This is a genomic window from Pseudomonas batumici (assembly GCF_036585405.1).
In the GTDB taxonomy this organism is placed as follows: Bacteria; Pseudomonadota; Gammaproteobacteria; order Pseudomonadales; family Pseudomonadaceae; genus Aquipseudomonas; species Aquipseudomonas batumici.
Genome location: NZ_CP144470.1, coordinates 519,044 through 977,574, shown reverse-complemented (window position 1 = coordinate 977,574; position 458,531 = coordinate 519,044). Strand labels below are relative to the sequence as shown.

The 458,531-nt window shown below is 61.5% G+C and carries 392 protein-coding genes, 1 tRNA gene, 17 pseudogenes and 1 riboswitch (2 of these 411 running past the window's edge); of the genes and pseudogenes, 221 read left to right on the top strand and 189 right to left on the bottom strand.

Annotated elements, in window-relative coordinates; translation table 11 throughout:
- From NUH87_RS04010 to NUH87_RS03985, 7 genes and pseudogenes are all read left to right on the top strand, one after another.
- Positions 1-413, top strand: partial view of a cache domain-containing protein gene (locus tag NUH87_RS04010; protein WP_338524840.1) — the 3' end only. 949 nt of this gene lie to the left of the window's left edge; the window shows 413 of its 1,362 coding nt (coding positions 950-1,362); the start codon falls outside the window, past its left edge; the stop codon is at positions 411-413.
- Between the two features lie 30 nt (positions 414-443).
- A complete protein-coding gene (locus NUH87_RS04005; RefSeq protein ID WP_338524839.1) occupies positions 444-1,076 on the top strand; it encodes a response regulator transcription factor in 633 nt (210 codons plus the stop codon).
- Positions 1,077-1,261: 185 nt separating this feature from the next.
- A complete protein-coding gene (locus tag NUH87_RS04000) occupies positions 1,262-3,055 on the top strand; it encodes a putative bifunctional diguanylate cyclase/phosphodiesterase (protein WP_338524837.1) in 1,794 nt (597 codons plus the stop codon).
- Positions 3,056-3,113: 58 nt separating this feature from the next.
- A complete protein-coding gene (locus NUH87_RS03995) occupies positions 3,114-3,743 on the top strand; it encodes a response regulator transcription factor (protein WP_338524836.1) in 630 nt (209 codons plus the stop codon).
- 172 nt (positions 3,744-3,915) lie between these two features.
- Positions 3,916-4,980: pseudogene (locus NUH87_RS31205) on the top strand (methyl-accepting chemotaxis protein); the annotation flags it as partial.
- Entirely contained in the window at positions 4,975-5,838 is an 864-nt protein-coding gene (locus NUH87_RS31200) for a methyl-accepting chemotaxis protein (RefSeq protein ID WP_422393921.1), read from the top strand. The pseudogene NUH87_RS31205 and the gene NUH87_RS31200, both read left to right, overlap by 6 nt.
- A gap of 56 nt (positions 5,839-5,894) precedes the next feature.
- A complete protein-coding gene (locus NUH87_RS03985; RefSeq protein ID WP_338524832.1) occupies positions 5,895-6,764 on the top strand; it encodes a chemotaxis protein CheW in 870 nt (289 codons plus the stop codon).
- On the opposite strand, the gene NUH87_RS03980 is transcribed toward NUH87_RS03985, so the two are convergent.
- The 4 genes from NUH87_RS03980 to NUH87_RS03965 form a co-directional block, all read right to left on the bottom strand.
- Positions 6,754-9,867: a PAS domain S-box protein gene (locus NUH87_RS03980; protein WP_338524831.1), complete on the bottom strand. Its 3,114-nt coding sequence runs from the start codon at positions 9,865-9,867 to the stop codon at positions 6,754-6,756. The two genes, NUH87_RS03985 and NUH87_RS03980, sit on opposite strands and share 11 nt — an antisense overlap.
- The gene (locus NUH87_RS03975; RefSeq protein WP_338524830.1) at positions 9,861-10,337 is read right to left on the bottom strand and encodes a PAS domain S-box protein; all 477 of its coding nucleotides are present in this window, start codon (positions 10,335-10,337) and stop codon (positions 9,861-9,863) included. Before NUH87_RS03975 ends, NUH87_RS03980 begins: the two co-directional genes overlap by 7 nt.
- Before the next feature lie 137 nt (positions 10,338-10,474).
- Positions 10,475-11,473 carry a bile acid:sodium symporter family protein gene (locus NUH87_RS03970; protein ID WP_338524829.1) on the bottom strand — a complete coding sequence of 333 codons (999 nt, stop codon included), beginning with the start codon at positions 11,471-11,473 and terminating at the stop codon, positions 10,475-10,477.
- A 150-nt stretch (positions 11,474-11,623) separates the two neighbouring features.
- Entirely contained in the window at positions 11,624-12,706 is a 1,083-nt protein-coding gene (locus NUH87_RS03965; RefSeq protein WP_338524827.1) for an alginate lyase family protein, read from the bottom strand.
- Between the two features lie 122 nt (positions 12,707-12,828).
- On the opposite strand from NUH87_RS03965, the gene NUH87_RS03960 reads away from it, so the two are divergent.
- Positions 12,829-13,257, top strand: coding sequence for a DUF1801 domain-containing protein (locus NUH87_RS03960; protein ID WP_338524826.1), 429 nt, complete (start codon positions 12,829-12,831; stop codon positions 13,255-13,257).
- A gap of 20 nt (positions 13,258-13,277) precedes the next feature.
- Here the strand turns inward: NUH87_RS03960 and NUH87_RS03955 are convergent, their stop codons facing one another.
- Positions 13,278-13,904, bottom strand: coding sequence for an isochorismatase family cysteine hydrolase (locus tag NUH87_RS03955; RefSeq protein ID WP_338524825.1), 627 nt, complete (start codon positions 13,902-13,904; stop codon positions 13,278-13,280).
- Between the two features lie 99 nt (positions 13,905-14,003).
- Here NUH87_RS03955 and NUH87_RS03950 point away from each other — a divergent pair, with 99 nt between their 5' ends.
- Positions 14,004-14,489, top strand: coding sequence for a helix-turn-helix domain-containing protein (locus NUH87_RS03950; protein WP_338524823.1), 486 nt, complete (start codon positions 14,004-14,006; stop codon positions 14,487-14,489).
- Positions 14,490-14,545: 56 nt separating this feature from the next.
- On the opposite strand, the gene NUH87_RS03945 is transcribed toward NUH87_RS03950, so the two are convergent.
- Complete coding sequence (locus NUH87_RS03945; protein WP_338524822.1) at positions 14,546-15,805, bottom strand: MFS transporter; 1,260 nt, start codon at positions 15,803-15,805, stop codon at positions 14,546-14,548.
- A gap of 73 nt (positions 15,806-15,878) precedes the next feature.
- Here NUH87_RS03945 and NUH87_RS03940 point away from each other — a divergent pair, with 73 nt between their 5' ends.
- Positions 15,879-16,571: a helix-turn-helix transcriptional regulator gene (locus NUH87_RS03940; RefSeq protein WP_338524820.1), complete on the top strand. Its 693-nt coding sequence runs from the start codon at positions 15,879-15,881 to the stop codon at positions 16,569-16,571.
- A gap of 27 nt (positions 16,572-16,598) precedes the next feature.
- Here NUH87_RS03940 and NUH87_RS03935 read toward each other — a convergent pair whose 3' ends face one another.
- Complete coding sequence (locus NUH87_RS03935; protein ID WP_338524819.1) at positions 16,599-17,051, bottom strand: Lrp/AsnC family transcriptional regulator; 453 nt, start codon at positions 17,049-17,051, stop codon at positions 16,599-16,601.
- 193 nt (positions 17,052-17,244) lie between these two features.
- On the opposite strand from NUH87_RS03935, the gene NUH87_RS03930 reads away from it, so the two are divergent.
- Positions 17,245-17,862 (top strand): LysE family translocator, encoded by a 618-nt coding sequence (locus NUH87_RS03930; protein ID WP_338524818.1) that lies wholly within the window; start codon positions 17,245-17,247, stop codon positions 17,860-17,862.
- A gap of 89 nt (positions 17,863-17,951) precedes the next feature.
- Here NUH87_RS03930 and NUH87_RS03925 read toward each other — a convergent pair whose 3' ends face one another.
- The 3 genes from NUH87_RS03925 to NUH87_RS03915 all read right to left on the bottom strand — a co-directional run bounded on the left by NUH87_RS03925 (position 17,952) and on the right by NUH87_RS03915 (position 20,256).
- Positions 17,952-18,638, bottom strand: a complete 687-nt coding sequence (locus NUH87_RS03925) for an amino acid ABC transporter permease (RefSeq protein WP_338524816.1) — start codon at positions 18,636-18,638, stop codon at positions 17,952-17,954.
- A 3-nt stretch (positions 18,639-18,641) separates the two neighbouring features.
- Positions 18,642-19,370: an amino acid ABC transporter permease gene (locus NUH87_RS03920; protein WP_338524815.1), complete on the bottom strand. Its 729-nt coding sequence runs from the start codon at positions 19,368-19,370 to the stop codon at positions 18,642-18,644.
- A gap of 79 nt (positions 19,371-19,449) precedes the next feature.
- Positions 19,450-20,256, bottom strand: a complete 807-nt coding sequence (locus NUH87_RS03915) for an ABC transporter substrate-binding protein (protein WP_338524814.1) — start codon at positions 20,254-20,256, stop codon at positions 19,450-19,452.
- A 252-nt stretch (positions 20,257-20,508) separates the two neighbouring features.
- Here NUH87_RS03915 and NUH87_RS03910 point away from each other — a divergent pair, with 252 nt between their 5' ends.
- A complete protein-coding gene (locus tag NUH87_RS03910; RefSeq protein WP_338524812.1) occupies positions 20,509-21,168 on the top strand; it encodes an isoprenylcysteine carboxylmethyltransferase family protein in 660 nt (219 codons plus the stop codon).
- Positions 21,169-21,296: 128 nt separating this feature from the next.
- Positions 21,297-22,220, top strand: a complete 924-nt coding sequence (locus NUH87_RS03905) for an alpha/beta fold hydrolase (RefSeq protein WP_338524811.1) — start codon at positions 21,297-21,299, stop codon at positions 22,218-22,220.
- Between the two features lie 55 nt (positions 22,221-22,275).
- Here the strand turns inward: NUH87_RS03905 and NUH87_RS03900 are convergent, their stop codons facing one another.
- The 3 genes from NUH87_RS03900 to NUH87_RS03890 all read right to left on the bottom strand — a co-directional run bounded on the left by NUH87_RS03900 (position 22,276) and on the right by NUH87_RS03890 (position 26,451).
- A complete protein-coding gene (locus tag NUH87_RS03900) occupies positions 22,276-23,667 on the bottom strand; it encodes a class II fumarate hydratase (protein ID WP_338524810.1) in 1,392 nt (463 codons plus the stop codon).
- 55 nt (positions 23,668-23,722) lie between these two features.
- Entirely contained in the window at positions 23,723-25,024 is a 1,302-nt protein-coding gene (locus NUH87_RS03895) for a cation:dicarboxylate symporter family transporter (RefSeq protein WP_338524809.1), read from the bottom strand.
- A 71-nt stretch (positions 25,025-25,095) separates the two neighbouring features.
- The gene (locus NUH87_RS03890) at positions 25,096-26,451 is read right to left on the bottom strand and encodes an adenylosuccinate lyase family protein (RefSeq protein ID WP_338524808.1); all 1,356 of its coding nucleotides are present in this window, start codon (positions 26,449-26,451) and stop codon (positions 25,096-25,098) included.
- A 104-nt stretch (positions 26,452-26,555) separates the two neighbouring features.
- Between NUH87_RS03890 and NUH87_RS03885 the strand changes: the two genes are divergently transcribed.
- Positions 26,556-27,296 carry a GntR family transcriptional regulator gene (locus tag NUH87_RS03885; protein ID WP_338524807.1) on the top strand — a complete coding sequence of 247 codons (741 nt, stop codon included), beginning with the start codon at positions 26,556-26,558 and terminating at the stop codon, positions 27,294-27,296.
- Between the two features lie 41 nt (positions 27,297-27,337).
- On the opposite strand, the gene NUH87_RS03880 is transcribed toward NUH87_RS03885, so the two are convergent.
- Entirely contained in the window at positions 27,338-27,661 is a 324-nt protein-coding gene (locus tag NUH87_RS03880) for a hypothetical protein (RefSeq protein WP_338524806.1), read from the bottom strand.
- Between the two features lie 45 nt (positions 27,662-27,706).
- Positions 27,707-28,819, bottom strand: a complete 1,113-nt coding sequence (locus NUH87_RS03875) for an AbrB family transcriptional regulator (RefSeq protein ID WP_338524805.1) — start codon at positions 28,817-28,819, stop codon at positions 27,707-27,709.
- Between the two features lie 109 nt (positions 28,820-28,928).
- Here NUH87_RS03875 and NUH87_RS03870 point away from each other — a divergent pair, with 109 nt between their 5' ends.
- Positions 28,929-29,543, top strand: coding sequence for a TetR/AcrR family transcriptional regulator (locus tag NUH87_RS03870; protein ID WP_338524804.1), 615 nt, complete (start codon positions 28,929-28,931; stop codon positions 29,541-29,543).
- A gap of 54 nt (positions 29,544-29,597) precedes the next feature.
- On the opposite strand, the gene NUH87_RS03865 is transcribed toward NUH87_RS03870, so the two are convergent.
- Both NUH87_RS03865 and NUH87_RS03860 read right to left on the bottom strand, forming a co-directional pair.
- Positions 29,598-30,422 carry an SDR family oxidoreductase gene (locus tag NUH87_RS03865; RefSeq protein WP_338524803.1) on the bottom strand — a complete coding sequence of 275 codons (825 nt, stop codon included), beginning with the start codon at positions 30,420-30,422 and terminating at the stop codon, positions 29,598-29,600.
- Between the two features lie 149 nt (positions 30,423-30,571).
- Positions 30,572-31,351 carry a carboxymuconolactone decarboxylase family protein gene (locus NUH87_RS03860; RefSeq protein WP_338524802.1) on the bottom strand — a complete coding sequence of 260 codons (780 nt, stop codon included), beginning with the start codon at positions 31,349-31,351 and terminating at the stop codon, positions 30,572-30,574.
- A 193-nt stretch (positions 31,352-31,544) separates the two neighbouring features.
- Between NUH87_RS03860 and NUH87_RS03855 the strand changes: the two genes are divergently transcribed.
- From NUH87_RS03855 to NUH87_RS03845, 3 genes are all read left to right on the top strand, one after another.
- Entirely contained in the window at positions 31,545-32,444 is a 900-nt protein-coding gene (locus tag NUH87_RS03855; RefSeq protein WP_338524801.1) for a LysR family transcriptional regulator, read from the top strand.
- A 123-nt stretch (positions 32,445-32,567) separates the two neighbouring features.
- A complete protein-coding gene (locus NUH87_RS03850) occupies positions 32,568-33,578 on the top strand; it encodes an aldo/keto reductase (RefSeq protein ID WP_338524800.1) in 1,011 nt (336 codons plus the stop codon).
- Positions 33,579-33,668: 90 nt separating this feature from the next.
- On the top strand, positions 33,669-34,055 hold the full coding sequence (locus NUH87_RS03845; protein WP_338524799.1) for a hypothetical protein: 387 nt from the start codon (positions 33,669-33,671) through the stop codon (positions 34,053-34,055).
- Between the two features lie 106 nt (positions 34,056-34,161).
- On the opposite strand, the gene NUH87_RS03840 is transcribed toward NUH87_RS03845, so the two are convergent.
- The 3 genes from NUH87_RS03840 to NUH87_RS03830 all read right to left on the bottom strand — a co-directional run bounded on the left by NUH87_RS03840 (position 34,162) and on the right by NUH87_RS03830 (position 36,996).
- Positions 34,162-35,088, bottom strand: coding sequence for a sugar ABC transporter substrate-binding protein (locus NUH87_RS03840; protein WP_338524798.1), 927 nt, complete (start codon positions 35,086-35,088; stop codon positions 34,162-34,164).
- A 100-nt stretch (positions 35,089-35,188) separates the two neighbouring features.
- Complete coding sequence (locus NUH87_RS03835) at positions 35,189-35,977, bottom strand: TIM barrel protein (protein WP_338524797.1); 789 nt, start codon at positions 35,975-35,977, stop codon at positions 35,189-35,191.
- Positions 35,974-36,996 carry a Gfo/Idh/MocA family oxidoreductase gene (locus tag NUH87_RS03830; RefSeq protein ID WP_338524796.1) on the bottom strand — a complete coding sequence of 341 codons (1,023 nt, stop codon included), beginning with the start codon at positions 36,994-36,996 and terminating at the stop codon, positions 35,974-35,976. The genes NUH87_RS03835 and NUH87_RS03830 overlap by 4 nt, the downstream gene beginning before the upstream one ends.
- Before the next feature lie 197 nt (positions 36,997-37,193).
- Here NUH87_RS03830 and NUH87_RS03825 point away from each other — a divergent pair, with 197 nt between their 5' ends.
- Positions 37,194-39,209, top strand: coding sequence for a sigma-54 interaction domain-containing protein (locus NUH87_RS03825; RefSeq protein WP_338524795.1), 2,016 nt, complete (start codon positions 37,194-37,196; stop codon positions 39,207-39,209).
- Positions 39,210-39,458: 249 nt separating this feature from the next.
- On the opposite strand, the gene NUH87_RS03820 is transcribed toward NUH87_RS03825, so the two are convergent.
- On the bottom strand, positions 39,459-40,202 hold the full coding sequence (locus NUH87_RS03820) for an SDR family oxidoreductase (protein ID WP_338524794.1): 744 nt from the start codon (positions 40,200-40,202) through the stop codon (positions 39,459-39,461).
- Positions 40,203-40,331: 129 nt separating this feature from the next.
- Here NUH87_RS03820 and NUH87_RS03815 point away from each other — a divergent pair, with 129 nt between their 5' ends.
- A complete protein-coding gene (locus NUH87_RS03815) occupies positions 40,332-41,246 on the top strand; it encodes a LysR family transcriptional regulator (protein ID WP_338524793.1) in 915 nt (304 codons plus the stop codon).
- A gap of 44 nt (positions 41,247-41,290) precedes the next feature.
- Here the strand turns inward: NUH87_RS03815 and NUH87_RS03810 are convergent, their stop codons facing one another.
- The 9 genes from NUH87_RS03810 to NUH87_RS03775 form a co-directional block, all read right to left on the bottom strand.
- On the bottom strand, positions 41,291-41,965 hold the full coding sequence (locus tag NUH87_RS03810; RefSeq protein ID WP_338524792.1) for a DUF3313 domain-containing protein: 675 nt from the start codon (positions 41,963-41,965) through the stop codon (positions 41,291-41,293).
- Positions 41,966-42,188: 223 nt separating this feature from the next.
- Entirely contained in the window at positions 42,189-43,862 is a 1,674-nt protein-coding gene (locus tag NUH87_RS03805) for a methyl-accepting chemotaxis protein (RefSeq protein ID WP_338524791.1), read from the bottom strand.
- A 223-nt stretch (positions 43,863-44,085) separates the two neighbouring features.
- Positions 44,086-45,297 (bottom strand): alginate lyase family protein, encoded by a 1,212-nt coding sequence (locus tag NUH87_RS03800; protein WP_338524790.1) that lies wholly within the window; start codon positions 45,295-45,297, stop codon positions 44,086-44,088.
- Positions 45,298-45,521: 224 nt separating this feature from the next.
- Positions 45,522-46,127: a hypothetical protein gene (locus NUH87_RS03795; RefSeq protein ID WP_338524789.1), complete on the bottom strand. Its 606-nt coding sequence runs from the start codon at positions 46,125-46,127 to the stop codon at positions 45,522-45,524.
- Positions 46,061-46,411, bottom strand: a complete 351-nt coding sequence (locus NUH87_RS31195) for a helix-turn-helix domain-containing protein (protein ID WP_422393900.1) — start codon at positions 46,409-46,411, stop codon at positions 46,061-46,063. Before NUH87_RS31195 ends, NUH87_RS03795 begins: the two co-directional genes overlap by 67 nt.
- Positions 46,412-46,530: 119 nt before the next feature.
- Complete coding sequence (locus tag NUH87_RS03790; protein ID WP_338524788.1) at positions 46,531-47,079, bottom strand: carboxymuconolactone decarboxylase family protein; 549 nt, start codon at positions 47,077-47,079, stop codon at positions 46,531-46,533.
- A gap of 320 nt (positions 47,080-47,399) precedes the next feature.
- Entirely contained in the window at positions 47,400-47,561 is a 162-nt protein-coding gene (locus NUH87_RS03785; RefSeq protein WP_338524787.1) for a DUF2986 domain-containing protein, read from the bottom strand.
- A 55-nt stretch (positions 47,562-47,616) separates the two neighbouring features.
- The gene (locus NUH87_RS03780) at positions 47,617-47,943 is read right to left on the bottom strand and encodes a phosphotyrosine protein phosphatase (protein WP_338524786.1); all 327 of its coding nucleotides are present in this window, start codon (positions 47,941-47,943) and stop codon (positions 47,617-47,619) included.
- Complete coding sequence (locus tag NUH87_RS03775; RefSeq protein WP_338524785.1) at positions 47,940-48,134, bottom strand: hypothetical protein; 195 nt, start codon at positions 48,132-48,134, stop codon at positions 47,940-47,942. Before NUH87_RS03775 ends, NUH87_RS03780 begins: the two co-directional genes overlap by 4 nt.
- A gap of 441 nt (positions 48,135-48,575) precedes the next feature.
- Between NUH87_RS03775 and NUH87_RS03770 the strand changes: the two genes are divergently transcribed.
- Both NUH87_RS03770 and NUH87_RS03765 read left to right on the top strand, forming a co-directional pair.
- Positions 48,576-50,081, top strand: a complete 1,506-nt coding sequence (locus tag NUH87_RS03770; protein WP_338524784.1) for a dGTP triphosphohydrolase — start codon at positions 48,576-48,578, stop codon at positions 50,079-50,081.
- The gene (locus NUH87_RS03765; protein WP_338524783.1) at positions 50,065-50,838 is read left to right on the top strand and encodes a hypothetical protein; all 774 of its coding nucleotides are present in this window, start codon (positions 50,065-50,067) and stop codon (positions 50,836-50,838) included. The genes NUH87_RS03770 and NUH87_RS03765 overlap by 17 nt, the downstream gene beginning before the upstream one ends.
- Before the next feature lie 369 nt (positions 50,839-51,207).
- Here NUH87_RS03765 and NUH87_RS03760 read toward each other — a convergent pair whose 3' ends face one another.
- Entirely contained in the window at positions 51,208-52,236 is a 1,029-nt protein-coding gene (locus tag NUH87_RS03760; RefSeq protein ID WP_338524782.1) for a restriction endonuclease, read from the bottom strand.
- An 899-nt stretch (positions 52,237-53,135) separates the two neighbouring features.
- On the opposite strand from NUH87_RS03760, the gene NUH87_RS03755 reads away from it, so the two are divergent.
- Positions 53,136-54,434 carry an IS110 family transposase gene (locus NUH87_RS03755; protein WP_338524781.1) on the top strand — a complete coding sequence of 433 codons (1,299 nt, stop codon included), beginning with the start codon at positions 53,136-53,138 and terminating at the stop codon, positions 54,432-54,434.
- A 169-nt stretch (positions 54,435-54,603) separates the two neighbouring features.
- Here the strand turns inward: NUH87_RS03755 and NUH87_RS03750 are convergent, their stop codons facing one another.
- Positions 54,604-56,067 carry a hypothetical protein gene (locus NUH87_RS03750; RefSeq protein ID WP_338524780.1) on the bottom strand — a complete coding sequence of 488 codons (1,464 nt, stop codon included), beginning with the start codon at positions 56,065-56,067 and terminating at the stop codon, positions 54,604-54,606.
- A gap of 394 nt (positions 56,068-56,461) precedes the next feature.
- Between NUH87_RS03750 and NUH87_RS03745 the strand changes: the two genes are divergently transcribed.
- Positions 56,462-56,767, top strand: a complete 306-nt coding sequence (locus tag NUH87_RS03745) for a panthothenate synthetase (protein WP_338526720.1) — start codon at positions 56,462-56,464, stop codon at positions 56,765-56,767.
- 394 nt (positions 56,768-57,161) lie between these two features.
- Positions 57,162-57,872, top strand: coding sequence for a dienelactone hydrolase family protein (locus NUH87_RS03740; protein WP_338524779.1), 711 nt, complete (start codon positions 57,162-57,164; stop codon positions 57,870-57,872).
- A 470-nt stretch (positions 57,873-58,342) separates the two neighbouring features.
- On the opposite strand, the gene NUH87_RS03735 is transcribed toward NUH87_RS03740, so the two are convergent.
- The 4 genes from NUH87_RS03735 to NUH87_RS03720 all read right to left on the bottom strand — a co-directional run bounded on the left by NUH87_RS03735 (position 58,343) and on the right by NUH87_RS03720 (position 61,733).
- Positions 58,343-59,011, bottom strand: coding sequence for a serine protease (locus NUH87_RS03735; protein ID WP_338524778.1), 669 nt, complete (start codon positions 59,009-59,011; stop codon positions 58,343-58,345).
- Between the two features lie 538 nt (positions 59,012-59,549).
- Entirely contained in the window at positions 59,550-59,993 is a 444-nt protein-coding gene (locus NUH87_RS03730; protein WP_338524777.1) for a hypothetical protein, read from the bottom strand.
- A gap of 409 nt (positions 59,994-60,402) precedes the next feature.
- Positions 60,403-60,681 carry a DUF3077 domain-containing protein gene (locus NUH87_RS03725; RefSeq protein ID WP_338524776.1) on the bottom strand — a complete coding sequence of 93 codons (279 nt, stop codon included), beginning with the start codon at positions 60,679-60,681 and terminating at the stop codon, positions 60,403-60,405.
- 443 nt (positions 60,682-61,124) lie between these two features.
- On the bottom strand, positions 61,125-61,733 hold the full coding sequence (locus NUH87_RS03720; RefSeq protein ID WP_338524775.1) for a uracil-DNA glycosylase family protein: 609 nt from the start codon (positions 61,731-61,733) through the stop codon (positions 61,125-61,127).
- A gap of 216 nt (positions 61,734-61,949) precedes the next feature.
- Here NUH87_RS03720 and NUH87_RS03715 point away from each other — a divergent pair, with 216 nt between their 5' ends.
- Complete coding sequence (locus NUH87_RS03715) at positions 61,950-62,480, top strand: cytochrome b/b6 domain-containing protein (protein ID WP_338524774.1); 531 nt, start codon at positions 61,950-61,952, stop codon at positions 62,478-62,480.
- Between the two features lie 3 nt (positions 62,481-62,483).
- On the opposite strand, the gene NUH87_RS03710 is transcribed toward NUH87_RS03715, so the two are convergent.
- From NUH87_RS03710 to NUH87_RS03690, 5 genes and pseudogenes are all read right to left on the bottom strand, one after another.
- Positions 62,484-62,837 (bottom strand): VOC family protein, encoded by a 354-nt coding sequence (locus NUH87_RS03710; RefSeq protein ID WP_040067087.1) that lies wholly within the window; start codon positions 62,835-62,837, stop codon positions 62,484-62,486.
- Between the two features lie 82 nt (positions 62,838-62,919).
- Positions 62,920-63,399, bottom strand: a complete 480-nt coding sequence (locus NUH87_RS03705) for a VOC family protein (protein WP_338524773.1) — start codon at positions 63,397-63,399, stop codon at positions 62,920-62,922.
- Positions 63,400-63,472: 73 nt separating this feature from the next.
- Positions 63,473-64,528: an alpha/beta hydrolase gene (locus tag NUH87_RS03700; RefSeq protein WP_338524772.1), complete on the bottom strand. Its 1,056-nt coding sequence runs from the start codon at positions 64,526-64,528 to the stop codon at positions 63,473-63,475.
- Positions 64,529-64,784: 256 nt separating this feature from the next.
- A pseudogene (locus NUH87_RS03695) lies at positions 64,785-65,284 on the bottom strand ((R)-mandelonitrile lyase).
- 428 nt (positions 65,285-65,712) lie between these two features.
- On the bottom strand, positions 65,713-66,204 hold the full coding sequence (locus NUH87_RS03690) for a GNAT family N-acetyltransferase (RefSeq protein WP_338524771.1): 492 nt from the start codon (positions 66,202-66,204) through the stop codon (positions 65,713-65,715).
- A 174-nt stretch (positions 66,205-66,378) separates the two neighbouring features.
- Between NUH87_RS03690 and NUH87_RS03685 the strand changes: the two genes are divergently transcribed.
- From NUH87_RS03685 to NUH87_RS03670, 4 genes are all read left to right on the top strand, one after another.
- On the top strand, positions 66,379-66,810 hold the full coding sequence (locus NUH87_RS03685; protein WP_040067080.1) for a hypothetical protein: 432 nt from the start codon (positions 66,379-66,381) through the stop codon (positions 66,808-66,810).
- Positions 66,811-66,877: 67 nt separating this feature from the next.
- Positions 66,878-67,309, top strand: coding sequence for a hypothetical protein (locus NUH87_RS03680; protein WP_338524770.1), 432 nt, complete (start codon positions 66,878-66,880; stop codon positions 67,307-67,309).
- A 37-nt stretch (positions 67,310-67,346) separates the two neighbouring features.
- A complete protein-coding gene (locus tag NUH87_RS03675) occupies positions 67,347-68,324 on the top strand; it encodes an alpha/beta hydrolase family protein (RefSeq protein WP_338524769.1) in 978 nt (325 codons plus the stop codon).
- Positions 68,325-68,481: 157 nt separating this feature from the next.
- Positions 68,482-69,087: a hypothetical protein gene (locus tag NUH87_RS03670; RefSeq protein ID WP_338524768.1), complete on the top strand. Its 606-nt coding sequence runs from the start codon at positions 68,482-68,484 to the stop codon at positions 69,085-69,087.
- 391 nt (positions 69,088-69,478) lie between these two features.
- Here the strand turns inward: NUH87_RS03670 and NUH87_RS03665 are convergent, their stop codons facing one another.
- Both NUH87_RS03665 and NUH87_RS03660 read right to left on the bottom strand, forming a co-directional pair.
- Entirely contained in the window at positions 69,479-71,191 is a 1,713-nt protein-coding gene (locus NUH87_RS03665; RefSeq protein ID WP_338526719.1) for an amidase, read from the bottom strand.
- Positions 71,192-71,671: 480 nt separating this feature from the next.
- Positions 71,672-71,926: pseudogene (locus tag NUH87_RS03660) on the bottom strand (NAD(P)-binding domain-containing protein); the annotation flags it as partial.
- Positions 71,927-72,025: 99 nt separating this feature from the next.
- Between NUH87_RS03660 and NUH87_RS03655 the strand changes: the two are divergent.
- Positions 72,026-72,931, top strand: coding sequence for a LysR family transcriptional regulator (locus tag NUH87_RS03655; protein ID WP_338524767.1), 906 nt, complete (start codon positions 72,026-72,028; stop codon positions 72,929-72,931).
- Between the two features lie 39 nt (positions 72,932-72,970).
- Positions 72,971-73,678, top strand: a complete 708-nt coding sequence (locus NUH87_RS03650) for a polyphenol oxidase family protein (RefSeq protein WP_338524766.1) — start codon at positions 72,971-72,973, stop codon at positions 73,676-73,678.
- 46 nt (positions 73,679-73,724) lie between these two features.
- Here the strand turns inward: NUH87_RS03650 and NUH87_RS03645 are convergent, their stop codons facing one another.
- The 4 genes from NUH87_RS03645 to NUH87_RS03630 form a co-directional block, all read right to left on the bottom strand.
- The gene (locus NUH87_RS03645) at positions 73,725-74,903 is read right to left on the bottom strand and encodes a cystathionine gamma-synthase (RefSeq protein WP_338524765.1); all 1,179 of its coding nucleotides are present in this window, start codon (positions 74,901-74,903) and stop codon (positions 73,725-73,727) included.
- Complete coding sequence (locus tag NUH87_RS03640; RefSeq protein ID WP_338524764.1) at positions 74,900-76,276, bottom strand: cystathionine beta-synthase; 1,377 nt, start codon at positions 76,274-76,276, stop codon at positions 74,900-74,902. Before NUH87_RS03640 ends, NUH87_RS03645 begins: the two co-directional genes overlap by 4 nt.
- A 137-nt stretch (positions 76,277-76,413) precedes the next feature.
- Positions 76,414-78,009 (bottom strand): rhomboid family intramembrane serine protease, encoded by a 1,596-nt coding sequence (locus NUH87_RS03635; protein WP_338524763.1) that lies wholly within the window; start codon positions 78,007-78,009, stop codon positions 76,414-76,416.
- A gap of 82 nt (positions 78,010-78,091) precedes the next feature.
- Entirely contained in the window at positions 78,092-78,796 is a 705-nt protein-coding gene (locus NUH87_RS03630) for a murein L,D-transpeptidase catalytic domain family protein (protein ID WP_338524762.1), read from the bottom strand.
- 142 nt (positions 78,797-78,938) lie between these two features.
- On the opposite strand from NUH87_RS03630, the gene NUH87_RS03625 reads away from it, so the two are divergent.
- The gene (locus NUH87_RS03625; RefSeq protein WP_338524761.1) at positions 78,939-80,549 is read left to right on the top strand and encodes a L,D-transpeptidase family protein; all 1,611 of its coding nucleotides are present in this window, start codon (positions 78,939-78,941) and stop codon (positions 80,547-80,549) included.
- 42 nt (positions 80,550-80,591) lie between these two features.
- On the opposite strand, the gene NUH87_RS03620 is transcribed toward NUH87_RS03625, so the two are convergent.
- The 4 genes from NUH87_RS03620 to NUH87_RS03605 form a co-directional block, all read right to left on the bottom strand.
- Positions 80,592-81,716, bottom strand: a complete 1,125-nt coding sequence (locus tag NUH87_RS03620; RefSeq protein WP_338524760.1) for an agmatine deiminase family protein — start codon at positions 81,714-81,716, stop codon at positions 80,592-80,594.
- Between the two features lie 94 nt (positions 81,717-81,810).
- Positions 81,811-82,914: an extracellular solute-binding protein gene (locus tag NUH87_RS03615; protein ID WP_338524759.1), complete on the bottom strand. Its 1,104-nt coding sequence runs from the start codon at positions 82,912-82,914 to the stop codon at positions 81,811-81,813.
- Between the two features lies 1 nt (position 82,915).
- The gene (aguB, locus tag NUH87_RS03610; RefSeq protein WP_338524758.1) at positions 82,916-83,824 is read right to left on the bottom strand and encodes an N-carbamoylputrescine amidase; all 909 of its coding nucleotides are present in this window, start codon (positions 83,822-83,824) and stop codon (positions 82,916-82,918) included.
- Positions 83,825-83,828: 4 nt separating this feature from the next.
- On the bottom strand, positions 83,829-84,881 hold the full coding sequence (locus NUH87_RS03605) for an agmatine deiminase family protein (RefSeq protein WP_338524757.1): 1,053 nt from the start codon (positions 84,879-84,881) through the stop codon (positions 83,829-83,831).
- 135 nt (positions 84,882-85,016) lie between these two features.
- Here NUH87_RS03605 and NUH87_RS03600 point away from each other — a divergent pair, with 135 nt between their 5' ends.
- The 3 genes from NUH87_RS03600 (at position 85,017) to NUH87_RS03590 (ending at position 89,940) form a co-directional block, all read left to right on the top strand.
- Positions 85,017-85,901, top strand: coding sequence for a LysR family transcriptional regulator (locus NUH87_RS03600; protein WP_338524756.1), 885 nt, complete (start codon positions 85,017-85,019; stop codon positions 85,899-85,901).
- A gap of 143 nt (positions 85,902-86,044) precedes the next feature.
- Positions 86,045-89,209 (top strand): response regulator, encoded by a 3,165-nt coding sequence (locus NUH87_RS03595; protein WP_338524755.1) that lies wholly within the window; start codon positions 86,045-86,047, stop codon positions 89,207-89,209.
- On the top strand, positions 89,206-89,940 hold the full coding sequence (locus NUH87_RS03590) for an EcsC family protein (RefSeq protein WP_338524754.1): 735 nt from the start codon (positions 89,206-89,208) through the stop codon (positions 89,938-89,940). The genes NUH87_RS03595 and NUH87_RS03590 overlap by 4 nt, the downstream gene beginning before the upstream one ends.
- Positions 89,941-89,980: 40 nt before the next feature.
- Here NUH87_RS03590 and NUH87_RS03585 read toward each other — a convergent pair.
- Positions 89,981-90,786 (bottom strand): annotated as a pseudogene (locus NUH87_RS03585) (helix-turn-helix domain-containing protein).
- Positions 90,787-90,882: 96 nt separating this feature from the next.
- On the opposite strand from NUH87_RS03585, the gene NUH87_RS03580 reads away from it, so the two are divergent.
- Both NUH87_RS03580 and yghU read left to right on the top strand, forming a co-directional pair.
- The gene (locus tag NUH87_RS03580; RefSeq protein WP_338524753.1) at positions 90,883-91,839 is read left to right on the top strand and encodes a threonine dehydratase; all 957 of its coding nucleotides are present in this window, start codon (positions 90,883-90,885) and stop codon (positions 91,837-91,839) included.
- Between the two features lie 133 nt (positions 91,840-91,972).
- Positions 91,973-92,851 (top strand): glutathione-dependent disulfide-bond oxidoreductase, encoded by an 879-nt coding sequence (gene yghU, locus NUH87_RS03575; protein WP_338524752.1) that lies wholly within the window; start codon positions 91,973-91,975, stop codon positions 92,849-92,851.
- Positions 92,852-92,939: 88 nt separating this feature from the next.
- On the opposite strand, the gene NUH87_RS03570 is transcribed toward yghU, so the two are convergent.
- Positions 92,940-93,797, bottom strand: coding sequence for a LysR substrate-binding domain-containing protein (locus NUH87_RS03570; protein WP_040067042.1), 858 nt, complete (start codon positions 93,795-93,797; stop codon positions 92,940-92,942).
- 243 nt (positions 93,798-94,040) lie between these two features.
- Here NUH87_RS03570 and NUH87_RS03565 point away from each other — a divergent pair, with 243 nt between their 5' ends.
- Genes NUH87_RS03565 through metC form a run of 9 tightly spaced genes read left to right on the top strand, consistent with a single transcriptional unit; the run spans position 94,041 to position 103,929 of the window.
- Positions 94,041-94,874 (top strand): transporter substrate-binding domain-containing protein, encoded by an 834-nt coding sequence (locus tag NUH87_RS03565; protein WP_338524751.1) that lies wholly within the window; start codon positions 94,041-94,043, stop codon positions 94,872-94,874.
- 13 nt (positions 94,875-94,887) lie between these two features.
- Positions 94,888-95,709 (top strand): transporter substrate-binding domain-containing protein, encoded by an 822-nt coding sequence (locus NUH87_RS03560; protein WP_338524750.1) that lies wholly within the window; start codon positions 94,888-94,890, stop codon positions 95,707-95,709.
- Positions 95,706-97,115, top strand: coding sequence for an FAD-binding oxidoreductase (locus NUH87_RS03555; RefSeq protein ID WP_338524749.1), 1,410 nt, complete (start codon positions 95,706-95,708; stop codon positions 97,113-97,115). Before NUH87_RS03560 ends, NUH87_RS03555 begins: the two co-directional genes overlap by 4 nt.
- Positions 97,112-98,326, top strand: coding sequence for an aminotransferase class I/II-fold pyridoxal phosphate-dependent enzyme (locus tag NUH87_RS03550; protein ID WP_338524748.1), 1,215 nt, complete (start codon positions 97,112-97,114; stop codon positions 98,324-98,326). Before NUH87_RS03555 ends, NUH87_RS03550 begins: the two co-directional genes overlap by 4 nt.
- Positions 98,326-99,048 (top strand): amino acid ABC transporter permease, encoded by a 723-nt coding sequence (locus NUH87_RS03545; protein WP_338524747.1) that lies wholly within the window; start codon positions 98,326-98,328, stop codon positions 99,046-99,048. Before NUH87_RS03550 ends, NUH87_RS03545 begins: the two co-directional genes overlap by 1 nt.
- Positions 99,038-99,712, top strand: a complete 675-nt coding sequence (locus tag NUH87_RS03540) for an amino acid ABC transporter permease (protein WP_338524746.1) — start codon at positions 99,038-99,040, stop codon at positions 99,710-99,712. The genes NUH87_RS03545 and NUH87_RS03540 overlap by 11 nt, the downstream gene beginning before the upstream one ends.
- Positions 99,699-100,520: an amino acid ABC transporter ATP-binding protein gene (locus NUH87_RS03535; protein ID WP_338524745.1), complete on the top strand. Its 822-nt coding sequence runs from the start codon at positions 99,699-99,701 to the stop codon at positions 100,518-100,520. Before NUH87_RS03540 ends, NUH87_RS03535 begins: the two co-directional genes overlap by 14 nt.
- A 29-nt stretch (positions 100,521-100,549) precedes the next feature.
- Positions 100,550-101,149 (top strand): cysteine dioxygenase, encoded by a 600-nt coding sequence (locus NUH87_RS03530; RefSeq protein WP_338524744.1) that lies wholly within the window; start codon positions 100,550-100,552, stop codon positions 101,147-101,149.
- 35 nt (positions 101,150-101,184) lie between these two features.
- Positions 101,185-103,929, top strand: coding sequence for a cystathionine beta-lyase (gene metC / locus NUH87_RS03525; protein WP_338524743.1), 2,745 nt, complete (start codon positions 101,185-101,187; stop codon positions 103,927-103,929).
- An 18-nt stretch (positions 103,930-103,947) separates the two neighbouring features.
- Here the strand turns inward: metC and NUH87_RS03520 are convergent, their stop codons facing one another.
- Positions 103,948-104,853: an AraC family transcriptional regulator gene (locus tag NUH87_RS03520; protein WP_338524742.1), complete on the bottom strand. Its 906-nt coding sequence runs from the start codon at positions 104,851-104,853 to the stop codon at positions 103,948-103,950.
- Between the two features lie 128 nt (positions 104,854-104,981).
- Between NUH87_RS03520 and cobF the strand changes: the two genes are divergently transcribed.
- The 3 genes from cobF (at position 104,982) to NUH87_RS03505 (ending at position 108,193) form a co-directional block, all read left to right on the top strand.
- On the top strand, positions 104,982-105,737 hold the full coding sequence (gene cobF / locus NUH87_RS03515; RefSeq protein WP_040067624.1) for a precorrin-6A synthase (deacetylating): 756 nt from the start codon (positions 104,982-104,984) through the stop codon (positions 105,735-105,737).
- 123 nt (positions 105,738-105,860) lie between these two features.
- The gene (locus NUH87_RS03510; RefSeq protein ID WP_338524741.1) at positions 105,861-106,880 is read left to right on the top strand and encodes a hypothetical protein; all 1,020 of its coding nucleotides are present in this window, start codon (positions 105,861-105,863) and stop codon (positions 106,878-106,880) included.
- The gene (locus NUH87_RS03505; protein WP_338524740.1) at positions 106,877-108,193 is read left to right on the top strand and encodes a glycoside hydrolase; all 1,317 of its coding nucleotides are present in this window, start codon (positions 106,877-106,879) and stop codon (positions 108,191-108,193) included. The genes NUH87_RS03510 and NUH87_RS03505 overlap by 4 nt, the downstream gene beginning before the upstream one ends.
- Positions 108,194-108,202: 9 nt before the next feature.
- Here NUH87_RS03505 and NUH87_RS03500 read toward each other — a convergent pair whose 3' ends face one another.
- Positions 108,203-109,495 carry a glycosyltransferase family 4 protein gene (locus tag NUH87_RS03500; RefSeq protein WP_338524739.1) on the bottom strand — a complete coding sequence of 431 codons (1,293 nt, stop codon included), beginning with the start codon at positions 109,493-109,495 and terminating at the stop codon, positions 108,203-108,205.
- 88 nt (positions 109,496-109,583) lie between these two features.
- Positions 109,584-109,802: riboswitch (cobalamin riboswitch) on the top strand.
- A gap of 94 nt (positions 109,803-109,896) precedes the next feature.
- Here NUH87_RS03500 and cobW point away from each other — a divergent pair.
- The 4 genes and pseudogenes from cobW (at position 109,897) to NUH87_RS03480 (ending at position 116,449) form a co-directional block, all read left to right on the top strand.
- On the top strand, positions 109,897-110,964 hold the full coding sequence (gene cobW, locus NUH87_RS03495) for a cobalamin biosynthesis protein CobW (protein WP_040067630.1): 1,068 nt from the start codon (positions 109,897-109,899) through the stop codon (positions 110,962-110,964).
- 3 nt (positions 110,965-110,967) lie between these two features.
- Complete coding sequence (gene cobN, locus NUH87_RS03490; RefSeq protein ID WP_338524738.1) at positions 110,968-114,741, top strand: cobaltochelatase subunit CobN; 3,774 nt, start codon at positions 110,968-110,970, stop codon at positions 114,739-114,741.
- 12 nt (positions 114,742-114,753) lie between these two features.
- Positions 114,754-115,785, top strand: coding sequence for an ATP-binding protein (locus NUH87_RS03485; RefSeq protein ID WP_338524737.1), 1,032 nt, complete (start codon positions 114,754-114,756; stop codon positions 115,783-115,785).
- 53 nt (positions 115,786-115,838) lie between these two features.
- A pseudogene (locus NUH87_RS03480) lies at positions 115,839-116,449 on the top strand (vWA domain-containing protein).
- A gap of 160 nt (positions 116,450-116,609) precedes the next feature.
- On the opposite strand, the gene NUH87_RS03475 reads toward NUH87_RS03480, so the two are convergent.
- Entirely contained in the window at positions 116,610-116,873 is a 264-nt protein-coding gene (locus NUH87_RS03475; RefSeq protein ID WP_100943402.1) for a hypothetical protein, read from the bottom strand.
- 359 nt (positions 116,874-117,232) lie between these two features.
- Here NUH87_RS03475 and NUH87_RS03470 point away from each other — a divergent pair, with 359 nt between their 5' ends.
- Positions 117,233-118,558, top strand: a complete 1,326-nt coding sequence (locus NUH87_RS03470; protein ID WP_338524736.1) for a sigma-54 dependent transcriptional regulator — start codon at positions 117,233-117,235, stop codon at positions 118,556-118,558.
- A 65-nt stretch (positions 118,559-118,623) separates the two neighbouring features.
- Here NUH87_RS03470 and NUH87_RS03465 read toward each other — a convergent pair whose 3' ends face one another.
- The 9 genes and pseudogenes from NUH87_RS03465 to NUH87_RS03420 form a co-directional block, all read right to left on the bottom strand.
- Complete coding sequence (locus tag NUH87_RS03465) at positions 118,624-119,898, bottom strand: hypothetical protein (RefSeq protein WP_338524735.1); 1,275 nt, start codon at positions 119,896-119,898, stop codon at positions 118,624-118,626.
- 46 nt (positions 119,899-119,944) lie between these two features.
- Entirely contained in the window at positions 119,945-120,685 is a 741-nt protein-coding gene (locus tag NUH87_RS03460; RefSeq protein ID WP_338524734.1) for a hypothetical protein, read from the bottom strand.
- Between the two features lie 33 nt (positions 120,686-120,718).
- On the bottom strand, positions 120,719-121,399 hold the full coding sequence (locus NUH87_RS03455) for a C39 family peptidase (protein WP_338524733.1): 681 nt from the start codon (positions 121,397-121,399) through the stop codon (positions 120,719-120,721).
- Positions 121,400-121,469: 70 nt separating this feature from the next.
- A complete protein-coding gene (locus tag NUH87_RS03450) occupies positions 121,470-122,696 on the bottom strand; it encodes a heme utilization protein (protein WP_338524732.1) in 1,227 nt (408 codons plus the stop codon).
- A gap of 53 nt (positions 122,697-122,749) precedes the next feature.
- The gene (locus tag NUH87_RS03445; RefSeq protein ID WP_338524731.1) at positions 122,750-123,322 is read right to left on the bottom strand and encodes an adhesin; all 573 of its coding nucleotides are present in this window, start codon (positions 123,320-123,322) and stop codon (positions 122,750-122,752) included.
- Positions 123,319-123,759 (bottom strand): hypothetical protein, encoded by a 441-nt coding sequence (locus NUH87_RS03440; RefSeq protein WP_338524730.1) that lies wholly within the window; start codon positions 123,757-123,759, stop codon positions 123,319-123,321. The genes NUH87_RS03445 and NUH87_RS03440 overlap by 4 nt, the downstream gene beginning before the upstream one ends.
- A 330-nt stretch (positions 123,760-124,089) precedes the next feature.
- Complete coding sequence (locus tag NUH87_RS03435) at positions 124,090-124,614, bottom strand: AAA family ATPase (RefSeq protein WP_338524729.1); 525 nt, start codon at positions 124,612-124,614, stop codon at positions 124,090-124,092.
- Positions 124,611-124,745: pseudogene (locus tag NUH87_RS03430) on the bottom strand (nicotinamide riboside transporter PnuC); the annotation flags it as partial. The gene NUH87_RS03435 and the pseudogene NUH87_RS03430, both read right to left, overlap by 4 nt.
- A 238-nt stretch (positions 124,746-124,983) precedes the next feature.
- Positions 124,984-126,618 carry a methyl-accepting chemotaxis protein gene (locus NUH87_RS03420; protein ID WP_338524728.1) on the bottom strand — a complete coding sequence of 545 codons (1,635 nt, stop codon included), beginning with the start codon at positions 126,616-126,618 and terminating at the stop codon, positions 124,984-124,986.
- A gap of 295 nt (positions 126,619-126,913) precedes the next feature.
- On the opposite strand from NUH87_RS03420, the gene NUH87_RS03415 reads away from it, so the two are divergent.
- Together NUH87_RS03415 and NUH87_RS03410 are read left to right on the top strand one after the other, a co-directional pair.
- Positions 126,914-127,741 (top strand): undecaprenyl-diphosphate phosphatase, encoded by an 828-nt coding sequence (locus NUH87_RS03415; RefSeq protein WP_338524727.1) that lies wholly within the window; start codon positions 126,914-126,916, stop codon positions 127,739-127,741.
- Entirely contained in the window at positions 127,738-128,169 is a 432-nt protein-coding gene (locus NUH87_RS03410) for a DUF1294 domain-containing protein (protein ID WP_338524726.1), read from the top strand. Before NUH87_RS03415 ends, NUH87_RS03410 begins: the two co-directional genes overlap by 4 nt.
- Here NUH87_RS03410 and NUH87_RS03405 read toward each other — a convergent pair.
- Together NUH87_RS03405 and NUH87_RS03400 are read right to left on the bottom strand one after the other, a co-directional pair.
- Entirely contained in the window at positions 128,164-128,508 is a 345-nt protein-coding gene (locus NUH87_RS03405; protein WP_422393971.1) for an MmcQ/YjbR family DNA-binding protein, read from the bottom strand. The two genes, NUH87_RS03410 and NUH87_RS03405, sit on opposite strands and share 6 nt — an antisense overlap.
- Positions 128,509-128,519: 11 nt before the next feature.
- Complete coding sequence (locus tag NUH87_RS03400; protein ID WP_338524725.1) at positions 128,520-129,428, bottom strand: LysR substrate-binding domain-containing protein; 909 nt, start codon at positions 129,426-129,428, stop codon at positions 128,520-128,522.
- Between the two features lie 130 nt (positions 129,429-129,558).
- On the opposite strand from NUH87_RS03400, the gene NUH87_RS03395 reads away from it, so the two are divergent.
- A complete protein-coding gene (locus tag NUH87_RS03395) occupies positions 129,559-130,170 on the top strand; it encodes an FMN-dependent NADH-azoreductase (protein ID WP_338524724.1) in 612 nt (203 codons plus the stop codon).
- 250 nt (positions 130,171-130,420) lie between these two features.
- Positions 130,421-131,452 carry a dienelactone hydrolase gene (locus tag NUH87_RS03390; RefSeq protein WP_338524723.1) on the top strand — a complete coding sequence of 344 codons (1,032 nt, stop codon included), beginning with the start codon at positions 130,421-130,423 and terminating at the stop codon, positions 131,450-131,452.
- Here the strand turns inward: NUH87_RS03390 and NUH87_RS03385 are convergent, their stop codons facing one another.
- From NUH87_RS03385 to NUH87_RS03375, 3 genes and pseudogenes are all read right to left on the bottom strand, one after another.
- A complete protein-coding gene (locus tag NUH87_RS03385; RefSeq protein ID WP_338524722.1) occupies positions 131,453-132,646 on the bottom strand; it encodes an MFS transporter in 1,194 nt (397 codons plus the stop codon).
- Positions 132,647-132,780: 134 nt separating this feature from the next.
- Positions 132,781-134,369: pseudogene (locus NUH87_RS03380) on the bottom strand (ABC-F family ATPase).
- 12 nt (positions 134,370-134,381) lie between these two features.
- Positions 134,382-134,604 (bottom strand): annotated as a pseudogene (locus NUH87_RS03375) (site-specific integrase); the annotation flags it as partial.
- Positions 134,605-135,074: 470 nt separating this feature from the next.
- Here NUH87_RS03375 and NUH87_RS03370 point away from each other — a divergent pair.
- Positions 135,075-141,422, top strand: a complete 6,348-nt coding sequence (locus tag NUH87_RS03370; protein ID WP_338524721.1) for a TcdA/TcdB pore-forming domain-containing protein — start codon at positions 135,075-135,077, stop codon at positions 141,420-141,422.
- Positions 141,423-141,530: 108 nt separating this feature from the next.
- Positions 141,531-141,875: a hypothetical protein gene (locus NUH87_RS03365; RefSeq protein WP_338524720.1), complete on the top strand. Its 345-nt coding sequence runs from the start codon at positions 141,531-141,533 to the stop codon at positions 141,873-141,875.
- On the opposite strand, the gene NUH87_RS03360 is transcribed toward NUH87_RS03365, so the two are convergent.
- Complete coding sequence (locus NUH87_RS03360; RefSeq protein ID WP_338524719.1) at positions 141,797-142,975, bottom strand: GNAT family N-acetyltransferase/peptidase C39 family protein; 1,179 nt, start codon at positions 142,973-142,975, stop codon at positions 141,797-141,799. The genes NUH87_RS03365 and NUH87_RS03360 overlap by 79 nt on opposite strands.
- A gap of 92 nt (positions 142,976-143,067) precedes the next feature.
- On the opposite strand from NUH87_RS03360, the gene NUH87_RS03355 reads away from it, so the two are divergent.
- Both NUH87_RS03355 and ilvA read left to right on the top strand, forming a co-directional pair.
- Positions 143,068-144,654 (top strand): RimK family protein, encoded by a 1,587-nt coding sequence (locus tag NUH87_RS03355; protein ID WP_338524718.1) that lies wholly within the window; start codon positions 143,068-143,070, stop codon positions 144,652-144,654.
- 208 nt (positions 144,655-144,862) lie between these two features.
- Entirely contained in the window at positions 144,863-145,894 is a 1,032-nt protein-coding gene (gene ilvA / locus NUH87_RS03350) for a threonine ammonia-lyase, biosynthetic (protein ID WP_338524717.1), read from the top strand.
- Between the two features lie 11 nt (positions 145,895-145,905).
- Here ilvA and eco read toward each other — a convergent pair whose 3' ends face one another.
- A complete protein-coding gene (eco, locus tag NUH87_RS03345; RefSeq protein ID WP_338524716.1) occupies positions 145,906-146,385 on the bottom strand; it encodes a serine protease inhibitor ecotin in 480 nt (159 codons plus the stop codon).
- A 426-nt stretch (positions 146,386-146,811) separates the two neighbouring features.
- On the opposite strand from eco, the gene NUH87_RS03340 reads away from it, so the two are divergent.
- Both NUH87_RS03340 and pgm read left to right on the top strand, forming a co-directional pair.
- Positions 146,812-147,081, top strand: a complete 270-nt coding sequence (locus NUH87_RS03340) for a DUF1652 domain-containing protein (protein ID WP_338524715.1) — start codon at positions 146,812-146,814, stop codon at positions 147,079-147,081.
- Between the two features lie 161 nt (positions 147,082-147,242).
- Complete coding sequence (pgm, locus tag NUH87_RS03335; protein ID WP_338524714.1) at positions 147,243-148,889, top strand: phosphoglucomutase (alpha-D-glucose-1,6-bisphosphate-dependent); 1,647 nt, start codon at positions 147,243-147,245, stop codon at positions 148,887-148,889.
- Between the two features lie 71 nt (positions 148,890-148,960).
- Here the strand turns inward: pgm and NUH87_RS03330 are convergent, their stop codons facing one another.
- Positions 148,961-149,659 carry a pirin family protein gene (locus NUH87_RS03330; RefSeq protein ID WP_338524713.1) on the bottom strand — a complete coding sequence of 233 codons (699 nt, stop codon included), beginning with the start codon at positions 149,657-149,659 and terminating at the stop codon, positions 148,961-148,963.
- Positions 149,660-149,941: 282 nt separating this feature from the next.
- Between NUH87_RS03330 and NUH87_RS03325 the strand changes: the two genes are divergently transcribed.
- Positions 149,942-152,407, top strand: coding sequence for a UvrD-helicase domain-containing protein (locus NUH87_RS03325; protein WP_338524712.1), 2,466 nt, complete (start codon positions 149,942-149,944; stop codon positions 152,405-152,407).
- 13 nt (positions 152,408-152,420) lie between these two features.
- Here the strand turns inward: NUH87_RS03325 and NUH87_RS03320 are convergent, their stop codons facing one another.
- Positions 152,421-152,711 (bottom strand): DUF1652 domain-containing protein, encoded by a 291-nt coding sequence (locus NUH87_RS03320; RefSeq protein ID WP_338524711.1) that lies wholly within the window; start codon positions 152,709-152,711, stop codon positions 152,421-152,423.
- Between the two features lie 419 nt (positions 152,712-153,130).
- Here NUH87_RS03320 and NUH87_RS31190 point away from each other — a divergent pair.
- Positions 153,131-153,937: pseudogene (locus NUH87_RS31190) on the top strand (MCP four helix bundle domain-containing protein); the annotation flags it as partial.
- Positions 153,932-154,795: a methyl-accepting chemotaxis protein gene (locus tag NUH87_RS31185; RefSeq protein ID WP_422393970.1), complete on the top strand. Its 864-nt coding sequence runs from the start codon at positions 153,932-153,934 to the stop codon at positions 154,793-154,795. The pseudogene NUH87_RS31190 and the gene NUH87_RS31185, both read left to right, overlap by 6 nt.
- Before the next feature lie 44 nt (positions 154,796-154,839).
- On the opposite strand, the gene NUH87_RS03310 is transcribed toward NUH87_RS31185, so the two are convergent.
- From NUH87_RS03310 to NUH87_RS03300, 3 genes are all read right to left on the bottom strand, one after another.
- A complete protein-coding gene (locus NUH87_RS03310; RefSeq protein WP_338524709.1) occupies positions 154,840-155,772 on the bottom strand; it encodes an alpha/beta hydrolase in 933 nt (310 codons plus the stop codon).
- 88 nt (positions 155,773-155,860) lie between these two features.
- Positions 155,861-156,802 carry a choline ABC transporter substrate-binding protein gene (locus tag NUH87_RS03305; protein ID WP_338524708.1) on the bottom strand — a complete coding sequence of 314 codons (942 nt, stop codon included), beginning with the start codon at positions 156,800-156,802 and terminating at the stop codon, positions 155,861-155,863.
- Positions 156,803-156,952: 150 nt separating this feature from the next.
- Positions 156,953-157,804: an AraC family transcriptional regulator gene (locus tag NUH87_RS03300; protein WP_338524707.1), complete on the bottom strand. Its 852-nt coding sequence runs from the start codon at positions 157,802-157,804 to the stop codon at positions 156,953-156,955.
- Between the two features lie 495 nt (positions 157,805-158,299).
- Here NUH87_RS03300 and NUH87_RS03295 point away from each other — a divergent pair, with 495 nt between their 5' ends.
- From NUH87_RS03295 to NUH87_RS03270, 6 genes and pseudogenes are all read left to right on the top strand, one after another.
- On the top strand, positions 158,300-159,748 hold the full coding sequence (locus NUH87_RS03295; RefSeq protein ID WP_338524706.1) for a serralysin family metalloprotease: 1,449 nt from the start codon (positions 158,300-158,302) through the stop codon (positions 159,746-159,748).
- Between the two features lie 57 nt (positions 159,749-159,805).
- On the top strand, positions 159,806-160,195 hold the full coding sequence (locus tag NUH87_RS03290) for a protease inhibitor Inh/omp19 family protein (RefSeq protein ID WP_338524705.1): 390 nt from the start codon (positions 159,806-159,808) through the stop codon (positions 160,193-160,195).
- A 192-nt stretch (positions 160,196-160,387) separates the two neighbouring features.
- Positions 160,388-162,167 (top strand): annotated as a pseudogene (locus tag NUH87_RS03285) (type I secretion system permease/ATPase).
- The gene (locus NUH87_RS03280) at positions 162,164-163,492 is read left to right on the top strand and encodes an HlyD family type I secretion periplasmic adaptor subunit (RefSeq protein WP_338524704.1); all 1,329 of its coding nucleotides are present in this window, start codon (positions 162,164-162,166) and stop codon (positions 163,490-163,492) included. Before NUH87_RS03285 ends, NUH87_RS03280 begins: the two are co-directional and overlap by 4 nt.
- Before the next feature lies 1 nt (position 163,493).
- The gene (locus NUH87_RS03275; RefSeq protein WP_338524703.1) at positions 163,494-164,843 is read left to right on the top strand and encodes a TolC family outer membrane protein; all 1,350 of its coding nucleotides are present in this window, start codon (positions 163,494-163,496) and stop codon (positions 164,841-164,843) included.
- 25 nt (positions 164,844-164,868) lie between these two features.
- Positions 164,869-166,716, top strand: a complete 1,848-nt coding sequence (locus NUH87_RS03270; protein ID WP_338524702.1) for a polyurethanase — start codon at positions 164,869-164,871, stop codon at positions 166,714-166,716.
- An 83-nt stretch (positions 166,717-166,799) separates the two neighbouring features.
- On the opposite strand, the gene NUH87_RS03265 is transcribed toward NUH87_RS03270, so the two are convergent.
- The 8 genes from NUH87_RS03265 to arnC form a co-directional block, all read right to left on the bottom strand.
- The gene (locus tag NUH87_RS03265) at positions 166,800-168,395 is read right to left on the bottom strand and encodes an ArnT family glycosyltransferase (protein WP_338527067.1); all 1,596 of its coding nucleotides are present in this window, start codon (positions 168,393-168,395) and stop codon (positions 166,800-166,802) included.
- Positions 168,396-168,511: 116 nt separating this feature from the next.
- Positions 168,512-169,873, bottom strand: coding sequence for a UDP-glucose dehydrogenase family protein (locus tag NUH87_RS03260; RefSeq protein WP_040067720.1), 1,362 nt, complete (start codon positions 169,871-169,873; stop codon positions 168,512-168,514).
- Complete coding sequence (gene arnF, locus NUH87_RS03255; RefSeq protein ID WP_040067721.1) at positions 169,870-170,277, bottom strand: 4-amino-4-deoxy-L-arabinose-phosphoundecaprenol flippase subunit ArnF; 408 nt, start codon at positions 170,275-170,277, stop codon at positions 169,870-169,872. The genes NUH87_RS03260 and arnF overlap by 4 nt, the downstream gene beginning before the upstream one ends.
- Positions 170,274-170,618: a 4-amino-4-deoxy-L-arabinose-phosphoundecaprenol flippase subunit ArnE gene (arnE, locus tag NUH87_RS03250; RefSeq protein ID WP_338524701.1), complete on the bottom strand. Its 345-nt coding sequence runs from the start codon at positions 170,616-170,618 to the stop codon at positions 170,274-170,276. The genes arnF and arnE overlap by 4 nt, the downstream gene beginning before the upstream one ends.
- Positions 170,615-172,264: a lipid IV(A) 4-amino-4-deoxy-L-arabinosyltransferase gene (gene arnT, locus NUH87_RS03245; RefSeq protein WP_338524700.1), complete on the bottom strand. Its 1,650-nt coding sequence runs from the start codon at positions 172,262-172,264 to the stop codon at positions 170,615-170,617. The genes arnE and arnT overlap by 4 nt, the downstream gene beginning before the upstream one ends.
- A complete protein-coding gene (arnD, locus tag NUH87_RS03240) occupies positions 172,261-173,145 on the bottom strand; it encodes a 4-deoxy-4-formamido-L-arabinose-phosphoundecaprenol deformylase (RefSeq protein ID WP_040067725.1) in 885 nt (294 codons plus the stop codon). The genes arnT and arnD overlap by 4 nt, the downstream gene beginning before the upstream one ends.
- The gene (gene arnA / locus NUH87_RS03235; protein WP_040067727.1) at positions 173,145-175,139 is read right to left on the bottom strand and encodes a bifunctional UDP-4-amino-4-deoxy-L-arabinose formyltransferase/UDP-glucuronic acid oxidase ArnA; all 1,995 of its coding nucleotides are present in this window, start codon (positions 175,137-175,139) and stop codon (positions 173,145-173,147) included. Before arnA ends, arnD begins: the two co-directional genes overlap by 1 nt.
- Positions 175,136-176,149, bottom strand: coding sequence for an undecaprenyl-phosphate 4-deoxy-4-formamido-L-arabinose transferase (gene arnC / locus NUH87_RS03230; protein ID WP_040067730.1), 1,014 nt, complete (start codon positions 176,147-176,149; stop codon positions 175,136-175,138). The genes arnA and arnC overlap by 4 nt, the downstream gene beginning before the upstream one ends.
- 395 nt (positions 176,150-176,544) lie before the next feature.
- On the opposite strand from arnC, the gene NUH87_RS03225 reads away from it, so the two are divergent.
- The 10 genes from NUH87_RS03225 (at position 176,545) to NUH87_RS03180 (ending at position 187,865) form a co-directional block, all read left to right on the top strand.
- Complete coding sequence (locus tag NUH87_RS03225) at positions 176,545-178,206, top strand: MFS transporter (RefSeq protein WP_338524699.1); 1,662 nt, start codon at positions 176,545-176,547, stop codon at positions 178,204-178,206.
- Positions 178,203-179,348, top strand: a complete 1,146-nt coding sequence (locus tag NUH87_RS03220; RefSeq protein ID WP_338524698.1) for an HlyD family secretion protein — start codon at positions 178,203-178,205, stop codon at positions 179,346-179,348. Before NUH87_RS03225 ends, NUH87_RS03220 begins: the two co-directional genes overlap by 4 nt.
- Positions 179,349-179,476: 128 nt before the next feature.
- Positions 179,477-180,829: a 3-oxoacyl-ACP reductase gene (locus tag NUH87_RS03215; RefSeq protein WP_338524697.1), complete on the top strand. Its 1,353-nt coding sequence runs from the start codon at positions 179,477-179,479 to the stop codon at positions 180,827-180,829.
- A gap of 3 nt (positions 180,830-180,832) precedes the next feature.
- Positions 180,833-181,726: a MaoC/PaaZ C-terminal domain-containing protein gene (locus NUH87_RS03210; protein ID WP_338527065.1), complete on the top strand. Its 894-nt coding sequence runs from the start codon at positions 180,833-180,835 to the stop codon at positions 181,724-181,726.
- The gene (locus NUH87_RS03205) at positions 181,723-183,021 is read left to right on the top strand and encodes an acetyl-CoA C-acetyltransferase (protein WP_338524696.1); all 1,299 of its coding nucleotides are present in this window, start codon (positions 181,723-181,725) and stop codon (positions 183,019-183,021) included. Before NUH87_RS03210 ends, NUH87_RS03205 begins: the two co-directional genes overlap by 4 nt.
- 347 nt (positions 183,022-183,368) lie before the next feature.
- A complete protein-coding gene (locus NUH87_RS03200) occupies positions 183,369-183,773 on the top strand; it encodes a TraR/DksA family transcriptional regulator (RefSeq protein WP_040067743.1) in 405 nt (134 codons plus the stop codon).
- Positions 183,774-183,972: 199 nt separating this feature from the next.
- Positions 183,973-185,589, top strand: coding sequence for a methyl-accepting chemotaxis protein (locus NUH87_RS03195; protein ID WP_338524695.1), 1,617 nt, complete (start codon positions 183,973-183,975; stop codon positions 185,587-185,589).
- A 485-nt stretch (positions 185,590-186,074) separates the two neighbouring features.
- Positions 186,075-186,542 (top strand): hypothetical protein, encoded by a 468-nt coding sequence (locus NUH87_RS03190; RefSeq protein ID WP_338524694.1) that lies wholly within the window; start codon positions 186,075-186,077, stop codon positions 186,540-186,542.
- On the top strand, positions 186,542-186,745 hold the full coding sequence (locus tag NUH87_RS03185; RefSeq protein ID WP_338524693.1) for a hypothetical protein: 204 nt from the start codon (positions 186,542-186,544) through the stop codon (positions 186,743-186,745). Before NUH87_RS03190 ends, NUH87_RS03185 begins: the two co-directional genes overlap by 1 nt.
- A gap of 103 nt (positions 186,746-186,848) precedes the next feature.
- Positions 186,849-187,865: an ABC transporter substrate-binding protein gene (locus NUH87_RS03180; RefSeq protein WP_338524692.1), complete on the top strand. Its 1,017-nt coding sequence runs from the start codon at positions 186,849-186,851 to the stop codon at positions 187,863-187,865.
- A 41-nt stretch (positions 187,866-187,906) separates the two neighbouring features.
- On the opposite strand, the gene NUH87_RS03175 is transcribed toward NUH87_RS03180, so the two are convergent.
- The 5 genes from NUH87_RS03175 to NUH87_RS03155 form a co-directional block, all read right to left on the bottom strand.
- Positions 187,907-189,022 carry a Gfo/Idh/MocA family oxidoreductase gene (locus NUH87_RS03175; RefSeq protein WP_338524691.1) on the bottom strand — a complete coding sequence of 372 codons (1,116 nt, stop codon included), beginning with the start codon at positions 189,020-189,022 and terminating at the stop codon, positions 187,907-187,909.
- A gap of 89 nt (positions 189,023-189,111) precedes the next feature.
- The gene (locus tag NUH87_RS03170) at positions 189,112-189,879 is read right to left on the bottom strand and encodes an SDR family oxidoreductase (protein ID WP_040067756.1); all 768 of its coding nucleotides are present in this window, start codon (positions 189,877-189,879) and stop codon (positions 189,112-189,114) included.
- A gap of 26 nt (positions 189,880-189,905) precedes the next feature.
- Positions 189,906-190,973: a phosphotransferase family protein gene (locus NUH87_RS03165; RefSeq protein ID WP_338524690.1), complete on the bottom strand. Its 1,068-nt coding sequence runs from the start codon at positions 190,971-190,973 to the stop codon at positions 189,906-189,908.
- Positions 190,974-191,255: 282 nt separating this feature from the next.
- The gene (locus NUH87_RS03160; RefSeq protein WP_338524689.1) at positions 191,256-191,570 is read right to left on the bottom strand and encodes an SCP2 sterol-binding domain-containing protein; all 315 of its coding nucleotides are present in this window, start codon (positions 191,568-191,570) and stop codon (positions 191,256-191,258) included.
- Between the two features lie 62 nt (positions 191,571-191,632).
- Entirely contained in the window at positions 191,633-192,343 is a 711-nt protein-coding gene (locus NUH87_RS03155; protein WP_338524688.1) for a histidine phosphatase family protein, read from the bottom strand.
- A 208-nt stretch (positions 192,344-192,551) separates the two neighbouring features.
- On the opposite strand from NUH87_RS03155, the gene sohB reads away from it, so the two are divergent.
- From sohB to NUH87_RS03140, 3 genes are all read left to right on the top strand, one after another.
- Positions 192,552-193,574, top strand: coding sequence for a protease SohB (gene sohB / locus NUH87_RS03150; protein WP_338524687.1), 1,023 nt, complete (start codon positions 192,552-192,554; stop codon positions 193,572-193,574).
- A 126-nt stretch (positions 193,575-193,700) separates the two neighbouring features.
- A complete protein-coding gene (locus NUH87_RS03145) occupies positions 193,701-196,538 on the top strand; it encodes a dermonecrotic toxin domain-containing protein (RefSeq protein WP_338524686.1) in 2,838 nt (945 codons plus the stop codon).
- A gap of 92 nt (positions 196,539-196,630) precedes the next feature.
- Positions 196,631-198,553: an NEL-type E3 ubiquitin ligase domain-containing protein gene (locus NUH87_RS03140; protein WP_338524685.1), complete on the top strand. Its 1,923-nt coding sequence runs from the start codon at positions 196,631-196,633 to the stop codon at positions 198,551-198,553.
- A gap of 40 nt (positions 198,554-198,593) precedes the next feature.
- Here the strand turns inward: NUH87_RS03140 and NUH87_RS03135 are convergent, their stop codons facing one another.
- Both NUH87_RS03135 and NUH87_RS03130 read right to left on the bottom strand, forming a co-directional pair.
- Entirely contained in the window at positions 198,594-199,088 is a 495-nt protein-coding gene (locus tag NUH87_RS03135; protein ID WP_338524684.1) for a DUF934 domain-containing protein, read from the bottom strand.
- Complete coding sequence (locus NUH87_RS03130) at positions 199,072-200,730, bottom strand: nitrite/sulfite reductase (RefSeq protein ID WP_338524683.1); 1,659 nt, start codon at positions 200,728-200,730, stop codon at positions 199,072-199,074. Before NUH87_RS03130 ends, NUH87_RS03135 begins: the two co-directional genes overlap by 17 nt.
- A gap of 561 nt (positions 200,731-201,291) precedes the next feature.
- On the opposite strand from NUH87_RS03130, the gene NUH87_RS03125 reads away from it, so the two are divergent.
- Positions 201,292-202,368, top strand: a complete 1,077-nt coding sequence (locus NUH87_RS03125; RefSeq protein ID WP_338524682.1) for an ABC transporter substrate-binding protein — start codon at positions 201,292-201,294, stop codon at positions 202,366-202,368.
- A 203-nt stretch (positions 202,369-202,571) separates the two neighbouring features.
- On the opposite strand, the gene NUH87_RS03120 is transcribed toward NUH87_RS03125, so the two are convergent.
- Positions 202,572-202,790, bottom strand: a complete 219-nt coding sequence (locus tag NUH87_RS03120) for a DUF2970 domain-containing protein (protein WP_338524681.1) — start codon at positions 202,788-202,790, stop codon at positions 202,572-202,574.
- Positions 202,791-202,839: 49 nt separating this feature from the next.
- A complete protein-coding gene (gene metH / locus NUH87_RS03115) occupies positions 202,840-206,550 on the bottom strand; it encodes a methionine synthase (RefSeq protein WP_338524680.1) in 3,711 nt (1,236 codons plus the stop codon).
- 151 nt (positions 206,551-206,701) lie between these two features.
- Between metH and NUH87_RS03110 the strand changes: the two genes are divergently transcribed.
- Positions 206,702-208,993, top strand: a complete 2,292-nt coding sequence (locus tag NUH87_RS03110; protein WP_338524679.1) for a fatty acid cis/trans isomerase — start codon at positions 206,702-206,704, stop codon at positions 208,991-208,993.
- 10 nt (positions 208,994-209,003) lie between these two features.
- Here NUH87_RS03110 and NUH87_RS03105 read toward each other — a convergent pair whose 3' ends face one another.
- Positions 209,004-209,762: a helix-turn-helix transcriptional regulator gene (locus NUH87_RS03105; RefSeq protein WP_338524678.1), complete on the bottom strand. Its 759-nt coding sequence runs from the start codon at positions 209,760-209,762 to the stop codon at positions 209,004-209,006.
- A gap of 172 nt (positions 209,763-209,934) precedes the next feature.
- Between NUH87_RS03105 and NUH87_RS03100 the strand changes: the two genes are divergently transcribed.
- Both NUH87_RS03100 and nfuA read left to right on the top strand, forming a co-directional pair.
- Positions 209,935-210,813 (top strand): EamA family transporter, encoded by an 879-nt coding sequence (locus NUH87_RS03100; RefSeq protein WP_338524677.1) that lies wholly within the window; start codon positions 209,935-209,937, stop codon positions 210,811-210,813.
- A 56-nt stretch (positions 210,814-210,869) separates the two neighbouring features.
- A complete protein-coding gene (gene nfuA / locus NUH87_RS03095; RefSeq protein WP_040067782.1) occupies positions 210,870-211,454 on the top strand; it encodes a Fe-S biogenesis protein NfuA in 585 nt (194 codons plus the stop codon).
- 66 nt (positions 211,455-211,520) lie between these two features.
- On the opposite strand, the gene NUH87_RS03090 is transcribed toward nfuA, so the two are convergent.
- The 4 genes from NUH87_RS03090 to NUH87_RS03075 all read right to left on the bottom strand — a co-directional run bounded on the left by NUH87_RS03090 (position 211,521) and on the right by NUH87_RS03075 (position 213,351).
- The gene (locus NUH87_RS03090; protein WP_338524676.1) at positions 211,521-211,955 is read right to left on the bottom strand and encodes an NUDIX hydrolase; all 435 of its coding nucleotides are present in this window, start codon (positions 211,953-211,955) and stop codon (positions 211,521-211,523) included.
- Positions 211,956-211,975: 20 nt separating this feature from the next.
- The gene (gene cobM, locus NUH87_RS03085) at positions 211,976-212,722 is read right to left on the bottom strand and encodes a precorrin-4 C(11)-methyltransferase (protein ID WP_338524675.1); all 747 of its coding nucleotides are present in this window, start codon (positions 212,720-212,722) and stop codon (positions 211,976-211,978) included.
- A 63-nt stretch (positions 212,723-212,785) separates the two neighbouring features.
- Positions 212,786-213,211 carry a cobalamin biosynthesis protein gene (locus tag NUH87_RS03080; RefSeq protein WP_338524674.1) on the bottom strand — a complete coding sequence of 142 codons (426 nt, stop codon included), beginning with the start codon at positions 213,209-213,211 and terminating at the stop codon, positions 212,786-212,788.
- The gene (locus NUH87_RS03075; protein ID WP_422393899.1) at positions 213,208-213,351 is read right to left on the bottom strand and encodes a hypothetical protein; all 144 of its coding nucleotides are present in this window, start codon (positions 213,349-213,351) and stop codon (positions 213,208-213,210) included. The genes NUH87_RS03080 and NUH87_RS03075 overlap by 4 nt, the downstream gene beginning before the upstream one ends.
- 409 nt (positions 213,352-213,760) lie before the next feature.
- On the opposite strand from NUH87_RS03075, the gene NUH87_RS03070 reads away from it, so the two are divergent.
- From NUH87_RS03070 to NUH87_RS03050, 5 genes are all read left to right on the top strand, one after another.
- A complete protein-coding gene (locus tag NUH87_RS03070; RefSeq protein ID WP_338524673.1) occupies positions 213,761-217,255 on the top strand; it encodes a response regulator in 3,495 nt (1,164 codons plus the stop codon).
- A complete protein-coding gene (locus NUH87_RS03065; RefSeq protein ID WP_338524672.1) occupies positions 217,228-218,070 on the top strand; it encodes a protein-glutamate O-methyltransferase CheR in 843 nt (280 codons plus the stop codon). The genes NUH87_RS03070 and NUH87_RS03065 overlap by 28 nt, the downstream gene beginning before the upstream one ends.
- Complete coding sequence (locus NUH87_RS03060) at positions 218,067-218,672, top strand: chemotaxis protein CheB (RefSeq protein WP_338524671.1); 606 nt, start codon at positions 218,067-218,069, stop codon at positions 218,670-218,672. The genes NUH87_RS03065 and NUH87_RS03060 overlap by 4 nt, the downstream gene beginning before the upstream one ends.
- Complete coding sequence (locus tag NUH87_RS03055) at positions 218,666-219,847, top strand: hybrid sensor histidine kinase/response regulator (RefSeq protein ID WP_338524670.1); 1,182 nt, start codon at positions 218,666-218,668, stop codon at positions 219,845-219,847. The genes NUH87_RS03060 and NUH87_RS03055 overlap by 7 nt, the downstream gene beginning before the upstream one ends.
- Positions 219,848-219,924: 77 nt before the next feature.
- Positions 219,925-220,302 carry a response regulator gene (locus NUH87_RS03050; RefSeq protein ID WP_338524669.1) on the top strand — a complete coding sequence of 126 codons (378 nt, stop codon included), beginning with the start codon at positions 219,925-219,927 and terminating at the stop codon, positions 220,300-220,302.
- Positions 220,303-220,305: 3 nt separating this feature from the next.
- On the opposite strand, the gene NUH87_RS03045 is transcribed toward NUH87_RS03050, so the two are convergent.
- From NUH87_RS03045 to NUH87_RS03015, 7 genes are all read right to left on the bottom strand, one after another.
- Positions 220,306-221,358, bottom strand: a complete 1,053-nt coding sequence (locus tag NUH87_RS03045; RefSeq protein ID WP_338524668.1) for a tetratricopeptide repeat protein — start codon at positions 221,356-221,358, stop codon at positions 220,306-220,308.
- Positions 221,359-221,435: 77 nt separating this feature from the next.
- Positions 221,436-222,335: a bestrophin family protein gene (locus tag NUH87_RS03040; protein ID WP_338524667.1), complete on the bottom strand. Its 900-nt coding sequence runs from the start codon at positions 222,333-222,335 to the stop codon at positions 221,436-221,438.
- A gap of 111 nt (positions 222,336-222,446) precedes the next feature.
- Entirely contained in the window at positions 222,447-224,531 is a 2,085-nt protein-coding gene (locus NUH87_RS03035) for an EAL domain-containing protein (RefSeq protein ID WP_338524666.1), read from the bottom strand.
- A 232-nt stretch (positions 224,532-224,763) separates the two neighbouring features.
- Complete coding sequence (locus tag NUH87_RS03030; RefSeq protein WP_338524665.1) at positions 224,764-226,191, bottom strand: TolC family protein; 1,428 nt, start codon at positions 226,189-226,191, stop codon at positions 224,764-224,766.
- Positions 226,188-229,367, bottom strand: coding sequence for an efflux RND transporter permease subunit (locus NUH87_RS03025; protein WP_338524664.1), 3,180 nt, complete (start codon positions 229,365-229,367; stop codon positions 226,188-226,190). Before NUH87_RS03025 ends, NUH87_RS03030 begins: the two co-directional genes overlap by 4 nt.
- 12 nt (positions 229,368-229,379) lie before the next feature.
- On the bottom strand, positions 229,380-230,636 hold the full coding sequence (gene mexE / locus NUH87_RS03020; protein WP_338524663.1) for a multidrug efflux RND transporter periplasmic adaptor subunit MexE: 1,257 nt from the start codon (positions 230,634-230,636) through the stop codon (positions 229,380-229,382).
- A gap of 205 nt (positions 230,637-230,841) precedes the next feature.
- A complete protein-coding gene (locus NUH87_RS03015; protein WP_338524662.1) occupies positions 230,842-231,972 on the bottom strand; it encodes a succinylglutamate desuccinylase/aspartoacylase family protein in 1,131 nt (376 codons plus the stop codon).
- Between the two features lie 173 nt (positions 231,973-232,145).
- On the opposite strand from NUH87_RS03015, the gene NUH87_RS03010 reads away from it, so the two are divergent.
- Together NUH87_RS03010 and NUH87_RS03005 are read left to right on the top strand one after the other, a co-directional pair.
- Positions 232,146-233,540 (top strand): PLP-dependent aminotransferase family protein, encoded by a 1,395-nt coding sequence (locus NUH87_RS03010; protein ID WP_338524661.1) that lies wholly within the window; start codon positions 232,146-232,148, stop codon positions 233,538-233,540.
- A gap of 131 nt (positions 233,541-233,671) precedes the next feature.
- The gene (locus tag NUH87_RS03005) at positions 233,672-234,058 is read left to right on the top strand and encodes a hypothetical protein (protein ID WP_338524660.1); all 387 of its coding nucleotides are present in this window, start codon (positions 233,672-233,674) and stop codon (positions 234,056-234,058) included.
- A gap of 94 nt (positions 234,059-234,152) precedes the next feature.
- Here NUH87_RS03005 and NUH87_RS03000 read toward each other — a convergent pair whose 3' ends face one another.
- Positions 234,153-235,067, bottom strand: a complete 915-nt coding sequence (locus NUH87_RS03000; RefSeq protein ID WP_338524659.1) for a LysR family transcriptional regulator — start codon at positions 235,065-235,067, stop codon at positions 234,153-234,155.
- A gap of 201 nt (positions 235,068-235,268) precedes the next feature.
- Between NUH87_RS03000 and NUH87_RS02995 the strand changes: the two genes are divergently transcribed.
- The 6 genes from NUH87_RS02995 to NUH87_RS02970 all read left to right on the top strand — a co-directional run bounded on the left by NUH87_RS02995 (position 235,269) and on the right by NUH87_RS02970 (position 244,202).
- Positions 235,269-236,291 (top strand): zinc-dependent alcohol dehydrogenase family protein, encoded by a 1,023-nt coding sequence (locus tag NUH87_RS02995; protein ID WP_040067822.1) that lies wholly within the window; start codon positions 235,269-235,271, stop codon positions 236,289-236,291.
- Positions 236,292-236,917: 626 nt separating this feature from the next.
- Positions 236,918-238,408, top strand: coding sequence for a hypothetical protein (locus NUH87_RS02990; protein WP_338524658.1), 1,491 nt, complete (start codon positions 236,918-236,920; stop codon positions 238,406-238,408).
- A 27-nt stretch (positions 238,409-238,435) separates the two neighbouring features.
- Entirely contained in the window at positions 238,436-239,887 is a 1,452-nt protein-coding gene (locus tag NUH87_RS02985; protein ID WP_338527063.1) for a PLP-dependent aminotransferase family protein, read from the top strand.
- A 92-nt stretch (positions 239,888-239,979) separates the two neighbouring features.
- Positions 239,980-241,629 (top strand): VRR-NUC domain-containing protein, encoded by a 1,650-nt coding sequence (locus tag NUH87_RS02980; protein WP_338524657.1) that lies wholly within the window; start codon positions 239,980-239,982, stop codon positions 241,627-241,629.
- Positions 241,626-243,875: an ATP-dependent DNA helicase gene (locus tag NUH87_RS02975; RefSeq protein ID WP_338524656.1), complete on the top strand. Its 2,250-nt coding sequence runs from the start codon at positions 241,626-241,628 to the stop codon at positions 243,873-243,875. Before NUH87_RS02980 ends, NUH87_RS02975 begins: the two co-directional genes overlap by 4 nt.
- Before the next feature lie 54 nt (positions 243,876-243,929).
- Positions 243,930-244,202, top strand: coding sequence for a type II toxin-antitoxin system ParD family antitoxin (locus tag NUH87_RS02970; protein WP_338524655.1), 273 nt, complete (start codon positions 243,930-243,932; stop codon positions 244,200-244,202).
- A gap of 152 nt (positions 244,203-244,354) precedes the next feature.
- On the opposite strand, the gene idi is transcribed toward NUH87_RS02970, so the two are convergent.
- A complete protein-coding gene (gene idi, locus NUH87_RS02965) occupies positions 244,355-244,948 on the bottom strand; it encodes an isopentenyl-diphosphate Delta-isomerase (RefSeq protein ID WP_338524654.1) in 594 nt (197 codons plus the stop codon).
- 333 nt (positions 244,949-245,281) lie between these two features.
- Between idi and NUH87_RS02960 the strand changes: the two genes are divergently transcribed.
- The 15 genes from NUH87_RS02960 (at position 245,282) to NUH87_RS02890 (ending at position 265,773) form a co-directional block, all read left to right on the top strand.
- Positions 245,282-246,349: an efflux RND transporter periplasmic adaptor subunit gene (locus tag NUH87_RS02960; RefSeq protein ID WP_422393969.1), complete on the top strand. Its 1,068-nt coding sequence runs from the start codon at positions 245,282-245,284 to the stop codon at positions 246,347-246,349.
- A 10-nt stretch (positions 246,350-246,359) separates the two neighbouring features.
- Positions 246,360-249,425: an efflux RND transporter permease subunit gene (locus tag NUH87_RS02955; protein ID WP_338524652.1), complete on the top strand. Its 3,066-nt coding sequence runs from the start codon at positions 246,360-246,362 to the stop codon at positions 249,423-249,425.
- 4 nt (positions 249,426-249,429) lie between these two features.
- Positions 249,430-252,552: an efflux RND transporter permease subunit gene (locus tag NUH87_RS02950; RefSeq protein ID WP_338524651.1), complete on the top strand. Its 3,123-nt coding sequence runs from the start codon at positions 249,430-249,432 to the stop codon at positions 252,550-252,552.
- Positions 252,549-254,045, top strand: a complete 1,497-nt coding sequence (locus tag NUH87_RS02945; RefSeq protein WP_338524650.1) for an efflux transporter outer membrane subunit — start codon at positions 252,549-252,551, stop codon at positions 254,043-254,045. Before NUH87_RS02950 ends, NUH87_RS02945 begins: the two co-directional genes overlap by 4 nt.
- Before the next feature lie 51 nt (positions 254,046-254,096).
- Positions 254,097-255,302, top strand: coding sequence for a DUF3142 domain-containing protein (locus NUH87_RS02940; RefSeq protein WP_338524649.1), 1,206 nt, complete (start codon positions 254,097-254,099; stop codon positions 255,300-255,302).
- Positions 255,289-257,448, top strand: a complete 2,160-nt coding sequence (locus NUH87_RS02935; RefSeq protein WP_338524648.1) for a hypothetical protein — start codon at positions 255,289-255,291, stop codon at positions 257,446-257,448. Before NUH87_RS02940 ends, NUH87_RS02935 begins: the two co-directional genes overlap by 14 nt.
- 112 nt (positions 257,449-257,560) lie before the next feature.
- Positions 257,561-257,791, top strand: coding sequence for a hypothetical protein (locus tag NUH87_RS02930; protein WP_040067856.1), 231 nt, complete (start codon positions 257,561-257,563; stop codon positions 257,789-257,791).
- A gap of 130 nt (positions 257,792-257,921) precedes the next feature.
- Positions 257,922-258,962 carry a purine nucleoside permease gene (locus NUH87_RS02925; protein ID WP_338524647.1) on the top strand — a complete coding sequence of 347 codons (1,041 nt, stop codon included), beginning with the start codon at positions 257,922-257,924 and terminating at the stop codon, positions 258,960-258,962.
- 56 nt (positions 258,963-259,018) lie between these two features.
- On the top strand, positions 259,019-259,741 hold the full coding sequence (locus tag NUH87_RS02920; protein ID WP_338524646.1) for an alpha/beta hydrolase: 723 nt from the start codon (positions 259,019-259,021) through the stop codon (positions 259,739-259,741).
- A 226-nt stretch (positions 259,742-259,967) separates the two neighbouring features.
- The gene (locus tag NUH87_RS02915) at positions 259,968-260,645 is read left to right on the top strand and encodes a GntR family transcriptional regulator (protein WP_338524645.1); all 678 of its coding nucleotides are present in this window, start codon (positions 259,968-259,970) and stop codon (positions 260,643-260,645) included.
- Between the two features lie 73 nt (positions 260,646-260,718).
- On the top strand, positions 260,719-261,525 hold the full coding sequence (locus NUH87_RS02910; protein WP_338524644.1) for an ABC transporter substrate-binding protein: 807 nt from the start codon (positions 260,719-260,721) through the stop codon (positions 261,523-261,525).
- Positions 261,526-261,537: 12 nt separating this feature from the next.
- On the top strand, positions 261,538-262,311 hold the full coding sequence (locus NUH87_RS02905; protein ID WP_338524643.1) for an amino acid ABC transporter permease: 774 nt from the start codon (positions 261,538-261,540) through the stop codon (positions 262,309-262,311).
- Positions 262,312-262,313: 2 nt separating this feature from the next.
- The gene (locus NUH87_RS02900) at positions 262,314-263,093 is read left to right on the top strand and encodes an amino acid ABC transporter ATP-binding protein (protein ID WP_338524642.1); all 780 of its coding nucleotides are present in this window, start codon (positions 262,314-262,316) and stop codon (positions 263,091-263,093) included.
- 100 nt (positions 263,094-263,193) lie between these two features.
- A complete protein-coding gene (locus NUH87_RS02895) occupies positions 263,194-264,804 on the top strand; it encodes a gamma-glutamyltransferase family protein (protein ID WP_338524641.1) in 1,611 nt (536 codons plus the stop codon).
- Between the two features lie 81 nt (positions 264,805-264,885).
- Positions 264,886-265,773, top strand: a complete 888-nt coding sequence (locus tag NUH87_RS02890; RefSeq protein WP_338524640.1) for a LysR family transcriptional regulator — start codon at positions 264,886-264,888, stop codon at positions 265,771-265,773.
- Positions 265,774-265,800: 27 nt separating this feature from the next.
- Here NUH87_RS02890 and NUH87_RS02885 read toward each other — a convergent pair whose 3' ends face one another.
- A complete protein-coding gene (locus NUH87_RS02885) occupies positions 265,801-266,457 on the bottom strand; it encodes a peroxiredoxin-like family protein (RefSeq protein ID WP_338524639.1) in 657 nt (218 codons plus the stop codon).
- Positions 266,458-266,637: 180 nt separating this feature from the next.
- Here NUH87_RS02885 and NUH87_RS02880 point away from each other — a divergent pair, with 180 nt between their 5' ends.
- The gene (locus tag NUH87_RS02880) at positions 266,638-267,936 is read left to right on the top strand and encodes a chloride channel protein (RefSeq protein ID WP_338524638.1); all 1,299 of its coding nucleotides are present in this window, start codon (positions 266,638-266,640) and stop codon (positions 267,934-267,936) included.
- A gap of 31 nt (positions 267,937-267,967) precedes the next feature.
- Here NUH87_RS02880 and NUH87_RS02875 read toward each other — a convergent pair whose 3' ends face one another.
- Both NUH87_RS02875 and NUH87_RS02870 read right to left on the bottom strand, forming a co-directional pair.
- Positions 267,968-268,399, bottom strand: a complete 432-nt coding sequence (locus NUH87_RS02875) for a hypothetical protein (RefSeq protein ID WP_338524637.1) — start codon at positions 268,397-268,399, stop codon at positions 267,968-267,970.
- Between the two features lie 82 nt (positions 268,400-268,481).
- Positions 268,482-269,354, bottom strand: coding sequence for a LysR family transcriptional regulator (locus tag NUH87_RS02870; protein WP_338524636.1), 873 nt, complete (start codon positions 269,352-269,354; stop codon positions 268,482-268,484).
- Between the two features lie 102 nt (positions 269,355-269,456).
- On the opposite strand from NUH87_RS02870, the gene NUH87_RS02865 reads away from it, so the two are divergent.
- The 18 genes from NUH87_RS02865 to NUH87_RS02780 all read left to right on the top strand — a co-directional run bounded on the left by NUH87_RS02865 (position 269,457) and on the right by NUH87_RS02780 (position 287,897).
- Positions 269,457-270,578: a muconate cycloisomerase family protein gene (locus NUH87_RS02865; RefSeq protein ID WP_338524635.1), complete on the top strand. Its 1,122-nt coding sequence runs from the start codon at positions 269,457-269,459 to the stop codon at positions 270,576-270,578.
- 28 nt (positions 270,579-270,606) lie between these two features.
- Positions 270,607-270,897, top strand: a complete 291-nt coding sequence (gene catC, locus NUH87_RS02860) for a muconolactone Delta-isomerase (protein ID WP_338524634.1) — start codon at positions 270,607-270,609, stop codon at positions 270,895-270,897.
- A gap of 53 nt (positions 270,898-270,950) precedes the next feature.
- Positions 270,951-271,856: a catechol 1,2-dioxygenase gene (gene catA / locus NUH87_RS02855; RefSeq protein ID WP_338524633.1), complete on the top strand. Its 906-nt coding sequence runs from the start codon at positions 270,951-270,953 to the stop codon at positions 271,854-271,856.
- Positions 271,857-271,954: 98 nt separating this feature from the next.
- Positions 271,955-272,923, top strand: coding sequence for an AraC family transcriptional regulator (locus NUH87_RS02850; RefSeq protein ID WP_338524632.1), 969 nt, complete (start codon positions 271,955-271,957; stop codon positions 272,921-272,923).
- 85 nt (positions 272,924-273,008) lie between these two features.
- Positions 273,009-274,385 (top strand): Rieske 2Fe-2S domain-containing protein, encoded by a 1,377-nt coding sequence (locus NUH87_RS02845; protein WP_338524631.1) that lies wholly within the window; start codon positions 273,009-273,011, stop codon positions 274,383-274,385.
- Complete coding sequence (benB, locus tag NUH87_RS02840) at positions 274,382-274,870, top strand: benzoate 1,2-dioxygenase small subunit (protein WP_338524630.1); 489 nt, start codon at positions 274,382-274,384, stop codon at positions 274,868-274,870. The genes NUH87_RS02845 and benB overlap by 4 nt, the downstream gene beginning before the upstream one ends.
- A gap of 11 nt (positions 274,871-274,881) precedes the next feature.
- Positions 274,882-275,904, top strand: a complete 1,023-nt coding sequence (benC, locus tag NUH87_RS02835; RefSeq protein ID WP_338524629.1) for a benzoate 1,2-dioxygenase electron transfer component BenC — start codon at positions 274,882-274,884, stop codon at positions 275,902-275,904.
- 10 nt (positions 275,905-275,914) lie between these two features.
- Positions 275,915-276,676, top strand: coding sequence for a 1,6-dihydroxycyclohexa-2,4-diene-1-carboxylate dehydrogenase (locus tag NUH87_RS02830; RefSeq protein WP_338524628.1), 762 nt, complete (start codon positions 275,915-275,917; stop codon positions 276,674-276,676).
- Between the two features lie 108 nt (positions 276,677-276,784).
- On the top strand, positions 276,785-277,207 hold the full coding sequence (locus tag NUH87_RS02825) for a DUF2946 family protein (protein ID WP_338524627.1): 423 nt from the start codon (positions 276,785-276,787) through the stop codon (positions 277,205-277,207).
- A gap of 84 nt (positions 277,208-277,291) precedes the next feature.
- On the top strand, positions 277,292-278,317 hold the full coding sequence (locus NUH87_RS02820; protein ID WP_338524626.1) for a TonB-dependent receptor: 1,026 nt from the start codon (positions 277,292-277,294) through the stop codon (positions 278,315-278,317).
- A gap of 101 nt (positions 278,318-278,418) precedes the next feature.
- The gene (locus tag NUH87_RS02815; protein ID WP_338524625.1) at positions 278,419-278,847 is read left to right on the top strand and encodes a TlpA disulfide reductase family protein; all 429 of its coding nucleotides are present in this window, start codon (positions 278,419-278,421) and stop codon (positions 278,845-278,847) included.
- A gap of 452 nt (positions 278,848-279,299) precedes the next feature.
- Positions 279,300-280,784 (top strand): carbohydrate porin, encoded by a 1,485-nt coding sequence (locus NUH87_RS02810; protein WP_338524624.1) that lies wholly within the window; start codon positions 279,300-279,302, stop codon positions 280,782-280,784.
- Positions 280,785-280,894: 110 nt separating this feature from the next.
- A complete protein-coding gene (locus tag NUH87_RS02805; protein ID WP_338524623.1) occupies positions 280,895-282,034 on the top strand; it encodes a hypothetical protein in 1,140 nt (379 codons plus the stop codon).
- Positions 282,031-283,335 (top strand): iron uptake transporter deferrochelatase/peroxidase subunit, encoded by a 1,305-nt coding sequence (efeB, locus tag NUH87_RS02800; RefSeq protein WP_338524622.1) that lies wholly within the window; start codon positions 282,031-282,033, stop codon positions 283,333-283,335. Before NUH87_RS02805 ends, efeB (NUH87_RS02800) begins: the two co-directional genes overlap by 4 nt.
- Before the next feature lie 78 nt (positions 283,336-283,413).
- Complete coding sequence (locus NUH87_RS02795) at positions 283,414-284,439, top strand: iron ABC transporter substrate-binding protein (protein ID WP_338524621.1); 1,026 nt, start codon at positions 283,414-283,416, stop codon at positions 284,437-284,439.
- Positions 284,440-286,020, top strand: a complete 1,581-nt coding sequence (locus NUH87_RS02790) for an iron ABC transporter permease (RefSeq protein WP_338524619.1) — start codon at positions 284,440-284,442, stop codon at positions 286,018-286,020.
- A gap of 8 nt (positions 286,021-286,028) precedes the next feature.
- Entirely contained in the window at positions 286,029-287,120 is a 1,092-nt protein-coding gene (locus tag NUH87_RS02785) for an ABC transporter ATP-binding protein (protein ID WP_338524617.1), read from the top strand.
- 69 nt (positions 287,121-287,189) lie between these two features.
- Positions 287,190-287,897, top strand: a complete 708-nt coding sequence (locus NUH87_RS02780) for a phosphoribosyltransferase (protein WP_338524616.1) — start codon at positions 287,190-287,192, stop codon at positions 287,895-287,897.
- Positions 287,898-287,935: 38 nt separating this feature from the next.
- Here the strand turns inward: NUH87_RS02780 and NUH87_RS02775 are convergent, their stop codons facing one another.
- The 3 genes from NUH87_RS02775 to NUH87_RS02765 form a co-directional block, all read right to left on the bottom strand.
- Complete coding sequence (locus tag NUH87_RS02775) at positions 287,936-289,006, bottom strand: alpha/beta hydrolase (RefSeq protein WP_338524615.1); 1,071 nt, start codon at positions 289,004-289,006, stop codon at positions 287,936-287,938.
- Between the two features lie 152 nt (positions 289,007-289,158).
- Entirely contained in the window at positions 289,159-289,875 is a 717-nt protein-coding gene (locus NUH87_RS02770; RefSeq protein ID WP_338524614.1) for an ABC transporter substrate-binding protein, read from the bottom strand.
- Positions 289,876-290,101: 226 nt separating this feature from the next.
- Positions 290,102-290,332, bottom strand: a complete 231-nt coding sequence (locus NUH87_RS02765) for a hypothetical protein (RefSeq protein ID WP_040067926.1) — start codon at positions 290,330-290,332, stop codon at positions 290,102-290,104.
- A gap of 320 nt (positions 290,333-290,652) precedes the next feature.
- Between NUH87_RS02765 and NUH87_RS02760 the strand changes: the two genes are divergently transcribed.
- The 6 genes from NUH87_RS02760 (at position 290,653) to NUH87_RS02735 (ending at position 296,358) form a co-directional block, all read left to right on the top strand.
- Entirely contained in the window at positions 290,653-290,994 is a 342-nt protein-coding gene (locus NUH87_RS02760) for a hypothetical protein (RefSeq protein ID WP_338524613.1), read from the top strand.
- A gap of 613 nt (positions 290,995-291,607) precedes the next feature.
- Complete coding sequence (locus tag NUH87_RS02755) at positions 291,608-292,690, top strand: ABC transporter ATP-binding protein (RefSeq protein ID WP_338524612.1); 1,083 nt, start codon at positions 291,608-291,610, stop codon at positions 292,688-292,690.
- Positions 292,687-293,316: an ABC transporter permease gene (locus NUH87_RS02750; RefSeq protein WP_338524611.1), complete on the top strand. Its 630-nt coding sequence runs from the start codon at positions 292,687-292,689 to the stop codon at positions 293,314-293,316. Before NUH87_RS02755 ends, NUH87_RS02750 begins: the two co-directional genes overlap by 4 nt.
- Entirely contained in the window at positions 293,316-293,999 is a 684-nt protein-coding gene (locus NUH87_RS02745) for an ABC transporter permease (RefSeq protein ID WP_338524610.1), read from the top strand. Before NUH87_RS02750 ends, NUH87_RS02745 begins: the two co-directional genes overlap by 1 nt.
- Positions 294,000-294,054: 55 nt before the next feature.
- A complete protein-coding gene (locus tag NUH87_RS02740) occupies positions 294,055-294,960 on the top strand; it encodes an ABC transporter substrate-binding protein (RefSeq protein ID WP_338524609.1) in 906 nt (301 codons plus the stop codon).
- A gap of 54 nt (positions 294,961-295,014) precedes the next feature.
- Positions 295,015-296,358, top strand: coding sequence for an NtaA/DmoA family FMN-dependent monooxygenase (locus tag NUH87_RS02735; RefSeq protein WP_338524608.1), 1,344 nt, complete (start codon positions 295,015-295,017; stop codon positions 296,356-296,358).
- 62 nt (positions 296,359-296,420) lie between these two features.
- Here NUH87_RS02735 and NUH87_RS02730 read toward each other — a convergent pair whose 3' ends face one another.
- The 3 genes from NUH87_RS02730 to NUH87_RS02720 all read right to left on the bottom strand — a co-directional run bounded on the left by NUH87_RS02730 (position 296,421) and on the right by NUH87_RS02720 (position 299,965).
- Complete coding sequence (locus NUH87_RS02730; RefSeq protein WP_338524607.1) at positions 296,421-296,984, bottom strand: cytochrome b; 564 nt, start codon at positions 296,982-296,984, stop codon at positions 296,421-296,423.
- A gap of 106 nt (positions 296,985-297,090) precedes the next feature.
- Positions 297,091-298,545, bottom strand: coding sequence for an aldehyde dehydrogenase family protein (locus NUH87_RS02725; RefSeq protein ID WP_338524606.1), 1,455 nt, complete (start codon positions 298,543-298,545; stop codon positions 297,091-297,093).
- Positions 298,546-298,588: 43 nt separating this feature from the next.
- On the bottom strand, positions 298,589-299,965 hold the full coding sequence (locus tag NUH87_RS02720) for an aspartate aminotransferase family protein (RefSeq protein ID WP_338524605.1): 1,377 nt from the start codon (positions 299,963-299,965) through the stop codon (positions 298,589-298,591).
- Positions 299,966-300,183: 218 nt separating this feature from the next.
- On the opposite strand from NUH87_RS02720, the gene NUH87_RS02715 reads away from it, so the two are divergent.
- The 3 genes from NUH87_RS02715 to NUH87_RS02705 all read left to right on the top strand — a co-directional run bounded on the left by NUH87_RS02715 (position 300,184) and on the right by NUH87_RS02705 (position 304,245).
- Positions 300,184-301,158, top strand: coding sequence for a helix-turn-helix domain-containing protein (locus NUH87_RS02715; RefSeq protein WP_338524604.1), 975 nt, complete (start codon positions 300,184-300,186; stop codon positions 301,156-301,158).
- A gap of 270 nt (positions 301,159-301,428) precedes the next feature.
- Positions 301,429-302,877, top strand: coding sequence for an APC family permease (locus NUH87_RS02710; protein ID WP_338524603.1), 1,449 nt, complete (start codon positions 301,429-301,431; stop codon positions 302,875-302,877).
- A gap of 42 nt (positions 302,878-302,919) precedes the next feature.
- Positions 302,920-304,245 carry a hypothetical protein gene (locus tag NUH87_RS02705; protein WP_338524602.1) on the top strand — a complete coding sequence of 442 codons (1,326 nt, stop codon included), beginning with the start codon at positions 302,920-302,922 and terminating at the stop codon, positions 304,243-304,245.
- 49 nt (positions 304,246-304,294) lie between these two features.
- Here the strand turns inward: NUH87_RS02705 and NUH87_RS02700 are convergent, their stop codons facing one another.
- On the bottom strand, positions 304,295-305,053 hold the full coding sequence (locus tag NUH87_RS02700; protein WP_338524601.1) for an IclR family transcriptional regulator: 759 nt from the start codon (positions 305,051-305,053) through the stop codon (positions 304,295-304,297).
- Positions 305,054-305,298: 245 nt separating this feature from the next.
- On the opposite strand from NUH87_RS02700, the gene NUH87_RS02695 reads away from it, so the two are divergent.
- The 11 genes and pseudogenes from NUH87_RS02695 to NUH87_RS02645 all read left to right on the top strand — a co-directional run bounded on the left by NUH87_RS02695 (position 305,299) and on the right by NUH87_RS02645 (position 318,134).
- On the top strand, positions 305,299-306,840 hold the full coding sequence (locus tag NUH87_RS02695; protein WP_338524600.1) for an acetolactate synthase large subunit: 1,542 nt from the start codon (positions 305,299-305,301) through the stop codon (positions 306,838-306,840).
- Positions 306,841-306,851: 11 nt separating this feature from the next.
- Positions 306,852-308,342, top strand: coding sequence for an aldehyde dehydrogenase family protein (locus NUH87_RS02690; protein WP_338524599.1), 1,491 nt, complete (start codon positions 306,852-306,854; stop codon positions 308,340-308,342).
- 26 nt (positions 308,343-308,368) lie between these two features.
- The gene (locus tag NUH87_RS02685; RefSeq protein ID WP_338524598.1) at positions 308,369-309,163 is read left to right on the top strand and encodes an SDR family NAD(P)-dependent oxidoreductase; all 795 of its coding nucleotides are present in this window, start codon (positions 308,369-308,371) and stop codon (positions 309,161-309,163) included.
- 12 nt (positions 309,164-309,175) lie between these two features.
- Positions 309,176-310,216 (top strand): WD40/YVTN/BNR-like repeat-containing protein, encoded by a 1,041-nt coding sequence (locus NUH87_RS02680; RefSeq protein WP_338524597.1) that lies wholly within the window; start codon positions 309,176-309,178, stop codon positions 310,214-310,216.
- 11 nt (positions 310,217-310,227) lie between these two features.
- Positions 310,228-310,686 carry a VOC family protein gene (locus NUH87_RS02675; protein WP_338524596.1) on the top strand — a complete coding sequence of 153 codons (459 nt, stop codon included), beginning with the start codon at positions 310,228-310,230 and terminating at the stop codon, positions 310,684-310,686.
- Between the two features lie 10 nt (positions 310,687-310,696).
- Positions 310,697-311,299: an amino acid synthesis family protein gene (locus NUH87_RS02670; RefSeq protein WP_338524595.1), complete on the top strand. Its 603-nt coding sequence runs from the start codon at positions 310,697-310,699 to the stop codon at positions 311,297-311,299.
- Between the two features lie 62 nt (positions 311,300-311,361).
- Complete coding sequence (locus tag NUH87_RS02665) at positions 311,362-312,969, top strand: bifunctional 3-(3-hydroxy-phenyl)propionate/3-hydroxycinnamic acid hydroxylase (protein ID WP_338527060.1); 1,608 nt, start codon at positions 311,362-311,364, stop codon at positions 312,967-312,969.
- Positions 312,966-313,745: a 2-keto-4-pentenoate hydratase gene (locus NUH87_RS02660; RefSeq protein WP_338524594.1), complete on the top strand. Its 780-nt coding sequence runs from the start codon at positions 312,966-312,968 to the stop codon at positions 313,743-313,745. The genes NUH87_RS02665 and NUH87_RS02660 overlap by 4 nt, the downstream gene beginning before the upstream one ends.
- 27 nt (positions 313,746-313,772) lie before the next feature.
- Positions 313,773-314,708, top strand: a pseudogene (locus NUH87_RS02655) (helix-turn-helix domain-containing protein); the annotation flags it as partial.
- 157 nt (positions 314,709-314,865) lie between these two features.
- On the top strand, positions 314,866-315,711 hold the full coding sequence (locus NUH87_RS02650) for an alpha/beta hydrolase (RefSeq protein ID WP_338524593.1): 846 nt from the start codon (positions 314,866-314,868) through the stop codon (positions 315,709-315,711).
- 314 nt (positions 315,712-316,025) lie between these two features.
- Positions 316,026-318,134 carry a UvrD-helicase domain-containing protein gene (locus tag NUH87_RS02645; protein WP_338524592.1) on the top strand — a complete coding sequence of 703 codons (2,109 nt, stop codon included), beginning with the start codon at positions 316,026-316,028 and terminating at the stop codon, positions 318,132-318,134.
- Between the two features lie 1,280 nt (positions 318,135-319,414).
- On the opposite strand, the gene NUH87_RS02640 is transcribed toward NUH87_RS02645, so the two are convergent.
- A complete protein-coding gene (locus tag NUH87_RS02640) occupies positions 319,415-319,612 on the bottom strand; it encodes a hypothetical protein (protein WP_338524591.1) in 198 nt (65 codons plus the stop codon).
- A gap of 246 nt (positions 319,613-319,858) precedes the next feature.
- Between NUH87_RS02640 and NUH87_RS02635 the strand changes: the two genes are divergently transcribed.
- Together NUH87_RS02635 and NUH87_RS02630 are read left to right on the top strand one after the other, a co-directional pair.
- Positions 319,859-320,164: a hypothetical protein gene (locus tag NUH87_RS02635; RefSeq protein WP_338524590.1), complete on the top strand. Its 306-nt coding sequence runs from the start codon at positions 319,859-319,861 to the stop codon at positions 320,162-320,164.
- A gap of 133 nt (positions 320,165-320,297) precedes the next feature.
- The gene (locus tag NUH87_RS02630) at positions 320,298-320,657 is read left to right on the top strand and encodes a hypothetical protein (protein ID WP_338524589.1); all 360 of its coding nucleotides are present in this window, start codon (positions 320,298-320,300) and stop codon (positions 320,655-320,657) included.
- A 442-nt stretch (positions 320,658-321,099) separates the two neighbouring features.
- Here NUH87_RS02630 and NUH87_RS02625 read toward each other — a convergent pair whose 3' ends face one another.
- Positions 321,100-322,278, bottom strand: a complete 1,179-nt coding sequence (locus tag NUH87_RS02625; RefSeq protein ID WP_040067943.1) for a UvrD-helicase domain-containing protein — start codon at positions 322,276-322,278, stop codon at positions 321,100-321,102.
- Entirely contained in the window at positions 322,271-323,929 is a 1,659-nt protein-coding gene (locus NUH87_RS02620; RefSeq protein ID WP_040067945.1) for an ATP-dependent nuclease, read from the bottom strand. The genes NUH87_RS02625 and NUH87_RS02620 overlap by 8 nt, the downstream gene beginning before the upstream one ends.
- Positions 323,930-324,331: 402 nt before the next feature.
- Between NUH87_RS02620 and NUH87_RS31180 the strand changes: the two genes are divergently transcribed.
- Complete coding sequence (locus NUH87_RS31180; RefSeq protein ID WP_422393898.1) at positions 324,332-324,421, top strand: helix-turn-helix domain-containing protein; 90 nt, start codon at positions 324,332-324,334, stop codon at positions 324,419-324,421.
- A 115-nt stretch (positions 324,422-324,536) separates the two neighbouring features.
- On the opposite strand, the gene NUH87_RS02615 is transcribed toward NUH87_RS31180, so the two are convergent.
- A complete protein-coding gene (locus tag NUH87_RS02615) occupies positions 324,537-324,953 on the bottom strand; it encodes a hypothetical protein (RefSeq protein ID WP_040067948.1) in 417 nt (138 codons plus the stop codon).
- A gap of 250 nt (positions 324,954-325,203) precedes the next feature.
- On the opposite strand from NUH87_RS02615, the gene NUH87_RS02610 reads away from it, so the two are divergent.
- The gene (locus NUH87_RS02610; protein ID WP_040067950.1) at positions 325,204-326,211 is read left to right on the top strand and encodes a hypothetical protein; all 1,008 of its coding nucleotides are present in this window, start codon (positions 325,204-325,206) and stop codon (positions 326,209-326,211) included.
- A gap of 255 nt (positions 326,212-326,466) precedes the next feature.
- Here the strand turns inward: NUH87_RS02610 and NUH87_RS02605 are convergent, their stop codons facing one another.
- A complete protein-coding gene (locus tag NUH87_RS02605; protein WP_052451216.1) occupies positions 326,467-326,919 on the bottom strand; it encodes a hypothetical protein in 453 nt (150 codons plus the stop codon).
- Positions 326,920-327,279: 360 nt separating this feature from the next.
- On the opposite strand from NUH87_RS02605, the gene NUH87_RS02600 reads away from it, so the two are divergent.
- The 3 genes from NUH87_RS02600 to NUH87_RS02590 all read left to right on the top strand — a co-directional run bounded on the left by NUH87_RS02600 (position 327,280) and on the right by NUH87_RS02590 (position 330,380).
- Complete coding sequence (locus tag NUH87_RS02600; RefSeq protein ID WP_338524588.1) at positions 327,280-327,510, top strand: hypothetical protein; 231 nt, start codon at positions 327,280-327,282, stop codon at positions 327,508-327,510.
- Positions 327,511-327,985: 475 nt separating this feature from the next.
- Positions 327,986-328,327: a DUF6124 family protein gene (locus NUH87_RS02595; RefSeq protein WP_338524587.1), complete on the top strand. Its 342-nt coding sequence runs from the start codon at positions 327,986-327,988 to the stop codon at positions 328,325-328,327.
- 598 nt (positions 328,328-328,925) lie between these two features.
- Complete coding sequence (locus NUH87_RS02590; protein WP_338524586.1) at positions 328,926-330,380, top strand: alpha/beta hydrolase family protein; 1,455 nt, start codon at positions 328,926-328,928, stop codon at positions 330,378-330,380.
- A 264-nt stretch (positions 330,381-330,644) separates the two neighbouring features.
- On the opposite strand, the gene NUH87_RS02585 is transcribed toward NUH87_RS02590, so the two are convergent.
- The 3 genes from NUH87_RS02585 to NUH87_RS02575 all read right to left on the bottom strand — a co-directional run bounded on the left by NUH87_RS02585 (position 330,645) and on the right by NUH87_RS02575 (position 332,192).
- Complete coding sequence (locus tag NUH87_RS02585; protein ID WP_338524585.1) at positions 330,645-331,334, bottom strand: RNA polymerase sigma factor; 690 nt, start codon at positions 331,332-331,334, stop codon at positions 330,645-330,647.
- 100 nt (positions 331,335-331,434) lie between these two features.
- Positions 331,435-331,854 carry a DUF2231 domain-containing protein gene (locus NUH87_RS02580; RefSeq protein ID WP_338524584.1) on the bottom strand — a complete coding sequence of 140 codons (420 nt, stop codon included), beginning with the start codon at positions 331,852-331,854 and terminating at the stop codon, positions 331,435-331,437.
- Positions 331,854-332,192: a hypothetical protein gene (locus NUH87_RS02575; RefSeq protein WP_338524583.1), complete on the bottom strand. Its 339-nt coding sequence runs from the start codon at positions 332,190-332,192 to the stop codon at positions 331,854-331,856. The genes NUH87_RS02580 and NUH87_RS02575 overlap by 1 nt, the downstream gene beginning before the upstream one ends.
- Positions 332,193-332,474: 282 nt before the next feature.
- Between NUH87_RS02575 and NUH87_RS02570 the strand changes: the two genes are divergently transcribed.
- From NUH87_RS02570 to NUH87_RS02560, 3 genes are all read left to right on the top strand, one after another.
- Complete coding sequence (locus NUH87_RS02570) at positions 332,475-333,350, top strand: MBL fold metallo-hydrolase (RefSeq protein WP_338524582.1); 876 nt, start codon at positions 332,475-332,477, stop codon at positions 333,348-333,350.
- A gap of 18 nt (positions 333,351-333,368) precedes the next feature.
- On the top strand, positions 333,369-334,202 hold the full coding sequence (locus NUH87_RS02565) for a helix-turn-helix transcriptional regulator (RefSeq protein WP_338524581.1): 834 nt from the start codon (positions 333,369-333,371) through the stop codon (positions 334,200-334,202).
- A gap of 65 nt (positions 334,203-334,267) precedes the next feature.
- Positions 334,268-335,260, top strand: coding sequence for a zinc-dependent alcohol dehydrogenase family protein (locus tag NUH87_RS02560; RefSeq protein WP_338524580.1), 993 nt, complete (start codon positions 334,268-334,270; stop codon positions 335,258-335,260).
- Between the two features lie 15 nt (positions 335,261-335,275).
- On the opposite strand, the gene NUH87_RS02555 is transcribed toward NUH87_RS02560, so the two are convergent.
- Positions 335,276-335,725, bottom strand: coding sequence for a thioesterase family protein (locus NUH87_RS02555; RefSeq protein ID WP_338524579.1), 450 nt, complete (start codon positions 335,723-335,725; stop codon positions 335,276-335,278).
- A complete protein-coding gene (locus NUH87_RS02550; protein WP_338524578.1) occupies positions 335,719-336,456 on the bottom strand; it encodes an SDR family oxidoreductase in 738 nt (245 codons plus the stop codon). The genes NUH87_RS02555 and NUH87_RS02550 overlap by 7 nt, the downstream gene beginning before the upstream one ends.
- Positions 336,457-336,687: 231 nt before the next feature.
- Between NUH87_RS02550 and NUH87_RS02545 the strand changes: the two genes are divergently transcribed.
- From NUH87_RS02545 to NUH87_RS02535, 3 genes are all read left to right on the top strand, one after another.
- Complete coding sequence (locus tag NUH87_RS02545; protein WP_338524577.1) at positions 336,688-337,275, top strand: 2-hydroxychromene-2-carboxylate isomerase; 588 nt, start codon at positions 336,688-336,690, stop codon at positions 337,273-337,275.
- 63 nt (positions 337,276-337,338) lie between these two features.
- Positions 337,339-338,949 carry an AMP-binding protein gene (locus NUH87_RS02540; RefSeq protein WP_338524576.1) on the top strand — a complete coding sequence of 537 codons (1,611 nt, stop codon included), beginning with the start codon at positions 337,339-337,341 and terminating at the stop codon, positions 338,947-338,949.
- Between the two features lie 103 nt (positions 338,950-339,052).
- Positions 339,053-339,619 carry a TetR/AcrR family transcriptional regulator gene (locus NUH87_RS02535; RefSeq protein WP_338524575.1) on the top strand — a complete coding sequence of 189 codons (567 nt, stop codon included), beginning with the start codon at positions 339,053-339,055 and terminating at the stop codon, positions 339,617-339,619.
- 44 nt (positions 339,620-339,663) lie between these two features.
- Here the strand turns inward: NUH87_RS02535 and NUH87_RS02530 are convergent, their stop codons facing one another.
- The 4 genes from NUH87_RS02530 to NUH87_RS02515 form a co-directional block, all read right to left on the bottom strand.
- Complete coding sequence (locus NUH87_RS02530; RefSeq protein WP_338524574.1) at positions 339,664-340,596, bottom strand: LysR family transcriptional regulator; 933 nt, start codon at positions 340,594-340,596, stop codon at positions 339,664-339,666.
- Positions 340,597-340,738: 142 nt separating this feature from the next.
- A complete protein-coding gene (locus NUH87_RS02525) occupies positions 340,739-341,383 on the bottom strand; it encodes a DsbA family protein (RefSeq protein ID WP_338524573.1) in 645 nt (214 codons plus the stop codon).
- A gap of 81 nt (positions 341,384-341,464) precedes the next feature.
- Positions 341,465-342,577, bottom strand: a complete 1,113-nt coding sequence (locus NUH87_RS02520) for an alkene reductase (RefSeq protein ID WP_338524572.1) — start codon at positions 342,575-342,577, stop codon at positions 341,465-341,467.
- A gap of 43 nt (positions 342,578-342,620) precedes the next feature.
- A complete protein-coding gene (locus tag NUH87_RS02515) occupies positions 342,621-343,280 on the bottom strand; it encodes a DsbA family oxidoreductase (RefSeq protein WP_338524571.1) in 660 nt (219 codons plus the stop codon).
- A 284-nt stretch (positions 343,281-343,564) separates the two neighbouring features.
- On the opposite strand from NUH87_RS02515, the gene NUH87_RS02510 reads away from it, so the two are divergent.
- Positions 343,565-344,704, top strand: coding sequence for an FAD binding domain-containing protein (locus tag NUH87_RS02510; protein WP_338524570.1), 1,140 nt, complete (start codon positions 343,565-343,567; stop codon positions 344,702-344,704).
- 20 nt (positions 344,705-344,724) lie between these two features.
- Here NUH87_RS02510 and NUH87_RS02505 read toward each other — a convergent pair whose 3' ends face one another.
- From NUH87_RS02505 to NUH87_RS02495, 3 genes are all read right to left on the bottom strand, one after another.
- Positions 344,725-345,867, bottom strand: coding sequence for a zinc-binding dehydrogenase (locus NUH87_RS02505; protein WP_338524569.1), 1,143 nt, complete (start codon positions 345,865-345,867; stop codon positions 344,725-344,727).
- 75 nt (positions 345,868-345,942) lie between these two features.
- Positions 345,943-346,764, bottom strand: a complete 822-nt coding sequence (locus tag NUH87_RS02500) for an enoyl-CoA hydratase/isomerase family protein (protein ID WP_338524568.1) — start codon at positions 346,762-346,764, stop codon at positions 345,943-345,945.
- 62 nt (positions 346,765-346,826) lie between these two features.
- Positions 346,827-347,648 (bottom strand): enoyl-CoA hydratase/isomerase family protein, encoded by an 822-nt coding sequence (locus NUH87_RS02495; protein ID WP_338524567.1) that lies wholly within the window; start codon positions 347,646-347,648, stop codon positions 346,827-346,829.
- A 96-nt stretch (positions 347,649-347,744) separates the two neighbouring features.
- Here NUH87_RS02495 and NUH87_RS02490 point away from each other — a divergent pair, with 96 nt between their 5' ends.
- From NUH87_RS02490 to NUH87_RS02470, 5 genes are all read left to right on the top strand, one after another.
- Complete coding sequence (locus tag NUH87_RS02490) at positions 347,745-348,347, top strand: TetR/AcrR family transcriptional regulator (protein ID WP_338524566.1); 603 nt, start codon at positions 347,745-347,747, stop codon at positions 348,345-348,347.
- Positions 348,348-348,694: 347 nt separating this feature from the next.
- Positions 348,695-350,371, top strand: coding sequence for a bifunctional sulfate adenylyltransferase/adenylylsulfate kinase (locus NUH87_RS02485; RefSeq protein ID WP_338524565.1), 1,677 nt, complete (start codon positions 348,695-348,697; stop codon positions 350,369-350,371).
- A 72-nt stretch (positions 350,372-350,443) separates the two neighbouring features.
- Positions 350,444-351,499 (top strand): sulfotransferase, encoded by a 1,056-nt coding sequence (locus tag NUH87_RS02480; protein ID WP_338524564.1) that lies wholly within the window; start codon positions 350,444-350,446, stop codon positions 351,497-351,499.
- A gap of 143 nt (positions 351,500-351,642) precedes the next feature.
- Positions 351,643-352,023, top strand: coding sequence for a RidA family protein (locus NUH87_RS02475; RefSeq protein ID WP_338524563.1), 381 nt, complete (start codon positions 351,643-351,645; stop codon positions 352,021-352,023).
- Between the two features lie 121 nt (positions 352,024-352,144).
- On the top strand, positions 352,145-354,145 hold the full coding sequence (locus NUH87_RS02470) for a U32 family peptidase (RefSeq protein WP_338524562.1): 2,001 nt from the start codon (positions 352,145-352,147) through the stop codon (positions 354,143-354,145).
- Between the two features lie 170 nt (positions 354,146-354,315).
- Here the strand turns inward: NUH87_RS02470 and NUH87_RS02465 are convergent, their stop codons facing one another.
- The 4 genes from NUH87_RS02465 to NUH87_RS02450 form a co-directional block, all read right to left on the bottom strand.
- On the bottom strand, positions 354,316-354,774 hold the full coding sequence (locus tag NUH87_RS02465; protein ID WP_338524561.1) for a copper chaperone PCu(A)C: 459 nt from the start codon (positions 354,772-354,774) through the stop codon (positions 354,316-354,318).
- A 29-nt stretch (positions 354,775-354,803) separates the two neighbouring features.
- Positions 354,804-355,409, bottom strand: coding sequence for an SCO family protein (locus tag NUH87_RS02460; protein WP_040067201.1), 606 nt, complete (start codon positions 355,407-355,409; stop codon positions 354,804-354,806).
- A gap of 128 nt (positions 355,410-355,537) precedes the next feature.
- Positions 355,538-355,948 carry a DUF2946 domain-containing protein gene (locus NUH87_RS02455; RefSeq protein WP_338524560.1) on the bottom strand — a complete coding sequence of 137 codons (411 nt, stop codon included), beginning with the start codon at positions 355,946-355,948 and terminating at the stop codon, positions 355,538-355,540.
- A gap of 81 nt (positions 355,949-356,029) precedes the next feature.
- Positions 356,030-356,470, bottom strand: a complete 441-nt coding sequence (locus tag NUH87_RS02450; RefSeq protein WP_338524559.1) for a hotdog fold domain-containing protein — start codon at positions 356,468-356,470, stop codon at positions 356,030-356,032.
- A 146-nt stretch (positions 356,471-356,616) separates the two neighbouring features.
- Between NUH87_RS02450 and NUH87_RS02445 the strand changes: the two genes are divergently transcribed.
- The gene (locus NUH87_RS02445) at positions 356,617-357,231 is read left to right on the top strand and encodes a TetR/AcrR family transcriptional regulator (RefSeq protein ID WP_338524558.1); all 615 of its coding nucleotides are present in this window, start codon (positions 356,617-356,619) and stop codon (positions 357,229-357,231) included.
- 13 nt (positions 357,232-357,244) lie between these two features.
- On the opposite strand, the gene NUH87_RS02440 is transcribed toward NUH87_RS02445, so the two are convergent.
- The 9 genes from NUH87_RS02440 to NUH87_RS02400 form a co-directional block, all read right to left on the bottom strand.
- Positions 357,245-357,754 (bottom strand): cupin domain-containing protein, encoded by a 510-nt coding sequence (locus NUH87_RS02440; protein ID WP_338524557.1) that lies wholly within the window; start codon positions 357,752-357,754, stop codon positions 357,245-357,247.
- Positions 357,755-357,834: 80 nt separating this feature from the next.
- Positions 357,835-357,930: transfer RNA gene (locus NUH87_RS02435), tRNA-Sec, on the bottom strand.
- Between the two features lie 9 nt (positions 357,931-357,939).
- Positions 357,940-359,859, bottom strand: a complete 1,920-nt coding sequence (gene selB / locus NUH87_RS02430) for a selenocysteine-specific translation elongation factor (RefSeq protein ID WP_338524556.1) — start codon at positions 359,857-359,859, stop codon at positions 357,940-357,942.
- Entirely contained in the window at positions 359,856-361,352 is a 1,497-nt protein-coding gene (gene selA, locus NUH87_RS02425; RefSeq protein ID WP_338524555.1) for an L-seryl-tRNA(Sec) selenium transferase, read from the bottom strand. Before selA ends, selB begins: the two co-directional genes overlap by 4 nt.
- A gap of 93 nt (positions 361,353-361,445) precedes the next feature.
- A complete protein-coding gene (gene fdhE, locus NUH87_RS02420) occupies positions 361,446-362,369 on the bottom strand; it encodes a formate dehydrogenase accessory protein FdhE (RefSeq protein ID WP_338524553.1) in 924 nt (307 codons plus the stop codon).
- Between the two features lie 4 nt (positions 362,370-362,373).
- A complete protein-coding gene (locus tag NUH87_RS02415; RefSeq protein ID WP_338524552.1) occupies positions 362,374-363,027 on the bottom strand; it encodes a formate dehydrogenase subunit gamma in 654 nt (217 codons plus the stop codon).
- Positions 363,024-363,965: a formate dehydrogenase subunit beta gene (gene fdxH, locus NUH87_RS02410; protein WP_338524551.1), complete on the bottom strand. Its 942-nt coding sequence runs from the start codon at positions 363,963-363,965 to the stop codon at positions 363,024-363,026. Before fdxH ends, NUH87_RS02415 begins: the two co-directional genes overlap by 4 nt.
- Positions 363,965-367,030, bottom strand: a complete 3,066-nt coding sequence (fdnG, locus tag NUH87_RS02405; RefSeq protein WP_338524550.1) for a formate dehydrogenase-N subunit alpha — start codon at positions 367,028-367,030, stop codon at positions 363,965-363,967. The genes fdxH and fdnG overlap by 1 nt, the downstream gene beginning before the upstream one ends.
- A gap of 124 nt (positions 367,031-367,154) precedes the next feature.
- Positions 367,155-367,910 carry a TetR/AcrR family transcriptional regulator gene (locus NUH87_RS02400; RefSeq protein ID WP_338524549.1) on the bottom strand — a complete coding sequence of 252 codons (756 nt, stop codon included), beginning with the start codon at positions 367,908-367,910 and terminating at the stop codon, positions 367,155-367,157.
- Positions 367,911-368,405: 495 nt separating this feature from the next.
- Here NUH87_RS02400 and NUH87_RS02395 point away from each other — a divergent pair.
- Positions 368,406-368,543 (top strand): annotated as a pseudogene (locus tag NUH87_RS02395) (type VI secretion system contractile sheath small subunit); the annotation flags it as partial.
- Positions 368,544-368,582: 39 nt separating this feature from the next.
- Here the strand turns inward: NUH87_RS02395 and NUH87_RS02390 are convergent.
- Positions 368,583-369,554, bottom strand: a complete 972-nt coding sequence (locus NUH87_RS02390) for a LysR family transcriptional regulator (protein ID WP_338527057.1) — start codon at positions 369,552-369,554, stop codon at positions 368,583-368,585.
- 307 nt (positions 369,555-369,861) lie between these two features.
- Between NUH87_RS02390 and argH the strand changes: the two genes are divergently transcribed.
- From argH to NUH87_RS02355, 7 genes are read left to right on the top strand one after another with little or no spacing between them, the layout of a single operon-like run.
- On the top strand, positions 369,862-371,292 hold the full coding sequence (gene argH / locus NUH87_RS02385) for an argininosuccinate lyase (RefSeq protein ID WP_338524548.1): 1,431 nt from the start codon (positions 369,862-369,864) through the stop codon (positions 371,290-371,292).
- Between the two features lie 49 nt (positions 371,293-371,341).
- On the top strand, positions 371,342-372,220 hold the full coding sequence (locus tag NUH87_RS02380) for an amino acid ABC transporter permease (RefSeq protein WP_338524546.1): 879 nt from the start codon (positions 371,342-371,344) through the stop codon (positions 372,218-372,220).
- Positions 372,221-372,240: 20 nt separating this feature from the next.
- On the top strand, positions 372,241-373,005 hold the full coding sequence (locus NUH87_RS02375) for an amino acid ABC transporter ATP-binding protein (RefSeq protein ID WP_040067236.1): 765 nt from the start codon (positions 372,241-372,243) through the stop codon (positions 373,003-373,005).
- A gap of 39 nt (positions 373,006-373,044) precedes the next feature.
- A complete protein-coding gene (locus tag NUH87_RS02370; protein WP_338524545.1) occupies positions 373,045-373,863 on the top strand; it encodes an ABC transporter substrate-binding protein in 819 nt (272 codons plus the stop codon).
- A 16-nt stretch (positions 373,864-373,879) separates the two neighbouring features.
- Positions 373,880-374,722, top strand: a complete 843-nt coding sequence (locus tag NUH87_RS02365) for a polysaccharide deacetylase (RefSeq protein ID WP_338524544.1) — start codon at positions 373,880-373,882, stop codon at positions 374,720-374,722.
- On the top strand, positions 374,715-375,620 hold the full coding sequence (locus NUH87_RS02360; protein ID WP_338524543.1) for a polysaccharide deacetylase: 906 nt from the start codon (positions 374,715-374,717) through the stop codon (positions 375,618-375,620). The genes NUH87_RS02365 and NUH87_RS02360 overlap by 8 nt, the downstream gene beginning before the upstream one ends.
- A 48-nt stretch (positions 375,621-375,668) precedes the next feature.
- A complete protein-coding gene (locus NUH87_RS02355) occupies positions 375,669-376,841 on the top strand; it encodes an MFS transporter (RefSeq protein WP_338524542.1) in 1,173 nt (390 codons plus the stop codon).
- Positions 376,842-376,889: 48 nt separating this feature from the next.
- Here NUH87_RS02355 and NUH87_RS02350 read toward each other — a convergent pair whose 3' ends face one another.
- The 10 genes from NUH87_RS02350 to NUH87_RS02305 form a co-directional block, all read right to left on the bottom strand.
- Entirely contained in the window at positions 376,890-378,380 is a 1,491-nt protein-coding gene (locus NUH87_RS02350) for an efflux transporter outer membrane subunit (protein ID WP_338524541.1), read from the bottom strand.
- Positions 378,377-381,484, bottom strand: coding sequence for an efflux RND transporter permease subunit (locus NUH87_RS02345; protein WP_338524540.1), 3,108 nt, complete (start codon positions 381,482-381,484; stop codon positions 378,377-378,379). The genes NUH87_RS02350 and NUH87_RS02345 overlap by 4 nt, the downstream gene beginning before the upstream one ends.
- The gene (locus NUH87_RS02340; RefSeq protein WP_338524539.1) at positions 381,481-384,582 is read right to left on the bottom strand and encodes an MdtB/MuxB family multidrug efflux RND transporter permease subunit; all 3,102 of its coding nucleotides are present in this window, start codon (positions 384,580-384,582) and stop codon (positions 381,481-381,483) included. The genes NUH87_RS02345 and NUH87_RS02340 overlap by 4 nt, the downstream gene beginning before the upstream one ends.
- A complete protein-coding gene (locus tag NUH87_RS02335; protein ID WP_338524538.1) occupies positions 384,579-385,883 on the bottom strand; it encodes an MdtA/MuxA family multidrug efflux RND transporter periplasmic adaptor subunit in 1,305 nt (434 codons plus the stop codon). The genes NUH87_RS02340 and NUH87_RS02335 overlap by 4 nt, the downstream gene beginning before the upstream one ends.
- A gap of 192 nt (positions 385,884-386,075) precedes the next feature.
- The gene (gene tpx, locus NUH87_RS02330; protein WP_338524537.1) at positions 386,076-386,576 is read right to left on the bottom strand and encodes a thiol peroxidase; all 501 of its coding nucleotides are present in this window, start codon (positions 386,574-386,576) and stop codon (positions 386,076-386,078) included.
- A gap of 98 nt (positions 386,577-386,674) precedes the next feature.
- The gene (tpx, locus tag NUH87_RS02325; RefSeq protein ID WP_338524536.1) at positions 386,675-387,175 is read right to left on the bottom strand and encodes a thiol peroxidase; all 501 of its coding nucleotides are present in this window, start codon (positions 387,173-387,175) and stop codon (positions 386,675-386,677) included.
- Between the two features lie 161 nt (positions 387,176-387,336).
- Positions 387,337-387,831, bottom strand: coding sequence for a hypothetical protein (locus NUH87_RS02320; RefSeq protein ID WP_338524535.1), 495 nt, complete (start codon positions 387,829-387,831; stop codon positions 387,337-387,339).
- Positions 387,832-387,980: 149 nt separating this feature from the next.
- Complete coding sequence (locus NUH87_RS02315; RefSeq protein ID WP_338524534.1) at positions 387,981-388,499, bottom strand: GNAT family N-acetyltransferase; 519 nt, start codon at positions 388,497-388,499, stop codon at positions 387,981-387,983.
- Between the two features lie 88 nt (positions 388,500-388,587).
- Complete coding sequence (gene hppD, locus NUH87_RS02310) at positions 388,588-389,664, bottom strand: 4-hydroxyphenylpyruvate dioxygenase (protein WP_040067263.1); 1,077 nt, start codon at positions 389,662-389,664, stop codon at positions 388,588-388,590.
- 247 nt (positions 389,665-389,911) lie between these two features.
- Positions 389,912-390,853, bottom strand: coding sequence for a DMT family transporter (locus tag NUH87_RS02305; RefSeq protein ID WP_338524533.1), 942 nt, complete (start codon positions 390,851-390,853; stop codon positions 389,912-389,914).
- A gap of 88 nt (positions 390,854-390,941) precedes the next feature.
- Between NUH87_RS02305 and NUH87_RS02300 the strand changes: the two genes are divergently transcribed.
- From NUH87_RS02300 to gloA, 4 genes are all read left to right on the top strand, one after another.
- Positions 390,942-391,814, top strand: a complete 873-nt coding sequence (locus tag NUH87_RS02300; protein WP_338524532.1) for a LysR family transcriptional regulator — start codon at positions 390,942-390,944, stop codon at positions 391,812-391,814.
- Between the two features lie 76 nt (positions 391,815-391,890).
- Positions 391,891-393,462, top strand: coding sequence for an EAL domain-containing protein (locus tag NUH87_RS02295; protein ID WP_338524531.1), 1,572 nt, complete (start codon positions 391,891-391,893; stop codon positions 393,460-393,462).
- A gap of 242 nt (positions 393,463-393,704) precedes the next feature.
- Positions 393,705-394,061, top strand: coding sequence for a histone-like nucleoid-structuring protein, MvaT/MvaU family (locus NUH87_RS02290; RefSeq protein ID WP_040067269.1), 357 nt, complete (start codon positions 393,705-393,707; stop codon positions 394,059-394,061).
- 631 nt (positions 394,062-394,692) lie between these two features.
- Entirely contained in the window at positions 394,693-395,223 is a 531-nt protein-coding gene (gene gloA / locus NUH87_RS02285) for a lactoylglutathione lyase (RefSeq protein ID WP_338524529.1), read from the top strand.
- A gap of 65 nt (positions 395,224-395,288) precedes the next feature.
- Here gloA and ahpF read toward each other — a convergent pair whose 3' ends face one another.
- The 3 genes from ahpF to NUH87_RS02270 form a co-directional block, all read right to left on the bottom strand.
- Complete coding sequence (ahpF, locus tag NUH87_RS02280; protein ID WP_338524528.1) at positions 395,289-396,854, bottom strand: alkyl hydroperoxide reductase subunit F; 1,566 nt, start codon at positions 396,852-396,854, stop codon at positions 395,289-395,291.
- A gap of 125 nt (positions 396,855-396,979) precedes the next feature.
- Positions 396,980-397,543: an alkyl hydroperoxide reductase subunit C gene (gene ahpC / locus NUH87_RS02275; RefSeq protein ID WP_020294651.1), complete on the bottom strand. Its 564-nt coding sequence runs from the start codon at positions 397,541-397,543 to the stop codon at positions 396,980-396,982.
- A gap of 285 nt (positions 397,544-397,828) precedes the next feature.
- On the bottom strand, positions 397,829-398,782 hold the full coding sequence (locus tag NUH87_RS02270; RefSeq protein WP_338524526.1) for a site-specific integrase: 954 nt from the start codon (positions 398,780-398,782) through the stop codon (positions 397,829-397,831).
- 159 nt (positions 398,783-398,941) lie between these two features.
- Here NUH87_RS02270 and NUH87_RS02265 point away from each other — a divergent pair, with 159 nt between their 5' ends.
- The 8 genes and pseudogenes from NUH87_RS02265 to NUH87_RS02230 all read left to right on the top strand — a co-directional run bounded on the left by NUH87_RS02265 (position 398,942) and on the right by NUH87_RS02230 (position 408,612).
- Positions 398,942-399,913, top strand: a complete 972-nt coding sequence (locus tag NUH87_RS02265) for a DNA-binding protein (RefSeq protein ID WP_338524524.1) — start codon at positions 398,942-398,944, stop codon at positions 399,911-399,913.
- A 405-nt stretch (positions 399,914-400,318) separates the two neighbouring features.
- Positions 400,319-401,629, top strand: a complete 1,311-nt coding sequence (locus tag NUH87_RS02260) for an ABC transporter substrate-binding protein (protein ID WP_040067285.1) — start codon at positions 400,319-400,321, stop codon at positions 401,627-401,629.
- A gap of 156 nt (positions 401,630-401,785) precedes the next feature.
- Positions 401,786-402,712, top strand: a complete 927-nt coding sequence (locus NUH87_RS02255; protein ID WP_338524523.1) for a sugar ABC transporter permease — start codon at positions 401,786-401,788, stop codon at positions 402,710-402,712.
- 10 nt (positions 402,713-402,722) lie between these two features.
- Positions 402,723-403,559, top strand: coding sequence for a carbohydrate ABC transporter permease (locus tag NUH87_RS02250; RefSeq protein ID WP_338524522.1), 837 nt, complete (start codon positions 402,723-402,725; stop codon positions 403,557-403,559).
- Between the two features lie 33 nt (positions 403,560-403,592).
- Entirely contained in the window at positions 403,593-404,696 is a 1,104-nt protein-coding gene (locus NUH87_RS02245; protein WP_338524521.1) for a sn-glycerol-3-phosphate ABC transporter ATP-binding protein UgpC, read from the top strand.
- Positions 404,697-404,714: 18 nt separating this feature from the next.
- Positions 404,715-406,184 carry a mannitol dehydrogenase family protein gene (locus NUH87_RS02240; RefSeq protein ID WP_338524520.1) on the top strand — a complete coding sequence of 490 codons (1,470 nt, stop codon included), beginning with the start codon at positions 404,715-404,717 and terminating at the stop codon, positions 406,182-406,184.
- Positions 406,181-407,670: pseudogene (gene xylB / locus NUH87_RS02235) on the top strand (xylulokinase). Before NUH87_RS02240 ends, xylB begins: the two are co-directional and overlap by 4 nt.
- Positions 407,671-407,676: 6 nt before the next feature.
- On the top strand, positions 407,677-408,612 hold the full coding sequence (locus tag NUH87_RS02230; protein WP_338524518.1) for a carbohydrate kinase: 936 nt from the start codon (positions 407,677-407,679) through the stop codon (positions 408,610-408,612).
- Positions 408,613-408,639: 27 nt separating this feature from the next.
- Here NUH87_RS02230 and NUH87_RS02225 read toward each other — a convergent pair whose 3' ends face one another.
- Entirely contained in the window at positions 408,640-409,809 is a 1,170-nt protein-coding gene (locus NUH87_RS02225) for a PilT/PilU family type 4a pilus ATPase (protein ID WP_338524517.1), read from the bottom strand.
- Between the two features lie 171 nt (positions 409,810-409,980).
- Between NUH87_RS02225 and NUH87_RS02220 the strand changes: the two are divergent.
- Positions 409,981-411,591, top strand: a pseudogene (locus NUH87_RS02220) (ATP-binding protein); the annotation flags it as partial.
- Positions 411,592-411,648: 57 nt separating this feature from the next.
- On the top strand, positions 411,649-411,924 hold the full coding sequence (locus NUH87_RS02215) for a peptidylprolyl isomerase (RefSeq protein WP_007932676.1): 276 nt from the start codon (positions 411,649-411,651) through the stop codon (positions 411,922-411,924).
- A gap of 18 nt (positions 411,925-411,942) precedes the next feature.
- Here the strand turns inward: NUH87_RS02215 and NUH87_RS02210 are convergent, their stop codons facing one another.
- From NUH87_RS02210 to NUH87_RS02175, 8 genes are all read right to left on the bottom strand, one after another.
- The gene (locus NUH87_RS02210; protein ID WP_338524515.1) at positions 411,943-412,860 is read right to left on the bottom strand and encodes a sugar kinase; all 918 of its coding nucleotides are present in this window, start codon (positions 412,858-412,860) and stop codon (positions 411,943-411,945) included.
- A gap of 11 nt (positions 412,861-412,871) precedes the next feature.
- Entirely contained in the window at positions 412,872-414,089 is a 1,218-nt protein-coding gene (locus tag NUH87_RS02205; protein WP_338524514.1) for an amino acid deaminase, read from the bottom strand.
- Positions 414,090-414,125: 36 nt separating this feature from the next.
- Positions 414,126-414,890: an IclR family transcriptional regulator gene (locus NUH87_RS02200; protein WP_338524513.1), complete on the bottom strand. Its 765-nt coding sequence runs from the start codon at positions 414,888-414,890 to the stop codon at positions 414,126-414,128.
- A gap of 78 nt (positions 414,891-414,968) precedes the next feature.
- The gene (locus NUH87_RS02195) at positions 414,969-415,358 is read right to left on the bottom strand and encodes a RidA family protein (RefSeq protein ID WP_338524512.1); all 390 of its coding nucleotides are present in this window, start codon (positions 415,356-415,358) and stop codon (positions 414,969-414,971) included.
- Positions 415,359-415,380: 22 nt separating this feature from the next.
- Positions 415,381-416,157 (bottom strand): amino acid ABC transporter ATP-binding protein, encoded by a 777-nt coding sequence (locus NUH87_RS02190; protein ID WP_338524511.1) that lies wholly within the window; start codon positions 416,155-416,157, stop codon positions 415,381-415,383.
- Complete coding sequence (locus NUH87_RS02185; protein WP_338524510.1) at positions 416,154-416,816, bottom strand: amino acid ABC transporter permease; 663 nt, start codon at positions 416,814-416,816, stop codon at positions 416,154-416,156. Before NUH87_RS02185 ends, NUH87_RS02190 begins: the two co-directional genes overlap by 4 nt.
- A 9-nt stretch (positions 416,817-416,825) precedes the next feature.
- The gene (locus NUH87_RS02180; RefSeq protein WP_338524509.1) at positions 416,826-417,488 is read right to left on the bottom strand and encodes an amino acid ABC transporter permease; all 663 of its coding nucleotides are present in this window, start codon (positions 417,486-417,488) and stop codon (positions 416,826-416,828) included.
- A gap of 53 nt (positions 417,489-417,541) precedes the next feature.
- Complete coding sequence (locus NUH87_RS02175; RefSeq protein ID WP_040067316.1) at positions 417,542-418,384, bottom strand: transporter substrate-binding domain-containing protein; 843 nt, start codon at positions 418,382-418,384, stop codon at positions 417,542-417,544.
- Positions 418,385-418,802: 418 nt separating this feature from the next.
- Here NUH87_RS02175 and NUH87_RS02170 point away from each other — a divergent pair, with 418 nt between their 5' ends.
- The 5 genes from NUH87_RS02170 (at position 418,803) to efeO (NUH87_RS02150) (ending at position 423,655) form a co-directional block, all read left to right on the top strand.
- The gene (locus NUH87_RS02170; RefSeq protein ID WP_338524508.1) at positions 418,803-419,069 is read left to right on the top strand and encodes a DUF2790 domain-containing protein; all 267 of its coding nucleotides are present in this window, start codon (positions 418,803-418,805) and stop codon (positions 419,067-419,069) included.
- A 355-nt stretch (positions 419,070-419,424) separates the two neighbouring features.
- Positions 419,425-420,267, top strand: coding sequence for an iron uptake transporter permease EfeU (gene efeU, locus NUH87_RS02165; protein ID WP_338524507.1), 843 nt, complete (start codon positions 419,425-419,427; stop codon positions 420,265-420,267).
- Between the two features lie 8 nt (positions 420,268-420,275).
- Positions 420,276-421,469, top strand: coding sequence for an iron uptake system protein EfeO (gene efeO, locus NUH87_RS02160; RefSeq protein ID WP_338524506.1), 1,194 nt, complete (start codon positions 420,276-420,278; stop codon positions 421,467-421,469).
- Between the two features lie 19 nt (positions 421,470-421,488).
- Complete coding sequence (efeB, locus tag NUH87_RS02155) at positions 421,489-422,805, top strand: iron uptake transporter deferrochelatase/peroxidase subunit (protein WP_338524505.1); 1,317 nt, start codon at positions 421,489-421,491, stop codon at positions 422,803-422,805.
- Between the two features lie 25 nt (positions 422,806-422,830).
- A complete protein-coding gene (gene efeO, locus NUH87_RS02150; protein ID WP_338524504.1) occupies positions 422,831-423,655 on the top strand; it encodes an iron uptake system protein EfeO in 825 nt (274 codons plus the stop codon).
- 43 nt (positions 423,656-423,698) lie between these two features.
- On the opposite strand, the gene pssA is transcribed toward efeO (NUH87_RS02150), so the two are convergent.
- Positions 423,699-425,042 (bottom strand): CDP-diacylglycerol--serine O-phosphatidyltransferase, encoded by a 1,344-nt coding sequence (gene pssA, locus NUH87_RS02145; protein ID WP_338524503.1) that lies wholly within the window; start codon positions 425,040-425,042, stop codon positions 423,699-423,701.
- Between the two features lie 211 nt (positions 425,043-425,253).
- Between pssA and NUH87_RS02140 the strand changes: the two genes are divergently transcribed.
- The 6 genes from NUH87_RS02140 to pncA all read left to right on the top strand — a co-directional run bounded on the left by NUH87_RS02140 (position 425,254) and on the right by pncA (position 429,265).
- On the top strand, positions 425,254-425,817 hold the full coding sequence (locus NUH87_RS02140; protein WP_040067331.1) for a TetR/AcrR family transcriptional regulator: 564 nt from the start codon (positions 425,254-425,256) through the stop codon (positions 425,815-425,817).
- A gap of 113 nt (positions 425,818-425,930) precedes the next feature.
- Positions 425,931-426,410 carry a nuclear transport factor 2 family protein gene (locus tag NUH87_RS02135; protein ID WP_338524502.1) on the top strand — a complete coding sequence of 160 codons (480 nt, stop codon included), beginning with the start codon at positions 425,931-425,933 and terminating at the stop codon, positions 426,408-426,410.
- Positions 426,411-426,637: 227 nt separating this feature from the next.
- Positions 426,638-427,180, top strand: a complete 543-nt coding sequence (locus tag NUH87_RS02130; RefSeq protein WP_338524501.1) for a tetratricopeptide repeat protein — start codon at positions 426,638-426,640, stop codon at positions 427,178-427,180.
- Between the two features lie 54 nt (positions 427,181-427,234).
- Positions 427,235-427,732, top strand: a complete 498-nt coding sequence (locus tag NUH87_RS02125; RefSeq protein WP_338524500.1) for an RNA polymerase sigma factor — start codon at positions 427,235-427,237, stop codon at positions 427,730-427,732.
- A complete protein-coding gene (locus NUH87_RS02120) occupies positions 427,729-428,514 on the top strand; it encodes a transcriptional regulator (protein ID WP_338524499.1) in 786 nt (261 codons plus the stop codon). Before NUH87_RS02125 ends, NUH87_RS02120 begins: the two co-directional genes overlap by 4 nt.
- A gap of 97 nt (positions 428,515-428,611) precedes the next feature.
- Positions 428,612-429,265, top strand: a complete 654-nt coding sequence (gene pncA, locus NUH87_RS02115) for a bifunctional nicotinamidase/pyrazinamidase (protein WP_338524498.1) — start codon at positions 428,612-428,614, stop codon at positions 429,263-429,265.
- Between the two features lie 54 nt (positions 429,266-429,319).
- On the opposite strand, the gene NUH87_RS02110 is transcribed toward pncA, so the two are convergent.
- From NUH87_RS02110 to NUH87_RS02095, 4 genes are all read right to left on the bottom strand, one after another.
- The gene (locus NUH87_RS02110) at positions 429,320-430,993 is read right to left on the bottom strand and encodes a SulP family inorganic anion transporter (RefSeq protein ID WP_338524497.1); all 1,674 of its coding nucleotides are present in this window, start codon (positions 430,991-430,993) and stop codon (positions 429,320-429,322) included.
- Positions 430,986-431,603, bottom strand: coding sequence for a ParB-like protein (locus NUH87_RS02105; protein WP_338524496.1), 618 nt, complete (start codon positions 431,601-431,603; stop codon positions 430,986-430,988). The genes NUH87_RS02110 and NUH87_RS02105 overlap by 8 nt, the downstream gene beginning before the upstream one ends.
- Before the next feature lie 84 nt (positions 431,604-431,687).
- Entirely contained in the window at positions 431,688-432,839 is a 1,152-nt protein-coding gene (locus tag NUH87_RS02100; protein WP_338524495.1) for a glycerate kinase, read from the bottom strand.
- A gap of 99 nt (positions 432,840-432,938) precedes the next feature.
- Positions 432,939-434,048, bottom strand: coding sequence for a sugar diacid recognition domain-containing protein (locus NUH87_RS02095; protein WP_338524494.1), 1,110 nt, complete (start codon positions 434,046-434,048; stop codon positions 432,939-432,941).
- Between the two features lie 172 nt (positions 434,049-434,220).
- Between NUH87_RS02095 and NUH87_RS02090 the strand changes: the two genes are divergently transcribed.
- A complete protein-coding gene (locus tag NUH87_RS02090) occupies positions 434,221-435,534 on the top strand; it encodes an MFS transporter (RefSeq protein WP_338524493.1) in 1,314 nt (437 codons plus the stop codon).
- A gap of 73 nt (positions 435,535-435,607) precedes the next feature.
- Here NUH87_RS02090 and NUH87_RS02085 read toward each other — a convergent pair whose 3' ends face one another.
- Positions 435,608-435,841 carry a hypothetical protein gene (locus NUH87_RS02085; protein WP_338524492.1) on the bottom strand — a complete coding sequence of 78 codons (234 nt, stop codon included), beginning with the start codon at positions 435,839-435,841 and terminating at the stop codon, positions 435,608-435,610.
- 317 nt (positions 435,842-436,158) lie between these two features.
- On the opposite strand from NUH87_RS02085, the gene NUH87_RS02080 reads away from it, so the two are divergent.
- Positions 436,159-437,172: an aldo/keto reductase gene (locus tag NUH87_RS02080; RefSeq protein ID WP_338524491.1), complete on the top strand. Its 1,014-nt coding sequence runs from the start codon at positions 436,159-436,161 to the stop codon at positions 437,170-437,172.
- 110 nt (positions 437,173-437,282) lie between these two features.
- On the opposite strand, the gene NUH87_RS02075 is transcribed toward NUH87_RS02080, so the two are convergent.
- The gene (locus tag NUH87_RS02075) at positions 437,283-439,088 is read right to left on the bottom strand and encodes a sensor domain-containing phosphodiesterase (RefSeq protein WP_338524490.1); all 1,806 of its coding nucleotides are present in this window, start codon (positions 439,086-439,088) and stop codon (positions 437,283-437,285) included.
- Positions 439,089-439,233: 145 nt separating this feature from the next.
- Positions 439,234-440,088: a pirin family protein gene (locus NUH87_RS02070; RefSeq protein WP_422393897.1), complete on the bottom strand. Its 855-nt coding sequence runs from the start codon at positions 440,086-440,088 to the stop codon at positions 439,234-439,236.
- A 205-nt stretch (positions 440,089-440,293) separates the two neighbouring features.
- Between NUH87_RS02070 and NUH87_RS02065 the strand changes: the two genes are divergently transcribed.
- A complete protein-coding gene (locus NUH87_RS02065; protein WP_338524489.1) occupies positions 440,294-441,220 on the top strand; it encodes a LysR family transcriptional regulator in 927 nt (308 codons plus the stop codon).
- A 59-nt stretch (positions 441,221-441,279) separates the two neighbouring features.
- On the opposite strand, the gene NUH87_RS02060 is transcribed toward NUH87_RS02065, so the two are convergent.
- Together NUH87_RS02060 and mqo are read right to left on the bottom strand one after the other, a co-directional pair.
- A complete protein-coding gene (locus tag NUH87_RS02060; RefSeq protein ID WP_338524488.1) occupies positions 441,280-441,705 on the bottom strand; it encodes a DUF3592 domain-containing protein in 426 nt (141 codons plus the stop codon).
- A 478-nt stretch (positions 441,706-442,183) separates the two neighbouring features.
- The gene (gene mqo, locus NUH87_RS02055) at positions 442,184-443,830 is read right to left on the bottom strand and encodes a malate dehydrogenase (quinone) (RefSeq protein WP_338524487.1); all 1,647 of its coding nucleotides are present in this window, start codon (positions 443,828-443,830) and stop codon (positions 442,184-442,186) included.
- Positions 443,831-444,238: 408 nt separating this feature from the next.
- Here mqo and NUH87_RS02050 point away from each other — a divergent pair, with 408 nt between their 5' ends.
- On the top strand, positions 444,239-445,090 hold the full coding sequence (locus NUH87_RS02050) for a CAP domain-containing protein (protein WP_338524486.1): 852 nt from the start codon (positions 444,239-444,241) through the stop codon (positions 445,088-445,090).
- Positions 445,091-445,204: 114 nt separating this feature from the next.
- On the opposite strand, the gene NUH87_RS02045 is transcribed toward NUH87_RS02050, so the two are convergent.
- From NUH87_RS02045 to NUH87_RS02020, 6 genes are all read right to left on the bottom strand, one after another.
- Positions 445,205-445,894 carry a GNAT family N-acetyltransferase gene (locus NUH87_RS02045; protein ID WP_338524485.1) on the bottom strand — a complete coding sequence of 230 codons (690 nt, stop codon included), beginning with the start codon at positions 445,892-445,894 and terminating at the stop codon, positions 445,205-445,207.
- Positions 445,895-445,972: 78 nt separating this feature from the next.
- Positions 445,973-446,602 (bottom strand): LysE family translocator, encoded by a 630-nt coding sequence (locus NUH87_RS02040; RefSeq protein ID WP_338527052.1) that lies wholly within the window; start codon positions 446,600-446,602, stop codon positions 445,973-445,975.
- 250 nt (positions 446,603-446,852) lie between these two features.
- On the bottom strand, positions 446,853-447,641 hold the full coding sequence (locus NUH87_RS02035) for an SH3 domain-containing protein (RefSeq protein ID WP_338524484.1): 789 nt from the start codon (positions 447,639-447,641) through the stop codon (positions 446,853-446,855).
- Positions 447,642-447,738: 97 nt separating this feature from the next.
- Positions 447,739-448,245 (bottom strand): MFS transporter, encoded by a 507-nt coding sequence (locus tag NUH87_RS02030; RefSeq protein WP_338524483.1) that lies wholly within the window; start codon positions 448,243-448,245, stop codon positions 447,739-447,741.
- Complete coding sequence (locus NUH87_RS02025) at positions 448,242-448,949, bottom strand: MFS transporter (RefSeq protein WP_338524482.1); 708 nt, start codon at positions 448,947-448,949, stop codon at positions 448,242-448,244. Before NUH87_RS02025 ends, NUH87_RS02030 begins: the two co-directional genes overlap by 4 nt.
- A gap of 131 nt (positions 448,950-449,080) precedes the next feature.
- Positions 449,081-449,455 (bottom strand): tautomerase family protein, encoded by a 375-nt coding sequence (locus tag NUH87_RS02020; protein WP_338524481.1) that lies wholly within the window; start codon positions 449,453-449,455, stop codon positions 449,081-449,083.
- 107 nt (positions 449,456-449,562) lie between these two features.
- On the opposite strand from NUH87_RS02020, the gene NUH87_RS02015 reads away from it, so the two are divergent.
- The 4 genes and pseudogenes from NUH87_RS02015 to rarD all read left to right on the top strand — a co-directional run bounded on the left by NUH87_RS02015 (position 449,563) and on the right by rarD (position 453,876).
- Entirely contained in the window at positions 449,563-450,429 is an 867-nt protein-coding gene (locus NUH87_RS02015) for a LysR substrate-binding domain-containing protein (RefSeq protein ID WP_338524480.1), read from the top strand.
- 81 nt (positions 450,430-450,510) lie between these two features.
- The gene (locus tag NUH87_RS02010; RefSeq protein WP_338524479.1) at positions 450,511-451,953 is read left to right on the top strand and encodes a SulP family inorganic anion transporter; all 1,443 of its coding nucleotides are present in this window, start codon (positions 450,511-450,513) and stop codon (positions 451,951-451,953) included.
- A gap of 64 nt (positions 451,954-452,017) precedes the next feature.
- A pseudogene (locus NUH87_RS02005) lies at positions 452,018-452,991 on the top strand (class I SAM-dependent methyltransferase).
- Positions 452,992-452,998: 7 nt separating this feature from the next.
- A pseudogene (rarD, locus tag NUH87_RS02000) lies at positions 452,999-453,876 on the top strand (EamA family transporter RarD).
- Between the two features lie 51 nt (positions 453,877-453,927).
- Here the strand turns inward: rarD and NUH87_RS01995 are convergent.
- Positions 453,928-455,232 carry an ATP-binding protein gene (locus NUH87_RS01995; protein WP_338524478.1) on the bottom strand — a complete coding sequence of 435 codons (1,305 nt, stop codon included), beginning with the start codon at positions 455,230-455,232 and terminating at the stop codon, positions 453,928-453,930.
- A gap of 4 nt (positions 455,233-455,236) precedes the next feature.
- Positions 455,237-455,938, bottom strand: a complete 702-nt coding sequence (locus NUH87_RS01990; protein WP_040066844.1) for a response regulator transcription factor — start codon at positions 455,936-455,938, stop codon at positions 455,237-455,239.
- 155 nt (positions 455,939-456,093) lie between these two features.
- Here NUH87_RS01990 and NUH87_RS01985 point away from each other — a divergent pair, with 155 nt between their 5' ends.
- Both NUH87_RS01985 and NUH87_RS01980 read left to right on the top strand, forming a co-directional pair.
- The gene (locus NUH87_RS01985; RefSeq protein WP_338524477.1) at positions 456,094-457,251 is read left to right on the top strand and encodes an efflux RND transporter periplasmic adaptor subunit; all 1,158 of its coding nucleotides are present in this window, start codon (positions 456,094-456,096) and stop codon (positions 457,249-457,251) included.
- A gap of 2 nt (positions 457,252-457,253) precedes the next feature.
- Positions 457,254-458,531: pseudogene (locus NUH87_RS01980) on the top strand (multidrug efflux RND transporter permease subunit) (it continues 1,880 nt past the right edge of the window).

The window sequence follows — 458,531 nt, the reverse complement described above, 5'->3', positions numbered from 1 at the left end:
ACACCCTGGGCCTGCCGGCGGCGATCGGTCAGCTCGCCGCCGAGTTCGAGCAGCGCAGCGGGCTGGTGGTGACCTACGACAACAACGCGTTCGAGTGCGAGCTGGTCGATGGGCTGCCGGTCGCCTTGTTTCGGATTGTGCAGGAAGGCCTGACCAATATCGAACGACACGCACAGGCGCACAATGTCTCGATTACCCTGCAGGGGGCCGCAGAATTTGTGCGTCTGACGGTGGTCGACGACGGTATCGGTTTCAACGTCGCCCAGGTCGAACGTCGTCACTCGGGTATTGGCCTGCGCAATATCCGTGAGCGTGTCGAGCATTTTGGTGGACGACTCGAACTGGCCTCCACGCCGGGAAGGAGTGTACTGGATGTTCTGCTGCCGCTTAAGATTGCCGCTGCAAAGTCCTGACTCAGCCCACCACAAGAGCGAACGCCCCTGATGAATCTGCTCCATCCAATCCGCGTCGCCCTGGTCGACGATCACTCCCTGGTCCGGGATGGGATCAAGGCCTTGCTGGCGGTGATGCCCCCCCTGGAAGTAGTGGGCGAGGCCGAGAATGGCGCCGAAGCGCTGGAGATGGTGGCGCGCTGCCAGCCGGATTTACTGCTGGTGGATATCGGGCTGAAGGACATGAACGGACTTGAGTTGACCCGTGTGTTGAGCAAGCAGTATCCGCTGCTCAAGATTCTGGTCCTCAGCATGTACGACAACCATGAGTATGTGAGCGAGTCGGTGCGTTCCGGCGCCAGCGGTTATGTGTTGAAGAATTCACCTTCGCGGGAAATCATTGCGGCCATCGAGGCCATCGCCAGCGGCGGGACGTTTTACAGTGCGGCGATCGCACAGCGGCTGATCGCCGACAAGCACACCGATAACGAGCTGACGCCACGCGAGAGCCAGGTGCTGCGCAAGATGGTCGAGGGCCTGAACAACAAGGAAATGGCCCGCGAGCTGGACATCAGCGTGCGCACGGTGGAGACCCATCGTTTGAGCATCCGCCGCAAACTCAATATCGACAAGCCCGCGGCCTTGGTGAAGTACGCGATTGACCACGGGATCATTTCGCATTGAGGCCGGCCTGGCCTGATCGCATTGGAGACCGTGCGCGCAACGCGGGGTAGGGGGATGCCTACCTGAAAATCAGCAAGGGCCGATGGTCGGGTAAGCCGCAGGGTCCGCATCATCCGGCGGTACTGGCATGATGCTATTTTTTCTTTCGGCGTAGAGGTAGAGCGTATGGCTGGCAGGTGTGACGCATGATCATCCTCTCTGCTCTCCATACACGGCGACCAATCCTGGCGCCATTTGCCATCGGCACCGACGCTCGCCTGCGCTTCATCGACGTCAATCAACTGCTGAGCGACAAGCAGGCATTCCGTGCACTGGTGGAGAACTCGCCGGATGTCATCGTGCGCTATGACCGCGAAGGCCGGCGTGTCTACGTCAATCCCGCCTTTGAGCAGTTGTACGGTATTGCGGTCAGCGAGGTCCTGGGTACCCCGATCAGCCACGGAGGCCCGTTGTCGGAGGAGCTGACGAGCCGCTACCAGAGGGGCATCATGGACGTCATTCAGAGCGCCCGTCCCGTCGCCCTGGAGGCTACCTGGACCAAGGCGAACGGCGAGCAGGTCGTCCAGCATGTCCGGGCAGTGCCTGAGTTCGACTCGCACGGCCAAGTCGCCAGTGTATTGACCATCGCCCGCGACATCAGCGAGATCAAGGCCTACCAGCAGCAGTTGCATACCATGGCGTTTTACGACTCGCTGACCGCGCTGCCCAATCGCGAGCTCTTCAAGGATCGCCTGCAGCAAGCGATAACCCATGCCAGCCGATACAACCGGCAAGTGGCGGTGGCCATTCTCGATCTCGACAATTTCAAAGTGATCAACGACACCTTGGGTCACAGTGCGGGCGACGATTTGCTGCAGGAAACCGCCAGGCGCTTGCAGCGTGCTGTGCGCGACAGCGACACGGTCGCCCGCCTGGGCGGCGACGAGTTCGCCCTGATCATGCCCCTGGCGGCAGGGGGCTGCTTGACCGCCTTGGCCGGCAAGCTGCTACAGGCCATCAGTGGGATCTACCCGATCCAGGGGCGGGAGCTGTTCATTTCCGGCAGCATCGGTATTGCCTGCTATCCAGGCGATGCCGACACGATCAGTGAGCTGCTGCAGTACGCTGACTCGGCCATGTACCATGCCAAGGAGCAGGGGCGTAACAACGTACAGGTCTATTCGCCACAGCTCATCCAGACGACGACAGAGCGCATGGCACTCGCGGCCAGCCTGCGCGATGCTCAGTACAACGACGAGTTGGAAGTGTATTACCAGCCGCAGATCAACTTGGCCAGCGGGCGTTTGATCGGTGCCGAAGCCTTGTTGCGATGGAACCACCCCCGGCACGGACAGGTACCGCCGGACACGTTCATTCCCATCGCCGAGGACACCGGACTGATCGTCGGTATCGGTGAATGGGTGTTGCGCAAAGCCTGCCAGGTCGCGGTGGCCTGGAACCGCGGCGACCGCGGTGATCGCCACCCCGCGCTGAAGATAGCCGTGAATCTCTCGCCTCGGCAGTTCAGGATGAACGATCTACCCAACGCGATCCGCGCCATCTTGCAGGACACCGGCTGTGAGCCTGGATGGCTGATGCTGGAAATCACCGAAGGTTTGTTGCTGGACAACAATAGCGTCGTGCGTGAGATCCTCGATCAATTATTCGACATGGGGCTCACCATCGCTATCGACGACTTCGGTACCGGCTATTCGGCGCTCGGTTACCTGAGTCGTTTTCCGGTCAAGATCCTGAAGATCGATCGCTCCTTCATCCGTGGCATCGACCACCGGCGTGAGAGCATCGAACTGGTCAAGGCCATTATCTCCATGGCCCATGCCCTGGGCATGGCGCTGGTGGCCGAAGGTGTCGAAGAACCCTCCCAGGAAGCCTTTCTGCAACGCTTTGGCTGCCAAAGCGCGCAGGGCTATCTGTACGGCAAGGCCATGCCGCGGGAACACTTCGAACAACTGCTGCTCTACAAGGCCGGTATGCGCTGACTGGCCCCGGTCGATGTACCCGTGTACGCACTCTCATCAAGATAGGTAGAGAAACACCATGATCCGACTGATGATCGCCGATGATCACGCCATCATGCGCGAAGGATTGAAGCGGCTGTTCGCCCTGGACGACGACCTGCAGGTTGTCGCCGAAGCGGAAAACGGCCTTGTGCTGCTCGAACGACTGCGCCACGGCGGTATCGACCTGCTGCTGCTCGACATGAGCATGCCCGGCATCAGCGGTGAGGATTTACTGTTTCGCATCCACGCCCACTATCCGTCACTGCCGATTCTGGTGCTGAGCATGTACAACGAAGTCCCTATCGTCCTGCGCGCGCTCAGAACGGGCGCGCTAGGCTACCTGACCAAGGACAGCGACCCTGAAACGCTGCTCCTGGCCATCCGCCGAGTGGCCACCGGCGGACGCTATATCGATACCCGGCTGGCCGAGCAGATAGCCTTCGCCGCCGGCGGCCTGGGACCGCACTGCGAGCACGATGCGCTGACCGACCGTGAACTGCAGGTCATGCGCCTGCTCGCTCGCGGACTCAGCGTCATGCGGATTGCCGCCGACCTGGCGATCAGCCACAAGACCGTCAGCACCCACAAAGGCCGCCTGATGGAAAAAATGGGCTTTACCAGTACCGCGGATATCGTTCGATATGCCATGACCCAACGATTGCTCTAGAGCGGGTCCGGGAGCACTCGAGCTCGAAGGCGTGGCGCAGGCGAGGTAAGGGGAATCCTAGTCAGGAACCAGCATGCGCTGATGGATAGCGCCTCACAGGGTTTGCACAATGCTTTGTGCCAATGTTCTGTCGCCAGTCTTCTGGTGAAAAGCATGCCCTGAGAGAGATTGAATGAATAAAGTGTTCGGTAATATCAGCGTCAGCCTCAAACTGGGCCTGGGATTCGGCCTGGTTCTGGTCCTTACTGGCGCCTTGGCCCTGATCAGTTGGAACAGCCTGGACAGCTTGGTCAAGCGCAGCGACCGAATGGGTGATGTCACCCTGTTAAATACGTTGCTGACCAAACTACGCGTGGCCCGCCTGCAATACATGCTGACCAATGGCGATGAAACGGTTGTACAGGATGTGCAGGTCAGCCTGGATGCGTTCAGCACCCAAGACCAAAAACTGATCGAAAGTGTCAAGAACCCAGAAAACCTTAAACTGCTCAAAGAACAAGCGGCTATCGTCAGCGACTACCAGCAATTGCTGAATAAAATGCGCGACGCGTATCGCGCCCGCAGCAGTGCGTACCAAGCCATGGGCAACAGCGGCGAAGCGGCCTCCAAACTGATCGACGCGATCCGCAGTAGCGTGTTGCAAATGAGCCCAGGCGACGCGGGCCATTTCGAGCGCCTCCAGGCCATCAGCCGCGCCAATGAACAGTTCCTGGCGAGCCGTTTGGAGGTTCGCGGTTACATGATCGACAGCACCCCGGATACCGAGAAGAAGGCCTTCAACCAACTGAATGAAACCATTGATGGCCTGAAACAGCTTGGCGAACAGTTCAGCTCGACCCAGTCGGATGCGCTGCGTCAGTTGGAAACGGCACTGGGCAATTACCGCACGGCCTTGCAGGCCTACAAAACGGCCAGCAACGTCGTTACCCTGACGGGTCAGGAACTGACCGACAAAGTGACCGAGATAACGGCTCTCAGCGATACCCTATACCGGAATCAACTGGACCGCCGCGACAGCGACAGCGCCCAAGCTCGCACCTTGCAGCTGGGCAGCACGCTGCTGGCGTTACTGGTCGGGATTCTCGCCGCCGTGATCATCACCCGCCAGATCACCCGTCCGATCCGCGAAACCCTCGGCGTCGTCGAACGCATTACGACGGGCGACCTCACCCACGACCTGGTGGTCACCCGCCGCGATGAACTGGGCTCGCTGCAACAAGGCATCCAGCACATGAGCGAGGCCTTGCGCAAGCTGATCAGCGGCATCCGCGATGGCGTCACGCAAATCGCCAGCGCCGGCGAAGAGTTGTCGGCGGTCACCGAACAAACCGGTGCCGGGGTGAACAGCCAGAAGATCGAGACCGATCAGGTTGCCACCGCCATGCACCAGATGACTGCCACCGTGCAGGAGGTCGCGCGTAACGCCGAACAAGCCTCGCAAGCCGCCACCGACGCTGACGGCGAGGCCCGCGCCGGTGACAAGGTGGTCGCCGAAGCCATTACGCAGATCGAACGCCTGGCTACCGAAGTGGCTCGCTCTACCGAGGCGATGACTCACCTGCAGCAGGAAAGCGACAAGATCGGCAGTGTCATGGACGTGATCAAGGCGGTGGCCGAGCAGACCAACCTGTTGGCCCTCAACGCTGCTATCGAAGCCGCCCGGGCCGGTGAGGCCGGTCGTGGTTTTGCGGTGGTGGCCGACGAAGTCCGCGGCCTGGCCCAGCGCACGCAGAAGTCCACCGAGGAAATCGAGGGCCTGGTGGCCGGTCTGCAAAGTGGCACCGAGCAAGTGGCCACAGTGATGAACAACAGCCGCACCCTGACCGACAGCAGCGTGGCGCTGACACGCAAGGCCGGAATGTCACTGGAAAACATCACCCGCACGGTGTCCAACATCCAGTCGATGAACCAGCAGATCGCCGCGGCCGCGGAACAGCAAAGTGCGGTGGCCGAAGAGATCAGCCGCAGCATCATCAATGTTCGTGATGTGTGCGAACAGACCGCTGCCGCCAGCGACGAAACAGCCGCCTCGAGCGTCGAGTTGGCGCGACTGGGCCATCAATTGCAGATGATGGTCAGCCATTTCAAAATCTGACCCGGTCAGATCGCTCCCAGGTTTTGCGTGGGGGCGATCATCCGATAATGCCCGGCATGAACATCCCCCGAGTGCAACCATCTTTCGGCATGGCGCCGGATGAGGCTTCCTTCATCAATATGCATCACCTCTCTACTTCGCTGATATTCATCATTCTGTTTGGCATCGTGGTACTCGCTACCTTGAGCCTTTACATTTTCCGATCTCGTCACTGCGCAAAACACGCTGTCGAGGTAGAACCCCACGAGCAGACGCCACTCGAATCCGACAAAGGAGAGGCGAGCTATCAGCCCGACAGGCTGGCACCTGGATCAACCCACGTGATGTCGGCTTCGCTCACTGGCGGACAAGACCTCGTTGAGGTCGCGCTCAAGATGCGCGAGCTGGTCGAGCTTTCCCAGCGTCTGAAAGTTGCAACACAGACCTTTGATCACCACAACGCAGTGCAATCGCGGAAGGTGGAAACTGTAGCGAATTCATCGCAAACCAGACGATACCTTCCCTTTTTTCTAGGCGATGAAGTGTTCGCGGTGAGTATTCGTACCGTCAAGGAAGTCGTGGAAGCCGATCGGCTCATCATCGAACGGGGCAGGCCGAACAGGATCCGCAGGGCGATCAATCTACGCGGCTCGGTGGTTCCGGTGATCGACCTGAGCAGGTATCTTGGCGGGGAACCCACTGAAATCAATCAGTGTGCTCTCATCGTAGTTCTAGTGTTGGACCACGGTGCGCATCCTCGAACGATCGGCGTCAAGGTGGATGCCCTCTGCGCAATATTGAACATTGCCCCGTCGAGCATCGTTCCGCCACCCATTCAGCCAGCGGATATTCGCAGTGGCTTTGTCATTGGCACCCTGCAGGCTGACAAAGGTTCCATTACCGTGCTCGATATCGGTCGAGGGCTATCGATGGGGGCTAGGGCATAGTGGGATGTGGGGGCTCCGGGACTACCTGCAAGGGAATCCTCACCCGCACACGCGTCCCCTGCCCAGGGGCGCTGTCTATGGTGACGGCACCGCCGAGCATGTGCCCACGCTCGCGCATGCCGAGCATCCCGAGCGTGCCCTTGGGCAGTTGTTGCGGATCGAAGCCCTTGCCGTTGTCGCGTACCTCGATCAGGACGTGCTCGGAGCAACGCTCCAGGTGGATATCCACGCGACTGGCCTGGGCATGGCGAGCGATATTGGTCAGGGATTCCTGGATCACCCGGAAGGTCGCGGTGGCGCGCTCGTCGTCGAGTTCCAATCGAGCCGAGGGCGCTCTCAGTCGGCAGTAAATGCCGGTGTTTTCCGAAAACTCGGACACCAGCCATTCGAGCGCCGGGGTCAGGCCCATGTCGAGCGCGGAGGGGCGTAGGCTGGTGGCGACGTTGCGAACCACCTGAATGGTTTCGTCGACCCGCACCATCAGCGCCTGAACACGCTCAACGAGCAGCGGGTGGTCGTTGCCGAACTGCAGGCGCAGCAGTGAAATGTCCATGCGCAGGGCGGTGAGCTGCTGTCCCAATTCGTCGTGGACTTCCCGGGCGATGCGTTTGCGCTCCTCTTCCCGGGTGGTTTCGCGATGGCTGGATAGCTGGCGCAATTGTGCATGGGACGCCTTCAGGCGTCGCTCGGCGGCACGCATGGCACTGATGTCGCGACCCACCGCGAGGATGCTGACGAGTAACCCATGTTGATCCTGTTCGGGCACCAGACGGACTTGGTAGCAGGTGGCTTCGGCGTCTTGCACAACCGGAGCGTCGAGGATGATTTCCTGTTCGGTGGCTTCGCCGGTTTGCAGCATGTGTTCGAGCTTGTCTTGAAAGGATCGACTCGCATTCGAGTACAGCGATGCCTCGTTGGACGTCTTGCCGAGCAGATCGGCCAGCGGCCGGTCGAGCAAGCTTTGCGTCGCCGGGTTGGCATACAGGAAGCGGCATTGAGGGTCGAAGCGGGCGATGACGTCCGGGGTGTTCTCCACCAGGGCGCGGAACTCCTGTTCGCGGCGGTGCAGGACACGCTCCGCGTGTTTGCGCTCGGTAATGTCGCGGGCAATACCGACGATTCTCCGGATGCGTCCGCAAGCGCCGCGTACCGGGATCAGCGTCGAGTGGAAGGTCAGGTGCCCGGTGGGCAGGTCGAGTTCCTCTTCCTCGTCGAGCGGAGCGCCACCCTCCACGCAGCGCTGATACTTGGCGATAGCAGCCGCTGCAACATGGGGCGGTAGCGTTTCCTCGATGGTCTTGCCGATCAGTTCGACACGCCCCTTGCCCACGCTGCGTTCGAGAGCCGGGTTGACCTCGATGTAGCGGAAGTGTCCCTCCTCGGTCACCTCCAGTAGAAACAGGGCATCCAGGGAGTTGTCGAAGATTTCCCGATAACGTTGTTCGCTCTCGAGCAGCAAGGTCTCGGCACGTTTGCACTCGATGGCGATGGCGGCCAGGTAGCTGGCCTGATGAACCAGCTTGAGGTCGTCGTCCGTCGGCAGCCCCGGTTGAGGCAAATAGATGCAGAAGGTCCCCAGGATCTTCCCGACGGAGTCCTTGATCGGCTCCGACCAGCAAGCTCGCAACCCGGCCTTGATGGCCTGTTCGCGGAATACATGGCAGTAGGGGTGCGAGTTCAGGTCCTCGGCGATGACCGTGGTGCCACGCCAGGCGGCAGTGCCGCAAATGCCCATGCCTTCGCCGATCTCGATGCGGCCGAGCGTTTTCAGGTAGTCAGGCGGCAGACTGGGCGCAGGGCCGGGTTGCAGGTAACGGCCATCGTCGTTTGCCAGCATGATACTCGCGAGGAAATCCGGGCGTGCCTGCTCGAGATATTTCGTCACCAGCGCTAACACTTCCGGCAGCGGGGCACCTCGTGCCAGCCGCTCGAAAATGTGCAGTCGAGTCTCCTCCAGGCGTTCGTGGCGCTTCAGGGCGGTGATGTTGTAGCCCTTGGCCAGGACGCTGACCACCGCGCCGTCCACGCCACGTTCGGCAATCAGCTGTATGGCGTGGGCGACGAGCTCGCCGCTTTCTGGATAGGGCCATTCCAGGACGGTTTCCAAAGGCGCTCCGGTGGAAATCACCTGACGCAGGAGTGCCTGGTATTCGACTACCGGCATTTCCGGGCTCCAGTCGTCTTCAAGCGACCGATGCAGTGCTTGTGCGGCAGGGATGCCGGTCTCCCGCTCGAAGGCCGGGTTGACGTAAGTACGCTGACAGTTCAGGTCGTAGCGGATGATCAGGTTCAGCGAGTTCTCCGCCAGGGCGCGGAACTGCTGCTCGCTGGTCAGCAGGCGGGATTCCATCTGCTTGCTATCAGTGATGTCACGGCTGACGCCGACGATGCGATAGATACAACCCAGCTCGTCGCGTACGGGAATGAAGGTCGAGTGGATGGCGATGAGCCCTGCCGGTAGCTCGAGTTCATCTTCCGATTCGATATTTTTTCCGCTCGCCAGACAGTAGTTGAGTCGGGTGAGTATCCTGAGCGCCGTTTCTGCATTGCTCGATTCGCCGACGTAACGGCCGATCAACTGTTCGCGGCAAACCCCCGACGATCGTTCGAACGCCGTATTGATCTCAATGTAGCGAAACCGATGATCCGCAGTCACTTCCAGCAGATAAAGGCAGTCCGACGAGTAGTCGAAGATTTCCCGATAGCGTTTTTCATTGTCCCGATGGACCGCCTGTAAGCGCCGGCGTTCTGTGATGTCACGAGCCAGCGCCAAGCTGTAGTGCTGGCCGCCAAGCTCGATGTAGGTGATGCTGATTTCGACCGGAAAGATACGACCGTCGCGGGTTCGGTGACGGCTCTCGATGGTCTCGGGAGGGCGCTCTGAATGGTTGCGCCAACCTTCGAGTACCTGCTCGTTGGTCCAGTCGGGATCCAGATCGGCCAACGTCATGCGCAGCAGTTCTTCACGGCTGTAGCCCAGGCTCCGGCAGGCTTCGTCGTTGGCGTAGCGCACGCGAGCCTGGTTGTCGATCAGGTAGGCAGCCTCATGGGCATGACTGAGGGCGAAGTCCATCAGGGCGAGGCGCTCCTCGCTTTTCAGCAAGGCCTGTTCCAGGCACTCATCCAGGTTCTGGGGGCTTGGAGTGGAACGATTGCGCCGAGCAACAGGGTGCCGACGGCAACCAGCTTGCTGCGTCCGTGCAGCACACTGCCATCCTTGCACCGATAGCGCAGTTCAAGTGACAGATCAGTGAGGTCGGCGGGTGTGCCTGTGCCTTGCAGCGCTTGCAGGTTTTCTCGGTCGGGACACTGAAGCAGATCGAGGAAAGGTTTGCCGAGCAGCTCCGGCAGGGCATAGCCGAGTAGCTGGGCAAAAGCGCCATTGACCTTCAGCATCCGCCCTTGCTCATCGAGCAGAACCAAGGCGCTGGACACCAGGTCAAAGGTGGCCAGGAACAGTTGGGATTGGGGCGTCTGCGGGCCTAAGGCATCCAGCTCGGTAGATTGCATCACTTGTACTTCGCTCAATCTGAATCGTCCCCGGTTTGCTTTTTTATAGGGCTGAAAATGCATACAGCCTTTTTAAAGCTGCTGGCCTTATCTGGGGGTGCCGTCTTGGGCCATACGGAGTTTATCCAGTATCGACTGAACCTCATTTTCCTTGAAGGTCAGTATCTTGGCGGTGTGCCATACAGACAGCTCAGAAGAAACTAAGGATCAACCTGTCCCATCAATTCCGCGACTGACTCCGGCCGTTTCGCATAACGCTGCGCCAGCACCGCACAAACCATCAACTGAATCTGGTGGAACAGCATCAGCGGCAGGATCAACACGCCGATGGTGCTGCCGGCAAACAGTACCTGGGCCATCGGCACGCCCGTCGCCAGGCTTTTCTTCGAACCGCAGAAGAGAATGGTGATGCGGTCTTCCTGGTCGAAGCCAAAGGCCTTGCCAAGCACGGTGGACGCAAGCAGCACCAGCGCGAGCACCACGCCGCAGACCACCACCAGACCGGCCAAGTCCCAGAGCGGGATCTGATGCCAGAGGCCTTCGTTCACCGCCTCGCTGAACGCGCTGTAGACCACCAGCAGGATCGAGCCCTGGTCAACGAATTTCAGCCAGCTCTTGTTGCGGCCCACCCAGGCGCCGATCCAGCGCCGAGCGATCTGCCCGGCAATGAACGGCAGCAACAGCTGCACGCTGATCTTCAGGATCGCATCGAGGGTCGAGCCACCCTCGCCATGCACATTCAGCAGCAAGGTCACCAGCAATGGCGTGAGGAAGATGCCGAACAGGCTGGACGCCGCGGCACTGCAAATCGCCGCCGGAACGTTGCCTCGAGCCAGGGAGGTAAAGGCAATCGCCGATTGCACCGTGGCCGGCAGGGCGCAGAGGTAGAGCATGCCCATGTACAGCTTGTCGCCGATCAGCGGCGACAGCAACGGCTTGAGCGCCAGGCCCAGTAGGGGGAACAGGACGAAGGTCAGGCCGAACACCAGCAGATGCAGGCGCCAGTGGCCAGCACCGGCGATGATCGACTCACGCGACAGCTTGGCACCATGCATGAAGAACAGCAGGGCAATGGCGATATTGGTCAGCCAGCTGAAGCCGACGGCGACCTGGCCGCCGGCGGGCAGGAGACTGGCGAGAATCACCACGCTGACCAGGGTCAGGGTGAAGTTGTCGGGCAAGAAGCGAGGGCGGGTCATCAGGCGCGTCATCCGGAAGCAGAAACAGTAGATGGACTGTATCCTGTCTGCCGATTGCCGACTAACGCCAATAAGTCCATGAATATCGCCTAAAGGACAGGGTGCATGCCGATGTGCTCCGTCCATGAGATCTACTGGCGTGGGCCTTGCCTATTTCAGGTAGCAGGCACCGATCCAGTCCTGGGGATACGGCGCCAACTGCCGGGCCAGCGACAAGTAGCGGGCATCCAATTGCGCCGCCAGCCAATAGAGTTTGTTGCTGCTTTTCGGCTCCCAGCTGCCGCTATAGCCGCTTTCTCCGACGTGGGCGCGGTCGCGGTCAAACTTCACGCTTGTATGCACGAACTCCTCGTGGCTGCGTTGCCCGCTTGCGTAGGGCACAAGCCAATCGAGCGACCGGCCCAGGGAGGCACCACCGGGTGCGGTATAGCCCAACCAGTTGTCGCCTATGCCGTAGGGCTTGGCCGCCAGGGCTGCTTGAACCAGTGGCTCCAGGTCATACACGACATAGTGCAGCGCATCACGTTCCCTGAAGTCGAACACCGAGCCATCCGGCAGGAGATTGTCCGCGACCTGTTGCTCGAACAGCTGGAAGGCTTGTTCCAGCATGGCCCGATCCGCCAGTGCGGCGGCGGCCAGCGTGACCAGCTTGACGCGATGGCTCTGCCAGTTATTGATATTTTTACTACTCTTCGATCCATGGAACTGTCTGATCTGTTCCAGGTAACCGTTCCCGAGCTTGCGCAGGAAGGCACGGCTGGCCTCCCGCGTTTCCGGGCGCAGTTCGCTGGCGGTGAGGGTGTAGGCATCAATCAGTTGATCGAGATTGGTCTCGTCAATCGGGTTGAAATCCGGCTGATAGGTGCTGGTCCAGGCGGTAAGGCCCTCGTCGACTTGTTGCAGATAGTGCGGATCGGCGCTCAGGCGCCAGGCCAAGGCCGCTTGACGCAGTACCGGCCAATCCTTTTCCGCCTCGATGCTCTGCTCGCGGATGCCCTGGTTCGGCAGGGTGCCTTCGGTATGTAGGTGGGGCAGGGCGTGGTTACCGTCACCGAGATGTCTTTTCGCAGCAGCCAACAGTTGCTTGGCGGATGGGCTGGTGGCTGCCGGCTGGCAGAGGCTCATGATCTGAGTCGAGGTGGCGACCGTCGAGGCGGCGCTCGAAAGCGTGCCGAACAGTGCGGTGGAGATGCCCAATACCCATGCTGCCGTACCTGGAGAAACCCGTGACATGCTCTATCTCAATGGTTGGTAAAACAAGTGCTGGCTGCCAGCGCTGGAAAAACTAGCACAGCGTTACTTCTTTCTTGATGAAACTGGCGAGGGTAACCGCCACGAAGAGGACGACAACTACCATGAACAAGGAAAAGACAGGATCAGCGGAAGGCGAGGGCAATGCGGCCTCGCAACTGATCGACGCGAGAATCAAGGAGTTGGGGGATTGGCGCGGCGAGACCCTCGCCCGGGTCCGAGCCCTTATCATGCAGGCCGACCCCGAGGTGGTCGAGGAGTGGAAGTGGCGGGGCGTTCCGGTCTGGTCCCATGGCGGAATCATCTGCACGGGCGAAACCTACAAGCAGGTCGTGAAGATGACCTTCGCCAAGGGCGCCGCGCTGGAGGATCCTTCGGGGCTGTTCAACTCCAGCCTCGAAGGCAATACCCGACGGGCCATTGATCTCCACGAGGGCGAGCAGTTCGATGAGCAGGCGCTGACGGCGCTGGTTCGCGCCGCCGTAGCGCTCAACACTTCGGCACGAGCCGCTCGCACCCGATCGGCTGGATAAGCCGTCAGCGCTGCCGTTTTCTACGGCTGTGCCAGGGAAGCGATAAGTTCATCCGTCGCCACAATCGAGTGGGCAAACGTTGGGCCGTTCAGTTCGTGGGCGGCGTGCATCATCTCCGGCCTGAAGGCGGCGGTCGCATCCCGTACCAGGGTGACGTGGTAGCCGAGTTCCGACGCATAACGGGCCGTTGCCTCGATGCAGGTATTGGCCAGCAAGCCCACGATGATCACGTGGGTGATGCCCTTCTGCTTGAGGCGAAAGTCCAGGTCGGTATTGGCAAAACCACTTGAGCCCCAATGTTCCTGGGCGACGATATCGCCGTCCCTGGGCGCGAAGTCGGGGTGCCATTCGCCGCCCCATTCACCACGGGCGAACTGATGGCCGTGCATGATCTTGCACTGGTTGGGATTGGGGTGGTCCCAGTTCTCGTAGTCACCTTGCTCCCAGCGGCGGTGCGGTACGATGACCACCTGGATGCCCTGGGCGCGGACGGCGTGGTCGAGTGCGCGCAGATTATCAAGCAGGTCGACCTGCTCGGCGATCGGCTTGATGAAGGGATAGATCTTTCCACCTTCCGACAAGAAATCATTGTAGGGATCGACCAGCAGGTAAGCGGTCCTCTCGCGAGGATAGAGTGCGTTCGACATGGCGTTTTCTCCAGGGACGATGGATAAGCGGTGCCATAGGCTTGCCCCGGCATCGTGAAGATATGATAATCATAGTTACTTTGAGAAAGGCAAGACCTTATGTCGACAAGCAGCAGTGTCCCCGAAACCCTGTGCCCGATTGCACGGGCCGAAGCCATCGTGGGTGATCGCTGGACCGTGCTGGTCCTGCGCGAGTTGTTCATGGGCAGTCATCGCTTCGACGAGATCCAGGCGCAGACCGGCGGGACCCCGCAAATGGTCGCCACGCGTCTGAAAAACATGGAGGCCGACGGGCTTGTCGAACGTCGCCGCTACAGCGAGCGGCCGCCGCGCTACGAATACCACCTCACCCCGAAAGGCGATGCGTTTTTCCCGGTGGTGCTTGCGCTGCGCGCCTGGGGGGAAACCTGGTGCAAGTCGCCGGAGGAGGGGCTGGCGGTCCGTTTTGTCCATCGCCAGTGTGGCAAACCTGCCGGGCTCGGACCGCTGTGCGAGCATTGCGGCGAACTTCTGCAGCATGAAGCGCTGATCAGCGAGCCCAGCGTCTCCTACATCGTAGAGCGCACGGCACGCGCGAGACCTTGAAGGGCAATCGCAGCCAGCCGTGATAGGCGGCCAAGGGGCGTTGCCTTATCCGCCAGTCACTTGTCCGAAGACCGGCTCAATTCCGGCAATCGCCGAGCCGAACCTTCGTTACCCACGACGAGAGCGAGTATCGCCAGGCCCTGGATTCCGGCGGCCAGCCCCAAGAGCAATAGTTCGCCATGAGCCCCGCCGGCCAGGGATTTCACCGCGCCAAAGAATGCCGGAGCAAACGCGTAGCAACCCTGGGCGGTTGCTACGATCAGCGTCACCACGCGCTGTGTTTGCTGGCGTGGGAATTCCGCTTGAGCGATAAGTGGCGGCAAGGAGGTCGCGTTGCCGATTCCCGCGCCGAAGAGTATGACCCCTAGCCACAGGAGATCGGGAAAGGTACTTAATCCGGTCATGGTCAGGCACCCGAGCAACTGGCCGCCATAGCTCAGGCAGGCAACGTTGCGCCGGTTGGCATTCGCCGGCATCAGCCAACCAACCAGAAACCTTCCGGCGATGGCACTCGCCGTCGCCAAGCCCATCGCCAGGCCGGCCTCTGCTTGTGTGACGTGATCGACTAACAGCAGGAACAAGTGGGTAATCAGCCCGATCTGGGCGAACAATCCCAGCGACATGGCGGTCGCCAGGGTAACGAAGCGACGATTACGCCACAGAGAGGTGGCCGAGCTTCCTGGGGAGACAGTCGGCTGATCAGGTGGCTGATCGGCACCATCGGCATATTGCCCGAGGTCTTCAGGCCGGACCCTGAAGACCTTGATCGAGAGTACGGTAATCGTTGCTATCGACACCAGGCCGACTCCCAGCGCCGCCAGGGTGAAGCCGATCTGGTCGATCAGGTACACCCAGGCCGATGAAAAGATCACGCCGCCAATGCTGGCGCCGTTGTAGGCCATCGCCAGGGCGGCCGGGCGCTTGGCCACAAACCATGGGGCGATGAGGGCGTTGACGGCGGCGGCCCCCATGGTCACCCAGCCGAATCCACTGAGTAGGGCGGCGATGAACAATTGGTAGGGTTGATGGGCAACCGACCATCCATACACCCCGACGCCGAGCAGGATCGATCCCAGCACGGTGGTGCAGGGCAGGCCCAGGCGCTTGTACAAGGCGGGGAGGTTTACCACCACCAGGGTGCCCGCCAGGAAGTGCAGGGTGACGGCGGCAGAACACAAGGGTAGCGACCAGCCTGTTCGTTGAATCACCGTGTAGAGGAATATCGGCGGGCCATAGAAGCCGATCCCCCAGCCGAATACCGCCATCACAAACGTCGCTGCCACGACCTTTCTGCCAAAAAAATTCGATTGCTTCATGGGTGAGTCCCTTCAGGTGGTTTAACGTCAGTATGATGCTGGCGAACAGGGATACTTCGGGAGGATGTGAACTATGGATGTAGAAGCGGCTGATCTTTCTCTGGCGGCGGTGGCTGGTGCCATTGCCGACCCGGCCCGATCGCGGATGCTCTGCAGTCTGCTGGACGGTCACGCGCGCACGGCCACGGAACTGGCCGCCGTGGCTGACATCGGCGCGTCCACCGCCAGCGGTCATTTCTTGCGTTTGCGTGAACAAGGCCTGGTGGAGATGCTGGTTCAGGGCCGGCATCGCTACTACCGCCTGGCCAACGTCCGGGTCGCGCAGGCGCTGGAGGCGTTGTTATCGATCACTGAGCGCAACGTGGCGCCGTTCCAGCCCAGCACACCTTCGGCCTTGAAGCAGGCCAGAACCTGTTATGACCATATCGCCGGTGAAGTCGCGGTCAAGCTTCATGACGCCTTGCTGCAGGCAAGCTGGATTGAGGAGCAGGGCAAGGACTATGTCCTCACCGAAAAGGGCGCAACCTTGCTGGCGCGGGTGGGCATCGACGTCGACGCCGTATCGCGTCAGCGCAGGCGCCTGGCCTATCCCTGCCTGGACTGGAGCGAGCGCTCACCCCATATCGGCGGTGCGCTGGGCGCAGCCCTTCTGGAGCTGCTGCTCAAGCGCGGCTGGGTGAACCGCCATCTCGACTCCCGGGCTCTGAGCTTGACGGCGAAGGGGGAGAAGAGCCTGGCGAAAGCGTTTGGTTTGCCGGATCGGTGAAGAATTACTCCGCCGCTCCCTTCTCCTTTACAACGCAAGAGCCCGATCCTGAATGACCCGCTTCATGACCAGGGTCGAGGTGAGACGCTGCACATTGGGCAGCGAAGACAATCGCTCATCGTAGAGTTGCTGGAACGCCGGAAGGTCCCGGGTAATCACATGCAGCATATAGTCCGGGTCGCCGAAGAGCCTTTGCGCCTCGACGATTTGCGCAATGTCCGGCAATGCCGCCTCGAAATCGCTGACGGCCTGGCGGGTCCCCTCGCGCAGGGTGACGAAAACGATCGCGGAGAAATTCAGGCCCAACTCACTGGGGGCCAGAATGGCCCTGTATCCCACGATCACCCCCGACTCCTCGAGCGCTCGCAGCCGGCGATGACACGGCGAGAGACTGAGCCCGACTCGATCCGCCAGTTCAGTGACCGAGAGTCGACCGTCAGCTTGTAGCTCAGCAAGAATTTTCCTGTCTGTCCTGTCCAAGGGGGAAAACCTTCTCTTGTAGTGCTATTTCATTGGGATATTTGAAAGATAATCCTATCAGACTTTCCTTATTCTTCTTCTGCCAGTTTTCGCTCTTGCGAGCCCCGGTACCGTGTCGACGGCCTATAGAAAATGGGGTGTTGCGCGCCGGCAGCGATTCGCAAGGTCCCCATGAAGTTGAAGGTAAGTTCAGATGACAATCAGTGTCCTGGCCGCATTTTGGGCGGTGTCGTTTCTATTCGTTATTACGCCCGGAGTGGATTGGGCCTACGCGATTTCCGCGGGAATGCGTGGGCGACTGGTGATTCCGGCAGTGGGTGGTTTGCTCTCCGGCCACCTGGCCGCGACGGTCGTTGTGGCGGCTGGCGTGGGTAGCCTGGTCGCCCGGAGTCCGCTGGTGCTCACGGTGCTCACCGTCGCGGGATCCGCCTATCTGCTCTGGTTGGGCATCAACATGCTTCGTCAGCCTGCGGTACCTGAGGCCGGGGAGGCACAGGACTCCGACTCGTGGTCGCGTTGGGCCTTGAAAGGGGCTTGCGTGAGTGGCTTGAACCCCAAGGTTTTCCTTCTGTTCCTGGCGCTCCTGCCGCAATTCACCGACCCGCTGGCGGCCTGGTCAATCCCGGCGCAAATCATCACCCTGGGTTTGCTCCATGCACTCAGTTGCGGTCTGGTCTATCTGCTGGTCGGCTTCAGCGCCCAGGCGGTGCTACAGACCCGGCCAAGCGCGGCGAAAATCGTCAGCCGTTGCTCCGGGGCAATCATGATCGTCATCGCGATGGGATTGCTGGCTGAGCAAGTCTTTGCCTGAGCCTGTTTGAGGTGAAGAAAATGAGTGATCTTTTGTCTCCCTATGCCGACAGGTAAGTGCAGCCGAAATCCGTGTTCAGGCGCGTGTGATCAACGTTGTTTCACCTGCTGTCTGCCAGTCGCAAAATTGGCCAGCAGATCAAGGCTGGAACAGAACACGAAATACACCAGCGCCACGAACAGGAAAATTTCCGTGGGATGGACCATCACCCGGTTGCTCACCTGGGTCGCCACGAAGGACAGCTCGCCGACGCCGATCACATAGGCCAGGGAGGTGTCCTTGATCAGCGAGATCCACTGATTGAGGAACGAGGGCAGCATGATCGGCAAGGCCTGCGGCAGGATGATCAGTCGCATCACCTGCACGGGGCGCATGCCGAGGGCGCGGGCGGCTGCCCATTGGCCGTCCGGCAGGCTCTGGATACCGGCGTGAACCGAGTACGCCAGGTAAGCGCCGCCGATCAGCGACAGGGCGCAGACCACGGTGAACAGCGCCGGTATATCCACGTGGAAGAGGATCGGCAGCAGGAAGTAACTCCAGAAGATCAGCATCAGTACTGGGATCGCCCGCAGGAAACCCAGCACGGCGATCAATATCCCCCGTGGCCAGCCCTTGAGGGTGCTCAGGGCAATGCCCAGCACCAGGCCCAGGACCGCGGCGGCAATTCCGGACAGCACGCTCAGTACCAGGGTCAGGGCCGCGCCACCCAGGGGGCCGTTGGGGTAGGCGCCGATCAGGAAGTAGTCGAGGTTGTCGCGGATAATGGAAAAGTCCATGGCTCATGCGGCTCCCTGGCGATAACGTTTGGTCTGGCGGATCCATTGTCCGGCCGCTTCGATCAGCGCGATGCCGAGGATGTAGAGCAGGGTGGCGAAACCGAAGGACTGGAAGGTCTTGAAGGTTTCGGTCTCCACCTGGCGCGAGGCGTAGGACAGCTCGGCGAGGCCGATGGCCATGGTCAGTGAGGAGTTCTTCAGCGCGTTCATGTACTGCCCCAGCAAAGGCCCGAGTGCGGTGCGCAGGGCCTGGGGCAACACGATATGAAGCCAGACCTGCGCCGGTCGCAGGCCCATCGCCATGCCGGCTTCGCGCTGCTGCGGGCGAACCGAGGCGACGCCGGCGCGAAACTCTTCGGCGATGAAGGCCGAGGTATAGAGCGTCAGTCCCCAGAACCCGGCGATGAACTCAAAGGACGGCCAACTGATGTCCAGCCCGGCCAGGTTCAGCTCATGGGGCTGGTTCAGCCAGCTCACCAGGTCTTCAGGCAGCAGGGCGCTGACGCCGAAATACCAGAAGAACAACTGCACCAGCAGCGGCGTGTTGCGCAGCAACGCCAGGTAGGCACGTGCCGGCCAGGACGCCAGGCGCGAGCTGCCCAGGCGTGCCAGGCAGACCAGGAAACCGAGCCCGGTGGCGATCAGGCAGACCGCGACAGACAGGATCAGGGTGAGGAGAAATCCATCGAACAACCATTTCAGGTATTGCGGGCCCAGCCATTCACCAAACATCAATCACGGTGTCCATCCAGAATACAAAGAGCCCGCGCGGAAAACCGCGCGGGCCGTGGGTGTGCGGTGGGGTCGGCGATCAGCTCTTGTCGCCGATCTTGTACAGGCGGGTCAGCGGCGTCTTGGTGTCCGGGCCGAACCAGGTGTCGTAGATCTTCTGCGCCTGGCCCTTGCTTTCCAGCTCCACCAGCGTCTGGTTGACCACGTCGGTCAGGGCGGTCTCGCCCTTGGGCAGGCCGACGCCAATCAGGTCATTGGAAATGGTGAAGGGCGGTACCTCGTACTTGTCCTTGTCCGGGACGTTGGCCAGCAGGCCGATCAGCTTCGGACCATCCTGGGTAATGGCCTGGACGTTGCCGTTGCGCAAGGCGGTGAAGGCGAACGGGGTGTCGTCGTAGGCAACGACTTTGGCCCCCGGGAATTTCTCCCGCAGCACGCCTTCGTTGACCGTGCCCTTGTCCACGCCGACTCGCCATTTGTTCAGGTCATCCTGGGACTTGAGGGTGCCTTTCTTGACGATGAACTGCTGGCCGGAGCTGAAGTAGGGAATGCTGAAGTTGACCTGTTGGGCGCGCTCCGGGGTGATGGTGAAGTTGGCCAGGACCAGGTCGACCTTGTTGGCCACCAGCAGCGGTACACGGTTGGCCGGGTTGGTCGGTTGCAGCTGGAGCTTGACCCCGAGCTTGTCGGCGATGGCCTTGGCGTAGTCCACGTCCAGGCCTTCGATCTGCTTGCTCTTGGCATCGATGAAGCCGAAAGGCGGGTTGCTGTCGAACGAGGCGACGCGCAAGACGCCGGATTTCTTGATGTCTTCCAGGCGGTCGGCATGGGCCAACCCCGAGAGGACGGCGAGGGTGAGGGCAGTGAGGGCAGTCAATTTTTTCATGGCGATCTCAACACTTGATGGATGATTCTGGTGCCGAGTCTTGCAGCCCACGAATAAACAATAAAAGAATATAAAAGAATTTATTGATGCTTTTATGGAATAAGTTGATTTTCCGGGTACTTCGCGGAACCCGTGTCCTAGAGCGTTTTCGTCCTGCCATGGGTCCCCGTTGCCCGAGCGGGTGATCATTTCCGATCAGGCCGGAGATGCTTCTAGACTGAAGACATCAGCTCTATCGATGTCGAGGACAGCATGAAAGTCTCACTTCGCTTGGCGTTTTTCAGCATCGCGGCGACGCTGGCCTATCTTGGGCTGGCGGTGTGGGCCTTCGGTGGCTGGACGGCGTTTATGTCCCGGCCACCCTTGCTGGTGATCGCCGTGGTGACCCTGTTGTTGGCGGGCTCGGCGCTGTTCACCGAAGGCAATCTCAGCTCCGGCGTGCGGGAGGATCGCGGCAATCGCTGGGTGATCCTGGCCATCGGCGGTCTCGGCTTGCTGCTGGTGGTGCTGGCGCCCTGGACGGATCACCTGGGTTGGTGGGTCTTTGGCGGTGAGGGTGTGCGTTGGGTCGGCGTGCTGCTGTTTACCGTCGGTGGGGTGCTGCGGATGTGGCCGGTGTTTGTGCTGGGCAAGCGCTTCAGCGGGCTGGTGGCCATTCAGCCGGGGCACCGGCTGGTGACGACGGGGATCTATCGAACCCTGCGCAACCCGAGCTACCTCGGGCTGCTGGTCAATTCGCTGGGCTGGGCGCTGGCTTTCCGCTCCGGCGTCGGGGTGTTGCTGACGGCGTTGACGCTGATCCCGCTGATCGCGCGCATGCGCTCGGAGGAGGCCCTGCTCAAGGCCGAGTTCGGCGAGGAATACGAGGCTTATCGTTCACGCACCTGGCGCCTGCTGCCCTGGGTTTATTGAGCCGCTGCGCGAGAAGGGGCGCGGTCTGCGGGAACAGATGCTCTTGATGACTTGAGTCCGTTCTGCTTGTATTTCCCGAATGGCCGCGCGGAGAGCGGTCTCGCGAACCCCGTTCCGGAGGAACCCCGATGCTCTTGATCCTTGCCCTGATAGCCATCGTCGTCGTTTGGGGATGGTGGACCTATCCACGTGTGGGCGGGCTGTTGTTCGACCTAATTACACGGCTGGAAGCGCGACTCTCGCGTTTGAAGGAGATCCCGGTGGCGATTGAGCGGATGACCCTGGCGACCTTCCAGGGCGGGGCCAGTCGCAATACGCCGCCACTGTTGCTGATCCACGGCTTCAGTGCCGACAAGAACCTCTGGATACGTTTCGCGCGCTATTTCGTTGCCGACCACCCCGTGATCATTCCCGACCTGGCCGGGCACGGCAAAAGCGGCTTCGAACCGGGCGGTGACTACAGCATCGGGGCCCAGGCGCAACGCATGATCGAACTGCTGGACGCCAGCGGCATCGACAAGGTGCATGCGGTCGGCAGCTCCATGGGGGCCTACGTCGCCACCTGGCTGGCGGCGCATTACCCGGAACGGGTGTTGTCCCTGGCGTTGATGGGCCCCGTGGGCGTCAACTTGCCGCAGCCCAATGAAGTGGAGGAGTTGGTCAATCAAGGCAAGAACCCTTTTCTTATCCACTCGCGGGCGGAGTTCGATCGGTTCTTTGCCATGACCATGGCTTCGCCGCCCTGGATACCGGGCGTGTTGCTGGCGGCGGAGTCGAGCACCTATATCAAGCGGCGTTCGGAGCTTGCGGAAATCTTCGACGATTTCCATGGCAGTCCGCGCATGGAGCCCTGGCTGAACAATGTCCGTGTGCCGACCTTGCTGCTGTGGGGGCGTGAGGACCGGATGGTTCCCGTGGCCAGCGCGCAAACCTGGATCGCGGGCATTCCCCATGCGCGCCTGGAGTGCTGGGACGGGGTGGGGCATCTGCCGATGGTCGAGCGGCCGGAACGGACGGCGGAGCAGTATCGCGAGTTTCTGACGGCGTCCTGAGTGGCAGCCCCAGGGCTCGGTCAGTGCGATTCACCGTCATCCCAGGCGACACCCCCTACGATGGCCGTATCATCGTTTCGGGGCGTACCCAGTGGTGGTATTCATCCTCCGTCATGAATCCCAGGCTCACGGCCGCCTCCCGGGGGGATAACCCTTCCTGTGCGGCTTTTTGCGTAATCCTCGCCACCTTGTCATAACCCAGTACCGGGTTCAGGACGGTCGCCAGCAGGAGCGAGTGTTCGACATTGCTGGCCAGCCGTACGCGATCGACCTCCAGGCCCTTGATCAGTTTGTCGGTGAAAATGCCGACACTGTTGGATAGCACGTCGATGGACTGCAGAAGGTTGTGGATCAACACCGGCTTGGCCACATTCAACTCGAAAGTGCTTGAGGCGCCGGCGATGGTGATCGTGGTGTGGTTGCCCATGACCTGCATCGCGGCCTGGGCCAGTACCTCGGCGATGGTCGGGTTGCGCTTGCCGGGCATGATCGAGGAGGTGAGGCCGTCGTCAGGGACGAGCAACTCGCCGAAACCACAGCGCGGACCTGATCCCAGCAGACGAATGTCGTTGGCCATTTTCGTCAGCGAGACGGCCAGTACATTCAAGGCCCCCGAGATTTCCACCAGTCCATCATGGGTGCCCATGCCTTCGAATTTGCAGGGGTTCGGCTCGAACAGTTCACCGGTGATACCGGTCAACTCCTTGCAGAACGCCACATCGAAACCGATCGGGGTATTGAGCCCGGTGCCGACGGCGGTGCCGCCTTGGGGCAGCAGGCGCAACCTGGGTAGGCAGGCCTCTATCCGGGCTATGCCATGGCCGATCTGCCGGGCGAAGCAATCGAATGCCTGGCCTTGACTCATGGGGACCGCATCCATCAGATGGGTGCGGCCGATTTTCAGTACGTCACCCCAGGCCGATGCCTTTTCGTCCAGTTCATCCCGCAGCCTGGACAGCGCCGGGAGCAGCCGGCTGCGCAGTTCGAGCAGCGTGGTCAGGTGCATGACGGTCGGAAAGCTGTCATTGGAGGATTGCGAGCGGTTGACGTGATCATTGGGATGCACCGGAGACTTGCTGCCCAGGGCGTTGCCCAGCAGCTCGTTGGCGCGATTGGCAATGACCTCGTTGGCATTCATATTGGTCTGCGTGCCCGAGCCGGTTTGCCAGATGGAGAGGGGGAAGTGCTCGTCGAACTGGCCGTCGACCATCTCCCGGGCGGCTTGCTCAATGGCCCCGGCCATATCGGCCGGGAGGGCGCCCAGTTGAATATTCGCGCGCAGGGCGGCCAGTTTCTGTTGGCCGAAGGCACGCACCAGGCAGGCCGGAAACCGTTCCCTGCCCGTGCCGAAAACGGCCAGGGCGCGCTGTGTCTGGGCGCCCCAATAGCGGTCGGCCGGGATGGCGACAGGTCCGAACGCGTCATGTTCGGTTCGCAGGCTGGACATGAAGGTGACTCCTAGGAAGGGGCGCGCGAGTCAATTCCACCCGCGCCAGGAAAGGTTAAAGTGCTGCGCCGGGCGCACGGCCGAGGGTGCGTTCATATTCGACTTGGGCCGTCTGTTCGCAGAACTCTCCCGACCATTTCGACACCACCACCGTGGCCACGCTATTGCCGATGGTGTTGCAAGTGGCGATGGCCATGGACATGAAGCGATACACGCCGAACAGTAACGCCAGGCCTTCCACCGGCAGGACGCCGATGGCGGTCACCGTCGCGGCGAACACCACGAAGCTGCCTCCCGAGACCGCGGCCGCGCCCTTGGAGGTCAGCAGCATGATGGCGATGACCCCCAGCTGTTGTTCCCAGCTCATGGGCACGCCGTAGGCGTTGGCGATAAACAGCACGCTCAGCGACATATAGATCGAGGTGCCATCCAGGTTGAAGGCGTAGCCGGTCGGCAGCACCAGGCCCACGCTCTGTTTGGAGCAGCCGAACTTCTCCAGCTTCTGCAACAGCCGTGGCAAGGCGCTTTCCGATGAGGCGGTGCCGAGGACGATGAAGACTTCGTCCTTGATGTACTTGAGAAAGCGCCAGAGGCTGAAACCCGCGAGGCGGCAGACCGTGCCCAACACCACGAAGATGAAGAAGAGGATGGCCACGTAGAACATCAGCACCAGGTTGGCCAGCGAGATCAACACCGCCGTACCGTTGCTGCCCACGGCATAGGCAACCGAGCCGAAGGCGCCCAGGGGCGCGAACTTCATGATCAGGTTGATGAACTCGAAAAAACATTCGGAGACCCGGCTCAAACCGTTCTCGATCACTTCACGGCGCTCGGCCTTGAGCGCCAGCAAGGCGAAACCGAACAACACCGAGATCACCAGCACTTGCAGCAGCTGGCCGCCGGCAAAGGCCCCGACAAAATTGTCCGGGAAGATCTCGTAGATGAACTCCAGGGTCGACGCCGGGGCATGTCCCTTGGCAACGGCTGCCGTGGCCGCGGCGGCGGTGGCGCTGTTGGCGTGGGCGTTATGCATGCCCGCGCCGATCTCCAGCAGATTGCCCCACAGCATGCCGATGGCCAGCGCCACCGTGGACACCACTTCGAAATAGATCAGCGCCCGCAAGCCGACCTTGCCGACCCGCTGGATATCGCCGGCCGAGGCAATGCCCTGGACCACCGTGAAGAACACCAGGGGCGCCACGGCGGTCTTGATCAGCTTGAGGAAGATATCGCCGAGGATCTTGAACTTGGCAGCCAGTTCCGGGGCCAGGAAACCGAAGGCAATCCCCAGCAGCATGGCGGCGATGACCTGGAACGTCAGGTCCTTGTAGAACGGTTTTTTCGTGAGAGTGGTCATGTCGCGATCTCGTTGTTGTTATTGGCGAGCAGCGGGCAAAAGGGGCTCGCTGGTGATGAGCCCCATGACGATCAGCGTTTGACGGAACCCTCGCGCGCCAGGGCGATATCCACCATCTGCGGGGCAAGGCCCAGGTAGTTGGCCGGGTCGGTCAGGCGCTTGAGTGTCTCGATGTCCAGTTGCGCGGTGGCTTCGCCTTGGGCGAGCAGGGCGTCGAGCAGGCTGGTGCCCTGGTCGTTGGCCAGGCGGCAGGCGGCATAGACCACGTCATGGGCCACCTGGCGACCCAGTGCCGGGGCCAGCCCCATCATCACCGCTTCGGCCACGATCAGGCCCTGGGTCATGTCGAGGTTCTTGCGCATGCGCTCCGTGCGCACTTCAAGCCCGGCGAGCATGAACTTCGCCTGGCCGAGGGAGGCGGCGCTCAAGGCGAAGGCTTCCGGAATGGCGATCCATTCGGCCTGCCAGGGGCCGGTCGAGCGCTCGAAGTCCTGGATCATGGCGTCCAGCATCAGCCCCGCCTGCTGGCGCACGCCCTTGGCCGCGGCGTACATCAATTCACAGGAAATCGGGTTGCGTTTCTGCGGCATGGTGCTGCTGGCACCACGGCCCTTGACGAAGGGTTCGTACACCTCACCCAGCTCGCTGGTCATCATCATCATGACGTCCAGGGCGATCTTGCCCAGGGAACCGGTCACCAGGCCGAGGAAGTTCAGGGTTTCGGCGAGGCCGTCGCGGGCCACGTGCCAGGTGGCTTGCGGGACGCCGAGGCCCAGTTCGGCCATCAGTGCCTGCTGCACCTCCAGGCCCTTGTCGCCGAGTGAGGCGAGGGTGCCCGCCGCTCCTGCGAACTGGCCGATTTCCACCCGTGGGCGCAGCTCCACCAGGCGCTCGGCGTGGCGGTCGAACATGCTTAGCCAGACCGCGCACTTGTAGCCGAAGGTGATCGGCAGGGCATGTTGCAGGTGCGTACGGCCCGCCATGGGGGTGTCGCGGTAGCGCAGGGCCAGTTCGGCGAGCAGTCCCCGGACGGCCTGGATATCGCGCTCGACGATCGCCAGCGCCGCGCGGACCTGGAGGACCACGGCGGTGTCCATGATGTCCTGGGTGGTCGCGCCCCAATGCACATAGCGGCCCGCGTCGCCGCAAAGCTTCGACAGTTGCTCGACCAGCGGCAGGATCGGGTAGCCGACGATCTCGGTTTCGTGCTGCATCAACGCCAGGTCGAGGGCTTCGTAGCTCGAGAGGGCGGCGATCTGTTCGGCGGCCTCGACCGGAATCACCCCGCATCGGGCTTCGGCCCTGGCCAGGGCGACTTCCACCTCGATATAGCGTTCGATCAGGGCGCGATCGGAGAACACGCCACGCATTTCGGCGGTACCGAACATGTCACGGAAGAGGGAGGAATCAAAGACGGTACTCGACATGGGGAAGATCCTAATTGTGTGTTTTATTTAGTACATATATATTATGTCCGTACATTATGATTGCCTGACTCCTGATACACTGTCAACTCGACAGCGAGGTACAAATGGAAGGCGTAAATCAGCGGCGTTATGCGGTGGTGGCCCGGGACCTGATCGACGGAATCGGCAGCGGCCGCTACCCCGTCGGCTCGTTGCTGCCGACAGAGTTCGAGCTCTGTGCGCTGTATCAGGTGAGTCGGCAGACGGTGCGCGCCGCGATCGACCAACTGCAGGGGCAGGGCATGGTGTCGCGCCGCAAGCGGGTGGGAACACGGGTGGAGGCTTCAGCGCCGAGGGGCGGATACTCCCAGGCGCTGGCGTCGGTGGCCGACCTGGTGCAGGTGGCGGAAACCCATGTCAGGGATATCCAGGATGTCCGGCACTTTGTCGCCGACATCGCGTTGGCCAGGCGCCTGGGCCTGGAGCCGGGCGGGCACTATTTTTGTGTATCGAGCATCAAGGTGGACAACAGCGAGGCTCATGCCCCGCTGTGCTGGACCGACGTTTACGCCGAGCAGGCGTTTGCCGAAGTCATTCCCCAGGCCAGGGAACACCCTGATGAACTGATTGCCGCGCTGATCGGCAAGGCGTTTTCAAGGCACATCGAGGTCGTCGATCAGCAGGTGCGACCGGTCCAGCTCTCCGCCGAACTGGCGAGCAGCCTGAAGTCACAGGCCGGAGCCCTCGGGTTGAATATCATTCGTCAGTACCGCGACCAGGACGGTGCGTTGATTGCCGTGTCGGAAACGGTCTATCCCAGCGACCGTTTCACGTTGGTCATGCAGATGAAGCGAGACAAGGTTTAACTATTTCCCCAGCCGGATAAATAGAGCGCTCTGTCACGTGTTCATTTGTCCCTCTCCAACCAGCCATCGGGTTGCTGCCGTAGCTTGCCGAAATGGACGCAAAGGTAAGTCCCGATCGTCAGGGCACCGGCGATCAACAGGATGAAGGCCGGATTGAAGCCGGCAATGATGGGCTGGCTCGACAGCAGCACCAGGCCCACCAGCAGGTTGAAGGTGCCCCAGAGGAAATTCACCAGCGGTGATGAGGGACCTTTTCCACGCGGTTTTGCGAAGGGCGTGGGAAAGGCTTCACCGCGCAATCCGCTGGCCAGGTGCGGAATGGCATTGCAGAGAAAGACACCGGCAAAGAACGCTGTGATGTACATGGATCACCTTCAGGCAGGGAGGCATGGATAAGGGTTGAGAGCGGCTCAAGTGCCGGTGGCGCCGCCCTCCGGGGAGACGCGCCGGGAGATGAAGGCCGCCATCGTCGGCCCGGCCAGCAGCACCACCCCGAAGCGCACCATCTGCATGGTCATGACAAAGGGCATGTCGACTTGGCTGGAGGCCGCGATGATCGCGACGGAGTCCGCACCGCCCGGGCTGGTCGCCAGGTAAGCGGTAAGCGGATCGATGCCGGCGGCAAAGACGAACACCGCGGCCAGGCACCCACAGATCAGGATCAACGCTAGCGTGCTGGCGAGGATCGCGGGAAAGGCCTTCAGGGCGTACCGCACCAGCGGTCGCGTAAACGGCAGGCCGATTCGCCAGCCAATCACCGCATAGCCGAGCGCCAGCAGCCAATGCGGCATCTCGATGCTGATCAAGCCCTGATGAGTGAGGAAGATCCCGCCGACCATCGGCACCAGCAGCGCGGCGACGGGGATTTTCGCCAGGCGCGCGACCAGCGGACCGGCGGCCACGAGGGCCAGGGTCTGGGCCAGCGGTAGCCAGTCGAGGGTCGGAAACCAGATGACCGAATGAACCTCGTGAGCCACGCCGGCACCGGTGAAATGGGTAATGAGCGTGGCGAGGACCGCCACCATGATCACGCGGGTGTACTGCATGCAGGCGACAAGCTGTGCGTCGGCCCCGGCATTCTCGGCCATCAGGATCATCACGGTGGCCGCGCCCGGGCTCAGCCCCCAGATGGCGGTGGTTCCCGGCAACACGCGCAGGCGGGTCAGTCCCCATCCCAGCACACCGGCGGCCGCGATCACGCCTGTTACGCCGAGCACAAACAGCGGCCAGCTGCCGATGGCTGCGCCGGCGAGCGACTGCGCCAGGGTCTTGGCAATCATGCAGCCCAGGATGCCCTGGGCGAAGGCGGATGCCGAGCGCGAGACTTGAACCCGGGTGTCGATGAACGTGATTACGACAATGACTGCGCCCAGCATCGGGCCAAGCAGCAACGCCGCTGGGATACCGGCCCTGGTCAGGGCAACGGCGAAGAGCGCCGACAATCCCAGGAGCACGGCCCACTGCCATGCCGAGGCGAGCTTGGCGGTTCTGGACATGGCTACGTGAGCATCCGCTTTGGACATGGGAACCCCTTGATTGAACCGGACTGGCTGCAGAGCGTTGCTTAGGGTCGGTGCAATGCTAATATGAGAGGATATCCTCTATTAAAAATAGTGAAGGACATCCTCTCATATGTCAACAAAGCCAATCGCCAAGGGGCAGGAGCCCAAGCGTGCCAAGGGGCACCTGCGCGTGGCCGCTATCCTGGAGGCCGGGGTCGAGCTGTTTACGGAAAAGGGCTTCGATGCGACGACGATGACGGAGATCGCGGCGCGCTCGGGGACGGCGATCGCCTCGCTCTATCGGTTCTTTCCGACCAAGGAGTCCGTTGCCGAGGCGCTGCTGATGAATTACGTCGAGCACGCCCTGACATCCCTTGACGAACTGGCTTCACAGGCCAGCACGCTGACACCGGCAGGTCTTGCCGAGGCGTTTATCGACTTCAGCTTGGCGCTGCAGTCACAGCGCCAGTTCGCCATCAATCTGGTCGATGTCGCAGGGGCCAGCGAAAGCCGGCGACAGCAGTTTCGCAAGGCCATGCAGGAAGGGATCGAGGCGGTACTGCGCGAGGTGATGCCGGCCCTGGCCCCCGCCAAGTCGAAGGCCGTGGCGGCGACTCTGCTGAATGTGTTCAAGGGGGTAGGGCGGATCAGCGAGGAGACGCCGGCCACGCAACGGGTGCTGTTGGCTGAGACCAAGGATATGGTCCGGCTTTATCTTTCAGCGCTGGTGGGGACTGCTGAATAGACATTGCCGGACTGGAAAGCCCGGCTTCGGCGGCTTTACGTCATCGATGGTCAACTACTGGAAGTGCTCACCGTACCAGTACTGCGCGGTAACCCCGCCATCCATCAGGAAATCACTCCCGGTGATGAAGGTGCCTTCCGGCCCCATCAGCAGCGCGCCGAGCGCACCGACTTCATCGGGCGTGCCGCCGCGTTTCGCGGCACAGGACTCGATCATGCGGCGGTAGCCTTCACCCCGTGGGCCCGACAGCTCGTCCCTGGCCAGAGGGGTAAAGATGATGCCCGGGCTGATGGTGTTGACCCGCGCACCGCGTTTGCCCCAGCGCACCGCTTCGGCCATGACCCGCAGGGAATTGCCGCGCTTGGAGATCTGGTAGGCATTCAGCGGGTCCGTTATCTGGTCGGGTTGCAGCATCGGCAGCGCCAGCAGTTCGTCGGCGGGTGTCAGCGCCAGCGCCTTGTTCTGCTCCGGCGTCAACGCGGGCAGACGGTGACCGGATTGCGAGGCGATGACGATGGCGGAGCCGCCCTTGGCGATCACGTTGCCGAACGCCTCCAGCACCAGCGCCGTGCCATAAAGGTCCACCCGCAGGATCGTCGCGGGAGGGGCCTGGGAGGGCGAGACCCCGGCGGCGTGAATGACGCCGGTGATGTCGCCGATGGCGGTGGCGGTCTTTACCAATGTCTGAACCGACGCCCGTGAAGAGACATCGACACTTGTCGTGGTGACCTCGAATCCGGCATCACTGAGCACCTTGGCCGCGGCCGCCGCATTCTCTTCCCGCAGGTCCGCCAGCAGGACGTGCTTGCCCGCGCTGACCCGCCGGGCGATGGCTTGTCCGATGGAGCCGGCACCAATAACCACTGTGACGTTTGTCATGTTCATTTCTCCGTGGGGGCGTCCGTGAGGTCTGACTGAACCCGCCGAGGTCGGCAGGTCCTGTTCCTGAGCCCGATCAATATTACGGGGGGAGTCATGGGTTGATTAGCCGGCCAAATCTGTTTTGCCTTGTGAGGACAATTCATCAATCAGCCTTGCTTGTCCCGGGCGTCGAACACTTCCTTCAACACCGGCACCGCTGACATCGCTTTCGGCCAGCCCACGTAGAACGCCAGGTGGGTCAGCACTTCTGCGGCCTGTGCCCGGGTCAGGCCATTGTCCATCGCCCGGTTCAGGTGGAAGGGCAGTTGGGCGGCCTGGCCCTGGGCAATGAGTGCGGCGACGGTGATCAGGCTACGGTCACGGGGTGTCAGGTCGGCCTGGCGCCACAGGTCGGCGAACAGGACGTCATTGGTGTAGTGCGCAAGCCCCGGCGCAACCGCACCCACATTCGCCTCGACCAGCGCCCGGCGTTTGGCTTCGGCCACCGGCTCCAGGGTCAATGGCTCCGTGGTTGGCGGGATAATCTGCTCGGCGGGGATCTGGCGTTCGGTGAACACTTGCCGGGCCACGGCGGCGGCCGACATCGCATTCGGCCAACCGCCATAGAACGCCAGATGGGTGATCAGCGCACTGATTTCACTCGGCTTCACGCCATTGTCGAGGCCCAGCTTGACGTGTCCGCTGAGCTGCGCGCTCTGTCCATTGGAGACCAGCGCGGCCAGGGTGATCAGGCTGCGGTCGCGGGGTGCGAGTTCCTGGCGTTTCCAGACTTCACCGAACAGCAACTGGGTCGTGTAGTTGTACAGCTGGGGCGCAACTTCCAGCACGTCCGGCGACGGCTTGGGATCGGGGCGAGAAAGGCCCTGGTCGGCGTCGACCATGGCCGAGAAGCACAAGGTGGCGAATGCGCTGGCTAACAGTTTCATCGAGTCGACTCCTGGGATGAGTGGCCATGAAAGGCAATGCCGCGGGCAGCCCTGGCGGCGAGTCACAAGAGCTTAAGAAACCTGGATAGATTCATTAAGGTCATTAACCCGCATGGAGTCATAAGCGGTGCTCATGAATGGCCTGAGGGTTATGGCGCTATAATCCCCAACCATTCATGGCAGGAATTCATCAATGGCCCGGGAAAGTTACAACGATCTGCTGGCGTTTCTGGCCGTCACCCGCGAGCGCAGCTTCACCCGTGCCGCCGCCCAGATGGGCGTCTCGCAATCCGCCCTCAGCCACACCATCCGTGCATTGGAGGCCCGTCTCGGGGTTCGCCTGCTGACCCGCACCACGCGCAGTGTCGCGCCGACCGAGGCGGGCGAACGGCTGTACAACAACCTGGCACCGCGCTTCGAGGAGATCGACGCCGGGTTGGCCGAGGTCACCGAATTGCGCGACAGCCCGCGCGGCACCATCCGCATCACCGCCACCGATTACGCGGCCAACAGCGTGCTATGGCCGAGGCTGGCGCCGTTGATAGCGCAGTATCCCGACATCAAGGTCGAGATCATGACCGACTATGGGTTGACCGATATCGTCGCCGAGCGCTACGACATTGGCGTACGCCTGGGCGATCAGGTCGCCCAGGACATGATCGCGGTACGCATCGCGGCGGACCTGCGCATGGTCATCGTTGCCGCGCCGTCCTACCTGCAAGCCCACCCGGCACCGCTGAAGCCCGAGGACCTGGCCGACCACAACTGCATCAACCTGCGCCTGCCCACCCACGGCGGCTGTTATCCCTGGGAACTGAGAAAGGGCAAGACCGAACTGCAGGTGCGGGTGGAGGGGCAACTGACCTTCAACAGTTCCTATCAGATGCTCGAAGCGGCACTCAGCGGCTGCGGGCTGGCGTTCATTCCGCAAGACCTTGCCGCGCCGCATGTCGCCGCGGGTCGTCTGCAATGGGTACTGGAAGATTGGTTTCCGACCTTTCCCGGACTGCACCTCTACTACCCCAGTCGCCGGCAATCGTCCCGTGCGCTGGCCTTGGTGATCGGCGCCTTGCGCCACAGCGAAGACTCATGAAATGAACTCATGACCGCATCCACCTTTTCGGTCTTAATCATCAATCGGCTTGTGACTAGGATGACGGCACGGCTTTGAGCAATGGCTCGGCCATCCTGTTGCAACGCTGATGGAAGGTGACCGATGAATGACCGTTATCTGGGCCGCAGTGCCTTGAAAGTTTCTCCCCTGTGCCTGGGCGCCATGATGTTTGGTGGCGAGACCGACGAAGCGACTTCCCGACGCATCATCGACAAGGCTGCCGCCAGCGGTATCAACTTTATCGACACGGCCGATGCCTATCACGCCGGGCGCTCCGAAGAGGTGGTGGGTCGCGCTATCGCCGCGCAGCGTGATCGTTGGGTGGTTGCCACCAAGTTTGGTTATCCGTCGTCCGCGACCGCCGGCCCGAACGAGCAGGGACAGTCGCGCAAGTGGATCATGCAAACCGTCGAGGCCAGCCTCAAACGCCTGGGCACCGACTATATCGACGTCCTGTATTTTCACCGTGCCCTGACCGACGCGCCGATGGAGGAGGGGATTCGTGCCGTCGGTGACCTGATTTGCCAAGGCAAGATCCGTTACTACGGTGTGTCCAACTTCCACGGCTGGCGCATTGCCGAAATGGTCCGCATCGCCGACCAACTGGGCATCGAGCGGCCTGTGGTCAGCCAGCCGCTGTACAACATCGTCAACCGTACGGCGGAAGTCGAGCAACTGCCTGTGGCGGGCAATTATGGGTTGGGTGTTGTGCCCTACAGCCCGCTGGCGCGTGGCGTGTTGAGTGGCAAATATGTACCGGATGCACCGCCGCCCGCGGACACTCGCGCAGGGCGTGGCGACAAGCGAATCCAGCAGACCGAATGGCGGCCGGAGTCATTGGAAATCGCCCAGACCATTGCCCGTCATGCGGCGGAGCGTGGCACCACGTCCATCGCCTTTGCGATCGCCTGGGTATTGAAAAACTCGCTGGTCAGCGCTGCTATTGCCGGTCCGCGTACCGAGGCGCATTGGGACAGCTACATGGACGCACTCGGGTTGGAGCTGGGGCCGGACGACGAGAAGCTGGTTGATGGCCTTGTCGTGCCTGGGCACGCGTCGACCCATGGCTTTACTGATCCTGGGTATCCGGTAGAAGGTCGCAGGGTGATTTGAACGACTGGCCAAGGCCTTGTCGATTCTTGGAGAAAGTAGCGTGATTGCCCGATATCCTGTCGGGCTTACTTCCTAAAAGCGGATCACGCTATGCCCAGGTTGTCCTTCGCCATCCGCGTGTTATTCGCGTGCTGTCTGTTGGTCGCCACCGCCAACCACGTGCGAGCCGATTTTCAGCATGGGTTGTTCTGGGACTATGGGTATGGGGAGAGTGCGCACTGGGCCAGTCGTGTGTTCTGGGGCGCGTTGACCTTCCTTGATCCGCTGGCCGCATTGCTGCTGTTCATCAAGCCCAGGGCCGGCATTGTCCTGACCGCCGCCATTATCGTGGCTGACGTTGCCCATAACACCTACTACGTCGCGCTGAATCAGCAGTGGTTGGCGTCTTTCTATTTGTCCCAGGTGGCCTTTCTTGTCGCGGTGATGTTGCTTTCGCCGATTGTCTGGAACGGCCTTCGGCGCTGCGATGCGTCCTAGGCTGGCAGCGACAAACGGAGACGGTTCGGGTTGGCCCCGAACACTTCCAGCACCTTTGGTTGATCACGACTGACAGAGGGTGGTCCAGAGACCACCCTTCATTTCTCTATTTATAACGCTGCTCAAAAACCGCCACCTGCTCCGGCTTGATCAGCAGGAAGGGCACCCAGACATCCGGCTGGACCGCTTCGCCCTTGATCATCTTGATGGCCGACTGCACTGCACTGGTCGCCTGGGCCTTGGGGTCCTGGAAGACCGAAGCCACCAGCATCCCGCGTTTGATCGCCGCGAGGCCGTCAGGCAGGCCATCGATACCGACAATCGCAATCTCGCCCTTGGCCTTGCCGGCTTGTTGCAACGCCATGGCGGCGCCGATAGCCATCTCGTCGTTGTTGGCGACGATGGCGTCGAAGTGGGTGCCCGCCAGCAACCAGTTGCTGGTCAGGTCCATCCCCTTGTTGCGCTGCCACTCGGCACTTTGCTGCTCGACGATCTTGATCCCGGGATAGTCCTTGAGCACCTGTTTGACGCCTTCGGTTCGATCGTGGGTGGCGTTTTGCGCGAGGTCGCCCATGATGATCGCCAGGCTGCCCTTGCCCCCGAGCTTCTCGGCCAGGTAGTGCATCTGCAGTTGCCCGGCCTCGATGTCATTCGACGCCACGGTGACCACGCCCTTGGGCAGGACGCGCTCGTCCGGGTGACGGTTGACGTACACCAGCGGTGTCTTCGACTCGACGGCGGCGCGGGTCATGTTGGCGGTGGCGGCGGTGTCCACCGGCAGGACGATGACCGCATCGACCTTCTGGCTGATAAAGCCCTCGACCTGGTTGAGCTGGCGCACCACATCGCCCTGGGCATCCTCGAACTGGATCTGCACGTCCTCCTGTTTGGCGGCCGCTTCCAGGCCGTTGCGCACATAGGTCATGAAGTTGTCGTCGACCCGGGCAATGCTGACGCCGATGCGATAGCTGGCGGCGGCCCATTGGCTGAAGAGCAGTAGCAGCGTGGCAAAAAGCAGTGTGTAGCGACGCATGATGGTTTTCCTTTTGTTGTTATGAGCTGAAATTCATCAAGATCAAACTTGAAGACTGCCGGCGCTCGGCGAACCCCATCCGCCAGAAGCGCCGGCGCCCTCAATCCAGCGTGAACGCTTGCCGAAAGCGCTCAAGTGCCGTTTCGCTGTTGCCGCTGGCCCAGCCTTCGAGCCCAACCACGCCGGTGTATCCCATGCCGAACAAGGCCCTGGCAATAGCCGGATAGTGAATCTCGCCGGTGCCGGGCTCCTTGCGGCCTGGGACATCGGCGACCTGGATTTCACCGATGGCGGGACCGGCGCGCTGGATCAGCTCGATCAGGTTCCCTTCGCCGATCTGGGCGTGATACAGGTCCAGGTTCATCTTCAGATGAGGACTGCCCACGGCCTCGATCAGCGCCAGGGTGTCGTCGGCGCGGGCGAACGGGGTGCCGGGGTGGTCGACCTCGGTATTGAGGTTTTCCAGCAGGAACACCCGACCGGCGTCCTCACCCAGGCGGGCGATTTTTTCCAGGGTCTTGCAGGCGCTCAACCACATGCGGCCGGTGGTGTTGGCCACGGGTTTGACCGGCAAGCCCTTGTCGCCCAGGCCGGTGCCATGCAGGTTGAGGCTCGGGCAGTTCAGTTGCGCGGCCACGGCCAGCGATTCCCGGGCGCTGTCGAGCAACTGGCGGATATCCTCGGGGTCGGTCAGGTTGCCCGAGATATAGCCAGTCATGGAGGTGAAGTCGGCGCCGGTGGCGACCAGGGCGGGAATGTCCTTCTTCGTCCAGTCCCAGATTTCGGCGCTGAAACCCAGCGCATGAATGCGTTTGACGCGCTCGGTGAAAGGCAGGTCGAGGAAGACCATCTCGGCGCTGATCGCCAGCTTGAACGGTGAGACGCTCATGAACGGGCTCCTTGCACGCGTACCGCTTTGCCTTGCTGGAAGGACTCGATGCACGCGCGGGCAATGGCCAGGGCCGCCCGGGCATCTTCGCCGCTGGCCAGGGGGGGGTCGCCGGAGCGCACGCAGCCGACAAAGTGATTGAGCTCGGCAATGTAGGCATCGCGCAGCAGGTCGGTGTCCATGCGCAGGGTGTCGGCCTGGATACCGCCGGCCAGGTAGCGCACCAGGTCCGAGTCATTGACGCTGCCCATGGTCAGCATGCCGGCGCTGCCAAAGACTTCCCCGCGCACATCGTAGCCATACACCGCCTGGAAGTTGGCCTCGGCCGTGGCAATCGCACCGTTGTCGAAACGAAGGGTGACCACCGCGGTATCCAGCAGGCCCTTGTCCTTGTACGCCGGGGCGATCAGGGCGTCGGCCATGACATGGACTTCGACGGCTTCGGCGCCCGGATTCAGGTAGCGCAGGGTGTCGAAGTCATGAATCAGGGTCTCGAGAAAAATCACCCACTGTGGTGAGGCGGCCGGGTTGTTCAGCGCTGGATCGCGGGTCAGCGAGCGCAGCAGTTGTGGCGTACCGATACGGCCGGCGACCACGTCCAGGTGGGCGGTACGAAAGCTTTTGGCAAAGCGGCGGTTGAAGCCGACCTGCAGCGTGACACGGGCATCGGCGGCCGCGGCGATGGCACGGTCGGCTTCGTCCAGGGTGATGGCCATGGGTTTTTCACAGAACACGCCCTTGCCGGCGCGGGCGGCGCTGATCACCAGTTCGGCATGGCTGCGGGCCGGGGCGGCGATCAGGACCGCGTCGATCTCCGGGTCATCGAGCAGTTGCTGGGGATCGGTATAGACCCGCGCCACCCCCAACTCTGCCGCCAGGCGCGCGGCCTGGCCGGGTACCGGGTCGGCGATGGCGCCGAGGCAGGCCCCGGGAATGTGCCGGGCGGCGGTCCGGGCGTGAAAGCTGCCCATGCGGCCTGCACCGATAAGTCCCAGGCGGATGATCTTGGCTGTGCTCATGAAATGACTCCCTCTTATTGTTGTTTACAAGGCTTGGCAGCAGGCGGTGCCTTCGCTGGTACAAGGCAGGGGAGCAAGGGCTGTGCCAATATTTAACTTGTTGATATTTAAAGGTTTTAGTCGTGAACCTTTGAGGCGGTTGTTCATTCAGATGACATGTCTATACTGACATGTCAAAAATATGAACATATGGGTGGATGTCAATGACGGTGAACCCACAGCTGATGGCCTTCAGCGCGCAGGATCTCGACTACCTGACCGCCCTCGGCCCGGCGTCCTTGAGTGAAGGACCGATCGGCACCCTGGAACAGGCTTGGCAGGCTTGCCAGCAGGGACGCGAGGATCGACCGGCAGGTGTCAGGCAGGTGATCTGGGACTCCTGGCGGCGCAGCGTCGGTGCCGGCCTCGATCCCGAGGATGGCGAGTATCGTTTCGTCGCCCCGGCGGCCCTGACCGCAACCCTGGCGGCCAATCGCGTGCTGATCAATGCGGCGGCGGAAGTCATGCGCGGGTTGCTGGCCTACAACCCCAGGGGCCATATCAACCTGACGGACGCCGAAGGGACGACCCTGTATTTCTGCGGCCTGGACCTCACGCCCGTGGGCAGCCGGCTGCTGGAGTCTGTCCAGGGCACCAACTGCACGGGACTGGCGCTGGCCGAAGACCGCCTGATGTACGTGCTGGCCGAAGAAAACTTCGGCATTGGCCTGCGTCGGCGGCGCATGCACTGTGCCGCCGCGCCGATCCGCGATGCCCAAGGCCGGACGCTGGCCATGCTGACCCTGACCGCGGAGCCGGGCTGGTTCCATTTCCACACCTTGGGCACCGTTCAGGCAGCCGCCGAAGCGGTCTCGCGGCAGATGGCCTTGCAAACCCTGCTGGACGAACAACAAGCGGTCCTTGAAGTGCTCAACGAAGGGTTGGTGGTGCTGGATGAGCGCGGCTGCATCAAGGCGCTCAATCGCTATGCCCGGCAACTGTTCCGCGTCGGACGGGACCTGCTGGGCAGCCCGTTCCAGCGCCTGGGGCAGAGCGAACTGAGCGCCGAAATGCTGCTGCGCAGCGGCGAGGGGCTTCGGGACCTGGATTGCACCTTCGAGCTGCCTGATCGCAGCCACCTGGCGTGCCTGGTGTCGGTGTGCTCACTGGAGCAGGGCGGACGGATTGTCTCGTTGCGCGAGAACCGGCGCATCCGGGAAATTACCCGGCGCATTATCGGCACCCAGGCCAGCTACACCTTCGAGACCATCCAGGGCAGTTCGCGGGCCATCCAGGACGCCCTGCACCTGGGCCGGATCGCCAGTCGCAGTGACTCGACCACCTTGATCCTGGGGGAGAGCGGTACCGGCAAGGAGCTGTTCGCCCAGGCGATCCATAACGCCAGCGAGCGTTGCCGCGGTCCGTTCGTGGCGGTCAATTGCGGGGCCATTCCGCGCGACCTGGTGCAGAGTGAACTCTTTGGCCATGTCGAGGGCGCCTTCACCGGCTCAGCCCGTGGCGGCTCGGCGGGGAAGTTCGAACTGGCCGATGGCGGCACCATCTTCCTCGACGAAATCGGCGACATGTCCTTCGATGCCCAGGTCAGCCTGCTGCGGGTCCTGCAAGAGGGCGAGGTGACGCGGGTGGGGGCGAAAAAATCCCAGCGGGTCGACGTCCGCATCATCGCCGCCACCCACCGCAACCTGAGCCAGGCGGTGGCCGATGGCGCCTTTCGCGAAGACCTTTACTACCGGCTCAACGTGTTGAACCTGACGGTTCCGCCGCTGCGGATGCGTCGCGAGGATATCCCCTTGTTGGCGCGATACTTTCTCGGCCGCTGTGCCCAGTCGCTGCGCAAATCAGTGCTGGACCTTTCACCCGAAGCCTTGGAGATACTGTCGGCCTACCACTGGCCGGGGAATGTCCGCGAGCTGGAAAACACCCTCGAGCGCGCGACCAACCTGGCGATGAGCGAACTGATCCAGCCGGCTGACCTGCCGCTTGAAATCCAGCAGCGGTCGCATCAGCCGGTACCGGGCCGAGTGCCCGAGCCCCGGGCGGCGCTGGATCTGGGCACCCATGAAATGAATGCGATCATCGCCGCCCTCAAGAGCACCGGCGGCAATGTCCGCCTGGCCGCAAGGCAGCTCAACGTCTCCCGTGGCGGGCTGTACAACAAGATGCAGCGGTTTGGGCTGAGCGCCGACGCATTTCGCAATGCGGTAACCGGATGAAGCCTTTGCCCTGACTTCAGCGGGGCAGGGTGGTGCTCCGGTCCCGCCAGTGGCGAGCGTCTTCTTGCCAATGACGCTATTGATTAGCCTGGCTTATGAGTCCTAGCCCCATTGATCGTCTAATAAACGACGGGAAATAGCGTTAACCTCGAAACAATTTAGCGACCCTCTCGTGTAACAAGAACAGGTGAAGAGAATGGACTGCGGTGTGTCCATTCTCTTCGTGCTAATGAAAACCAGGCGATATTGTCAGGCTTCCTGAGCGGTAGGGCGGAACAGGATTTCGTTCACGTCCACGTCTTCCGGCTGCTCCATGGCGAAGGCCACCATGCGTGCGAAAGACTCGGCGGGGATCGCGAACTGTTCATAGTATGCCGCGATGCCTTTCGCCATATCGGGTTCGGTGATGCTGGCGGGCAGTTCAGTGGCGATGGCACCGGGGGAGATAATGGTGGTGCGGATGTTGTAGGGCTTGACCTCCTGGCGCAGTCCCTCGGAGATCACCCGCACGGCGGTCTTGGTCGCCGCATACACCGCGCTGGCAGGACGCACCTTGTGGCCCGCCACCGAGGAGACGTTGATGATATGGCCGCTCTTCTGCGCCTTCATATACGGAAGCGCGGCGGCGATGCCATACAGCACGCCCTTGAGGTTTACATCGATGGTGCGGTTCCAGTCGTCCACCTTGCCCAGTTCCAGCAAGGAATGTGGCATCAGGCCGGCGTTGTTGATCATGACGTCGATCCGGCCATAGGCCTGCACCGCGGCCTCCACCAGCCATTTGACCTGCTCGACATCGGTGACATCGGTTTGCACCGCCAGTGCCTTGCCGCCGGCGGCGACCAGTTCATCGGCCAGCGCCCGGATGCGCTCGACACGCCGCGCGCCTAATACGACGCAGGCGCCTTGTGAGGCCAGCAGTCGCGCGGTCGCCTCGCCCAGGCCGCTGCTGGCACCGGTGATCACGACGACCTTATGGGTAACTTGTGTCATGGTTTTTTCCTTTTCTGGATGCGGATCGCTACATTGAAAACAGCGGATAGATGACTCATCAATGTAGCGCGGGCAGCAGTCTGTGATTAGGCGGCAGAATCCGAACGGACCTATTAGACGGACTAATGAATGCATCAGGAAAACTTCAACGATCTCTCGGCCTTTGTGATCGTCGCGACGGAGCGCAGCTTCACCAAGGCAGCGGCAAGATTGGGAGTTTCCCAGTCGGCGCTCAGCCAGACCATTCGCAATCTTGAGGAGCGGCTGGGGTTGCGCTTGTTGACCCGTACGACCCGAAGCGTTTCCCCCACGGAAGCCGGCGAGCGGCTGTTGCTCACGGTAAAACCCAGGTTCGAGGAAATAGAGTCGGAACTGGTCGCCTTGACCGAACAGCGCGAGAAGCCGGTCGGTACGATCCGCATCACCGCCAGCGAGCACTCGGCGACTTCGATCCTCGCGCCTGCACTGGCGAAGCTTCTGCCGAATTATCCGTACATCAACGTTGAAGTGAACGTGGACCATGGCTTGACCGATATCGTTGCCGAGCGTTTTGACGCCGGTGTCCGACTGGGTGAACGGGTCGCCAAGGACATGATCGCGGTTCGCATCAGCCCCGATCTGCGCTGGCTGGTGGTCGGGGCGCCGTCTTATTTTGCCCGCCATGCCCAGCCGCTAATGCCACAGGAGCTGACCGCGCATAACTGCATCAATATCCGTTTTCCGACCCATGGCAGCCTCTTTGCCTGGGACTTCGAAAAGGATGGGCATGAACTCAAGGTCCGGGTCGAAGGGCAGCTGACGTTCAACAGCCTGGCCCTGCGCCTGGATGCCGCCTTGTCCGGCCTCGGGCTGGCCTACCTGCCCGAAGACATCGTGGCCCCCTATATCGCCGAAGGAAGGCTCGTTGCTGTCCTGGAGGACTGGTGTCCGTATTCCCCCGGCTATCACCTCTACTATCCGAATCGCCGCTACGCTTCGCTGGCTTTTTCCCTGGTGGTCGAAGCGCTGCGTTATCCGAGTCAGGGTGCCGCGAGACCCCGTTGAAGCCGAGCGAAGAAGGTGTCGTATGCCTCCTTCGCCGTTTTTGGTTATCGGATGAAAGTCTGCAAATCAGTGGCCAGCTTGTCGAGCGCCAGTTTGAAATCCTTGGTGGTGATGTTCTGGCTGGCGTTTGACAGTGTACTGCCGAAGACTTTGCGCACGACTTTGGCCACGGTCTGGTTGTTGCTGGCGTCGATAAACTCGGCCTCGATGAACAGTGTGGTGTCCTGATCACGATGTCCAGTGACAGCGGAAACACCTCCCACGACGGCGGCGACCGGAACGATTTCATACCACTTCATGCCTTTGTTTTCGGCATTCACCCCGGTGATTGCCGCGCGCATGATCAAAGTTCTTGAGCCAGCCGGCGCTGACTTTTCGCTCGATACAACCCGATACTTCTGGCCCAGCACGCCTTTGGCATTGCGGGTCATGTAATTCTGCAACTCGTCCAGGGTTTGCCGGCTGACCCGCTCGTTGGGCTGTGGCGCCGGGTAGAGTTCCAGTTGGTTGAAGGCCACGGTGTCATAGGCATTTGGATTCCAGGACGGGCTCACCCAGCGCATGGCTGTTTCGCCGCTGGTGGTGGTGACCTGCTGCAAGTTGTTGTAGTTGGACAGGAAGCCGGAATACTGCTCACGCTCGGTGACTTTCGAGGTGCACCCGCCAAGCAGCAGGCTGGTCAGCGCAGCGCTGATAAACAGTTTTCGGGATAGGTTCATAGTGGGCGTCCTCCATGGATTAAATCGTATTTTTTGTAGCGGGACATCAGAAGCGCAGGTCATGTTTCCGGCCCCAGCTGGGTTCAGAGCATAGGTGACTCAGGCCGCAATGCGCCAGGATTCGGCCTGGGGGCTCGGTAAAAATTTGGCTGTTATCCCAAGCGCCGCGTTATCCCGGTCAGGGTGCCGAGCCCGAGCGTCCCGCCCGGCTAAAAACCGGGCATTACAGCGAAAAGCGCGCCAGCATGCCGTCCAGCTCCACCGCCAGGCGCCCCAGTTCCTGGCTGGCGTTGCTGGTTTGCGCGGCGCCGCTGGCGGTCTGCATGGACAGGTCGCGGATACGTACCAGGTTGCGGTCCACTTCACGGGCCACCTGGGCCTGCTGCTCGGCGGCGGTGGCAATCACCAGGTTGCGCTCGTCAATGCCGGCCACCGACCTGGAAATGCTCCCCAGCGCGTCCTTGGCCACTTGCGCGCGCTGGCGCGTGCGGCCCGCCTGGGCGGCGCTTTCGGCTAGGGCCTGGACCGTCTGGCCGGTGCCCTGATGAATGCCGTCCATCATCTGCTCGATTTCCCGCGTCGAAGCATCGGTGCGTTGCGCCAGGCCGCGGACTTCATCGGCCACCACGGCAAAACCGCGCCCGGCCTCACCGGCCCGCGCCGCCTCGATGGCCGCATTGAGCGCCAACAGGTTGGTCTGGGCGGCCACGCTGCGGATCACTTCCAGCACCTTGCTGATGCCCTGGGTCTGCGTCGCCAGGGCCTGGGCGCGCAGGCTGGCCTGTTCGACCTGATCGGCCAGGGCGCCGATATCGGTCATGGTCTCGTCCAATTGCTGCTGGCCTTCGCGCACGGCCGTACTCGAGCCGCGTGACTCGCTGGAAGTCTCCACCGCATTGCGTGCCACTTCCTCGACCACCTGGCTCATCTGGGTGACGGCGGTGGCGGCGTGTTCGATCTCGCCGTATTGCTGATGCAGGTCCTGGGCGCTGTCGTGCATGATCGCGCCCATTTCCTGGGTGGATGCGTTCAGGCGGCCAACGGCGCCACCGATCTGCTGGATCACCGCGTGCAACTGATCGCGCATGTGCCCGAGCATCTGCAGCAGTTGCGCCACTTCGTCCTGACCATGGGCGACCACCTGCTTGCTGAGGTCGCCGGCGGCCACGGTCTTGGCCACCTGCAGGGCTTGGCGCAGCGGTCGGGTGATGCTGACGCTCAGTCGCCAGGCCTGCAACAGCATCAGGGCCAGCGCCACGCCGATGACAATGGGCAGCACCAGTTGGACTTTGTGGAAGGTGCTGGCGGTGTTTTCCAGGGCCTGCGCGGTGGTCTGCTTGTTCAGTTCACGCAGCAATTGCACCTGCATGTCCATCAACGAGCCCTGGTTGGCCAGGTCGTTGTTGGACAGGTTGGTGGCTTCGCTCATGTGCTTCTGCTCGACCAGCTCGATGGCCTGCTTGAACAGCGTGACGAACTGCTGCGCAGCGTCCTGCAGCAGCTTGATCGAGTCGCGCTCTGTTCCTTCCGGGACCTTGGCCAGGTACTCGGTGAACCCCTGGTCCACCTCGCCGCTGAGCTGTTGCAGGTTGATCTTGCGGTTGGCCAGTTCGGCCGGGTCGTTGGCATACACCAGCAACAGCGCTGCCTCGGTGCGCATCTTGGCCAGGTCGATGGCGATGGCGTCAGCCTGGGCGATACTCGACAGCGGTCCTTGCTCGATCAACTCGCCATCGTGGCGAATGTGCTGCATTGCCATCAGGCACACCCCACCCAAGGCGGCCAGCAGCAGGGCACACAGGCCGAAACTGGCCAGCAGGCGCTTGCCGATGCTCAGGCGGCGCAGCAGGGCGGGACGTTGGGAAGGCTTGCGGAGGAAGGCGAAACGAAGGTTCACAGCGGCTGGCTCTTATGAGGATACGCCAGCGGTTGTAACAGTCTTGCGTGATGGCTTTATGACACTTTTGTGGATGACAAAAAATTCATGTTCGAAGGCCTGGGCCAGCTGCGTATGGGTCGACAGGAGAAGAGACGATTCACGGCCTTGGACGAAGTGTGGGAGGGCGGCATACGCCATCGCCAGGCCTTCAGGTGCCTAGCGATGTTGTAGGCCATCAACGTCAGCGTTTTCCAGCTGCGGCTTCCTGATAGTTATTGAACAACAGCGATCCATAGCCCAACTGGTCAAAGCCTCCACTGTTAGACCCGTAGGCACCCGCCTCAGGACCAAAGTTGTCCATCATTTTTTTCGTATAGGGGGCTTCCAGATGTTTGATTCCGGCGTAGTGATTGTAAATCAAGGTCCACATTGGACGGGTGCTGCCGCGACTACCGGAAGAAATCTGAGTTTGGACCGAGCCGTCGCTGGTGGTGTAATTGGTCCATGGAACATCATCAAGCAGATTGTATTTGGCAACATACTCACTGGCTTTTAATGCGAGATTGTGGTCGAAGCTGAACAAGTCATCGCCCTGGCTCCACGCCATCTGGCAAATCACCCCGATTATCGCGATGTCTAATGTGGAGTGCCCCTGATCACGTCCGCTTTCCTGAACTTGAGCCAGACCCACTTCCTTTCCAGTGCCGGGGTAAACAGCCCACATTGCATTGTTGAATGCGCCATTTCCTTTTCCATGAAGCACATAATTCATGGATTCTTTATAAATGTCGTGACGATCCGTCAAGATGCCGATGGCCATCATCGAAGCAAGATTGACCAAGTCCCAGTTTGCCCAATAATGCAGTCCAGCTTCTCCATATCCATTATGCTTGGTTATGAAGTCATGGTTCATCGGGTAGAAAACCTTGAGCATCATGCCTTGAAATTGAGGAAATTTTTTCCATCCTGGATAAGTCCTCATGATTTCTGCCGCATTGGCCAGTTCATAGCCGTAGATGCCGGACGCCAAGTATTTATCGCTTGTGCCTATCACATCGGTCAGTTTGTCTGACCAGGCATCAAGCACTTTGATCGAGGCATTCGCGTAGTCGATATTTCCAGAAATTTTCCAGCGAACGGCCAACTGATAAGCAGCTGCCGCATCTCGGAACAGCGAAGCGTAATTGTCTTTGCCCCATGATGGGTTGCCCCGGACTACTCTATCAACTGGATTAGGTGCGTAATTGGCGGCTGCGTACGGACTTTTTTCCAGAAGATTCCAGCTGTCGATCGCAGGTGATGTCTTGCTGGTAACGAGCCTCTTGGCACGGGCAAAATCGTCGTTCGTACTCAACATTCCCGGATGCACGAAATTCTGGTTTTCGGCATTGGCTACGTTTACGACGCATAGGCCGATAATCAATCCCACAACGTTAAGCACTCTACCTTGCATTGCTCACCCCCAGTAAATCATTCATGGACTGCAGTTATAACGCTCGGTAGGGAAACAAATATGCAGCGATGCTCAGCTGCCAAGTTCACGCCGCTCGGGACGGATAGAGCTTGACAGTGGGGCGTCTGATGTCAAGCGGTACCCTTCGCCTCTTCCTGAACCGTGGCTGAAGAAAACCAGAGTAAGCATTTAATGTGTAGCATGGGCTCATGCATTCGCGTAGGTCATCCTCTGGGCCATATTGAGTGGCTTCGGTGTGACCTGGGGTCGCTTGGCTTGGGGGCCGATGCCATTAGCAAATCATGATGGTGCTCCGTTACGTCATCGGCTGGAAACATGCACTCAACCCGCAACTCCTGAGCCGCGATGGTTTGAGGTGTCCCGACAGTGGACACCATAGAGAAATAGTTCAAAATTAAGCCATCTTTTGCAAAACTCAGTGGTATGACCGGCAACGTATCATTTGCGTCCATACCCACCGCAGGTTTTTGCCATTCGGTCTCAACCTCTGGATAAGCGAGTAATGTAGCAACCAACGCCCGCGTCGCATCATCCATCAGTCGACCGACTGATTCGCGCAATACCCGTTGAAGCAAGCTTCTCGCCACTCGTTCCCATCCGATGATGAATGGACGCATACCCTCCGGATCAAACATAAGGTGCAATAGGTTACGAGGGCCTTTACGGGCTTCCATATCAATGAAGCAATTAAAAAATTGCAGCGACGATTGGTTTGCCATGAAGACATTCCAATATCGGTCCATCACCACCGCAGGGTATGGATTATGATGCCGCAGTGTACGTTCCAAGGCCTTATTGACGTATTGCATTTCCCCGAGTTCCAAGCGGCCTCGGAGTAAATCGGCGCATAGCCCGCAGCCAATAGCAGTGCGTTTCTTTCGCGTAACGGAACATCCAGCACCTGGGCAAGATCCATCAAGGTTTGTCGCCCTGGGGTACTACGACCACTTTCAATAAAGCTGATATGGCGCTGCGACACGCCAGCATCTAGCGATAGGTCAAGCTGACTTTTGCCACGTGCACCACGCCATTGACGAAGCAACTCCCCCAATTGGTTGGACGGAGGTTTTTCTTTTTGGCTCGATGGACTCATCTGGTTTGTGCCTGAAGGTAAAGATATGACAATCACTCATGGGTATCAGCAGCAGCGTCGCCGCAGTATAGGTAAAACCCTCAAGGCACGCACCGAAAGTCGTCTGAATTTTTAAGGTTCTACTTATTCCAGCCATATGCTTGAAACGACTCCTCCAGCGGGGGATTGGTGACGCTGGCGACGTAATTGGTGATAGTCGACGCGGCGACAACATTAATCAGTTCCAGAACCTGCTCTTTCTTGAAGCCTGCGTCAAAAAAAGCCTGCAGGGCTTGGTCACTGACATGGCCACGACTTTCGATGAGGCTTTTCGCTAAACCAGATAATGCAGCATGCTTCACGTTCTTTGGAGCATGACCAGCACGTATCGCTTCGACATCGGCAGGATTCAGCCCCTCCTTCAATGCCAGGAAAGTGTGAAAGGCAACCGGCCACGATGACGCGTTTGTTACGGCATTAGTGAGTAACAATGTTTGGATTTGATCCTCTGTGAAGCTGCCGCTATGTACATGCTGAAATACACCGATGAAGCTGTTGATCAGCGTCGGAGATCCAGCCATTGCACCTGCAATGTTTGGAATGAAGCCAAAGGCTTGCTGCAAAGTCTCCAGAACGGGTTTCGAATGCACTGGGGCGGATTCGAGGGTATAAATTTCAAAATTAAACATTGTCATTCCTCAGCAGTTAATGAAGCGAGTCATTATTGAGCCGCGTGGAATGAATTTATCGATTGCCTTCAGGCTGCTCAATTACGTTGCAGGTAATATTGAGCGACACACCGGGGAGGGGCGCTTGAGGTGATTTGTCAATGATGGACGCTCTCATCTCAAGCTGCAGGCTTAGCTTGGTTGAGGGCAGGGGGCGCAAATGGTGCGCGCAACGTGCACCGCTGGCGATTTCCTGGGCGAACTGCTCGTCCCAGGGGGAGGGCTTTGTGGTGGGGCGTTGGAGCAGGAGTCCATGTCGTAGAGGGCAATGGCGTCCTTGATCAGCTCTCAGGGGAAATGATTGAGTCTGGGGTGGGTTCAGCCGCCAGCTTCAAACGGTCAGCTTTACTAATGTATTTAGGCTTACTTTTCGGTGCCAATTTGGCGCTGGCCTTTTTGGCGTGAGCCTTTAATAACTGATTTATTTTTTTACGACGATTCATATTTTCTACTCGACTTGTAAGTTCTTGAATGATGGCAGAGGTTTGCGCACGAAACCTAGGGGGTGAGATAGGGCTTCACTGCGTCTTCGAGCATGTCCACCAGCTCAGGATCCATGTAGCGAAAGTCGTCGGGAATATCCAGAGAGTGAATCCGCTTGTGTTCAAGCAGGCGGGCGTACTCGGCCTGCAGGCGATTCAGGTGTTTGCGCTCCATGACAAAGATGACATCGGCCCAGCGAATATCCGCTGGGCCGACGGGGCTGCGTGCGTTCGGGCTTGTGCCCGCCGAGCGGGCATTGAAGCCGGGACGGCGGCGCCAGATCGCTTCCGCCGTGGGGCTGCGCCATTGGTTACGACTGCAGACGAACAGGAGGTTTGTCACTCTTGATCCAACCATTGGCGGGTGGTGCGGATGGGATAGCTCATGCCGAGTTGGCGTGCCCTGACAAGCTTGTCGGCCCGGGTGTACATCAGCTTCCAGTTCTTTTCCGGCTTGAATTTCAGCGGACGAACCGCCTTGTCATCGCGGTGTTCAAGGGCCTGTGTGCGTCTCCAGGCGCGGGTTCTTTCCATGGTCATTTCCTCGTGAGTACCGGGTTCAGCAGCCGCGGTAATACGAGTTGGGGGTATGGTAAGCGTGAATCGGGGGCAGTGGCTAGGTTGTTGAGTTTCTGATACCAGCAGCGCCCGCTTCTGGTCGGTATCTGCCTCTCGCCACAGTCGGCAATTGGCCCAAAGCAACCCTTGCGTCGACCGGTTGAATCCACAGCCAAAAGCGGACGCTCGACAAGGGACTGCACCGAGTCAAAAGCGGACGATTTGCTAAAAAATTTATCTACAGTGGATGAATGCTCGATAAATAGGAATGGCGCTCGCGCTTTAGCTTGTCGTACTCATGAGATGGGGAAGCCCAAGGCTGCTTGTCGGCTAGGGTATCTGCGCGTTTGGCTGCAGTGCTCAGTATGGTACTGTTCGCCGCAATCCTGAACGTAGCCTTCTGGGAAAAGCATCCTAATGAAAGAAAAGCCAGTAACCCTAAGCATTTGGTCCGAATCTCGCCGGCCTCGCATACACCCTACACCGGTTGAGGAGGTGCCTAAGGGGACTGATGGGCAAGGGCTTGTGGGGGATTTCTCCAACCCTAGAACAGACACACATCGTTCGGTGTTTCAGCAGGACTATGATCGTTTGCTGTTCTCCACTCCGGTTCGTCGCTTGGCTGATAAAACTCAGGTCTGGCCCATGGAAGAGAATGATGGTGTGCGTACTCGTTTAACGCATTCCCATGAGGTCTCCAACCTGGCACGCTCGATTGGCGCGCGTGCATACAAGGGGGCTCGTGAGGCTTTCAGGCAGCATGGCTGTGGTGACGATAGCCTCGCTGAGATGATTAACCCTCTGTTGCTGTCAATAGGTCTTGGGCACGATCTAGGTAACCCTCCGTTTGGGCATCAAGGTGAGGTGGCTATTGGCCGCTGGTTTGAGCAACGTAAAGGCTGGATTTTTACTAACATCACGGAGGGTGGGGATCTCTTGGCCGCTCCAGTTCCACAGGAGTACTGGTCTGAGTTTATTGAGTTTGATGGCAATCCACAGAGCCTTCGTCTCTTAACCAGGCTGCAGACCCATATCGACGGACTTGGGCTTGACTTGTCTGCTGCCACCTTGGCTGCAGGACTGAAATACCCTGTGAGTTACTTAAATAGGGATAAAGATGATCCAGTTATAAAAAAAGGTGGTTATTTCGAGTCTGAAAAAGACTTGGTTGACTGGATTAGAAAGCACACCGGACTGGAGGAAGGGCAACGTCACCCTCTGACTTGGATTATGGAGGCGTGTGACGATATCGCTTACTCCGTTTTGGATGTTGATGATGTCCTCAAAAAGGGAATCATGTCTCCAGATGATGTGTTGATGATACTGCGCAAGAATTTCAACACTGATGGCGTGGTTGGTAAAATTCAAGAAAAATTCAAGGAGATTGAGTCTCGTCTGTTTTCTCCAGAGATTCAGCGCGATATTAAAGTTGAGTATCTACGGGCGTACCTTATCGAAAGCCTGATTGAACACGCGAGCAAAACATTTATAGTAAATGTACCTGCCATCTTTGGTTTTGAGTCAATGAAACCTTTGATGGATGATAGTCAGCTTTGCAACGTGCTGAAGAGTGTTGCGCAGCAGAACGCCTTCAGTCATTCATCTGTACTGCGTATGGAGGCATTGGGCTCAGCGGCCATCGACGGCTTGATGACAGTGCTATGGGAGGCTATCTCTTATCGTAAGGGCTTTGACAATATTCGATCAAAGCGACTAGGGGCTCGCGCCAAGTATGTATTCTCATTGATAAGCGCGAATTATATTGAGCAAGCCGCCAAATGTATAAATTCATCAGAGGTAGCGTCGGGGTTGCGCTATCGTGAGCTTCGCCTACTTACAGATATGGTGTCAGGAATGACTGATAGTTTTGCCATGCGCCTCTGGGAAGATATTAAGGTGATGCCTGATGCCAATTGCGCCTAATCAATCGGCTTTAAAGCGCCGACTGGATCGATATCTCTGGGCTAATAGATCTGGAGAAATGGAGGCCTTGCAGGCTGCTTTGGATTCCAACTTTCGCGCCTTTGATCGGGTCGCGGTGATGGGTGGTCTCGTTCGTGATTTTGCTCGCGAGGGACGAACTGGCTTTAGATCTGATGTAGATCTTGTGATTGACGACTCTAAAGAGAAAGTTACGTTGTTGGCTGAAAAGCTTAACGCGACGCCTAATCGCTTTGGAGGCTACGGCTATAAGAGTGGGCCTTGGAAAATTGACTTTTGGGCTCTAGAGACCACATGGGCACGAAAGCATGTCCCAATGCAAAGGCTAGAGGATGTTTTGCTTGGTACATTCTTTGACTGGGATGCGGTTGCATATGATTTGTGGGAAAGAAAATTAATATGCCATGATGACTATCTTGAACGCATAAAAGCTAAAACGCTTGAAATCAACTTGCAACCTAATCCATCCCCCATGGGGAATCTTGTTCGAGCCATTCGAAGATTGGTGTTGTGGCAGGTAGTCCCAGGTGAAAAGTTGAGGTGCTTTATTAATGAGTACTTGGATGACAGCGCACTTCGCTATTTGCAGAAAAAAGAAATAGAGCTGTTTCCTTATTGTGTCTCAACTCGCTGGAAGACTGTTGAGGAAGCTAAGTTCTCCCTATTTCAGGAGAGAAAGCTTGAGGCTTGTCAACTTGATTTATTCCAGATAAAGCATCGAAACTCATACTTAGAATAGCTACTCTTCTATTGAATTCAACTTGCCCCTGACGCCACCCCATCGGTTTAAGAAGATGTGACCAGTAAAAGGGTGGCTTTGATTTCTATCTTGAGCGGCTGCTTCTGGCCGAGAGCGGTCTACCGCAAAATTTTATATTGCCCATTGTCTGGCTTACCTAGCGTGACCATGAAGCCGAGAGACGGTCGATGGCTTCGACGGGGTATTGATGGGGCAAAATGGGGTAACCCGTACGCCAATCTATGCCATTCAATGCCCATCATGCACTTCTGCACGCGGGCAAGGATGGGCATTACAGCCAGTAGTGACGGGCCTTTCCTACCTAAGCCGTCACATACCCCAGCACAATCGGGATATGTGTGAGGGGATTTAGGCTATATGGGGCCCGGTATTGAGCAACCCCGACATCTCATCAGCTGGGAAGTATCCTTTAACTGTGATGGAAATTATGCTGCCATTAGCAACCGCTTCAGCCTTGGTTTTCTCGTCACTGGGCGTCAGCAAATTCCAGTCTGCATACGATTTGGTGTCGTGCTCAGAGACAGCAAATGTTTGCTTGGTGATACAGTCATAAACAGCAAGTGCGTACTTCTTTCTGGCTGAGCGGTCAATGTATATTCTTGATTGTAGTAGTTTGACGCCAATCTCAATTTTTATTTGATCTATCAGTAAATATGTATCGTGTGGTTTTATGACGAGCGGTTCGCTGAAATTAAGATTGACGGGCTTCACTAAATAACGAGTGCACTCTTCTCCACCATTGATGAGGAAGGGTTTTTGTGTGAGAGACGCCATGCTTTCGGAAATGTAATGATCTAGTAGGGACTCTAAGGTTTCGAATTTTTTCTGGTGTTTCGAGAATATTGTGCATGCCCCTTTTTCAGTTCCTAATGATATGGGGATGTCGATCTGTTTTATATCTTGGCTGCCGTCTGCACGGGCTACACCTATAATATTTGGGTTGATCGATTTTAACGTGGGTTGCAGGACCTGTAGGTACAGATCAACGATTTTTCCAGGGAGCCCCCATTCCTCGTCTGTTAGCTCGCGGATCCTGTACAGTGTAATGCCTTTGGACTCTGCGTATTTTTGAGCTCCTCGTTGAAATCCCTTTGTAGTGAAAAACACCCCTTTGGAGGCATTCAGGTCCAACATGCTGGCGTGCAATACATCGATCTGTTCTCGCTTGACCGACTCTTTCCAGTATTTGCACTCGATCAGTGTAAGGTAAGTGTAGGGGCCTTTCTTGTGTTCGATTACAACATCAATCTGTCGAGTTGCACCTGAGTTCCCTGTTAATGTTTGGTCGTGAGAGACTTTTACTTCGCCATCTTCGTGGAGGTGGGCGACAAACTTTTCAAAGCCATTCCAATCTTTTACTATGTCTTTGTGGTTCAATTTAAAGTCATCCGTAGCTTTGGGCGTGGTGTGCTGTATCAAATATGGCGGTCACAATGGACTGGACGTTTTGTGCAATTCTAGCGCGGTTCTATGCGTCTTGGATGCTTTTTGGTAGGCGCAAAAAGCGCCCAAGGCCGTGTCGGGTATGAGACGGGATCTGAATAAGGGGGGCAGGGCAACTGAGTTGCTGATCCAGCAGGCTGTTCAACTAATCAAGCACACAACATAGCGCGGTAACAGTCACCGACAGCAATGAGACACATTGCAGCCTGTAGTCGGGCAATGTCTGAATGGCCGTTTTGGCCGAGTCGTGTGCGTTGGTTTTCAGGTGGTTTCCAAAGCGCAGCAGACATTCGAACGGCTGCAAACCAGAATCATCGTGTGGCAGCTGTTGGTCGAAAGCAACCTATCAAGAGAATTCATATTGGCAATCGTCTGGCTTGCCAGTGCCCAGCTTGATTCTCAGCTACTGGATGGCCGCTTTCGACCGATTCTGTTGAAAAATCGGCTTCGGTCTTCACGGCAGAAAAGTACGTGTCTGAAATTGAAATCTGTGTTTTGAGCAGAGGGTTCAGGACTCAGTTTTTACGTAGCAGAGTGCAAAAATGGTGTTTTCACCGCTCAATGCACGGACATCCAGCCCAGGTCGATTTTTTCAACAGAATCGACCCGCATATAGATAGTCCGTCCCACCTTCACCGATACTGGTAACGGTTGGCAGGTAGCTGTCAGCGAGGGTGGAACATGCACCTGTAGACTACGAATAAATCGACCCAAACGCATGACGTTTGCCGCTTTAGTTTCGAGTCTACAGGTGCGCTTGCGCTCGATAACGAATACTCAGGGTTCGCCGTCGCACCGGCTCACTATATTGCCTTCGCTGAACGCAAGCATGCATGTCCCTAGCAGATATTTTATCGCTTGCGGAGGTTCACGTGACAGCGTCCTTGAGTCAGCACTTCACAGCCTATGTCGGCATCGATTGGGCAGATACCAAGCATGATATTTGCCTACAGGCTGGGGATGAAAATCATCGTCAGTTCGACTGTATCCCCCATCAGGTTGATCGCATTGACGAGTGGGCCAAGGCATTGCACCAGCGCTTCGGTGGCCCTATCGCAGTAGCTCTGGAGTTGGCCAAAGGACCAATTGTCGCGGCCCTGCTGAAGTATGACTTTTTCGTGCTGTTCCCGATCAATCCCTCGACGCTTGCCAAATATCGCGTGGCATTCAAGCCGAGTCGCGCCAAGGATGATCCCTCCGATGCGGAGTTGGCACTCGATCTACTGCTTCGTCATCCTGAACAGTTCACCGCACTCAGGCCGCAGAGTGCGGCCATGCGCTCGCTGCTGAGCCTGATCGAACAGCGCCGGGATCTGATCAACGACAAGACGCGTTTTACCAACCGTTTATGCAGCACCCTCAAGCAGTATTACCCGCAGGCACTGGACTGGTTTGAGCAGCGAGACACTCTGTTGTTTTGCGATTTCCTCACTCGTTGGCCGACACTCCTGTCAGCCAAACGGGCGCGTAAAACCACGCTTGAAGCGTTCTTTTATGCCCATAACGGGCGTCGCGCCACATTGATCGAGGCGCGTTTGACGTCGATCCGTGCGGCATCTGCGCTCACCGAAGATGCCGGCATTATCGAGCCTTGCCGCTTGCATGTCCTCGCGTTGGTGGAGCAGCTGCGCACCGTCCTCACGGTGATCGATCGCTTCGACAAGGAAATCGAGCGGGTCGCTTCTGCGCTACCGGATTACGCATTGTTTCGGAACTTGCCGGGCGCAGGCCAGCATCTGGCGCCACGCTTACTCGCAGCCTTCGGAGAGCAACGTGAGCGTTTCCATGGCGCGGGCGAGCTGCAAAAGTACTCCGGCATTGCCCCTGTGACGGAGCGAAGTGGCAAGAAGAGCTGGGTGCATTGGCGCTGGCAATGTCCAACGTTTCTTCGTCAGACCTTCGTGGAATGGGCGGGTCAGACCATCAACAAATCCTTTTGGGCTGGAGCCTACTACCGGCAGCAACGCGCCAAAGGGAGTACCTACCAGGCTGCCGTACGCGCACTTGCGTTTAAGTGGATTCGGATTTTGTACCGGTGCTGGCAGACCAGGACGCCCTACGATGAAACCACCTATTTGAATGCCTTGAGGAAGCGTGGTTCACCGCTCCTCAAAAACCTTGATTTAGGTTGACTGACCTCCTCAGGGCGTGAAGCGGTCAAGCGTAGATGGCCGCCATCAAGTAAAGAATCCGCTCGTGGCACCATTCCTCTCTAATGGGGAGTCGTCGACGGTCCGAATGGGGGAGGCGCTGATGTTGTAGCGGCTAGCTATGTCTCAGCGGCTCTACCTCGATGAGAGCCTATTCCTTTTTTTCACAAGGTTGAAGGGGGGGAGAGTTGGAGCTATATAGCAGGGCCTTGTGTGCAGGGGCATCGTACTGGGCAACGGGCCAGCCACGGTTCCCATAGTCCGTAAAATCTCCCCGGTAGTTAATAATTAAGAAAGTCAATTTGTAGATCAGTTGTATAACTCTGAAAATTTTGTCGAGTTCCTCTTGGAACTTTTCAGGTTTAAACTCGAGGCTGCCGTGGGCTGCCGGATTGCGGAGTTCCTTCCAAGCATTAATTTCGTTCATTGTAATCGCCGCAGATTTTTCTAATGCGTAAAATTTGTCTTGGGCTCGGCTTGATTTCATTCCGCCGATAGCGGAGTTTGCACGCGCTATTATGCTTTTTTCAGCGTCGCTAGTTTTGATTGTGGTAGCTATTTTTTCAATTTCTAAAATTGTTTGTTGTGAGATAGCACCAATCGGCTTGAGAACACTATTTTTAGCTAGAGCCTCGCAAGCCACACAAACGATGAGCGCTACGGTATCTAGGTTGACACCATTAAGTGTGTAAAGGTTATTTAGCTGTCCGATGATTGATGTCGCCTCTTTCTCCAGGGCTATAGTGCATATGTATGTGTAATGGCATGACATGAGTTCGAAGAAGTCTGCTGTTTTATCTTTAGGAATAGGTGCCCCAACTGGACCTTTGTTGGGTTTACGATGGCTTGAAATACGATAGGTTGTAGTGTTGCTAACCCTTATGATGCTTGCTGTTGGGTGGAGCAGTGTCGCCGTGCAGAATCTTGTTGAGTCAAGCAGCCTTTGGGCATGCAGTTTAGATAATAGACTTGGGTCATCCGGTTTTGCATAAAACCTAATTACGTCTGGGTATTTCTCTGGGTCTAGTTGTTCAAAAGTAAGTTCCAGGTTAGGGAGTTTTCCCTCTGCCTTATAAGGTATGTTTTTAACTGATGTGTCTCGATCTCCTTTAGATTCTTTAATGTGTCTCAATTTATTAAATGGGATTTTCAGATTGTCTGAGAAGAAATAGTTAATAAATCTATCCGGGCTGTCTAGATCGCTGTTGATTTCTAGGCAATCAAAGCTTGCATCAATTACGATTGCTCCGTCATAGTATGTGATGTTGGTTTTTACTTCTGAGTTTTCCCAGGTGTAGCCAGACACGCACAGTGCGGATAATTTGTAGTAGTGGTGGTCTGGTACCAGTACGCCCGGTTCAATCTGCAAAGAAATTATTTCAGCGAGGCTGCTGTGGAATGTTGATGCTGGTGTATCTACGACAATTCTAAGCTTTCCGCCGGATTGCAAGCTGAATTGGATGCTTCCCGGAGCGGTGTAAATTTTTGGATTTTCGGCATTTTTCTGAGTCAGTGTAATTTCAAGACAGTCAATAACAAGTGCGTCGGCGTAAAAATTCAGGGCAATTTTGTTAAAATAAGAGTGAAGGGCGCGCTCTTCAAGATTTTTTGACATTGTGCAAGTCCGTCCATGTAAATAGATTGTGGTTGCAATTTGCCATGCCTGTCTAACGGGGTAAAGGCCCAAGCGAAAAGGTGACAGATTTATTTTTCTACCTTTCAGTTTCCGTTCAAGCCGCTGTCGCGGGTCAGAAGGCGGCGTTTCCAGTGAGCTTCCTTCTGCATCATTTCTTCCTTACCTGTGTGCTTGTCAGCAATTTCGAGGATGCTGAAAGCCTGGGCAGATGGCGAACGGCAGCTTGATGACCGTCCGTAGCCCCGGACGAACGTCAACTCATGCTTCGCTATGCTTAACACACCGCAGGAACGGTTGAATGCAGTCCTGACGGCATGAGCGCCAGGAGCAAAGGTAGGGAGATGAGGCTGCCATTTGAATAGAGTATCGAATGATGAAAATGCTACTGATGGTCGAGTTCCCGAATGAACCCTTCAACGCTCTCGTCAGATCCGGGAAGATCGGCGAAATCATGGAGCGTATCCTGGAGAGCATCAAACCGGAGACTGCCTACTTCACTGAGCAGGAGGGAATGCGCGGCGGGATTTTCCTGATCAACGTACAAGACTCATCTGAAATCCCCAGTTTTGCAGAACCTTTCTTTCTCAACTTCGAGGCGACCTGCAAGTTCCGCCTTGCCATGAATCCGCAGGACCTGCAAAGAGCCGGTCTGGACGCGCTCGGAAAAACATGGGGGTGAGGGGCGATCAGCACGGGGCGGTTTACACGCCCCAAATCCTACCCTGTCTGGCGCAATCAAGTCGCGACGAGCAATCGGGGACAGACCACGATATTGATGCTGCTGGCAGCCCGTCTGCCTGTCACGACGGGCGGGAGTCGACCCTGAGCAGCCATCTGCCCCTTTGACCATGTGGCGTCCGCTTAGCAACTTGCAGCTGTCACTGGTCTGAGCTTGAAGAGGGCACAAGTTTGCATGTCAAGCAGTTGGGGACTATAAATCCTGTCATCAATATTTATGTTATGCGGACACCACTGCCCGTATAAATATTGCCAGGCCCGTTCCCACAGCAGGTTGCGTTCGCGGGACGAATGACGCCGCGGGGTAGAATCACAATGCGCTGAAGGAGTCGCCCATGCTGAGTGTTTTCCCCCGGTTCCTCATATCCTTGCTTGCGGCCGTTTCATCGTGCGCAGGGGCTCAGGACCCTGGTCCAAAACAGCAAGAGTTCCTACCAAAGTCAGGTAGTGGACGCGTCGTCGTCCTTGTTTCTGGCCAAACAGGCATGCCTGGCTACACGATGACCGCGCAGCAGATCGCCGACGCTGGTTTCGATGTCGTTCTGGTCGACGGCAATGAATTCTGGATCAAAGACACGAGCCGTGCCTGGAACATGCTCAAAGAGGTGATTACGCAGGCTCAGGCGGGTGCGCACGCGCGGCCAGGCAAGGTGGGCGTCGTTGGCTATTCGCTCGGCGGAGCGACCGCGCTGACCTACGCGGCACGGATGCCAGAGCTCGTCGCAACGGTCGTTGTAGGCTATCCGTACACCGCGTTCATCAAGGCCCCGGCCGACTTTGTCGCCAAGATCAAGGTTCCAGTGCAGATGTTTGCCGGTACGGCAGACACCTACAAGGATTGCTGCCGAATCGAAATGGCGCGCCAACTCGCCAACGCTGCCAAGGCAGTTTCCCCACCCATGCTGACGCTGCATGAGTACGACGGCGCCGGTCACGGGTTCAACTTGGCCACGGCCTCGCGTAAGGATCAGGCTGCCGGCGAGGACGCAATCAAACGGACGATCGCACAGCTGAAACAAGCATTGCCGGCGGAAGGAGCGAAGTAGCAACGGTGCGAGGCGTGTCAAGTGCGCCCTAATCACTCATTCAACCGGACGCGCCAATTCATGCCATTAACTTGGCAAACGTCGGTGGCGGCGCGCCGGTTAACTTGATCGTTAACGGCAGCTTTCTAGTTAATATCGGCCGTTCATCGACTGAATAATTGAAGCTCCCATATGTCGGCTCCTGGCCGATTTCTGCCTGTCGCTAAGGGCTGTTTTCGACCCAGGCTATGTGAAAACGTTTTAGAGCAAGTTTGACAGTCAGAATCGGAACGAAAATCGCGTTCCTACGTTAATTTCAGGGTGGCTGACTAACCAAACGCCGGCAGATTTTACGTAGCAACGCAGACTACAAAACAGCGCGTGCGTTTTTCACACAGCCTGGACCCTTTGCAGACATCCATAACGTTCAGGTTAAGGGGCAGGCTTTAGCCTGGCACGAGTGAGCGAAGCGAACGACCTTGAAGCGTATCTTAGACACCTAGTTGTGGTCGAATGATTTCGAGAACATGGTTAATACTGTATGCAACTAGAAAGCCGGTATTGTACGGCACTGTCATCTGAGTTGGGTTTCCTTCTTCGTCGAGCACCACCTCGTGCTCTACGCGAAACTTAGAAACGACACCAGCAATGCGAAGTTCATTTGGCTTTCCTGCCGGATAGAAGAACAGCGGGCCACCTGAAAATCCTTCGTTGTTGATTGCATCGACATACATCACTTGCGGCTTAGTAACGCTGATAGACGAGAGGGTCCCTTTCTTCGCGAACGGGCATGGCAAGCCATCCATGAGGCTTCCTACGTCACCCCACATTTTGTATGGAAAGCCTAGAAAGTATACATCTTGACCCAGCACGATTTCGCCTATGGACGGGGTGACAACGAACTCTACATCTGTAAGTCGGGTGCTTAGTTGTAGGATCGAGATATCAATTTCGCCGCGCCCATGACCAACTAACTTTGTTTTAACTTCTAGCCATGCATTTTCGCGAAAGATTCGAATGATAGGCTCGCCATCGTTTGAGTTGAGCAAGTGCCGGGCTGTCACCAGATATTCCGCGTCGTCAACCTCGATGGTGAAGGCCGTTCCGTACTGCTCTGCCTTGATAAAGAATGTTCGGTAAAGAATATTGGTAAGAATCATGTGTCAGATACCTAACGATTAAGATGGCTGACAGGCAAAGGCCGAAAAGGGGACGGATTTATTTTTAAATTGGGCATCGGCTATTGGCTGAAAGCTATCGGTGAGGAGGGCCGCAGCTGGCCGGAAGCGGACTCTAAGAAAAATAAATCAGTCCCCCTTGCACAGCTCCCAAGTTCACGCTGCTCAGGGCGGATAGAGCTTGACAGTGGGGCATCTGATGTCAAGCGGCACCATTCGCCTCTTCCTGAACCGCAGCTGAAGAAAACCAGAGTAAGCATTTAATGTGTAGCATGGGCTCATGCTTGCTTGTCTTGCATCCTGACGTGCCATGCTTGCAACGCTTCAGGCTCGTCAGGCACGGTCAGTTTGATCAACGAGGCGGAAATCGGTCACCAGCGACAAATGGCTGAGGCTTGGGGTAAAGAATAAATCTGTCACCAATCTATCAAACAGCCAACGAGTCATCATCCGGCCACCATGAATAAGGGGGTAATTACACCACGCACATCTGCGTGCCCCAGTAAACAGCTGGTGAGATTTAAAATTGCAGGCGATATAATGCGTTTTTGGAGCTTTTGCACCCACCATTACCATGGCCACTGAAATTATCATTATAAAACTCACACAGCATGCTTGTTCCTTTATCGCCAAACAGTGAGGCAGTACCAGGGCTGCTACCGGGCATTGCATATGAGTTTGAGCTTCCGGAAAACGAAGATAAACCCGCAGAGCCATAAACCGAACCATACACATTGCCAAAGCCGATGGCGCCGCCGCGCACTAAAGAATACTCACCGCTCAATAGCTCACCGTCAGGCATGATAATTTTAATATCACCGTGGCCTGAACCATAAGACTTGAAATCTGCCGTAAGGACACCTGTAGCAGTAGCAATATCATTTGCGGGATACAAGCGAGCACTGCGTGTACAACCGGATAATGCAACGCAGACTAAAACAACGACAAAAGCAAAATTTCTCATTGTTATCTCCTTGTAAGTTCGGTGACGCTACCCATTTTTCATCATTATGTCCACCGTCCTCTCCTGGCTGATTGCTGCGGTTGGAGAGGAATCCGAGGAGAGCAGGAATCGACGACCAAGAGTTTTCAGGGGCGTGCGACGTTTTACTGCGGCGGTTGACGAATAGATAAGCGCAGTGCGTCTGCGCTACGCTCCACCGACCATGGCCAAGGCTCTGGCCAGAAGGTTTGGAATGGATTCGCTTTCCGTTATTGCCATGTCAGATCAGTCTTGCTCGCGATGAGCGTGAACATGCCGCGGTGCATCAAACATTCCGCGTCATCGTTGACGTCCATCGCGAGCAAGCTTGCTCCTATAACAGCAGGTTTGTGCGGACCGACAATTGCGATTCGCCAGTAGCTGCCCCTGCCTAGGCCTTTTGACCAGACAACATTCTCTGGTTCAGGTCATCGACCACTGCTTTGCCCATCTCACAAAGGTAGTGGGAGGCCCAGGCATAACGCTTTCCATCTGTCTCCATGGCGGCGTCCAGGGCCAGGTGCTTGGCGCAGTAAAACAGATTGGAGGCATGCTCCATGGCGTCCTTGATCGGGACATCGGGGTTGACTCGGAACAACTGCTGATCACCCTCGCCGCAGGAGGCAAAGGTAATGACGCCAAGGGTTTTGATCGGGGGATGGTCGTTCATTGGACACCTCCAGCAATGGCGCAGGTATCCGAGAAGTGAAGGTCGAGCGAAGCAAGTACGTGCATGTGCATAGCTCCTACGTCTAAGTGAGAGCCGCCACGTTCGTTCCAAGCGAAGGGGTGGCAGCTGTACGCAGGTTGGAAACCGGGGACATAGGACCCGGCAGGACCGAAATCCTCCCGCGCACAGCCGCCATTGACAAGTTGCGGACGAAAAAACGCCTGCAATTGTAACTGGTTGGCGCCTGTGCGCTATGTCTTCGGGTTTCCAAGCCCGGTCGCCGAATAAGCGGCGACCACCGAAGACTAGTGCTCAGGCTGTACAGCGACAAGGTCGGGATTATTACCGATTGTGGCGAGGGGGATTCCATTACTGATAGGTGAACCCCACCTTGCGCACGATAAGCGAGATTGGCCCAGCGGTCTTCAACCTTGCAACCAACACTATGAAGACAGAATCCTCTCGACCCGTGCCCGCAATGCCGGCAGCACCTGCGTTTCAAACCAGGCGTTGCGCTTCAGCCAGATATTATTGCGCGGGCTCGGATGGGGCAGGGGGAGTACGTTTGGCCAATATTCCTGCCAAGCCTGTACCGTCTCGGTAAGGCTCGCTTTGGCGCTATCGCGCAGATGCCAGTTTTGCGCGTACTGCCCGATGACCAGCGTCAACTGGATGTCCGGCATGCGCGCCAGCAACTTCGCGCGCCAGGTTGCCGCGCATTCCGGGCGCGGCGGCAAGTCGCCGGATTTGCCCTTGCCCGGATAGCAGAAGCCCATCGGCAAGATGGCAATTCGCGTTTCATCGTAAAAGGTTGCCCGGTCGATCCCCATCCAGTCCCGCAGACGGTCCCCGCTGGGGTCGTCAAACGGAATGCCGGTCTTGTGCACCTTGCTTCCGGGAGCCTGCCCGGCGATCAAGATCTTCGCACTGCCGTGCATCTGCAAGACCGGGCGCGGTCCCAAGGGGAGGAATTCGGCGCAGATTTCGCACGCCCGCACATCTTCGAGCAGCTTTACCGTAACGGGATCGTTCGCAGAGATTGATGAGGTCATGGTCCCTTTTTCCGCAACGGACTTCAGAGAAGAGGTTAGATCCTGACGATCTTATGGGCTAGAGGGTAGCCGACTCACCCCCTGAGCAAACGACAAAAGCACCCGTCCATGGAACGCGCGAGGTGGCCAAGTGCTTGCAGAGTGGAGGGCCTGGTAGTACCGTGGCGCCGCAAATCTAAATGTAAATCCTTCTTACTCAAGGTTGTCGCACGATTTATGGTCCACCCCGTCCTGCAATCACCCCCCAGGCCCTACACCACCGCCCGTATCTACCTGCATTGGATCTCCGCGCTGGTGATCCTCTGGGCCACGTTGAGCGGCTTCGGCGTGACCTTGCTTCCCGTCAATCACCCGGTTCGCCAGTGGGTGGAAAACCTCAATCCACAACTGACCTCGCTGTTCATTCCGCTGTTTGCCTGGCGCCTGTGGTTGTACCTGACCACCTCGTCCGAACCGGCGGCGGGTACCCGGGATCTGCAGAAAAGCATCGCCAGGCTGGCCCACACCCTGATCTATCTCAGTGTAAGCGGCGTATTGCTGACCGGCGTGATGATGATGAATCATCCAGTGCTGTTGCTTGGGATCATGCCGTTGCCGCAGCTGCTTCACTCCCTGCCAGCCCTGGCAGAGGTTCAACAACTGCATCATCTGCTCTGTACCCTGCTGGCTGCGCTGGTGGCGCTGCACCTGGCCGCTGTGTTGCAACACCAGCTTCGAGGGCGTTCGGTACTGCGTCGGATGTTATGAGGTTCAGTCTGTGTGTTGCAGTACGTTGATCAGGGTGCCCAGCGGGTCAAGCACGAAGAAGCGCCGCACGCCCCAGGGTTCGAGGGTCAGCGGGTAGAGGATCTGGTAGCCGGCGCGTTGCGCGCGCTCGAAGACCTCGTCGAGGTTGTCCACTTCGATGGAAAGGTTCGGTACCGGTGCGCCGGAGCCGCCTTCACTGGCAATGCTCAGCTGGGCGTGGGCGTGGCTGTCGGAGGCCAGGGTGATGATCCAGCCGTGGTCCATCAGCGGTGTGATATCGAACAGCTTGCGATAAAAGGCGGCGACTTCGGCGGGGTGGTTGCTGGCCAGGTTGGCGACGATACGGCGAACGCTCATGACGGGCTCCAGGCGGGGCATGAACGTTCAGCATAGTTCGGATTGCCTCCCTATCCAAACGCCCGGCCCTAAAGCACGCGGGTTAACCCTTCAGCGCCGCTTCGATCGCCGCGATGTCGATCTTTCTCATGCCCATCATGGCATCGAACGCACGCTTGGCCGCCGCTCGATCAGGACTGGCGATCGCGGCCGTCAAGACCCGTGGCGTGATCTGCCAGGAAAGTCCCCACTTGTCCTTGCACCAGCCGCAGGCGCTTTCCTGGCCGCCGTTGCCGACAATCGCATTCCACAAGCGGTCCGTTTCAGCCTGGTCGTCGGTTGCCACCTGGAACGAGAACGCCTCGTTATGCTTGAACGCCGGCCCACCGTTCAGGCCGAGACAGGGGATGCCGATCACCGTGAACTCGACCGTCAGGACATCGCCTTGCTTGCCCGCTGGGTAGTCGCCAGGTGCACGGTGGACAGCGCTCACCGCGCTGCCCGGGAAGGTCTCGGCGTAAAACGTCGCGGCCTCCAGGGCGGTGCCGTCGTACCAGAGACAAATCGTGTTCTTGCTGATCATCGGGGGCCTCCACGATTGGGGCTGACCCATGGATTCTAGTCGACGATGGATTGGGCAGGCAGACGCCCTTGAATTACAGGGTTCTCGTGTAGAACGCATTCAGCTTGTTCACGGCCGCTTCGACATACCGGGGAACCCAGTAGGTTTCGATATGGGTTGCGCCGTCGATCATGAACAATTCCTTGTCCTGGGTGCCGGTGGCCTTGGAGAAGGCATCCTGGGTCATGTACAAGCTGTCGGCCTTGCTGCCCGCAATCATCAGCAACGGCTGATTAATCAGTTCTATCTGGTTGGTGGCGTCGAAACGCATCAGATCCAACAGGCTGCTGGTGGTGTACTTGAAGGTCGAATTAGGGTGCGCATGCGTCTTCCAGTAGTACTCGTAACCTTGGCGATACAAGTCGAACGGCAGTTTGGCGATCTGCTCATCGGTGAGGTTGGCATCACCTGAATAGAGCACTGCCCCGCCGGCCGCTTCCTGGGCGCGAGCAGAGGAAGCCTGTTGCAGGCGTTGTTGGAGGGTGTCCAGTTGAGAATCGTTGTAGCCGTTGCGACGAGCCCGTCCGGAGTTGAACATGCTGACCGTCGCCACCGACTTGAATCGCTTGTCGGTTTGCGCTGCGGCCAACGAGTATCCACCACCGCCGCAGATGCCGAGCAGGCCCAGGCGTTTCCCATCGACTCCAGCATACTGAGTGATGAAGTCCGCCATGCCGTGGATATCCTCGATGCGGTACGCAGGCTTGTCGATACTGCGCGGTTGTCCGCCACTTGCACCCTGATACGCGGCATCTGCGGTAATCGTGATATAGCCTTGTTCAGCCAGTCGCTGCGCATACAAACCGGCCACCTGCTCTTTCACTCCACCGTTCGGGTGCGCCACCACCACAGTCGGATAGACCTTCTTCGCATCGTAGTTGGCAGGGGTATAGACGTTGGCAGCAATGTCCAGGCCATTGAGCTTGTAGGTGACCGGATGGATATTGACCTTGCCGGGCTCATTCTTGGTAATTGCGCCGTCGTAAACCAAGGTGAACGGGTTCTTTTTGTAGTCTGCGGCCCCGGCCTCGCCAGCAGAGAGACCGACCATGGCGGCCATGAAGGTGGCTTTCAAAATTGTGTTTCTCAAGTGAGTCTCCCGAGCATTAAAAGAGTGCGATTCAGAAAATCGCGGGTGACAGCTGGGTGGCTGATGGGGTCCGATCGTACGGAAGAGGGCGGTGCGGAATAACCCCATTACTCCGCTTTCACTTATTAGCAAGGGTTATGAATTCCAGAGCCACGCTCGAGGCTAAAACACGTGACGTAGAGCGCTGGTAGCGGGATGCAAGATTCTGTATTACGGCGAAGTAACAGGGCCGATAGAGCGCGCTCGACACATCCCGTTACTTCATCTGCATGCCTTGCGCGGGCAATTCGTTTTTGTACTGTGCATCTGAGACCTTCTCCTCCCAGGTGACGGTTTTCCCATCTTCGGCTTCGGTTATTGCGATGTGGGTCATGCCGGTGGTGGCCGTAGCCCCATGCCAGTGGCGTACGTGTGGCGGGATCCAGACGATGTCGCCCGGTCGGATTTCCTGACGTGGTCCGCCTTCTTGCTGCACATAGCCAACGCCGGCAGTGACGATGAGTGTCTGCCCGAGCGGATGGGTATGCCAGGCCGTGCGCGCACCGGGTTCGAAGGTCACCGTGCCTCCGCGGATGCGAGCCGGAACGTCACCCTTGAACAGGCCGTCGACACGGACTGAGCCCGTGAAATTTTCTTCAGCGCCTTTAACGGAGGGCTGGGAGCCTGCGCTGCTGATCCGGATCTGGTTGAGGGCTGGGCGCAGGTTTCTCCAGACAAGAGCGATAAGGCAACAAGTGGGGCGATCAGCGGGTTCATCGAAGGAGCTCCTATAAGGTGGTGGGCTGCCACAAGGCTGCCCGGTGCGCGGAGCAGCTGGTGTTGGAGGGGATGATGGTTTTACCGGTCAGGTCGCTGTCGATAAAAAACAGGATGAGGCTGCACTCAGTGCACGTCGGCTTGGTGCAGTACCGTTGTGAAAACAGTAAGCGAGCTAACGGGTGGGGACTAGACTGGTAAATCGGCAAGGGTTCATGAGGTGTATTCATCAGTCTGGTCGTGGCGCGTGAATCCGCAGGAACTGGAATGTCCGCCCCCTAGGTAGACTCATGAGCTCAGCTCACTTCCCCTAGCGCAATTATGGGATTTATTGATAGGCCAGCAATTGGCGCTGCGGCAGGGGAGTCGAGGTCGCCTTTCATCCGAGGCTGAACGCGGCGACCCGCCTCCGGAGACAGGACCTCAAGTCACGAAACGCTTTTCGCCATTTCAGAAGTCGCCGCCCAGCCCAGCCCTTCATACACCGGTTTGCCGGCCTTGGTCGCGTGTAGCACGGCAAAACTCATTCCTCGTTGGGCAAACTCGGCTTCAGCCAACTTCATCAGGGCTGAAGCCAGGCCCCGGCGCCGGTAAGCGGGTTCGACGAAAACGTTTAGCACATAGCCGCGCTGGTCCAAGGTCGGATGGGATGGATGAGGTGGCCAGTCGATATTCATCAGACCTATCGCAGCCACAGGTTGACCTCTGTCCATCAGTGCAAAACCGTAGTAGCGGCCATCGGATAGGCGCTGCTGCAGCCAGGGCCGGAAGTGTTCGGTCATCACCCGTAACTCCGCCGGATCTCCTCCCGCCTCAAGGAACATCGCTTCGCGGTGCAAGCAGATGATCTCACGGTCATCCGGCCCTAGCCGACGGGCCGCCAAGCCTGAAAAATCGATGTCGCCGGGAATCTCTTTCATCGTATGCACCTGAACGGAGCGGTTGATGCTAGGGCGGCCAAGAGAAGAATGTTAGACACAGATTGCATAAAGGCACGCCATACAGCGACCATGGGTGAAGATCCGTCTCTCTCCGGCTAGCGGTACGATTCGCGATGCACAGGATGCAGAGCGAACTCCAGGAAGGAATCATTCATGGCTACTGAATACAATCTGGCGTTTATGATCGCTGCAGCACTCAATGCACTGGCGGCGGTGCACCATATCGGCACTATCCTTGTGGGGCCGACGTGGTATCGGCTTTTCGGTGCGAGGGAGCGTTTCGCCCGCGCGGCCGAGGTCGGAAGAGCTTTCCCGGCCGTGGTGACGAGCGCTATTGCCCTGGTCCTGCTGGTCGGGGTGGCCTATGCCCTGGCGGGGGCTGGCGTGATCAGCCCCTTGCCGCTGCTGCGTCCAGCGTTGTGCGCTATTACCGTGATCTACCTGCTGCGTGGCTTGGCGGGCGCCTTTATGCTGGCAGGCAGTGGACGAAGCAACCGGTTCGTTGTGATCACTTCAGTCGCTTATATAGGTTATGGCGTCACCCATTTGGTGGGGCTGGTTCAGATGTGGGGGAGGCTTGCCTAGTCCTTGGCAAGCCGACATCCAGGCTCGTTAAAGGCAGTCACTTATCTCAAGGAGAGGGGAATGATTCATGGCTGATGAATACAATCTGGCGCTGATGGTCGCGGCAGTGCTCAATGCACTGGCGGCTGCGCTACATGTCGGTGTCATCCTTGTGGGGGCTGCGTGGTACCGACTTTTCGGCGCGGGCGAACGCTTCGCCCGCGCGGCGGAGGCGGGAAAAGTTTTCCCGGCCGCGGTGACCAGCCTCATCGCGTTGGTCCTGCTGGTTTGGGCGGCCTATGCTTTGGCGGGGGCTACGGTGATTGACCCATTGCCGCTGCTGCGCCCAGCGTTGTGCGCTATTACAGTGATCTACCTGCTGCGTGGCTTGGCGGGCGCCTTTATGCTGGCCGACACTGGCCGCAGCAACAGGTTCATTGTGATCAGTTCGCTAGTTTGCATAGGTTTTGGTGTCGTCCATTTGGTAGGGCTGGTTCAGATGTGGGAGAGGCTTGCCTAGTCCTTGGCAAGCCGCAATTCATGGAAGGGAAAACAACATGTTCGCTTATGGAAACTACCTAAGAAAACTCACCTTGGCGGTATCGCTCTGCTTGTCTGCGGTGACGGCGCAGGCAGCCGGAATAAAGATGGTTCAGATTCCATCCGATGCCAACGGTCCGGCCTTGAAGGCCATTATGTGGACACCCTGCGCTGAGGCTGCACAGGAAGTGCCGATAGGGCCCTTTGTTTTGATGGGGCGGCGCGATTGTCCGACCGTGGGTGACAAACGCCCCCTGGTGGTGATTTCCCATGGCCACGGTGGCTCTTTCCTTGGCCATCATGACCTTGCCGAGACACTGGCCGATGCTGGCTTCATCGTGGCGGCCATCAACCATCCGGGGGATACCTTTTCCGATATGAGCCACGCGGACGATCTTTCCGCATTCGTTGAACGTCCGACCGATATCAAGCGCTTGATCGATTACATGCTGGGCGCCGCACCGGACGCCGCCAGGATCGATCCGCAACGGATAGGATTCTTTGGGTTTTCACGCGGTGGCTACACAGGTCTCGTACTGGCCGGCGGTAACCCGGACTTCCTCAACGCCAATATCCCTTGTCCGGATCTGGCACTGCCCATTTGCCAACAACTGCGCAACAAAGAGATCCCCACCCAGCCGTTGACCCGTGATGCACGGATCAAGGCCTTTGTCTTGGCGGATCCGTTCAACGCGTTTCCCAGCCCAGTCAACCTGACGAATGTGAAAGCACCGATTCAGATTTGGGCTTCGCAGTTTGGCGGCGATGGCGTGCTACCTGAAACCCTTCCCGCACTCGCCAACGCACTGCCCCAGAAACCGCAGTTCCACCTTGTTCCCGACGCCGCGCATTTTGCCTTTCTCGCCCCGTGTCCCGCGCCGTTGAAGCAGGAGGCGCCGGAGCTCTGCGTCGATGCCAAGGGATTCGACCGCGTTGCCGTTCACAAACAGCTTAACGAAAGGGCGCTTGAGTTTTTTGAAGCGCATGTCCGTTAAGCGTCAACGCGGTCTGAACCCCGAGTCTCGACAGGTGAATCCGGATGCCTGTTGCCAGCCGCCAATATTGGTCGTGGGCGATCATAACAATGCTTGATGGCAAGCTATGCTTGCAGCGGGTTGTCTCGTTTGCTGCAGACTAAGGGAAGGGCAAGTCATGGCCAGGTATCTCGGCGTTTATGCATCAGCGCTACTGTTTTGCGTCTCACCTGTTGTGCACTCTGCTTCTGACTGCAGGGGGAGCGTCCAGAAGATCATTCTCAACCCGCTAAAGTCCGCTACCAAGTCCCAGACCGGATACGTGCTTGCAGACAATACCTTTGTCATCTGGGCTGGCGGCAGCGTCAACCTCGACGGTTTGCGAACGGCCTACCATCGAGATGATCAAAAGGGCGGGGGAGTCGATCTGCTTTGCAACGCAGGTAGAGCGTACCCGGCTGAAGGTGCGAGCTATGAAGGGGCCGGCAAAGGAAACTGTCCTCGCTTCATGAAAGACTACGAGCGTATCCGCCACGCCGGGTGGAAGGACCCTAAGGTGGGAGCGATCAACTGGTATGGATTCAGGGCAGAAGGCGACGTCACTGTCCAAGGTCACAAGGTTGAAGATGTAGTCCCTGTGGAACAGTTGGACGGCAGCGGGTTTTATGTTTCAACGACGAGCCTGATGGATACCAAGAACCACCGGGATCCAAGAGATCAAGCACGATATCTCGATGCCGAAACCATTCCGTTTGGAGTCATTCCAGGTAACTCCCCGAGCTGAAGAAACTGGGGATCTCGATCGGCAGCTTTGGTGTAGCCATCTACCCATCCAAGAACAAAGCTTCTACTTTCGTTGTGGGAGACTCAGGAGGTCGTATTGGCGAGGCCTCGTATGCTTTGAGCCGGGATATCAGTGGCTTACCTCCTCAAAAGGCTACAGCAAAGAACGCCAATCTTGGGCACCTCGACAGTGGCGTCCTCTGGCTGTTCTTCACGAATAGCAAGGGGATCGCTAAGCCCCCCTACAGTGGAGAGTCCGTCCGAACGGCGGCTGCGGAGGCGTTCAAGGTTTGGGGTGGTGAGGAGCGGCTTGCCAAGTGCGTGGGAAACTCTGCAGTTCCAATCGGGAGGGATTGAAGCCTGCACGGCCCCAATCCCACCCTGGCGGCTATTTATTTGCCTGCCACCAATGCCGGAGTGCTCGGCGGTATCAAGCGCTTCGCCCCGGTCGACTCAAACGCCGAAGCCAGGTGAAGCAGCGCTGAATCGTCATACGCACGACCGGCAAAGGTCAGGCCGACAGGCATGCCGATATCCGCCATGACACCCATCGGCACCGTGACCGTGGGTACACCCAGGTGGCGGATGGCGAGGTTGCCGTTGGCGACCCAGATGCCGTTGCTCCAGGCGATATCCGCCGACTGCGGATTGATATCGGCATCCGCCGGGCCGACGTCGGCCACCGTCGGGAAGAGCACTGCGTCGAGCCCCAGGCGATCCATCCACTCCTCAAGGTCGATGCGCCGGGTCTGTTCAAGCCCGCGCAGCCCGTCCGGCACGGTGCTGATCTCGTTCCACGGGGTTATGCCGCGCTCGGCCATCCGCACGTATTCGTCCATGCCGGCGGCCAGGTCGCCTTCGCGGTTGGGCAGGGTGCCCGGGTCGTGCGGGAAAATCTTCGGTCCGTCCACATCCGCCAGACGGTTCAACTTGGGATCGCCGTTGGCCCGCAGGAAATCATCGAAAGCCCAGGCCGACAGATCCCACAACTCATGATGCAGGAACTCCTTGGACACCAGGCCACGGGTAAACACCGTCGGCGTACCCGGGCGATCACCCTCGCAATTGGAGACCAGCGGGAAATCGACCTCGACCACCTCGGCACCCGCCGCTTCGAGCGCCTTGCGCGCGGCTTCCCAGAGATCGATCACGGAAGCACGGGTGTTGATTCGCTGCCCGGTCGGACCACCGATCCCAGGTGCTTCGCTGGTGCCGGCTTCGGGATCGGCGTTGATGAACATGCGCGGCACACCGAAGCGCTTGCCGGCGAGCGCATCGCTGCCGGCGGCCAGCGCACCGTAGGACGCGGGACGCACCGAGGTCACGCTCGGAATCGGCACCCAGGGTTGCATCCGCCACAGATCGCCACGGGTATCGGGATCTTCCGCCACCACCACGTCGAGCACTTCGAGCAGGTCGGCCATGGTCCTGGCATAGGGCACCACAACGTCCATGGTCGGGGTCAACGGCCAGTTGCCGCGTACCGAGATCACGCCACGGGAAGGGGTGTAGGCACACAAGCCATTGTTCGAGGCCGGCCCGCGCCCGCTCGACCAGGTTTCTTCCGCGAGGCCGAAGGCCGCGAAACTGGCGGCGGTTGCCGTCCCCGCGCCGTTCGATGAACCGGAGGCAAAGGGAGCGGTGAGGTAGTCGGCGTTGTACGGGCTCTCCGCCCGGCCGTAGACCCCGCGCTGCATGCCGCCGTTGGCCATGGGCGGCATATTGGTCTTGCCCAGGCAGATGGCGCCGGCGGCACGCAGCCGTTCGATGGTGAACGCGTCGCGATAAGCGATCAGCTTGGCGAAGGCGGGGCTGCCGGAGGCAGCGGTGAGCCCCTTGACCAGATAACTGTCCTTGGCCGTATAGGGAATGCCATCGAGTGGCCCCAGTGTCTCGCCCTTGGCCCGGCGGGCATCGGAGGCTTGCGCTTCCTGGAGTGCCTCGGGGTTGCGAACGACTACCGCGTTGAGGGCGGTGGGTGTATCGGGGCCGTCGTAGGCATCGATCCTGGCGAGATAGGCCTGGACCAGCTCGACCGCCGTGGTCTGGCCGGATTCGAGCGCAGCGCGCAGCTGGGCAATGGAAACTTCGGTGACTTCGATCATGTTGTTATCTTGAAATGGAGGGTCATATCGGTTCTTGCTGCTCTGTGTTCTCTCGATCCGGCGGGGGGATATTCCGCGGCGCCACGATCCCTCGGGCAGCTCGACCTGCCGCTGGGCTGCCGCCAGGGCAACCTTCAGTCCCTCTTTATCCAAGGGTATGCAGTAGGCGGGTTTGGCCCGCTCGAATCGCCAGCTTTCATCAAGGCTACCAGCATCAACCGCATCGAATCCAATCTCGTCCAATAATTTGATCACCAGCGCCTTGGCGACCGGATCATCCGCGGCGATCGGCAGTGCACGGCGGTCGGGGGCCTCTTTCGGGCGCGAGTGTTGCCCCAGGTCCTGAGCGAGGATGGCGTTGAACACCTTGACCACTCTGGCATGGGGCAGATGCTCGGCGAGCAGGCGGCTGGTGGTGGTTTCGAATCGGTCCAGAGCGAGAATCCGGCCGTCTCGTTCCGGGTAGTAGTTGTTGGCATCCAGGACGATTTTGCCCTCCAGCCACTGGGCCGGCACGCTGCGGTAATGGGCCAGGGGGATTGCCATGAGCACCATGTCGCCAAAGCGTGCCGCTTCCTCCACGGTGCCGACCTGGCTGGAGGGGATGCCGCTGAGCACGCTACTCATGGTCTTTGGGCCGCGTGAGTTGCTGAGCATCGCCTCATGTCCCGCCGCTATCACTAATTGCGCCACTGCGCGCCCGATAAAACCCGCTCCGATAATACCTATGCGCATGTCCTTTCTCCGCTGATTGGTAGGAGAGGCTATGATGATTAGCAATCAATGGGGGATAAATCGCTATTCAAGACTTAGTCTTGTTACCAGGAGTGTTGAATGTTGGATCGCCTTACGGGCATGAGTGCTTTTGTGATGGCTGCGGAATCGGGCTCCTATGCCAACGCCGCGGAACGCTTGGGCATGTCGCCGCAAATGGTGGCCAAACACGTTGCCGCCCTTGAGCACAGGCTGGGCGCGCGGTTGCTGAACCGTACGACCCGCCGGCAGAGCCTGACGGAACTGGGGAGTGCCTACTATGAGCGCTGCAAGCATATTTTGAGTGAAGCCCAGGCGGCCGACTCCCTGGCGCAGATTATGAACGATACCCCGCGCGGCAAACTGAAAGTCACGGCGCCCGTGACCTTCGGCTCCTGTAGCCTCATGCCCTTCGTGACGGACTTTTTGCGTCACCACCCCGAGGTGGAAATCGATCTGCATTTGACGGACCGCTTCGTCGATCTGGTGGAGGAGGGGTATGAAGTGGCTTTTCGGATCGGCCCCTTGGCCAATTCGAGTTTGACCGCCAGGCCGTTGGCCCCTTATCGGCTGCTGGCCTGTGCGGCGCCGATCTATCTGGCTGAGCGCGGGACGCCACAAACACCCGCTGATCTCGAAAGCCACGAATGCCTGGGGTATGCCTATTGGTCCCGTCCGGCCGACCGCGAATGGCAGTTCTGCAAAGACTCCGTCGTTTACAAGGTCCCCGTCGCCAGTCGTTTGCAGGTCAACGAGAGCAAGGCACTGCTGTCAGCCGCGCTTGATGGGTTTGGCATTGTCCTGGGTTCCGAAGACTTTCTTGAGCCGGCACTGCGCAGTGGCGAGTTGGTGCGGCTGTTGGCGGATTTCGAAGCGCCGAGCCGACCCATGAATTTGCTCTATATGGCCAATCGTCAGAGAACCGCCAAACTCCGACGTTTTATCGATGCGGCGCTCAGCCACTTTGGTGGGTTTGAGCAGGCTTGATGGAAAGCGCATGAATTTATTATATCGAGGTGACGCTTCGTGTATTTTTCTGAAAAATTATCGGCAATCACTCATATTGAACACGGCTTTGGGACTACAACGAAAGACGGTTTACCGGATAATGCGTTTTACCTGCACCAAACACACTCCAACAAGGTGGTTGAGGCCGGCATCAACGATGAGTCGGGAAAGATCGCCGCTGATGCGGTCTTTACAAAGTCTTCGAGACCCATTGCAGTCATGACTGCGGACTGTCTCCCGGTTCTGGTGAGTTCTACTACCACTCCTTTTGTCGCAGCGATTCATGCCGGTTGGAAAGGCTTGTCCACTGGCATTATAAAGAACGTTTTCAGTGCTTTTTCCCTGGCTGGAGTTGATAAGAGCAGTTTGAGGGTCGCCCTGGGTCCCTGCATCATGGAATGCTGCTATGAGGTGCAGCTGCAGATGATCCGTGACATAGAGTCTATTCAGGGGGCGCTGTGGGCTGGCCAGCAGCCCCCATGGTTTTCCAGCCGGCCAGCCCATAATGCGAACTCTGCCGTTGCCACCCATGGGGAAGCCTGGTTAAGCCTTTCCAAGTATTGCAACTTTCTTTTGATGGCCGAGGGTATAAACCCTGATCAAATCGACGAGGCCGCTATTTGCACCTATTGTTCAAACCTCGGACTGGGAAGCTACAGGCGGCGACAGCATCAATCAGAGCCCAAGACTTTCCAGTACTCGTGGATTCGCTCTCTATTATCGTGATCGATCGAAGACCGCTTTGCCTGAAAGGCGGCCTTCGATCCTTGGTTCAGATCCGCGCCAATGCCTGCGCCAGATCCGTGCGCAGGTCTTCGACATCCTCGACGCCCACCGACAGGCGCACCAGTCCATCGCCGATGCCAAGTTGCGCGCGGGTCTGCGCGGGGATGCTGGCATGGGTCATGATCGCCGGGTGTTCGATCAGGCTTTCCACGCCGCCCAGGCTCTCGGCCAAGGCGAAGATCCGCACATTTTCCAGGAAGCGCTTGGTACCGGCCAGGTCGCTTTTCAGGTCCACCGAAATCATCCCGCCGAAGCCACGCATCTGCCGGCGCGCCAGTTCGTGCTGCGGGTGTGACGGCAGGCCCGGATAGTAGACGCGTGCGACCTGCGGTTGACGCTCCAGCCAGGTCGCCAGCTCCAGGGCATTGCTGCAATGGCGCTCCATGCGTAGCGCCAGGGTCTTCACCCCGCGCAGGGTGAGGAACGCATCAAATGGCCCGGCAATGGCACCCACCGAGTTTTGCAGAAAGCCCAAGCGCTCGGCGAGTTCGGTGTTTTGCCCGACCACCGCAATGCCACCGATCACGTCGGAGTGGCCGTTGAGGTATTTGGTCGTCGAGTGCACCACGATGTCGAAGCCCAGCTCCAGCGGGCGCTGGATCCAGGGGCTGGCAAAGGTGTTGTCGGCGACACAGAGGATGCCGCGGTCGCGGCAGAGGCGGGCGACCGCGGCGAGATCGGTGAGGCTCAGCAGGGGATTGCTCGGCGTCTCGACCCAGACCATTCGCGTATCGTCCTGCAGCGCCGCCTCGAAGGCGCCGAGGTCGCTCAGGTCGACGTAGCTGAAGCGATGCCCGGCACTGCGCTGGCGCACCTTGTCGAACAGGCGGAAGGTGCCGCCGTACAGGTCATTGCCGGAGACCACATGGGCACCTGCGTCGAGCAATTCGAGCACGGTGGAAATCGCCGCCAGTCCGGAGGCAAAGGCAAAGGCCCGGGTCCCGCCTTCGAGGTCCGCCACGCAGCGCTCCAGGGCAAACCGCGTCGGGTTGTGCGAGCGCCCGTAGTCGAAGCCCTTGTGCACGCCGGGGCTCTCTTGCAGGTAGGTGGAGTTGGCGTAGATCGGCGGCATCAGCGCCCCGGTGCTCGGGTCCGGCGACTGCCCGGCATGAATGACACGGGTGGAGAAGGCGCGGGGGGCTGCGGACTTGTCGTGTTGACTCATGCGAGGGATCTCCGTAAGTGATTGAGCAGGTCGACGCGGGTAATCAGGCCGTGAAAGCCCGAGGCGTCGGCGATGATTGCCACCAGCCCGCGATCCAGCTCGGCCTGCAGTTCAGCCAAGCTGGCCGTGGGGGCCAGGGTTTGCAGTTTGTCGGTCATGACGCTGGCCACGCTCAGGCGAAAGTGCGTCGCGTCGTCATGCATGCCCAGCAGGATATCGGACTCGTCGATCACCCCCACCAGCCGCTGGCCGTCCACCAGCACCGGCAGTTGCGACACGTCCGCCAGGCGCATGCGCTGGAAGGCGGTGAGCAGGGTGTCGTCCGGCCCCACGCTGATCACCCGGCCATCTTCGAAACGCCGCGCGATCAGGTCACGCAGGTCGCCGTAGTGCTTGTACTGCAGCAGGCCCTGGTCGTTCATCCACTGGTCGTTGTAGACCTTGGACAGGTAACGGGTGCCGGTGTCGCAGACGAAGGTGACGACCCGCTTGGGCTCGGTTTGCTCGCGGCAGTAGCGTAGCGCCGCGGCCAGCAAGGTCCCGGTCGAAGAACCGCCGAGAATGCCTTCGGCGCGCAGCAGTTGGCGGGCATGGTCGAAGCTTTCTTCGTCGCTGATCGAGTAGGCCTTGCGTACGCTGGACAGGTCGGCAATCGACGGGATGAAGTCTTCGCCGATGCCTTCCACCGCCCAGGAGCCGGCCGTACCGATGGTGCCGTTGCGGCTGTATTCGGCAACCACCGAGCCGAGCGGGTCGGCCAGCACCATCTCCAGGTCCGGTTGCACCCGTTGAAAGAAACGGGTCAGCCCAGTCAGAGTGCCGGCCGAACCGACGCCGACGACGATGGCGTCCACATCGTGTTGGGTCTGCGCCCAGATCTCTGGCGCCGTGCTGGTCTCGTGGGCCAGCGGGTTGGCTGGGTTGTTGAACTGATCGGCGAAGAACGCATCGGGAATATCCCGTGCCAGGCGCGCGGCGACGTCCTGGTAGTACTCGGGATGGCCCTTGCCGACATCGGAGCGGGTGATATGCACCTCGGCACCCATGGCCTTGAGGTGCAGGACCTTTTCGGAAGACATCTTGTCGGGCACCACCAGCACCACCCGGTAGCCCTTGGCCCGGCCCACCAGCGCCAGGCCCAGACCGGTGTTGCCGGCGGTGGCTTCGACAATAGTCGCGCCGGGTCGCAGGCGCCCATCGCGCTCGGCCGCGTCGATCATCGCCAGGCCGATGCGATCCTTGATCGAACCGCCGGGGTTCTGGCATTCAAGTTTGAGGAACAACGTGCACGGGCCGGTATCGAAACGGCTGACGCGCACCAGCGGCGTATTGCCGATCAGTTCGAGTACGGCGGGGCGGGAGTTGTTCGGCATGTCGTCACCTCGTTACGGGCAGTTCGTATTGGATGGACAGCGGGTCAGGGCAGTGGGTTGCAGATAAAATGCATCGCTTGGAACATAGGCCGGTATTGCACCGGCTGCAACCGCAGGGGGGGTAATTGAGGGGGCGGCTAGTGGAGCCCATGCTGCTTGACCGCCGCGGCGATTCGCTGAAGCACGGCGATCTGCTCCATCGAATCGCTCTTGAGTGTCTTGACCTCGGCCAGCAGTGCCGGATCCGGCGTGGGGCCTTTCCCGATCATGAGGGCTGTCAGGCGACACATTTTCCGGCTGTCATCGAAGTAGCGCAGCATGGCTGATCTTACTGCGATTTGTGGTGAGTTGGCGGGTAGGTGGGATCTGTCAACGGCGGTATACAGCTGGTCCCATTGCGGGGCGACCTCTTGCGAGATGATGTCGGCTAACACTGCTCTTTTGACTGGCGTATCGGTAGGCTTTTGCAGGAGTATGGCCATCGCTTTCATTGCCTTTTGCTCGATCGGGCCAAGGCTGAGAACCAGAGTCTTGAATTGCAGCTCTTCACGGACGGCCTCGCTGGAGTGCGCCAACGGGTAAGCCGATGCGATCAGGACGGCGAGTACCAGTGCACAGGAAAACAAGGTGCTTTCGAGCGCCACTTTTGTGCGAGCCGTCGGGTTGAGCGGCCTGGCCAGCGTCAAGCCGAGTAACACACCGCCCAGCAACCCGCCGAGATGCGCGCCGTTATCGATGCCCGGGTGGGTAAAACCGTAGAGCAGGTTGTACCCGATGAGTACCAATATAGAGGCGCGCTGCTGCTGGGCAATCGACTTCGGTAACTCGTGGCGGTACTTCACCACGAACACCAACAATCCACCGAACACCCCGAAAATCGCACCCGACGCACCCGCACTGTTGATCATCGGATGCCACAGCAAACTGACGATACTGCCGGTTACGCCGGCAAAGAGGTACAACATCAGGAATCGCCCGCTTCCATACAGACGCTCCGCCAGCCGGCCGATCTGATACAGCGTGAGCATGTTGAGCATCAGGTGAACCAGACCGAAATGGACGAAGACCGATGTGACCAGGCGCCACCACCCACCTGTCAGGGTTTCAGGCCCGAAGTTCGTACCCCATTTGACGGTCATTGGCATGTTCTGCGCCATGACACCCACACCGCCCGCGCACATCGCCAGATAAACCAGCACGTTGACCGCGATCAGCCCGTAGGTGATCCATGTGATCGGCGCCAGTGTAAGAATCCGTTCGGAGTAGTTGGACAGGGCGATTCGCTCCGCCTCATGGGCAGGCGTTGCTTGCCGGGGGAGCCATTCGAGGATTTCTTGTGCTGCTTTGCGGCTGGAAGCGAACAGGACGGCGTGTTGAGTGCCGGCTGGCGAATGAATGTCGAAATAGACGTACCCTTTGATCGTTCTCACATCAAAGATCTGGCTGCACGGGATGGCCAGTTTCGTTTCGGTGGCACGTTGGAACAGCTTGCGACTCAACTTGATGAGCACTACTTCCTCATCGGTGACGCGAAGCTCTCCTTTCCTGAGCATTGAGCGCAGAACAGTGCCGCGCTGCCCACGCTGAGGCCTGACGGCGAACCGGGCCTTGAACGTTCCTATGAGCTTGCCTCCCGGAATATCCGGGAGTTCTGGGGGGAGGGTGAGGGCTGCCATCGTTGGCTCGATCCGCTCCATGTTCTTGCCCTTCTCGCAAATATTATCGTGCGGCAAAAGGCTATCATCAAAGCAACCGCCACATCATGAAACATGATGTGGCCGAGAATATCGCGCAACGGGCGTAATGCCATGCGGCTCAGCGATGGGCAACCGAGGCCATCTGCTGGGGTTTGCAGTTGAGGTAGGTCGAGGCCTTCAGCCAGTGCTGGTCGGGGTACCAGACAAACATGAACTGGCCGTCCTTGAGCTTGTCGACCACCTGCCGCGCGACTTGCGGGCGTACGGCGGGGCAGCCCTGGCTGCGGCCGAGGCGGCCTTCGCGCCGGCTCCACAGGGGGCTTACGTAGTCGGCCGCGTGAATCACCAGGTCGCGGTCGCGGGCGCGGTCATTGAAGCCCGGTTCCAGGCCGTCCATGCGCAGCGAGTAGCCATGAGTGCCCTCATAACTTTCCTGGGTGCGGAACAGGCCCAGGCTGGATTGATAGCTGCCGAGCTGGTTGGAGAACTGGGTGGCGAAGTTTTCCCCGGATTTCTGTCCGTGGGCGACCAGGTCGCGGAGTACCAGGGTCTTCTTGCGCAGGTCGAAGATCCACAGGCGCCGCGTCGTCGAGGGCAGCGAGTAGTCGATCACCGCCAGGCGTTCGGATTGCTCGAGGCCGGAATTGATGGCGCAATGCACGGCATTCAGCGCACTTTTGAGGACCAGGGGGTTGAGTTCTGGAGCCGCGTGGGCGAGTCTGCGATACAGCGCCTGTTCAGGACCGCCGGCGGCGAGGGTAGAACCGCAGGGCGCGACCAGGGTCAGAATGATCAGGCAGAGTCGATAACCAGAAGCCAGCATGTGAAAAATGCCTCCGCCGTCAGTACAGGCTCGCGCATCCCGTCGGTTTTCGGGCAGCGTGGTCACTGGCGGTTTGAAGGTTTTTCACCTCTGTTGCACCAGTAGACTATCAATGCGACGACCGTGGATTGGAGTCAAGCCGTTGTTCAAAAAACACGCATGTTACTTGAGCCTTTGCCTGCTCGTTACGCCACTGGTCGCGAGGGCGGAGGACCCGCTCAGCGATCCACCCAGCCCTTTGCCGTCGGTCCTGGCGCAGTTGTCGAGCGACTGCCCGGGCCTGGCGGCACAATTGGACGCGCCGGCACAACTGCGCTTGCAGGCGTTTTACCGGCAGCAGAATGAGCTTCCCGTCTGGTCCGCCAGCGGGCGTCTGTCGGCCTTGCGGGCGCAGTTGCAGCTGCTGGCCGATGATGGCCTGGATCCGGCGCGTTACCCGTTGCCCCTGGATACGGGGGCCGACAACGGGCTGTGTAGCGATATCGAGATCAGCCGGCAGTACCTGCAAGCCTTGCAGGACCTGCATTTCGGTCGCCTGCAGCAGGCGCGCTTCGAACCGCTCTGGCAGGCGCAGCCGCCGACACGGGACGTGGACGCCGAGGTCCTGACACTGGCCGCGACGGGGCTGAAGGATATGGCCCGGGCTTTCGATCAGGCCCGGCCGAATACCGAGTTGTACCGAAGCCTGCGTCGCGCCTACGCGGCGCAGCGCCAGCAGCCATTGGCGGATTGGCCGGTGATCGCTGCAGGTCCGTTGCTGCGTCCTGGCATGGAGGACGCGCGGGTACCCGCGTTGGCGCAGCGAATGCTCGCCGAGGGCTATCTGGACAGCCTGCCCGCCGGTCCTGAAAAGACCTACGGCGAGGCGCTGGCTGACGCGGTCATGCACTTCCAGTCAAGGCATTCGCTGCAGGCCGATGGGGTGATCGGGCCGGGTACCCTCACCGAACTGAACATCAGCCCGACGCTACGGCGCGAGCAGTTGCGCATCAACCTCGAACGCTTTCGCTGGCTGGCGCCGGACCTGGAGCCCGATGGGGTGCTGGTCAATGTCGCGGCGGCGCAGTTGAGCGTCTACCACGACGGCGCGCCCGTGTGGCAAACGCGCCTCCAGGTGGGGCGTGCCGACCGGCAGACACCGCTGTTGAAATCGCGGGTCACCCGCATGACCCTGAACCCGACCTGGACCGTGCCACCGACCATCATGCGCGAGGACAAGCTGCCGGCCTTACGCCTGAATCCGACCTACCTGAGCCAGCAGAACCTGCAGGTGCTGGACAGTGAAGGCCATCCGTTGGCGGCGGACGCCGTCGACTGGGAGCGGCCCGGCAATATCCTCCTGCGCCAGGAGGCCGGTCCGAGGAACCCGTTGGGCAAGATCGTCCTGCGTTTCCCCAATCCCTATTCGGTGTACCTGCACGACACGCCCAGCCAGCCGCTGTTTGCCAAGGGCCCTCGGGCCTTCAGCTCGGGCTGTGTGCGGGTCGAGCAGGTGTTGCACCTGCGGGACCTGCTGCTGAGCCCGACCGAGCGCGGCAAGACCGACGAGATGCTGGCCAGCGGAACCACCCGTGAATTCAGGCTGGCTGCGCCGGTACCGATCCTGCTCGGTTACTGGACGGTCCAGGTCGGTAGCGACGGCGCCTTGCTGTATGCCCCGGATATCTATGGGCATGATCCGGTGCTGTTGAAGGCCTTGGGCGCGCGCGTCCAGGCGTTGAGTGCTGCGCAGGCGGAATATAAAGCTCAATGATCTGCTTCTGGCCGATTGCGAGGGTCCCGCTACCGGGTAGATTCAGATCCAGGGCTGCTGATGGGTCACGCAGTGAATGCCACCACCTCCCGCCGCGATAGCGTCGATGTCGAGTTGGACGACCTTGTGCTCCGGATACAACTCGGACAACAGGTCGAAGGCCGCGGTGTCCGCCGTCTTGTCTCCGAACTGTGGAGCGATGATCGCGCCATTGGCGACGAAGTAGTTGATGTAACCTGCGGCAAAGTCCGGGTTGTCCTTGCTGAATCGGCTGTTACGTGGCTTTAGCGGTGGCGACAGCGTATGCACCTGCAACGGGCGACCCTCGGCGTCCCTGGCGTTCCTGAGAATATCCAGATGCGCCAGTGTCACCTTGTGATCGTAGGACTGCGGGTCGGTGTCCTGATTTGCAATCACCACCCCGGGGCTGACAAAGCGGGCGTAGAAATCGACATGGGCGTCGGTGATGTCCTTGCCCCTGATGCCCGGCAGCCAGATGATCTTGCGCAGCCCCAGGCGCGCCTTCAGTTCCTCTTCGACCTCGGCTTTGCTCCAGCCGGGGTTGCGGTTGGGGTTGATCCAGCTGCTTTCGGTCATGATGCCGGTGCCATAGCCGTCGACTTCGATTCCGCCGCCTTCGCCCACCAGTTCGCTGCGCAGATAAGTGGCACCACTGTTCTTCGCCACCAGGGCCGCGACTCGGGCATCTTTGGCGTGCTGCTGCTTGTTGCCCCAGCCATTGAAGTTGAAGCTCACCGCTCCCAGCTCACCGGCTTCGGTGATGACAAAGTTGGCGCCGATATCGCGCATCCAGATGTCGTCCAGTTCGGTGATGACGAAAGTGGTGTTGTCGCTGCCGCACAGTTCTTCGGCCAGGTCTCGTTCGCTTTCGCGGCACAAGACCGTGACCGGCTCGTACTGGGCGAGGGTACGTGCAATCCGGCCGATCGCGGCTTGTACATCGGCGGTAAAGTCTTTCCAGATGGCTGCTTGCGCGCCGAAGGCGACGAACGCACGCTGATGCCTGCCACTCTCGTCGGGCATGAGCCAGCGGCCATTGACGGCGGCCAAGGCCCGGGGGGTGTCAAGGCCCAATCCCATGGAAGCCACCACACCCAGGCTGGCGGCCACTGAAACCTGCTTGATAAATTGGCGACGCGTCGGCATCTGCTGTTCTCTCGATCAAATCGTTTACGCTAATCGGGCGCTGCGACTGACAGCGCCCGTGAATCACATCCGCTTATGAGAGGCGGGCGCCCACTCAGTTGACGGGCTCGGTCTTGAACTTCGTCCAGGCGCGCATTCGGGCGCGCATGTCGGCCTGGGAAATATCCTTGCCGGGAATCAGCTTCTCGAAGGCGGCTGGGTCCAGGTAGATATCCGGGTTGTTGCGCATCATCGGATCGACACTCGGCCGGGCCTTGGCGTTGGACGTCGGGTAACCGGTGAAGTTGCTGATGGCTGCCATGTTCTCCGGGCGCATGACGAAGTTGATAAAGGCATAGGCGTACTCCGGGTGCTGGGCGTCGACGGGGATCGCCATGGTATCCATCCACACCGTGGTGCCTTCACGCGGAATATGGTACTGGAACGTCGTCTTCTTGCCGGCGGCATCCGCGGCCCGCTGCGCCTGGGTCATGTCCCCGCTGTAGCCGAGCGACAGACACAGGTTGCCGTTGACCAGGTCGGTCACCGGTTGCGATTGGAACTTGCGGATGTACGGCCGCAGTTTGCGCAGCAGTTCACTGGCTGCCGCCAGGTCCTCCGGTTTGGCGCTACGCGGTTCACGCCCGAGGTAGTTGAGTACCACAGCCAGCACCTCGTCCGGCGAGTCGATCATGGAGATACCGCAGTCGGCAAACCTGGCGGCCAGTTCCGGCTTGAACAGCATATCCAGGCTGTTGACCGGCGCATCGGGCATGCGCTTGTTGATCTGCTCGGCGTTGTAGGTCACGCCGATGGTGCCCCATGTATAGGGGATGGTGGCCTTGCTCGAGTAGAGATAATGCGTGCGCAGCTTCTGCAGGCCGGGTTCGATATCCTCCAGCGCGGTGAGCCTTGACCTGTCCAGCGGCTGCAGGCTGCCGGCACGCATCAGGCGCTCGCCAACGGTGTCGCCCGGGAAGATCAGGTCATAACCACTGCCGCCGGTCATCATCTTGGCCTCCAAGGTCTCACTGCCATCCATGACGTCGTAGATCACCTTGATCCCGGTTTCGGCCGTGAACCTGGAGAGGGTGTCCTCGGCGAAGTAATCGGCCCAGTTATAGAGCTTCAGGACCTTTTCCTCCGCCTGTACCGATGACACGGCAGCGCTTAGCGCCAACCCCAGGGAGCAGAGCAATCGTTTGTAGGTAACCTTCATGTCAAACCCCTTGGCTATTCCAGCGAGCATTGATGTGTCGACCATCCAGGCTTAGCAGCGTCCCGTACATGTCCGGACGGCGGTCGCGGTAGATGCCCCAGGTCAGGCGCTCTTCGCGCATGGCCGACAAGTCCAGGCTGTGTACCAGCACGCCGGTGCTGTCGCGGTCGGCCTCGGCCAGGAGCTTGCCCTTGTGGTCGCAGATAAAGGACGAGCCATAGAAGTTCATCTGCAGGGTCGGATCGGTCGTCGCCACTTCCCGGCCGACACGGTTGGCCGCCACCACCGGCAGGAGGTTGGCCGCCGCATGGCCGCGCATGGTCATCTGCCAGTGATCGCGGGAGTCCAGCGCCGCGGCACCCGGTTCCGAACCGATGGCCGTTGGAAACAGCAGCACTTCGGCGCCCATCAGCGCCAGGCAGCGCGCTGTCTCGGAGAACCACTGATCCCAGCAGATGCCTATCCCGAGGCGGCCGAAGGCGGTCTCCCAGACCCGGAAACCGGTATCGCCGGGGCTGAAATACTCCTTCTCCTGGTAGCCGATGGCGTTGGGTATATGGGTCTTGCGATAGACCCCCAGCAAGCGTCCGTCGGCATCGGCCATGCTCAGCGAGTTGAAAAAGGCGTTGCCGGCCTTTTCGAACCAGCTCAGCGGCAACACCACGCCCAATTCCCTGGCCAGCGCGGCAAAGCGCTTGAGCACCTTGCTGTCCTGATATTCCTCGGCCAGCGCCAGGTGTTTGTGATCCTGCTCGATGCAGAAATACGGTGTGGCAAACAGCTCCTGCAGCAGGATCACCTGCGCGCCCTGGGCGGCGGCGTCACGTACCTGTTGTTCGGCCAGGTCGAGGTTGCGCGCAAGGTCCCAGGTGCAGGACATCTGGGTGGTGGCAATCTTCAGTGGACTCATGACATCACCCCCTTACCGGCCAGGCTGGCTGCTGCTGGGTGATGCAATGCACGCCACCGCCGCCATGAGCCAGCTGGTTGATCTGGACCGGGACCACCTCGCGTCCAGGGAAGGCCGTCGCCAGTACTTTGGCCGCTGCCTGGTCGGCCTCGATGCCATAGGCCGGCATGATGACCGCCCCGTTGGCGATGTAGAAATTGGTGTAGGAGGCGCAGAACACCTCAGCCTTGGTGTCCACCGCTTCGCTGGCCTCATACAGGTCGATCAGCTCGAAGCTTCGCCCCTGGGCATCCCTGGCCAGTTCCAGGGCACGGCGGTTTTCCCGCGCCACCTCGGCGTACACCGAGCCGCGGTCGTGCGTGGCATCCACCAGCAATACGCCAGGGCGGGCGAACGCGCAGACCCCGTCGACATGGCCGTCGGTCATGTCGCCGGTGACGTGATCCGGGTCGCCCGGCAGCCAGATGGTCTTCTTCACGCCGAGCAGGCGACTGAAGATCTCCTCCATCTCGGCCTTGGTCATGCCAGGGTTGCGGTTCGGGTTGAGCAGCACTGACTCGGTGGTGATCAGGGTGCCTTCGCCGTCGACATGAATCGCTCCGCCTTCGTTGCCCAGGGGCGTGGCGAAGCCTTCCAGGCCGAGGTGATCGAGCACCCGCCGGGCCAGGCTTTCGTCCAGGTCGTGGGCCGACTTGCCACCCCAGGCATTGAAGCGCCAACTGACACCGGCCACGCCCAGCTCCGGATGGCAGACGAAACTCGGGCCGGAATCACGACACCAACTGTCGTTGACCGCCAGCTCGATCAGTTCGATGTTGGTCTTGCACAGGGCCGCGGCACTGGCCCGCGCGGACGGATCGACCACCATCTTCACCGGCTCGAAGCGGGCAATGGCGTTGGCGACACGGGCAAAGTCGATTTGAACCTGCTCGAGTGTCACGCCCCAACCGGACTCCCACAACTGCTGATTGTGGGGCCAGACCATCCAGGTCGCCGCATGGGCTACCCACTCCGCGGGCATCGACCAATCACTGCTCTGAACGCCATTGCGCTGCATGTTTTCTCACCTTTTCAGTTAAGTATTATTTATTACTGAAAACCGCTATCGCGGAATGGAATCCATGCTATGGCTTCATAAACGGCACAACAAACGATAGATTTAGCGCACAACTGATTAGTAGGGCTTATCGATATGCTGAAGCACTGGCCTCCTTTGAATACCCTCCGCGGCTTTGAAGCCGCTGCTCGCCTGGGCAGTTTTCACAAGGCTGCCGAAGAGTTGCACCTGACTCAGTCCGCCATCAGCCAGCAGATCCGCAGCCTGGAAAGCTTTCTCGAGCAGCCGCTGTTTTTCCGCAGCGGCCGCAGTGTCAGCCTGACCGACGCCGGGCACGACCTGTACAGCACGACCCAGTCGATGCTGCTGCAATTGTCGGTCGGTATTCGGCGCCTGGAGCAATACCGCAAGCCCAACCAACTGGTGGTCAATACCACCCCGGCGTTCGCTCGCCACTGGCTGTTGCCGCGTCTGAAGAATTTCCATCGACAGTGCCCCGATGTGGATCTCTGGCTATTCACCAGCTTTGACGCGCCGGACATGGCGACTCAGACCATCGACCTGACGATTCGCGATGACCTTGGCCCCCAGGTCGAATGCAGCTACCAGGAGCTGTTCAACGATCGATTCTATCCGGCCTGCCATCCTGATCTGCTCGGGGTGCCCGCAGAACAGCGCACCACCTTGCATGGCGAACGGGAGATGGATTGGAGTCACTGGGTGGTGCAGGGCGGGGATGACGTCGGCCAACGCAGCAATGGATTGAATTTTTCCGACCCGGGATTGCTGCTCGATGCCGCCTGTGCCGGGAATGGCATCGCCTTGGTCAGTCAACTGCTGGCCGCGAACGCGCGTTCCAACGGACTGTTGACCCCCTTGAGTGAGCGAAGTATTCCAGGCCCCAGCTGGGTTTGCCTGATCCATCGCGACAGTGAGAAAAGCTCCCTGACCCGGCGTTTCAGTGGCTGGTTGCAGGCATCCTTGATGGACATCGACGAGTCGGGTGTTCGCGCGGGTTAAGGTGCTTCAACTATCATTCCTGGGCACTCGTCCCGTGTCCTGCTGGCCAGGCGGGTGCAATGACCCTTTGTGGGTGTCCAGTGAAGGGCGTAGAGCAACGCCTGGAGTATGCTTGACTTGAAGATTGATCAAGGAGCAGCAGCTTGCAGACCGAGAAGAGAACGTCCAGTTTGTTTGCAAGTTTATGGTTTGCATGGCCTTGCCTCCTGCTGGTGCTGTGCCTGACCACCGTGGTGGTGGTGCTGGTCTCTGACTCTCGGACTTGGCAAAAAGCTAACGCTGAACTCGATTCAGAGTTGGTCAGGATGGCAAAAGTTCGCTTTGGGCAGTTACATCAAAGAATTTCAGAGCTGCACAACGACGTTTTATTCTTGTCAAAAGTCCCTCAAGTGCCGGAAATAACTCGCGCTTACTTGGCGATGGGGGCAGGCGGCACGGGACGTGACCGCTATGAGGTCTGGAAGCAGCAGCTTGAGCAACTCTATGTCGCCTACCTGGAAGCCAATCCGCAATACTTGCAGATCAAGCTGATTGGCGTCGGCAATAATGGCAAGGAGTTGGTGCGTGCCGAGCGTAAAGCCGGCGTTGTGCAGGTCACGCCAAACGACCAGTTACAGTCCAAAGGCGATCGCAGCTATTTTCAGACCGCCAGTAAGCTGAGCCATGGGCAAGTCTATACTTCCGAGTTCAACCTCAATCGCGAATTTGGCAAGCTGGAAATACCCATCGTACCCACGGTGCGGGTTGCAAGCCCCATCTATGCCGAGGACGGTCATCTATTCGGCATGGTGGTTATCAATGTCGACAGCAATGCCATATTGCCCCAGGTGGGCGTGCGCTTGCCTAATAACTATTCTGCTTACATCGTCAATCAGGACGGGGACTTTCTGCTGCACCCCGATGCGAGTCGCACCTTTGGTTTTGATCGGGGCAAGCGCTATCGATGGGAGGATGAATTCAAGGCGGTGAGCCCGTCTGTTCCTGGCGAGCAAGGTGCCGTTCAAATCTGGAAAAACCAGGCAGGAAACCTTCTGCATGTGGTGCAGCATGAAGAGCTCCTGGGCGTCGAGGGGGCGGAGCACGGGCTGACGGTTCTCACTGCGGCCAATGAGACGGCAGTCATTGAAAGTGTGGCCAGCACGAGACAGGTAACCCTGATTACGATGTTGGTCATTTCCTGCATCGCCGCCGGTTTTCTTTATCTGTATGGGCTGAGTATGCGACGTCAGCGGCAGGTCATGGTAGAGCAGAGCCGCCTTGCCGCCATTGTCGCCAGCTCCAGTGATGCCATCGTCGGTACAACACCGCAAGGCGATGTGCTCAGTTGGAACGAAGCCTCGGAGCGCATGTTTGGCTACAGTGAAGACGAAGCCGTGGGGCGCTCGTTAGCCGAGTTGATCGGCTCGCCGCAGCTGTTATCGGAACAGCTACGCTTGACGGCAGCCATTGAGCGCGGGGAAGCCGTCCCCCATTTCGCGACCACACGACGCCACCGCGATGGCACGATTCTGGACGTCTCTATCGCTGTGTCACCCGTCCGTGCGGCTGACGGTAAAGTCACAGCGGTTGCCCAAACAATACGTGATATCAGCCAGGAAAAGGCCAACGAGTCGCGGATTCTCTCGCAGAACGCCAATCTGGAGCAGCAGGTCGCCGAGCGTACGGCCCAGTTACTCATCGCCAAGGATCGCGCCGAAGTCGCCAGCCAGGCGAAGAGTAAGTTTGTTGCCAATATGAGCCATGAAATTCGCACGCCGATGAACGCCGTGCTGGGCATCACGCATCTTCTGGCCAACACGCCTTTATCCGCGGATCAAAGCAAATACCTTCAAATGTTGCGAGGTGCTGGAGAGTCTTTGCTTGAGATTCTGAATGATGTCCTGGACTTCTCCAAAATCGAGGCCGGTCGCTTGGAAGTCGTTTCCGCGCCGTTCCTGTTGTGCGATGTACTTGATCCGCTGGCGAACATTATGTCCATCGGTGCCGTCAACAAGGATCTGGAACTGGTGATCGGTGTCGAGCCGGATGTACCGCAGGCGCTTATCGGTGATGCGCTGCGGTTACAGCAAGTGCTGGTCAACCTGGTGGGGAATGCCATCAAGTTCACGGAGCGGGGAGAGGTGGTTGTACTCGTGCAGCGCGTGGGGGGCGAAGAGGACATCGTTAATCTGTGCTTTCGGGTGCGCGATACCGGTATTGGTATGAGCAGCGAACAACAAGCCTGTCTGTTTTCACCGTTTTCCCAGGCGGATACTTCCATTACCCGTCGCTTTGGTGGCACAGGCCTGGGGCTGGCTATTTCGAAGCGTCTGGTGTCCCTGATGGGGGGAACCCTCACATTGGAGAGCAGCGTCGGCGTCGGCAGTGAATTTCAAGTGACGGTTGCGCTTCGACAAGACAGCGCTATTGAACCCATGCCCCAACGACGGAATGTCATGGGTGACTTACGCATTCTGGTGGTCGATGACAATGAGACCAGTCGTGAGTATTTGTGCAAAACGATTGTTGGCTGGAACTGGCAAGCCGATGGGGTGGCGTCAGGCGAGCAGGCGCTAGAGCAGGTGCGTGCGCTTGAATTACGCGGTGAACTCTATGACGCGATGATAGTCGACTGGCAGATGCCGGGCCTGAATGGGCTTGAAACCCTGCAGGCTATCCGAAGGATACTGCCGACGTACACGCAGCCGATGATCATCATGGTCAATGCCTTTGATCAGGGCAGGCTCATGCTGGAGCCTGCCTCGGCGAAGATCGACGCTGTCTTGATCAAGCCTGTGACCAGTTCGCATCTGTTCGATACGCTGCATGAAGTGCTGACAGCGCGAATAGATCCATCGAAGTCCGTTCCGCTTGACAGCGAAAACCTGACCTCAAGTCAGCCATTGGATGGCGTGCGCCTGTTGTTGGTGGAAGACAATCCGGTGAATCAGTTCGTGGCCATGAAGATACTGAAACAAGCGGGCGCGATTGTGGAGGTTGCCGGCGATGGCCAGCAGGCTGTCGACAGGTTGCGTGCCGATCCACAGCGTTATCAAATCGTGCTGATGGACGTGCATATGCCCGTCATGGATGGTTTTTCCGCCACCCGAGTCATCCGCGATGAATTGCACCTGGCATTGCCGATACTGGCCATGACGGCGGGCGTATTCGAGTCTGAGCGTGAGCAGTGTGTCGCCGCGGGCATGGATGGTTTTATCGCCAAACCCATTGAGGTCAAGCAGATGCTGGGCACTATTCGTCAGCATGTACCGGCGATCCCTTTGTCCTTTGGCTACCCTGCAAGCCCGGTATCGAGTAGGAATCGATGAGCATCTCGGAAAAAGACCGAAATGAACTGCAATGTGCAAAGAACCTGCTGGAGAATCCTGGCTTCGTTGCAAAGGTGACGAGCATTATCGGCATGCCCGTTGAGCTCGCGCTGGCGCACCTGCCCAACAGCATCAGCAAAAGAATTGCCGGCATTACTCAAGCCGCGTTGGTGAAGGCCCTCGATGCCGCGGTTTTTACCCTGAAGGACGTGCCTGGCCAGGGGCCTTCCAACCTCTGGCACAAGACCGGCATCGCCGTCAGCGGGGGCGTGGGGGGCTTTTTCGGCCTTGCCGGGCTCAGTGTAGAGTTGCCCCTCTCAACGTCGATCATGCTGCGATCCATTGCCGATATCGCCAGGAGCCATGACGAGCGCATTGACACCGACGAAGCGAAGCAGGCTTGCCTGGCGGTCTTTGCGCTCGGCGGCCGATCAGCGAAAGACGATGATTCGGAAACCGGTTATTACACCGTGCGTGCGGCGTTGGCGAAGTCCCTGTCGGATGGCTCGGTGCTCAAGTTGATCGCCACCATTGCCGAGCGGTTCAGCATCCAGGTGAGCGAGAAAGCCGCCGCACAAGCGATACCGGCGATCGGAGCGGTGGGCGGTGCGCTTATCAACCTGGCCTTCATCGACCATTTCCAGGACATGGCGCGCGGGCATTTCATCGTCAGAAAGCTGGAGAGGCGCTACGGACAGGAGGCGGTCCAGCAGCTCTATCAGTCCCTTTGATCCGGGGTGCGTAGCGGGTCGGCAATGACCTGGCCTGCCATCACCCGCGCAGTTCTCGCGGACTGATCCCCAGGCGCTGCCTGAACGCCGTGGCCATGTGCGCCTGGGAGGCGAAACCGCAGGCCTGGGCGATGTCCGCCAGGCGCTGCGCCGAGCCGCACAACAGGCCTCGGGCCCGGACCAGGCGTCGATCGATCAGGTAGCTGTGCGGGCTCTTGCCCGTCGCCTCCTTGAATGCCCGTATGAAGAACCCTTCGGATAGCCCCAGTAGCGCCGCCATTGCCGGCACACTCAGCGGCCTGTCGAGCCCTGCGTCAATGAACTCGTCAAGCAGGCGCAGCCGGTTGGCGGTCATCGAGCCCCGGGAGGGCGTCGACAGCACAGGGTCCCCCGTCGCCCGTTGAACCAGGGCCAGTGCCCAGGCCTCCCAATCATCTTCCACCGAGGCCCGCAACAATGCGCTGCGCATTCGCTGCGCGAGGACGATCGCCTGTCGATCGATACGGTTGTTGAACGCATGGTCCCCCACCAGTGGCGCGCCGTCGGTGCGGATCAGTCGCAGGTATTCACCCCCTCGGGCGACTCGGAAAACACATCGCACCCGGGAGGCACGAAGGCCAGGCCGTTGGGCGTGGCTGTGAATGGGCGCACCCGGTCGCTGCCGATCGCGTGCAGGCCGCGCTGGCTATCGAAGGCAAAGCCAACGGCTGCCTGGGTCGCTATGTAGCGGGTTGCATAGCCGGCGCCGGGCAGCAACTCGATCGCCCACGGCCCGGCCTCGATCCGACGGACCGATTCGCGTAGGGGCGGTGACTGCAAGCTGTTTGGGCGATCCATGAACACCATCTTACTGAAAGGCAACCCTGAAGGTCAGGTCAGTTTTCTGAAAGCCAGTGGCCAATGCCTCTGCCTAGACTGGGCAAAACCTCAGAGAGAATAGCCATGCACGGACTGACTCGCGACGATATCGAAAACGCTGCCCGCCAGGTGTACCAGGTGATGCCGGCCACTGCCCAATACGCCTGGCCCTTGCTGGCCGAGCGGCTGGGCTGCACGGTTTGGGTCAAGCACGAAAACCACACCCCCACCGGGGCTTTCAAGGTGCGCGGCGGCATTACTTTCATGCACTGGCTCAAGCGCACCCACCCGGAAACGCAAGGCATTGTCACCGCCACCCGCGGTAACCACGGCCAGAGCCTGGCCCTGGCAGCCCGGGCGGCAGGCCTGAGGGCGCTGATCGTGGTGCCGCGGGGCAATTCCGTGGAGAAGAACAACGCCATGCGCGGCTTCGGTGGCGAGGTCATCGAGTTTGGCCGGGATTTCGAAGAAGCCCGTGAAGAGGCCGCGCGCCTGGCGCAGGTGCAAGGCCTCTATCTGGTCCCGCCCTACCATGGTGAATTGATCAAGGGGGTCGCCACTTACGCGCTGGAGTTGTTCAACGCGGTGCCGGACCTGGACAGCGTCTACGTGCCCATGGGCTGTGGCTCGGGGATTTGCGCGGTGATCGCCGCCCGCGACGCCCTGGGCCTGAAGACCCGGGTGATCGGCGTGGTGGCCGCCGAGGCCGACGCCGCGAAGTTATCGTTCGAAGCCGGACAACTGCGGGAAACCGCCTCGGCGAATACCATTGCCGACGGCATGGCCGTGCGCAGGCCGATCCCCGAAGCGTTTGCGGTCTATGCGGCCGGTGCGGCGAGAATCGTCTCGGTCACGGAGGAGCAGATTGTCGAGGCCATGCGCGTGTACTACAGCGACACCCACAACCTGGCGGAAGGGGCGGGAGCGGCGGCACTGGCGGCGCTCATGCAGGAGCGTGAGGCCATGGCGGGGAAGAGGGTGGGGGTCATCCTGTCCGGCGGGAATGTCGACAGGCCGGTGTATGCGCGGGTGATTGCGTGATCGGCGAGTCGCCGGTGTAGACGTATTCGTCATGACGGTGGGGATTTACGATCAGCCAGGAGCCGGTACACTCCCAGCACTATGAGCTTGCCCGATGGCCCTTAAGGGCCATCGAACCCCAGGAGTAGTGAGCATGAGCGATTCCTCTGATTACACGCCACCCAAGGTCTGGAGCTGGGATACGGAAAACGGCGGGAAATTTGCCAATATCAACCGGCCCATCGCCGGCGCGACCCACGACAAGGAGCTTCCGGTCGGGCATCACCCCCTGCAGCTCTATTCCCTGGCCACACCCAACGGCCAGAAAGTCACCATCATGCTGGAAGAGTTGCTGGCACTGGGTTACAGCGGTGCGGAGTACGATGCCTGGTTGATCCATATCGGCGAGGGTGATCAGTTCGGCAGCGGTTTCGTGGCGGTGAATCCGAACTCCAAGATCCCGGCGCTGCTGGACCGCAGTGGCCCGAAACCCATTCGGGTCTTTGAATCGGGGGCGATTTTGCAGTACCTCGCCGAGAAGTTCGGCGCGTTCCTGCCAACCGAGGCCAGTGCCCGCGCCGAATGCCTGTCCTGGCTCTTCTGGCAGATGGGCAGCGCGCCGTACCTCGGTGGTGGGTTTGGCCATTTCTATGCTTACGCCCCGACGAAAATCCGCTACGCGATCGACCGCTTTGCGATGGAAACCAAGCGGCAGCTCGACGTCCTCGACAAGCAACTCGCGGTGAGCGAATACATCGCCGGCAGCGAATACACCATCGCCGACATGGCCATCTGGCCCTGGTACGGTGGCCTGGTCAAAGGCCGGCTCTACGAAGCGGCGGAGTTTCTCTCGGTGCAGGAGTACCGGCATGTGCAGCGCTGGGCCGATGCCATCGACGAGCGTCCCGCCGTCAAGCGCGGGAGGATGGTCAACCGCCTCTCCGGGGACCCCTCCGGCCAGTTGCGCGAGCGCCACGACGCCACCGATTTCGACACTCGGACGCAAGACAAGCTGGCCTTCGAGGGCGAGTAACGTCGTCTGACCTGCGATTCGCTTTCGGCAGGGCTGGCTCAGGGCGGGGTTGATCCAGGCTTGAGCCAGTTGCGCACCTGACGCGCCCCTACAAACCCTGGCTGCTGCGAATCAGGTCATAGGCCCGGCGCACCAGCGGGTTCACCGTGTTGGGCCGGATCCACAGGTAATAGGTCACATCCGGCAAGCGCGGCAGGCCGTCGTTCTCCCCCAGCACCCGCATGTCCGGTCCGAGCAGTTCCATGCTGCGCGGCGTCACCCCGAGCCCGGCGCGAATCGCCGCCTTGATGCCGATCAGGTTCGAGGCCAGGTAGGCCTGGCGCCAGGCAATGCCCTCACGCTCCAGCGCCTCGATGGCGTAGCGCCGATAGATGCTCGGTTCTTCCACCAGGATCAGCGGCAGCGGCTCGCCGGGCACGTGGATGTACTGCGCCGAGCAGATCCACCACACTGGCGAGGTCCGTAGGGCAAAGCCCTGCAGGCGCGAGTCCGCGCGGGTGGAGATGACCATGTCGATCTTGCCCCGGTGCAGGTCCTCCATCAGGTAGGGGCTGCGGCCCACATCGATTTCCAGGCGCAGGCGCGGCGCCGAGCGGGCGATGTGGCTGAGAATCGGCGGCAGGATGGTGTCGGCGATATCGTGGGGCGAGCCGATACGCAGCACGCCGCTCAAATGGCTTTCCCGCAGCGAATTCAACGCCTCGTCATTCAACGACAGCAGCTGTCGGGCATGACGCAGCAACTGGCGCCCCGGCTCGGTGAGCTGTTTCTGCCGACCCTGTTTCTGGAACAGCCCGACGCCCACCTGCTGTTCCAGGCGTTGCATCTGCTGGGTCACCGACGATTGGGTGCGCGCCAGATGCTGGCCGGCTTCGGCAAAACTGTGATGGTCCACCACTGCGACGAAGGTGCGCAGCAGTTCCAGGTCCAGGGTCGGAGAGGGCATGGCGACTCGAATTCATATCAAGGGCGATCGCCAATATATTACAAACGCTGATGTATTTGGCGAGTTGAAAATATGGGCTGTGCTAAGAGTCCCGGTAAATAGGGGTTATGCCGTTTTTATTAAAAACTAATAACCAGAAAGTTATAACAATATTAGATATTTGAATTTCCGTTCGTCGGTGGCGCTCCCTAGCATGCGGGGCAACAAGGTCGGGATACGCCGATTGCCATCGAGGGGAAAGTCATGTCATTCAAGCGCACATCGGGCCAACGTGTTCTTCCTGCTTTCATCGGCGCCGTGCTGGCGTTGGCGGCGGTAGGTGCGGCCCAGGCCGACGCCACCCTGAACAAGATCGAGCAGCGTCACAAATTGGTGGTAGGCGTGCTGCTGTCCGGCGGGCCGTTCGGCTCCATCGATCCGTCGACCCAGGCGCCCAAGGGCCTCAATGTCGACCTGGCCAATGCCCTTGGCAAGGACCTGAACGTCGCCGTCGAACTGGTACCGGTGCTGCCGGCCAACCGCGTGCAGTTCCTGCAACAGGGCAAGGTCGACCTGCTGATCGCCAACATGGAATGGACGCCGGAGCGCGATGGCCAGTTGGGCCATGTGCCAACCCCCTTCTACAGGGTCGGCGGTACCGCCGCAGTATTGAAAGACAGCAGGATCACCCGTTGGGAAGACCTCAAGGGTCAACCGGTGTGCACCTCCCAGGGCAGCAGCTACGTCAAGCCGCTGAGCGAGCTGGGTGCCCAGTTGAAAGCGTTCAAGAGTTCCTCGGAGTCCTTGCTGGCCCTGCGCGGCAACAACTGCGTGGCGGCGGTCCACGATGCGACGCTGATCAATCCGTTGCTGGCGGGCAACCCGGAGTGGAAGGAGTATCGCGCCATTACCCCGGAGTTGAATCCGGCACCGTCGGTGATCTGGACCCGCCAGGGCGAGGTCGATATCCAGAAACGCCTGGACACGGTGGTCCAGGGCCTGCACCGCAGCGGCTGGCTGATCGAGGCCGAGAGCCGCAACCAGATCTCTCCGAAGTCGCCGGCGCTGGTGGAACTGCACAACCAGTTCAAAGGCTGAAGGATACCCGCCAATGTTCAAGTATCTACCCATCGCCCTGGCGTTCTTTGCCACCCTGGCCCAGGCCGATGCCACCCTCGACAAGATCCAGGCCCGGCACAGGATCAGCGTCGGCGTGATCCTCAGCGGCCCGCCGTTTGGCACCATCGACCCGGCCACCGGCGCCCACCAGGGCTACAACGTCGAGCTCGCCAAGGGCCTGGCCCAGCGCCTGGGCGTGGAACTGGAAAGCGTCTCGGTGCTGGCGCCCAACCGCGTTCAGTTCCTGCAGCAGGGCAAGGTCGATGTGCTGGTCGCCAACATGCAGTTCACCGAAGAGCGCGCCGAGATCCTCGACTACGTGCCCACGCCTTACGAAGAAGTCGGCGGTGCCGCGCTGATCCGCAAAGGGGCCGGCATCCGCCGCTGGGAAGACCTCAGGGGCCAGCCGGTCTGCGTCTCCCAGGGCAGCAATTTCACCAAGCCCCTGCAGGAAACCTACGGCGCGCAGATCAAGGCGTTCCGCAGCCAGTCCGAATCCCTGCTGTCCCTACGCGGCAACGGCTGCGTGGCCGCGGTGCATGTCAGCCCGACCCTGCACAGCCTGCTCGACGAGGCCGAATGGGCCGGCTACGACATTCCGCTGCCCACCGACCTGATCCCGTCCTCGTCGGTGATCTGGGTGCGCAAGGGCGAAAAGGATGTGCAGGCCCGTCTCGATGCGATTGTCCGCGACTGGCACCGCAGCGGCTGGCTGATCGAGTTGGGCAAGCGCACCGGCATGCCGCCGTCCCAGGCCCTGCTGCGGCTGCATGAGCGGTTCAAGGACGCCGCTCCGTTGGCGACGACGCCATGAGCGACTTATTCGTGCAGTTGCAACAACTGCTGGGCGCCGCCCATGTCCAGGACTCCACGGCCGGGAGCGCGTTCCTCAGCGACAGGCACCGTGTCTACCACGGCCAGGTTGCCGCCGTGGTGCATCCGGCCAGTACCGAGGAAGTCGCCGCGCTGGTGCGGGTTTGCGCCCGGCATGGCGCACCGCTGGTGGTGCAGGGCGGCAATACCGGCCTGATGGGCGCGGCCACGCCGGATGCCACGGGCAACAGCGTGCTGGTGCTGCTCGACCGCATGAACCGCATCCGCCAGATCGATACCGACAACGACACCGTCACCGTCGAAGCCGGCTGCATCCTGCAGAACCTGCAGGATGCAGCCCGTGAGGCCGGGCGCCTGTTTCCCCTGAGCCTGGGCGCCCAGGGCAGTTGTACCCTGGGCGGCAACCTGGGCACCAATGCCGGCGGCAGCGGCGTATTGCGCTATGGCAACACCCGCGAGCTGACCCTGGGCCTGGAAGTGGTGACCGCCGACGGCGATATCTGGAACGGCCTGCGCGGCCTGCGCAAGGACAACACCGGCTACGACCTGCGCGATCTGTTTATCGGCAGCGAAGGCACCCTGGGCATCATCACCGCCGCCACCCTGAAACTCTTTCCGCTGCCCAAGGCCCAGGGCACCGCCTTGCTGGCGTTCGACTCACTGGAGCAGGCGGTGGCGTTCCTGTCCCATGCCCGCGCCGGTTTCGGCGCCGGGCTGACGGCGTTCGAGCTGATGTCCGCCGCGTGCCTGGCGTTGTTGCGCCAGCAGTTTCCCGACGATCCGCAGCCGTTCGCCCAGGCTCCGCAAGCCTGGTTCGCGCTGTTGGAACTGTCCGATAGCCACAGCGCCGAACAGGCCCGGCAGTCCTTCGAATGGGTGCTGGGCAAGGCCTTCGAGTTGAACCTGCTGGCCGATGCACTGATCGCCGAAAGCCTGGCCCAGAGTGCCGCGCTGTGGCAACTGCGGGAGAACATGAGCGAAGCCCAGGCCCGGGAAGGGCGCAACATGAAGCACGATATCTCGCTGCCGATCTCGCGGATCGCCGCCTTCGTCCGCGAGACCGACGCCTTGTTGCAGGCGCATTTCCCCGGTGTGCGCAACCTGACCTTTGGCCATCTGGGCGACGGCAACCTGCACTACAACGTCGCCGCGCCCCTGGGGCAGTCGGTCGAGGCGCATATGGCCCACTACGCGGCGCTCAGTGCCCTGGTGCATCGCAACACCCACGCCCATGGCGGTTCCATCAGCGCCGAGCATGGCATCGGCCAGCGCAAGCGCGAGCTGCTGGCCGAGGTCAAGAGCCCGGTGGAGCTGGACCTGATGCGGCGCATCAAACAGGCCCTCGATCCCCGTGGGTTGCTCAATCCAGGCAAGGTGCTGCCATGACTGTTCGACTGTCCAAACGGCTGCAGAGGGTCTCGCTGTCGGCCAATGCGGCGGCCAGGTCCCGGGCCACGGCGTTGCGCGACAGCGGACGCGACGTGCTGGACCTGACCACCGGCGAGCCGGATTTCGATACCCCGCTGCACATCAAGCAGGCGGCCTATGCGGCCATCGCCGCCGGCGCGACCAAATACACCGCGACCCCGGGGGTACCGGCGTTGCGCGAGGCGGTGCGGCGCAAACTCCAGCGGGAGAATCGCCTCGACTATGCACCGCCACAGATCGTCATCGCCAATGGCGCGAAACAGATCGTCTTCAATGCCTTCGCCGCGACTCTCGACGAGGGCGACGAAGTGCTGGTGCCGGTGCCGTACTGGCCGTCCTTCCCGGACAGCGTGCGGATCAATGGCGGCGAGCCGGTGTTTGTCCCGTCGACCCTGGAGCAGGGCTGCAAGTTGACTCCGGCGCGCTTGCACGGCCTGATCGGCGAGCGCACCCGCTGGCTGATCCTCAATAGCCCGGGCAACCCCAGCGGTGCGGTCTACAGCGCCGATGAGCTGCGGGCGCTGGCCGAAGTGCTGCGTCGCCATCCCCAGGTGCTGGTGCTGCTCGATGAGCTTTACGAGCACATCCGCTTCGACGGCCGGCCGCCGCTGAACCTGCTCAATGTCGCGCCGGACTTGCAGGCGCGCTGCCTGCTGGTGGGCGGCGTGTCCAAGACCTACGCCATGACCGGCTGGCGCATCGGCTTCGGTGCCGGTCCCCAGGCGCTGACCACCGCCATGAGCGTGGTCCAGTCGCAATCGGCGTCCGGCGCTTCGTCGGTCAGTCAGGCCGCCGCTTTGGCGGCCTACGAAGGCGGGCTGGCTTTTCTTCAGCCGCAAGTGGCGGCCTATCGGGAACGCCGCGACCTGCTGGTGGCGGCCTTGAGCGAAGTCGACGGGCTCGACGTGCTGCAACCCGAGGGCGGCTTTTTCGTGTTCGTGCGCTGTGCCGGCCTGATGGGCCGCCTGCGCCCGGACGGCCAGGTCATCGGCAGCGACAATGAGCTGGTGGATTATCTGCTGGAGGAGGGCGTCGCCGGCGTGGCGGGCAGTGCCTATGGTCTGTCGCCGTGGTTTCGTCTGTCGATTGCCACGGCCACCGACAGTGTGCGCGAAGCCGGCCGGCGGATTGCTACCGCCTGCGCCCGCCTGGCCGAGGGCCCGGCGTGATGGAAACCTTCGTGCAATGGGCCGCCCACCTGGGGCTCAACTACCGTTTCCTGCTGGATGCCTACCAACGTGGCAGCCTGGTCGATGGGGCCTGGACCACGCTGCTGCTGTGCGTGCTGACCATCATCGGCAGCTTGTTGGCGGGGATCGTCCTGGCGGTGGCGCTCACCAGCGAGAGCAAGGCCTTGTCGCGCCCGGCCCGGGTGTTCATCGAGGTCACGCGCAATACGCCGACCCTGGTCCAGCTGTACTGCGCGTTCCTGGTGTTGAACATGCTGCTGACCCAGGCGGTGGGCGCGGCCAATCCGCTGACACCGTTTGCCTGGGTGGTGATCGTGATCTCCCTGCACAAGGGCGCCTTTCATGCCGAGGCCCTGCGCGCCGGGATCGAGGCGGTGCCTGCGGTGACCCTGGAAGCGGCCAGCTCCCTGGCCTTCAGCCGTCGCCAGTTGCTGTGGAACGTGCAGCTGCCGCTGGCCCTGCGCTTTGCGCTGCCGTCGCTGGTGAACAACCTGATCGACCTGGTGAAGATGACCGCCGTGGCTTCGGCCATTGCCGTGGGCGACATCACCTACGCCTCGATCATGATCTGGACCCAGAGCGACAACGTATTGGAACTGATGATCCTGATGCTGAGCTTTTTCGGGGTGCTGAGTTTTATCGTCAACGGTGTGGGCCGGGCGTTGGAAGCGCGGTTGAGGATGCCCGGCTATGGTCATTGAGTCCTTGGCGCAATGGTCGCCGGCGCTGGCCGCGGGCTTTGCGCAGAATATCCTGATCAGCCTGCTGGCGATCGCCATCGGCTCGCTGCTGGGCTTGCTGATTGGCGCGCTGGGGCTGTCGCCGCTGCGGATCCTGCGCCTGCCGGCACGGCTGTGGGTTCAGGTATTTCGCAACGCGCCCTGGCTGGTCCTGATCTATTTCACCACCTACGTGTTTCCGTTCGAGATTCACATCGGTAGTCATTACCTGCCGTTTCCCGACTGGTTGAAGGTCACCGTCGGCCTGGCGCTGCCGGCCAGCGCCAACGTCGCGGAGATCTTCCGCGGGGCCATCGGCTCGATCCCCGGCACCCAATGGGAAGCCGCGCGCTCCCTGGCCTTCAGTCGTGGCCAGTTGTTTCGCTCGATCATCCTGCCGCAGTGCTTCAAACGCATGTTGCCGCCGTGGATGAACCTCTACGCGGTGATCACCATGGGCACCGCGCTGGCCTCGCTGGTGGGGGTGCATGACCTGATCGACACCGCGCAGATCGCCAGCAACACCGTCAACCGTACCGGTTTCACCGTGCTGATCTACTTCAGCGTGCTGGCGTTGTTCTTCGCCTACTGCTACCCGATTTCCCGTCTGACCCAACGCCTGGAGCGACGCTATGCCTTCTACTGAACCCCTCGTCAGCCTGCGCGGCCTGCACCTGTCGTTCGGCGCCAGCGCGGTGCTCAAGGGCATCGACCTTGACGTCCAGCGCGGTCAGGCGGTGTCCATCATCGGGCCTTCGGGCTCGGGCAAGTCGACGATCCTGCGTTGCATCACCGGGCTGCTCAAGGCCCAGCGCGGCACTATTCGCGTCGGCGCCACCGAGGTGCACCGGCTGCAACGCGAGGCCGGGCTGATCGAGTTGCGCAAGCGGGTTGGTTTCGTCTTCCAGCAATACAACCTGTTCCCGCACCTGTCGGTGCTGGACAACCTGCTGATCGCTCCGTGCAAGGTGCTCGGCCGCCGCCGCGCCGACGCCGAACGGGAAGTCCGGCAATTGCTCGCCAAAGTGCGTATGGAGCACAAGGCCGACGCCTTTCCCGGGCAACTGTCCGGCGGCCAGCAACAACGAGTGGCCATTGCCCGTGCCCTGGCCATGCGCCCGGAACTGATCCTGTTCGACGAAGTGACCTCGGCCCTGGACCCGGAAACCGTCGGTGAAGTGCTGACGGTGATTCGCGAACTGACCGAGGAGGGCATGACCTGCGTGCTGGTGACCCATGAAATGCGCTTTGCCGAGGAAATCAGTGACCGGGTGTACTTCACTGAAAACGGCCTGATCGTCGAGTCCGGCAGTGCCCACCAGGTGTTCCAGCAGCCGCAAAGCGAGCGCACCCGCGAGTTCCTCCGCCATGCCCTCGGCGACGTCGGCCGCCGCCCGCTGCAACCCGACCCGTATTTGCTGAGCAATATCAGCCGCTACAGCCTGTCCGTCTGACCGTGATCCACCCGATAAGGAGCCTGCCCATGAGCACCACCGAACGCGCCACCGTGATCGAATCTTTCCTGGTGAAGATCCGCGCCATCCACCAGCGCGGCGTCGACCGCGCGGCCTTGCAAGAGATTGTCGTCCTGCTCGAAGACCTTGCCGGGCGTCGCGACCTGTTCAACTTCGAGGCCTTTCCGGCACCGGTGGCCGGCGAGGGCAATACCGCCTTCCGCTATCGCCTGAACGACGACGGCGAAACCCCGACCCTGTACCTCAACTCCCTGCTGCCGGGCAAGAACACCATTGCCCACAACCACGAAACCTGGGCGGTGATCAGTGCCGTCGAGGGCCAGGAACTTAACCGGGTCTATGCCCGCAGCGATGACGGCCGCAACCCGCAACGCGCCGAACTGGTACTCGAGCGTGAAGTGGTGGTGCAGCCCGGTACCTCGATCGCCTTTCTGGGTGAGGACCTGCACAGCATCCGCGTGGATGGCGAGCAGGCGACCCTGCATTTCCACCTCTACGGACGTCCGCTGGAATCGCTCAACGGCCGCTATGGCGTGCAGGACGACGGCAGCATCCTCAACTACAACGCTTCGCAGATGGCACCCTCGATCAAGGCCTACGCCGCATGATCGATCGCCATTCTTCACCGGAAAGCGGGGTTTCCATGAGTAAAACCATTACACCGGCACAGTTGCAGCAATGGCTGTTCGACGGGCAGGAAATCGCCTTGTTCGATGTACGCGAACACGGCCAGTACGGTGAGGCCCATCTGTTTCACGGGGTGCATTTGCCCTATAGCCGCCTGGAGCTGGAGGTGCGCCGCCTGGCGCCCAACCTGCGGGTGCGGTTGGTGATCTACGACCAGGATGGCGGCGAACTGGCCGCCCGTGCCGCGCAACGCCTGCAGGCGCTGGACTATGGGCAGGTGCATGTTCTGCAGGGCGGCGCCGACGCTTGGCAGGCGGCGGGTCTGCAGTTGTTCGCCGGGGTGCATGTGCCGTCCAAGGCCTTTGGCGAGCGGGTGGAAGAGGCCTGCCAGACGCCGCATATCAGCGCGATCGAGCTGGCCGACTGGCAGGCCCGGGGCGAACCCCTGGTGCTGCTGGACGGTCGACCGTTCGACGAGTACCGCAAGATGACGATTCCGGGTTCGGTCTGCTGCCCGAACGGCGAGTTGGGCTATCGCCTGCAGGACCTGGTGGCGGACGAGTCGACCCCGGTGGTGATCAACTGCGCCGGGCGCACCCGCAGCATCATCGGCGCCCAGACGCTGATCAACCTCGGGGTGAAGAACCCGGTCTATGCCTTGGAAAACGGCACTCAAGGCTGGTTCCTGGCCGACCTGCAACTGGAGCATGGCAGTACCCGGCGCTACAGCGACGGGGCGCCGCCGGCCGATATCGAGCAGCGGCGCGAGGCGGCCCGGGCGTTGGCCCGGCGGGCCGCCGTGCCGACGGTCAGCGCGGCGCAGGTCGCGGCCTGGGCCCAAGGCGGCGAGGGCAGCCTGTTCCTCTGCGATGTACGCAGCGCCGAGGAGTTTGCCCTTGGCAGCCTGCCGGGCGCGCAGCACACGCCGGGCGGCCAGCTGATCCAGGCCACCGACCTGTATATCGGGGTGCGCCAGGCGCGGGTGGTGGTGTTCGACGACGAGGGTGTGCGCGCCCCCATTGTTGCAAGCTGGTTGCGCCAGTTGGGACATGACGCCCGAGTCCTGGAGGGCGGATTGCACAGCGGTTTGAGTTTGTCGGTGACGGGCGCGTTGCCATTGCCCGAGTTGCCCGGGCTTGATGTGCAGCGCTTGTCCCGTGACCTGGCGGAGGGGGCGGTGGCGTTGATCGACCTGCGGCCGAGCATGGCCTTTCGCAAGGTCCATCTGGCCGGTTCGCGTTGGTCGATCCGGCCGTTGCTGGCCGCTGAAGTCGCCGGTGAGGAACGGCCCCTGGTGTTGCTGGCGGACGATATCGCCGTGGCGCAGCTGGCGGCCCTGGAGTTACCCGAGGCCCAGCGGGCGCGGGCGCGGTTTTTCACTGCGGACCTGTCGGTCTGGAAGGCGGCCGGTCTGGCGCTGGTCAACGATGGGGCGGTATTGCCCGATGAGCGCTGCATCGATTTCCTGTTCTTCACCCACGACCGTCATTCCGGTAACAAGGATGCGGCGCGCCAGTACCTGGCCTGGGAAACCGGCCTGCTGGGGCAGATGACGCCGGCGGAGATCGCCAGCCTGAAGCCGCTGGTGCCGGACAAGGCCGCGGTCGATGTACGGACCCGGCTGGTTCACGCCGCCCGTACCCCTGACGGCAGTGGGGCGCGTTCGGTGAACATTCCGGTCACCCGCTTGAGCACCGTGCTGTTCGACAGCCTGGCGGATATGCGCGACGCCCGCAGTCGCCGGGACAGCGAGCGGGTCCTGAGCTATGGCGCCCGGGGCAACCCGACAGCCTTTGCCCTGGAAGACCTGGTGACGGAACTGGAGGGCGGTCATCGCACGCGCCTGTTCGGTACCGGGCTGGCAGCGGTGGCGCAGACGTTCCTGGCTTACCTGCGCCCGGGTGACCATGTGCTGATCACCGATGGCGTCTACGCCCCGGTGCGGCGCCTGGCGAAGGAGTTCCTCGTGCCCTTTGGCATCGAGGTCGGCTATTTTCCGGCGGACGGTCGGGATATCGCGTCACGCTTGCGGGCCAATACCCGAATGGTCTATTGCGAGTCGCCCAGCTCCTTGCTGTACGAGCTGAACGACCTGCCGGCCATCGCGGCCTTGTGCAAGCCCCGCGGTATCCTGCTGGCGGTCGACAATACCTGGGGTTCGGGCTACCAATACCGGCCGTTGGCCCTGGGGGCGGACATCTCGATCATGGCCCTGACCAAGTACCTGTGCGGGCACAGCGATGTGGTGATGGGCAGCGTCTGTACCACCGAGGCCGCCTGGCCGGCGCTGGCGCGAATGAGCGACAGCTTTGGCAACACGGTCAGCCCGGATGATGCCTATCTGGTACTGCGCGGTGCCCGGACCCTGGCAGCGCGCCTGGAAGTGCATCAGCGCCAGGGGCTGGAAATCGCCCGCTGGCTGCAGGCGCAGCCGCAGGTGCGGCGGGTGTTGCATCCGGCCCTGCCTACGCACCCGGATCATGCGCTGTGGGTGCGGGATTTCAGTGGCAGCAACGGGTTGTTGTCGTTCGAGTTCGCCGAGGCCGATCCCGGGCAGTTGGAGCGCTTTATCGGTGCCTTGCAACTGTTCGGACTGGGCGCTTCGTGGGGCGGCTATGAAAGCCTGGTGACGGTGGCGGATGTGAGCGACCGGCAGTTTGCCGAACCGACGCGTCATCCGCTGATCCGGCTGCATATCGGGTTGGAAGCGGTGGCTTCGCTGATCGAGGATCTGCAGCGCGGTTTTGCCGCCCTGGCTTAACCTGCCGACCACGGCTGGTCAGCCGTGGTTCTGCTCCGTCAGGCGTTGTACCGCCAAACGTCGGTAATGCGAGGGGGTCATGCCCTTGAGTTGCTGGAAGCGGCGGTTGAAATTGGAGATGTTGTTGAAACCCGACTCGAAGCAGACATCGGTCACCGGCTTGTCGCCGTCCGCCAGCAATTCGCAGGACTTGCTGATGCGCAGTCGGTTGACGAACTCGACGAAGCAACGGCCGGTGGCCTGCTTGAAGACCCGGGAGAAGTAGGTGGGCTTCATGCCCAGGTACTCGGCCACTTCTTCCAGCGGCAGTTCCCGGGCATAGTGGGCAAAGATGTAGTCGACCGCCCGGTTGGTGCGGTCGATATTGTGCTCGTCGGCCAGTTGTGGTGTGGTAACGCCAGACAGCAGCTGGTAGTCGTCACAGTTGCCGAGCAGCTCCAGCAGGATCAGGAAATGGCCCAGTCGGGTGACACCCCGGGAGTCGGCGATACGCTGCATCAGTGTCGTGGCCTGGCGAACGGTCTGCCGGCAACGGAACTCGATGCCGTACTGGGCCCGTTCCAGCAGGGGCGCCAGGCTTTTCAGCTCGGCGAACACCTGATGGCCGCTGTCGAACAGCTCGTCGGTGAAGTTCACCAGCATGTCGCGCTTGGGCACCACTTCGTCCTCGGCCACCTGGCTGATCCAGTTGTGGGGCAAGTTGGGACCGGTCAGGAACAGGGTGTAGGGGTAGAAGTTGCCGATGTAGTCGCCAATGAACACCTTGCCGGAGCTGGCGACGATCAGATGCAGTTCGTATTCCTTGTGAAAATGCCAACGCACCAGGGGGCAAGGGAAACCATGCTGGCGATAGATGATCGACAGGCCGTTGTGGTCGTCCATCAACTCGTAGGAAGGGTCGGTGACGCGGGCTGTTCGGGTCATACCAAGCTACTTTTTGTCGTTTTTTGTCGTGGGCGCCTGTCGATAATGCCCTCATCCTTGCCATCACGCCAGTTGCACCGCGCCCCAGGCGGGCCCGTGCCTGGCGCCAGACACCCGGAGCGCCAGCCATGAAAACCCTTCTGCTGATCGGCATGGGCCCGGGCCATCCGGAGCAGATCACTGTTCAGGCGATCAACGCGCTCAATCGCGCCTCGGTGCTGTTCCTGCTGGACAAGGGCGAAGCCAAGGACGATCTGCTGAATTTGCGCAAGGCGATCTGCGAGCGTTACATCCAGCAGCCCGGTTACCGGCAGGTGCAGGTCAGCGATCCGGTGCGCGAGGATTCGGCAGCGTCCTACGAGGCCGGCGTCGAGCATTGGCACAAGCAACGGGCCGCGCTGTTCGCGCGCTTGATCGACGAAGAACTGGGCATGGATGAGTGCGGCGCCTTCCTGGTCTGGGGCGATCCGGGGCTCTATGACAGCACCCTGAGGATTCTGGAGCGGGTCCGCGCGCTTGGCGGTCCGACCTTCGCCGTCGAGGTGATCCCGGGCATCAGCAGCATCCAGGTGCTCGCCGCGCAACATCGGATTCCCCTGAATCGTATCGGCGAGCCGCTGCGTATCACCACCGGACGTCGCCTGGAGAAGGCCGACCTGGATAACGTGGTGGTCATGCTCGATGCCCGCTGCGCGTTCGGCCAGTTCGCCGACCAGGACCTGGAAATCTATTGGGGCGCTTACCTGGGCACCGAAGACGAGTTGCTGGTCGCCGGCAAGCTGCACGAGGTGGGCGAGCGGATTCGCCGTTTGCGCGAAGCCGCGCGACGGCGCAAGGGCTGGATCATGGACTGTTATCTGTTGCGCCGGCCGCTCAAGTCCTGAAAGCCTGGGGGTTATCGGGATTTCTAGTGTTTTCACTCGATTTGAGGAGAAGGGGACTACAGAGGGGTTCTCCTGCGTCGGTTAAGGTTCGTCGGTTTACACACCTGAATCGACGAGGAAAACATGAAGCCCATGCCGCTGCGGTTGGTGAATGATCGTCGCTGCCTGCCGATCTGGCTGACCCTGCTCGGATGGACCCTGTCCCTGACAGTCGAAGGGGCTTCGCTGGTCTACCTGCCTCATCGTTCAGGTACCTTTGTCATCGATCCGGCTACCTTGGCCGTTTCCCTGCACCCTGGCGGCGAACATCCACACAAGGCCCTGCTCAGCGCCCCGGCCTTCCACGAGGACGCGCAGGTTATCGAGCGATCGGGCAACCGTTGGCGGGTCCGGCAGGCGGACCGGGACTTCAGGGTCGAGGCCCGGCTGGACCGGGAGGCCCTGGTGGTGACGGTTCACGCCGGGCAACCGGGACGGTTGGATTGGCCCAGGCCCATGGAGGACGGGGCGATCGAGGCCCATGCGATTCCGTTTGGCGAGGGCGCCTATATCCCCAGTGACGATCCGCAATGGCTGGACTGGCTGCTGCGGCGCTATCCGCCGGCGCGCCTCAACGGGGTGTTGTCGATGCCGTTCTGGACCGAACTGCGCAAGGACTACTCGCTGACCTGGATCGTCGAGACACCCTTCAACACCAGCTTTGGCATCAAGGAGCAGAACGGGCGGCCCTTGCCGACCCTCAGCCATGCCTTCAATCGCCTGGCCCCCGACGCGCCTTACCGGGTCCGCATCGTCGTCGGCCCGAGGGAGCCTCTGGTCGGCGCCCGGTTGTACCGGCAATGGTTGCGTGATCACCATCGGTTCGTTTCATTGCGCGAGAAAATCGCTGCTCAACCCCAGGTGGCCCGCCTGGGCGGTGCGCCGCATATCTATCTCTGGGATGCCGGGCCGTTGAAGGCTGGCGATGTCCTGCACTGGCCGCAATTCCTGCGTTTTTTTGCCCGGCACCGGGAGGACAGCGATCACCTGGCGTCCAGGCTCTGGGGGGCTTCGAGCTCAAGGCCCGCGAGGCCTTTCTCCTGGCATTGGCCGAAGCCGATAGCACGCTCGAGCCTGTCCCGCCTTTCGCCCGGATCCAGGTGATCCGGGCCATCAATGCCGGGCTGCAATACGCGATCGCGCGTGAAGCCCTGGCGCCGTTGCCCGGCAATCATGATCCGCAGGCCGAGGTGGCCTGGGCGCAAACGGTGCGTCGGCAGCTGCGTGAGGCCTTTGGTGACTTGCTGGCGCCGGCCGAGCGCTGGGGCGGTGGCTTGTCCCTCGACACCGTTGCCGCATTGCAAGGCGCGGGATTGGCACGGGCCTGGCTGGGAGCCGATGACTGGCGCGATACGTTCTGGCATCCCGAGGCGGTGGAGGCCGCGAAGGCCGCCGGTTACCTGGTATCGGTCTACGACAGCTACGGCAGTGCGCATCCGTCGAACCTGCAAGCCAGTTGGGCGACCGCGAAGATGGGCGATGAACTCGTCGCTGCCGGCTATACCGATGAACAGGGCAAGAAAATCCAGGGCTTCAATGGTCGCGGTGTCTACGTCAATCCGCGCAGTGTCGAAGCCTACGCCCGGCGGCGGATCAGCGCTGTGGCGCAGGCGGGGCGCCTGAACAGCTACTTTCTCGACGTCGATGCCGCCGGCCCCGAGTTCAGCGATTACACGCCGGGACGGGAAACCAGCCAGGCGCAGGATGCCGAGGCGCGTCAACGCCGCCTGGCGTACCCGATCCAGGCCCTGGGCCTGGTCACGGGCAGTGAGGGCGGGCTGTCGTTCTATGCGCCGATCATCGCCTTCAGCCATGGCATTGCCACCCAGCCCTTTGCCTGGATGGACCCGGACATGCGCAAGAACAAGCGCTCGCGCTATTACCTGGGCGGCTACTGGCCGCCAGAGACCCCCAACCGGTATTTCAAAGCGGTACCGCTCAAGCCGGAGGTGGCGCGCTTCGTGACCTCGGCCGAATTTCGCCTGCCGCTGTACCAGATGGTGTTGCACGACAGCCTGGTCAGTACCCATCACTGGGAATACGGTTCGCTGAAGTTCTCCAGCGAGCGCAATGTCACGGCCCTGCTGCAACTGTTGTACATGGTGCCGCCGCTGTATCACCTCAACGATCAGGTGATCCCCCGCGACCTGCCGCTGATCAGTGCCTACGACAAAGTGTTCCGCCCGCTGCACGAGCGACTGTTCACCCAGGCCATGGACGACTTCCAGATCCTGTCCGGGGACCGCCTGCTGCAGCGCTCGACCTTTGCCGATGGGACCCTGATTACCGTCAACTTCTCCGTCAGGCCCAGCCGCACGCCGGAAGGCCGGCAACTGCCGCCGTTGTCGGCCCATGTCATCGTGGCCGGAGAGCCGGCGCAACTGATCGAGATTCGCCAGGTTCTCGGCGCTTCCTGAAACGCGGCCTCAGTTGGCGCGGTTCTTCGCCTCGATCCACTGGGCCATGTACTGGGTGCTCTTGTGATGGTGATGACGCAGCATCGCTCCGGTGAAATTGTCCCGGCGGTGGGCGGCCAGGTCCTGGCGGCAGGCCTGGATCCGGGCAACCAGCGCGCGGCCGTGGACCTGCCGGTCATAGCGCTCGGCCAGTAGCTTCTGGCCGTTGGCCTGGGCCTGGTTCCAGAGCACGCGGTCCTGATAGAGGCGCACGGCCGATTGGGCCAGGGCGGTGGCGCTGGTTTCGATGGCGCCGGCCCAGGGCAAGTCACCGTGCATGGCTTCGGCACCGATGGGGGTGGTGACATTCGGTGTGCCGCAGAGCATGGCGTCGACGATCTTGCCCTTGATCCCGGCGCCGAAACGCAAGGGTGCCAGGCAGATGCGCGCAGCAGCCATCACCTGCAAGGCGTCCTCGGCCCAGTTCATTACATGAAAACCCTGGGCGGGGTTGTGCAGCGCGGTGGCCTTGGGTGGGGTGTAGGCGCCATAGATATGCAGCTGGGCCGTGGGCAGCTGCTGGCGGATCAGCGGCCAGATCGTGGTCTTCATCCAGAGCACGGCATCCCAGTTCGGCGCGTGGCGAAAGTTGCCGATGCTGAGAAAGTGCGCACGCTCGTCGAAACCGCGAGGGGCCTCGGTGGGCGGGTCGACCATCAGCGGGCAGCCGTGCAGCAAGGCCGCCGGGACCTTGAACTGCTCGATAAGCAGTTGCGACTCGACCTCGGAAATCATCAGGCTCAGGTCCGAACGATAGATGGCGGCGATTTCCCGCTGGGCCAGATCGGTTTCGCTCATCTGTTCGAAGATCTGCCGCTGGTCGGGAGCGAACAGGGCGCTGAAGTCATTTGGGTCCTGATCGTCTTTCAGGCGCGCCTTGAGTTGTTGCTGGCGGGCATCGCGCAGGCTTTGCAGGTCCGAGGTTTCCAGCACGCGCAGGGCCTGGGGGCAGTGCTTCTCGACCCGCCAGCCGAATTGCTCCTCCATCATGAAGCGGTCGAACAGCACCACATCCGGTTGCAGCTCGCCGACAAAGCTGTCGAAGCTGCTGTTGTTGAGCTCGATGCGACACTCCTCGATGCCCAGGCTCGCCAGGTCGGCCTTGTGTTCGCCGATGGCGGCGGGACTGGCGAAGGTGATGCGCCAGCCGGCATCGAGAAAGCTCTCGAGAATTTGCATCATGTGTCCGCCGGCGGCCGATGAACGCGGTTCCGGCCAGACATAACCGATAACCAGGACCTGGGTGATGTCGGTGGCGTTCATGAACAGGCTTCCTTGAAACGGGCAGGGCGGGAAAGGGGCGCAATTAAACCACAGCGGCGCTTGAGATTGACCTGCCCCGACGCACTGCGTAGCCTTGCAGCCTCGAGGTTCTTCGGCATCCGGCCGAAGCTAAGAAGGGAACGCGGTATGCCGCGGCTGCCCCCGCAACTGTAAACGGTTCGATAGCCCTGCAATGCCACTGCCTCCGGGCGGGAAGGTGCAAGGCCAGGCGGGTCGAGTGCTCCCGAGACGGAGCAGCGACCGCCCGACCGTAAGCCAGGAGACCTGCCTCGTACCGTTTTTCACTACAACCGGGCGGGGTGATCCGGTGGCGAACGCATCCGCGCCCAAGGGCCGCGGTTCTCGTCCCGCATGCCCGCCACTTTGCCAAAGGGCATCCGATGAAAACACTGGCCAAGCTTCCCGTCACCATCGTCACCGGCTTTCTCGGCTCGGGAAAGACCACGCTGTTGCGCCATATGCTGGACAACGCCCAGGGCCGTCGCATCGCGGTGATCGTCAACGAGTTCGGCGAATTGGGCATCGACGGCGAGATCCTCAAGCAGTGCGCCATCGGCTGCAGCGAAGAAGAGGCCAACGGCCGCGTCTATGAACTGGCCAACGGTTGCCTCTGCTGCACCGTCCAGGAAGAGTTTTTCCCGGTGATGCGCGAGCTGGTGGCGCGCCGTGGCGACCTGGATCATATCCTCATCGAAACCTCCGGCCTGGCGTTGCCCAAGCCCCTGGTGCAAGCCTTCCAGTGGCCGGAAATCCGCAGTGCCTGCACCGTCGATGCGGTGATCACCGTGGTCGACAGCCCGGCCGTGGCCGCCGGCACCTTTGCCGCGTTCCCCGATCAGGTGGATGCCCAGCGCAAGCTCGACCCGAACCTGGACCACGAATCGCCGCTGCACGAGCTGTTCGCCGACCAACTGTCCAGCGCCGACCTGGTGATTCTCAACAAGGCCGACCTGATCAGCCCGGCAGACCTGGCCAAGGTCCGCCTGGAAGTGGCCGAGGAACTGCCGCCGGCGGTGAAGGTCATCGAGGCCAGCAGCGGTCGCCTGCCCCTGGATGTGCTGCTGGGCCTGGGCGCCGGTTCCGAGGAACACATCGACGCTCGTCACAGTCACCATGATCACCACCATGACGGCGACGATCATGACGATCACGATCACGATGCCTTCGACTCGATCTCCATCGAGCTGCCGCAGGCGGATGAAAGCCTGCTGCTGGACGCCCTGACGCAACTGGTGGTCAAGCACGGCATCCTGCGGGTCAAGGGTTTCGCCGCCATCCCGAACAAGCCGATGCGCCTGCTGGTCCAGGGCGTGGGCACGCGCTTCGACAAGCACTTCGACCGTGCCTGGCGCGCCGATGAGCCCCGTGTCACCCGCCTGGTGCTGATCGGCCAGGAGCTGGATGCCGCGCTGCTCGAATCGACCCTGCGCACCGCGCTGACCGTCTGACCCATGCACCTGCTCAGGACCCAGCCCGGCGGTTTTGTGTCGGATGACAATATTGCCGACCTGGGACAAACCCCCGCCGAGCTGGTGATCCTCTGCAGCGGCGACTCCAGTCTCGCACTGCTGGCCGAAGCGGCCGGGCAACTGCCCGAGGATTACCCGAGCCTGCGCCTGGCGAACCCGATGCAGGTGCAGAATCACGCCTCGGTCGATCTTTATGTCGACCAGGTGCTGCAACACGCCCGGGTCATCCTGCTGTCCCTGCACGGCGGGATCGGTTACTGGCGCTACGGGATCGAACGGCTGGTGCAACTGGCCGAACGGGGGGTGACCCTGATCCTGGTGCCGGGGGACGATCGTCCGGACCCGGAGCTGAGCGACCTGGGCAACGTGCCCGCGCAGGACGCCGAGCGACTTTGGCACTTTCTGCGCCAGGGCGGTCTGGGCAATGCCCTGGACCTGTATCGCTGCCTCGCCAGCCGTTGGTTGGGCCGCGACTATGCCTGGGAAGAGCCGAAGCCGTTGCCGCGTACGGCGATCTATCATCCGCGCCACGGCGCCGCCGGCCTGGCTGACTGGCGCGCCGACTGGCAGCCGGGTCAACCGGTCGCGGCCTTGCTGTTCTATCGCTCGCACTTGCAGGCGGCCAATACCGCCTTCGTCGATGTGTTCTGCCAGCGCTTGCTGGCGGCGGGGCTCAATCCCTTGCCGATGGCCGTGGCCAGCCTCAAGGAGCCCGCTTGCCTGAGCGTGGTCGAGGACCTGCTGGACGAGGTGGCGGCCGCGGTGATCCTCAACACCACCGGATTTGCCCAGTCCAGTCCCGAGGCTCCACACCTGCGGCCGTTCCGCCGCGACATCCCGGTGATCCAGGCCATCTGCGCCCAGGACAACGAGCCCGGCTGGCAGGCCAGCGAACAGGGCCTCGGGCCCCGCGACCTGGCGATGCACATCGCCTTGCCGGAACTGGACGGGCGCATCATCAGCCGGCCCATCAGCTTCAAGGACCTGGCCTGGCGCAGCGAGCGCAGCCAGAGCGATGTGGTCTGTTACCGCGCCCAGCCCGAGCGCATGGACTTCGTCGCCGAACTGGCCCGCCGCTGGGTCGATCTGGCGAGGGTGCCCAACGAGGAAAAGCGCGTCGCGCTGATCCTGGCCAACTACCCGACCCGCGACGGGCGGATCGGCAATGGCGTGGGCCTGGATACGCCGGCGGCGGCGCTGAATATCCTGCGCGCGCTCAAGGACCAGGGTTACCCGTTGAGCGACACCTTGCCCGAGAGCGGCACGGCGCTGATCCAGGCCTTGCTGGGCGGCGTCAGCAACGATCTCGACAGCCTCGACCTGCGGCCTTGTCACCAGAGCCTGGCCCTGGTCGACTACCAGGCGATGTTCGAACGCCTGCCCGAGGCCAATCGCCAGGCGGTGCTGGCGCGTTGGGGCCGGCCGGAACAGGACCCGATGTGCCGTGGCGGACGGATGATGGTGGCCGGCCTGCGCCTTGGCCTGACCTTCGTCGGCATCCAGCCGGCCCGGGGTTATCAGGTCGATGCCAGCGCGGTCTACCATGACCCGGACCTGGTGCCGCCCCATGGCTACCTGGCGTTCTACTTCTGGCTGCGGCACACCTATGGCAGCCATGCGCTGGTCCATGTCGGCAAGCACGGCAACCTGGAGTGGCTGCCGGGCAAGGGCGTCGGGCTGTCGCAGCAGTGCTGGCCGGATGCGTTGTTGGGGCCGCTGCCGAATATCTATCCCTTTATCGTCAACGACCCGGGCGAGGGCGCCCAGGCCAAGCGCCGGACCCAGGCGGTGATCATCGATCACCTGATGCCGCCGCTGACCCGGGCCGAGACCTACGGCCCGCTGCGCGACCTGGAGCGGCTGGCTGACGAATATTACGAAGCCCAGTTGCTCGATCCACGACGGGCCCGCGAGTTGCAGCGCGACATTCTCAAGCTGGTCCGCGAGACCCAGATCGACCGTGAGCTGCAACTGGACGCGGGGCTGGACAGCGATGCCGACGCGGCGATCTGGCTGCCCCGGCTGGACACCTACCTCTGCGACCTGAAGGAGTCGCAGATTCGCGACGGCCTGCATGTGTTCGGCGAATCGCCGACCGGGCGTCTGCGCATCGACACGCTGCTGGCCTTGCTGCGCATCCCCCGTGGCGACGGGCGTGGTGCCCAATCCAGCTTGTTGCGGGCCTTGTCCAGGGCATTTGAAATGGGCTTCGATCCGTTGGACTGTGCCTTGGCCGAACCCTGGACCGGGCCGCGTCCCGAGTGGCTGTGCGCCGTCAGCGAGGAAACCTGGCGCACCGCCGGCGACAGCCGCGAGCGCCTTGAGCTGTACGCGGGACGGTTGATCGAGCGGGCGCTGCAAGGTGAGGTCGATTGGCCGGACACGGCGTTGTGGGCCGATGTGCGCCTGATCGTCGACGGGCTGCTGACGGTGGTTGCCCCGCGCCTGGATGCCTGTGGCCCGGCGGAGATGAGCGGCCTGCTCGATGCCCTGGCGGGCCGCTTCGTGCCCGCGGGCCCCAGCGGTGCGCCGAGTCGCGGACGCCTGGATGTGTTGCCCACCGGGCGCAACTTCTTTTCCGTGGATGTGCGCAACCTGCCGACCACCACCGCCTGGCGCATCGGTTTCCAGTCGGCCAACCTGATTCTCGAACGGCATTTGCAGGACCATGGCGATCATCTGCGCCAGCTCGGCCTGTCGGTCTGGGGGACGGCGACCATGCGCACTGGCGGCGACGATATCGCCCAGGCCATGGCGCTGATGGGCGTGAGGCCGGTTTGGGCCACCGGCAGCCAGCGGGTCGACGATTTCGAGATCCTGCCCCTGAGCCTGCTGGACCGTCCCCGGGTGGACGTGACCTTGCGCGTCTCCGGGTTTTTCCGCGACGCCTTCGCCAACCTGATCCGACTGTTCGACGCGGCCGTACAGGCGGTGGCGGCGCTGGATGAACCGGCGGACCTGAACCCGCTGGCCGCCAGGGTCCGGGATGAGCGCGCGCAGTTGCAGGCCGAAGGCCTGGATGAGGAACAGGCGGCCCGCCAGGCCGGCTGGCGGATCTTCGGGGCCAAGCCGGGGGCCTACGGCGCCGGGGTGCAGAATGCGATCGATGGGCGCTTGTGGCAGAGCCGCGAGGACCTGGCCGAGGTCTACCTGAACTGGGGCGGTTATGCCTATGGCGGCGTGGATGAAGGCACGGCGGCGCGCGGGCAGTTTGCGCGGCGGCTGGGCCAGGTCCAGGCGGTGCTGCAAAACCAGGACAACCGTGAGCACGACCTGCTCGACTCCAATGATTACTACCAGTTCCAGGGCGGCATGCTGGCGGCGGTGGAGACCCTGCGCGGTGAACCGGCCGCCAGCTATCATGGCGACCACAGCCAGCCGGACCTGCCGAAGATCCGCACGCTCAAGGACGAGTTGAACCGGGTCATCCGTTCGCGGGCGGCGAACCCGAAATGGATCGACGGGGTCAAGCGCCATGGTTACAAGGGCGCGTTCGAACTGGCGGCGACCGTGGACAACCTGTTCGCGTTCGATGCCACCACCGGCCTGATCGACGATCACCAGTACGCCTTGCTGGCCGATGCCTACCTGCTGGATCCGGACACCCGCGACTTCGTCCGCCAGCACAATCCGCCGGCCTTGCGGGACATGACCGAGCGCCTGCTGGAAGCCCAGCAGCGCGGGTTGTGGCGCGAGCCCGGCGAGTACCGCGAGGCGCTGGAGAACCTGCTGCTGGATATAGAAGAAGATTCCTGAGGTGTGCAAGTCATGAGCGATATCCCGCATTTCCCGCTGTCGGCCGTGGTCGCCGCCGACGACCTGAAGCTGGCGCTGTGCCTGACGGCAATCGACCCGAAGATCGGCGGCGTGCTGATCGAGGGGCCACGGGGCATGGCCAAGTCGACCCTGGCCCGTGGACTGGCCGATTTGCTGGCCAGCGGGTTGTTCGTCACCTTGCCCCTGGGGGCGACGGAAGAGCGGCTGGTGGGCACCCTCGATCTGGACGCGGCGTTGGGCGAAGGCCGGGCGCAGTTTTCCCCCGGCGTGCTGGCGAAGGCCGATGGCGGGGTGCTTTACGTCGATGAGGTCAACCTGTTGCCCGATCATCTGGTGGACCTGCTGCTGGACGTCGCCGCCAGTGGCGTCAACCGGGTCGAGCGCGACGGCATTTCCCACCGGCATTCGGCGCGGTTCGTGCTGATCGGCACCATGAACCCGGAAGAGGGCGAGTTGCGCCCGCAGTTGCTGGACCGTTTCGGCCTGAACGTGGCGCTCAGCGGCCAGCCGCAGCCGAGTGAGCGTGGGCAGATCATCCGTCGGCGCCTGGACTTCGACAGCGACCCGCAAGGCTTTTGCGCACAATGGGCGCCTGCGCAGGAGGCCTTGCGCGAGCGCTGCCGCCTGGCCCGCGCGCGCCTGCCGGAGATCGCCCTGGACGACCAGGCCCTTGCGGCGATTACCGAGCGCTGCTTTGCCGCGGGTGTCGACGGCATGCGCGCGGATCTGGTGTGGCTGCGTGCCGCCCGGGCTCATGCGGCGTGGCGCGGTGCCGGGCGGATTGCTCCGGAGGATATCGAGGCGGTGGCCGAGTTTGCCTTGCGGCATCGGCGTCGCGAGTCGATGCCGCCGACATCGGCATCGGCTCCGACATCTCGCTTGAATCCGGGCGCGGCGCCCCAGGCGGCCAGTGAGCCGGCCCAGAATCAGGGGCAAGGCCAGGGGCAATGGGGCGAACTGCCGGCCCAGGCCTTGCCAGTGGGGGCTCGCCGGGAAATTCCGAGCTGGCCAAAAAAGCCCTAGGCATCCGCCCTCGACTGACGCCGGGGGCGGATGCCAGGCCTCGGTCCGGTCGCTTGCAGGGCGGGCGCCAAGGCGTCAGCCGGGCCGGCGGGAGCGGCGCGATCAGTTGGCTGGAGACCTTGCTGGGTGGGCGCCCGCGTTCGCGCCAGGACCTGCGCTTTCGTCCGCGCAGCCGCTCGCCCCATGAATTGTGGCTGGTGATCGTCGATGCGTCGGCGTCGACCCGTCGGCATCAGGCGCTGAGTGAGGCCAAGGGCTTGCTGGCACAGGTGTTTGACGACGCTTACCGGCAGCGGGCGCGCCTGGCGCTGATGACGGCCAGCGGCGATCGGCCCAGGTGGCAGCTTCAGGGTTTGAAGGCTTCGAGTGACTTGCGCGGTTGGCTGGACGGCCTGGGGGCCGGGGCGGTACGCCCTTGCAGGCAGCATTGGTGCAAGCAGCGGATTGGCTGGGCAAGCGCCAGAGGCGTTATGCGGCTGAATACCAGCGGGTGTTGTTGCTGACGGACGGGCGCTTGAAAGCCTGGTCGGGGTTGCCGGTGTTCAATTGCGAGGCCTTGCTGGTGGACCTGGAAAAAGGGCCGATTCGCCTGGGGCGTGCCGTGCAATTGGCGCTGGAACTGGGCGCGCAGTACCGGCATATCGAGGAGCTGTCCACGCTCTGACAGGCGCCGCGATCCTGCGGGAGAACGCTATCAACTGTAGGAGCCAGCTTGCTGCGGGCGGCGTTCCGACGATGAGGCGCTGAGCCTTGCGTCGGCCATCCGATCGCCATCGCCAGCAAGCTGGCTCCTACAGGTTTTGCGGTGTTCTCTGGAGACGCTATCAGGCCGACAATGTCCACGGCTGCAGGTCATAGCCTTTCTGGCTCAGCTCCGCGCGGGCCTGTTGCAGCAGGCTCACCAGTTGCTCGGAGTCGGAGTAGGCGCTGCAAGGAATCTGCTGGCGGCCGATGCTGTTGTTGGTGCGGTCGATCACGGTCAGGCTCAGTTCGCCTTTGTCCTGTGCAACCCAGGCAACACACTGGAATGGCTTAAGGGCCTGGCCGGCCATCAGCAGTGCTTCGTTCATGCGGAGCGGGGCGTTCATGGGGTCTTCTCTCAAGTATGCCCAAACAGTTCGCTGGACCGTCGGCTTGGGCTCACCGTCTCGGTCGGTTACTTGTACTGATGTCCCATCACGGGCATCAGGTCACACAAGTCGTGAAGTTTTTTTAACTTTCTTTCATGGACTCGATTCAAGCCCCGGGATGACCAGGCCTGCCCTGAAGGGCTTGCCGGCATGACTCAAGGGCCTTGGCACCCGATGTTGCAAATTCAGACTTACCCGGTGGCGTGCCTATAACTAAACGGTACAAGTCCGCGTCAAATTCTTGCTAGTGTTACAGACAGCGTTACCAACGGATTGTTTCCAATAGGTATTTAAAATTTTGACGCCAGGGATCAGTCATGCAAGAAGCGGTTCCGCTCAGACGCCTGCTGGTGGTGGATCCTTGCGATGACTGTCACCGCTTGCTACCCGGTTTGCGCACGGTGGGTTGGGATGTCGACAGCTGCAACCTGGAGGCCGCCGGCGACCGTGCCTGCGATGTCGGTCTGTTGCGACTGCAACCTTTTCATCTCGAACGTCCCGAAGCCGTGAAGGACATGATCAGCCGCAGCGGTACCGAGTGGATCGCGGTCCTCAGCCAGGAAGTGCTGCGTTTGCAGAATGTCGGCGACTTCGTCTGCGAGTGGTTCTTCGATTTCCATACTCTGCCGTTCGATGTGTCCCGGGTCCAGGTGACATTGGGTCGCGCCTTCGGCATGGCGCGCTTGCGCGGCCAGGGTTCGATCCATGTCGATCGGCCGGAGCACGAGTTGCTCGGCGACAGCCGTCCGATCCGCGAGCTGCGCAAACTCCTGGGCAAGTTGGCGCCCACCGAGTCGCCGGTATTGATCCGTGGCGAAAGCGGGACCGGCAAGGAGCTGGTGGCGCGTACCCTGCATCGTCAGTCCCAGCGGCACGCCAAGCCGTTCGTGGCGATCAATTGCGGGGCGATTCCGGAACACCTGATCCAGTCCGAGTTGTTCGGCCATGAGAAGGGCGCCTTTACCGGCGCGCACCAGCGCAAGATCGGGCGTATCGAAGCGGCCAACGGCGGAACCCTGTTCCTCGATGAAATCGGCGACTTGCCGCTGGAATTGCAGGCCAGTCTATTGCGTTTCCTCCAGGAAAAGCACATCGAACGGGTCGGCGGCAGCCACCCGATCGCGGTGGATGTACGGGTATTGGCGGCGACCCATGTCGATCTGGAGGCGGCCATCGGTTCCGGGCGTTTCCGCGAGGACCTCTATTACCGGCTCAACGTCCTGCAGGTGATGACGGCGCCGCTGCGCGAGCGGCATGGCGACGTGGCGATGCTGGCCAACCATTTTTCCCATTTCTACAGCCAGGAAACCGGGCGCAGGCCGCGCAGCTTCAGTGAAGAGGCGCTGATCGCCCTGGGTAATCATGCCTGGCCGGGCAATGTCCGCGAGTTGGCCAATCGGGTCAGGCGCGGGCTGGTCCTGGCCGAAGGACGGCAGATCGAGGCCCGGGACCTGGGGTTGCACAATCCAGCTTGTGACGGCGCGCCGATGGGTACGCTGGAAGACTATGTGCACCGTGCCGAACACCAGGCGCTGTGCGACGTACTGAATCGACACAGCGACAATATGAGCGTGGCCGCGCGGGTGCTGGGGGTTTCCCGCCCGACTTTCTACCGATTGCTGCATAAGCACCAGATCCGCTAGGGCGCGGAGAAACGAAAAGGCCCGCTGCGATTTACGTCGCACCGGGCCTTTTCCTTGTGCGGTGTTTAGAAGTAGTACGGGAATTTCAGGCTGAAAGAGAAGGCCGGTGCGTCCTGGGTCAAGCCGATGGCGAGGTTGGGGACTATCGTCAGTTTGTCGGTTGCCGCTATGGTCAGGCCGATGTTGAAGTTGGCAGCGTTGTAGTCGCTGTCCGGGATTGATTGCCAGTCCTGGCCGCTTGGTTTGACTTTGCTTTTGCGGGCGAATTGGTCGGAAAACGAAAACGCCATGCTCATCTTCTCGTTCAAGGCAAACGCAATGCCGGCGCCGATCTGCCAGGAATCGCCCAGTTTCACGTCTCCCGGGACCGTGGAATTTACAGTGGGGCTGATATCGCTGAAGGAATCCTGCATGTTGTAGGTATAAGACAGGCTGCCGAAGAGCACGGCAGGGTCGAAGGTCTTGACCAGTGAGATACCCGGGGTAATCGACCAGACACCGTTGCCGGTAGGGAGTGACTGAGGTACCGACAAATTGTCGTTGCCCGGGTCCTTGATCAGCTTGATTCCGTACGGATTTTTGCCGGTCGGCGCCTTGACTCGCAGAGTGACGACTGCGTCGGGCAGGTTTTCCGATTCATCCAGGAACTTGTAGGCAACACCAAAGTTGACATCGCCTATGGTCGGATCGCGCTTGACGGTGGCGTCGGATGAGACCGGGGCTGCGCCTCCTGCACCACCAGAGGAGTACGTCGAATCTCGATAGACGACCGGGACGTTGATGTCGAATTGCCAACGTTGCGCCACGTTGTAGCGTCCTGTCAGGTCCAGGGTCCAGCTGTCGGCCTTGATGCGGTCAATGTTGATGTTGCCAAGGAAAATCGAGTCAAGGGCCAGAAAGCCATTGAGCACCAATGCACGGGTGTCATAGTGGGTATACGTCATGCCCGTTTCGAAACTGAACTTGCCACCACCGAAGAAGCCGCTGGCTTCGTCATACAGGTTGGACACGCTTTGCGCCGGTGCCGAATCGTCCTTGAGCGACTGCCCATACGAACTGGTCCCTGGGGCACCCGTGGCCACGGTCTTGGCGCCTGCGGTCTTCTCGGCAGGGGAGCGGGTCAGGCGCTTGGGAGCAGGTGTTGCTGGTGTTTCTTCGACTTGTTTAACGCGCTGCTCAAGTACCATCAGCGCGTTTTGTTGGGCTTCGTAACGCTGTTTCAGCTCCATGAGTTCTTGTTTTAAGGCTTCTACCTGGGGATCCGTTGCTGCTTGCAGCAAAGTGGCCGGGACCAAGGTACTCAAACAAACGACAGCTCTGAACGTAAAAGATCTGTGCATGGGTTTGTCGTCCCTTCTGACTACATTCGATGAGACTCAGCGTAGATCAGTATCCCAGAGTGCGTAGGCCTTTTAGTTGGTCCAGATTGCAGTCCAGCGCCCCGACGGTCGGCAGGTTATTGCGCAGGACAACATTGAGGGACGTCAGGTTGTTCACCTGGTTTCTTCCGCCGAGCAAGGTCGCGTTCTGCATCAGGCCGCCCTGGGCAAGGCGTTGCACGGTACTGCCCTGATTGTTGTTGGCCTGGATGCTCAACTGCACGCCAGTGTTACTTGACGACATACTGAAGGTCCCGGCACCGTTGGACGCGGACAGGGTTGTACCGGCGGCCAATGGCTGGCCCTGGGTATCCATTTGTGGTGCCTGGTTGGCCTCTTTGACGTTGATGTCGACATTGTTGTAAGCGCTATTGTAATCACCGGCGGCGCGCACGACCTGGGTTACACCTTGGGAGGTGCTGAGGCCGCCACCGCCACTGACATTGCCGGACCCTTGGGAAACCAGCGAACCATCACCTTTCTTGTCGATCATCGACACATAGAACTGTGGCTTGATGGTCGATTCCTGAATCTGCATCGAGGAGGTTGCCCCGATCACTTCACCACTGGCATTTTGCCAAGTGCTGGTCATGACAACCCCGAAACTGATGATCCGGCCCGGCATGACAAACCGGCCGCGTAGGGTCGCCAACTCCTGATCCTTGAGTTCAATCGGTTTGAACGTGAGGGCTTGTGTTGGCAGGCTGGCGGCCAGGCAAACGACGGCCAGCCAGTATGGAGTCTTCATTGGATACTCCCGGAGCTTCGTGCTCCCTTGTCATTAGAAAAAGTCGCTCTGGATGAATCCGAAATCCATCAATTCTGTGTCCGGTACCGGGCTGAAGGTATTGATGCGGTTCTTGGCGGTCAGTGGCAAAGGTGGATCGCGCAAGACGTTGGTCTTGTCGTAGCCCTGGCCTATGACGGCGAAGATGATGCCGTTCCAGCCTTTGACAAAATCGTCGAACTTGAAGCGTCTGTGACCGAGTACCGGATCACCGATATACACCCAGTCTTTCTCCGCTTTTTGCATGACCACGAAGTGCTTGTAGCCACGGATGTCCATGAGCACGATGACCGGAATGGCGACGCTGGTCAGAGTTTCCGGCGTTACCCGATAACCACGGGCCCGCATGCCGATACTTTCCACGTAACGCTTCATGTCGAGCATGGAGAAGCCCTGGACGCGAACCAGATTCTGGTCGGAGTGAGCCAGCATGCCTTCGATGATTTGTGCCTCGGTTACGTCCAGCCAATAGGCCTGGCGCAATATGGTCGCCAGGGAAGCTGCACCGCAGCTGAAGTCGGTTTTTTGTTGGACCAGGTCGGCAAATTTGCGTTCACGCATGCTCTGGACCGGTTTGAAAACGACCGCTCCGCCGGGCAAGACGGAAAGCGGCATTTGTCCCGCTTCGCTCAGACCAGCCAGAAAAACCAGGAACGCCAGGGCGAAAATGCGCATGATCGGAAGCCCTCGTGCAAGAGAGGAAAAAAGCCCCCCGAAGGGGGCTCTCCAGACTCTGGAGCCAGGTTTACATGCAGGTTTTGCAACCGGATGCAATGGACAGCGAGTTGCTTTGCTGGTTGCCAGCACCGGCAGCCACGTTGACGCCCAGGTTGCCGCTGCCACCATTCACCGAACCGTTCAGGTTGGCAGTGTTGGTCACAGGGTTTGCCCAGCCAGTTGGGGTCAGCACTTGCCAGGACACGGTGTTGCTCAAGTCGAAAGAACTGGATTCGCTGAAACTTTGCGATTTGTCTTTCGATTCAGCGCCAACTGCTGCGCGCGCTTCGCTGCCCGATGCGTCGATCGATACGCTGCTCGATTTGCTGCTCGATTTGCTGTTCGATTTGTCGATCGATGCGTTGAGCGATGCGTCGACATCTGCGTCGAAATTCGCACTGCTGCTGCTGGTGTGCCAGCCATGAGTCTTGGACGAGCTAAGGTCCACGTCCACGTTCGCATCCAGATTAGCTTTCACAGCTGCGTGAGAAGCAGAGGCGCTGGCAGATTTCGAAGCAAATTTCGCATCGAAGTCCGAAGTCCAGGCCGAAGCAGAGTACTTGGCATAGTCCGAAGCAGAGTGCGATTTGGAAGCCTCGCTGAAAGACTCATGACCGCTGGCTGAGACGGTACGCGACAGCGTATCCACGCGGTATGTCCGATCGGCGTCGTTATCCACCCTCAGGCCTGGGCCTGTTTGATTGGCACTCGCGGTTGCAGTTGCGTGCTTGCCGCCAGATACAGCGATCGCCATGGTGTTTTTCTGTTGGTTAAGGTCGCCAGCAGCCATGTTGATGCCCATGTTGCCGCTGCCGCCGTTAGCCGAACCGCTCATGTTGGCGCTGTTGTTGGTGGAGTAGTTGTTGACCTCGTTGTTGTTTTGGGTTTGCGTGACCTTGGCGGTTGCCACCACAGACCCAAAGACAAACGAGCCATCGCCGCTGGCAATGGCGGCAGCATTGTCTTGTTGGTTGCCGTCGCCTGCTGCAACGTTGACGCCCACGTTACCGGAGGCGCCCGTGGCCGAGTTGGTCATGTTGGCAGTGTTTTTAGTCCCTTCATTGCTGATGTAGTTGTTGGTGTTGGTTTGAGTATCGGTGGCGTTGGCAGTGGCGCCAGCATTGGTGGTGTCTTTTGGATTCATGTGATGATGATGATGATGATGCTCGTCATCACGCTGACCAGCTTGTACAGCAATAGCCATTACCGCAGCGATTGCAAAAACCAGAGGCTTGAGTGCCATTGAGGGTTTCATGCTGATTCTCCGTACTTTATTTTTAGGTTAAGTGTTGTTTTTTACCTTTTGGGTCAATCCGCGACCCGTACGCTCAGGGTGTTGGCCGTTCGGTTTCCCACCCCGGCGCTCTGATTCAACTGGATCACCCCACGGCTACCGGTGAAGGCCTGGTCGCTGGTAGCGACCTGGCGATGGCCAGGAGTAGGATCCGTTGAATCGGAGCTATTGAGCAGCGCCACGTTCTGTTGCTTGAGGACGCTGTCGTCGATACTTTGCGGCGTAGCACTGATGCTTATCCGCAGGGCGTTGGCTTGCTGGTTGCTAGCGCCCGAACTCTGGTTGACCCCCAGTACGCCATTGCCATTACTGAAGGCGTTGCCTTTAATGGCTGACTGGGCATCGATCCTTGGATCGACCCGAGTACGCAACCGTTGGCGAATCTGCGTGGTGGCGCTGGCGTCGGTGTCAATGGCGATGGCTCGGGCGTTGGCCTGTTGTTGCTGATCGCCGGCAGCCTGGTTGACCGAGAAGTTGCCCTGGTACTGACTGCCGGAATTGTCGATGGTGGCCGTATCGATGACAGGCGGTTGGGCAAAGGTCGGCGCACTGCAAAACATGGCCAGAATCAGCAGAGTGCGATTCATTTCATTGTCCCCCCGATAGCATTCAGACTGCCCAGGCCTTGCTGGATGGTGCCGTTGATCCTGTTGGCAACACCGTTGCCGGAGCCTGCGGAATGTCCTGCGGACAAGCCGGGCAGCTGTGTCTGACCGTTGATGTTGCCGCTCAGCGTGCCGGTGGCTTGAGTGATCGTGCTGGCGATGCTTGCACCGCTGCTGATGCCGGAAATGTCACTGTCCGACAGTTCGTTGGTCGCACTGATGACTTGCCTGGACGGGTTGGCATTGACGGTCAGGGGGGTAGGGTCGGGAACCATGGGGCGGCGAGTCGCGTTACGCGTTTGGACTTCCCGCTGGATGATGATGACTCCATCGGCGGCCTGGACAGGCAGACTGATGACAGAGCTGAACGCACATCCGATCAGCAGGAGGCGGATAAAGCCTTTATCAATTGTCTCCACGTCGGCACTCCCTCTTCTTTTTTGCGCTGGCTCTGGTCAGCGTTGTGAAGGAGAGAGCAGAAGCCGTGCCGCTTTTTAGTTATTGATTTAATTCAATGGGTTATGGAGTAGGGCAGGCAGGGGGGAATTTGAGCTGTATCAATCGTGAGACGGTGCCCGCTGTCTTGAGTCGGCATCCTCTATCGAAAAGCTCTAAATGAAGGGTTTACGGGCGAATGTATCAATGACTTAACAGTCAGCATGACAAGCGGATGAAGGCCGTTGATAGGGCTCTTGCGCTGCACTGGAGTGTTTCAGGAATGGACATAAGCCCCTCGAATGCAGGTATTTTCACGGCGTAAGCAATTGCTCCACAGCAGCAAAGGCCTGACGACGGCGCTCAGCCCAATCGCCATTGATGATTTGTAGTCGTTGCTGGTGGTGTTCCAGCCAGGCTTTTGTTGCGCTGAAGAACGCCAGCCGCTGGTTCAGGTCCGGTTGGCAGCGTTGGCCGTCATTCGTCCAGTCCACCACCTCAGGGGAAAGCAACAAGTGCAAGTCATAGTGTCTTGCCAGCAGCGCGTCTTCGATCCAGGTGGGGCATTTGCCAAACAGGGTTTGGCTCCACAACACATTGCTCAGCAGGTGCGTGTCGAGAATCAGCAGTGCAGGGCGTTGGGCTCGGGCGCTGTCTTCCCAGGCCATTTGACCACGGGCAATCTCCGGGATATCGGCAAGGCAGGTATCACGAGGGTTCTGCTCGATGAAGTAACGTACGTATTCGCCCACCAGCAACCCACCAAAGTGGCGTTGAAGCTCTGCCGATAACCAGCTTTTACCACTAGACTCCGGGCCGGTGAGTACCAGGACCTTCATACGCGTAACGCCGGGTCGGCCTGCCATTCGCGCCAGCCTTGCACGGCGATCAGCGTAAACAGGCCATAAAGCGCAGCCGTCAGGTACAAGGGGTTCTGTTTGACCGTCAACCAGACGGCAATCACGCCGAGTGCGGCGGCAAACAGTTCAAGCCCGGACATGAAGGATCCTTGGTGAAGTTGAAAAGGTCGCCGATTGTACCGCAGGAGGGGATTGTGGCGAGGGGGCTTGCCCGAAGCCGGTCAGTTAAGACGCGGACCCTGTGGCTTGCCCGCGAAGCGAACACAGCAGTTTTTCAGGCATTGCGCGTTATCGTTCTTCGCGGGCAAGCCCGCTCCCACATGGGCAGTGTTTCACCGTAAGGTGCGTCTACACCCGAAACTGCTTGAGCAGGCCATTCAATTGCTCACTGAGTTCCTTCAAATGCACGCTTGCAACGCTTGATTGTTCAGCGGCCAACGCGGTGCTGTGGGACAGTCCCGCAGCCTGCGTAACGTTCTGGTTGATGTCCTCGACCACATGCGCCTGTTGCAGGGTTGCGCTGGCAATCGATGCGTTCAGGCTGTTGAGATTATTCAGGGCCTGGCCGATCGCGTTCAGGCTGGCCCCCGCCAACCCGGCTTGCTCAATGGTCAACTGCGAGGCACGACTGCTGTCGCCGATCACTTTGACTGCCGCCTCGGAATGGCTTTGCAAGCGCTCGATCATCGACTGGATTTCAGCCGTGGACTTTTGTGTGCGCTGTGCCAGCAGCCGGACTTCATCGGCCACCACCGCAAAACCTCGTCCTTGCTCACCGGCACGGGCGGCTTCAATGGCCGCGTTGAGCGCCAGCAGATTGGTCTGTTCGGCGATCGAGCGGATCACCTCGAGCACGCTGCCGATCTGTGTGCTTTCGGTGGCCAGGGTGCGGATAACTTCAACGGCTTGATCGATGGTGCTGGACAGTTGATCGATCTGCTGCAAGCTCCCATCGATGTTCACTTGCCCCTGTTGTGCCTGCGCTTGCGCATCGCGCATTTCGCTGGCCGCGTGTTCGGCATTCCGAGCCACGTCCTGCACGCCATAGGTCACTTCATTGATGGCAGTCGCCACCAGCTCCATTTGTTGCGACTGTTGCTGGCTGCGCGCCTGGGCTTGGGCCGCATCGTTGCCCAAGTCGCTGGATGATTGCCCCAGGGCACTGGCGGACAGCTGCAACTGGCTGATGACCCGCCGCAATTTTGCCGTGAACGCGTTGAAATGCTGCGCCAGTTCGGTCACTTCGTCCTGCCCGTGGGTATCGAGGCTGCGGGTCAGGTCGCTTTCACCGCTGGCGATATTGGCCATGGCGTTCACCGTCTCCTGCAAGGGGCGCACGATACTGCGGGCAATCATCATCACCAGCAGTGCCATGACCAGCGCAATCCCCAGTCCGATCAGCGACGCTCGCCAGACCTGGCCGTAGAACTCGTCCTGCAGGTCGTCGACGTACACGCCCGAGCCGACGATCCAGCCCCAGGGCTCGAAGAGCTGCACATAGGAGGTTTTCTGCACCGGCGCACTGGCCCCCGGTTTCGGCCAGCGGTAGTCGATCATGCCAGCGCCCTTGGCCTTGGTCAGGGTGACCATTTCGTTGAACAGGGCATAGCCGTCCGGGTCCTTGATGCCCGACAGGTCCTGGCCTTCGAGCTTGGGGTTGGCCGGATGCATGACCATCACCGGACGCAGGTCGTTGATCCAGAAATAGTCCGTCTGGTTGTAGCGCAGCCCGCGGATCACGCTCAGGGCCTGTTTCTGCGCGACTTCGCGGTTGAGGGTGCCGGCGCTTTCCAGGTCGTGGTAGTAGTTGAGGATGCCACTGGCGACCTGGACCACGTGCTGGGTCTTCTGCGCCTTGGCCTGGTAGAGGTCGTCATGGATCTGCTTGAGCATCAACAGGCCCAGGGTGAGCAGCATCGCCACGGCCACGATGAGGATGAGCCACAACCGCCGACTGATCGACACATTTCGCAAACTATTCATAAGGACACTACTCCTTGTTCTTCTTGTTGTGATCATCGCCGATCTGTATCGAAACAGGTTTTGCCGAGCCTGGCCAGTATGCTTATGGCTAGTATCCGGGCAATCACAAACAGGCATGTCTGATAGGATCTCGGCGCAAAACCGACAAACCTGAGTTCATGTTTGATTTTTCAGACATTTTTTACAGTTTGGCGACAAGTGGTGCCGCACGCTGGAGGCGTGTTGCCCGCGGGCAGATTATCGAACGTTGAATTTTTCAGGTGTCACGCGGGGTGCGTGGCCGCATGGGGGAATAATGGATCTTTGGACCGCCGTACAGGCTGTGATTCTGGGTATTGTCGAGGGTTTGACGGAGTTCTTGCCGATCTCCAGCACCGGGCACCAGATTATCGTGGCGGACCTGCTGAACTTCGGCGGGGAACGGGCCGTGGCCTTCAATATCATCATCCAGCTCGGGGCGATCCTGGCGGTGGTCTGGGAGTTCCGCCACAAGGTGTTCTCGGTGGTCAGGGACTTGCCGACGCAGCGCAACGCCCAGCGCTTCACCCTCAACCTGCTGGTGGCGTTCCTGCCGGCGGTGGTGCTGGGGGTGTTGTTCAAGGAGATCATCGCCACCTACCTGTTCAACCCGATTACCGTCGCCGCCGCGCTGGTGGTGGGCGGCCTGATCATCCTCTGGGCCGAGCGTCGCCAGCACGTGGTGCATGCCGATACGGTGGATGAGATCACCTGGAAAGACGCCCTGAAAGTGGGTTTCGCCCAGTGCCTGGCGATGATCCCCGGCACCTCGCGTTCCGGTGCGACGATTATCGGCGGGCTGCTGTTCGGGCTTTCGCGCAAGACCGCCACCGAGTTTTCGTTCTTCCTGGCGATGCCGACCATGGTCGCCGCGGCGGTGTATTCCGGCTACGGTTTCCGTCATCAGTTCCAGATGGCGGATCTGCCGGTGATCGCCCTGGGCTTCGTGACGTCCTTTGTCTTCGCGATGATCGCCGTACGCGGCCTGTTGAAATTCATCGCCAGCCACACCTACGTGGCGTTCGCCTGGTACCGGATCGCCTTCGGCCTGGTGATCCTGGCCACCTGGCAGTTCGGCTGGGTCGATTGGTCGACCCGGGGATGACGGCGCCACGCAACCAGGAGCGTACCCGGCAGGCCGTCCGCACGATCCAGCAGCTCGAACTCAAACTGGTGATGTTGCTGCTGCTCTGCGCGTTGCCCGGGTTCGGGGCCTTGCAGATGTGGCTCGCCGGCGGCCCTGCGCTGGCGCTGTGGATCTACGGGATCGTCAGCCTGCTGGCGTTCTTCCTGTACTGGAGCGACAAACGCAAGGCCCGTGACGATGCCTGGCGCACGCCGGAAAAGGTCCTGCACGCCATCGAGCTGCTGGGCGGCTGGCCGGGGGCGTTGATCGCCCAGCAGGTGTTTCGGCACAAGACCCGTAAGGTGTCGTATCAACTGGTGTTCTGGGTAATCGTGCTGTTGCACCAGGTCTTCTGGATTGACCACCTGTTCCTTGATGCCAGCCTGCTGCACCTGTCCTTTTTATAGCAACAGGCCGACCTGGACGCGTTTGGGCAATTTGCCGACCACCAGTTGATGCGAGCGTTGTATCAGTGCGTGCAGCTCTTCACGGCCCAGCGGGTAGGGCGTGTCCATGATGATCCAGTGGGCCCTGGCCAGATACGGCGCGGGCCCGATCCCCGGGCGGTCGACATGGCCGAGGAACAGCTCCTTGTCGACCTTGAACGCCAGGGAGTCGCCGCGCAGCCCCTGCACAGCGAACATCTTGTTTCCGGCAATGGAAAACACCCGCACGCCGCCCCATTTGTAGTCTTCCCGGGCCCCGGGCAGTGCCAGGCAGAAGCGCGCGATGTCTTCCGGGCTTATGCTTGATCCCTTCACAGTGTCTTATCTCCGCAACTTTTGAAAACCTCGGCCAGGTGATCGATCCAGGCCCGCACCGCCGGCAGTACGCCGCGCCGATGGGGGTAGACCGCTTGCAACCAGCCGCCGGGCAAGGACCATTCCGGGAGTATCCGCACGAAAGTGCCGTTGGCCAGTTCTTCTTCACAGTACAGCATCGGCAGGACGGTGAAACCCAGGCCGGCGAGGGCGCAGGCCTTGCGCACGACGAAGTCGTCGACCCCGAGTCGGGCCTCGAGGGTCAGCTCGCGTTTTTCGCCCTCGGCATTGATCAGGCTCAGGTGCACCAGTCGGTCGGCCTCCAGGGCGCCCAATATGGGGACGCTCCTGAGGTCGTCGAGGCGGGTGATGGGGTGTTGCTCCAGGAAGGCCGGCGTTGCCAGTATGAAGGTCTGCGCCTGGCGCAGGCGGCGGGTTACCAGCAACGGGTCCTCGTCGCCCTGCTCGCGAACCCGCAGGGCCACATCGATGCCTTCGGTCACCAGGTCGACCCGGCGATTGACCATCAGCACTTCCAGTTGGACCAGTGGGTGCGCGCTCAGGAAGCTGGAGATGACCCAGGGCATGAACTCCTGGGCCAATCCCACCGGGCAGGACACGCGCAAGCGTCCGCGGGGCTCGCTGGACATGCTGGCCACGGCTTCGTCGGCCATCTCGGCTTCCAATAACATCGCCTGGCAATGGCGCAGGTAGCGCTCGCCGACGGCGGTCAGTTTCAGCTGGCGGGTGGTGCGTTGCAGCAAGCGGGCGCCAAGGCGCTCTTCCAGCTCGGCGATACGCCGCGACAGGCGCGACTTGGGAATCCCCAGCAGGCGCCCGGCCGCCGCGAAGCCACCGGCTTCCACCACCTTGGCGAAGTAGTAGAGATCGTTGAGGTCTTGCATGGGCAATGACTCGATTGTTCCAAAGGTAGGACGAACTATCGCATTTAAGCCGACTAATCGGCTATTGGTTTCGCCTGTAGGATTATCTCAACTTGATCGCCCAGTGGCGATCCTCACTTGGAGATCCCGAATGAAACTCTTGCACATCGATTCCAGCATCCTGGGCGACAATTCCGCTTCCCGTCAGCTGAGCCGCCAGGTCGTCGACGCCTGGAAACTCGCCGAGCCTTCCGCCGTGGTGACCTACCGCGACCTGGCCAGCGATGCCATCAGCCACTTCTCCAGCCTGACCCTGGTCGCCGGCGGTACCGCCGCCGAGCTGCGTGACGCGGCCCAGCGCCACGAAGCCGAACTCAGCGCCTCGACCATGGAAGAGTTCCTCGCCGCCGATGCCATCGTGATCGCCGCGCCGATGTACAACTTCAGCGTTCCGACCCAGCTCAAGGCCTGGATCGACCGTATCACCGTTGCCGGCAAGACCTTCCGCTACACCGAAGCCGGCCCTGAAGGCCTGGCTGGCGGCAAGAAACTGGTGATCGTCTCCACCTCCGGCGGCCTGCATGTGGGCATGCCTACTGGCGTCGCTCACGAGGATTACCTGAGCGTGCTGTTCGGCTTCCTCGGTATCACCGATATCGAGTTCGTCCGCGCCCACGGCCTGGGCTACGGCGAAGACGTCCGCGCCAAGGCCATGAGCACTGCGCAGGCGCACATCAGCGAAGAGCTGTTCGCCACCGCGTAAAGCTTTCGTAAACAGGCAAGCTTCTTTCGGGAACACCGATTAAACTCTGTACCCTGATCATCCTGAATGGTCAGCGTACGGAGTTTTTTGCGTCTGGCTGTTCGGATTTGGCTCGAGTTATGCAGCATCGATCAACCATAGGTACTCTGAAAAACCTCGAATATCAGCCAAGGCCCTGCTCCAGAGCTTTAGCTTCAAGGAATTGCAGAGAATTGGTGTGCTAACTTTCGCAGCAAAGGTGGGCATCCCCATGATGCGTCTTTGTGCAGTGTTACTGATCTGCTTGTCCAGCAGCCTCCTGACGGTGCAGGCGGCGCCACCCGCTCATTGGAGCGTTGGCTACCATCGCCTGACGTTCCTCGATCCGCTGGACCTCCAGCCGATGAAGGCGATTGCCTTTTATCCCTCCAGTGGCCGTGAGCACCAGAGCCGGATCGGCAACTACATGATTCAGGCGACTGAAGACGCCAAGGTTGCTATCGGTCGCTATCCGTTGCTGATGTTGTCCCATGGCAACACTGGCACCCCCCTGGCCTTGCACGACCTGGCCACCTCCCTGGCGCGCAAGGGCTTTATCGTGGTCGCCGTGCTGCACCCGGGCGACAACTACAAGGATCAAAGTCGCCTGGGCACCCTGAGCAACCTGTACGGTCGGCCCATGCAGATTTCCGAAGCCATCACCGCCACCCTCGGCGATCCGATGCTGTCGCCCTATGTCGAAGCCGAGGACGTCGGCGTGATCGGTTATTCGGCGGGCGGCGAGACCGCGCTGATACTGGCCGGAGCCCAACCGAATCTGGAGCGCTTGCGTCGCTATTGCCAGGAGCGTCCGGATGACAAGGATGCCTGCAACACCAAGGGTGAATTGATCGTCGACCGCGATGACCTGCAACCGGTGGCTGACCCGCGGGTGCATGCCTTGTTGCTGATGGCGCCGCTGAGCCTGATGTTCGGCCGTCATACCCTGGCGGATGTCCATGTACCGGTGCTGATGTACAGCGGTGGCGCCGACAAACTGGTGTTTCCGGACAAGAATGCCGCCGCCCTGGCGCGCAAGTTACCGGTGGCGCCGCAGTTCAAGCTGATCGCCGGGGCCGGGCATTTTGTCTTCATGGCGCCGTGCAGCGAAGCGCAGCTCAAGGCCACGCCGGGGCTGTGTACCGATGCCGAAGGGGTCAACCGCGAGGATATTCATCGCGACCTGATCCACGAGGCCGGAAGCTTCTTCGCCAAGACCCTCAGTGTGCCGAATCATGGCGGGATGCAGACCGCCGATCAGTAGTCACTGTGCTGCTGCGCGACGTGCCAGCAGCACGGTAACCGCCAAGCCACTGATCGACAGTAACGCTGCGCCCAAGAAAATCCACGAATAGCCCAGGTTCGAGGCCACCGCGCCCATCACCGGACCGGCGATGGCCAGTGCCAGGTCGAAAAACACCGCATAGGCGCTCAGCCCCGCACCGCGACTGGTGCTCGGGACCTGTTTGATCGCCTCCACACCCAGCGCCGGATACACCAGGGACAGGCCAAACCCCGCCAGGCCCGCACCGGCCAGGGCGACGCCGGTGGAGGGCGCCAGCCAGAGCAGCACCAGGCCCAGGGTCTCGATACTCATGCAGGCGATGGCGGCCTTGAAACCGCCGAAGCGGTTGATACTGCCGATAAAGAACAGCCGGGCAAGGATGAAGCAGGTGCCGAACACCGTCAGGCAATAGGCCGCGCCGCTCCAGCCACGACTGAGATAGAAGAGCGTGATGAAGGTCGTCAGGGTGCCGTAGCCGATGGACGCCAGGGTCAGGCTGGCGCCATAGGGGGCGATGCGCCCGAACACGGCCCAAAAGGGCAGGCGTTCGCCGCGAATGACCGGCACCGAGGGTTTGTTGCGGATCAGCAGCAGGGCCCCCAGGGAGAGGGTCGACAAGGCGATGCCGAGGCTGGCGAAGCCGTAATCCTCGACCATCAGCACCCCCAGTGGTGCGCCGATGGCGATGGCGCCGTAGGAAGCGATACCGTTCCAGGAGATGACCCGGGCGGTCTGGTCGGCGCCGACCTGGCCGATGCCCCAACTGATGGTGCCCACGCCGATCAGGCCCTGGGCGACTCCCAATAGCAGGCGAGCGACGATCAGAATCCCCAGGCTCGGCAGTGGCAGGTGCTGCATCAGGGTCGACAGCCACGTCAGCGCGCCACTGAGAACGATGCCGGACAGGCCATAGATGATCGATCGTTTGGTGCCAATGCCGTCGGCCATGCGTCCGGCCATGGGGCGGCTGAGCAGGGTCGCCAGGTATTGCGAGCCGATGGTCAGGCCGGCGATCACCGCGCTGAAACCCAGTTGTCCGTGCACGTAGCCGGGCAACACCGCAATCGGCAGGCCGATGCAGAGGAAGGCGATAAAGGTGTAGGAGACGATGGAGACGATCTGCAGGGTGATCGTCAGGTTGCTGGTCGGTCTGGGCGGTTGCTGGGCGGACATGAAGGCTCGTTCGCGGGCGGGCGGTTAGAGATCTGCATGATGGCGGGATGGAAGGATAAAAGGAAGCAGGCTAACTAGTTTCTAGGGTATTCCTGTGGAACCGGACAGCCGGCTCCACAGGTTTTCCAGGCTGTTTAGAACACCACGCCCTGGCTGCGCAGGTAGTCGTCATAGGTGCCGCTGAAGTCGATCACACCGCTCGGGCTCAGCTCGATGATGCGGGTGGCCAGGGACGAGACGAACTCGCGGTCGTGGCTGACGAAGATCAGGGTGCCCGGGTAGTTCTCCAGGGCCAGGTTGAGGGACTCGATGGATTCCATGTCCAGGTGGTTGGTCGGTTCGTCCATCACCAGCACGTTGGGCTTTTGCAGGATCAGCTTGCCGAACAGCATGCGACCCTGTTCGCCCCGGAGATCACCTTGACCGACTTGAGGATCTCGTCGTTGGAGAACAGCATGCGACCGAGGGTCCCGCGCACCAGTTGCTCGCCGCCCTGGGTCCACTGGCCCATCCAGTCGAACAGGTTGACGTCGTCTTCGAAGTCATGGGCGTGGTCCTGGGCGTAGTAGCCCAGTTCCGCGGACTCGGTCCATTTCACCGAGCCGGCGTCCGCGCTCAGCTCACCCACCAGGGTGCGCAGCAGGGTGGTCTTGCCGATACCGTTCGGGCCGATGATCGCCACGCGCTCGCCGGCTTCGACGGTGAAGCTGAAGTCCTTGAACAGCGTGACGCCGTCAAAGCCCTTGGCCATATGCTCGACGGTGACCGCCTGGCGGTGCAGCTTCTTGGTCTGCTCGAAGCGGATGAACGGGCTGACCCGGCTCGACGGCTTGACCTCGGCCAGCTGGATCTTGTCGATCTGCTTGGCGCGGGAGGTGGCCTGCTTGGCTTTCGAGGCGTTGGCCGAGAAGCGGCTGACGAAGGTCTGCAGCTCGGCGATCTGGGCTTTCTTCTTGGCGTTGTCCGACAGCAGTTGCTCGCGGGACTGGGTGGCCGCGGTCATGTATTCGTCGTAGTTGCCCGGGAACAGGCGCAGCTCGCCGTAGTCCAGGTCGGCCATGTGGGTGCAGACGCTGTTCAGGAAGTGCCGGTCGTGGGAGATGATGATCATCAGGCTGCTGCGCTGGGTCAGGATGTTTTCCAGCCAGCGGATGGTGTTGATGTCCAGGTGGTTGGTCGGTTCGTCGAGCAACAGCACTTCCGGATCGGAGAACAACGCCTGGGCCAGCAACACCCGCAGTTTCCAGCCGGGCGAGACTTCGCTCATCGGGCCGAAATGCTGTTCGATGCCGATCCCCAGGCCCAGCAGCAGTTCACCGGCACGGGACTCGGCGGTGTAGCCGTCCATTTCGGCGAACTCGGTTTCCAGTTCGGCCACGGCCATGCCGTCTTCTTCGCTCATTTCCGGCAGCGAGTAGATGCGGTCGCGCTCGGCCTTGACCTTCCACAGTTCCTCGTGACCCATGATCACGGTGTCGATCACGCTGAATTCTTCGTAGGCGAACTGGTCCTGGCGCAGTTTACCCAGGCGCACGTTCGGCTCCAGCATGACCTGGCCTCCGGACGGCTCGAGGTCGCCACCGAGGATTTTCATGAAGGTCGACTTGCCGCAGCCGTTGGCGCCGATCAGGCCGTAGCGGTTGCCGGCGCCGAATTTGACCGAGACGTTCTCGAAGAGCGGCTTGGCGCCGAACTGTTGGGTGATGTTAGCGGTGGAGATCAATTACTTTACCTATCAAGGGGTTACGCGCTGCCGATTGGGTGCTTGGGCCATTCCCGGGGCATTTGCGAGCTTTTCCGTCTCGTTCCAGTCACCGCTGAAGTTCAGCCAGCGCGCGTACGTAAAGAGCAGCATCCGACGGTGTGTCCGAGCTGCTGTGCAATTAAAAGGCGGGATTCATTCCAGACATTGGGCCTATTGTCGCATATGGATGACGACAGTTACATGGCTGTCGGCGGGCGTCTGTTCGCGACGGCCCGACGCAGAGCTGTGTCTATACATATGTACGACTTGAGGCATGGCGCTTCTCAGCACAATAGGTTCCAGCGCTCCGGGTGTTATTTCTTTAAGCCCGGTGCCAATCAGTGACTGAAATCATGATTCTGGAGACGGTGCATGGGTGTTGGAGCGGCTACAACCAGGGAAGGTATGGATGGGGACGGCAGCAGCGGGTCGAGGAAAAGACCCGGCTCAGCCGTCCGGAACGAGGGCGGACGACCCAGGATCCTGGAGAATGAAGTCGGCGTTGCGACACAAGGCAATGAACCGAGCCCATTCGGGACCAACCTCGCCCTTTGGGGGCGATCGAAGCGCTACAACGAGGCCGGTGAAACCTTTGACAGCCAGGTCATCCTGGAACTCGGCGAAGTCCCGGGGACTGCCGACGCCATACGCTCACTCGGACTGCAGCATCCCGACAAGCCCTCCGTGTGGTTTCGACTGAACGGGCAGGGCTATGCACGGGTGCTTGGCGATCCTGCATTCATGAACGGGTATGCCCGTATCCTGGTCCTCGGTGTGTCGGGTGCAGACGGGACGTTGAGCGGCTATACGCCAGCCCTGCTGGAAAACAAGATCAGCGAGTTCCGTGGCTGGCTGCGCGAGCGCTACCACTACGGCAGTTATGGCTTGAAAGGTTCTATCTACGAGGACTATCTGAGCACTGCCTCGAACTGGAACACCAGGCATCCCGCTTATCCGGTGACCGGTATGGGGGGCGACGGCAAACGTGATCCCGATTTCTGGCGCAAGGTGAAAGAGCGCCTGCGCGATAGCCGTGGCACACGGGCAGAAAAGGTCCGGGCGCTCATCCAGATGGACCTCAGGGTTGATCTGCGTGGCCTGACTTTTTTCAACATGCCGGGCAGTGTGGCGACCGAACTGGAGCAGGTCGATGGTGCGCTGATTGCCGATATCCTTCACCGCCGGTCAGAGGGAACTCATGAACCCGTGGTTTCCCGCGTGATAGAGCCCATGGCCGGCTCGGGGGTTTACTCGAACTGGGTCAGGGCGCAGGGGTTCAAGGGCAAAGTCATCGTCAACGATATCAATCCCTTGGTCGCGCTGACCCAGAGCGAAGTGGTCAGTCATCCCCAGGGCGTTACCAGGGGCGTCCAGGAGATCAAGTCCGACCTCCTGGCGATCAGCCGCCAGCATGGCTTTGATTTCGACGACAACCTGTCAATGAGCTTTGAACGCGTCTTTCCGGATGATGTCCCTTTATCAAAGAAAAAGGATGAGGAAAGAATAAGAAAGCAGGAAAAGCTCAAGGAGTTTGTCAGGCAGGATCGGGCGGATAGTCTTCGTCAGGCGGTAAAGGATTATTTTGAAGACAGCCTGGCTGAATTGATTTCCCTGAAAGATGGCAAGATGGTCGTTGATGAGCCGGCGGTGACACAAAGTGGCCGTTTAACCGCCAGGACACGGGTCGCCGCGTTGTTTTATGTCATGCAGAATGCGGCCAATCATAGGGGTACGGTCACCATCAACCAGGTCCCCTCGGTCGGATACAGGTTGCACTTGCCTCTGTCCTTGTTGACGGCGGAGAAACATTACAACGTTCACCTTCTCCCTTTGATCACCAATGAAAGAAAGTTGTTTTTTATCAGTCGGCTCCACGGCGGGAATCTCGACACCACCGAGTTCCTGAACGGTGATGGTTGGGAGTTGTTTACGCGCACCGATGTGGGGCCAGGTGATTTGATCCTGCTCAGCGGGCATTTCAGTGATAGCTATCTGAGCGTCGAAGAGTTTTATGAGAAAGTCGATCGTTATGTGACGCGAGCGGTTGAAAAGGGCGCGCAGGTCCTGATTATCAATGACTTCAGTGAAGCCAAGGAACAGGGTTTCAAACAGCGTGGTTTCCAGGTTTCCCGGCATGCGCGATCGAATGACAACAAAAGATCCTATCTGTTGGCGTTGCGCAATGTTGTCGCGGCCTCCAGCACACCTGAGGTATTAAACAACCGTCTTCGCGATTTCGTGGTTGCGATGCATGATATCGAGAAACGGGTTGGTTTTATTCCCGGTGAGGTATTGGTCGGCTGGAGTGACGAGGATTATTACGACCCCGAGGCTGCCCAGAGGGCGAATGTCGAGCAGTGGGCGTTGGCAGCCGCTGACGACGAGGGCAGAGAGCCTCTTTCGCAAGCTGACAGCGTGCTGAACCGGGACGAAGTCGGCGAGTGGGATCTGCCGGCGCTGGCGGCGTCCAACGAAAGCGAGCGCACCAGCCGGTTCGACTACCAACTGATTGTTCAGCTTGAAGATAATCGGACGGTCAGGCAGGCGGCGATTGATCTGGCCGGTAAACACCCATCGAATTCATTGCTGCTCCAGCTCGACGTGGCGGGCAAGTTGCGCTTCGCGGCAGGCCAGGACGCGGTGCTGGCGCGTATCGGCCAGTTGAACCGTCAGGGGAAAAAACACTGGCGTTTGCAAGCGGTGGGTCATGGCCGTGACGACGCCGCTGGACAGCGGACCGTGGCGGGGTACTTGCCGTCCGAATTGGCGCGAACCCTCAGGCAGTTGCTGGACAATCCGTTGCAGCCTGGGCAGGCGCGGGCTGTCGCGCCGGAACATATCAGCCTGGTGGGGTGCGCGCTGGTGGATAACGAGCCGACAGCAACCAGTAGCTATATACAGGCCTTTGTACACGCCCTGGATCGGGAAAAGCTCTCTGTACGTTCTGTCGCGGCCCATTCGGCGAAGATTATCGTCAATCCGCAGGGCGGCAAACGGGGCGTCACCCTCACGGACACCAAGCTGGTTCTTCGCCGCAGCGGCGATGCCTGGATGGCGGTGGTCTCGCCAGGAAAAACCGGGTATGACGACAGCCTGCTGCTGACGGAGACGCTGGGTGAAAAACTGGCTCGGTTGGGGCTGAAGAAACAGCGGCTCGGCGTGGTGGCGCGGGCGCAAGAGTTCCAGCAAGGCATGGCGCAGTTGTACCGTGACAATCATTTGGCCGAGGGCGAATGGCTGCCGCTCTGGCACCGTCTGACGCAGGAGGAAGCCGCCCAGGGCGGCGAGTATCGGTTGGAGTTCGCGCAGGTTGCGCATCCTGAGCAAGCGACCCGGGTACTGCGTTTGACGGACCGACGCGTGGTTGAATTCATCCAGGACTACAACCGGCAACTGACCAAGGTCGCGCAGGCTCGCGAGGTGCAGGGCGAACACTTGGCGGGCCCGCCCGGTGAGCCCGAAGGGGAGTCCCTCGATGGGCTCAATGCCCTGTTTATTGTCCAGACCCTGTTCGCCTGGTTTAGCCACAAGAGTCGCACGGAGGTGGCCGGTGGCGAGTTGACGGGGGTATTGGGCTGCTCGCTGCAGGTGCACGGTTGGCTCAATACGGCGCAGATCATCCATGGCACGGTCATGGATGTGGCGAAGGTCGTGCAGTTGTTTCGTTCGGCGCTGGCGATCAGCAAGGGCAAGGCGTTTTTCAGTCAGGCGCAGTCCCTCAACGTGATGTCGTCGATCTCGAAACTCAATATCGGCGTTGGCCTGTTCTTGAATCTGGGTAGCGTGGTACTGGACGCCATTGAGTTGTCCCAGGCGCAGAATGAAGCCCAACGTGCGGTCTTCGCCACCCAATTGGCCTTTGATAGCGCCGGGCTGGCCCTCGGCGTGTTCAGTCTTGGCGCTTCGATGGCGGCGAATGCCGGTATCGTCGGTGCCGCCACCGCCTCGGGTTTTGCCGGCGCGCTGGCGGCACCCCTGGCGGGCCTGGGCATCGGCTTCAGCGCCTTGGCCCAGGCATTCAGCGCCGTGGCCGAGGAGGCCGCCCAGGTGGGCAGCTATTTTGCCGGTCTCGATGCAGCCTATCGCCAGGGCGGCTACCGACGCGTGGAACGCAAAAACAGCACCGATCATGTGCAGGATGACGCCCCTGGGCATGTCCTGATGGAATCCATTCCGGGCGCGGTGATCAGCACACTGGATCTGCGTCGCCAGCAACTGACCCTGGACAGTCAATACCTTTACCGCAACGACCCCACCAACGCGGTCGGTTCCGGCAGGAGCAACTACTTCTTCTGGTGGCCAGGCCGCGGGGCGAACCTGGACAAGAACCTGGCGATCAATATTCGCGAAGGGATCGGTTATCGCCAGGCCCAGGTCAGCTTCGTCCCCGGCGATGCGGTCCTGGTGCTGCCGATGACCGCGAAGTCGTACCTCAATTACGAATACATGATCCTGCCGTTTGCCACCACCCGGAACGACCACGGTTTCGATGTGCTGCGCAGGCTCGAGGAAGACGGTCGCTTCGACTTTGACTTCTACGCCTTTCCCGGCGAGCGGATTGTCCGGCGGATCATGCCTGAGTACGTGGAGACGCCGGTCAGGGTGCTATTGGATGCGCAGGAGCGTGACATCCTGGTGCCCGCGCTGCCGGATATCCTGCGGGGCAAGCTGTCTTATCAACTGGAGGGCGAGGGCGGTCATTACCGTCTCAGCCTGCAGGACGGTGTGTCGATTTCCCTGGGCGGCACAGCGAACAGTCGTTGGACACTGGATGCCCGTCAACTGAAGGAAGCCGCGACCCGTCTCAATGGCAATCGGTTGCAGGTGGGCAGCCTGGCGATAACGCTGTCGGAGCACTGTGGCGAGATTTCGCTGATCAACGCCGGTGGCGAGCTGTTTTCCGTCGATCGGGAAAAGCAGCAACTGATCCTGCTGGAAGCCGATGGCAGCGGGTTTATGGATTGGCAGGCCCTGCATGCGCATCTCAAGCAGTTGACCGCTGATTCACCCCACAGCCAGCCCTTCGTTGCGGTTGATCACTATCGCCGGGCCGGGTATGACATCGGCAGGGCGTTCTATCAGGTGAGCCTGGATCGTTTTATCTACACCGATTATCCGCAGGCCAGTGAGTTTCTCGGCCAGGCGCTGTTGGGCGGCATCGTCGAAGACAAGGCCTGGTTCTACCGGGGCGTGGATGTCTGGCAGGTGGCGATCGCCACGGGGCAGGTGCTGGTCCAGTACCGACCGCGGACCTTTGGCGGAAATATCACCCACAGCAGCCTGGTGCAGCGCGATGGTCAGCTCCTGCTGGCGATTGAAGAGCTGCTGCCGGACTGCTCCGTCGAGCACATTTACCGGGTCGAAGAGGCCTCGCTGAAACTGCTGGCGATCCATCGGGTCGGGCAACTGTTCAAGCCAGACGAAAACAGTCTGGCCCTGCTATCGGCCGCTGCGCACTGGCGTGATCCGCTACAACGGATGACCGAGCGGCAAGTCAGCGCCAGCCATGCGCAAGTAGTGACCTGCGCCGCCAGCCAGGGGCAGACGACAGAGCGTCAGTGGCTGGTTTTCAACAGCGAGTACCTGCTGCCGCGTGTGGTGCGGGCAAACCTCGGCGCTGCCATGCCGCAGGACCTTTCGCTGGTCGGTTCGACGGGTGGGGACAAGCCGGGCTTCTACTTCTACGACCCACACGGGCGGCGAGCTTACTTCCAGGCCGATGAAGGCATGAGCGGGACGCTGGCGACGGCGGTGGACCTCAGTGAGGTCAGTGCCGTCCGGGGCGGTGATCAGTCACCGTGGCTGGCCCTGACGGCGGAGGGCAGCCTATGGCTGCTGGACCGTGGAACTGCGCGGCTGGCGGGAGTGGTTGCCAGTTGGCTGAGCCGCCACCGGGAAGATCTGACGACGGAACTCGGGCGGCTGGCCAGCGCGGCACCGGCGCGACTCGACAACCTGGTGTTATGGGGGCTGGGAGGCCTCGCCGGAAAAACCACCGGCGCCTGGTATGACTGTGCCGCACAACGGCTCGTGCAGGGCGGCGGCAATCTTGATGGCCGGCAGAACCTGACCTATCTGGGATTGGCGGCCGATGACCGCCATGCCTGGATTCTGGATGGCGAGAGCCGGCAGCTCTATCGCCAGGCCCTACTCCCGGCCGAGACCGAGTTGACGTTCAGCGAGCCGTTGCTCCCGTCACCCGCGGCCCCCGATGCGTTGGCCTGGCCGGCGCCGCAGCAGTGGATCAGGGGGCAGCGCCAAGGGACTCGGTTGCACCTGGAAAGCAGCGATGGCGTCATGGTTCTGCTGCCGGTGGCCGCCACCTTGACGGAGCGGGCGGTGCTGATTGCGCTGCGGATCAAGGCGCATCAGGAGATCGCGCAAGTCGGCGAGCGGATTGCGGCGTTGCGCAAGCATTACGACCTGCCCTCGGCCGTGCGACTGTTGACCGAGCCGGGCGAGACCCCGGGTTGGTATCTGCCGGACAGTGCGGAGCTGCTGTGCGCCCAAGGTCCGCAGGCGGACCATCAGTTGACTTACCTGGGCAAGGCCGCAGGCCAGGCGGGCGGTTACATCCATGATGAAGACAACGGGCAACTGTGGTGCCTGGACAATCTGCAGTCGACGCCGGTGGGCCGCTACAGTTTTGTCCATTTGTCCGACGGCAATCTGATCCTGCAGCTCGACGACAGCAGCCCGGCGGATAGCGAACCGTTGCCGGTGCTGGAGGAGGCCGAGTGCCTGATGGTTTCCGGACACAGCCATGGTGTGCATCACTACCCACTGGACCGTGGGCTGCTGAACCATTATCGACAGATCATCATTGACGAGCAGAGCCGTGATGCGGTCATCCGTGCTGATTCCGAGCGGCTGGTGTTGCAGCGCAGCGGCGAGGACCTGATGCTCTACGACAGTGACGCCCATACCAGCCTACTGATCCCGGATATCGAGCAGACGGCGCAGCGCGGGACGAAATTGCAACTGGCGCCCCAGGCGCTGAGCGGATTGCTGGAGGGGCTGAGCCGTCCGTGACGAGGCAGGCCGTCCCGTCGCGGCCCTGAAGTCGATGCTGCCACGGGTATATTATGGGGTGGAGCGTTGTCCAACCCCATAACGAACTCATCGTTGAAGAGAGGCGTCATGAACAGACTAGTCTTCGCGCGGGCAGTCCCGCTGGTCGTTGGACTGCTGATCGCTGTCACGCCTGTCGAGGGTGCTTCCCTGCCTGCGACGCCATGGCTGGCGCAGTACCTGCCTAACAGCGACAACCCCTATAACAGCCCGATTCGCCGCGCCAACCCCAACAGTCGCCAGGGTTCGGAGTCCAGCGCACCGCCCTTGCGCGGTCCCAATACGTTGCCGAAACCACGGCCCTCGACGATCGAAAACGGCGCGATCCAGAATGGCTACCCGCGTGACCAGTCAGCACCGATGGCGGTGCCGATCAGCCCGGGGACCCGCAGCGATCCGAATTCGCAACGCTGAGCCATGCGTCGATAGACAATCACCGCCGCCCGCAACTTGCTGCTGCCGAAGGTGCTCATCTTGTCGAACTCGCCATGGCTCACCGGCAGGTGCTGGCAGTCCAGGGGCTGACGATGCTGGCTGTGGTCGACGTCCGGGTCGTGCAGGTAGACGAATTCTTCGTCGCAGTCGGTGACGATCACCCAATGCGGCGCCTTGGAGCGGGTCAGGCGGTAGCTGCTGATCAGCACCAGCGGCTGGCCACCGGCGGCCAGCAGGCGTGGCAGCTCAAGCGAGCCGCCGAGCACCTGTTCGACATCGGTGGCGGCCAACTCGCTTTCGAAGCCTTCATGGACCAGGCGCATGACGTCTTTCTTATGTTCGTTGCGCACGCCGTTGAGCAGCAGGGGACCGCTCATGCTCACTTGCAGACGCACCGCAAAGCCCCGGCGCCAGGCGGCCAGTGCCAGGCCCTGGGGGCTGCAACCGCCATGGCCGGAGGTCATGAATACGGTGGTCGCCTCGCGCCAGATCTGTACCTCTTCCTGGCGCGAAGTGCTGCGTGAAGGTTGCAGCGCGCCCATGGCCATCAGCAGGCACGCCGGCCCGCAGGTGAACTCTGTGGTCTGGGCGTAGTAGGGGACGTGCAGGTCGCGACTGTCACGGTGCTCGAGAATCCGTTTTTCCAGGCGCAGGGCGTCGGTATGGTCCGCGTAGTAATCGCTGATCCGCCCGAAGCGGCGATAACCGTTGCGCTCATAGAGGCCAATGGCGGCGCTGTTGTCGGTGCGCACTTCCAGGCGCAGGTAGGCGCAGTCATGTTCCAGGGCGCAGGCTTCGCTGCGTTGCAACAGCGCCTTGCCGAGGCCCGTGCCACGGGCATGGGGGGCGATGGCGATCGAGTAAAGGCGCGCCAGGGAGGTGCCGCGATGAAACAGCACCAGGGCATAGCCGGCCAGTCGAGCGTCAGCTTGCTCGGCGACCAGCAGTTGCGCGTGGGCCCGACTGATCATCCACTGGAAGCTGCGCGGGGTCAGCCGGTCGGTGGTGAAACAGTGTTCTTCCAGTTCCAGCAAGGCGGGCAAATCGTCGGGCGTGGCAACGCGAAAGACAAGATCCATATAACCACCGTAAAAGTTGTGTAACGAAACGGGACTTTCAAAAAACTTCGTGCTTAATAGGAAGTGTCTTGTTTTTCATGGGGTCGGTTTCTATGTCAGCGGTACAAGGTCATTGGCGCGAAGTATCCGAGCAAACTTCACTGACAGCAATAAGCACGACAACTATTTTGTCTGCTGCAAATAACCCCGGTAGTCAGTTGGTTATTATCGTCGAGCGCAAGGAAGACTGGACCTCTTATTTTCCCAGCGAAGACATCGTCACCGCTCAGGAGTACCTTGAGCAAACCCGTGTGAGCGAGCCCGGAAAGCGCGTGCAGGTGATCAACCTGTGCCGTAGCTACAAGTACCTGGGCCACGGTTATTACTGCTCGCTGCTGGCCGAGGCGCGTGGGCACAAGGTCATTCCATCGGTGCGCACGATCAGCGAACTGACCCGCAAGGCGCTCTACGGACTGGCCCTTGACGATCTGGACAAAACCCTCGACAAGGCCCTGGGGCATCAACTTTACCAAGGCACCGAGGGGTTTACCCTGACCTTGTATTTTGGCAGTACGGTGATCGAGCCGTTACAGGACCTGGCGCGGCAGTTATTTGAAGTTTTCCCCTGTCCGATATTGCTGGTCGAGTTCAAGAAGAGCAACGCCTGGCATATCGAAGGGGTCAAGTCGGGGACCCTGCACAAGTTGCGCGAAGATCAGGAAGATCATTTCGCCCAGGCCCTCGACGGCTTCAGTCGCAAGATCTGGCGGGTGCCCCGTTCGCGGCGTCTGGCCCGTTATGACCTGGCGGTCCTGCACGATCCGCAGGAAACCCTGCCACCTTCCAACGCCCGGGCACTGGAGAACTTTATCCGGGTCGGCAAGGGCCTGGGCATCGATGTCGAATTGATCGGGAAAAAGGATTATTCGCGTATCGCCGAGTACGACGCCTTGTTGATCCGCGAGACCACCAGTGTCGACAACCACACCTACCGGTTTGCCAAGAAAGCCGAAAGCGAGGGCCTGGTGGTCATGGATGATCCGACCTCGATCCTGCGCTGTACCAACAAGGTGTACCTGACCGACCTGCTGAAGAGCCAAAAGCTGGGCATGCCCGCCACCGAGATTCTCTACAAGGAACGACCGGAGGACTTCGAACGGGTGGGTGAGCGACTGGGGTTCCCCCTGGTGCTGAAAATCCCCGACGGTTGTTTCTCCCGTGGCGTGATCAAGGTCGAAAGCCAGCAGGCATTGCTGGAGGCCACCGCCGAGTTGTTCGAACACTCGGTTCTGTTGCTGGCCCAGGAGTTTTTCTATACCGAATACGACTGGCGCATCGGTGTGCTCAATCGCATACCGATCTTCGCCTGCCAGTACTTCATGTCCAAGGGGCATTGGCAGATCTACAACCACAAGGCCAAGGGCCAGGACATCAACGGCGAATGCCGTACCCTGGCGGTTCACGAAGCGCCGCGGGCGGTGGTGGAGCTGGCGGTCAAGACCGCCAACCTGATCGGCGACGGCCTGTACGGCGTGGACCTCAAGCAGTCCGGCGACAAGGTGGTGGTGATCGAGGTGAACGACAACCCGAACCTGGATGCCGGCATCGAGGATGCCTATCTGCAGGATGACCTCTACGGCCTGGTGCTCGAGGAGTTCGTCCGGCGCCTGGAACTCAAGCGTCGCGGCCAGGCCTGGTAGGCAAGCGCAGTGATGCATCCGACCATTGACTTGGCCCTGGCTCCCGGATAACTTCGCTGCATGACTTCCGTCCAGCGTTTTTCTCAGCCAAGCATTATTACCGCCATTCCTTATCTGGCGGGCTGACCTGTATCTGTTACCCAAACCCGCCTCCGAGGCGGGTTTTTTCTTTCTGTCTCCGAGGCCAAACGATCACCCGGAGACCGCCATGACCCGTACCGTCACCACCCGCCTGGAATCTGCCACCGATACCCGTCTGCTCGGCGACTATGTGCGAAAGATCCTCGCCGCGCCGGTCTACGACCTGGCGATCTGTACGCCGCTGCAAGTGGCCCCGGCGCTGTCCCTGGCCCTGGGCAATCAGATCCTGCTCAAGCGCGAGGACCTGCAACCGACGTTCTCCTTCAAGATCCGCGGGGCCTACAACAAGCTGGCCCAGCTCAGCGAGGCCCAGCGTCGCTGCGGCGTGGTGACGGCGTCGGCGGGTAACCACGCCCAGGGCGTGGCCCTGGCGGCCCGGACCCTGGGGATCCAGGCGACGATCGTCATGCCCACCAGTACGCCGGAACTGAAAGTGCAGGGGGTGCGCAGTCGCGAAGCCACGGCCGTGCTGCAGGGAGAGAGTTTTCCGTTCGCCCTGGCCCATGCCTTGCAACTGGCCGAGGAGCGCGGCTACACCTTCGTCTCGCCGTTCGACGATCCGCAGGTGATTGCCGGGCAGGGCACCGTGGCCATGGAATTGCTCAACCAGCACCCCGGGCCGCTGGATGCGATCTTCGTCCCGGTGGGCGGTGGCGGGTTGATCGCCGGGATAGCCGCCTACGTCAAATACCTGCGGCCACAGGTGCGGATCATCGGCGTGGAGTCGGAACACTCCAATTGCCTGCAAGCGGCGCTGGCGGCCGGGGAGCGGGTGGTGTTGCCCCGGGTCGGGACCTTTGCCGATGGCGTGGCCGTGGCGCAGATCGGCGCGTATGGCTTTGAAATCTGCCGCGAGCATGTCGACGAGGTCGTCACCGTCAGCAACGACCAGTTGTGCAGCGCGATCAAGGATATCTACGACGATACCCGCTCCATCACCGAACCTTCCGGTGCGCTGGCGGTGGCGGGCATCAAGCAGTACGTGGCCGACCATGGGCTACGTGGCCAGACCCTGGTGGCGATCAACTCGGGGGCCAACATCAACTTCGACAGCCTGCGCCATGTGGCCGAGCGCGCAGCTCTGGGCGGAGCTGCGTGAGCCAGGAGGGATTACTCGCGGCTGGCGGGCTTGATCAGCTTGGACGGCGACCAGATCCGGTAACGGATCTCGATGTCGTCGGGGGCGTAGATCACCAACGGCAGCTTGCTGTTGTAGCGCAGCATGTAGCCTTCGCCGATCACCGGGACGAAGTCTTTTTTCGTCTTGCTGCCGGGTGGGCAGGCCATCAGGGTGGACACCGGCCCGGTGGCTTTCTCCAGGCGGTAATAGGAGTAGCTCCAGCCCTCGAGGTTTTTCTCGTCGAGGTTGCCGCCCAGGCGCTTCTGGTTGCAATCGATGGTCATGACCTTGCCGGCGATGATCTCGACCCGGTGATCGGAGTCCTTGGTCATCTTCGGCACGCGAATGACCGAGCGCGTGAAGCCGTCCTCGGCCTTGGGGAAGGGGGCCAGGTCCGCTTTGTCGGCGGCGAACGCGCCGGTGGTGGTGAGCGCCAGCAGGAAGGTTGCGGCGATAGTGGTCGAATTCATGAGCTCTCGTTGCCCTGTCATGAGGGGGACTCCCTCGTTTGATGGATGCGGTGGCGGCACGGTGCCGAATGACACTGGCGTTGGATGCCGGTCCAGGCCAGGGGCGTCTGCCACGATACCGGCAAACGGCATGACCCTAGAAGCCATTTAATGCATTTTGCACGGGCGCGCTGGCCCATTAGCGCTTTAACGCCTCGAATTTTCCAATAAACAATAATTCATCTTGTTTCGGCACATCGAGTGCATGGCGATTGTGTCGGATTGTCGGACGAATAACCTTAACGGTCTGTGTGAAAGGGCCTAATCTAGAAAACGGTGTCGTCCTCCATGGCCGGACCGGGCGCCCGCTTCAGACGCAGATGTGAATGGCTAACCCTGGCTGTTCTGCCAAAGACCTGGCCGTCTCACATAAAGGAGAGAGTCGCCATGCAAGTATTGTCCACGTTGGAATTACGCAACATCATCGAAAGCAGTTTCCTGCCCACGCGCTGCCAATGCAGCCTGGGAGCGGACGAGTCGTTGACGGTCAAGGTCTTCGATCGAAAATCCGAACGGGTGGACCTGGTGGTCACCGGCATCCAGGCTTCGACGCTGGACAGCAGCCGGGCCATTTCCGACCTGATCGCAGAACTGCGCTATGACCTGAAAACGCATCAGGTCGGCGCCCTTGGCGAAATGAAAGCCCGGGCGCGCTGACGCGCCGCATCATTGGCGCCCATCAAGGCACGCGCTTCCCCCATGGGAGCGCGTGTCCCATGGAAAATCTTCACGCCAACGGATAGAACCCTTAACCTCAGTGTCGAACTGCCAGTAAACTGCGCATCTTCCCCTGTACCATCCATCTCCAGAGGTTTTGCATGACACTCAGTCCTTTTGCGGGCAAGCCGGCACCGGCACAGTTGCTGGTCGATATCCCGCGACTGGTATCGGCCTATTACACCGGCCAGCCCGATGCGGCGATCTCCACCCAGCGCGTGGCCTTCGGCACCTCCGGGCATCGCGGCAATTCGTTCGAGCTGAGTTTCAACGAATGGCATGTCCTGGCGATCAGCCAGGCCATCTGCCTGTACCGCCAGGCCCAGGGGATCGACGGTCCGCTGTTTGTCGGTATCGACACCCATGCGCTGTCCACGCCGGCCGGCGCCAGTGCGCTGGAAGTGTTCGCGGCCAATGGCGTGGAAACCATGATCGCCGCGGGCGACGAGTACACGCCGACGCCCGCGGTGTCCCATGCGATCATCTGCTACAACCGCGGTCGCACCACGGGCCTGGCGGATGGCGTGGTGATCACGCCGTCCCACAATCCGCCGGAAAGCGGCGGCTTCAAATACAACCCGCCCAACGGCGGGCCGGCCGATACCCATGTCACCAAGTGGATCGAGGCCAAGGCCAACGAACTGCTGGGTAACCGACTGGCCGGCGTGAAGCGCGTGAGCTACGAGCAGGCGCTCAAGGCCGGCACCACCCATCGCCACGACTACCTCAATACCTATGTCGCGGACCTGATCAATGTCATCGACCTGGATGCCATCCGCTCCGCCGGCCTGCGCCTGGGCGTGGACCCGCTGGGCGGCGCCGGGGTGCGCTACTGGTCGGCGATTGCCGAGCACTATCGGTTGAACCTGGACGTGGTCAACACCGAAGTCGACCCGACTTTCCGCTTCATGTGCGTGGACTGGGACGGCAAGATCCGCATGGACCCGTCTTCCAGTCATGCGATGCAGGGCCTGATCGGTTTGAAAGAGCGTTTCGACGTGGCCTTTGCCTGCGACCCGGACCATGACCGTCACGGCATCGTCACCCCGTCCGGTGGCCTGTTGGCGCCGAACAACTACCTGGCGGTGTCCATCGACTACCTGTTCCAGAACCGTCCGCACTGGCGCGCTGACGCGGCGGTGGGCAAGACCGTGGTCAGCAGTGGCCTGATCGATCGGGTCGCGGCGCGCCTGGGCCGTCGCCTGTACGAAGTGCCAGTGGGCTTCAAGTGGTTCGCCGACGGTCTGTTCGACGGTTCCCTGGGCTTTGGTGGCGAGGAGAGCGCCGGGGCTTCGTTCCTGCGCAAGGACGGCAGCGTCTGGTCCACCGACAAGGACGGTCTGATCCCGGCCCTGCTGGCGGCGGAAATGACCTCGCGCACCGGTCGCGATCCGAGCCAGATCTACCGCGCCCTCACCGATGAGCTGGGCGAGCCGTTTTCCGTGCGGGTCGACGCCAAGGCGACGCCGGCGCAGAAGGCCCTGCTGAGCAAGCTGGCCCCGGAGCAGGTGACCTCCACGCAGCTGGCGGGCGAGTCGATCCAGCGCATCCTCAGTCATGCGCCGGGCAACGACCAGGCCATCGGCGGGTTGAAGGTGATGACCGAGAACGGTTGGTTCGCCGCACGTCCTTCGGGCACCGAGGACATCTACAAGATCTACGCCGAGAGCTTTATCGGTGACGATCACCTCAAGCGCCTGGTGGAAGAGGCGCAGGTGCTGGTGGATGGGGCGATTTCGCCGAGCTGATAAAACGCCCGCGACAAAAAAGGGTGAACGACGATTGTCGTTCACCCTTTTTTATTGAGCCGCTCAGCGGATCAAGCCAGGTCCACCAGAATGATTTCGCTGTCTTGCACGGCCGTCACCCGCAGCACCTGCTCATCGGCCACCGCGACCCCGTCGCGAGCCTCGGCGCGTAGGCCATTGACCTCTATCACCCCCGTGGCCGGCACCAGATAGGCGCGACGACCGCTGTCCAGGCGATACTCGGCGGTTTCCCCGGCCCTCAGGTTGGCCGCCACCAGGCGTGCATCGGCGCGAATCCGCAGGCTCTGGTCGTCGCCGGCCTTGCCGCTGGCCAGGGTAACGAAGCCTTCGCCACGTTCACCCTTGGGAAACGGCTTGGCGCCCCAGGACGGTGCCAGGCCGGCCTCGTTGGGAATGATCCAGATCTGGAAGATCTTGGTCGGCTTCGACTCCAGGTTGTACTCGCTATGGGCGATCCCGGTCCCGGCGCTCATGACCTGCACGTCACCGGCTTCGGTACGGCCCTTGTTGCCGAGGTTGTCCTGGTGGCTGATCGCCCCTTCACGCACATAGGTGATGATTTCCATGTCCCGGTGCGGGTGCTGTGGAAAGCCGGTGCCGGGCGCGATCACGTCGTCGTTCCAGACCCGCAGGTTGCCCCAGTTCATGCGTTGCGGGTCGTAGTATTCGGCGAACGAAAAGTGGTGGTGCGCATCCAGCCAGCCGTGATGAGCACCGCCCAGGGTCTTGAAGGGGCGAAGTTGCAACATGAGTCTTCTCCTGTTCAGGTTCGTCGTGGGCCGGCAGGAGCCAGGGCAGGACGGTAACCGGTGGTTGATGGCAGTGATCATCTATCAGATTGATATCGATAAAAAGCGTAAAAAATGCCTTAAAACAATCTATTCGTTAGATATGTATTCGGAAGCAATAGTTGTCGCCCAACTTTCAATTCGTCGCCTAAATGGCTGATCGACAAGCAATTGACTAGAACTCAGGACGCAATGGAGCGACCATAGGCCTTCCGCCCAGACCGTCGCCTACCTGGAGTCAGCGTGCCATCACCGACACCCGAACCGCCTGCCGAACTTTCCTCCCTGGCTCAACTGCCTCTGTTCAAGCGCCTGCTGGCCAAGCTGCTGGGTGGTGGGTTGAGTCGTCTTCGCGCCCAGCACGTGGCGTCCTGGTTGCAGGGCCAGGCCGACGGCTTCCGTAGCGGGCATGGCGCGGGCGTCGAGTACGGTTACAACGAAGGCCGGCTCGACGGCCTGGAGGAGGGACGCCAGGTCTTGCTGATCCGCGATACGCGTCCGCAGGAGCACCGCGCGCCCGGGGTCGACGATAACCTGTTCGACGATTGGCGCCTGCCGCTGACGGCCGAGTTGAAGAAACGTATCAAGGCCGATGTGGCGCGACTGCTGCCCGCACAGGCGCAGCCCAGCGCGGCGCAATGGAAAATGATCTTCAGCGACACGCCGTCCACGGCGGTGATTGCCGGCGCCGGTGCCGGCAAGTCCACTTCGCTGGTCCTGCGGATCCTGCTGCTCACCCACTACCTGGGCTTCGAGCTGGACGCGATGACGGTGGTGACCTTTACCCGTGAGTCGCGCAAGGACTTCATGGCCAAGCTGGTGGAGGTCATGGGCCTCTGGGGGCATGTGCTGAGTCCCCGGGACGCCCGGGAGGTGGTCCGCACCTTCCACTCGCGGATTCTGCCGATGGTCCGCAGCCTGCCGGGATTCGGCCAGTTGCAGGCGTTCGAGAACCTCAGCGAGCGCGGTCTGTTCGCTGACGAAGGTGCCGACAGCAACCCGTTCGATCTGCGTATCAACGACGCCCAACGCCAGCAACTCAATGCCTGCTATCACCGGCTGCACAGTGATAATCCGCGTTTCCGTGAAGTGCTGGTGCCGCTGTACAAACAGGCCTTGCAGCTGCGGGAGCTGGATCAGGACCACCCGGATGTGCGCAAGCGCATGGCGGTCACCGAGCTGGCATCCAAGCGCGACGAGGAACTGTGCGACACCCTGGAAGACCTGTGGTTTCGCGCGGGCGCCTGGCCGATTGCCGGGATCGAACCGGACCGTGAGGTCATCGAGATCAACGGTTCGCCGTTCCATTGCCACGGCTACATTCCTGAACTGGAAGCCTGGGTGGTCCTGGGCTTCGACCCTCGGGAGAATCCGCAGATCAGCCGTCCCGGGGCCAAGCTCACGGTGCGGGCCGAATGGGCGGTGAAGCGCACCCTGTTTCAAGCTTTCTGCCGTAAGCCTTTGATATGGCTTGAAAATTATGAATCAGCCAAATGCGTTCTGTCCTCTCTGGCCGGGGATGCCACGGCAGGTCCCGGCTTCGATTACAAGGTCAAGGGCGAACTGGCGTCCGCGCCGCTGCTCGACTGTTTCGTCATGGCGGCCGGTTTTATCGAGAACCTCGGCCTGGATGTGTCCGCGGCCGTGGCGCGGATGAGTTTCGCCCAGGACGATCCGGACCGCTTCTTCTTCGAGGCCCTGAGTCTGTTCTGGAAAGCCCTGGAAGCGCATCTACTGGCGCAGTCGCCGCCGATCATGACCTATAACCGCATGTTCTCGCTGTTCGGCGAAAACACCCCGGAAAACCAGGCGCTGCTCAGCGACGAGCTGTTGCGCCCGTTGTCGCACCTGATGATCGACGAGTTCCAGGACGTTTCACCGCAGATCGTCTCCTGGTTGCGGGCCAGCCTGCGGGAAATCCGTCGCCGTGGCCCGGCCATGCAAGTGGGCCGCGCGGCCCGGCATTCGTCGCTGTTGTGCGTGGGCGATGACTGGCAGTCCATCTACGGCTGGCGCGGCAGCTCACCCAAGTACTTCATGGAGTTCAACAAGCAATTCCCGTCGCCGGGGACCACCCGGGTGATGCTTAGCGACAATTATCGCAGTCACCAGCACATCATCGATGCCGCCGAGCATATCGTTCGCGCGGCACCGGCGATTGCCGGGAAAAAGGCCAAGGCCAGCGGCGAGCCGAAGGCGTTGTGGCCGGTCAATGTGCTGGATCGGGACGACGCCGGCTTGGCCACGCGTCTGGAGGAGCACTACCGGCGCGGCGAAAGTATCTTGATGCTGTTTCGAAAAAGTAGCGATAAGCTGCTGATTAATGAGCATATTTCGTCTGTAGTTAATGTTGATTCTAGCTTGCCTGTCGAGCAGCGCCGGCTCAGGCAACTGACCTACCACAGTGCCAAGGGGCTACAGGCCGACGTGGTGTTCCTGCTGGGCGATTGCCTGCACCTGACCCGCTCGCCGTACAAGAACCAGGTCTATCGCATGGCCGGGTTGGGCGATGACGGCGATGCCGAGGCCTACGACAACGCGCAGAAGGACGAAATCCTGAGGCTGGCCTACGTCGGCATCACCCGGGCGGTGAAACACTGCTACTGGTATCTGGACGGGCCGGAGGCCCAGGCCGGGAATGGGCCTAAAGCCTCGGATCGGATTGCGGGAGACAAGGCGTTCTTCGCCGATTTGCGCGTCAAGCCCTAGGCCCTGGCGGTCGTCAGTTGACGGCTCGCAGCCTTTTGGGGGGGACGGAGGATTCGAGTTCGTCTTCAATCGCCTCGATGATGCGCTCCACATCGGCAGCGTTCATCACCGTGGCGCAGGGAATGCCGGCGAGGGTGATCAGCGTTTCGCCACTGGCCCGGTCGAACAGCCGGGCGATCATGCTGTCCGGCGCGTCCATGCTGGCTTCGAAGCCCATGGGATGAAAATGCCAGCGCATCAGCTGGCAAGCGTTGGGGAAGGTCACCTTGCTGAAGACATTACTCATGTTGCCCACCTGTTTCATTGAGCGCTTCCTTTTGCTCGCGGGTAGGAACGGCACAACCTCATGGTCGCGCCAGTAGAGTGCATAAAAATAGCACCCGTTCAGCGGACCAGGAGCGCTTTTTCAGGCCGCTCGGTGATTGTTTGCGTGTAGTTTGATCTGCGTCTATTACATTGGTTCAAGTGCGTCATGTCCGACGACGATGATCTGCACCTGTATGTACAGTTGGTGGCGCATGGCCACAACTTCGAGTGGGCAAGGGTTTCGGTGTATCAATAGTGAAACACTTATTCGCACGCTACTCATAAGATCAAATATTTTTTCATTGCCCCCTGAATAAAGTCACAACACCTGCCGATAATCCGTTCAAGCCCGCCGTCGATAAGAAGAACGGGCCAGCACTGTCGGTATGGCCTTTTGCTATCTGGCACGTCTCAGGCATGGAAGCTAGTAGTCCTCAGTCTATTAGAGAGCAGCCCATGTCCCTACGAAATATGAATATCGCCCCTCGTGCCTTTCTCGGTTTTGCATTCATTGCATTGCTGGTGATTGTGCTGGGGGTCTTTTCCCAGACCCGCATGACGGTGATTCGTCAGGCGTCCATTGACATGGAAACCAATCAACTGCCCAGTGTGGGGTTTCTGGGCAACGCGCTCGAAGATGTATTGCGTATGCGGATTCTGTCCTTTCGCATACTGATCAATCGTGAGCCCGCAGCCGTGCAGGACGCCGAAACGCGCATCGCAGTGCTGGTGGACAAAGTTCGCAAGGACGTGAAAAGTTACGCCGATCTGCCTGCGGATGGGGAGGAGCTGGCCAAGTACAAGGAGTTCGCGGCGACGCTCGATACCTATCTCAGGGACCAGAACCAGATGGTGGAGTTGTCGCGACAGAACAAGATCGAGGAGATGCGCAGCCTGATCAACAACCAGATCAAGGCTGGCACCGACCTGATGGGCGAGCAGCTCAACCAACTGGTGGATATCAACAAGGCGGGTGCCAAGGTCGCCTCGAACCTGGCTGGCGAACAATACAGCAATGCCAGTACCGGCATCATCGTGGTTTCGCTGCTGGCGGCGCTGATGACGGTGTTGCTGGCCTGGTTGTTGACCCGCAGCATCGTGGCGCCGCTGAACCAGGCGGTCGCCGCCGCCGAGACCATTGCCGGCGGCAACCTGACCAAGGCCATTGCGATCGAGGGCAAGGACGAGCCGGCCCGTTTGCTGACGGCGTTGTCGGCGATGCAAGGCAACCTGCGCAAGACCATCGAGCAGATCTCGGGTTCAGCCACGCAGTTGGCGTCGGCGGCTGAAGAGCTCAGCGCCGTGACCGAGGAGGCTTCCCGCGGGCTGCAGCAACAGAACAACGAGATCGAGCAGGCTGCCACGGCGGTCAACGAAATGACCAGTGCGGTAGAAGAAGTGGCGCGCAATGCGGTGTCGACCTCGGAGGCTTCGCAGCAATCCAACCAGGCGGCGCTGGAAGGGCGCAACCGGGTGGTGGAGACAGTGGACGCGATTCAGGCCATGACCCGGGACGTACAAAGCACCTCGGTGCTGATGGAGGGCCTGGCGACCCAGGGCCGCGACATCGGCCAGGTGCTGGACGTGATCCGCGCGATTGCCGAGCAGACCAACCTGCTGGCCCTCAACGCCGCCATCGAAGCCGCGCGGGCAGGCGAGGCCGGCCGCGGTTTTGCGGTGGTGGCCGATGAAGTACGAGCACTGGCCCATCGCACCCAGCAGTCGACCAAGGAAATCGAGCAGATGGTCGCCGGGATCCAGAATGGCACCGGCCAGGCCGTGCAGTCGATGCAGCAGAGCAACCAGCGGACCCAGACCACCCTGGAGATGGCTCGTGCCGCCGGTGTGGCCCTGGAGCAGATCACCCACTCCATCAACCTGATCAACGAACGCAACCTGGTGATCGCCAGCGCGTCGGAGGAGCAGGCCCAGGTCTCCCGTGAAGTGGACCGCAACCTGGTGAACATCCGCGACCTGGCGTCCCAGTCGGCCGCCGGTGCCAACCAGACCAGCGCCGCCAGCCATGAGCTGTCGCGCCTGGCGGTGGACCTGAATGCGATGGTGGCGCGGTTCGTGATCTGACGCACTGCTTGTAGGAGCAAGCCGGCGAACGTCGACTGGCGCTCCTACAATCCGTTCAGATAGCGCCGTAGTTGGGTCAGCAGTTTTTCGTAGAGCAGATCCACCTCCGGCGCCATGCCCCGGGCCCGCAGGCAGCCATGCACCAGACCGTGGCCGGGATGGAAATCCACGGCTACTCCCGCATTCCTCAGGCGTTCGCTGTACTGCACGCCGTCATCGCGCAAGGGATCGAACTGCGCCACGGCGATGAACGCCGGGGCCAATCCCCGTAGATCCGTTGCCTGCAACGGCATTGCATAGGCCGAAGGCTTTGCCGAACCCGGCAGGTACAACGTGTGATAGCAGTGCACATCGCTGGCGCTGAGCAGCGGGGCGTCGGCGCATTCGGTGCGTGAGGGCAGCTCGTCGTCGCCGCCCAGTCCCGGATAGATCAGGGCTTGCAGTACCGGTTGCGCTTGCCCGGCATCGCGCAGGGCCAGGCATACGGCGGCGGCGAGGTTGCCGCCGGCACTGTCACCGGCAATCGCCATGCGGTGCGGGTCCAGTTGCCGGCTCGGGGCGCTGGCCTGTACGCCGCGCCATACCGCCAGGCAATCATCGAAGGCGGCGGGAAAGGGATGTTCCGGAGCGAGACGATAGTCGACGGCGATGACCACGGCGTTGAGCCGGGACGCAAGTTCGGCGGTGATGAAATCGTGGGAGTCGAGGTCGCCCACCACCCAGCCGCCACCATGCAGGTAGACCACGCCGGGCCAGCCATTGGCCGGTGGTGTCGAAGTCGGACGGTATTGGCGCACGGGCACCTGTCCGATCAGTTCGTCGTTGACGCTGATGCCTGCCGGACGTGCCGGAGTGAAGGCCCGGCACATCGTGCTGTAGCCGATGCGCAGGCCATTGATCGTGCTGTCCGGAGAGTTGAAGTCGAGGGTCCTGGCGACAAAGGCGCTGAGTTCGGGGGAAAGCGGGTAATCGGTCATGCGCAGTTTCAGCCGTGTTCCAGAGGTCAGGAAAACCTGTGGGAGCGGTGCGGCGATCCGACAAGCACCGCTCCTACAATGATTAGCGCTATTTCAGACTGGCCTGCACGGTCGCGACACCGTCCTTGCCGTCGACGCTGGTGACGCCGCTCAGCCACTTCTGCAGGTCTTCAGGGTGATCGCGCAGCCATTTCTTCGCCACGTCCTGGGGCGTCTGGCGCTCCATGATCGGCACCATCAACTGGCTTTCCTGGGCGGCGCTGAACGTCAGGTTCTCCAGCAGCTTGTTGACGTTCGGGCAACGCTGGGCGTAGTCCGGGGCGGTGACGGTGGACACGGTGGCCGCGCCTTCGTTGGGCCCGTAGACATCCTCGCTGCCGGTCAGGTAGGCAATTTTCATATTGATGTTCATCGGGTGCGGGGTCCAGCCGACGAAGACCACGAACTCCTTGCGGTTGACCGCCCGCTGCACCGCCGCGAGCATCCCGGCTTCCCCGGATTCCACCAGGTTGAAACCCTTGAGGCCGAAGTGGTCGGTGTCGATCATGGTCTTGATGGTGGTGTTGGCGCCGCTGCCGGGCTCGATGCCATAGATCTTGCCGCCGAGCTTGTCCTTGAACTTGGCGATGTCGGCGAAGGTCTTCAGGCCCGCGTCAGCCACGTATTGCGGCACGGCGAGGGTGGCCTGGGCGTCGGACAGGCTCGGCTGGGCCATGACCTTGACCTGGTTGGCGGCGACGAAAGGCGCGATGTTCTTGTCCATCGCCGGTTTCCAGTAGCCGAGGAAGATATCCAGGCGTTTGTCACGGATGCCGGCAAAGATGATCTGCTGCACGGCGCTGGTCTGCTTGCTTTCATAGCCCAGGCCGTTGAGCAGCACGTCAGCCATGCCGCTGGTGGCGATCACGTCGGTCCAGTTGACCACGCCCATGCGCACGGTCTTGCAGGAAGCGTCTTCGGAAGCGAGCACGCTGGTGCTCAGGAGTGCGGTACTGCAGAGGAACAGACAGCTGTTGAACAGTCTTTTCATGATACGCAGATCTCGCGGCAGGTCGTTTATTGTGGAGGCCGGTGTCTTCATGCACCGTCCGGCCACGTTACGCAGCCGCTTGAGGGCGAAAGCGCACCAGGGCGACCGGCTTTTGCACTGCGGCGACGTCCGGGCTTCCCGTGCGCCATTTCAGGTGTCCGGAAGATTTGAGCAGCGCTTGCGGTAGGCGGCGGGTGTCAGCCCATAGGCGCGCACGAACCAGCGGCCCAGATGACTCTGGTCGGCAAAGCCCAGGGCCATGGCGACGTTCGCCGGGGTTTCGCCCCGGGACAGCAGTTGCCGCGCCCGCGCCACGCGCAACTGCACCAGGTAGGCGTGGGGCGGCAGGCCGTAGGCGGCCTTGAAGGCGCGGGTCAGGCGGAAGCGGTCGACGCCGCAGGCTGCGGCGACTTCATCCAGGCTCAGGTCGTATTGCAGATGGGCGTGCAGGTACTCGCGGGCGATCTGCGCGACCCGCGGCAGACGCGGGTCTTCACGGTAGCGGGTGCGCCAGTGCAGATGGTCGGTGAGGCTGCCGAGCATCTGGTCCAGGGCGCTTTGCCGGACGATGCGCAATTCCCGGGTATGAATGGCCTGGAACGCGGCGCTGGTGGCCTGGGCCAGGCGCGTGTCGGTGGCCAGGGTGGTGGCAAAGCTCAGCTGGCTGCCCGCCGGGGCCTCCTCGAACAGCACGCTCAGTTCCCGTTCCAGCCACTGCGGGTCGAGATAGATCGTACGGTAGGTGAAGCCGCCTTCGGTGGGCGCGTCGCCGTCATGGATCTCGCCGGGTTCGAGCAGGAACACGTTGCCCGCCAGGCTCTGATAGCGGGTGCGACGGCAATTGAACTGCTGCACGCCTTGTTCGGTGACCCCCACCAGGTAGCTGTCGTGCCAGTGGGCATCGTAGGCATGGGTATGGCCCTGGAAACGCGCGCGCAGGGTTTCGATGCCGGTGTCCCGGTCCTGGGTCAGGTCGATCCAGTGGTTGGCGGTGCTGGACATGGGGTTTCCGGAGTGGTCAGTCATGCAGAGGGTCAGTTGACGCCCGCGGCCGGGTGTCAGTCTAGAAGATCCGTGCAATGGACGGGAGAGGGCATGCGCTGCTTGATCGTGACCAGGGGCGCGGCGTTAAAGGGCGAAGTTGTGCTGGATACACTTAGAACGAGTGGTCGACAATAAAACTTATAAGTAAAAAAGTGACCTGTTGGTCATTTAATGATGCACTTCACATATGCGTTCATATGGCTTGAAGTATTCCGGAAGTCTGCTTGCGGGTATGCGTCATTACTGTCGGAAAAAACTTTCACGACTCGGGCCAATGTTTGTAGGTGTTTTCGTTGTTTTTGGGATTCGATCTCAAAAAAGCGCTGGACGTTTGATTTCAAATTGTGTCAGTTTCTCGCTGCCTTCAAAAAGGGCGAGTGATAGGATGATCTCGCCAAGGGATTGTCGCTATCGGACAAAAACTGTTTCACTTGCAAACAAGGAAGTGTGTTTATGTCGAAAGTCAAAACGAAAGCTATTGTTTCCACGGATGCGGCACTGGCGGACAACGGTACAAGTTCCGCCTTTAACCAGATCGATAGCTTCAGCCATCAATACGACCGTGGTGGCGACCTCACGGTCAATGGCAAACCCTCCTACTCCGTCGATCAAGCCGCCACGCAACTGCTGCGTGACGGTGCCACCTGGCATGATCTGAACGGCAGCGGCAAGATCGAGCTGACCTATACCTTCCTGACAGCCCCGACCTCGAATTTCAGTGGTCTGGGTGTCACCGGGTTCAGTCAGTTCAGTGCGCTGCAGAAGTCGCAAGCCGTGCTCTCCATGCAATCCTGGGCGGACGTGGCCAATGTGACGTTCACGGAGGCGGCGAAGGGCGGCGACGGTCATATGACCTTCGGCAACTACAGTGGCGGACAGGAGGGCGCGGCAGCGTTTGCCTTCCTGCCGGGTACCGAGCCTGGCTTCGATGGCCAGTCCTGGTACCTGACCGGCAGCGGCTACAACGTCAACAAGACGCCTGGCCTGAACAACTACGGTCGCCAGACCCTGACCCATGAGATCGGCCATACCCTCGGCCTGGCTCATCCCGGCGACTACAACGCCGGCGAAGGCAACCCGACCTACAACGACGCGTCCTATGGGCAGGACACCCGCGGCTACAGCGTCATGAGTTACTGGAGCGAAAGCAACACCAGCCAGAACTTCAGCAAAGGCGGTGTCGAGGCTTATTCCTCGGGCCCGCTGATGGACGACATCGCGGCGATCCAGAAACTCTACGGCGCCAACTACAGCACCCGTTCCGGTGATACCACCTATGGGTTCAACTCCAATGCCGGTCGCGACTACATGAGCGCCACCTCGTCTTCGGACAAGCTGGTGTTCTCGGTCTGGGACGGTGGCGGCAACGATACCCTGGATTTCTCCGGGTTCACCCAGAACCAGAAGATCAATCTTCATGCCGGTTCGTTCTCCGACGTTGGCGGCATGGTGGGCAATATCTCCATCGCCCAGGGCGTCACCATCGAGAACGCCATCGGTGGTTCGGGCAACGACCTGCTGATCGGCAATGACGTGGCCAACGAGCTGCGCGGCGGTGCCGGCAACGACATCATCTATGGTGCTGGCGGGGCCGACAAGCTCTGGGGCGGTTCGGGCAACGACACCTTCGTGTACGCTGCCGTTTCCGACTCCGCGCCGAATGCCGCCGACCGGATCATGGATTTCACCAGTGGCCAGGACAAGATCGATCTGTCCGGGATCACCCATGGTTCGGGCCTGAGCTTCGTCAATGCGTTCACCGGCCATGCCGGTGATGCGGTGTTGACGTATGCCTCGGGCACCAACCTGGGCACACTGGCGGTGGACTTCTCCGGGCACGGCGTAGCCGACTTCCTGGTGACCACCGTGGGTCAGGCAGCGGTCACGGATATCGTGGCTTGAGTTGATGCGGTACGGGCAGCGCTCCGGCGCTGCCCTCTGGCCCGGTAGTGCATGCCCATGATCAAGACGTTTGTCCGCAGTAGCTGTTCGACGTGGCTGATGGCCGCGTTCCTGGCGTTTTTTGGAGAAATCACCATGGCGAGAAGCCTGATCCTGACCCCACCCGAGGCCCTTGCCGGCCAGTGGCGGATGTACCCCGAAGGCACCAACCCGCAGGTTTGCGAGCTTGAACTCCTGCTCCAGTCGCCACGCCTGAGCGGCGATCTTGCCTGTATCGCCGGCTGGTTGGGCGAGCGCCCGGCCAACTGGGAGCCGACCCCCGACGGCCTGTGGCTTTATGGTGCCGAAGGGACTGGCATCGTGCACTTCAATCGGCAGAAAGCCGACCGCTATGAAGTTCGCTTGAAGAATGGAAAGGTTCTGGTACTGGTGCGCGATATGCCCTGAGTATTCAGGTGAAAACCGATTAAAGAGCAACTTGATACCTTGTATCCGTGCACCTTTGTTAGTTGCTTTTCCGTTCAGTCTTTATGAGTCGCGAAAGAACGACTCGTGTCGATAGTGCCTCTATTTTCGAGCGGCTCGCCGGCCATCGAATAAAGGTGCGTATCCGGCTGTCCGTAACATCAAGGAAGATAGATGAAACCGCCGAAAATGATGTCCGGGACACCGTTGATTCGTGTACTCGGCGATTATAAGAGTGTCTTGATCAGCGTCGGTTGTTTCACCGCACTGATCAACTTGCTGATGCTGGTGCCTTCCATTTACATGCTTCAGGTCTATGACCGGGTATTGACCTCGCAGAACGAAACCACCCTGGTGATGCTGACCCTGATGGTGGTGGGGTTCTTTGCCTTTATCGGGCTGTTGGAAGTGGTCCGCAGTTTTATCGTGATCCGCATCGGCAGCGCCCTGGAGCGGCGCCTGAACCTGCGGGTCTACCAGGCGGCGTTCGAACGCAACCTGTTGCGCGGCGAGGGCATGCCGGCCAGGCCCTCGGTGACCTGACCCATATTCGCCAGTTCCTCACCGGGCCGGCCTTGTTCGCCTTTTTCGATGCGCCGTGGTTTCCCATCTACCTGCTGGTGATCTTCCTGTTCAATCCCTGGCTGGGGGTCTTCGCCAGTGTCGGTGCCGTGCTCCTGATCGCCCTGGCGTACCTGAACGAGGCCATGACCAGGAAGCCCCTGAGCGAAGCCAGCGGTTATTCGCAGCAGTCGAGCCGATTGGCCACCAGCCATCTGCACAATGCCGAGACCATCCAGGCCATGGGCATGCTCGCGGCCCTGCGCAAGCGCTGGTTCCAGCTGCACTCGGGATTCCTGGCGCGGCAGAACCGGGCCAGTGACACGGGGGCGGTGATCACCTCCCTGAGCAAGATGCTGCGCCTGTGCCTGCAATCGCTGGTGCTGGGCCTGGGGGCGCTGTTGGTGATCAAGGGCGAGATGACCGCCGGCATGATGATCGCCGGTTCCATCCTGATGGGACGGGTACTCAGTCCCATCGACCAGTTGATCGCGGTCTGGAAGCAGTGGAGTTCGGCCAAACTCGCCTACCGGCGCCTGGACGACCTGTTGCGCGAGTTCCCCGAAATAGAAGGGCAGATGAGCCTGCCCGCGCCCCAAGGGCAGGTGGCCTTTGAACAGGTCAGCGCCGGACCGCCCGGCAAGCGTATCGCGACCCTGCACCCGATGAGTTTCAGCCTGGCGCCCGGCGAGGTGCTGGGGGTGCTCGGTTCCTCGGGCTCGGGCAAGTCGACCCTGGCCCGGGTGCTGGTGGGCGTCTGGCCGACCCTCGGCGGCACCGTGCGCCTGGACGGTGCCGACCTGCATCGCTGGGACCGCAACGACCTGGGCGCGCATATCGGTTACTTGCCCCAGGACATCGAGTTGTTCAGCGGCACCATTGCCGAAAACATCGCCCGCTTTGCCGAGGTCGACTCGCTGAAGGTGGTCGAGGCGGCGCGCCAGGCCGGTGTGCATGACTTGATCCTGCACCTGCCCCAGGGCTACGACACGTTGCTGGGGAAGACGGCAGCGGCCTGTCCGGCGGACAGAAGCAACGGGTGGCGCTGGCGCGGGCGCTGTATGGCGGCCCGCGCCTGGTGGTGCTGGATGAGCCCAACTCCAACCTCGACGTGGTCGGGGAAACCGCGTTGACCCAGGCGATTGCCCTGCTCAAGGCCCGGGGCAGCACGGTGGTCCTGGTGACCCACCGTTCCACCTCCCTGACCCAGGCGGACAAGCTGCTGGTGCTCAGCGAGGGCCGCTTGCAAGCCTTTGGCAGCAGTGCCGACGTGCTCAAGGCGCTGTCGAGCGGCGCGCCACCGACACCCCAACCGACCCGCGAGACCGTGACACCGGCCGGCGTCAGCCTGAGCCGACAGTATCCCGCGCCGACGCGCAGCAGCGGCACATGAGCAAGGACAGCACGATGCAGATCAGTAGCAGCGTTGAACGACCGGAGCGTGATGCCCGGTACTTTGCCCGCTTGGGCTGGTTGCTGGCGCTGCTGGGCGCCGGCAGCTTTTTCCTCTGGGCCGCCCTGGCGCCGCTGGACCAGGGGATTGCCGTGCAGGGCACCGTGGTGGTGTCCGGTAAACGCAAGGCCGTGCAGTCCCTGGGGGGCGGGGTGGTCAGTCGGATCCTGGTCCATGAAGGGCAAGTGGTCCATCAGGGCCAAGCGCTGTTTCGTCTCGACCAGACGCAGTTGTCGGCCGACGTGCAATCCCTGCAGGCCCAGTACCGCGTGGCCTGGGCCAGCCAGGCGCGCTGGCAGAGCGAGCGTGACAACCTGCCCCGGGTGATCTTTCCGAGCGAACTGAGCACGGACCCCGATCCCCACCTGGCGCTGGTGCTCGAAGGGCAGCGGCAATTGTTCAGCAGTCGCCGCGAAGCCTTTTCCCGCGAGCAGGCCGGTATTCGCGCCAGCATCGACGGCGCCGGCGCGCAACTGGCCGGCATGCGTCGCGCCCGCAGCGACATGCTGGAGCGCGCCGACTCCCTGCGCAGCCAGTTGGATAACCTCAAGCCCTTGGCGGAAAACGGCTATATCCCGCGCAACCGCCTGCTGGACTACCAGCGCCAGCTGTCCCAGGTGCAGCAGGACCTGGCGCAGAACAGCGGCGAAAGCGGGCGGGTGGAGCAGGGGATCGTCGAGTCGCGCCTGAAACTCTCCCAGCACGGCGAGGAGTACCAGAAGGAGGTGCGCAGCCAACTGGCCGAGGCCCAGCTCAAGAGCCTGACCCTGGAGCAGCAGTTGCGTTCGGCGGAGTTCGATCTGCAGCACAGCGAGATCAGCGCGCCGGCCGAGGGCATCGCGGTCAACCTGAGCGTGCACACCGAAGGCGCGGTGATCCGCGCCGGTGAAACCCTACTGGAGATCGTGCCCCAGGGTGAGCGTCTGGAAGTCGAGGGACATCTGCCGGTCAACCTGGTGGACAAGGTCGGCAGCCAGCTGCCGGTGGACATCCTGTTCACCGCCTTCAACCAGAGCCGTACACCGCGGGTTCCCGGTGAAGTCAGCCTGGTGTCCGCCGACCAGTTGCTCGATGAAAAGACCGGTGTGCCGTATTACGTGCTGCGCAGCTCGGTGAGCGATAGCGCCCTGGAAAAGCTCAACGGGCTGGTGATCAAGCCGGGCATGCCCGCCGAGATGTTCGTGCGCACCGGCGAACGCTCGCTGCTCAACTATCTGTTCAAACCGCTGCTGGACCGCGCGGGTTCCGCGTTGACCGAGCAATAGGATGTTCCACCGAATGAAGAAACTGTCGATGATCGCCGCAATGCTGTCCCTGTTGGTCAGCACCGGCAGCCAGGCCATGGGGCCGTTCGAGGTCTATGAGCAGGCGCTGCGCAATGACCCGGTGTTCCTCGGCGCGCTCAAGGAGCGCGATGCCGGGCAGGAAAACCGCGCCATTGGCCGGGCCGGCCTGCTGCCGCGGATTTCCTACAACTACAATCAGGGCCGCAACGACTCGAAGGCCACTTACCTCAACGAACGCGGCAACCTCCACGAGGACCGGCACTACACCAGTTCCGGCTCCACGCTGATGCTGCAACAACCGCTGATCGACTACGAGGCCTACGCCAATTACCGCAAGGGCGTGGCGCAGGCGTTGTTCGCCGATGAAACCTTTCGCGGCAAGAGCCAGGAACTGCTGGTGCGGGTCCTGACCTATTACACCCAGGCGTTGTTTGCCCAGGACCAGATCGAGATCGCCCAGGCCAGCAAGAAAGCCTATGAGGAACAGTTCCAGCAGAACGAGCAACTGTTCCGCCAGGGCGAGGGCACGCGCACCGATATTCTGGAGGCCGAGTCGCGTTTCGAACTGGCCACCGCCGAGGAAATCGAGGCGCGCAACGAACAGGACGCCGCCTTGCGCGAGCTCGGCGCGCTGATCGGCGTGCCGTCGGTGGCGGTTTCCGAATTGGCGCCGTTGGCCCAGGCTTTCCAATCGTTTCCCCTGGAACCGGCCAATTTCGATACCTGGCACGCGCTCGCCCTGGCCAACAACCCGACCCTGGCCTCCCAGCGACAGGCCCTGGAAGTGGCGCGCTATGAAGTGGAGCGCAATCGCGCCGGGCATCTGCCCAAGCTCAATGCCTACGCCAGCGTGCGCAAGAGCGAGTCCGACAGCGGCAACACCTACAACCAGCGCTACGACACCAACACCATCGGTTTCGAGGTGAACGTGCCGTTGTTCGCCGGCGGTGGGGTTTCGGCTTCGGTGCGCCAGGCCAGCGCCAATCTGGAACAGGCCGAGTACGAGCTGGACGGCAAGACCCGGGAAACCCTGATCGAGCTGCGTCGCCAGTTCAGTGCCTGCCTGTCGGGGGTGAGCAAGCTGCGCGCCTATCAGAAGGCCTTGAATTCGGCCGAAGCCCTGGTGGTCTCGACGAAGCAGAGCATCCTCGGCGGCGAGCGGGTCAACCTCGATGCGCTGAACGCCGAGCAACAGCTCTACAGCACCCGGCGCGACCTGGCCCAGGCGCGCTACGACTACCTGATGGCCTGGACCAAATTGCATTACTACGCGGGGACCCTGCGCGAAACCGATCTGGCCAGGGTCGACGAGGCTTTTGTACGTCGCTAATTCCAACCAGCAAGGAGGCAATACCATGGGTGTGTTTGACTATAAAAACGTAGGGACCGAGGCTTCGAAAACGCTGTATTCCGATGCGTTGGCGATCACCTTGTATTCCTACCACAACCTCGACAACGGTTTTGCCGTGGGCTACCAGCAGAACGGCTTCGGCCTCGGTCTGCCGGCCACCCTGGTCAAGGCCCTGATCGGCGGTACGGATGCCCAGGGGGTCGTCCCCGGGGTGCCCTGGAACCCGGATTCGGAGAAAGCCGCGCTGGTGGCGGTGAAGGCCGCCGGCTGGACGCCCATCAGCGCCGCGCAACTGGGCTACGGCGGCAAGACCGACGCTCTCGGCACCTACTATGGCGAAAAGGCCGGCTACACCACGGCGCAGGCGGAAATCCTCGGCAAGTATGACGCCGGCGGGCACCTGACTGAGATCGGTGTGTCCTTCCGTGGTACCAGTGGCCCCCGGGAAAGCGAGATCAGCGACACGATCGGCGATGCGATCAACGATTTGCTGGCGGCCATCGGACCCAAGGATTACGCGAAGAACTACAGCGCCAATGCCTTCGAAGGCCTGCTCAAGAGCGTGGCGAGCTTTGCCGCGGCCAACGGCCTTTCCGGCAAGGACGTGCTGGTCAGTGGCCACAGCCTGGGCGGGCTGGCGGTCAACAGCGTGGCCGACCTGAGCCAGGACCATTGGGGCGGTTTCTACAAGGACGCCAACTACATCGCCTTCGCCTCGCCGACCCAGAGCGGCCCGGGCACCCAGGTGCTGAACATCGGTTATGAAAACGACCCGGTGTTCCGTGCCCTCGACGGCTCCAGCCTGACCCTGGCGACCCTGGGCGTACACGATGCGAACAAGGCTTCGGCGACCAACAATATCGTCAGTTTCAACGACCATTACGCTTCCGATGCCTGGAACCTGTTGCCGTTTTCCATCGGCAACGTCGCCACCTGGATTTCCCACCTGCCGACGGCCTACGGCGATGGCCTGAACCGCGTGCTGGGATCGCAGTTCTATGACCTGACCAGCAAGGACTCGACCATCATCGTCGCCAACCTGTCGGATCCTGCCCGGGACAAGACCTGGGTGCAGGACCTCAATCGCAACGCCGAAACCCATACCGGCACCACCTTCATCATCGGCAGCGATGCCAACGACCTGCTCAAGGGCGGCCGTGGCAACGATTACATCGAAGGTCGTGGCGGCAACGACACTTTCCGCGACGACGGTGGCTACAACATCATCCTGGGCGGCAAGGGCAACAACACCTTCGATCTGCAGAAGTCCTTGAGCAGCTTCGATATTGCCAATGACGGTCACGGCACCTTGTACATCCGCGATGCCGAGGGCGGGATCACCATCGCCCAGAACATCAGTACCCTGGTCAGCAAGGAGCCGAGCCTGGTGTTCTTCAGCAAGGAGGTGGCCCATGCGGTGGGCAACCAGAGCCTGTCCGAGGGGCATTACGTCAACTCACAGGTCGCCACCGACGGTGCCGATACCCTGACCGCGAAGTCCTCGGGCGAGTGGCTGCTGGGCAATGGTGGCGACGATCACCTGATCGGTTCGGCGAACGGCGGCAACCTGTTTATCGGTGGGGCCGGCAATGACCTGATGGACGCCAAGGGCGGAGGCAATACCTTCCTGTTCAACGGCTTCAAGACCTCGTTCGGCCAGGACCGGATCACCGGCTTCCAGGCTTCCGACAAGCTGGTGTTCATGGGTTATGCCGATACCCAGGGGCACGATATCCAGGAGCATGCCAAGGTGGTGGGGCACGATACCGTGCTGAGCTTCGGGGCGGATTCGGTGACGTTGGTGGGGGTAGGGCTGGATGTGCTGAAAGGGGCGAGCGTAGTCATCGCCTGACGCTGTACTGTAGGAGCCGGCTTGCTGGCGATTGGGTCTCAAGACCGCCAAAAGCTTCGCTGGCAAGCCCGGCTCCTACAGGTTTACGGCAGCTTCAACAGCACATAATCGTTCTTGTCGAACTTCTGGCTGAGCACCGGTGCCAATTCGCCGATAGTCGAGCCTTTCAGCGCCTCGTAAGTGCTCTTGTCCATCATCACCCAGGCTGGTCGCGCCACGGCCTGAAGCTGCTCCGTGGTGTCCGTGAAGAGCGGACGCGGATCGCCCTCGGCATTGACCATGAACTTGATCGCCCGCCCGTCCTTGCCCATCGCATGCATGACCAGTGGCGCCGGATCCTGCTGGATCAACTGCTGGGTGGCACGGGTAAAGGTGCGGGTGTCGTAGGTCACTCGTTCGGTCGGCTCGACGATCAGGATATAGCTGCTCCACAGCGCCAGTACCGCACAACCGGCCAATCCGAGTGCGCGCCAGCGGGCGTTGAACAGTGCCAGCACGGCGATCACCTGCAAGGCGCCGACCAGGTAGGGAGCGATTCCCAGGGTCGGCAGCTCCTCGGGGAAGCGCCGATGCAACATGAACATTCCGGCAACCAGCAGGCCCGGGAGGATCAGCCAGAGGCCTTGCATCAGCCCGCGCAGCCAGGCGAACAGGCGGCCCTGAGCGACCTGGAACGGATAGGCCGCGACAATGGCAGCCATCGGCACCATCGGCAGGATATAGCGGGCTTTTTTCGCCTGGGGCACGGACAGGCCGAGCATCACGATCAGGCCGGCCGCGACCGCGTAGAGGGTCAGTTGCAGCGCCGGCCCGCGATGCTGGCGGCCGGTTGCCAGGATGGCGACCAGCACCAGTACGGCCAACGGATAGGCCAGGGCGTAATTGCCAAAGGCACTGCTGAAGTAATACAGCGTCCCGCTGGAGCCCGCCGTGCCGTCCATGCGGCCGGTGAACTGCATGTGGATCACTTCCTGGAGAAAGGCCGGGCCGCCGTCCAGCGAGGCCAGCCACAACAACAGGCCGATGCAGGCCGCCAGCAGGAACAGGGCCTGGAAGCCGAACACGAACAGCCGGCGCCATTGCCCGCTGAGCAGGTAGAAGCTGCACAGCATGCCGGTGGGGATCACCAGGCCCATGGGCCCGCGAATGGCAAAGCCCAGCACCAGCAGCGCCAGGAGGAGCACGCTGCGCCTCGGGGCACCCTGGTATCGGGCGACATAACCCAGGTAGAACACCGTCAGCGACACGGCGGCGAGCATCTGGTCCAGGGAAACGGCGCGGGTTTCGATCAGGAAATTGTTGGTCAGCAACAGCAAGGCGATGCTCAGCAGCGCCCAGCGTGGGGAATGAGGGGCGACCAGGCGGTACATCAGCACCACGATCCAGGCCGACGCCAGGGCGCTCGGCAGCCAGGCCGCGAAGGCATTGACCGTGCCGAACGGCAGCGCCAGCAACCAGATCAGCAGGGTGGAAAAGGCCGAATAGTCCGGGTACGGCTCGCCATAGGTGGTGGGGAAGAAACTCGGACCGTGGCGCAGCATTTCCTCGGCGAACAGCACGAAGCGCGAGTCGAAGCCGATGGCGGCTTGCTGATAGACGCCGGCGATGAACAGCAGCAGGGCCACCAGGCCCAGGCCGAGGGATTGGCGATTCAGGGTATTTCGGGATGAGGACGTCAATGTCACGGCCGTGGACCTAAATACGCGAGCAGGCTCGCTAGGAACGAAAACGCGGTCATTTGGCAATGACCGCGTCGCTTGTTTACCCGGATAGACCCGCTGTACGGGTCAGGGCATCACTCCTGGCCGTAACGGGTCACCGGCAGGTCCAGCGAGGCGCCGCGACCGATCGCAAAGTAGGTGAAACCTTTGCGCTGCATGCGATTGGCGTCGTACAGGTTGCGGCCGTCGAAGATCACCGGCGCCTTGAGGCGCTGCTTGATCAGTTCGAAGTCCGGGGCCTTGAACTGTTGCCATTCGGTGCAGACGATCAGCGCGTCGGCGCCGACCAGTGCCGATTCCGGCGTGCCCATCAGCGACAGGCCCGGTTCATCCGGGTAGATGCGCTGGGTTTCCTGCATGGCTTCCGGGTCGAACGCACGAACCTGGGCGCCGGCTGCCCACAGGGCTTCCATCAGCACGCGGCTTGGCGCGTCACGCATGTCGTCGGTGTTGGGCTTGAACGCCAGGCCCCAGAGGGCGAAGGTCTTGCCTTTCAGGTCGCCTTTGTAGAAGGCGTTGAGGCGGTCGAACAGCTTGTGCTTCTGCCGCTCGTTGATCGCCTCGACCGCTTGCAGCAGGTCGCTGGAGCAGTTGGCGGCCTGGGCGCTGTGGATCAGGGCGCGCATGTCCTTGGGGAAGCACGAGCCGCCGTAGCCGCAGCCCGGGTAGATGAAGTGGTAACCGATGCGCTGGTCGGCGCCGATGCCCATGCGCACGGCTTCGATGTCCGCGCCCAGGTGTTCGGCCAGCTCGGCGATCTGGTTGATGAAGCTGATCTTGGTCGCCAGCATGCAGTTGGCGGCGTACTTGGTCAGTTCGGCGCTGCGCAGGTCCATGAACATGATGCGGTCATGGTTGCGGTTGAACGGGGCGTAGAGGTCGCGCATCACTTCACGGACTTCTTCGCGCTCGCAACCGATGACGATACGGTCCGGGCGACGGCAGTCTTCCACCGCCGAACCTTCCTTGAGGAATTCCGGGTTGGAGACGATATCGAATTCCAGGGTGCGGCCGACCTTGCCCAGGGCGGCTTCGATGTGCGCGCGCAGGGTGTCGCCGGTGCCGACCGGTACGGTGGATTTTTCCACCAGGATCAGTGGCTCGACGCGGTGACGAACCACGGCATCGCCCACCGAGAGGACGTACTTGAGGTCAGCCGAACCGTCTTCGTCCGACGGCGTGCCGACGGCGATGAACAGCACCTGGCCATGCTCGATCGCCAGCTTTTCGTCGCTGGTGAAGTGCAGGCGGCCGCTTTCCAGGTTGGTCTTGACCATGGTCTCCAGCCCTGGCTCGAAGATGGGGATATGGCCTTTGCGCAGCAAGTCGATCTTGTTCTGGTCGACGTCCATGCACACGACATCATGACCGACTTCGGCCAGCACAGTCGCCTGCACCAGACCGACATAACCGCTACCAATTACGCTGATTTTCATACGGAGTCCCTAGGACGGGGTATACGTGGAGAGTTGATCGTTAGCACACCGAGAATGACCAGGGCCACTCCCAGCGATTTTGAAAGACTGAAGCTTTCATTGAAAAACGGCAGGCCGGCGGCCAACAGGTAGACCAGCGCGTAACTCACGCTGAGCAACGAGTAGGCCCGGCCCAGTGGCAGGTCGCGCAAGGCGGCCAGCCAGCACAGCATGGACAGGGCATAGGCGAGGATCGACGCGGCCACCACTCCCAATGCCAGCAACGATACGTCCTGAGTCATCAGCGCGTCCAGCCATTGGGCCGGTTCCGGCAGGCGGGTCATGCTCCAGCGCATGCCCAACTGGGCACCGCTGACCAGCAGGACGCTGCCGGTAGCCAGGGTAAAACCGCGGGCCAGGCTCATACGTGACGCCCCAACAGGACCACACCGGCGATGATCAACGCCACGCCCAACCAATGGCGGGTGTCGATCGACTCCTTGAACAGGTAGCGCGCCACCAGGGTGATCAGGACAAAGTTCAGGCTGAGCATCGGATAGGCAATCCCGACTTCCAGCCGTTGCAGCACCAGCAGCCAGACCAGCAGGCCGAAACCGAGGCTGGCCAGTGCCAGCCACAGCCAGGGCGAACGCAGTTTATGGACGATGCCCTGGGAAGGGCCGCGCCAGCTTTCGACGGCGAATTTCTGGGCGACTTGGCCCAGGCAGGTCAGCAGGCAGGCGCCCAGCAGCAACATCAAGGTCATGGTGCGGTCTTCGAGAAAATCAGGATGACCATGTTGCCTTCTTCATAGCGAACATGATCCTTGGGCAGCAGGTCGATCTCGTGCAGTTCGTCCTGATCCTTGACGCGCATCACCACGCCGACCTGGCCATCACGGCGGGCGTTGTCCATCCAGGCCTGGATCTGGCTCAGGTCCTGGACGCGCCCCGCGGTCTCGGGATAACCCAGGCCGTACTGCAATTCACCCTGGGTGTTGTAGAGGGTGATGTCGCTGCGTTTCATGCGCCAGGCCAGCGCGGAAGCGGCACCCAGGTCATTGCTCAGGAAGTGCGTACTCTGGCTCAGTTCTTCGGCATGGTGGGCGATGAACTGGTCTGGCATCTTGTTGTGGACGATGACGTTCGGCATGGCCGCCGGCAGCAGCAAGACCAGCATGCCCATGCCCAGTGCCGGGGTGGCCCAGAAGGTCAGTGGCTTGAGCAGCGGCAAGACGTTGACCAGGACCCAGCTGCCGAGGAACACGCAGAGCAGGGTCAGTTGCAACGGCTCGTTATCGTAGAACGGCTGCTTGAGCTGGAAATACACCAGCGCCGCCAGCGCCACCAGGCCCAGCACCAGGTTGAGCAGGCCATTGAGACGTGGAACCTGGCCTTGCGCAAGCTTGATGCGCTCCATCAGCGAATGCCCCATCAACAACGCCAGGGGCATCAGGCACGGCATGATGTAGGTCGGCAGCTTGCCGCGACTGAGGCTGAAGAACGCCAGCGGCAGCAGCATCCAGAGCAGCAGGAACACGGTGATACGCTGGCCTTTGGTACGCCAGGCGTCCTTGAGGGTCACCGGCAGCAGCAGCGCCCACGGCAGGCTGGAAACCACCATCATCGGCAGGTAGAACCACCAAGGACGGGTGTGCTGTGCGTCTTCGGCGGCGAAGCGGCGGATATGCTCGTGCCAGAAGAAGAAACGCCAGTAGTCCGGTTCCTGAAGGTGAACGGCCAATACCCAGGGCAGGCTGATCAGTGTCGCCACCGCCACCGCCACCAGGCCATAACCCACCAGCTCGCGAAAACGCTTCTGCCAGATCATGTAGGGCAGGGCGATCAGCACCGGCAGCATCAGGGCGAGGAAGCCCTTGGTCATGAAGCCCATGCCACAGGCCAGGCCCAGGGCCACCCACGACCACAGGCGCGCCCGCGGGCTGTTGCTGTCGATGGCGAACCACAAGGCCACGAAGCTCAGATTGACCCAGAAGGTGAACTGCGGATCGAGGTTGGCGTAACCGGCTTGCCCGGCGATCAGGCCGAAGCTCATGTAGAGCGCGGCGCAGGCAAACTGCTTGCGTTCGTCGTTCCACAGGCGTCCGGCGATCAGATAGACCAGCAGCACGCTCAGCCCGGTGCTCAGGGCCGAGGCGAAGCGCACGCCGAAAAAGTTTTCACCGAAGATCGCCTGGCCGATGGCGATCATCCAGTAACCGGCGATGGGTTTTTCGAAGTAGCGCAGCTCCATGAAATGCGGTGAAGCCCAATGGCCATGGGCGAGCATTTCCTGGCCGATCTGCGCGTAGCGGGTTTCGTCCGGAATCCACATGCCATGGGTGACCAGTGGCAGCAGGTAGAACAGCAGAAAAGCGAGGAACAGCAATGGCAAAGCCCAGCGCCTGGTCATCCCTGCTGTACCCCGAGCCAGCCTTCACGGCCGCCGAGGGTGCCGCGTACCAGTTGCCCTTCGGGCAAGCGGTCCAGTTGTGCCGGCAACAGGTTGACCAGGGGTTGGAACTCGATGTCGCGCGCCTTGGCCTGGGCCAATAGCTGGCGGAACTCGTTCGCCATCAGAATCCCTTCTACTTCCGCGTGAATGGTGTAGACATTCAGGCGCGCCGGACTGAACCGGTCGAGAATGAACGCATTGAAATCTTTCGCGGCCAGATCCGCACCCACGACTTCGTCGAAAGTGGGCAGGTCCACGGGAATTTGCGGGGTACCCAGGCTGCCATCCGCCAACCGTGGCAGAAACAGACCATGCCCGCGGCAGTCGCTGTTGTAGCGAAAGCCGAATGCTTCCTTGGCTTGCACGACACGCTCGTCCGCCCGCCAACCGGCGGTGGCCGAACATTCGACGGCTTGCCCGGTGATATCGCTCAGGCAATCGACGCCGCGACGGATCTGTTCGATCAGTTCGGCCTCGCTCCAGCGCCCGGCGTTGGCCTGCCAGCCGTGGTGATCCCAGGCGTGCAGGCCGACCTCATGGCCGGCGGCCAGGGTCTGGCGCATCAGATGCCCCAGATCCCGACCGATCGGCTTGCCTGGCCAGGCAGTGCCGGCCAGCAAGATGTCCCAGCCATAAAGGCTGGCGGCCTTGGAACGCAACATTTTCAGCAGGAACTGGGGTTTGATGAGGCGCCACAAGTGGCGCCCCATGTTGTCCGGTCCGACGCTGAAGAAGAACGTCGCCTTGACCTGGGCCTCGTCGAGCAGTTCCAGCAACCGCGGTACCCCTTCACGGGTACCGCGATAGGTGTCCACATCGATGCGAAGTCCAGCCTGCATCAGCGCTTGTCCGCGATTTCGAGCATGGCTTCTTTCAGGAAGAAGTCCAGGGTGTTACCGATGGTTTCGCTCATCTCGACGGTAGGCTCCCAGTTCAGCAGGCGCTTGGCGTTTTCGACGCTTGGTTTGCGGTGCGAAACGTCCTGGTAGCCAGTGCCGTAGAACGCCTTGCTCTCCACTTCGCGGAAACCGGCGAACGGAGGGAAGTTGCTGCGCAGCGGGTGAGCTTCGAACTGACGCAGCAGTTCTTCGCCCAGCTGACGGATGCTGGCTTCGTTGTTCGGGCTACCGATGTTGATGACCTGGCCGTTGCAGCAGTCGTTCTCGTTGTCGACGATACGGGCCAGGGCCTCGATGCCGTCGGCGATGTCGGTGAAGCAACGCTTCTGCTCGCCGCCGTCGAACAGGCGGATCGGGGTACCTTCCACCAGGTTCAGGATCAGCTGGGTGATGGCGCGGGAGCTGCCGATACGAGCCGAATCCAGACGGTCCAGGCGCGGACCCATCCAGTTGAACGGACGGAACAGGGTGAAGTTCAGCTGGCCTTTGGCGCCGTAAGCCCAGATCACGCGGTCCAGCAGTTGCTTGGATACCGAGTAGATCCAGCGCTGCTTGTTGATCGGGCCGACGATCAGGTTCGAGGTGTCTTCGTCGAAGTTCTCGTCCTGGCACATGCCGTAGACTTCGGAAGTCGACGGGAAGATCACGCGCTTGTTGTACTTGACGCAGTAGCGAACCAGTTTCAGGTTCTCTTCGAAGTCCAGTTCGAATACGCGCAGCGGGTTGCGGGTGTATTCGATCGGGGTGGCGATGGCCACCAGCGGCAGGACCACGTCGCACTTCTTGATGTGATATTCGATCCACTCGGAGTGGATGCTGATATCGCCTTCGACGAAGTGGAAGTTCGGGTGGCTGCGCAGGCGATCGATGGCGTCGGAGCCGATGTCCAGACCGTAGACTTCGTACTTGTCGTCACGCAGCAGGCGCTCGGACAGGTGGTTACCGATGAAGCCGTTGACGCCCAGGATCAGTACGCGGGTACGACGTGGCTTGCGGCCCGACTCGGCGCCACGAAGGAAGGAACCGTCAACCAGGCCCAGTTCGTTGGCCAGTTGCGGGCCGCTGAGGAACAGGCCGTTGTCGTTGCGCTGACCGGCGTTGATCACCAGGGAGTCTTCACCGCAGGCGATGCGCAGCGGATCGACGCTGATCACACGGCCAGGGGCCTGACCTTCGTTGCCCTTGACGACTTCGGCGCTCCAGATGATCAGCTTGTGCTCGCCCACGGCGCAGAACGCACCCGGGTAAGGCTGGGTCACGGCGCGAACCAGGTTGAACAGCTCTTCGGCAGGCTTTTTCCAGACCAGTTTGCCGTCAGCCGGGGTGCGGCGACCGAAATAAGTGGCCTTGGATTCGTCCTGGGCGGTTTCGCTCAGCTTGCCGGCGGCCAGTTGTGGCAGCGCTTCGTTCAGCAGGGCGGCGGCGCTTTCACGCAGCTTGGTGTGCAGGCTCAGGGCGGTGTCGGCACGCTCGATGGCGACGCGGTTCTGCGCCAGGATGCCACCAGCATCGGCACGCTTGACCATGCGGTGCAGGGTCACGCCGGTTTCGGTTTCGCCGTTGACCAGCACCCAGTTGGCCGGTGCGCGACCGCGGTAGCGTGGCAGCAGGGAGCCGTGCAGGTTGAACGCGCCGTTCTTGGCGGTGGCCAGCAGCTCTTCGCTCAGCAGGTTGCGGTAGTAGAACGAGAAGATGTAGTCCGGGTTCAGCTTGGCGATGCGCTCGATCCACAGCGGGTGGTTGGCATCTTCCGGTGCATGCACCGTAATGCCCTTGCGAGCACAGAGTTGGGCAACGGAACCGTAGAAGGCGTTCTCCTTCGGGTCGTCGGCATGGGTGAACACTGCGGCAATGTCATAACCTGCGGCGAGCAGGGACTCGATGCCGGTGCAACCAATATCGTGATAGGCGAAGACGACAACTTTCGGATTCATGGTGCGACCTGATTGGCGGTAGTAGTAGAAGGGGTATCACCAGCAGCGCTGGCAGGAGAGGGCTGGCTACGCAGCACTTTCTCGATGAAGAAGCGCGGACGTGCACGCACGTCACTGTACATGCGGCCCAGGTATTCGCCCAGGAGCCCCATGCCGATGAACTGGCCGCCGGTGAAGACGAACAGGATAGCAAACAGTACGAACGAACCGTCACCGGCCCAGGCGGCGCCGAACATCAGGCGCAGCACCACCAGCAGGAAGGCGAACAGGGCGCCGAGGCCGGCCATGGTGAAACCGATGATGCTCAACAGCCGCAGGGGCGTGGTGGTCATGCAGGTGACCAGGTCGAACATCAGGTTGATCAGGCGCATCGGGCTGTATTTCGAGTCGCCGTGCTCGCGCTCGGCGTGCTGCACCAGCACTTCGGTGGTGTGCCGGGCAAAGCTGTTGGCCAGGATCGGGATGAAGGTGCTGCGCTCGCGGCAGGCCAGCATCGCGTCGACGATGGTCCGGCGATAGGCGCGCAACATGCAGCCGTAGTCGCTCATGGCGACGCCGGTGGAGCGTTGCACGGCCATGTTGATCAGGCGCGACGGCCAGCGGCGCAGGGCCGAGTCCTGGCGATTGTTGCGCACGGTACCGACCACGTCGTAACCCAGTGCGGCCTGTTCCACCAGGCGCGGGATTTCTTCCGGCGGGTTTTGCAGGTCGGCATCCAGGGTGATGACCAGATCGCCTGTGGATTGCTCGAAGCCGGCCATGATCGCGGCGTGCTGACCGTAGTTGCGGTTCAGGATCACGGCGATGACAGGGCTGCCTTCACGCTCGGCGGCTTCCTGAAGAAGGTCGGCGGAACGATCGCGGCTGCCGTCGTCGACCAGGATGATTTCGACATCCTGGGTCAGCTGCGAACAGGCGGCCTCGGTGCGGCGCAACAGTTCGGGCAGGCTCTGCTCTTCGTTATAGACCGGGATAACGATCGACACGCGCTGGATTGGATAAGGTTTCAAAGGCTTCTTTCCAGAAAGGTTTCAATGGTGCGGCGATGCTTCAAGCCAGCCGATAGCATGCCGGACTCAACGCTCAGGCACAATGAACGATGCCTTTTATGCGGGCAAGCATAGAGGCAAGACCGTGGGATGATACAGGGGTAATAAAAAACATGCGGCGATTTAAGCCTAAAAAAAACAAATGTCAAAGCTGCATAACAGCGTTATGTTCATGATTTTTATCAATTCCCTGGCACGGAGCGCGGGCTGGATTCTACGGTAAACGCCTAAATGTGAAAAGCCTATGAAGGCGAGATGAATGTCCTGTTCTTTTTGCCCGATGGACAGCCTCGATTCAGGTAATCTGTGAAACAACACAAGAGACTCGTATTCCAGTGCATGGAGCAGGGCCCCGGATGAACCACTATGCACCGCGCGACTGGCTGCCCCACGAGCGCCCCAGCCTGCCGGGATCGCCGTCGACGCCGTTGCATTCCACGCCCAGGCGCTGGGCCTATGCCATGGTCGGACTGCTGGTGGCCCTGACCGGCGGGCTGGGCAACTCGCTGGTGATCGCCAACCAGCCGTACCTGCAAGGCGCGCTGGGTGCGACCACGGCGGAGATGGCCTGGCTGCCGGCGGCCTACGTCATGACCAACGTCTCGATGAACCTGTTGCTGGTGAAGTTCCGCCAGCAGTTCGGCCTGCGGGCCTTTACCGAGGTGTTCCTGGTGCTCTATGCGCTGGTGACCTTCGGTCATCTGTTCGTCAACGACCTGAGTTCGGCGATTGCCGTGCGGGCGGCCCACGGCATGGTTGGGGCGGCCCTCAATTCCCTGGGGTTGTACTACATGATCCAGGCCTTCCCGGCGAAGTGGCGGCTCAAGGCCCTGGTACTGGGGCTGGGGACCTCGCAACTGGCGTTGCCCCTGGCGCGGCTGTTTTCCGAGGACCTGCTGCAGATCGCCGAGTGGCGCGGACTGTATCTGTTCGAGCTGGGACTGGCCCTGGCGGCCCTGGGCTGTGTGCTCCTGCTCAAGCTGCCGCCGGGCGATCGCTTCAAGACCTTTGAAAAACTCGACTTCCTGACCTTCGCGATCCTCGCCACCGGCGTGGCGCTGCTGTGTGCGGTGCTGTCCCTGGGGCGGATCGACTGGTGGCTGGAGGCGCCCTGGATCGGGATCGCCTCGGCGGCTTCCATCGTCCTGATCCTCGCCGGGCTTGCCATTGAACACAACCGCAGCAACCCGATGCTGATGACCCGCTGGCTGGGCAGCGGGGCGATGATCCGCCTGGGGCTGGCGGTGATCCTGATCCGCATGGTGCTGTCGGAGCAGTCCACCGGCGCGGTGGGGTTCCTTCAGGCCTTGAACATGGGCAGTGAGCAGATGCGCAGCCTCTATGCCGTGATGCTGCTGGGCAGTATCGCCGGACTGGCGGTCAGTGCCCTGACCATTCACCCCGATCATCTGCTCAAGCCGTTGGTCATCTCCCTGGCGTTGATGGCGGTCGGCTCGTCCATGGACAGTTTCTCCAACAACCTGACGCGCCCGGCCAACATGTACGCCAGCCAGTTCCTGCTGGCCTTCGGCGGGACCTTCTTCCTCGGCCCGACCATGGCCCTGGGTACCCGCAACGTGATGACCAACCCGCGCAACCTGGTGAGCTTTTCGGTGTTGTTCGGGATCTGCAACAACCTCGGCGGCCTGATCGGCTCCGCCTTGCTGGGGACGTTCCAGGTGGCGCGGGAGAAATTTCACTCCAGCAGCATCGTCGAACACCTGACCCTGATCGACCCGCAGGTTGCCGCACGCCTGCAAAGCGGCGGCGCGGCCTATGCGGGGGTTATCTTCGACCCGTCGGCGCGGATCACCCAAGGCATGCAGTCGCTGGCCGCGTCCGCCACAAGGGAGGCCAACGTCCTGGCTTATAACGACGTCTTCATGCTGATCGCGGTGATCGCGGTATTGACCATGCTGTGGATCTTCGCTCGCAGCCTGTGGTTGCTCAGCATGAACAAGAAGATCGCCCGCAACGCCCCGTCCTCCACTCCCACCAGCGGTGCCCCTTCACGATGAGCCAACCTGCGACCACGACCAATGCCATTGCCGCCACCCCCGAAGGCGTCACCCCAGCGGGCGCCTCGTCCACCGAGCCGAGGTCCCTGGGGGTGCGGATCGTCTCTTCCCTGGGTTTTGCCGCCATTGCGATCATCGGCGTGTTGATCGTGCTGTATGCCTGGCAACTGCCGCCGTTCGGCAGCGCCATCGAAAGCACCGAGAACGCCCTGGTTCGCGGACAGGTGACGCTGATCGGTCCGCAGCTCAGCGGCTACGTCTTCGAGGTGCCGGTGCAGGACTTCCAGTTCGTCAAGGCCGGTGACCTGCTGGTGCGCCTCGATGACCGCATCTATAAGCAGCGACTGGACCAGGCGCTGGCCCAGCTCGCGGTGCAGAAGGCCGCCCTGGCGAACAACCTGCAACAACGGCGCAGTGCCGAGGCGACCATCGTGCAGCGCCAGGCGGCCCTCGACAACAGCCGGGCCCAGATGCTCAAGAGCAGCGCCGACCTCAAGCGCAACGAGGCGCTGATCACCGATGGCTCGGTGTCCCGGCGCGAGCTGGACGTGACCCGCGCCGACCATGCCCAGACCGGCGCGGCGGTGGCCCAGGCCCAGGCGGCGCTGGATATCTCCCGCCAGGACCTGCAAACCGTGCTGGTCAACCGCGGTTCGCTGGAGGCGGCGGTGAGCAACGCCGAGGCGGCCGTGGAACTGGCGCGGATCGACCTGTCGAATACCCGTATCACCGCTCCCCGGGATGGCCAGTTGGGGCAGATCGGGGTCCGGTTGGGGGCCTATGTGAACTCCGGCGCGCAACTGATGGCCCTGGTGCCGGATCGGCACTGGGTGATTGCCAACATGAAGGAGACGCAGATGGCGGCGGTGCGCGAGGGACAGGCGGCGAGCTTTACCGTCGATGCGCTCAATCATCGTCGGTTTACCGGGCGGGTGCAGCGCATTGCCCCGGCGACCGGTTCGGAGTTCAGCCTGTTGCAGGCCGACAACGCCACCGGCAACTTCGTCAAGATCGCCCAGCGGGTGCCGGTGCGGATCATAGTGGATCCGGGGCAGGAAGAGCTCAATCGGCTGCGCCCGGGGATGTCGGTGGTGGTGAGTATCGATACCGCCAGCCAGGTCCAGCCCGTAGAGCCGGACTGACAGGCCAGGGCTTTCAAATCGGCGGTGGCGGCTCTCCATCATCGCCTTGCAACTGATCAGTGGTGAGGAAGGGGCGCTGCTCGGGCGCTATGGTGAATAGGCCGACCCTGCGATCCAGGTATCCATTCATGGCTGACGGTTATCTTTCATTCACCAATACCCCCTGGGGGCACTGGCTGGCCCGGACCCTGGGCCTGCCGCAACCCCTGCCGTTGCAACGCTATCGCCCGGGCCAGGCGGGCAACCTGCTCAATCCGGTGGTACTCGCGGCAGGACCCCAGGGCCGCCTGTCAGGCGAGTTGCAACGGATTTTCGCCGCCACCGACACGGTGGCCGCCGTACCCGCCCGCATCGACGCACCCTCCACGGTCAAGGTCCGGGGGCTGGTGTTCGATGCCAGCGGCCTGGCTGACGTGCCGCAACTGGACGAGCTGTACCGTTTTTTCCACGCCAATGTTCGGCGCCTGAGCGCCCACGGCCGGGTGCTGGTCCTCGGCACGCCGCCGGAACACTGCACGGACCTGGCCCACACGGTGGCGCAGCGTGCCCTGGAGGGTTTCGTGCGCTCCCTGGGCAAGGAGCTGCGCAGGGCGATCACTGTGCAACTGCTCTATGTCCAACCCGGTGCCGAGACGGAAATGGACAGCAGCGTGCGCTTCTTTCTGTCCCGGCGTTCGGCCTATGTCTGCGGCCAGGTGGTACGGATCGCCGAGCCGGTGGACTTTCCCGGGGACATACTCTGGGACAAGCCTCTCACCGGGCGTCGCGCCCTGGTCACCGGGGCGTGTCGAGGTATCGGCCTGGCCATCGCCCAGGTACTGGCGGGCGAGGGCGCCCAGGTCGTCTGCCTGGATATCCCCGCCGTGGAGGCGGAGTTGCAGTCAGTGGCGGCGTCCCTGGGGGGAACCGCGCTGGCCCTGGACATCACCGCGCCCCAGGCGGCCGAGCGGCTGCTGGCATTTGCCGGCGAGCAAGGCAGCTTCGACATCGTCGTGCACAACGCCGGCATCACCCAGGACAAGACCCTGGCGAAAATGACCGAAGCCGCCTGGCGCAAGGTCATGGCGGTGAACCTGGAGGCGCCGTTGCGGCTGAGCACGGCCTTGCTGGGGGGGCAGGGGATCAATCCCGGCGGACGGATTATCGGGGTGTCGTCGATTGCCGGTATCGCCGGCAACCTGGGGCAGTGCAACTATGCCACTTCCAAGGCCGGGGTGATCGGCCTGGTGCAGGGCCTGGCGCCTTTGGCGGCGCGCCGGCAGGTGACGATCAACGGCGTGGCGCCGGGGTTTATCGAGACGCAGATGACCGCGAAGATTCCGCTGCTGCTCCGTGAGGCGGGACGGCGGATGAACTCCCTGGCCCAGGGCGGGCAGCCCGAGGATGTGGCGCAGACCATTGCCTGGCTGGCGCATCCGGCCTCCGGCGGGATCAATGGGCAGGTGGTCCGCGTCTGCGGGCAAAGCCTGATGGGGGCCTGAATGATGAAGCCGGACTCCTCCATTCGCATCGTCGACCCGCCGCCTTCCAGCGCCCGCCTGCTCTGGGACGGTTTGTGCAGTTTGCGCAAGCCCCGGCTGGCTGGGCCACCACGATTGCCCGACGAGCACCTGGTCCGTCCGGCGGCGGAGCTGGCGTCCGCGGACATTGCCCGCTATGCCCGGGCCTGCGGTTTTCGCCCCGAGCACGGGGTGCCGTTGTCGTTTCCCCATACCCTGGCCTTTCCCTTGCACTTGCTGCTGCTGACCAGCCCGACCTTTCCCTGGCCGGCCAGCGGCATGGTCCATCTGGCCAATCGCATTCGCCAGTACCAGCGCCTGGAGCCCGGGCAGGCCTTGCGCCTGGAGGTGCATTGCGAGCGTTGGGTGGCGCACCCCAAGGGCCAGGCGGTGCTGATCGTCACCCGGGGCAAAGGCGACGGCAGCCTGGCCTGGGAAAGTGAAAGCCTGTACCTGCGCCGTGGTGTCAGCGCGCCCGTGGGCGAGCCTTGGCAGGGCGTATTGGACCTCGACGAGGCGGCCCTCGTGCGCACGCAGCGCTGGTCGTTGCCGGCGGACTTGGGACGGCGTTTTGCCCGGGTGTCCGGCGACCACAATCCAATCCACACCTCCTGGCTGGGGGGCCGCCTGTTCGGTTTTCCGCGGGCCATCGCCCATGGCATGTGGACCCTCGGCCGCGCACTGGCGGCGCAGCAACCGCCGCGGCCCCTGACGGTTGCGCAGCTGACCTGCGAATTCAAGCTGCCGATCTTCCTGCCCGGCAGCGCCACGCTGTGGAATGTGCCGCCAACGGGCACGCGCCATGAATTCGAAGTCCGCAACCTGACGGGGGACAAGCCGCATATGCGCGGACTCTTTATCGAGGGAGATCGACCATGAGTGCCTACAGCTTCAACCCGGCACCGGTGCGTCGGGTCGCGATCCTCGGCGGCAATCGGATTCCGTTTGCCCGCTCCAATACGGTCTACGTCCAGGACAGCAACCAGGACCTGCTGGTGGCTGCCTTGCAAGGCTTGATCGATCGCCACGGCCTTGAGGGCAAGCGCCTGGGGGAGTTCGCCGCGGGGGCGGTGATCAAGCATTCGCGGGATTTCAACCTGGCCCGCGAGTCGCTGCTGTCCACAACCCTGTCGCCGCAGACGCCGGCCTACGATGTGCAGCAAGCCTGCGGCACCGGTCTTGAAGCGGCATTGCTGGTGGCCAACAAGATTGCCCTGGGGCAGATTGAAGTGGGGATTGCCGGCGGTGCCGATACCACCTCGGACGCGCCTGTCGCGATCAACGAATCCCTGCGCCAGATCCTGTTGCGGGCCAATCGGGCCAGAAGCCTGGGCGACAGGCTGCGCAGCCTGCTCGAGGTGCGTCCGTCGATGTTCTTCAAACCGCTGCTGCCGCGCAACGGCGAACCGCGCACCGGGCTGTCCATGGGCGAACACTGCGAGGATATGGCCAAGCGCTGGCAGATCCGGCGACTGGCCCAGGACGAGCTGGCGCTGACCAGTCACCAGCGGCTCGATGCCGCCTACCAACGCGGTTTCTTCGATGACCTGATCAGCCCTTATCGCGGGTTGAAACGTGATAACAACCTGCGTGCCGATACCAGCCTGGAGAAACTGGCCGGTCTGGGGCCGGCCTACGACAAGCACAGCGGCACCCTGACCGCCGGCAACTCGACGCCGTTGACCGATGGCGCCTCGGTGGTCCTGCTGGCGAGCGAGGCGTGGGCGCAGGCGAACAACCTGCGGGTGTTGGCTTACCTGCGTACGGGTGAAACGGCGGCGGTGAATTTCGTCGATGGCACCGAGGGGCTGCTGATGGCGCCGGCCTACGCCGTGCCGCGGATGCTGGCCCGCGAAGGCCTGACGTTGCAGGACTTTGACTTCTACGAGATCCACGAAGCCTTCGCCGCCCAGGTGCTCTGTACCCTCAAGGCCTGGGAAGACCCCGGCTATTGCCGCGAACGCCTCGGCCTGGACGCGGCGCTGGGCTCGATTGACCGTGGCAAGCTCAACGTCAATGGCGGCTCGCTGGCCTGCGGGCACCCGTTTGCCGCCACGGGTGGGCGACTGCTGGCAAGCCTGGCCAAGGCGATCGACGAGCGCGGCCAGGGTCGCGGACTGATCTCCGTCTGTGCCGCCGGCGGGCTGGGGGTGACCGCTATCGTCGAAAAATGAAACAACAAAATACGCAAGGAGTCGCCCAAGACCACTGTAGGCAAGGTACTACGCCGCGCCTGCGTGACCATTTGTCTCCTTAACAGGCGCTTTGCACGGAATTTCTTGTTATAAACACACTCCGATACGTCTCCACGGGACGGGCGCCAGAGCGTCTGTGCGGGCGTGTCGGACGTTTTTGCTGTCATTTCAGTTGCTGACTCGATAACTCGGCCTTAGACTGCCGCCCCTCGTAAATTGAGTGCCGGGTGGCGCTTGGAATGGACGGCGCCTTTCTGTGCATCCCCTCAGGTGTTCAGAACGCTCCCTAATTCGCCTTAATGCACGTATTTTCTATAGAGAAATCAATGACAAAGGAAAAGTTGCTGGCCATGCCGGCGGACGACTACATGAACGCCGAGCAACTGGCTTTCTTTACCGAGCTGTTGCAAGCGATGAAAGTCGAAACCCACGAGCGTATCGAGCAGAACCGTATTGCCATCGAGAGTCTCGATACCCCGGCTGACCCGGCTGACGCCGCTTCCGTTGAAGAAGAACGTACCTGGCTGGTGAACGCCATCGACCGCGACCAGCGCATGCTGCCGCAACTGGAACAGGCGCTGCTGCGCATCAGCGACGATTCCTTCGGCTGGTGTGATGACAGCGGCGAGCCGATCGGCCTCAAGCGCCTGCTGATCAGCCCGACCACCAAATACTGCATCGAAGCCCAGGAACGTCACGAGCAGATCGACAAGCACCAGCGCCAGGCCTGATGCTTCGTTCCCTTTAGCCGGCTTGCTGGCGATAGCGGCGGTGCGGCTTGCATCGCCATCGCGAGCAGGCCCGCCCCCCAGACTCCCCCCACTGCAACCTTGTTGACTCGAACGCCCTACAACTAACGGACCATGGCTAATGGCCCTATAGTGGCGTTTAATGCAAAAAAACAACTAAGAAGCTCAAGTGGGTAAGCCTATGTCTGGAGAGGGAGTTCTGCCTGGGGTCGTGGCGCAAGCGGACGTGGAAGCGAAACCGGCGCTTTGCTGGCTCACGCCGCTGATACAGAGCGTGGGGTTGGCGCTGTTGCTGTCGGCCATGGCCTTCGCCGGTTGGACCTTGATCGTTTGCCTGCCGCTGGCCTTGTTGCTGGTCTGGTTGCCACGCCTGCGGGGACGCCAGGTCCCGGTGTCAGTCGTCCAGGGCGGCGATGCCCTGTCGGCATTGACCCGCGACCTGTCCTATACCACCAGCCATAATGCCCTGTCCGCCGCCGGCGTGGCCTTTTCGGTCAAGCAGCTGGCCGGCAAGGTGCAGTCGCAGCTCAACGCCGCCGCGCAGATTGTCGCCAGTGCCGAACAGGTGATCGACACCGAGCGCACGACCTCCCAATTGAGTCAGCAGGCCCTCGGCTCGGCCAGTGAGGCGCGCGGCAGCAGCGCCGAGGGGCATGCGGTGCTGTCGGAGTCCATCGGCCGCATGCACCGGCTCAGCCGGCAGGCCAATGCCAGCCGCGAGCTGATCGAGGCCTTGAGCCTGCGCAGCGAGGAGATCCAGCGCGTGACCCTGGTGATCCAGGCGATCGCCAGCCAGACCAACCTGCTGGCCCTCAACGCCGCGATCGAGGCGGCGCGCGCCGGCGAGCATGGTCGCGGCTTTGCCGTGGTGGCCGACGAGGTGCGCGGGCTGGCCGGGCGCACGGCCACGGCGACCGACGAGGTCGGGGTCATGGTGGCCGACATCCAGCAACGTACCACCCAGGTCGTGGAGCAGATCCGTCAGTTGGCCCAGGACCTGGACGGTGGTGTGGAGCAGGTCGAGCATACTGGCCGGCACCTGGAGAATATCGCCAGCCTGGCCGCCAGTGTCGAAGCGCAGGTGGGCGAGATCGCCCGCGGCGCACAGAGCAATCGCGAGCAACTGGACAGCTTGTTCACCGCCGTGGAACAGATGCGCGGCGACCTGGCCGTCAGCGACCAGCAGACCCGGCACCTGACCGAAGCGGCGATACAGATGGAAGGGCAGGCCGAGACCATCAGCCAGCGCCTGGCCGAGGTCGGCCTGGATGACTACCACCAACGGGCCTACGATCTTGCTCGTGAGGGGGCGGGACAGATTGCCGCGCGTTTCGAGGCAGACATCGAACAGAACCGTATCGGTCTTGATGATCTGTTCGATCGCACTTACCAGCCGATTGCCAATACTTCGCCGGCCAAATACCAGACGCGCTTCGATCGCTATACCGATCAGGTCCTGCCGATGATCCAGGAACCCTTGCTGGCCCGCCATGAAGGCCTGGTGTTCGCCATTGCCTGTACGCCCCAGGGTTATGTGCCGACCCACAACCAGGCTTTTTGCCAACCCCTGACCGGCGATCCGCAGCATGACACGCTGCACAACCGGACCAAGCGCAAGTTCGACGACCGTACGGGAATCCGCTGTGGCAGTCACCAACAGCCTGTGCTGCTGCAGACCTACACCCGCGATACCGGTGAGCTGATGCATGACCTGTCGGTACCGATCATGGTCAAGGGCCGCCATTGGGGTGGACTGCGCCTGGGCTACAAGCCGGAAAGCGCGCCGCACAAGGGCTGAGACCGAACGCTATTACGGTAGGAGCCGCAGGCCCGACGATTGCTCCGGCAGGGCATTTGCGACAGACTGAATACGATTGAGTACTTTTTGTCCTGTAAGATACTGCTCGCTCGCAGTTTGATTGGCCCCAATGGCCTGACGTGTTCTAGAATCACTTCCAGTGCCAGGGGGCTGATTTCATCCTGGGCATTTTTTCAATCTGCATGTCGGAAATTACTTTTTTTCAGGAAGGCCTTCCCTCGCAAATTCAGTTGCCGGTTTCCCGTGATCGGCACAATGCGGTGTTTTCCTTCAAGCGCTGATGACGCTTCGCAGAAGTCATGGGACCTTGTATCCATTAGGCTTTCTGCGCACGGGTGGCCATCGCCAGGCCGCTCGGGCAAACATCAGGGCTTTCTATTCAGTAACCGACGGCAGTGACCGATCGTTTTGTGTTGCCTGGCACTCGCCGGGCAGCTCCATTTTTCGAGTTTGAGGGCTTTTCGTTGGCAGTCAGTAATCTGGATATGCATGCATTGTTTGTGCTGGGTGATCTTCGGGCCAAGCTGGTCAAACAGTTTCAATCACGTTTCGTCTATATCACCGAACAAACCGCCGAAGGCATCTACATTGCCGAGATCGACACCGAAACCTCCCTGGTGGTCGACGACAAGCCGCGTCTGGAGCTGAAGGTGGGCGATCACTTTCGGGCCGCGGTATTGCCCAGTCGCGAGGGCGGCAAGTTCGACATCAAGTTTCGCGAGATCAAACTGACGGTCTATGGCCTGGGCGACTATGCCTATGTCACCGTGCCGGAAGGCCATGGGATCGTGTTCAAGGAAGGGCATGGCGTGGTGATGGTGTTTGCCGCCCACGAACAGTTGCAAGGTGGCTTGAGCAAGACCCTCAAGGACGTGACCAAGAAGGCCGCCCGCTGGCGCAAGGGCGAATTGACGTTCAAGGCCAGCGAGTAATGAGTTCGACCCGGGCCGAGTTCCACCGCGAGCATCTGCCGCAGGCCAGTGCCGAGGCCCGCCGGCTGTTCGAGCGCAAGGCCGAACTGCAGGGCGCCTGGCTCAACTGGGTCGCGGCGCAGCTTTATGCCTTGGGGCCGGCCGAGTATGTCAGCATGGTCCGGCGGGAATTGCAGCAGCTTCAGGCGCAAGACGCTCGTTGATCGATTACGCACCAACCCGGGAACCTCGACTACAGTTCAGTTGACTGAAGCGTTCGGGCTTTCGGTTTTTCGCCGAGAGACGACCCCTGATCGAGGTAATTCCATGAAAGGATTGCGCGCGCTGCTCGTCAGTGCCCTGGCTGTATTCTGTGTCACCGCCATGCCCCTTCAGGTTCGGGCCGCCGCCCAGCCGATCCATTTCGCCGACCTGAACTGGGAAAGTGGCAGCCTGATTACCGATATCCTGCGTTACATCGTCGAAAAAGGTTACGGCCTGCCGACCGACATGTTGCCCGGCACCACCGTGACCCTGGAAACCGCCCTGGCCAAGAATGATATCCAGGTCATCGGCGAGGAGTGGGCCGGACGCAGCCCAGCGTGGGTCAAGGCCGAAGCGGCGGGAGAGGTCGTGGCCGTTGGCGATACCGTCAAGGGCGCCACCGAGGGCTGGTGGGTCCCCGAGTATGTGATCAAGGGTGACCCGGAGCGCGGCATCAAGCCTCTGGCGCCGGAGCTGCGCGGGGTCGCGGACCTGGCTCGCTACAAGGATGTCTTCAGGGACCCCGAGGCACCGGGCAAGGGCCGTTTTCTCAACAGCCCGATCGGCTGGACCTCGGAAATCGTCAATCAACAGAAGCTCAAGGCCTATGGCCTGAACGACAGTTACGTCAACTTTCGCAGTGGCTCCGGGGCCGCGCTGGATGCGGAGATCACCTCGTCGATTCGGCGTGGCAAACCGATCCTGTTCTATTACTGGTCGCCGACGCCATTGCTGGGCAAGTTCAAGCTGGTCCAGCTCCAGGAACCGGCCTTTGACGCCGAGGCCTGGAAAACCCTGACCGACCCGAACAATCCCGACCCGAAACCGAGCCGTTCCCTGGCCTCGAAGTTGAGCATTGGCGTCTCGTCGCCGTTCAAGGCGAAGTACCCGCAGGTGGTGACGTTTTTCGCCAAGGTCGACCTGCCGATCGACCTGTTGAACCAGGCGTTGGCGAAAATGAGTGAAGAACGCCTGCCGACACGCCAGGTGACGGAGGCGTTTCTCAAGGAACATCCGGACGTCTGGAAGGCCTGGCTGCCCGGGGATGTGGCAGCGAAGGTCGCTGCCAGTCTCAAATAGCGTGCAAGGGAGGGCTGTAGGAGCAGCGCTCCCACCCGTTTCTAGAACTCGCTGACGTCGACCCAGCGTTGTTCCCGGGCCGCCTGGCGAATCGCCGTCGCCAGGCGCTCCACCTGCCAGGCTTCTTCGAAGTCCGTCCCCGTCTGGCCTTGGCCGGCCAGCGCCTCGATCAGCGCCTGGACCTCCAGGGTCTTGAGCTCGTTGTAACCCAGCTGATGCCCGGCGGCGGGGCTGAAGGCCGCGTAACGAGGCTGGTCCGGTCCGGCCAGCAGGCGCTGGAAACCGCTCTGGCCGACGCGACAGAGCCGCAGTTCGTTGAGGCGCTCCTGGTCGAAGGCCAAGGTGCCCTGGGTACCACTGATTTCGAAACTCAGGTGGTTCTTGTAGCCGTGCTTGAGCCAGCTGCTGCTGAAAGTACCCCGGGCACCGTTGGCGAAGCGCAGCAGGGCGTGGACCTGGTCATCGACGGCAATCGGGCGGGTCTCCCGGCTGCCGGCGCTGGCGGGACGCTGTGGGTGGACGGTACGGGTGTCGGCACAGACCGCCGTGATATCGCCGATCAGGTGCCGGGCCATGGCCAGCAGATGGCTGCCCAGGTCGGCCAGTGCGCCGCCGGCATGTTGCGCTTCACAGCGCCAGGACCAGGGCGAGGCGGGGTCGGCCATGAAATCTTCGCTGAATTCGCCCTGGAAACCGACGATCTCACCCAGTTCGCCGCTGCGGATCAACTCCCGAGCGAGGTCGATCGTCGGATTGTGTTGGTAGTTGTAGCCCACTCGGGTGATCACGCCGGCCTGGCGCGCCGCGTCACGCATTCGCGTGGCCTGGTCCAGGTCGACCGCCAGGGGCTTTTCGCAGTACACCGCCTTGCCCGCCGCGAGGGCAGCCATGGCCATGGGGAAATGCAGGTGATTGGGCGTGGTGATGGCCACCAGCCCAACCCGCGGATCGTCAATCAGTTGTTGCCAGTCACCGTAGGCCTGCTCGAAGCCCCAGGCCCTGGCACAGGATTCGGCGCGGTGTGTATCGGCATCCGCCAGCGCCACCAGGCGCAGCTTCAGCGGCAGTTCGAACACCGCACTGGCATTGTGAAATGCCAGTGCGTGGGCGCGGCCCATGAAGCCCGTGCCGATCAAGCCTATTCCCAACTCGTCCATCGCCGCATCCTTTGATTGTTATTTTCAGGAAGGGCTATTTATAGAATTTAAATTCAATAAATTCAACTGATGGAATTTTTATTTCGATGTCAGGACAGGAAGCCCCCGTCCACATTCAGCGCCACCCCGGTGGTGTAGCTGGACGCATCGCTGGCCAGATACAGCACGGCCCCGGCCATTTCGCTCGGTGCGGCAACCCGCTTGAGGGGGATCTGTTGCAGGGCGGTCTTGAGGATCGTTTCGTTGCTTACCAGCGCCGAGGCGAACTTGGTGTCGGTCAGGCCCGGCAGCAGGGCGTTGCAACGAATGCCGAATTGCGCGCACTCCTTGGCGAAGACCTTGGTCATGTTGATCACGGCGGCCTTGGTCACCGAATAGATGCCCTGGAAAATACCCGGGGAGATACCGTTGATCGAGGCCACGTTGATGATGCTGCCACCGCCATGTTCGCGCATCAGCTTGCCGGCTTCCACCGACATGAAGAAGTAGCCGCGGATGTTCACATCGACGGTTTTCTGGAAGGCGCTGAGGTCGGTATCCAGCACGTTGCAGAACTGCGGGTTGGTGGCGGCGTTGTTGACCAGGATGTCCAGGCGCCCAAACTGCTCGCGGATGCCGGCGAAGACCTGGCTGATCTGTTCCATTTCGCCGATATGACAGGCGATGGCAGTGGCTTTGCCGCCCTCGGCGATGATGGCGTCGGCGACGTGCTGGCAGCCTTCGAGCTTGCGGCTCGAGACAATCACATGCGCGCCTTGCTGGGCCAGCAGCTTGGCAATCGCCTCGCCGATCCCGCGGCTGGCGCCGGAGACAAAGGCGATCTTGCCGTCGAGGTCGAACAACTGGGTCTTGGACATGGTTATTTTCCTTGTTGTAGGCGCGGTCAGAGGCGGGAGGCGTGGATGACTTGCAGGCTCATCTGCTCCAGCAGCTTGTTCATGTGAATGAACTGCGCGAAGCGTTTGTCCTGGGTCTGGCCGTGGAAGAAGCGGTAGTAGATCTGCTGCACGATACCGGCCAGGCGGAACAGGCCGTAGGTGTAGTAGAAGTCGAAGTTGTCGATGGCGATCCCCGAGCGTTCGGCGTAGTAGTCGACGAACTGGCGACGGGTCAGCATGCCGGGGGCGTGGCTCGGCTGGCGGCGCATCAATTGCACCGGTGCCGGGTCGCCGGCCTCGATCCAGTAGGCCAGGGTATTGCCCAGGTCCATCAGCGGGTTGCCGATGGTGGTCAGCTCCCAGTCGAGCACGCCGATGATCTGCATCGGGTTGTGCGGGTCGAGGATCACATTGTCGAAGCGGTAGTCGTTGTGCACGATGCTCGAGGTCGGATGGTCGGCGGGCATCTTGTCATTGAGCCAGGCCCGCACGGCTTCCCAGCTCGGCGCGTCGGGGGTCAGGGCTTTTTCGTAACGCTCGCTCCAGCCACGGATCTGTCGCACGACGTAGCCCTCCGGCTTGCCGAGGTCAGCCAGGCCGCAGGCGTTGTAGTCGACCTGGTGCAGTTCCACCAGCCGGTCGATGAAGCTCTTGCACAGGGTTTCGGTTTGCGCGGCATCCAGGCCCAGTTCCGGTGGCAGGTCGGAGCGCAGGATGATGCCTTCGACCCGTTCCATCACATAGAACTCGGCCCCGATCACCGATTCGTCGGTGCAATGTACATAGGCCTTGGGGCAGTACGGGAAACCGTCCTTGAGCTGGTTGAGGATGCGGAACTCGCGGCCCATGTCGTGGGCGGACTTGGCCTTGTGGCCGAACGGCGGGCGACGCAGGACGAATTCCTGTTCCGGGTAGCGGATCAGGTAGGTCAGGTTCGAGGCGCCGCCGGGAAACTGGCTGATATTCGGCAGGCCGTGCAGGCCTGGAATGTGCGCCTTGAGGTACGGATCGATCAGGCCGACATCGAGCTCTTCGCCTGCACGGATACGGGTGGACTGGTCAGTAAGCGCCATGCTTATCCCTTCTGCTTATTCTGGAGGCCAGAGATTATTGACTAATCTAATGCTCGCCCTGCCTGCCCACAAGCACCGTCCGGTCTTATAGGTCGGCGTGTTGCAGGATGATCAGCGTGCCTGATGTGTCAGCGTAGAGGGAAAGCGTTGCTTGGCCAGAGTGGGGAACGCCGGAGCCGGTTGGCTCGCGACGGAGGTCGACGATAACGCGCGAAACCCGATGCCCGCGATGCCTGGCTGGGCATCGCGAGCGATCGGGTCTCGAATATCCTGAGGCGTGAATCAGGCCGGGAACAGCTCGCTCAGTTTCATCGACAGCATCATGTCGCCTTCGACGCGCAGCTTGCCGCCCATGAACGCCTGCATGCCGTCGGTTTCGCCGCTGACGATGCCTTTCATGGTTTCGCCGTCGGTAACCAGGGTCACGTTGGCATCCGGGTTTTCACCTTCCACCAGTTCGCAGGTGCCGTCCTTGACGATCAGCGAGAAGTGCTGGCTTTCATCGATACGGAAACCGAAGACGACGTCCAGGCCGGCAGCGGCAGCTGGGTTGAACTTGGCTTTCATTGCTTCTACGGCGTGGGCTACAGAGGTCATGCTGCGATCCTTTTATGGGTAAATACGGTGACGACCCCACAAGGGTCAGGGTGGGCCGGAGCTTATCGAAAGGTGATCAGCTCCGGGGCCTTCAGCAGTTGCAGGTGCGCTTGACTGTTGAAGGAAGCCAGGGCCACCTCGCGACCGCGAAACTTGAGCAGGTTGAGCGAGGTGTTGACGATCTGCCAGTTCAGCTCGAAGGCTTCCCTGGGCGGAATTCGGGTGATCAGGTGGAGCAGGGCGGTGATGGTCCCGCCGGAGGTGAATACGGCGATTTTCTGGCGATTGTCCGCCTGTTCGAGAATCCGCTGCAGCCCGCCCTCGACCCGGGCGACGAAGCCCTGCCAGCTTTCCAGCTCCGGGGTGTCATGGCGGCCGTCGAGCCAGCGCTCGATGATCAGGGCGAAGAGGCGCTGGAACTCGCCACGGTTTTGCGCGGCGTTGCGCAGGATGTGCAGTGCCTCGGGTTCTTCCGGCAGCAAGCCGGGCAACAGTGCGTGGATGATCGCGTCGGCGTCGAATTCGTTGAAGGCCGAATCGGTCTCGAGCAGAGGAGTCGACAGGCCGGCGGCGCTGCACTGCTGCAGGGCGGTGAGCGCGGTATGTTGCTGGCGGCGCAGGTCGCCGGCCAGGCAGCGGTCGAAGCTCAGGCCCAGGTCGGCCAGGTGCTGGCCCAGGACTTCGGCCTGGCGAATGCCGATCGGCGACAGCACGTCGTAGTCGTCCGCACCGAAGGAGGCCTGGCCATGTCGAATCAGATAGATGCTGCCCACGTCCGCGTCGTCCCGGTACGTTGAAGGTCTGGCGAGGTTATGAGGATGCCGGAAGCCTGTCAATCAAAAAACATACGCTCGTTTGAAATGTTTGTTAGAGACACAATTCAAGCCGTGCCATAACTGGTCGCAGCACCGTCCCGACGGTATGCTTGAAGTGTCGTGAGCCCCCACAGCCGGGGGCCGCCTGGTTTTGTAAGGAGTCACCGTGGAGTTTCTTGCCGAGTACGCCAGCTTTCTGGCGAAAACCGTCACCCTCGTCATTGCGATCGTCGTGGTCCTGGTGACCGCTGCCTCGCTGCGCAGCAAAGGTCGGCGCAGGTCCGCGGGGCAGCTGCAGGTCAGCAAACTCAACGACTTCTACAAGGGCCTGCGTGAGCGCCTGGAGCAGAACCTGCTGGACAAGGACCAGCTCAAGACCCTGCGCAAGCAGCAGGCCAAGAGCGAGAAAAAACACAAGAAGCAGCACGAGAGCAAGTCGCGGGTGTTCGTGCTGGATTTCGCTGGCGATATCAAGGCTTCGGCCACCGAAAGCCTGCGTCACGAGATCACCGCGCTGCTCAGCCTGGCAACGCCTAGGGACGAGGTGGTACTGCGCCTGGAAAGCGGCGGCGGCATGGTCCACAGCTATGGCCTGGCTTCCTCGCAGCTGGCGCGTATCCGTCAGGCCGGCGTACCGCTGACCGTGTGCATCGACAAGGTGGCGGCCAGCGGTGGCTACATGATGGCGTGCATCGGCGACAAGATCATCAGCGCACCCTTTGCCTTCCTCGGCTCCATCGGCGTGGTGGCGCAGCTGCCCAACGTCAACAAGTTGCTGAAGAAGCACGATATCGATTTCGAAGTGCTGACCGCCGGCGAGTACAAACGGACCTTGACCGTCTTCGGCGAAAACACCGAGAAGGGGCGTGAGAAGTTTCAGCAGGACCTGGACATCACCCATCATTTGTTCAAGAACTTTGTCTCGCAGTATCGCCCGCAACTGGCCATCGATGAAGTCGCCACCGGCGAAGTCTGGCTGGGTGTCGCCGCCCTGGACAAACAGTTGGTGGACGAACTGAAGACCAGCGATGAATACCTCGCCGAGCGCGCCAAGCAGGCCGAGTTGTTCCACCTGCACTATGCCGAACGCAAAAGCCTGCAAGAGCGTGTCGGCCTGGCTGCCAGCAGCTCGCTGGATCGTGTGCTGCTCAATTGGTGGAGTCGCCTGACCCAGCAGCGTTTCTGGTAAGGTCCCCTGGTAATGGCTTCTGTCGGTGTTCACCGATGGAAGCCATCCTGTCAGCTATAAATACGCCCCTCTTTCGCCAAGTGATCAATACGCTGGAGTCTTTAATGGATATCCAGGTTGATTGCCATGGAAGAAGCAAAAGTCATTGAGCAAGTCTCGGCACCTGCCGAGGCAGGCATTCATTTCGATACGGTCAAAGAGAAGATTCCCGCTTGGTTCTACCGGGCCGCTCCGGAAATACGCCTGTCATTTCGTGAACATCTGTTGGCGCTGGAAATGTCGAGGCATGAAGTTCGACAGATCATGGCGCGTTTCCAGAATATTGATGGGTTCTGCACGCCACTTCTGGTCCAGGCGCTGGAAAGGCAGATCAACGGCGACCCGAAATTGCAAAGTGCCCGGTTTGTCAGGGTCGATGCAACTTATCTGTCCAGTATCTTCGAGGACAAACTCTATACCTTCGTCCACAGACAAACGCTGCTGGAGGCGGCCTTGCAGAACTTCGAGGCTGGCGAGACCGAGCGGGGGGCGCTGGCAGGCAAGGCCGCTGTCCAGTTTCCCGGTGGCGCTCCGGGCACCAACGTCTCGCTTGCACCGGAAGACTTTGCCTGGGCTTGTCGAACGCTGGACTTGGGGGCCTTGTATCAGGCGCATATCGACAGTGTTTTCAATCCTCCCGATCCGCCGCCAGCCAGCGGCGCCTTGTCGGTAAGGCAGCACTTTGCCGAGTATGACAAACAGGCGCTGGCGGTGACCGCCGACATTGCCTACATGAAGGGGGATATCGCACCGGCGACCTATGATTTACTCCTGTCGCTGGTCGAGGGCGAAACAGAATTGAGGCTCGGTGGAAAACGGGTTCATTGCAGTCGAATGAAGATGTTCGCTATCGAATTGAGCGGTTGGGTGGTCATTGGCGCAGGGCTGTCGGACACTACGGAGTTGCCCTGCGTTGCCTATATTCCGGATGACCCCCGCGGTCCTTTGAAACGGTACAGCAGCTTTGTCCATTTCGAACATGATCTGACCCTGAAGCTTCGAGACCCGTCTTACCAGAAGTTCTTCAGCCGCTTTGTTCCCGAAGAGCAGCGGTTGCGGTTCTTTCGGACCCTGAATGACAACTTGCAGTTCCTGGATCGAGAATGGCCGCCCGTACCGGCGATCGCTCGGTATATCCCGTTGAGCGAAGTGCCCGTCAGTGGCGACCTGTTCGAAAGTTTCCAGCAGCAACGCTACCGCCAGATCAAGGCGCACGCGCGGCAACTGGCCGTACCCACGGCCGACGTCGATGCCCGGGTGCGCCAGGCGCGTCTGGACGCTTATCGCGAGGCCGGGCTGAGCCTGTTGGCGTTGGCCATTTCGTTCGTGCCGGTGATCGGCGAGATCATCCTGGCGGCGGCCGTGGTGAATATGGTCGTGGAGGTCTATGACGGATTTGCGGCTTGGCAACTCGGGGACAAACGCGAGGCCCTCGGTTATCTGCTGGGTGTGGCTGAGGACATCGCCCTGTTGGCGGCCGGGGCCGTGGTGGTGAAGGGCGGCAAGGCGCTGTTCAAGACTCGGTCCCCGACTTCAGTCGACGCCTTGATTCCCGTTGAAGGGCCAAGAGGCCAGCGCCGCTTGTGGAAGGCCGATCTTGCCCCCTATGAGCGTGAGATCCGTCTGCCCGAGGATCTCCAGGCCAATGAGGTGGGGCTTTATCCGTTTCAGGGCAAGCTCTATCTACCGCTGTCAGGGAAGGTGTATGCCGTGAGGTATGACAGCGTGCGCCTGCAATGGCGGATTGAGCACCCGGGAGGCGAAGCGTTCCACGCCGTGCCGCTCAGGTTCAACCGTACGGGTGTCTGGCAAACGATTTACGAGCGAGTCGCGGACTGGCACGTGGAGCAATTGTTCCGACGCCTCGGTGAACCCATCGCCGGACTCAGCGAGCCGTTGCGATTGCAGATCCGTCAGTTGTGTTCCGCCCAGGAGAATGTGTTGCGCAAAGCCCTGGCGGACAATCAGCCGGCGCCCGCGCTGCTGCTCGATACGATCAAGCGCTTCAGGATCGACCAGGCCATCAGCGATTTTATCGGCGAGGTGCCCGACACCATATCGCGAACGGTGGAGCAGGGCGATCTGCGCTTGCGGGTGCTGACGTCGCTGCCCGACTGGCCGGAAAACCGGGTCGTCCAGGTGCTCAATGGTTTGGGAGACGTCATGGAGGAGTACGGTCGGCGCACTTCCGAGCAGTTCTCCTCGTTTCAGATCATCGAGTCACAACTCAAGAATGGCGACCTGCTCAAGTCGACGCTGAACATGTTGAGCGAGTCTGAGCGCCACACGCTGCTCGGTGCTGAGCTGGCGGACAATGAGGTGCGTGCCCGGGTACTGAGCCAGCGCCTCAGACAATGGGCCGCACAGCGAAGGCAATGGCTGTTCGAGGAGTTGTATACGGCGAGTGAGAAAACCCACGACGAGAGGATCAATCGTATTCTCGGGGTGTTCCCCGGCTTGCCGGGAAGTGTTGCCCGGGAGTTGATCGCCCATGCGCGCAGCGCCGAACTCGCGCTCTTGAACGAGCGGGTGCCGCTACGGTTCTCGGAGGAAATCCGCTGGTACCTCAAGCGGTTGCAGCTTAACCGGGTGTGCGAGAGCTGGTATTTGCTGGCCCCGCGATACGCCCAGGCCGACCGTCTCGCGCTGCATACGCTTGAGCAATTACCGGGCTGGCCGGAGAACGGGTTGCGGATTGAGTTGCGCGAACAGCGCTTTACCAGCGAGGCACTTGAAACGGCGGGGGATCCGGATATCGCCACGCCCCGGGTGATTCTCAAGGTCGGTCGACAGTACAGCGCCTTCGATCACTCGGGGCGCTCCTGGGGCGGGCGGATAATATTTTCGACGCGATGGTTCATGCCCTGCCTGAACCTGATCGCGTTGCCCTTGGGTTCAGCGGCGCGGAACGAGGTGCCTGGCTGAAAGAACAGATTGTCGGTCAGATTGCCCGAGATCCTTATACCGCCCAGGATACGCTTGGCCTGTCCCCTTTCAGTCGTTGGTTCAGGCCGCCCATGCGCCTGGCTTCGGGACGTATCGGCTACCCGATGAGCGATGATGGCAGGATTCTGGGGTATTCCGAGCATTTGAGCGCTCGTGTGCGTGACCTGTATCCGGGGTTCTCCTCGGAGGAGGTGGGTCGTTTCCTCAGTTCACTCCACCTGCCCGAGTCTGCCTGCCTGGTGGAACTCGAACGCCTGCGGGAGGAGTATGAAACCTTGTTCACCACGCTGGATGGATGGGTGCAACGCCAGACCTGGAGGCGTGTGCGAGGAACCTTGCAAGTCGCTCCCGTAGCGCTCGACAACAAGCAGCGGGTGGCCGATGCGATCCTGGCCTGCTGGAGAAAACAGTCCAACCGCAACCTGCTGGGTGGGCAGTACTTCTATGAACTGGACCTGTTGGGCATGCGGGTCGGGGACTTGCCGGCGATCAGTGCCGACTTCAGTCATGTGGGCTTTCTGTTCATGAATGATATGGCCGTTGCCAGCAGCGAAGTTTCGTTTTTATCCTGTTTCAGGCAGTTGCGCTGGTTGTCCATGGGCTTCAACCATCTGAGCAGCCTGCCGGTGGAGTTGGAGCAGATGTCCGAACTGGTCCATCTGCACCTGCCAGACAACCAGATTGTGTTGAACGCCCAGGCGTCAGGTGTGTTGTCCCGCCTGACCCGACTGAAATTTCTGAACCTTTCGCATAACCCTTTGCACCAGCCCCCCGATGTCAGCCAGATGAGCGAGCTGGAGAACCTGGTGCTACGTCATGCACAGCTGGATCGCTGGCCTGTCGGTCTGTCGGGGTTGCGCAACTTGCAGCGTGTGGACCTGCGCAACAATCGGATTTCGGTGATTCCCGAGGCGGTTTACGCAGGTCCCACCGCCATCAACCGGATTACCCACCTCCACGACAATCCGGCGCTTTCGGCCGCGGGCATGCAGCGGTTACAGCGTTACGAGCGCGAAACCGGTATCAATTTCGGCATCGATACCCCGGGCCGGCGGCGCGCCCATGCCCTGCATCGAACCCCGTCGCTTTGCGAGTGCGACCACTGGCTGGGGGGCGTATCGGCCGAGCAGAAGGTTCTGAAAGAACAGCAATGGCAGTTGCTGCATCGGCAGCAAGGCTCCACGGATTTTTTCAAGCTGCTGGCGGATCTGACGGTCAGCGCCGAATATCGCGAGGCGCCCCGGGATTTGAGCCTGCGGGTCTGGCAGGTCGTGGATGCGGTCAGTCAATACAGTGAGCTGCGCGAGGAGCTGTTTGCCTCGGCGTCCCATCCGCAGACCTGCTCCGATGGCGCGGAGCTGATCTTCAGCGACATGGAGGTCAGGGTCCTGGTGCATCAGGCGAGGGCAAGGGCCGCGGGCACCCCGGCCGCTACCGAACTGAATCTGCTGAAGCTGACCCGGGGATTGTGGCGCCTGGATGAGGTCGAGCGCCTGGCCCAGGCGGATATCGAGGCGCGGCTGAAGTTGCCCGATACGCCACGGGTCGACCCGGTGGAGGTGAGGCTGGCCTACCGCATTGGCCTGACGGAGCGACTTCGCTTGCCGGGCCAACCCAAGCACATGACATTTACCGAATTGGCTCGGGTGACGGAGCAAAAGCTGGGCGCGGCCCATGCCAAGGTACTGGCCCGGGAACGGACCCCGGCGTATGCGCGGGCATTGGCCGATCGCGAGTTCTGGGCCAGCTACCTGAAGGAGAATCACCCATCGCGATTCAAGGCTATCGATGAGCAATACCAAGCCACCCTGTCGGTGCTGGACTCCCAGCGTACGAGCAGTCGCGACCCCCTTTGGCATGAGTTCGTCGATATCGAACTGGAGGCACAGATGGGTGATCAACTCAGGGCTTGGCGGGAGGCCCAGGCCAGGGAGACGCTGGCGTTGACCGAAGAGGTACTGGAGAGAATCCCGGAGGCGGAACTGGACGCTTGAAGCCCGGCCCGGGCGCGTGATGCACCCGGGCCGGACAGCTTCAGCGGCGACGGAACAGCGGCAGCGGTTCGTCGGTGGCGGCCTGGTAGGTCACCGAGAAGTCCTTGAGGCTTTCGAGGGCTTCGTACGGGTCCTTGTCCGCACGCAGGGCGTAGGCATCGAAACCGCAGCGGTGCATATAGAACAGCTGGTCGCGCAGCACGTCGCCAATCGCCCGCAGTTCGTTCTTGTAGCCATAGCGGTCACGCAACAGGCGGGCGTTGGAGTAACTGCGACCGTCGGTGAAGGCCGGGAAGTTCAGGGCGATGACCTGGAAGTGTTTTACGTCATCGCCGATTTCCTCGGCTTCTTCATCGGCGTCCAGCCAGACGCCCAGTCCGCCGTCACGGGCCTTGAGGGCATGGCCGTGGTCGCGCCACAGGGCCAACGGCACGATCAGGTCGTCGCAGTTGGAGATACCGTCGAAGGACGCGTCCTTGGGCAGCAGATGCCAGGTTTCGTCGATGACGGCATTGTTCTTAATGATTCGCTGCATAGACGCGCTCCTTGAAGGGGTCGATACCGATACGCTGGTAAGTGTCGATGAAGCGTTCGTCTTCGGTACGTTTTTCCACGTAGACGTCGATCAGTTTCTCGATCACGTCGGGCATGTCGTCCTGGGCGAAGGAAGGGCCGAGGATCTTGCCCAGGCTGGCGTCACGGCTGGCGCTGCCGCCGAGGGACACCTGGTAGAACTCTTCGCCTTTCTTGTCCACCCCGAGAATGCCGATGTGGCCCACATGGTGGTGGCCGCAGGCGTTCATGCAGCCGGAAATGTTCAGGTCCAGCTCGCCGATGTCGAACAGGTAGTCCAGGTCGTCGAAACGGCGCTGGATGGCTTCGGCAATGGGGATCGACTTGGCGTTGGCCAGGGAGCAGAAGTCACCGCCCGGGCAGCAGATGATGTCGGTCAGCAGGCCGATGTTCGGCGTGGCGAAACCGTGCTCGCGCAATTCGCCCCAGAGGGCGAACAGTTGGCTCTGCTCCACGTCGGCGAGAATGATGTTCTGCTCGTGGGAGGTGCGCAGTTGGCCGAAGCTGTAGCGGTCGGCCAGGTCGGCGATGGCGTCGAACTGCTTGTCGGTCACGTCGCCCGGCGCTACGCCGGTGGGCTTGAGGGACAAGGTGACGGCCACATAGCCGGCTTTCTTGTGGGCCAGGGTGTTGCGGATGCGCCAGCGGGCGAAGCCCGCGTGCTGCTGGTCCAGTTCAGCCAGTTCGGCAGCCTGGTTGCTCAGCGCCTTGTAGTCCGGATCGACGAAATGTTTGGCGACGCGATGGACTTCGGCCTCGGTGAGGGTGGTCTGGCCGCCGCGCAGATGGACCATTTCCGCTTCGACTTTCTCGGCGAAGACTTCCGGGGTCAAGGCCTTGACCAGGATCTTGATCCGCGCCTTGTACTTGTTGTCGCGACGTCCGTAGCGGTTGTAGACCCGCAGGATGGCGTCGAGATAGCTCAACAGGTCCTGCCACGGCAGGAATTCGTTGATAAAGGCACCGACCACCGGGGTACGCCCCAGGCCGCCACCCACCAGGACCCGGAAACCCAGTTCGCCGGCGGCGTTATGCACCGGCTCCAGGCCGATGTCGTGGACTTCGATGGCCGCGCGGTCCGAGGTCGAGCCGTTGATGGCGATCTTGAACTTGCGCGGCAGGTAGGCGAATTCCGGGTGGAAGGTGGTCCACTGGCGGACGATCTCGCACCACGGGCGCGGGTCGACCAACTCGTCGGCGGCGACACCGGCGAACTGGTCGGTGGTGACGTTGCGCAGGCAGTTGCCGCTGGTCTGGATCGCGTGCATCTGCACGGTGGCCAGCTCGGCGAGAATCTCGGGCACGTCTTCCAGCGCCGGCCAGTTGAACTGCACGTTCTGCCGGGTGCTGACGTGGGCGTAGCCCTTGTCGTAGTCGCGGGCGATCCGCGCCATCATTCGCGCCTGGCGCGAAGTCAGCTGGCCATAAGGCACGGCAACCCGCAGCATCGGGGCGAAACGCTGCACATACAGGCCATTTTGCAGGCGCAGAGGGCGGAACTCTTCTTCGCTCAGCTCACCTGCCAGATAGCGTCGGGTCTGATCACGGAACTGCTTGACGCGGTCCTCGATGATCCGCTGATCGTACTCGTCGTATACGTACATATAGATCCTGTTCTCAGGCTTCATAAATACCCCGGGGGCCCAGGCACCCGGCGTATCTCAACAATTCTGCGCGCACGGCCGCGCACTCCATGATGGAGCCGGCGCACGATAGCAGTTTGCAGATATGCGTAAAAGTGATGTTTGAGTATATGCACAGAACCAAAACGACTAACGTTCGTCAGCCAGCCATACCCCTATTTGTGGTGCGGGCAAATCTCTACTTAACTATCAGCGAGTTTGCAGCAATCACCGATAAAACCGACAAGAGGCGATGCGATGAGCAATCCAGTCAAAGCAAGGAAAAGCGACAGCACGGTCGATGCCTGGGCGATCCTGTTCCTGATCATCCTGGTGGTGGCCACGGCGGTGTTCTGGGTCAGCCACAAGTAAGGCGGCATCATGTAGGCGCGAGCAAGCTCGCGCCTACATCTACAGAGGAGGGCAACTGATCGGGCTGACGGCATTGTCATGACAACAGTTGTCGGACAATTCCGATGGTTTGCTACGAGGCACAGGCATTTTGCCTTTATACTGCACCGCTATTTTCCGGGGCGCGGTGACATGCTGAAGACTCTCTGCAAAGGGTTGCTGATCCTGAGCCTGCCTTTCTGGGCGATGGCCCAGGCGGCGACCACGGTGGTATTTCTCAATCCTGGCTACACCACCGAGCCGTTCTGGGTCAGCTATGCCCACTTCATGCAGACGGCCGCGCACAATCTCGGCATGGGGCTTACGGTGCACTATGGCGAACGCAACCCGCAAACCACCCTTGCCCAGGCCTATGAAGTCCTGCAGGCCACGCCTCGGCCCGACTACTTGCTGTTCGTCAATGAACAGTCCGTGGCCCCGCAAATCCTGCGGATGGCCGAGGGCACTGGGGTCAAGCTGTTTATCGTCAACAACACGCTGACACCGGCCCAGGACAAGCGCTTCGGCGCTGCGCCGGAGCTGTTGGGCAGCCTGGTGCAGAACGACGAGCAGGGCGGTTACCTGATGCTCAAGGAACTGATCCGCCAACGCTCGTTGCAGGCGCCGGGCCAGCCTATCGAGCTGCTGGCCTTTGCCGGAATGAAGCTCACTCCGGCTTCGTATTTGCGCGAGAAAGGCATGCGCCGGGCCCTGGCGGAGTCCCCGCAGGTTCACCTGCGCCAGTTGGTTTATGGCGAGTGGAGTCGCGCGCGGGCCTTCGATCAGGCCGAACAGATGATCCGGCGCTATCCGCAGGCATCGCTGGTGTGGTCCGCCAACGACGAAATGGCCCTGGGCGCCATGGCCGCCTTCGAAAAAGCCGGGCGCCGGCCGGGACAGGATGTCCTGTTCAGCGCCGTCAACAGCTCCCCGGAGGTTCTCCGGGCGCGCATCGACGGGCGGCTGAGCGTGCTGGTGGCCGGGCATTTCACCCTGGGAGGCTGGGCGATGGTGTTGCTGCGTGACCATGCCGACGGGATCGACTTTACCCGTTATGGCGGCCGCGAGCGGCAGGTCCAGGCGCTGGAACTGATCGACAAGGCCCAGGCCGAGAAGCTGTTGAAGTTCGGCGCCAGAGAGGATTACCGCGTCGATTTCAAGGCGCTGAGCGCCCGCGGCAAACCGGACAGCTACCGTTATCCGTTCTCCCTGAAAACCTTGCTGCCCTAGAGTCTGTACGAAAACTGCCTGCGCGACGATCATGCTGCGTTAAAAACAGGCTCGGACGAACGAAGTGAGAACGTCCGAAGGACGGCCCGAAGGGCGAGCGAAGCGAGTAATGCTCATTTAGCGGGCTAAACTCCGCTTCCTCGCCTGTTTTTGCCTTGCCTGATCGCCGCTCGGCGAGTTTTCGTACAGACCCTGGTGGCCGGTCAGACGCCCGCGAAGTGCAGCACCAGCTTGACGATGCCGTAAAGCGTCAGCCCGAACACCGTCGTGAACAGGATGCCCATCATCACGAAGTGGCTCGGCTTGCCATGGGTAAAGTCGCGGGCACGGTTCTTCCCGCTTTGTACGCCAAAGGCCGCCGCCATCACGCTGTGGAGCATTTGCCAGAAGGTCGGCGGCTTGTTGTCGATCGGGTCGTCCATGGGGCCCTCCACACACACAAGGTCGTATGTGGAGAGCATAGACAATGGATCAGTTGTCGTAACCCAGGTTCGGTGCCAGCCAGCGTTCACTGACGCTCAGCTCCTGGCCCTTGCGCGCGGTGTAGCTCTGCACCTGGTCCTTGTCGATCTTGCCGACGGCGAAGTACTGCGCCTGCGGATGGGCGAAATACCAGCCGCTGACCGCCGCCGCCGGGAACATCGCATAGTGTTCGGTGAGGAACACGCCGCTCTGGCCGGCCTTGCCTTCGCTGGCCGCCGGGTCGAGCAGGGCGAACAGGGTGCCTTTCTCGGTGTGGTCGGGGCAGGCCGGATAGCCGGGGGCCGGGCGAATGCCGCTGTACTGCTCCTTGATCAGCGCCTCGTTGTCCAACTGCTCGTCCTTGGCATAGCCCCAGTAGTTTTTCCGCACCTGCTGGTGCAGCCACTCGGCGCAGGCCTCGGCCAGGCGGTCGGCCAGGGCCTTGACCATGATCGAGTTGTAGTCGTCGCCCTTGTCCTGGTAGGCCTTGGCGACTTCCTCGGCGCCGATCCCGGCGGTGGTGATAAAGCCCCCCACGTAGTCGGTGATGCCGCTGTCTTTCGGCGCGACGAAGTCGGCCAGGGAGAAGTTCGGCTTGCCGTCGGTCTTGATGATCTGTTGGCGCAGGTGATGCAGCCTGGCCAGCGGTTTGCCGTCGTCGCCGTAGACTTCCAGGTCATCGTCGCGCACCTGGTTGGCCGGCCAGAAGCCGAAGACCGCACGGGCACTGATCAGCTTCTCGTCGATCAGCTTGTTGAGCATTTCCCGGGCATCGGCATAGAGCGCGGTGGCGGCTTCACCGACCACCTCATCCTCGAGGATGCGCGGGAACTTGCCGGCCAGGTCCCAGGAGATGAAGAACGGCGTCCAGTCGATGTATTCGGCCAGAACCTTGAGGTCGATGTTGTCCAGCACCCGGGCGCCGGTGAAGGTCGGCTTGACCGGCTGGTAGCTGCTCCAGTCGAACTGCGGCTTCTTGGCAATCGACGCGGCGTAGCTCAAGCGTTCGGTACGGGCGCTGCGGTTGGCGGTGCGCTCGCGGACTTCGACATATTCCTCGCGGGTCTTCTCGACGAAACCGGCCTTGAGTTCCTTGGACAGCAACTGGGTCGCCACGCCCACGGCGCGGGAGGCGTCGGTGACGTAGACCACCGCATCGTTGCTGTAGCGCGGTTCGATCTTCACCGCGGTGTGCGCCTTGGAGGTGGTCGCGCCGCCGATCATCAACGGCAGGTGGAAATCCTGGCGCTGCATTTCCCGGGCGACATGGACCATTTCATCCAGCGACGGGGTGATCAGCCCGGACAGGCCGATGATGTCGCACTTCTGCTCCTTGGCCACCTGCAGGATCTTCTCCGCCGGGACCATCACGCCGAGGTCGACGATATCGTAGCCGTTGCAACCGAGCACCACGCCGACGATGTTCTTGCCGATGTCGTGGACGTCGCCCTTGACCGTGGCCATCAGGATCTTGCCCTTGGCCTCCGGCTTGTCACCTTTCTCCAGCTCGATGAACGGAATCAGGTGGGCCACCGCCTGCTTCATTACCCGGGCGGATTTCACCACCTGGGGCAGGAACATTTTCCCGGCGCCGAACAGGTCGCCGACGATGTTCATGCCGGACATCAGCGGGCCTTCGATCACTTCGATCGGGCGGGCGAACGACTGGCGCGACTCTTCGGTGTCTTCGACGATGTGGGTGGTGATGCCCTTGACCAGCGCATGTTCCAGGCGCTTGTTGACGGGCCAGCCGCGCCACTCTTCGGTTTCGGCTTCCTTGACGCTGCCGTCGCCCTTGTACTGGTCGGCGATGGCGAGGAGGGCGTCGGTGCCTTCCGGGGTGCGGTTGAGGATCACGTCCTCGACGGCGTTGCGCAGTTCCAGCGGAATCTGGTCGTAGATCTCCAGCTGGCCGGCGTTGACGATACCCATGGTCAGGCCGGCGCGGATCGCGTACAGCAGGAACACCGAGTGGATTGCCTCGCGCACCGGGTTGTTGCCACGGAACGAGAAGGACACGTTGGACACGCCACCGCTGCTCAGCGCATAGGGCAGCTCGTCACGGATATAGGCGCAGGCGTTGATGAAATCGACGGCGTAGTTGTTGTGTTCCTCGATGCCGGTGGCGACGGCGAAGATGTTCGGGTCGAAGATGATGTCTTCCGGCGGGAAGCCGACTTCGTTCACCAGGATGTCGTAGGAGCGCTTGCAGATTTCCTTCTTGCGCGCTTCGGTGTCGGCCTGGCCGGCCTCGTCGAAGGCCATCACCACCACGGCGGCGCCATAGCGCTTGCACAGCTTGGCGTGATGAATGAACTGCTCGACGCCTTCCTTCATGCTGATGGAGTTGACGATGCCCTTGCCCTGGATGCACTTGAGGCCGGCTTCGATCACGTCCCATTTGGAGGAGTCGATCATGATCGGCACACGGGAGATGTCCGGCTCGCCGGCGATCAGGTTGAGGAAGGTGACCATGGCCTTCTTCGAGTCGAGCATGCCCTCGTCCATGTTGATGTCGATCACCTGGGCACCGGCTTCCACCTGCTGCAGGGCGACTTCAAGGGCTTCGGTGTAGTTGTCCTCGCGGATCAGCCGGGCGAACTTGGCGGAGCCGGTGATGTTGGTCCGCTCGCCGACGTTGACGAACAACGACTGGCGGTCGATGGTGAAGGGCTCCAGGCCCGACAGGCGGCAAGCCTTGGGGATGTCCGGAATGGCCCGCGGCGCATAGCCGGCGACCGCCTTGGCGATGGCCTGGATGTGCGCTGGCGTGGTCCCGCAGCAACCACCGACGATATTCAGGAAGCCGCTCTGGGCAAACTCTTCGACTACCTTGGCCATGTCTTCCGGCAGTTCGTCGTATTCGCCGAATTCGTTCGGCAAGCCGGCGTTGGGGTGCGCGGAAACGCGGGTGCTGGCCTTGTCCGAAAGCTCTTCCAGGTACGGACGCAGTTCGCTGGCACCCAGGGCGCAGTTCAGGCCGACCGAGATCGGCTTGGCATGGGCTACGGAGTTCCAGAAGGCTTCGGTGGTCTGGCCCGACAGGGTGCGGCCGGAGGCATCGGTGATGGTGCCGGAGATCATGATCGGCAGTTCGAAACCCAGTTCTTCATACACACCTTGCACGGCGAAGATCGCCGCCTTGGCGTTGAGGGTGTCGAAAATGGTCTCGATCAGGATCAGGTCGGCGCCGCCTTCGATCAGGCCCTTGGTGGCCTCGGTGTAGTTCTCCACCAGTTCATCGAAGGTCACGTTGCGGTAACCGGGGTTGTTCACGTCCGGGGACAGCGAGCAGGTACGGCTGGTCGGGCCGAGCACGCCAGCGACGAAGCGCGGCTTGTCCGGGGTCTCCAGGGTTTTCGCGTCGGCCACCTGGCGCGCCAGGCGGGCGCCTTCCACGTTCAGTTCGTAAACCAGCGCTTCCATGCCATAGTCGGCCTGGGACACCTGGGTGGCGTTGAAGGTGTTGGTTTCCAGGATGTCCGCGCCGGCATCCAGGTAAGCCTTCTCGATGGCGCCGATCACATCCGGACGGGTGATGACCAGCAGGTCGTTGTTACCCTTTACGTCGCTGGGCCAGTCGGCGAAGCGTTTGCCGCGATAGTCCTGCTCCTCGAGCTTGTAGCTCTGGATCATGGTGCCCATGCCGCCGTCGAGAATCAGGATGCGCTCCTTGAGAGCTTGCTGGAGGGCGTGGAGGCGAGCACTGCGATCGGACATGGAAACTACCTGGAAGGCGAATACAGAAGAGCCGCGATCATAGCAAACCTGTACGCTTTTAGAGCATGGCGGCGATTTGCATGAATATCGCTCATGTTGGCGGGCCGGTTACGCGGTAGAATTGCGGCGTTTTTCTTTAAGGACCAAGGATATGTCGCGCAGAGTCATAAGCTTTTTCCTCTTGATATGGGCGGGCGGTGTCGCCCAGGCGCAAGGTCCGGCGCCGGCGATTTCCTACACCCGCGATATCCAGCCGATTTTCACCGAGAAGTGCGTGGCCTGCCACGCCTGTTATGACTCGGCGTGCCAGCTCAACCTGGGCAGCGCGGAAGGGGCCACCCGGGGGGCTTCGAAAGCCCTGGTCTACGACGGCGCGCGTAGTGACGTGTCGACCCCGACCCGCTTGTTCGTCGATGCCCAGGGGCCGGCGGCCTGGCGGGACAAGGGCTTCTACTCGGTGCTCGATGCCCAGGGCAGCCAGGCCGCGCTGATGGCGCGGATGCTGGAGCTGGGGCATCGGACCCCGCTGCAACCCAACGCCAAGTTGCCCGAGGAGATTACGCTGGGCCTGGAGCGCGAGAACATGTGCCCGCTACCGGGGGAGTTTGCCGCCTATGCCGGCGCCCATCCGAAAGAGGGCATGCCGCTGGCCGTGACCGGCCTGACCGATCAGCAGTACCAGACCCTGCAACGCTGGCTCGCCGCTGGAGCGCCCGTCGATGAGCGCGGCCTCGTGCCCAGCGCCCGGGAGGCGGTGCAGATCACCGCGTGGGAAAACCTGCTCAATGCTCCGGGAGCCCGGGAAAGCCTGGTCGCGCGCTGGCTGTTCGAGCACTGGTTCCTGGCCCATATCTACTTTGCCGGCGGCGAGCCGGGGCATTTCTTCCAGTGGGTGCGTTCGCGCACGCCCAGCGGGCGGCCCATCGACCTGATCGCCACCCGACGTCCCAACGACGATCCGGGTACCCAGGTCTACTACCGGCTGATGCCGGTAGCGGGGGTCATCGTCTACAAGACCCATATCACCTATGGCCTGAGCGCGGCGAAAATGGCGCGGATCAAGACCCTGTTCTACAGCGGCAACTGGCAGGTCACCGCCTTGCCGGGCTATGGCCCGCAGCGACGGGCCAACCCCTTCGAGACCTTCGAGGCGATCCCGGCGGCGGCGCGCTATCAGTTCATGCTCGACAACGCCGAGTACTTCGTCGACACCTTTATCCGTGGGCCGGTCTGTCGCGGGCAGATTGCTACCGACGTGATTCGTGACCACTTCTGGGCATTGTTCCAGGCCCCGGAGCATGATCTCTACATCACCGACCCGAGTTATCGCGGGGCTGCGACGCCGTTGCTGGCGATGCCCGGACAGAACGACGACGTCGGCAGCGTGTTGAGCCTGTGGCTGGCTTATCGCGACAAGCGCAACGAGTATGAAGCCTTGCGCCGGGACGCCTACGCGAATGTCCGGGCGCCGAGCTGGTCGACCTTGTGGGCCGGCAACGACAATGCGTTGCTGAGCATTTTCCGCCATTTCGACAGCGCCACGGTCAGCAAGGGCCTGATCGGCGAGGTGCCGCAGACGATGTGGCTGTTCGACTACCCGCTACTGGAGCGTACCTATTACCAACTGGCGGTGAACTTCGATGTGTTCGGCAATGTGTCGCACCAGGCCCAGACGCGGCTGTATTTCGACCTGATCCGCAACGGTGCCGAGCAGAACTTCCTGCGCCTGATGCCGGCGAATTCCCGTGACGCCTACCTCGACGATTGGTACCAGAACGGCGGCCAGCTGAAGATGTGGCTGGACTACGAGCGCATCGACGACAGCAAGCCGAGCGCCCTGAAACTCGATGAAAAGGACCCCAAGCGCGACTTCGCCCGGAAGTTGCTGCTGCGCTACGGCGATCTCAACGCCCATCCGGACCCGATCAACCGCTGTGAGGGCGCGTACTGTTCACGTCCGAATATCGATCCCGGGTTGCAGGAGGCCGAGCAGTCCCTCAGCCGGCTGACCTCGCGCCCGGCGGCCGGGCTCAAGGTCATCGACCAGTTGCCGGAAGCGACGATGCTGCGCATCGAAAGCCGCAGCGGCAAGCGCGAGATCTACAGCCTGTTGCGCAATCGCGCCCACAGCAACGTGGCGTTCATGCTCGGCGAGGAATCTCGCTATCAGCCGGGGCTGGACAGCGTGATCATTTACCCGGGCGTCCTCACCAGCTATCCGAACTTCATGTTCAATGTGCCGGCCGATCAGGTGCCGGCGTTTGTCGATGCCATGGAGCAGGCCAAGGATGCCGCCGGGTTCGAGCAGATTGTCCAGCGCTGGGGGATTCGCCGCAGCCATCCGCAGTTCTGGCAGTATTTCCACGACCTGACCACCTACCTGCAGGAAACCGACCCGGTGAATGCCGGTGTGCTGGACATGAACCGCTACGAGAACCTTTGAGGGCGAGGCGTCACTGCAAATAACGACTGGGCGATTCGCCCAGTGCCCGTCGGAACACCGTGGCAAAGGCGCTCGGGCTGCTGTAGCCCAGTTCCATGGCCACCCGCGTTACCGGTTCGCCGTTGCCCAGTCGTACGATCGCCGCCAGCAGGCAAGCCTGCTGGCGCCATTCGACGAAGCTGACGCCGCTGTGTTGGCGGAACAGGCGGGTGAAGGTGCGGCGGCTCATTCCCGCCTCCCGGGCCATCTCATCGAGACTGTTTTCCAGTGACGGCTGGTCCAGCAGCCGGCGGCAGATCTTCGCCAGGCGCGGTTCCCGGGGCAGCGGGGCGTTCAGTGCCAGCCTTGGCATCCGGACGATCTCGTGGAGCAACAAACCCAACAGGTATTCATCGCGCTCACTGGCCAAGGTGTGTTCGGGGACTTGTGCCGCCTGCTCCAGCAAGTGCCGCAACAACTCGGAAACCCCCAGCACCTGGCAATGCCCGGCCAGCGCCAGGCGTTGCTGGGTGGCTGGCAGGATATAGGCGTTGAGCATGGTCACCGGCCCGCGCATGCACATGGCATGTGGCAGCCCGGCGGGTACCCAGATGGCGCGTCCCGGCGGTACGACCCAGTCGCCTTCGTCGGTAAACACCGTGATCACCCCGCAGGCGGCATAGGCGAACTGGCCCCGCGGATGGTGGTGCGGGTCAAATCGCTGGCCATCGGCATAGTCGTGGCGGGTAACGACCACCTCGCGTGAGGTCATCGGGTAAAAATCGGGCATGGCCTGATACCGGTGGGTCAAGGGGATTTGAAGTCGGGCTTGTCGGGAATGGCTTTGGCCCATTTTTAGTATTTTTTGACCTTGAGTTGCAAGCGGGTCACAAGCTGCGGCGGCAAAGTATTCCGGTGCCGGCGAGTCGTATCGCCGAACCTGACCTTTCGGATCCTTTGCCATGCAGAAAAAACACCTGTTGCTCGCCGTGCTCGTCACGGCCATCTGGGGCTTGAACTTCCCCATCACCAAGCTGGGGCTGACGAGTGTCGACCCGCTGCTCCTGACGGCGCTACGCTTTACCCTGGCCGCTCTGCCGTGGGTGTTTTTCATTCGCCGCCCGCAAGTGGCGCTGCGCTGGATCGCCGCCTACGGCATGATTTTCGGGGTCGCCATGTGGGGCTTGATCAACTTCGGCATCAGCCTGGGGGTTCCCCCGGGGGCGGCGGCGCTGCTGATCCAGACCAGTGCATTCTTTACCCTGGGCTGGGGCGTGCTGCTGTTTCGGGAGCCGCTGAGCGGGGCCCAGGTGATCGGTGCGCTGCTCGCAGCCCTGGGGCTGGCCTGTGTCCTGTACGACAGCCCGGCGGGAGAGAGCAGGGCCGGTTTGCTGTTGATCGTACTCAGTGCCGTCGCCTGGAGCCTTGGCAATGTGTTGATCAAGCTGTCCCGGGTCCAGGAGGTCTTCGCGTTCGTGGTCTGGGCCAGCCTGTTCGCCCCGGTGCCGCTGTTCCTGCTGACCTGGCTCAAGAGCGGCAGCGCGCCCTTCGTCGCGTTGGCGGAACAGGGCGGGGCGGGCCTGATGGGCTCGTTGGCGTTCCAGGTCTATGGCGCCACGCACCTGTGCTACTGGGGCTGGAATCTGCTGTTGCGGGAATATCCGTTGTCGCGGGTGGCGCCGCTCTCGCTGCTGATTCCGGTATTCGCCATCCTCGGTTCGATCATGCTGCTCGGTGTCTGGCCGAGTCCGCTGGGCTGGATGGCCAGCGCGCTGATTTTCCTGGCGTTGCGGGTGGGTTCGATCCAGTGGCGGCCGCTGCTTTCCCGACAGAAATACTAGGACTTTGTCCGGAGACCCGATTGGCGTAAACTGGCGCCAATCTGTGAGGAGATTCCATGAGCGCCATAACCATTACCGATGCCGCCCACGATTACCTGGCTGACCTGCTGTCCAAGCAGAACACCCCGGGGATCGGCATTCGCATCTTCATTACCCAGCCGGGTACCCAGTACGCCGAAACCTGCATTGCCTACTGCAAGCCGGGTGAAGAAAAGCCTGAAGACACTGCGCTGGGGCTCAAGAGCTTCACCGCGTGGATCGATGCCTTCAGCGAAGCCTTCCTCGACGATGCGGTAGTCGATTACGCCACCGACCGCATGGGCGGCCAGTTGACCATCAAGGCCCCCAACGCCAAGGTGCCGATGGTCAACGCCGACAGCCCGATCAACGAGCGCATCAACTACTACCTGCAAACCGAGATCAACCCGGGGCTGGCCAGCCACGGCGGCCAGGTCACCCTGATCGATGTGGTCGAGGACGGTATTGCCGTGTTGCAGTTCGGCGGTGGTTGCCAGGGCTGCGGCCAGGCCGACGTGACCCTGAAGGAAGGCATCGAGCGCACCTTGCTCGAGCGGATTCCCGAGCTCAAGGGCGTGCGTGACGTCACCGACCATACGCAAAAAGAAAACGCCTACTACTGAGTTCGGTAGCAGGGCGTTCACTGCGTTTGGATGGATAAAAAAACGGTGCCCGTGAGCACCGTTTTTTTACTCTGGGGCAGAAGCACAGCTCTGCAGATAGTCACGCAGACGCTCTTGCAGATAAGGCACGCCCAGTGGATGTTCCAGGTATTCGGCAATCGGCATCATCCGCCAGTACTGGCCTTCGTCGCCAAACCGAATCGCCTCGATTTCCGCACGCTTGAGTTGTCCCACCAGAAACCACGAGTGGGTATTGGGCTGGGTGACACTGGGGTAGCGCCGTAGCCATTCGATGCGCTCGGTCTCGATGCGCAGGGAAAACTCCTCGTCCAGCTCCCTGAGGGCGCATTCGGTCGGGGTTTCGTCACCCTCGCGACCGCCGCCGGCAAAGTCCCAATGCCCGGGATAGGGGATGCTGTCCTTCAAGTCACGCAGATAGGTCAGCAGCTCATCGCCGCAGATCAGGGCCAGCTTGGCGCCGGAAAACAACGCTTCGGACATCGGGTCATCCCCCCAGGCGATCAAGGTCGATAAAGATGGGCGTGGCCTGCGCGATACAGCGAAGACTCGCTGAAGTGGTCGCTGGCCAGCACGCGTCCCACCAGGATCAGGGCCGTGCGGCGGAAACCCTTGGCCTCGACCTTGGTCAGGATATCCGCCAGTGTCCCCTGTACCCAGTCCTGGTCGGGCCAGGTGGCGCGATGGATCACCGCGATCGGGCAGTCCGCGCCGTAATGGGGAAGCAGTTCGTCGATGATTCTTGCCAGGTGATTGACCCCCAGGTGAATCGCCATGGTCGCCTGGTGCCGGGCCAGGCTGCCCAGTTCTTCGCCGGCCGGCATCGCGGTTCTGTCGGCGTAGCGGGTGAGGATCACGCTCTGGGAAATATCCGGCAATGTCAGCTCGGCGCCGAGCAAGGCGGCGCAGGCGGCGGTCGCGGTCACGCCGGGGACGATTTCATAGGCAATGCCCAGTTCGCGCAGATGGCGGATCTGTTCGCCGATGGCGCCGTAGAGGGATGGATCACCCGAATGCACCCGTGCCACGTCCTGGCCCTGGGCATCGGCCGCCTTGATCAGGTCGATGATCTGTTCCAGGTGCAGCTCGGCGCTGTTGACCACCTGCGTGGCGCAGTGGCCCTGCAGGACGGCTTCAGGCACCAGGGAACCGGCATAGATGATCACCGGGCAGCTACGGATCAGGCGTTGGCCCTTGACGGTGATGAGTTCCGGATCGCCGGGGCCGGCGCCGATGAAATAGACGGTCATGACATTCCCTGAATGTGTCTGCACAAGGTTGCACATGAACAACGCTCATGTGACAGGCGGGGATTATCGAGGGTTTTGCCCGGTCCAGGCCAGTGCAAAGGTTGCTTGCGGGTGCGTCTGGCGTGAAATCAGAAGCGTCGCACGACCTTGCCCCAGCTGTTCGGCCAGGGCCAGCGCGGCACTTTCGGCGACACCATGGCAACCGGTCTGTTCGAAGGCCAAACGGGAGCGATGGCTGAGTCGTGTCTCGTAGGCAGCCAACTCAGCCGCGCTGAAGAACACCAGGGGCAGGTTCAGCCGCTGGGCGAGTTCGAGCAGTCCCGGTTCATCCTTTTTCCCTTCGATGCTCGCCAACCCCTTGATGGCCCCAAGGTCGATCCGCTCAGCCCGCAGCGATTGCTCCAGCAAGGTCTGCAAGGTCGCAGCGTTGCAACCGCGTCGGCAGCCGAAGCCCACCGCGAGGGTCGCTGCCGCCGGCGTTTTGTTCATGCCGAGTAGTGCTCGTCGGTCTGGCGGCGGAACAGCCAGGCACTGATCAGGCCCAGGGCCAGCCAGAACGCCGCATTGATCAACTGCGAGGCGGCCAGAAAACCGGTGAACCTTGCCGTTTGCGCAATACGCTTGATCATGGCTGGCGTCTCAATAGCACGGGAAGGCGGGGCACCCAAAACAAGGCCGGCAGGAGAACACGGTGAGCCCGCAGGCGTCAATGCGCCGGCAGGCAGGAAGGCGAAGTTAAAGTGAACTCTAGAATTTTAATTCTATAAAAATTAATGAGTTAGAGAGATTTTTTGATCTTTTGTCTAAGGTTTTTGATGGGGGATGGCCTGCATTGGCCAGCCACCCGACCAGACAAGTGCCTGTGCCTGTACAAAAAGATCCGACTGTACAAGAGGATAGGCTAAGGTTGGCTCAACACATCACGGCAGTGCGCTCTGCCAGATTGCCTTCTAAGCTGTGAGAAAAAAGGTGAGGCTTTGAGTCGGACTCACGGCAGACTCCTTGAAAATCAACAACTTTAATAAGCCAGGCCCAGAAATGAATTCTTCGTCTTCGGTGGATGAACAAAGTTTCCGCAAGTTGTTGAGTCGTAATATCAGCCTACCCTTGGGTGTCGGGGTCCTCAGCGCGGTGTTTTTCGTCGCGCTGATCACCTACCTGTTGTCGGTGATCCAGTGGGTCGAGCATACCGACCGGGTGATCAACAACATCAACGAGACGATGAAGCTCTCGGTCGATCTTGAAGCCGGCATGCGCGGTTTCCTGATTACCGGCGACGAGCATTTCCTCGACCCCTACGAAGTCGCCAGGCCGAAGATCTCAGCCGAACTGCGCAGCTTGCAGGAACTGGTCGCGGATAACCCCCAGCAGGTCGATCGCTTCAAACGCATCGAAGCCTTGCAGGGCGCCTGGACCGAGTACTCCCAGGCGATGATCGCACTGCGGCGCTCCAACGGCGACTACCAGGCAGCGGTCCAGTCGGGGCGCGGCAAGCGCCTGGTCGACGAGATTCGTGGCGAGTTTGAAAACGCCATCGACATGGAGCAGCAACTGCGCCTCGCGCGTAATGAAGCCGTGAGCCGCGCCACGGTCTGGAGCATCGTCCTCTATCTCGTCTTTGTGCTGGGCCTGAGCGCTTTGCTGGCTTTTGTTGGTCGACGTGATTTGTTATCACTTTCAAGTAGTTATGCGAAAAACCTCGAGTCACAACTCAAGAGTTCGGAGCGCCTGGAGCAGCAAGCCTGGCTGCGCAGTGGCCAGACCGAACTGGCCGAGCAGGTGCTGGGCCAACAGACCCTCCAACTGCTGGGGCACAATATCCTGCAATTCTGTGCCCAGTACATGGGTAGTGCCGTGGCGGCGTTGTACGTCCGCGAGGAGCAGGGTGCCCTGACCCGCGTGGCCAGCTATGGCTTCTCCCGCGAGCAGGAGCGCCAGGAGCAATCGATCCTCAGCGATGAAGGCCTGGTCGGCCAAGCCGCGGGCCAGGGGCGGCTGATTCGCCTGGACGATGTGCCGGTGGACTACTTCAAGGTCAGTTCGGGGTTGGGCGACGGTTTGCCACGCAGCGTGCTGGTGGTACCGACCCGCAACGACGAGCGGGTCAATGGGGTGATCGAGCTGGGTTTCCTGCGTCCCCTGGACGGCCGTGACGTCGAGCTGCTGGAACTGATCGCCGACAACATCGGCACCTCCATCGAGGCTGCGCGCTACCGTCAGCGCTTGCAGGAAGTCCTGGCCGAGACCCAGCAGCTCAACGAAGAGCTGCAGGTCCAGCAGGAAGAACTGAAGACCGCCAACGAAGAACTGGAAGAACAGTCCCAGGTGCTCAAGGAGTCTCAGGCGCACCTGGAAACCCAGCAGAGCGAACTCGAACAGACCAACGAACAGTTGGCCGAACAGGCGCAGGCCCTGGCCGAACAGCGCGACGCGGTGGACATCAAGAACAACGAGTTGAACCTGGCCCAGATACAACTCGAGGAGCGCGCCCAGGAGCTGCAACGGTCGAGCAAGTACAAGTCCGAATTCCTGGCCAACATGTCCCATGAGTTGCGTACGCCGCTCAACAGCTCGTTGATCCTGGCCAAGCTGCTGTCGGAGAACGCCCAGGGCAATCTCAGCGACGAACAGGTCAAGTTCGCCGAATCGATCTATAGCGCCGGCAACGACCTGTTGAACCTGATCAACGATATCCTCGACATCTCCAAGGTCGAGGCCGGCAGGCTGGAGGTGCGTCCGGAAAATGCCAGCGTCGAGCGCCTGGTGGCGGCGCTGCAGGATACGTTCCTGCCCCTGGCCTACGAAAAACAGCTGGGTTTCGAGGTCGAAGTGCGCGCCGACGCGCCGCTGACGCTGTTCACCGACCGTCAGCGACTGGAACAGGTGTTGAAGAACCTGCTGTCCAACGCCATCAAGTTCACCGAGACCGGTCGGGTCAGCCTGAGCGTTTCCCGCCAGCCCGGTGTCGGTATTGCCTTTGCCGTACGCGACTCCGGCATCGGTATCGCCGCCGACCAGCACCAGAGCATTTTCGAAGCGTTTCGCCAGGCGGACGGTACCACCAATCGGCGCTATGGCGGCACCGGGCTGGGACTGTCGATTTCCCGCGATCTGGCGGCGCTGCTCGGCGGCTCCATCAGCGTTGCCAGCCAGCCCGGGCATGGCAGCGTGTTTACCCTGGTGTTGCCGGAGCAGTATGTGGAACACCGGGCCGGCGAGGCCCCGGCGCCGGTGGTGGCGCCCCCCGCGCGGCTGGAACCCCTGGATGAACCGCGCAACCCGCCGCCGGTGGCCGTGGAAGTGCCGATCCAGCGTTTTGCCGACGACCGTGAAAAAGCACCGTTCAGCACACGCTGTATCCTGGTGATCGAAGACGAGTCGAAATTTGCCCAGATTCTCTACGACCTGGCCCATGAGCTGGGCTACCAGTGCCTGGTGGCCCATGGCGCGGACGAGGGCTGTGCGCTCGCCGCCCAGTTCATCCCCGACGCGATCCTGCTGGACATGCGCCTGCCGGATCACTCCGGCCTGATGGTGTTGCAGCGCCTCAAGGAGCAGGCTCCGACCCGGCACATCCCGGTGCATGTGATTTCCGTGGAGGACCGTATCGAGGCCGCTATGCACATGGGCGCCATGGGCTATGCGGTCAAGCCGACCACCCGCGAAGAGCTCAAGGAAATCTTCTCGCGCCTGGAAGCCAAGCTGACCCAGAAGGTCAAGCGTGTGCTGCTGGTGGAGGACGACGACCTGCAGCGCGACAGCATCGCCCGACTGATCGGCGACGACGATATCGAGATCACCGCCGTGGGCCTGGCGCAGAACGCCCTGGACCTGCTGCGCGACACCATCTACGACTGCATGATCATCGACCTCAAGCTGCCGGACATGCTCGGCAACGAGCTGCTCAGGCGCATGTCCACCGACGGCATCCGTGCCTTCCCGCCGGTGATCGTCTATACCGGGCGCAACCTGACCCGCGACGAAGAGGCCGAGCTGCACAAATATTCACGCTCGATCATCATCAAGGGCGCCCGCTCGCCGGAGCGCCTGCTCGATGAAGTGACACTCTTCCTGCACAAAGTCGAATCCCAGTTGTCCAACGAGCGGCAACGCATGCTCAAGACCGCCCGCAGCCGCGACAAGGTGTTCGAAGGGCGCAAGATCCTGCTGGTGGACGACGACGTGCGCAATATCTTCGCCCTGACCAGTGCGCTGGAGCACAAGGGCGCCATTGTCGAAATCGGTCGCAATGGCCTCGAAGCGATTGAAAGACTCAACGAGGTGGAGGACATCGACCTGGTGTTGATGGATGTGATGATGCCGGAGATGGATGGCTATGAAGCCACCCTGGAAATCCGCAAGGACCCGCGCTGGCGCAAGCTGCCGATCATTGCGGTGACGGCCAAGGCCATGAAGGATGACCAGGAGCGCTGCCTGCAGGCCGGCTCCAACGACTACCTGGCCAAACCCATTGACCTGGACCGACTGTTCTCGTTGATCCGCGTATGGCTACCGAAAATGGAAAGGATCTAGTGGAGCGAAGTAGCGATATCGAATTGCGGTTGTTGATCGAGGCCATCTACCTCAAGTACAGCTATGATTTTCGCGATTATTCCGGCGCTTCGATCAAGCGCCGGGTCCAGCATGCGCTGACCCAGCTTGATTGCGCGACCATCTCGGCCCTGCAGGAGCGGGTGCTGCACGATCCGGCGGCGTTCCTGCAACTGCTGCAGTTCCTGACCATTCCGGTCAGCGAGATGTTCCGCGATCCCAGCCATTTCCTGGAGATTCGCCGGGAGGTAGTGCCGTTGCTCAGGACCTATCCGTCGATCAAGGTCTGGATCGCCGGATGCAGCACCGGGGAGGAGGTGTACTCCATGGCGATCCTGCTGCGTGAAGAGGGGTTGCTGGAGCGCACGATCATCTATGCGACCGATATCAACCCGCACTCGCTGGACAAGGCCAAGCAAGGCATCTTTACCCTGGACAGCGTGCGCAGCTATGCCGGCAACTACCTGGAGGCCGGCGGCAAGCGGGACCTTTCCGAGTACTACCACTCGGCCTACGGCTACGCGATTTTCGACAAGACCCTACGGGAAAACGTGACCTTTGCCGACCACAGCCTGGCGACGGATAGTGTATTCTCCGAAACACAATTAATTTCGTGTCGTAACGTATTGATTTACTTCAATAAAAAACTTCAGGATCGAGCCTTCGGCTTGTTCCATGAATCGTTGTGCCATCGTGGTTTCCTGGTGCTGGGCAGCAAGGAGACGCTGGATTTTTCATCCTATGGCAAGCGGTTCGAGGCGTTGGTCAAGCAGGAGCGGATTTACCGTAAGTCATGAGCGGCCTGGCATTTGAAATCACCGATCGCAAACGGGTCGAGGCGGTTGTCGTGGGCGCTTCGGCGGGTGGGGTCGAAGCCCTGCTGAGTCTGTTCGCGGAACTGCCGGCGGGGTTCGGCTTGCCGATCGTGACCGTCCTGCATATGCCGGAAGGGCGCCGCAGCCAGTTGGCCGAAGTCTTTGCACGGCGCCTGCCGCTGCCGGTGAAGGAGGCGAGCGACAAGGAGAGCATCGTTCCGGGGACCCTGTACTTCGCGGCCCCAGGCTATCACCTGTCGATCGAGCAGGACCGCAGCTTTTCTTTCAGTTGCGAAGAACGGGAGCATTATTCGCGGCCTTCTATCGATTATCTCTTCGAGTCGGCGGCGGACACTTATGGGGCGCGCCTGGTGGGCGTACTCTTGACCGGAGCCAATCAGGACGGTGCCCGGGGCCTGGCGCAGATCCAGCACGAGGGCGGCCTGACCGTGGTGCAGGACCCGCGCGAAGCCCGGGTGGCAACCATGCCCGAAGCCGCGTTGGCGTTGCTCCAACCGGACTACCTCCTTTCCTTGCAGGGCATTGGCCGTTTGCTGGTCGAGCTGGAACGAACCCCATGTTGAATACCATCCGGGCCAAACTGCTGATCGTCGATGATCTACCGGAGAATCTGCTGGCGCTGGAAGCGCTGATCAAGGGCCGGGACCGTGTGGTCTACAAGGCGCTCTCGGCCGATGAAGCGCTGTCGCTGCTGCTGCAGCACGAATTCGCCATGGCCATACTCGATGTGCAGATGCCGGGCATGGACGGTTTCGAACTGGCCGAGTTGATGCGCGGCACCGAGAGAACCAGGAATATTCCCATCGTCTTCGTCAGTGCCGCCGACCGCGAGCTCAATTACGCCTTCAAGGGCTACGAGAGCGGGGCGGTGGACTTCCTGTACAAACCCCTGGACCCCCATGCGGTGAAGAGCAAGGTCGGCGTTTTCGTCGACCTCTATCGCCAGGGCAAGGCGATGCAAGAGCAAGTCGAGGCCCTGAAGCAAAGCCGCCTCGAGCAGGAAGTCCTGCTGCGCAAATTGCAGGCGACCCAGGAAGAGTTGGAGCGCGCGGTGCGCATGCGCGACGATTTCATGTCGATCATGTCCCATGAGGTGCGCACGCCGCTCAACGGCCTGAGTCTGGAGAACCAGTTGCGCAAGATGCACCTGGCCCAGGGCAATGCCGACGCCTTCACCCTGGACAAGATGCGGGCCATGGTCGAGCGGGACGAGCGGCAGATCCAGAGCCTGATTCGCCTGATCGAAGACATGCTCGACGTCTCGCGCATCCGCACCGGCAAGTTGTCGATCCGTCCCGCACGCGTGGACCTGGTGCAACTGGTGACCCGGTTGTTGGAGCGCTTCGCGCCGCAGGTGGCGGCGGCCGGGTCGGTGATCAGCTATTCGGGCGATGCGTCGCTGTCGGGCAACTGGGATGGCTTTCGTATCGAGCAGGTGGTCTCCAACCTGCTGACCAACGCCTTGCGCTACGGTGCCAAGAGTCCGATCGAGGTGCGTGTCTATCGCCACGACGGCGAAGCGCGGATCGAAGTGCGTGACCGGGGCATCGGTATCGGCGAAGATGACCAGGCGCGGATCTTCCAGCAGTTCGAGCGGGTTTCCGGCAGTCAGGTCGCCGCCGGGCTGGGGCTGGGGTTGTATATTTCCGAGCAGATCGTCGTCGCCCATGGTGGTCGCATCACTGTCGAGAGTACCCTTGGCAAAGGGGCCTTGTTCCGCGTTTGCCTGCCTCTGTAGGAAAAGCCGAGATCAAACGCAACCTCTGGGTGACCTGGCGGTCGTATTGGCAGCAATTTTGATAATAAAGGCTTCCCATGAGTGAAGATGCACAAGACGTGGTACTGATCGTCGAGGACGATGCCTCGATCCTGATGATCCTTTCGGATTATCTCTCCGGCGAGGGGTATCGGGTGTTACGGGCGGAAAACGGCGAGCAGGCGTTCGAAATCCTCGCGACCAAGCCCAACCTGGACCTGATGGTCACCGATTTTCGCTTGCCCGGCGGCATCTCCGGGGTGGACATCGCGGAGCCGGCGATCAAGTTGCGTCCGGACCTCAAGGTGATCTTCATCAGTGGTTACCCGGCGGAAATCCGCGAATCCAACAGCCCCATCGCCCACAGCGCGCCGATCCTGGCCAAGCCGTTCGACCTGGATATCCTCCAGGAACAGATCCGCAAGCTGCTGGCCTGACGGCTACAGCCCCTGCTGCAACGCCGGGTCATCCGGATTCTGCTGTTCCAGCTGGGCGAGCAGAATCTGTACGTTCTGCAACTGTCCGGTTTCCTTCCAGTAGCTGATCAGCAGCACGCGTGCCTTGCGGTTCGACGGTTGGCGCTGGACGATTTCCTCCAACTGGCGCTGGGCCGCCTCGACCTGCTGCAAGTCATGCAAGGTGGTGGCGAGCTTGTAGCGGTAATCGGCGTTATCCGGCTCCAGCTCCACCGCCTTGGCCAGCCCCAGCAAGGCGTACTCGGTCTGGCCGTGGTGCGCCAGCCAGACGCCCAGGGCATGTTGCAGGTAGGCCGATTGCGGCTGCACCTGCAACTGCTTGGCCAGCAGCTGCCGGGCCTGGTCCGGCTGGCCGCGCTTGTCCAGCAGTTCGACCTGGGCCACCAGGGCCTTGAGGTTGTCCGGCTCCAGCCGCGAGACATGCTCCAGCGCAGCCTGCGCCTTGTCCAACAGCCCCTCATGCAGATACAGCCTCGCCAGCTGGAACTGGGCCTCGGCGCTTTCCGGCTGGGCGGCGAGGGTCCGCTCGTACTCGTCCACCACCTGTTGCAGCGGGCCGTAGTACAAGCCCTGGTCGTCCGGTGACAAACCGAGCATGGCGTTGGCGGCGGCGAAGCGCACGGATTGCTCGTGGTCTTCGAGCACCGGGCCGAGCAACAGGCTGCGCTGGGCGCCGGGAACCAGGCCGACAATGCTCTGGATCGCCGCTTCGCGGACCATCGGCGCGGGGTTCTGCAAGTCCGCGTCGGCCAGTTTCAGGGCCTGGGGACTGGGGTAGTTGGGCAGCTCCGCGTGCAAGGCGGCCCGGCGCACATCCGACAGGTCGGTCCGTGCCATCTGCTGGTAGAGCACCCGTGCGGCGCCGGGCAGACCGTTATGGGCCTGCTTGAGCGCCTGGCCGTAATTGATGTGCGGGGCCTGGGGGCTGGCGAGCTTGCCGGGCATCCAGTGCCAGACAAGGCCGAGGGCAAGCAGGAGCAACAGGCTGATAAGCAGGTAGCGGTGGGGCTTCGTCATGCAGGGTCCGTGAGCGGGCGAGCGTTTCCTGAATGCACCAGCTTCGGTCAGCTGCGCCCAGGAGTCAAACCCGCGCCTCAAGTCAGCACATAGTCCACCGGCTCCAGCGCCGGTGGCAGATCGTTGTGCCCCAGGCCGGCGAGGACTTCCCGTTCCACGGTGCGCAGGATGGCGTTGCAGGGCAGGTCGTTTTCATCGAAGCCGAACGGGTCCTCCAGATCGTCGCCGATCTCGTCCAGTCCGAGGAAGGTGTAGCCGACGATGGCGGTGAACACCGGCGTCAGCCAGCCCAGCGGCCCGGCGAGGGCGAAGGGCAGGAGGATGCAGAACAGGTAGATGGTGCGGTGCAGCAGCAAGTTGTAGGGGAAGGGCAGCGGCGTGTGCTTGATGCGTTCGCAACTGGCCTGCACCTGGCTGAGGCTGACCAGCAGCGCTGCGAACACCGTGTAGCGCCACTCGCTGATCAGCCCTTGTTCGGCGAGGCTGGAGCAGCGCGCGCCGATCCGTTGCAGCAACTGGTCGGTGACGTTCGGGTGGCCGGCGGCGGGCGCATCCTGTTGCCAGGGCTGGATGGCCTGGCGTTCGTCTTCAAGGCGCAGGCGGGCGATCAGTCCGTGGGCAAAGCCGCAGAGCTCGCGCAGCAGCGCGGTGCGCTGCGGGCCATCGCCCAGCACCTGGCTTTCGCGAATCAGCGAGCGTACGTCGATGATCAGTTGCCCCAGCTGCTTGCGGCCTTCCCACCAGCGGTCATAACAGGCGTTGTTGCGAAAGCTCATGAAGATCGACAGGGACAAGCCGAGCAAGGTGAAGGGCGTGGCGTTGACCTTGGCGAAATAGTCCGGATGCCAGGTTTCCGCCAGCACGATGAGCGAGGCCAGCACGGTCAGCAGCAGGCAGCGCAGGGCAATGCGCTTGGCAATCGAGCCCTTGAGGGAAAACAGGATGGCGATCAGGTTCGGCTTGGAGCGGACAATCATGGCGAGGGTCTTGGGGCTGGGAAAAATGACGGGACTCCACCTTAAGCGCCCGCGCCCCGCGCTGTCCAATCACCCTGGCCGACGAGGTGATCGAAGGGCTCTATGGGGCCGTCAAGCCCAGGTCTCTTGCACCAGTGTCTGTCGCTGGCGGACGAATTCCGACATCCGCTCGCCGGGGATCGCCTTGCTGAAGTACCAGCCCTGGATTACCAGCTCCGTGGACGAGTGCAGGGCATCGTACTGTTCCTGGGTTTCCACACCCTCGACAATGATCCCCAGGTTCAGGGTTTCGCACAGCCGCAGCATGCCGTTCAGGACCCGGGCCCCCTCGGGATGGCAGTGCGCGACGACAAAACTGCGATCGATCTTGATGCAGTCGATCTTGAACTGGTGCAGGTAGCTCAGTGCCGAATAACCGGTGCCGAAGTCATCGATATACAGCCGGGCGCCGAAACCGTGCAGGCGCTCGATCAGGCGGTTGATCACCTGGACATCGCCGACCAGGGCGTCTTCGGTCAGCTCGACGGAAATCATTCCACGGGCCTGGGCCAGGATGTCCAGCAAGCGCTCGCCATACTCCGGCACGCTCAGGGTGGCACCGGTCACGTTGATGGTCATCGGCAGCTCGAAGCCGGCTTTGCGCCAGCGCCGATGTTGCTCCAGCGCCTGGGAGGCGACCCACAGATCGACATCCGGCATCAGCTTGGCCTGGGCCAGCCACTTGAGAAACTCCCAGGGCGGCTGGGGGTTGCCGTCCTTGTCGCGGGCGCGCATCAGCGCCTCGCAACCGGTGCACAGGCCGGTGGTCTTGGAGACCTGCGGCTGGAACTCCAGGTAGAACTCGTACTCGCTGATCTGGCGGATGCGTTCCAGCTCCCGCGAACGACGGGCGTCGTTCTTGTACGAGGTCGCCACCGGGTCCAGCTCGAAGAGCCGGCCCTTTTCCTCCAGGCTGCGGAAGGTGGTGTCGAAGGACTTGATATAGATGCCGTCGTCGGCGTCCTGGTGACGGTGCAGGCCCATCACGTAGGGCGCGTAGACCAGGCTGCCGAGACCGAGCAGCAGCAGTTGCAGGACCACCGCGGCCCAGTCGCCGTTGCTGCTCAGGTAGGCGTTGAACAGCACCGGCGAGTTCAGCGGCATGCCGGTGACCATCGGTGCGACCCAGCCGGCCTGGACCGCCGCCACCGCCAGCAGCGTGTTGAGCATCGGGGCAATCAGAAAGGGCACGAACAGCCGCGGGTTGAGAATGATCGGCAAGCCGAACAGCAGGATCTCGTTGACGTTGAACAATGACAGCGGCACGGCGGCCAGGGCCAGCAGGCGTAGCGAGCGGTCACGGGTGAACAGCAGCACGGCGACGATCAGCGACAGCGAGGCACCGGAGCCACCGATAAAGGCGAAACAGCCCAGCAGGCCGCTGTTGAGGATGTAGCGGTGCGGCTCCCCGGCGGCGAGGTTGAGCTGATTGACGGTCACCGCCTGGTCGAGGACGCTGAATACCGGTTGCATGGCGTGCAGGCCATGGATGCCGAAGAACCACAGGACCGAGTTGCTGGCGCTGATCAGGGCGCCGTAGCGGTAGGGATGCTCCAGCGCTGTCCGGTCGAAGGGCACCTGCATCTGGGCGACCAGGGGCGTCTTCAGCAGCAGCGACAGCACGGTGACCAGCAGGGCGGTGGCGATCAGGCCGGGGATCACCATGTTGATGCTGTCGCGGACATTGAAACCGACCAGGTTTTCCCGCACCAGCCGCGTCCAGGCCTGGCGGTACAACCAGTCCATGATCGGCACGTTGATCAGCGGCGAGGCGATGGCGATGAACAGCACCAGGGTTGCGGCGGCCCGGGGGAAGTCACTGAGCAGGTAAATGGCGATTTCCACGTGGGCCAGGCACAGGAAGGCCACCGGCACCTGGGGCAGGCGATAGCGGATGGCAAGCATATAGCCGATGGAGGCGGCCACCAGCAGGGGCAGGATGGCGCTGATCTTCTCGTGGAGCCCGGCGAGGAAATTGACCCAGTCGTCGGGCAGCCCCGCCAGGCGGGCGCAGGCCGAGAGCATCAGGAATGCCGTCGACACCAGCAGGCACGGCAACAACCACAACAACCCTTCGCGGATGGCCCGCAACGAGTCGGCACCGGCCAGCGCGGCCAGGCGGTGGGTCAGGAACAACTGGAAGACTGATTGCGACATTGGCCAACCCCTTGTAGACCTTCAGTCCTGTCAGGGCCCATCCGGCCCTCAAGGAGGCGAGCATATCCCGAGATGGCAGGAAAAGGTCAAATTGCCAGTATCAAAAGCCGGAGGCCAAAGGCTCCTCGCCGCACTCTTTCCAGGGTTCATTCGCAAAAAAAATAGCCCCGCGACCAGGCGGGCGCGGGGCTGAAGCGGATTGGAGGGCATCCAACCCCAGGGAGGATGTGAATCAGTTGCTGCTGGCTACTGCCTGCGGCTCGTAGCCGCCACCCAGCGACTTGTAGATCGCCACGATGCCGCGATACAGGTCGGTTTCGGCCTGGGCCTGGCTGTCTTCGGCGGCCAGGCGTTCGCGCTGGGCATCGAGCAGCACCAGGAAGTCGGCGGTGCCTTCGCGGTAGCGGATCGCAGCCAGGTCGGCGGCGGCGCGGCTCGATTCGCTCTGGCGGATCAGCGAGATCAGGCGTTGCTGGCGCTTGCCGTAATCGCTGAAAGCGTTCTGCGATTCCTCCAGGGCCAGCAGCACTTGTTGCTCGTAGTTGGCCAGGGCGCCTTCGGCCTCGGCGTCGGCACCGCGTATCTGGGCCTTGACCCTACCGAGGTTGAACGCCGGCCAGGTGATGCTCGGGCCGAGGGACCAGGCATTGGCGGCGGACGAGCCGATCTGCGAGCCACGCCCGGCGATAAAGCCGAGGAAGCCGCTCAGACCCACCCGTGGGAACAGGTCGGCCTTGGCCACGCCGATCCGCGCGGTGGCGGCGGCCAGCTTGCGTTCGGCGCTGACGATATCCGGACGGCGTTGCAGCAGGTCGCCCGGATCGCCAATGGCCAGGGCCTTGGAAATCGCCGGCAGGTCCTTCGGTCCCAGGTCCACCGACAGTTTGTCCGGACGCTCACCCAGCAAGGTCGCGATACGGTTGCGCTCGCGGGCCTGCTCGGCCTGCAATTGCGGCACCGTGGCCTCGACTGCCGCCAGGCGCGCATCGGCGCGCACCACGTCGAGCTGATCACCGACACCGGCCTCACGCAGGCTTTCGGTGACACCCTTGGATTCCTGCTGGTTCTTCAGGTTGGCCAGGGCGATCTTTTCCCGCAGTTGCGCACCGCGCAGTTGACCGTAGGCATCCACCAGTTCGGCAATCATGGTGACTTGCAGCTGGTAGAGGTCGGCTTCGGCTGCCTGCTGGTCGGCATCGGCGGCTTCCAGGTTACGCTGGATACGGCCGAACAGGTCGATTTCCCAGGCCATGTCCAGCCCCAGGTCGTAGCGTTCGCTGTTGACCCGCTGTTCGGTGGTACCAGGAATCTGGCCCTTGCCGATCTCGCTGCTGGCGCGGCTGGTGATGGTCGGCATCCGGTCGTAGCTGACGTTATCGCGGATCGCCCGCGACGCTTTCAGGTGGGCGAAGGCTACGCGCAACTCACGGTTGCCGGCCAGCGACTGGGTCACCAGCTGATTCAGGGTCGGATCGTCGAACTGCTGCCACCAGGTCCCCTGGAAGCGCGCGCGGTCATAGTTCTTCTGACCGGCGCTGCCATCGGTGGCGGCGGTGATGTTCGCCTTCTCGGTGACCGGGGTCTTGTAGTCCGGGCCCACGGCACAGGCGCTCAGCGCCAGTACCAGCAAGCTCGGCAGAAAGGCCTTCAGACTACTCATTGTTGCGCCTCCAGCTTGTGCGCCCGGGCGGCTTTGCGAGCGTCGCTGCGCTCGACAAAGCGGCGGATCAATACATAGAACACCGGCGTCAGCAGCAGACCGAAGAAGGTCACCCCGAGCATCCCGGAGAACACCGCCACACCCATGGCATGACGCATTTCGGCACCGGCACCACTGGAGAACACCAGGGGGACCACGCCCATGATGAAGGCCACGGAGGTCATCAGGATCGGCCGCAGACGCAGGCGGCAGGCTTCCAGCACCGCGCTCAGCGGATCGAGGCCTTCTTCCTGTTTATCCTTGGCGAACTCGACGATCAGGATCGCGTTCTTGCACGCCAGGCCCACCAGTACAATCAGGCCGATCTGGGTGAAGATGTTGTTGTCGCCACCGGAGGCAATCACCCCGGCAATCGCCGACAGCAGGGTCATCGGCACGATCAGGATCACCGCCATCGGCAGGCTCCAGCTTTCATACAGGGCCGCCAGGACCAGGAACGCCAGCAGTACGCAGAGCGGGAACACCAGCAAGGCGGTATTGCCCGAGAGGATCTGCTGGTAGGTCAGGTCGGTCCACTCGTAGGTCATGCCGTTGGGCAGTTCGTCCTTGAGCAGCTTCTCGATCGCGGCCTGGGCCTGGCCGGAGCTGTAGCCCGGGGCGGCGGCACCGTTGATCTCGGCGGTGATGAAGCCGTTGTAGTGCATCACGCGGTCCGGTCCCGAGGTGTCGCTGACCTTGATGAAGGTCGCCAGCGGGATCATCTCACCCTTGTTGTTACGCACTTTCAACTGGCCGATCTGGTCGGATTCGAGGCGGAACTGCTGTTCGGCCTGGACGTTGACCTGATAGGTGCGACCGAAGCGGTTGAAGTCGTTGGCATACAGCGAACCCAGGTAGACCTGCAGGGTGTCGAAGATGTCGCTGACAGCCACGCCGTGGGTCTTGGCCTTCTCGCGGTCGATGGCGGCATCGACCTGCGGCACGTTGACGGTATAGCTGGTGAACAACCCGGCCAACTCCGGCACGCTACGGCTCTTGCCGATGATGTTCATGGTTTCCTTGTACAGCTCGTTGTAACCGAGGTTGCCACGGTCTTCGATCTGCAGGCGGAACCCGCCGATGGTGCCCAGGCCTTGTACCGGCGGTGGCGGGAAGATCGCCATGTAGGCTTCCTGGATCCCGGCGAACTTGCCGTTCAGGGCACCGGCGATGGCACCGGCCGATTCACTGGCGGCCTTGCGCTCCTCGAACGGCTTGAGGGTCACGAACACGATGCCGGCGTTCGGGCTGTTGGTGAAACCGTTGATCGACAGGCCAGGGAAGGCCACCGCGCTCTCCACGCCGGGCTGTTTCAGGGCCAGGTCGGACATGCGCTTGATCACGTCTTCGGTACGGTCCAGGCTTGCCGCATCCGGCAGTTGGGCAAAGGCCACCAGGTACTGCTTGTCCTGGCCGGGCACGAAGCCGGTCGGGGTGCTGGCGAAACCGAGCCAGGTCAGGGCCATCAGGCCGGCATACAGGACCAGGGCCACGCCGCTGACCCGGATGACGCGGGTCACGGTACCGACATAACCATGGCTGGCACGATCGAAGAAGCGGTTGAACGGACGGAACAACCAGCCGCCCAGCAGCACGTCGAGGGCCTTGGAGAAACGGTCTTTCGGCGCGTGGTGGTCCTTGAGCAGCACCGCTGCCAGGGCCGGGGACAGGGTCAGGGAGTTGAACGCCGAGATCACCGTCGAGATGGCAATGGTCAGGGCGAACTGCTTGTAGAACTGGCCGGTCAGGCCGGAGATGAACGCCGCCGGGATAAACACCGCACAGAGCACCAGCGCCGTGGCAATGATCGGGCCGGTTACTTCACGCATGGCGCGCTTGGTGGCTTCTATCGGGCTGAGTCCCAGGCCGATGTTCCGTTCGACGTTCTCCACCACCACGATGGCGTCGTCCACCACGATACCGATGGCCAACACCAGGCCGAACAGCGACAGGGCGTTGAGCGAGAAACCGAACAGGTGCATGACCGCAAAGGTACCGATCAGCGACACCGGCACGGCCACCAGCGGAATGATCGAGGCACGCCAGGTCTGCAGGAACAGGATCACCACCAGGACCACGAGGATCAGGGCTTCGAACAGGGTGTGGACCACCGCCTCGATGGAGCCGCGGACGAAGATCGTCGGGTCATAGACGATGCTGAAGTCCATGCCTTCGGGGAAGTCCTTCTTCAACTCGGTCATCTTGGCGCGGACTTCGTTGGAGATCTCGATGGCGTTCGAGCCCGGACGCTGGAAGATCGGGATCGCCACCGCCGGCTGGTTGTTCAGCAGCGAGCGCAGGGCGTACTGGCTGGAGCCGAGTTCGACCCGGGCGATATCTTTCAGGCGGGTGATCTCGCCGTCGTCGCCGGCGCGAATGACGATGTTCTCGAACTCTTCCTCAGTGACCAGGCGCCCCTGGGCGTTGATCGACAGCTGGAAGCTGGTGGCATTGGGGGCGGGCGGTGCGCCCAGTTGACCGGCCGCGACCTGGCGGTTCTGCTCGCGAATGGCATTGACCACGTCGGTGGCGGTCAGGTTGCGCGAAGCGGTCTTGTTCGGATCGAGCCATACCCGCAGGGAGTAGTCGCCCATGCCGAACAGTTGAACGTCACCCACGCCGCCCAGGCGTGCCAATTCGTCCTTGATATTGAGCAAGGCGTAGTTGGACAGGTAGAGCATGTCGTAGCGTTTGTCCGGCGAGGTCAAGTGCACGACCATGGTCAGGTCGGGCGAGGCCTTGTCGACGGTAATACCGATACGGGTCACTTCCACCGGCAGCTTGGGCTCGGTACGGGTCACCCGGTTCTGTACCTGGACCTGCGCGTTATCCAGGTCGGTGCCCAGGGCGAAGGTGATGGTCAGGGTCAGCTTGCCGTCGGCGGTGGATTGCGAGGACATGTACAGCATGTTCTCGACACCGGTGATGGCCTGCTCCAAGGGCGCGGCCACGGTTTCGCCGATGACCTTGGGGTTGGCGCCGGGGAAGTTGGCGCGCACGACCACGGTCGGCGGTACCACTTCCGGGTATTCGCTGATGGGCAACTGGAACAGCGAGATGGCGCCCGCGATCAGGATCAGCAGCGACAGTACGGCCGCGAAGATCGGTCTTGAGATGAAGAACTGGGAAAAATTCATCGTGTGTATCCCTTAATCGCGTGGAGTCGCGGCGGCCAGCTTGTTAGCCTGGGCCGCTGCGCTCTTGGCGGGCGTGACTGGGGGCAGGTTGCTGGCTTCCAGGGCTTGGCGTTGTTGCGCCAGCGCCGCGAGGGTTTCCTTGGAAGCCATCGGAATCACTTCCGGATCCACCGGTGAGCCTGGGCGAACGCGTTGCAGGCCCTTGACGATGATCGTGTCATCCTTGTTCAGGCCGGTGCGCACGATCCGCAACCCTTCGATTTTCGGACCCAGTTCGACCGCGCGATAGACGGTCTTCTTGTCGGCGTCCATCACCAGTACGAACTTCTTGCCGAGGTCGGTGCCCACCGCTTCGTCGTTGATCAGCACGGCGGCGTAGGTGCCGCTGCCGACCAGCTTCAGGCGTGCATACAGGCCCGGGGTGAAGCTGCCGTCGTTGTTGTCGAACACCGCGCGACCGCGAATGGTGCCGGTCTTGGGGTTGACCTGGTTGTCGACGAAGTTCATCTGGCCCAGGTGCGGGTTGCCGGTTTCGTTGGACAGGCCGAGGTAGACCGGGGTGGTCTGGCCACGCTTGCCCTGGCGCGCCAGTTGGGTGTACTTGAGGTAGACCCGTTCGTCGGCGTCGAAGTAGGCGTAGACCTTGTCGGTGGAGACCACGCTGGTCAGCGGCGTGACATCGGCGGTGACGATGTTGCCGGCGGTGATTTCGGCACGGCTGACGCGGCCGCTGATCGGTGCGGTGACGCGGGTGAAGCTCAGGTTCAGCCGGGCCAGGTCCAACTGTGCCTGGGTGGCGTCGACCGCGGCCTTGGCTTCCTGGGCGGAGCTGCTGCGGGTGTCGGCCAGTTCGGCGGAAATCGCGTTGCTGGTCAGCAGGCGCTTGCCGCGTTCGGCTTCGTTGGCGCTGCGGTTGGCGGTGGCGCGGGCCTGTTGCAGCTGGGCTTCGAGGCGATGGACTTCAGCCTGGTAGGGGCGCGGGTCGATCTGGAACAGCAGGTCGCCTTTCTTGACCAGTGCGCCTTCGGTGAAGGCCACCTGGTCGATCTGGCCGGAGACACGCGGACGGATTTCGACGGTTTCCGGGGCCTCGAGGCGGCCGGTGAACTCGTCCCATTCATTGACCGGTTGCTCGATGACCTTGGCCACGCTGACCTTGGCTGCCGGCATCGCACCGGCTGCCGCCCCCGGCGCTTTACCGCAGGCGCTCATCACCACGACTGCCAAGGCAGCCAAAGGAAAGCGCAAAAGTTTAAGTGACTGTTCCATGGGGGCACTCCGCCAATCTATTGAGATGGGCGGATCATGCTGCGGGGGGCGGTTTCAAACGAATCGAATGAAGCGAAGGTAACTATCATTCGGAATGATATCAATCCGACCCCAGCCCTCTAGCATGCACCTTTTGTTAGGATGCTATCTATTGGCTAAATGGCAAAGCACTGTTGCACAGAGTGCAAAGGATGGCGCAAAAGGCTCAGGCGCTGAGCAGGGAGCCTGAACGCAGCGGCGCGTGCCCCGCGACAAACGTCAGCTCGGTATCGGTTTGGCTGAAACGCTCGATCACCCGCGCATAGAAAACCCCGCTGATGCTGCTGCAAAGCGTGCTGACCTGGCCGCTGAGGGGGTCGATCACATCGGCCAGCGCGGTGCCTGGCTCGACCCGGCTGCCAATGGGCGCGCGGTAGGCGACGACACCCGGGTGTGGCGCATTGAGTATCTCCACCCCGGCCAAAGGCGTCGGTTCACACAAGGGCGACGGCACCTGGACCTCCGCATCGGCGATCAACCCCAGATGCCCGAGATAGGCCAACAGGGCATCCGCATCGTGCGTCGCCAACTCATGGCTGACATCGTACAGGCCACGCAGCTCCAAAGTGGCGGAGAAGGTTGCCAGCGGAATCGGCAGAGTGGGGAAACGCTGTTGCAGCTTGTACCAGATGGCCGTGAAGCACTCGTCGAAACTGTGGGTCCTGGCGTCGGGGCCACCCTGATCGAGAGCATGCAGAACGGCATGGGCGCCTGTAAAACCGGCCAGTACTCGCGCCTGCTCCAGCTGTTCGCTGTGTACATAGAGATGCACCATGGCTTCACTGTCGCAGTGCACATCGAGCACGTAGTCGGCAGCACTGGCCAGGCGCATCAGTGTCAGTCGCAAGGCGTCCAGCTCGGTGCGCGGCTGCAGCGCTTCGAGGTGTTCTTCAAGGCTGCGCCGGATCAGCGCGACGTTGGCCGCCGGATCGTTGCCCAGGGCAGGGGCCACCTGTTCGCAGACGAGTTCGGCGAGATCCAGGTAGTTTCGGTTGAAGTTCTCGCGGCTGGACAGATCGAAGCGCCCCAGCTGGCGCCCGAATACATAATTGCCCAGGCCGATGGGGTTGGCGATCGGCACCAGTACTACTTCGCCCGTCAGGCGGCCAGCGGCCTCCAGCGCCAGCAGGGCGTTTTTCAGATGATGCAGGACCAGCATGCCGGGATGCTCATCGGCATGCAGGCCCGCCTGCAGGTAGACCTTTTTACCCCGTCCCGGGTGCCCGAAATGCAGGCTGGTGACTTCACGCTGTGCGCCAAGGGTTTGCGTTATAAGCGCATGTCGATGTTCTTGCATGGGAATTCCAGATAGGGGGTTCAGACGCGTGGCGCAGGGCCGAGCCGCCCTGCATGACCGCCGTCAAGGGGCGATCGGCGTGAAGCCAAGCTACGCGATATCAACTTTCATTCCATACACAGCAGCCCCTAGAATGGGCGCATCTGTATTGGATGAAAAGGCTGCACAGCGCAATGAATTCGCCTCGGAAAACATCGCGTATCGGTCAGTTGGTGCAGCATTTTTCGCAATTGATCGATCAGGCCGAACTGGCCCAAGGCGCTCGTTTACCTTCCATTCGCGCCGCCGCCAAGGCGTTCGAAGTCAGTACCTTCACCGTCGTGCAGGCTTACGACCGGCTGGTGGCCTTGGGTTATGTCGAGGTGCGCAAGGGGGCCGGCTTCTTTGTCGCCCGGACCTCGCCGAGTCTTGAACAGCAACGCAGTACGGCACCGTTGGCGGACGTTTATTGGCTGCTCGATGATGGTTTTCATCCGGCTGCCGATGCCCTGCAACCGGGCGGCGGCGGGGTGCCTGAGTCCTGGCTGGATGAGGCGGGCCTGCACCTGGCCCTGCGTAGCCTGGGGCGTGGCTCGGGACGGATTGCCGATTACGGCGAGCCCCGCGGCGTCCTCGCCCTTCGGCAATGGCTGCAACGCCACCTTGGCGAGCGCGGGGTGCCTGCGCAAAGTGAGCACATCGTGCTCACCCATGGCGCCAGCCAGGCGCTCAACATGGTGATCAACACGCTATTGCAACCGGGTGATTGTGTGCTGGTGGATGACCCCGGCTATATCAACCTGTTGGCCAACCTGCGCGACCACAAGGTCAAGATCGTCGGGGTGCCCTGGACCCCGCAGGGGCCGGATGTGGCGAAACTTGACGAACTGCTGGTCCGTCATCGGCCCAAGGCGTTTTTCACCAACCCTTGGCTGCAGAACCCAACCGGCGCCAGTTACAGCCCGGCGGTGGCCCATCGTGTGCTGCAACTGGCCGATACCCACGATTGCTGGATCGTCGAGGATGACGTGCATGGGCAGTTGGCACAGAACCACCAGCCACCCCTGGCGGCTCTCGACAACCTGCAGCGGGTGATTTACATCGGCAGCCTGTCCAAGGACATGGCGCCTTCGCTGCGGGTCGGCTTTGTCACCGCCGAGCCGGCAGTGGCCGAAGCGTTGCTGCACTACAAGATGACCACCGGCCTCTACAGTTCACAGCTTTGCGAACAGTTGACCTTGCAGATGCTCAATGATGGTAACCAGCGCAAACGCTATCAGAAACTGCGCGATCGGCTGTTGCAGGCCCAGGTGTTTGCTCGCCAACAACTGCAACGGATCGGCTGGCACTGCTGGGCGCCGATTGCTCCGGCACCGTATCTGTGGATCGGTAGCGACCAGGACGGTTTCGATCCCGTGGCCCTTACCCGCGCAGGGCTCAAGCAGAATATCCTGTTGTCTCCCGGCTGCATCTTCCGCCCCGACCTGGAGGCCGCCCCCTGGCTGCGCTTCAATGCGGCGTTAAGCGAGGACCCTGCCGTCTGGTGCTTTCTTGCCGAGAGTCAGGGGCTCAAGCCGAGCACGCCTTGACGCAGGCCCGCGGTGCTCTCGGCGCAGATATGTCAGCTAATCTTTACTTAAGATTACAGCGTCTTGACCGCCGTGAGTCAGACGTCCGGTTAAGCTAGTCTCGACAGCGCCGAGTGCGCATCGAGGTGATCATGAAAAACAAAATACGAGCAGTCGACCCTCTATTTCCCTTTTTTACTGCTGAGCGCTGGGCTGAAGAAACGCCCATCGACATCCAGGATGCCTTGCAGGACCAGTTACGCAGCTACCTGGGACGCGGGTTTACCACGGTATTGCTGGGCAGCGGCGGGCAGTCGGGTTCGCTTCGCTACTCCTTGCAGATCTATCACGACAAGAGCGGCCAACACCTTGAACTTCACGGTGCCTTCGATCGGCAGTGCGTGCAGGACATCTTCAAGGTCGCGCAACTGATGAAGACGCGGTTTCAGTCTCCTGCCCAGGGGGACAACAAGGTGCGGCTGCTCGAAGTGCCGAGGATCGAGGCGCCGGATCCTTTGCGCTATCCGCGGCAAGCGTGACCTTGCGTCTTCTCCGCGCTCCATGGCCCCATCTGGCGCAAGGTGGGGCCTGACGCTGTGAGCGTGTGTCGTCCGGGAATGACGGCGATTGATTTCAGAGACTGTCCGGATCGCCACAGAACATCTGGATCCGCGAACGCAACCAGCGCTCGCCCGGGTCGTTGTCCTGCGAACCGCGCCAGGCCATGTGCAGTTCGAAGGTCTGGGTCTCCAGTGGCGGGTTCTCGGCCCGTACCCCACCGGCCGCCGTCAACGCATCGGCGGTGTAGTCCGGCACGGTGGCAATGATGTCGGTGCCGGCGATCAGGGTGCTCAGGCCGTTGAATTGCGGCACCGCGAGCACGACATGGCGCTTGCGTCCCAGCTTCTCCAGTTCGGTATCGATAAAACCACTCAGGTCGCCGGCGAAGGACACCAACGCATGGGGGCGCGCGCAGAAGTCATCCAGCGACATCGGGCCGGGCATGCTGTCGGCCCGCAGCAACTTGGGCGAGCTGCGCCGCAGGACCTTGCGCTTGGCATTGGCGGGCAGGTCGGTGGTGTAGCACACGCCGATGGAAATCTCGCCGGAGCTCAGCTTGGCCGGGATCAGCAGATAGTTGACGCGGCGGATCACCAGCACGATACCGGGCGCCTCGGCCCGCAGGCGCTTGAGCAACTGCGGCAGCAAGGCGAACTCGACGTCATCGGACAGGCCGATGCGAAACACCGAGGTACTGGTCGCCGGGTCGAACTCCGAGGCGCGGCTGACCGCGGTGGAAATCGAGTCCAGGGCCGGGGAGAGCAGGGCGAAGATTTCCACGGCCCGGGCCGAAGGCTCCATGCTGCGGCCGGTACGCACGAACAACGGGTCATCGAACAGGCTGCGCAGGCGTGACAACGCCGCGCTGATCGCCGGCTGGCCGAGGAACAGCTTCTCCGCGGCCCGGGTGACGCTTCGTTCGTGCATCAGGGTTTCGAACACGATCAGCAGGTTCAGATCGACGCGACGCAAGTCGTTACGGTTCATCGGGTTCGCTTCACAAGACGTTCACTGACGAGGAAGGTGAATCTTACGGGCAAAGGTGGTTGATTCGCACGGAAAATTGAACTGTGTACAATGGCCGCCAATCAATGACAGGCATGTCGACTATTAATAGCCACTGATGGTCTTGCGAGAAGAGCCCGGCTAGAGTTCGAGGCATTAGAGGTTCATTTGACGAGGTTTGCGATGTCGCGCACGATCCGTTTTCACAAGTTTGGTCCGGCCGAGGTGCTCAAGTGCGAAGAGCATACGGCCTCTCTGCCCGCGCCGGGCGAAGTGCAGGTGCGCGTCGAGGCCATTGGCATCAGTTGGCACGACGTGCTCTGGCGTCAGAACCTGGCTTCGTCCCAGGCCCGTCTGCCGGCCGGCATCGGCCATGAAATGGCCGGTGTGGTCACCGTGGTGGGCGAGGGTGTCGAGGACCTGGCCGTCGGCGACAAGGTCGCCAGCTTCCCAGCCCAGAGCGCCAACGATTATCCGGTCTATGGCGAGCTGATCGTCCTGCCACGTTCGGCCCTGACCCGTTATCCGGATGTATTGACGCCGGTCCAGGCCAGCGTGCACTACACGCCACTGTTGGTGGCCTATTTCGCCTATGTGGACCTGGCGCGGCTCAAGCCGGGGCAATTCGCCCTGGTCACCGATGCCAGCCACTGTGCCGGGCCGTCCTTCGTGCAACTGGGCAAGGCCCTGGGTGCCAGGGTCATTGCCGCCACCAAGATCCCGGAAGAGCGCGAGTACCTGTTGGGCCTGGGCGCCGAGAAAGTGATTGTCACCGAGGAGCAGGACCTGCTGATGCAGGTCAACAAGTACACCGACGGGCGCGGCGTCGACATGGTCTTCGACGGCCTCGGCGGTCCGCAGATGTCGATGCTCGGCGATGTCCTGGCGCCGCGCGGCAGCCTGGTGCTCTACGGCCTGCAGGGCGGCAACCAGACACCGTTCCCGGCGTGCGCGGCGTTCCAGAAGAACATTCAGTTCTTCGTGCACTGTATCGGCAACTTCACCGGCAAGCCGGAACTGGGCATCCTCCAGGACCAGGCGGCGCTGCAAAGGGCCTTGCGCGACATCAACCAGTTGACGGCCGATCGCGTGTTGCCGCCGCTGGAAATCCGCACCTTTGCCTTCGACGACTTTGTCGAGGCCCATCGCTACATGGACGGCTGCCCTTGTCGCGGGCGGGTGGCGCTGCAAGTCGAGCCCAGCTGAGCCGACCCCGTTGGTCTGAGTCCACACAACCCCGTATCGTCCCGCGATACGGGGTTTTTTATTGGCTCCCAGAAACATGGTTTAACAACTTTTTCGGATTTTTCCGTACGCCGAAACATGTCATCAACTGAACCGGTTTTTTGCCGGATTCTGTATCTGTTAATCGCCGGGCAAGTGCTGATAATTGAACGGTCACTTACAGCTCAAGGAATGAGTTATGGTTCAGTATCATCCGCTTTATCGGAGTCCTGCTGTTCTTCGAAGTTTCAGCTTGGGCCCGCCTGGAGCCACTGCGTGGAATATCTTGTTTTCAGGGAAACGGGTGAAGACAGGTTTTTTATGTCGTTAATCGCTTGCGGGTAGTTATTAGTTGTAGGTCGCCGTAAGAATATTCCTAGGATGTTTTTATTGGCACGCAGACTCCCAACGCTAACTGGCAATCAGTGACGTCGGTCATGCTCGAAAGCTCTTGCCGTGGGTGTTTCAGACCTGTGCAATACTTCGGGTGTTGCCTGTCCGCATTCAGGGTTATATCGGGCAGGTGATCTTCCGCCTGACCCGGCAACTGCCGGTAATGACGAGCGCTGTTTGCCCGACACTGAACTCAATCCAGGTGTATAAAGGCTATGAGCTCCATTCATGAGCAGGCAATGAATTATGTTTACCAGCAGGTGTTGCAGCGTCTGATGAGTTACTTCACGCGCGCTGAACGTATTGCCCTGCAGTTGTTGATTCAACGCCTGATCGTAGCGGCGGGCGGTATCGAGCGTATTGGTGAATTCAAAGTCATGGTGGCCCACGGTGGCGGCAAGGACAGCAGTTATACACTGGCGTTCCTGCGGGCGGCGCAACTCAGTATTGCCGGACGTTCACCGGCCACGTTCAGCCTGCGCGTCGCCACCTTGCGTCATCCCGGGGTGACCGCCAGGGTCATGCACAATATCCATCGCAGCTACAGTGCCCTGTTTGTCTACGACGATCCCCGGGTCGAGCTGTTGATGGTGGACAACAAACATGTCCGTCCCTTCAATCATCGCCTGCCGATGTCCGAACTCAATCGTGATCTCAACCGCCGCAACCTGCTCATGAGCGGCCACCTGACGGCGGGCGATGGGCGAGCGACATTCTGCAACGGTTGCTATCTGTCCATGGCCGACTTCTACGAGCGCTCCAGCGCCTGGGACAAGGGCGTCGATGCCCTGGTCAGCGGCGATTCGCCCCGGGAGCAGAAGCAGTACATGACCTGGCTGTTGCGGGCGACCGAGAAGCCGGAGCGGGCAGGGCGGGCGCTGGAGTTCGACGAGGCGGTGAAAGCCTGCCACGACCTGAGCCAGGATTACTCCCGCGAGTTGTATGGCGAAGCCCTGGTGGAGCCCGAGGGCCCGGCCATCAGTCGCTCCAGCCGGGCCTCGGCGCCCATGCTGGTGAGTGTCTACGACCTGGTCGGCCGTGATCTGGAGGAGCGCTGGCCGCTGTTGACGGAGTTTCTCGGCTTCCAGTTCGATGACCTGGCCTTTCACTTCAGCGAGTCCGACTGTGCCAATCCCTTGCTGATGGCGCATATGCGCGGTTTGCAGGCGCAGTACGTCAGGGGCTTGAGCTACGAGGCCGGTATTGGCGAGTACCTGCAATTGGCTGAAACCCTGATGCGTCGCAAGCGCATGCCGGCACGGCTGGTGGAGCACGCCATGGCCGCCTATGACAGCAGCGAGAAGGTGCTGGATCGACGAGCACTGGCCAGTGCCTACGCGCAAGAGGCCTTTGGCCTGAGCGAAGCCCAGCTGACCTGTTTGTTGTTCGCCCCCTTTGTCAACCGCGGCAACGGGCTCGAGCCGTTCCTGCGCAGTTGTCATCCCGGCATGCTCGTGGCCCTGCCGGATCTGCACAAGGCCCTGGCGGGGCAAGTCGTGCCCGAGCAGATCTGGCAATGGCTGAACGAAGTCAGCGGCCTGACGCCGGCGTTGCTGGGCGATCTCTACACCAAGGCCCAGGTGGACTTCTCCGGCGTCAGTTCGCTGATTGCCCGGGTCCGCGCCAGCGATCCGGACAAGCACCGCATCGACATCGTCAATCCCGACAACGGTGAGGTGTTCAAAGAAGTCTTGTCGGGACGTTAAAAAGGATTGGTATTGATAGTTTCAGACATTCCCAAGCCAGGCGCGGATTCGTCCGCGCCCCAGGACGCGCCTCAACCGTCACCCGACAAGGGACGCAAACACTCGGACTTTGCCTACCAGGCGGTCTATCGTTATCTGGTCAGCCTGATCAGCGAGATCGAGACCGATGCCCGGGTCAAGCTGCCGTCCTTGCGCCAGCTGGCCGAACGCCTGGATGTGTCGATCTCGACCATCCAGTACGCCTATTCCCTGCTGGAAAAGGAGGGGCGGGTGTACTCGCTCGCCAAGTCGGGCTATTACGCGCTGCCGGTCTCCGGTGTTTCGTTCGTCAGTGGCAGCGCCGATGTGCTGGAGCGCCTGTATGTGCATTCGCGGCGCCCCGGTACGCTGGTGCTGAGCAGTGATGAACCGGCGCTGCTGCTGTCGCTGGACAATCCACTGCTGTTGCTCGAACGCGAACTGGTGCGCCAATACCCGCGTCAGCAGGCCCCGCAGTTCCAACCCTTCGGCGAACTGGAGCTGCGTACCGCCCTGGCGGTGCGCTACACCACCTCGGCCCAGCGCTATTGGCATGCCGACGATGTCTACATCGGTGCGGACCTGCGCAGCGTGCTGGAAACCCTGATGGCCGCGCTGAGCCTCAAGCATGCCACGGTGCTGGTGGAGTCGCCCTGTGACTGGGTGATCCTGCGCCTGCTGCAGGCCGGCGGCGTCAACATCGTCGAGCTGCCGCTGCTGGACGACGGTGGCTTTGACCTGGCGGCACTGGAGCACTTGCTGCAGACCCAGCCGGTCAAGCTGCTGCTGATGTCTTCGGGGCTCAGCGTGCCCCGTGGCAGCCTGATGCCCCTCGCGCAGCGCCAGCACCTGGCCCGGTTGCTGGAGCGTTTCGGTATCTGGCTGCTGGAAAACGACAGCCATGGCGAGTGTGCCTTCGAGCCTTGCGGCCCGCGCATGCGGGATCTGGTGGACCCGGATCGCCTGGTGGTGTTCGCCAGCTTCGAGCGGATCATGGGGGCCGAGGCGCCTTTCGGCTACCTGCTGTCCCGGCACCTGGGGGCGGAGTTGCAGCGGCATTTCCTGCTGCGTTCGTTCCGCATGTCGCCGACCCGCCAGAAGGCCATCGCCCGGCTCTACAGCAGCGGCCGGATCGATCAGCACCTGGCGACCTTGCGCCGTTTGTTGCAGGAGCGCATGACGCACATGATCGGGCTGCTGGGCGAGCGTCTTTGCGACAGCCTGGCCTTCGTACCGCCCCAGGGCGGGGCGACGGTATGGGCACAGGCGAGCCGGCCGGTGGACATGCGCAAGGTGTTCGAGCGATTGCTGGAGCGCAAGATCGTCGTCGCCCCCGGCGAGTTGTTCAGCCTGCATGGCCTGCATCAACAGCACCTGCGGCTATGCAGCACCTCCCATCGCCACCTGGACCAGGCCCTGGGCGTCCTGGCCGATGCCCTGCGCCTGGAACAGCTCGACTGAGCCGCCCTTGGTCCGTTTGTATTTGCCAGCGGCGGGATGGCCTGTTATCTGTATGCATAACCAGCATTGGATAACCGTGGTCCTTCCCGCCCGTGACAACCCAGCCCCTCGACGATCCGTTCTACTACCTGAACAATTTCCAGCAAGTGCTCGACTGGCTGGCCCAGCGTTATGCCGACCTGCTGGACGAGCAGGAGCACGCCTTCATCCGCGATTTCGCCGGTTTGCCCAAGGCCTCCCGGGCCTTGCTGGTGAGGATGGTGATGCGCAAGGGCGAGCACTTTCGGGCCGGCAAGCTGAGCTATGACGAAATCGGCGAGCCCGGGCAGGCGGTGCAGCCGTTGCTGGCGCTGGGCTGGGTGCGCGATGACGCGCCGCTGAGCCTGGCGCAGCTTTTTGCGCTCCTGCAAAAGGCCGAGCTGGTGCAGGCCTTCAAGGCGGACCTCGTTCAACCCAAGGCCAACAAACCCGAACTCTATGCGCAACTGGCCGCGCGGTTCGATGAGACCCGCTCGTTTGCCCAGTGGTGCCCGGCCATTCCCGATCAGCTCTACAGCCTGCAGGTGATGCCCTTGTGCGACCGTCTGCGGCTGATGTTCTTCGGCAACCTGTATCAGGACTGGTCTGAATTCGTGCTGGCTGACCTGGGTATCTTTACCTATGAAAAGGTCGAGTTCTGCGCGTCGTCCCGCGGTCTGCGCAACCGCGCCGACCTGGACGGCTACCTGCATCTGCACAGGGCTCGCGAAGCCCTCGATGCCGGAGACGATCCAGGCCTGATACGCGAACACGTCAACCAGCTGGACACCGACAACCCCTGGCTGGAACGGCGCAGAGACAAACTGCTGTTCCAGCTCGGGCAACAGAGCGAGCGCCTGCAGGACTGGCCCGGTGCGCTGGCGATCTATTGCGGTTGCGGCTACCCGGCCGCGCGCCTGCGTCAGATCCGCGTGCTCGAACGCCTGGGCGAGTTCCAGCAAGCCATGGACCTGGCGCTGCAGGCGCAGGACGCACCGCGCAGCGCCGAGGAACAGCAACATCTGTTGCGCATCCTGCCCCGGTTGCGGCGCAGGCTCGGACTGCCGGCCATCGCGCCGAAGGCAGCGCCGGAGGTGCCCCGGCTGGACCTGGTGCTGGTCAATAACCCGGCCCTGTCCGTCGAGGAAGGCGTCGCCCGGCACCTGCACGAGCCGCAGGCCCCGGTGCACTACGTGGAAAACACCCTGGTCAACTCGCTGTTCGGCCTGCTGTGCTGGCCGGCGATCTTCGCGCCGCTGCCGGGGGCGTTTTTCCACCCATTCCAGAGCGGTCCGGCGGACCTGCACGACGAAGACTTCCACGCCCGGCGCGCGGCACTGTTCGCCGAGTGCCTGGGACAACTGGAGGACGGCCGTTACCAGGACAGTATTCGCGCCACCTTTGCCGCCAAATGGGGGCTCCAATCGCCCTTTGTGTTCTGGAATATCCTGACCCCGGAGTTACTGGAGCAGGCCCTCGACTGCCTGCCCGCCGAGCATCTGAAGCATTGGTTCGAACGCCTGCTGCTGGACATCCGCGCCAACCGCGCCGGCATGCCCGACCTGATCCAGTTCCGGCCGGCCGACAAGAGCTACCGGATGATCGAAGTCAAAGGCCCCGGTGACCGCTTGCAGGACAACCAGTTGCGCTGGCTGGAATTCTGCCGGCAGCACCAGATGCCGATTGCCGTCTGTTACGTGCAGTGGGCAGCGGAGGACCTTTGACTTACCGCGTTGCCGTGCGCGCCCTGTGCGAATTCACCGCCAAGGTCGGCGACCTGGACCTGCGCTTCACGCCGTCGCCCACTGCCCAGGAGGGCATGCTCGGCCATCGCACCGTGGCCTCGCGTCGCGGTGCGGGTTATCAAGCGGAACTGCCGGTGGAAGGGCATTACCGCCAGCTCAAGGTCCAGGGCAGGGCGGATGGCTATGACCCGGGGCAGAACCTGCTCGAAGAGATCAAGACCTACCGTGGCGACCTCGCCACGCAGCCGGCCAATCACCGTCAACTGCACTGGGCCCAGGCGAGGATCTACGCCTGGCTGGTCTGCCAGCAGTTGCAACTGGCGCAAATCAACCTGGCCCTGGTGTACTTCGATATTGTCAGCGAACAGGAAACCGTGCTGCGGGAAACCTGGAGCGCCACGGATCTCGAGGCGTTCTTTGCGCAGCAGTGCGAACGTTTCCTGCATTGGGCCGAGCAGGAGGCCGACCATCGACAGGCCCGCGACCAGGCGGCCCGGGACCTGGCCTTTCCCCATGAAGATTTTCGCCCGGGGCAACGGGTTCTGGCCGAGACGGTGTACAAGGCCGTCAGCACCGGGCGTTGCCTGATGGCCCAGGCGCCGACCGGGATCGGCAAGACCCTCGGCACCTTGTTCCCGATGCTCAAGGCCCTGGCCCCGCAGCAACTGGACAAGGTGTTTTTCCTCACCGCCAAGACCCCCGGCCGGCAGTTGGCGCTGGATGCGGCGCAGGTCCTCTACGAGCGCTCCCCGGAGCTGCCGCTGCGGGTGCTGGAACTGGTCGCCCGGGACAAGGCTTGCGAGCACCCGGACAAGGCCTGTCACGGCGAGTCCTGCCCCTTGGCCCGGGGATTCTATGATCGCCTGCCCGCTGCACGGCAGGCTGCGGTCGGCGTGCCGTTGCTCAACCAGCAGGCACTGCGAAGCATCGCCCTGGACCATGGCATCTGCCCCTATTACCTGAGCCAGGAAATGGCCCGTTGGAGCGATTGCGTGGTGGCCGACTACAACTATTACTTCGACTTCAGCGCGCTGTTGTTCGGGCTGGCCCAGGCCAACCAGTGGCGGGTTGCGACGCTGGTGGACGAAGCCCACAACCTGGTGGAGCGCGGGCGGCAGATGTACAGCGCCAGCCTGGATCAGCAGGTCATGAACAGTGTCCGGCGCAGCGTACCCGATGCCTTGAAAAAGTCGTTCCAGCGCCTGAACCGTGAATGGAATGCCCTGCACAAGGAGCAGGTCAGCCCTTACCAGGCCTATGCTCAGGTTCCCACCAAGCTGTTGAACGCCATCGGCTTGTGCGTATCGGCGATCGGCGACTACCTCAATGAGCAGGCGCAAGGCATCGATGGCGAGCTCCAGGGGTTCTACTTCGAGCTTCTGCAGTTTTCCCGGGTGGGGGAACTGTTCGACGAGCATTATCTGTTCGACATCAGCCTGCGTGAGACCGGCCAGCGCCGCAGTTCGCAGTTGTGCCTGCGCAATGTGGTGCCGGCCGGGTTCCTGCGTCCGCGGCTGACGGCGGCCCGCAGCAGTGTGCTGTTTTCCGCGACCCTCAGCCCCCGGCACTACTACGCCGACCTGCTGGGCCTGCCGACGGACACTGCGTGGATCGATGTGGAGTCGCCGTTCAAGCGCGAGCAACTGGACCTGCGGATCATCAGCCGGATTTCCACCCGCTACGTGCACCGCCAGGCCTCGTTGGCACCCATCGTCGAGTTGATGGCCGAACAGTTCACCCAGCGCCCCGGCAACTACCTGGCGTTCTTCAGCAGCTTCGACTATTTGCAGCAGGTGGCGCAGCTATTGGCCGACACTCACCCGCACATCCCGCTCTGGCAGCAATCGCGGCGCATGGAGGAAAGCCAGCGCCAGGCTTTTCTCGAGCAGTTCACCGAGCACAGCCAGGGCATTGGCTTCGCGGTCCTGGGCGGGGCCTTTGGCGAGGGCATCGACTTGCCCGGCCAGCGGCTGATCGGTGCGTTCATCGCGACCCTGGGATTGCCGCAATTGAACCCGGTCAATGAGCAGATCAAGCAACGCATGGCGGCACTGTTCGGCGCGGGGTACGACTACACCTACCTGTACCCGGGGGTGCAGAAAGTCGTGCAGGCGGCGGGAAGGGTGATCCGTAGCCAGCAGGATCACGGCGTGGTGCTGTTGATCGATGATCGCTTCGCCGAGGCCAAGGTGCGGCAGCTATTGCCGCGTTGGTGGCAGGCCTGACATCTAAGTAATGACTTAATAGGATTAAATCCTATGTTATCCGGGAGAATCATCATGCGTAGCACTCAACAGTTCAGCATCACTCTGCCTAACCAGATGGCCGACGTGGTGAAAGCCAAGGTGGCTGCCGGTGAATATGCCACTGAAAGCGAAGTGATTCGTGAGCGGGCACTGCAGGCCCGTGATCGTGCCTTGGAAAGCTGGCTCGTTGGCCAAGTAGCCCCGGCTTACGATGCCTTGAAAGCTGACCCCTCACGCGCACTGAGCGTCGATCAGGTGCGAGCCCGGCTGTTGGCAGAGCACCAGGACGCCCCTGTAAAATCGTAATGGCGTATACCGTTGGGTTTGCACCGGAAGCCTTGGAGCAGTTGGCTGCGCTTTATCGCTACATCTAAAGCAATAACCTACAGCGAAAATATCCTAAATTTCCTTCATCTCTGCGTAATCGCAAGAGAGCCCGCTGCTAGCCTAAGAAAGTCTTAGCCCCCGATTTTTTTGAATTCTGTGGGCTCCCCCAAATGGCTGGTCGAAGGGGCCGCGAGCGTGATTTTTTGCCAGGCGCGTAAACCCGTGAGGGTGTAGGTGTCGAAGATCTTGCGGAACCAGGCCGTGTATTTGTCCGGTTCGGCGGCGATGTACCCCGAGATGTCGGACAGCGGCAGCCAGGCCCAGTCCAGGGCTTCCTCGGGATTGGCAACGGGAGGGGTGTCGCTGGTACCGACGAACAGATGATCGAACTCATGCTCGATCAGATCGTTCGAGACCTGTTCTCGATAGAGCAGGGACGCCACTTCCGTCAGTGGGCAGGTCAGGCCCATTTCTTCGAACAGGCGCCGTTGTGCGGCAGCCAGGGTCTGTTCGCCCATGCGCGGATGACCGCAACAGGTGTTGGTCCACAGGCCTTGTGAGTGGTATTTGCCGAGGGCACGTTGTTGCAGCAGCAAACGCCCGTGTTCGTCGAAAATGAAGATCGAGAAAGCCCGATGTCGCAGGCCTTGTTGATGGATGAGCAGCTTTTGCGCACTGCCGGTTTCGTTATCGTGCTCATCCACCAGAATGAGGGTTTCTTCCAAGACTCGGACTCCGTGGTGTCTTTGTCACCATAGGACTGCAGACCAGAATACGTGGGTCGAGCTGAGGTTTTCTTGGGTGCTCCCAATAGACACTAGATTGTGTTTGGCCAACCGCAAGGAAGGGCGAATAAAGTCACTTCTTTAACTGACAAGAGTTTCACGATCCGCACACCCACCCAGAAAGCTGGCGTTCAGCTTCCCGGGCGCACCCTCGATAGCAGACTAACCTTCAATACACAGGGTGATGTCCGTTGCCGGTGCAGAAGCGGGCCCCCCGGGGAGCGATGAGTGAAACGCAGCAGGATTGCGCTGGTCATCGTGGTGCTCGTGCTCCTGGCGGGTGGCTGGGCGCTCTATCACGGCTTGAGCAAACCCAAAGCCAAGCCACCCTCCCTGGGCGATCCCGTGACCGCCGTCGCCGTCAAACTGATGGATGTGCCGGTTTACATCGATGCCCTGGGGACGGTGACGCCGACCCGCAGCGTGACCGTGGTCAGCCAGGTCTCAGGGATCCTCGCCTCGGTGGAGTTCAAGGAGGGGCAGCGGGTCAGCAAGGGCCAGGTGGTGGCGCGAATCGACGACCGGGCGCTCAAGGCCCAACTGGCGCAGGCCAAGGGCGTGCTGGCCCACGACCAGGCGGTGCTGGTCAATGCCCAGCGTGACCTGGCGCGTTTCCGCCAACTGATCAAGATCGGTTCGGTCAGCCAACAGACCCTCGATACCCAGGTCGCCACGGTGCAAGAGCAACTGGGGACGGTGGCGGCGGATGACGGTGCGGTGCAGAACCTGCAGGTGCTGGTGAGTTACTGCACCATCGCCTCGCCGGTGGAGGGCATCGTCGGACTGCGCCTGGTGGACCCCGGCAATTTCGTCGCTGCGGGCAGCACCACCGGCATCGCGGTGATCACCCAGATGAACCCGGCCACGGTGGTGTTCGCGGTGCCGGAGGATGATCTGGGCGCCATCGACCAGGCCATGGCCAAGGGACCGGTGGATGTCCTGGCCTACGACCGCAACAAACACAACCTGCTGGCCAGCGGGACCTTGCTGGCCCTGGACAACCAGGTCGATACCACCACCGGCACGGTGCGGGTCAAGGGGCAATTCAACGACGCCGGAAACGCACTGTTCCCCAATCAGTTCGTCAATGCCCGGCTCAAGGCCGACACCTTGCAGCAGGTCGCCGTGGTGCCGACGCTGGCGATCCAGCACGGCAGCAAGGGCGATTTCGTCTTTGTGGTGCAAGGCAGCAAGGCCAGCCTGCGGCCGATCAAGAGCGGGCCGACCAGCGGCGACCTGACGGCGGTGCTGGAGAATGGAGTAAAAGTCGGGGAGCAGGTGATTACCGAAGGGGCCGACAAACTGGATAACGGTTCCCCGGTGAAGGTGGTCAACCAGTGAGGTTTTGCCCATGAACATCTCACGGCCCTTCATCGAACGCCCCATCGCCACCACACTGCTGATGATCGCCGTGTTCCTGCTGGGACTGCTCGGCTATCACCTGCTGTCGGTCTCGGCCCTGCCGGAAGTCGATTACCCGACCATCCAGGTCTTCACCCAGTACCCCGGGGCCAGTCCGGAGGTGATCAGCTCCTCGATCACCGCGCCGCTGGAACGCCAGTTCGGCGAAATGCCCGGGCTCAAGTCGATGGGCTCCACCAGCTCCGATGGCGCCTCGGTCATCACCCTGCAATTCGACCTGGCGCTGTCGCTGGATATCGCCGAACAGGAAGTGCAGGCCTCGATCAATGCCGCCGGAACCTTCCTGCCGGCCAACCTGCCGTATCCGCCGGTCTACAGCAAGGTCAACCCGGCCGATGCGCCGGTACTGACGCTGTCGCTGACCTCCGATGTGTTGCCGCTGACCAAAATCGAGGACCTGGCCGATACCCGCCTGGCGCAGAAGATCTCGCAGATTTCCGGAGTAGGGCTGGTCACCCTCAGCGGCGGCCAGCGCCCGGCGGTCAGGGTCGAGGCCAATACCTCGGCGCTCAATAGCCTCGGCCTGTCCCTGGAAGACCTGCGCAGTTCCCTGGGCACCGCCAACGTCAACCAGGCCAAGGGCAATATCGACGGCAAGTTCCAGGCGTTTTCCATCGGTGCCAACGATCAATTGCAATCGGCCGACGAGTACCGCGACCTGGTGATCGGCTACAAGAACGGTGCGCCGATCCGTCTCGCGCAGATCGCAAGTTCCGTCCAGGGCGCGGAAAATCCCCGGCAGGCGGCCTGGACCAACGACACGCCGTCGATCGTGCTGAATATCCAGCGCCAACCGGGGGCGAACGTGATCCAGGTGGTCGATCGGGTCCAGCAACTGCTGCCCAAGCTGCGCGCCAGCCTGCCGGGGACCCTCAAGGTCAGCGTGCTGACCGACCGCACCCAGACCATTCGCGCCTCGGTCACCGACGTCCAGTACGAACTGACGGTCGCGGTACTGCTGGTGGTGCTGGTGATCTTCCTGTTCCTGCGCACGGTACCGGCCACGGTGATTCCGGCCGTCACCGTGCCGCTGACCCTGATCGGTACCCTGGCGGTGGCCTACGCGCTGGGGTTTTCCCTGAACAACCTGACGCTGATGGCCCTGACCATTGCCATCGGCTTCGTGGTCGACGATGCCATCGTCATGATCGAAAACATCACCCGCTACCTGGAGGCGGGGGATACGCCGTTGCAGGCGGCGCTCAAGGGTTCGGCACAGATCGGTTTCACCATCGTCTCGCTGTCGGTGGCGCTGATCGCGGTGATGATCCCGCTGTTGTTCATGGGCGATGTGGTCGGGCGGCTGTTTCGCGAGTTCGCCATGACGGTGGCGGTGACCATCGTGATCTCGGCGGTGATTTCCCTGACCCTGACACCGATGATGTGCGCGCGCATGCTGCGCAAGCATGCCGGGGAACGCCGCCCGGACTTTTTCGACCGGATCAACCGCTACTACGTGCGTGGCCTGGACTGGGTCCTGCTGCACCGCACCCTGACACTGATATCCGTGGTGTTCACCGCGTTGCTGACGCTGTTCATCATCATGGTCATGCCCAAGGGGTTTTTTCCCGAGCAGGACACCGGGCTGATCCAGGGCATTTCCCAGGGTTCACCCAGCGTGTCGTTCCAGCAGATGGAGCGGCAACAGCAGAAGCTCGCCGCCAGAATCCTCAAGGATCCGGCGGTGGCCAGCCTGTCGTCCTTTGTCGGTATCGACCAGACCAACCCGACCATCAACCAGGGCAACCTGCTGATCAACCTCAAGGAGCACGGCCAGCGTGACACTGCGGCGGCGGTGATTCGCCGGTTGTCGGATGCCAATGCCGATGATTCCGGGGTACGCCTGTACCTGCACAGCGTGCAGGACCTGACCCTGGACGCGACGGTGGCCACCACCAGCTACCGCCTCGGCTTGCAGGCCACCGATCCGCAGGTCCTGGAACAGTGGACAGGTAAACTGCTGGCGGCCATCGCCAAGGACCCGCTGTTCAGCGACGTGCAAAGCCAGGCGATGCAGTTCGGCAATCAGATCCGCATCAATATCGACCGCGCCACGGCTTCCCGCCTGGGGGTAACGCCCCAGGCCATCGATAACGTGCTGTACGACGCCTTTGGCCAGCGCCAGGTGTCGACCCTCTACACCCAGCTCAACCAGTACCACGTGGTGATGGCCAGCGACCGGCCGCCGCGTAACCTCGCCGACCTGCTGACCGGGCTCTATGTCACCACCAGCAGCGGCGTCGTGACGTCCCTGGCGAGCATGGCCACCCAGCAGGTGGTTCGCACGCCCATCACCATCAACCGGCTGGGCCAGTTCCCCTATGCGGACATCTCCTTCAACCTGGCCCCCGGCCAGACCCTGGGGGCGGCGGTGGCGCGCCTGAATCAGATTGAAAAGGACATCGGCCTGCCACTGACGGTACAGGCCAACCTGGAAGGCGCCGCCGCGACCTTCCAGTCTTCGCTGTCGAACCAGGTGTTCCTGGTGGCGGCGGCGATTGTCGTGGTCTACCTGATGCTGGGCATTCTCTACGAGAGCTTCGTGCACCCGGTGACCATCCTCTCGACCTTGCTCTCGGCGGCCCTGGGTGCCTTGCTGGCGTTGCGGGTCACCGGGACCCAGTTCGACATCATCGGCCTGATCGGCATCGTGCTGCTGATCGGTATTGTCATGAAGAACGGCATCATGATGGTCGACTTCGCCCTGGAATCGCAGCGCAAGGATGGGCTGGACCCGGTGGCGGCCATTCGCAAGGCGGCGGAGCTGCGTTTCCGGCCGATCCTGATGACCTCCATGGCCTCGTTGTTCGGCGCGGTGCCGCTGGCCCTGGGCACCGGCATCGGTTCGGAGCTGCGCCATCCGCTGGGTATCGCGATCATTGGCGGGCTGTTGCTCAGCCAGTTGCTGACGCTATTTTCCACGCCGGTGATCTTCCTGGCGATGAATCAGCTGGAGCGGCGTTTCGGCCAGCCTCAAGCCGAGACTGAGGGCTGAACCCATGAACATCAGCGCGCCCTTTATCCAGCGCCCGATTGCCACCACCTTGCTGGCGGTCGGCCTGGCGCTGTTCGGTTGGCTGGCGTTCCTGCTGCTGCCAGTGGCGCCGTTGCCGCAAGTGGATTTCCCAACCATCAGCGTACGGGCCTCGCTGCCGGGCGCCGATCCGGAAACCGTGGCCTCTTCGGTGGCGACGCCCCTGGAACGGCATTTCGGACAGATCGCCGGGGTCACCCAGATGACCTCGTCGAGCAGCCTGGGCTCGACCCGCATCAACCTGCAATTCGACCTGAACCGCAATATCGACGGCGCGGCCCGCGACGTCCAGGCGGCCATCAACGCCGCCCGCAACAGCCTGCCCAGCGATTTGTCGGGGAATCCGACCTACCGCAAGGTCAACCCGGCCGACTCGCCGATCATGGTCATCAGCCTGACGTCCGACAGTGCCACGCGGGGCCAGATGTATGACGTGGCCTCGACCTTGCTGGAGCAGAAACTGCTGCAAACCCGTGGGGTCGGCGATGTCACCGTTGGCGGTGGTGCGCTGCCGGCGGTGCGCGTCGAGCTCAACCCGGACCGGCTCAACCATTATGGGGTCAGCCTGGAGCAAGTGCGCGGAGCGATCGCCGCGTCGAACGCCAACCTGCCCAAGGGCGCGCTGTCCATCGGCGATCGCGCCTACGGTATCGGCGCCAACGACATGCTGTTCAAGCCCGAGGACTACGCGCCGCTGGTGGTCAGGCAACGCAACGGCGACGTGGTGCATATCGCCGACCTGGGTTATGTCAGCGAGGCTGTCGAGGACCTGCGCAACTTCGGCCTGGCCAACAGCCGGCCGGCGGTGCTGCTGGTGCTATTCAAGCAGCCGGGGGCCAACGTCATCGAGACGGTGGATGCGGTCAAGGCGTCGTTGCCGTTCCTGCAAAGCTCGATCCCGGCTTCGATCAGGCTCAACATCCTGCTGGACCGCACCACCACCATCCGCGCGTCGCTGCACGATGTGGAAGTCAGCCTGCTGGCATCGATCTTCCTGGTGACCCTGGTGACCTACGGTTTCTTCCGCGACTGGCGCAGCACCCTGGTGCCGGCCATCGTCGTGCCGCTGTCGCTGCTCGGCACCTTTGGCGCCATGTATTTCCTGGGCTACAGCCTGAACAACCTGTCGCTGATGGCGCTGACCATTTCCACCGGGTTCGTGGTGGACGATGCGATCGTGGTCGTGGAAAACATCATGCGCCACCTGGAACGCGGTGAAACCCGGCTGAAGGCGTCGCTGGACGGGGCGCGGGAGGTCGGTTTCACGGTATTGAGCATCAGTGTGTCGCTGATCGCGGTGTTCATCCCCTTGCTGATGATGGGTGGCATCGTCGGGCGGCTGTTCCGCGAGTTCTCCATCACGCTGTCGGTGGCGATCCTGATTTCGATGTTGGTCTCCCTGACCGTGACACCGATGCTGTCCAGCATCCTGTTGCGTCCGAGCCAGGCGACGGACTCGGATCACGAATACCCGGACTCGGGCTTCCATCGGTTCTATGACCGGACCCTGGGCTGGGTCGTCGAGCATTCGGCCTTGATGGGTCTGTTGACCCTGCTGGTCATCGTGCTCGCCGGGGGGCTCTATGTGCTGGTGCCCAAGGGTTTCTTTCCCCAGGAGGACACCGGACGGCTGCAGGGCAGCATCATTGCGCCGCAGAGCATTTCCTATGCCGCGATGCAGTCGGCGTTCAGCGAGATCAACCAGACCGTGTCGAAGAACCCGAATGTCGAAACCGTCGGTGGTTTTATCGGCGGCGGCGGGGGTGGCGGCGCGATCAACAGCGGCCAGATGTTCATCACGCTCAAGCCGGTCGGTGCCCGCAAGGACAGCGCCGAGCAGGTGATCGCCCAGGTGCGCAAGGCCCTGGGCGAGCTGCCGGGGACCCGGTTGTACCTGCAATCGGCCCAGGACATCACCGTCGGCGGCAGGCAGAGCGGGGCGCAGTACCAGTACACCCTGACCGCCGACGACCAGGGCACCCTGGATGAATGGGTGCCCAAGGTCGTCGCCGTGCTGCACACCTTGGCGCAACTGACCGACGTCAACACCGACCAGCAGGACAACAGCCTGCTGGCGAACATCGGCATCAACCGCGATACCGCGGCCCGCCTGGGGGTCAATGTCGGCAACATCGACCAGACCCTCTACGACGCCTTCGGCCAGCGCCAGGTCTCGACCATCTACAAGTCGGCCAACCAGTATCACGTGGTGATGGAAGTGGCGCCGCCATACTGGACCGATCCGTCGGCCCTCAAGTCGATCTATGTCCCGACCGGGCCGGTGAGCTCCAACCAGGCGATAGGCGCCTCGGCACTACCGGCGAAGAGCCCGACGCTGGTGCCACTGTCGGCGCTGTCGGATACCGGTATCCAGCGTACGGCGATTTCCATTGCCCACCAGGGCACCTTTCCGGCGGTGACGGCCTCGTTCAACCTCGCTCCCGGTGTCTCCATCGGCCAGGCCACGGCCCTGGTGGACAACGCCGTGGCCCAGTTGCGCATGCCGGCCAGCGTGGTCGGGCAGTTCGCCGGCACGGCCCAGGTGTTCCAGGAGTCGGTGGCCAACGAACCGCTGCTGATCGTCGCGGCCCTGCTGTCGGTGTATATCGTGCTGGGCATGCTCTACGAGAACCTGACGCACCCGCTGACCATTCTCTCGACCTTACCGTCGGCCGGTGTCGGCGCACTGATCGCCTTGCTGCTGACCGGCACCGAACTGTCGATCATCGCCCTGGTGGGGGTGATCCTGCTGATCGGGATCGTGAAGAAGAACGCGATCATGATGATCGATTTCGCCATTACCGAGCGGGTCCAGCATGGGCGCAGTGCCCGGGAGGCGATTCACCGGGCCTGCCTGATCCGCTTCCGGCCGATCATGATGACCACCCTGGCGGCCACTCTCGGGGCCTTGCCGCTGGTCCTGGGCAGTGGCTACGGTTCGGAGTTGCGCCGGCCGCTGGGGATTTCCATTATCGGCGGGTTGCTGCTCAGCCAATTGCTGACGCTGTACACCACGCCGGTCATCTATCTGTGGCTGGACAACGCTTCCGAGCGGCTGCGCCGGCGCGGCAAGGAGTCTGAATCATGATGAAAGGTCAACGCGGGCCGTGGCTGGTCCTGCTGTTCAGCCTGGGCATGAGCGGCTGCATGGTCGGGCCGGATTACCGGAGGCCGACCATCGAACTGCCGCAGGGCTTCAAGGAAGGCGCGCAATGGCAGCGCGCGGTCGCCAATCCCCAGGGCGCGCTGGACAGCCGGTGGTGGCTGGATTACCACGACCCGGTCCTCAACGAGCTGATGACCCGCGCTGCCCAGGCCAACCAGTCGATTGTCGCCGCCGAGGCGGCTTACCGGCTGGCGCAGGCACAAGTCGCCGCCAGCCGGGCGGGGCTCTGGCCGACGGTGTCCGCCGGGTTGTCCGGCTCCCGTGGGGTGGTTGGCAGCAGTTCCACTGGCAGTGCCACCAGCAGCTCTACCAGCAGCTCCACCAGCAGTGCGTCGGGCACCTCCAGTAAATCGGTCGAACAAACGGTCAGCGCCACCCTCAGCGCCAGTTGGGAGCCGGACCTGTGGGGCCTGGTACGGCGTGGCATCGAATCGAGCCAGGCCACGGCCCAGGCCTCCGATGCGCTGTTGGCCGGGGTCCGCCTGTCCATCGGCGGCAGTGTCGCCAGCAACTACTTCGGCATTCGCCAACTGGACATCGATATCCGTTTGCTCGAGCAGCAACAGCGCATCAATCAGCAACTGCTGGACATGACCCAGACCGAATACACCCAAGGCACCGCTTCCAACGATCAACTGCTGGTGGCCCAGGACCAACTGACCAGCGTGGTCGCCGCCCTGCAGACCTCGCAGCGCTCGCGCGAACAATTCGAGCATGCCCTGGCGGTGCTGGTGGGCGTGGCACCGGCGCAATTCAGCCTGGCCCCCGTCGACAGCTTTGCTTTCAACGTCCCGGCCACCCCCTTGAGCCTGCCGTCGGGACTGTTGCAACGGCGCCCGGACGTGGTGGCTGCCGAGCGTGCGGTGGCGGCGGCCAACGCGAAAATCGGTGTCGCCGAGGCGGCGTTCTATCCCACTCTCGACCTGACGGCCCAGGTCGGTTACCGCAGCAGTGCCCTGGGCGGCCTGTTCTCGGTGCCGAACCGGATCTGGAGCGTCGGCCCGGCGCTGGCCGAAACCCTGTTCGACGCCGGCGCCCGCAAGGCTGCGGTCAGCGAGGCCGAAGCCAGCTACGACCAGCAAGTCGCCAGCTATCGCGGCACGGTGCTCGGTGCCTTGCAGAACGTGGAAGACAACCTCTCGGCGCTCAATCACCTGCAGGCCCAGGCCCAGGCCTTCCGGCAGATCCATCAGCGCAACCAGCAGCTGTTCGGCAGCCAGCAGGCCCAGCAGAAAGCCGGGACGGTCAGCCTGCAGGCCGTGTTGACCCAGCAACTGGTCCTGTTGCAGACCGAGCAGAACCTGCGCGATAGCCAGGGGCAGCTGACCCAGGGCAGCGTGGCCCTGGTCCAGAGCCTGGGCGGCGGATGGCAGGCCACCGGGGACAGCACGGCGCAGCCAGCGCCTGCCAAGTGAGGTAATATCGCTCCCGCGTACGACGTTCACCCGTGTCTGACAAAGGATTGTATGCCCGCCACTGTCTTCTCCCACCGATGGTTTGCGCTCTGTGCGCTGCTCCTGCTTGGCGGTTGCAACCCCGATCGGCCGGCGCCACCCCTCGATCAGCAACTCTATATCTGGCAACGCCAATGGCGACCGGCCCATGAGCAGGCCCTGGCCGAGAGCCGGGCGGATTTCTCGACCTTGCGGGTCCTGGCGCTGCAGGCCCAGCCCAAGGCCGGATGGAGCAGGGCGCGGGTGGATCTGGCGCAGCTCAAGGCCGACGGGCGACCGGTGATTGCGGTGATCCGTCTCGATGGCCAGCTTCCGGCCCTGGACCTGGACCTGGCGCGTGTGCAGATCTCACAACTGCTCGCCGACTGGCGGGCGGGTGGTGTGATGCCGACGGGGGTGGAAATCGACCATGACAGCGGCAGCGCACGCCTGTCGGGCTATACCGATTTCCTGATCAAGCTGCGTGCTCTGTTGCCGCCTTCGTTGAAACTGAGCATCACCGCGTTGCCCGCCTGGCTCGACAGCCCGCAGTTGCCGGCCTTGTTGCAGGCGGTCGACAGCAGCGTGTTGCAGGTCCATGCCGTGAGCAACCCCAGGCTGGGGCTGTTCAATCCCGGGCAGGCCCGGGACTGGGCCGAGCGTTGGGGCCGGGTCAGCGACAAGGCGTTTTATCTGGCGCTGCCGGCCTATGGCATCGCCGTGTTGCCGGACGATGGCGGGGCGCCCGTGGTCGAGAGCGAAGTCGCGCTGAACCGTGGCGGCGAGCGCCGCGAGCTGTTGGCCGATCCGCAGCAACTGGCGACGCTGGCCCGGCAACTGCGGGCCAAGCCGCCCGCGCACCTGGCCGGGCTGATCTGGTTCCGTCTGCCGTTGCCCGGTGATCGCCGGGCCTGGAGCCTGACCACCTTGAGCGCGGTGTCTCGTGGCGAGGCGCTCGCGAGTCAATGGCAGGTTGAACTGTCGGCCCGCGATGGCCTCTACGACATACGCCTGGATAACCTCGGCAACCTCGACCGGCCGCTACCGGCGCGGGTGGAACTCAACGCCGAGCAGTGTGATGGCGTCGACGGGCTCAGTGGCTATACCTTGCGGCAAACCCCGAAGCAGCTCATTTTTACCCGCCAGTCCAGCGCGCGCCTCGCCGCTGGTGGCCAACGTGCGCTCGGCTGGGCGCGCTGTACCCGGATCGATCAAGGAGCTTGGAATGTCTACCCGTAATTGGCCTCGGCACCTGCTGTGCCTGTCCCTCAGCCTGCCGCTCGGATCGGCGCTGGCCTGCGGTCCGGACTTTCCCCTGCGCCTGCTGGAGGATCGCGCCCAGTCCCTGGCCGACTTGCCGGAAACCAACTTCCAGTTCGAGGTCAATCGCCTTGGCGAAGCCGTGGCCGGCCTGAAACCGGCGACCGAGGCTACCCTGACGCCGTACTGGGACAGCGACGACAATACCAAGCCCTATCGCGAGCAGCGCGACAAGGTGGAGGCCAGCGAGCTGCCGGAGAACCTGCGGGCCGAGGTGGCGCGCCTGCGCAGCCTGGCAGACCCGCAACAGGTCGAGACCGAGGGTGCGAGCCTGCCGGCCGAGCTGCGGCTGTACATCGCCGGTGCCGTGGCCTTCCAGTCCGGTGACGCGCAGCGGGCCGTGGACTATTTCCGCCAAGTCCTGGCCTTGCCGGCCGACCAGCGCAAGCTGCGCAGCACCTGGGCCGCGTATTCCCTGGGACGGGCCCTGGTCGCCCTCAGTGCCCAGGCCGAAGCGGGCGTCGATACCCCGGCCGATAGCGCCGCGCCGGTCGTCACCAGCCCGGAGTTGCAAGCCCAGGCCCGGCTCGCGTTCCAGCAGACGCGGGCGTTGAGCGCGGGGGATTTCAGCGATCCACTGGAGCTGGGGATCGCCAGCCTCGGCGAGGAAGCCCGGTTGGCCCTGCTCGACAACGACTGGAACAACGCCATTGCCCTGTACGCCAGTCAGAGTCGGCTGGGGTCGAACAGCGGCCATACCTCGCTCAAACAGGTCGTCGGCGAGTTGGTGAGGTTGCCGGATGAACAGTTGAGCGCTTTGCTCAAGGAGAAAAACGTCCAGGCGTTGTTGACCGCTTACGTGTTGAGCCATGAGCCTCCGCAGTCGGAGCAGCGACTGTTCAAGGTGCTGCTGACCAGCGTCAGCGGCAGCCTGGACAACGCCGATCGCCTGGCCGCCCTGAGTTACCAGAATGGTGACTACGCGGCGGCCAAGACCTTTCTGGAACACGCGGGCGAGGGCGGCCTGGCGTGGTGGGTGCGGGCCAAACTGGCGTTGCGCGACGGCGACAAGGTCCAGGCTGCGGCCGCTTATGCCAAGGCGGCCCAGGCGTTTCCCAAGGACGAGGTCTGGGGCCAGCGGCGTGGTGGCAAGGACTGGCTTCTCGAGACCGTCCAGCCCGGCTGCCGGGTCCTGGGCGAAAGCGCGATCCTGGCGCTGGACCGTGGCGACTACCTGCAAGCCTTCGACCAGCTTTACCGCAGCCAGGACATCTATTGGCTGGATGCCGCGACCGTGGCCGAGCGGGTGCTGACGACCGACGAACTGAAAACCTATGTCGATGCCCATGTTCCCGCACTGACGCCCAAAACCGAAGACAAGGACAAGGACGAGGACAGATACGTTCGGCGCCCGAAGCTACGTGAGCTGCTGGGCCGTCGCCTGCTGCGCGAGGGGCGCTACGATGAAGCGCCGAAGTACTTCGACAGCCCCGAATTGCAGGCCACGGCACGGGACTATGGCCGCGACCGCCAGCAGGCCGTGTCGCGCTGGACCGCCACCGGGCGCGCCGAGGCGCTGTTTGCCGCCGCCACCCTGGCGCGCAAGTCGGGCATGGAAATCCTCGGCTACGAGATGGCGCCGGATTACCGCGCCCTGGACGGTTACTACAGCCTGGGTGAGGCGGACCTGCAACCGGGGCCGTTTCTCGAAGCCGCGGAAATCCAGCGGCAACAGGCCAGCGTGGCCAAGCCCGACCGGCGTTATCACTATCGCTGGGTGGCGGTGGACCTGGCCAACCAGGCCGCCGATCAGTTGCCCCACAGCAGCCAGGCTTTCGCCGCCGTGTTGTGCAAAGCGGCGAGTTGGGTCGCCGGGAGTGACGAGGAAATCCAGCTTTACCAGCGTTATGTCGAGCAAGGTCCGTACGTGAGCTGGGCGGCGAATTTCGGCCGGCAATGCCAGGAACCGGACTTCGACCAGGCCAACAGGCGTTACCTGACCCAGCCGCTCAACAGCGTGCGTTCGGCATTGCGGCCTTACAAGGTGGCGTTGGTCGTGGGAGGGCTGGTGCTATTCGGCGGGTTGGCGGCACTGTGGGTTCGTCGCCGCAAGGCGAAGCTTTGAGGCAAGTTGGGCCAGGGCGTGCTATTGCTTAGGGATACATCGCCTTGATCCTTTCATGAGGTGGGGGGCGCTGGAGCTTCATGTCCTGCCCACAGAACCAAGAGGTGACGATATGCCAGTCAAGCACGATTTGCTCGCGGACCTGAAGTTGAACAAAGAGGAGCTGGCGCAGCACAGGAGCAAGGATCCCAGGCTCCATCAACTGCTTGATCAGTACGATAACGTCGACAAGGAAGTGCTGGCGGCCGAGTCGGCCCTGGCGGCGGATGGTCCATTGAGAACACTGAAGGAGCGGCGGCTGAAAGTGAAGAAACAGATCGTCGAGCGTCTCAGGGGTCTTTGACTAAATAGCTTCCTCCCTTGTAGATTCCGGCTTGCCGGCAATGAGGCCCTTGAGCCTCGCGGCGTTCATCCGGACGCCATCGCCAGCAAGCCGGCTCCCACACGTCCCAGTTTCACCTCAAGCGACCACCATGCCCGAAACCCTGCGACCTCTTGCCCGTCATTCCCTCATCGCCGGCCTGCTGCTCGGCTGCCTCGCCGGACAGGCCGCCTGGGCTGCACCGATCAAGCCCAAGGTCATGCTCATCACCATGTTCGCGCCCGAAGCCCAGGCCTGGATCGAGCGCCTGGCCCTCAAGCGCGAAATCCCGCTGCCGGGCCTCAGCGCCGAATACCCGAACATTCGCTGCAATGACCAGGACACCTGCCTGCTGGTGACCGGCATGGGCCAGACCAACGCCACGGCCTCGACCCTGGCCCTGGCATTGTCGCCGCAGTTCGACCTGCGCCAGTCGTATTTCCTGATTGCCGGGATCGCCGGGATCAACCCGCATCAAGGCACTATCGGCACGGCGGCCTGGGCCCACTACCTGGTGGAGTTCGGCACCCAATGGGAACTGGATTCGCGGGATGCGCCGAAAGACTGGCCCACCGGCTACATCGGCATCAACACCCGCGGGCCGAACGAGAAGCCGCCGCTGGACTACAAGACAGAAGTGTTCGAGCTCAACCCCAGGCTGCAGGCCAAGGCCTTTGCCTTGTCCCATCAGGTGGTCTTGAGCGAGAGCAAGGAGTCAGCCGCCTGGCGCGTCAAATACCCTTATGCGCCGGCCAACCAGCCGCCGGTGGTGACCCGCTGCGACACGCTGGCGGGCAATACCTGGTTTTCCGGGACGCGCCTGAGCGAACGGGCCGAGGTCTGGACTCGCCTGCTGACGGACAACAAGGGCGTCTACTGCACCACCCAGCAGGAAGACAACTCCACCTACGAGGCCTTGCTCCGGGCGAGCAAGGCCGGGCGAGTGGACATCAACCGCCTGGCGGTGGTGCGGGCCGGCTCGGATTTCGACCGGCCTTATCCGGGCTACAGCGAAGTCGACAACCTGCTCAAGTACGCCGACCAGGGCGGTTTTGTCCCGGCCCTGGAGAACCTGTACCGGGCGGGCAATCCGTTGGTGCAGGCGATCCTCGGTGACTGGAAGGCGTGGGAGCAGGGCGTTCCCGAGCACTGAGTGGTTCGCGCCGGTGATAAGCTGGGCGCCCCATCGATCGCCCGGAGATTCCCGACATGCTCAAACCCCTGGCCCTGGCCTTGCTGCTGGCCTGCACGGCGTCGGCGGCAGAGGCCGAACTGCTCGCCGATATGCCGCTGACCTACCAGGAGCAGGCCAGTGCCGATACCCGTGACCAGCCGTTGGTGATCTTCCTGCATGGCTACGGCAGCAACGAGGACGATCTGTTCGGGATCAAGGACGACTTGCCGGCCAACTACACCGTGCTCTCGGTGCGTGGACGCCTGGAGCTGGACCTGGGCGCCTACCAGTGGTACCGCAAGAAGAGCGGGGTGGCGCAATCCGACGGCGACAGCGACGACCTGCGCCAGAGCGCCGAGGCCATCACCGATTTTGTCACCCGGGTCACCGAGAAATACCACACCCAGCCCGACAAGGTGTTCCTGGTGGGGTTCAGCCAGGGGGCGATGATGACCTATGAGGTCGCGCTACGGCATCCCGAGGTGCTGCGCGGGATCGCTGCCCTCAGTGGACGTGTGCTGCCGCTGCTGCGTTCGGAACTCAAGGACGGGTCGAAGTACGCCGCGCTGAAGGTCTTCATCGGCCATGGCACCGCTGATCCGCAGGTGCCTTATGTCGGTGCGACCGAAGCATTGGGCGTGTTGAAAGGGGTGTCCATCGCGCCGCAGTTTCATTCCTATCCCGGTGTTGGCCACACCATCAGCGCCACGGAAGTCACCGACCTGAAAAACTGGATCAGTGCCTCGTTGCCGCGCTGACAGCCTGCTGTTTTGCCAACGGCACTTGTTACCCGGGTACTTTACTTCACCCCTTTGGCGCGTCACTGCGCGTTTTTGTAGCACTCAGCCGTCACACCATCCCCTCCCGGAAACACCTGTTTCTGGCAAAAGCCTATTTCCATCAATCCCTTGGATGCATTTCCAAGGGACTGGCACGACTTATGCTTTTTTGTATCCATGGATAATTGGATACAAAAAGACAAAGGTGCTTCCCCATGCAATTCGTCCCGCTTACGCTGAACGTCAGCCCCAGACTGCCGAGGAAGAGGCTTATACCTTTGTGCTGGAAGCGATCTGCTGCGGTCGCTACCGCAAAGGCGACCGGTTGATTGCCGAGGACATCGCCAGCGAGATCGGCATGAGTCGCATGCCCGTGCGTGAAGCCTTTCGCCGCCTGGACGCGCAGGGCCTGGTGACCCTGAGACCCAATCGCGGGGCCATTGTCAGCGGCCTGGAGTTCGACGAGCTGCAGGAAGTCTTCGATATGCGCGGCGCCCTCGAAGGCCTGGCGATCCGCGTGGCCGTGCCAAGGATCGGCGAGCGCCAGTTGGCGGCCCTGGAGCGCATGCTCGACGAAATGGATGACTACCGCGACGAAAGCGCCGAGTGGGTCAGCCGGCACCGGGCCTTCCATGAATTCCTGTGCTGCCTCAGTGGTCGGCCGCGGCTGGTGAAGCAGATATCGGCCCTGTATTCGCTGATCGAGGCGCCCATGCGCCTATGGCTGCAACACAGCGAAAAGCCCTTGAGCGCACGGGAGGAGCACGCGGTGATCCTCGATGCTATCCGCTCGGGTGATGCCGAGCGGGCCGAAGCCGTGGTGCGCCAACACATCGAGGGCACGGTGCCCGCGCTGATCAGCTTTCTGCAATCGGAAAAATAGAACCGGACTCGAGTCCGGCCGTGTTTTGACTTTGAGTACTGCCCCCGTTACTGACGAACTGGAGTGTCTGGTCATGCATAAACGCCGTGTGTTGCTTGCCGCTGTATCCCTGGGGCTCCTGGTACAGGGGGCGGTTGCGGCGCCCCAGGTGCCGGAGCGCTTGCAGAAGGTCGAGAAACTGACCTATTGCTCGGGCATGGATTCACCCCCGCTGGTGTCGTTCGACGAGGCCCAGAAACCGAAGGGCCTGACCGTCGACCTGGGCCTGGAAATCGCCAAGCGCCTGGACAACAAGGCGGTGCAATGGCGGGTGATTCCCTTTTCCGGGTTGTTGCCGGCGCTACTGGCCCAACAATGCGACATGATCGTCGACCAACTGTTCGACAAACCCGAACGCCGGCAAGTGATCGACATCGTCAACTACATGTATTCCAGCCAGTCGGTGGTGGTACCCAAGGGCAATCCCAAGCACATTTCGACCCTGGAGAATCTTTCCGGGCACAAGGTCGCGGTGCTCAACGGCTCGACGATCAAGACCTTGCTCGACGCCGAGAACGAAACCCTGGTCAAGGCCGGCAAGACGCCGATGAAACTGGTGGTCTACAACACCGATACCGATGCCTTTCAAGCCCTGCGCATCAGCCAGGTGGACGCCTACGGGACCACAGTGGAAACCGCCGGTTACTACGCCGCCATGGCGCCCGATCTGTTCGAGGAGGGCGTGCCGGCCTTCAGCCGGATTCTCACGGGCCTGGGGATGCGCAAGGACGATCCGCAACTGACCCGGGCCGTGCAGCAGATCGTCAGTGACATGCGCAGCGACGGCAGCTACGCCCGGCTGCTGGGCAAATGGCATGTGGCCAGCGATACACTCGACTGAGGCGGGCACTTGATGAATTTCAATTGGGACGTGTTCTGGCAGTACCTGTTGCAGCCCAGCGGGGTGTACCTCACCGGGCTCTGGCTGACCTGCCTGATCAGTGTGCTGGCGATGTCGCTGGGCTGTGTGCTGGGGTTGGCCGCGGCGCTGCTGCGCCTGTCGAACAACCCCCTGTTCAACCTGCCGGTACGGTTTTACGTGTGGTTGATGCGCGGCACGCCGCTGCTGGTGCAGATCGTCTTTCTCTACACCGCGCTGGCCGCCGGCGGGATCTTTCGCTTCGAGGACCTGGAGTTGTTCGGCCTGGTGGTGCCGGGCAATATCCAGGCGGCGATCATCGCCCTGGGCCTGAACGAAGGTGCCTACATGGCCGAGATCATCCGTGCCGGGATCGGTGCCGTGGACAAAGGGCAGTACGAGGCCGGGCGCTCGTTGGGCATGACCTTCGGCAAGCTGATGCGGCGCATCGTCCTGCCCCAGGCCTTCCGGGTGATCGTGCCGCCGCTGGGCAACGAGTTCAACGTGATGCTCAAGAACACCACGCTGGTCAGCGTGATCGGCGTGCAGGAACTGTTGCTGAGTACGCAGATGGTCACCTCGGCGACGTTCCGGGTGTTCGAACTGTACCTGGTGGTGGCGATCTATTTCCTGCTCTTGACCACGCTCTGGGGCTTCTTCCAGCGCTGGCTGGAGGCGCGTTTCGGCCAGTCCGACCGACCTGCGCCGCCAACCGCCGGCAGTCGTCTGTTCGGTCGTGGCACCCTGAAAATGCTGAGGGGACGTTAAGCATGGCGCACAAGACTGAAGAACTGATCATCGAGGCCCTGGACATTCACAAGTCCTTCGGCTCCTTGCAGATTCTCAAGGGGATTTCCCTGCAGGTGCGGCGTGGTGAAGTGGTGGTGCTGATCGGCGCCTCGGGGTCGGGCAAGACCACCTTCATCCGCTGCATCAACCTGCTGGAAGACATCCAGGGTGGGCGCATTCGTGTCAACGGCCGGGCCATGGGTTACCACGAGCGCGCCGACGGCAGCCTGGTGCGTGACTCCGAGCGCAACATCGCCCGCCAGCGCCGGGACATCGGCATGGTCTTCCAGCGCTTCAACCTGTTCCCGCACATGACTGCCCTGGAAAACATCATCGAAGCGCCCATCCAGGTGCTCGGCGTGCCGCGGGCCGAGGCGTTGGAGCAGGCCCGGGCCTTGCTCGCCCGGGTCGGCCTGGCGGACAAGGCCGCGCATTACCCGTCGATGCTCTCCGGCGGCCAGCAGCAGCGGGTGGCGATTGCCCGGGCCTTGGCGATGAAACCCCAGGCCATGCTGTTCGACGAGCCCACCAGCGCCCTGGACCCGGAAACCGTCGGTGAGGTGTTGCAGGTGATGAAGCAGTTGGCCGAGGAGGGCATGACCATGGTGGTGGTCACCCACGAGATGGGCTTTGCCCGGGAAGTCGCCGACCGTGTCGTGGTCCTCGACCAGGGCGAACTGATCGAGCAGGGGCCACCGGAGCAGATTTTCAGTCGGCCTGTGCACCCGCGTACCCAGGCCTTTCTCAGTCGCGTGTTGTAAGCGGGCCGCCGGTCGGTTGCCCTGATCCGATGCCTGATGGCCCGGGAATGGACCCGACCCCCATCCGGCCAACGATTTCTTGTTTGGAAGAACCTTTGCCATGTTGAAATTTTCTGCCCACGAATACCCTTATCCGTCACAACGCCAGAGCGTCTTTGCCCGCCGTGGCATGGTGTCGGCTTCGCAACCCCTGGCCGCCGAGGCTGGCATCGAGATCATGCGCAAGGGCGGCAACGCCATCGATGCCGCCATCGCCACGGCGGCGGCGCTGACGGTGGTCGAACCCACCGGCTGCGGCATCGGCGGCGACGCCTTCGCGCTGGTCTGGTGCAAGGGCCAACTGCACGGCCTCAACGGCAACGGCCAGGCCCCGGCAGCCCTGAACATCGACGCGGTCAAGGCGGCGGGGCACGCGCGGATGCCGCTCCTGGGCTGGACGCCGGTGACCGTGCCGGGCTGCCCGTCGGCCTGGGCCGAGCTGTCGAAACGCTTTGGCAAGTTGCCCTTTGCCGAGCTGTTGCAACCGGCCATCAGCCTGGCGCGGGAGGGCTTTCCGGTATCCCCGGTGGTGGCTCTCCAATGGCAGCGTGCACTCGAAGAATTCAGCCCCCACCGCGACGCCGTGCTCGACCCCTGGTTCGAGACGTTCCTGATCGAAGGCCGGGCACCGCGGGCCGGTGAGCTGTTCCGCAACCCGGCCCAGGCCCGGACCCTGGAAGAGCTGGCCGCCACGGCCTGCGAAAGCTTCTATCGCGGCGAACTGGCTGCGCGCCTGGATGCCCATTCCCGAGCCACCGGCGGTTACCTGCGGGGCAGCGATCTGCAAGGTTATCGGGCGCAGTGGGTCGAACCGATCCACATCAACTACCGGGGCTATGACGTCTGGGAGATCCCACCGAGTGGCCAGGGCCTGGTGGTGCTGATGGCGCTGAAGATCCTCGAGGGTTTCAGTTTCGACCATCGCGACAGCCAGCAGACCTGGCACCGCCAGCTGGAAGCCATGAAGCTGGCCTATAGCGACGGCCTGCACCATATCACCGACCCGTTGCACATGCGGGTGGCGGTCGCCGACCTGCTCAGCGACGACTACAGCCGCCGCCGGCGCGGGCAGATCGGCGAGCAGGCGCAGCCGCCCGCGCCCGGCGATCCCCATGCAAGCGGCACGGTCTACCTGGCGAGCGCCGATGCCGAAGGCAACATGGTCTCGTTTATCCAGAGCAACTACCACGGCTTTGGTTCCGGCGTGGTGCTGCCCGACAGTGGTATCGCCCTGCAGAACCGCGGGGAGGAGTTCAGCCTCGATCCGAGCCACGCCAACTGCCTGGTGCCCGGCAAGAAGACCTTCCACACCATCATTCCCGGCTTTCTCAGCCAGGGCGGTGAACCTCTTGGACCGTTCGGCGTGATGGGCGGCTACATGCAGCCCCAGGGCCATGTGCAGATGGTGATGAACCTGGTGGACTTCGGCCTCAATCCCCAGGCCGCCCTGGATGCGCCGCGCTGGCAGTGGCTGGGGGAGATGAAGGTCGGCATCGAGCAGGGCGCCTCGCGGGACCTGGCGGCGGCCCTGGCGCGGCGCGGCCATCAGGTGCAGATCGCCTGCGACCTGACCACCTATGGCCGTGGCCAGATCATCCTGCGCGACCCGTCGAGTGGTGTGCTGTGTGGCGGCACCGAGCCCCGTGCCGATTCCCATATCGCCGTGTGGTAACCAGTGGTTAAATCCGCAAGAGGCGGCAGACGCGGGAGGTAGGCCGGCTGCAGAGACTCGATCCTTGTGCGGAGGAACCGGATGGACAGGCTGGCGGCGATGGAAACCTTTGTCTGCGTGGTCGAGACGGGTTCGTTCTCGGCGGCCGCCAGACGGCTCGACGTTGGCCAGCCTGCCGTGTCCAAGACCGTCGCCCAACTGGAGGCGCGCCTGGGTACGCGACTGCTGTTGCGCTCGACCCGTGGGTTGACGCCGACCGAAGCCGGGGCGGCGTTCTTCGAGCGCGCCAAACGCGCCATCGAAGAAGCCGATGAAGCGGAACTGGCCGCCCGGGGCGCCGGTGCCGGACTCAGGGGCACCCTGCGTGTCTGTGCCGCCGTGACCTTTGCGCGGCTGCATATCCTGCCGCACCTGGCGGGTTTTCTGGCCTTGCACCCGGATCTGGATATCGATGTCGTGCTCGATGATCGCAACGTCAACCTGATCGAGGAAGGCATCGACGTGGCCTTGCGCATGGGCGAGTTGAGCGACTCCGGGCTGACGGCGCGCAAGATCGGCGAGTGCCGGCGGATGGTGCTGGGGACGCCGGCGTATTTCGAGCGCCAGGGCGAGCCGACGTCACCGGCGCAGTTGGTGGACCATCAGGCGGTGATTTATTCGCAGAGCGGCGGTGGCAGTCATTGGGTGTTCAGACGCAGCGGCAGCGAGCAGGCGGTCAACGTGTCGGGGCGGGTGCGGGTGTCCGCCGCGGAAGGGGTGCGAACCGCCGTGCTCACGCACCTGGGGCTGACCCTGTCTTCAGAATGGATGTTCGCCCCGGAACTGGCCAGTGGCGAGGTCCGTCAGGTCCTGCAGGACTGGCAACTGCCGGGCCTGGACTTGTGGGCGGTGTTTCCCAGTGGCCGCCTGGCCAGCACCAAGGCCCGGGCGTTTGTCGCCTACGTCGAGCAATTGCTGGCGAGCGGTTGAGGCCGCCACCGAAGTGGCGGCCTTGCCTTAACCGCGCAACGCGGGCAGCAATTCCGAAGGATCCGGGCGCTGGGTGTAGTCCGGATTGACCTCCGCGTAGAGGAGGGTGCCGTCCTGGGCAATCACGAAGCGTCCTGGCATGGGCAGGGTCCAGCTGGGGTCGTCGTTGAATGTCGGCAGGTCGTTGCCGAAACCTTTGTACAGCTCGATCAGGTAGTCCGGCAGTTCGAAGCGCAGACCGAACGCCGCGGCGACCTCGTTGCGGGTATCGCTGAGGATCGGAAAGGTCAGCTGGTTCTGGCGAACCGACTTGCGGCTGTTGGCCTTGACCTGTGGGGAGATCGCCACCAGGTTCGCGCCCAGTTCCCGGAAGGACGGCAGCGCTTGCTCAAGGGCCTGCAGCTCCATGTTGCAGTAAGGGCACCATACGCCCCGGTAGAAGCTCACCACCAGAGGCCCCCGGGACAAGAGTTCGGCGGATGAAACCGGCTGGCCGTCCGGATCGTTCAGGGTGAAGGCCGGGGCCTGGTCGCCGACTTTCAGCGCGCGTTCGGCCAGGCCGCTGGCGATCAGTTCGTCGGTGGCACGCTTCATCACCGCGTGAACGTGCGGCGGTGCGTTGTAAGGCGGTTTGCCGCTGACGAAGTCGGTTTTGAAGGCATCGAGTTTTGCTTGAAGTGTCATGATCGTTTCCTGATGAGTCCTGGAGAGGGGCTGTTCAATCGCCAGGTCATGGTCACAGGCCGGCCATGGGCTCGGTAGAGAGACCGCCGGCATAGCTCCTATTCTTGCCGGGAATGCCGGATAATCACCTCCGGCGTGCGGCCATCCGGTCGTGGTACACCTGACCTCGCGGAGTCTTGAATGGTCTTGCCGGAATCGTCGCTGCACACTGAAACCAAGGTTCGCTCCAGAATCCGCTCATTGTTCGCGCTTTCCTTCGTGGTGATTCTCACCGGCATTGGCGCAGGACTGGGCGGCATGCTGCTGGCGATGTTGTTGCACGGCATCCAGCACCTGGCATATGGCTACGGGCAGGACAGCCTCACCAGCCATGAAAGTTTCCTGATCGGCGTGAGCAGCGCCTCGCCTTCGCGGCGGATCCTGGCTTTGACGCTATGCGGCTTGGTGGCCGGCCTGGGCTGGTGGGCGATCTATCGGTTCGGGCGTCCGCTGGTCGGTATCAAGAAAGCCGTGTCCCCCGACGGGCCGGCGATGCCCGTCAAGACCACGCTGTGTCATGCGCCCCTGCAGATCATTACCGTGGCCCTGGGCTCGCCGCTGGGGCGTGAAGTCGCACCGCGCGAGGTCGGCGCCCTGGTGGCGGCCTGGTTATCGCGCAAGGCGCAGCTGGCTCCCGATACCCATCGATTACTGATTGCCTGCGGGGCAGGGGCCGGGTTGGCAGCGGTCTATAACGTGCCGTTGGGCGGCGCGATGTTTGTCCTGGAAGGGCTGGTGGGCGTTTTCAGCTGGCCGGCGGCGATCATGGCGCTGGCGACTTCGGCCATTGGCGCCGCCGTGGCGTGGGTCGGACTGGGGGCGCAGGTGCAGTACGTGGTGCCGAGCCTGGCACTGACGCCGGGGCTGCTCGCCTGGGCGCTGATTGCCGGGCCGTTCTTCGGCCTGGCCGCCCATGGCTTCGTGCAACTGACGGGGCGTGCCCGGATAAATGCCGCTCGCGGCTGGCGGTTGCCGGTATTGTCCTTGATCAATTTCACTTTGGTTGGCTGCGTGGCGGTCTATCTGCCCCAGGTGCTGGGCAACGGCAAGGGGCCGGCGCAGTTGGGTTTTGACAATGAATTGACCCTGGGGCTGGCCGCCGCCTTGTTGCTGGCCAAGGTGCTGGTGACCAGCAGCAGCTTGCGTGCGGGAGCCGAAGGCGGGCTGCTGACGCCCGCCCTGGCGATCGGCGCGCTGATGGCGATTCTCCTGGGCGGTTTATGGAGCCTGGCCTGGCCCGGTATAGAGCTGGGGGCCTTTGCCATCGTCGGCGCGGCGGCGTTCCTGGCGGCGTCCATGAGCATGCCGATCACCGCCATTGTGCTGGTGGCGGAGTTCACCCGGATCGATCACGATTTCCTGGTGCCGATCATCCTCGCGGTGGTGGGCTCGGTCTGCATGAGTCGTTTGTGTGAGGTGGTTGGCGGCGTAAAGCGCTGAGAGCCCCGTCCCAAGCGTCGACCGGCTGCTCCTACAGGTCCTGGTTGTCCGGGAGACCAGCCACTGGCCGCAAGCCGCTGGCGAGGATCTTGCTGGCTCTCTTGGCCTTGGCAAGACCGTCACGGTCGCCGTTCAACAGGCCTTGCAGCGCCCCGGCACACAGCCTGGACTGGAAGTCGTCACGCCCGGCGAACTGCTTGTGCAGCAACTCGACCCCTTGCAGGGCCATGGCCAGGATGGCCTCGACACCGCCCGGGCCCTGGATGGAGCTGGTCATCACATGCCACAGGGCCTTCTTGTACTGGCTCTGGGTGTGGATGGCGGTGATATCGACGCCGCTACCGGCAAAGACTTTCTCCAGCAGTTCACGCACGGCGTCGTCCTGGGGAAAGGGCTCGCCGCAGTCATCCTCGAAGACCAGGCCCTTGGCCGTGAGCGTGACCCCCGTGCTGTGCTCCGTCATGCTGGCTCCTTGTCGATCACGGCAGATTCAGCAGTTTGCAGGCAAGTTCGGGATCAGACAAATGAAAGCGCAGGGAAAAGTGCTACTCGTCATGACCGTTCAATAATTGCAGGCAGCGCTGCAGCACCCCTGATACGTCGCCCGCCCGGTAACTGACCACGATCGGCGAGGTGATGCTGCTGTCCTGCAACGACGTATAGCCGATGTCATCCCGGTGCAGGCGCTGGACCGACGCCGGCACCAGGGCGATGCCGACCCCGGCTGCCACCAGGCCGATGGCGGTCTGCAGTTCGTTGGCCATCTGCGCCACGTGGATACTCAGGCCATGCCCGGCAAACACCCCCAGTACGTGGTCGGCATAACTGGGACGCGGGCTGGCGGGGTAGAGGATAAACGGCTGGGTGGCCAATTCTTCCAGGCTGACCGCTTGTCCGAGCAGCGGGTGCCCGGCCGGCAAGGCCGCGACCAGGGGGTCTTGCCTGAGGACTTTCTGCACGATGGCCGGGTCATCGAACAGCATCCGGCCGAAACCGATGTCGATACGCCCGCTTTTCAGCGCGTCCAGTTGCTGCAGGGTGATCAGTTCCGACAGGCCCAGTTCGATATCGCCAAGGCTGCGCAGGCGGCGGATCAGGTCGGGCAGGGCGCCGTAGAGGGTCGATGGCGCAAAGCCGATGCCCAGCCAGCGCTTGTGGCCGGCGGCCACGCGACGGGTGTCGGCGCAGACCCGCTCAAGCTGTTCGAGCAGTTGGCTGGAGTGCTCCTGGAAAAACCGTCCCGCTTCGGTCAAGCGCAACGGCCGCGAGCGCTCCAGCAGCGGGACCCCCAGCTCATCCTCCAATTGCTGGATCTGCCGGCTGAGGGGCGGCTGGGCGATGTTCAACTGCTCGGCCGCGCGGGTGAAATTCAAGGTCTGTGCGAGCACCTTGAAATAGCGTAAATGACGAAGCTCCACGATACCTCCTGGGTATGAAGCGAGACTTATTCAATATTGGACCGTCGCCTGCTTGAGCGTCAATCTTGGCCTGAAGACAAACAACATGCAGACGGATACGCCATGAGCGCTGTAACGATCGAACACTTCGATACCCAGATTGTCGATTTGCCCACCATTCGCCCGCACAAACTGGCGATGCACACCATGCATGGCCAGACGCTGGTAATCCTGCGCATCCGTTGCAGCGACGGCACCGTCGGCATCGGCGAGGCCACCACCATTGGCGGCCTGGCGTACGCCGGGGAAAGCCCGGAAAGCATCAAGGTCAACCTCGATACCTGGTTCGCACCGCTGCTGATCGGTCAGGATGCCAGCAATGTCAATGCCGCCATGCAGCGGGTCGACCGTGCCATTCGCGGCAACACCTTCGCCCGCTCGGCGGTGGAGACCGCCTTGCTCGATGCCCAGGGCAAACGCCTGGGGCTACCGCTGGCCGAACTGCTCGGCGGCCGGTTGCGCGACGGGGTGGAAGTGGCCTGGACCCTGGCCAGCGGCGACACCGCCAAGGACATCGATGAAGCCGAACGCATGCTCGACCTGCGCCGCCATCGTCATTTCAAACTCAAGATCGGTGCCGGCGAACCGGCCCGCGACATCGCCCATGTCGCGGCGATCAAGCGCGCCCTGGGCGACCGTGCCAGCGTGCGCGTGGACGTCAACCAGGCTTGGAGCGAGGCCGTTGCGGTGAACGCCTGCCGCCAACTGGCCGATGCCGGGGTCGAACTGGTCGAGCAGCCGCTGTCCCGCCATGACCGGGCCGGCATGGTCCGCCTGAGTGCCCACAGCCCAATCCCGCTGATGGCCGATGAGGCCATCGAGTCGGTGCAGGACAGCTTTGCCCTGGCGCAAATGGGCGCCGCCAGCATTTTCGCCTTGAAGATCGCCAAGACCGGCGGCCCGCGGGCCGTGCTGCGTACCGCGGCGATTGCCGAGGCCGCGGGCATCGGCCTGTACGGCGGGACCATGCTCGAAGGCAGTATCGGCACCCTGGCGGCCGCGCACGCCTTCGCCACCCTCGACAAGCTGGAGTGGCACACCGAACTGTTCGGCCCGCTGCTGCTGACCGAAGACATTCTGCTCGAGCCACCGCTCTATCGTGATTTCCAACTGCTGATCCCGCGCGCTCCCGGACTGGGCCTGGCGCTCGACGAAGAACGCCTGGCGCGCTTTGCCCGCCATTGACTCCCTGAACCGAGAGGACCTTCACACCATGCTTTTTCACGTACGCATGACCGTCAAACTGCCCACTGACATGCCGGCCGAGCAGGCCGCGCAGCTCAAGGCCGACGAACGCGAACTGGCCCAGCGCCTACAACGGGAAGGCACCTGGCGTCACCTTTGGCGCATCGCCGGGTTGTATGCCAATGTCAGCGTATTCGATGTGCCGGATGCCCAGGCGCTGCACGATACGCTGATGCAACTGCCGCTTTATCCCTACATGGAGATTGAAGTCATGGCGCTGTGCAGGCACCCCTCTTCGGTCCACGCCGACGACCGTTGAGCCCGGGTTTTCCAAGCTTTGCATCCACAAGAACAATGATGAGGAACACCAGCATGACCGTTCGTATTTCCCAAACCGCCGAAGTCCAGAGCTTCTTCGAAGGCGCCGCCGGCCTTGACCAGGCTGCCGGCAACCCGCGGGTGAAGCAGATTGTCCATCGGGTGTTGAGCGACAGCATCCGCCTAATCGAAGACCTGCAGATCTCCCCGGAAGAGTTCTGGAAGGCCGTGAACTACCTGAATGAGCTGGGCAGCCGCCAGGAGGCCGGTTTGCTGGTGGCGGGCCTGGGCCTGGAGCACTATCTCGACCTGCTGCTGGACGCCGAAGACGCGCAGGCCGGCCAGGTCGGCGGCACCCCGCGGACCATCGAAGGGCCGCTGTATGTCGCCGGCGCGCCGCTCTGCGAGCAGGAAGCCAGGCTCGATGACGGTCGCGATCCGGGCACCGTGCTGTTCATGCGCGGCCAGGTCCGCGACCTGGAAGGCAAGCCGCTGGCCCATGCGATCGTCGATGTCTGGCACGCCAACACCGGTGGCACCTATTCCTACTTCGACCCCGCGCAATCGGAGTTCAACCTGCGCCGGCGGATCCGCACGGACGCCGACGGTCGCTATCGCTTCCAGAGCATCGTGCCTTCCGGCTACGGCTGCCCGCCCGATGGCCCGACCCAGCAGTTGCTCGATCAACTGGGCCGGCACGGCCAGCGTCCGGCGCATATCCACTTCTTCATTTCCGCGCCCGGTCATCGCCACCTGACCACACAGATCAACCTGGCCGGCGATCGTTACCTGCACGATGACTTTGCCTACGCGACCCGCGACGAGCTGATTGCCGAAATCGTTTTCAAGGAGGGCGCCAACGGACGCTATGCCGAGATCGATTTCGACTTTGCCTTGCAGTCGACCGACAGCGCCAAGGAGCAGGACAAGCGTGAGCGGGTGAGGGCACTGCAAGCCTGACGCTCGCCTCGTTCCGCCGACAAAAGTCCCGCGAGCGCCTGCTCGCGGGGCTTTTGTCGTTGCCCAGCCTTGATAGAACAACAAGAGAGGCTTATCCCATGACCACCCTGTTGAGTGAGCGCAGCCGGATCTTCGAACAGGCCGACCCCTACGCCGTCTCCGAATATGTCAACCAGCATGTTGGCAACCACTGCATTCACCTGCCACCCAAGGGGCGCTCGCAGGCGAGCATCAACCACCGGACCTTTTCCACGCTCGACCTGTGCCGCCTCAGCTATGGCGCCCGGGTGCAGGTGATGTCGCCGGCCCTGGAAAGCATCTATCACTTGCAGATCCTGCTGAGCGGGCATTGCCGCTCGATCGCCCGGGGCGAGGAGCGGATCTACGGCCCCGGCGAGATCCTGCTGATCAATCCCGACGATCCGGTCGACCTGACGTACTCGGCCGATTGCGAGAAGTTCATCGTCAAGCTGCCGGTGCGACTGCTGGAAAATGCCTGCCTGGACCAGCATTGGCTGCTGCCGCGCCAGGGCATCCGCTTCGACAGCGAGCGTCGCGACCTGGCCGGGCTGGACGGTTTCGTGCAGTTGATGACGCTGATCTGCCACGAGGCCGAGAGTGGCGCCGGGCCCGAGGTCCAGGTGCTGTACGAGCGCATTGTCGCCAGCAAGCTGCTGGGTCTGCTGGCGAGCAACGTGCGGCGGGTCAGCCCCGATGCCGAGGAAACCGGCGGTTTCGAGGCGGTACGCCAGTTTATCGAGGCACATTTGCGCGATGAGATCGGTATCGAGCAATTGCGCGAGGTGGCGCGGGTCAGCGAGCGTTCGCTGTACCTGCTGTTCGAGCGGCATGTCGGCCTCTCGCCCCGCGACTATGTGCGCCAGCGCAAGCTGGAGCGGGTGCATGCGGTGCTGCAACTGCCGGGCGCCCGCAGTGTCACCGAAGTCGCGCTGGATCATGGTTTCCTGCATCTGGGACGCTTTTCCGAAACCTATCGCAAACGCTTTGGCGAGTTGCCCTCGCAGACCTGGCGGCGCCGGCATGAGGGGGTTGCGCTGAACGGATAGCGATATGCAGGCGGTGGATATTGTGGCGGGCAGGGGAGGCATAAGGTGAGGGCGCCTGAGACAAGAACAATGGAGGGCCCCGCCCATGATCGACACACTCGACAGACTCGCCCGGCAGATCGGCGAGTCGGTTCAGGAAGACCCCGTTAGTGGTACTTTCCGCTGCCGCCGTGACATCTTCACCGACCCCGAACTGTTTTCGCTGGAGATGAAACACATCTTCGAAGGCGGCTGGGTCTATCTGGCGCATGAAAGCCAGGTGCCCGAGATCAACGACTATTTCACCACCTTCATCGGCCGCCAGCCGGTGGTCATCACCCGTGACAAGCAGGGCACGTTGCATGGCCTGGTCAACGCCTGCGCGCACCGTGGCGCCATGCTCTGCCGACACAAGCAAGGCAACAAGGGTTCGTTCACCTGTCCGTTCCACGGCTGGACCTTCAGCAACGCCGGCAAGCTGCTCAAGGTCAAGGATGGCAAAACCGGCGCCTACCCCGACAGCTTCGACTGTGACGGTTCCCATGATCTGCGACGCCTGGGACGCTTCGAAAACTATCGCGGCTTCCTGTTCGGAAGCCTGTCGGAGCAGGTCCCGGCGTTGAGCGATTACCTGGGGGAAACCCGGATCATCATCGACCAGATGGTCGACCAGGCCCCCGAAGGCCTGGAGGTGCTGCGCGGCAGCTCGACCTATGTCTACGACGGCAACTGGAAGCTGCAGATCGAGAACGGTGCCGACGGTTACCACGTCAGTTCCGTGCACTGGAACTATTCGGCAACCATGCAGCGGCGCAACTATGAAGCCGAGGGCACGCGCACCGTGGACGCCAATGGCTGGTCGAAAAGCCTGGGCGGCGTCTATGCCTTCGAGCACGGCCATATCCTGCTCTGGACCCGTTTGCTCAACCCTGAAGTGCGCCCGGTGCATGCCCACCGCCAGGCCTTGGCTGAACGCCTGGGCCAGGAGCGTGCCGACTTTATCGTCGAGCAGACCCGCAACCTGTGCCTGTACCCCAACGTTTACCTGATGGATCAGTTCTCGACGCAAATCCGTGTCGTGCGGCCGATCGCGGTCGACAAGACCGAGGTGACGATCTATTGCATGGCGCCCAAAGGCGAAAGCGATCAGGAGCGCGCGACCCGCATCCGCCAATACGAGGACTTCTTCAACGTCAGCGGCATGGGCACACCCGACGACCTGGAGGAGTTCCGCTCCTGCCAGACCGGTTACCAGGGCTCGATCCCGTTGTGGAACGACCTCAGCCGCGGTGCGAAACAATGGCTGGAGGGGCCCGACGATAATGCCCGGGCGATGGGCATGAATCCGCAGCTCAGCGGCATCAAGACCGAGGACGAAGGTCTGTTCGTGCGCCAGCACGCGTATTGGGCCGACAGCCTGCTCAGGGCACTGGAAAGCGAGCGCAGCAGCCTGATCGTCACGGACAAGGAGAGCCAGGTATGAGCCTTTCACGTGACCGCTTGCTGGATTTCCTCTACCGCGAAGCGCGGCTGCTCGACGACCGCCAATGGGACGAATGGCTGCAATGCTACAGCCCGCAAGCGGAGTTCTGGATGCCCGCCTGGGATGACCACGACAGCCTCACCGAAGATCCGCAGCGCGAGATCTCGCTGATCTATTACCCCAATCGCGACGGCCTGGAAGACCGCGTGTTCCGGATCAAGACCGAACGCTCCAGCGCCAGCACGCCGCAACCGCGCACCGTGCACCTGATCGCCAACCTGGAAGTGCTGGGCGGCGATGAGCGCGAAGTGGAGCTGCGCTTCAACTGGCACACCCTCAGCCATCGCTACAAGACCACGGATTCGTACTTCGGCACTTCGTTCTATCGCCTTGACGTCAGCGGTGAACAGCCGTTGATCACCTGCAAGAAGGTGATACTCAAGAACGACTACATCCACCAGGTCATTGATATCTATCACATTTGAGGGGCGTTCCCATGACGTATCGCATAGCCCTGAATTTCGAGGACGGGGTCACCCGTTTCATCGACTGCAAAGCCGGCGAGAAGGTGCTCGACGCCGCCTTTCGCCAGCGGATCAACCTGCCCATGGACTGCTCCGACGGCGTCTGTGGCACCTGCAAGTGCCGCTGTGAAAGCGGCGCCTATGACCTCGGCGAAGACTATCTGGACGAAGCGCTGGGCACCGATGAAGTCGAGCAGGGGCAAGTGTTGACCTGCCAGATGGTCCCCGAAAGCGACTGTGTGCTGGCCGTGCCGGTGCCATCCAGCGCTTGCAAGACCGGCACCTCGCGCTTCGACGCGACCCTGGCCGGCATCGTCGAGCATGCCGACGCGGCCCTGGAAGTCCGTTTCGAACTCGACCAGGCGCCGGTCTTCCTGCCGGGACAGTACGTGAACATCGGCATCCCCGGCAGTGAGCAGACCCGCTCGTACTCGTTCAGCAGCCTGCCCGGCGAACGCCACGCCAGCTTTCTGATCAAGCAAGTCCCGGGCGGGCTCATGAGTGCCTGGCTGGGCCGCGCCCAACCGGGCGAGAAACTGTCGATGACCGGACCGCTGGGCAGTTTCTACCTGCGCCCGGTCACTCGGCCGCTGCTGTTCCTCGCCGGCGGTACCGGGCTGGCACCCTTTCTGTCGATGCTCGAAGTCCTCGCCGAGCGCAACGAGCGCCAGCCGATCAGCCTGGTCTATGGCGTGTCCCGGGACCAGGACCTGGTCATGCTCGAGGCGCTGCAAGGGTTCCGTGAGCGCTTGCCGAATTTCAGTTTCGTCACTTGTGTCTCCGACCCGCAAACGCAGCATTCGCGTCAGGGTTATGTGACCCAGCACCTGGCGCCCGGGGTACTCAACGAGGGGGACGTCGACGTTTACCTGTGCGGGCCACCGCCGATGGTCGATGCCGTACGGCAGCACTTCAATGCCCAGGGCGTGACCCCGAGCAGCTTCCACTACGAGAAGTTCACCCCCAACAGCATCGTGACCGGCGATGCCGCCTGAGGAGACTGTGATGAACCCACGTTTCAAGGACAAGGTCGCGCTGGTCACCGGCGCGGCCCAGGGGATCGGCCGACGGGTGGCCGAACGGCTGCTGGAGGAGGGCGCCTGGCTGGTCGCCGTGGATCGTTCCGAACTGATCCATGAGTTGCGCGGCGAACGGACCCTTACCCTCACCGCCGACCTGGAGCGCCACGACCCGTGCCTGGCGGTCATGCGCGCCGCCCAGGAACGTTTCGGCCGGATCGATATCCTCGTCAACAACGTCGGCGGAACCATCTGGGCCAAGCCTTTCGAGCATTACCAGGAGAGCGAGATCGAAGCCGAGGTGCGCCGCTCGCTGTTCCCGACCCTGTGGTGCTGCCATGCGGTGTTGCCCTACATGCTGGAGCAGGGCAGCGGTGCCATCGTCAATGTCTCGTCGGTGGCCACGCGCGGAGTCAACCGGGTGCCCTATGGCGCTGCCAAGGGCGGCGTCAACGCACTGACCGCCTGCCTGGCCTTCGAGACGGCAGGCCGCGGGATTCGGGTCAATGCCACGGCGCCAGGTGGTACGGAGGCGCCGCCGCGGCGTATTCCGCGGAATACGCAGGCTCAAAGCGAGGATGAACAGGCCTGGTACCGGCAAATCGTCGAGCAGACCGTGGACAGCAGCCTGATGAAACGCTACGGCAGCATCGACGAACAGGCCGGGGCGATTCTTTTCCTCGCCTCCGACGAGGCCTCCTACATCACCGGCGTGACCTTGCCGGTGGGAGGCGGTGACCTGGGCTGAAACCTTTCAGGCAGGCGTGCTGGGCAGTCATGCGCTATTCTGCGAAACGATACGGATTGCGGCACAATGCCGCAGCCCGTATCGATACGTTGTTTGGGGGACCGTTGTTTGTCACCCTTGCCGCCCATCACCCTCAGCGACGTCATTTTCGTGTCCAGGTCCCGGTTTCCCCACTCATTGCGTCAGCTTGCCATTTGCCTGGCCATGCTTGCGGCATTGCTGCCGAGCGTGATGCTGTTGCTGCCGGCTGCGCATGGGCAGCCGCTGGCGATGGGCGAACACTGCGACATGGCCGGCATGACCGGACACGTCCAGGCCCCCGGCAGCCACGATCCCGCGCCGGACCAGTATCACGAATGCCATTGCCTGCTGTGCGTCGTCCATGCCGTGGATATCGGTTTACCGCCCAGCATCGTTCAGTGGCAGCAGTCCGGCCGCGCTGACGTAGTCCTTGCGCAGACGATCTACCCACACTATGCCAGCACCGTCTGGCTGGTCTCCGAGCCGCGCGGTCCACCGGCTTTTTCCTGATTTTCCTTGCGATGACAAATCCTCCCCAACCTGTTGGGAGGTTTGCCCCTATGCGTTGCAACTTAATCCAGGAATGCCAACTCCATGGTCATGCCATCACTGCGTCGTACCCGCCGAAGCGTATTGCCGCTCGCGGCTTTGTCTGTCACCGCTTTCTTCCCGCACCTCGCACTGGCCTGCGCCAGCTGCGGCTGCACCCTCAGTTCCGATTGGGACACTCTCGGTGTCAGCAACTCCTCGGGACTGAAACTGGACCTGCGTTACGACTACCTGAACCAGAACCAGTTGCGCAGCGGTAGCCACAGCATTTCCCCCGGCGCCGCGAGCCAGATCTCCAACAACGGCAACCCCCAGGAAGTCGAGAAGTACACGCGCAACGATTACCTGACGATGGGCCTGGACTACAGCTTCAATGCGAGCTGGGGCGTGGACCTGCAAGTGCCCTATATCTTCCGCAGTCATAGCACCTTGGGCACCGCATCGGATGGTGTCACTCCGGGTGATGGCGGCGGCCAGTACAGCTCGCACACTTCCAGTCTCGGCGACATCAAGGTCATAGGTCGTTACCAGGGCTTCACACCGCAGCATAACCTGGGGGTGATGTTCGGCTTGAAACTGCCCACCGGGGCCCACGACGATACCGCCGCATCGACCGACCCGACCGCTCCAGGCCCGGTCGCGATCGATCGCGGCCTGCAACCGGGCACCGGGACCACCGATGGCATCCTGGGGGTCTATTACATGGACACGCTCAACAAGAACTGGGACTACTTCGGCCAGGCCCTGCTGCAAAGGGCGCTGGACTCAAGCGATCACTACCGCCCTGGCGATGGCATCAACCTGAATGTCGGCCTGCGCTACATGGGCAACGCCTACGTCATGCCGCAAATCCAGTTGAATGTGCGCCGTGTCGAGCGTGATGAAGGCGCCAATGCCGACACCGTCAGTACCGGCGGCACGCTGGCCTACCTCAGCCCGGGTGTGACGGTGCCGGTTGGCAAGAAGACTTCGCTGTACAGTTTCGTCCAGGTACCGGTGTACCAGAATGTCAACGGTGTGCAGCTTGCTCCGCGCTATACCGCGACCATCGGCGCGCGCTACGCGTTCTAGTGATCAATGACAGCGAGGGAAACCCGATGTACGCCAAAAGACTACTGCCATGGCTTGCGCTCTGTTGCAGCCTGGTTTGCCTGCCCGTATGGGCGGTTGATGTGGGGGAGCATGCCCCGGATCTGACAGCGAAAACGCTGACTGGCGAGACCTTTGACCTGCAGAAACAGGCAGGCCAGGTGGTGATCGTGAATTTCTGGGCCTCCTGGTGCGAGCCGTGCCGGGAGGAAATGCCGGCCATGGAAGCCTATTACCAGCAGCACAAGGGCGAGGGGTTGAAGATCATCGCGATCAGCATGGATGAGCCGGAAGACGACGCCATGGTGCACAAGGTGATGGCTCGCTACAGCTATCCGGCGGCGTTCCAGCGCGATGCTGACTTCAAGGGGTTCGGTCGGATCTGGCGCATGCCGATGACTTACGTCATCGACAGGCACGGCGTGGTGCGCAAGGACGGTAGTGTGGGAGACCCGAAAATCGATCAGCCGTTGCTGGATCGGCTGGTGACCCCCTTGCTGACAGCGCACTGACAGCACCCTAATGTAGGAGCGAGCTTGCTCGCGATGGTCGTCAACGATGACGCGTGTTCAGCAGGTAAACGCGGCGCTCTTGAGCCCATCGCGAGCAATCGAGCGTCGACCGGCTGCTCCTACAATCGCTTCGCCCCCCAGCACGGCGGTGTGGCGTCCCCACAAGCCCGCTCGCCACACAATCGCGCTCGGCTTCAGATTTTCTTAGCTGACAGGTAAGGGGTGGCTTCACCTATCTTTTTTCCTGTCAAGCCGATTCCGGCGCAAATCAGCAAATTTCATCTTCGGGAGAAAAATTTCATCTGAAACAATTTGAATTAAATAAATTCAGGGCCTACTATGCGCGCAAATTCGATACCAATTCTCATTAAGATTATCGTTTTGATCTGAGCGCCGGGGCCAAAGCTGGTGTGCCGCGTTGCAGCGAGGATCAAGTTCTTCTGGAGTCATCGATGCGCGCAACGTCGTACCACCGATCCACACAGCGTGTTGTCCTGTCGACAGCCCTGGCTTGTTCCGTAGCCTGGCTATGGGTCAATCCCGCTTATGCGGCGCAAGCCGCCGCTGCCGGCAATCCAGCCGTGGCCACCGACGAGGTCAACCCCGCTGACCTGCCCGAAGCCGACCTGGCGATCAAGGCTGAGCCGGCCAACCAGTGGACCGGTTTCTGGACGCGGCAGAACATGCTCGGCGATATCGGCGGGTTGCGTTCGGCCCTCGCAGGTGTTGGCGCGACCCTGGCGCTGACGGAAACCAGCGAATACCTGAACAATGCCAAGGGCGGCTTGAAGCGCGGCGGGGCCTACGACGGTCTGACCACCATGACGCTGAAGCTCGATACCCTCAAGCTCTTCGGCCTGGCCGGCGGCACTCTCAACATCAGTGGCGTGAGCATTCACGGGCGCAACCTGAGCTCGGAAAAGCTGGGCACGCTGCAAACCGCCAGCGGCATCGAGGCGAACACCGGTACCCGCCTGTGGGAGGCCTGGTACCAGCAGAAATTCCTCGACGAGACCCTGGACGTCCGCGCCGGGCAGCAAAGCATCGACCAGGAATTCATGGTCAGCCAGTACGCCAGCACCTTCGTCAACACCATGTTCGGCTGGCCGGCGGTGCCGTCCTACGACATGCCGGCCGGCGGTCCCGCGTACCCGTTGTCCGCATTGGGGATCCGTGTGCGGGTCCATCCGACCGATGCGATCACCGTGCTCGCCGGTGTCTACGACGGTAACCCGGCCGGCACCAACGAGGGTGATCCGCAACGCCAGAACGCCCACGGCACCAACTTCGACCTGCACACCGGCGCGTTGTACATCGCCGAGCTGCAGTACGGCGTCAACCAGGCCTCGCTGGGCCAGACGGAAACCGCCAACGCCGGCCTGCCGGGTACCTACAAACTCGGCGCCTGGTACAACACGCAGGACTTCGCCGACCAGCGCTACGGCACAGACGGGCTGTCGCTCGCCGATCAAAACAGCAACGGCAATGCGGCCCAGCACTCGGGCAACTACAGCGTGTATGCCGTGGCCGACCAGATGATCTGGCGTAAGGCCCCGGACAGCGCGCGCTCGGTGGGGGTGTTCACCCGGATCATGGGCGCGCCGGGTGACCGCAACCTGATCAGCTTCAGTGCCAACGCCGGGATCACCCTGACCGCGCCCTTCGAAGGTCGCGATACCGATACGGTCAGCCTGGGGATGGGCTACGCCAAGGTCGGCCGCAATGCCGCCGGTCTGGACCTCGATAGTGGCAACCGCATGCGCAACGGCGAAACCTACCTGGAAGCGACCTATCAGTACCAGCTGACCCCCTGGCTGCAACTGCAGCCGGACATCCAGTACACGCTCAATCCGGGGGCGGGTCAGAACCCGGATGACCCGACGCTGCGCATGGGCGACACGCTGGTCTGGGGCCTGCGTACCAACATCACCCTCTAGAGCGGGGGATGGCCGGGCGGTTTTCCCTCGCCTGGCCGCAGCAACCCGCCTTGTTTGATTTCGGCCCTGCCTGACAGGGCCTGTCGACTTCGAGAAACCAGGAGTATTGCATGACGTATTCGAGCCTGCCGCCCCTGCGCCAGGGCCTGGTGGCCCTGGCCACGCTATTGACCTTCAACGTCGTCCTGCCGGCACACGCGGATGAGCCCCAGGGCTTCTTGCCGAACATCCACAAGCACCTCACCCTGACGTCCACGGTCCCGGACAATGGCGACCAGAACCCGTACGCCATTGCCGTGGCACCGGTGTCCGCCGGGAAAATCCAGAAGGATGACGTGCTGGTCGACAACTTCAACAACGCGGCCAACCTGCAGGGGGTCGGCAGCACCATTGTCGACTACAACCCGACCACCAAGCAGATGTCGTTGTTCGCCCAATTGCCCCATGACTTGCCCGGGTGCCCGGGGGGCGTGGGCCTCAGCACCGCGATGACCATGCTCAAGAGCGGCTGGGTGATCGTCGGCAGTACCCCGAGCAATGACGGGACCACCGACACCAAGGGCGCGGGTTGTCTGGTGGTGCTGGACCCGAACGGCAAGGTCGCCGATGTCTGGTCCGGTCCGAACATCAACGACCCCTGGGGCAACATGGCCGTCATCGACAACGGTTCCACCGCGACGCTGTTCGTCAGCAATGCGGGCTTTGGTGTCGGCAGCGCGAAAGGGACGCCACCGGTGGTGATCCAGTCCACGGTACTGCGCCTGGACCTGACCATCCCCGAGGGCAAACCTCCGGTGATCAACAGCCAGACCGTCGTCGGCAGCGGCTTCAGCGCACAGGCTGACAAAGGTGTGTTTCTCGTCGGACCGACCGGCCTGGCGATGGGCAAGGACGACAAGTTGTACGTCTCCGATACGCTCGCCAACCGCATCAGCGAAATCTGGGATGCCACGACCCGTACCACCAGCGCGGGTGTCGGCCGCACGCTGACCAAGGACGGGATGTTGCTGCGTCCGCTGGCGCTGGCCACCGCGCCCAACGGTCATCTGCTGACCACCAACGGCTTGAACGGCAAGGTCGTGGAGATCGATCCGCAGACCGGCAAGCAGCTCTATGCCCAGTGGATCGACGCCAACAAGGCCCAGGTCCCGCCTGGCAACGGCGATCTGTTCGGCCTTGCCATGACCCCCAGCGGTGACGGTTTCTACTACGTGGAAGACGACGTGAACATGCTGGTACTGGCCAAATGAACAGATACGACGACAGTGCTCCCGGCCTGTCCCGACGGCGTTTCCTCGGTGCCGCCAGCAGCCTGGCCGTTGCCGCGGGCGTGATCGGCACAGGCGGCGCGGCCGCCGCCGAAAGCCTGGCCAAGCCCCGTGCCGCTGCCCGGGCGATGTCCGGGGTCGAGCCGTTCTATGGCGTGCACCAGGGCGGAATCGTGACGGCGCAGCAGGCGCACTCGCTGTTTGCCGCGTTCGATCTGGAAACCACCGCGCGGGCGGACGTGATCGCGCTGCTCAAGCGCTGGACCGTGGCGGCCAACCGCCTGAGCCGTGGCGAGACCGCGCGGCCACTGACTGCGCCCAAGGATGCCGCGCCACTGGATGGCGGTTCGGCCGAGGGCCTGAAGGCCGCTCGCCTGACCGTGACCTTTGGCTTCGGCCCGGGGTTGTTCATCAGCGACGGCAAGGACCGCTATGGCCTGGCCTCGCGGCGCCCGGAAGCCTTGGTCGACCTGCCGAAATTCAATGGCGACCAACTGGTGGCCGAGAAAAGCGGGGGCGACCTGAGCATCCAGGTCTGTGCCGATGATCCGCAGGTGGCTTTCCATGCCTTGCGCGAACTGCTCGCCCTGGCGGACGGCGTGGCCCTGATCAAGTGGATGCAATCCGGCTTTACCAGCCCACCGGCCGACGGCGGTACCGCGCGCAACCTGATGGGGTTCAAGGACGGCACCAACAATCCGTCCACCCGCAGCAGCGAGACGATGAACAAGGTGGTCTGGGTCGGTGACGAAGGCGGCTGGATGAAGGAGGGCTCCTACCTTGTAGTGCGCCGCATCCGTATCTCGCTTGAGCACTGGGACAAGACCGAACTGGGCTTTCAGGAGGAGGTGGTGGGCCGCTACAAAGCCAACGGCGCACCGTTGGGCAAGGCCCATGAATCCGATCCGCTGGATCTTGAAGCCGTGGACAAGGAGGGCAACCCGGTCATCCCGGACAATGCCCATGCGCGCCTGTCGGCCGCCGCCGAAAACGACGGCGCGCAGATCCTGCGACGCGCCTACTCCTACAACGACGGCGTGGGGTTTTATGCCGAGCGCTGGCCGCCATGGCGCCAGGGCATGATGCTCGATGCCGGGTTGTTCTTCGTGGCTTACCAGCGCGACCCGCGCAACGGCTTTATCAAGATCAACAAGAAACTGGCCACCCAGGACATCATGAACCAGTTCACCACCCATGTGGGGAGCGCGATCTTTGCCTGCCCGCCGGGTGCCAGCGAGGGTTCGTTCATCGGTGCCGGGTTGTTCGAAGGGCTCGACAGCTAAGGGCTGTCGAGCAGGGCGCATCCCTCGAGGGGATGTGCTTCCTGGGCTGTAATCATCGCTGTATCTGGAGTATTGCGAATGTCTTTCAAGGTTTTTAACAACAGGTTGCCGCGCACCTTCCAATTCGCTTGCCTGGCAGCCGCGCTGCTGACTGGCGGTGTTTCCCAGGCGGCCTCACTGACCCTGTACAGTGCCCAGCACGAACAGACCGTCAATCTGCTGGTCAAGGATTTCGAAAAACAGACCGGCATCTCGGTAAAAGTGCGCACCGGCGAGGGGCCGGAACTGGCGGCGCAACTGTTGGCCGAAGGGAGTGCTTCGCCCGCGGATGTGTATTTCACCTCGAACTCCCCTGAACTGATGTTGCTGGAAGAAAAGGGCGTGCTGGAGAAAGTGCAGCCATCCACCTTGTCCACTATTCCGGCTCGCTACAATTCGCCGAGCGGCGACTGGGTCGGCGTGGTGGCACGGGAGAACGTGCTGATCTACAACACCAAGCTGAGCAAGCCTGGCGAATTGCCGAGCTCGCTGCTCGACCTGGCCGACCCGGCCTGGAAAGGCAAGCTGGCCATCGCTCCCGCCGATGGCGACTTCCTGCCGCTGGTCAGCGCGGTGCTGGCGATGAAGGGCGAAGCCGCCACCCTGCAGTGGCTCAAGGGCCTGCGCAGCAACTCGCAGATCTTCAACGACAACGAAGGCGTGACCGCCGCCGTCAACCGGGGCGCGGTCGCTACCGGCATCATCAATAACTACTACTGGGCTCGCCTGCATACCGAACTGGGTGACAAGGGCACGCACAGTGCGCTTTATCACTTTGCCAAGGGTGATGTCGGCGGTCTGATCAACGTGTCGGGCGCCGCTGTCCTGAAGACCACGCACAACCAGGACGCTTCCCATCAGTTCCTCGCCTATTTGACCGGTGAGAGCGCTCAACAACTGATGGCACAAAGCAAGGTGACCTACGAGTATCCGCTGCGCGCAGGTGTGGCTCCTGATCCTCTGCTCACGCCGTTCAGCCAGCTTGCACCGCCAGCGCTGGATATGAAAACGCTGGGTGACGATAGCCACGCGGTCAAGTTGCTGCGTCAGGCCGGCTTGCTGTAAATGGCCAACCTGACCGTTGCGGTCAAGTCCGGACGGCGTACACCGTTCGGACTTCTGGTGGTCTGTGTCGGTGTGGCGCTGCTGGTGTTGGTGCCATTGGCCTTCACACTGAAGCAGGCGGCGGGCTTCGGCTACGATGACGCGATCGAGTTGTTGTTCCGGCCGATTGTCGGCGAACTGGCGGTCAATACCTTGCTCATTGTCGCTGCGGCCACATTTGCTTCGGCGCTGACAGGCACGGCGGTGGCCTGGTTCGTCGAGCGGACGGATCTGCCAGGTCGAGGTGTCTGGGCGGTGCTCGCGGCCGTGCCGCTGGCGGTGCCACCCTTTATCACCAGCTATGCGTGGGTCTCCTTGAGCCTGTCGTTGCAGGACTTCGCCGGTGCCTTGCTGGTGGTCACCACCGCCTACTTTCCGCTGGTTTACCTGCCGGTATCCGCGGCGCTCAGGGGCATGGACCCGGCCCTGGAGGAAACCGCCCGTTCCCTCGGGCTGGGGCCATGGCGCTGCTTCTTTCGCGTGGTGCTGCCGCAGCTCAAGCCCGCACTGCTGGGCGGGGTCCTGCTGGTGGCGCTCAGTGTGCTGTCCGAGTTTGGCGCATTCGCGCTCCTGCGCTTTCGTACCTTCACCACCGAGATCTACGCCGAATATCGTGCCAGTTTCGACGGCTCCGGGGCAGCGTTGCTCGCCTGCGTCCTGGTGCTGTTGTGCCTGATGTGCCTGGTGGCGGAATTCAAGGTGCGCGGGCTCACGCGCTATGACCGGCTCGACCGTGGCACACGCCGGGCGGCCACTCGCTACGGACTGGGCAGGGCGAAATGGCTGGTGTGGGGCGGGTTTGCCGGTTTGACGATGACCACCCTGGGTGTTCCCCTGGGCATGATCGGCTATTGGCTGCTGCAGCATAGCGAGGCAGCCGTGACGCCGGTTGAAGTGTCGGTGGAGCGATTGATCAGCACCACCTGTGCATCCCTCGGGTTTGGTTTGGCCGGAGCGCTGCTCACCACCGTGCTCGCGTTGCCGCTGGGCTTCCTGTTGGCGCGCTATCCAAGCCGTATCAGCACTTTGCTGGAGCGCATTGCTTATCTGGGGCAGGGCGTCCCGGGAATCGTGATCGCCCTGGCGGTGATTTCGATCTCGATCCGTTTCATTCAGCCGCTTTACCAGAGCACGGCCTTGTTGCTGCTCACCTATTCGATCCTGTTCTTGCCGCTGGCCCTGGTGGGGGTGCACGCCACCCTGGGGCAGATCGAACCCCGTCTCGAGGACACCGCTCGCTCGTTGGGCCTGCGCTGGTGGCAAACGGCATGGCGAGTGATTTTGCCGCTGGCCGGGCCTGGCATCGGTGCCGCGGCCTCGATGGTGTTCATCACCATCGTCACGGAGCTGACCGCCACCTTGTTGCTGTCGCCCATCGGTACCCAGACCCTGGCCACCCAGGTCTGGGTCGATACCTCGGCACTGGCCTTTGCCGCCGCCGCGCCGTATGCCGCCATGCTGGTGGGTATTTCGCTGTTTTCCACCTGGCTGCTGATGTCGTTGTTCGGCAAATCGGCGGTGCTGGGTAGCTTCCAACCATAGGTATCGACATGGCTGATGTAGAAATTCGTGGCCTGCGCAAAACGTTTGGCAACACCCCGGTCTTGCGCGGCGTCGACTTGTCGGTGACCTCCGGCAGCCTGGTGGCCATTCTCGGCCCGTCCGGCAGCGGCAAGACCACGCTGTTGCGCCTGCTGTGCGGCTTCGAACGCGGTGATGCGGGGACGATTCAGATCAATGGGCAGAAGGTCTGCGGCCCGAACGTATTTGTTCCGTCGGAGAAGCGTCATATCGGCTATGTGCCGCAAGAGGGTGCGCTGTTTCCGCACCTGTCGGTGGCCGAAAATATCGTGTTCGGCCTGTCACGGCCGTTGCGCAGGGCTCGCCACCGGGTCGCCGAGTTGCTGGAACTGGTCGGCTTGCCCGGCGACTTTGCCGATCGATCACCGCATTCATTGTCCGGCGGGCAGCAGCAGCGGGTGGCGCTGGCACGGGCACTCGCGCCGGCGCCGGCATTGGTCCTGCTGGATGAGCCGTTTTCCTCATTGGATGCCGCGTTGCGCGTGGAAACCCGGCAGGCAGTGGCGCAGGCCTTGTCGGCGGCCGGTGCCACCGCCTTGCTGGTTACTCACGATCAGTCCGAGGCGTTGTCGATGGGAAACCAGGTGGCCGTGTTATGGAAGGGTGAACTGGTGCAGGTGGCGAGCCCCGAGCAGTTGTACCGGATGCCGGTGAACCCGGAACTCGCGCGCTTTGTTGGCGATGCCATGCTGTTGCCTGGGATCGCCGACGGCGCCAACGTTGGGTGTGCCCTGGGATCCTTGCGCCTGATGGCGGCCATGCCCGCCGGGCCGGTACAGGTGTTGTTGCGACCAGAGCAGATCAGGCTTTCAGCCGTCCATGATGGCGTGGAGTGGGGCGCCGGTAAGGCGAGGGGAAAAGTGCTGAAGGTGGACTACTACGGCCACGATGCCTGCGTGCACCTGAGTCTATTGGCTGAGCCGACCTCATCGACCGCGCTGATTGCACGGTTACCGGGGCATTTATGCCCACGGCCAGGGGATGAGGTGGCCATCCGTGTCGAGGGGGAGGTGTTGGCCTATAGTCATTTGATGGAGCCTGCAAGGACACAGGTGTTGTAGAAACCCTATTCCAGAAAAGGAACCTCCTGGATACGAACCGACAGGCACGATTGCCTGGGGAGGTTTCCAGTGACTCATGATCTCTCGTTGCAAACCCTCTTGCCTGACCGGGTGGCTGCCGGCCGGAGCCTGGTGGAGCCCTTGCTCAAATACGCCCACAGGCCCGATGTCATCGTCCTTGCCTTGCCCCGTGGCGGTGTTCCGGTGGCCTATGAGGTGGCCACCGCCCTGGACGTTCGCCTGGACCTGATGCTGGTGCGCAAGCTGGGGGTTCCATCGCACTCGGAGTTCGCCATGGGGGCCATTGCCAGCGGCGGTATACAGTACGTCGATGAAGGGACGCTGCGGGCTTACTCGATTGATCGAGCAATGCTCGATGCCGTGGTCGCACGGGAAGCGCGCGAGCTGTTGCGTCGCGAGCAGGTATACCGTGCAACGCGCCCGCCTGTGCAACTCAAGGGGCAGGTGGTGGTGCTGATCGACGATGGCCTGGCAACGGGGGCCTCGATGAGGGCGGCGATACGGGCGGTGCGTTTGCAGGCGCCGTCTCGCATTGTCGTCGCCGTGCCGGTTGCACCCTTTGATACGGCGGAGATGCTGCGCATGGAAGTGGACGAGCTGATCTGCCCGCTCATCCCCGGATGGCTCATGTCGATCGGCTATTGGTACATGGATTTCTCCCAGACATCGGATGAGGAGGTCATTGATCTGTTGCAGCGGGCCTGGCAGCGAACATCCGTTCCCGGTGCCTGCGCCGAGGAGCATTCCGATGCTTGAGTCGCGGCATCTCATCGGAGTGCTCCTTTCAAAGGGCGTCAAAGGTGATCAGCGTCGATCACTGCCTGGGCAAAGGCCTGCGGGGCTTCTTGCGCAAGGTTGTGGCCGATGCCGCCCTTGATGAGCCGGTACTCATACTTGCCGGTGAAGCGTTTGGCATAGTCCTCGGCCGCCGGGTGCGGTGCGCCGTTGGCGTCGCCTTCAAGCGTGATGGTCGGCACGCTGATGGAGGGGGCCTTGGCCAATTTCTGCTCCAGGGGATCGTATTTCGTTTCGCCCTGAACCAGGCCCAGGCGCCAGCGGTAGTTGAAGACCGTGATGGCGACATGATCGGGGTTGTCCAGGGCGGCGGCGCTGCGATTGAACGTGGCGTCGTCGAAAGCCCATTTCGGCGAGGCCGTTTGCCAGATCAACCGGGCGAAGTCGTGGGTGTTCTTTTCGTAGCCGGCACGACCCCGCTCGGTGGCGAAGTAGTATTGATACCACCACTGCAATTCGGCCTTGGGTGGCAAGGGGGTCTTGCCGGCTTCCTGGTTACCGATCAGGTAACCGCTGACCGAGACCAGCGCCTTCACCCGTTCCGGCCAGAGTGCCGAGACGATGTCAGCCGAGCGAGCGCCCCAGTCGTAGCCACCGAGCACGGCTTGCTTGATCTTGAGCGCGTCCATGAAGTCGATGACGTCACTGGCCAGTGCGGCCGGTTGGCCATTGCGAACGGTCTTGGCGGAAAAGAAATGCGTGTCGCCATAACCGCGTGCGTACGGCATGAGCACCCGATAGCCCTTGGCCGCCAGCAATGGCGCGACTTCGTCGTAGCTGTGAATGTCATAGGGCCAACCGTGCAGAAGAATCACCACAGGGCCCTCGGCAGGACCTGTTTCGGCGTAGGCCACGTCCAGCACGCCGGCGTTGATATGCTTGAGCGGACCAAACGAGGAGGAGGGGGCTGTGCTGGCGGTGCTGGCATTGGGCGCGGCGTCGATGCTGCCGGTTTGCGCATTGGCAAGGCCGAGAACACCGAACTGCATCAGCGTGAAAGCGAGGAGGGATGGGCCGACCAAGTGGCGGCGTTTTTGCTCGGGTTTAGGGGTCGACAGATGCGTCTTCATGTTGAGGTCTCCTTCGAAACGATGGGTCAGGTGTGCTGGCTGAGTCATAGTTGAACGCAGCGAGGTATCTGGCCTGTTTCAAGAAAACCATCGGGTGTAAGCCCATGCATCGCAGTGGTCTTGAGACACACTATGATACAAAGGGGCTGGGCTCACTCCTGCGACAAATAGCGCTTTTGTATCCGCGCCAGGGTGCCGTCCCGGCGAAGCGTTTCCACCGCGTCGCGCAAGCCTTGTACCCGTTCGGGGGAACAGTGCTTCGAGCAGGCGAGATAGAGATCCACGGTGCTCATGACCGGACTCATGAGCAGTGTGCGTCCGGACACCTTGGGCCAGATGTATTGGCTCTCCGGGACACCGTTGAACCAGGCATCGATGCGCCCCTTCAAGAGCATCTGCGCGGGATTGTCACCGATGGTCAACGGGTAGATCTGCTCGTTGCTGAAGCCTTGCGCACGCAGGATCTCTTCTTGCGCACTGCCCAGGCCTACGCCGATCACGCGGTAAACCTGCTTGGCTTCCGCAAAGCTGCTCACCTGGTGTTCCAGGCTGAAAAAAGCGCGCTCCATGGTCATGATGGGCGCGATCCAGGTGAAGCGATCTTCACGCTCTGGCGTGCGTGACAGGGGAGCTATCAGGAGGTCCTGTTTCTCGCTGACGTATTTTTGCGATCTGGCCCAGGGGAGCGCCTGTATATGGGCGACATAGCCGGCCTTGGCAATGGCCATCAGGGCGACATCTCCGACGATTCCGTGACCGTTGGCATCATCGACAACCGTCAGTGGCGGAGCGTCGAGGATAAACAGTTCAACGGGCGAGGGTGCGCCATACGCGTTATAGGTCAGCAATAGCCATACGGACAGGAGCATTGCGCAAAGTGCCTGGGTACAACCGGATATGCGTTTGATCTGGCTCATCACCTGATATCTCAAGCACGGCTGGCAGCTCCCGGAAATGCCCGGAGAAATCCTGGCGGCCGCTGACTTAGAGTAGCGTGGATTTGATGGCTGAAACCATGAGGGAGCTACTGATATCGAGGGCTCCGTCCTCGTGAAGATTGGGTGGTCAGGTGATTTGGGGCATCGGATGCAACGCCTACCTGATGGGATGCTCAGGTGCATTGCAGGTCAGGAAAGCCGTGCCCATTTTTGTCATCCGTACATTGTTGTATACCAGTTGCTGGTTGCTGACGTCGGGCACGGCCTGTACGTAGTCGAAGCTGATCAACTTTTCCAGCGTATCGACTTCGGCGGGATCCTTGACCTCGTGTTTGCCCTGGGCGATTTCACTCAGGAGACGGCAGAAAACGGTGTCTTGTTTGTTCACGATCGAGCCTCTTTCCAGGGGGATTCCAGCCAAGTCGACGTAGCAGGACGTCAGCGGGTGCCAAGGTAGCGAAACGCTGAGCCACTACAGCTACCAATATAGCGCTCCCAGCCTTGCGTAGCGGATTTGAAGACGCGGGTGTGGCGGTGACGGGCGGCGTGAGAAAAGGCCGTCATCTGGCTGCACGCGGCGTGACTATCGGTTCAAGTGATAGTAACAATCAAGAAATGCCAGTTTTGCTTTGCCAGGTGATAGGGGAGAATCGCTTGCCTCGAAGACCTCGTTCAACGACCCCGACTTTTTAATTCAGGATTTCACTGATGCGCCCTTTATTGGTTCCGGCCCTGGCTTTTGCCTCCTTGTTGCTGACGGGTTGTGCTTCCGCGCCGAACGACCCGACGCTGACCTTGCAGACGAAAAAAACGCCTTCCGAGTACGCCGATTGCGTAGTGCCGAAATTGCAAGGCAGTGAACTGACTCCGACGGTCTCGCACACCCAGGGCAGCTACCGGATCGTGGTGCCGAGCAAAATGGCGGCTGACAACGTGCTGGAAGCCCACAAGGCGCCGAACGGCGGCAAGGTGTTCTTGTATGAGCGCCACTTGCTGGCGTCGAGCTTCACGCCTTCGAGTTTCAAACGTGCCGCGCAGGAATGTCTGTAACTCGATACGCTTTTAACGATGTTTCTTTGGTGGGTGCCCCATGTGCAAGGCTCATGGGGTATCAGATATAAGAATGTGCTAATTTATTCTTTGACAGAATTAGCCCCTATGATAATTTTACTGAACCGGACAGCCGGATCTGTTTAATCTTATCTATAGGTCCGACTATGCCCAGTAACGCTATCCATCAGCAAAGCACCGACAACCTGGGCAAGAGTTGGAGCGGTGTTTCCATATTTTCTCTCCTCTTAATCGCACAACCTGTTCGTTGTCAGGCCAATAGTGAAACCTGCAGTGCTATTGGCGAGGGTTTGGCGTTTCTCCTCTACGCGATGTGAGCCGGCGTCTGTCGGCGATTCAATATAAACAGTTTCTATCTGCTGTCGGCTGACGTGCTTGCCCTGAGCTTGGCACGCCCGTACTTCCGTTTTTTTTGTGGCGAAGACTTTGGCTTCGTGTAGGAAAACCGGGTGCGTGGAATAAAAGAGGCACGAACTGAAACGTTTGAACTCAACGCAATCACAGACTGATTGATCATCGTGGATGACGCTCGGTATATCGTCGATGAGTCGCCACTAGTGTCTTTGTATTTCGTTATATCTGGAACCTGCCAATGATACGTTTTGATGCTGTCCGCAAATTCCATAAAGGCAGAACCACTCCGGCCGTGAGTCACCTTGACCTGGAGATCGAACAGGGTGAAATCTGTGTGTTTGTCGGCCCAAGTGGTTGCGGTAAAACGACCATCTTGCGAATGATCAACCGGTTGGATGCTCAAGATGATGGCCGGATCAGCATAAACGGGACCGTTACGGACGACATTGATGTCGTTGCCTTGCGCCGTGGCATTGGTTTCATGATGCAGAACGCTGCGTTGTTTCCTCACCAGACGGTGGCCGCCAATATCGGCACGGTGCCGCGGTTGTTGAAGTGGGATGCCGCGACCATTCAACAACGGGTGAGCGAACTGATTTCATTGGTCGGCCTACAACCGGAGATTTTGCAGCGTTATCCCAATCAGCTTTCCGGCGGTCAGCAAAGTCGCGTCGCGCTCGCCAGGGCGTTGGCGTCAGACCCACCGGTCATCCTCATGGACGAACCATTCGCCGCGCTTGATCCGGTTATCCGCGAACGCTTGCAGGACGAATTGATCGCACTGCAAAGACGCTTGCGCAAGACCATCATTCTCGTCACGCACGACATGGAGGAGGCCATCAAACTGGGTGACCGGATAGCGGTATTCGAGGAGGAGGGGAAGCTGGTTCAGTTTGATACGCCGAAAAACATCCTGGCACATCCAAAAAACGCCTTTGTGCAGCGTTTTGTCGGCAACGACCCGTCATTAAAAAGGCTGGCGCTGATGAAAGTGGGCGAACTGCAAGCCCTTGGCGACGTGGCCGACACTGAAAATGTCTCGATCGTACTGAGTGAGGATGAGCCTGCTGGCGCTGAACTCAAACTGTTGCTCAATGAGAATTCCGAGCCTCTGACCTGGGTCAGTGGCTCACCTATGGCGGCCCCCGAACTTACCCTGGTGTCGAGCAACGATACCCTGCATCACGCCTTGCTTAAAATGCTCAAGACACCGAATGGCGTCATTGTCCGAGTCGACGAGCAAGGTAAGTATGTCGGTTGCCTCTCGACCCGCAACCTTTACCAGGCACTGAATCATAGCCGTATCGGGAGCCCCCGATGATTGACGGAGCATGGATTGAGGATAACTGGCAGTCGATCACCGGCCTGTTGATCGATCATGTCCAGCTGGTTGCATTGTCGATGTTGATAGGCGCTTTAGTGGCCTGCCTGATGGTCCTGATCACACAATGGCGTCCTGCACTGGCACGGCCTCTTGTTTATATCAGCGGGGTCCTGTTTACCATCCCGTCCTTGGCCTTGTTCATCTTGCTGATCCCCCTGACGGGGTTGTCCAAAGCCACGTCGGTCATTGGCCTCAGCCTGTATTCATTGCTGATCATGTTGCAGAACATCCTGGCCGGACTCGCCAGCAATCCCACCGATGTATTGGAAGAGGCGCGAGCGTTAGGTTACACGCGCTTGCAAGTTTTTCTTACCGTCGAAATACCACTGGCAATGCCATCGATCCTGGCCGGGCTGCGTACGACGGCAGTGACCTTGGTCGGACTGGTCACGGTGACCGCGATCATAGGGCAGGGTGGCCTGGGTCAGTTACTGGTCACCGGGCTGACACTGAGTTTCCCGACCCCGGTCATTATCAGCCTGCTACTGACCGTGGTGTTGGCGTTGTCTCTGGACATCGCGTTCTATGCAATCGAAAAATCTCTAGTTCCCTGGGTGCGCTAATGGACGTGTTTCAATCACTCTACGGCTGGTTTGTTCGCGCCGATCACTGGCGGGGTGACGATGGCATACTGACGAGGCTGGCGGAGCACCTCGGTTATGTCTCCTTGAGTATCGTCATCGCCAGTTTGATCGCACTTCCGCTGGGTATCCTGATCGCCAATTATCGTCAGGGCGCGCAACTGGCCATCGGGATCTTCAATATAGGCCGCGCATTGCCGTCACTGGGCGTGGTGATACTTGCCATCATGCTCATCGGCTATGACCCGGCCACGGTCATCCTGGCATTGGTGGTCATGAGCATACCGCCCATATTGACCAATACCATTGTTGGTATCAGCCAGGTCGACTCGTCCCTGAAAAACGCGGCGGCGGCGATGGGCATGCGGCGCTGGCAGACGTTTATCCAGTTAGAACTGCCCCTGGCGTTTGCGCTGATTCTCGCAGGGTTTCGAACAGCACTGGTGCAGTTGATCGCCACGGCAACCATTGCCGCTTATGCCGGATTCGGCGGGTTGGGGCGGTTCCTGATTGACGGGCTCGGTCGCAATGACATCCCGCAGATCATGGCGGGGGCTGTTCTGGTTTCCGCACTGGCCATCGCCAGTGAATGGGCATGTTCCAACATCGAAAGGCGAATGGTTAAAACCATCAGACCAGGACAGCACAGCATGAACATCAACTAACCCTCAGCGTTTTGCAATAACCCTCAATACGCTTTATCAATCAGGAACCCCAAAGATGATGACTCTCAAGAATCGTTATTCGCATTCGCTTGCCCATAATTCGGTATCGCTGGTACTTGGCATCGGTCTGTTTGCCGCCAGCGCTGCGGCCAGCGCGACAACAGTCACGGTGGGCGGCGCCAACTTTTCCGAGCAATCCATTCTCGCCAATATCTATGCCTCTGCGCTGCGCAAGGACGGGTTCGACGTGCAAACCCGGCTTAACCTGGGTAATCGCCAGATCATTTCCAAAGCACTGGAAAACGGCGATGTGGACGTCGTTCCTGAATACCTGGGATCACTGCTGAGTTTCTACGATGACAAGACCACCGCGACCACTGAGACGGCGATCGTCGAGGCGTTGCATCAGAAGCTGCCGCAAGACCTGCAACTGCTCGAACCTTCGACGGCGGGTTCTACCACCGCGTGGGCGGTCACCAGGAAGACCGCGGACAAATATGGCCTTGCCACACTGTCCGACCTGGCACCGGTCTCGGCCAAACTGACCCTGGGTGGGCCGCCGGAAGTGACTACGGCGGCGCTGGGGTTGCCAGGGTTGAAGGCTGTTTACGGCATTGATTTCAAAACCGTGAAATCCCTCGACATGGGCGGGCCACTGTCGCGCCTGGCACTCAACTCCGGCGCCATCGACGTGGCAACAGTAGTGTCCACGCAGGGCATATTGGCCAAGGAAGATTGGGTTGTGCTGCAGGATGACCGCCATCAACAACCGCTGCAGAACATCACGCCGTTAATCCGCAAGTCGGTACTGACGCCAGAGATTTCCAAGGCGCTCAACAGCCTATCGGCCCAACTCAACAGCGATGAACTCAAAAAGTTGAATCTCCAGGTCGATATCGATCACAAAGACCCGGCGAAAGTAGCAGAACAATGGGTTGCCGAGCATGTCGTCGCGCATTAACCGAGTGCGTAAACCCTACTGAATATTAAGCCTGTAGCCGATCATGAGCCTACCATGCCCAAGAAAAGTATGATTCTTAACTTGTTCTTCTTTAATCCGCAGGGCGACTATCGTTTTTCCTGGCGCCACCCGGAGGCGCCGACCATGGAAATATTCTCGCTGCCTTATTACGTAAAGCTGGTGCAGCAGGCCGAGGCCGCACAGTTTGATGCCGTGTTCGTTGCCGACCATGTCGCGGTCTGGGATTCGGTGGACAGTGGCTTGAAACACTATGCCAATCCACGCTTGGAGCCCATTACATTGCTATCGGCATTGGCAGCCGTCACCCATTCGATCGGCCTGATGGCGACGGCTTCCACGTCCTATAACGATCCGTTCAATATATCGCGCTATTTTGCTTCGCTGGATCATCTCAGTGGCGGGCGGGCCAGTTGGAATGTCGTGACGTCCTGGCTGGAGGAGGAGGCTGCCAATTTTGGGGGAGGCGGCGTACCCAAACACGGTGATCGTTATCAGCGGGCCCATGAGTTCATTGCCGTGGTCAAACGGCTTTGGGACTCGTGGGAAGAGGGCGCACTGCTGTTCAACAAGTCCACCGGCGACTTTGCGGATGTCGCCAAAGTCCACGCCATTCATCACCAAGGTGAGCATTTCACGGTGCGTGGCCCGTTGAATGTGCCTCGTTCCCCTCAAGGCCATCCGATACTGGCCCAAGCCGGCTCATCCGAAGCGGGCAGAAACCTGGCGGCGGCCCACGCGGACGTACATTTCTGTTTTATCAATTCCGTGGACGAAGGGCTGACCTATAGAGCTGACCTCAACCGTCGGCTTGCCTTGCATGGCCGCGCCCCAGGTGACCTGAAAATTATCGCCGGGGTCCTGCCCGTGGTGCTTGAAAATGAGACCGAGGCCGAGCGACGTCAGCAATTGGTGGACAGCCTGGTCATCGATGCGATGGCCATCGATCTCGTCTCGAGTTACACCCGCCTGAACCTGAATGGGTTGTCTCCTGACGAGCCGTTACCGCCATTGCCAGATGAGTCGGAGTTCGACGGTATCCGCACGGAACTGGCGATTATCAAGAAATATGATCCCTCGATGTCTATCCGCGATATTGGCCGACAGTTGGTCAAGAGCTCCAGCACCTGGTTGGTGATTGGGACGGCCGAGCAGGTTGCGGCGCAACTTTCCGAGCTGTATGAAGCCAATGCGGTGGATGGCTACAACCTGATGTTCCCGTTCTTGCCCACGGATTTCGAGCGCTTTACGGCCAGCGTCGTGCCGTTGCTGCAGCAGCGCGGTGTGTTTCGCCAAGCCTATGAGCCCGGCACCTTGAGGGACAGGTTGGGTTTGAAGACGCCAAGCAACAGCTTCGCCGTGGAGTGCGGTGGTTTGTAAATCCTACTAACCAGGAGTTTGAGGCCGAAGGCGTTGACGTCTTGCGCCAACGCCTCATCAAATCACAGCATGCGGCGCAGGACGTCGCGTTGAGGATCCTGGTCGTAAAACCGGTGCTTGAGGGCGCCTGCGAGATGCAACAGGATCAGCCCGAGCAGGGTATAGGCGAGTACTTTGTGCAGCCATTGGAAGACGACGAACCAATCGTCATTTTTCGCCAGGAGCTCCGGGAGGTTGACCCCGAAAAAGAAAACCCCGTCGCTCATCGTGTAGGTGCTCGACATCGAGTAACCCATCAACGGCACGACCACGAGCAGCGCATACATGGCCCGCTGCGCAAGTCTTGATAAAAACCGCTCATACCTCTCCAGTGTTTCCAGCGGCTGCGGAAGCCCGGGGGTCCGCAAACGCAGGGCGATCTGAGTCAGGACCACCAGGAACGCCAGCACCCCAAAGGATTTGTGCCATGGGTAATAGAGCTCGTACTTGCTCGCCACTTCGTCATTCAGACCGGTCATATGCCAGCCTGCCCAGAGGAGGCCTGCGATGAGCGCGGCGCGCACCCAGTGCAACATTCGCAGGGACGTCGGATACCGATCGGTTGTCTGTTGATCTGTCGGGTTCATCGTAGTCTCTCCATTGATTATCAAAGGCATCAGGGACGCGCTTTTGAACGTCCACCCTCTACGACACAAGGCTTGGAGGGTGGTTCGGTCAGGTCTGGGATTGTTCTCAGGTGGGCAGCAGCACAGTGATCACCTTCTCCTCGGTGTAGGCCATCGCGCCGCCAAACCCGCCTTCACGTCCAATGCCGCTGGTCTTGACTCCGCCCCAGGGCAGGTTGGCGTCCAGCGGGCTCCAGCAGTTGACGCCCACGGCACCGGCCTTCATCGCAGCGGCGACACGGTGCGCTCGCACCAGGTCGGTTGTCCAGACCGTGGCCGCCAGGCCGTATTTGGAGTCGTTGGCCAGTGCGACAGCCTCATCTTCGCTGTCGAAAGGAATCACCGCGCCGACGGGGCCGAAGATCTCGTCCCGGGCGATCGCCATGTCGTTGTTGGCGTTGGCGAAGATAGTCGGCCGGACAAACCAGCCCCGCTCAGGCGTCGGTTCACCGCCGGCCAGCAGGGAGGCGCCTTGTTCGATGCCCAGTTGGATGTAACGGTTGACGCGATCGAATTGCGCTTTCTTGGCCACCGGTCCCATCTGTACGCCGGACTCCCGAGGGTCGCCCACCGCGACTGCGCGCGCGGCATCGGCAAGCGCCGCGGCGAAGCGATCGGCGATGCCACGTTGTACCAGGATGCGCGAGCCAGCTGCACAGACCTGCCCCTGGTTGACGAACAGGCCGAGCGCGCAGCCGCGCAGCGCGTCGTCGAAGGGGGCATCGTCGAAGACAATCTGTGGACTCTTCCCGCCCAGTTCCAGTGCCACGCGCTTGAAAAGCACCCCGGCGGTGCGCTGGATCTCGCGTCCAGCCTCGGGGCTGCCGGTGAAGCTGATCTTGGCGACGTGCGGGTGTTCGCACAAGGCGCGACCCACCTCGTTGCCGTAGCCGGTGACCACGTTGATCACACCGTCGGGGAAGCCCGCTTCCTGAGCCAGCGCCGCCAGGTGCAGGGCAGACTGCGGCGTCTCTTCCGAAGGCTTGATGACCACGGTGCAGCCTGCTGCCAGCAAAGCGGCAAGCTTCCAGACGGTGATCATCAGCGGCGAGTTCCAGGGAACGATCGCACCGACCACGCCCACCGGCTCCCGAACCGTGTACGAGAGCGTCTTGGTACCGAAGTAGCCGCCGGTGGGAATGGTCCGCCCCTCGAGCTGGTTGGCCCAGCCGGCGGCGGCGCGCAGGTTGGCGACCGCATTGGGTACGTCCATCCGGCGCGGTTCGACCGGTGAGCGACCGATGGCGTTGGCGTCCAGATCAGCCAGCAGCTCGGTGTCGCGTTCTACCAGGTCAGCCAGTTTCAACAGCAGTCGACCGCGCTGGGCGCCGTCAAGCTGGCTCCAGGCGCCATGCTCGAGTTGGCGGTGCGCGGCCCCCACCGCACGGTCAACGTCCTCAGCCGTACCGCGCGCGGAGCTGCCGTACACCTGTTCTGTCACGGGGTTGACGAGGGCTATGCGACGACCGTCGGAGGCTTCGAAGGAGGCGCCTTCGATGAAGTGATTCAAGTGCTCAGTCATTTTGGGGTCCATGAGGCATGTGGAGTGGTCGGGTATGCACACGTCAAGCCTCGAGGGAGGCCAGGGCGTCGCCGAAGATGTCCAGCGCCTTGAAGAACAGCGAGCGCGAGATCGTCAGCGAGGGCATGACCCGCATCACGTTGCTGTAGCGACCGCAGGGAATCATCAGCACGCCGTGGTTCAGCAGGTAGCCCATGAGCTGGCCGATCTTGTGGGGCTCCAGGGGCGCCTTGCTGGTCGGGTCTTCGATCAGCTCGATACCGATCATCAGGCCGCGACCGCGTACTTCACCGACGAACGGGCTGTTGAAACCACGGATACGTTCCTGCGCCTCCAGCCCCAGCGTGTGAGCGCGGTTGAGCAGATCGAGCTCCGGGTCCTGCAGGATGCTGATGTTGGTCAGCGCCACTGCCGCGGACAACGAGTTGGCGGCGAAGGTATTGGGCATCGATCCGTCAGGAATCGCGGCCGCCAGGTCCGAACGCATGATCAGGCCCGCCATCGGCAGGTCGCTGCCGATACCCTTGCCGAAGGTGAGCATGTCTGGCTTTACGCCCGAGTGCTCGACCGCCCACATCTTGCCGGTACGCCCTGCACCGGACTGCACTTCATCGACGATCAGCAGCGTGCCGCTGCGGTCGCAAGCCTTGCGCAACAACTGGAGGAACTCCGGAGAGGGGGGCACGTAGCCGCCTTCGCCCTGCACCGGTTCCACGATCACAGCGGCCACGTCATCGGCGGCGGTGTAGGGGGTGTTCAACAGGTAGTCCACGTACTCGCCGGCGATCTGCTCGGCGCTTTTGTGAGTGGTGTCGAAGGGGAAACGGTAGGCGTAAGGGTAGGGGGCGTGAATGACGCCACCCATCTGGGCACCGTAACCCTTGCGGTAGGCCGTGCCTGTCGTCAGGGAACCCGAGGCGTTCCACACGCCGTGGTAGCCACCATGGAAGGCGATGATCTGGTGCCGCCCGGTGATGCGCTTGGCGAACTTGATGGCCGCTTCCAGCGCATCACTGCCGCTTTGCGTGAAGAAGGTGATGCAGTCGCCACGCAAGCCGTCGGGCGCGATCTCGGAGAGCTTGGCTGCCAGTTCGGTGCGCCGGGTGCTGTTGACCTCCAGGGCATGCATCAGCACTTCGGACTGTTCGCGGATCGCTTGCACCACCTTCGGGTGGCAGCGGCCTACGCTACTGACGCCCACGCCGGCGGACAGGTCGATGTAGGTGTTGCCATCGGGGTCCTTGAAGGTCGCGCCGAAGGCACGGTCCATGGCCACCGGCATGCGCCCGCCGCCGCGCGCCATCGACTCGGTACGCGCCGACAACGCCAGGGCCTCGCGGGTCATGGGGCCGGGAAGTGCGCTGGAGGTAATCCGCGGGGCATCGGCGAAGTGGAGGGATTCAAGTTTGGCTTCAGTCATGATGGTCTCTCTGGGATGTCGGCTTAAGTGCGCCGATCATCTCCGTGGCGTGTCCGTGGCCGGTAGCCCGAATTGGCACATGGATGGACCGCCCTGAGCGCACCTTCCAGAGAATTGACAGTTCCACAGGAAATTCTGCAGGATTTCTCCCATGTGGTGCGAATATCGCATGGGAAGGCAATCTGAAAACAAGAATACTGGCAGAGGCTTTCGACATCATGAGAAACCAGAAGATCAGCCATTTTCGAGACGTCCATGTCCATGCGGCCACCGTCCAGGAGTGGAGCCAGGACTACAGTCAGTTAACCGCAGGCTCGGCCGAGAGTTCGCTCATGCAACTGTCGACTGCGGGTTGCCACGTCTTTCGCGAGCAGATCAACCAGCGTGTCGTGCAGCACGGTGTGGCACCCCGAGGCAAGATGTGCTTTGCCGTGCCGATCACCGTCCCGGGTTCGATTCGGATGCAGGGGCGGGAGGTGGACGACAGCAGCCTGTTCTTTCTTCACGGTGGCGAGGAGTTCATGTTCCATATGCCGATGGGCATGGAGTTGCTGTCCATCACCTTCGAACGTGAATTGTTCGAGCAGGCGTTGGCGCAAACGGCATCGGCAAAGGAGGTCAGCCTGTTGCTGCGTCAGCCGGTGATCCGGGTTTCCACGCAGCGCTTCGCCGATGCGCGTCGCCGATTGCTGGCGATGTTCTCCCAGGCCCTGGAGCATGAAGAACTCGACAGCGCACGAGATCGGGAACGGGAGCTGGCGCTGGAACAGGCCATGCTCGGCGAGTTGCTGCAACTCATGACCGATCCGGCCTGCGACAAGCAACAACGTAGCGCAAGCTCCACGCGCAGCTTCATTGTCGAGAAATGCCACCGTCTGGCGACCGCGGAGATGATCAACGCACCCAGCGTGATCGAGTTGTGCCAGCGACTCCAGGTGAGTCGGCGTACCTTGCAGAACAGTTTTCGCTCAGTTGCCGAGACGACGCCGCTGAACTACTTGCGCTCCGTGAGGCTCAACGGTGTACGCCGGACCTTGATGTCCACCCGCGCGTCGCATCTCTCGATCGGCGATGCCGCTGCCCAATGGGGCTTCTATCACCTCAGCCATTTTGCGGCAGAGTACCAGGAGCTGTTCGCGGAGTTGCCGTCCCATACCGCCCGCGCCGCCATCACCGATTGCGCTCGCGCCTGAACACCCGCCCCAAAAGAACGCAACGGTCACCCGTCAGCTCAACCCCGGAAATGGCCAACCCGTCGTTGCGGGTGGTTCGCCATGGCTGCGAGTGGCCTTGACGGGTTTGCGGCGAGGTCTCGGATGTTACCGATTTGGGATAACGGGGCGTCCAGGGGCAGGCATAGGATCGAATCCAGCGTGCGACCAGAACAATCAGCTATTCGGTGACAGTGAGCGGTTCACTGCACCGATCCTACCGCGACTGCCTCATACAATAAGGTCAAGAACATGAGCGTATCTATCCCGATCAACAGCTCGACGGAGTTGAAGCGTGGTGCCCTGGGTGTCGGTTTCATCATCTTCTTCGTGGTTTCGGCGGCGAGCCCGTTAAGTGTCATCGCCGGTGGTTTTCCCATTGGCATCATGCTGGGCAATGGCGCCGGCACACCGGCGTTGCTGATCCTGGCTTTGCTGGTGTTGCTGGCGTTTTCGGTGGGCTATACCGCCATGTCCCGACACCTGACCAATGCCGGCGGCTTTTATGCGTTCACCTCCCGTGGTCTGGGTGGCCTGGCCGGCGGCGCGGCCGGGGTGTTGGCGATGTTCGCCTATAACATTCTTCAGGTCGGGCTGTATGGCATGTTCGGCGGGGTCGTCAGCGGCACCATGGCAAGCATGTTCGGCCTGGTGTTGCCATGGTGGTCCTACTCGCTGATGGCGATGGCGAGCGTTGCGATTCTGGGGTATCGCAAGATAGACCTGTCGGCGCGGGTACTGTCGGTGGTGGTGATTGCCGAGTACCTGGCGATCCTGATCCTGGATTTTTCCATCCTCAGATCCGGCGGTGACAGCGGCATCAACCTTGATGCGTTCGACCGCAGCCATGTGTTCAGCGGCACACCGTCAATCGGTTTGCTGTTCTGCTTCGCGGCGTTTATCGGCTTCGAGGCCACGACTATTTACGGCGAAGAGGCCAAGAACCCGCAACGTACCATCCCGATTGCCACCTACTGCTCGGTGTTGCTGATCGGTGGTTTCTACGCGCTGTCGGTGTGGTCGATGGTGGTGGGTGTAGGGGCGGATAAAATCGTGCCCACGCTGCAGGCCTTGCAGGACCCGACGACCTTTATTTATGGCATGTCCGACCACTTTGTCGGCCCGTATCTGACTCAGATTATCCGGGTGCTGTTCATGGTGAGTATCTATGCCGGCCTGCTGGCGTTTCATAACGCCGCGGCGCGTTACTTCTATGCCATTGGGCGTGACGGCCTGTTGCCGCGCCAGCTGGGTACTACCCATCGCATCCACCAGAGTCCCCATATGGGGTCGGCGTTGCAGAGCCTTATCTCTGCCGTGGTCGTGCTGGTGTTCGCCGCCATGGATGCCGATCCGATCCTGCAGCTGTTTGCCTGGCTGTCCAACTTGGCCACGCTTTGCGTGATTTTGCTGATGGCGCTCACTTCCGCAGCGGTGTTCGTGTTTTTCCGGAGCCACCCCGAGCTCAAGCTCGGGATCTGGCGTGGGCGGATTTTCCCCGGTTTCTCTTGCATTGCCCTGTTGGCAGTCCTGGTACTCGCGGTGGTGCATTTCGATGTACTGACGGGCGCCAGCATGGCCTTGTCATACAGCCTCTGCGCTATCGTTCCCGCAGCCCTGCTGGGTGGTGTGTTCCTGGCGGCTCGACTTCGCAAGGCGTCGCCGGAACGGTACCTGGCATTGGGCAGCCACAAGCTTTAAGGCAGTACTCATTTTAAAAGCGCACCAGGAGGAGCTTGAGTCATGCGGTATCCATCATGTCGTCCGGTTTTCGGTAGCACGCTTGTGCGCACATTGGTGCTCTGCGCCATGAGTCCGGCCCAGGCCTATGAGTTGTACAGTGATGAGAACCGTCACCTCAACGCAGACATGACGGCTGTGTTCGGCCTGTTCAACAGTCGCAAGAACTACGATGGCACACCCGGGGGGTCTACCTGGCGCGAAGGTTTCATCAAGTACGGATTGAGTGGCGACCAGGCCTTGGCAGGCAATGGAACCGCGTATGGGGCATTCGCCCTGGTCAGTTCCGCCACCTGGGGCGACGGCGACCCGGCCGGCAATACCCTGGGTACCGAGCGCACAACGAAGACAGAAGACGCCTACCTGGGCTGGCGCTCCGGCAACCTGTTTCCAGCGTTGGGCAAGGACGGTGTCGATATTTCCGGCGGGCGCCAGGTGGTCAAATTGGGCCGAGGGTTCCTGATCAACGATGACGGACCGAACCTTGGCAAGGGGCCGGCCAATGGCACCATGAACCGTGGTGGGGCCTATTACCTGGCTGCACGGCATGCGTTCGACCAAACCGCCTTTTTGCGCCTGGGCGGCCAGGATGGCCTGCACGGCAGCCTGCTGTGGCTCAAGTCCGACAACCGCGCCCAGGCTGAAACCGAACTGGCCGCCGGCACGCTGGATTACACCACCCAGCCGGGCACGCTGGGGTTGACCTGGATACACGGCATCGATGTGAACGATCGATGGGCCAGTGACTTTCAACGCCAGCGCAAAGGCATGAACGTCTACAGTGTGCGCGGTGAAGGGAATGCTGGCATCAGGAACGTCAGCCTGGCGTTCGAATACGCCTGGCAGGACAAGGGCACCGGGCCGGAGAAAGCCTGGTACGGCGAAGCGGGCTACACCTTCGCCGATACCGTCTGGACGCCCAAGGTGACCTATCGCTATACCCGCTATTCACAGAAGTGGGATTCGCTGTTCACCGGCTTGAGCACGGGCTACGGCACCTGGCTACAGGGCGAAGTCGCGGGCAACTTCGCCGGACCGTTCAACAGCAACACCCGCATTCAGCACGTCGGACTGAAGGCAGTCCCGCTGGAAAACCTGACCCTGGGCGCGTTGTACTTCGATTTCGACACGGTGCGCAAAAGCAATGCGCTGAACCTCAATGCCCGCGAGCTGGATGTCTATGCCGAGTGGGCAGTCAACCCGCACTTGATCATGACCCCGCTGATTGGCCTCTACAAACCCAAGCAGGACTCAACCACGGGCGGCAATCAAGTCGGCGGCAATGGTACCAACCTGTACAGCCAATTGACGGTGGCTGTTCCGTTCTGACCGCACATCCGCCGCGTCCACGCTCAGGGACCGGCGGCTTATCCATGGGCTAGGGCACGCTGGTGTTCGACTGATTGCGCATGTTCTCGGCGATGCGCCGAGTGGTGTCGACGACCATTTCGATCACTGTTTCCTGGCGCAGCAGCTTGAAGCTCTGCGTGCTGCCGACGGCGGACAGGCTGCCGACCACTTCATCGATGTCCGCTTGGATGATGGGCGCGGCGATGCCGGTCAGGCCCAGGTTGAGTTCATCATGGGTGAGGCAGTAACCGTCCTTACGGATCTTTTTCGTGGCCTTGGAGAACGCTGACCAGTCATAGGGGCAGTCCGGGTCGTTGGCCATATGTTCGTCGAACAAGCGCTGCAAACGGCGGCCTTTCTGAAAGGCGATCAATACCTTGGATTGCGCGCCGCGAAAAAACGGCAGCGGCTGCCCGCGTCCGAACGCAAATTGGTAGGTGTCGGTGGGTTCGGCGATGTAGGTGTTGATGATGCGACCGTCATAAAAAACGCTGGCAAATACGGCCAGACCCGTTTGCGCGGACAGCTCGTGCATCAACTCGCGCCCGGCAAGGAGAATAGGGTCGTACTGACGCATCATCCAGTCCAGTTCGATGACACGCGGCCCCAGGCCGTAACTGCCGGCGTCCACACGGGTCAGCAGGCCGGCGTCACACAGATCCTTGACGTAACGGTACACGGTTGCACGTGACAGGCCCATGCGCTCGGCAATGGTGTCGGGGTCGATCTTCAACGTCTGTGGACCGAACAGGTCCAGGACACTCAGTAATTTGCTCAGACTGCTCATTTCGTTCCTAAAGAAGGGGGCGGCACTTGTTTCGTTTCGGCGTTGACCAGGCAGCCTGCAGGAGCGCCAAACGCTGCCGCAACACTACCTCAGTGAAAGAAAAACGCAATCTGGACTGCATTTTCCAACAAGATAAAATCGTTAAAATCTCAATATACGAGATATTTGTAGATAAAAGCCTTGTTTGATGCGTATCAGTGTGCGATAAATCTCATCACTGGAGTGCTCAAGCAAGAGGGCTGAAAATGAATGGTGCGCAACTGATAGTGAAGGCGGCAGCGGCAAGCGGTATCGAATACTGCTTCGCCAACCCCGGAACCACCGAAATTCCATTGGTGGCGGCCATGGCCAGCGCACCTGCACTCAAGCCGGTGTTGTCGTTGTTCGAAGGGGTGTGCACGGGGGCGGCGGATGGGTATGGCCGGATTGCCGGCAAGCCGGCGATGACCCTGACGCATCTGGGGCCGGGGTTTGCCAATGGCATCGCCAACCTGCACAACGCGCGTCGTGCCAATACCCCCATCGTCAATGTGATCGGCGACCACGCGTCATGGCATGTCAATTACGATCCGCCGCTGGCCAGTGACATCCAGGCCTTGGCCGGGGCTGTTTCCGGTTGGGTGCGCACCTCACGCACGGCGTCGGGTATCGGCGAGGATCTGCAGGAAGCGGTGCGGGCGGCCTGGCAGGCCAAAGGGCAGATCGCCAGCCTGATTCTACCCATGGACCTGCAAGCCAACGCGGTGACGCACAACGGTGTGTTCGCCCCGATGCGGGCGCCGGTTCGCCGGTTTGCCGGCGACCGGGTCGAGACGGTGGCGCAGGCACTGCGTGACGGGCAACGCCTGGTGTTTATCGTCGGGGACGAGGGGCTGTCGGTCGCCGGTCTGGAAGCAGCGGGGCGCCTGGCGCAACTGCCTGGGGTGCGCTTGTTTGCCGAGACCTTTCCACGGCTCAGCTACCGTGGCGGTGGTTTACCGGACCTGGATCGCCTGCCGTATTTCCCGGAAGTGGCCATTGAAATCCTCGAGCAGTACGACCAGGTCGTGTGTGCCGGGGTGCCGGAGCCCATCAGTTATTTCGGCTACGAAGGCATACCGTCGCGCCTCGCGGAGCGCGAGCGTCTGCTGGCGTTGGCCGATGTCGGTGATGACGTAGCCGGTGCGCTGACGGCGCTGGCCGATGCCCTCGATGCGCCGGCCTATGTGCCGACGCCGTTGGGCATCGAACTGCCGCCCGGCCATGCCGAGCTCACCCCTCAGTCCATCGGCCAGGTGTTGGCCGCATCGCTGCCGGACGACAGCATTGTCTCCGTGGAAGGCGGCACCTGCGGCTATACGTTTTTTACCGCCTCCGCCCGCGCCGCGCGGCATCGGGTGTTGACCAATACCGGTGGCGCGATTGGCCAGGGTATTCCGGTGGGGTTCGGCGCGGCCTTGGCGGAGCGGGGCAATCGCGTGTTCTGCCTGCAATCCGACGGCAGTGCCCAGTACACCATTCAAACCCTGTGGAGCATCGCTCGCGAGCAGTTACCGGTGGTGATCCTGATTGCCGCCAACCATCGCTACGCCATTTTGCAGAACGAACTGCGCCGCTTCGGCATGACCGAAATGGGGCCGCAAGCCCTGCGCCTGACGGTGCTCGATAGTCCGCGGATTGACTGGAAAGCCCTGGCCAAGGGCTACGGCGTGCCGGCCTGCACGGTGCTGACCAATGCCGAACTGCAACGGGCGCTGGCCAATGCCAAAGCCGATGGTGGTCCTTGCCTGATCGAAATGGCGTTGTGAAGGAGTCGATGATGAAACCGTTCGAAGTGCTACCCGCAGTGCAACACTTTCTGTCTCAGCCCGGACGCCTGTTTATCAGTGGCAGTTGGCAGGAAGCCGCCGCTGGCCGGCGGTTTGCCGTGGAGAACCCGGCGACTGAAGAAACCCTGGCGGAAGTGGCCCAGGGGGACGCCCGCGATGTGGATGCGGCCGTTGCGGCAGCCCGCGCGGCGTTCAACGGCGCCTGGGCACTGCAGTCTCCCGCCCAGCGCGGTCTGCTGCTGTTTCGGCTGGCGGACCTGCTGGATCAGCACCGCGAGGAGCTGGCGCAGCTGATCACGCTGGAGAATGGCAAGCCCATCTCAGCCGCTCGGGGTGAAGCGGCCAGCGCGGCGACCATCATCCGTTACTTCGCCGGCTGGCCGACCAAGATCGAAGGCAGCACGCTGCCCGTATCGCCGGCCAGCGGCGCCCCCATGCTCAACTACACCTTGCGTGAGGCGGTGGGCGTGTGCGCGCTGATCGTTCCGTGGAACTTTCCATTGAACATGTGCGTGTGGAAGCTTGGCCCAGCGCTGGCGACAGGTTGTGTCGCGGTGCTCAAGCCCGCCGAGCAAACGCCGCTGGTCGCGATTCGACTGGTGCAGTTGATCGAGGCCGCCGGGTTTCCACCGGGGGTGGTCAACCTGATCACCGGCCTTGGCGCTGAAACGGGCGCGCCGCTGGCGCAGCATCCCGACGTGGACAAGATCGCCTTTACCGGCTCGACCCAGGTCGGCCGGCTGATCGCCCAGGCGGCCACCAGCAACATGAAAAAGGTCTCGCTGGAACTGGGGGGCAAGTCGCCGAACATCATCTTGCCGGACGCCGACATCGTGCGCGCCGCCAAAGGCGCGGCCGATGGCATCTTCTACAACCAGGGCCAGGTGTGCACGGCTGCCTCGAGGCTATACGTGCACGCTAGTGTGCTTGATCAGGTACTGGAAGAACTTGAGCGTCATGCCGCCGCCCACGTGCTCGGTAACGGCCTGGACCCGGCCAGCAGCATGGGGCCGCTGGTGTCCGGCCGCCAATTGAACACGGTCAAGGGTTACCTGCAACGGGGTCAGGAGGAGGGGGCCGAACTGATCTGCGGTGGCGACCGTCCCGCCCACCTGGAGCGCGGCCACTTCATTGCGCCCAGCGTGTTCCTTGATCGCGCCGAGCGTGCCTGTGTCGCCCGCGAAGAGATCTTCGGTCCGGTGCTGACCGTCATGAGCTGGACAGAAATCGATGACCTGGTGCTGCGCGCCAACGATTCGCCCTATGGCCTCGCGGCCGGCCTGTGGACCCGCGACCTGCGCTCGGCGCACCGCGTGGCGGCGCAGCTCAAGGCGGGTTCGGTCTGGATCAACTGCTGGAACGTGGTCGATGCGGCTTCGCCGTTCGGCGGCTACAAGCAGTCCGGCTGGGGCCGGGAAATGGGTAAAAACGTGATCGATGCCTACACCGAGACCAAGAGCGTCTTCGTCGATCTGGCCTGAACCGAACAATCACAAGAGGAAGTGCTATGGATCTGGAATTGAAAGGCCGCGTGGCCATCGTCACCGGCGGCGGTATGGGTATCGGCAAGGAAGTCGCACGTTTTCTCTCCGAGGAGGGCTGCAAGGTGGTGATCTGCGCCCGCCGCATGGAGTTTCTCCAGCAGGCTGCCGAAGAGATCAGCGCACAGACCGGCAACGAAGTACTGCCGCTGTACTGTGATACCAATCAGATGTCGGCGGTGTCTGACATGGTTGAAGCGGCGCACAAACACTTCGGCCGCATCGACATCCTGGTCAACGGTGCCGCAGCGCCGTCCGGAGTGGTGCGCAATGACATCGAACAGGCCGGCGACGACGAACTGCTGTCGGATCTCAACACCAAGGTGATCGGCTACTTCCGTTGCGCCAAGGCCGTTACCCCGCACATGAAGGCCCTCGGCTTCGGTCGCATCATCAACATCGGCGGCCTCACCGGGCGCAGCAGCAAAGTCCTCTCGGGGATGCGCAACCTGGCGATCGCCCACATGACCAAAACCCTCTCCGACCAGTTGGGCCCTTCGGGCATCACGGTCAATCTGATTCACCCCGGCGTGGTGGACACCCCGCACATCCAGGAGCTGTACGAGCGCGAAGGGGTCAAGCAAGGCAAGACCGCGGAACAGGTCGAGCAGGGCTACATCGACGCGACGCCGATTCGCCGCACCCTGGCACCGATTGAAATGGGCTGGCTGATTGGTTTCCTGGCATCGCCCAAGGCCGGTGCAGTGACCGGCGAATCCATCGGCATCGACGGCGGTTTGACCCGTGGCATCTTCATCTGAGGAGCAACAGCGATGAGTAGCGGAACCCTTTTGGTTGCCACCGTAGGGCAGGCGGTGATCCGCAGTGCCGACGCTGGCCGTACCTGGCATCGCCTGGGCCTGGGGCAGGATCTCGAGTTCGACGCGATCACACGATCCTTGAGTGTGCACCCTGGCGAGCCTGAGGTGATCTACGCCGGCACGGATGTGGGTTTGTGTGTCAGCCGCGACACCGGTGGCCATTGGCAACGGGTCGATTCGCCGTTCAACGGGCAGACGGTCTGGAAAGTCGCCGTCGATCCCCAGGACGCACAACGGATTTTCGTCGGCACCGGTGCACCTTCGCGCGCCGTACTGTGGCGGACCCTGGATGGTGGTATCAGTTGGGATCGTGCGCCGGTGGAGATCCCGGAGTTCTGCGAGGGGGTCAGCCGCCCACGGCTGCTGGCTTTCGCCTATGACCCGACCGACCGCAACCAGCTATGGTTCGGCCTTGAAGAGGGTGGGTTATTCCATTCCCGTGACGGCGGCGACAGTTGGACGCGCGTCGATGACCGGCTGCTGTGGGACTACAACTCGGACGTCCACAACATTCTGGTACTGCCCAATCATGGCCGCAAAGTCATCGTGGTGGTCTGCGTCAACGCCGTCTACCGCAGCCTGGATGAAGGGCTGACCTGGACCGGCATTATCGGTCGAGAAGCGTTCGGCCTGTACTACATGCGCGCCATGAACGCGCCGTTGGGCACGCAAAGCGACCTGTACCTGAGTATTTCCGATGGCACGCCCGGCACCACCAGCAAGATCCTGGTTTCCCGTGATGCCGCGCTCAGCTGGGAAGTGCTGCCCCTGCCGCAACAACCCAATTCGTGCGTCTGGGCCATTGCCTTCAACCCGGCAAACCCGCGGCAGGTGGTTGCGGGAACCAAGTATGGGCACTTGTTCACTTCCGAGAATGGCGGTGAAGGCTGGCAGAAACAGTGGCGGGAACTCAGTGAGATCGCTGATGTGCTCTGGACCCCCGCAGTGGCGCAGATCAAGGCAGGGCATCAATCCGTCGTCAAACAGAGCTGAGGTATCACGCGATGAAAATCGAGATCCTGCGTACTCACTTGTCGCTCTGGGTCAGTGATCCCGATGTGTCGGCACGCTGGTACGCCGACATCCTGGGCATGCATGAAAGTGCCCGGGGCGAACGCTGGGTCATGATGGCGTTTGGCAGCAAACATCACGACATCGCCTTGATTCGTGCAGAGCCTGGCGCCCATCAGGGTGGGCTGGGGTTGCAACACTATGGATTGGAAATCGCCGGGGACATGACCACCTTGCGCCAGCTCTACGGCATGTTGCTGGGCAAGGGCGTCGAGGTGGTGAAGATCACCGATCACGAAATCGGCCATGGTGTGTATTTCAACGACCCAGACGGTAATCGCATGGAATTTTTCCTTGAGACCGAACACGACGATGCGCGCGGTAAGTCCCGGTTCAAGGCCGCTGGCGCGCCAAGCCGACATTTCAATCTGGACCCACTAGACCCGCTTTGAGGCAACCCTTATGAAAACCGCGAATTTTGCCACGTATCACATCCGCAAGTGGTACAGCTTTGTCGAAGAAACCCTGGCCAACGAAACTGGCCAGTTGGCCGATGGCGAGCCGCTGTTCAAATATGCCGTCGCCGCCGTGATCGCCAACCCCTATGCCGGTCGCTACAGCGAGTCGCTGACAGAACTGGTGGAACCGTCGCCGCAGTTGGGCGAGGAGTTCGGTCGGCGTATCCAGGCGCTGGCCGGCTCGCGGAATATTGTCAGCTATGGCAAAGCTTGCCTGGTGGGCAGCCAGGGTGAGTACGAACACGGCAATGCGTTCCTGACCAACCCGGCTGCCGATCCGGTGCGCCTGGCGCTGGGCGGCGGCAAGTCCTGGGTGCCGTCCACCGGCAAACGGGGCGGCCCGGGTTCAACCATTGATGTGCCGTTGGCCCACAAGGATGCACTTTATGTGCGCTCTCATTACGACAGCATGTCCCTGATGTTTGGCGACAGCCCCGCGCCGGATGAGGTGATCGTGATCTGGGCCTTCGCCACGCGCGGGCGCTTGCATGCACGGCTGGGTGGTCTGCAGGCGGCGGACGTCAAAGGTATGGATGGGCTGCACTGATTTCAGGCGTATGGCTTTGGCGGCGTCGGATTAAAACCACAACAAGAAAGCGGTGAATGGCGATGAAGCAGGAGAAGACCCCGGTTGTCATTGTTGGTGGCGGCCCTAACGGGATCACGGCTGCGCACTATTTGGGGATGTACGGTATCGACTGCGTCGTCCTCGAGCTTGCCGACGGCGTACTGCCTTACCCGCGCGCGGTGGGCATGGATGATGAAGCACTGCGCGTGCTGCAGGGGATCGGCATCGCCGAACTCGCCGTGCGCGACATGATCTGCGATGTACCGCTGCGGTATTACAACGCTCGCGGTGTCTGTTTCGCCGAGGTCAAGCCGAGCACCGCCCATTACGGCTGGCCAATGCGCAATATTTTCATGCAGCAGTTGCTGGAAGGCACGTTGCGCGAAACCCTGGGGCAGCGTGCCGGCGTGGTGTTGCGTCAAGGCCATGAGATGCTCGAACTCGAGCAGGACGGGCAGGGCGTGACATTGCAGGTGCGCGATGCCCAGGGCGAGACTTATCAACTGCGGGCTGACTATGTGATCGGCGCCGATGGCGGACGCTCCACGGTGCGTAAAAAGCTCGGTATCGAGCTGTCGGGGCTGACACATCCGCGCAAATGGGTGGTGGTCGATACGGCCAATGACACCCTCGATGCACCCTACACCGCACTGCATGCCGACCCGCAACGGCCCTTCGTGTGCATCTATCTGCCGTACCAGCAACGGCGCTGGGAATTCATGCTCCTGGAGGGCGAAGATGAGTCGAGGATGTGCGACGAGGGCACCATTCGCGACTTGATCCGTGGACATATCGGCAGCGCGGTTGATCAGTTGAACATCATCCGCATCCGTGCCTATACCCATCACTCCCGGGTCGCGGTGCGGTTCGTCGAAGGGCGTGTGGCGCTGGTGGGCGATGCCGCGCATATTTCTCCACCCTGGGCCGGGCAGGGCCTCAATTCCGGACTGAGGGACGTGGCCAACGTGGCCTGGAAGCTGGCGGCAATCATCCAGGGCCGCGCCTCGCCCTCGATCCTCGCCAGCTACGATCAGGAGCGCCGTGGGCATGCCACCGAACTGGTGGCCCTGGCCGACAACATGGGCGCGGTGCTGGGGTTGACCAACCCGCTGATGGCCGGCGTGCGCGACTGGTTGTTCCAGGCGGTGAACAGTGTCGACGACCTGCGCTCGCACCTGCTGGAGTTCAAATTCAAACCCAAGGCCACCATCACCAAGGGGTTGGTCCATCACGAGCGTGCCGAGTTGCGCGAGGACGATCTGGTCGGCCAGCTGTTTGTACAGCCGTATGTCGAAGACGCCCGGGGGCAGCGTCGTCGCCTGGATGATGTGCTTGGCAGTTCCTATGCGGTGCTGGGGTATCGGGTGAACCCGCGCGAGCCACTCAGCGATGAAATGGCCACTTATTGGGCGCGCTGGGACACGCGTTTTATTCAGGTCAATCGTTCGCGCAGTGGCCTCGGCCGTCACCAGCCGTTGACGGCCGTGGACGCCATCAGTGTGGAGGACGTGGATAATCGCCTGGGGGAATGGTTCTCCAGGGTGCGTGACTGCATCGTAGTGGTGCGTCCGGACCGGTTTGTCGCCGCCGTTACCACACCAGAGAGGCTTGATGGTGTGCTGTGCAAGCTGGCGGAGCAACTGTCATGAACAGCGGCAACGCGGTACTGAGCCGGCTGCATCAGGCGACGCACGCGGCGCAAGCCATTGCGCCACTGGCCCCCGAGGCGATAGATCGGCTTGCGGGGTATGCGCTGCAGCGCCAGGCGCTGGAGCGGCGCCTGGCCGCAGGCGAGCAACTGAGCGGGTGGAAGGTCGCCTTCGCCGGCAGCGCCGCACAAAAACGCTTTGGCCTTGACGAACCGGTGTATGGCGGCCTGACGGATACCATGATCGTCGAGCCGGATACTGCGGTGGCGTTCTCGCGCTTGATCCAGCCCAAGCTGGAGATCGAATTGGCCTTTGTGCTGGGGCGTGCCCTGGGGCCGGGGGACTACCGTGACGAGGATATTCTGGCAGCCATCGGTGAGGTCGCACCGGCGTTCGAAATCGCCGACTGCCGTTGGCAGGGTTGGGATTTCGGAGTGGGGGCCTTTCTTGCCGATAACGCGGCGGCGGGGCTTTATTGCCTCGGAGCGCGCATCCCTTTCGATCCTGTACAGCACGTCAGCGTAGCGTATCGCCTGGAGTGCGAGGGCGCGCTCTGCTGTAGCGGTGATACGCGCGATCGGGAGGACAGCCCGCTGGCCAATCTTTGCTGGCTGATTCGGCGCCTGCTGGCCGACGGTCAACGGGTGGAGGCGGGGCAGGTCGTGCTGTCCGGGGCGCTGTTGCCGCCGATGAACATCCAGCCCACCACGTACCGCCTGCATATGTTTGGCACGCAACTGGCGCTGGTTTTCACGGCGGGCGCCGCCCCTGTGTGAATGTTGGGTCACCGAGGAACGACAACCATGCTCGCTGAAGCTCGAACCTTCCATGACCCGCAACAACACGCCGGCGCCATCCAGGGCTGGCGGCAAGTGTATGACCAACTCGGCCGTGGCTGCCTGACCAGTGAGCTGCGGCAGTTGTCCGCCGAGCGCTTTCAGATTTTCCAGGAAGTCCTGGACAAACGTGTGGTGCAGCGCGGCTATGCGCCGAAAGGCCGGCTGTGCGCGGCCATGTCTTTAGGCAGCGCGCCGGTGGTGCAGGGGCAGCAGGTGGGCACTCACAGCGTGGTGCTGTTGCGCGACGGCGAGGAGTTTGTGTTGCACGCACCTGAAGGCATGCACTTCTTCGCGTTCAACGTCGACACTGTACGCTTTGCCAAACTGGCGGCCTTCGAGTTGTCCAGCGATCAGCTCAAGCGCCTGAAGAGCACATCCCAACTCAGCGTAGATGACGCGTTGCTGTTGCGAATACGTCAGCGTATTCAGCCCCTGTTTAGCCATTTTCTGAAACAGACGGACGCTATCAACTCAACCGCTGAGAAAATGCTGGAGGAAGAGCTGCTCGGCGCGTTCCTCGATTTGTTCAGCCACGCCACCGATGAGGCCCGTTGTCGTCGCGGTAATTTCGCCGTGAGTGCTTACCTGGTCAAGCGCTGTCAGGAGTTGATCGATGCCAGTGGTGATACACCCCTGAGCATTCTCGACCTGTGCGAACAGCTGCGGGTGAGTCGCCGGACCCTGCAAAACAGTTTTCAGGCGGTGACCGGAATGCGTCCGGTCGAATACCTGCGCAATCTGCGCCTCAACGCAGTGCGACGGCGCTTGATCACAACCTCTGCCTGCACCCACAACATCGGTGAAATCGCGGTGGCGATGGGCTTTTTTCATCTGAGCCACTTTGCCGCGCATTATCGGCAATTGTTTGGCGAGTCACCGTCCGAAACGCCCAGGGCGATGGCGATCGTTTCACGGTCCGATAGCCGAGCGACCTGGCCGGTCTTTGAGCAGGCGCGGATCGCCCAGGCCTGGGCAGGCACTATTAACGTCACTCTGGATTCGAATCATCGCTTCGATCGTTTCTAGATCGATTGGCGCCATACGCTAAGGAAAAACTATGCCTTCTGACAGCTGTTTCTTCACCAACCGATCAGGCTTGCGCCTGCACTTTCTGCGCTGGGGCGAATCGACCGGCGTTCCCCTGGTGCTGTTGCATGGCTTGCGGGCCTATGCACAAACCTGGGAGTCGCTGGTGCAATCTCTGGGTACGGACTATTGCGTCTATGCCCTGGACCAGCGCGGTCGAGGACTGAGTGACTGGGCCTCGCCCGGCAGTTACCACACGCAGTCGTATGTCGAGGACCTCGAGGACTTCATCGCCCATGTGGGCTTGTCTCGTTTTGTATTGCTGGGACACTCATTAGGAGGCGCCAACGCCCTTGAATATGCGCGGCAAAACCCGGGACGGCTGATTGGCTTGATGATCGAGGACATCGGTCCCGGCTCGTCAAGCCAAGGCGATGGCGCTGCGCGCATTCGCCGCGAGATGAGCCAGACGCCCTTGCAGTTCGAAAGCTGGGAAGCGGCCCGAGCATTCTGGCGGGCTTCGCGTCCGGGGTTGTCGGAGCAGGGCCTGGCGTCAAGGCTCGCTCATTCAATGAAGGAGGGCGAGGGCGTGATCACCTGGCGCCATGATCAGCAAGGGATTGCCCAAGCGCGGCTGAGTATCGAGCCGACAGATCTGTGGCCGGCAGTGCGCGCGTTGGATTGTCCGACCCTGTTCATTCGCGGCGGGCGCTCGGACTTCCTTCCGCCAGCGATGCTGCAGGCCATGAGCGCCAGCAATCCGCACGTTCGGACGGCGGAGGTCGCAGATGCCAGTCACTATGTACATGATGATCAAGGTGAGGTGTTCAACCGGCTGGTCGCAGGCTTTCTCATGACGCTTGCGATTCCCGCCTAGTGAAGCCCAAATCCTTCGCCGAAATCTTGCGTATTAGCCCGAAACGCAACGTGGAAAATCCCTTGGGGCATAACGATGCTCCTTCGTTAGTTAACGTGATGGATTTCACATAATAGGATCCGACGCTTCGAAGCGAAGCCCACCTTTGTAACAAGGTGTGGCATCGCGGCTAAACCGCCCGAGTAGGATTTCTCCTACCAAAGTCCACTTTAATTCTGATACAAATGATGCCTAACTGACACTACGGCCGTGTGTCGGAGGGTTGCACCTGGTTTCGGGTCAGCATTGATTGTCTATCAAGATTAGGGAAGAGCATGCCGCAGGTAGTGGTTCCTAGAGATTTTCGGAAAATGCTCAAGGCTCTGGCTAGAGCAAATCGAGTCAGCAAGGTCGCAGCTCAACGTGCTGAGGCTGCGTGCACCCAGGCCAGTATGGACGGAGAGATCCGGCTGGAGCGTACCCATCACGGTGAGTCCCGGATGGATTGTGACAAGTACGATTTGGGTGATGGGCACCGCCTTGTAGTACAGAAGTATCAGAGTGGAACAGACGATTTTCTGATCATGCTATTCGCAGGCACCCATGACGACTGCGATAGCTGGTTGAAGAAGCACAAGCGCTATAAGTGGGTTCGGAAAGACTCTGACGGCAAAGTCGATTTTATCCAGGTATCCAGTCTGGACGAGCCTAGACCTTCTGCCGTAATTGAGCTCTCATTCGATACTCCGGAGCACGTTCTGGAAGAGCCACTTCTCATGGGGTTCAATAGCGAGGACTTCAGTGGCTGCAAGCTGAGTGCTCCGATCATTGCTATGTTGCTCAAGGTCAATAAAGGCGATTGGGGTGAGTCTGCTGATGCGATCCTGACTGAAGTTGAGCGGCAGGCTGGGTTTGAAGCTGCGTTGCTGGCTGTCGATATTTTGACCATGGCTGATCGTGGCGAGATGGACGGCGTTTCGCAACGAATCAAAGTGGCAGCGAATGCAGCTCATGAGACTTCGGCGGACGAACTGTTGACGGCCATCAATGCGCCGATTAACTCTGAGACCTTTTACACTTGGAAGGAGGAGCCAGGAATGCCTGATCCTTCTAACCGTGAGGAGTGGATGCTTTATCTGCATCCTGAGCAGACCAAGATCGCTTCCGCGGATCTGTCAGGCCCCTCTCGGCTCCGAGGTGTCTCCGGTAGCGGTAAGACTTGCGTTCTGGTTCATCGTGCACGATATCTCGCCAGGAAGTACAACGAGCCGATCTTGGTGGTAACGCTCACAGAGAGTATGAGGAAGCTACTCGACTCTCTGGTAGCCACACTCTGCGGGCCCGAGCGTGCACAAATCCATGTGGCAACGATCCAGGGTGTTGCACGCGAGATCACGCAGGACTTGCGCGGAGAACTAATGCGACGGCCTTCGGATTCTTACACAGACGTGCAGATGCATGAGGTTATCCAAGCTGTCCATGGGTACAGTGACGGAGCCCAAGGGTTAGCGCGGCTGCCCGGCCCGGAACTGAAGAATTTTCTTAGGGATGAATTGAGCTATATCCGCACTCGGATGCTTCCCAGCGAGTATGACAGCTATGCAACCTCTGCATTCAGGCGAACTGGGCGGGGCAAGGCATTGGGTGAGGTTGCACGGAAGCATGTGTTGCATGGCCTGCGAGCCTATGAGGCCTCACTGCTTGAAGTTGGATCTCCGGATCATGAAGGTGTTGTGCAACAAGCAGCCACTCTTTTGAAAGATCGAGGGGAGGGGGTGAGCAAGTCTCGTTGGAGGGCTGTACTGGCAGACGAGGTTCAAGACCTCAGTCAGAACGAAATTCGGATGCTTTCGCTAATTCGAACCCCACAAGGGGAGCTCCTGAAAACTGCTGCAGATGGCCTGTTCTTGGTTGGTGATGGTGCTCAAACTATCTACAAACGCGGCTTTTCGCTAAAAACGCTGGGGATCAGCCTTGCACGTGCAAGCGTGTTCAAGAAGAACTATCGAAACACCTCCGAGATCCTCAAGGCTGCGTATGCGCTGATCAGTAATCATGAGTTTTCTGACATTGATGAGGATAACCAAGAGAAGCCTTTGCGGCCAGATTTTGCGATTCGGCGGGGAGAGCGGCCAGCTTTAGTAAGGTGCCGTTCCAAGGAGGCTGAGCTTGAGCACGTGCTGGCGGAAGTCACCAATTTTAGAGAGTTTCATGGAGATTCGGCGCTCTCAGATATTTGCATAATTTCACGTAGCCGCATTTTCCGGAATGAAATTATGACGGCAATGAGGGCTGCTAATATTCCGTGTATTGACATCAAGGGGAACTTCTCCATCGACTCCGAGGGAGTTCGGGTGTCGACTGTCGAAAGTGCTAAAGGTTTCGAGTTCGGAACCGTTTTTCTGGCATCCACGGTGTCCGAGACACACGCTACCCCCGAGTAGATGAGGATAGTAAAGCAGGCGATGTCGCCAAGCTCTACGTGGCTATGACGCGTGCTAGAGATAAGTTGCATATAAGCTATGTTTCGAACGGTGAGATGCGCCCTGTGGAGGCCCTCGGGGCGATCAGCAGTTGGTGTGATGAGCTCAAATACCAGGATGGGGAGGTCTCAGCACTGCTCAATTAGTTCCCTAATCGCACCTAGGCGGCTTACCGCTTAGGTGCATTTCGAACACCAGCCTACAGATTTTTCGCCATGGCCGCCGAGCAAGTGCCTAGGCCAGAGCGACCAAGGCTGAAAGTAGTTTTCCGCCTCATGACGCTTGCGATTCCCGCCCAATGAAGCCCACGATACGTCTGATTGCGCTGCTGGCATCCTGGTGCCGGGCCAGCGGAGGTTACGATGTAGCGCGTTCAAGACGGCAACGCAGCGTGGAATCTGAGGAGATTGACCTTGCTGAAGGTTCCAGATTTTAAGCAGGAGCGGTAAATGATTCAGTGTTTCAGATCATGGTCAGGAATCAGGTCACTGTGCAGTGTCGCTCGACGCTGTGGGGAGCCTGGCGCCTGTGAGGGTGGCAAGCGGCTCGGTTCAGAGCGCGCCACCCGCACAGGCAGCCGTCTTGGCGTAGTGGTTTAGGTGCCGTAACGTTGCGTGGATTTATGTGAGCTGTCGCGCACAAGCCTGCATGAGAGGCTTCGCATAATGGTCCGGCTTATGTTGAGCGGGCTGTGGAAGATGCCTGTGGCTCCACGGGTCGCGTAACATAGGCCGCATTATGCGTAAGCCACTTCTGATCCCCGAAAACCTGATCCGTGATGCTCAGTTGTACGCCCCCTCACGCGATCCCCTCGATGCCGTCTGTTACTGCTTGGCCGACTATCCCCGTGTCGTTGCCGAAGCTCGTCAGATGCGTTCCAGGCTGTCCCAGCTCGATACTGAGGCGTCTGCGCTTGATCAACGTCTGGAAGCGCTCCAAGTCGCCTGTAGGGCTATCCTCGATCTTTGAGCGATTCGCGATCCCTCGGCTGACACTCGTCACTGATTACTGAGCTTTTTCGCAACGGACCCATTCCTTCCAGCGCTGCTGGTTGTCGGGTCCCGGAGGCAATTTCCTTGCAGCAATGGGGGGTAGGCCTCTGGCCGCAGGGGCGAGCCCCTGTTCGGAGCGAAGGCGGAGACTTCTTCAGTCGTGTGGAGTACCTGGTCGTTTCCCCGTCCCGGGTAGACCTCTGGTCGGAGGGGCAGGGCCCCTCTTCGGAGCGAAGGCGGAGATGCTTTTTAGTTTCCTGCAGCGCCGACTTTTGAGCGTTCTTCACTGGCCTTTACGTAGCAGGCGCCTTTGATTTTTTTTCCGCGTTCTTGGCTGGCAGCTACGATCTTTATCCCTACGAGTTCACATTGCGCCTCTGAAGCCGCGGGGACCGCAACCTCTTGCTGGCCGTCCAGCATGAATACGAAAAACCATTTTGCGAGCATCACGCCTCCTGCGATTTTGGTGTGAAGCGGGGTGCGGGTTTTGATCTGGCCGGCGAAGCCGGGTCCACTATCTCTAATGGTGGACTCTTGTCTCATGGTGATACTGATTTTTTCTCGATTTCGCGCTGAAAGCTGCGGAATAGAGCGTTACAAGCCGGTTTCTTGTCTTTTTTGCTATGTCACCCATTGTGTACGTACATTTATCACTGTATGTTCTCCCTAAGATTTACTGTTTTGGAGCCTTGAATGGCCGGTGATGATAATTCCAAAGGCGCCCATGGCGATGCCGTTTTACGGGATATTCGCAGAATGCTCGGCAGGGATGCTGAAAGCGACGAAGATCCTGTACGGCGACAATTAATTGATAATCAGGAACGTATCACCAAAGTTCTTGCAAACTTGGCGGACAGTAATGATGGCCGCATTAATTTTCGAATTAATTCCATCATCAAAGAAGAGTTTGAGCGTCTTTGTAATGTTCGACAATCTACTTTGAGTCGTGAACTTAAGCGCTTCATGATTGAAGCTATTAGGCGTCAGAAGCTTTATTGATTTGAATCGCTGTTATTGAGTGGGTAGGGCGACAGCGTGTAATGAATCCAGTCCACGAAGGGCTAGATGCTGCCCTGGGGAGCGCCAACTCCCCAAGGTAGCTACCAATCACGATCTAAATAGGAGATCGATAATGGATGCTTTGAATTCTACGCAAACTGCTGTCAACGCTGTGGCCATTGGCTTTGGTGGTTTGGCGTCGCTATCGTTCCAACTTGAAAAAATATCATGTTGGAACGGCTCGTTTTTGCAGGTTGATCCTCTGGTTTTGCTTGGCAAACGTATTCGAGTCGGTGAGCACCTTCAAGCTTGCTATGACGATGGACGTGATTTGGTTAATGAGTCCTTTGTTTATGGAGCTAAAGTCGTTGCTGTGCACGTAGGTTCAGTTGCTGATGGTATCGAAAGCTGTTTGCTTTTGAGGCCGGACGGTTATGAGCATGAAGAGTATGTCGATATATCGAGGCTTACGGTTCTCGGCGTGCTGGAATGATTGCCTTAATGCTCCGAACCTTGTCCGTCCTTTTTATCTCCTGTGAGTCCCGTTGGTGACCAAGCGGCTCGGTTCAGAGCGCGGGAACCAGCGGGACTGCACAGTTCCCAATTTCTGATAATGGGAATTATCGGAAGCGAGGTTTGGACGAGAATGTGTACCCGTTTGGCTTAATGCTCGGTTCCTTGTCACTGGCAACTTTGAGTTGTTTTGTGAGAAGGCCGTCCGAGACACGCTTTGTCGCTTGCGACAATCGTGTTCGGATGGTCGATCATTTTTCTATCCTTGGGCGCTGTGAATTGGGACAGAGCTGAAAGCCTAAGGGTTCGCATAATGTATATTATGTTAAATAAAGCGCCAATTGAGCGATGATATCAAAAAGCCATTTGACTGCCCTGCATGCTCGAATATGCTGCGCTAGCGGCCTTCACCTACAGCCTGTCTAATCAGCTCCCCTCAAAACCTCTGGCGGATCCCCATCCCACAAAGGCAACTGCATCTTGTCTATGAGTTCATCCTCAACCACAAACGCCAAGCTATAGCGCGCTCGGGTGATCGCCACGTACAGCTTGTTCCTTGACTCTTCTGTTTTGTCCTTGTCGAACACCTTGTCGTCACCACCTAGATACTTGAGATGCTTCTCCGGTGAGACAATCAAAACACGATCGAAACCAAGACCTTTGCTTGACCCGAAGGTATGGCAGGACAGGCTCGGCGGGAGGTAGCCTTTGCCCATCGACGATGACCATCGCAAGACCTGAGGCTTGAACATGGCGAGATAATCGCTCACCTGTGACGGCTTGATGACGAAGGCGCCATAGTGATGAGCCACCTCATCAGGAACGTTCTCAACCTCTGACAGCGTCTTCTGATAGAGGCCAGGGTGAATCGTATCGGACAGATCACAGATTTCCTGGATGCACCGCCGATTCTTCGGCAGCGAGCGCTGCTCAAACTTCAAGCCCTGAAAGCATTCTATCTTCTGCACCGGCGTTTCTGGCGCCTTGTGGCCGAACGTAGTCGTGTAAATGGTTTGACGGAAATCGCCGACACAGCAAATCGAATCAGGCATCACCTTACTGAGCGCTTTGATGACGTCGTAATCCCAACCCACCAAGTCCTGAACCTCATCGAAAAAGACCCGCTGATAGATGTCTTTCAGCCGCTTGGCAGGGGCATTCTTTGACTTTGTCGCGATCCTCGTCGCCAGTTTCGCTAGCAGGCCGGTATAGGCTTTTGTCTTACAGGAGGTCAGAAAATGCAGCGGATTCAGGGCGTCTCCAATCTTCTCTCCCCTGTTGGGAAACCAATTCTTCGTACCAGGTCTCAGGTGAGGGTTATGCTCCGTGAACGCTGTGGTAGCGATGCGCTCAGGGAACACAACGTTTTGGTAGGGCCTCACCAGGTCTTCCAAGTAAAAGGAGAACAGGCCTTTGACGACAAAATCATCACTGCTTTTGCCATACACCTCTACGAAACGTGAGCGCAGCTCGGCCTGATTGCTCGTCGTGTAAGTGACTACCAAGACGCGTCCGCCCGCCTCGATCACCTCGATGGCGTCCTGGATGATTTTGTGAGTTTTGCCCGACCCCGCACCGGCGATCCAGAATTCATTAGCCAAAGTCGAACACCTCATCGAGGAATGCCGGGTACTTGAATTCCAGGTTCCCATCGAACAGCCTGATAGCTGAATCGACCTTACGCGCCCCCTTGCCATTGCCCTTGACGCTTCGGAACCACTCGATCAGAAATTCGCGTCGTTTGTCTAAGCCGGCAACCTCCGTGTAGAGGTTGTGCGTCTGCTTGGATAAGACCTCTTTAGCAAAGGCGTTCAGCGTTTTCAGGTCGCTCGCATTGGCATAAATCATGGCGGGCTCAAGCGAAAACTCCTCATCTTTGTCCGAGGAGATCAGCTTGATATTGGGATAGGTCACGTAGGCTTCACGGGCCTTCACAACGTTGTCCTGGTAGGCACCATCGTTATCCCTGAGGACGTTGATCTGAGTACCAATCTCCATGCCAACAGCGATGAAGGTATCGAACCCGACCCCGCGCACCACAATGATGTCGATGCCATCCTGTTCCGGCAGGCGATCGTGCTTGCGGTAGTAAATTTTCTTGAGCACCAGCTCGTCAGAAGGCCCTTCGACCAAGATCACCTTAGGTGACAACGCCACGCGTAACGAGTCATAGCCCGGCAACCGCTTGAGGGTTTTGACGACATCGGGATCCAGTTTGTGAAGACGCTGGTAGCCCGACTGCACGAGGCAGATTTTATCGATGCTCAGCTTGTTGAGAACGTACGAGCTGTGGGTAGTGAGGAACAGCTGCTTGGAGCCGCGCTGCTTCTCGATATAGTGCACCAATTTGTTTAGGTTGGTGTGCGAGAGGTGGTTTTCAGGCTCCTCCATCATCACCAGGTCGATATCCTTCGACTTGTTCTGAATAGCGAGCTTGATCTGCACATTGCTCTGCTCACCCTTCCCGATGAACTGGAATGGCACGTCATCCACTTCAAGCTGCAACCCGGTCTGAATAGACCCGGCTGGCAAGGTGCTCGCTGCAATGGACAGCTTCTTATCAGTGATAAGGTGATCCGCATCCAGGCCAGCGTTGACCGCTTTGACCTCGCCCGAATCGTTGAACACCTGCTGATTTTCGCGGTAGTTGAGCGTCAGCTTGACAAGCTCTTCCTTGTCCAGTGCGGTGTTCAGGATGGTCGAAATGTACTGGTTCTTACCCAAGGTGGGGTGGATACGGGTCGGGTCGATGTACAACGCCCTGAATTTCTTGGCCACCGTTTTGATGGGGTTCCACCCGAAATCCAGCCACTCCAGCTTGTAGAACTCGATCGGGATGCTCGTGATGCTTGGATTCGTCTTCAGGTACTCGGTATAGACATCTTCAAGCGCAGCATCAAAGCACGCTTGCACGGTGACGCCCTGAGCATCAACCTTTGAAAAGTTGTTCGCACCTCGATAGTCAGGCACACCGTCGATGAATGCTTCGATAACCAGACTAGGCAGGTGCTTGGCAGATTTGTCGGATGCCAAAAACTGCTGGACGGCATCCTTGTTGAAAATGTCTGGCGTGAATTCGGTGTTGAAGGGGCGGCCACGATAGCTGTAATTAAGAACTATTTCCAATGCCTCCAGAATCGTACTTTTGCCAGCGTTGTTATCGCCTACGAAGATATTGACGTCATCATTGAATTCAAGGTGATCATTTTTGAACTTCTTGAAATTGGTCAGCTTAATCGATTTAACGCGCACTCTAATTCCCTCTAGAAAACGTCAAATAATGGCCCATAGCCGCTTTCGCAGAAACATTACCGCGCCGCTCTGACACTGTCTATCTGCTGACCAAGACGCTCCTTCCCCCTCCCCCCCCGACCATGCCAGGTACCTCAGCAGCGTTCACACAAGCCGGGTGGAACGCGCCCAGAGCGGTGTGATCGTTGAAAAGCTGAACTTCCATCGCCCGGGAGCTGGGTGTCCACCCGCTCACGGTGCTGGCCCTTGCCTACGGGCAGAGGAGTCCGTGGTGCCTACGGATCTGCTTGAGCGCATATCCATCGAAGTGACGCCACTGGGGGCTCATTTGCTGCGCTTCAGGTCGACCAATCGGATCGTCTTCATGGTCGGGTAGCCGCTGCTCGGCGGCGACGTGATGATGTGCAACGCCTGAAGGCTAAAGGACTGACCATGGCGGAGGCCGCCGAGGAACTCGGGATCACACGCCAGACTGTTTGGCACCACTGGTGAGCTGTGCTGTGCCTGCGTCATATGAGACAAGACGCGAGCGGAAAGCCCACTGACAGAACAGCTTGTGACGAGAGATGTATCCCACCGGCACAAGCCGTATCAGAACGCATCTAAATCAGAACTTGAACACCTGGCCCGCAAGGTATTGAGTCCCGAGCCCCACAAGGCCGCCAACCGACATGAAATGTTTCCAGGTGTCGTACTGCATCATTGAGATGATCCCCAGCCCGACGCCAATCAAAAACATCGTCGACAGCCAGAATGGCCATGCTTTCGCGCAGATCTCCACAAGCATCATGAAGTCAGCGCGCTCCAGGAACTCATCGACTCGACGCCGGTACTCACCACCACGCAGAAAAGCGAGAGCAACCACGACCGCGACAATCGTGAGTGCCACAGCAGGAGAGATAAAGGCTTTGGCGGTGCCGGCGAGCGTCATCGTAAAAGACCCGATAACGGCCAGCGTCGCCATGTACGCAGTCGCCGTCTCGTAGATTGACTTACCTAAGGTGGGATCGATTCGCTTGTCCATAGAATTCCTATAACGAGAGTGGGTGTGAGGCGATGATAAGGACCTACGCAAGGAATGCACGCCAAAAGGCCCCCTCGGAATTCAGTCACACATGCCACTACCCTTCTGCGGCTGTGACCTGACTGACGGCGTTCGCTCAACGTTTTGAGCATCGCCTCGCCAGCCAGAATGACGCACAATGTGAACGACGCTTTTCCGCAGGCTAAAGACTGTCGAGCCTTCGGCTAATCAATATCAAAGAGGTGGGCAGGTGAACGAGCAATCCAACAAGGAATTTGGGTTTCAGAGAGTCAGCATCAAAGTAAGGTTTGAGATCCCGGCAGGAGACCATCACTCCACGGCAGCCTTAACGCAATGGCGGCGCTTAGCGAATCAGGCGCCAACTTTGCACTTTCTTGACGTCTGCGCCATCAGTCATATAAAAACCCACTTGAAAAAATCGCCAGATCCTGACGCCCCGGTTCGGGAGTCTATATCTGAACTACGGAAGCTTGATGTGCCAGGCAACGGGATCTCATACCTTGCGGCTTTTTTGGAAAAAACCAGTGATCTAAACCATCCGAAAACTGATGAAGGGCTTGTCGCTGAAGTAGAGTGCGACCTGACCGCTCTGCAGCAGTTTTTCAAAAACGCCAAGGTTTACGAAGGGGGTCACATTACGCCTGATCAGATTCTTGAGCTTAAAGGCGAGCACCCCGAAGAGCTAGGCCCCATCTATCATCAGTTTCTTATATTTATCAATTCACTGAAGTTATATGATGCTCCGGCTGCGGACAAGCGCCTTGAACTCGTAGCGCAGATATGCTCCAAAGCAGAAAAGCTCGGAATTCTAAAAAATCACCCGGTGGTTATAACTTCAGTAGCCTGCGTCTATGGGTTTGTGCCTGCACTCAAAGTCATAAAATTCAAGGAAGATCCAGCCGAATTTAATGCGAGCAATGCCCTGGGAGATATTCAGCTGATACAACGCATAGCTAACATGTCCAATCTAATACTTGAAATTTGGCGCAAGCAGAGGATAGGATATGCCAAGACCAAGTTTTTCACCGACGACAGAGATTTACGCTTATTGCTGGAGTGCTTCTCTGTCAGTGATGTTTCGCGCAACGAGTCGGAAGGTCTAACGACGACCAGCTACCAAATTACAACCAACTTTGCTCGACTCCTTCCTGTCCTGCACAACCAGGCTGGGGATATCAAAAGCCTTAAGGAAGATGAAGAGCGTTCCGAGGTTTATCGACTTCTTGGTATTGGTTGATAGCTATCAGCGTCCCCTCTCAGGGTAGGGGCAAAGTTCAAACTCTGTCCCGTCAGAGCGCTAACTGGGTCATCCCTGGCTGCTTGTCCTAGGCTGGAAAGCCCAGTGAGTTGCGTAGTAGGTGTTGAACTCGACGATTGTTATCACTGGCTACGTCGATCAACAATCTCAAGCCTGTCCATGGTCACCGCCTAAAAAGTAGATGCGCATTATTGCCCGTTTTCTATGACTCGTAGGCACAGGCCAAATCCGACTTTATAGACCCGCCATTTTTCGCAAAGCGTCAAAGGCCAACTTCGGTCCCATGCTTTTCACCAGGCGGAAGATTTTAGCCAGGAGAGGCAGTTCATCCTCGAAATATGGCAGGTACAGGGTCGCCCCCGTCTTGCGCTCAAAATGCTCATACTGTTGTGCCATGAGCGCTGTCGAGTGACCGTTCTCCTTACCTAGGCTATGGAATCCAACGTAATCCACGACCGCGTTGGTAACCATGATAGACCCGAGCACTTCGGTTGCCCGACTCGAATCACCCTGCCACCAAACAACTACCATTGCGTCCTCCAATTCCCCATCATTTTCTGGATGCGGCAGGATCAATGTCCCGTCCCGCAGAGACCTCGCTGCGCAGAAGCCTAGAATTTCTTCTGATTGGTAGAGCGGGCTCAGGCTGGCGATGTAGTTGACGATTGGCTGTCCTGGATAGGCCATAGCAGCGGCTGTCCCTGTGATGTGAGTTAACCCAATGGTGCTCGATTACACTACCTGGTGCACCTACGCCGCTCCATAGTGGGCGCCTACCGGAGGGATATCCCTCGGCCATTTTTTTGCAGATTTCTATCGGGATGATCACCACTTTCAATGATCGAGCGGATCGATAGTCTGAATCGCTGAACATCGTTTTTTATTGATCTGCGACTCCGTCACCCTTGGCTCCATAAGCGACATCTGGAGCTGCTACATGGCAACTACCCTTCTCAACTCAATCAGGCAAGGCGCTTACGCAGCGATCCTTGGCTATATCGTTTTCGTCCTTGCGATCACGGTCACCAACGCCCAGGGGCTTGTGTCATGAGCTGCGGTCCATTCTGGGTGATCGTCTTCTTCGTGTTCATCAATAACGGCTGCTCGCTGCTGGGCTTCGGTGACCGCTCGGTGGGTGGAGTAGCACGGAGTATCGAGTCTCGCACGGAAATCACCATCGCCAGCGCGCTGCAGCGGGCACAGAAAGTCAAGGCAGGTGGCCTGCCTCCTCACGGTGGGCAGGTGCTACCAGAGATATTCTTGTTGACTCGCGTCTGACCGATCGAAGTAGCGAGCACCAGCCTTTGACTCCAACTTGTAGCGGTCTGCGGCCGACTCAATCTCCTGCCGCTTCGACCTGCTGCGCATAATCAGCGTGTGCTCGCGACCTCTCACGCAAGCCGGTCATTTCAGCGACCTGCAAGAGAACTCTCTTTCCCTTGACTGAAATTTCCTAGAAAATCCTGACCGCTTGTTTGTGCCGAATGTCGCGGATAGTCTTGATCTCGTCATCACGCAGTTGATGACACGGACGTGCAAGTCCGTTCATATCGGTGCTCACGCGCCCTCAAACAAGCCGTTTCGACTGGCATTTCTTATGCCTGCGATTCCTGCTTAATGGTGGCCGTGCGCGGGAGGCTTTCGAGTCTGCCGGGGTCCGATATGCCCGGTCTTGCACACCTGCGTACGGCTGCCACCCTCATTCGCGTGCAAGCGAACGGTGACAGCTCCATCCCATATCGGAGTTTTCATCATGTTCAAAGCAACCCCCAATCCGCCCGCAACCTCTAACATCGAAAGCATTGACCCGCGTATCGCCGACCGAGCTTTGTCTCACTACAACCTCGGTCCGGACGCAGGCTCCAAACCTGTCCCTGTCACCGCGCTGCATGATCATTTGAAAGAACCCAGGAATCAGGAAGACGCCCTGGCCAACGTCTACTCGATTCTGCAATCCGCTGCAGCCACGGCCTATGAGCACGCCGACAACCAAACCGGCTCGAACCGCAAGGTCGCGATGGGTGTAGTGCACCTGATCGAGCTGGCACAACTGCGGATGGACTCGGTGCTGGATGAGCTGGCCGTCAGCAGCTGACTGTGCTCAAACGATAGAGGAACGGGAAGCAATGCTTCCCGTTCGCTCGAAGGCAATCGTCAGGTTGCGCAATGCCGTTTCTCGATCGGGCTTGGGCATATGCGCCACGTAGTCTCGCTTGATCGTCTTGATGACAAGCCACTCTCCTCCCCTGACAAGAATTCATTGCGCACGAAAAGCAAGTGACCGAGCGGCGGTACCAGAAACAGGTCGCGGGAAAGCTCGCCTTCCTCGACAGATCGACTGACCCCGAGCTTGTACAGCACAGCGTTCTGCGACCGCCTCCCCCACCCTTGTTATTTTTCCAGTGCCTCATGCGAAAGCTTTCGCGCATAATGGCGCTTTAGTATTATCGCGCGGAGGATGCATGCACATCTCAACGTGGCGACCAATCGATACCGACTTAAAGGATTAAAACAATAATTTTTCTCGTAGCTTTTAATGACAGGGTCTTTCGGTGAGATAGACAGCTGTTTGTCTCTGCATTTGATCGCTGGATGCGGATGCGCCAGTTTTGGCATCCGCTGGTCTACCATTCATTAACTGCCCTTGGGAAGTCCTGAAGCTCTTTCGCTCAGGGCGATACAGTGAGCAACTTATGCCAGCACGATTTAAGAAGATAATAATCATTCTTTTTTATATCATTTTGCAAGGGCCAAATGCTGTCTACGCCGCGAATGAGGAGTCTGACGCTAGCAAGATGCCTGAGGCATCCATGAATGAGCGTGTGCTCAATGTTCCCGGTGATCACGAGCGCCCTGTTGCCCTGCAACTGACGGTATTGACTCCCAGTGGTCCAGGCCCGTTTCCCTTGGTGGTGATGAATCACGGCTCCGACGGCAAAAAAGCGCCGAAGGATAATCCCCGCTACCACATCACTTTTTCCGCCTATTATTTTCTCTCGCGCGGCTATGCCGTGGCGCTGCCCATGATGCGTGGCTTTGCCGGGTCGGGCGGGCAACTCGAGCACCATGGTTGCGACTTTATAGCGACCGGTCTCAACAATGCCGAAGACATCCGTGCCGTCATCCAATATATGACGGCACAGCCCTACATCGATGGTCAACGCATCGTTGTTGCTGGCCAGAGTTTTGGTGGTTTCAACACATTGGCACTCGGCACGCTCAACATCCCCAACGTAAAAGGCTTGATTAACTTTGCCGGTGGGCTCAAGGAATCTGATTGTGCCACCTCCGAGCAGAGTATGGCCGCTGCCGCCGCCTACGACGGCGCACATACCACCATTCCGTCCATCTGGTTTTATGGCAGCAATGACAAAGTGTTTTCTGAGTCGACCTGGCGCACCGCGTATGCGGGGTATACCGCAGCAGGTGGTGCGGCCGAGCTAGTGGCGTATGGCAACTTCATGGAGGACTCGCATAACCTATTGGGTTTTCCGGAGGGTCTGGCGATTTGGGGGGTTAAAGTAGACACCTTCCTGGCCCGATTGGGGCTACCTCACCAACCGATCTACCCCGAGTACCTGCCAGTACCTGTGCCGCCGCCAACTCAGTACGCTGCTATCGGGGATGTAGGCGCCGTGCCGCTTATGAATGAGCAAGAGCGGCAACAATACCGAGAGTTCTTGACCCAGCCCATGCCACGCGCCTTTCTTATCGGCGAAAACGGTGGCATCGCGTCCATGCATGGGGGGTTCGATCCGCTCGGTACCGGATTGCGCGCATGTAAAAGTAAAGGCGTCAAGTGCTCCCCCTATGCGGTGGATAACGAGGTGGTCTGGGTGAAGCCATTATTGACGCCCGTTCCACCATCGACACATTTCGCGGCACTCGCTGATGCGAATGCTGTGCCGTATATCAATGACCAAGGCCGGCAAACCTATCGGCAGTTTTTAACAAAACCGCTTCCACGCGCCTTTCTGATTGCGGGCGATGGCACCGCGGTTACAACGCAAGGTGGTTTTGATCCGCTTGGCAGGGGATTAGCCCAATGTAAAAAAGTGGGGCGAAATTGCCGTCCCTACGCCGTGGACAATGACGTGGTCTGGGTTAAACCCGCACAAACTCCACCCCCACGCATTTTGCGGCACTAGAGGATGTGACGGCTGTTCCCTACCTCAGTACAGCGGCCCGGGAGGGCTATCGAAAGTTTCTGGCTCTTAAAAAACCGCGCGCTTTTACCATTACACCCGACGGCGCGTGGTATGCCTCGGCCGGCGGTAACGAACCACTGCAAGCTACTTTGGATGAATGTAAAAAAGCCCATCGGGACTGTCGACCTTACGCGGTCGACGATGAGGTCGTATGGTCGAAAAAGTAGATGAAGGTTGCTTGGCGCTTGAAAAGTGTCCGGTACCTTACCCCAACATCTGCTTCGCTCTTGCCAGTACACCGGCGACGATGCGATCGCAACGTGCGCCATCGAAGGCAAAGGCATCGCTCACAGCGATATCGATGTGGTTGGCCAGGTCCTCGCGCAGCATGCTGCGTGCGCGGAAGAATCGCGTGCGCACCGTGGCTTCGGGAATGCCTAGCGCCTGTGAAACTTCTTCCACGCTCATTTCCTCGACCGCTCGCAGCATGAAAACGGTTCGGAAAGCCTCTGGCAACAAGTCGATGCGAGCTTCCAGCAGCTTGCGCATCTGGGCACGCATGACAGAGTTTTCAGGTCGTTGGTCAGGATTATCGAGCAGCGATACCTGGATTTCGGGATCGATGGAATTCATGGCCGCCTCCAGTGGAATGACCTGCGCAGTCTTTCGTCTCAGGCGCCCCAACGCCTCGTTGGCGACGATCCGTATGAGCCAGGTTGAGAGCTTGGCGTCCGAACGAAAGCCTCCCAATGCTCGCCACGCATGAAGGTAGGCTTCTTGAAGCGCCTCCTCGGCCTCCAGGTCGTTTTTCAGAATGCTGCGCGCCGTCCGAAACAGTCGTTGGTTGTTGCGTCGCATGATCGCTTCAAAGGCCGCCTCATCCCCTTGGGCCGCGCGCGATACAAGCTCGGCCTCCGTGATCAGTTCTGGCGCTTGTTGTTGGGTGTTCAACATGTTATTTCCTGGACATCGAACGAACAGGATCCGCGTCCTTTTCGATCAGCATAGGTAGACTCATCAATCAGTGATTTTTTGTGAGAGTAATGCTCGTAGTCTAGTTGCTGGAGCGTCCGACGCCGTGGTGATACACCAGCTTGCTGCCGAACCAGCCACCCAGAACCAACGAGATAAAGCCCCCCGCATCCAATAGTAAAGAAGCTGTGTTCGGCTCCAATGGTCGCCAGTCTTCCAGCCGCAGAAGCAAGCGTGCGCAAAAGAGTGTGCTGGCGATGAGCATCGCGCTCATGTGCCAGTAAGTCGTCCGCATCGCGAGGCCTTCGGGCACCTTAGACAGCTCGATCAGGCCTGCGAGCATGGCCACGAAAGCCATGCCGCAGCCAACCGTGAGAAGCCCGCCTGACCAACGCCAAGCGGCCTCACCGAGCCAAAGTCCTGCGAAATCCGCCAGCACAGCCAGCGACCAGCAGGCAATGGGGAAATGCACCAGTGCCGGATGTAGAGGATGGCGAGACATCACAGCAGTACGCTTACCAGGGTCAGAAAACCCGCAACCGCGACGCCGGCATGGATCACCACTACGGCCTTGGGCGGTAGCTTCTTACGCACATGGAACGAGGCCAGGAAGAATCCCCCCAGCGCCGCCACTAGCATCAGCACGAAACCAATCAGCACTTTCTGCGGCGCGTTGCCCTGGGCAAGCAGCGTGACCAACAACACCAGTCCCGTTGCACCGAGCAATGCGTGCAGTAGCGACAGCATCCAAGGGGCGAACTTATTGCGCAGCACATGCGCTGCAAGCAGCAAGCCGCCAACGGCGGCGATGGCAAATACGATGATGGCGTAGTTCAGCATTTGTTTTGCTCCAGAGAAGATACGACTAAACAAACTGTTGTTTTCGTCTGCGTCTAATCATTGGATGGAGCGACATTCAGTTACGTTCCCGAATGCAGGAATGTGGCCGACTATTCGGCTTCTGGAAACGACAGCGAGTCTGTGGACGCGGTGACAAGGATGGACCTACTGACTTGAGCGTTAAACGAACCAGATTGAGCGAATCGAATACACCACCGCCCTTAACCTGTGGATCTAGACGCGCTCCCCGAGCGCTCACATTCGAACTCGATCGAGGTAGGTATGAGTCTGATCCAAACGTTCCAGGCACCGGCCATCAACCGCAAGAAATTTGGCGACATGACCGTCACGATGCTGAGTGATGGTTACCTGGACGTATCCTTCGAGCTCCTGAGCGGCATAGAGGGGGCGAAGGCCGAGGCACTGCTGGAAAAGCGTGGCGTAGCCCCACTCCCCCGCATGAACATCAACATCTACGTGGTGCAGAAAGGCGATCGCACCATCCTGATCGACAGCGGTGCCGGCGGCATCAATGGCTGGGGCGGCCGGCTTCAAGTTGCCCTGGCAGCAGCAGGTATCGATCCACTGCAGATTGACACCGTCCTGCTGACCCACGCCCACCCCGATCATATCGGCGGCCTGGCAGGTCCATTGCAGACCCCGACCTTCCGAAATGTCGAACAGCTTTTCGTTCATGAGAACGAGCTTTCGTTCTGGCGCAACGACACGATCCGGTCGAACGCTCCGGACGGTTTCAAGCCCTTTTTCGAGGTCGCTCGGAACGCGTTCGATGCCTATGACGAGCGAATCGTCCCCTTCACTGGCGAGGACATTCTTCCCGGTATCCAAGCCGTTGCGCTCCCAGGTCATACGCCAGGCCACACCGGCTATCTGATCGGTGAAGGCAAGGACTCATTATTGATCTGGGGCGATATCGTCCACTTCCCCCACATCCAGGTCGCGCAGCCTGAAGTGACCATCGCATTCGACAGCGATTCGGTTCAGGCAGCGTCCACTCGCGGTCGGTTGCTCGATCAAGTGGCGACCGACAAACTGAAAGTGACCGGCATGCACTTCAATCTGCCAACCACTGGGCTTATCCGTCGAGAAGAGTCTAACTACGTGCTGGACTATGATCTCTGGTCACCGGCCTTGTAAATGAAAGGAGCCAGTCACGTGATCAGTGAAAACGCCACGGTCGCTACCCATGGGATCCTGGCCAGCCTGCTGTCGTTAGCGACATCCAGTCGGTCACTGCCGTGTGACTGCTTGCGCTCCATTCAATCTCATCTTGTGAAAAAACACGATGTCGATGGCCCAACCTTGGCCTTTCCCTTGCTGGGCCACTTTCGCTACAACGACAATCAAACCTGGCGTGAAGTCCACCCCGGGAACATCCTGGTGGTCCCTAATGCTCGATGCTTTGACATCGAATACATTCCAGACCCTGACAAGAACGAATTCATCGCGCTCAGTGTCGTCCTTTTGGATGAACAACTGGAGGCGGCCAGGCTACTGCTCGCACAACCGCCTGAAAACGAACTGGGCCATATCTCTTCCGTTGAAGTCGCCACCCTCCTCGACCCTCTTGAGCGCTGGACGAGAGCGATGGCAGATGGGCATAGGGCGTTGTCGCTCCATGCCATGGTCGAGGTGGTGATTCATCTCCATGGCCAAGGGCAGCGCGGCTTGCTCAGATTGCCTGCCGCCAGCCTGGCAACCACTATCCGGCGGATGGTCGTGAATGACCCGGCCCGAAGCTGGTCTACCGAGCAGATTGAATCTTCTATCGGTATCAGCGGGCCCACGCTTCGCCGACGACTCGCCGATGAGCATACCAATCTGCGCACCATTATCGCCGATGCCCGTGTATCGGAGGCCTTGCGATTACTGATGACGTCCAAGTTGCCGGTAAAAACCATCGCCTCCAAGGTCGGCTATAACTCCGCGGCCAGTTTCAGCAAGCGCTTCACCGAGCGCTACGGCACTGAACCCTCAAGATTTAGATAGCCTTGTTTGTCAGGGTTTCCTCAGTCATTCAATTCAATTCAATTCATCCTATTTTCGAGGTCAACATGACTAAAGCTATTCGTTTTCATCGTACTGGCGACGCCGATGTTCTGCAGATCGACGACGTAGTGGTCAACCCACCTGCCGCGGGCGAAGTCCAGATCGAGGTCAAGGCGCTGGGATTGAACCGTGCAGAGATCATGTATCGCACCGGCCAATACGTGATTGACCCGGTATTCCCCGCGCAATTGGGCTATGAAGCCGCCGGTATCGTTCGGGCGGTAGGTGGCGGTGTCAGCGATTTTGCCGTGGGCGATGTTGTCAGCGTTATACCGGCCTTCTCTTTTGCCGACTACGGCATGTACGCGGAAGTCGTGAATGCGCCAGTCCACGCGGTCGTCAAACACCCGACCAACCTCTCATTTGAAGAGGCCGCTGCGAGCTGGATGATGTTTGTCACCGCATACGGGGCACTGGTCGAATATGGCAACCTGCAGGCGGGCCAGACCGTGCTGATTCCTGCGGCATCGAGCAGCGTCGGCTTGGCCGCCATCCAGGTCGCCAATATGCTCGGCGCTATCCCTGTTGCGCTGACCCGCACCAGCGCCAAACGCCAGGCGCTCCTGGATGCCGGCGCCAAGTACGTCATCGCCACTCAAGAGCAGGATCTGGTTGCCGAAGTGGCAAAGATCACCGCGGGTAAAGGTGCTCGGATTGCGTTTGATCCCGTGGGTGGCCCGGAAGCCGCGAAGCTGCTCAAGTCCCTCTCCAATGAAGGCCTCTTCTTCCAGTATGGCGCTCTGGACGAACGGGATATTCCCGTCCCGGTGATGGACATCCTCGGCAAGCACCTCACCCTGCGTGGCTACGAGTTGTTTGAGATTACGACCCATCCCGAAAAACTCGCAAACGCCAAGGCCTTCGTATCCAAAGGCCTGGCCGAGGGTAAATTGAAGCCGGTGATTGATAGAGTATTCCCGTTCAGCGAGATTTCTGACGCCCATCGTCATATGGAGTCGAATGCACAGATCGGGAAAATCGTGGTGTCCGTCAACTGATTGCCAGGTGTTCTTTCAGGTGTTCGATACCTCGGCGACAATAACCCCGCCAAAGCCCGTGGCAAACTCTTCCGGCATCCGCCTTGGCTTGCCGGTGGAGAGTTCGACACAGGCGAACGTGGTGATTGCGCGCAATAAAACACACATGTCTGCCGCGCGAATCACCTGGAAATGACGAACCAACTTGATCCGTTGCACGCTCACGATCCAGGTGGCGATCAGTAGCCTCTCCCCCTCATAGGCGCTCGCCAGATAATCGACCTCATTGCGCACTACGGCCATGCCGCGATCCAACCGCCGGTAATCGGCCAGCGTGATGCCCAGGCTCAAGGAATGCGACCAGGCACAATGTTCCAACCACTTTACATACACCGAGTGGTTGACGTGCCCCAACTCATCGATATCCGCGTTGTCGACGACGAGGTCAAAAACGAAAGGATCCGGTAAATCCCATGGCTTTACCATTTCTCGATCCACGGACGCAGATCCAACTCGAAGGTCCAGGCGTCACGTGGTTGCGTGTGCAGGTACCAGTAGTTATCGGCGATGTGTTCCGGGTTGAGAATGCCGTCCTGATCCTTGAGCGCGTAGCGCTCCGGGAACTGGGTACGGATAAAGTCGGTGTCAATCGCGCCGTCGACCACGATGTGGGCGACATGGATATTCTGCGGCGCCAGCTCTCGGGAAGCGCTTTGGGCCAGGGCACGCAGTGCGTGCTTGGCGCCGGCGAAGGCCGAGAAGTTGGCGGCGCCCCGCAAGGCGGCCGTGGCCCCGGTGAACAGGATGGTGCCGCGCTGCCGGGTCACCATTCGCTTGGCAACTTCGCGCGTATTGAGGAAACCCGAGAAACAGGCCATTTCCCAAATCTTGAAATACTTGCGGGCCGTCTCGTCAAGGATGCTGCAAGGCACGTTGGCGCCAATGTTGAATACCAGGACGTCGATCGGTCCGATGTTCGCCTCGATATGCTCGACCAGCGCAACCACTTCTTCTTCCTTGCGCGCATCAGAGGCAAAACCGTGGGCCTCACCGCCTCGCTCACGGATGCTGTCGACCAGCGGTTGCAGCTTTTCGGCATCGCGACGGGTTACGCAGGCGATGTAACCCTCAGCAGCGAACTTTTTGGCGATAGCACCGCCGGTGGAATCACCCGCACCGATGATCAACGCTACCTTGGCTTCGGTTGAACTGGACATTGCAGATCCTTTAGTAAACGGTCGTTTTTTTAAAAACATACGCTCAGCCTCAACGACGGTCAAGCCACCCATTGTTCGGTCAGTTAAGGGCCGTCGGGGTTGAGCAGGTGATGCTTCAGTGTGTTCTTGAGTACCCCGTGGGCGATCTCGAAGCGGCGGTTTGACAGAGCCGAAACGCTAGAATAACGTACGTTTAGTAAACGACCGTATTCTATTGGAGAGTGTGTGCAAATGAAGAAGGTGGAGTTTTTCTTCGATGTGGGCAGTCCGGCGTCCTATCTGGCGTGGACGCAACTGCCAAAAATATGCGCCGCAAAAGGCGCCGAGCTGGTGTTCCGACCGATGTTGCTGGGCGGGATATTTCAGGCCACCGGCAATGCCTCTCCTGCAGCCGTGCCCGCCAAAGGTCGTTACTCGAGTATCGATCTGGGTCGCTTCGCTCATCGTTACGGCGTGCCTTTGGTGATGAACCCGCACTTCCCCATCAACACCCTGCAACTGATGCGGGCTGTGACCGGCGTGCAAATGCGCCACCCGGAACGGTTCGAGTCCTTCTTGGCGCAGCTGTTCAATGCCCTGTGGGTCGAAGCACTGAACCTCAACGAACCGACGCTGGTCGGCCGCACGATCATTCAGGCGGGCTTTTCCATTGATGAGGTCCTGGCCTTGACCAATGAGCCGGACGTCAAGGCGCAACTTCGAAGCACGACCGACGAAGCCCTTGAACGCGGCGTATTTGGAGCCCCAACGATGTTTGTACGAGACGAGATGTTTTTTGGTCAGGACCGGCTCGTCTTCGTGGAGGAAGCGTTGTCCTGAGGCGTTTCATCTGACAGTAAGTATTTTCTCGCCTGCCCAAGAACAATGACACAGGAGTGAATCATGCTTCAACGCGCCAGAAATCCAGCCTACCCCACCGGTTTTCCCGATGAAATAGAATTGGGTGATCAAGAAACACTGCTCACCACCCTCGAACAATCGTTCGCACGTCACGCCCAGCGGATTGCCGCGACCTGCCTCCACGAGCAGTTGAGTTATGAACAACTGGCGCGGTTCTCAAAAAACTTCGCCATTCATCTACACCAGTCCGGCCTGCAACGCGGTGATCGCGTGGCCCTGATGATCCCCAACAGCCTGCCCTACTTGATCGCTCTTGCCGGTGTGATTCAAGCCGGCATGGTGGTGGTGAACATCAACCCGTTGTACACGCCCCGGGAGCTGGAGCATCAGCTTCGCGACTCGGGGGCTGGCTGCATCGTGATTGCCGAACCCCTTCTCTCCACCCTGGAACCGATCATCGAACGCACTGCCATCAGGCAGGTATTGGCGACGCCGGTCATCGGGCTGCTGGAGCAGATCGTCAGCGATCATGCACTGGCGTTTGCAACGACCCTCAAGGACCGCGAGCGGGCGGAACTGGCGCCGATGGACATGACCCCCGCCGACATCGCTTTTCTGCAATACACCGGCGGTACCACCGGTGTGTCGAAAGGCGCGGTGCTCACCCATCGCAGCGTCGGTACCAGTCTGAAAATGATTCTGCTGTGGCTCACGCCTGACAACGATACTCATCCCATGTCGATTGTCTTGCCACTGCCTCTGTATCACGTGTACCCGATGTCAGTAGCGCTGATGTCGATCGCATTGGGTGCAAACCTGCGGCTGATCCCCAACCCACGGGATACGGCGTCGGTGATTAACGAGCTCAAACGTGCACCATTCGATATGTTCATGGGGGTCAATACGCTGTTCAATAGCCTGGTGGAAGATCCGCAACTGAAAACCGTGGATTTCACCAACACCTATGCCGTCATCGGCGCTGGCGCTTCGGTGCAACAGGCCGTGGTGGAGCGTTGGATCGCCGCCGGCGGTGCGCCGATCACCGAGGCTTACGGCCTGACCGAGACCTCACCCTGCATGATGTTCAACCCGCGCGGACGCAATGGCAGCATCGGTATCGCCATGCCGTCCACCGAGCTGCGTATCGTTGATGATGAAGGTGTGGAGGTGCCATCGGGCGGTACCGGCGAACTGCACGTCAAGGGCCCACAGCTGTTCGCGGGCTATTGGAAAAATGAAGACGAAACACGCAAGGCCTTCACCGGCGACGGCTGGTTCAAGACTGGTGACATTGTGACTGTGGCCGAAGACGGCTTCATGCACTTGGTGGACCGCAAGAAGGACATGATTCTGGTATCGGGATTCAACGTGTACCCGAACGAGATCGAAGGCGTGGTTGCCAACCACCCGGACATCCTCGAATGCGCCTGCATCGGTGTCCCGGATGAGCGCTCGGGCGAAGTGCCGCATCTGTTTGCCGTGGCGCGAACCTCGGCAGTGACGGTCGAGCAGATCAAGGCGCACTGCCGCTCAGGCCTGACAGGGTACAAGGTGCCCAAGTACGTCACCTTCGTCGAGGCGCTGCCGAAGTCATCGGTGGGCAAAATCCTGCGCAAGGATTTACGGTCGCCGCCAGGCCCAACCGGCAGATAATTGTTCCCGCGCGGAGTGTCACTGGCGTATTGAGAACGATCGTTTATTAAACGGGGCATATGCTACGATCTGACCAATGCCAATCGAACTCTGAGGAACGCGAATGCGCTACTCCAAAACGCATAAGGCCGAGACGCGCACAAAGCTGATTGAAACGGCCAGGGCGATCACCAAGAAAGGTGGCTTCAGCTCGACGGGAGTCGATGCGCTGATGTCCGCCATCGGAATGACCGGGGGGGCTTTCTACAGTCACTTCCCGTCCAAGCAAGCACTGTTTCAGGCAGTGATTGAGGATGAAATCCGAAACAGCAGTGAAATGCTGGCCGGTGAACAGAACGCATCAGGCGAACAGTTGGAGCAATGCCTACGCAACTATCTCAGTACCTTTCATGTCCTTCATCCTGAAGAAGGCTGTGTCCTTCCCGCCCTGGGAGGAGAAATTGCACGCGCCGAACCGGAGGTACGAGGGGCTGTCGAAAAAGGACTGAGGCAAGTGCAGAAGGCTTGGGCCAATCGTCTCGATGATCCTGATGCGGCCTGGGCCGTCATTGCCCAATGTGTGGGTGCGCTGGTCCTGTCCCGAGCCGTCGAGACAGAACGAACTCGCAAGGAAATCATTACCTCGACCCGCAAGGCTATTCAGAAGAGCTATTTCCCCCAGGAAAAATAACGCTTCAAGACCAATCCGCACCGCCTCATTCCGGGACCGCACACCTAGATAATGGGGTTAACGTGTCGCTCCCAGTAAGGCGGTGTACCGAAATGCTGAACCAGAAAGTCGAGGAATACGGCAAGTTTCTTTGAGCCACGCTGGTTCGGAAGGTAGACCGCCCAGACAGCCCCGTCCTCTTCTCCCGTTATAGGGGACCAGGACTCCAGTACAGGGACGAGACGACCGGCACTGATGTCGTCTCCCACCAGCCATGTCGGCATGAGCAAAAGTCCGGCCCCGCTGATGGCGGCCTCTCGCAACAGTTCGGACCCGTTGGCCTTCAAGTTACCCGAAACCGCGACCTTTTCCGTCTTGCCATCGCACTTCAACGTCCAGGTCGAGGTCCCTGAGAGGTAATCGAACAGCAGGCAATTATGCTGGGGCAGTTCGCCGGGATGTGCGGGCGCTCCGTGCTCGCCGAGGTAATCAGGGCTGGCACAGATGACCCGTCGGTGCGGTGCCAACTTACGCGCGATCAGATCCTGGGAGGCTGGAGCGCCCAGGCGGATGGCGACATCGAGGCGCTCTTCGGCCAGATTCGTCATGGTATCGCTGAGCCGGATATCGAGGCGTATCCCAGGGAACTGGCGTAAGAATGTCGGTAGCGCGGGGGCGACATGCAGCCTGCCGAAAGCGACCGGCAATGCCACCCTGAGCAGCCCGCTCGGCAGCCCCGCCATCTCGCTGGCAGCCCGGTCGGCGCTCTCGAGCTCATCGAGAATGCGGCGCGCATCTTCATAGTACTGCACGCCGGCCTCAGTCAAGGTCACCGCCCGAGTGGAGCGATTCATCAGGAGCGTGCCCAGACTCTCCTCCAACGCATTCAGTTGTCGGGTCAGCGATGAGGGTGCCAAGCCCAGTCGACGGGCTGCCGATGCAAAACCGCCATGCTCAACCACAGCAATGAAGGCGCTGAGCGCCGCGAATCGGTCCATGAATCACCTTTGCGCAAATTGCAGAATACATCTCGAATAATGATGTGATTTCTTGTTTATCACCGATAAGGCTTTCGATGTCCACGACAGCCACATTGAAGGTGTGTCACAAAATACTGAAGCGCAAGATTAGACAGAAAGCTCATGCGTTCAAACGGCTTTCAATATCCGTCTTGAATAACGCTGGCCGACTCAGATAATGCCCCATGGGCAACACCTCCATTTGACCTTCGATCTCCAGCGCAAAGGCCGGAAAGCCTCGGGCATGCAGTGTTTCGAGCAGCTCGTTGCTTTGCTGGATGTGGCCTTGCAATGTGCTTGTCGTAACCGAATCCATTGTTTCCATAAAAACATCAGGCTTGAAGCCAAGCTCACTGGCTATTTCAGCAATCACTGCACGATCAGCGATGGCTCGCCCCTCCTGGTAGTAAGCCGTTTGCAGACGCTTGAGCATTTCGATACCGCGCCCGGACAGGTGTTGAGCCGTCAGCATGGCGGCTATCGGTGGCGAAGAGTCGAGCCGGACATTTTCATGCTCGAGTACGCCCTGGACGTAGGCATCCGAGAAGGTCTGTTTGCTGAAGGCGGTAATTCGCGCTTCGTGAGGGCGAACAAAATCCCGCCATTCGCTCGACATGATCTTGCTTCTGTCTCCTGACAGCATGCCCACACCGTGGGCTTGGATGTCCAAGCCAGGAACAGTCATGGCTGCACTGACCATCGGTGCCGCCCCATAGCACCAGCCACAGAAGGGGTCGTAGAGGTAATGCAAAATTGCAGTACGCATATCCATTCTCCGAAAGAACACCGATGACCGCGCGGCCACCGATGTTGTAATGACAAATCTCACCGACATCAGGCGATTGCTTCAGGCCAATGCCGGATAGTCGATGTACCCCTTGGCGTCGCCGCCAAAAAAGCTGTTGCCGTCGGCTGGATTAAGATCGGTCTGACCCAGCAAGCGAGCGGGCAAGTCAGGATTGGCGATAAAGGGCCTGCCGAAAGCAATCACGTCTGCCCGCCCGGCTGCGATGGCCTGTTCAGCTGTTTCACCGGAGTAACCACCGGCAAGCATCAGTACGCCGTGATAGTCGTTGCGCAATTGCTTGATGATGGTGTCCCAGCGCGGGTCGGTATCCTGATCGAGAACAGTACCGACCATCATGGGTTCTACGAGGTGAAGGTAAGCCAATTTCCAGTCATTGAGCCTGGCTACGATGTAGCCGAAGGTCTGTTCCGGCGTGTCATCCCCCATGCCCATGAATCGCCCCATGGGCGTCAGGCGAACCGCAACCCGGTCGGCTCCCACTTCCTCGGCAACGGCCGCCACGACGTCGAGCAACAGTCGGGCCCGGTTTTCGATACTGCCGCCATAGAGGTCATTGCGCTTATTACTGGCGCTATTGATAAATTGGTCGAGCAGGTAGCCATTACCCGCGTGAATTTCCACGCCGTCCATGCCGGCAAGCAGGGCATTGCGTGCTGCTTTTCGGTAATCGGCAATGATCGCTTCTATCCCCGGGATATCCAGCTCCCGAGGGACGGGCACATCTCCCCAGACACCCTCCCCGGCCTCATTGATGATGAAGGTCTTGCCAGGAACCGGTTGTGCCGACGGTGCCACCGGGAGGCCGCCATCGGGCTGAAATACCGGGTGCGAGACACGCCCGACATGCCAGAGCTGGAGGAAGATGTGCCCACCTTCTGCGTGTACGGCTTCACTGACGGCTTTCCAACCCAGTATCTGTTCTTTGCTGTGGATACCGGGCGTCCACGCATAGCCTTGGCCCTGCTGCGAAATCTGTGTCGCCTCACTGATGATCAAGGCTGCACTGGCTCGCTGACGGTAGTACTCGACGTTCATTGGTGTCGGTACGTTGCCCGGTTGGCCTGCTCGGGAGCGAGTAAGGGGAGCCATCGCGACACGGTGCTTGAGCGTCAATTGGCCAAGTTTGATTGGGGTGAACAAGTGCTCGGTCATGAAACTTTCCTCAACTTATGGGAATTAAAAATAGTGCCCGCGATCAAGCAAGCTGACTTTGCCGTAGGACTTGTGCCATGACTTCCAGGGGCTGTGCGCCACTGATGACGTGTGCGCCGATATGGATGCTCGGCACAGATCGAATACCGGATGCCTTTGTGGCGGCTTCGAGTTCCAGTAACTCCGTCGTGCCTTCACCCGACTCAAGGAAACCGAGGGCCTTGGCGCGATCCAGACCGGTTTCAGCAGCGATGTCAGCTAGCACGTTCAAGTCGCCGATATCCCGCCCTTCACCGAAGTAGGCCTTGAAAATGGCCTTGACCAGGGAGGATGCGTTTCTGCCTGCTTGCTGTTCACGCCATACCAGCCGATGCGCCGCCAGCGTGTTGGGGGTTTTCTCTGCTCGCTCATAGTCGAACTTCAGGCCGACAGCACGTCCGGCGGCTGTGACCTGGGCGTCCATGGCTTGACTGCGCGCCCAACTGCCGAATTTGGCTGACCGATAGGCTTTGCGGTCCATGCCCTCTACAGGCATGTCCGGATTCAATTGATACGGTAGAAAAGTAATGTGGCTGTCGACAGAAAGATCTGCAGCAACAAGGGCTCGCTCCAGATTTTCCTCACCGATCCAGCACCAAGGGCAAATGAAGTCGTAAGCCACTTGGATATTTGAACTGACGCTATTGGATGTTTGCACGTTCATGGCAGCCTTCCTGGTTGAATGTTTTCACACCCCCAAGGTAGGCGCCGACAGGCCTTCCGAGAATCCACACGTTGTGCAAAGTGGTATTGCGCAGAAAGCAACGATAGGGCCGTCAGTCTCCACGCCACGTTGCGTAAAACGCAAAGCGCAGTTGCGTTGCCGTCATATTCTCCAAGCGAACCAGCGGACTTATCTTCTGGCCATACAACGGCAGGAGATGGTCCTGTCTCATTCACTCCCGAATGTCATCGCACCCGGAAAAACCTGCGGGATGGAGATTGAAAATGTCTGACCAAAGAATGTGTAAGGCCCTGATCATCGGCGGTTCGCTGGGAGGACTGTTCACAGCGACTGCGCTCCGTGCAATCGGCTGGCAAGTGGAAGTCTATGAGCGCTCCCCCGCGACACTCGACAGCCGGGGCGGCGGAATCGTGCTTCAACACGAAGTCATCGAGGCGTTCAAGTTTTCAGGCATCAAGCCAACCCAGGCGTTGGGCGTTCGCTCAAACCATCGGACCTATCTGGACCGTTTTGGGGGGATCCTGCACAAACAACACGCGCCTCAGACCCAAACGTCGTGGAACACCCTTTACAGCAACCTGCTCAATGCCCTGCCGGAGGAAAATTATCATCGAGGTAAAAAGCTGATCGGGCTTGAGCAGCATGAAAACGGCGTTACGGCGAATTTTGAAGACGGTACCACCGCGGATGGCGACATCCTGATTGGTGCGGACGGCGGTGGTTCAACGGTTCGCAGCCTGGTGCTTCCAGGAGTCAACCCCGCCTATTCCGGCTACGTAGTGTGGCGTGGACTGTTGAATGAATCCGACCTCCCCAAGGCGGCGAAAGACCAGATCTATGAAGACTTCGTTTTTCAGCAGGATCCGGAGTCGTTGATGCTCGAGTACATGGTGCCAGGTGCCGACGGCTCGATCGCTGTTGGTGAGCGCAGATTCAACTGGCTTTGGTACCTGAAAGCAGCCCCTGGAGCGGAACTGGACGCCGTGATGACGGACAACATGGGACGCCAACGCGAAAGCTCCATCCCGCCTGGAGCAATGGCAAAAAGTCAGGATGAGGCTTTCCGAAAAATGGCTGGGGAACGCATCAACCCCGCTTTTCTCGAGTTGATTCAACGGACGGACGAGATTTTTGTCCAGTCGATTCTGGATCTCAAGGTTGCGCAGATGGTTTTCAATCGGGTGATATTAGTCGGTGATGCCGCCTTTATCCCTCGGCCCCATACCGCGGGCAGCACCGCAAAAGCAGCTGCAAATGCGGTGACACTCGCGAAAGTGTTGGCCAACCGCTCCAACATCGATGAGGGGTTGCGCCTCTGGGAAAAACATCAGCTGAACGAAGGCAACATCATGAGCGACTGGGGCATTGATATGGGCAACCGGATCATGGGTATCGGTAAATAGGCAGTCAGACCACCTGCGCATCAATCCCTGTTCGGCACGATCAGCGCTTTCTCGCCCGTGGCACGCCGTGAATATTGCGCTATGGCACTGGCCTGCAGCGCCTCGGCCAGTGAAACGTGCGTGGAGTAATGGCTGGCAAATGTGGTCTTCAGTTCCCGCGCCACCCGATCCTTCAAGTGCTGCATGACGACCGGGCCCGCCTTGCGCATGAACGGCATCAGCAGCCAGCCTCCCATCGACCAGGCCATGCCCCAGCTGTTCGAAAACTGCGTCGGGCTGTTGTCCAGGAAACCGTAGACGTACAACTGCTTATGGGTGGTCGAGCCATAGCGGCTGTACTCCTTGGCGGAGCGCTTGAGGGCCGCTTCCATGCAGCCGAGGATCTGTCCGCCGAGCTTTCCGCCGCCGGTGGCGTCGAAGGCAATGGTCGCGCCCGTGGCCGCCACGGCTTCGGTCAGGTCGGCCATGAAGTTTTCCGCGCTGCTGTCACAAACGTAAGTAGCGCCCAGCTCGCGCAACAGCTTGGCCTGTTCGGGCTTGCGCACGATATTGACCAGCTTCACACCCTCGGCCTGGCAGATGCGGTTGAGCATCTGACCCAGGTTCGACGCGGCCGCGGTATGGACCAGCGCGCCATGGCCTTCGCTACGCATGGTCTCTACCATGCCTAGCGCCGTGATCGGATTGATGAAAGCTGATGCGCCATCGACTGCGCTGACGTCGTCCGGCAGTGCCATGCATTGCTGGGCCGGCACACAGCAATATTGCGCATACATCGCCTCCCCCATCGCCGCAACCCGGCGGTTCAATAGCGCTTGCGCCGCCGGTGACGACCCGGCGGCCACCACCAGGCCAGCGCCTTCGATACCCACCGGCATGGAACGATCGAGTCGCCCTGCCACCGCGCGCAAGGCGGCCTCCGGAACGGTTGCCGTGACCACCGGCCGCTCGGCGGTGCCGGAGACCTTGAGCGTCGACAAATCGGCCGGCCCGATCAACAGGCCGAGGTCGGACGGGTTGATCGGGGATGCCTCGACACGGATCAGTACCTCATCCGGTCCCGGGGTCGGCACGGGCTGGTCGATCAGCGACAGCTCCAGCTGCCCGGCGCGTGTGATCAATGAACGTAGTTGCAGACCGGTTTGTGGGATGGTGGCGGTCATGGTACCTCCTGGTTTTGGGGGTGGTGGATACTGCCTGGCAGCGCCGTGGTTCTCGCAAGGCCGCCAGGCGCTGTCTCACAACTCTGCGAGGCGATCGCCAAAGTTAAGCTCGAAATCACCCCGCTTGCCGATGCCGGCAGCGGCAAGCTTGCCGGAGCGTTCGCGGAAGCCCTCCCAGGTGAACGCCGACATGAAGACCTTGGCAGTTTCAAGCAGCTCGTTCGGATCGGGCACGGTGTGCCGATTGATCAGCTCCTTGGTGGTCGCCAGCGCCTGCTTGTCGAACGAGGCCACCCGGCGGGCGTAGGCGTCAATCCAGGCATCGAACTCGGCATCGGGAATGGCACGGTTGATCCAGCCGTAGCGCTCGGCGGTGGCGGCGTCGTAGTCACCGGAGCCAATCATGATCTCCAAGGCGCGCGCCCGACCGGTCAGCAAGGGCAGCCGCTCGACCGCACCACCGCCCGGGAGCAGGCCGGAACCCACTTCCACCTGGGCCAGGATGGCCTTCTCCAGGCTGGCGAAACGCAGGTCGCAGGCCAGGGCGAACTCGCTGCCGACACCCCGCGCGCGGCCGCGGATCGCCGCGATGCTGATCACCGGGGCGCGCGACAGGCGCAGGGTGACATCGATCCAGGGCGAGTAGCCGGTCGGCCCCGGTGTCCTCGACATCTCGGCGGTCTTGTTGATATCGAAATGGGCAATGAAGAACTCAGGATCGGCACTGTCGAACACCACCACTTTCAGCTCCGGATCCGTCTCGAATTGGCTGAGCAGCTCCTGGAGTTCAAGCATGGATTGGGGGTCGATCATGTTGATCGGCGGGTTTTCGAAGGTCAGGCGCCAGTAACCCGGAGTGACCTTGGTCAGCTTGAACTGGGACGTGCCGGTGCTCATTTGAGGATTCCTTATTTTTTAGTAACGATCGTTATTCCATGACTCGAAATTCAAACACGAATTCAGAGATTGGCCAGGTGGTGGCCCATGTTGCGCTCGAATTCGGCCGGGCCGACTTGCGCCACTTTCTTGCCGATCCGTACCTGGCGCTCGCCGGTTGATGGCCAATGAACCATGGTATTGAGAAACACGTTCTGCGTTTCGACGAGATCACGCGGGTCCGGTAGCGCACGGCGGTTGACCAGACGCTTCGCCTCGGCGATCGCTTCTCGGTCGAATGAGGCAATTCTTTGCGCGAGCCCGTGGACGAAGCCGTCCAGCTCCGTATCCGCAAGCGCGCGGTTGATCCACCCGTAGCGCTCCGCCGTCAAGGCATCGAAGTCGTCGCTGCCGAGGATGATTTCCAGTGCGCGGGCGCGGCCGGTCAACAGCGGCAGGCGCTCGATCGCGCCGCCGCCGGGAAGCACCCCGGCGCCTACCTCGGGTTGGCCAAGGATTGCACGTTCGATGCTGGCAAAACGCATATCCATTGCCAACGCCAGTTCCGCTCCGCCGCCACGCGTGCGACCACGAATCAAGGCGATGCTGACGGCTGGAGCCTGACTCAGGCGCACCGTCATGTCGATCCACGTCGGTAGGCCACTGGGGCCGTTGGAAACGGGGGTATCCCCCACGCGGGCAAGATCGTAGCGACCAAAGAAATAGTCGGTATTCGCGCTTTCGAAGACCACCACGCGCAGTGTCTGGCTCGCCTCGATGCGATCGACCACGGCCTGGAACTGCAACACCGTCTGCGCGTTGACGAGGTTGACGGGAGGGTTCTCGAAGCGGACCCGCCAATAGGCATTGGAGACCTCTTCAATCTGGAACTGGCTGACGCTCATATAACCTCCTTGGATCGATTGGATAACGTTCGTTATCGTAACGAACGCTATGCTACGCTGTATGGGCTGTCAAGACACTGCGATTAAAGAGGAAGCATGCGATATCCAGCCGGTTACAAGGAGGAGCGACGCAAACAGCTGCTCAAGAGCAGCGGCGCCCTGATCAAGAACAATGGATTTGCCGCCACCGGGGTCGATGCGTTGATGGCGGAAGCCGGGGTCACGAGTGGCGCTTTCTACAGCAACTTCGCTTCCAAGAATGAGCTGCTGCAAGCCCTCGTCGTCACTGAACTGTGCCAAAGCCGAGCCATCTGGGAGACCAATCCACACGATTCGCCCGAGGCATGGATAGACTTTGAGGTGGATCGCTATCTGAGCCTGCCCCACGTGAAGTGTCCAAGTGCCGGATGTGTGCTCCCTGCCTTGGGCGCCGAAATCGGGCGGGCGGCTCCCGACGTCAAGATGCTGTTCGAGCGTGAACAGCGCAAGAACATCGCCATACTGGCTGAAAAGCTCGGCAGCGAGGCGCTGGCATGGGCCTTCACTGCGCAGATGGTTGGAACCGTCCTGATGGCGCGCGCCATGCCCACCCAAGAAGCCCAGCTTGAGGTACTCAGTGCCGGGAAGACCTTCCTCAAGGCCATGATCGCCAATCATGCAGGTGGACCGGGCATCGACAACCCCAGCCAGCCTGCCTGAAAGCTTGCGCTACCTGGTTGTCCCCTTAATTCTGTTTTGTTCTATTGATATGCATTGACAGCCCTTTGCCATCAATCTTTACTCTGATTTGCGTAACGCCATCTGTATACAGGGAGTCAGCGCATGGACAAGGATTCTGAAGCAATCCAATTTCCCCCCTCCGAAAAACCCCTGTTTTTGAAATCAGCTGTCATTTAATGGATACTCGCCCATGGCCGGCATTTGTATTCCGCAGCGTAATGTCCGAAGGCAAACGGCAATGTACTCCCCCGTGAATCCTATGGATGCCGTGGTTTGCGGCGCGCGCTGAAACAGATCAGGTCGAACGAACAAAGGGAGATGGATAGATGGAACACTACCAAGAAAAACATAGAGTCTCCTCCCTTCCTTTCTGGGTGCTATCCGCGAGACAACTCTGCGATCTGGAGATGATCGTCAACGAAGCCTTTTCGCCACTGAGCGGTTTTCTGGGCCTGGAGGATTATCTCAGCGTCGTTCATCACATGAGATTGGGTTCCGGTGCCCTTTGGCCCATGCCCATCACCCTGGATATCCCGCAAACATTGGCTGATCAGCTGGTGCCGGGGGCCGAGTTGGCTCTACGTGACCCGGAAGGCGTCACGCTGGCGGTGTTGACGATCGACTCGATCTACCAGCCGGACCATCACCTCGAAGCACTGCGCGTTTTCGGCACCCAGGATAAGGGCCATCCAGGTGTGGCGGCATTGTTTCGTCAACATCCTTTTAATGTCGGCGGTAGCATTAAAAAAGTTGACTCGGTTACGCACTATGATTTTGTTGACCTGCGTTTGTCACCCCGTCAAGTCAAACAGGAAATAGCCCGGCGCGGCTGGAAGGCAGTCGTTGCCTTTCAAACACGCAACCCGATGCATTGTGCCCATATCGAATTGACCCGTCGTGCCATGAAACAGGCCAATGCGGCCTTGTTGCTCCAGCCGGTGGTGGGTTTGACCAAGCCGGATGATATCGATTACTACACACGTGTCAGGTGTTACAAACACGCCTTGAAGTCATACGCAACCGATGCCGTAATGCTGTCGTTACTGCCGCTGGCCATGCGAATGGGCGGTCCCCGCGAAGCCGTTTGGCATGCGCTGATTCGCAAGAACTTTGGGGCAACGCATTTCATCGTCGGACGTGATCACGCAGGCCCCGGCAATGACAAGCAAGGCAAGGCCTTTTATGCCCCCTATGCCGCCCAGGAACTGGCGTTGGCACATGCACAGGAAATCGGCCTGCAGATTCTTGCCTTCGAGGAAATGTTATACCTCAAGGAGGAGCGGCGTTATGCGCCGGCCTCGGAGGTGCCACGTGGCGCCCCCGTGCTGAGCCTGTCGGGAACAGCCGTCAGAGAAAAGCTGGCCAGCGGCGCCGAGATTCCCGATTGGTTCAGTACACCCGATATCGTCGCGGAACTGCGTCGATCCTATCGTCCGAAACAACAACAGGGATTTGTTCTCTTCTTTACGGGGCTGTCGGGCGCCGGCAAGTCAACGATTGCCAATGGCGTTGCCGTGCGACTGCGGGAAGACGGGAGACGAACCGTCAGCTTGCTGGATGGCGATATTGTCCGACATAGCCTCTCCAAGGGACTCGGCTTCTCGAAAGAGGACCGTGAGACCAATGTCGAACGCATCGGCTTTGTGGCTGTCGAGATCGCTCGGGCCGGTGGTGTCGCCATATGCGCCTGTATTTCCCCCTATGCGAGCACGCGCCAGGTCTGTCGAGAGTTGGCCATGACACACAAGACGGCCTTTTTCGAGATATACATCGCGGCGGACCTGGAAGTTTGCGAGAGCCGTGACCGAAAGGGCTTGTATGCCAAGGCGCGGGCTGGGCAACTCAAGGGGATGACGGGTATTGACGCGCCCTACGAGCCACCGCTGAGTCCGGATTTACGAATTGATACCGCCTGTTTGAGCGCGGCCCAGGCGGTGGAGTTGATCATTTCCACCCTGGTCGAGCTGGATTACCTCCCCTCCTCCCTCCTTCATGAGTCCTGAACCGCAATAGCGTCATGTCAGTTCAATGCCGTCCAAACCTGTTGAGCCCGCTGTGTCCCAAAGGAGAACGATGTGAACGTCACTGACAAACCTGTGTCCGATGGCAAAGCGCGTCCGCGGCCCATATTGATGATCCCGCTGCGTCGGTGCGGCAGTCATGCACTGCGGCTACGCCTCAATCTCAATCCACAGTTCTATTCGCCTTATCCACTGCACCTCGCCGACTTCATGCCGATTGTCCCCCTGTATGGCGATCTTGCCGATGACAATGCCTATTTTCGCATGGTGGTCGATGTTGTCGGCCTGCAGGCGGCCAGCATCGTCAAATGGCCGGGCATGGCCTTCGATCCGGTCGATATCTTCGAGAGGGTCCGCCACGAACCACGCAGCGTTCATCGAATTGCCTGGGAGCTGCTGTTATGCGCCGCTGAACAGCATCAAGCGCGTGTCGTGATGGACAAGTCTCTCGACGATGTGCACTACGCCCATGAGCTCATGGAGCTTTTTCCACACATGCTGCTGCTCAATGTCGTACGGGACCCACGGGCTCAGGTCGCCTCGATGAATCGTGCGATCATTCATGACTTTGATACCTTGATCAACACCCAGACCTGGGTTGCTGCGCATCGAGCGGCCCAGTCCTTGATCGAGCGCTACCCGGGGCGCGTGTTGACCATACGCTATGAAGACTTTCTGCTCGATGAAGAAACCACGCTCAAGCAGATCTGCACATTTTTCGATATTCAATTTCTGGACAAGATGCTGGATATCTCTGAGTCGCAGGAGGCCAGGCAGATTTCAAAAATGTCGGCGCTTTGGTCATCGAACTGCTTTTCTCCGATCACCACGAACATTGACAAATTCAAAGGGCAACTGAAACTTCACGAGATCGAAATGATCGAGACCCTGTCCAAGGAGTTCATGTTGCGATATGGCTATGAACCCATGACGCAGGCCAACTTTGAATTTGACACTCACATGTCGCAGGTCGCCACCGAACGCTCAGGTGACGCCAGGAAACTTGCCTGGCAAGAGTTGGAACAGGAAAACTTCCAAGACTACATCTTGCGCCAATACCGTGCGGATTACTTGGCCACGGTGCGCAACCGGCTCGAACGCAGTCGATAGGCTGTCCCCTCCTCCAGGATGTTATGCTGCAACCCCAAATCAGACATCCACGGTACGGCCCTCCCTCGAGGGCTCGTACACGTAGCGTGTGGGTGACTGGAACAAGATCACTGATCACGACGATGACCCAGCGGAAGACCCCCATGGCAAACCAAGACCTCACTTTCCTCCCCGACCCCGACTCGGAATCCATCTCCTCCGATGTCGCCGGTTTCGGCGGTCTGCTGGTCTCCACCCAGATCCCCACCCGTGCCGATGGCAGCCTGGAGCTGGGCGACATTACCCTGCAGAGCGAATGTACCCTGCAGGCGCTCAAGGTCGCGCTGGAGCGCGCCGGCAGTTCCATGGACAGGGTCCTGCACCTGACCATCTACCTCACCGACATGGCTGACCGTGCCGCTTTCAACGAAGTCTACCAACGCTTCTTCGCCAAGCCCTGGCCGGTGCGTGCCGCCGTCGGCGTGGCGGCCCTGGCGGTCGAAGGCATGCGCGTGGAAGTCACCGCGATGGCGGCCAAGGGCTGAGTTCACGGCCAAGACCTACAGTCCCGCCCGGCGAGTGGTCGCCGACCGGCAGCCTACGGGTGCCGGTCAGGCGTTTCGCCGCTACAATGCACGCCTTGCCCGTGAAGCCTGACTAAAAAACATGTCCCTACCCAAGCACCACCTGGAATTGCTCAGCCCCGCCCGCGATGTGGCCATTGCCCGCGAGGCCATCCTGCATGGCGCCGATGCCGTGTACATCGGCGGCCCGAGCTTCGGCGCCCGTCACAACGCCTGCAACGAGGTGAGCGATATCGCCGAGTTGGTGGGGTTCGCCCGTCGTTACCACGCCCGGGTGTTCACCACCCTCAATACGATCCTGCACGACAACGAGTTGGAGCCGGCCCGCAAGCTGATCCACCAACTCTACGATGCCGGCGTCGACGCGCTGATCGTCCAGGACCTGGGCGTGATGGAACTGGATATCCCGCCGATCGAGCTGCACGCCAGCACCCAGACCGACATCCGCACCCTGGCGCGGGCGAAGTTCCTCGACCAGGCTGGCTTCTCCCAACTGGTACTGGCCCGCGAGCTGAACCTGCAAGAGATCCGTGCCATCGCCGACGAGACCGATGCGGCGATCGAGTTTTTCATCCACGGTGCGCTGTGCGTGGCGTTCTCCGGTCAATGCAACATCTCCCACGCGCAGAATGGCCGCAGCGCCAACCGTGGCGACTGCTCCCAGGCCTGCCGCCTGCCGTACACCCTGAAAGACGACCAGGGTCGCGTGGTTGCCTTTGAAAAGCACCTGTTGTCGATGAAGGACAACAACCAGAGCGCCAACATTCGCGCCCTGGTTGAAGCCGGCGTGCGCTCGTTCAAGATCGAGGGCCGCTACAAGGACATGGGCTATGTGAAGAACATCACCGCCTACTACCGCCAGCGCCTGGACGACGTCCTCGAAGACCGCCCGGACCTGGCCCGCGCTTCCAGCGGCCGTACCGCGCACTTCTTCCTGCCCGATCCGGAAAAGACCTTCCATCGCGGCAGCACCGACTACTTTGTCACTGATCGCAAGATCGACATTGGCGCCTTCGACACGCCAACCTTCACCGGCTTGGCGGTGGGCGTGGTGGAGAAAGTCGGCAAGCGCGACCTGCAGGTAGTGACCCATGAGCCGCTGTCCAACGGTGACGGCCTCAATGTGCAGATCAAGCGCGAGGTGGTGGGCTTCCGCGCCAACATCGCCGAGCCCAGGGGCGAATTCGAAGAAGACGGCGAGAAGCGCTACCGCTACCGCGTCGAGCCCAACGAAATGCCGGAGGGAATGCACCGCCTGCGGCCAAACCATCCGCTGAGCCGCAACCTGGACCACAACTGGCAGCAGGCCTTGCTCAAGACATCCGCCGAACGCCGGATCGGTCTTTCCTGGGTGGCTCGCCTGCGTGAGGAGCGCCTGGAACTGACCGCCACCAGCGAGGAAGGCGTCAGCGCCAGCGTTGCCCTGGAGGGGCCGTTCGGGATCGCCAACAAGCCGGAACAGGCCCTGGAGCAACTGCACGACCTGCTCGGCCAACTGGGCACCACCCAGTACCACGCCACCGATATCAAGCTGGATGCACCACAGGCGTATTTCATTCCCAACTCGCAGCTCAAGACCTTGCGTCGTGAGGTCATCGAAGCGTTGACCGCAGCCCGCGTCAAGGCTCACCCCCGCGGCGGTCGCAAGGCCGAGACCACTCCGCCACCGGTGTACCCGGAGTCGCACCTGTCATTCCTGGCCAACGTCTACAACCAGAAGGCCCGCGATTTCTATCACCGTCACGGCGTCAAGTTGATCGACGCGGCCTTCGAGGCTCACGAGGAAACCGGCGAGGTGCCGGTGATGATCACCAAACACTGCCTGCGCTTCTCCTTCAACCTCTGCCCCAAGCAGGCCAAGGGTGTTACGGGGGTACGGACCAAGGTCGCGCCGATGCAACTGATACAGGGTGACGAGGTGCTGACGCTGAAGTTCGACTGCAAGCCTTGCGAGATGCACGTGATCGGCAAGATCAAGGGGCATATCCTTGACCTGCCGCAACCGGGTAGCGGGGTGCAGCAAGTCGTCGGGCATATCAGTCCTGAAGATCTGCTCAAGACGATTCATCGGGCGCCGCATTGAGTGCATGAGAGTGCGACAAAGGAACGGGGAGCAAAAGCTCCCCGTTCCTTTGTATTGACTGAAGACGCGGATCACTCGGAGACTACTCACCTCACTTGCAGCGGTGCGGCGTCCCGACAAGCCCGCCGCCACAAGACCGCGCTCGGCGTCAAAGAGCACAGCACCTACATTCAGTGCATCTTGCTGTGGTCGGCCATGCCGTTCAGCGCCCGCGCCTTGGCCTTGACCTCGATCGATTCCTTGATCCCCTTGGCGTTTTCCACCACCAGCGTCAGCGGCACTTCGTCGCCCTCCTTCACCTGCCCCACCAGGTCGATCAGCATCACGTGATAGCCCTCGGGCTCGATGGCCACCGGCTTGCCCGCCGGCAACGGCACGAAGTCCACCGGCTGCATGCTCATGACGTCGTTTTCCATCTTCGACTGGTGGATCTGCACAATCCTGGCCACCGGCGATTTCGCCTCCAGCAGCTTGGCGTCTTCGCTGGAAGTGATCCGCATGAAGGCCCCGCTCGAAGGCTGGCCAAGCACGGTGGCGCGCACCCAGGCATCTTCCACGGTGGTTTGGGCAAAGGCCGGGATACTCAGCAGTGCGAGCAGGGAAAACATCAGGGTATTCAAGGATTTCATGGCTTCAACCTTATAAGCTCGAGTATTCATCAGCAGACTGACATCACGGTGAGCAAGTCATCTGCGCACTGCTTGGCCGACAGCGACGGCGACAGCCCCAGGCGCAGCACGCCCCGCGTGTCATAGACAAAACTGGTCGCCGTATGGGACAGCGTGTAGGTCGAGCCGCTGGGGATCTTTTCGTAGAACACCTTGAATTCCTTGGCGGTGGCCGCGGTTTCTTCCAGGCTGCCATAGAGTGCGACAAAGCTCGGGTCGAAGGCCTTTACATAGGCATCGAGCACCTTGGGCGTATCGCGTTCCGGGTCCAGGGTGATGAAGATCACCTGCAATCGGTCGCCGTCCGGACCCATCAGCTTCTTGGCCTGCACCGCCCGGGCCAGTGCGGTCGGGCAGACGGCCGGGCACTGGGTGAAGCCGAAAAACACCATCGGCATCATGCCGCGGAAACTCGAGAGCGTTTTGACGTTGCCCGCGGTGTCCTTCAGTTTGAAGGTCCGCCCGAGGATCTCGTCGCTGAGGTCCTTGCCGTATTTGTACGACAGGCCGTTGGAGCTGTCGCAACCGGTCAGCATGCCGAGGCCGAGCAAGCCAAGGCCGGCAACGACCTGGCGGCGAGTCAGCAATTCATTCATGTTCTGTAGTCCTTCCTGTGAAGCGGTGTCGCGGCCTTGCGTGGCCGGATAAACGCGCCTTGACGCGCATCAGGGAGCGTAAGGGCTTATCGGCGGCAGGCCGTCTCGACAATGTTCGATACGGCGGATCAGACGCTGGCGCGAGGCGGTGCGCGGGAGCGGGCCCCCGGGAAAACCGGGGCCGAGGCCTGCTCGGGGGTGAAGTGATGGTGCGCAAAGCTGACCGGGGTCTGTCCCAGGCGAGGAGCCAGGGCATGGGCGTCGCCCAGCGCCGGGTGCTGGAACAGCAACGAGCAGTAACCGCATTTCTCCCAGATCATCGTACCGTGATGATCCGCCGAGCCGGAGTCCTGCAGCGCTGCCACACCCGGGCCGGGCACTGCGCCGCAGATTTCCTCGTTCGACGGGCCGGCGCCGTGGGCCAGGCTCATCCCCTGCCCGATCAACGGGCCGACGAAGACCAGCAGCATGGCCAGCAGGCTGAGCCAGGCGGCGGTGCGGCGGCGTCCGGACGGTCGAAGGCACAGGATGGGTTTCATGGGCGCAGAATGTAACACCGACGGTGTGGCGGGTGGTGCGACAAAATGGCACATCCAGTGCCGCACCACGGCTTCAGCGCCTCAGGCCAGCTTGACGTTCATGGTGATCCGCGCCGTGAACACCTGCACGCCCTCCTCGTCACGGATGTCCACCACGACGATCTTGTCCCCCGCCGTCGACCAGTCGACGGCGCTGCCATCGGCCACGGCATGTACGCCGGTCTTGGCCTTGGCCAGGTATTCGACCGTCATGCCCTTGGGAATCCAGCGGGCGCCGGCCGGAATCGACACATCGGTCATCACCCCGGCCGCCAGCTCCGCAGCATTGCACAGGGCAATGGCGTGGACGGTGCCCAGGTGATTGGTGATTTCCCGACGAAACGGCACCTGGACCTGCGAATACCCGGCTCGCAGTTCGCTGATCAACGGGTTGATGGTGCTGAAGTAAGGGGCCATCTGGCAGGCCAACTGACTGAATTTTTCCGGACCTACGCTGGTGAACATGTTCAGGGACTGGCTCATCGGGTGTACCTCAGTGGGTGTCTTGTTCGATTAACAGAATATTATTCTGTAAAAGAACAATATTCTGCTTGTTGAAAATCTGTCAAGCTCACCCTGCTGTTCCCTCCCATTGCTGTCTTGCCACCGGACTTCAGGTTGTTGTTTCCATGGAAAACCTCGATCTTCTCGAACGCTGTTACCCGGGCCGCCGGGCCGAATTGAAACGCGCGATCCTGGCGCAGGCACTGTCCAGCTTCAACGAGCACGGGATCGAGGCCACGACGATCGAGACCATCCGCGCCGAGTGCGACACCAGCGTGGGCGCGATCTATCACCACTTCGGCAACAAGGAGGGATTGGTGGCGGCGCTGTTCTTCGCCGCGCTGGAGGACCAGGCCGCGCTGCGTGAGCGCTATCTCTCGGCGGCCCGGACCTTGAAGGACGGTGTGCAGGCGCTGGTGTACAGCTATGTCGACTGGGTCGACGAACAACCGCAATGGGCGCGGTTCCAGTTCCAGGCGCGCTTTGTCGTGGCCCAGGGGCCCCACGCCGCGGAATTAGCCACGCGCAACAAGGCCCGTAACCGACAGTTGCGCGAATGGCTGGGTGAACCGGCCCACGCCGACAGCCTCAAGGCCATTCCTGCGGAGCTGCTGCTGTCGTTGATTGTCGGGCAGGCGGAGAACTACTGTCGGGCCTGGTTATCCGGACGGGTCCAGAGTCGCCCGGGGATCTTCAGGTCCGAACTGGCCGAAGCCGCTTGGCGGTCTCTGCAGATCTAGCCGAGTGCGGGGTTCAGGGGTGTGCCAGCAACTCGAACAGTCGTGCATGCTCGGGAAACCGGGCGACTAGTTCGTGGCACCGCCCCAGGGTCATGTCGGCAAAGTCGAAACCGGGACACACGGCCTCGCTGATCAGCCCGTAGCCTGTCGATCCGGCCAACAGCCGCGAGGCTTTCCAGACGCCGCCCGGAACATGCAGTTGCAGGCACTGGCCGGCGCGGACATCACTGCCCATGACCACGGTTTTCAAGCGGCCATCCGGAAAGACGAGGCTGTACTCGATGGCGTCGCCCAGATGGTAGTAGTGCAGGATATCGGACCGGTTCAGGTGGAAATGACCGATGGGCGCGGCCTCGGTCAACAGGTAGTAGATGGAGGTCATCAGGTAGCGTTCGCCATCGGCGGTGGCGAGCATGGCGCGCCCATCGGCCTGAAAGGTTCGCCGGTAGTAACCGCCTTCCACATGGGGTTCCAGGTTCAAGGCGGCAACCAGTTGCTGCGCATCGGGAGGCTGTCTGTCCATGGGAGGGGCCGTCTTTCTGAGGGATGTCGGGAGAGTTGCCGCCCGGAGTATGACGCCCGCCGGGCGACGAATGAAAGCATTGGCGGAAGGCAGCCGGAGTCGAACCTGCCCGGGAACGGATGCCGTCCCCAACCGGGTTTGAAGCCCGGCCGCGCCACCGGGCGCGATTACCTTCCTTGAAATCCTTATGCCTGCCCTTCCCGGGCCAGTGCACTGTCGGCGCGAATGTAGCGCAGATTGCCGACTCGCCGGGTCAGGCCGATACGGTCGAAAAACTCCAGTATCTGAATGCAGCGTTTACGCCCCAACCCCAGCCGATCACGAAAGGCGATCACCCGCACCGGCGGGTTGTCCGCCGCCAATTGCACCAGCATAGCCGCCAATTGCCGGACTGCCGCGTCCGTGTAGAAACGGTCGTGCACCACCCGGTACACCAGCCCCAGCCGGGCCAGCTTGCACAGCAGCAAACGTACGGCGTCTTCATCGCGCCCGGTAGCGAGTGCCAGGGCGCGAACCCAGGGCGGATCGATAGCGCTCTGCTCCAGCAGCGGTTGCAGTTGTCGCCACAGGCCCTCGTCCTCTTCGCTCAAGCACACCTGATGGTCAGGCAGATGCAGCCAGGGTCCGCTGGCGACAATCATGCCGTCGTCGAGCAACACGTCCAGCAGGCTGATGAACGCCGGTCGTTCCAATGGCAAGGCGGCAAAGCGGCGCAAGCGCTCGCGATCCGGCCCCAGTTGATCGGGCTCCAGCGCGTGAAAGCGCGCCAGTTGCGCGAGCAACGCGTCTTTGTGCGCTTGCCAACCGGTGCTACTGAATAGCAGCGATCCTTGGCGCGTGGCGATCACACGGATATCGGCGGGCAGCTCCCAGGTGTCGCGCGGGCGATTGAACTGGCGTTCCAAGCGTTGCGGATCGAGGCCGCCGGCGCAGCCGGCCAGCAATGCCGGCAACACCGCCTCCAGGCTCCGGGCCTGCGCCAAGGCCTGTAACTGCGCCAGACGTTCGGGGCTGCGCCGCTGCCGGGTCGGTGCAAAGGGATCGAGCACCCGTCCACCGCCGAGGGTCCGTTGTGCGCTTTGATCGCGTAATACCAGGCGGTCACCGTGCACGGCCTGCAAGGGCTCATGGGCCAGCAACTGGGCAAAGGCCCGCCCTCCCGGTTCCAGCTGCGTGGTGTCCAGCAAGGCCACCCGCCCCAGCACATCCTGGGTGCCCAGATGAATGTGGACCGGGCTGAAATGTTCGAATTTTCGTGCTTCGCTGGCCAGCAGTTGCAGTTCGATGTCCAGTCGCCGGGTAGGCGCGTGCAGCCACTCGGCCTGCAACCAGTGGCCGCGATGAATCTGCTCGAGCGTCAGGCGCTCGGCGCTCAGGTTCAGCGCCACCCGCTGCCCGGCGAAGGCTTCGCTGGCCGGCTGGTTTTGCGCATGCAGGCCGCGGACCCGAACGGCTTTGCCCGTGGGGCCTAAGGCCAGGACGTCACCGGTGCTGACATGGCCGGACAAGGCCGTACCCGTGACGACAATGCCGCTACCCGTCACGTTGAAGGCACGGTCGATGGCCAGGCGAAAACCGCCTTCGTCACTGCGTCGGCGAACCTCGTCCTGGGCCTGGAGCAAGGCCTGGCGCAGTGTCTCGATCCCCTCGCCGGTGACACTGGACACCTCGACCAGCGGCGCCTGTGCATAGGGTCCAGCCGCTAGCAGCGTCTGGATCTCGAGGCGTACCTGGGCCCTGCGCGCGGGCTCGACCCGATCGCATTTGCTGATCGCCACCAGCGCCCGGGGGATGCCCAGCAGCTCGACAATCGCCAGGTGTTCACGGGTCTGGGGCATCACCCCATCATCGGCGGCCACCACCAGCAACACCAGGTCGATCCCCTGGGCACCGGCCAGCATGTTATGGATAAACCGCTCATGACCGGGCACATCGATAAAGCCGGTGAGCGCGGCGTCGGCAGCAAGGGGCGCATAGAGATAACCCAGGTCGATGGTGATACCCCGCTCGCGCTCCTCTCGACGTTTGTTGCCGGCCTGCCCGGTCAGCGCCTGGAGCAGGCGGGTCTTGCCATGGTCGATATGCCCCGCCGTCCCTACGATCACCCCGCCCGACTCCTGGTTGGTCCCACCACCGCACTTTTTGCAGGAGCGAGCTTGCTCGCGATAAACGATGACGCGGTCCCAGGATTCAACCCATCAAGCTGTGCCACCCAGACCGCCTCGTCCTCCAACTGCCGCAGATCCAGCCACAGGGCGTCGTCATCGATCCGCCCCAACACCGGAATCGGCAAGCCCCGCAAAGCTGCTTCCAGCCCCTGCAGGCTGCGACCGCGCAGGCGTTTCGAGGTATTGGCCCGCAGGCACAACGCCGCGCTGGGCAGCCGCGCCACCGGTTGACTGCCGCTGCCGATCATGCCCAGCGCCGGAACGGCCGAGACATTCCAGCCCTCTCCCAATACACCGGCCAGTATCGGGCACAGGCGTTCGGCCTGGGCGAGGATCTCGACCTGGGGCCGGGTCAGCAGGCGCAGGCTGGGCAGGCGTTCGGCCAGACGGTCCGGGTTGCGGTACAGCCCCAGCACCGCCTCCAGTGCGGCGAGGGTCAGCTTGTCCACCCGCAACGCCCGTTTGAGCGGGTTCTTCTTGATCTTCGCGATCAGTTCCTTGCCCCCGACAATCAAGCCGGCCTGGGGACCGCCGAGCAATTTATCGCCGCTGAAAGTGACGATATCGGCGCCGTCCTCCAGCGCCTGGCGCACCGTCGGTTCGGCAGGCAGGCCCCAGCGGGTGAGGTCCAGCAGGCTGCCGCTGCCCAGGTCTTCGAGCAGCGGCAAGCCATGCCGATGGGCAATCCGCGCCAACTCGGCGGTGGGCACCTGGGCGGTGAAGCCCTGGATGTTGTAGTTGCTGGCGTGCACGCGCATCAGCAAACCGCTGCGCGGGCCGATGGCGCTTTCATAGTCACGGGCATGGGTGCGATTGGTGGTGCCCACCTCATGCAGGCGGACGCCGGCGCGGGCCATGATGTCGGGAATGCGAAAGGCCCCGCCGATCTCGATCAACTCGCCCCGGGAGATGATGCCCTCCTTGCGCTGCCCCAGGCTGTTGAGGGCGAGCAGCACGGCGGCGGCATTGTTGTTGACCACGGTGACGGCTTCGGCGCCGGTCAGCTCGCGAATCAGACCCTCGATCAGGTCGTCACGGTCGCCGCGCTTGCCGCTGTGCAGGTCGAATTCGAGGTTGAGCGGGTAACGGGCCGCGGTTTGCACGGCGTCTATGGCGACTTCAGGCAGCAGCGCCCGGCCGAGGTTGGTGTGCAATACCGTGCCGGTCAGGTTGAACACCCGTTGCACACGGCTGCGGTGCTGGTTGAACAGGCGCTCGCCGGCCCTGCCCGCGAGGACTGCCGGGGTCAGTTCGGCGGCACAGAGTTGGCCTGAGCGGACCGGTTCACGCAGTTCGTCGAGCAGATGCCGCAAGGTCGCCAGCAAGGCATCACGGCCGTAGCGCTCGACCAGGGGCTGGCAGGCGGAATTGCGCAAAAGGCTGTCGATGGAAGGCAGGCGGGGCGGGACGGCGGCAAGGCTCGAAGACATCAGCGGTTTCCTGAATACGCGATGCTAAAACCTGAGTGTAGACGCCAATCTCCGGCCTACGCGGCTGCCCTCTGTAGGAGCGAGGGTGGCGGTTCAATCGCCCCCAGGTGCCAGCAAAAGATTCGGCGCCTGGCGCAGGTAACCCTCCTGGTCGAGACGAATGTCCAGCGCCAGGCTGCTGATATCGGCCGAAAGCGCCTCGGCCTCGGCGTCCTCTTCCAGATAGAGCAACTTCAGATAGCTGTTGCAGCCGGGACAGATCTCCGCCCGCAGGGGCGCATGACCAGCCGCATGGCTGTCATCCCCCAGGCTCAGATACTTGAGCCCCTTGCTCTGTTCGCAGTAGATGCATTTGACCCGCACCACATGCCATTCGCAGGCGCACAGCGAACACACTAGGTAGCGCAGGCCGTTGAACTTGCCCCGGTGCCGGATCACCCCGGCCATGGCCGGCGAACCGCAGGCCGGACATTGGGCCAGGCTGTCGCAGGGTTTCAGTGCCAGGTTCGGCACATTCAGCAGCCAATGGCTCCAGGCCGCCTGCAACGCGGCCCCGAGAAACGGCACCAGCGCCGCCGGCAGGCCGGCGTACTGGCCGCTCAGCAAGGCCAACGCCCAGACCTTGCGTTGTCCGGCGTGGCTGTCCTGCAAGGTGCCGATGGCCTGGCGTACGGCAGGTGTTGTGGCCGCAACACCTGACAACAAGGCATCCAGCCAAGGCAACCACAGGTCTTCGCGCACCAGGCTGTCGGCGGCCAGCGGCGGCAGGCCATGTTCCAGGCACAGCCGTTGGCGTTCGGGATCAGGCGAAACGGTGGTCGGCGGTTGCTCCAGCAGTTGCTGCTGTACCCGGCAAAGCCCGGCCACCAGGCCGATGTACTCGGCCAACGGATGCCCGGGCGCCAGTTGCTCCAGCCGGGCGGCCCGCAGGGCGAACAGCGCCTTTGGCGGCAGGTTCAGGAACGGCGGCGCGCTGGCCGAGGCCTCGATCTGTCCAGGTTCCAATATCGTGCTCAAGCGCTTATCCCTTTTTCGGTGGCTCGGCGGTCGAGGTCTCGCCACGGGTCACTTCGCGATACCACAACTCATGGTGTTTGCGCGCCCAGGCGCGGCTGACCCAGCCATGCAGCATGGCCCCGACCGAGCCCTTGATCCAGATGCCGGCGTAGATGTGCACGATGATGCTCAGCACCAGCACGAACGCCGCCAGCGCATGGAGCACGACCGCCAGGCGAATGCTGCCAATGCCGAAGTACTGGCTGAAATACGCGCGCCAGATCACCACCCCGCTGAACAGCAGGACCAGCATGCAGGCCAGCAGCGTCCAGAACAGCAGCTTCTGCCCGGGGTTGTACTTGCCGATCGGCGGTACACCCTCCTCCTCGTTGCGGATCACCCGATCCACCCGCTTGAGCCACAGGCGATCGTTGGCGATAAAGACGTTGGCCCGCCAGAAACGGATCACCAGCCCAAGGAACAGCACGAACATCAGCAGACCCATGAACGGATGCAGGATGCGGGTCCAGGGCCCGCCGCCGAACAGCTGGCTGAGCCAGAACAGCGACGGATGGAACAGCGCCAGTCCCGACAGGCCGGCCATGAAGAACAGGATCGCCACCAGCCAGTGGTTGGTGCGCTGGCTGGCGGTATAACGCAGGATCGGCTTGTCGCTCATGGCCGTGGCTCCCCACCGGTTTTCGGATCGAACACATGCACGCCGGGGTCGACCTGGTGGACACCGTTATCCGTGGGCACCGGATGCTCGTCCTCCTCCACCCGTTGCGGGCCGATGCGCACGTAGTGGAAAAAGCCCGCCAGCACCGCCGCGCCCATCGCCAGCAGGCCCAGGGGCTTGCTGATGCCTTTCCACAACTCGACAAAGGGGCTGATGCTCGGCTGGTTGGGCAGGCCGGCGTACAGCGAGGGTTGGTCGGCGTGGTGCAGCACATACATCACATGGGTGCCACCGACACCGGCCGGGTCGTACAAGCCGGCCTGGTCGAAACCCCGGGACTTGAGGTCGACGATGCGCTCGGCGGCGTGCTCCTTCATGTCCTCCTTGCTGCCGAAGACAATCGCCCCGGTCGGGCAGGTTTTCACGCAGGCCGGTTCCAGCCCCACCGCCACCCGGTCCGAGCACAGCGTGCACTTGTACGCCTTGTGGTCCTTCTGCGAGATACGCGGAATGTCGAAGGGACAGCCGGTGATGCAGTAGCCGCAACCGATGCAATGGTCCTGGTCGAAGTCGACGATGCCGTTGGCGTGCTTGATGATCGCTCCCGGGCTGGGACAGGCCTTCAGGCAGCCGGGATCGGCGCAGTGCATGCAACCGTCCTTGCGGATCAGCCACTCCAGGTTGCCCGCGGCGTTTTCATGCTCGGTGAAACGCATCAGGGTCCAGCTTTCGGCACTCAGGTCCTGGGGGTTGTCGTAGGTGCCGTGGTTATGGCCGACCTCGTCGCGCAGCTCGTTCCATTCCGAACACGCCACCTGGCAGGCCTTGCAGCCGATGCACTTGGTGGTGTCGATCAGTTTGGCCACTTCTTCCTGCTGGCGCACGGAGGGCGGTAACGTGGTGGTCGCCGAACGGGCAATGATGTCTTGGCTGGCCATCAGATTTTCTCCACGTTGACCAGGAACGACTTGGATTCCGGGGTCTGTGTATTACCGTCGCCAAGGAACGGCACCAAGGTGTTGGTCAGGTAGCCGTGCCGCGCCACTCCGGTGAATCCCCAATGCAGCGGGATGCCGATATGGTGCACGACCTGGTTGTTGACCTGCAGCGGACGAATCCGCTTGGTCACCACCGCCACGGCTTCGATATGCCCGCGCTTGGAGCTGACCCGCACCCGGTCGCCGGCGACGATGCCCTTCTCCTTGGCCAGCACTTCGCCGATCTCGACGAACTGCTCCGGCTGGGCAATGGCGCTGAGCTTGCAGTGCTTGGTCCAGAAGTGGAAATGCTCGGTCAGCCGGTAGCTGGTGGCGGCATAGGGGAAGTCCTTGGCCTGCCCCAGCGAGTCCCAGACCGAGTCGAAGATCCGCGCCGCCGGGTTGCTGGTGGCCTTCTTGTTGTCCGGGTGCAGCGGGTTGATGCCGATGGGGGTTTCGAACGGCTCGTAGTGTTCCGGGAACGGTCCTTCGGCCATCTTGTCGACGGCAAAGAAGCGCGCCACGCCCTCGGGGTTCATGATGAACGGGTTCATCCCGGCTTCCGGCGGCACATCGGGCTTGTAGTCGGGCACGTCGGTACCGACCCAGGCCTTGCCGTTCCACCACACCAGGCGTTTATCCGGCGACCAGGGCTTGCCCTGGGGGTCGCTGGACGCGCGGTTGTAGAGGATGCGCCGGTTCATCGGCCAGGCCCAGGCCCAACCCAGGTTCTGTTTCATGCCGTAGGGGTCGCTGTTGTCGCGCCGGGCCATCTGGTTGCCCTGCTCGGTCCAGCTGCCGCAGAAGATCCAGCAGCCCGAGGCGGTGCTGCCGTCGTCCTTGAGCTGGGCGAACCCGGCCAGTTGCTGGCCGGCCTTGATCGCAGTCCCCGTGGCGTCGGTGAAATCCGTGCTGGCGTAGCCGTTGAATTCCCGGGCTAGTTCCTCCGGCGACGGTTCGGCGGCGATCTTGTAGGGCCAGCTGAGCTTGAGGATCGGCTCGGCGAAGGCTCCGCCACTGGCCTGGTAACGCCGGCGAAGACGCAGGAACAGCTCGCTCATGATCTTCACATCGGTGCGGGCTTCCCCCGGCCCCTCGGCGCCTTTCCAGTGCCATTGCAGCCAGCGGCTGCTGTTGGTCAGCGAACCGTCCTCCTCGGCGAAGCAGGTGGTGGGCAGGCGGATGACTTCGGTCTGGATGCCGGCGGTGTCGACATCGTTGAACGGCCCGGCATTGCGCCAGAACTCCGAGGTCTCGGTGGCCAGTGGGTCCATCACCACCAACCACTTGAGTTTGCCCAGCGCTGCGGTGACCCGGTTCTTGTCGGGCAACGCGGCAATCGGGTTGAAGCCCTGGCAGATATAGCCGTTGACCTGGCCTTTGCCCATCCGATCGAACATGCGCAGGATGTCGTAGCCCGGGTTGTCGAGCTTGGGCAGCCAGTCATAGCCCCAGTGGTTCTCGGCCGTGGCGTTGGCGCCGTACCAGGCTTTCATCAGACTGACATGGAACTTGCCGTAGTTCTGCCAGTAGGACAGCTGGCCCGGACGCAGGGGCTTGAGGGTGCGCTTGGCGATATAGGCGTCGTAGTCCTGTTCGGCATCGGACGCCAGGGTCAGGTAGCCGGGCAGCGAGTTGGACAACAGCCCGAGGTCGGTCAACCCCTGGATGTTGGAGTGACCGCGCAAGGCATTGACCCCGCCGCCAGGCATGCCGACGTTGCCCAGCAACAGCTGGACCATGGCGGCGCTGCGAATCATCTGCGAACCGACGGAGTGCTGGGTCCAGCCTAAGGCATAGAGGATCGTCATGGTCTTGCCCGGTTGCGAGCAGGTGGCGATCTCGTCCCAGATCTTGCGCAGGGCATCCTGGGGCATGCCGCAGGTCTGACTCACCAGCGCCTGGGTGTAGCGGCTGTAGTGCTGTTTCATCAACTGATAGACGCAGCGCTCGTGCTGCAGGCTCGGGTCGACCTTGGCGAAACCGTCCTCGCCCAGCTCATAGCCCCAGGAGGACTTGTCGGTGTAGGTGCGGCTGGCCGCATCGTAGCCGCTGAACAGCCCGTCCTCGAAGCCGAAGCCGGCCTTGACGATAAACGACACGTCGGTGTAGTTGCGCACGTATTCGTGCTGGATCTTGTCCTCGCTCAGCAGGAAGTTGATCAGCCCGCCCATGAAGGCGATGTCGGTGCCGGTTCGGATCGGCGCGTAGTAGTCGGCCACCGAGGCGGTCCGGGTGAAACGCGGGTCGACCACGATCAGCCGTGCCTGATTGTGGGCCTTGGCTTCGGTCACCCATTTGAAACCGCAGGGGTGCGCTTCAGCGGCATTGCCGCCCATCACCAGGATCAGATTCGCGTTGGCGATATCGGTCCAGGTGTTGGTCATGGCTCCACGGCCGTACGTCGGGGCAAGACTTGCCACCGTCGGGCCATGTCAGACACGTGCCTGGTTGTCGAACCCCAGCATGCCCAGACTGCGAACGACCTTGTGGGTCAGGTAACCGGCTTCGTTGGACGCCGCCGAGGCGGCGAGAAAGCCGGTGGTCAGCCAGCGATTGACCGTCTGCCCCTGGGCGTTCTTCTCGACGAAGTTCGCATCGCGGTCGGCCTTGATCAGGTCGCTGACGCGGTCCAGCGCTTCATCCCAGGAAATCCGTGTCCATTCCCGGCTGCCCGGCTTGCGTACCTGCGGGTACTTGAGGCGGTCGGGACTGTGGATGAAGTCCAGCAGGCCCGCGCCTTTGGGGCACAGGGTGCCGCGATTGACCGGATGGTCGGCATCGCCTTCGATATGGATGATGTCCTGGGCCACATTCTTGGCGGTATCACCCTGGCTGTACATGATCAGCCCGCAACCGACCGAACAATAGGGGCAGGTGTTGCGGGTTTCATGGGTATGGGTGAGTTTGAAGTGGCGCACTTGCTCGGCGAAGGCGGGCGCCGGGGACATGCCCAGCGCGGCCAGGCTCGAGCCTCCAAGGCCGATGGCGGCGACCTTGAAGAACTGACGACGGTTGAGATCCATCGTGTACTCCCGATCAGATGAACGATCACGCTGGCGGCACGGTTGCCGTCAGTTTCACTCTAGCCAAGATTGGCGATTGTGCGCTGTGACCTGATCATCGGCCTCGGGATGACACGCCGGAGAACTATGGCCTGCCGGCCATCCTGGCCGTGATCGGCACGCCCTGCTGGCGAATCGAACGCTGGGTTTGCAGCACCCGCTCCAGCGCCTGCTCCGCGTCACGGTCCTGCATGGGCGCATGGATGGCCGCCGAGACCAGGCTGATCACCTTGGCCATGACTTCGGCATCCGTGGCCGGGCGCCCCAGGCTCATGGCCTGCATCAACACGCGCAGTTCGGTCCCGGCAATCACCCCGGAGATGGCCTTGAGGGCGAATTGCAGGCGTACCCCGACTTCGTTGCGCGGCATGTCCGGCAGCGCCAGGGCGAAGGCATTGAAGAAACGCTCGAAAACCGGTTGGTAATGTTCCTTCAGGTACTTCTGGATAAAGGGTGAGGTGTCGCTGTAGACGCGGCCCAGGAAGCGAATGAAGGAGCGGCTTTCATCGCCGTCGCCGCTGCGCTCGAGCCCCATCGCCGGGGCGAACAGGACCCCCAGCAGGGTCTCGCAGTCCAGCGGGCCGTCCGCCTGCTCTTCGCATCTGGCCAGCAGTTCCAGGCGCTGTTCGTTGAGTGGTCCCAGGCGCTGCATCAGCAAGGCGGTCATCAGGGAATCCTTGTCCCCGAAGTGGTAGTTCACCGCGGCCAGGTTGACCTGGGCGCGTTCGGTAATCTGGCGCAATAACACGGCGTCGTAGCCGTATTTGATAAACAGTGCCTCCGCGGCATCCAGCAATCGGGTCTTGGTGACATTGGGGGCACTGAGTTTCTTTGCGACCATATGTGAGGAGCCTTTGCAGGGTGAAAACCTGACCGGATGAACAGTGTTTTAAAAATAAATTTGATTTTTTATACCTACGAAAGTCCTTGAAAGCAAGCCTCTGCGCGGGGAAGCCAGCGCTTATCGGGTGTTTGAAAACCATTCTGTCTGGGCTGGAAGCGGGAACGACAGGCCTTCGCTTTTGCAGGTGGGTGGGCTGTTGATCGAGGTGGCTTTACCTACAATCAAAGAGGCATTCTGGAAAGCTCCTACATATATATCCGTAAATATGACGGCTATTAAAATCCGCTCATAACTAGCACCCAGCCACGCCTGCTTTAGACTAAACGAGTCGAGCTTTTTACCCTGTGTTCTCCTGGCGCAGTGCACACATTCTGTAGAGAACCCATCATGTCCAATGATGATTGCGACCCGCTCCGGCCTTCCATCATCGAGGCGCAGACTGCGCGACCGCTCGGGTCAAGTCCCGGTGATTGCGCCGCGCCAAATCCGGCACCCCCCTTGAACAAGTTGATGGCACTGCGCGATGCACTCGTGGCCCTCAAGGGGCCGCTATCCGACGAGCCCGGTTTTCGACGGGTGATCGAAAGCGTGCTGCTCAACAATGAGGTCCACGAACGGGTATTGGGCAAACGGGTTCGTGAGACGACTGCGGCGCCCTTCGGTCCTCGATTACCCTTGCAACGGCGCCTTGAGATCTACCCCCAGGGCCTGGGCGAAAGCCTTGACCAGCGGGCTGCGCGTCGTATTGTGGCGCAGGATCAGATTGAAGGCCGTGTGATAGCTGACCCGCTCCGGCATCAACGCCCGCAATAAGCCTTTGGCCACCAATGGTGCGGCATAGTGTTGTGGCAGGAAGCCGAGGAAACGACCGGTCTGGACCAGCATGGCGACGGCTTCCACCTGGGACGCCGAGGCGGAAAAACTGTCGTAGGTGACAAAGTCGAGCTTGTCACGATGGATCGCATAGCGGTGGTTGACGAACGCATGCTCACGCAGCACTTCCACGCTGTGATGCGCATCGTCCGCATCAAACAAGGGGTGCCCGACGCCGCAGTAAGCCTCGGAGCGCTCCTCATAGAGCGAGAAATAATCAAACTCTTCTCTTTTTTGATACACCGGTACTATTCCAGCGATATAACGCCCCTCCACCACGCCGCGCTCGATTTCATCAAGCTGGGCCGCGTGCAGGCGAAATCTTACTTTCGGCGACTCATCGTGAATTTTACGCAAGGCCGCAACTAACGGTGAATTAATGTCTGAAATAGTGTTGTCCACCACGCCGACACTAAGATCGCCGATCAATTCATTCTGGGCTGAACTAAGCCGATCCCGAAAGTTATCGACCGAGGTAAACAAGTCAATCGAGGCCTGATACACCAGGCTGCCCTCTTCGGTCAGGCAAAAGCCTTCCCGCCCCCGAGTACACAGGCGCATGCCAATGCGGATTTCCAGGTCGGAAATCTGCTTGCTGATGGCGGCAAGTCCCACATTCAGCTCATTCTGAGCCGCGCTGAAGCCTCCTGCCTCGACCACCGCCTTGAACACTTTGAGTAACTTGAAATCCAGTCCACTGAGGGCCAGGGGCGCTCGTTGTCCGGGTTTCGGCGGCGGGTTTCCAGAATTGGAAAGCTGGGTTTCCATCATGCTTATTGACCTCGAACTGCATATTCAACAGGCTTAGCTCCACTAGAAAAACGTCGCCGGTCAATAATAATGAACACAGAAAACCAGGCTTGGCAACCACCGCTGTTTTTTGCAAATCAGCCACAAGTCGCTGATTGCAAGCGTTTAAAAGCCATTCTTTTGTACTTGTAGGTGCCACCAGCGTCGAGCGGCTGCTTCTACAAGGATTCGTAACTGCCCTCCTGATAGCGCATGACCCTGCCCCTCCCCGGACGGCTGGCGGCGGTCGTGTGTCGAACCCTTCATCTGCGTGAGGAAAACAACAATGGCTCAAGCCACCGACCGTCTCTGGGGCGCCCGTTTCAAGAGCGGGCCGTCCGCCGCCCTGGCCGCCCTCTCCCGCTGCCCGGAACGCTATTTCCGCCTCACCCCCTATGATCTTGCCGGCTCCCGGGCCCATGCCCACGAATTGCAACGTGCCGGCCTGCTCGACGAGCAGGAGACCCGAGCCATGGTCGAGGCCCTGGAGCGTATCGGCGAAGACTTTCGCGCCGGTTGTGTCGCCCCGACCCAGGACGACGAGGACGTGCACACCTTCATCGAACGCCTGCTGACCGAGCGCCTCGGCGCCCTGGGCGGCAAGCTGCGCGCCGGACGTTCGCGCAACGACCAGACCGCCAATGACCTGCGCCTGTTCCTGCGTGACCACGTGCGCACCCTGGCGGTGGAAGTCCTGGCCCTGCAACAGGCGCTGGTCGATCAGGCCGAGCAGCATGTGCAGAGCATCTGCCCCGGCTTCACCCACCTGCAGCAGGCGCAACCGATCGTCTTCGCCCATCACCTGCTGGCCCATGCCCAGGCCATGTTGCGTGACGTCCAGCGCCTGGTGGACTGGGATGCCCGCACCGCCCTGTCGCCATTGGGGGCGGCGGCCATGGCCGGTTCGGCCATCGCTCGCCAGCCGCAGCAATCGGCCCGGGAGATGGGTTACCGCGGCGTCTGCGAGAACTCCATCGATGCGGTGGCCAGCCGCGATCATGTCGCCGAGTTCCTGTTCGTCGCCAGCATGCTCGGGATCAATATCTCGCGCCTGGCCGAAGAGTTCTGCCTGTGGTCGTCCCGGCAGTTCCGCTGGGTGGCGCTGGACGACGCCTACGCCACCGGCAGCTCGATCATGCCGCAGAAGAAAAACCCGGATATCGCCGAATTGGCGCGGGGCAAGGCCGGGCGCCTGATCGGCAACCTGACCGGGTTGCTCTCGACCCTCAAGTCCTTGCCGCTGTCCTATAACCGCGACCTGAGCGAGGACAAGAACGGTGTGCTCGACAGCGTCGACACCCTGCTGCTGGTGCTGCCGGCCATGGCCGGGATGGTCGCGACCATGACGGTCAACGTCGAGGAGCTGCGGCGTCAGGCACCCCTGGGCTTCACCCTGGCCACCGAAGTCGCCGACTGGCTGGCGGTGCGCGGTGTGCCGTTCAAGGAGGCCCATGAAATCACCGGTGCGCTGGTCAAGGCCTGTGAAGCCGGCGACCTCGAACTCTGGGAGGCGAGCCCGGCGCTACTGGCCGAGATCGATCCGCGGCTGACACCTGAAGTCCGCGACAGCCTGACCCTGGAAGCCGCCATCGCCGCTCGCAGCGGTTGGGGCGGTACCGCACCGGAGCAGGTTCGCGAACAGATTGCCCGGCTGAAGGTCGCGCTCGAAGCACAACGGCAATGGGCCGCCGAATACAACGGCCTGCGTCTTTCCTGAACGCCAGAAACAAAGACGGCGCCCCCGGCGCCGTGTACGGAGAAACACCATGAGTCAATCCCAGGCAGAACGCTTGCAAGCCGAGCGCAAACAGGCCGAGAACCAGTTCGATATCACCCAGTACGAACATGTACCGCGGCGCTATTACGGACGCATCCTCTTCGCCACCCTGATCGTCGTCGCCCTGGCCGGGCTGGTCCGGGCCTTTGCCCAGGGCCAGATCGAATGGTCCTATATCGGCCAGTTCCTGACCGCCAAGGCGATTCTCACCGGGCTGCTGAACACCATCATCATGGCGATCCTGGCCATGGTCCTGGGCGTGGTGTTCGGGGTGATCACGGCGATCATGCGCATGTCCGCCAACCCGATCCTGCGCTACGTGGCGATCACCTACACCTGGCTGTTCCGCGGCACGCCGTTGATTCTCCAGTTGCTGCTGTGGTTCAACCTGGCGCTGATCTTCCCGAGCATCGGGATTCCCGGGCTGTTCCAGCTCGACACCGTCAGCCTGATGACCCCGTTTGTCGCCGCCTTGCTGGGCCTGAGCATCAACCAGGGCGCCTACACCGCCGAGGTGGTGCGTGCCGGCCTGCTCTCGGTGGACACCGGCCAGTATGAAGCCGCCAAGTCCATCGGCATGCCACGCCTGCAGGCCCTGCGCCGGATCATCCTGCCCCAGGCCATGCGCATCATCATCCCGCCGGTGGGCAACGAGTTCATCGGCATGGTCAAGATGACCAGCCTGGCGAGCGTGATCCAGTACTCGGAACTGCTCTACAACGCCCAGAACATCTACTACGCCAACGCCCGGGTGATGGAGCTGCTGATCGTGGCCGGCATCTGGTACCTGGTCGCCGTCACCGTGCTGTCCTTCGGTCAGAGCCGCCTGGAACTGCGTTTTGCCCGCGGCGCCGGCAAGCGCTCGTAAGTGTCCTGGAGAATTCGAACATGAGAAGCATCATCAAGGCTGTCGGCCTGAACAAATACTACGACTCCTTCCACGCCCTGAAGGACGTCAACATCGAAGTCGAGCAAGGCGAAGTGCTGTGCATCATCGGCCCCTCCGGTTCCGGCAAGAGCACCCTGCTGCGCTGCGTCAACCAGCTGGAAAAGATCGACAAGGGCGGCCTCTGGGTCGACGGCGAACTGGTGGGCTACCGGATCGCCGGCAACAAGCTGCATGAGCTCAACGAAGCGCAGATCGCCCGCCAGCGCCTGGCCACCGGCATGGTGTTCCAGCGCTTCAACCTGTTTCCGCACATGACCGTGCTGGAAAACATCATCGAAGGCCCGGTCCAGGTGCTCAAGCGCTCGCCCAAGGAATCGGTCGAGGAGGCCCTGGAGTTGCTTGCCCGGGTCGGCCTGGCGCACAAGCGCGACAGCTATCCCATCGAGTTGTCCGGCGGCCAGCAGCAACGGGTGGCCATTGCCCGGGCCCTGGCGATGCGGCCCAAGCTGATGCTGTTCGATGAACCCACTTCGGCACTCGACCCGGAACTGGTCGCAGAGGTGCTGTCGGTGATGCGCGACCTGGCGCAGACCGGCATGACCATGATCGTCGTCACCCATGAACTGGGCTTCGCCCGCGAAGTCTCCAACCGCATGGTGTTCATGGACGGCGGCCAGATCGTGGAGGAAGGAAGCCCCGAAGAACTTCTAATAAACCCACAAAACCCGCGCACCCAAAGCTTCATTTCTGCCGTTCGAACCTAGGTTTCCCTGAACCTTCACAACATTCATAAGAGAACGTCCATGAAGAACTACGTTATCCCAGCTGTACTCGCCGGCCTGATGGCTTCCAGCTTCACTTGGGCCGCCGAATTGCCCGCCAGCATCAAGGCCAAGGGCGAAATCGTCGCGGCGATCATGCCCAACTACCCGCCGATGGACTTCAAGGACCCGGCCAACAACGAACTCACCGGTGTCGACTTCGACCTGGGTAACGCACTGGCCCAGCGCCTGGGCGTGAAAATGAAATGGCAGGAAACCTCCTTCGAACAGATGATCAACGCCCTGACCACCAAGCGCGTGGACATCGTGCTCTCGGGCATGACCGACACCGCCGAACGGCAGAAGGCGGTGGACTTCGTCGACTACTTCACCAGCGGTTCGCAGTTCTACACCCTGGTGAAGAACCAGGACATCAAGGAGATGACCGACATCTGCGGCAAGACTGTCGGTACCAGCCGTCGCACCACCTTCCCGGCGGAAATCGCCGCCTGGAGCAGTGCGCACTGCCCGGCCGACAAACCGATCAAGGTCATCGGCACCGAAGGTTCGGCCGACGCCCGCGCGCAGCTGCGCCAGAGCCGCATCAACGCTGCCGTGCAAGGCAGCGAGACCCTGCCATACCTCGCGAACCAGGAGAAGAACACCTTCAATATCATCGGCACACCGATGGTCGTGCAGTTCACCGGGATCGGCGTGAGCAAGGACAACCAGGCATTGCGTGATGCCGTCCAGGCCGCCCTGCAAAGCATGATCGCCGACGGCAGCTACCAGGCCATCCTGAAGAAATGGGACCTGTCGGTGGGTGCCGTCGACAGCATCGCCGTCAACAAGGGCCAGTAACCGGGAGCCGCCACTCATGTCCTCGACCCCGACCTGGCCGGATGGGCACAAAGCCTGCCTGGCCCTGGCATTCGACCTCGACGGCCCGACCGGTGACGCCATGCTCGATGGCTCGATCTGGCACAAGCCCGAGTACTTCGGTTTTGGCGGTTACGGCCCGTATCGGGCGTTGCCGCGCATTCTCGACCTGCTCGACGAGTTCCGCCTGCCGACCACCTTCTTCGTACCGGCCTGGGTCGTGGAAAACTGGCCCCGGCAATGCCAGGCGATTGTCGAACGCGGACATGAAGTGGCCTACCACGGCTACAAGCACGAATCCTTCTACGCCCTGACGCTGGAACAGCAGCGGGACGTGATGAACAAATGCCGCGAGGTGTTCTGGCAATACCTGAACATCCGTGCCGAGGGCTTTCGCACGCCTTCCGGCGACTGGCGTGCGGAGACCCCGGCGATGCTGGTGGACGCCGGCGTGACCTACTCCAGCAGCATGCGCGGTGACGACCGGCCCTACCTGGTGCAGGTGCCCGGGCATGCGCAACCGCTGGTGGAAATCCCCGGCCGCTGGGAAATGGACGACTACGCTTCCATCGCCTACACCCGCGAGCCGAACTTTCCCTCAGGGTTGGACCGCACCGCCAGCTATGCGCTGACCCTGGACAACTGGTGTCGCGAATTCGATGGCGCCGTCGATGAAGGGCTGTGCCTGACCACCCTGTTCCACCCCAAGATCACCGGCAAGCCGGGGCGCATCCTGTTGCTGGAGCGATTGTTCGAACATATGCGTGAGCGCGATGACGTCTGGTTTGCCACGTGCCGCGATGTCGCCCATTGGTGGCTCAAGGAGCATCATCATGGCTGAGTCCCAACGGCCCGTATTCAAGAGCCCATGGCCCGCGCCTTATCGCTGTGCGGTGGTGGTTACCGTGGATTACAACGATATCCATGGCATCCTCACCCAGGCCCCGGAGGTTGCCGGGCGCGACAAGAGCCTGTCGGTCTGGCGTTATGGCAGCCAGCGCGGGGTCGAGCGGCTGCTCGGCCTGTTCGACGAATTGGCCGTGCGCAGCAGTTGGTGCATCCCGGGCATCGTCGCCGAAGAGCAACCGGCCCACCTCCGTGCGATCCAGGCCGGTGGTCATGAAATCGCCTGTGCCGGCTACCGTCACCAGAACTTCGACAACCTGACCCTCGCCGAGCAGAAAGCCTCGCTCGCACAAGGCTGCCAGGCCCTGGCGGCACTGACGGGCGAGCGGCCGAAGGGTTTCCGGATTCCGGCCGGCAACTGGTTGCCGGGGTTCACCGAGGCCCTGCACGACGAGGGCATTCTCTGGTCGTCCTCCTGGCGCGGTGATGACCTGCCCTTCGCCCACCCGACGGCCCCGCAGGTCATCGAACTGCCGTTGCACTATGAGCTGGAGGACGAGCCCTACTTCGCCTTCAACCTCAGCCCGGCGGTGCCGCCGGCGCAGTCGCGGATCGCTTCCTACAGCCATACCCTGGGCAACCTGCAGATGGATTTCGCCGGGTTCCATCGGTTCGGGCTGTGCTACGTCCTGCGCCTGCACCCGGAAGTCATCGCCACGCCGGGGCGTATCGGCGTACTGCGTGAGCTGATCAAGGGTATCCAGCAACACGAGGACGCCTGGATTGCCACGGCCGGCGAAGTGGCCCGATGGTGGGACGACAACGGTCACGCCATGACGGCGGACCATCCGGCGGCCGTCTATGAGCGCCACTACCGCCAGTACCTGCCGTGACCCGGTGAAACACAGAGACGTTTTCAAAACAAGGACATAAGCACCACCGTGGCCATCTACTCCCTCGTTATCCGCCGGCTGATGATCTGCTCCGTGACCATCGTCGTCAGCCGTGCCATCACCAGCCCCCTGCTGGCCCTGTTCCTCAGCAGGAAACTCGGGCTGAACCAGCAGGATGTCGGCCTGCTGATGGGGATCGCGGTGTTTATCGCCACCCTGCTCTCGCTGTACGGCGGCTACATCATCGACCGCCTGGAAAAACGCCGGCTGATGATCCTGGCGATGCTCTCCAGCGGCGTCGGTTTCACCTTGCTGACCTTCGCCCACGACCTGTACCTGACCACCCTGACCCTGGTGATCACCGAAACCGCGTCGGCGCTGTTTCTGATCGGTTCCAAGGCCATCATCAGCGAGAACCTGCCCATCGAGCAGCGAGCCAAGGTCTTCTCCCTGCGCTACACCTTGACCAACATCGGCTACGCCACTGGCCCCATGCTCGGCGTGGTGATTGCCGGGGTGCAACCCCTGGCCCCTTTCCTGATCGCCGCGAGCATCGCTTTTTGCAGTATTTTCCTGATGCTCGGTATCGCGCCAACCGCCCAGGCGCTGCCCGGCAAGCCGCAAAGCTTCATCAACACCCTGGTGACGCTGCGCAACGACCGGACCCTGATCCTGTTCACCTGTGGCAGTCTGCTGAGCACCATCGTCCATGGCCGCTACACCCTGTACCTGTCGCAGTTCCTGCTGGTGACCCACAGCAGCCAGGACGCCCTGACCACCTTGTCGGCGATCCTGGCCTGCAACGCCATCAGCGTGATCCTGCTGCAATACCAGATCGGCCGTTTTCTCAAGCGCGAGCAGCTGCGCTACTGGATCGCCATCGGCACCAGCCTGTTCATCGTCGGGCTGATCGGCTTCAGTCTTGCGCAAAACCTGGTGACCTGGTGCGTGGCCATGTTCATCTTCACCCTCGGGGAGATGATCATCTATCCGTCCGAATACCTGTTCGTCGACACTATCGCCCCGGAAGCGCTGCGTGGCAGTTACCTGGGCGCGCAGAACCTGGCCGCCCTGGGCGGTGCGTTGAGTCCGGTGATCTGCGGCTACCTGCTGATTCACACGGTGCCGGCGACGATGTTCTACGCCCTGAGCGGCCTCACGGCCGTTGGCGGCAGCCTGTGCTTCCTGGCTGGGCGCGGCGTGCGTTCACTGCAGAAGTGATGTCTGTGCACCCGGCCTGATGGGGATTCAGGCCGGGCTTTTGCGATCCTAGCGCTTGGCGCTCAGGTCGGTGTTGCCATCCCAGCCGCCGCCCAGCGCCGCGATCAGCTGGACACTGGCGATCAACCGGCTTTGCAGCAGGCTCAGCACGCTACGCTCATTGGTCAGGGCCGTGGTCTGCACCGTGACCACATCCAGGTAGGTGATCAGGCCGGCCTTGTACTGGTTCTCGGTCAGGCGCAGGGATTCACGCGCCGCCTCCAGTGCCTGGGCGCGTACCGCCGCCTCGTCTTCCATCACCTTGAGTTGCACCATGTAGTTTTCCACCTCGCGGAAACCATCCAGCACGGTCTGGCGATACTTGGCCACGGTCTGGTCATACACCGCCTCGGTGCGGTCCACTTCCGCCGAACGTTGACCACCGTCGAACAAGGTGGTGGCCAACTTGGGTCCCACCGACCAGAAACGGTTTGGCAGACTGATCCAGTTGGCATAGGTGCTGCTGCTGTAGCCGCCGGACAGGCTCAAGGTCAGGTCCGGATAATAAGCCGCCTTCGCCACGCCGATATTGGCGTTGGCCGCGATCACCGAACGTTCCGCCGAGGCCACGTCCGGACGCCGTTCCAGCAGTTGCGACGGCACGCCCAACGGAATCGACGGCAAGACCGGAACCGTGGTGGTGGCCGCCAGCTGGAATTGCGCCGGAGGCTGGCCGGTCAAGACGGCAATGGCGTTTTCGAATTGGGCCCGTTGCCAGATCAGGTCGATCAGGTCGCCCTGGGCGGTCTTGAGCTGGGTCTGGGCCTGGGCGATCGCCGCCTTGCTGGAAACGCCAAAACGGTACTGGCTTTCGGTGCTCTTGAGCGAGCGCTCGTAGGTCTGCACCGTTGATTCCAGCAGGCGCTTCTGTTCGTCGATCACCCGCAGTTGCAGGTAGTTCTGCACCAGGCTCGATTGCTGGCTCAGGCGCATGGCCGCGAGGTCGGCAAAGCTGGCCTGGGCACTGGCTTCGTTGGCTTCCAGGCCGCGGCGCAGCTTGCCCCAGATATCCGCTTCCCAGCTCACACCCAGCTGGGCGTTGTAGGTATCCTGAATCCCGCTGGATGAACGGCTCAGGCTCGAACTGCTGCTGCCGGTACCCTGGCTGGAGCGGGTTTTTCCGACGCTAAGGTTAGCGCTGGGAAAGAAGGCGCCGCGCGAGCTCTTGACCAACGCCTGGGCCTGACGGTACTGGGCTTCGGACTGCGCCACCGACTGGTTGGCACTGTTGAGCTTTTCCACCAGGGCGTTGAGCGTCGGGTCGCCATACAGCTCCCACCAGGCGCCACGGGCCAGGGAGTCACTGGGCTGGGCCTGACGCCAGCCGGCGGCTTCCTTGTATTGCGCCGGCGTCGCGGCGTCCGGGCGCTTGTAGTCCGGGCCCACGGCGCAGGCGCTGAGCATCAGCCCGCACAAGGCCAGGCTCAGCAGGCGTGAGCCACGGGCGGTCTCCAGGCGTTGGGCGGCCAGGGGCACTTTGCATTGCGATCGGTCAGTCATAGCGGAGTTTCCAGAGCACCATCCGTGCGCACGCCACGCCACTGGTTGAAGCGGTGGCGCAAACGGTCGAGATAAAGGTAAACCACCGGGGTGGTGTAGAGGGTCAGGACCTGGCTGAAGATCAGCCCGCCGATAATGGTCAGGCCCAGGGGCTGGCGCATTTCCGCGCCTTCGGCACTGCTCAGCAGCAAGGGCAAGGCGCCGAGGATCGCCGCCAGGGTGGTCATCAGGATCGGCCGCAGGCGCAGCAGGCAGGCCTGGCGAATCGACTCCAGCGGGTCCAGGCCCGAATGACGCTCCAGTTGCAGCGCCAGGTCGATCATCAGGATCGCGTTCTTCTTCACCACGCCGATCAACAGGAACAGCCCCAACAGCGAAATCAGGCTGAACTCGCCCCCCAGCAGGTAGATGCCGAGCAAGGCGCCGACCCCGGCCGACGGCAAGGTGGACAGGATGGTCAGCGGGTGAATGTAGCTTTCGTAGAGGATACCCAGTACCAGGTACACCGCCACCAGCGCGCCGAGGATCATGAACGGCTGGCCTTTCTGGGTCGCGGCAAAGGCGTCGCTGGTGCCGGCCATCTTGGCGATCACCGCTTCCGGCAAGCCGAGCCTGGCGATCGCCCGCTCGATGGCGGCGGTGCCCTGCTCCACCGTCACCCCGGGGGCCATGTCGAACGACAGGCTTTCGGAGGCGAACTGTCCCTCGTGATCGACCCGATCGTCCTGCAGGCTGTTCTCATAGTGGGCGATGGCCGACAACGGAATGCGCTGCCCGGCCGAGCCGATCACCTTGACCTGATTGAGGGTTTCCGGAGACTGGGCGTACTTCGGATTGATCTCCATCACCACCTGGTACTGGTTCAGGCTGTCATAGATGGTGGAAATCTGCCGCTGGCTGTAGGCGTTGTTGAGCACCGCCGTGACCGTGCTCATGTCCACGCCCAGGCGCTTGGCGGTATCGCGGTCGACCACCAGGGTGGTCTGCGGGGCTCCGCGACCTTCCCGGGCATCGATAGCGGTCAACTCCGGCAGGGCCTTGAGGGCCGCGACCACTTTCGGGTACCACTCGCGCAGCGCGCCGAGGTCGTCGCTTTGCAGGATGTAGGAGTACTGCGCGGTCTGTTGCTCGCGCCCGCCGCCGAATTGCAGGTCCTGGTCGGCCATCAGCATCAGTCGGGCACCCGGCACCTTGGGCATTTCGGTGCGCAGGCGTTCGATGACGTTCTGCGCCGAGACATTGCGCTCCTTGATCGGTTTGAGGCGCACCAGCATGAACGCGTTGTTGGTGCCGTTGTTGCCACCGATGAAGCCGGCCACGCTTTGCACCGCCGGGTCGGCCAGTACCGCCTTGCGGAAGATTTCCATCTTCGGCTGCATATTGCCGAACGACATGCCGTCGTCGCCGCGGACGAAGCCAATCAGTTGCCCGGTGTCCTGTTGGGGCAGGAAGGTCTTTGGCACCACCACGTACAAGGCGACGTTCAATCCGATGGTGACGAACAGGCTGAGCAGGGTCAGCCGCTTGTGCCGCAGGACCCAGTCCAGGCTGGTGGCGTAGGCCGCCATCATGCGTTCGTTGGCCTTTTCGCTCCAGCGCTGCAGGCGGGTCGGTTCGCCCTGCAGGTGCGGCTTGAGCCAGCGCGCGCAGAGCATCGGCGTCAAGGTCAGCGACACCACCAGCGACACGATGATGGCCGCCGCCAGGGTGATGGAAAACTCGCGGAACAGGCTGCCGATGATCCCGCCGATGAACAGGATGGAGAGGAACACCGCCACCAGCGACACGTTCATCGACAGCAAGGTGAAGCCGACTTCCTTGGCCCCCTGGTACGCGGCCTTCAGGGGCGCGATGCCGTCGTTGATATGCCGGGAAATGTTCTCCAGCACCACGATGGCATCGTCCACCACCAGGCCGGTGGCCAGGATCAGGGCCATCAGCGACAGGTTGTTCAGGGAGAAGCCATACAGGTACATGACGGCAAAGGTGCCCACCAGCGACACCGGCACCGCCAGGGTCGGGATCAGCGACGCCCGGAAGTTGCCAAGGAACAGGTACACCACCAGCACCACCAGGGCCACGGCGATCAACAGGGTCATCTCGGCTTCGTGGAGCGTGGCCTTGATCACCGGCGAACGGTCCATGGCCAGGTTCAGCTTGACGCTGGCTGGCAACACCGCCTGCAAGGCCGGCAGTTGCGCCTTGATCTCGTTCACCGTCTGGATGATGTTGGCGCCGGCCTGGCGGTTGATCACCAGCAGGACCGCGTCGTCATTGTTGAAAAAGCCGGCGTTGTAACGATCCTCGACGCTGTCGCTGATCTTCGCCACATCCCCCAGGCGCAAGGCCGAGCCGTTCTGGTAGTGGATGACCAGCGGCTCGTAGTCCTTGGCTTTTTCCAGCTGGTCGTTGGCCTGCACCTGCCAGTTGCGCTCGGCATCCTCTAGTGAACCCTTGGGCCGCCGTACGTTGGCGTTGGCAATGGTGGTGCGCACGTTGTCCAGGGCCACGCCGTACTGGTTGAGCGCCTGGGGTTCGAGCTCGATGCGCACCGCCGGCAGCGAACTGCCACCGATCTGAACCTCGCCCACCCCCGGGACCTGGGACAGGCTCTGGGACAGGATGGTCGAGGCCAGGTCGTAGAGCTGGCCCTTCTGCAGCACGTCGGAGGTCAGCGACAGCACCATGATCGGCGCCTGGGACGGGTTGACCTTCTTGTAGGTGGGCATGCTGCGCATGCCGCTGGGCAGCAGGTTGCGCGACGCGTTGATCGCCGCCTGGACTTCCCGCGCGGCACCGTTGATATCGCGGTTGAGGTCGAACTGCAGGATCACCCGGGTCGAACCCTGGCTGGAGCGGCTGCTCATGGTGTTGACGCCGGGAATCACGCCGAAGGAGCGCTCCAGCGGCGTGGCGACGGTGGAGGCCATGACTTCCGGGCTGGCGCCGGGCAGGCTGGCCTGGACCACGATCACCGGAAAGTCCATTTGCGGCAGCGGCGACACCGGCAGCAGGCCGAAACTCACGCCACCCAGCAGGACAATCGCCAGGCTCAGCAGCATGGTGGCTACCGGCCGGCGGATGAACGGTCCCGAGAGGTTCATGTGTCCACCTGCTCAAGCAGGCTCGAATGCCGCCGCCAGCGCCGTCCCAGGCGATCGAAGTACAGGTAGATCACCGGCGTGGTGAACAGGGTCAGCACCTGGCTGACCAGCAACCCGCCGACCATCACCAGGCCCAGGGGTTGGCGCAGTTCGGCACCGGAACCGGTGGCGAGCATCAGTGGAATGGCACCGAACAGCGCCGCCAGGGTGGTCATCAGGATCGGCCGGAAACGCAACAGGGCCGCCTGGTAGATCGCCTGCTCCGGGGCCATGCCCTGGTGACGCTCGGCATCGAGGGCGAAGTCGATCATCATGATCGCGTTCTTCTTGACGATACCGATCAGCAGGATGATCCCGATGATGGCGATCATGCCCAGGTCGTTGCCGCTCAGGATCAACGCCAGCAAGGCACCGACCGCCGCCGAGGGCAGGGTCGAGAGAATGGTCACCGGGTGGATGTAGCTCTCGTAGAGCACCCCCAGCACGATGTACATGGTCACCACCGCCGCCAGGATCAGCAACAGGGTGCTCGACAGCGACGCCTGGAAGGCTTCGGCCGCGCCCTGGAACTGGGTCTGCACGCCAATCGGCATGCCGATCTCCTGCTTCACCTGGTCGATGACCTGTACCGCCTGCCCCAGCGCCACGCCGGGCGCCAGGTTGAACGACATCATCACCGCCGGGAACTGGCCGATATGGGAGATGGCCAACTGCGCCTGGCGCTCCTCGACACGGGCCAGGCTGGACAGGCGCACCTGCCCGCCGCTGGTGGTCTTGACGTGGATCTGTTCCAGCGCCTGCGGCCCGATCCTCTCCCCCGCCTGGGCTTGCAGCACCACGCGGTACTGGCTGGCCTGGGTGTAGATGGTGGAAATCTGCCGCTGGCCGAAACCGTCATACAGCGCATCGGTGATATCCGACACGGCGACGCCCAGGCGCGAAGCGGCGTCCCGGTCGATCACCAGATAGACCTGCAAGCCCTTGTCCTGCAGGTCGCTGGCCACATCCGTCAGTTCCGGGCGCTGGGCCAGCGCGTCCACCAGCTTGCCACTCCACTCGGCCAGCAGGTTGGCGTCCGGCGAGGACATGCTGAACTGGTACTGGGTGCGGCTGACCCGGTCTTCGATGGTCAGGTCCTGCACCGGCTGCATGAACAGGCGGATCCCCGCCAGTTTGTCGACTTCCGGCTGCAGCCGGCTGATCACTTGCGTGGCGCTCAGGCTGCGCTGGTGGCGCGGCTTGAGGTTGATCAGCAGGCGACCGCTGTTGAGCGTGGCATTGTCGCCGTCCACGCCGATATAGGACGACAGGCTTTCCACCTCAGGATCGGCCAGGATGACCTTGGCCAACGCCTGTTGCCGCTGGCTCATGGAGGCAAAGGACACCGACTGCGGTGCTTCGGAAATCCCCTGGATCACCCCGGTGTCCTGCACCGGGAAGAAGCCCTTGGGCACCATCAGGTAGAGGAACACGGTCAGTGCCAGGGTGGCGACCGCCACCAGCAAGGTCAGCGGCTGGTGATTGAGCACCCAGCGCAACTTGCGCCCGTAGGCTTCGATCAAGCCGTCGATCCAGGCGCCGCTGGCCCTGTAGAAACGGCCCTGCTCTTCGGCCTTGGGCTCGCGCTTGAGCAGGCGCGCGCACATCATCGGCGTCAGGGTCAGGGACACCACCAGGGAAATCAGGATCGCCACCGCCAGGGTGATGGCGAACTCGCGGAACAGCCGCCCGACCACATCGGCCATGAACAACAGCGGTATCAGTACCGCGATCAACGACAGGGTCAGGGAAATCAGGGTGAAGCCGATCTGCTTGGCGCCCTTGAGCGCCGCTTGCATCGGGCTGTCGCCCTCCTCGATGAAGCGCGAGATGTTTTCCAGCATGACGATGGCATCGTCGACCACGAAGCCGGTGGCGATGGTCAGGGCCATCAGGGTCAGGTTGTTGACCGAGAAGCCCGCCAGGTACATCACGCCGAAGGTGCCGATCAGCGACAAGGGCACGGCAACCGAAGGAATGATGGTGGCGCTGGCCCGGCGCAGGAACAGGAAGGTCACCATCACCACCAGGGCGATGGCGATCAGCAGTTCATGCTGAACATCGGTGACGGAAGCGCGAATGGTCTGGGTCCGGTCGGTCAGCACCGTGACATCGATGCCCGCCGGCAGGTTGTCAGTGATGCTCGGTAGCAAGGCCTTGATCCGGTCCACCACCTCGATGACGTTGGCCCCGGGCTGGCGCTGGATATTCAGCAGCACGGCCTGGTTTTCGTTGGCCCAGGCGGCAAGGCGTTCGTTCTCGGCACCGTCGACGATCTGTGCGACATCCTTGAGACGCAGCGGTGCGCCGTTCTTGTAGGCCAGGATCAGTTCGGCGTATTCCTTGGGCGAACGCAACTGGTCGTTGGCGTCGAGCATCGACACCCGGGTCGGACCGTCGAAGTTGCCCTTGGGCTGGTTGACGTTCGACGCGCCGATCAGGGTGCGCACGTCCGACAGGTTGAGGCTGTTGGCCGCCAGGGCCTCGGGATTGACCTTGATTCGCACCGCCTGGCGCTGGCCGCCGGCAATACTGACCATGCCTACGCCGCTGATCTGGGCGATCTTCTGCGCCATGCGGGTATCGACCAGGTCGTTGAGCTTGGGCAACAACATGGTTTTCGAGGTGATCGCCAGGGTCAGCACCGGGGTGTCCGCCGGGTTGACCTTGTTGTACACCGGCGGGGCCGGCAGATCCTTGGGCAACAGGTTGGTGGCGGCGTTGATGGCCGCCTGGACCTGCTGCTCGGCGACATCCATATTGGTTTCGAGGTTGAAGCGCAGGGTCAGGATCGACGCCCCGCCCGAACTGGTGGAGGCCATCTGGGTCAGCCCGGGCATCTGCCCGAACTGGCGCTCCAGCGGCGCGGTGACTGCGCTGGTCATCACGTCGGGACTCGCGCCCGGGTAGAGGGTCATCACCCGGATGGTCGGGTAATCGACCTGGGGCAGCGCCGACACCGGCAGCAGGCGATAGGCGATCAGGCCGGCCAGGACAATGGCCAGCATGCTCAGGGTGGTCGCTACCGGGCGGAGAATGAACAGCCGCGAGAGATTCATGCGCCGACCTTTTTCGCCTTGCCGGCTTCAGCCGGTGCCTTGGACGTCGCGCCTTCCTTCAGCTGTTCGGGAGGTGCCTTGGACAGGTCCTGGCTGTCATTGACCACCTCGACGTCGCCACCGTCCTTCAAGCGGTCGGTGCCCTCCAGCACCACACGGTCGCCGACGGCCAGGCCCTCCTTGATCACCGTGAGATTGCCATCGCTGGCGCCGACTTTCAGCGGTCGGATCTTGACCTTCTTGTCACCGTCCATGACGTAGACGAAGGTGCCGTCGTTGCCGAACTGGATTGCCGCGCTCGGCGCCAGCACCACGTTTTTCAGGGTGTCGGCCAGCAGGTGCACATTGACGAACTGGTTGGGGAACAAGGCCTGCTCGCGGTTCTCGTAGAGCGCCTTGAACTTGAGGGTGCCGGTGGTGATGTCGATCTGGTTGTCGAGACTTTGCAAGACACCGCTGGCCTGCTGCTTCACGTCACCGCGGTCCCAGGCTTCGGCGGGCAATTTCGCCCCGCTGTGAAAGCGCGTGAGCACGGTGTCGAGGTTGTTTTCCGGCAAGGTGAAGGCCACGCTGATCGGCTGGGTCTGGGTGATCACCACCAGGGCCTGGCTGTCGTTCGCCGCCAGCAGGTTGCCGACGTCCAGTTGCCGCAGGCCCAGGCGCCCGGCAATCGGTGCGCGGATCTTGGTGAAGTCCAGGTTCAGCTTGGCCGTCTCGACCGCGCCCTGGTTGGTCTTGACCGTCCCCTGGTATTGCTGCACCAGGGCCTCGGCGGTGTCCAGGGTCTGCTTGGCGATGCTGTCTTCGGCGAACAAGCCGCGATAGCGCTGCACATCGACCTGGGCGTTCTTCAGCTGCGCCTGGCTTTGCAGCAGGGTGCCCTGGGCCTGGAGCAAGGCGCTCTGGTAGTTGCGCGGATCGATCTCGGCCAGCACATCACCGGCCTTGACCATCTGGCCCTCCTGGAAATTGATCTTGACCAACTGCCCGGCGACTTGCGTGCGCACATTCACTGTGTTGAGGGCGGTCACCGTCCCCAGGGCCTTGAAGTAGACCGGGAAGTCCCCCACCGTCGCCGCTGCCACCCGCACGGGCACCGGGCCCGAGGACGCGCCGAAGCCCGGACGCATCATGCCTGACTTGCCGGTATGCCCGGCAGGTTTGGCTTGCGCGACCTTTTGCTGTGCGCCTGACGGCCAGAAATGCCAGCACACTGCGCCGATAATCAACAGGATCAGCAGGCCGAACAGCCAGCGGCGGGATGGGCGGGAGACAGAAGATTGCATGGAATGATCAACCATTGTGCGCGAGAACTTCTTTTTGGGAAGGCTGAAAGATTAAGCACTGAATTGTTTCAGGCAAAGCGCCTTTACCGGCAATTTACCTTGGCATGACTTTCCTCAGTGTTCGGGTAAGACACTGAAGCACAAATAAAAACGGCCTGGACAGGGTCAGGCCGTGAATAATTGTAAACTGCTTGTTTCAAGAACCCTTTATTTCAGGGCCGCAAGCGCTGCCTCGTAATCGGGTTCCTGGCCGATATCCGCCACCAACTCGCTGTGTAGCACCTTATCGTGCGCATCGAGTACCACGACGGCACGGGTGGTCAGGCCTTCGAGGGGACCGTCGGCGATTCCCACGCCGTAGTCGCGCAGGAACTCGCGGCCACGCAGGGTGGACAAATTGACGACATGATCCAGGCCCTCGGCCGCGCAAAAGCGCGCCTGGGCGAACGGCAGGTCGGCGGAAATGCACAGCACCAGGGTGTTTTCCAGCTGGCTTGCGCGCTCGTTGAACTGACGCACGGACTTGGCGCAGGTCGGCGTGTCGACGCTGGGGAAGATATTCAGCACCTTGCGCTGGCCGGCAAGGCTGTCCAGGGTGATATCGGAGAGGTCCTGGGCGACCAGGGAAAACGCCGGCGCCTGGGAGCCGGCTTGCGGCAACTGCCCGTTGATCTGCACCGTGACGCCCCTGCGGGTGACTTGAGCCATCTGCCTGTCTCCTTGCAAACGCAAAATCGGGTGCCTGTGGGAGCCTGCTTGCTGGCGATGACGATGTCACATTCAGCCAGCAAGCAGGCTCCTTGCAATTACTTCAGGACAGCCAGGGCCGCTTCGTAGTTGGGCTCTTCGGCGATTTCCTTGACCAGCTCGCTGTGCAGCACCTTGTCGTTTTCGTCCAGTACCACCACGGCACGGGCGGTCAGGCCGGCCAGTGGGCCGTCAGCGATTTCAACGCCGTAATCACGAATGAACTCGCGGCCGCGCAAGGTGGACAGGTTCAGGACGTTTTCCAGGCCTTCGGCGCCGCAGAAACGGGCCTGGGCAAACGGCAGGTCAGCCGAGATGCACAGCACCACGGTGTTGGCCACATCGTTGGCCTGGGCGTTGAACTTGCGCACGGAGGTCGCACAGGTCGGGGTGTCGACGCTTGGGAAAATGTTCAGCACCTTGCGCTTGCCGGCAAAGCTGCCCAGCGTGACATCAGCCAGACCCGCGCCCACCAGGGAGAACGCTGGAGCCTTGTCGCCGGCGTGCGGCAGTTGACCGTTGACTTGAACCGGGTTGCCTTTGAGGGTGACTTGAGCCATGAGCTGAATCCTTCTAAACGGTTTCTGTGAAGAGGCCGGGGTTGAACACGAAAGTGCCACCCGACCTATGGGGAAGACAAAGTGTCACAGGATTTGCGGCCCGGCAAACCCTCCCGGGCTTTTTTTGTCGTGGGAATCTGATTATGTCCATGCCGGACGCTTCAGTGGTATTCGCGGGGAATAAGACTTTGCAGCTGCAGGGCCAGAAAGTCGGCATCGAACACATAGACGTCCGGGTCCTTGAGACCATTGGCCTTGCGCCATTGCCAATCGCTGGTACCCGGTACGCCCACCAGTGAAACGCTGCCATGCCGTGCCGCGGTGTGCCCCATCACCGCCAGGGAAATGGAGCCGCCGGCCCCCATCACTTCCGGGACGAATTCCATCGTTTTGCCGGCGATCTGGATCGTCAGCTTCTGCGTCTTGAAAGTCGAGGCCTCCACCGTCAGGTTGGGGCCAAAGGCCACATAGGCCTCACGCTGCGTCTCGAGCAGGTTCGGGCTCTTTACCGGAGCCAGCCACTGCTCCATGCGATCGAACAACTCGACGATTCGCGCCGCCCAGTGGGCCGACTGCTTTTCGAACAGCTGTTTCTTGTGGGCTTCGGTATCGGCGTAGTGCCGGAGCATTTCCCCCAGTTGCTGTACACCATTCATTGGAGCGCTCCTCGGGTGAACCTGAACGAAGTCTCGATCATGGCAGATCGTGCCGCGGGGCGTGCGATTAACTCGCGGGCGGGCACCCGTGAACCTTTCTGCTAAAGAAGGTGCCAGCCAGCAGTTGAAGCAGAGGACCCGGCCGGGCTTCAGGCCGGCCGGCGGAACCGCGCCATGTTCAACGTATCCACCAGGCCGCCATCGCGAATCGCGTAATCTCGCATCACGCCCTCCTCCTCGAACCCGAACTTGCGATACAGCCCCTGGGCGGCGAGGTTATCGGTATACACCGTCAACTCGACGCGCTGCAGGTTCATCCAGTTGTCCGCCACCTCCAGCGCCGCAGCCAGCAGCTTCGAACCGATGCCTTTGCCTTGCCAGGCCGTCGCCACGCCCATGCCCAGGGTGCCGGCGTGGCTGCGGCGCACACGTGCGTACTGCTCCAGGGAGCAACTGCCGATGACCACGCCCTGATGCAGTGCCACCAGTGAGAGCAGGCGTTCGTTGTCCTGGCGCTGAATCAGCCGTTGCCGCCAGACTTCGGTGGACTGAAACGGCATTTGCAGCACCTGGCGGCAGACGGCGGGTTCGTTGTAGAGGGCGGTCACACCGTCGACATGGGCTTCTCGGAAGCGCTCGATGACGATGGAGGGAGTGGCTGTTGGCATCGTTTTTCATCCATAAAAACAACAAGGCCAGCCAGTGTAGAGCAGGAACGGCGGCCCCGACAGGGGCCGCCTATGGAGCGGGAGGTGCTTACTCGGTAGCCAGTACGCCGCGGCGAACCTGGTCACGCTCGATGGACTCGAACAGTGCCTTGAAGTTGCCTTCGCCGAAACCGTCGTCACCCTTGCGCTGGATGAACTCGAAGAACACCGGCCCCATCAGGGTTTCCGAGAAGATCTGCAGCAGCAGGCGCTTGTCGCCTTCCTGCGAGGAGCCGTCCAGCAGGATCCCGCGCGATTGCAGTTCCTTGACCGGCTCGCCATGGTTCGGCAGGCGGCCTTCGAGCATCTCGTAGTAAGTCTCCGGCGGCGCGGTCATGAAGCGCATGCCGATCTTCTTCAAGTGATCCCAGGTCTTGATCAGGTCGTCGGTGAGGAACGCCACGTGCTGGATGCCCTCGCCGTTGAACTGCATCAGGAACTCTTCGATCTGCCCGGCGCCCTTGGACGATTCCTCGTTCAGCGGGATACGGATCATGCCGTCCGGCGCGGTCATGGCTTTGGAGGTCAGGCCGGTGTATTCGCCCTTGATGTCGAAGTAGCGGATCTCGCGGAAGTTGAACAGCTTCTCGTAGAAGTTCGCCCAGTAGGCCATGCGTCCGCGGTACACGTTGTGGGTCAGGTGGTCGATGATCTTCAAGCCCGCGCCCTGCGGGTGGCGGTCGACGCCTTCGAGGAAGACGAAGTCGATGTCATAGATCGAGTTGCCTTCGCCGTAACGGTCGATCAGGTACAGCGGCGCGCCGCCGATGCCCTTGATCGCCGGCAGGTTCAGCTCCATCGGGCCGGTGGCGATATGGATCGGCTGGGCACCCAGCTCCAGCGCACGGGCATAGGCCTGCTGGGCGTTTTTCACCCGGAAGGCCATGCCGCACACCGAAGGACCGTGCTCGGCGGCAAAGTAGGACGCCTCGCTGTGGGGCTCGTTGTTGAGGATCAGGTTGATCGCGCCCTGGCGATACAGGTGCACGTTCTTGGAGCGGTGGGTCGCGACCTTGCTGAAGCCCATGATCTCGAAGATCGGCTCCAGGGTGTTGGGGGTCGGCGATGCGAATTCAATGAACTCGAAGCCCATCAGGCCCATCGGGTTTTCGAAGATATCGGTCATGGTGACGCCTCATCATTTTTATCAAGTAACGGTCAGTTAGTTGCTATCAATGCGGACGTTGGTGGGTGGCGCACAGGAAATCCCCCGCACGCTGCGGGCAAGGAAGTCGCCGTAGATCAGTTGAAACCCAAGTATCTTCATGATCGACCCAGTCTCTCAGGGCGAGGCTTCTGCTGCCAGAAGACGTTATTCTTATATGCGTAAACAGATTCTACATGGCGTAAACCGGTTTGTCCGTATCCCTTTTTCATTTCCTCCCGGGCAAGCGGGATGCCGGCCGGTTGCACAGGTAGATACCGGCCAGGATCAGGCCCCCACCCAGGCACATGATCAGCGTCAATTGCTCGCCCAGCAACAGCGCGCCGCAGATCACCGCCGTCAGCGGATTGAGACCGATAAACACACCCGAGCGCGTCGCGCCGATGCGCTGGATGCCATCGTAGTACCAGATATAGGCCAGCGCCGACCCCAGGCCGCCGAGGTAGACCAGGCTCGACAGTTGGGGAGGACTCAAGGTTTCGATAGCGACAAGACTCGCCTCCCCGCGCATCCAGGTCGCCAGCCAGAGCATGGCCGTGCCGAGCCAGATGGAATAGGTCACGGTGGCCAGCGGGCCCAGCACCCGGGTCAGGTTGCGGGAAAACAACGAGTAGACCGCCCAGGACAGTACGCAGCCGAAAATCAGCAGATCACCCATCCAGGTCCGGGCCGTGCCCTCGAACACCGTCCGATTGCCACTGACGATCACCAGCCCTGCCCCGGCCATGCAGACCACTATGCCGAGTACTTTCGGCGTGCTCAGCCGCTCCTTGAAGAACAGCCATGAAGCCAGCCCGAACACCGCCGGATTCAGCACCACGATCAGTGACGCCCGCGAGGCATTGATGTAGTGCAGGCCGTAAAAGAAGCAGAGGTTGTAGAAGAAGATGCCGAAAAAACCCAGCAGCGCCAATTGCGCGAATTGTTTCCTGTCCGGTCGCAGCAACGGGATGCGCGTCACCAGGATAAACGCCAGCAGGATCACACTGGCCAGCAGGAAGCGCAGGCTGGCGAGCAGCAACGGCGCGATATCGCTGGACAGGAAGCGCCCGGCGACAAAGGTCCCGCCCCAGATCATCGAGACCCCGGCGAGCTTGAAGTAGACCCGCAGGTCGCTGTCGGCGGCGAAAGTGGATACCTGTGTGTGCATGGCTTTTCCTGCGGATCGAGAAGGACGGTTGTCAAACTGGCTGCATTATTTTATTTATGTCGACTCATCGTAAAATGAGTAAAAGCTCATGACCCTGACCCAGCTGGAAGTGTTTTCCCTGGTGGCCGAACTGCGCGGTTTCACCAGTGCGGCCTTGCGTCTGGGGATCAGCCAGTCGGCGGTGTCCCATGCCCTCAAGGGACTGGAGCAGGAATTGGGCGTCGAGTTGCTGCGCCGGCACCAGGGCCAGGTGGAATTGACGGACATCGGTGCGCAATTGCTGCAACGGGCGCGAGCCATGCTCGGCCTGGCGGACACCTTGCGCCAGGAAGCCGCCGATGCCCGCGGCATGAAACGCGGGACCCTGCGCATCGGTTCGTTTGGGCCGACTTCTTCGAGCAAACTGCTGCCGGCACTCCTGGCGCATTATCGCCTGGCCCATCCGGGCATCCAGGTGCAGGTCGACGAAGGCCCCGACCGGCAGGTCCTGCAATGGCTGGAGGAGCGCCGTATCGACGTGGGGTTCGTGGTGCTGCCGCAGGAGCGCTTCGACACCTTTGCCCTGGTGGAAGACCAGATGGTCGCCCTGCTCCCCGTCGGCCACCCGTTGTGCGAGCAGCCGGCCATCGAGCTCAAGGCGTTGTGCCAGGACCCGTTCATCCTGACCGGCGCCGGCTCCGGAGAACTGGTTTCCCAGCTGTTCGCGGCCCAGCGCCTGGTCCCCGACATCCGCTACCGTACCGCACAACTGCTCAGTACCCTGGCCACCGTGGCCCGTGGCGAAGGCGTGACGGTGGTCGCCGAACAATCCCTGCCGGAACATCCGGACCCTGGCTACGTCAGCCGGCCATTGTCGCCGCGGGTCAAGCGCCAGATCGGTATCGCCGTGCTCGACCGGCGCCAGGTCTCCCCGGCGACCCAGGCCTTTATCGACCTGGCCGGTCGATTCGACTATCGCTGAGGGTGCGAACGCTCTCAGCCGACTATCATGGCAACAGCCCTCTTCCAGGCGCCCTTGCCCCTACAGGTTCATTTCAATGCCATTGACCGCCAAAGCTTCCCGCTCCTGGTTCGTGCGTTACGCCTTGAGCTTGTTGATCGGCCTGTTGCCGATCCTCTCGGGGATCGCCATCCTGCACTGGCAAGCCGGTCGGACCTTGGGCGAGGACGCCGGGAAAACCGCCGGCGAAGCCCTGAGGCAGTTCGACCTGATGCTCGACAATGCCGCCGAGTCCGCCAATGTCATCCTGCCCCTGGCCGGCCAGCCTTGCGACGACATCAAATTTGCCTTGCGCGAGCAGGTCACCCGACAGCCCTACGTCCGGGCCGCGAACCTGGCCTGGAACAACAACCTGTATTGCACCTCGCTGTTCGGGCCTTATCAGGAAGCGATCGACCCGGCCGACTATGTCGACGGCACGCTCTGGCTGATGAACGGCAATCCGGTGACCCCCAAGTCTTCGCTTCTGGCCTACCGCCTGCAGGACGGCAAGGGGGCCGCCATGGTCAGCATCGACGGCTATCACCTGGCCAATACCCTGCGCCTGATCGGCCGTGAAGCCGGTTTGTACCTGCAGGTCGGCGATGTCTGGATCTCCGGCCAGGGCCAGGTCCACGAGGGCACCGCCCCCGGGTTTGCCGTCGGGCAGACGAGCTTGTCCTCCAGCCGCTTCCCTTTCAGCGTCAGCACCGGCTTCCCCGCGGGAGAAGCCTGGCGTTACGTCGGCAAGGAGTATCCGGCCCCGATGGCCCTGCTGCTGGTGCTCGGTGTGCTGGCCGGGGCCACGGCACGCTGGTTGCAAAAGCGTTCCGGCGCACCGACCCACGAACTGAGGCGAGCCCTGGAAGCCCGGGAATTCATTCCCTATTTCCAGCCGGTGGTGCGCAGCGATACCCGGCAATGGGCGGGGGCGGAAGTGTTGATGCGCTGGAGGCATCCCCGTGAGGGGCTGGTGCGCCCGGACCTGTTCATTCCCCTGGCCGAAGATTCAGGCCTGATCGTGCCGATGACCCGTTCATTGCTGCAACAGACCGCCGCCCTGCTCGCCCCGCACGCGGCGGGCTTTGAACCCGGCTTTCACCTGGGCGTGAACATCACCGCCCGGCATTGCCAGGACCTCGAACTGGTGGATGACTGCCGCGACTTTCTTGCCGCCTTTGCTCCGGGTCAGGTGCGCCTGGTGCTGGAGTTGACGGAACGGGAACTGATCGAACCCAGCGCCGTTGCCCACCAACTGTTCGCCCAGTTGCGCGAAATGGGCGTGATGATTGCCATCGACGACTTCGGCACCGGGCATTCCAGCCTCAGTTACTTGCGCCAGTTCAATGTCGACTACCTGAAAATCGATCAGAGCTTCGTCGCCATGATCGGCGCCGACGCGTTATCAGGGCATATTCTGGACAGCATTATCGAGTTGAGCGCCAAGCTTGAACTAGGGATCGTCGCCGAAGGGGTCGAAACCCTTGCGCAACGCGACTACCTGACATCCCGGGGCGTTGGATTTCTCCAGGGCTACTTGTTTGGCAAGCCGCTGCCGGCGGAAGACTTTCTCGACAATTTCAAACGGCAGGCCTGCGTACAAGAGGATAATATCGCGGTATCGGAATAAGTCGCGGGCACTTGTCTATCCTATTTTTTGTAACACCTAGAGCACGTTATTTACTCTTGGCGTGATAACTACTACACTTTTTCATGCATGCTGTAAATTGACAGGAGCCCGAGAGGCTTATAAGTAACTTTCCGCACTGCCACACCAAGGTGCATACGCGTGACGAAAGCCGTTGCAAGCATTGGCTTGTCGTTTTGTTTTAGGTAGATGGCAGCCGAATACAATTCGTGGAGATAAACATCTTGTCCAAACTCGCTGAATTCCGTGCCGCAGAACAAGCCCTGAAAGCACAACTCGCCCAGCTGGAAGCCCTGAAAAACGATGCGGGGCTCAAGAAGGAGATCGAGTTCGAGGAAAAACTCAAGGGCCTGATGAAATCCTACGACAAGAGCCTGCGCGATATCATCGCGATCCTCGACCCCAGCGCGGGTCGGGCCGCCGCCGCGGCGCCCAAGCAGCGCCGCGCCCGCGTGGTCAAGGTCTACCACAACCCTCATACCGGTGAGCTGATCGAAACCAAGGGCGGCAATCACCGTGGCCTGAAAGCCTGGAAGGAACAATACGGTGCGGCTACCGTGGATTCCTGGCTGCGCGGTTGACTTCGCGCCTCAACGCCAAAGCCCTGCCCACGCAGGGCTTTTTTCTTGGCACCCGGCGTACAGGCGATGACGCCCAGAACCACTCTGCTATTCAATTAGCAAGCTATCCATCGTTCATGGCGGTGACAAGACTTTCAGACAAGAGTTCCCACTTTGAGTCTGGTGTCGGGAAAGCAGAACTCAAAAACGACAGAATGCCCGTTATAGCCGGACCAAAGCGTTTCACCTTCTCTTATATTGCATGTAAAGAATTTCTCACACGGCCCTGAGCGAATGCCTGCTCCCTATTACGCCTGTCGGATGAAAAACAAGCCGCTCATGAGCTTCACAGATTTTTCACATCCATTCTTACAGGATGAAGGCTGCTAAAGGATTAGCGCCCCAATGCCCGCTTCGGCGGGCTTCTTTATGCCTCTTCGGCGACCTGTATACACTTTCCTATAACTTCCTGACAAAACCGAAGTAGCCCGCTATTACCCGGCTCCGCTGTGCTCGGGACTAAAATCCGCCCGTCCGAATTTGGCGCCCGCACCCCGCTTTCAGTATGATCCCAGCCCACAGGATCGGAATCGGCGAGTCTGCTGCCGCGTCCATGATCGCCCGCCTTTTTTACCAGCTTTGCGGAGAGCCCATGAGCCTGCAAGACCTGAACACCCTCCCCGGCGTGACCGCCCAACCCGACACCGCCACCCAGGGCTTCGTGTTCAACCACACCATGCTGCGGGTCAAGGACATCACCCGGTCCCTGGATTTCTACACCCGCGTACTGGGTTTCTCCCTGGTGGAGAAGCGTGACTTCCCCGAGGCCGAATTCAGCCTGTATTTCCTCGCGCTGGTGGACAAGGCCCGGATCCCGGCCGATGCCGCCGAGCGCACCCAGTGGATGAAGTCGATTCCAGGCATCCTGGAACTGACCCACAACCACGGCACCGAAAATGACCCGGACTTCGCCTACCACAATGGCAATACCGATCCCCGGGGTTTCGGCCACATCTGCATCTCGGTGCCGGATATTCGTGCCGCCTGCGAACGCTTCGAAGCCCTGGGCGTGGAGTTCCAGAAACGCCTGAGCGACGGTCGCATGAAAAGCCTGGCCTTCGTCAAGGATCCGGACGCCTACTGGGTTGAAATCATCCAGCCGGCGCCGCTGCTGGATGCCTGATCGCGCCCTGTAAAGAAAAAACCCCATGAATCTTCGATTCATGGGGTTTTTCATGTGCGCCGTTATCAGGCGGGGGCTGACGTGCGGATCAGGTGGTCGAAGGCGCTCAACGAAGCCTTGGCCCCCTCGCCCACCGCGATCACGATCTGCTTGTACGGCACCGTGGTGACGTCACCGGCAGCGAAAATCCCAGGCAGCGAGGTCTCGCCACGGGAGTCGACTATGATCTCGCCGCGTGGAGACAGTTCGACGCTGCCTTTGAGCCAGTCGGTGTTCGGCAACAGACCGATCTGCACAAAGATGCCTTCCAGGTCGACGGTGTGGAACTCACCCGAATCGCGATCCTTGTAGACCAGGCCGGTGACCTTCTGCCCATCCCCCTTGACCTCGCTGGTCAGCGCCGTGGTGATGACCGTGACGTTCGGCAGACTGTACAGCTTGCGTTGCAGCACGGCATCGGCGCGCAGCTTGCTGTCGAACTCCAGCAGCGTCACGTGACTGACGATACCGGCCAGGTCGATGGCGGCCTCGACACCGGAGTTGCCGCCACCGATCACCGCGACGCGCTTGCCCTTGAACAGCGGGCCGTCACAGTGCGGGCAGAAGCACACGCCCTTGGCCTTGTATTCCTGCTCGCCCGGCACGCCCATTTCACGCCAGCGGGCACCGGTGGCCAGGATCACGGTCTTGGCCTTGAGGCTGGCACCGCTTTCAAAGCGCACTTCGTGCAGCTCGCCGGCACGCTTGGCCGGCACCAGGGCACTGGCGCGTTGCAGGTTCATGATATCGACATCGTACTGGCGAACGTGCTCTTCCAGGGCGCTGGCCAGCTTCGGCCCTTCGGTTTCCTGGACCGAGATAAAGTTCTCGATCGCCATGGTGTCCAGCACCTGGCCACCGAAACGCTCCGCCGCGACACCGGTACGAATGCCTTTGCGTGCGGCATAGATCGCCGCTGCGGCACCGGCCGGGCCACCGCCGACCACCAGGACCTCAAAGGCGTCCTTGGCGCTGATTTTTTCCGCTTGCTTCTGGGTGGCGCCGGTGTCGAGCTTGCCGAGGATTTCCTCCAGGCCCATGCGGCCCTGGCCGAAGTTCACGCCGTTGAGGTAGATACTGGGCACGGCCATGATCTTGCGATCGTTGACTTCGTCCTGGAACAACGCGCCGTCGATGGCGACGTGACGGATGTTCGGGTTCAGCACCGCCATCAGGTTCAGCGCCTGGACCACGTCCGGGCAGTTCTGGCAGGACAGCGAGAAATAGGTCTCGAAGTTGAACTCACCCTTGAGCGAGCGGATCTGTTCGATGACTTCGACACTGGCCTTCGAAGGGTGGCCGCCGACTTGCAGCAAGGCCAGCACCAGCGAAGTGAATTCGTGGCCCATGGGGATACCGGCGAAACGCAGGCTGATATCGGCTCCCGGGCGATTCAACGAGAACGACGGCTTGCGCGCATCGGTACCGTTGTCCAGCAAGGTGATGTCCGCGGAAAGACTGGCGACGTCTTTGAGCAGCGCGAGCATTTCCTGAGATTTCGCGCCGTCATCAAGGGAGGCGACGATCTCGATCGGTTGCGTAACCCGTTCCAGGTACGACTTCAACTGGGCTTTAAGATTGGCGTCCAACATGCGGGCGATTTCCCTTTTTCAGTACTCTAGAAATAACAACGCCCAGGTGATTACCACCCGGGCGTTATGGGGCGGTGCGGCTGACTTATGAAGTGCGGATGACCGCCCTTGAATGACTCACGGACTTAGATCTTGCCGACCAGGTCCAGGGACGGAGCCAGGGTGGCCTCGCCTTCTTTCCACTTGGCTGGGCAGACTTCGCCTGGGTGAGCGGCAACGTATTGAGCGGCCTTGATCTTGCGCAGCAGCTCGGAAGCATCACGACCGACGCCGCCATCGTTGATTTCAACGATTTTGATCTGGCCTTCCGGGTTGATCACGAAAGTGCCACGGTCTGCCAGGCCAGCTTCCTCGATCAGGACGTCGAAGTTGCGCGAGATGGTCAGGGTCGGGTCGCCGATCATGGTGTACTGGATCTTGCCGATGGCTGGCGAAGTGTTGTGCCAGGCCGCGTGGGCAAAGTGGGTGTCGGTCGACACGCTGTAGATCTCGACGCCCAGTTTCTGGAACTCGGCGTAGTTGTCAGCCAGGTCTTCCAGTTCGGTCGGGCAAACGAAGGTGAAGTCGGCTGGGTAGAAGAACACGACAGACCATTTGCCTTTCAGGTCAGCGTCCGAGACTTCGACGAATGCGCCGTTTTTGAAAGCGGTTGCTTTGAACGGTTTAACTTGGCTGTTGATGATAGGCATCGTTGACTCTCCGTCATGGGTTAAGAAGTTGATGGGGAGAATCCTAGCCATTCTTTCCTGCCCTGGCTCATTGGCAAAGCTGATGCTCACGATTGGTATTTGCTATGAGCAGACGCTATTAATAGAAGAAATCTTATGCTCCCTAGGGTCTGTACGAAAACTCGCCGAGCGGCGATCAGGCAAGGCAAAAACAGGCGAGGAAGCGGAGTGTAGGGGCCTACATGAGCATTCCGAGCCTGTTTTTAACGCAGCATGATCGTCGCGCAGGCAGTTATCGTACAGAGCCTAATCCACCGGTTTCTCGGTGACCAGGCTCATGCCCGGAAAAGGACTGGCCTCGATATAGCGCATGGCCGACTTCATGTCCTTCCAGCCGACATAGCTCATCAGCGACTTCAGGTCCCAGCCGCTGCGGTGGGCCCAGGTGGCGAAGCCCCGGCGCAACGAATGGCTGGTGTAGTGCTCGGCGGCAATCCCGGCGCGTTCCAGCGCCTGGCGCAGCAAGGGGATGACACTGTTGGCGTGCAGGCCCTCCTCTCCCAGGTGCCCCCAGCGATCGATGCCGCGAAACACCGGGCCACGCACCAGCGCGGCGCTATTGATCCAGTCGATATAGGCCTGCACCGGACACAGGCGCTGCAAGGCCGGGGCCTGATAGGTCTTGCCGAGGTTTTCACGGTCGCTTTTGCTGCGCGGCAAATAGAGCGTCATGCCTGTGCCGGCGACGGCGCGGACATGCTCGATCTCCAGGCGACAAAGCTCATCGCTGCGAAAACCCCGCCAGAAGCCCAGTAGGATCAACGCCTTGTCGCGCCGGGCGCGCAGCAGCGTCGGTCGATCATCGGCGGCCAGGGCCAGGCTCGCCTGGGCATCGAGCCTGGCGACGACTTGCTCCAGATGCTGCAACTCGAGCGGTTCGGCCTGATTCTCCCGGGCCGGGTGTAGGGCGCGGATGCCCTTGAACACCTTGCGCACCAGGGGCGCCTTGGTCGGATCGGCAAAACCCTGGCTGTTGTGCCACTGCGCCAGGGCCGAGAGCCGCAGCTTCAGGGTGTTGATCGAGAGCACGCCGGCATGGGCCATCAGGTAGCGCACCACACTGTCGCTGGTGGCCGGCAGGAAGCCACCCCAACTCACTTCGAAATGTTCTATGGCGGCCTGGTAGCTGCGACGGGTGTTGTCCCGCGTCGCCGCCTGCAGGTAGCGCTCCAGCTCGTTCATCGCTTCGGTTCCCGACATGCGTACTGATTCCCCAGGCAAAAATGCGAAAACGGCTCATCACATGGGGTAATACCAGTATATCCCGTGTCAATTATTTCAAATATCGACTTCTTTATTTTATGTATATGATATGTAATTACGTGGTACGTACCACGGTACGAAATCGTAGGAGAGAACATGGCTCGCGGCGGCGTGAACAAGGCAGTGGTGCAAACGGCACGCTTGGCGATTCTCGCCCGCGGCGAGCACCCGAGCATCGATGCGGTACGTATCGAAATGGGCAATACCGGCTCCAAGACCACCATCCACCGCTACCTCAAGGAACTGGACGACAGTGACCTGCGGCGCTCGGCGCCGGTGGAGTCACTCGATGAGGAGCTGGGAGAACTGGTCTCCCGGTTGGCGCAACGCCTTCAGGAACAGGCCCGGGAACCTGTCGAGCAGGCTCGGGCGCAGTGGGCGGCGGAAAAAGCCGAATGGCAGGCGCAATTGGCCGAGATGACCCGGCAGCTGGAACAGCAGCGACGTCAGTTCGAGATCCAGTCAGTGGCCCTGGCCGATGAATCGGGCAACCTGCAGGCCACCCGCTCGATGCTGCAGACCGAACAGACCCGCAACGCCGGGCTGAGCCAGGCCTGCAACGATTACGAATTGCGCCTCAAGGACAAGGACCAGCAGATCCGCTCCCTGGAGGACAGGCACTTGCATGCTCGCGAGGCCCTGGAACATTTCCGCAGTGCCGCCCGCGACCAGCGCGACCAGGAACAGCGCCGGCATGAAGCGCAGTTGCAACAGGTGCAGATGGAGCTGCGCCAGGCCCAGCAGAGCGCGTTGGTGCGCCAGGACGAGATCACCCAACTGCACCGGGATAATGAACGGCTGCTGGCGGAGGGTCGGGCAACCTCGAAGGCGCTCAAGCTGGCGCAGGTGCAGCTGGAAAAAGAGCAGGTGCGCGGGGAGCAGCAGCTCGAGCACGCGCGAACGCTGGAGAATGAGGGCACCCTGCTCCGGGAGCGCCTGCGGGTGGCACTGGAGGATGCCGAGTCGCTCAAGCTTGCGGCTGCGGATCGGCAGGGACTGGTTCAAGCGCTTGAACTCAAACTAGCTGAAGCTGAAACAGCGCTTGAAGAGGTAGTCCGCCTGACTTGATGGCGATGCAGTATTCGTCACTGCTATCGCCAGCAAGCCGGCTCCTACAGAAGACGGGCCTGGCGATATCTTTGTGTTGGAACGCCGACTTGTAGGAGCCGGCTTGCTGGCGATGGCGACCTCACATTCACCGCAATCATTTCCCCTGCCGAAGCCGTCCGAATATGTACGGATTCGCCACCTGCACACCCCGCAAATCCCCATCCCCCCAGCTCGACCAGCTGTTTCGCCGACCTGCGACATTTCACCCCAGTGCAAAAAAGTACCGATTGAAGTGTCGTCAAGGATTTGTCAGCACGGCATTTGAAGGCTGTAATCAACGCCAGATTCTTCCTGGGCACCGGAAGACACAACAACAATAAACCGACCTTCGAGCGCCTCCGTGCGCCAGAAGAGGAGTGTTCGATGAAAGCCATTGCCACCGCACTGCTCGTCACCACCGGCCTCACCCTCAGCGGCGTCAGCCTCGCCGCCCAGACCCTGACCATCGCCACCGTCAACAACAGCGACATGATCCGCATGCAGAAGCTGTCGAAGACCTTCGAAGCCGAGCACCCGGACATCAAGCTCAACTGGGTGGTGCTGGAAGAAAACGTCCTGCGTCAACGCCTGACCACCGACATCGCCACCCAGGGCGGCCAGTTCGACGTGCTGACCATCGGCATGTACGAAGCTGCACTCTGGGGCGCCAAGGGCTGGCTGGAACCGATGAACAACCTGCCCGCTTCCTACGATATCGACGACGTATTCCCGTCGGTGCGTGACGGTCTTTCCGTCAAGGGCACGCTGTTCGCCCTGCCGTTCTATGCCGAAAGCTCCATGACCTACTACCGCACCGACCTGTTCAAGGACGCCGGCCTGAGCATGCCCGAACGCCCGACCTGGGAACAGATCGGCGAATTCGCCGCCAAGCTCAACCACCCCGAGAAGGAACAATACGGTATCTGCCTGCGGGGCAAGGCCGGCTGGGGCGAGAACATGGCCCTGATCACCACCGTGGCCAATGCCTACGGCGCCCGCTGGTTCGATGAGAAGTGGCAACCGGAATTCAACGGCCCCGAATGGAAGAACGCCCTGAACTTCTATGCCGAGACCATGAAGAAGGCCGGCCCGCCGGGCGCCTCGAGTAACGGCTTCAACGAAAACCTGGCGCTGTTCAACAGCGGCAAGTGCGCCATGTGGGTCGACGCCAGCGTGGCCGGCTCCTTCGTCACCGACAAGACCCAGAGCAAGGTCAGCGACCACGTGGGCTTTACCTACGCGCCGCACCAGGTCACCGACAAAGGCTCGGCCTGGCTCTACTCCTGGGCCCTGGCGATCCCCACCAGTTCCAAGGCCAAGGACGCGGCGAAGGTCTTCAGCAGCTGGGCCACCTCCAGGGAGTACGCGGCCCTGGTCGCCAAGGAAGACGGCATTGCCAACGTACCGCCGGGCACGCGCGCCTCGACCTACAGCGATGCCTATATGAAGGCCGCGCCGTTCGCGAAGATCACCCTGGAATCGCTCAAGGCCGCCAACCCGAAAGACCCGAGCGCCAAGCCCGTGCCTTATGTGGGGATCCAGCTGGTGACCATTCCCGAGTTCCAGGCCATCGGCACCCAGGTCGGCAAGCAGTTCTCCGCCGCGCTGACCGGCCAGACCACGGCGGACAAGGCCCTGGCCGATGCCCAGACTTTCACCGAACGGGAAATGAAACGCGCGGGTTATCCCAAGTAACCCCGAATCTCTGTAGGAGCCGGCTTGCCGGCGATGGACTCAAAGGCGCCGCGTTTACCTGCTGGACACGCGTCATCGTTAACGACCATCGCGAGCAAGCTCGCTCCTACAAAGTCCGAGTCGTGTCTGCTCCTGTTCTCAATCGGTTTTAACGCCATGAATACCTCCACTGCCAAAGCCCATATGGATATCCCCCTGCCCGTGCGCAAAAGCCGTTTGCGCAACCCCGGCTGGTTTCTGGTCACCCCGTCAGTCGGCCTGCTGCTGCTGTGGATGATCGTGCCCCTGGGCATGACCCTCTACTTTTCGCTGATCCGCTACAACCTGCTCTACCCGGGGGAAAACCAGTTCGTCGGGCTGGAAAACTTCAGCTACTTCCTGACCGACTCGGGTTTTCTCCCCGGTGCCACCAACACCCTGTTGCTGGTGGGCAGCGTGCTGCTGATCAGCGTGGTGTTCGGCGTGCTGATCTCGGCGCTGCTGGAGGCCAGTGAGTTCTTCGGTCGCGGTATCGTCCGGGTCCTGCTGATCTCGCCCTTCTTCATCATGCCCACCGTGGGCGCACTGATCTGGAAGAACCTGATTTTCCACCCGGTCTCGGGGATCCTCGCCGCGCTGTGGCGACTGTTCGACGCGCAGCCGGTGGACTGGCTGGCCCACTACCCGCTGCTGTCGATCATCATCATCGTGTCCTGGCAGTGGCTGCCCTTCGCCATCCTGATCCTGATGACCGCCATGCAGTCCCTCGACCAGGAACAGAAAGAAGCCGCGCGCCTGGACGGTGCCGGTCCCGTGGCGATCTTCTGGCACCTGACCCTGCCGCACCTGGCCCGGCCGATCGCCGTAGTGGTGATGATCGAGACCATCTTCCTGCTCTCGGTGTTCGCCGAAATCTTCACCACCACCAACGGCGGTCCCGGCTATGCCTCGACCAACCTGGCCTACCTGATCTACAACCAGGCGCTGGTGCAGTTCGACGTCGGCATGGCGTCGGCCGGCGGCCTGATCGCCGTGGTCATCGCCAATATCGCCGCGATCATCCTGGTGCGGATGATCGGCAGAAACCTGACAGACAAGCCTTGAGGCCCGCGCCATGACCCTCACACTCAAACAATCCCGGCGCCTGCAAAGCGTTCTGCTCGGCCTCCTGGCCTGGGCCATTGCGATCCTGATCTTCTTCCCGATCTTCTGGATGGTGCTGACCAGCTTCAAGACCGAGATCGACGCGTTCGCCACGCCGCCCCAGTTCTTCTTCAGCCCGACGCTTGCGAACTACCTGCATATCCAGGAGCGCAGCGACTACTTCCACTTCGCCTGGAACTCGGTGGTGATTTCCTTCAGCGCCACGCTGCTGTGCCTGCTGATCGCGGTGCCGGCGGCCTACTCCATGGCGTTCTATGAAACCCAGCGGACCAAGCGCACGCTGCTGTGGATGCTCTCCACCAAGATGCTGCCGCCGGTGGGGGTGCTGATGCCGATCTACCTGCTGGCCAAGGGCTTTGGCCTGCTGGACACGCGCATCGCGCTGGTCGCGATCTACACGCTGATCAACCTGCCGATCGTGGTCTGGATGATTTACACCTACTTCAAGGACATCCCCAAGGACATCCTCGAGGCCGCCCGCCTCGACGGCGCGACCCTGTGGCAGGAAATGGTCCGGGTGCTGCTGCCGATCAGCAAGGGCGGTCTGGCCTCGACCCTGCTGCTGTCACTGATCCTGTGCTGGAACGAGGCCTTCTGGTCACTGAACCTGACGTCCTCCCACGCCGCGCCGCTGACCGCGCTGATCGCTTCCTACTCAAGTCCCGAGGGTCTGTTCTGGGCCAAGCTGTCGGCCGTCTCGACCCTGGCTTGCGCGCCGATCCTGATCTTCGGCTGGATCAGCCAGAAACAACTGGTGCGCGGCCTGTCCTTCGGCGCCGTGAAATAGCCCTCAAAGAATAAGCACAAAAGGAGCGCCATCATGGCCAACCTGAAAATCAAGAATCTGCAGAAAGGCTTCGAAGGCCTGTCCATCATCAAGGGCATCGACCTGCAAGTGAACGACCGCGAGTTCGTGGTCTTCGTCGGCCCGTCCGGCTGCGGCAAATCGACCCTGCTGCGGCTGATTGCGGGCCTGGAGGAAGTCACCTCCGGCACCATCGAGCTGGACGGTCGCGATATCACCGAAGTCAGCCCGGCCAAGCGCGACCTGGCCATGGTTTTCCAGACCTATGCCCTCTACCCGCACATGAGTGTGCGCAAGAACATGTCCTTCGCCCTGGACCTGGCCGGCGAGGCCAAGGCCGAGGTGGAACGCAAGGTCAATGAAGCCGCGCGAATCCTCGAGCTCGGCCCGCTGCTGGAGCGCAAGCCCAAGCAACTCTCCGGTGGCCAGCGCCAGCGGGTCGCCATCGGCCGCGCCATCGTGCGCAACCCGAAGATCTTCCTGTTCGACGAACCGCTGTCCAACCTCGATGCCGCCCTGCGGGTGCAGATGCGCCTGGAACTGGCGCGCCTGCATAAAGAGTTGCAGGCCACCATGATCTACGTGACCCACGACCAGGTCGAAGCCATGACCCTGGCCGACAAGGTGGTGGTGCTCAACGGTGGTCGCATCGAGCAGGTCGGCTCGCCCCTGGAGCTCTACCATGCGCCGGCCAACCTGTTCGTCGCCGGCTTCCTCGGCACCCCGAAAATGGGCTTTCTCAAGGGCAAGGTCAGTCGCCTCGACGGCCAGGGCTGCGAAGTCGAGCTGGACGCCGGCACGCGCATCAGCCTGCCATTGAGCGGCGCCAGCCTCAGCGTCGGCAGCTCGGTGACCCTGGGCATTCGCCCGGAACACCTGGAAATCGCCAAGCCCGGCGACTGCACCCTGCAGGTCACCGCCGACGTCGGCGAACGCCTGGGCAGCGACACCTTCTGCCACGTGCGCACCGCCTCAGGCGAAGCCCTGACCATGCGCATCCGCGGGGACATGGCCAGCCAGTACGGTGAAACCCTCGAGCTGCACCTGGACAGCCGCCACTGCCATTTATTCGATGCCGGCGGTGTGGCGGTTGCCCGTCCGCTGCGCGCTGCCGCCTGATTGTCGAGAGCCCTTGCAATGAAACTGAATAAACAGAATCTCCACCGGCTGGCTCCGCAAGTCCGCCTGCCGCACTACGACCCGGCCGACACCCGCCAGGGCATTGCCCATATCGGCGTCGGCGGTTTCCACCGCGCCCACCAGGCTTACTACACCGACGCCCTGATGAACACCGGCGAGGGCCTGGACTGGGCCATCTGCGGGGTCGGCCTGCGCAACGAGGACCGCCGTGCCCGGGACGACCTGGCCGGGCAGGATTATCTGTTCACCTTGTTCGAACTGGGCGACAGCGATGACAACGAAGTCCGGGTGATCGGTGCCATCAGCGACATGCTGCTGGCCCAGGACGATCGCCAGGCGCTGATCGACAAGCTCGCCTCGGCGCGGATCCGCATCGTCTCGCTGACCATCACCGAGGGCGGCTACTGCATCGACGACAGCAACGGCGAGTTCATGGCGCACCTGCCGCAGATCCAGCATGACCTAGCCCACCCCGATGCGCCGCAGACCGTCTTCGGCTTTCTCTGCGCGGCCCTGGCCAGGCGCCGGGCCGCAGGCATCCCGGCCTTCACCCTGATGTCCTGCGACAACCTGCCCCACAACGGCGCGGTGACCCGCAAGGCGCTGCTGGCCTTTGCCGCCTTGCGTGACGCCGACCTGCATGACTGGATCGCCGCCCATGTGAGCTTCCCCAATGCCATGGTCGACCGCATCACGCCGATGACCAGCGCGACCCATCGCCTGCAACTGCACGACGAGCACGGCGTCGACGATGCCTGGCCGGTGGTGTGCGAGCCGTTTGTGCAATGGGTGCTGGAGGACAAGTTCGTCAACGGCCGCCCGGCCTGGGAAAAGGTCGGCGTGCAGTTCACCGACGACGTCACGCCCTACGAAGAGATGAAGATCAAGCTGCTCAATGGCAGCCACCTGGCCCTGACCTACCTCGGGTTTCTCAAGGGCTATCGCTTCGTCCACGAGACCATGAACGACCCGCTGTTCGTGAAATACATGCGCGCCTACATGGACCTGGACGTCACCCCGCAACTGGCGCCGGTGCCGGGCATCGACCTGGGAGCGTACAAGGACACCCTGGTCCAGCGCTTCTCCAACCAGGCGATTGCCGACCAGCTGGAGCGGGTCTGTTCCGATGGCTCGTCGAAGTTTCCCAAGTTCACCGTGCCGACCATCAACCGCCTGATTGCCGACGGTCGCGCGACCGAGCGCGCGGCGCTGGTGGTGGCGGCCTGGGCCTTGTACCTCAGGGGCGTCGATGAAAACGGCGTGACCTACGCGATTCCCGACCCCCGGGCCGAGTTCTGCCAGGCACTGGTGGCGGATGACACGCTGATCGTGCAACGGCTGCTGGCCGTGGAAGAGATCTTCGGCACCGCGATTCCCCGCTCCGACGAGTTTGTCGCCGCTTTCAAACGCTGCTTCGACAGCTTGCGGGAAGTGGGGGTAAGCAAGACGCTGGAGCGTTTGCTATGAGTCAAAGACTCTACCTGGGTATCGACTGCGGCACCCAGGGCACCAAGGCTATCGTCCTCGATACCGTCAGCGGCCAGGTGCTGGGCCAGGGCTCGGCCCCCATACCATGATCAGCGGCGCCAACGGCCGCCGCGAGCAGGACACCCGGCAATGGCTGGAGGCATTCACCCTGGCCACCCGCCAGGCCCTGGAAGCCGCGGCGGCGGACGGCCAGGCGATCCTCGGGATCGGCGTCTCTGGCCAGCAACACGGCCTGGTCCTGCTCGACAAGCAGGGTCAGGTCCTGCGTCCGGCCAAGCTCTGGTGTGACACCGAAACCACCGCGCAAAACCAGCGCCTGCTGGAACACCTGGGGGGCGAACAGGGTTCGCTCGAACGCCTGGGCCTCGTGATCGCGCCCGGCTATACCCTGTCCAAGCTGCTCTGGACCCGGGAACAGCATCCGGAACTGTTCGCCCGGATCGCCCATGTCCTGCTGCCCCACGACTACCTCAACTACTGGCTGACCGGCCGTAGTTGCGCGGAATACGGCGATGCGTCGGGCAGCGGCTATTTCGATGTGCGCAAGCGTTGCTGGGACCTGCAACTGCTGCGCGACATCGACCCCACGGGGCGCCTGCAAGCCGCCCTGCCGGAACTGCTCGAAGCCCACCAGCCGGTCGGCCGGGTACTGCCCGGGATTGCCCGGCAACTGGGCATCAACCCCAACGCCCTGGTCTCCAGCGGCGGCGGCGACAACATGATGGGCGCCATCGGCACCGGCAACATCCGACCCGGCGTCATCACCATGAGCCTGGGTTCCTCCGGCACCGTCTACGCCTACGCCGAACAGCCACTGATCAGCCCGGACGCCTCGGTGGCGGCCTTCTGCTCCTCCAGCGGCGGCTGGCTGCCGCTGATCTGCACGATGAACCTGACCAACGCCACCGGCGCCGTCCGTGAGTTGTTCGACCTCGACCTCGAACATTTCAACGCCTGCGTCGCCCAGGCACCGATCGGCGCCGAGGGCGTCAGCATGCTGCCGTTCCTCAACGGCGAACGGGTGCCCGCCCTGCCCCAGGCCACCGGCAGCCTGCTGGGCCTGACCCTGACCAACCTGACCCGGGCCAACCTGTGCCGGGCGGCCGTCGAGGGCACCACCTTCGGCCTGCGCTACGGCCTCGACCTGCTGCGCGGCAACGGCCTGCACAGCCACGGCATCCGCCTGATCGGTGGCGGCGCGAAGAGCGCGGTCTGGCGGCAGATGGTCGCCGATATCATGGACACCCCCGTAGTCTGCACCGAGCAGAGCGAAGCCGCCGCGCTGGGTGCCGCGATCCAGGCCGCCTGGTGCGAGTCCGGGGCAATTCACAGCCTGGCCGAACTGTGCGACCGTTGCGTCAGCCTCGATACGGCGAGTGCAACCCGGCCGATCCCGGCCAACGTCAGCGCCTATCAACCGATCTATCACCGCTACCGCCAACAGGTCGCGGCCATTCAAGAGTGAGCATCCATGTATCTGGTCTGTGGTGAAGCGCTGTTTGATTTTTTCAGTGATGAGACAAGCGGACAAACCTCGAAAGTGAACTTCAAGGCCATTGCCGGCGGTTCGCCGTTCAACGTCGCGGTCGGCCTGCGCCGCCTGGGGGTCGACGTGGGGTTGTTTGCCGGGCTGTCCAACGACTACCTGGGACGCCGCCTGCAACAGGTCCTTCGCGAAGAAGGCGTGCGCGCGGATTACCTGTTGGACTTCGACGCGCCCACCACCCTGGCGATGGTCGCCGTGGGTGCCGACGGTTCGCCCCATTACAGTTTCCGCGGCGAAGGCTGCGCCGACCGCCAGTTGCTGCCAGGCCACCTGCCCGAGCTGGGCGACGAGGTTCGCGGCCTGCATATCGGCTCGTTCTCGCTGGTGGTGCAGCCGATTGCCGATACGTTGCTGGCGCTGGTTCGCCGGGAAAGCGGCCGGCGCCTGATCACGCTCGACCCCAATGTACGGCTCAACCCGGAGCCAGACATCGAACTGTGGCGCCAACGCATCGCGACCCTGGCCAAACAGGCCGACATGATCAAGGTCAGCGACGAGGACCTGAGCCTGCTCTACCCCGATCGCGACCCGCAGAGCGTCGCCCAGGCGTGGTTGGCCCAGCGCTGCCAGTTGGTGTTCCTGACCCGTGGCACCCAGGGCGCCAGCGTCTTCAGCCGCCGGCATGGCCACTGGTCGGTGCCGGCCCGCGAAGTCATTACCGCCGATACCGTCGGTGCCGGCGATACCTTCCAGGCGGCGCTGATCGCCTGGTTGACCGAACAGCAGCTTGATTCAGTGAAGGGGCTCGAGCGCCTGGAAAAGGCCCAGATCGACGCGATGCTGAACTTCGCCGTCAATGCCGCCGCGATTACCTGCAGCCGCACCGGGCCGGACCTGCCGTATCGCCATCAGGTGGTGTAACCCCGAAGCACGACGGACAGCGCTGAATCAACCGTGCGGCGAGTTGCCGTCCTCCACCAAGCCCCAATCCTTGGCATCCAACTCCTTCGCCGCGATCGGCGGCTTGGGAGGGGTCTTCTGCACGGTCAGGGCCGCGGTATCCTGATGCAGCTTCAGACGCAGGCGCAGGTTGTTCACCGAGTCGGCGTTCTTCAGCGCCTCCTCCTCGTCGATCGCCCCTTCCACCACCAGTTCGAACAAGGCCGTGTCGAAGGTGCGCATGCCGATGATCTCGGACTTCTCCATGATCCCCTTGAGTTCGGAAAACTCATTGCGCTTGATGAAATCACGCACCGTCGGCGTACCCAGCATCACCTCCACGGCCGCCCGGCGCTTGCCGTCCTGGGTATTGACCAGGCGCTGCGAGACGAAGGCCTTCAGGTTGTTGCCCAGGTCGTTGAGCAGTTGCGGCCGGCGGTCTTCGGGGAAAAAGTTGATGATGCGGTCCAGCGCCTGGTTGGCGTTGTTGGCGTGCAGGGTGGAGATCGCCAGGTGCCCGGTATCGGCGAACGCCAGGGCGTGCTCCATGGTTTCGCGGTCGCGGATCTCGCCGATCAGGATCACATCCGGGGCCTGGCGCAGGGTGTTTTTCAGCGCCGCGTGGAAACTGCGGGTGTCGACCCCGACTTCGCGCTGGTTGATGATCGACTTCTTGTGCCGATGGATATACTCCACCGGGTCTTCGATGGTGATGATATGGCCGCTGCTGTGGCGATTGCGGTAGTCGATCAGCGCCGCCAGCGAAGTGGACTTGCCTGAACCAGTGGCGCCGACGAACAGCACCAGGCCACGCTTCTCCATGATGGTCTCGAGCAGGATCGGTGGCAGCTTGAGGTCTTCGAAACGGGGGATTTCCAGCTTGATGTTGCGCGCGACGATGGACACTTCGTTGCGCTGCTTGAAGATATTGATACGGAACCGCCCGACACCGGGCAAGGACAATGCCAGGTTCATTTCCAGTTCCCGTTCGAACTGCAGGCGTTGTTCGGGGTCCATGATACCGTCGGCAATGGCCGCCACCTCGCCGAGCTTCAGCGATTCGCTGCCCAACGGCTTGAGCACGCCATTGAACTTGGCACAGGGCGGCGCACCGGTGGACAGGTACAGGTCCGAGCCGTCCTGGGCGGCCAGGGTTTTCAGCAACGCGTGGATATCCATGGCAAAGGTGTCCGCAATACAGTCAAAAAGAGGTTGAGCGATTAAGCTTGTGTCATTTGAATATGACAAATGTCTACAGCTTGGCGGGATAATAAGCCGCGGCGCAACCCAAAGCTTCACCTTCAAGGCAGGTTTATGAACGGATCTCCAGGTGGCGGCAGCGCCACCCGACTCGGCACCTGGGACTGGGATATCGACCAGGACCTGTTTGTCGCCGATGCCCACTTCGCCCAGTTGCACGGTGTCGACCCCGCGAGGGCCAACCAGACACCCCTCAGCGTCTATATGGACAGCGTGCACCCCGAAGACCGCGCCCTGGTGGCCCACGGTATCAAGCAGTGCCTGGAGCAGCACACCGAGCACGCCGAAGAGTACCGCGTCTTGCAAGCCGACGGCCAGGTGCGCTGGGTCTTCGCCCGGGGACGTTGCCACCTCGGGCCCCATGGGCGGGCGCAGCGCTTTGTCGGCGCGGCGTTGGACATCACCGAGCACAAACGCACCGAAGAGGCCCTGCGCAATCTCAACGAGACCCTGGAAGAGCGTGTCGCCCAGCGCACCCGGGCGCTGGCCGAGTCCAACCAGCGCTTGCAGAACGAGATGTTCGAACGCGAGCGCGCCGAAGAGGCGCTGCGCCATGCGCAGAAAATGGAAGCGGTGGGACAACTGACCGGCGGCATCGCCCATGACTTCAACAACATGCTGACCGGCATCATCGGCAGCCTGGACCTGATGCAACGCTATATCGCCGCCGGGCGCAGCGACGAGATCGGCCGGTTTGCCGACGCCGCCGTGAGTTCGGCGCAGCGGGCTGCGTCCCTCACCCATCGGCTGCTGGCGTTTTCCCGCCGGCAATCGCTGGACCGCAAGCGCATCGATCCCAACCAGTTGGTGCAGTCGCTGGAAGACCTGTTCAGCCGCACCACCGGCGCCCATATCACCCTGAAAGTCGAACTGGGCCAGGACGTGTGGCCGGTCAACACCGACACCGGGCAACTGGAAAGCGCCCTGCTCAACCTGGTGATCAACGCCCGCGACGCCATGCCCGACGGCGGCGAACTGCGGATCGAGACCGCCAACAGCTACCTCGACGGCGGTGACCTCAGCACCCTGGAGCCGGTCAAGGCCGGCGACTACGTGATGATCGGCGTCAGCGACAACGGGACCGGCATGAGTCCGTTGATCCTGGCCAAGGCGTTCGACCCGTTCTTCACCACCAAGCCCATTGGCCAGGGCACGGGCCTGGGCTTGTCGATGATCTACGGTTTTGCCCAGCAGTCCGGCGGCCATGTCACCCTGGAAAGCGAGCCGGGCCGAGGCACCTGCGTGCGCTTGTACTTGCCGCGCCATCACGCGCCGCAAGCCGAGGTGCCGCGACCACCCCAACACCCCGTGGAGCCCCCCGTGGCCGCTATCGACGAATCGGTGATGGTGGTGGAGGACGATCCGGCGGTGCGGATGCTGGTACTCAATGTCCTCGACGAGCTGGGCTATACCGTGCACCCGGCGGCGGATGCACGGACCGCCCTGCCGCTGCTGGAGTCGAGCCTGCGGATCGACCTGCTGGTCACCGATGTCGGCCTGCCGGGGATGAACGGCCGGCAACTGGCGGAAGTCGCCCGGCAGCACCGCCCGGGGCTCAAGGTGCTGTTCATGACCGGTTACGCCGAGAAGGCCGCCGAGCGCCAGGGCTTCCTCGAACCCGGCATGGACCTGATTGCCAAGCCCTTCACCCTGGACGCACTGGCGAAGCGGGTGCGCGACATGATCGGGCAGGCGCCTTGAACTTCAGGCATAATCCCGCGCCCGCCGCATGCCCCAACGCTTCAAGGTAACGAATCGATGAAAGCCCAAGCCCGTCATATCCTGGTCAAGACCGCCGAGGAAGCCGAACAACTCAAGCAACGCATCGCCAAGGGCGAGGCGTTCGATGTGCTGGCCAAGAAGTACTCCACCTGCCCGTCCGGCAAGCGTGGCGGCGACCTGGGTGAAGTGCGGCCGGGGCAGATGGTCGGGGCCATCGACCAGGTGATCTTCAAGAAGCCGCTGCGCACCGTGCACGGCCCGATCAAGAGCAAGTTCGGCTATCACCTGGTGCAGGTTTTCTACCGCGATTGAACCACGCAAGCGCCGTGCTCAAGTCCTTGGTATCAGCGCCCCACGCACCTGAATCACCCGACTCGCCAAGCGATGCCCGGCCAGTGCCGCCTGTTGCGGATCACCGCCACCCAGGCGGCAGGCCAGATACGCCGCACTGAACGAGTCCCCCGCCGCCGTGGTATCCACCACCGTCTCGACCTTGCACGCCGGCACCTCGAACGCCTCGCCCTCGCAGTGAACCAGGCAACTCTCGGCACCCCGCTTGATGATCACTTCCGGCGTGCCGATGCGCTCGTAGGCGCTGAACACCGCCTGGGCATCGGCATAACCGAACAGCGCCTGTTCGTCCTCAAGGGTCAACAAGGCCATGTCCACGTAGGGCAATACCGACCGATAGGCCGCCCGCGCCTGCTCGACATCGACCCACAAGCGCGGTCGGTAGTTATTGTCGAAGACCACCCGGGTGTCGCCCTGGCGGGCCAGTTCAAGAACCTCGATCAGCTTTTCCCGCCCGGTTTCGCCGAGCACCGCCAGGGTGATGCCACTGAAATACAGCACGTCGTAATCCGGCAAGGCCGCCAGCACCGGGGCCGCGCTCGGTGCGGTGAAGCAGTCGCGCACGGCCGCCTCGTTGCGCCAGTAGAGAAACCGGCGCTCCCCCTTGGCGTCAGTCTGGATGCAATACAAACCGGGCAAGCGCCCCGGCAGCCGTTGAACCAGATCCAGGCCGATGCCCTCCTCGCGCCAGATCCGGCACATGCTGTCGCTGAAGCTGTCGTCGCCCAGGGCGGTGACATAGTCCACCGAGGCCCGCCCACCCAGTTCGCGGGACAGGTAGACGGCGGTGTTCAACGTGTCGCCGCCGAAGCTCTGCTGCAGGCTGCCGTCGGCATGTTGTTGCAGTTCGATCATGCATTCGCCGATCAGGGCGATACGCGGTGGGGGCAGGTTCATAGCGGTATCCTTTAGAAACAGGTCTCGAACCCTTCGATAACCGTCATCTGCTCATCGACAATGCAGCCGACCCGCCACTTGTCGAAAGTCAGGCACGGATGCGAGGTGCCAAACGCAACGATGTCCCCGACCCGCAACTCGCAACCCAGCGCCACCGTCATGAACGCATGCTGGTCCATCACCGCCGTCACCTTGCAGGCACTGACGTCTTCACCCACCGCCGGCACGACACCGGCCTTGTAGCGCAGCAACGGCACCGGCAAGCCGGCGTCGAAGGCCACGTCGCGCTTGCCCAGGGCGATCACCGCAAACCCCGGCTCCGGCATCGATTGCACATGGGCCCAGACCTCCAGCGCCGGGCGCAAGCCTTCGCTCAAGTCACTCCGGCGATGCAGCACACAGCACTGGGCGTCCTTGTAGATACCGTGGTCATGGGCAACATAGCTGCCCGGACGCAACACACTGAGAAAACGCCCGCCGGCGTCCTGGGCCTCGAACTCTTCAGCGATCAGGTCGTACCAGGCCGACCCCGAAGCGGTGATGATCGGCTTGCCGATGTCAAACGCGCCGCTGTCCTGCAACTCCACCGCCAGTCGCACCAGGGAGTCGGCAAAGGCACGAATCCCGCTCACCGCCTGATCGCCGTGGATCACCCCTTCATAACCTTCGATACCGGTCAGCGCCAGGGCCGGTTGGGCCTTGATCGCCCGCGCCAGGTCCAGCACTTCCTGCTCGCTGCGGCAACCGCAACGGCCGCCGACCACGCCGTACTCGATCATCACGTTCAGGCGCAGGCCACGTTCGCCGAAGAAAGCCCCCAGGGCCGCGACATTGTCCGGGTGATCGACCATGCAGTGGAACTCGAACTGCGGATCGGCCAACAACTCGGCGATCAGCGCCATGTTCGGCGCGCCCACCAGTTGGTTGGCCATCAGCACCCGACGGACGCCCGCCGCGTAGGCGGCACGGGTCTGCACGGCGGTCGCCAGGGTAATCCCCCAGGCCCCGGCGGCCAGTTGCCGGCGAAACAGCGCCGGCACCATGCTGGTCTTGCCATGGGGCGCCAGCTCGGCGCCGCTGCGACTGACGAAGTCCTGCATCCAGCGGATATTGTGTTCCAGGGCGTCGCGATGGAGCACCAGGGCCGGCAGGCTGACGTCGCTCACCAGTTGGGCGCCGATGCTTGGGGTGCCCTTTTCCACGGCAGCGAAGTTGAAGGCGGTAGACATTTCAAACTCCTTATCGGCGGCGCCCTTGGCACCGCGCTAGTCGTTGATGCGGCGGGCCAGGTTGTTCGCGCTCTCGATCAGGACCCGGCGATAGTCGTTGTAGTTGGCCTTGGCATCGGCCCGTGGGGCAACGATGCACAGGGTGGCGATGCAGACGCCGCGCTCGTCCTTGACCGGCGCGGCGAAACAGTGGGTAAAGGTGTCGGCCACGCTGTCGAAGGAAAAGAACCCGTCGATTCCGGCCTGGCGAATTTCCTTGAGGAAGACTTCCAGCGGCAGGCGCTCGCCGTCCGGCAGGATGAAGTCGTCGTGGTCGATCAGGTCGATGATTTCCTGGTCGCTCAGGTGCGCCAGCAGCAGGCGGCCGGAGGCCGTCCATGGAATCGGTGCGTTCTCGCCGATATCCGAGGAAATCCGGAAATGCCGTTCCCCTTCCTTCATCAGCGCCACGGTGTACTTGCGACCGTTGAGCAGGCACATCTGCGCGGTTTCCCGGGTCTGGCTGACGATCTCCTGCAAGGCATGGTCGGCTTCGCGGCTCAGGTCGAAATGGCGCAGGTGCGCCTGGCCGAGAAAGTACAGCTGACGGCCCAGGTAGACATGGCCCTCCTTGCCGACCGACTCGAGGATGCGCCGCTCCAGCAGGGACGCCACCAACTCGTAGACCGTGGACTTCGGGCTGCCGATACCGCTGGCGATATCGTTGGGACGCAGCGGCTGGCCGATTTCCTTGAGGTAATCGAGGATATCAAACGCCCGGTCCAGCCCTTTTGCCCGGCGCTTGATGGTGTCTTCGGTCATGTCAGTGCCATCCCATTGGAAAAGTTGCCGGGAAGTTTACCCAGATTGATGTGTGCGGGCTTGTCGGAACGCCAACCGTCAGGCCCTCTTCTTGTACGCGATGCAATCGATCTCGACCTTGCAGTCGACCATCATGTTCGCCTGGACACAGGCCCGTGCCGGGGCGTGCTCGGGATGGAAGTACTCGGAAAACACCTTGTTGAAGCTCCAGAAATCCCGTGGGTCCTCCAGCCAGACCCCCGCGCGCACCACATCCTTCAGGCCATAACCGGCCTCTTCGAGAATCGCGATCAGGTTCCTCATGGCCTGGTGAGTCTGCTCGACGATGCCACCGCCGATGATTTCGCCATCCAGTGCCGGTACCTGGCCGGACACATGCAGCCAGCCATCGGCTTCGACGGCACGGGCGAAAGGACGAGGCTGACCGCCACCCGCGGTGCTGCCGGTGCCGTAACGAGTAATGCTCATGGGTTTCTCCTTGGGTAAAAAGTCAAAAACGGGTGTTTTTCAGAAATTCCGCGAGACGCGGCGACTGCGGGCGTTCGAACAGTTGTTTGGGTGGACCCTGTTCTTCAATACGCCCCTGGTTCATGAAAACGATCTTGTCCGAGACCTCAAAGGCAAAGCGCATCTCGTGGGTGACCAGCAACATGGTCATGCCCTCTTCTGCCAGACCCTTGATCACCGCCAGCACTTCGCCCACCAGTTCGGGGTCGAGGGCCGAGGTCACTTCATCGAACAGCATCAGGCTCGGGTTCATCGCAATGGCCCGGGCAATGGCAACCCGCTGCTGCTGGCCGCCGGACAACTGCCCGGGAAAATGATTGCGCCGCTCCAACAGACCCACGCGCTCCAGCCATTTCTCCGCCAGCGCCACGGCCTGGTCCTTGGGCAGCTTCTTGACCTTCAGCAGGCCCAGGGTGACGTTCTGCAAGGCCGTGAGGTGCGGAAACAGGTTGAACTGCTGGAACGCCATGCCGGTCATGGCCCGGTGCTGGGCGATGACTTTTTCCTGATGGCGCACGCGCTTGCCGTTCACTTCGCTGTAGCCGATGGACTCACCGTCCAGGGTGATCTGGCCGCCCTGGAATTCTTCCAGCAGGTTCACGCAGCGCAGCAGCGTGGTCTTGCCCGAGCCGCTGGAGCCGATCAGCGTGACCACGTTGCCGCGCTGCATGTCCAGGTCGACGCCCTTGAGCACTTCGAGCTGGCCGTATTGTTTGTGCAGCCCGCGAATGCTGAGCAGTGCTTGGGAATCAGTCGTCATGGCAAGGCCACCCGCTTTTCGATATGCCGACCGAGCAACTCGATCGAGTAGTTGATGATGAAGAACAACAAACCGGCGAACAGGTAGAACTCCAGGGTCATGAAGGTCCGGGCGATCACCTGCTGGGTGCTGAGCAGCAGCTCGGCGACGCCGATCACCGAGAGCAGGGTCGAGGCCTTGACGATTTCGGTGGACGAATTGACCCAGGTCGGCAGGATCTGCCGCAACGCCTGGGGCAACAGCACATAGCCCAGGGCCTGGTGGAAGGTCAGGCCGATGGCCTTGCTCGCTTCCATCTGGCCACGGGGAATGGCTTGCAGCGCGCCACGCACGATCTCCGCCACGTGGGAGCCACAGAACAGCGTCAGGCCCAGGACGCCGGCCTGGAAAGCACTGATCTGCCAACCCAGGGCCGGGGCCATGTAGAAACAGGCGAGCACCAGCACGAACACCGGGGTGCCGCGGATCAGGTCGACATACAGGCGAAACGGCAGGCGCATCCAGAACTTGCCGTAGGTCAGCACCAGGCCGGCGACAATCCCGATCAGGGTGCCGCAGACAATCGCCAGGACCGAACAGGCGACGCTGGTCTGGAAGCCCTCCCAGAGGGTTTCCCGGGCGACCCACAACTCATGCCAGCAACTTTGCGATTCGTACATGGGTGCCTCCTATCGGCGAATCGCCAGGCGCTGCTCGAGGTGTCGCAGCATCAGGGCAATGAGGTAACAGGCCGCCACATAGAGTGCGGTGGTGACCATCCAGGTTTCGATCACCCGATAGCTTTCCACGTTGATCTTGCGGGCGTGATAGGTCAGCTCCGGCACGGCGATGGCCGCCGCCAGGGAGGTGTCCTTGAACAGGGAAATGAAGTTGTTGGACAGCGCCGGCAGCACGTTGCGCAACATCACCGGCACGGTGACGTAGGCCCGCACCTGCCATTCGCCCAGGCCGATGGCCAACCCGGCTTCGCGCTGGCCCTTGGGAATGCTCAAGAGGCCGGCGCGGAACACTTCGGTCAGGTAGGCCCCGGCATACAGCGACAGGGTGATGATGAACGAGGGGATCTTGTCCAGCCGGATGCCCAGGCTCGGCATGGCGAAGTAGATCAACAGGATCAACACCAGGATCGGCGTGTTACGGATCACCGTCACATACACCGAGGCCAGCGCCCGTAGTGCGCGATGCTTGCTCAGCAAGGCAAACGCCATCATCAGGCCGATCACGCAGCCGATGGCGATGGACACCAGGGCCAGTTCCAGGCCCAGCGCCAGCCCCGCCAGCAAGGTGTCGAAATCGCGCCAGACGGCGGCAAAGTTCAACTGATAGTTCATGGTTCGCGGTACCTTCGACGGGGCGCCGTATTCGACGTCCCGTCCTCAACGGATTACTTGAATTCGACGGGGAAACCGATTTCTGGCGATGGCAGATCGACGCCGAACCACTTCTTGAAGGACGCCGCATAGGTCGGGAACTCGACGCCGGTCATGGACTCATGCAAGGCGGTGTTGACGAAGTTCAGCCAGTCCTGGTCGCCGCGCTTGACCGCGCAGGCATAGGTTTGCGGGCTCCAGGCAAAGGCCGGGCTGCGGTACATACCGGGTTTCTGCACCATCAGGTACTTGACCGAGGATTGATCGGTGGCGGCGGCATCGGCACGGCCGGTGCTCATGGCCTGGTACATCAGGTCGACGCTGTCGTACTGGTCGACCTTGGCCTTGGGCAGCGCCTGGTGCACCAGCTCCTCGGCGTACACGTTCTGCAGCACGGCAACGGTGACGCCGTCACCGGCGGCGCGCAGGCTGTCGATTTCCTTGTATTTGCTATTGGCTGGCAACAGCAGCGCAACCCCTTCGCGGTAGTACGGCAAGGTGAAGGCGACTTGCTGGGCACGGCTGGCGGTCACGGTGATGAACTGGCAGCTGATATCGACCTTGTCGGTCAGCAGGTTGGGAATCCGTGCATCGGAAGACTGCACCACGTACTCGACTTTGCTCGGGTCGTTGAACAGGCCCTTGGCGATCATGCCGCCGATATCGATATCGAAACCCTGCAACTTGCCGTCGGCGCCCTGGAAGTGCCACGGCGCGTTGGTACTGCCGGTGCCGACGACCAGGTGACCGCGCTTGAGCACGCTATCGAGCTTGCTGTCCGCTGCTTGCGCGGCGACCGCCGCCGAAGCCGCCAGAAGAAAAACACAGGCCTTAAACAAGGAAAGTCCACGCTGCATGACGTTGCACTCCGATGATGTATATTCCGCTATAGCGGAACTTGGTATGTAACAACGGAATAGACAGCAGAAAGTGTGCCACAGGATTCAGCGCGCGCAGATCAGGGTTTTAAATTTCAGGAAAATCAACGAGATAGATTTTTCGAAAAAACGGTGTCGCGGGAGGTAGCGCAGCACCGTGCTACGGAAGGCCACGCGGGTATGGGTGGGAAGGCCCCAAGGCGGTGCGAGGGTGGGTGATTTCGGGGCTGATTACGTTAGCAAGCTAATAAGAGTCCTACACTTAACTCAGGATTAATCCAGCACATGGAAAGTGAAATCGACCGCGCTCGCGCAGATTTCCCCTGACGCCCTCCGCGGCATGCCCAGCGCCCTTGTAGCGCGGGCTGAAACCTCAAGCCTGCTTCGGAGAAACACCATGAACCTACGTCCCCTGCTGATAACCGGCGCCCTGGCCCTCTCGGCCTTTACCGGCGTGGCCCTGGCCGACAATAGCGGCACCGCCCAGCCCGTGCCTTATCATTACGGCATGCCCCTGAACATCGCCAAGGTCACCTCGATGACCGAGCAACCGACCCATGTCTGCAAAGTGGTCACCGCCGACATGAAGTTCATCGATACCGCCGGCAAGCCCGAGGACATCACCTACCTCAAGCTGTCGGACGCCTGCAACTACAACAACTGATGCCGACAAGACGAGATCCTGAACACACCGCGACACCTGTAGGAGCCGGCTTGCTGGCGATGGCGTCCGCACGGATACCGCAAGGCTCAAGGGCCTCATCGCTGGCAAGCCAGCTCCCACAGTGGCTGCCTTGACCGTCATTGCGAATCAAGGGTCAAGACCGCATCCACAGTGACCGTATCACCCCCCTTGAAATAACCCGAAGAGCAGCACCCCCCTCGTCCGAGCGCAGTCCCCCGCCGTCAACACCCCCGCCTTTTCAGCCACCCTCCAGCAATTGTCGATCAAACATGTTTAGTAATGAGTCTCATTATGTTACAAATTACCATCTTCTCTAACAGTGGTGCGTTGCCGAATGCTGGTTCCCTTTCTGATCATGCTGCGCGAAGGCATTGAAGCCGCGCTTATCGTTGGCATTATCGCCAGTTACCTCAAGCAGACTGGCCGGGGCCAGTGGATGCCCGCCGTATGGATCGGCGTGTTCCTCGCTGCCGCCCTCGCCCTGCTGGTCGGCGGTGGCCTGGAGCTGATGAGTGCGGAGTTCCCGCAGAAGCAGCAGGAACTCTTCGAAGGCATCGTCGGGCTGATCGCCGTCGGCATCCTCAGCTCGATGGTGTTCTGGATGCGCAAGGTCGCCCGCTCCATCAAGCACGCCCTGCATGAATCCCTCGACCAGGCGCTCGCCGGTTCCACACACCAGGTCTGGGCACTGATCGCCATGGTGTTTTTCGCCGTGGCCCGCGAAGGCCTGGAAACCGTGTTCTTCCTGCTGGCGGTGTTCCAGCAGAGCGAAGGTCCGGGCGCGCCCATAGGCGCCCTGCTCGGCCTGGTCCTGGCGATTTTCCTCGGTTTCGCCCTCTACAGCGGCAGCATGCGCCTGAACCTGGGCCTGTTCTTCCGCTGGACCGGCCTGTTCATCCTGCTGGTCGCCGCCGGCATCCTCGCCAACTCGGTCCGGGCCCTGCATGAGGCCGGCCTGTGGAACCACCTGCAGGCGGTGGTCTTCGACATCAGCGCCACGCTGCCGATGGACGGCCCGACGGGCTCGCTGCTGGCCGGCATGTTCGGCTACCAGGATGCGCCCACGGTCAGCGTCCTGGGTGCCTACCTGCTGTACCTGGCAGTCACCCTGGTGCTGTTCTTCATCCCGGCGGCGACACCCGCTCCCAAGCACACTTCTTCCGTTCCCAACCCTTAAGGTTACCCATGTCCAACCCTGCAACTGGCAAACCGCCCCAGGCCCTGCGCTGGGCGGTAGCCGGCTCGGTGATCGTGATGATCGCGGCCGGCGGGCTGTTCTATTACGCCTCGCAGTTGGCCGCGAGCAAGCGCCAGGCCCATCACAACGAAATCACCGTGACCATCCAGGCCCACGGCTGTGAGCCGAATGCCCTGACTGTACCGGCCGGGCAGAACAGCTTCCGCATCCTCAACAGTTCGCAACGCGCGGTCGAGTGGGAAATCCTCGACGGCGTGCTGGTGGTCGAGGAACGCGAGAACATCGCTCCGGGCCTGAGCCAGGTGATCAACGCCAACCTGATGCCCGGCGACTACACCATCACCTGCGGGCTGCTGAGCAACCCACGCGGCAGCTTGCACGTGACGCCGACAGCGGCCTCCGAGGCGGCAGCCAAGGCACGCCCTTCGATGACTGCGTTTATCGGCCCGCTGTCGGAATTCCGGGTGTACCTGAGCAGCCAGGGCAGCGCGCTGATCAAGGCGGTCGATGCGCTGGAGCAGGCGCTGGTCGCCGGCGACCTGACCCAGGCCCAGGCGCTCTATGCACCGGCCCGTGCCGCCTATCAGCGCCTGGCCCCGGCCGCCCAGCGTTTCGCCGAACTGGACAACGCGATCAACGCCCGCGCCGACTACTACGAACAACGCGAACAGGATCCGGGCTTCGGTGGCTTCCACCGCATCGAATACGGCCTGTTCCGGCAGCGCGACCTCGACGGCCTGGTGCCGGTCGCCCAACGCCTGCAAGCCGATGTCATCAACCTCAGACAACAATTGCTGGCCCAGTCGCTGCCGCCGGAACAGTTGGTGAGCATCGTCATCCGCAGCCTGCGCGGCATGGCCGAGACCCGGGCCGGCAGTGGTGAAGAAGAACGCTACAGCCACGTCGACCTGGACGGTTTCGCCACCAACCTGCAAGCCGCGCAAAAGGTGATCGATCTGCTGCGGCCGCTGCTGGTCAAGTCGTCCGGCGACCTGCTGGCGAAGATCGACAACGCCGCCGTGACCCTGGACGCCGAGTTCAACGGCCTGCGCAGCGCCAACGGCTATCTCACCTACGACACCGTCAGTGCCGCGCAACGCCAGCGGATCAGCGACAAGGCCAAGGCCCTGGCCGATGCACTCGATGGAATCGACCCCGCCCTCGGCCTTTCCGGCCTGTAAACAAGCAGACGATACGAACATGAGCGATTCAGAACACCACAACGCCGAATTTTCCGCCCAACGCCGTCGCGTCCTGCTGGGCATGGGGGTGGCCGGCGCCGCCCTGGCCGGTAGCGCCCTGAGCTGCCCGGCCATGGCCGCCAGCCAGGCGCAGGCCCAGGTCACCGAAGCCCCGAGCAGCGACAAGACCCAGGACCGCCACGACTTCCACGGCAAGCACCAGACCGGGATCGTCACCCCGCGCCCGGCCGCCGGCATGATCGTCTCCTTCGACGTCCTGGCCAGTGACAGCGAGGAACTCGAACGCCTGTTCCGCACCCTGAACAAGCGCATCGCCTTCCTCATGAGCGGCGGCGCGGTGAAACAGGTCGATGAAAAACTACCGCCCCTGGACTCCGGGATTCTCGGCCCGGTGGTCACCCCGGACAACCTGACCATCACCGTCGCGGTGGGCGAGTCGCTGTTCGACGAGCGCTACGGCCTGGCCGCGGTCAAGCCCAAGCACCTGATCCGCATGGTCGGTTTCCCCAACGACGCCCTGCAGGCGGATTTGTGCCACGGCGACCTGAGCATCCAGTTCTGCTCCAACACCCCGGACACCAACATCCACGCCCTGCGCGACATCGTCAAGAACACCCCGGACCTGCTGCTGGTGCGCTGGAAACAGGAAGGCACGGTACCGCCCCAGGCGCCGGCCAAGGCCGGCGAACCGGCCCAGAGCGCACGCAATTTCCTCGGTTTCCGTGACGGTTCGGCCAACCCGGACTCCAACGATGCCAACGCCATGGACCGCATCGTCTGGGTCCAGCCCGGGGCCAATGAACCAGCCTGGGCCGTGGCCGGCAGCTACCAGGCGGTGCGGATCATCCGCAATCTGGTGGAACGCTGGGACCGTACGCCCCTGCAGGAACAACAAAGCATCATCGGCCGGGTCAAGAGCACCGGCGCGCCCATGGACGGCGAGAAGGAAACCCAGGTTCCCGACTACAGCAAGGATCCGGAAGGCAAGCTGACCAAGCTCGATGCCCATATCCGCCTGGCCAACCCGCGCACCGCCGAAACCCAGCGCAACCTGATCCTGCGTCGCCCATTCAACTACTCCAATGGCGTGAGCAAGAACGGTCAGTTGGAGATGGGCCTGCTGTTCATCTGCTACCAGTCGGACCTGTCACAAGGCTTCATCGCCGTGCAAACCCGGCTCAACGGCGAGCCCCTGGAGGAATACCTCAAGCCTATCGGCGGCGGCTATTTCTTCACCTTGCCAGGTGTCACGGGCGATCAGGACTTCATCGGTCGCTCGTTGCTTTCGGCTGCCAAACAAAAAACCACTGCTTGACCCTTAACTCACCAGGAAACATCCCATGAAGAAGTCGCCTCTTGCTTTGTTGTTGGCCCTTGGCCTGTTCCACGCACCGCTTTCGGCTTTCGCGGCCACCGCGCCGCTGGATCTGGTGGGCCCGGTGTCCGACTACAAGATCTATGTGACCGCGGAACTCGATGAACTGGCCAACAAGACCGAGCAGTTCACCGCCGCCGTGAAGAAAGGCGACCTGGCCACCGCCAAGAAGCTCTACGCACCGACGCGTGTGCATTACGAGAAGATCGAGCCGATCGCCGAACTGTTCAATGACCTGGACGGTGCCATCGACTCCCGCGTCAACGACCATGAAAAAGGCGTGAAGGCCGAAGACTTCACCGGCTTCCACCGTCTCGAATACAGCCTGTTCTCGGAAAACACCACCGATGGCCTGGGTGAACTGGCCGATAGCCTGAACAAGGACGTCAAGGACCTGCAGGCCCGCGTCGCCGGCCTGACCTTCCCGCCGGAGAAAGTGGTGGGCGGTGCCGCCACGCTGCTGGAAGAAGTGGCCGCCACCAAGATCGCCGGTGAAGAAGACCGCTACAGCCACACCGACCTGTATGACTTCCAGGGCAACATCGACGGCGCGAAGAAGATCGTCGACCTGTTCCGTCCGCAGATCGAGAAGCAGGACAAGGCGTTCACCGCCAAAGTGGACAAGAACTTCGCCACCGTGGACAAGATCCTGGCCAAGTACAAGACCCAGGATGGCGGTTTCGAAACCTATGACAAGATCAAGGACGCCGACCGCAAGGCCCTGGTGGGTCCGGTCACGACCCTGGCCGAAGACCTCTCGACCCTGCGTGGCAAGCTGGGCCTGAACTGAGGCCGCAGGTCATCCCGGGGGACTGATATCGTCCGGGATGACCTCACAACATCCGATACAACAACCGCTCGATCCGTACCCGACTGACCCGCCGCAGGAACTTGCCCACCGCTTCCGGATAATCCACCAGGGTTTCCAGGCTCCTGAAGCTGTCGATCCGCCGGGTGTTTTCCATGATCAGCGCCAACTCCTTCGCCCTCGCCTCCAGCAGCTCGCGACGCGGATCGTCGATCAGCAGGGCATTCTCCAGATCCAGCCGGAACGCCCGCGGGTTGAGGTTGTTCCCCGTCAGCAAGGTATAGCGCTCGTCGATCCACATGCCCTTGAGGTGATAGGTGTTGTCCCCGTCACGCCACAGGTGCAGGTTCAACTGCCCGCTGTCGATCACCGCCTGATGGCCCTTGGCAAAACGCCGCAGGCTGATCTCGTAGAGATAGGGCAAGGCGGCGATGACCTTGAACGGCTGGCTCGGCGGGATGTAGAAATCGTTGGCGGTCTTGTCGCCGACAATGATGTCGATCTTCACCCCGCGCTCCAGCGCCCGGTTGATTTCCCGGGTCACTGCCAGCGGCAAATTGAAATACGGCGTGCAGATGGTCAGTTGCTGCTGGCTGGAGGCGATCAGTTCGCAGACCAGGCGGTTCAGCGGGTTGTTCTTGCCCAAGCCCATCACCGGGCTGACCGACAAGCCGAAGGTCGGCTCGCTGCCGGCCGTGGTGTCATAGTTGGCCCGCTTCAGGCGGCTGCGCAAATTGCCGATGTCGCCGCGCAGGCTGCGGGTCGTGGGCAGCTCCGGCAGGTCAAGACGACGCACCGCCCGGGACGCCAGCAATTCGTTGCGCACCAGCCCCTGCATCGAGTCGGCCAAGGCGGCGTTGTGCAGCAGGTGATAGCGGTCGAAACGGTACTTGTCGAACTTGTGCAGGTAGACGTTGTTCAGGCTGGCGCCGCTGTAGATCACGCAATCGTCGATCACGAAACCCTTGAGGTGCAGCACGCCGAACAACTCGCGGGTCTGCACCGGCACCCCGTAGATCGGCACTTCAGTACTGTGGTCGCGGGTTTGCGCCTGGTACCAGGCACTGTTGCCCGGTTGCTTGCCGGCCCCGATCAGGCCGCGCTGGGCTCGCAGCCAGTCCACCACGACGACGATTTCCAGCTCCGGGCGGGCCGACTTGGCCGCATGCAGGGCATCGAGGATTTCCTGGCCGGCTTCGTCTTCCTGCAGGTACAACGCCACCAGCGTGATGCGCTGCCGTGCACCGGCGATCTTCTCCAGCAGGCAACGCCGGAACTCGGCAGCCGAAGGCAGGATGGTCAAGGCCTCGGCAGCCAGCGGGAAGCTGCGCAGCTTGGGCAACAGGGAGCGTTTGAAGAGCGACGGCATAGGGCTCGCTAGGGTCGAATGCGAAGGATCGCCAAGTCTACACCATGCGCGGCCCTGGAATGCGCCTTCGAAGAGGGCTTTGCCGCCAACCCGGACGGCGGTTGTGGAATTGTTCCCGAGTGCCCCACCCACCCTTCCCCCTATCGCCCTTCATGGATTTATTTCGGCAACACGATTGACCATGGAGAACGATCGTTCTACTCTCTTTCCCATGAACGAAATCACTCCGAATCAGACCCGCGAAAACCTGCTGGATACCGCCGAGCAGTTGATCTATCAAAGTGGCATCCATGCCACCGGCATCGATCTTCTGGTGCGCACCTCCGGCGTGGCGCGCAAAAGCCTCTACAAGTACTTCGGCACCAAGGACGAGCTGACCCTGGAAGCCTTGCGCCGCCGGGATATCCGCTGGATGCAGTGGTATCGCGGCGAAGTCGACAAGGCCGGCAGTTCCGGCGCGCGCCTGCTCGCCCTGTTCAGCGTGCTGGGCGACTGGTTCGCCAGCGAGGGCTTTCGCGGCTGCGCCTTTATCAATACCGCCGGCGAAACCGGCGATCCCCAGGACCCGGTGCGCCAACTGGCCAAGGAACATAAGCAGAAGTTGCTCGACTATGTGGTCGAGCTCTGTGAAGCACATGGCATCGACGATCCGCAGGCAACTGGCCGACAGTTGCTGATCCTGATCGACGGCGCCATTACCGTCGCACTGGTCATGGGCGACCCCGGTGCAGCCGATAATGCGCAATGCATGGCGCGAACGTTATTGGCGCTCTGAGTCGCGCCCCGAATCGCCAATACGCCCGGGATGAGCGATTGGCGGGCGGGCCCGCGACCGCTTGAACCAAGCACGACAACTTGTCTGAACCCTACTCAATTGGAGACATTGCCATGTCATCTGACGCTGACGCTCGCCCGCCACTTCCTCCCTTCACCCGTGAATCGGCGATCCAGAAGATCCGCCTGGCCGAAGACGGCTGGAACTCCCGCGACCCGGAACGCGTGTCCCTGGCCTATACCCTGGACACCCAATGGCGCAACCGCGCCGAGTTCGCCCACAACCGTGAAGAGGCCAAGGGCTTCCTGAGCCGCAAATGGGCCAAGGAGCTGGACTATCGCCTGATCAAGGAACTCTGGGCCTTTACCGACAACCGCATCGCCGTGCGCTACGCCTATGAATGGCATGACGATTCGGGCAACTGGTTCCGCTCCTATGGCAACGAAAACTGGGAGTTCGACGAGAACGGCCTGATGTCCAATCGGCACGCCTGCATCAACGACATGCCGATCAAGGCCTCGGAGCGCAAGTTCCACTGGCCGCTGGGCCGTCGTCCGGACGATCACCCGGGCCTCTCGGACCTGGGGCTGTAACTCATCGCTCGATCATTCCCGCCTCGGTGGGAATGATCGCCGCTGCAAAAAAATCGCCCGACGGGCGATTTTTTTGCAGGCATGAATAAATGCCGAACGCCGGGTGTTCAATCCACAGCAGCCATCACGACCGCCTTGCGCCAGGCCGTCGGAAATAACTTTCAACAGCGGCGAATAAAACCCGCCACTCGAGCGTTTACTACCCTGCAGACACCGGAGCATTAACGATGAGCCTGTATAAAGCCACCTTCGCGGTTCCCTTCCTGATTGCCAGTTGCCTGGCCGGGACCCTGTCGAGCATGCCGGTATTCGCTTCGGGCGAAAAAGCCGAGTCCATGCCACCCTCCTGCCCCAAGGGCCAGGTCTGGAACAAGGCCAAGAAAGCCTGCATCCCGTATACCAGCAGCCTGACGCCCGACGAAGACCGCACCGACTACGCCTATCGCCTGGCCAAGGACGGGCGCTATCAGGAGGCCCTGGACCTGCTCGACACCCTCAAGCAGCCCCATACCGCCAAGGCCCTCAACTATCGCGGCTACGCCACGCGTAAACTGGGTCGTACCGATGAGGGCATCGGCTACTATCTACAGGCCGTGGAGCTGGATCCGAACTACGCCCAGGTACGCGAATACCTGGGCGAAGCCTACGTGATCAAAGGCCGCATGGACCTCGCCCAGGTGCAACTGCAGACCATCAAGTCGCTCTGCGGCACCGGGTGCGAGGAATATGAAGACCTGGCCGACGCCATCGCGCACCCGACCCAAAGCTGATCACCGTTACGGGCGGAGGTTGCCATCGCCAGCGACAAGGAAATACGCACCGAGTTGGGCCAGCACCTGCCGCGCCTGTGGCGTTACGGGCTGGTGTTGTCCCGCCAGCGACATATCGCCGAAGACCTGGTGCAGGCCACCTGTGTCCGCGCCCTGGAGCGAGGCGAACAGTTCGTCTCGGGCACGCGCATGGATCGCTGGCTGCTGAGCATCCTGCATTCGATCTGGCTCAATGAAGTGCGCGCCCAGCGGGTGCGCCGGGGCCAGGGCCTGGTCGATGCCGACGAAACCCTGAGCTTCGACGGTGAACAGGCGGTGCAGACGCATGTACTGGCGTCCCAGGTGATCCGACGCGTCGATGCCCTGCCCGACGCCCAGCGGGAAACGGTGTTTCTCGCTTATGTCGAAGGTCTTTCCTACAAGGAAGTGGCCCAGGTTCTCGACGTGCCCATCGGTACGGTCATGAGCCGGCTGGCCGCCGCGCGCGTGAAACTGGCGGAACATCCGCCCCTGCGCGCCGTGCCCAGCTCAAACAGCGGAGAACGGCGATGACCGACCAGCTTTCGCACTACAGCCCCACGGATGAACAGCTGGTGGCCTTTCTCGACAACGAAGTGGACGTCGAGGAGCGCAGCCGGATCGAAGCCGCCATTGCCGGTGACGAAGCCGTGGCCGAGCGTCTCGAGTGGTTGCTACGCAGTGACCTGCCGTTCCGGGAGGCCTATGGCGAACAGCTTGAACAGGCGCCCCGGGCCCGACTGGAGGCGATGCTTGACGCCCTGCCGAAAGCAACGGCACCTACGTCCGTGAGCCGGCGCGGCTTCCTCGCCGTGGCCGCCAGTTTCATGGTGGCGGGGATTGCCGCGGACCGCCTGTTCCAGGTCTGGCGCACACCCGCGCCGTCGAGCGAAATCAGCTGGCGCGGGCTGGTGGCCGACTATATGGCCCTCTACACGGCGCAGACCCTGGAGAACCTGCCCGGCGACGAGGACGCTCACCGAGCACAGCTGCAAGGTGTCCAGCAGCGCCTGGGCCTGACGCTGGAACCCGCCCAGGTGCAACTGCCGGTTGCGCAACTCAAGCGCGCTCAGATGCTGGAGTACGAACAGATACCGATTGCCCAGATCAACTACCTGGACCCCCGGCACGGGCCGCTGGCGTTGTGCATCACCCGTTCGAAAACCGGCACCCGGGCCCTCGCCCAGGAAGTGCGACATGGCATGAACGTGGTGTTCTGGTCCGGACCGGTCTACGCCTACATGTTGATCGGACGCAACCCGGTGGCCGAGCTGAACGACATGGCCGACCTGCTCAGACAGCGTTTCGCCAGCTGAACCGGGAGCTGCCAACCACCTACCGTCGGGGACGCTGCCCGCTGCGGGCGGAACGACTAGACTCTGCGATGTCGAGTTCAATTTCCAAGGAGGTCCCATGTCCCCGTCTCTCAACCTGCCGCCCCTGAACGATCCGCGTTGCGCGCTGATCGTGATCGATATGCAGAATGACTTCATCCCCGGCGGCCAACTGGCGGTCCGGGGCGGTGACGAGATCGTGCCGCTGATCAACCGCCTGGCGACCCACTTTCGCAACGTGGTCATCGCCCAGGACTGGCATCCCACCGGCCACGCCTCGTTCGCCAGCAGTCATCCGGGCCATGCGCCCTTCGACAGCGTGCAACTGCCCTATGGCGCGCAAACCCTCTGGCCGGACCACTGCATACAAGGCAGCCACGGGGCGCAGCTGCATGCGGACCTGGACCTGCCCCATGCGCAACTGATCGTGCGCAAGGGCTGCAACCGCGACATCGACAGCTATTCGGCCTTCGTCGAAGCCGATCGGCGCACACCCACCGGACTTACCGGCTACCTGAAGGAGCGCGGCATCGATACTGTCTACCTGGTCGGCCTGGCGCTGGACTACTGCGTCGCCTGGTCCGCGCTGGATGCCCGGGCAGCGGGTTTCAGCACCGCCCTGATCGTCGACGCCTGCCGGGCCATCGACCTGGACGGCTCACTGCAACGCGCGCTGGACGAGATGGAAGCCGCAGGGGTGAAACTCATGAATTCGCAGGCCCTGGCGAACTGAACAGCTTGGCAGTCCCCCCGCGCTTTCGCGCGGGGAACACCCACCCTCCCCCAATCAGCCCGTAGTGTCCTGGGGTTGATTGACCTGCTGCACCACCGCATACACACTCAAGTCACTGAGTGTCACCTGCGCCAGTGTCTCGGCCCGCAGCGTCTGCAAGGCCTGGTACGCCCCCTGCTTCAAACGGGCGAGCAACAGGCGCTTGCCCTCGGCCTGGAAGCGCACGAAAAAGTCCTGCAAGGCTTCCAGGCTGGTGCCGTCGAGGTCCGGCGACTCTTCCAGGCTGAGGATCACCGAATGCACCGCCGAGCCTTGCTGGCGAACCTGCCGCGAGACGCTGCCGAGGATACGTTCGACATTGGCGAAAAACAGCGGCTCGCCCGGACGCACGATCAGCATCCCGGGCACCTCCCGTGCCTGGGGATGCAGCTGGCAATCGACGAAATCATGGCCGTCGGCGATATGCCCCAGCACCTGGATGGACGCCGAGGACATTTGCCGCAACATCAGCATCAGGCTGATCGCCACCGCCGCCAGCAAACCGTCCAGCACCCCGAGCAGCAGCACCGCGGCCACCGCGCAGATCGCCAGGAAACGGTCCCGTCGCCAGACGAAGTAGCGATGCAGGGGCTCCAGGCTCAGGGCCCGGGTCAAGGCGTGAATCACGATGGCCGCCAGCACCGGCTCCGGCGTCAGGGCGATCAGCGGCAACAGGGTCAGCACGATCACCAGCACCACCAACGCCGCCACCACGCCGGCCAGACGTGAGGTGGCGCCGGCCGCCTCGTTCGCCGAGGTCGCGGAGTAGCCTGCACCGGCGGGCATGCCGTGGAACAGGCCGGACAACAGGTTGGCACCGCCCAGCACCAGCAGGTCACGGTTGGAGTTCACCCGGTCACCGTGCTTGAGGGCAAAGGCGCTGATGGAGCCATAGGACTCCGCATAGAGAATCATCACCATGGCAAAGCCCAGCTCCACCAGCTTCAGCCATTCGGAGAACATCAGGTTCGGCAGCGACGGCACCGCCAGTTGCAAGTCGATCACGCCGATCAGGCTGACGCCGTGGCCGGGCAGGTCCAGCCACTTGCCGGCGGCGACGCCGAGCATCACCACCAGCAACCCGCCCGGCAGGCGCCGGAAGCGCCCCATGACCGAGAGCAGCAACAGGGCCACGGCCGCCACCGCGGCACCGGCCCAGTTCCAGCTCGGCAACTGGCCGAGCAGTTCAGGGACGAAGCGAATCAGGTCGCTGTGGCTGGGATGCACATCGACGATGCTCGCGACCTGCTTGAGGATGATGGTCACCGCCAGGCCGAAGGCAAAGCCTCGCAACACCGGCTTGGCAATGAAGGAAGTGACGCTGCCCAGCTTGAACAACCCGGCGAGCAGGAACATCAGGCCGGTGATCAGCACCAGCCCGATGGCCATGGTCAGGCGCAACGCCATGTCGGGACCGGCCACCGAGGCCGTGGCCGCCGCCAGCACCGCGGCCGACGATGAGGTGGCGGACACGATGGCATAGCGGCTGGTACCGAACAGGCCGTAGCACAGCAGCCCGGCGAAGAGCGCGATGACCCCGGCCTGGGGCGGTACGTTGGCGATACTCGAATAGGCCACGGCTTCGGGCAACAGCAGGCCGGCGATCGACAACCCGGCGACCAGGTCCGCCCAGCCGCGCTTGGTTTCCACGGCGGGTGCCGGGGTTTGCACTACGGACGGCTCAGGCATCGATCGGACCACTCCAACCCGGCAGATAACGCGCGGCCTGACTGCGGGCCAGTTTCAGAGCTGTCTTGCGCACCTGCTCGAACGACGCGCCGAGTTCGCTGCTGGGAATGCGCGTGCGGAAGAAGTCGGCCCAGAGAAACTCGCTGAAGGGCGTGACGTCCTTGGCAAAGCCACCGGCCCGGCGCAAGGCCCCCGCCAGACTGCGGTAGGGGTCGTCCTGCAGTTCGCCGATCTGCTCGGGCACCTTGTCGTAACCACGCCGAATACCCTTGGCATCATAGGGGTGGACCCACTGGTGGAAATCCATGATGGTCCAGAAGCTGTCGGGCTCGACGAACGAGAGGTCCTTGAGCACCACCAGCGAAACGGTCTTCACCTCTTCGTGCATCAGGGCCAGGCCGAAGTGATGATGGTCGACGATGTAGTGACGACCTTCAGGCCCCAGGACGCAGGGAAACCAGTGATTATCGAGGGCGGCTTCGCGCTCCTTGCGCTTGAGTTTCTGCCACTGGGCCTGCTTGAGGGCGACCTCTTGCAGGCCGACGGTGACTTGGGTGGGGTGCAGTTTTGCAAGCTTTGCGCTGATCATTTGCGGGCGGGCACGGGCCATTGAACATCTCCTGGCAGAAAAGTCCGGAACCTTGGACTGATCGCAAGCTTAGCCCTGAATGGCCCGAGTAGACACTGCGCCGTGTCATTCTTCGCGGGCAGACCCCGCCGCCAGCTTCCAGACCCGGGCAATGTCCCCGGCCCGCGCACTCAGCAAGCGTGGCGCCTCGCGACAGGCCTGCTCCAGGCTCATGGGCCCGGACACCAGGGCAAAGGCCGCATCGACCCCATGCTCATACATCTGCTCATAGCCTTCGCCGAGGGTCCCCGCCAGCACGATCACTGGCACGCCCTGCTCCCGGGCGATCCGCGCCACGCCGAACGGGGTCTTGCCGCGCAAGGTCTGGGCATCGAAGCGGCCTTCGCCGGTTATCACCAGGTCGGCACCGCGCACCGCATCGGCCAGGCCCACCAGTTCCGCCACCACCTCCACGCCGGGGCGAAAGCGTGCACCGAGGAAGGCCTTGGCGGCGAAGCCCAGGCCTCCCGCCGCGCCGCTGCCCGGTTCGTCACGCACGTCCTGGCCCAGCACCTGGGCACAGAGGTCGGCAAAATGCCCAAGGGCCGCATCCAATTCACGCACCTGGGCCGGCGTCGCGCCTTTCTGCGGGCCGAAGATCGCCGAGGCGCCCTGCTCGCCGCACAAGGGGTTGTTCACATCGGCGGCAATCTCGAAACGCACCTGGGCCAGACGCGGGTCGACACCGTCGAGCGTCACCCGTGCCACCCCGGCCAGGGCCAGTCCGCCGGCTTGCACGACCTGCCCCCGGGCATCGAACAGCCCTACGCCCAGGGCCTGCAAGGCACCGGCACCGGCATCGTTGGTGGCACTGCCGCCAATGGCCAGGATGATGCGCCGCGCACCGGCATCCAGGGCCGCGCGGATCAACTCGCCGGTGCCAAAGGTGCTGGTGATGCAGGCATCGCGCTGGTCGGTGGGGACCAGTTGCAAGCCACTGGCCTCGGCCATCTCGATGATCGCCGTGGCCGTGGCGGGCAGCCAGCCCCAATGGGCGTCCACCGGGGTGCCCAGGGGACCGCGCACGCGCTCACTGCGCAGCTCGCCGTTGCACGCCGCCAGCACCGCCGCCACCGTCCCCTCGCCGCCGTCGGCCATCGGGCATTGGATCAACCGCGCCTCGGGCAGGACCCGCGCCAGGCCTTCGGCAATCGCCTGGGCCACGCCTTCGGCGCTGAGGCTGTCCTTGAACGAATCGGGGGCGATGATGATTTTCATGGGGACGATCTCCAGTTCTTGTGGCGTCCATGCTGCCAGTTGGAACAGGGAATGACGCCAGTCTGCTGCACAAGCCCGGCTGGGCTTTATTGTTCATTCCTACAAAGGCGATTCGCTGTGCGGCAGCAATTGCACCCCCAGGTACAAGGCCAGCATCCCATCGAGACGCAACGGGTCGACCCCGCTGATCTCGGCGATCCGCTCCATCCGGTAACGCAGGCTGTTGCGGTGAATCCCCAACGCCTCGGCACACGTCTGGCTCTGACCGTCATGCTCGCACCAACTGCGCAACGTGGCGAGCAACTGGCCATTGGCGTCCTTGGCGATCACCTTGCGCAACGGCTTGAGCAACTCCTCCAACGCGTCATCGCTGCGATGCCGCCAGAGCATCACCGGCAAGCGATAGCGATTGAGGAGCAGCAGGCGACAGTGGGGCAAGACCTCGCGACCATAGGCCAGCAAGTCACCGACCCGTCGATAGCAACGGCGCAACCCCTGCAGACCCTCGGCCTGCCCGCCCACTGCAACCCGCGCGATCTTCCAGCCCAGGCTGTCGAGCTTTTCCAGCAGGCGTTGATCGTCCAGGATCAGCGTCGCCGGGCGGCACCACAGCAGCGAGGCGGTGGACGCGCTCACGCACCAGCTGTCGGGATAACGCGACTGCAACCAGGTCATCAAGGCTTCGGCACTCTGGCCCGGGTCCAGCTCGAACAGGTAGGGAATCCGCGACAATTGCGGCTTGAGCCCCATCTGCCGGGCCTCGTCGATCAGCCGTGGCGAATCGCCCTCGTCACTGAGCAACAACGCCAGCAGATCGTCGCAACGCTGGCGCCGCCATTGCTGTTCGGCCTGCTGATGACGCTGGCCCACCAGCATTTCGGCGGTCATGCGCACCAGCTCGGCATAAGTGCGCAATTGCTCCGGCTCACCGGTAATGCCCAGTACGCCGATCAGGCGCTCGTCGTGCAACAGCGGCAGGTTGATCCCCGGCTGCACACCCTTCAGGCACCTGGCCGCCTGCTCATCGATCGCCACCACCCTGCCATTGGCCAGCACCAGTTGCGCGCCCTCATGGCGGGTATTGATCCGCTCCGGCTCGCCACTGCCCAGGATCAGGCCCTGGCTGTCCATGACATTGACGTTGTAAGGCAGAATGGCCATCGTCCGGTCGACGATATCCTGCGCCAGGTCATGGTCCAGTTCGAACATAGCGGTGGTGTCCTTGGTTCGGGTGGGTCGGCAAGGGTTTGGTCGTCAGCACAGGGTACACCGGCAAAGCCTGTGCACCAGCACAAAGACAGCCGGCCTGGGGTGACCGAGACTCACAGGGCGATCAACGTTACCCTTGCATCGCAAAAAATCATAATAAAGAGAGACCGCCATGTCACAGAGCGCCGCGTTATCCCAGGCCACCGCTGACTTGAAAGACGCCGTATACAAGCGCATCACCCTGCGCCTGATTCCCTTCATCTTCATCTGTTACCTGTTCAACTACCTCGACCGGGTCAATGTTGGATTCGCCAAGCTGCAGATGCTCGATGCGTTGAAATTCAGTGAAACCGTCTACGGCCTCGGGGCCGGAATCTTCTTCATCGGCTACGTGCTGTGCGGCGTGCCGAGCAACCTGGCGTTGAACCGCTTCGGTCCGCGGCGCTGGATCGCCCTGATGATGGTCACCTGGGGAGTGCTCTCCACCTGCCTGTTGTTCGTCAGCACGCCGACCCAGTTCTACACCCTGCGCCTGTTCACCGGGGCCGCCGAAGCCGGCTTCTTCCCCGGTGTGGTGCTGTACCTCTCGCAATGGTTCCCGAGCTTTCGCCGCGGGCGGATCATGGCGCTGTTCATGTCGGCGATCCCGGTCTCGGGCCTGCTGGGCAGCCCCTTCTCCGGCTGGATCCTCACCCATTTTGCCGCGGGCCAGGGCGGCCTCGCCGGTTGGCAGTGGATGTTCCTGTTGCAGGGCATCCCGACCATTGCCCTGGGTATCGCGGCGTTCTTCCTGCTGGCGGACAAATTCGCCAATGCCAAGTGGCTGACCGCCGAGGAACGCGACGTGCTGGAAGCCGACCAGGCCTTCGATGCCGCCAACAAGCCGAAAACCGTCAGCGACTCGCTGGGGGAAGTGTTCAAGAACCCGGCCATCTGGGCGTTCGGCCTGATCTACTTCTGCATCCAGAGCGGCGTCTACGCCATCAACTTCTGGTTGCCGTCGATCATCAAGAACCTGGGCTTTGCCGACAACCTGGTGATCGGCTGGCTCAGTGCGATTCCCTATCTGCTGGCGGCGCTGTTCATGTTGCTGGTGGGGTGCTCCGCCGACCTGCGCAAGGAGCGGCGCTGGCACCTGGTGGTACCGATGCTGATGGGCGCCATCGGCCTGTTGATCGCGGTCAACTTCGCCACGTCGCCGGCCATTGCGATTCTCGGCCTGAGTATCGCGACCATGGGCGCCCTCACCGGCCTGCCGATGTTCTGGCCGGTGCCCACCGCCCTGCTCAGCGCCGGCGCGGCTGCCGGTGGCCTGGCGCTGATCAACTCCATGGGCCAGATGGCCGGTTTCCTCAGCCCCTATCTGGTGGGCTGGATCAAGGATGCCAGCGGCTCCACCGATGCTGCCCTATACGTACTGGCCGCGGTGATCGTCGCCGGCAGCCTGCTGGCCCTGCGCATGACCCGCACCTTGCGGACGGCGTGAAACCCGCGCAACAAAAAACCCGAGGTTCGACATCGCTGTCGCCCCTCGGGCTCGTATCCCCCAATGAATGAAATCAGGCGGTGGCGGCCGCGCTCACGTTTTGAATCGAGCTCATGGCTTTCTTGTGGTGCTTGTGCTTCTTGTGCTTTTTCTTCATGGCAAGCTGCATGTCGGCCTTTTCGGCAGTGACCTTCTGGGTCTGGGTCGTCGGCGGCACCTGCGCCTGCGCCATCACCATCGGGACCACGCCCGCCTGAGCCACAACGATCGCCATGGCCAAGGCTTTCAGACGTTTCGAATTAAGCATCATGTCTCTCCATATTGAACGGGGTTGTGTCCTGATGGCCTTTACAACCGTACCCACCGGACAAGCGGGTCTCTCGGCTATATATGACTCTAGCCCGAGCTTCCGTAACAACCTGTCAGAATTGACAGTTCCGACGAACGGTCGAGCCAACGCCAGCACGGTGTGACACCGCCGGCAGGTGCCTGAATGAGTGAGAATTCTGCAGAGATTTGCATAACAAGGCTGTCGGATATCGCCGAACTGATTGAGGGATTGCTCAACCAAGGCGTTCTGGTATCTGATGAGCACCTTCTCTGTCACGAAAAAGGATGTCGTTCATGAGCTACCGCACCCTCGGCCATTCCGGATTGCAAGTCAGCGCGCTGACACTGGGCAGCATGATGTTCGGTGAGCAGACCGACACCGAAACCTCCCTGCGCATCATCGACAAGGCCTGGGACCAGGGCATCAACTTCATCGACACCGCGGACGTCTACACCGCCGGGCGCTCCGAAGAAATCGTCGGCGAAGCCATCGCCCGTCATCGCCATGAGTGGATCGTCGCGACCAAGGCCGGTTTCGGCCCGGTGGACGGCAAGCCCAACCGCAGCGGCCTGAGCCGCAAGCATCTGTTCAATGCCATCGAGGCCAGCCTGGGCCGCCTGGGCACCGACTACCTGGACATCTACTACCTGCACCGCGAAGATCACGGCACGCCGCTGGAGGTCACGGTATCGGCCATCGGCGACCTGCTGCGCCAGGGCAAGATCCGTTATTGGGGCCTGTCCAACTATCGCGGCTGGCGTATTGCCGAAGTGATCCGCGTGGCCGAGCGCCTCGGGGTGGACAAACCGGTGATCAGCCAGCCGCTGTACAACATCGTCAACCGCCAGGCCGAGACAGAGCAGATCACCGCCGCCGCTGCCTACGGCCTCGGCGTGGTGCCCTACAGCCCGCTGGCGCGCGGCGTGCTCAGCGGCAAATACGCCCCGGATGTCGCACCGGACGCCAACAGCCGGGCCGGACGCCAGGACAAGCGCATCCTGGAGACCGAATGGCGGGTGGAGTCATTGCACATTGCCCAGCAGTTGCAGGCGTATACCCGGCAACGCGGCGTGGGCCTGGTGGAGTTCGCCATTGCCTGGGTGCTGAACAATGCGGCGGTCAGTTCGGCCATTGTCGGCCCGCGTACCGAGGAGCAATGGGACAGCTACACCAAGGCGCTGACGGTGAAGATCAGCGCCGAGGACGAAGCCTTTGTCGATTCCCTGGTGACACCGGGGCATGCCTCCACACCGGGTTTCAACGACGTCAGTCACTTTGTCTCCGGACGCGTCCCGCGCGGCCTGTAACACCGTCTCAAGGCGAACACGGTCCAGCTTGCTGACGATGAACGATAACGCGGTGTACCTGATACACCGCGTCGCGCCTATCGCCAGCAAGCTGACTCCTACAGAGGGTGTCAGCCCGTCTTCAGGGGGAAGCGATCCTGCGCCGCCTGCTGGAAATAGCGCGCCTCTTCGATCGGCCTGGAAAGAAAGTAGCCTTGCGCTTCGTCACAGCCGAAATGCTTGAGTATTTCCAGGCAGCCGAAACTTTCCACCCCCTCGGCCACCGTTCGATAGCCCAGGTCCCGGGCCACCCCGAGGATCGACTTCGCCACCCGCTGATGCTGGGCGCTGTTCTCCAGATCGAAAATCATCGACTGGTCGAGCTTGAGGATATTGGCCGGGATCTTGTGCAGGTAAGCGAAGTTGCTGTAACCCGTGCCGAAATCGTCGATGGCCACATCGATGCCCATGTTTCTCAGTTGCTGAAGCTGCTCGATCACCCCTGCACTGGATCGAAGCCACTCGCCTTCGGTGATTTCAACCTCGAGCATCGCGGGATCGACCCCATGGAACGCACAGCGTTGCGCAATGACATCGGCCACGTTGCGCCCATAGAAATCCCGGGATGAAAAGTTGAGCGAGATTTTCTTGTCCCGGGCATAACCCGTGCTGGCAATCAACGTCACGACCCGCTCGACTACCCAATCCGTCACCGAATGGATCAGCGAGCTCTTCTCGACAATCGGAATGAACTCCGCGGGCGAGATGAAGCCATGTTGCCGATGATTCCAGCGAATCAGCGCCTCGGCACTGACATGGGCGCCATCGCGCAACGAGAAGCGGGGTTGATAGACCAGGAACACATCATCGCACTTCAAGGCCGAGGTGATGTCCGGCAGCAGGCTGAAGAGGCGGCGAAAGACAACATCGTCCTGGTGGTTGTAATAGGCACAGGGTTGGCCTTTCTGCCGGGCAGTCTCCAGGGCGAACAGGCCCTTGCGCAGTAATTCCCGGGCCGTTTCCGAGCCACTTTCGAACTCCAGCAACCCCGCGCAGACTGTGGGGACCATGGGCAGGTTCTCGCTGATGGGCGCCCGGCGCAACCAATCCACCAGGCGGGGCAGGAAACCCCGCGCCTCATCGGCGTCCATCTGCATCGTGAAGGCAAACCCCTTGACCGCCACGTGATAGAGCTTGATTCCCGTGCCGATGAACGCCTGGATCCGCGAGGCCATATCCCGCAGCACCACTTCAAAGGGCAGCATGCCCTCCGCCACCGTCAACCGATGCGCCCAATCCGTGTCCAGGGCATCGACCGTCACCAGCACTCGCTTGCGGCTATCGTCAGCCTGGATCAAGCCCTGCAGGTCGGAAAGAAATTGCGTGCGGTTGGGCAAGCCGCTGACCGCATCCACGCGCTTGAGCAAATGCTGGCGCCCGATCAGTTGCATGATCAGCGCTGCGAAATCTTCCAGGGCCGTCTGGTCGTCCGGCGTCAGGCGGTGCGGGACCGTATCCAGGATGCAGACGCTGCCGATGGCGTAGCCGCTCTCGGTGCGCAGTGGCGCACCGGCATAAAAGGTCAGGCCCCCCTCACCCTTGACCACGGGAAAGTCGGCAAAGCGCGGGTCCAGGCGGGCATTGTCGACCACGAACACGCCGTTTTGCCGGACCGTGTGGGCACAGAACGACGATTCCAACTCAAGCGCTTCCCCGGCGGCAAAACCCGTGGTGGCAAGGAACCACTGCCGATCCTTGTCAATCAGGCTGACGATCGCCACCGGCGCTTGAAATCGCGACGCCACCAAGCGACAGACCCGCTCGAAACACTCATCGCGGGCCACGTCCATCAGGTCGGAGGCATGCAGCGCGGCCAGCCGCTCCTCTTCTTCGCGATCGCGCAACAACATCTGCTCGACTGTCGTGAGTTTTTTCATCAGCACCCGTTGTCGTCAATCTGTCTTGTTCAGTCGGCCACGCGAAGATGGCCTTTTGCCCTCAATCATTGCGCGGGCACCGAATAATATCCAGACAAATGCGACCAACGTCTGACCGGGCGCAAAAAAACCTATAGGAAAAAAATTACAGACGACCCTCTTCGCGCAGACGCCGGCCAATCCGCTGGATCTCGGCCTCGCCCTGGACCAGCGCCGCGGCGCTGGTATGCACCGAGTAGTTGCCCAGCACCAGGTCATGGGGATGCTTGCGCGCCGACCCCAGCACGAAGGTTGTGTCGCCCCGGGCCATCAGTTCAATGGCTTCCTCGCTCTCCTCGAAGATCGCCAGTTCACCCTCGCCGAGCAGTCCCTTGCGGTCACCCGCGTCAAGCCGGCCGACATCAACGGCAACCCAGCCGACGGTGTGCCCGACCGGCGGCGCATAGGTCCAACGTTCGCCGTCTTTCAAGTGAACGGCCAGGTAATTCATCGGCGCGGGCGCCTCGATCAGGCTCTGCGCCGCGCCATACTGCCCCAGCAGCACGCGCGCCGGCCCTTCCTGCGGCACCTGGGACGGCGTCAGGTACTGACTGCGGGCCGGTGCATTCTCTTGCGCCGCCGGTAACGCCACCCAGAGCTGGAATCCGCGCACGTGGCTGACCTCGGGCACGATCGAACCGGTGTGCCAGACACCATTGCCCGCCTGCATCCATTCGACGCCGCCGGCCAGCAAGCGGCCCTGCTCGCCAGTGCTGTCCTCATAGAAAAACTCGCCTTCGTTCAGATAGCTCAGCGTGGCGATACCGGAATGCGGGTGCATGCCGAACCCCGGCTGGCCGGCCCTGGTCCGCAAGATGAATCGATCGAGGAAGACGAAAGGCTTGAGCCACCCGCCCAGGTCACCGGGACTCACCAGGCGGGTGATCGCCCCGTGCGTGCTGCCGTGGGTACGATAAACAATGGCGCGCGGCTGCGTGGCGCGTACAGTGGCGATGCTCATGCGGCCTCCCGGGTCGAGTCGATGACGATGAGCAGATGTTGTGCAGTCATGGAAGTACTCCTGAAAAGTGTTCGGATAAACCGCTGGGCCCCATGAACAGGGGCGCGGTCCGGGGTCGATTGCGACGCAGTATGGATCGCCTCTCATTACTGGACTAGATGGCATAATTGGATTTCACTTCTCCATTTATGGAAGTAATTCAACCATGCTCGACCTGAATGAAATCGCCATGTTCGTCCAGGTGGTGCGCTACGGCAGCTTTGCCGAGGCAGCTCGACGCCTGGGGGTACCGGCCAATACCCTGAGCCGGCGCATCCAGCAGCTTGAAGCCCGGCTCGGCACACGCCTGATGCAACGCTCCACCCGCAAGCTGACGCTGACCGGCGCCGGTCAGGCCTTCCATGCTCGTTGCGCCGGGGCCGTCGACGGTTTGCTCGACGCGAGCCTGGAACTGCAAGGCGCCAACCAGGTCCCCAGCGGCCTGGTGCGCGTGGCGGCCACCGCCGATTTCTTCGAGTTTTTCCCGATGGACTGGATCGCCGAATTCCTCGCCCGCTACCCGCAGGTCAGTCTCGACTTCGTCCTCAGCGATGCAAAAGCCGACCTGATCGCCGAACAGATCGACGTCGCCTTCCGCGCCGGCCCCCTGCAGGATTCGGCCTTTGTCGGGCGCCAACTGCTGGGGCCGCGTAGCGACGGCCTGGTGGCCAGCCCCGCCTATCTCGCTGTCCGTGGCGCCCCGACGACCTTGCAGGATCTGGTTCACCACGACTGCATCAGTTCCCCGCACCCCAGCGGCCACACCACCTGGCGCCTGAGCAACCCCAGCGGCGTGGAGGAAGAGGTGCAGGTCAGTGGCCGCTTCAGCGCCAACACTGCCCAGTCGCTACGCAAGGCCGCCCTGGCGGGCCTGGGTATTGTGCTGTTACCGCCGGCCATGGCCCGGCTCGATGTGCAGTCCGGGTTACTGGTGCCAGTGCTGCCCGAGTACCAGCGCAAGAGCCGGGGCATGAGCGTGGTCTACCCGAGTCGGCGCCAGTTGCCGCTGGCGGTGTCGGTGTTTATCGACACCTTCATGGAAAAGCTCCATGGACAGGATGCGTTGCTGGAGTCTCCCCTGTCCCTTGAGTGACGTTCAGCGTCAAGCAATCCGGGCCGTTGACCACGCAGCTTGTGCCGGGGATCAGGCCATCAGCGGCGCTCGGAACGCCTGGCGGCGCGATGCGCGCCCAGGGTGATGAACGAAGCGACGATACCGCCCACCAAGGTAAAGACAGCGCCCAGGATCCCGAGCAAGAGTGTGGCCAACCCGTTGTGCAAAAAGCTATTGATCCGGGCAGCAGCAGGCCGCGACGGGTCATACAACACAGGTACCCACTCCCCGATCTTGAAGCCTGGCGGTTGTTCGCAGAGGCTGCCGTCGAATTGAACGGTCTGTTGTCGGCTCGTCAAGAACTGCACCGTGATACAACCGTCCTGGGTGACATTCACGACCTCGCCGACGGTCTTGATCATCTTCTCCTGCTCCACAAGACGGTCGATGTGTATCAATACCGCCCCCAGCATCATCAATACCCCGACCGGGACAAATATCCACAAATCCTTTGTTTTGCCCATCAATCGCTCCCTCCCCGGTTATTCCGCTGTCCCGGAGCGCCGCGAGCCCTGCACTGGACAGGACTGATAAACAGCGCCGCGCCTTGGAGTCGGCTGCTGCAATCCATCATTACCGACATACTTCAAGACACTCTCCGGACAGTCAACGGCGTAAACACTAACAACTATTCAATCTATTACGCACCTATTAATTTATCACCCGACAGCCACTCAACCCCGTAATAAACTATCAACTCCACCCAGAACAATACAAAGTAAGAAACATCCTAAAATATTGAAAAGAATTACCTACCCCTATTTAAGTGCCCCACACGATTCGACCCCGACGGCTGGAGTTTTAAAATAAACGGGGCATGTTCCAGCGGCGAAAGCCTTCACCCGGACATAAAAAAACACCCACTGACCGGTCGCGAGACCGGGCAGTGGGTGTTTCTGGGAGCACGCTGCCCCGCCGAACCCTGTTTGGCGGGGCGAGGTCTTACAGCGCCATGTCAGCCGCCGGAGTGCCCTCGGCCTTTGGCTTGTCGCCCGCAGGTGCCGCTGGAGCGGCTGCGGGCTGACCGATCACCGGAGGCTTGGTCAGTTGCAGGATCTCGGCGGTGTAGTTCCATTCCTTCTGCACGGCCTCGGGGCTGCTGTTGAGCTTGGTGCCGTAGCTTGGAATGATCTGGTGCAGCTTTTCCTGCCAGGCAGGCGTCGCGACCTGGTCCTTGAAGACCTTTTCCAGAACGCCCAGCATGATCGGCGCGGCGGTGGAAGCGCCTGGCGATGCCCCCAGCAGACCGGCGATGCTGTTGTCCTTGGAGGTGACCACTTCGGTACCGAGTTTCAGGACGCCGCCCTTCTCTTCGTCACGCTTGATGATCTGTACGCGCTGACCGGCCTGCCACAGGCGCCAGTCTTCTTTCTTCGCCTCGGGGAAGTATTCCTTCAGGGCGTTGAAGCGATCGTCATCCGACATCATCAACTGACCGGCCAGGTATTCCACCAGCGGGTACTGCTCGATACCCACGCGGGTCATCGGCCAGACGTTGTGGGTGGTGGTGCTGGTCAGCAGGTCGAAGTACGAACCGTTCTTCAGGAACTTGGTGGAGAAGGTCGCGAATGGCCCGAACAGGATCACTCGCTTGCCGTCCAGCACGCGGGTGTCCAGGTGCGGAACCGACATGGGCGGTGCACCGGTCGAAGCGATACCGTAGGCCTTGGCCATATGCTTGAGGGCGATGTCCTGGTTATCGGTGACCAGGAACGAACCGCCTACCGGGAAGGCCGCGTAGTCGTTGGCTTCAGGGATACCGGACTTCTGCAACAGGTGCAGCGCACCGCCACCGGCACCGATGAACACGAACTTGGCGTCGGCCGCGGTTTCGCTGCCGTCCTTCAGGTTCTTGTAGGTGACGCGCCAGCTGCCGTCTTCGTTACGCTTGATGTCCTCGACTTCGCTCGACAGCTGCAGCTTGAAGTTCGGCTGGGCTTGCAGGTGGGCGACGTACTGGCGAGTGATTTCGCCGAAGTTCACGTCGGTGCCGATGGGCGTCCAGGTGGCGGCGATCTTCTGCTTCGGATCACGCCCTTCCATCATCAGCGGGACCCACTTCTTGATCTGCTCCTGATCTTCGGTGTACTGCATGCCGCTGAACAGCGGGCTGGTCTGCAGCGCCGCGTAGCGATCCCTGAGGAACTTGACGTTGTCATCACCCCACATGAAGCTCATGTGCGGTGTCGAGTTGATGAACGAGTGCGGGTTCTTCAGCACGCCCTGACGGACCTGCCAGGACAGGAACTGACGGGTGATCTGGAACGACTCGTTGATCTCGATCGCCTTGGAGATATCGATCTTGCCGTCTTTGCCGTAAGGCGTGTAGTTCGACTCGGCCAGGGCGGAGTGGCCGGTACCGGCGTTGTTCCAGCCGTTGGAGCTTTCCTCGGCGACGCCGTCGAGACGCTCGACCATCTCCATCGACCAGTCCGGCTGCAGCTCATTGAGCCAGATCCCCAGGGTCGAACTCATGATGCCCCCGCCGATGAGCAGCACATCGACTTTCTTTGCCTCGGCCGCGTGGACGGACATCGCGCCCATCGACACCGCCAGCCCCAGCAGCGCTGTGTTCAGTTTCTTCAACATTCAGTAATACCTGGATAGGTAGACACACAAGGCCCATGAAAATCACCGGCCTCAGTTTCATGTCCCTCCTGCGCTGACTTCTTGTTAGTCATTGGCTTCAGCTACGTTGGGTGACACTCATTTTGTTTGCCTTGGATCGGACCTGGCCAATGAGCGGAGTCAGTCAGCTCATTCAACGAAGCCCGTCAGGCATTTTTCGCGACTCCTTCGACGTCCGGTCACCTCGGATAGGCACGCTAGACACTTCCATGCTGCGACATAGTACCTCAGCTACGCGAGTTGATGAAAATGCCTCACCTTTACATAGAAAAGAACTACAAGAATTGTAGGTTAAGCCGATCGGGGTTCAAGTGCTCCTGCCCTGGGAAATCCGGCATCATGGGAGCCGTCTGTCCAAGGGAGATACCCATGCGTTTCATACCCTCGCTTATCGGTCTGGCCGCCCTGGCGCTGGGCCCGGTGTTCACGGCAAGCGCCGCGTCCCCCGACCAGGCGCAACTGGTTGACTCGATCAACCAGTACCGCAGCCAGCCACAGCGCTGCGCGAGCCAGGCGTCGCAGGAGTTGCCACCGCTGGTTGCCGATCCACGCCTGGTGCTGCCCATCGACAATCCGGGCAACTTGCAGCAGGCGCTGGCCGCGAAGGCCTATCCGATGGTCACCGTGCAGGCGATCAGCCTCTCGGGGCCACGGGATGCGGCGGCGGCCATGAAGGCGCTGCAGGAAAGTTTCTGCCAGGTGGTGCTGAACCCGCAGTTCGTCGATATCGGCGTCAACCGTGAAGGACGCGAGTGGCGCATCGTGCTGGCACGGCCGCTGCTGAGCGGACGCCTGGGTGACTGGCAGGCGGAAGGCCAGAAACTGTTGGAACAGATCAACAGCGCCCGCAGGCAACCGCGCCAATGTGGTGGCCAGGCCTTTGCCGCGACGACGCCGTTGGCCTGGAACGCCGTATTGGCGGGCGCCGCTGAAGGCCATACGCGGAACATGGCCAACAACAACTTCTTCGACCACAAGGACCGCGACGGACGCACCCCCGGTGACCGGGCCGAACTGGCCGGCTACAACGGCCAGTTGATCGGCGAGAACATTGCCGCCGGGCAAGACACCGTGCGCAAGGTGGTCGACGGCTGGCTGTCCAGCCCCGGCCACTGCGCGAACCTGATGAATCCGCAATTCCGCGAGCTGGGCGCCGCCTATGCGGTGGATCCGAAGAGCGATTCAGGGATCTACTGGACCGCGATGTTCGGTCGCCAGTAAATACTTGTAGGAGCAGCCGGTCGACGCTCGATTGCTGGCGATGGTCGTTAACGATAACGCGGGGCGGCTGATAGCCTGCGGCGCCTGGACTACCATCGCGAGCTCGTTCCTACATCACCCAGCCTCCCCCAGCCGCTCCAGGACAAAAGCCCTGGCGTGGCGGGTCATCTGGTCGAGCTGGCGATCACGCTGCTTCTCGGCGTCCACCATCGCGCGCTTGCCGTGTTGCTGCAGCAGATAGGCATGAATCTGTCGCACTTCCAGCGAACGATAGATGGGCGCGATATCCAGCACCGCCACCAGGCCATCGGTGCCATGGTCACGGGTATTCATCAACACCTGCGGCCCGCGCGCAGCCAGTACCTGGAAGCCCATGGTCTCGAACACCGGCACCTTGCCGACGACGCAGGCCAGTTCCGCATGGGGATAGCGTTCGAGCATCCGCTGCATCATCGCCCGCGCGACACCCTGGCGCCGATAACCTTCGCGCACCGCCATATAGGCCACCGAGCACGCCTGCGGATCGTCCTTCACCGGCAGATACAGCAGGAAACCCACGACCTTCTCGGGATCCTGCGCATCCGTGGCCACGATCAACTCGACCGCCAGGCCCCTGGAGCCATCCATCGCCTGCAGGTACAGGTGAACCTCATAGCCGACGCCATATTGATACAGGTTGTAGAGCGGATTGCTCGGCGCGATGGCCACCTGACTGACGTCGGTGACGTAATCCACGACCATCTGCTGGATCTGGCTGTGGATCGACTCCGGGGGTGGGGTTTCAAACAAGGTGATCGTGGACATCGAACATCGGGCTCCGAGGGTTGAGGCGCACCCTCGGCAGTCAGCGGCAAAGGGCCCGGGTATGATAACCCGTCCCGATCAGGTCGGGCGGTTGAGCAACACCAGGCGCGCCGCCAGCCCCGCCATCACGGCGGCAAAACCGTAGCTGCCCAGGCGCCGGGACAGGCCACCGGCCGGCAGCCTGCCGCGAACCAGGCTGGCAAAGACTGCCAACGAGCTATGAAAAACCAGGGCGATCAACGCAAGCAGAATCCCCAACCCGACCAACTGCAGGGTGATACTGCCACGTTCGAGACTGACGAACTGGGGCAGGAAGACCATGAAAAACAGCAAGGCCTTGGGATTGAGCAGGCTGTTCAGCGTGGCCCGGACAAAGATCGAGCGCATCGACGCCAGCGGGGCCTGGCCTTGCGCCGCCGTTGCCGTGACCCGCAACGCCATCCAGGCCAGCCACAGCAGGTAGGCTGCACCGGCCCAGCGGATCAGCTCGAACGCCGGCGCCCAGCTCATGACCAACCCGCCGATCCCGGCGCTGACCGCCGCGGTCATCAACAGATCCGCCAAGCTGATCCCCAATGCCGCCGCCACCCCACCTTTCCAGCCATGGGCCACGGCATGGGTGGTCACAAAGGCCATGTTGGGGCCGGGTATCACCAGCAACATCATCACAGCGGCAGCGAATACCGCCAGGGAAGAGAGATCGATCATGGTCAGCACACTCGGCATGGGAGGCCTCCACCTTAGCGTGGTTGCGCACCAGGCATCAGGAACAGCCGGGAACGATTCGGGCGTAACAGTCCTGCGTATCATCCAATGTGTGTTGGCTGGATGGATACCGCTAAACCCAATTGCTGCGGCTTGTTGATCTTCTTACTCCCGTTCCAACATGTCGATGAGCAGATCGGGCGCCATTACATTCCGGACCCTCTTTGTTCGAGTGATGGATGACGCGCCGTTTTCATTGCTGGGGCCCTTGCTGCTGAGACGGATGTTGCTGGTGTTGCGGTTTCTGTTGCGGCTGCGGTTGTTGCTGCGGCTGATGCGGCAGCTGTCCCGTCTCATGCTGCTGTTGAAGCACTCTCTGTTGCGGCAGCAGCTGCGGTTGTTGCTGCGGCTGATGCGGTAGCAGTCCCGTCTCGTGCTGCTGTTGAAGCACTCTCTGTTGCGGCAGCAGTTGCGGTTGCTGCTGCGGCCGATGCGGCAGCTGTCCCGCCTCATGCTGCTGTTGAAGCAGTCTCTGTTGCGGCAGCAGCTGCGGTTGCTGCTGCGGCTGATGCGGTAGCTGCCCCACCTCGTGCTGCTGTTGGGGCGGTCTCTGTTGTGGCTGCTGTGGCCGTGAAAGCATGTGTATATGACGCCAGTGAGCACGATGGCGATACCAGTCCCGATCGCGGTAGTGGCGGTTCCAGTAGCTGTCGAAGCCGAAGATCAGAATGGGCATACCTATCTCGGCGCCATAGTAGGGGATTTCCACGCGCCGCCCGGAGTAATCGTACTCAAGTAAGTTGCCCGCTATCCAACCCCGTTCGCCATGCCAGCTGACATCGCACCACCGCCAGTCACTGAGGCAGCCATAGATCGTCAGCATCGAGCCCCGAGGTACGGTCATGATGGGCGGATAGGCGAGGTCCGGGCCGGTTCTGAGGACGCTGTTGGAAACGGTGTAGGCAAACTGGTCCTGAGCAAAGGTCACGGGAGTTGACAGGCACGCAAGCACTCCAATGATCCAGTAGATAATCGGTTTCATTTCTCGGACCCTCTGTACCAAGAAATCATTTTACATCCGATTTTCAACCCGTTGACCGAAGGCTGCGGGCTCGCTCTTGTCTCGCCACGCCCCCTATCTAGCGCTTCTGCCCGCTTTCTTCTGGCGGCCGTATATTCCGAAACATACCCAGCAGCAGTAAGTCGTAGGTGATCTTCAAACCGCCCGCGATCACCAGCGGCCAACCAAAGGTCGATAATCCAAGCAAATAACCGGCAAGCAGCGGGCTTAAAGCTGACGCCAGGCTACGTGGGACCGTCGTGATACTGGCTGCAGCTGCACGCTCCTCTCGTGGCACGATTGCCATGATGTAGGAACTACGGGTCGGCACATCCATTTGCGACAACGCGCTGCGTGCAAGCAGCAGGACGATTGCCAGGCTCAGTGTCGGCATCAGAGGAATCAGGATCAGGAACAGGCTGGAAGGCAAGTGCGTAAACACCATCGTATTCACGAGTCCAAACCGATCGGCAATGCGATTCGCCACCAGATATGAAAACGCCGTCAATACTCCGGTCCAGAAAAAAATCTCGCCTGCGACCGTGGTGGAAAGCTGAAACTTCTGGAAAAGCCACAAGGCGATCATCGATTGCACCACAAAGCCGCCCCGAACGCATCCAGACTGAACAAGGCTGCGAGGGTATAAACGACCCGCTTCGATTGTTGTAACGGTGCGGCTGATGCCTTGTGCTCGTCTGTGCCAATCTCCCTAGGCAACCTGGAATAAATCAATGCCGATGCCAATCCCAATACGCCGTAAAGGATAAACATCGCTTGTAGCGCGACTCTCTTATCCAGCTTCGATGTCGCGACTATCCAATCAGGCGCACCAGCGAACAGTGCCCCCAATGCGCCAGCCAACGCAGCGGTCAGGCTATAGCGGGCAAACACTGCCGTGCGCCGACGTTCGTCCACCAAACCGGAGATCACGGCGTGCTCTAGCGGCAAGAATACGCTGACATCGCCGCTGGACGGATTCAATGTCCCGACAATGGCAATCACCAGCAAAGGCCAGAAGTCAGTGAACGCCGCAAAACCAAGACCGGTTGCCGTCATGAGCAGCGCGGCCATCAGCAGCAACAGGCGGTGGGTAAAATGATGAGCATAGAGGCCAACCAGGAGCGTCAACACGCCTGAGCCGAGCAAAGTGCCGGTGGCGATCATCCCGATTTGAAGCGGTTGCATGCCTAGTGCCAGCAGATAAAGTGGCAGCAGCAAGCTGACGTATCCGTCGGCGAATGCTCGCAAGCCGCGCACGCATAACAGACGGGAAAGGACCGGCGAATTCATAATTGGCCACCTGGGCTTATACTCTAGCCCGCAAAGTGGCCCTTGGTCACTGTATGACCTCGATGTTCACCTACACCGTCATCTTGGGCGGCCAGTTGTGCGTTTCACCCTGGCAATCCAGGCACCAGGCATCAATTACCCCGCCCTCCCGCAAAGGACCACTCATCCGCCTGGGTGGTGCTGATCACCACCATGACATCCTCCGGATCGATGCCCGGCGCCACGCTCAGGCGCTCCACCAATCGACGATAAAAATGCTGTTTCGTGGCCGTATCCCGAGGGCGACCGGCCGTAATGGCGATCAGGACAAAGTCCGCGCTGCGGGGCCCGCCCAGGTAGTGGCTATCGAAGATCAGCTCTCCCACCTCATGCTGGTGAATGACCTGGAAGCGGTCAGTGGCCGGCACCTCGAAGGTCTCCACCAGGGCCTGATGCAGCCCTTCGGACAACAGGCGAAGGTACTCGGGGGACTTGCCCCGATGCAGGGAAATACGGGCGAAAGGCATACGACCTCCAAAGCTGCTGATTTGACGGAGGCAGGTTAAGTCGCCACGATAATTCCGAATATCAGATTAAATAGAATCAATACTCCCGAATAAGTGGATGATCTCCCATGCGCCATCCCACCTTCGACCTTGATGTACTGCGCACCTTTGTCGCCGGAGTCGAGCTCGGCAGCTTTGCCAAGGCCGCCGACCGCCTCGGGCGCTCGACCTCGGCGGTCAGCGCCCAGCTCAAGAAGCTCGAAAGCCAGGTCGGCAGCGCCGTGCTGGTGAAGTCGGGGCGCGGGTTGATCCTGTCACCGGCCGGCGAGGCGCTGTTCAGCCAGGCCCGGCGCCTGCTGGAACTGAACGACGAGATATTCGGCAGCCTGCGGGACGCCCGCATCGAAGGCACGGTGCGCATCGGCTTGCAGGACGATTTCGCCGAACACCTGCTCAGCGACGTACTACGGCGCTTTTCCAGGGTCCATCCGCTGGTCAGCCTGGAGGTCAGCATTGCCCGCAACGCCGAGTTGCTGGCGCAGATCGAGAATGGCCGCCTGGACCTGGCGCTGGCCTGGGAAACCGACTCAAGCACGCCGTACGCCCTGCGCCTCGGTGAAACCCGCATGCACTGGATCGGCCCGCGCGATCTGCCGGCGCCGCCTCATTCCGACAACCAGCCCTTGCCCCTGGTGGTGTTCGATGCGCCGTGCATTCTGCGTAGCGCCGCCGCCCGCACGCTGGACCAGGCGCGCATCCCCTGGCGAGTGGCGCTCACCAGCCCGAGTGTCAGTGGCATCTGGGCCGCCGTGTCGGCGGGACTGGGCGTCACCTTGCGCACCCGCATCGGCTTGCCCGCTCATCTTGCGATCATTGAAGACCTGCCCCCGCTGCCCATGCTCGGCTATGTCCTTCACCAGGCCCGGGAAGCGCCGACAGCTGCGGTCCGGCAACTGTCCGAGTCGATCCAGGCGAGCCTCGCCGAGCTTCGGTAACTGGCCCAGGCGCATTCAATTGCGTACCATCCGCCCCCTCTTTTCGCCGCCGGCCCTGCCGGCCCGCCTTTCAGGTACGCCATGAAACACCAACGCCTGCGCGCCGACGCCCTGGCCGGACTGACCACCGCCTTCGCCCTGCTGCCCGAATGCATCGCCTTCGCCCTGGTCGCCCACCTCAATCCGCTGATGGGGCTGTACGGTGCCGTGATCATCTGCACCCTGACCGCGCTTCTGGGCGGGCGCCCCGGCATGATCTCCGGCGCCGCCGGGTCGATGGCGGTGGTGATCGTCGCGCTGGTGGTGCAGCACGGCGTGCAGTACCTGCTCGCCACGGTCCTGTTGGGTGGGCTGATCATGCTCGCCTTCGGCCTGCTGCGGTTGGGCAAGCTGGTGCGCATGGTGCCGCACCCGGTGATGCTCGGTTTCGTCAACGGCCTGGCGATCGTCATCGCCCTGGCCCAACTGGAACACTTCAAGAGCGGCGAAACCTGGCTGAGGGGCACGCCGCTCTACCTGATGGGCGGGCTGGTGGCCCTGACCATGGCCATCGTCTACCTGCTGCCGCGCCTGACCCGCAGCGTGCCGCCGGCACTGGTGGCGATCCTCGGCGTGGGCCTGGCGGTGTACCTGCTCGACCTGCCGACCCGGACCCTGGGCGACATGGCACATATTGCCGGCGGCCTGCCGGTGCTGGCCCTGCCGCAACTGCCGTGGAACCTGGAAACCCTGCGGATCGTCGCCCCCTACGCGATATTGATGGCCCTGGTCGGCCTGCTGGAAACCCTGCTGACCCTGAACCTGACCGACGAGATCACCGAAAGCCGCGGTTACCCGGACCGCGAATGCGCGGCACTGGGCGTGGCCAATATGGTAAGCGGCCTGTTCGGCGGCATGGGCGGCTGCGCCATGATCGGCCAGACCATGATCAACCTCAGTTCCGGCGGCCGGGGCCGGCTGTCCGGGGCCGTCGCCGGGGTGATGATCCTGCTGTTCATCCTGTTCCTGTCGCCCTTTATCGAACGCATCCCGCTGGCCGCCCTGGTGGGCGTCATGTTCGTGGTCGCGCAGCAGACCTTCGCCTGGGCCTCGCTGCGGGTGCTGAACAAGGTGCCGTTCAATGACGTGCTGGTGATCATCGCGGTAACCACCGTTACCGTGTTCACCGACCTCGCCATCGCCGTGCTCTGCGGGATCATCATCGCCGCGCTCAATTTCGCCTGGCAGCAGGCCCGGGAACTCTACGCCGACGCTGATCTGGAGGCTGACGGCAGCAAGCTTTACCGCCTGCATGGCACCCTGTTCTTTGCCTCGACGACGCCCTTTCTCAACCAGTTCGACCCCGCCAACGATCCGCCCCAGGTAACCCTCGACTGCCGTCATCTGAACTTCGTCGACTACTCGGCCATCGCCGCGTTGAAGACCCTGCGCGAGCGCTACGAGAAGGCCGGCAAGCACCTGCACGTCTTTCACTTGTCCGAGCGCTGCAAACGGCTGCTCAAACGCGCGGGCGCGGATCAATAACCCGCCGTTTTTTCACTGTCGATAGGGTTAGAATGCCGGCCCTTTTCCTTGCCGGCACTGCCTGATGAACCCCGACGCCCTGTCCATCCTCCACACCCACCTGCTCACGGCCCTGGCGAGCGCCCCGGCGGAAACCCGGCGCCTGTTCCACGGCCGGGGCCGCTGCTGGCCAGGGTTGGAGCAACTGACCGTCGACTGGTTGCAGGGCGTGGTGCTGGTTTCGCTGTTCAAGGAGCCGGAGCCGGCACAACTGCAAGCCCTCAAGGACCTGCTGGCAGCGATCAGCCAGTCGCCCGCCTGGCAGGCCAGCGGCGCACGGACCTTGCTGTTGCACCATCGCTACCTGCCCAGAGCCCCGCCGAATGGCTGGTGGGCGAGGCCATTGACGAGTGGGTGATCACCGAGGGGGGGCTGCGTTATCAGGTCGACCTCGGCAAGAAACAGAACAACGGCCTGTTCCTCGACATGCGCTATGGCCGCGACTGGGTCCGAGCCAATGCCCAGGGGAAGCGAGTGCTGAACCTGTTCGCCTACACCTGCGGCTTTTCCGTGGCGGCGATCGCCGGCGGTGCAGCCCATGTGCTCAACCTGGACATGTCCCGCGCGGCCCTGAGCCGTGGACGCGACAATCATCGCCTGAACGGACACGACCTGGGCAAGGTGAGCTTTCTCGGCCACGACCTGTTCAAGTCCTGGGGCAAGGTCATCAACAGCGGCCCTTTCGACCTGGTGATCATCGACCCGCCCTCCTTCCAGAAAGGCAGCTTCCTGCTGGGCAAGGACTACCAGCGCGTCCTGCGCCGTCTACCGGAATTGCTCACCCCGGACGGCAGTGTCCTCGCCTGTATGAACGACCCAGCCGTGGGCTCGGACTTTCTCATCGATGGCGTCACCCGTGAAGCGCCGGGGCTGGTGTTCGAACGCCGCCTGGACAACCCGCCGGAGTTTCCCGATATCGACGCCGAAAGCGGATTGAAGGCCTTGCTGTTCAAGCAGGGTGCTATCCTGCCGGAAAAAATCGAATCCACCGTTTCGTGAGGCCGTTGTGTCCCGAGGTATTGTTTTATCGGTGTCGGCGTCCTGCCTGTTCGCCGTCATGTATTTCTATACGTCCCTGCTGGCCCCCTCAACGGTGAAGATATCTTCGGCTGGCGCATGCTCCTGACCGTGCCCTGCATGACACTGTTCATGCTGGTGTCCGGAGACTGGAAACGCGTGCCCGCGATCCTCGCCCGGGTGCGCCGCGAACCGCTGTTGCCGCTCAAGTTGCTGTTGTCCTCGGTGATGCTCGGCTTGCAGTTGTGGGTGTTCCTCTGGGCACCGCTCAACGGCCATAGCCTGGATACCGCCCTTGGCTATTTCCTCCTGCCGCTGACCATGGTGCTCACCGGACGCATCGTCTACGGCGAACGCCTGTCCCGGTTGCAAACCCTGGCTGCCCTGCTCGCCCTGTGTGGTGTGCTCAACGAGTTGTACCGGGTCGGCAGCTTTTCCTGGACCACCCTGCTGGTAGCCATCGGCTATCCGATCTACTTCGTGCTGCGGCGGCGCAACGGCACCGACAACCTGGGCGGCCTTTGGCTTGAGATGGCGCTGTTGCTGCCGGTAGCGTGGTGGTTCGTGCAGCACGGCGAACAGGGCTTTGCCGTGCTCAACCTGCGGCCGGCGCTGTATGGGCTGATTCCCTTGCTGGGGGTGATCAGTACCGCCGCGCTGATCTGCTACTTGTTGGCGAGCCGGATGCTGACCTTCGGGTTGTTCGGTCTGCTGGGGTATGTGGAGCCCGTGCTGCTGATGATCGTCGCCCTGTTGCTGGGGGAAAGCATCGGACCGGAAGAATGGCTGACCTACCTGCCGATCTGGCTGGCGGTGGTGGTATTGGTGCTGGAGGGCGTGAAACGATTGCTGAAGCAGCATCGCTAACGTTTCACGCAGGTGACCCGCCAACGGGTCGTTGAAAACACCGAAGCGTTTCTAACAGGTCACGGTCGGCAACCACAGGCGGAAACTCGCCCCGCCCAACGGCGATTGCTCGGCGGTCAGGGTTCCGCCCTGGGCCTCCAGCGCCCGTCGGCTGATGGCCAGCCCCAGGCCAAACCCGCCAGTAGCGCGATCGCGACTACGGTCCAGGCGATAGAACGGCTCGAAAATCCGCTCCCGGTCCGGCTCGGGAATACCGATGCCGTCGTCATCGACCCACAGCTCACAACCTTCCGGATTGACCCTGACCCCAATCTGGATCCGCCGCTCGCAATAGCGCATGGCGTTGCGCAACAGGTTCTGCACCGCCCGCGCGGTCAGGCGCGGATCAAGGGCAAAGCGGTCCAGCGAACCGTGCATCAATACGTCCAGCACGGTCTCCGGGGCTTCCAGTTCCTCGTCGAAACTGCCGAGGATACTGTCGACGAACTCGTCCATCGACACCATGACCCGTTCCGGCAACAGGGCCGGACTTTGCAACCGGCTGTAAGACAACAGCTCCAGAACCAGCTCGTCCAGCTCACGGATATGCGCCACCAGCCCTTGCAGACGCTCGCGGGATGCCGCTGGCAACTCCTCGGACAACGCCAAGGCCAGGCCGAAATCCAGCCGGGTCAGGGGTGTGCGCAATTCGTGGGATACCGCATTGAGCAGGTCGCGCTGCTGGTTGAGCAGGCCTTCGATGTCGTCGGCCATGGTGTCGAACACCGCCGCCAGTTCGCCGATATTGGAGCGTGGCGAGATATTCGTGCGCTCGCTGAGTTGTCCCTGGCCAAGGCGCCGGGCGGTCTGCTTGAGGCGTTCCAGGTCGCGCCAGTGCGCTCGCAGCCAGAACAGCAGGCAGGCCAGCAGCGCGGCACCGACCAGCACATTCATGCTCCAGTACAACAGGCTCATGTCCAACGGATCGGGCGGGACCCGCAGCGCCACCGCCCGTTGCTCATCCAGTGGCGAGACCACCAGATCCGGCGTCCCCCAATCCCCCAGGCGGATCACATCCTCGCCGCCGCGCAGGCGTTTTTGCTCGGACGCGCTGAAGCTTGTCTCATCGATGCCGACCAGGCTGACCTGCAAGGGCGCGAAACGCTGGTCCAGGCCTGTGGCTATTGCCGGCCACTGGTCTTTCGGAACCTGGCGAAACTGTTCGAGCAACAGGCTCTGCAAGCCCCGGGACTGCTCCAGGTTGTAGCGCATGAAGCGCTCGTGAAAGACGCCGATCACCAACTCAGGCACCAGATAGATCGCCGCACTGAAGGTGACGATGGTGATCAGGTACAGCCGCACCAGGATCTTCAGCATCGTTTCAGTACTCCCACTCGGAGCGGCTGAACAGGTAGCCCTTGCCCCAGACGGTCTTGATCTTGCGCGCCTCGCCGGCGTGGTCGTCGAACTTGCGGCGCAGCTTGGAAATCGCCACATCCACCGAGCGGTCGGTGCCGTTGAACTCGATACCGCGCAGACGTTGGAGAATCTGGTCGCGACTGAGCACTTCGCCGGCATGCCGGGCCAGCACCACCAGCAGGTTGTACTCGCCGCTGGACAACTCCACCGGCTGCTCGCGCCAGGTCACGTTGCGTTCCGACAGGTCGATGCACAGGTTGCCCATCAGGATCCGGTCGCTGGCCACCTGCGGATCGGCCAGGCTGCTGCGGCGCAGCAGGGTCCGCACCCGGGCCAGCAGCACCCGGGGTTCGCAGGGTTTGGTCACGTAGTCGTCGGCGCCCATCTCCAGGCCCAGCACCTGGTCATGGCTGTCGTCGCGGGCGGTGAGCATCAGGATCGGCAGTGTCGCCGAATCGGCGCGCAGCAGGCGACACACCTGCAGGCCATCGAGGCCCGGCAGCATCAGGTCGAGGATCACCAGATCCGGCGGGTTCTGTCGCGCGCGCTCACACACCTGGTCGCCACGGGCCAATACATTGACATGGTAGCCGTTGCGCTCCAGGTAACTGGCGATCAATTCACTGAGGGCGCTGTCGTCTTCGACCAGCAAAATGGTAGGCATAGATAAATTTACGAAAGCGGAAAACCGTGAAGGATATACGCCCGCGCGCACCTGAGCGCATTAGCTTCACACTTTTTCACCAACGCCCTACAGAGCTTCACAGCAGCGCCTGAGCACGACCCTTAGCATGCGAGGGTCATTATTGGGACTCCGTTATGTTGAAGAAGCTGTTTGCCCCGCTATGCCTGTCGGCCCTGGTGCTGGCCCTGAGCGCCTGTGACAAAGCCGCGAACACCGCGCAGACACCGCCACTGCCCAAGGTTCGGGTCGAGACGCTCAAGAGCCAGAGCCTGTCCATCAACAGCGAGTTGAGCGGCCGCATCGCCGCGCCGCGCATCGCCGAAGTCCGCGCGCGGGTCGCCGGCGTGGTGCTGCAGCAGGTATTTCGCGAAGGCAGCGACGTGAAACAGGGCGACGTGTTGTTCCGTATCGACCCGGCGCCATTCAAGGCCGACCTCGACAGCGCGGTCGCCAGCCTGCAGAAGGCCGAGGCCAATGCCTTCCAGACCCGCCTGCAGCACCAGCGCTACCGTGACCTGGTGGACAGCCATGCCATCAGCCGCCAGGACTACGACAACGCCGAAGCCGCCGCGCGCCAGAGTGCCGCCGACGTCGCCGCGAACAAGGCCGCCGTGCAGCGGGCCAGGCTCAACCTCGGCTACGCCACTGTCACCGCGCCGATTTCCGGACGCATCGGCCGGGCGTTGGTGACCGAAGGCGCCCTGGTGGGCCAGAACGAGACCACCGCCCTGGCGCTGATCCAGCAGTTGAATCCGATCCACGCCGACTTGACCCAATCGACCCGCGAGCTCAATGAGCTGCGCCGCGCCCTGCGGGCCGGGCAGTTGCAGCAGGTCGGGCAGAACCAGGCCAAGGCCACGCTGATCCAGGACGACGGCAGCGCCTACCCGCTGCCGGGCAAACTGCTGTTCACCGACATCAGCGTCGACCCCGGCACCGGCCAGGTGATCCTGCGCAGCGAATTCCCCAACCCGGACCTCGACCTGCTGCCCGGCAGTTTCGTCCGGGTCCGCGTCGAGCAGGCGGTGAACCGCGAAGCCATCACCGTACCGCAACGCGCCATCCAGCGTGACAGCGCCGGGATCGCCCAGGTGCTGCTGGTCGACACCGAACAGCGGATCAGCCAACAGCCGGTGCAACTGGGGTCAGTGCACAACGATCGCTGGGTCGTCAGCGCAGGCCTCAAGCCCGGCGATCGTATCGTCGTCGAAGGCCTGCAACACGCCCGTCCCGGCGAGCAGGTGCAGATCGACGACAGCCCCCTTCCCCTCGCCCAGTCCAAAGGACAGTGAGCATGCCGCATTTTTTTATCGATCGCCCGGTGTTCGCCTGGGTGGTCGCCTTGTTCATCCTGTTGGCCGGCGCCCTGGCCATCCCGCAGTTGCCGGTGGCGCAGTACCCCAACGTCGCGCCACCGAAGGTGGAGATCCTGGCCACCTACCCTGGTGCATCGGCGCATACCCTGGATCAAAGTGTGGTCAGCCTGATCGAGCAGGAGCTCAATGGCGCCGACCACCTGTTGTACTTCGAATCCCAGAGCAGCCTGGGCAGCGCCACCATCACCGCCACCTTCCAGCCGGGCACCAACCCGGAAATGGCCCAGGTGGATGTGCAGAACCGCTTGAAAGCCGTGGAGCCGCGCCTACCGGCCGCCGTGACCCAGCAAGGCCTGAAGGTGGAGAAGGTCTCCGCCGGCTTCCTGCTGCTCGCCACCCTCACCTCCAGCGACGGCAAGTACGACGAAAGCGCCCTCAGCGACTACCTGGCGCGCAACGTGATGAACGAGATCAAGCGTCTCGACGGTGTCGGCAAGGCCCAGTTGTATGGCGCCGAACGGGCCATGCGGATCTGGATCGACCCGCAGAAGCTGGTGGGTTTCAACCTGACGCCGGCGGACGTCAGCGCCGCCGTGGCCGGGCAGAACGCCCAGGTCTCGGCGGGCAGCATCGGCGACCTGCCGGCCCGCCCGACCCAGGAAATCAACGCCGCGGTGCTGGTCAAGGGCCAGTTGAGCACACCGCGGGAGTTCGCCGATATCGTCCTGCGGGCCAATCCCGACGGCTCCACGGTGCGCATCGGCGATGTCGCCCGGGTGGAAATCGGCAGCCAGGACTACCAGTACGGCACCCGCCTGAACGGCAAGCCATCCACCGCCTTCAGCGTCCAACTGAGCCCCGGCGCCAACGCCCTGCACACCGCCACGCTGGTGCGCGCCAAGCTCGACGAGCTGTCGCGCTACTTCCCGGCCGGGGTCGAATACAAGATCCCCTACGACACCTCGCCGTTCGTCAAGGTCTCGATCACCAAGGTGGTCTACACCCTGGGCGAAGCCATGTTGCTGGTGTTCGCGGTGATGTTCCTGTTCCTGCAGAACATCCGCTACACCCTGATCCCGACCCTGGTGGTGCCGGTAGCGCTGATGGGCACCTTCGCCACCATGCTGGCCCTGGGTTTCTCGATCAACGTGTTGACCATGTTCGGCATGGTGCTGGCCATCGGCATCCTGGTGGACGACGCCATCGTGGTGGTGGAGAACGTCGAACGGATCATGGCCGGCGAAGGGCTGTCGCCA

What these genes read in the sequence shown, in the direction of transcription:
- NUH87_RS04005 (WP_338524839.1), top strand. Translation starts at nt 444, where the DNA reads ATGAATCTGCTCCATCCAATCCGCGTCGCCCTGGTCGACGATCACTCC.
- NUH87_RS04000 (WP_338524837.1), top strand. Translation starts at nt 1,262, where the DNA reads ATGATCATCCTCTCTGCTCTCCATACACGGCGACCAATCCTGGCGCCA.
- NUH87_RS03995 (WP_338524836.1), top strand. Translation starts at nt 3,114, where the DNA reads ATGATCCGACTGATGATCGCCGATGATCACGCCATCATGCGCGAAGGA.
- NUH87_RS31200 (WP_422393921.1), top strand. Translation starts at nt 4,975, where the DNA reads ATGAGCGAGGCCTTGCGCAAGCTGATCAGCGGCATCCGCGATGGCGTC.
- NUH87_RS03985 (WP_338524832.1), top strand. Translation starts at nt 5,895, where the DNA reads ATGAACATCCCCCGAGTGCAACCATCTTTCGGCATGGCGCCGGATGAG.
- NUH87_RS03975 (WP_338524830.1), bottom strand. Translation starts at nt 10,337, where the DNA reads ATGCATTTTCAGCCCTATAAAAAAGCAAACCGGGGACGATTCAGATTG.
- NUH87_RS03970 (WP_338524829.1), bottom strand. Translation starts at nt 11,473, where the DNA reads ATGACCCGCCCTCGCTTCTTGCCCGACAACTTCACCCTGACCCTGGTC.
- NUH87_RS03965 (WP_338524827.1), bottom strand. Translation starts at nt 12,706, where the DNA reads ATGTCACGGGTTTCTCCAGGTACGGCAGCATGGGTATTGGGCATCTCC.
- NUH87_RS03960 (WP_338524826.1), top strand. Translation starts at nt 12,829, where the DNA reads ATGAACAAGGAAAAGACAGGATCAGCGGAAGGCGAGGGCAATGCGGCC.
- NUH87_RS03955 (WP_338524825.1), bottom strand. Translation starts at nt 13,904, where the DNA reads ATGTCGAACGCACTCTATCCTCGCGAGAGGACCGCTTACCTGCTGGTC.
- NUH87_RS03950 (WP_338524823.1), top strand. Translation starts at nt 14,004, where the DNA reads ATGTCGACAAGCAGCAGTGTCCCCGAAACCCTGTGCCCGATTGCACGG.
- NUH87_RS03945 (WP_338524822.1), bottom strand. Translation starts at nt 15,805, where the DNA reads ATGAAGCAATCGAATTTTTTTGGCAGAAAGGTCGTGGCAGCGACGTTT.
- NUH87_RS03940 (WP_338524820.1), top strand. Translation starts at nt 15,879, where the DNA reads ATGGATGTAGAAGCGGCTGATCTTTCTCTGGCGGCGGTGGCTGGTGCC.
- NUH87_RS03930 (WP_338524818.1), top strand. Translation starts at nt 17,245, where the DNA reads ATGACAATCAGTGTCCTGGCCGCATTTTGGGCGGTGTCGTTTCTATTC.
- NUH87_RS03925 (WP_338524816.1), bottom strand. Translation starts at nt 18,638, where the DNA reads ATGGACTTTTCCATTATCCGCGACAACCTCGACTACTTCCTGATCGGC.
- NUH87_RS03920 (WP_338524815.1), bottom strand. Translation starts at nt 19,370, where the DNA reads ATGTTTGGTGAATGGCTGGGCCCGCAATACCTGAAATGGTTGTTCGAT.
- NUH87_RS03915 (WP_338524814.1), bottom strand. Translation starts at nt 20,256, where the DNA reads ATGAAAAAATTGACTGCCCTCACTGCCCTCACCCTCGCCGTCCTCTCG.
- NUH87_RS03910 (WP_338524812.1), top strand. Translation starts at nt 20,509, where the DNA reads ATGAAAGTCTCACTTCGCTTGGCGTTTTTCAGCATCGCGGCGACGCTG.
- NUH87_RS03905 (WP_338524811.1), top strand. Translation starts at nt 21,297, where the DNA reads ATGCTCTTGATCCTTGCCCTGATAGCCATCGTCGTCGTTTGGGGATGG.
- NUH87_RS03900 (WP_338524810.1), bottom strand. Translation starts at nt 23,667, where the DNA reads ATGTCCAGCCTGCGAACCGAACATGACGCGTTCGGACCTGTCGCCATC.
- NUH87_RS03895 (WP_338524809.1), bottom strand. Translation starts at nt 25,024, where the DNA reads ATGACCACTCTCACGAAAAAACCGTTCTACAAGGACCTGACGTTCCAG.
- NUH87_RS03890 (WP_338524808.1), bottom strand. Translation starts at nt 26,451, where the DNA reads ATGTCGAGTACCGTCTTTGATTCCTCCCTCTTCCGTGACATGTTCGGT.
- NUH87_RS03885 (WP_338524807.1), top strand. Translation starts at nt 26,556, where the DNA reads ATGGAAGGCGTAAATCAGCGGCGTTATGCGGTGGTGGCCCGGGACCTG.
- NUH87_RS03880 (WP_338524806.1), bottom strand. Translation starts at nt 27,661, where the DNA reads ATGTACATCACAGCGTTCTTTGCCGGTGTCTTTCTCTGCAATGCCATT.
- NUH87_RS03875 (WP_338524805.1), bottom strand. Translation starts at nt 28,819, where the DNA reads ATGTCCAAAGCGGATGCTCACGTAGCCATGTCCAGAACCGCCAAGCTC.
- NUH87_RS03870 (WP_338524804.1), top strand. Translation starts at nt 28,929, where the DNA reads ATGTCAACAAAGCCAATCGCCAAGGGGCAGGAGCCCAAGCGTGCCAAG.
- NUH87_RS03865 (WP_338524803.1), bottom strand. Translation starts at nt 30,422, where the DNA reads ATGACAAACGTCACAGTGGTTATTGGTGCCGGCTCCATCGGACAAGCC.
- NUH87_RS03860 (WP_338524802.1), bottom strand. Translation starts at nt 31,351, where the DNA reads ATGAAACTGTTAGCCAGCGCATTCGCCACCTTGTGCTTCTCGGCCATG.
- NUH87_RS03855 (WP_338524801.1), top strand. Translation starts at nt 31,545, where the DNA reads ATGGCCCGGGAAAGTTACAACGATCTGCTGGCGTTTCTGGCCGTCACC.
- NUH87_RS03850 (WP_338524800.1), top strand. Translation starts at nt 32,568, where the DNA reads ATGAATGACCGTTATCTGGGCCGCAGTGCCTTGAAAGTTTCTCCCCTG.
- NUH87_RS03845 (WP_338524799.1), top strand. Translation starts at nt 33,669, where the DNA reads ATGCCCAGGTTGTCCTTCGCCATCCGCGTGTTATTCGCGTGCTGTCTG.
- NUH87_RS03840 (WP_338524798.1), bottom strand. Translation starts at nt 35,088, where the DNA reads ATGCGTCGCTACACACTGCTTTTTGCCACGCTGCTACTGCTCTTCAGC.
- NUH87_RS03835 (WP_338524797.1), bottom strand. Translation starts at nt 35,977, where the DNA reads ATGAGCGTCTCACCGTTCAAGCTGGCGATCAGCGCCGAGATGGTCTTC.
- NUH87_RS03830 (WP_338524796.1), bottom strand. Translation starts at nt 36,996, where the DNA reads ATGAGCACAGCCAAGATCATCCGCCTGGGACTTATCGGTGCAGGCCGC.
- NUH87_RS03825 (WP_338524795.1), top strand. Translation starts at nt 37,194, where the DNA reads ATGTCAATGACGGTGAACCCACAGCTGATGGCCTTCAGCGCGCAGGAT.
- NUH87_RS03820 (WP_338524794.1), bottom strand. Translation starts at nt 40,202, where the DNA reads ATGACACAAGTTACCCATAAGGTCGTCGTGATCACCGGTGCCAGCAGC.
- NUH87_RS03815 (WP_338524793.1), top strand. Translation starts at nt 40,332, where the DNA reads ATGCATCAGGAAAACTTCAACGATCTCTCGGCCTTTGTGATCGTCGCG.
- NUH87_RS03810 (WP_338524792.1), bottom strand. Translation starts at nt 41,965, where the DNA reads ATGAACCTATCCCGAAAACTGTTTATCAGCGCTGCGCTGACCAGCCTG.
- NUH87_RS03800 (WP_338524790.1), bottom strand. Translation starts at nt 45,297, where the DNA reads ATGCAAGGTAGAGTGCTTAACGTTGTGGGATTGATTATCGGCCTATGC.
- NUH87_RS03795 (WP_338524789.1), bottom strand. Translation starts at nt 46,127, where the DNA reads ATGCAATACGTCAATAAGGCCTTGGAACGTACACTGCGGCATCATAAT.
- NUH87_RS31195 (WP_422393900.1), bottom strand. Translation starts at nt 46,411, where the DNA reads ATGAGTCCATCGAGCCAAAAAGAAAAACCTCCGTCCAACCAATTGGGG.
- NUH87_RS03790 (WP_338524788.1), bottom strand. Translation starts at nt 47,079, where the DNA reads ATGTTTAATTTTGAAATTTATACCCTCGAATCCGCCCCAGTGCATTCG.
- NUH87_RS03785 (WP_338524787.1), bottom strand. Translation starts at nt 47,561, where the DNA reads ATGAATCGTCGTAAAAAAATAAATCAGTTATTAAAGGCTCACGCCAAA.
- NUH87_RS03775 (WP_338524785.1), bottom strand. Translation starts at nt 48,134, where the DNA reads ATGGAAAGAACCCGCGCCTGGAGACGCACACAGGCCCTTGAACACCGC.
- NUH87_RS03770 (WP_338524784.1), top strand. Translation starts at nt 48,576, where the DNA reads ATGAAAGAAAAGCCAGTAACCCTAAGCATTTGGTCCGAATCTCGCCGG.
- NUH87_RS03765 (WP_338524783.1), top strand. Translation starts at nt 50,065, where the DNA reads ATGCCAATTGCGCCTAATCAATCGGCTTTAAAGCGCCGACTGGATCGA.
- NUH87_RS03755 (WP_338524781.1), top strand. Translation starts at nt 53,136, where the DNA reads ATGTCCCTAGCAGATATTTTATCGCTTGCGGAGGTTCACGTGACAGCG.
- NUH87_RS03750 (WP_338524780.1), bottom strand. Translation starts at nt 56,067, where the DNA reads ATGTCAAAAAATCTTGAAGAGCGCGCCCTTCACTCTTATTTTAACAAA.
- NUH87_RS03745 (WP_338526720.1), top strand. Translation starts at nt 56,462, where the DNA reads ATGAAAATGCTACTGATGGTCGAGTTCCCGAATGAACCCTTCAACGCT.
- NUH87_RS03740 (WP_338524779.1), top strand. Translation starts at nt 57,162, where the DNA reads ATGCTGAGTGTTTTCCCCCGGTTCCTCATATCCTTGCTTGCGGCCGTT.
- NUH87_RS03735 (WP_338524778.1), bottom strand. Translation starts at nt 59,011, where the DNA reads ATGATTCTTACCAATATTCTTTACCGAACATTCTTTATCAAGGCAGAG.
- NUH87_RS03730 (WP_338524777.1), bottom strand. Translation starts at nt 59,993, where the DNA reads ATGAGAAATTTTGCTTTTGTCGTTGTTTTAGTCTGCGTTGCATTATCC.
- NUH87_RS03725 (WP_338524776.1), bottom strand. Translation starts at nt 60,681, where the DNA reads ATGAACGACCATCCCCCGATCAAAACCCTTGGCGTCATTACCTTTGCC.
- NUH87_RS03720 (WP_338524775.1), bottom strand. Translation starts at nt 61,733, where the DNA reads ATGACCTCATCAATCTCTGCGAACGATCCCGTTACGGTAAAGCTGCTC.
- NUH87_RS03715 (WP_338524774.1), top strand. Translation starts at nt 61,950, where the DNA reads ATGGTCCACCCCGTCCTGCAATCACCCCCCAGGCCCTACACCACCGCC.
- NUH87_RS03710 (WP_040067087.1), bottom strand. Translation starts at nt 62,837, where the DNA reads ATGAGCGTTCGCCGTATCGTCGCCAACCTGGCCAGCAACCACCCCGCC.
- NUH87_RS03705 (WP_338524773.1), bottom strand. Translation starts at nt 63,399, where the DNA reads ATGATCAGCAAGAACACGATTTGTCTCTGGTACGACGGCACCGCCCTG.
- NUH87_RS03690 (WP_338524771.1), bottom strand. Translation starts at nt 66,204, where the DNA reads ATGAAAGAGATTCCCGGCGACATCGATTTTTCAGGCTTGGCGGCCCGT.
- NUH87_RS03685 (WP_040067080.1), top strand. Translation starts at nt 66,379, where the DNA reads ATGGCTACTGAATACAATCTGGCGTTTATGATCGCTGCAGCACTCAAT.
- NUH87_RS03680 (WP_338524770.1), top strand. Translation starts at nt 66,878, where the DNA reads ATGGCTGATGAATACAATCTGGCGCTGATGGTCGCGGCAGTGCTCAAT.
- NUH87_RS03675 (WP_338524769.1), top strand. Translation starts at nt 67,347, where the DNA reads ATGTTCGCTTATGGAAACTACCTAAGAAAACTCACCTTGGCGGTATCG.
- NUH87_RS03670 (WP_338524768.1), top strand. Translation starts at nt 68,482, where the DNA reads ATGGCCAGGTATCTCGGCGTTTATGCATCAGCGCTACTGTTTTGCGTC.
- NUH87_RS03665 (WP_338526719.1), bottom strand. Translation starts at nt 71,191, where the DNA reads ATGATCGAAGTCACCGAAGTTTCCATTGCCCAGCTGCGCGCTGCGCTC.
- NUH87_RS03655 (WP_338524767.1), top strand. Translation starts at nt 72,026, where the DNA reads ATGTTGGATCGCCTTACGGGCATGAGTGCTTTTGTGATGGCTGCGGAA.
- NUH87_RS03645 (WP_338524765.1), bottom strand. Translation starts at nt 74,903, where the DNA reads ATGAGTCAACACGACAAGTCCGCAGCCCCCCGCGCCTTCTCCACCCGT.
- NUH87_RS03640 (WP_338524764.1), bottom strand. Translation starts at nt 76,276, where the DNA reads ATGCCGAACAACTCCCGCCCCGCCGTACTCGAACTGATCGGCAATACG.
- NUH87_RS03630 (WP_338524762.1), bottom strand. Translation starts at nt 78,796, where the DNA reads ATGCTGGCTTCTGGTTATCGACTCTGCCTGATCATTCTGACCCTGGTC.
- NUH87_RS03620 (WP_338524760.1), bottom strand. Translation starts at nt 81,716, where the DNA reads ATGCCGACGCGTCGCCAATTTATCAAGCAGGTTTCAGTGGCCGCCAGC.
- NUH87_RS03615 (WP_338524759.1), bottom strand. Translation starts at nt 82,914, where the DNA reads ATGAAGGTTACCTACAAACGATTGCTCTGCTCCCTGGGGTTGGCGCTA.
- aguB (WP_338524758.1), bottom strand. Translation starts at nt 83,824, where the DNA reads ATGAGTCCACTGAAGATTGCCACCACCCAGATGTCCTGCACCTGGGAC.
- NUH87_RS03605 (WP_338524757.1), bottom strand. Translation starts at nt 84,881, where the DNA reads ATGCAGCGCAATGGCGTTCAGAGCAGTGATTGGTCGATGCCCGCGGAG.
- NUH87_RS03600 (WP_338524756.1), top strand. Translation starts at nt 85,017, where the DNA reads ATGCTGAAGCACTGGCCTCCTTTGAATACCCTCCGCGGCTTTGAAGCC.
- NUH87_RS03590 (WP_338524754.1), top strand. Translation starts at nt 89,206, where the DNA reads ATGAGCATCTCGGAAAAAGACCGAAATGAACTGCAATGTGCAAAGAAC.
- NUH87_RS03580 (WP_338524753.1), top strand. Translation starts at nt 90,883, where the DNA reads ATGCACGGACTGACTCGCGACGATATCGAAAACGCTGCCCGCCAGGTG.
- yghU (WP_338524752.1), top strand. Translation starts at nt 91,973, where the DNA reads ATGAGCGATTCCTCTGATTACACGCCACCCAAGGTCTGGAGCTGGGAT.
- NUH87_RS03570 (WP_040067042.1), bottom strand. Translation starts at nt 93,797, where the DNA reads ATGCCCTCTCCGACCCTGGACCTGGAACTGCTGCGCACCTTCGTCGCA.
- NUH87_RS03565 (WP_338524751.1), top strand. Translation starts at nt 94,041, where the DNA reads ATGTCATTCAAGCGCACATCGGGCCAACGTGTTCTTCCTGCTTTCATC.
- NUH87_RS03560 (WP_338524750.1), top strand. Translation starts at nt 94,888, where the DNA reads ATGTTCAAGTATCTACCCATCGCCCTGGCGTTCTTTGCCACCCTGGCC.
- NUH87_RS03555 (WP_338524749.1), top strand. Translation starts at nt 95,706, where the DNA reads ATGAGCGACTTATTCGTGCAGTTGCAACAACTGCTGGGCGCCGCCCAT.
- NUH87_RS03550 (WP_338524748.1), top strand. Translation starts at nt 97,112, where the DNA reads ATGACTGTTCGACTGTCCAAACGGCTGCAGAGGGTCTCGCTGTCGGCC.
- NUH87_RS03545 (WP_338524747.1), top strand. Translation starts at nt 98,326, where the DNA reads ATGGAAACCTTCGTGCAATGGGCCGCCCACCTGGGGCTCAACTACCGT.
- NUH87_RS03540 (WP_338524746.1), top strand. Translation starts at nt 99,038, where the DNA reads ATGGTCATTGAGTCCTTGGCGCAATGGTCGCCGGCGCTGGCCGCGGGC.
- NUH87_RS03535 (WP_338524745.1), top strand. Translation starts at nt 99,699, where the DNA reads ATGCCTTCTACTGAACCCCTCGTCAGCCTGCGCGGCCTGCACCTGTCG.
- NUH87_RS03530 (WP_338524744.1), top strand. Translation starts at nt 100,550, where the DNA reads ATGAGCACCACCGAACGCGCCACCGTGATCGAATCTTTCCTGGTGAAG.
- metC (WP_338524743.1), top strand. Translation starts at nt 101,185, where the DNA reads ATGAGTAAAACCATTACACCGGCACAGTTGCAGCAATGGCTGTTCGAC.
- NUH87_RS03520 (WP_338524742.1), bottom strand. Translation starts at nt 104,853, where the DNA reads ATGACCCGAACAGCCCGCGTCACCGACCCTTCCTACGAGTTGATGGAC.
- cobF (WP_040067624.1), top strand. Translation starts at nt 104,982, where the DNA reads ATGAAAACCCTTCTGCTGATCGGCATGGGCCCGGGCCATCCGGAGCAG.
- NUH87_RS03510 (WP_338524741.1), top strand. Translation starts at nt 105,861, where the DNA reads ATGAAGCCCATGCCGCTGCGGTTGGTGAATGATCGTCGCTGCCTGCCG.
- NUH87_RS03500 (WP_338524739.1), bottom strand. Translation starts at nt 109,495, where the DNA reads ATGAACGCCACCGACATCACCCAGGTCCTGGTTATCGGTTATGTCTGG.
- cobW (WP_040067630.1), top strand. Translation starts at nt 109,897, where the DNA reads ATGAAAACACTGGCCAAGCTTCCCGTCACCATCGTCACCGGCTTTCTC.
- cobN (WP_338524738.1), top strand. Translation starts at nt 110,968, where the DNA reads ATGCACCTGCTCAGGACCCAGCCCGGCGGTTTTGTGTCGGATGACAAT.
- NUH87_RS03485 (WP_338524737.1), top strand. Translation starts at nt 114,754, where the DNA reads ATGAGCGATATCCCGCATTTCCCGCTGTCGGCCGTGGTCGCCGCCGAC.
- NUH87_RS03475 (WP_100943402.1), bottom strand. Translation starts at nt 116,873, where the DNA reads ATGAACGCCCCGCTCCGCATGAACGAAGCACTGCTGATGGCCGGCCAG.
- NUH87_RS03470 (WP_338524736.1), top strand. Translation starts at nt 117,233, where the DNA reads ATGCAAGAAGCGGTTCCGCTCAGACGCCTGCTGGTGGTGGATCCTTGC.
- NUH87_RS03465 (WP_338524735.1), bottom strand. Translation starts at nt 119,898, where the DNA reads ATGCACAGATCTTTTACGTTCAGAGCTGTCGTTTGTTTGAGTACCTTG.
- NUH87_RS03460 (WP_338524734.1), bottom strand. Translation starts at nt 120,685, where the DNA reads ATGAAGACTCCATACTGGCTGGCCGTCGTTTGCCTGGCCGCCAGCCTG.
- NUH87_RS03455 (WP_338524733.1), bottom strand. Translation starts at nt 121,399, where the DNA reads ATGCGCATTTTCGCCCTGGCGTTCCTGGTTTTTCTGGCTGGTCTGAGC.
- NUH87_RS03450 (WP_338524732.1), bottom strand. Translation starts at nt 122,696, where the DNA reads ATGAAACCCTCAATGGCACTCAAGCCTCTGGTTTTTGCAATCGCTGCG.
- NUH87_RS03445 (WP_338524731.1), bottom strand. Translation starts at nt 123,322, where the DNA reads ATGAATCGCACTCTGCTGATTCTGGCCATGTTTTGCAGTGCGCCGACC.
- NUH87_RS03435 (WP_338524729.1), bottom strand. Translation starts at nt 124,614, where the DNA reads ATGAAGGTCCTGGTACTCACCGGCCCGGAGTCTAGTGGTAAAAGCTGG.
- NUH87_RS03420 (WP_338524728.1), bottom strand. Translation starts at nt 126,618, where the DNA reads ATGAATAGTTTGCGAAATGTGTCGATCAGTCGGCGGTTGTGGCTCATC.
- NUH87_RS03415 (WP_338524727.1), top strand. Translation starts at nt 126,914, where the DNA reads ATGGATCTTTGGACCGCCGTACAGGCTGTGATTCTGGGTATTGTCGAG.
- NUH87_RS03410 (WP_338524726.1), top strand. Translation starts at nt 127,738, where the DNA reads ATGACGGCGCCACGCAACCAGGAGCGTACCCGGCAGGCCGTCCGCACG.
- NUH87_RS03400 (WP_338524725.1), bottom strand. Translation starts at nt 129,428, where the DNA reads ATGCAAGACCTCAACGATCTCTACTACTTCGCCAAGGTGGTGGAAGCC.
- NUH87_RS03395 (WP_338524724.1), top strand. Translation starts at nt 129,559, where the DNA reads ATGAAACTCTTGCACATCGATTCCAGCATCCTGGGCGACAATTCCGCT.
- NUH87_RS03390 (WP_338524723.1), top strand. Translation starts at nt 130,421, where the DNA reads ATGATGCGTCTTTGTGCAGTGTTACTGATCTGCTTGTCCAGCAGCCTC.
- NUH87_RS03385 (WP_338524722.1), bottom strand. Translation starts at nt 132,646, where the DNA reads ATGTCCGCCCAGCAACCGCCCAGACCGACCAGCAACCTGACGATCACC.
- NUH87_RS03365 (WP_338524720.1), top strand. Translation starts at nt 141,531, where the DNA reads ATGAACAGACTAGTCTTCGCGCGGGCAGTCCCGCTGGTCGTTGGACTG.
- NUH87_RS03360 (WP_338524719.1), bottom strand. Translation starts at nt 142,975, where the DNA reads ATGGATCTTGTCTTTCGCGTTGCCACGCCCGACGATTTGCCCGCCTTG.
- NUH87_RS03355 (WP_338524718.1), top strand. Translation starts at nt 143,068, where the DNA reads ATGTCAGCGGTACAAGGTCATTGGCGCGAAGTATCCGAGCAAACTTCA.
- ilvA (WP_338524717.1), top strand. Translation starts at nt 144,863, where the DNA reads ATGACCCGTACCGTCACCACCCGCCTGGAATCTGCCACCGATACCCGT.
- eco (WP_338524716.1), bottom strand. Translation starts at nt 146,385, where the DNA reads ATGAATTCGACCACTATCGCCGCAACCTTCCTGCTGGCGCTCACCACC.
- NUH87_RS03340 (WP_338524715.1), top strand. Translation starts at nt 146,812, where the DNA reads ATGCAAGTATTGTCCACGTTGGAATTACGCAACATCATCGAAAGCAGT.
- pgm (WP_338524714.1), top strand. Translation starts at nt 147,243, where the DNA reads ATGACACTCAGTCCTTTTGCGGGCAAGCCGGCACCGGCACAGTTGCTG.
- NUH87_RS03330 (WP_338524713.1), bottom strand. Translation starts at nt 149,659, where the DNA reads ATGTTGCAACTTCGCCCCTTCAAGACCCTGGGCGGTGCTCATCACGGC.
- NUH87_RS03320 (WP_338524711.1), bottom strand. Translation starts at nt 152,711, where the DNA reads ATGAAACAGGTGGGCAACATGAGTAATGTCTTCAGCAAGGTGACCTTC.
- NUH87_RS31185 (WP_422393970.1), top strand. Translation starts at nt 153,932, where the DNA reads ATGCAAGGCAACCTGCGCAAGACCATCGAGCAGATCTCGGGTTCAGCC.
- NUH87_RS03310 (WP_338524709.1), bottom strand. Translation starts at nt 155,772, where the DNA reads ATGACCGATTACCCGCTTTCCCCCGAACTCAGCGCCTTTGTCGCCAGG.
- NUH87_RS03305 (WP_338524708.1), bottom strand. Translation starts at nt 156,802, where the DNA reads ATGAAAAGACTGTTCAACAGCTGTCTGTTCCTCTGCAGTACCGCACTC.
- NUH87_RS03300 (WP_338524707.1), bottom strand. Translation starts at nt 157,804, where the DNA reads ATGTCCAGCACCGCCAACCACTGGATCGACCTGACCCAGGACCGGGAC.
- NUH87_RS03295 (WP_338524706.1), top strand. Translation starts at nt 158,300, where the DNA reads ATGTCGAAAGTCAAAACGAAAGCTATTGTTTCCACGGATGCGGCACTG.
- NUH87_RS03290 (WP_338524705.1), top strand. Translation starts at nt 159,806, where the DNA reads ATGATCAAGACGTTTGTCCGCAGTAGCTGTTCGACGTGGCTGATGGCC.
- NUH87_RS03280 (WP_338524704.1), top strand. Translation starts at nt 162,164, where the DNA reads ATGAGCAAGGACAGCACGATGCAGATCAGTAGCAGCGTTGAACGACCG.
- NUH87_RS03275 (WP_338524703.1), top strand. Translation starts at nt 163,494, where the DNA reads ATGTTCCACCGAATGAAGAAACTGTCGATGATCGCCGCAATGCTGTCC.
- NUH87_RS03270 (WP_338524702.1), top strand. Translation starts at nt 164,869, where the DNA reads ATGGGTGTGTTTGACTATAAAAACGTAGGGACCGAGGCTTCGAAAACG.
- NUH87_RS03260 (WP_040067720.1), bottom strand. Translation starts at nt 169,873, where the DNA reads ATGAAAATCAGCGTAATTGGTAGCGGTTATGTCGGTCTGGTGCAGGCG.
- arnF (WP_040067721.1), bottom strand. Translation starts at nt 170,277, where the DNA reads ATGAGCCTGGCCCGCGGTTTTACCCTGGCTACCGGCAGCGTCCTGCTG.
- arnE (WP_338524701.1), bottom strand. Translation starts at nt 170,618, where the DNA reads ATGACCTTGATGTTGCTGCTGGGCGCCTGCCTGCTGACCTGCCTGGGC.
- arnT (WP_338524700.1), bottom strand. Translation starts at nt 172,264, where the DNA reads ATGACCAGGCGCTGGGCTTTGCCATTGCTGTTCCTCGCTTTTCTGCTG.
- arnD (WP_040067725.1), bottom strand. Translation starts at nt 173,145, where the DNA reads ATGCAGGCTGGACTTCGCATCGATGTGGACACCTATCGCGGTACCCGT.
- arnA (WP_040067727.1), bottom strand. Translation starts at nt 175,139, where the DNA reads ATGAATCCGAAAGTTGTCGTCTTCGCCTATCACGATATTGGTTGCACC.
- NUH87_RS03225 (WP_338524699.1), top strand. Translation starts at nt 176,545, where the DNA reads ATGAACCACTATGCACCGCGCGACTGGCTGCCCCACGAGCGCCCCAGC.
- NUH87_RS03220 (WP_338524698.1), top strand. Translation starts at nt 178,203, where the DNA reads ATGAGCCAACCTGCGACCACGACCAATGCCATTGCCGCCACCCCCGAA.
- NUH87_RS03215 (WP_338524697.1), top strand. Translation starts at nt 179,477, where the DNA reads ATGGCTGACGGTTATCTTTCATTCACCAATACCCCCTGGGGGCACTGG.
- NUH87_RS03210 (WP_338527065.1), top strand. Translation starts at nt 180,833, where the DNA reads ATGAAGCCGGACTCCTCCATTCGCATCGTCGACCCGCCGCCTTCCAGC.
- NUH87_RS03205 (WP_338524696.1), top strand. Translation starts at nt 181,723, where the DNA reads ATGAGTGCCTACAGCTTCAACCCGGCACCGGTGCGTCGGGTCGCGATC.
- NUH87_RS03200 (WP_040067743.1), top strand. Translation starts at nt 183,369, where the DNA reads ATGACAAAGGAAAAGTTGCTGGCCATGCCGGCGGACGACTACATGAAC.
- NUH87_RS03195 (WP_338524695.1), top strand. Translation starts at nt 183,973, where the DNA reads ATGTCTGGAGAGGGAGTTCTGCCTGGGGTCGTGGCGCAAGCGGACGTG.
- NUH87_RS03185 (WP_338524693.1), top strand. Translation starts at nt 186,542, where the DNA reads ATGAGTTCGACCCGGGCCGAGTTCCACCGCGAGCATCTGCCGCAGGCC.
- NUH87_RS03180 (WP_338524692.1), top strand. Translation starts at nt 186,849, where the DNA reads ATGAAAGGATTGCGCGCGCTGCTCGTCAGTGCCCTGGCTGTATTCTGT.
- NUH87_RS03175 (WP_338524691.1), bottom strand. Translation starts at nt 189,022, where the DNA reads ATGGACGAGTTGGGAATAGGCTTGATCGGCACGGGCTTCATGGGCCGC.
- NUH87_RS03170 (WP_040067756.1), bottom strand. Translation starts at nt 189,879, where the DNA reads ATGTCCAAGACCCAGTTGTTCGACCTCGACGGCAAGATCGCCTTTGTC.
- NUH87_RS03165 (WP_338524690.1), bottom strand. Translation starts at nt 190,973, where the DNA reads ATGGCGCTTACTGACCAGTCCACCCGTATCCGTGCAGGCGAAGAGCTC.
- NUH87_RS03160 (WP_338524689.1), bottom strand. Translation starts at nt 191,570, where the DNA reads ATGACCTCTGTAGCCCACGCCGTAGAAGCAATGAAAGCCAAGTTCAAC.
- NUH87_RS03145 (WP_338524686.1), top strand. Translation starts at nt 193,701, where the DNA reads ATGGAAGAAGCAAAAGTCATTGAGCAAGTCTCGGCACCTGCCGAGGCA.
- NUH87_RS03140 (WP_338524685.1), top strand. Translation starts at nt 196,631, where the DNA reads ATGCGCCTGGCTTCGGGACGTATCGGCTACCCGATGAGCGATGATGGC.
- NUH87_RS03135 (WP_338524684.1), bottom strand. Translation starts at nt 199,088, where the DNA reads ATGCAGCGAATCATTAAGAACAATGCCGTCATCGACGAAACCTGGCAT.
- NUH87_RS03130 (WP_338524683.1), bottom strand. Translation starts at nt 200,730, where the DNA reads ATGTACGTATACGACGAGTACGATCAGCGGATCATCGAGGACCGCGTC.
- NUH87_RS03125 (WP_338524682.1), top strand. Translation starts at nt 201,292, where the DNA reads ATGCTGAAGACTCTCTGCAAAGGGTTGCTGATCCTGAGCCTGCCTTTC.
- NUH87_RS03120 (WP_338524681.1), bottom strand. Translation starts at nt 202,790, where the DNA reads ATGGACGACCCGATCGACAACAAGCCGCCGACCTTCTGGCAAATGCTC.
- metH (WP_338524680.1), bottom strand. Translation starts at nt 206,550, where the DNA reads ATGTCCGATCGCAGTGCTCGCCTCCACGCCCTCCAGCAAGCTCTCAAG.
- NUH87_RS03110 (WP_338524679.1), top strand. Translation starts at nt 206,702, where the DNA reads ATGTCGCGCAGAGTCATAAGCTTTTTCCTCTTGATATGGGCGGGCGGT.
- NUH87_RS03105 (WP_338524678.1), bottom strand. Translation starts at nt 209,762, where the DNA reads ATGCCCGATTTTTACCCGATGACCTCACGCGAGGTGGTCGTTACCCGC.
- NUH87_RS03100 (WP_338524677.1), top strand. Translation starts at nt 209,935, where the DNA reads ATGCAGAAAAAACACCTGTTGCTCGCCGTGCTCGTCACGGCCATCTGG.
- nfuA (WP_040067782.1), top strand. Translation starts at nt 210,870, where the DNA reads ATGAGCGCCATAACCATTACCGATGCCGCCCACGATTACCTGGCTGAC.
- NUH87_RS03090 (WP_338524676.1), bottom strand. Translation starts at nt 211,955, where the DNA reads ATGTCCGAAGCGTTGTTTTCCGGCGCCAAGCTGGCCCTGATCTGCGGC.
- cobM (WP_338524675.1), bottom strand. Translation starts at nt 212,722, where the DNA reads ATGACCGTCTATTTCATCGGCGCCGGCCCCGGCGATCCGGAACTCATC.
- NUH87_RS03080 (WP_338524674.1), bottom strand. Translation starts at nt 213,211, where the DNA reads ATGAACAAAACGCCGGCGGCAGCGACCCTCGCGGTGGGCTTCGGCTGC.
- NUH87_RS03075 (WP_422393899.1), bottom strand. Translation starts at nt 213,351, where the DNA reads ATGATCAAGCGTATTGCGCAAACGGCAAGGTTCACCGGTTTTCTGGCC.
- NUH87_RS03070 (WP_338524673.1), top strand. Translation starts at nt 213,761, where the DNA reads ATGAATTCTTCGTCTTCGGTGGATGAACAAAGTTTCCGCAAGTTGTTG.
- NUH87_RS03065 (WP_338524672.1), top strand. Translation starts at nt 217,228, where the DNA reads ATGGCTACCGAAAATGGAAAGGATCTAGTGGAGCGAAGTAGCGATATC.
- NUH87_RS03060 (WP_338524671.1), top strand. Translation starts at nt 218,067, where the DNA reads ATGAGCGGCCTGGCATTTGAAATCACCGATCGCAAACGGGTCGAGGCG.
- NUH87_RS03055 (WP_338524670.1), top strand. Translation starts at nt 218,666, where the DNA reads ATGTTGAATACCATCCGGGCCAAACTGCTGATCGTCGATGATCTACCG.
- NUH87_RS03050 (WP_338524669.1), top strand. Translation starts at nt 219,925, where the DNA reads ATGAGTGAAGATGCACAAGACGTGGTACTGATCGTCGAGGACGATGCC.
- NUH87_RS03045 (WP_338524668.1), bottom strand. Translation starts at nt 221,358, where the DNA reads ATGACGAAGCCCCACCGCTACCTGCTTATCAGCCTGTTGCTCCTGCTT.
- NUH87_RS03040 (WP_338524667.1), bottom strand. Translation starts at nt 222,335, where the DNA reads ATGATTGTCCGCTCCAAGCCGAACCTGATCGCCATCCTGTTTTCCCTC.
- NUH87_RS03035 (WP_338524666.1), bottom strand. Translation starts at nt 224,531, where the DNA reads ATGTCGCAATCAGTCTTCCAGTTGTTCCTGACCCACCGCCTGGCCGCG.
- NUH87_RS03030 (WP_338524665.1), bottom strand. Translation starts at nt 226,191, where the DNA reads ATGAGTAGTCTGAAGGCCTTTCTGCCGAGCTTGCTGGTACTGGCGCTG.
- NUH87_RS03025 (WP_338524664.1), bottom strand. Translation starts at nt 229,367, where the DNA reads ATGAATTTTTCCCAGTTCTTCATCTCAAGACCGATCTTCGCGGCCGTA.
- mexE (WP_338524663.1), bottom strand. Translation starts at nt 230,636, where the DNA reads ATGGAACAGTCACTTAAACTTTTGCGCTTTCCTTTGGCTGCCTTGGCA.
- NUH87_RS03015 (WP_338524662.1), bottom strand. Translation starts at nt 231,972, where the DNA reads ATGCAAGAACATCGACATGCGCTTATAACGCAAACCCTTGGCGCACAG.
- NUH87_RS03010 (WP_338524661.1), top strand. Translation starts at nt 232,146, where the DNA reads ATGAATTCGCCTCGGAAAACATCGCGTATCGGTCAGTTGGTGCAGCAT.
- NUH87_RS03005 (WP_338524660.1), top strand. Translation starts at nt 233,672, where the DNA reads ATGAAAAACAAAATACGAGCAGTCGACCCTCTATTTCCCTTTTTTACT.
- NUH87_RS03000 (WP_338524659.1), bottom strand. Translation starts at nt 235,067, where the DNA reads ATGAACCGTAACGACTTGCGTCGCGTCGATCTGAACCTGCTGATCGTG.
- NUH87_RS02995 (WP_040067822.1), top strand. Translation starts at nt 235,269, where the DNA reads ATGTCGCGCACGATCCGTTTTCACAAGTTTGGTCCGGCCGAGGTGCTC.
- NUH87_RS02990 (WP_338524658.1), top strand. Translation starts at nt 236,918, where the DNA reads ATGAGCTCCATTCATGAGCAGGCAATGAATTATGTTTACCAGCAGGTG.
- NUH87_RS02970 (WP_338524655.1), top strand. Translation starts at nt 243,930, where the DNA reads ATGCGTAGCACTCAACAGTTCAGCATCACTCTGCCTAACCAGATGGCC.
- NUH87_RS02955 (WP_338524652.1), top strand. Translation starts at nt 246,360, where the DNA reads ATGAACATCTCACGGCCCTTCATCGAACGCCCCATCGCCACCACACTG.
- NUH87_RS02950 (WP_338524651.1), top strand. Translation starts at nt 249,430, where the DNA reads ATGAACATCAGCGCGCCCTTTATCCAGCGCCCGATTGCCACCACCTTG.
- NUH87_RS02945 (WP_338524650.1), top strand. Translation starts at nt 252,549, where the DNA reads ATGATGAAAGGTCAACGCGGGCCGTGGCTGGTCCTGCTGTTCAGCCTG.
- NUH87_RS02940 (WP_338524649.1), top strand. Translation starts at nt 254,097, where the DNA reads ATGCCCGCCACTGTCTTCTCCCACCGATGGTTTGCGCTCTGTGCGCTG.
- NUH87_RS02935 (WP_338524648.1), top strand. Translation starts at nt 255,289, where the DNA reads ATGTCTACCCGTAATTGGCCTCGGCACCTGCTGTGCCTGTCCCTCAGC.
- NUH87_RS02930 (WP_040067856.1), top strand. Translation starts at nt 257,561, where the DNA reads ATGCCAGTCAAGCACGATTTGCTCGCGGACCTGAAGTTGAACAAAGAG.
- NUH87_RS02925 (WP_338524647.1), top strand. Translation starts at nt 257,922, where the DNA reads ATGCCCGAAACCCTGCGACCTCTTGCCCGTCATTCCCTCATCGCCGGC.
- NUH87_RS02920 (WP_338524646.1), top strand. Translation starts at nt 259,019, where the DNA reads ATGCTCAAACCCCTGGCCCTGGCCTTGCTGCTGGCCTGCACGGCGTCG.
- NUH87_RS02910 (WP_338524644.1), top strand. Translation starts at nt 260,719, where the DNA reads ATGCATAAACGCCGTGTGTTGCTTGCCGCTGTATCCCTGGGGCTCCTG.
- NUH87_RS02905 (WP_338524643.1), top strand. Translation starts at nt 261,538, where the DNA reads ATGAATTTCAATTGGGACGTGTTCTGGCAGTACCTGTTGCAGCCCAGC.
- NUH87_RS02900 (WP_338524642.1), top strand. Translation starts at nt 262,314, where the DNA reads ATGGCGCACAAGACTGAAGAACTGATCATCGAGGCCCTGGACATTCAC.
- NUH87_RS02895 (WP_338524641.1), top strand. Translation starts at nt 263,194, where the DNA reads ATGTTGAAATTTTCTGCCCACGAATACCCTTATCCGTCACAACGCCAG.
- NUH87_RS02890 (WP_338524640.1), top strand. Translation starts at nt 264,886, where the DNA reads ATGGACAGGCTGGCGGCGATGGAAACCTTTGTCTGCGTGGTCGAGACG.
- NUH87_RS02885 (WP_338524639.1), bottom strand. Translation starts at nt 266,457, where the DNA reads ATGACACTTCAAGCAAAACTCGATGCCTTCAAAACCGACTTCGTCAGC.
- NUH87_RS02880 (WP_338524638.1), top strand. Translation starts at nt 266,638, where the DNA reads ATGGTCTTGCCGGAATCGTCGCTGCACACTGAAACCAAGGTTCGCTCC.
- NUH87_RS02875 (WP_338524637.1), bottom strand. Translation starts at nt 268,399, where the DNA reads ATGACGGAGCACAGCACGGGGGTCACGCTCACGGCCAAGGGCCTGGTC.
- NUH87_RS02865 (WP_338524635.1), top strand. Translation starts at nt 269,457, where the DNA reads ATGAGCGCTGTAACGATCGAACACTTCGATACCCAGATTGTCGATTTG.
- catC (WP_338524634.1), top strand. Translation starts at nt 270,607, where the DNA reads ATGCTTTTTCACGTACGCATGACCGTCAAACTGCCCACTGACATGCCG.
- catA (WP_338524633.1), top strand. Translation starts at nt 270,951, where the DNA reads ATGACCGTTCGTATTTCCCAAACCGCCGAAGTCCAGAGCTTCTTCGAA.
- NUH87_RS02850 (WP_338524632.1), top strand. Translation starts at nt 271,955, where the DNA reads ATGACCACCCTGTTGAGTGAGCGCAGCCGGATCTTCGAACAGGCCGAC.
- NUH87_RS02845 (WP_338524631.1), top strand. Translation starts at nt 273,009, where the DNA reads ATGATCGACACACTCGACAGACTCGCCCGGCAGATCGGCGAGTCGGTT.
- benB (WP_338524630.1), top strand. Translation starts at nt 274,382, where the DNA reads ATGAGCCTTTCACGTGACCGCTTGCTGGATTTCCTCTACCGCGAAGCG.
- benC (WP_338524629.1), top strand. Translation starts at nt 274,882, where the DNA reads ATGACGTATCGCATAGCCCTGAATTTCGAGGACGGGGTCACCCGTTTC.
- NUH87_RS02830 (WP_338524628.1), top strand. Translation starts at nt 275,915, where the DNA reads ATGAACCCACGTTTCAAGGACAAGGTCGCGCTGGTCACCGGCGCGGCC.
- NUH87_RS02820 (WP_338524626.1), top strand. Translation starts at nt 277,292, where the DNA reads ATGGTCATGCCATCACTGCGTCGTACCCGCCGAAGCGTATTGCCGCTC.
- NUH87_RS02810 (WP_338524624.1), top strand. Translation starts at nt 279,300, where the DNA reads ATGCGCGCAACGTCGTACCACCGATCCACACAGCGTGTTGTCCTGTCG.
- NUH87_RS02805 (WP_338524623.1), top strand. Translation starts at nt 280,895, where the DNA reads ATGACGTATTCGAGCCTGCCGCCCCTGCGCCAGGGCCTGGTGGCCCTG.
- efeB (WP_338524622.1), top strand. Translation starts at nt 282,031, where the DNA reads ATGAACAGATACGACGACAGTGCTCCCGGCCTGTCCCGACGGCGTTTC.
- NUH87_RS02795 (WP_338524621.1), top strand. Translation starts at nt 283,414, where the DNA reads ATGTCTTTCAAGGTTTTTAACAACAGGTTGCCGCGCACCTTCCAATTC.
- NUH87_RS02790 (WP_338524619.1), top strand. Translation starts at nt 284,440, where the DNA reads ATGGCCAACCTGACCGTTGCGGTCAAGTCCGGACGGCGTACACCGTTC.
- NUH87_RS02785 (WP_338524617.1), top strand. Translation starts at nt 286,029, where the DNA reads ATGGCTGATGTAGAAATTCGTGGCCTGCGCAAAACGTTTGGCAACACC.
- NUH87_RS02775 (WP_338524615.1), bottom strand. Translation starts at nt 289,006, where the DNA reads ATGAAGACGCATCTGTCGACCCCTAAACCCGAGCAAAAACGCCGCCAC.
- NUH87_RS02770 (WP_338524614.1), bottom strand. Translation starts at nt 289,875, where the DNA reads ATGCTCCTGTCCGTATGGCTATTGCTGACCTATAACGCGTATGGCGCA.
- NUH87_RS02760 (WP_338524613.1), top strand. Translation starts at nt 290,653, where the DNA reads ATGCGCCCTTTATTGGTTCCGGCCCTGGCTTTTGCCTCCTTGTTGCTG.
- NUH87_RS02755 (WP_338524612.1), top strand. Translation starts at nt 291,608, where the DNA reads ATGATACGTTTTGATGCTGTCCGCAAATTCCATAAAGGCAGAACCACT.
- NUH87_RS02750 (WP_338524611.1), top strand. Translation starts at nt 292,687, where the DNA reads ATGATTGACGGAGCATGGATTGAGGATAACTGGCAGTCGATCACCGGC.
- NUH87_RS02745 (WP_338524610.1), top strand. Translation starts at nt 293,316, where the DNA reads ATGGACGTGTTTCAATCACTCTACGGCTGGTTTGTTCGCGCCGATCAC.
- NUH87_RS02740 (WP_338524609.1), top strand. Translation starts at nt 294,055, where the DNA reads ATGATGACTCTCAAGAATCGTTATTCGCATTCGCTTGCCCATAATTCG.
- NUH87_RS02735 (WP_338524608.1), top strand. Translation starts at nt 295,015, where the DNA reads ATGCCCAAGAAAAGTATGATTCTTAACTTGTTCTTCTTTAATCCGCAG.
- NUH87_RS02730 (WP_338524607.1), bottom strand. Translation starts at nt 296,984, where the DNA reads ATGAACCCGACAGATCAACAGACAACCGATCGGTATCCGACGTCCCTG.
- NUH87_RS02725 (WP_338524606.1), bottom strand. Translation starts at nt 298,545, where the DNA reads ATGACTGAGCACTTGAATCACTTCATCGAAGGCGCCTCCTTCGAAGCC.
- NUH87_RS02720 (WP_338524605.1), bottom strand. Translation starts at nt 299,965, where the DNA reads ATGACTGAAGCCAAACTTGAATCCCTCCACTTCGCCGATGCCCCGCGG.
- NUH87_RS02715 (WP_338524604.1), top strand. Translation starts at nt 300,184, where the DNA reads ATGAGAAACCAGAAGATCAGCCATTTTCGAGACGTCCATGTCCATGCG.
- NUH87_RS02710 (WP_338524603.1), top strand. Translation starts at nt 301,429, where the DNA reads ATGAGCGTATCTATCCCGATCAACAGCTCGACGGAGTTGAAGCGTGGT.
- NUH87_RS02705 (WP_338524602.1), top strand. Translation starts at nt 302,920, where the DNA reads ATGCGGTATCCATCATGTCGTCCGGTTTTCGGTAGCACGCTTGTGCGC.
- NUH87_RS02700 (WP_338524601.1), bottom strand. Translation starts at nt 305,053, where the DNA reads ATGAGCAGTCTGAGCAAATTACTGAGTGTCCTGGACCTGTTCGGTCCA.
- NUH87_RS02695 (WP_338524600.1), top strand. Translation starts at nt 305,299, where the DNA reads ATGAATGGTGCGCAACTGATAGTGAAGGCGGCAGCGGCAAGCGGTATC.
- NUH87_RS02690 (WP_338524599.1), top strand. Translation starts at nt 306,852, where the DNA reads ATGAAACCGTTCGAAGTGCTACCCGCAGTGCAACACTTTCTGTCTCAG.
- NUH87_RS02685 (WP_338524598.1), top strand. Translation starts at nt 308,369, where the DNA reads ATGGATCTGGAATTGAAAGGCCGCGTGGCCATCGTCACCGGCGGCGGT.
- NUH87_RS02680 (WP_338524597.1), top strand. Translation starts at nt 309,176, where the DNA reads ATGAGTAGCGGAACCCTTTTGGTTGCCACCGTAGGGCAGGCGGTGATC.
- NUH87_RS02675 (WP_338524596.1), top strand. Translation starts at nt 310,228, where the DNA reads ATGAAAATCGAGATCCTGCGTACTCACTTGTCGCTCTGGGTCAGTGAT.
- NUH87_RS02670 (WP_338524595.1), top strand. Translation starts at nt 310,697, where the DNA reads ATGAAAACCGCGAATTTTGCCACGTATCACATCCGCAAGTGGTACAGC.
- NUH87_RS02665 (WP_338527060.1), top strand. Translation starts at nt 311,362, where the DNA reads ATGAAGCAGGAGAAGACCCCGGTTGTCATTGTTGGTGGCGGCCCTAAC.
- NUH87_RS02660 (WP_338524594.1), top strand. Translation starts at nt 312,966, where the DNA reads ATGAACAGCGGCAACGCGGTACTGAGCCGGCTGCATCAGGCGACGCAC.
- NUH87_RS02650 (WP_338524593.1), top strand. Translation starts at nt 314,866, where the DNA reads ATGCCTTCTGACAGCTGTTTCTTCACCAACCGATCAGGCTTGCGCCTG.
- NUH87_RS02645 (WP_338524592.1), top strand. Translation starts at nt 316,026, where the DNA reads ATGCCGCAGGTAGTGGTTCCTAGAGATTTTCGGAAAATGCTCAAGGCT.
- NUH87_RS02640 (WP_338524591.1), bottom strand. Translation starts at nt 319,612, where the DNA reads ATGCTCGCAAAATGGTTTTTCGTATTCATGCTGGACGGCCAGCAAGAG.
- NUH87_RS02635 (WP_338524590.1), top strand. Translation starts at nt 319,859, where the DNA reads ATGGCCGGTGATGATAATTCCAAAGGCGCCCATGGCGATGCCGTTTTA.
- NUH87_RS02630 (WP_338524589.1), top strand. Translation starts at nt 320,298, where the DNA reads ATGGATGCTTTGAATTCTACGCAAACTGCTGTCAACGCTGTGGCCATT.
- NUH87_RS02615 (WP_040067948.1), bottom strand. Translation starts at nt 324,953, where the DNA reads ATGGACAAGCGAATCGATCCCACCTTAGGTAAGTCAATCTACGAGACG.
- NUH87_RS02605 (WP_052451216.1), bottom strand. Translation starts at nt 326,919, where the DNA reads ATGGCCTATCCAGGACAGCCAATCGTCAACTACATCGCCAGCCTGAGC.
- NUH87_RS02600 (WP_338524588.1), top strand. Translation starts at nt 327,280, where the DNA reads ATGAGCTGCGGTCCATTCTGGGTGATCGTCTTCTTCGTGTTCATCAAT.
- NUH87_RS02595 (WP_338524587.1), top strand. Translation starts at nt 327,986, where the DNA reads ATGTTCAAAGCAACCCCCAATCCGCCCGCAACCTCTAACATCGAAAGC.
- NUH87_RS02590 (WP_338524586.1), top strand. Translation starts at nt 328,926, where the DNA reads ATGCCAGCACGATTTAAGAAGATAATAATCATTCTTTTTTATATCATT.
- NUH87_RS02585 (WP_338524585.1), bottom strand. Translation starts at nt 331,334, where the DNA reads ATGTTGAACACCCAACAACAAGCGCCAGAACTGATCACGGAGGCCGAG.
- NUH87_RS02580 (WP_338524584.1), bottom strand. Translation starts at nt 331,854, where the DNA reads ATGTCTCGCCATCCTCTACATCCGGCACTGGTGCATTTCCCCATTGCC.
- NUH87_RS02575 (WP_338524583.1), bottom strand. Translation starts at nt 332,192, where the DNA reads ATGCTGAACTACGCCATCATCGTATTTGCCATCGCCGCCGTTGGCGGC.
- NUH87_RS02570 (WP_338524582.1), top strand. Translation starts at nt 332,475, where the DNA reads ATGAGTCTGATCCAAACGTTCCAGGCACCGGCCATCAACCGCAAGAAA.
- NUH87_RS02560 (WP_338524580.1), top strand. Translation starts at nt 334,268, where the DNA reads ATGACTAAAGCTATTCGTTTTCATCGTACTGGCGACGCCGATGTTCTG.
- NUH87_RS02555 (WP_338524579.1), bottom strand. Translation starts at nt 335,725, where the DNA reads ATGGTAAAGCCATGGGATTTACCGGATCCTTTCGTTTTTGACCTCGTC.
- NUH87_RS02550 (WP_338524578.1), bottom strand. Translation starts at nt 336,456, where the DNA reads ATGTCCAGTTCAACCGAAGCCAAGGTAGCGTTGATCATCGGTGCGGGT.
- NUH87_RS02545 (WP_338524577.1), top strand. Translation starts at nt 336,688, where the DNA reads ATGAAGAAGGTGGAGTTTTTCTTCGATGTGGGCAGTCCGGCGTCCTAT.
- NUH87_RS02540 (WP_338524576.1), top strand. Translation starts at nt 337,339, where the DNA reads ATGCTTCAACGCGCCAGAAATCCAGCCTACCCCACCGGTTTTCCCGAT.
- NUH87_RS02535 (WP_338524575.1), top strand. Translation starts at nt 339,053, where the DNA reads ATGCGCTACTCCAAAACGCATAAGGCCGAGACGCGCACAAAGCTGATT.
- NUH87_RS02530 (WP_338524574.1), bottom strand. Translation starts at nt 340,596, where the DNA reads ATGGACCGATTCGCGGCGCTCAGCGCCTTCATTGCTGTGGTTGAGCAT.
- NUH87_RS02525 (WP_338524573.1), bottom strand. Translation starts at nt 341,383, where the DNA reads ATGCGTACTGCAATTTTGCATTACCTCTACGACCCCTTCTGTGGCTGG.
- NUH87_RS02520 (WP_338524572.1), bottom strand. Translation starts at nt 342,577, where the DNA reads ATGACCGAGCACTTGTTCACCCCAATCAAACTTGGCCAATTGACGCTC.
- NUH87_RS02515 (WP_338524571.1), bottom strand. Translation starts at nt 343,280, where the DNA reads ATGAACGTGCAAACATCCAATAGCGTCAGTTCAAATATCCAAGTGGCT.
- NUH87_RS02510 (WP_338524570.1), top strand. Translation starts at nt 343,565, where the DNA reads ATGTCTGACCAAAGAATGTGTAAGGCCCTGATCATCGGCGGTTCGCTG.
- NUH87_RS02505 (WP_338524569.1), bottom strand. Translation starts at nt 345,867, where the DNA reads ATGACCGCCACCATCCCACAAACCGGTCTGCAACTACGTTCATTGATC.
- NUH87_RS02500 (WP_338524568.1), bottom strand. Translation starts at nt 346,764, where the DNA reads ATGAGCACCGGCACGTCCCAGTTCAAGCTGACCAAGGTCACTCCGGGT.
- NUH87_RS02495 (WP_338524567.1), bottom strand. Translation starts at nt 347,648, where the DNA reads ATGAGCGTCAGCCAGTTCCAGATTGAAGAGGTCTCCAATGCCTATTGG.
- NUH87_RS02490 (WP_338524566.1), top strand. Translation starts at nt 347,745, where the DNA reads ATGCGATATCCAGCCGGTTACAAGGAGGAGCGACGCAAACAGCTGCTC.
- NUH87_RS02485 (WP_338524565.1), top strand. Translation starts at nt 348,695, where the DNA reads ATGGAACACTACCAAGAAAAACATAGAGTCTCCTCCCTTCCTTTCTGG.
- NUH87_RS02475 (WP_338524563.1), top strand. Translation starts at nt 351,643, where the DNA reads ATGGCAAACCAAGACCTCACTTTCCTCCCCGACCCCGACTCGGAATCC.
- NUH87_RS02470 (WP_338524562.1), top strand. Translation starts at nt 352,145, where the DNA reads ATGTCCCTACCCAAGCACCACCTGGAATTGCTCAGCCCCGCCCGCGAT.
- NUH87_RS02465 (WP_338524561.1), bottom strand. Translation starts at nt 354,774, where the DNA reads ATGAAATCCTTGAATACCCTGATGTTTTCCCTGCTCGCACTGCTGAGT.
- NUH87_RS02460 (WP_040067201.1), bottom strand. Translation starts at nt 355,409, where the DNA reads ATGAATGAATTGCTGACTCGCCGCCAGGTCGTTGCCGGCCTTGGCTTG.
- NUH87_RS02455 (WP_338524560.1), bottom strand. Translation starts at nt 355,948, where the DNA reads ATGAAACCCATCCTGTGCCTTCGACCGTCCGGACGCCGCCGCACCGCC.
- NUH87_RS02450 (WP_338524559.1), bottom strand. Translation starts at nt 356,470, where the DNA reads ATGAGCCAGTCCCTGAACATGTTCACCAGCGTAGGTCCGGAAAAATTC.
- NUH87_RS02445 (WP_338524558.1), top strand. Translation starts at nt 356,617, where the DNA reads ATGGAAAACCTCGATCTTCTCGAACGCTGTTACCCGGGCCGCCGGGCC.
- NUH87_RS02440 (WP_338524557.1), bottom strand. Translation starts at nt 357,754, where the DNA reads ATGGACAGACAGCCTCCCGATGCGCAGCAACTGGTTGCCGCCTTGAAC.
- selA (WP_338524555.1), bottom strand. Translation starts at nt 361,352, where the DNA reads ATGTCTTCGAGCCTTGCCGCCGTCCCGCCCCGCCTGCCTTCCATCGAC.
- NUH87_RS02415 (WP_338524552.1), bottom strand. Translation starts at nt 363,027, where the DNA reads ATGAGCGACAAGCCGATCCTGCGTTATACCGCCAGCCAGCGCACCAAC.
- fdxH (WP_338524551.1), bottom strand. Translation starts at nt 363,965, where the DNA reads ATGGCCAGCCAAGACATCATTGCCCGTTCGGCGACCACCACGTTACCG.
- NUH87_RS02400 (WP_338524549.1), bottom strand. Translation starts at nt 367,910, where the DNA reads ATGGTCGCAAAGAAACTCAGTGCCCCCAATGTCACCAAGACCCGATTG.
- NUH87_RS02390 (WP_338527057.1), bottom strand. Translation starts at nt 369,554, where the DNA reads ATGGAAACCCAGCTTTCCAATTCTGGAAACCCGCCGCCGAAACCCGGA.
- argH (WP_338524548.1), top strand. Translation starts at nt 369,862, where the DNA reads ATGGCTCAAGCCACCGACCGTCTCTGGGGCGCCCGTTTCAAGAGCGGG.
- NUH87_RS02380 (WP_338524546.1), top strand. Translation starts at nt 371,342, where the DNA reads ATGAGTCAATCCCAGGCAGAACGCTTGCAAGCCGAGCGCAAACAGGCC.
- NUH87_RS02375 (WP_040067236.1), top strand. Translation starts at nt 372,241, where the DNA reads ATGAGAAGCATCATCAAGGCTGTCGGCCTGAACAAATACTACGACTCC.
- NUH87_RS02370 (WP_338524545.1), top strand. Translation starts at nt 373,045, where the DNA reads ATGAAGAACTACGTTATCCCAGCTGTACTCGCCGGCCTGATGGCTTCC.
- NUH87_RS02365 (WP_338524544.1), top strand. Translation starts at nt 373,880, where the DNA reads ATGTCCTCGACCCCGACCTGGCCGGATGGGCACAAAGCCTGCCTGGCC.
- NUH87_RS02360 (WP_338524543.1), top strand. Translation starts at nt 374,715, where the DNA reads ATGGCTGAGTCCCAACGGCCCGTATTCAAGAGCCCATGGCCCGCGCCT.
- NUH87_RS02350 (WP_338524541.1), bottom strand. Translation starts at nt 378,380, where the DNA reads ATGACTGACCGATCGCAATGCAAAGTGCCCCTGGCCGCCCAACGCCTG.
- NUH87_RS02345 (WP_338524540.1), bottom strand. Translation starts at nt 381,484, where the DNA reads ATGAACCTCTCGGGACCGTTCATCCGCCGGCCGGTAGCCACCATGCTG.
- NUH87_RS02340 (WP_338524539.1), bottom strand. Translation starts at nt 384,582, where the DNA reads ATGAATCTCTCGCGGCTGTTCATTCTCCGCCCGGTAGCGACCACCCTG.
- NUH87_RS02335 (WP_338524538.1), bottom strand. Translation starts at nt 385,883, where the DNA reads ATGGTTGATCATTCCATGCAATCTTCTGTCTCCCGCCCATCCCGCCGC.
- tpx (WP_338524537.1), bottom strand. Translation starts at nt 386,576, where the DNA reads ATGGCTCAAGTCACCCGCAGGGGCGTCACGGTGCAGATCAACGGGCAG.
- tpx (WP_338524536.1), bottom strand. Translation starts at nt 387,175, where the DNA reads ATGGCTCAAGTCACCCTCAAAGGCAACCCGGTTCAAGTCAACGGTCAA.
- NUH87_RS02320 (WP_338524535.1), bottom strand. Translation starts at nt 387,831, where the DNA reads ATGAATGGTGTACAGCAACTGGGGGAAATGCTCCGGCACTACGCCGAT.
- NUH87_RS02315 (WP_338524534.1), bottom strand. Translation starts at nt 388,499, where the DNA reads ATGCCAACAGCCACTCCCTCCATCGTCATCGAGCGCTTCCGAGAAGCC.
- hppD (WP_040067263.1), bottom strand. Translation starts at nt 389,664, where the DNA reads ATGACCGATATCTTCGAAAACCCGATGGGCCTGATGGGCTTCGAGTTC.
- NUH87_RS02305 (WP_338524533.1), bottom strand. Translation starts at nt 390,853, where the DNA reads ATGCACACACAGGTATCCACTTTCGCCGCCGACAGCGACCTGCGGGTC.
- NUH87_RS02300 (WP_338524532.1), top strand. Translation starts at nt 390,942, where the DNA reads ATGACCCTGACCCAGCTGGAAGTGTTTTCCCTGGTGGCCGAACTGCGC.
- NUH87_RS02295 (WP_338524531.1), top strand. Translation starts at nt 391,891, where the DNA reads ATGCCATTGACCGCCAAAGCTTCCCGCTCCTGGTTCGTGCGTTACGCC.
- gloA (WP_338524529.1), top strand. Translation starts at nt 394,693, where the DNA reads ATGAGCCTGCAAGACCTGAACACCCTCCCCGGCGTGACCGCCCAACCC.
- ahpF (WP_338524528.1), bottom strand. Translation starts at nt 396,854, where the DNA reads ATGTTGGACGCCAATCTTAAAGCCCAGTTGAAGTCGTACCTGGAACGG.
- ahpC (WP_020294651.1), bottom strand. Translation starts at nt 397,543, where the DNA reads ATGCCTATCATCAACAGCCAAGTTAAACCGTTCAAAGCAACCGCTTTC.
- NUH87_RS02270 (WP_338524526.1), bottom strand. Translation starts at nt 398,782, where the DNA reads ATGTCGGGAACCGAAGCGATGAACGAGCTGGAGCGCTACCTGCAGGCG.
- NUH87_RS02265 (WP_338524524.1), top strand. Translation starts at nt 398,942, where the DNA reads ATGGCTCGCGGCGGCGTGAACAAGGCAGTGGTGCAAACGGCACGCTTG.
- NUH87_RS02260 (WP_040067285.1), top strand. Translation starts at nt 400,319, where the DNA reads ATGAAAGCCATTGCCACCGCACTGCTCGTCACCACCGGCCTCACCCTC.
- NUH87_RS02255 (WP_338524523.1), top strand. Translation starts at nt 401,786, where the DNA reads ATGAATACCTCCACTGCCAAAGCCCATATGGATATCCCCCTGCCCGTG.
- NUH87_RS02250 (WP_338524522.1), top strand. Translation starts at nt 402,723, where the DNA reads ATGACCCTCACACTCAAACAATCCCGGCGCCTGCAAAGCGTTCTGCTC.
- NUH87_RS02245 (WP_338524521.1), top strand. Translation starts at nt 403,593, where the DNA reads ATGGCCAACCTGAAAATCAAGAATCTGCAGAAAGGCTTCGAAGGCCTG.
- NUH87_RS02240 (WP_338524520.1), top strand. Translation starts at nt 404,715, where the DNA reads ATGAAACTGAATAAACAGAATCTCCACCGGCTGGCTCCGCAAGTCCGC.
- NUH87_RS02230 (WP_338524518.1), top strand. Translation starts at nt 407,677, where the DNA reads ATGTATCTGGTCTGTGGTGAAGCGCTGTTTGATTTTTTCAGTGATGAG.
- NUH87_RS02225 (WP_338524517.1), bottom strand. Translation starts at nt 409,809, where the DNA reads ATGGATATCCACGCGTTGCTGAAAACCCTGGCCGCCCAGGACGGCTCG.
- NUH87_RS02215 (WP_007932676.1), top strand. Translation starts at nt 411,649, where the DNA reads ATGAAAGCCCAAGCCCGTCATATCCTGGTCAAGACCGCCGAGGAAGCC.
- NUH87_RS02210 (WP_338524515.1), bottom strand. Translation starts at nt 412,860, where the DNA reads ATGAACCTGCCCCCACCGCGTATCGCCCTGATCGGCGAATGCATGATC.
- NUH87_RS02205 (WP_338524514.1), bottom strand. Translation starts at nt 414,089, where the DNA reads ATGTCTACCGCCTTCAACTTCGCTGCCGTGGAAAAGGGCACCCCAAGC.
- NUH87_RS02200 (WP_338524513.1), bottom strand. Translation starts at nt 414,890, where the DNA reads ATGACCGAAGACACCATCAAGCGCCGGGCAAAAGGGCTGGACCGGGCG.
- NUH87_RS02195 (WP_338524512.1), bottom strand. Translation starts at nt 415,358, where the DNA reads ATGAGCATTACTCGTTACGGCACCGGCAGCACCGCGGGTGGCGGTCAG.
- NUH87_RS02190 (WP_338524511.1), bottom strand. Translation starts at nt 416,157, where the DNA reads ATGACGACTGATTCCCAAGCACTGCTCAGCATTCGCGGGCTGCACAAA.
- NUH87_RS02185 (WP_338524510.1), bottom strand. Translation starts at nt 416,816, where the DNA reads ATGTACGAATCGCAAAGTTGCTGGCATGAGTTGTGGGTCGCCCGGGAA.
- NUH87_RS02180 (WP_338524509.1), bottom strand. Translation starts at nt 417,488, where the DNA reads ATGAACTATCAGTTGAACTTTGCCGCCGTCTGGCGCGATTTCGACACC.
- NUH87_RS02175 (WP_040067316.1), bottom strand. Translation starts at nt 418,384, where the DNA reads ATGCAGCGTGGACTTTCCTTGTTTAAGGCCTGTGTTTTTCTTCTGGCG.
- NUH87_RS02170 (WP_338524508.1), top strand. Translation starts at nt 418,803, where the DNA reads ATGAACCTACGTCCCCTGCTGATAACCGGCGCCCTGGCCCTCTCGGCC.
- efeU (WP_338524507.1), top strand. Translation starts at nt 419,425, where the DNA reads ATGCTGGTTCCCTTTCTGATCATGCTGCGCGAAGGCATTGAAGCCGCG.
- efeO (WP_338524506.1), top strand. Translation starts at nt 420,276, where the DNA reads ATGTCCAACCCTGCAACTGGCAAACCGCCCCAGGCCCTGCGCTGGGCG.
- efeB (WP_338524505.1), top strand. Translation starts at nt 421,489, where the DNA reads ATGAGCGATTCAGAACACCACAACGCCGAATTTTCCGCCCAACGCCGT.
- efeO (WP_338524504.1), top strand. Translation starts at nt 422,831, where the DNA reads ATGAAGAAGTCGCCTCTTGCTTTGTTGTTGGCCCTTGGCCTGTTCCAC.
- pssA (WP_338524503.1), bottom strand. Translation starts at nt 425,042, where the DNA reads ATGCCGTCGCTCTTCAAACGCTCCCTGTTGCCCAAGCTGCGCAGCTTC.
- NUH87_RS02140 (WP_040067331.1), top strand. Translation starts at nt 425,254, where the DNA reads ATGAACGAAATCACTCCGAATCAGACCCGCGAAAACCTGCTGGATACC.
- NUH87_RS02135 (WP_338524502.1), top strand. Translation starts at nt 425,931, where the DNA reads ATGTCATCTGACGCTGACGCTCGCCCGCCACTTCCTCCCTTCACCCGT.
- NUH87_RS02130 (WP_338524501.1), top strand. Translation starts at nt 426,638, where the DNA reads ATGAGCCTGTATAAAGCCACCTTCGCGGTTCCCTTCCTGATTGCCAGT.
- NUH87_RS02120 (WP_338524499.1), top strand. Translation starts at nt 427,729, where the DNA reads ATGACCGACCAGCTTTCGCACTACAGCCCCACGGATGAACAGCTGGTG.
- pncA (WP_338524498.1), top strand. Translation starts at nt 428,612, where the DNA reads ATGTCCCCGTCTCTCAACCTGCCGCCCCTGAACGATCCGCGTTGCGCG.
- NUH87_RS02110 (WP_338524497.1), bottom strand. Translation starts at nt 430,993, where the DNA reads ATGCCTGAGCCGTCCGTAGTGCAAACCCCGGCACCCGCCGTGGAAACC.
- NUH87_RS02105 (WP_338524496.1), bottom strand. Translation starts at nt 431,603, where the DNA reads ATGGCCCGTGCCCGCCCGCAAATGATCAGCGCAAAGCTTGCAAAACTG.
- NUH87_RS02100 (WP_338524495.1), bottom strand. Translation starts at nt 432,839, where the DNA reads ATGAAAATCATCATCGCCCCCGATTCGTTCAAGGACAGCCTCAGCGCC.
- NUH87_RS02095 (WP_338524494.1), bottom strand. Translation starts at nt 434,048, where the DNA reads ATGTTCGAACTGGACCATGACCTGGCGCAGGATATCGTCGACCGGACG.
- NUH87_RS02090 (WP_338524493.1), top strand. Translation starts at nt 434,221, where the DNA reads ATGTCACAGAGCGCCGCGTTATCCCAGGCCACCGCTGACTTGAAAGAC.
- NUH87_RS02085 (WP_338524492.1), bottom strand. Translation starts at nt 435,841, where the DNA reads ATGCTTAATTCGAAACGTCTGAAAGCCTTGGCCATGGCGATCGTTGTG.
- NUH87_RS02080 (WP_338524491.1), top strand. Translation starts at nt 436,159, where the DNA reads ATGAGCTACCGCACCCTCGGCCATTCCGGATTGCAAGTCAGCGCGCTG.
- NUH87_RS02075 (WP_338524490.1), bottom strand. Translation starts at nt 439,088, where the DNA reads ATGAAAAAACTCACGACAGTCGAGCAGATGTTGTTGCGCGATCGCGAA.
- NUH87_RS02070 (WP_422393897.1), bottom strand. Translation starts at nt 440,088, where the DNA reads ATGAGCATCGCCACTGTACGCGCCACGCAGCCGCGCGCCATTGTTTAT.
- NUH87_RS02065 (WP_338524489.1), top strand. Translation starts at nt 440,294, where the DNA reads ATGCTCGACCTGAATGAAATCGCCATGTTCGTCCAGGTGGTGCGCTAC.
- NUH87_RS02060 (WP_338524488.1), bottom strand. Translation starts at nt 441,705, where the DNA reads ATGGGCAAAACAAAGGATTTGTGGATATTTGTCCCGGTCGGGGTATTG.
- mqo (WP_338524487.1), bottom strand. Translation starts at nt 443,830, where the DNA reads ATGTTGAAGAAACTGAACACAGCGCTGCTGGGGCTGGCGGTGTCGATG.
- NUH87_RS02050 (WP_338524486.1), top strand. Translation starts at nt 444,239, where the DNA reads ATGCGTTTCATACCCTCGCTTATCGGTCTGGCCGCCCTGGCGCTGGGC.
- NUH87_RS02045 (WP_338524485.1), bottom strand. Translation starts at nt 445,894, where the DNA reads ATGTCCACGATCACCTTGTTTGAAACCCCACCCCCGGAGTCGATCCAC.
- NUH87_RS02040 (WP_338527052.1), bottom strand. Translation starts at nt 446,602, where the DNA reads ATGATCGATCTCTCTTCCCTGGCGGTATTCGCTGCCGCTGTGATGATG.
- NUH87_RS02035 (WP_338524484.1), bottom strand. Translation starts at nt 447,641, where the DNA reads ATGAAACCGATTATCTACTGGATCATTGGAGTGCTTGCGTGCCTGTCA.
- NUH87_RS02030 (WP_338524483.1), bottom strand. Translation starts at nt 448,245, where the DNA reads ATGATCGCCTTGTGGCTTTTCCAGAAGTTTCAGCTTTCCACCACGGTC.
- NUH87_RS02025 (WP_338524482.1), bottom strand. Translation starts at nt 448,949, where the DNA reads ATGAATTCGCCGGTCCTTTCCCGTCTGTTATGCGTGCGCGGCTTGCGA.
- NUH87_RS02020 (WP_338524481.1), bottom strand. Translation starts at nt 449,455, where the DNA reads ATGCCTTTCGCCCGTATTTCCCTGCATCGGGGCAAGTCCCCCGAGTAC.
- NUH87_RS02015 (WP_338524480.1), top strand. Translation starts at nt 449,563, where the DNA reads ATGCGCCATCCCACCTTCGACCTTGATGTACTGCGCACCTTTGTCGCC.
- NUH87_RS02010 (WP_338524479.1), top strand. Translation starts at nt 450,511, where the DNA reads ATGAAACACCAACGCCTGCGCGCCGACGCCCTGGCCGGACTGACCACC.
- NUH87_RS01995 (WP_338524478.1), bottom strand. Translation starts at nt 455,232, where the DNA reads ATGCTGAAGATCCTGGTGCGGCTGTACCTGATCACCATCGTCACCTTC.
- NUH87_RS01990 (WP_040066844.1), bottom strand. Translation starts at nt 455,938, where the DNA reads ATGCCTACCATTTTGCTGGTCGAAGACGACAGCGCCCTCAGTGAATTG.
- NUH87_RS01985 (WP_338524477.1), top strand. Translation starts at nt 456,094, where the DNA reads ATGTTGAAGAAGCTGTTTGCCCCGCTATGCCTGTCGGCCCTGGTGCTG.